Source organism: Marinobacter sp. CHS3-4 (assembly GCF_030053415.1).
Lineage (GTDB): Bacteria > Pseudomonadota > Gammaproteobacteria > Pseudomonadales > Oleiphilaceae > Marinobacter.
The window spans coordinates 170,330-631,702 of the sequence record NZ_JASGBJ010000001.1 but is presented as its reverse complement, the minus strand read 5'-3'; the positions used below and the strand labels follow the sequence as shown (position 1 = coordinate 631,702).

At 56.5% G+C, this 461,373-nt stretch carries 414 protein-coding genes and 1 tRNA gene (2 of these 415 only partly in view); 171 read left to right on the top strand and 244 right to left on the bottom strand.

Annotation, left to right across the window (positions count from 1 at the left end):
- Nucleotides 1-611: the 5' portion of an META domain-containing protein gene (locus QLQ17_RS02875; protein ID WP_283208028.1), read on the bottom strand. 349 nt of this gene lie to the left of the window's left edge; only the first 611 of its 960 coding nucleotides appear in the window; the start codon lies at nt 609-611; its stop codon lies beyond the left edge, outside the window.
- Between the two features lie 146 nt (nt 612-757).
- Between QLQ17_RS02875 and QLQ17_RS02870 the strand changes: the two genes are divergently transcribed.
- Nucleotides 758-1,495, top strand: a complete 738-nt coding sequence (locus QLQ17_RS02870; protein WP_283208027.1) for a glutathione S-transferase family protein — start codon at nt 758-760, stop codon at nt 1,493-1,495.
- On the opposite strand, the gene QLQ17_RS02865 is transcribed toward QLQ17_RS02870, so the two are convergent.
- On the bottom strand, nt 1,485-2,477 hold the full coding sequence (locus QLQ17_RS02865) for a helix-turn-helix domain-containing protein (RefSeq protein WP_283209039.1): 993 nt from the start codon (nt 2,475-2,477) through the stop codon (nt 1,485-1,487). The genes QLQ17_RS02870 and QLQ17_RS02865 overlap by 11 nt on opposite strands.
- A 138-nt stretch (nt 2,478-2,615) precedes the next feature.
- Between QLQ17_RS02865 and QLQ17_RS02860 the strand changes: the two genes are divergently transcribed.
- The 4 genes from QLQ17_RS02860 (at nt 2,616) to QLQ17_RS02845 (ending at nt 6,524) form a co-directional block, all read left to right on the top strand.
- Nucleotides 2,616-3,545: a sterol desaturase family protein gene (locus QLQ17_RS02860; RefSeq protein WP_283208026.1), complete on the top strand. Its 930-nt coding sequence runs from the start codon at nt 2,616-2,618 to the stop codon at nt 3,543-3,545.
- Nucleotides 3,546-3,598: 53 nt separating this feature from the next.
- Nucleotides 3,599-4,507, top strand: coding sequence for an alpha/beta fold hydrolase (locus QLQ17_RS02855; RefSeq protein WP_283208025.1), 909 nt, complete (start codon nt 3,599-3,601; stop codon nt 4,505-4,507).
- A 58-nt stretch (nt 4,508-4,565) separates the two neighbouring features.
- Complete coding sequence (locus QLQ17_RS02850; RefSeq protein WP_283208024.1) at nt 4,566-5,366, top strand: SDR family oxidoreductase; 801 nt, start codon at nt 4,566-4,568, stop codon at nt 5,364-5,366.
- A 198-nt stretch (nt 5,367-5,564) separates the two neighbouring features.
- The gene (locus QLQ17_RS02845) at nt 5,565-6,524 is read left to right on the top strand and encodes an alpha/beta fold hydrolase (protein WP_502867362.1); all 960 of its coding nucleotides are present in this window, start codon (nt 5,565-5,567) and stop codon (nt 6,522-6,524) included.
- 88 nt (nt 6,525-6,612) lie between these two features.
- Here the strand turns inward: QLQ17_RS02845 and crp are convergent, their stop codons facing one another.
- Nucleotides 6,613-7,254 (bottom strand): cAMP-activated global transcriptional regulator CRP, encoded by a 642-nt coding sequence (gene crp / locus QLQ17_RS02840; protein WP_283208022.1) that lies wholly within the window; start codon nt 7,252-7,254, stop codon nt 6,613-6,615.
- A 260-nt stretch (nt 7,255-7,514) separates the two neighbouring features.
- Between crp and QLQ17_RS02835 the strand changes: the two genes are divergently transcribed.
- From QLQ17_RS02835 to QLQ17_RS02825, 3 genes are all read left to right on the top strand, one after another.
- Nucleotides 7,515-7,937, top strand: coding sequence for an OsmC family protein (locus QLQ17_RS02835; protein ID WP_283208021.1), 423 nt, complete (start codon nt 7,515-7,517; stop codon nt 7,935-7,937).
- 146 nt (nt 7,938-8,083) lie between these two features.
- On the top strand, nt 8,084-8,875 hold the full coding sequence (gene speD, locus QLQ17_RS02830; RefSeq protein WP_283208020.1) for an adenosylmethionine decarboxylase: 792 nt from the start codon (nt 8,084-8,086) through the stop codon (nt 8,873-8,875).
- Nucleotides 8,876-9,016: 141 nt separating this feature from the next.
- Nucleotides 9,017-9,880: a pirin family protein gene (locus tag QLQ17_RS02825; RefSeq protein WP_283208019.1), complete on the top strand. Its 864-nt coding sequence runs from the start codon at nt 9,017-9,019 to the stop codon at nt 9,878-9,880.
- Here QLQ17_RS02825 and QLQ17_RS02820 read toward each other — a convergent pair.
- Nucleotides 9,841-11,175, bottom strand: a complete 1,335-nt coding sequence (locus QLQ17_RS02820; RefSeq protein ID WP_283208018.1) for an MFS transporter — start codon at nt 11,173-11,175, stop codon at nt 9,841-9,843. The two genes, QLQ17_RS02825 and QLQ17_RS02820, sit on opposite strands and share 40 nt — an antisense overlap.
- A 228-nt stretch (nt 11,176-11,403) precedes the next feature.
- Between QLQ17_RS02820 and QLQ17_RS02815 the strand changes: the two genes are divergently transcribed.
- Nucleotides 11,404-11,865, top strand: coding sequence for a universal stress protein (locus QLQ17_RS02815; RefSeq protein ID WP_283208017.1), 462 nt, complete (start codon nt 11,404-11,406; stop codon nt 11,863-11,865).
- 45 nt (nt 11,866-11,910) lie between these two features.
- Complete coding sequence (locus tag QLQ17_RS02810) at nt 11,911-13,413, top strand: MFS transporter (RefSeq protein ID WP_283208016.1); 1,503 nt, start codon at nt 11,911-11,913, stop codon at nt 13,411-13,413.
- A 92-nt stretch (nt 13,414-13,505) separates the two neighbouring features.
- On the opposite strand, the gene QLQ17_RS02805 is transcribed toward QLQ17_RS02810, so the two are convergent.
- On the bottom strand, nt 13,506-14,993 hold the full coding sequence (locus QLQ17_RS02805; RefSeq protein ID WP_283208015.1) for a M17 family metallopeptidase: 1,488 nt from the start codon (nt 14,991-14,993) through the stop codon (nt 13,506-13,508).
- A gap of 296 nt (nt 14,994-15,289) precedes the next feature.
- Between QLQ17_RS02805 and QLQ17_RS02800 the strand changes: the two genes are divergently transcribed.
- Entirely contained in the window at nt 15,290-16,597 is a 1,308-nt protein-coding gene (locus QLQ17_RS02800; protein WP_283208014.1) for an ATP-grasp domain-containing protein, read from the top strand.
- Between the two features lie 140 nt (nt 16,598-16,737).
- Here QLQ17_RS02800 and QLQ17_RS02795 read toward each other — a convergent pair whose 3' ends face one another.
- Together QLQ17_RS02795 and QLQ17_RS02790 are read right to left on the bottom strand one after the other, a co-directional pair.
- A complete protein-coding gene (locus tag QLQ17_RS02795) occupies nt 16,738-17,154 on the bottom strand; it encodes a globin family protein (protein ID WP_283208013.1) in 417 nt (138 codons plus the stop codon).
- A gap of 113 nt (nt 17,155-17,267) precedes the next feature.
- Nucleotides 17,268-18,860, bottom strand: a complete 1,593-nt coding sequence (locus tag QLQ17_RS02790; RefSeq protein ID WP_283208012.1) for an MFS transporter — start codon at nt 18,858-18,860, stop codon at nt 17,268-17,270.
- A gap of 340 nt (nt 18,861-19,200) precedes the next feature.
- On the opposite strand from QLQ17_RS02790, the gene hemN reads away from it, so the two are divergent.
- The 3 genes from hemN (at nt 19,201) to QLQ17_RS02775 (ending at nt 22,615) form a co-directional block, all read left to right on the top strand.
- Nucleotides 19,201-20,619: an oxygen-independent coproporphyrinogen III oxidase gene (hemN, locus tag QLQ17_RS02785; protein WP_283208011.1), complete on the top strand. Its 1,419-nt coding sequence runs from the start codon at nt 19,201-19,203 to the stop codon at nt 20,617-20,619.
- A 93-nt stretch (nt 20,620-20,712) separates the two neighbouring features.
- The gene (gene ubiU, locus QLQ17_RS02780; RefSeq protein ID WP_283208010.1) at nt 20,713-21,708 is read left to right on the top strand and encodes a ubiquinone anaerobic biosynthesis protein UbiU; all 996 of its coding nucleotides are present in this window, start codon (nt 20,713-20,715) and stop codon (nt 21,706-21,708) included.
- Between the two features lie 13 nt (nt 21,709-21,721).
- Nucleotides 21,722-22,615: a U32 family peptidase gene (locus tag QLQ17_RS02775; protein ID WP_283208009.1), complete on the top strand. Its 894-nt coding sequence runs from the start codon at nt 21,722-21,724 to the stop codon at nt 22,613-22,615.
- A 4-nt stretch (nt 22,616-22,619) separates the two neighbouring features.
- On the opposite strand, the gene ubiT is transcribed toward QLQ17_RS02775, so the two are convergent.
- The 3 genes from ubiT to QLQ17_RS02760 form a co-directional block, all read right to left on the bottom strand.
- Nucleotides 22,620-23,099, bottom strand: a complete 480-nt coding sequence (ubiT, locus tag QLQ17_RS02770; RefSeq protein ID WP_283208008.1) for a ubiquinone anaerobic biosynthesis accessory factor UbiT — start codon at nt 23,097-23,099, stop codon at nt 22,620-22,622.
- Nucleotides 23,100-23,167: 68 nt separating this feature from the next.
- Nucleotides 23,168-23,827, bottom strand: coding sequence for a two-component system response regulator NarL (gene narL / locus QLQ17_RS02765; RefSeq protein WP_349306786.1), 660 nt, complete (start codon nt 23,825-23,827; stop codon nt 23,168-23,170).
- An 8-nt stretch (nt 23,828-23,835) separates the two neighbouring features.
- Nucleotides 23,836-25,716, bottom strand: a complete 1,881-nt coding sequence (locus tag QLQ17_RS02760) for a histidine kinase (RefSeq protein WP_283208007.1) — start codon at nt 25,714-25,716, stop codon at nt 23,836-23,838.
- Nucleotides 25,717-25,896: 180 nt separating this feature from the next.
- Here QLQ17_RS02760 and QLQ17_RS02755 point away from each other — a divergent pair, with 180 nt between their 5' ends.
- The 11 genes from QLQ17_RS02755 (at nt 25,897) to QLQ17_RS02705 (ending at nt 38,547) form a co-directional block, all read left to right on the top strand.
- On the top strand, nt 25,897-27,171 hold the full coding sequence (locus QLQ17_RS02755) for an MFS transporter (protein WP_283208006.1): 1,275 nt from the start codon (nt 25,897-25,899) through the stop codon (nt 27,169-27,171).
- A 140-nt stretch (nt 27,172-27,311) separates the two neighbouring features.
- The gene (locus QLQ17_RS02750; RefSeq protein ID WP_283208005.1) at nt 27,312-31,055 is read left to right on the top strand and encodes a nitrate reductase subunit alpha; all 3,744 of its coding nucleotides are present in this window, start codon (nt 27,312-27,314) and stop codon (nt 31,053-31,055) included.
- Nucleotides 31,052-32,626, top strand: coding sequence for a nitrate reductase subunit beta (narH, locus tag QLQ17_RS02745; RefSeq protein WP_283208004.1), 1,575 nt, complete (start codon nt 31,052-31,054; stop codon nt 32,624-32,626). The genes QLQ17_RS02750 and narH overlap by 4 nt, the downstream gene beginning before the upstream one ends.
- Nucleotides 32,627-32,636: 10 nt before the next feature.
- Nucleotides 32,637-33,377: a nitrate reductase molybdenum cofactor assembly chaperone gene (gene narJ, locus QLQ17_RS02740; protein WP_283208003.1), complete on the top strand. Its 741-nt coding sequence runs from the start codon at nt 32,637-32,639 to the stop codon at nt 33,375-33,377.
- Between the two features lie 20 nt (nt 33,378-33,397).
- Complete coding sequence (gene narI, locus QLQ17_RS02735; protein ID WP_283208002.1) at nt 33,398-34,075, top strand: respiratory nitrate reductase subunit gamma; 678 nt, start codon at nt 33,398-33,400, stop codon at nt 34,073-34,075.
- Between the two features lie 11 nt (nt 34,076-34,086).
- Nucleotides 34,087-34,893 (top strand): peptidylprolyl isomerase, encoded by an 807-nt coding sequence (locus QLQ17_RS02730; protein WP_283208001.1) that lies wholly within the window; start codon nt 34,087-34,089, stop codon nt 34,891-34,893.
- 135 nt (nt 34,894-35,028) lie between these two features.
- Nucleotides 35,029-35,400 carry a SirB2 family protein gene (locus QLQ17_RS02725; RefSeq protein ID WP_283208000.1) on the top strand — a complete coding sequence of 124 codons (372 nt, stop codon included), beginning with the start codon at nt 35,029-35,031 and terminating at the stop codon, nt 35,398-35,400.
- A gap of 127 nt (nt 35,401-35,527) precedes the next feature.
- The gene (gene moaB, locus QLQ17_RS02720) at nt 35,528-36,091 is read left to right on the top strand and encodes a molybdenum cofactor biosynthesis protein B (protein WP_283207999.1); all 564 of its coding nucleotides are present in this window, start codon (nt 35,528-35,530) and stop codon (nt 36,089-36,091) included.
- Entirely contained in the window at nt 36,091-37,353 is a 1,263-nt protein-coding gene (locus QLQ17_RS02715; RefSeq protein WP_283207998.1) for a molybdopterin molybdotransferase MoeA, read from the top strand. Before moaB ends, QLQ17_RS02715 begins: the two co-directional genes overlap by 1 nt.
- On the top strand, nt 37,319-38,068 hold the full coding sequence (locus QLQ17_RS02710; protein WP_283207997.1) for a Crp/Fnr family transcriptional regulator: 750 nt from the start codon (nt 37,319-37,321) through the stop codon (nt 38,066-38,068). Before QLQ17_RS02715 ends, QLQ17_RS02710 begins: the two co-directional genes overlap by 35 nt.
- Before the next feature lie 77 nt (nt 38,069-38,145).
- A complete protein-coding gene (locus QLQ17_RS02705) occupies nt 38,146-38,547 on the top strand; it encodes a ribonucleotide reductase subunit alpha (protein WP_283207996.1) in 402 nt (133 codons plus the stop codon).
- A gap of 22 nt (nt 38,548-38,569) precedes the next feature.
- Here the strand turns inward: QLQ17_RS02705 and moaA are convergent, their stop codons facing one another.
- From moaA to QLQ17_RS02690, 3 genes are all read right to left on the bottom strand, one after another.
- Nucleotides 38,570-39,568, bottom strand: a complete 999-nt coding sequence (gene moaA / locus QLQ17_RS02700; protein WP_283207995.1) for a GTP 3',8-cyclase MoaA — start codon at nt 39,566-39,568, stop codon at nt 38,570-38,572.
- 103 nt (nt 39,569-39,671) lie between these two features.
- A complete protein-coding gene (locus tag QLQ17_RS02695) occupies nt 39,672-40,538 on the bottom strand; it encodes a phosphoribulokinase (protein WP_283207994.1) in 867 nt (288 codons plus the stop codon).
- Nucleotides 40,539-40,582: 44 nt separating this feature from the next.
- On the bottom strand, nt 40,583-44,377 hold the full coding sequence (locus QLQ17_RS02690; RefSeq protein ID WP_283207993.1) for a DUF1631 family protein: 3,795 nt from the start codon (nt 44,375-44,377) through the stop codon (nt 40,583-40,585).
- A gap of 166 nt (nt 44,378-44,543) precedes the next feature.
- Here QLQ17_RS02690 and QLQ17_RS02685 point away from each other — a divergent pair, with 166 nt between their 5' ends.
- Complete coding sequence (locus tag QLQ17_RS02685) at nt 44,544-45,629, top strand: aminopeptidase (protein ID WP_283207992.1); 1,086 nt, start codon at nt 44,544-44,546, stop codon at nt 45,627-45,629.
- On the opposite strand, the gene argA is transcribed toward QLQ17_RS02685, so the two are convergent.
- The 7 genes from argA to coaBC all read right to left on the bottom strand — a co-directional run bounded on the left by argA (nt 45,597) and on the right by coaBC (nt 54,783).
- The gene (gene argA, locus QLQ17_RS02680; RefSeq protein ID WP_283207991.1) at nt 45,597-46,910 is read right to left on the bottom strand and encodes an amino-acid N-acetyltransferase; all 1,314 of its coding nucleotides are present in this window, start codon (nt 46,908-46,910) and stop codon (nt 45,597-45,599) included. The two genes, QLQ17_RS02685 and argA, sit on opposite strands and share 33 nt — an antisense overlap.
- Nucleotides 46,911-46,926: 16 nt before the next feature.
- Nucleotides 46,927-48,087, bottom strand: a complete 1,161-nt coding sequence (gene argE / locus QLQ17_RS02675; RefSeq protein WP_283207990.1) for an acetylornithine deacetylase — start codon at nt 48,085-48,087, stop codon at nt 46,927-46,929.
- A 42-nt stretch (nt 48,088-48,129) separates the two neighbouring features.
- The gene (locus QLQ17_RS02670; protein WP_283207989.1) at nt 48,130-49,377 is read right to left on the bottom strand and encodes an LSm family protein; all 1,248 of its coding nucleotides are present in this window, start codon (nt 49,375-49,377) and stop codon (nt 48,130-48,132) included.
- Between the two features lie 46 nt (nt 49,378-49,423).
- Nucleotides 49,424-50,320, bottom strand: a complete 897-nt coding sequence (gene argB, locus QLQ17_RS02665; protein WP_283207988.1) for an acetylglutamate kinase — start codon at nt 50,318-50,320, stop codon at nt 49,424-49,426.
- A gap of 83 nt (nt 50,321-50,403) precedes the next feature.
- A complete protein-coding gene (locus tag QLQ17_RS02660) occupies nt 50,404-53,037 on the bottom strand; it encodes a phosphomannomutase/phosphoglucomutase (protein WP_283207987.1) in 2,634 nt (877 codons plus the stop codon).
- 85 nt (nt 53,038-53,122) lie between these two features.
- Complete coding sequence (gene dut / locus QLQ17_RS02655; protein ID WP_283207986.1) at nt 53,123-53,584, bottom strand: dUTP diphosphatase; 462 nt, start codon at nt 53,582-53,584, stop codon at nt 53,123-53,125.
- Nucleotides 53,581-54,783, bottom strand: a complete 1,203-nt coding sequence (gene coaBC / locus QLQ17_RS02650; protein WP_283207985.1) for a bifunctional phosphopantothenoylcysteine decarboxylase/phosphopantothenate--cysteine ligase CoaBC — start codon at nt 54,781-54,783, stop codon at nt 53,581-53,583. The genes dut and coaBC overlap by 4 nt, the downstream gene beginning before the upstream one ends.
- A 176-nt stretch (nt 54,784-54,959) precedes the next feature.
- Here coaBC and radC point away from each other — a divergent pair, with 176 nt between their 5' ends.
- From radC to rpmG, 3 genes are all read left to right on the top strand, one after another.
- A complete protein-coding gene (gene radC / locus QLQ17_RS02645; RefSeq protein ID WP_283207984.1) occupies nt 54,960-55,634 on the top strand; it encodes a RadC family protein in 675 nt (224 codons plus the stop codon).
- 225 nt (nt 55,635-55,859) lie between these two features.
- The gene (rpmB, locus tag QLQ17_RS02640) at nt 55,860-56,096 is read left to right on the top strand and encodes a 50S ribosomal protein L28 (RefSeq protein ID WP_150911352.1); all 237 of its coding nucleotides are present in this window, start codon (nt 55,860-55,862) and stop codon (nt 56,094-56,096) included.
- An 11-nt stretch (nt 56,097-56,107) separates the two neighbouring features.
- A complete protein-coding gene (gene rpmG, locus QLQ17_RS02635; RefSeq protein WP_091701227.1) occupies nt 56,108-56,263 on the top strand; it encodes a 50S ribosomal protein L33 in 156 nt (51 codons plus the stop codon).
- Nucleotides 56,264-56,335: 72 nt separating this feature from the next.
- Here the strand turns inward: rpmG and QLQ17_RS02630 are convergent, their stop codons facing one another.
- The 3 genes from QLQ17_RS02630 to QLQ17_RS02620 form a co-directional block, all read right to left on the bottom strand.
- Entirely contained in the window at nt 56,336-57,199 is an 864-nt protein-coding gene (locus QLQ17_RS02630) for an endonuclease/exonuclease/phosphatase family protein (RefSeq protein ID WP_283207983.1), read from the bottom strand.
- Nucleotides 57,200-57,236: 37 nt separating this feature from the next.
- The gene (locus QLQ17_RS02625) at nt 57,237-57,830 is read right to left on the bottom strand and encodes a thiol:disulfide interchange protein DsbA/DsbL (RefSeq protein ID WP_283209037.1); all 594 of its coding nucleotides are present in this window, start codon (nt 57,828-57,830) and stop codon (nt 57,237-57,239) included.
- Nucleotides 57,831-58,032: 202 nt separating this feature from the next.
- The gene (locus QLQ17_RS02620) at nt 58,033-58,641 is read right to left on the bottom strand and encodes a c-type cytochrome (protein WP_283207982.1); all 609 of its coding nucleotides are present in this window, start codon (nt 58,639-58,641) and stop codon (nt 58,033-58,035) included.
- Nucleotides 58,642-58,825: 184 nt separating this feature from the next.
- Between QLQ17_RS02620 and yihA the strand changes: the two genes are divergently transcribed.
- Nucleotides 58,826-59,446, top strand: coding sequence for a ribosome biogenesis GTP-binding protein YihA/YsxC (gene yihA / locus QLQ17_RS02615; RefSeq protein WP_283207981.1), 621 nt, complete (start codon nt 58,826-58,828; stop codon nt 59,444-59,446).
- 208 nt (nt 59,447-59,654) lie between these two features.
- Here yihA and QLQ17_RS02610 read toward each other — a convergent pair whose 3' ends face one another.
- Complete coding sequence (locus tag QLQ17_RS02610; protein WP_283207980.1) at nt 59,655-60,344, bottom strand: TetR/AcrR family transcriptional regulator; 690 nt, start codon at nt 60,342-60,344, stop codon at nt 59,655-59,657.
- Between the two features lie 248 nt (nt 60,345-60,592).
- Between QLQ17_RS02610 and QLQ17_RS02605 the strand changes: the two genes are divergently transcribed.
- The 4 genes from QLQ17_RS02605 to coaD all read left to right on the top strand — a co-directional run bounded on the left by QLQ17_RS02605 (nt 60,593) and on the right by coaD (nt 64,925).
- Nucleotides 60,593-62,038 (top strand): coniferyl aldehyde dehydrogenase, encoded by a 1,446-nt coding sequence (locus QLQ17_RS02605; RefSeq protein WP_283207979.1) that lies wholly within the window; start codon nt 60,593-60,595, stop codon nt 62,036-62,038.
- A gap of 68 nt (nt 62,039-62,106) precedes the next feature.
- The gene (locus QLQ17_RS02600) at nt 62,107-62,733 is read left to right on the top strand and encodes a hypothetical protein (protein WP_283207978.1); all 627 of its coding nucleotides are present in this window, start codon (nt 62,107-62,109) and stop codon (nt 62,731-62,733) included.
- Nucleotides 62,734-62,764: 31 nt separating this feature from the next.
- Nucleotides 62,765-64,357 carry a GMC family oxidoreductase gene (locus QLQ17_RS02595; protein ID WP_283207977.1) on the top strand — a complete coding sequence of 531 codons (1,593 nt, stop codon included), beginning with the start codon at nt 62,765-62,767 and terminating at the stop codon, nt 64,355-64,357.
- A 79-nt stretch (nt 64,358-64,436) separates the two neighbouring features.
- On the top strand, nt 64,437-64,925 hold the full coding sequence (gene coaD, locus QLQ17_RS02590) for a pantetheine-phosphate adenylyltransferase (RefSeq protein WP_283207976.1): 489 nt from the start codon (nt 64,437-64,439) through the stop codon (nt 64,923-64,925).
- A gap of 65 nt (nt 64,926-64,990) precedes the next feature.
- Here the strand turns inward: coaD and QLQ17_RS02585 are convergent, their stop codons facing one another.
- The 5 genes from QLQ17_RS02585 to QLQ17_RS02565 all read right to left on the bottom strand — a co-directional run bounded on the left by QLQ17_RS02585 (nt 64,991) and on the right by QLQ17_RS02565 (nt 70,974).
- Complete coding sequence (locus QLQ17_RS02585; protein WP_283207975.1) at nt 64,991-66,286, bottom strand: DUF945 family protein; 1,296 nt, start codon at nt 66,284-66,286, stop codon at nt 64,991-64,993.
- Nucleotides 66,287-66,325: 39 nt separating this feature from the next.
- The gene (ppk1, locus tag QLQ17_RS02580; RefSeq protein WP_283207974.1) at nt 66,326-68,470 is read right to left on the bottom strand and encodes a polyphosphate kinase 1; all 2,145 of its coding nucleotides are present in this window, start codon (nt 68,468-68,470) and stop codon (nt 66,326-66,328) included.
- Complete coding sequence (gene hemB / locus QLQ17_RS02575; RefSeq protein ID WP_283207973.1) at nt 68,467-69,486, bottom strand: porphobilinogen synthase; 1,020 nt, start codon at nt 69,484-69,486, stop codon at nt 68,467-68,469. Before hemB ends, ppk1 begins: the two co-directional genes overlap by 4 nt.
- Before the next feature lie 118 nt (nt 69,487-69,604).
- Entirely contained in the window at nt 69,605-70,621 is a 1,017-nt protein-coding gene (locus QLQ17_RS02570) for a lipase secretion chaperone (protein ID WP_283207972.1), read from the bottom strand.
- Between the two features lie 131 nt (nt 70,622-70,752).
- Nucleotides 70,753-70,974, bottom strand: coding sequence for a hypothetical protein (locus QLQ17_RS02565; protein WP_283207971.1), 222 nt, complete (start codon nt 70,972-70,974; stop codon nt 70,753-70,755).
- A 224-nt stretch (nt 70,975-71,198) separates the two neighbouring features.
- Here QLQ17_RS02565 and QLQ17_RS02560 point away from each other — a divergent pair, with 224 nt between their 5' ends.
- The 4 genes from QLQ17_RS02560 (at nt 71,199) to panP (ending at nt 75,747) form a co-directional block, all read left to right on the top strand.
- Nucleotides 71,199-71,831: a TetR/AcrR family transcriptional regulator gene (locus QLQ17_RS02560; RefSeq protein WP_283207970.1), complete on the top strand. Its 633-nt coding sequence runs from the start codon at nt 71,199-71,201 to the stop codon at nt 71,829-71,831.
- A 2-nt stretch (nt 71,832-71,833) separates the two neighbouring features.
- Complete coding sequence (locus QLQ17_RS02555) at nt 71,834-73,537, top strand: isovaleryl-CoA dehydrogenase (RefSeq protein WP_283207969.1); 1,704 nt, start codon at nt 71,834-71,836, stop codon at nt 73,535-73,537.
- Between the two features lie 33 nt (nt 73,538-73,570).
- Nucleotides 73,571-73,909 (top strand): DUF503 domain-containing protein, encoded by a 339-nt coding sequence (locus tag QLQ17_RS02550; RefSeq protein WP_283207968.1) that lies wholly within the window; start codon nt 73,571-73,573, stop codon nt 73,907-73,909.
- Nucleotides 73,910-74,070: 161 nt separating this feature from the next.
- Entirely contained in the window at nt 74,071-75,747 is a 1,677-nt protein-coding gene (gene panP, locus QLQ17_RS02545) for a pyridoxal-dependent aspartate 1-decarboxylase PanP (RefSeq protein ID WP_283207967.1), read from the top strand.
- Between the two features lie 27 nt (nt 75,748-75,774).
- Here panP and QLQ17_RS02540 read toward each other — a convergent pair whose 3' ends face one another.
- Together QLQ17_RS02540 and QLQ17_RS02535 are read right to left on the bottom strand one after the other, a co-directional pair.
- Entirely contained in the window at nt 75,775-76,041 is a 267-nt protein-coding gene (locus QLQ17_RS02540; RefSeq protein ID WP_283207966.1) for a hypothetical protein, read from the bottom strand.
- Nucleotides 76,042-76,145: 104 nt separating this feature from the next.
- The gene (locus QLQ17_RS02535; protein WP_283207965.1) at nt 76,146-77,705 is read right to left on the bottom strand and encodes an inorganic phosphate transporter; all 1,560 of its coding nucleotides are present in this window, start codon (nt 77,703-77,705) and stop codon (nt 76,146-76,148) included.
- A gap of 194 nt (nt 77,706-77,899) precedes the next feature.
- On the opposite strand from QLQ17_RS02535, the gene QLQ17_RS02530 reads away from it, so the two are divergent.
- The 3 genes from QLQ17_RS02530 to QLQ17_RS02520 all read left to right on the top strand — a co-directional run bounded on the left by QLQ17_RS02530 (nt 77,900) and on the right by QLQ17_RS02520 (nt 82,193).
- Nucleotides 77,900-79,009, top strand: coding sequence for a GGDEF domain-containing protein (locus QLQ17_RS02530; RefSeq protein ID WP_283207964.1), 1,110 nt, complete (start codon nt 77,900-77,902; stop codon nt 79,007-79,009).
- Nucleotides 79,010-79,071: 62 nt separating this feature from the next.
- A complete protein-coding gene (locus QLQ17_RS02525; RefSeq protein WP_283207963.1) occupies nt 79,072-79,521 on the top strand; it encodes a flavodoxin in 450 nt (149 codons plus the stop codon).
- 107 nt (nt 79,522-79,628) lie between these two features.
- Nucleotides 79,629-82,193 (top strand): EAL domain-containing protein, encoded by a 2,565-nt coding sequence (locus tag QLQ17_RS02520; RefSeq protein WP_349306785.1) that lies wholly within the window; start codon nt 79,629-79,631, stop codon nt 82,191-82,193.
- Here the strand turns inward: QLQ17_RS02520 and tesB are convergent.
- From tesB to QLQ17_RS02505, 3 genes are read right to left on the bottom strand one after another with little or no spacing between them, the layout of a single operon-like run.
- Nucleotides 82,185-83,048 (bottom strand): acyl-CoA thioesterase II, encoded by an 864-nt coding sequence (gene tesB / locus QLQ17_RS02515; protein WP_283207962.1) that lies wholly within the window; start codon nt 83,046-83,048, stop codon nt 82,185-82,187. The genes QLQ17_RS02520 and tesB overlap by 9 nt on opposite strands.
- Nucleotides 83,049-83,073: 25 nt before the next feature.
- A complete protein-coding gene (locus QLQ17_RS02510; protein WP_283207961.1) occupies nt 83,074-84,228 on the bottom strand; it encodes an NAD(P)/FAD-dependent oxidoreductase in 1,155 nt (384 codons plus the stop codon).
- A gap of 12 nt (nt 84,229-84,240) precedes the next feature.
- Nucleotides 84,241-84,408: a rubredoxin gene (locus QLQ17_RS02505; RefSeq protein ID WP_283207960.1), complete on the bottom strand. Its 168-nt coding sequence runs from the start codon at nt 84,406-84,408 to the stop codon at nt 84,241-84,243.
- Between the two features lie 212 nt (nt 84,409-84,620).
- On the opposite strand from QLQ17_RS02505, the gene QLQ17_RS02500 reads away from it, so the two are divergent.
- The 5 genes from QLQ17_RS02500 (at nt 84,621) to phoR (ending at nt 88,869) form a co-directional block, all read left to right on the top strand.
- A complete protein-coding gene (locus QLQ17_RS02500; protein ID WP_283207959.1) occupies nt 84,621-85,178 on the top strand; it encodes a hypoxanthine-guanine phosphoribosyltransferase in 558 nt (185 codons plus the stop codon).
- Nucleotides 85,159-85,719: a chorismate--pyruvate lyase family protein gene (locus QLQ17_RS02495; RefSeq protein WP_283207958.1), complete on the top strand. Its 561-nt coding sequence runs from the start codon at nt 85,159-85,161 to the stop codon at nt 85,717-85,719. The genes QLQ17_RS02500 and QLQ17_RS02495 overlap by 20 nt, the downstream gene beginning before the upstream one ends.
- Nucleotides 85,720-85,818: 99 nt before the next feature.
- On the top strand, nt 85,819-86,700 hold the full coding sequence (gene ubiA, locus QLQ17_RS02490) for a 4-hydroxybenzoate octaprenyltransferase (RefSeq protein WP_283207957.1): 882 nt from the start codon (nt 85,819-85,821) through the stop codon (nt 86,698-86,700).
- Between the two features lie 88 nt (nt 86,701-86,788).
- Nucleotides 86,789-87,481 (top strand): phosphate regulon transcriptional regulator PhoB, encoded by a 693-nt coding sequence (gene phoB, locus QLQ17_RS02485; protein ID WP_283207956.1) that lies wholly within the window; start codon nt 86,789-86,791, stop codon nt 87,479-87,481.
- 68 nt (nt 87,482-87,549) lie between these two features.
- Nucleotides 87,550-88,869 carry a phosphate regulon sensor histidine kinase PhoR gene (phoR, locus tag QLQ17_RS02480; protein ID WP_283207955.1) on the top strand — a complete coding sequence of 440 codons (1,320 nt, stop codon included), beginning with the start codon at nt 87,550-87,552 and terminating at the stop codon, nt 88,867-88,869.
- Nucleotides 88,870-88,883: 14 nt separating this feature from the next.
- Here phoR and QLQ17_RS02475 read toward each other — a convergent pair whose 3' ends face one another.
- Complete coding sequence (locus QLQ17_RS02475; protein WP_283207954.1) at nt 88,884-89,765, bottom strand: response regulator; 882 nt, start codon at nt 89,763-89,765, stop codon at nt 88,884-88,886.
- 272 nt (nt 89,766-90,037) lie between these two features.
- On the opposite strand from QLQ17_RS02475, the gene QLQ17_RS02470 reads away from it, so the two are divergent.
- The 3 genes from QLQ17_RS02470 to QLQ17_RS02460 are packed head-to-tail and all read left to right on the top strand — an operon-like array spanning nt 90,038 to nt 92,935.
- Nucleotides 90,038-91,207, top strand: a complete 1,170-nt coding sequence (locus QLQ17_RS02470; RefSeq protein ID WP_283209035.1) for a lytic murein transglycosylase — start codon at nt 90,038-90,040, stop codon at nt 91,205-91,207.
- Nucleotide 91,208: 1 nt separating this feature from the next.
- Nucleotides 91,209-92,240 (top strand): metal-dependent hydrolase, encoded by a 1,032-nt coding sequence (locus tag QLQ17_RS02465; protein WP_283207953.1) that lies wholly within the window; start codon nt 91,209-91,211, stop codon nt 92,238-92,240.
- 2 nt (nt 92,241-92,242) lie between these two features.
- The gene (locus QLQ17_RS02460) at nt 92,243-92,935 is read left to right on the top strand and encodes a pseudouridine synthase (protein ID WP_283209034.1); all 693 of its coding nucleotides are present in this window, start codon (nt 92,243-92,245) and stop codon (nt 92,933-92,935) included.
- Here QLQ17_RS02460 and QLQ17_RS02455 read toward each other — a convergent pair whose 3' ends face one another.
- From QLQ17_RS02455 to ald, 6 genes are all read right to left on the bottom strand, one after another.
- Nucleotides 92,936-93,415, bottom strand: coding sequence for an asparaginase domain-containing protein (locus QLQ17_RS02455; RefSeq protein WP_283207952.1), 480 nt, complete (start codon nt 93,413-93,415; stop codon nt 92,936-92,938).
- 25 nt (nt 93,416-93,440) lie between these two features.
- Nucleotides 93,441-94,352 carry a D-alanyl-D-alanine endopeptidase gene (gene pbpG / locus QLQ17_RS02450; RefSeq protein WP_283207951.1) on the bottom strand — a complete coding sequence of 304 codons (912 nt, stop codon included), beginning with the start codon at nt 94,350-94,352 and terminating at the stop codon, nt 93,441-93,443.
- A gap of 140 nt (nt 94,353-94,492) precedes the next feature.
- Entirely contained in the window at nt 94,493-96,169 is a 1,677-nt protein-coding gene (gene ilvD, locus QLQ17_RS02445; RefSeq protein WP_283207950.1) for a dihydroxy-acid dehydratase, read from the bottom strand.
- Nucleotides 96,170-96,268: 99 nt separating this feature from the next.
- On the bottom strand, nt 96,269-96,880 hold the full coding sequence (locus tag QLQ17_RS02440; RefSeq protein ID WP_283207949.1) for a Yip1 family protein: 612 nt from the start codon (nt 96,878-96,880) through the stop codon (nt 96,269-96,271).
- 118 nt (nt 96,881-96,998) lie between these two features.
- Nucleotides 96,999-97,565 carry a glutathione S-transferase family protein gene (locus tag QLQ17_RS02435; RefSeq protein WP_283207948.1) on the bottom strand — a complete coding sequence of 189 codons (567 nt, stop codon included), beginning with the start codon at nt 97,563-97,565 and terminating at the stop codon, nt 96,999-97,001.
- Nucleotides 97,566-97,585: 20 nt separating this feature from the next.
- A complete protein-coding gene (gene ald / locus QLQ17_RS02430) occupies nt 97,586-98,704 on the bottom strand; it encodes an alanine dehydrogenase (RefSeq protein WP_283207947.1) in 1,119 nt (372 codons plus the stop codon).
- A gap of 195 nt (nt 98,705-98,899) precedes the next feature.
- On the opposite strand from ald, the gene QLQ17_RS02425 reads away from it, so the two are divergent.
- Nucleotides 98,900-99,667: a dienelactone hydrolase family protein gene (locus tag QLQ17_RS02425; protein WP_502867360.1), complete on the top strand. Its 768-nt coding sequence runs from the start codon at nt 98,900-98,902 to the stop codon at nt 99,665-99,667.
- A gap of 62 nt (nt 99,668-99,729) precedes the next feature.
- Here the strand turns inward: QLQ17_RS02425 and QLQ17_RS02420 are convergent, their stop codons facing one another.
- From QLQ17_RS02420 to cysZ, 5 genes are all read right to left on the bottom strand, one after another.
- Nucleotides 99,730-99,936 (bottom strand): cold-shock protein, encoded by a 207-nt coding sequence (locus QLQ17_RS02420; protein WP_283207945.1) that lies wholly within the window; start codon nt 99,934-99,936, stop codon nt 99,730-99,732.
- A gap of 237 nt (nt 99,937-100,173) precedes the next feature.
- Nucleotides 100,174-100,554, bottom strand: coding sequence for a fluoride efflux transporter CrcB (crcB, locus tag QLQ17_RS02415; RefSeq protein ID WP_283207944.1), 381 nt, complete (start codon nt 100,552-100,554; stop codon nt 100,174-100,176).
- Nucleotides 100,555-100,716: 162 nt separating this feature from the next.
- Nucleotides 100,717-103,164 carry an acyl-CoA dehydrogenase gene (locus QLQ17_RS02410; RefSeq protein WP_283207943.1) on the bottom strand — a complete coding sequence of 816 codons (2,448 nt, stop codon included), beginning with the start codon at nt 103,162-103,164 and terminating at the stop codon, nt 100,717-100,719.
- A gap of 103 nt (nt 103,165-103,267) precedes the next feature.
- Nucleotides 103,268-106,132 carry an RNA polymerase-associated protein RapA gene (gene rapA / locus QLQ17_RS02405; RefSeq protein ID WP_283207942.1) on the bottom strand — a complete coding sequence of 955 codons (2,865 nt, stop codon included), beginning with the start codon at nt 106,130-106,132 and terminating at the stop codon, nt 103,268-103,270.
- Nucleotides 106,133-106,157: 25 nt separating this feature from the next.
- Entirely contained in the window at nt 106,158-106,898 is a 741-nt protein-coding gene (cysZ, locus tag QLQ17_RS02400; RefSeq protein WP_283207941.1) for a sulfate transporter CysZ, read from the bottom strand.
- A 50-nt stretch (nt 106,899-106,948) separates the two neighbouring features.
- On the opposite strand from cysZ, the gene QLQ17_RS02395 reads away from it, so the two are divergent.
- Nucleotides 106,949-107,371: a VanZ family protein gene (locus QLQ17_RS02395; protein WP_283207940.1), complete on the top strand. Its 423-nt coding sequence runs from the start codon at nt 106,949-106,951 to the stop codon at nt 107,369-107,371.
- A gap of 468 nt (nt 107,372-107,839) precedes the next feature.
- Here the strand turns inward: QLQ17_RS02395 and QLQ17_RS02390 are convergent, their stop codons facing one another.
- A complete protein-coding gene (locus tag QLQ17_RS02390) occupies nt 107,840-108,493 on the bottom strand; it encodes a class I SAM-dependent methyltransferase (RefSeq protein WP_283207939.1) in 654 nt (217 codons plus the stop codon).
- 131 nt (nt 108,494-108,624) lie between these two features.
- Between QLQ17_RS02390 and mnmH the strand changes: the two genes are divergently transcribed.
- The 5 genes from mnmH (at nt 108,625) to QLQ17_RS02365 (ending at nt 113,262) form a co-directional block, all read left to right on the top strand.
- Entirely contained in the window at nt 108,625-109,713 is a 1,089-nt protein-coding gene (mnmH, locus tag QLQ17_RS02385; RefSeq protein ID WP_283207938.1) for a tRNA 2-selenouridine(34) synthase MnmH, read from the top strand.
- A gap of 156 nt (nt 109,714-109,869) precedes the next feature.
- Complete coding sequence (locus tag QLQ17_RS02380; RefSeq protein ID WP_283207937.1) at nt 109,870-110,706, top strand: mechanosensitive ion channel family protein; 837 nt, start codon at nt 109,870-109,872, stop codon at nt 110,704-110,706.
- Between the two features lie 198 nt (nt 110,707-110,904).
- Complete coding sequence (locus QLQ17_RS02375; RefSeq protein ID WP_283207936.1) at nt 110,905-111,462, top strand: aminoacyl-tRNA deacylase; 558 nt, start codon at nt 110,905-110,907, stop codon at nt 111,460-111,462.
- Between the two features lie 117 nt (nt 111,463-111,579).
- The gene (locus QLQ17_RS02370) at nt 111,580-112,866 is read left to right on the top strand and encodes an FAD-dependent monooxygenase (protein WP_283207935.1); all 1,287 of its coding nucleotides are present in this window, start codon (nt 111,580-111,582) and stop codon (nt 112,864-112,866) included.
- Nucleotides 112,867-112,896: 30 nt separating this feature from the next.
- Entirely contained in the window at nt 112,897-113,262 is a 366-nt protein-coding gene (locus QLQ17_RS02365) for a histidine triad nucleotide-binding protein (RefSeq protein WP_283207934.1), read from the top strand.
- 22 nt (nt 113,263-113,284) lie between these two features.
- Here the strand turns inward: QLQ17_RS02365 and phoU are convergent, their stop codons facing one another.
- The 5 genes from phoU to QLQ17_RS02340 all read right to left on the bottom strand — a co-directional run bounded on the left by phoU (nt 113,285) and on the right by QLQ17_RS02340 (nt 118,822).
- Complete coding sequence (phoU, locus tag QLQ17_RS02360) at nt 113,285-114,007, bottom strand: phosphate signaling complex protein PhoU (RefSeq protein WP_283207933.1); 723 nt, start codon at nt 114,005-114,007, stop codon at nt 113,285-113,287.
- Between the two features lie 34 nt (nt 114,008-114,041).
- A complete protein-coding gene (pstB, locus tag QLQ17_RS02355) occupies nt 114,042-114,929 on the bottom strand; it encodes a phosphate ABC transporter ATP-binding protein PstB (RefSeq protein ID WP_283207932.1) in 888 nt (295 codons plus the stop codon).
- Nucleotides 114,930-114,959: 30 nt separating this feature from the next.
- Entirely contained in the window at nt 114,960-116,234 is a 1,275-nt protein-coding gene (pstA, locus tag QLQ17_RS02350) for a phosphate ABC transporter permease PstA (RefSeq protein ID WP_283207931.1), read from the bottom strand.
- Complete coding sequence (gene pstC, locus QLQ17_RS02345) at nt 116,227-117,615, bottom strand: phosphate ABC transporter permease subunit PstC (RefSeq protein ID WP_283207930.1); 1,389 nt, start codon at nt 117,613-117,615, stop codon at nt 116,227-116,229. The genes pstA and pstC overlap by 8 nt, the downstream gene beginning before the upstream one ends.
- A 154-nt stretch (nt 117,616-117,769) precedes the next feature.
- Nucleotides 117,770-118,822, bottom strand: coding sequence for a substrate-binding domain-containing protein (locus tag QLQ17_RS02340; RefSeq protein ID WP_283207929.1), 1,053 nt, complete (start codon nt 118,820-118,822; stop codon nt 117,770-117,772).
- A gap of 197 nt (nt 118,823-119,019) precedes the next feature.
- On the opposite strand from QLQ17_RS02340, the gene QLQ17_RS02335 reads away from it, so the two are divergent.
- Nucleotides 119,020-119,424 (top strand): acyl-CoA thioesterase, encoded by a 405-nt coding sequence (locus QLQ17_RS02335; protein ID WP_283207928.1) that lies wholly within the window; start codon nt 119,020-119,022, stop codon nt 119,422-119,424.
- On the opposite strand, the gene QLQ17_RS02330 is transcribed toward QLQ17_RS02335, so the two are convergent.
- Nucleotides 119,425-120,621 carry an MFS transporter gene (locus QLQ17_RS02330; protein ID WP_283207927.1) on the bottom strand — a complete coding sequence of 399 codons (1,197 nt, stop codon included), beginning with the start codon at nt 120,619-120,621 and terminating at the stop codon, nt 119,425-119,427.
- A gap of 111 nt (nt 120,622-120,732) precedes the next feature.
- On the opposite strand from QLQ17_RS02330, the gene modA reads away from it, so the two are divergent.
- The 3 genes from modA to modC are packed head-to-tail and all read left to right on the top strand — an operon-like array spanning nt 120,733 to nt 123,278.
- Nucleotides 120,733-121,497, top strand: a complete 765-nt coding sequence (gene modA / locus QLQ17_RS02325; protein WP_283207926.1) for a molybdate ABC transporter substrate-binding protein — start codon at nt 120,733-120,735, stop codon at nt 121,495-121,497.
- A 9-nt stretch (nt 121,498-121,506) separates the two neighbouring features.
- On the top strand, nt 121,507-122,193 hold the full coding sequence (gene modB / locus QLQ17_RS02320) for a molybdate ABC transporter permease subunit (protein ID WP_283207925.1): 687 nt from the start codon (nt 121,507-121,509) through the stop codon (nt 122,191-122,193).
- Nucleotides 122,190-123,278, top strand: a complete 1,089-nt coding sequence (gene modC, locus QLQ17_RS02315; RefSeq protein WP_283207924.1) for a molybdenum ABC transporter ATP-binding protein — start codon at nt 122,190-122,192, stop codon at nt 123,276-123,278. Before modB ends, modC begins: the two co-directional genes overlap by 4 nt.
- A 4-nt stretch (nt 123,279-123,282) precedes the next feature.
- Here modC and arsJ read toward each other — a convergent pair whose 3' ends face one another.
- The 3 genes from arsJ to uvrD all read right to left on the bottom strand — a co-directional run bounded on the left by arsJ (nt 123,283) and on the right by uvrD (nt 127,823).
- Nucleotides 123,283-124,476 carry an organoarsenical effux MFS transporter ArsJ gene (gene arsJ, locus QLQ17_RS02310; RefSeq protein ID WP_283207923.1) on the bottom strand — a complete coding sequence of 398 codons (1,194 nt, stop codon included), beginning with the start codon at nt 124,474-124,476 and terminating at the stop codon, nt 123,283-123,285.
- Between the two features lies 1 nt (nt 124,477).
- A complete protein-coding gene (locus QLQ17_RS02305; protein ID WP_283207922.1) occupies nt 124,478-125,482 on the bottom strand; it encodes an ArsJ-associated glyceraldehyde-3-phosphate dehydrogenase in 1,005 nt (334 codons plus the stop codon).
- A gap of 175 nt (nt 125,483-125,657) precedes the next feature.
- On the bottom strand, nt 125,658-127,823 hold the full coding sequence (uvrD, locus tag QLQ17_RS02300) for a DNA helicase II (protein ID WP_283207921.1): 2,166 nt from the start codon (nt 127,821-127,823) through the stop codon (nt 125,658-125,660).
- 272 nt (nt 127,824-128,095) lie between these two features.
- On the opposite strand from uvrD, the gene QLQ17_RS02295 reads away from it, so the two are divergent.
- Together QLQ17_RS02295 and QLQ17_RS02290 are read left to right on the top strand one after the other, a co-directional pair.
- A complete protein-coding gene (locus QLQ17_RS02295) occupies nt 128,096-129,289 on the top strand; it encodes a hypothetical protein (protein ID WP_283207920.1) in 1,194 nt (397 codons plus the stop codon).
- 14 nt (nt 129,290-129,303) lie between these two features.
- Nucleotides 129,304-129,750, top strand: coding sequence for a type 2 periplasmic-binding domain-containing protein (locus QLQ17_RS02290; RefSeq protein WP_283207919.1), 447 nt, complete (start codon nt 129,304-129,306; stop codon nt 129,748-129,750).
- On the opposite strand, the gene QLQ17_RS02285 is transcribed toward QLQ17_RS02290, so the two are convergent.
- A complete protein-coding gene (locus tag QLQ17_RS02285) occupies nt 129,747-131,201 on the bottom strand; it encodes an NAD-dependent succinate-semialdehyde dehydrogenase (protein WP_283207918.1) in 1,455 nt (484 codons plus the stop codon). The two genes, QLQ17_RS02290 and QLQ17_RS02285, sit on opposite strands and share 4 nt — an antisense overlap.
- Before the next feature lie 171 nt (nt 131,202-131,372).
- Here QLQ17_RS02285 and QLQ17_RS02280 point away from each other — a divergent pair, with 171 nt between their 5' ends.
- Nucleotides 131,373-132,386, top strand: coding sequence for a histone deacetylase family protein (locus tag QLQ17_RS02280; protein WP_283207917.1), 1,014 nt, complete (start codon nt 131,373-131,375; stop codon nt 132,384-132,386).
- A 16-nt stretch (nt 132,387-132,402) separates the two neighbouring features.
- Here QLQ17_RS02280 and thiI read toward each other — a convergent pair whose 3' ends face one another.
- The gene (thiI, locus tag QLQ17_RS02275; RefSeq protein WP_283207916.1) at nt 132,403-133,857 is read right to left on the bottom strand and encodes a tRNA uracil 4-sulfurtransferase ThiI; all 1,455 of its coding nucleotides are present in this window, start codon (nt 133,855-133,857) and stop codon (nt 132,403-132,405) included.
- A 145-nt stretch (nt 133,858-134,002) separates the two neighbouring features.
- Between thiI and ppnN the strand changes: the two genes are divergently transcribed.
- Nucleotides 134,003-135,388 carry a nucleotide 5'-monophosphate nucleosidase PpnN gene (gene ppnN / locus QLQ17_RS02270; protein WP_283207915.1) on the top strand — a complete coding sequence of 462 codons (1,386 nt, stop codon included), beginning with the start codon at nt 134,003-134,005 and terminating at the stop codon, nt 135,386-135,388.
- A 34-nt stretch (nt 135,389-135,422) separates the two neighbouring features.
- Here the strand turns inward: ppnN and QLQ17_RS02265 are convergent, their stop codons facing one another.
- Nucleotides 135,423-135,755 carry a c-type cytochrome gene (locus QLQ17_RS02265; RefSeq protein WP_283207914.1) on the bottom strand — a complete coding sequence of 111 codons (333 nt, stop codon included), beginning with the start codon at nt 135,753-135,755 and terminating at the stop codon, nt 135,423-135,425.
- Between the two features lie 195 nt (nt 135,756-135,950).
- Here QLQ17_RS02265 and QLQ17_RS02260 point away from each other — a divergent pair, with 195 nt between their 5' ends.
- On the top strand, nt 135,951-137,054 hold the full coding sequence (locus QLQ17_RS02260) for an enoyl-CoA hydratase/isomerase family protein (RefSeq protein WP_283207913.1): 1,104 nt from the start codon (nt 135,951-135,953) through the stop codon (nt 137,052-137,054).
- Between the two features lie 11 nt (nt 137,055-137,065).
- Here QLQ17_RS02260 and QLQ17_RS02255 read toward each other — a convergent pair whose 3' ends face one another.
- The 3 genes from QLQ17_RS02255 to QLQ17_RS02245 form a co-directional block, all read right to left on the bottom strand.
- Nucleotides 137,066-137,758, bottom strand: a complete 693-nt coding sequence (locus QLQ17_RS02255) for an ankyrin repeat domain-containing protein (protein ID WP_283207912.1) — start codon at nt 137,756-137,758, stop codon at nt 137,066-137,068.
- A gap of 72 nt (nt 137,759-137,830) precedes the next feature.
- Nucleotides 137,831-139,948, bottom strand: a complete 2,118-nt coding sequence (locus QLQ17_RS02250; RefSeq protein ID WP_283207911.1) for a tRNA(Met) cytidine acetyltransferase TmcA — start codon at nt 139,946-139,948, stop codon at nt 137,831-137,833.
- Between the two features lie 4 nt (nt 139,949-139,952).
- Nucleotides 139,953-140,333, bottom strand: coding sequence for a DUF2237 family protein (locus tag QLQ17_RS02245; RefSeq protein ID WP_283207910.1), 381 nt, complete (start codon nt 140,331-140,333; stop codon nt 139,953-139,955).
- Between the two features lie 235 nt (nt 140,334-140,568).
- Here QLQ17_RS02245 and QLQ17_RS02240 point away from each other — a divergent pair, with 235 nt between their 5' ends.
- Together QLQ17_RS02240 and QLQ17_RS02235 are read left to right on the top strand one after the other, a co-directional pair.
- Nucleotides 140,569-142,863: an ATP-dependent helicase gene (locus QLQ17_RS02240; protein WP_283207909.1), complete on the top strand. Its 2,295-nt coding sequence runs from the start codon at nt 140,569-140,571 to the stop codon at nt 142,861-142,863.
- A gap of 117 nt (nt 142,864-142,980) precedes the next feature.
- Nucleotides 142,981-144,198 (top strand): OmpA family protein, encoded by a 1,218-nt coding sequence (locus QLQ17_RS02235; RefSeq protein ID WP_283207908.1) that lies wholly within the window; start codon nt 142,981-142,983, stop codon nt 144,196-144,198.
- Nucleotides 144,199-144,620: 422 nt separating this feature from the next.
- On the opposite strand, the gene QLQ17_RS02230 is transcribed toward QLQ17_RS02235, so the two are convergent.
- The 10 genes from QLQ17_RS02230 to QLQ17_RS02185 all read right to left on the bottom strand — a co-directional run bounded on the left by QLQ17_RS02230 (nt 144,621) and on the right by QLQ17_RS02185 (nt 152,799).
- On the bottom strand, nt 144,621-146,639 hold the full coding sequence (locus QLQ17_RS02230) for a PA domain-containing protein (RefSeq protein WP_283207907.1): 2,019 nt from the start codon (nt 146,637-146,639) through the stop codon (nt 144,621-144,623).
- 404 nt (nt 146,640-147,043) lie between these two features.
- Entirely contained in the window at nt 147,044-147,628 is a 585-nt protein-coding gene (locus QLQ17_RS02225; protein ID WP_283207906.1) for a DUF3592 domain-containing protein, read from the bottom strand.
- A gap of 92 nt (nt 147,629-147,720) precedes the next feature.
- Nucleotides 147,721-147,984, bottom strand: a complete 264-nt coding sequence (locus tag QLQ17_RS02220; protein WP_283207905.1) for a Txe/YoeB family addiction module toxin — start codon at nt 147,982-147,984, stop codon at nt 147,721-147,723.
- Nucleotides 147,981-148,223: a type II toxin-antitoxin system Phd/YefM family antitoxin gene (locus tag QLQ17_RS02215; protein WP_283207904.1), complete on the bottom strand. Its 243-nt coding sequence runs from the start codon at nt 148,221-148,223 to the stop codon at nt 147,981-147,983. The genes QLQ17_RS02220 and QLQ17_RS02215 overlap by 4 nt, the downstream gene beginning before the upstream one ends.
- Before the next feature lie 99 nt (nt 148,224-148,322).
- Complete coding sequence (locus QLQ17_RS02210) at nt 148,323-148,769, bottom strand: TonB C-terminal domain-containing protein (protein ID WP_283207903.1); 447 nt, start codon at nt 148,767-148,769, stop codon at nt 148,323-148,325.
- A 91-nt stretch (nt 148,770-148,860) separates the two neighbouring features.
- On the bottom strand, nt 148,861-149,166 hold the full coding sequence (locus QLQ17_RS02205) for an NIPSNAP family protein (protein WP_283207902.1): 306 nt from the start codon (nt 149,164-149,166) through the stop codon (nt 148,861-148,863).
- Between the two features lie 311 nt (nt 149,167-149,477).
- On the bottom strand, nt 149,478-149,699 hold the full coding sequence (locus QLQ17_RS02200) for a hypothetical protein (RefSeq protein ID WP_283207901.1): 222 nt from the start codon (nt 149,697-149,699) through the stop codon (nt 149,478-149,480).
- Nucleotides 149,700-149,738: 39 nt separating this feature from the next.
- Entirely contained in the window at nt 149,739-150,683 is a 945-nt protein-coding gene (locus QLQ17_RS02195) for a methyltransferase (protein WP_283207900.1), read from the bottom strand.
- A gap of 3 nt (nt 150,684-150,686) precedes the next feature.
- Nucleotides 150,687-151,958, bottom strand: a complete 1,272-nt coding sequence (locus QLQ17_RS02190) for a D-amino acid dehydrogenase (RefSeq protein WP_283207899.1) — start codon at nt 151,956-151,958, stop codon at nt 150,687-150,689.
- Nucleotides 151,959-151,968: 10 nt separating this feature from the next.
- Nucleotides 151,969-152,799, bottom strand: a complete 831-nt coding sequence (locus QLQ17_RS02185) for a polyphosphate kinase 2 family protein (RefSeq protein ID WP_283207898.1) — start codon at nt 152,797-152,799, stop codon at nt 151,969-151,971.
- A gap of 116 nt (nt 152,800-152,915) precedes the next feature.
- On the opposite strand from QLQ17_RS02185, the gene QLQ17_RS02180 reads away from it, so the two are divergent.
- Both QLQ17_RS02180 and QLQ17_RS02175 read left to right on the top strand, forming a co-directional pair.
- Nucleotides 152,916-153,725 carry a TatD family hydrolase gene (locus tag QLQ17_RS02180; RefSeq protein ID WP_283207897.1) on the top strand — a complete coding sequence of 270 codons (810 nt, stop codon included), beginning with the start codon at nt 152,916-152,918 and terminating at the stop codon, nt 153,723-153,725.
- Entirely contained in the window at nt 153,722-154,930 is a 1,209-nt protein-coding gene (locus QLQ17_RS02175) for a cyclic di-GMP phosphodiesterase (protein ID WP_283207896.1), read from the top strand. Before QLQ17_RS02180 ends, QLQ17_RS02175 begins: the two co-directional genes overlap by 4 nt.
- Before the next feature lie 22 nt (nt 154,931-154,952).
- On the opposite strand, the gene QLQ17_RS02170 is transcribed toward QLQ17_RS02175, so the two are convergent.
- From QLQ17_RS02170 to QLQ17_RS02155, 4 genes are read right to left on the bottom strand one after another with little or no spacing between them, the layout of a single operon-like run.
- On the bottom strand, nt 154,953-155,864 hold the full coding sequence (locus tag QLQ17_RS02170; protein WP_283207895.1) for a LysO family transporter: 912 nt from the start codon (nt 155,862-155,864) through the stop codon (nt 154,953-154,955).
- An 18-nt stretch (nt 155,865-155,882) separates the two neighbouring features.
- Complete coding sequence (locus QLQ17_RS02165; RefSeq protein ID WP_283207894.1) at nt 155,883-156,203, bottom strand: DUF2288 family protein; 321 nt, start codon at nt 156,201-156,203, stop codon at nt 155,883-155,885.
- A gap of 52 nt (nt 156,204-156,255) precedes the next feature.
- Nucleotides 156,256-156,645 (bottom strand): response regulator, encoded by a 390-nt coding sequence (locus QLQ17_RS02160; RefSeq protein ID WP_283207893.1) that lies wholly within the window; start codon nt 156,643-156,645, stop codon nt 156,256-156,258.
- 20 nt (nt 156,646-156,665) lie between these two features.
- Nucleotides 156,666-158,297 carry a diguanylate cyclase gene (locus tag QLQ17_RS02155; protein WP_283207892.1) on the bottom strand — a complete coding sequence of 544 codons (1,632 nt, stop codon included), beginning with the start codon at nt 158,295-158,297 and terminating at the stop codon, nt 156,666-156,668.
- Between the two features lie 107 nt (nt 158,298-158,404).
- On the opposite strand from QLQ17_RS02155, the gene QLQ17_RS02150 reads away from it, so the two are divergent.
- Both QLQ17_RS02150 and QLQ17_RS02145 read left to right on the top strand, forming a co-directional pair.
- Complete coding sequence (locus QLQ17_RS02150; RefSeq protein ID WP_283207891.1) at nt 158,405-160,192, top strand: sensor histidine kinase; 1,788 nt, start codon at nt 158,405-158,407, stop codon at nt 160,190-160,192.
- Nucleotides 160,189-162,120 carry an ATP-binding protein gene (locus QLQ17_RS02145; protein WP_283207890.1) on the top strand — a complete coding sequence of 644 codons (1,932 nt, stop codon included), beginning with the start codon at nt 160,189-160,191 and terminating at the stop codon, nt 162,118-162,120. Before QLQ17_RS02150 ends, QLQ17_RS02145 begins: the two co-directional genes overlap by 4 nt.
- 36 nt (nt 162,121-162,156) lie before the next feature.
- Here QLQ17_RS02145 and acnA read toward each other — a convergent pair whose 3' ends face one another.
- From acnA to QLQ17_RS02130, 3 genes are all read right to left on the bottom strand, one after another.
- The gene (gene acnA / locus QLQ17_RS02140; RefSeq protein WP_283207889.1) at nt 162,157-164,916 is read right to left on the bottom strand and encodes an aconitate hydratase AcnA; all 2,760 of its coding nucleotides are present in this window, start codon (nt 164,914-164,916) and stop codon (nt 162,157-162,159) included.
- Nucleotides 164,917-165,168: 252 nt separating this feature from the next.
- Nucleotides 165,169-166,689: a methyl-accepting chemotaxis protein gene (locus QLQ17_RS02135; RefSeq protein WP_283207888.1), complete on the bottom strand. Its 1,521-nt coding sequence runs from the start codon at nt 166,687-166,689 to the stop codon at nt 165,169-165,171.
- 316 nt (nt 166,690-167,005) lie between these two features.
- Complete coding sequence (locus QLQ17_RS02130) at nt 167,006-168,757, bottom strand: ABC transporter ATP-binding protein (protein WP_283209033.1); 1,752 nt, start codon at nt 168,755-168,757, stop codon at nt 167,006-167,008.
- A gap of 243 nt (nt 168,758-169,000) precedes the next feature.
- Here QLQ17_RS02130 and QLQ17_RS02125 point away from each other — a divergent pair, with 243 nt between their 5' ends.
- Nucleotides 169,001-170,452 carry a hypothetical protein gene (locus tag QLQ17_RS02125; protein WP_283207887.1) on the top strand — a complete coding sequence of 484 codons (1,452 nt, stop codon included), beginning with the start codon at nt 169,001-169,003 and terminating at the stop codon, nt 170,450-170,452.
- A gap of 9 nt (nt 170,453-170,461) precedes the next feature.
- On the opposite strand, the gene QLQ17_RS02120 is transcribed toward QLQ17_RS02125, so the two are convergent.
- Entirely contained in the window at nt 170,462-171,913 is a 1,452-nt protein-coding gene (locus QLQ17_RS02120) for a rhomboid family intramembrane serine protease (protein ID WP_283207886.1), read from the bottom strand.
- Nucleotides 171,914-172,122: 209 nt separating this feature from the next.
- Here QLQ17_RS02120 and QLQ17_RS02115 point away from each other — a divergent pair, with 209 nt between their 5' ends.
- Complete coding sequence (locus QLQ17_RS02115) at nt 172,123-172,569, top strand: OmpA family protein (protein ID WP_283207885.1); 447 nt, start codon at nt 172,123-172,125, stop codon at nt 172,567-172,569.
- A 28-nt stretch (nt 172,570-172,597) separates the two neighbouring features.
- On the opposite strand, the gene QLQ17_RS02110 is transcribed toward QLQ17_RS02115, so the two are convergent.
- The 5 genes from QLQ17_RS02110 to QLQ17_RS02090 form a co-directional block, all read right to left on the bottom strand.
- A complete protein-coding gene (locus QLQ17_RS02110; RefSeq protein WP_283207884.1) occupies nt 172,598-172,999 on the bottom strand; it encodes an MAPEG family protein in 402 nt (133 codons plus the stop codon).
- Nucleotides 173,000-173,001: 2 nt separating this feature from the next.
- Nucleotides 173,002-173,244, bottom strand: coding sequence for a GlsB/YeaQ/YmgE family stress response membrane protein (locus QLQ17_RS02105; protein WP_283207883.1), 243 nt, complete (start codon nt 173,242-173,244; stop codon nt 173,002-173,004).
- Nucleotides 173,245-173,357: 113 nt separating this feature from the next.
- A complete protein-coding gene (locus QLQ17_RS02100) occupies nt 173,358-174,068 on the bottom strand; it encodes a lysophospholipid acyltransferase family protein (RefSeq protein WP_283207882.1) in 711 nt (236 codons plus the stop codon).
- Between the two features lie 47 nt (nt 174,069-174,115).
- The gene (locus QLQ17_RS02095; protein ID WP_283207881.1) at nt 174,116-174,697 is read right to left on the bottom strand and encodes a class GN sortase; all 582 of its coding nucleotides are present in this window, start codon (nt 174,695-174,697) and stop codon (nt 174,116-174,118) included.
- The gene (locus tag QLQ17_RS02090) at nt 174,694-176,853 is read right to left on the bottom strand and encodes a marine proteobacterial sortase target protein (RefSeq protein ID WP_283207880.1); all 2,160 of its coding nucleotides are present in this window, start codon (nt 176,851-176,853) and stop codon (nt 174,694-174,696) included. Before QLQ17_RS02090 ends, QLQ17_RS02095 begins: the two co-directional genes overlap by 4 nt.
- A 210-nt stretch (nt 176,854-177,063) precedes the next feature.
- On the opposite strand from QLQ17_RS02090, the gene pdsR reads away from it, so the two are divergent.
- From pdsR to QLQ17_RS02070, 4 genes are all read left to right on the top strand, one after another.
- The gene (gene pdsR / locus QLQ17_RS02085) at nt 177,064-177,765 is read left to right on the top strand and encodes a proteobacterial dedicated sortase system response regulator (protein ID WP_283207879.1); all 702 of its coding nucleotides are present in this window, start codon (nt 177,064-177,066) and stop codon (nt 177,763-177,765) included.
- Between the two features lie 3 nt (nt 177,766-177,768).
- Nucleotides 177,769-179,769 carry an ATP-binding protein gene (locus QLQ17_RS02080; RefSeq protein WP_283207878.1) on the top strand — a complete coding sequence of 667 codons (2,001 nt, stop codon included), beginning with the start codon at nt 177,769-177,771 and terminating at the stop codon, nt 179,767-179,769.
- 86 nt (nt 179,770-179,855) lie between these two features.
- On the top strand, nt 179,856-181,169 hold the full coding sequence (locus QLQ17_RS02075) for a DUF3422 family protein (RefSeq protein ID WP_283207877.1): 1,314 nt from the start codon (nt 179,856-179,858) through the stop codon (nt 181,167-181,169).
- A 117-nt stretch (nt 181,170-181,286) separates the two neighbouring features.
- On the top strand, nt 181,287-182,597 hold the full coding sequence (locus QLQ17_RS02070) for a DUF3422 family protein (protein ID WP_283207876.1): 1,311 nt from the start codon (nt 181,287-181,289) through the stop codon (nt 182,595-182,597).
- Nucleotides 182,598-182,621: 24 nt separating this feature from the next.
- On the opposite strand, the gene QLQ17_RS02065 is transcribed toward QLQ17_RS02070, so the two are convergent.
- Together QLQ17_RS02065 and QLQ17_RS02060 are read right to left on the bottom strand one after the other, a co-directional pair.
- The gene (locus QLQ17_RS02065) at nt 182,622-183,398 is read right to left on the bottom strand and encodes an ATP-binding protein (protein ID WP_283207875.1); all 777 of its coding nucleotides are present in this window, start codon (nt 183,396-183,398) and stop codon (nt 182,622-182,624) included.
- Between the two features lie 4 nt (nt 183,399-183,402).
- Complete coding sequence (locus QLQ17_RS02060) at nt 183,403-184,128, bottom strand: polyamine aminopropyltransferase (protein ID WP_283207874.1); 726 nt, start codon at nt 184,126-184,128, stop codon at nt 183,403-183,405.
- Nucleotides 184,129-184,344: 216 nt separating this feature from the next.
- On the opposite strand from QLQ17_RS02060, the gene QLQ17_RS02055 reads away from it, so the two are divergent.
- Nucleotides 184,345-187,167, top strand: coding sequence for a transporter substrate-binding domain-containing diguanylate cyclase (locus QLQ17_RS02055; protein ID WP_283207873.1), 2,823 nt, complete (start codon nt 184,345-184,347; stop codon nt 187,165-187,167).
- A gap of 10 nt (nt 187,168-187,177) precedes the next feature.
- On the opposite strand, the gene QLQ17_RS02050 is transcribed toward QLQ17_RS02055, so the two are convergent.
- The 22 genes from QLQ17_RS02050 to QLQ17_RS01945 form a co-directional block, all read right to left on the bottom strand.
- Nucleotides 187,178-187,618 carry a VOC family protein gene (locus QLQ17_RS02050; protein WP_283207872.1) on the bottom strand — a complete coding sequence of 147 codons (441 nt, stop codon included), beginning with the start codon at nt 187,616-187,618 and terminating at the stop codon, nt 187,178-187,180.
- Between the two features lie 89 nt (nt 187,619-187,707).
- Nucleotides 187,708-188,772: a hypothetical protein gene (locus QLQ17_RS02045; RefSeq protein WP_283207871.1), complete on the bottom strand. Its 1,065-nt coding sequence runs from the start codon at nt 188,770-188,772 to the stop codon at nt 187,708-187,710.
- A gap of 80 nt (nt 188,773-188,852) precedes the next feature.
- Nucleotides 188,853-189,905, bottom strand: a complete 1,053-nt coding sequence (locus QLQ17_RS02040; protein ID WP_283207870.1) for a hypothetical protein — start codon at nt 189,903-189,905, stop codon at nt 188,853-188,855.
- Between the two features lie 25 nt (nt 189,906-189,930).
- Nucleotides 189,931-190,938, bottom strand: coding sequence for a tetratricopeptide repeat protein (locus QLQ17_RS02035; RefSeq protein ID WP_283207869.1), 1,008 nt, complete (start codon nt 190,936-190,938; stop codon nt 189,931-189,933).
- A gap of 12 nt (nt 190,939-190,950) precedes the next feature.
- Nucleotides 190,951-194,268 (bottom strand): hypothetical protein, encoded by a 3,318-nt coding sequence (locus QLQ17_RS02030; protein ID WP_283207868.1) that lies wholly within the window; start codon nt 194,266-194,268, stop codon nt 190,951-190,953.
- Between the two features lie 3 nt (nt 194,269-194,271).
- Nucleotides 194,272-195,108: a DUF4123 domain-containing protein gene (locus tag QLQ17_RS02025; protein WP_283207867.1), complete on the bottom strand. Its 837-nt coding sequence runs from the start codon at nt 195,106-195,108 to the stop codon at nt 194,272-194,274.
- On the bottom strand, nt 195,095-197,221 hold the full coding sequence (locus QLQ17_RS02020) for a type VI secretion system Vgr family protein (protein ID WP_283207866.1): 2,127 nt from the start codon (nt 197,219-197,221) through the stop codon (nt 195,095-195,097). Before QLQ17_RS02020 ends, QLQ17_RS02025 begins: the two co-directional genes overlap by 14 nt.
- Nucleotides 197,222-197,302: 81 nt before the next feature.
- Entirely contained in the window at nt 197,303-200,899 is a 3,597-nt protein-coding gene (gene tssM, locus QLQ17_RS02015; RefSeq protein ID WP_283207865.1) for a type VI secretion system membrane subunit TssM, read from the bottom strand.
- 23 nt (nt 200,900-200,922) lie between these two features.
- On the bottom strand, nt 200,923-202,362 hold the full coding sequence (gene tssA, locus QLQ17_RS02010) for a type VI secretion system protein TssA (RefSeq protein WP_283207864.1): 1,440 nt from the start codon (nt 202,360-202,362) through the stop codon (nt 200,923-200,925).
- A 10-nt stretch (nt 202,363-202,372) separates the two neighbouring features.
- A complete protein-coding gene (vasI, locus tag QLQ17_RS02005; RefSeq protein ID WP_283207863.1) occupies nt 202,373-203,029 on the bottom strand; it encodes a type VI secretion system-associated protein VasI in 657 nt (218 codons plus the stop codon).
- Nucleotides 203,026-204,591, bottom strand: a complete 1,566-nt coding sequence (locus tag QLQ17_RS02000; protein ID WP_283209032.1) for a sigma-54 interaction domain-containing protein — start codon at nt 204,589-204,591, stop codon at nt 203,026-203,028. The genes vasI and QLQ17_RS02000 overlap by 4 nt, the downstream gene beginning before the upstream one ends.
- A 171-nt stretch (nt 204,592-204,762) precedes the next feature.
- A complete protein-coding gene (gene tssH / locus QLQ17_RS01995; RefSeq protein WP_283207862.1) occupies nt 204,763-207,384 on the bottom strand; it encodes a type VI secretion system ATPase TssH in 2,622 nt (873 codons plus the stop codon).
- Between the two features lie 10 nt (nt 207,385-207,394).
- Entirely contained in the window at nt 207,395-208,219 is an 825-nt protein-coding gene (gene icmH / locus QLQ17_RS01990; protein ID WP_283207861.1) for a type IVB secretion system protein IcmH/DotU, read from the bottom strand.
- Nucleotides 208,220-208,232: 13 nt separating this feature from the next.
- Nucleotides 208,233-209,567: a type VI secretion system baseplate subunit TssK gene (gene tssK, locus QLQ17_RS01985; RefSeq protein WP_283207860.1), complete on the bottom strand. Its 1,335-nt coding sequence runs from the start codon at nt 209,565-209,567 to the stop codon at nt 208,233-208,235.
- Complete coding sequence (gene tssJ / locus QLQ17_RS01980; RefSeq protein WP_283207859.1) at nt 209,567-210,100, bottom strand: type VI secretion system lipoprotein TssJ; 534 nt, start codon at nt 210,098-210,100, stop codon at nt 209,567-209,569. The genes tssK and tssJ overlap by 1 nt, the downstream gene beginning before the upstream one ends.
- Nucleotides 210,097-211,419: a type VI secretion system-associated FHA domain protein TagH gene (gene tagH / locus QLQ17_RS01975; RefSeq protein ID WP_283207858.1), complete on the bottom strand. Its 1,323-nt coding sequence runs from the start codon at nt 211,417-211,419 to the stop codon at nt 210,097-210,099. The genes tssJ and tagH overlap by 4 nt, the downstream gene beginning before the upstream one ends.
- A gap of 23 nt (nt 211,420-211,442) precedes the next feature.
- Nucleotides 211,443-212,459, bottom strand: a complete 1,017-nt coding sequence (gene tssG, locus QLQ17_RS01970) for a type VI secretion system baseplate subunit TssG (RefSeq protein ID WP_283207857.1) — start codon at nt 212,457-212,459, stop codon at nt 211,443-211,445.
- The gene (gene tssF, locus QLQ17_RS01965) at nt 212,423-214,195 is read right to left on the bottom strand and encodes a type VI secretion system baseplate subunit TssF (RefSeq protein ID WP_283207856.1); all 1,773 of its coding nucleotides are present in this window, start codon (nt 214,193-214,195) and stop codon (nt 212,423-212,425) included. The genes tssG and tssF overlap by 37 nt, the downstream gene beginning before the upstream one ends.
- Nucleotides 214,196-214,465: 270 nt before the next feature.
- Nucleotides 214,466-214,903 carry a type VI secretion system baseplate subunit TssE gene (tssE, locus tag QLQ17_RS01960; RefSeq protein ID WP_283207855.1) on the bottom strand — a complete coding sequence of 146 codons (438 nt, stop codon included), beginning with the start codon at nt 214,901-214,903 and terminating at the stop codon, nt 214,466-214,468.
- A 3-nt stretch (nt 214,904-214,906) separates the two neighbouring features.
- Entirely contained in the window at nt 214,907-216,388 is a 1,482-nt protein-coding gene (tssC, locus tag QLQ17_RS01955; RefSeq protein WP_283207854.1) for a type VI secretion system contractile sheath large subunit, read from the bottom strand.
- Between the two features lie 77 nt (nt 216,389-216,465).
- The gene (gene tssB, locus QLQ17_RS01950) at nt 216,466-216,966 is read right to left on the bottom strand and encodes a type VI secretion system contractile sheath small subunit (RefSeq protein WP_283207853.1); all 501 of its coding nucleotides are present in this window, start codon (nt 216,964-216,966) and stop codon (nt 216,466-216,468) included.
- Nucleotides 216,967-217,145: 179 nt separating this feature from the next.
- On the bottom strand, nt 217,146-217,637 hold the full coding sequence (locus QLQ17_RS01945; protein ID WP_283207852.1) for a DUF4442 domain-containing protein: 492 nt from the start codon (nt 217,635-217,637) through the stop codon (nt 217,146-217,148).
- A gap of 163 nt (nt 217,638-217,800) precedes the next feature.
- On the opposite strand from QLQ17_RS01945, the gene QLQ17_RS01940 reads away from it, so the two are divergent.
- Nucleotides 217,801-218,061, top strand: coding sequence for an acyl-CoA-binding protein (locus tag QLQ17_RS01940; protein ID WP_283207851.1), 261 nt, complete (start codon nt 217,801-217,803; stop codon nt 218,059-218,061).
- A 141-nt stretch (nt 218,062-218,202) separates the two neighbouring features.
- Nucleotides 218,203-218,514: a site-specific integrase gene (locus QLQ17_RS01935; protein WP_283207850.1), complete on the top strand. Its 312-nt coding sequence runs from the start codon at nt 218,203-218,205 to the stop codon at nt 218,512-218,514.
- 20 nt (nt 218,515-218,534) lie between these two features.
- On the opposite strand, the gene QLQ17_RS01930 is transcribed toward QLQ17_RS01935, so the two are convergent.
- Nucleotides 218,535-219,035: a hypothetical protein gene (locus tag QLQ17_RS01930; protein ID WP_283207849.1), complete on the bottom strand. Its 501-nt coding sequence runs from the start codon at nt 219,033-219,035 to the stop codon at nt 218,535-218,537.
- Between the two features lie 163 nt (nt 219,036-219,198).
- On the bottom strand, nt 219,199-219,693 hold the full coding sequence (gene greB, locus QLQ17_RS01925; protein ID WP_283207848.1) for a transcription elongation factor GreB: 495 nt from the start codon (nt 219,691-219,693) through the stop codon (nt 219,199-219,201).
- Nucleotides 219,694-219,947: 254 nt separating this feature from the next.
- Here greB and QLQ17_RS01920 point away from each other — a divergent pair, with 254 nt between their 5' ends.
- On the top strand, nt 219,948-220,235 hold the full coding sequence (locus QLQ17_RS01920; RefSeq protein ID WP_283207847.1) for a hypothetical protein: 288 nt from the start codon (nt 219,948-219,950) through the stop codon (nt 220,233-220,235).
- 13 nt (nt 220,236-220,248) lie between these two features.
- Here the strand turns inward: QLQ17_RS01920 and QLQ17_RS01915 are convergent, their stop codons facing one another.
- From QLQ17_RS01915 to ftsY, 8 genes are all read right to left on the bottom strand, one after another.
- Nucleotides 220,249-221,724, bottom strand: a complete 1,476-nt coding sequence (locus tag QLQ17_RS01915; RefSeq protein WP_283207846.1) for a sensor histidine kinase — start codon at nt 221,722-221,724, stop codon at nt 220,249-220,251.
- Nucleotides 221,711-222,391, bottom strand: a complete 681-nt coding sequence (locus QLQ17_RS01910; protein ID WP_283207845.1) for a winged helix-turn-helix domain-containing protein — start codon at nt 222,389-222,391, stop codon at nt 221,711-221,713. Before QLQ17_RS01910 ends, QLQ17_RS01915 begins: the two co-directional genes overlap by 14 nt.
- 103 nt (nt 222,392-222,494) lie before the next feature.
- Complete coding sequence (gene hyi, locus QLQ17_RS01905; RefSeq protein ID WP_283207844.1) at nt 222,495-223,274, bottom strand: hydroxypyruvate isomerase; 780 nt, start codon at nt 223,272-223,274, stop codon at nt 222,495-222,497.
- A 3-nt stretch (nt 223,275-223,277) separates the two neighbouring features.
- Nucleotides 223,278-224,192: an NAD(P)-dependent oxidoreductase gene (locus QLQ17_RS01900; RefSeq protein ID WP_283207843.1), complete on the bottom strand. Its 915-nt coding sequence runs from the start codon at nt 224,190-224,192 to the stop codon at nt 223,278-223,280.
- Nucleotides 224,193-224,428: 236 nt separating this feature from the next.
- Nucleotides 224,429-225,298 (bottom strand): RNA polymerase sigma factor RpoH, encoded by an 870-nt coding sequence (gene rpoH, locus QLQ17_RS01895; protein WP_283207842.1) that lies wholly within the window; start codon nt 225,296-225,298, stop codon nt 224,429-224,431.
- A 193-nt stretch (nt 225,299-225,491) separates the two neighbouring features.
- Nucleotides 225,492-226,496 carry a permease-like cell division protein FtsX gene (gene ftsX / locus QLQ17_RS01890; RefSeq protein WP_283207841.1) on the bottom strand — a complete coding sequence of 335 codons (1,005 nt, stop codon included), beginning with the start codon at nt 226,494-226,496 and terminating at the stop codon, nt 225,492-225,494.
- The gene (ftsE, locus tag QLQ17_RS01885; protein WP_283207840.1) at nt 226,489-227,181 is read right to left on the bottom strand and encodes a cell division ATP-binding protein FtsE; all 693 of its coding nucleotides are present in this window, start codon (nt 227,179-227,181) and stop codon (nt 226,489-226,491) included. Before ftsE ends, ftsX begins: the two co-directional genes overlap by 8 nt.
- 3 nt (nt 227,182-227,184) lie before the next feature.
- Nucleotides 227,185-228,396, bottom strand: coding sequence for a signal recognition particle-docking protein FtsY (ftsY, locus tag QLQ17_RS01880; RefSeq protein WP_283209031.1), 1,212 nt, complete (start codon nt 228,394-228,396; stop codon nt 227,185-227,187).
- Nucleotides 228,397-228,548: 152 nt separating this feature from the next.
- Here ftsY and rsmD point away from each other — a divergent pair, with 152 nt between their 5' ends.
- Nucleotides 228,549-229,148, top strand: a complete 600-nt coding sequence (rsmD, locus tag QLQ17_RS01875) for a 16S rRNA (guanine(966)-N(2))-methyltransferase RsmD (protein WP_283207839.1) — start codon at nt 228,549-228,551, stop codon at nt 229,146-229,148.
- A 161-nt stretch (nt 229,149-229,309) separates the two neighbouring features.
- Here rsmD and QLQ17_RS01870 read toward each other — a convergent pair whose 3' ends face one another.
- On the bottom strand, nt 229,310-230,488 hold the full coding sequence (locus tag QLQ17_RS01870) for a DesA family fatty acid desaturase (RefSeq protein WP_283207838.1): 1,179 nt from the start codon (nt 230,486-230,488) through the stop codon (nt 229,310-229,312).
- Between the two features lie 173 nt (nt 230,489-230,661).
- On the opposite strand from QLQ17_RS01870, the gene mutM reads away from it, so the two are divergent.
- The 6 genes from mutM to QLQ17_RS01840 all read left to right on the top strand — a co-directional run bounded on the left by mutM (nt 230,662) and on the right by QLQ17_RS01840 (nt 235,810).
- On the top strand, nt 230,662-231,507 hold the full coding sequence (gene mutM / locus QLQ17_RS01865) for a bifunctional DNA-formamidopyrimidine glycosylase/DNA-(apurinic or apyrimidinic site) lyase (protein WP_283207837.1): 846 nt from the start codon (nt 230,662-230,664) through the stop codon (nt 231,505-231,507).
- Nucleotides 231,508-231,680: 173 nt separating this feature from the next.
- On the top strand, nt 231,681-232,013 hold the full coding sequence (locus QLQ17_RS01860) for a hypothetical protein (RefSeq protein ID WP_283207836.1): 333 nt from the start codon (nt 231,681-231,683) through the stop codon (nt 232,011-232,013).
- A gap of 77 nt (nt 232,014-232,090) precedes the next feature.
- A complete protein-coding gene (gene yrfG, locus QLQ17_RS01855) occupies nt 232,091-232,765 on the top strand; it encodes a GMP/IMP nucleotidase (protein ID WP_283207835.1) in 675 nt (224 codons plus the stop codon).
- A 69-nt stretch (nt 232,766-232,834) separates the two neighbouring features.
- Nucleotides 232,835-233,242, top strand: a complete 408-nt coding sequence (gene hslR / locus QLQ17_RS01850; RefSeq protein WP_283207834.1) for a ribosome-associated heat shock protein Hsp15 — start codon at nt 232,835-232,837, stop codon at nt 233,240-233,242.
- A 58-nt stretch (nt 233,243-233,300) separates the two neighbouring features.
- Nucleotides 233,301-234,155 carry an Hsp33 family molecular chaperone HslO gene (hslO, locus tag QLQ17_RS01845; protein ID WP_283207833.1) on the top strand — a complete coding sequence of 285 codons (855 nt, stop codon included), beginning with the start codon at nt 233,301-233,303 and terminating at the stop codon, nt 234,153-234,155.
- A 122-nt stretch (nt 234,156-234,277) separates the two neighbouring features.
- Nucleotides 234,278-235,810: a phosphoenolpyruvate carboxykinase gene (locus QLQ17_RS01840; protein WP_283207832.1), complete on the top strand. Its 1,533-nt coding sequence runs from the start codon at nt 234,278-234,280 to the stop codon at nt 235,808-235,810.
- Between the two features lie 64 nt (nt 235,811-235,874).
- Here QLQ17_RS01840 and QLQ17_RS01835 read toward each other — a convergent pair whose 3' ends face one another.
- The 4 genes from QLQ17_RS01835 to QLQ17_RS01820 all read right to left on the bottom strand — a co-directional run bounded on the left by QLQ17_RS01835 (nt 235,875) and on the right by QLQ17_RS01820 (nt 239,867).
- Nucleotides 235,875-236,837 carry a PA2778 family cysteine peptidase gene (locus QLQ17_RS01835; RefSeq protein WP_283207831.1) on the bottom strand — a complete coding sequence of 321 codons (963 nt, stop codon included), beginning with the start codon at nt 236,835-236,837 and terminating at the stop codon, nt 235,875-235,877.
- Between the two features lie 7 nt (nt 236,838-236,844).
- The gene (locus tag QLQ17_RS01830; RefSeq protein ID WP_283207830.1) at nt 236,845-237,246 is read right to left on the bottom strand and encodes a PA2779 family protein; all 402 of its coding nucleotides are present in this window, start codon (nt 237,244-237,246) and stop codon (nt 236,845-236,847) included.
- An 87-nt stretch (nt 237,247-237,333) separates the two neighbouring features.
- On the bottom strand, nt 237,334-238,428 hold the full coding sequence (locus QLQ17_RS01825; protein WP_283207829.1) for a DUF2855 family protein: 1,095 nt from the start codon (nt 238,426-238,428) through the stop codon (nt 237,334-237,336).
- Between the two features lie 2 nt (nt 238,429-238,430).
- Nucleotides 238,431-239,867 carry an NAD(P)-binding protein gene (locus QLQ17_RS01820; protein WP_283207828.1) on the bottom strand — a complete coding sequence of 479 codons (1,437 nt, stop codon included), beginning with the start codon at nt 239,865-239,867 and terminating at the stop codon, nt 238,431-238,433.
- Between the two features lie 84 nt (nt 239,868-239,951).
- Between QLQ17_RS01820 and QLQ17_RS01815 the strand changes: the two genes are divergently transcribed.
- On the top strand, nt 239,952-240,536 hold the full coding sequence (locus QLQ17_RS01815) for a TetR/AcrR family transcriptional regulator (RefSeq protein WP_283207827.1): 585 nt from the start codon (nt 239,952-239,954) through the stop codon (nt 240,534-240,536).
- A gap of 120 nt (nt 240,537-240,656) precedes the next feature.
- Here QLQ17_RS01815 and QLQ17_RS01810 read toward each other — a convergent pair whose 3' ends face one another.
- Genes QLQ17_RS01810 through QLQ17_RS01800 form a run of 3 tightly spaced genes read right to left on the bottom strand, consistent with a single transcriptional unit; the run spans nt 240,657 to nt 244,010 of the window.
- Nucleotides 240,657-240,827, bottom strand: a complete 171-nt coding sequence (locus tag QLQ17_RS01810; protein WP_283207826.1) for a DUF2897 family protein — start codon at nt 240,825-240,827, stop codon at nt 240,657-240,659.
- Between the two features lie 11 nt (nt 240,828-240,838).
- Nucleotides 240,839-242,920 carry a TRAP transporter large permease subunit gene (locus QLQ17_RS01805; protein WP_283207825.1) on the bottom strand — a complete coding sequence of 694 codons (2,082 nt, stop codon included), beginning with the start codon at nt 242,918-242,920 and terminating at the stop codon, nt 240,839-240,841.
- 25 nt (nt 242,921-242,945) lie between these two features.
- The gene (locus QLQ17_RS01800) at nt 242,946-244,010 is read right to left on the bottom strand and encodes a hypothetical protein (RefSeq protein WP_283207824.1); all 1,065 of its coding nucleotides are present in this window, start codon (nt 244,008-244,010) and stop codon (nt 242,946-242,948) included.
- A gap of 231 nt (nt 244,011-244,241) precedes the next feature.
- On the opposite strand from QLQ17_RS01800, the gene QLQ17_RS01795 reads away from it, so the two are divergent.
- Nucleotides 244,242-244,514 carry an HU family DNA-binding protein gene (locus QLQ17_RS01795; protein ID WP_283207823.1) on the top strand — a complete coding sequence of 91 codons (273 nt, stop codon included), beginning with the start codon at nt 244,242-244,244 and terminating at the stop codon, nt 244,512-244,514.
- A gap of 48 nt (nt 244,515-244,562) precedes the next feature.
- Here QLQ17_RS01795 and QLQ17_RS01790 read toward each other — a convergent pair whose 3' ends face one another.
- From QLQ17_RS01790 to gshB, 8 genes are all read right to left on the bottom strand, one after another.
- Complete coding sequence (locus QLQ17_RS01790) at nt 244,563-245,582, bottom strand: putative solute-binding protein (RefSeq protein ID WP_502867346.1); 1,020 nt, start codon at nt 245,580-245,582, stop codon at nt 244,563-244,565.
- 211 nt (nt 245,583-245,793) lie between these two features.
- A complete protein-coding gene (locus QLQ17_RS01785; protein ID WP_283207822.1) occupies nt 245,794-247,089 on the bottom strand; it encodes a dihydroorotase in 1,296 nt (431 codons plus the stop codon).
- Nucleotides 247,086-248,099, bottom strand: a complete 1,014-nt coding sequence (locus tag QLQ17_RS01780; RefSeq protein WP_283207821.1) for an aspartate carbamoyltransferase catalytic subunit — start codon at nt 248,097-248,099, stop codon at nt 247,086-247,088. Before QLQ17_RS01780 ends, QLQ17_RS01785 begins: the two co-directional genes overlap by 4 nt.
- A gap of 32 nt (nt 248,100-248,131) precedes the next feature.
- A complete protein-coding gene (gene pyrR / locus QLQ17_RS01775; protein ID WP_283207820.1) occupies nt 248,132-248,641 on the bottom strand; it encodes a bifunctional pyr operon transcriptional regulator/uracil phosphoribosyltransferase PyrR in 510 nt (169 codons plus the stop codon).
- Complete coding sequence (gene ruvX, locus QLQ17_RS01770; RefSeq protein ID WP_283207819.1) at nt 248,625-249,083, bottom strand: Holliday junction resolvase RuvX; 459 nt, start codon at nt 249,081-249,083, stop codon at nt 248,625-248,627. Before ruvX ends, pyrR begins: the two co-directional genes overlap by 17 nt.
- On the bottom strand, nt 249,076-249,642 hold the full coding sequence (locus tag QLQ17_RS01765; protein WP_283207818.1) for a YqgE/AlgH family protein: 567 nt from the start codon (nt 249,640-249,642) through the stop codon (nt 249,076-249,078). Before QLQ17_RS01765 ends, ruvX begins: the two co-directional genes overlap by 8 nt.
- A complete protein-coding gene (locus QLQ17_RS01760) occupies nt 249,639-250,505 on the bottom strand; it encodes an energy transducer TonB (protein ID WP_283207817.1) in 867 nt (288 codons plus the stop codon). The genes QLQ17_RS01765 and QLQ17_RS01760 overlap by 4 nt, the downstream gene beginning before the upstream one ends.
- 9 nt (nt 250,506-250,514) lie before the next feature.
- Entirely contained in the window at nt 250,515-251,471 is a 957-nt protein-coding gene (gshB, locus tag QLQ17_RS01755; protein WP_283207816.1) for a glutathione synthase, read from the bottom strand.
- 244 nt (nt 251,472-251,715) lie between these two features.
- Here gshB and pilG point away from each other — a divergent pair, with 244 nt between their 5' ends.
- The 12 genes from pilG (at nt 251,716) to QLQ17_RS01695 (ending at nt 268,612) form a co-directional block, all read left to right on the top strand.
- Nucleotides 251,716-252,108: a twitching motility response regulator PilG gene (gene pilG / locus QLQ17_RS01750; protein ID WP_135804132.1), complete on the top strand. Its 393-nt coding sequence runs from the start codon at nt 251,716-251,718 to the stop codon at nt 252,106-252,108.
- A 32-nt stretch (nt 252,109-252,140) separates the two neighbouring features.
- Nucleotides 252,141-252,503 (top strand): twitching motility response regulator PilH, encoded by a 363-nt coding sequence (gene pilH, locus QLQ17_RS01745; protein ID WP_283207815.1) that lies wholly within the window; start codon nt 252,141-252,143, stop codon nt 252,501-252,503.
- Between the two features lie 19 nt (nt 252,504-252,522).
- The gene (locus tag QLQ17_RS01740) at nt 252,523-253,068 is read left to right on the top strand and encodes a chemotaxis protein CheW (protein WP_283207814.1); all 546 of its coding nucleotides are present in this window, start codon (nt 252,523-252,525) and stop codon (nt 253,066-253,068) included.
- Between the two features lie 91 nt (nt 253,069-253,159).
- Nucleotides 253,160-255,259: a methyl-accepting chemotaxis protein gene (locus QLQ17_RS01735; RefSeq protein ID WP_283207813.1), complete on the top strand. Its 2,100-nt coding sequence runs from the start codon at nt 253,160-253,162 to the stop codon at nt 255,257-255,259.
- A gap of 27 nt (nt 255,260-255,286) precedes the next feature.
- Nucleotides 255,287-256,186: a CheR family methyltransferase gene (locus tag QLQ17_RS01730; RefSeq protein WP_283207812.1), complete on the top strand. Its 900-nt coding sequence runs from the start codon at nt 255,287-255,289 to the stop codon at nt 256,184-256,186.
- Between the two features lie 11 nt (nt 256,187-256,197).
- Complete coding sequence (locus QLQ17_RS01725) at nt 256,198-263,847, top strand: Hpt domain-containing protein (RefSeq protein ID WP_283207811.1); 7,650 nt, start codon at nt 256,198-256,200, stop codon at nt 263,845-263,847.
- A complete protein-coding gene (locus tag QLQ17_RS01720) occupies nt 263,847-264,899 on the top strand; it encodes a chemotaxis protein CheB (RefSeq protein ID WP_283207810.1) in 1,053 nt (350 codons plus the stop codon). Before QLQ17_RS01725 ends, QLQ17_RS01720 begins: the two co-directional genes overlap by 1 nt.
- A gap of 10 nt (nt 264,900-264,909) precedes the next feature.
- Nucleotides 264,910-265,374, top strand: a complete 465-nt coding sequence (locus QLQ17_RS01715; protein WP_283207809.1) for a chemotaxis protein CheW — start codon at nt 264,910-264,912, stop codon at nt 265,372-265,374.
- Between the two features lie 81 nt (nt 265,375-265,455).
- Entirely contained in the window at nt 265,456-265,968 is a 513-nt protein-coding gene (locus QLQ17_RS01710) for a Fur family transcriptional regulator (protein ID WP_283207808.1), read from the top strand.
- Nucleotides 265,961-266,719 (top strand): zinc ABC transporter ATP-binding protein ZnuC, encoded by a 759-nt coding sequence (znuC, locus tag QLQ17_RS01705; protein ID WP_283207807.1) that lies wholly within the window; start codon nt 265,961-265,963, stop codon nt 266,717-266,719. The genes QLQ17_RS01710 and znuC overlap by 8 nt, the downstream gene beginning before the upstream one ends.
- Nucleotides 266,706-267,518 (top strand): zinc ABC transporter permease subunit ZnuB, encoded by an 813-nt coding sequence (gene znuB / locus QLQ17_RS01700; protein ID WP_283207806.1) that lies wholly within the window; start codon nt 266,706-266,708, stop codon nt 267,516-267,518. Before znuC ends, znuB begins: the two co-directional genes overlap by 14 nt.
- Before the next feature lie 104 nt (nt 267,519-267,622).
- Nucleotides 267,623-268,612, top strand: coding sequence for a PAS domain-containing protein (locus QLQ17_RS01695; RefSeq protein WP_283207805.1), 990 nt, complete (start codon nt 267,623-267,625; stop codon nt 268,610-268,612).
- A 13-nt stretch (nt 268,613-268,625) separates the two neighbouring features.
- Here QLQ17_RS01695 and QLQ17_RS01690 read toward each other — a convergent pair whose 3' ends face one another.
- A complete protein-coding gene (locus tag QLQ17_RS01690) occupies nt 268,626-269,708 on the bottom strand; it encodes a patatin-like phospholipase family protein (RefSeq protein WP_283207804.1) in 1,083 nt (360 codons plus the stop codon).
- 175 nt (nt 269,709-269,883) lie between these two features.
- On the opposite strand from QLQ17_RS01690, the gene QLQ17_RS01685 reads away from it, so the two are divergent.
- Nucleotides 269,884-270,945 carry a GGDEF domain-containing protein gene (locus QLQ17_RS01685; RefSeq protein ID WP_283207803.1) on the top strand — a complete coding sequence of 354 codons (1,062 nt, stop codon included), beginning with the start codon at nt 269,884-269,886 and terminating at the stop codon, nt 270,943-270,945.
- On the opposite strand, the gene QLQ17_RS01680 is transcribed toward QLQ17_RS01685, so the two are convergent.
- Nucleotides 270,939-271,856 carry an alpha/beta fold hydrolase gene (locus tag QLQ17_RS01680; RefSeq protein ID WP_283207802.1) on the bottom strand — a complete coding sequence of 306 codons (918 nt, stop codon included), beginning with the start codon at nt 271,854-271,856 and terminating at the stop codon, nt 270,939-270,941. The genes QLQ17_RS01685 and QLQ17_RS01680 overlap by 7 nt on opposite strands.
- 210 nt (nt 271,857-272,066) lie before the next feature.
- On the opposite strand from QLQ17_RS01680, the gene folE reads away from it, so the two are divergent.
- The 11 genes from folE (at nt 272,067) to QLQ17_RS01625 (ending at nt 285,107) form a co-directional block, all read left to right on the top strand.
- On the top strand, nt 272,067-272,633 hold the full coding sequence (folE, locus tag QLQ17_RS01675; protein ID WP_283207801.1) for a GTP cyclohydrolase I FolE: 567 nt from the start codon (nt 272,067-272,069) through the stop codon (nt 272,631-272,633).
- 19 nt (nt 272,634-272,652) lie between these two features.
- Nucleotides 272,653-273,027, top strand: coding sequence for a dihydroneopterin triphosphate 2'-epimerase (folX, locus tag QLQ17_RS01670; RefSeq protein ID WP_283207800.1), 375 nt, complete (start codon nt 272,653-272,655; stop codon nt 273,025-273,027).
- A gap of 102 nt (nt 273,028-273,129) precedes the next feature.
- Complete coding sequence (locus tag QLQ17_RS01665; RefSeq protein WP_283207799.1) at nt 273,130-274,437, top strand: HD-GYP domain-containing protein; 1,308 nt, start codon at nt 273,130-273,132, stop codon at nt 274,435-274,437.
- 44 nt (nt 274,438-274,481) lie between these two features.
- Nucleotides 274,482-276,743, top strand: a complete 2,262-nt coding sequence (locus QLQ17_RS01660; RefSeq protein ID WP_283207798.1) for a bifunctional diguanylate cyclase/phosphodiesterase — start codon at nt 274,482-274,484, stop codon at nt 276,741-276,743.
- Between the two features lie 61 nt (nt 276,744-276,804).
- Nucleotides 276,805-277,125, top strand: coding sequence for a hypothetical protein (locus QLQ17_RS01655; RefSeq protein WP_283207797.1), 321 nt, complete (start codon nt 276,805-276,807; stop codon nt 277,123-277,125).
- Nucleotides 277,126-277,352: 227 nt separating this feature from the next.
- Nucleotides 277,353-277,793: a MerR family transcriptional regulator gene (locus tag QLQ17_RS01650; RefSeq protein ID WP_283207796.1), complete on the top strand. Its 441-nt coding sequence runs from the start codon at nt 277,353-277,355 to the stop codon at nt 277,791-277,793.
- Entirely contained in the window at nt 277,790-280,366 is a 2,577-nt protein-coding gene (locus QLQ17_RS01645; protein ID WP_283207795.1) for a heavy metal translocating P-type ATPase, read from the top strand. The genes QLQ17_RS01650 and QLQ17_RS01645 overlap by 4 nt, the downstream gene beginning before the upstream one ends.
- Before the next feature lie 138 nt (nt 280,367-280,504).
- Nucleotides 280,505-280,954 carry a DUF411 domain-containing protein gene (locus QLQ17_RS01640; RefSeq protein WP_283207794.1) on the top strand — a complete coding sequence of 150 codons (450 nt, stop codon included), beginning with the start codon at nt 280,505-280,507 and terminating at the stop codon, nt 280,952-280,954.
- Between the two features lie 84 nt (nt 280,955-281,038).
- On the top strand, nt 281,039-282,757 hold the full coding sequence (locus QLQ17_RS01635; protein WP_283207793.1) for a diguanylate cyclase domain-containing protein: 1,719 nt from the start codon (nt 281,039-281,041) through the stop codon (nt 282,755-282,757).
- 110 nt (nt 282,758-282,867) lie between these two features.
- A complete protein-coding gene (locus QLQ17_RS01630; RefSeq protein WP_283207792.1) occupies nt 282,868-284,841 on the top strand; it encodes a ribonuclease R family protein in 1,974 nt (657 codons plus the stop codon).
- A 65-nt stretch (nt 284,842-284,906) separates the two neighbouring features.
- Nucleotides 284,907-285,107: a hypothetical protein gene (locus tag QLQ17_RS01625; RefSeq protein ID WP_283207791.1), complete on the top strand. Its 201-nt coding sequence runs from the start codon at nt 284,907-284,909 to the stop codon at nt 285,105-285,107.
- On the opposite strand, the gene yihG is transcribed toward QLQ17_RS01625, so the two are convergent.
- Nucleotides 285,104-286,000 (bottom strand): 1-acylglycerol-3-phosphate O-acyltransferase, YihG family, encoded by an 897-nt coding sequence (yihG, locus tag QLQ17_RS01620; protein WP_283207790.1) that lies wholly within the window; start codon nt 285,998-286,000, stop codon nt 285,104-285,106. The two genes, QLQ17_RS01625 and yihG, sit on opposite strands and share 4 nt — an antisense overlap.
- 202 nt (nt 286,001-286,202) lie before the next feature.
- Here yihG and QLQ17_RS01615 point away from each other — a divergent pair, with 202 nt between their 5' ends.
- On the top strand, nt 286,203-287,300 hold the full coding sequence (locus QLQ17_RS01615; protein ID WP_283207789.1) for an alpha/beta fold hydrolase: 1,098 nt from the start codon (nt 286,203-286,205) through the stop codon (nt 287,298-287,300).
- Here the strand turns inward: QLQ17_RS01615 and QLQ17_RS01610 are convergent.
- Nucleotides 287,297-287,968 carry a haloacid dehalogenase type II gene (locus QLQ17_RS01610; RefSeq protein ID WP_283207788.1) on the bottom strand — a complete coding sequence of 224 codons (672 nt, stop codon included), beginning with the start codon at nt 287,966-287,968 and terminating at the stop codon, nt 287,297-287,299. The two genes, QLQ17_RS01615 and QLQ17_RS01610, sit on opposite strands and share 4 nt — an antisense overlap.
- Before the next feature lie 99 nt (nt 287,969-288,067).
- On the opposite strand from QLQ17_RS01610, the gene QLQ17_RS01605 reads away from it, so the two are divergent.
- The 5 genes from QLQ17_RS01605 to QLQ17_RS01585 all read left to right on the top strand — a co-directional run bounded on the left by QLQ17_RS01605 (nt 288,068) and on the right by QLQ17_RS01585 (nt 293,598).
- The gene (locus tag QLQ17_RS01605; protein WP_283207787.1) at nt 288,068-289,297 is read left to right on the top strand and encodes an alpha/beta hydrolase; all 1,230 of its coding nucleotides are present in this window, start codon (nt 288,068-288,070) and stop codon (nt 289,295-289,297) included.
- Between the two features lie 21 nt (nt 289,298-289,318).
- A complete protein-coding gene (locus tag QLQ17_RS01600; protein WP_283207786.1) occupies nt 289,319-290,221 on the top strand; it encodes a LysR family transcriptional regulator in 903 nt (300 codons plus the stop codon).
- A 230-nt stretch (nt 290,222-290,451) separates the two neighbouring features.
- Nucleotides 290,452-291,669 carry a Bcr/CflA family multidrug efflux MFS transporter gene (locus tag QLQ17_RS01595; RefSeq protein ID WP_283207785.1) on the top strand — a complete coding sequence of 406 codons (1,218 nt, stop codon included), beginning with the start codon at nt 290,452-290,454 and terminating at the stop codon, nt 291,667-291,669.
- Nucleotides 291,670-291,766: 97 nt separating this feature from the next.
- Complete coding sequence (gene tpx, locus QLQ17_RS01590; protein ID WP_283207784.1) at nt 291,767-292,264, top strand: thiol peroxidase; 498 nt, start codon at nt 291,767-291,769, stop codon at nt 292,262-292,264.
- Nucleotides 292,265-292,323: 59 nt separating this feature from the next.
- Entirely contained in the window at nt 292,324-293,598 is a 1,275-nt protein-coding gene (locus tag QLQ17_RS01585; protein ID WP_283207783.1) for an MATE family efflux transporter, read from the top strand.
- On the opposite strand, the gene QLQ17_RS01580 is transcribed toward QLQ17_RS01585, so the two are convergent.
- Entirely contained in the window at nt 293,599-294,030 is a 432-nt protein-coding gene (locus QLQ17_RS01580) for a thioesterase family protein (RefSeq protein WP_283207782.1), read from the bottom strand.
- A gap of 132 nt (nt 294,031-294,162) precedes the next feature.
- Here QLQ17_RS01580 and QLQ17_RS01575 point away from each other — a divergent pair, with 132 nt between their 5' ends.
- Genes QLQ17_RS01575 through QLQ17_RS01565 form a run of 3 tightly spaced genes read left to right on the top strand, consistent with a single transcriptional unit; the run spans nt 294,163 to nt 297,969 of the window.
- Nucleotides 294,163-295,794, top strand: a complete 1,632-nt coding sequence (locus QLQ17_RS01575) for an MBL fold metallo-hydrolase (RefSeq protein ID WP_283207781.1) — start codon at nt 294,163-294,165, stop codon at nt 295,792-295,794.
- Between the two features lie 18 nt (nt 295,795-295,812).
- On the top strand, nt 295,813-297,036 hold the full coding sequence (locus QLQ17_RS01570) for a succinylglutamate desuccinylase/aspartoacylase family protein (RefSeq protein ID WP_283207780.1): 1,224 nt from the start codon (nt 295,813-295,815) through the stop codon (nt 297,034-297,036).
- A gap of 3 nt (nt 297,037-297,039) precedes the next feature.
- Nucleotides 297,040-297,969 (top strand): DMT family transporter, encoded by a 930-nt coding sequence (locus QLQ17_RS01565; protein WP_283207779.1) that lies wholly within the window; start codon nt 297,040-297,042, stop codon nt 297,967-297,969.
- On the opposite strand, the gene QLQ17_RS01560 is transcribed toward QLQ17_RS01565, so the two are convergent.
- Nucleotides 297,966-299,141, bottom strand: a complete 1,176-nt coding sequence (locus QLQ17_RS01560) for a MalY/PatB family protein (RefSeq protein WP_283207778.1) — start codon at nt 299,139-299,141, stop codon at nt 297,966-297,968. The genes QLQ17_RS01565 and QLQ17_RS01560 overlap by 4 nt on opposite strands.
- A gap of 184 nt (nt 299,142-299,325) precedes the next feature.
- On the opposite strand from QLQ17_RS01560, the gene QLQ17_RS01555 reads away from it, so the two are divergent.
- The gene (locus QLQ17_RS01555) at nt 299,326-300,213 is read left to right on the top strand and encodes an AEC family transporter (RefSeq protein ID WP_283207777.1); all 888 of its coding nucleotides are present in this window, start codon (nt 299,326-299,328) and stop codon (nt 300,211-300,213) included.
- On the opposite strand, the gene QLQ17_RS01550 is transcribed toward QLQ17_RS01555, so the two are convergent.
- Nucleotides 300,214-301,857 (bottom strand): methyl-accepting chemotaxis protein, encoded by a 1,644-nt coding sequence (locus QLQ17_RS01550; protein ID WP_283207776.1) that lies wholly within the window; start codon nt 301,855-301,857, stop codon nt 300,214-300,216.
- Between the two features lie 216 nt (nt 301,858-302,073).
- Between QLQ17_RS01550 and QLQ17_RS01545 the strand changes: the two genes are divergently transcribed.
- Together QLQ17_RS01545 and tsaA are read left to right on the top strand one after the other, a co-directional pair.
- On the top strand, nt 302,074-304,581 hold the full coding sequence (locus QLQ17_RS01545; RefSeq protein ID WP_283207775.1) for an acyl-CoA dehydrogenase: 2,508 nt from the start codon (nt 302,074-302,076) through the stop codon (nt 304,579-304,581).
- An 18-nt stretch (nt 304,582-304,599) separates the two neighbouring features.
- Nucleotides 304,600-305,079, top strand: coding sequence for a tRNA (N6-threonylcarbamoyladenosine(37)-N6)-methyltransferase TrmO (gene tsaA, locus QLQ17_RS01540; RefSeq protein ID WP_283207774.1), 480 nt, complete (start codon nt 304,600-304,602; stop codon nt 305,077-305,079).
- On the opposite strand, the gene QLQ17_RS01535 is transcribed toward tsaA, so the two are convergent.
- On the bottom strand, nt 305,076-305,879 hold the full coding sequence (locus tag QLQ17_RS01535; protein WP_283207773.1) for a helix-turn-helix domain-containing protein: 804 nt from the start codon (nt 305,877-305,879) through the stop codon (nt 305,076-305,078). The genes tsaA and QLQ17_RS01535 overlap by 4 nt on opposite strands.
- 215 nt (nt 305,880-306,094) lie before the next feature.
- Here QLQ17_RS01535 and QLQ17_RS01530 point away from each other — a divergent pair, with 215 nt between their 5' ends.
- Both QLQ17_RS01530 and QLQ17_RS01525 read left to right on the top strand, forming a co-directional pair.
- Entirely contained in the window at nt 306,095-307,057 is a 963-nt protein-coding gene (locus QLQ17_RS01530) for a lipase family alpha/beta hydrolase (protein WP_283207772.1), read from the top strand.
- The gene (locus QLQ17_RS01525; RefSeq protein ID WP_283207771.1) at nt 307,058-308,083 is read left to right on the top strand and encodes a lipase secretion chaperone; all 1,026 of its coding nucleotides are present in this window, start codon (nt 307,058-307,060) and stop codon (nt 308,081-308,083) included.
- 11 nt (nt 308,084-308,094) lie between these two features.
- Here the strand turns inward: QLQ17_RS01525 and QLQ17_RS01520 are convergent, their stop codons facing one another.
- The 3 genes from QLQ17_RS01520 to QLQ17_RS01510 all read right to left on the bottom strand — a co-directional run bounded on the left by QLQ17_RS01520 (nt 308,095) and on the right by QLQ17_RS01510 (nt 311,273).
- Nucleotides 308,095-308,400, bottom strand: coding sequence for a hypothetical protein (locus tag QLQ17_RS01520; protein ID WP_283209064.1), 306 nt, complete (start codon nt 308,398-308,400; stop codon nt 308,095-308,097).
- Nucleotides 308,401-308,512: 112 nt separating this feature from the next.
- Nucleotides 308,513-310,174, bottom strand: a complete 1,662-nt coding sequence (locus tag QLQ17_RS01515) for a carboxypeptidase regulatory-like domain-containing protein (RefSeq protein WP_283207770.1) — start codon at nt 310,172-310,174, stop codon at nt 308,513-308,515.
- 142 nt (nt 310,175-310,316) lie between these two features.
- Entirely contained in the window at nt 310,317-311,273 is a 957-nt protein-coding gene (locus QLQ17_RS01510) for a LysR substrate-binding domain-containing protein (protein WP_283207769.1), read from the bottom strand.
- A gap of 237 nt (nt 311,274-311,510) precedes the next feature.
- Between QLQ17_RS01510 and QLQ17_RS01505 the strand changes: the two genes are divergently transcribed.
- The gene (locus tag QLQ17_RS01505) at nt 311,511-312,410 is read left to right on the top strand and encodes a DMT family transporter (protein WP_283207768.1); all 900 of its coding nucleotides are present in this window, start codon (nt 311,511-311,513) and stop codon (nt 312,408-312,410) included.
- Here the strand turns inward: QLQ17_RS01505 and QLQ17_RS01500 are convergent.
- From QLQ17_RS01500 to QLQ17_RS01485, 4 genes are all read right to left on the bottom strand, one after another.
- Nucleotides 312,402-312,887, bottom strand: coding sequence for a hypothetical protein (locus QLQ17_RS01500; RefSeq protein WP_283207767.1), 486 nt, complete (start codon nt 312,885-312,887; stop codon nt 312,402-312,404). The two genes, QLQ17_RS01505 and QLQ17_RS01500, sit on opposite strands and share 9 nt — an antisense overlap.
- Nucleotides 312,888-313,082: 195 nt before the next feature.
- Complete coding sequence (locus QLQ17_RS01495; RefSeq protein WP_283207766.1) at nt 313,083-313,637, bottom strand: gamma-glutamylcyclotransferase; 555 nt, start codon at nt 313,635-313,637, stop codon at nt 313,083-313,085.
- Between the two features lie 6 nt (nt 313,638-313,643).
- Nucleotides 313,644-314,537 carry a 23S rRNA pseudouridine(2604) synthase RluF gene (gene rluF / locus QLQ17_RS01490; RefSeq protein ID WP_283207765.1) on the bottom strand — a complete coding sequence of 298 codons (894 nt, stop codon included), beginning with the start codon at nt 314,535-314,537 and terminating at the stop codon, nt 313,644-313,646.
- A gap of 100 nt (nt 314,538-314,637) precedes the next feature.
- Nucleotides 314,638-315,642, bottom strand: coding sequence for a GlxA family transcriptional regulator (locus QLQ17_RS01485; protein WP_283207764.1), 1,005 nt, complete (start codon nt 315,640-315,642; stop codon nt 314,638-314,640).
- A 109-nt stretch (nt 315,643-315,751) separates the two neighbouring features.
- On the opposite strand from QLQ17_RS01485, the gene QLQ17_RS01480 reads away from it, so the two are divergent.
- Nucleotides 315,752-316,657, top strand: coding sequence for an alpha/beta hydrolase (locus QLQ17_RS01480; protein WP_283207763.1), 906 nt, complete (start codon nt 315,752-315,754; stop codon nt 316,655-316,657).
- Nucleotides 316,658-316,685: 28 nt separating this feature from the next.
- Here the strand turns inward: QLQ17_RS01480 and QLQ17_RS01475 are convergent, their stop codons facing one another.
- Nucleotides 316,686-317,510 carry a hypothetical protein gene (locus tag QLQ17_RS01475; protein ID WP_283207762.1) on the bottom strand — a complete coding sequence of 275 codons (825 nt, stop codon included), beginning with the start codon at nt 317,508-317,510 and terminating at the stop codon, nt 316,686-316,688.
- Entirely contained in the window at nt 317,503-318,114 is a 612-nt protein-coding gene (locus QLQ17_RS01470; protein ID WP_283207761.1) for a TetR/AcrR family transcriptional regulator, read from the bottom strand. Before QLQ17_RS01470 ends, QLQ17_RS01475 begins: the two co-directional genes overlap by 8 nt.
- 202 nt (nt 318,115-318,316) lie before the next feature.
- On the opposite strand from QLQ17_RS01470, the gene QLQ17_RS01465 reads away from it, so the two are divergent.
- From QLQ17_RS01465 to QLQ17_RS01445, 5 genes are all read left to right on the top strand, one after another.
- The gene (locus tag QLQ17_RS01465; protein WP_283207760.1) at nt 318,317-320,413 is read left to right on the top strand and encodes a 3-hydroxyacyl-CoA dehydrogenase NAD-binding domain-containing protein; all 2,097 of its coding nucleotides are present in this window, start codon (nt 318,317-318,319) and stop codon (nt 320,411-320,413) included.
- A 61-nt stretch (nt 320,414-320,474) separates the two neighbouring features.
- A complete protein-coding gene (locus QLQ17_RS01460) occupies nt 320,475-321,656 on the top strand; it encodes an acetyl-CoA C-acyltransferase (protein WP_283207759.1) in 1,182 nt (393 codons plus the stop codon).
- 454 nt (nt 321,657-322,110) lie between these two features.
- Complete coding sequence (locus QLQ17_RS01455) at nt 322,111-323,298, top strand: acyl-CoA dehydrogenase family protein (protein ID WP_283207758.1); 1,188 nt, start codon at nt 322,111-322,113, stop codon at nt 323,296-323,298.
- A gap of 13 nt (nt 323,299-323,311) precedes the next feature.
- The gene (locus QLQ17_RS01450; protein ID WP_283207757.1) at nt 323,312-324,460 is read left to right on the top strand and encodes an acyl-CoA dehydrogenase family protein; all 1,149 of its coding nucleotides are present in this window, start codon (nt 323,312-323,314) and stop codon (nt 324,458-324,460) included.
- 30 nt (nt 324,461-324,490) lie between these two features.
- Nucleotides 324,491-325,264: an SDR family oxidoreductase gene (locus tag QLQ17_RS01445; protein ID WP_283207756.1), complete on the top strand. Its 774-nt coding sequence runs from the start codon at nt 324,491-324,493 to the stop codon at nt 325,262-325,264.
- Nucleotides 325,265-325,272: 8 nt separating this feature from the next.
- Here QLQ17_RS01445 and QLQ17_RS01440 read toward each other — a convergent pair whose 3' ends face one another.
- Together QLQ17_RS01440 and QLQ17_RS01435 are read right to left on the bottom strand one after the other, a co-directional pair.
- A complete protein-coding gene (locus QLQ17_RS01440; protein WP_283207755.1) occupies nt 325,273-326,016 on the bottom strand; it encodes a glucosaminidase domain-containing protein in 744 nt (247 codons plus the stop codon).
- Between the two features lie 117 nt (nt 326,017-326,133).
- The gene (locus QLQ17_RS01435) at nt 326,134-327,711 is read right to left on the bottom strand and encodes a flavin-containing monooxygenase (RefSeq protein WP_283207754.1); all 1,578 of its coding nucleotides are present in this window, start codon (nt 327,709-327,711) and stop codon (nt 326,134-326,136) included.
- A gap of 308 nt (nt 327,712-328,019) precedes the next feature.
- Here QLQ17_RS01435 and QLQ17_RS01430 point away from each other — a divergent pair, with 308 nt between their 5' ends.
- The 3 genes from QLQ17_RS01430 to pntB are packed head-to-tail and all read left to right on the top strand — an operon-like array spanning nt 328,020 to nt 331,694.
- On the top strand, nt 328,020-328,670 hold the full coding sequence (locus QLQ17_RS01430; RefSeq protein WP_283207753.1) for a TetR family transcriptional regulator: 651 nt from the start codon (nt 328,020-328,022) through the stop codon (nt 328,668-328,670).
- Between the two features lie 20 nt (nt 328,671-328,690).
- Complete coding sequence (locus tag QLQ17_RS01425; RefSeq protein WP_283207752.1) at nt 328,691-330,280, top strand: Re/Si-specific NAD(P)(+) transhydrogenase subunit alpha; 1,590 nt, start codon at nt 328,691-328,693, stop codon at nt 330,278-330,280.
- A 16-nt stretch (nt 330,281-330,296) separates the two neighbouring features.
- Nucleotides 330,297-331,694 carry a Re/Si-specific NAD(P)(+) transhydrogenase subunit beta gene (gene pntB, locus QLQ17_RS01420; RefSeq protein WP_283207751.1) on the top strand — a complete coding sequence of 466 codons (1,398 nt, stop codon included), beginning with the start codon at nt 330,297-330,299 and terminating at the stop codon, nt 331,692-331,694.
- 96 nt (nt 331,695-331,790) lie between these two features.
- Here the strand turns inward: pntB and QLQ17_RS01415 are convergent, their stop codons facing one another.
- From QLQ17_RS01415 to QLQ17_RS01395, 5 genes are all read right to left on the bottom strand, one after another.
- Nucleotides 331,791-332,552 (bottom strand): substrate-binding periplasmic protein, encoded by a 762-nt coding sequence (locus tag QLQ17_RS01415; protein ID WP_283207750.1) that lies wholly within the window; start codon nt 332,550-332,552, stop codon nt 331,791-331,793.
- Between the two features lie 127 nt (nt 332,553-332,679).
- Complete coding sequence (locus QLQ17_RS01410; RefSeq protein WP_283207749.1) at nt 332,680-333,825, bottom strand: patatin-like phospholipase family protein; 1,146 nt, start codon at nt 333,823-333,825, stop codon at nt 332,680-332,682.
- Between the two features lie 31 nt (nt 333,826-333,856).
- Complete coding sequence (locus QLQ17_RS01405; RefSeq protein WP_283207748.1) at nt 333,857-334,399, bottom strand: hypothetical protein; 543 nt, start codon at nt 334,397-334,399, stop codon at nt 333,857-333,859.
- Nucleotides 334,400-334,485: 86 nt separating this feature from the next.
- The gene (gene bamE, locus QLQ17_RS01400) at nt 334,486-334,797 is read right to left on the bottom strand and encodes an outer membrane protein assembly factor BamE domain-containing protein (protein WP_283207747.1); all 312 of its coding nucleotides are present in this window, start codon (nt 334,795-334,797) and stop codon (nt 334,486-334,488) included.
- Nucleotides 334,798-334,963: 166 nt separating this feature from the next.
- Nucleotides 334,964-336,076, bottom strand: a complete 1,113-nt coding sequence (locus tag QLQ17_RS01395; protein WP_283207746.1) for an NADH:flavin oxidoreductase — start codon at nt 336,074-336,076, stop codon at nt 334,964-334,966.
- Between the two features lie 89 nt (nt 336,077-336,165).
- Between QLQ17_RS01395 and QLQ17_RS01390 the strand changes: the two genes are divergently transcribed.
- On the top strand, nt 336,166-336,642 hold the full coding sequence (locus QLQ17_RS01390; RefSeq protein ID WP_283207745.1) for a winged helix-turn-helix transcriptional regulator: 477 nt from the start codon (nt 336,166-336,168) through the stop codon (nt 336,640-336,642).
- A 13-nt stretch (nt 336,643-336,655) separates the two neighbouring features.
- Here QLQ17_RS01390 and QLQ17_RS01385 read toward each other — a convergent pair whose 3' ends face one another.
- The gene (locus tag QLQ17_RS01385; protein WP_283207744.1) at nt 336,656-336,832 is read right to left on the bottom strand and encodes an RSP_7527 family protein; all 177 of its coding nucleotides are present in this window, start codon (nt 336,830-336,832) and stop codon (nt 336,656-336,658) included.
- 128 nt (nt 336,833-336,960) lie between these two features.
- On the opposite strand from QLQ17_RS01385, the gene gcvA reads away from it, so the two are divergent.
- Nucleotides 336,961-337,863 carry a transcriptional regulator GcvA gene (gcvA, locus tag QLQ17_RS01380; protein WP_283207743.1) on the top strand — a complete coding sequence of 301 codons (903 nt, stop codon included), beginning with the start codon at nt 336,961-336,963 and terminating at the stop codon, nt 337,861-337,863.
- A gap of 63 nt (nt 337,864-337,926) precedes the next feature.
- Here gcvA and QLQ17_RS01375 read toward each other — a convergent pair whose 3' ends face one another.
- Nucleotides 337,927-339,228, bottom strand: a complete 1,302-nt coding sequence (locus QLQ17_RS01375; RefSeq protein WP_283207742.1) for a DEAD/DEAH box helicase — start codon at nt 339,226-339,228, stop codon at nt 337,927-337,929.
- Nucleotides 339,229-339,461: 233 nt separating this feature from the next.
- A complete protein-coding gene (locus tag QLQ17_RS01370) occupies nt 339,462-339,839 on the bottom strand; it encodes a DUF302 domain-containing protein (RefSeq protein ID WP_283207741.1) in 378 nt (125 codons plus the stop codon).
- Between the two features lie 203 nt (nt 339,840-340,042).
- Between QLQ17_RS01370 and mltF the strand changes: the two genes are divergently transcribed.
- Nucleotides 340,043-341,446 (top strand): membrane-bound lytic murein transglycosylase MltF, encoded by a 1,404-nt coding sequence (gene mltF, locus QLQ17_RS01365; RefSeq protein WP_283207740.1) that lies wholly within the window; start codon nt 340,043-340,045, stop codon nt 341,444-341,446.
- Nucleotides 341,443-342,513 carry a transporter substrate-binding domain-containing protein gene (locus QLQ17_RS01360; protein WP_283207739.1) on the top strand — a complete coding sequence of 357 codons (1,071 nt, stop codon included), beginning with the start codon at nt 341,443-341,445 and terminating at the stop codon, nt 342,511-342,513. The genes mltF and QLQ17_RS01360 overlap by 4 nt, the downstream gene beginning before the upstream one ends.
- A 34-nt stretch (nt 342,514-342,547) precedes the next feature.
- Here QLQ17_RS01360 and QLQ17_RS01355 read toward each other — a convergent pair whose 3' ends face one another.
- The 11 genes from QLQ17_RS01355 to QLQ17_RS01305 all read right to left on the bottom strand — a co-directional run bounded on the left by QLQ17_RS01355 (nt 342,548) and on the right by QLQ17_RS01305 (nt 352,876).
- Complete coding sequence (locus QLQ17_RS01355; RefSeq protein WP_283207738.1) at nt 342,548-343,468, bottom strand: lysophospholipid acyltransferase family protein; 921 nt, start codon at nt 343,466-343,468, stop codon at nt 342,548-342,550.
- Between the two features lie 71 nt (nt 343,469-343,539).
- Nucleotides 343,540-344,469: a lysophospholipid acyltransferase family protein gene (locus QLQ17_RS01350; protein ID WP_283207737.1), complete on the bottom strand. Its 930-nt coding sequence runs from the start codon at nt 344,467-344,469 to the stop codon at nt 343,540-343,542.
- 30 nt (nt 344,470-344,499) lie between these two features.
- Nucleotides 344,500-345,996 (bottom strand): flavin-containing monooxygenase, encoded by a 1,497-nt coding sequence (locus QLQ17_RS01345; protein ID WP_283209029.1) that lies wholly within the window; start codon nt 345,994-345,996, stop codon nt 344,500-344,502.
- A gap of 175 nt (nt 345,997-346,171) precedes the next feature.
- Nucleotides 346,172-347,068: a substrate-binding periplasmic protein gene (locus tag QLQ17_RS01340; protein ID WP_283207736.1), complete on the bottom strand. Its 897-nt coding sequence runs from the start codon at nt 347,066-347,068 to the stop codon at nt 346,172-346,174.
- A complete protein-coding gene (locus QLQ17_RS01335) occupies nt 347,034-347,957 on the bottom strand; it encodes a M14 family metallopeptidase (RefSeq protein ID WP_283207735.1) in 924 nt (307 codons plus the stop codon). The genes QLQ17_RS01340 and QLQ17_RS01335 overlap by 35 nt, the downstream gene beginning before the upstream one ends.
- Before the next feature lie 88 nt (nt 347,958-348,045).
- Nucleotides 348,046-348,666, bottom strand: coding sequence for a LysE family translocator (locus QLQ17_RS01330; protein ID WP_283207734.1), 621 nt, complete (start codon nt 348,664-348,666; stop codon nt 348,046-348,048).
- 46 nt (nt 348,667-348,712) lie between these two features.
- Nucleotides 348,713-348,991, bottom strand: coding sequence for a hypothetical protein (locus tag QLQ17_RS01325; protein ID WP_283207733.1), 279 nt, complete (start codon nt 348,989-348,991; stop codon nt 348,713-348,715).
- 3 nt (nt 348,992-348,994) lie between these two features.
- Nucleotides 348,995-349,681: a hypothetical protein gene (locus tag QLQ17_RS01320; RefSeq protein WP_283207732.1), complete on the bottom strand. Its 687-nt coding sequence runs from the start codon at nt 349,679-349,681 to the stop codon at nt 348,995-348,997.
- 734 nt (nt 349,682-350,415) lie between these two features.
- Nucleotides 350,416-350,820 (bottom strand): hypothetical protein, encoded by a 405-nt coding sequence (locus QLQ17_RS01315; RefSeq protein WP_283207731.1) that lies wholly within the window; start codon nt 350,818-350,820, stop codon nt 350,416-350,418.
- A 429-nt stretch (nt 350,821-351,249) separates the two neighbouring features.
- The gene (locus QLQ17_RS01310; RefSeq protein WP_283207730.1) at nt 351,250-351,546 is read right to left on the bottom strand and encodes a hypothetical protein; all 297 of its coding nucleotides are present in this window, start codon (nt 351,544-351,546) and stop codon (nt 351,250-351,252) included.
- A 532-nt stretch (nt 351,547-352,078) separates the two neighbouring features.
- Complete coding sequence (locus QLQ17_RS01305; protein WP_283207729.1) at nt 352,079-352,876, bottom strand: hypothetical protein; 798 nt, start codon at nt 352,874-352,876, stop codon at nt 352,079-352,081.
- Between the two features lie 679 nt (nt 352,877-353,555).
- Here QLQ17_RS01305 and QLQ17_RS01300 point away from each other — a divergent pair.
- Together QLQ17_RS01300 and QLQ17_RS01295 are read left to right on the top strand one after the other, a co-directional pair.
- Nucleotides 353,556-353,807, top strand: coding sequence for a type II toxin-antitoxin system Phd/YefM family antitoxin (locus tag QLQ17_RS01300; protein WP_058092924.1), 252 nt, complete (start codon nt 353,556-353,558; stop codon nt 353,805-353,807).
- Nucleotides 353,804-354,058 carry a Txe/YoeB family addiction module toxin gene (locus tag QLQ17_RS01295; protein WP_008938367.1) on the top strand — a complete coding sequence of 85 codons (255 nt, stop codon included), beginning with the start codon at nt 353,804-353,806 and terminating at the stop codon, nt 354,056-354,058. The genes QLQ17_RS01300 and QLQ17_RS01295 overlap by 4 nt, the downstream gene beginning before the upstream one ends.
- 83 nt (nt 354,059-354,141) lie before the next feature.
- Here the strand turns inward: QLQ17_RS01295 and QLQ17_RS01290 are convergent, their stop codons facing one another.
- The 7 genes from QLQ17_RS01290 to QLQ17_RS01260 form a co-directional block, all read right to left on the bottom strand.
- Nucleotides 354,142-354,507 carry a hypothetical protein gene (locus QLQ17_RS01290; RefSeq protein ID WP_135803611.1) on the bottom strand — a complete coding sequence of 122 codons (366 nt, stop codon included), beginning with the start codon at nt 354,505-354,507 and terminating at the stop codon, nt 354,142-354,144.
- Nucleotides 354,508-354,618: 111 nt separating this feature from the next.
- Complete coding sequence (locus QLQ17_RS01285) at nt 354,619-354,912, bottom strand: hypothetical protein (RefSeq protein ID WP_283207728.1); 294 nt, start codon at nt 354,910-354,912, stop codon at nt 354,619-354,621.
- A 129-nt stretch (nt 354,913-355,041) separates the two neighbouring features.
- Entirely contained in the window at nt 355,042-355,395 is a 354-nt protein-coding gene (locus QLQ17_RS01280) for a hypothetical protein (protein ID WP_283207727.1), read from the bottom strand.
- Between the two features lie 572 nt (nt 355,396-355,967).
- Complete coding sequence (locus QLQ17_RS01275; RefSeq protein WP_283207726.1) at nt 355,968-356,441, bottom strand: hypothetical protein; 474 nt, start codon at nt 356,439-356,441, stop codon at nt 355,968-355,970.
- A gap of 113 nt (nt 356,442-356,554) precedes the next feature.
- Nucleotides 356,555-356,995: a hypothetical protein gene (locus tag QLQ17_RS01270; protein WP_283207725.1), complete on the bottom strand. Its 441-nt coding sequence runs from the start codon at nt 356,993-356,995 to the stop codon at nt 356,555-356,557.
- A gap of 611 nt (nt 356,996-357,606) precedes the next feature.
- Nucleotides 357,607-358,017 (bottom strand): LIC_13387 family protein, encoded by a 411-nt coding sequence (locus QLQ17_RS01265; RefSeq protein ID WP_283207724.1) that lies wholly within the window; start codon nt 358,015-358,017, stop codon nt 357,607-357,609.
- 125 nt (nt 358,018-358,142) lie between these two features.
- The gene (locus tag QLQ17_RS01260; RefSeq protein WP_283207723.1) at nt 358,143-358,538 is read right to left on the bottom strand and encodes a DUF2628 domain-containing protein; all 396 of its coding nucleotides are present in this window, start codon (nt 358,536-358,538) and stop codon (nt 358,143-358,145) included.
- Nucleotides 358,539-358,829: 291 nt separating this feature from the next.
- Between QLQ17_RS01260 and QLQ17_RS01255 the strand changes: the two genes are divergently transcribed.
- Nucleotides 358,830-359,321: a phage integrase N-terminal SAM-like domain-containing protein gene (locus QLQ17_RS01255; protein WP_283207722.1), complete on the top strand. Its 492-nt coding sequence runs from the start codon at nt 358,830-358,832 to the stop codon at nt 359,319-359,321.
- Between the two features lie 100 nt (nt 359,322-359,421).
- Here the strand turns inward: QLQ17_RS01255 and QLQ17_RS01250 are convergent, their stop codons facing one another.
- The 7 genes from QLQ17_RS01250 to urtA all read right to left on the bottom strand — a co-directional run bounded on the left by QLQ17_RS01250 (nt 359,422) and on the right by urtA (nt 366,047).
- A complete protein-coding gene (locus QLQ17_RS01250) occupies nt 359,422-359,781 on the bottom strand; it encodes a zinc ribbon domain-containing protein (RefSeq protein WP_283207721.1) in 360 nt (119 codons plus the stop codon).
- A 5-nt stretch (nt 359,782-359,786) separates the two neighbouring features.
- On the bottom strand, nt 359,787-361,019 hold the full coding sequence (fmdA, locus tag QLQ17_RS01245) for a formamidase (protein WP_283207720.1): 1,233 nt from the start codon (nt 361,017-361,019) through the stop codon (nt 359,787-359,789).
- 132 nt (nt 361,020-361,151) lie between these two features.
- Complete coding sequence (urtE, locus tag QLQ17_RS01240; protein WP_283207719.1) at nt 361,152-361,841, bottom strand: urea ABC transporter ATP-binding subunit UrtE; 690 nt, start codon at nt 361,839-361,841, stop codon at nt 361,152-361,154.
- Between the two features lie 24 nt (nt 361,842-361,865).
- On the bottom strand, nt 361,866-362,630 hold the full coding sequence (gene urtD, locus QLQ17_RS01235; protein WP_283207718.1) for an urea ABC transporter ATP-binding protein UrtD: 765 nt from the start codon (nt 362,628-362,630) through the stop codon (nt 361,866-361,868).
- 21 nt (nt 362,631-362,651) lie between these two features.
- Entirely contained in the window at nt 362,652-363,821 is a 1,170-nt protein-coding gene (gene urtC / locus QLQ17_RS01230; protein WP_283207717.1) for an urea ABC transporter permease subunit UrtC, read from the bottom strand.
- A gap of 10 nt (nt 363,822-363,831) precedes the next feature.
- On the bottom strand, nt 363,832-364,758 hold the full coding sequence (gene urtB / locus QLQ17_RS01225) for an urea ABC transporter permease subunit UrtB (protein WP_283207716.1): 927 nt from the start codon (nt 364,756-364,758) through the stop codon (nt 363,832-363,834).
- A 104-nt stretch (nt 364,759-364,862) separates the two neighbouring features.
- Complete coding sequence (urtA, locus tag QLQ17_RS01220) at nt 364,863-366,047, bottom strand: urea ABC transporter substrate-binding protein (protein WP_283209028.1); 1,185 nt, start codon at nt 366,045-366,047, stop codon at nt 364,863-364,865.
- 341 nt (nt 366,048-366,388) lie between these two features.
- Between urtA and QLQ17_RS01215 the strand changes: the two genes are divergently transcribed.
- Both QLQ17_RS01215 and QLQ17_RS01210 read left to right on the top strand, forming a co-directional pair.
- The gene (locus QLQ17_RS01215) at nt 366,389-369,769 is read left to right on the top strand and encodes a hybrid sensor histidine kinase/response regulator (RefSeq protein WP_283207715.1); all 3,381 of its coding nucleotides are present in this window, start codon (nt 366,389-366,391) and stop codon (nt 369,767-369,769) included.
- Entirely contained in the window at nt 369,756-370,670 is a 915-nt protein-coding gene (locus QLQ17_RS01210) for a response regulator transcription factor (protein ID WP_283207714.1), read from the top strand. The genes QLQ17_RS01215 and QLQ17_RS01210 overlap by 14 nt, the downstream gene beginning before the upstream one ends.
- Nucleotides 370,671-370,688: 18 nt before the next feature.
- Here the strand turns inward: QLQ17_RS01210 and QLQ17_RS01205 are convergent, their stop codons facing one another.
- The 3 genes from QLQ17_RS01205 to QLQ17_RS01195 are packed head-to-tail and all read right to left on the bottom strand — an operon-like array spanning nt 370,689 to nt 372,542.
- Nucleotides 370,689-371,135, bottom strand: coding sequence for a hypothetical protein (locus QLQ17_RS01205; protein WP_283207713.1), 447 nt, complete (start codon nt 371,133-371,135; stop codon nt 370,689-370,691).
- The gene (locus QLQ17_RS01200) at nt 371,128-371,460 is read right to left on the bottom strand and encodes an EthD family reductase (protein ID WP_283207712.1); all 333 of its coding nucleotides are present in this window, start codon (nt 371,458-371,460) and stop codon (nt 371,128-371,130) included. Before QLQ17_RS01200 ends, QLQ17_RS01205 begins: the two co-directional genes overlap by 8 nt.
- Nucleotides 371,457-372,542: an NAD(P)-dependent alcohol dehydrogenase gene (locus QLQ17_RS01195; RefSeq protein ID WP_283207711.1), complete on the bottom strand. Its 1,086-nt coding sequence runs from the start codon at nt 372,540-372,542 to the stop codon at nt 371,457-371,459. The genes QLQ17_RS01200 and QLQ17_RS01195 overlap by 4 nt, the downstream gene beginning before the upstream one ends.
- A 186-nt stretch (nt 372,543-372,728) precedes the next feature.
- Between QLQ17_RS01195 and QLQ17_RS01190 the strand changes: the two genes are divergently transcribed.
- Nucleotides 372,729-373,631 carry an AraC family transcriptional regulator gene (locus tag QLQ17_RS01190; RefSeq protein WP_283207710.1) on the top strand — a complete coding sequence of 301 codons (903 nt, stop codon included), beginning with the start codon at nt 372,729-372,731 and terminating at the stop codon, nt 373,629-373,631.
- A gap of 97 nt (nt 373,632-373,728) precedes the next feature.
- Here the strand turns inward: QLQ17_RS01190 and QLQ17_RS01185 are convergent, their stop codons facing one another.
- The gene (locus QLQ17_RS01185) at nt 373,729-374,283 is read right to left on the bottom strand and encodes an LOG family protein (protein WP_283207709.1); all 555 of its coding nucleotides are present in this window, start codon (nt 374,281-374,283) and stop codon (nt 373,729-373,731) included.
- A 241-nt stretch (nt 374,284-374,524) separates the two neighbouring features.
- Here QLQ17_RS01185 and QLQ17_RS01180 point away from each other — a divergent pair, with 241 nt between their 5' ends.
- Nucleotides 374,525-376,222: a sensor domain-containing diguanylate cyclase gene (locus QLQ17_RS01180; RefSeq protein WP_283207708.1), complete on the top strand. Its 1,698-nt coding sequence runs from the start codon at nt 374,525-374,527 to the stop codon at nt 376,220-376,222.
- A gap of 6 nt (nt 376,223-376,228) precedes the next feature.
- Here the strand turns inward: QLQ17_RS01180 and QLQ17_RS01175 are convergent, their stop codons facing one another.
- The 3 genes from QLQ17_RS01175 to betI form a co-directional block, all read right to left on the bottom strand.
- A complete protein-coding gene (locus QLQ17_RS01175; RefSeq protein WP_283207707.1) occupies nt 376,229-377,446 on the bottom strand; it encodes a BCCT family transporter in 1,218 nt (405 codons plus the stop codon).
- Nucleotides 377,447-377,722: 276 nt separating this feature from the next.
- Nucleotides 377,723-379,186 carry a betaine-aldehyde dehydrogenase gene (betB, locus tag QLQ17_RS01170; RefSeq protein WP_283207706.1) on the bottom strand — a complete coding sequence of 488 codons (1,464 nt, stop codon included), beginning with the start codon at nt 379,184-379,186 and terminating at the stop codon, nt 377,723-377,725.
- A gap of 23 nt (nt 379,187-379,209) precedes the next feature.
- On the bottom strand, nt 379,210-379,803 hold the full coding sequence (betI, locus tag QLQ17_RS01165; RefSeq protein WP_283207705.1) for a transcriptional regulator BetI: 594 nt from the start codon (nt 379,801-379,803) through the stop codon (nt 379,210-379,212).
- A 205-nt stretch (nt 379,804-380,008) separates the two neighbouring features.
- Here betI and QLQ17_RS01160 point away from each other — a divergent pair, with 205 nt between their 5' ends.
- Entirely contained in the window at nt 380,009-380,827 is an 819-nt protein-coding gene (locus QLQ17_RS01160; protein WP_283207704.1) for a hypothetical protein, read from the top strand.
- Between the two features lie 54 nt (nt 380,828-380,881).
- On the opposite strand, the gene ahpF is transcribed toward QLQ17_RS01160, so the two are convergent.
- The 6 genes from ahpF to QLQ17_RS01130 form a co-directional block, all read right to left on the bottom strand.
- Complete coding sequence (ahpF, locus tag QLQ17_RS01155) at nt 380,882-382,477, bottom strand: alkyl hydroperoxide reductase subunit F (protein WP_283207703.1); 1,596 nt, start codon at nt 382,475-382,477, stop codon at nt 380,882-380,884.
- A 216-nt stretch (nt 382,478-382,693) separates the two neighbouring features.
- Nucleotides 382,694-383,257 (bottom strand): alkyl hydroperoxide reductase subunit C, encoded by a 564-nt coding sequence (ahpC, locus tag QLQ17_RS01150; protein WP_283207702.1) that lies wholly within the window; start codon nt 383,255-383,257, stop codon nt 382,694-382,696.
- A 127-nt stretch (nt 383,258-383,384) separates the two neighbouring features.
- Nucleotides 383,385-384,626 carry an ABC transporter substrate-binding protein gene (locus QLQ17_RS01145; protein ID WP_283207701.1) on the bottom strand — a complete coding sequence of 414 codons (1,242 nt, stop codon included), beginning with the start codon at nt 384,624-384,626 and terminating at the stop codon, nt 383,385-383,387.
- A 39-nt stretch (nt 384,627-384,665) separates the two neighbouring features.
- A complete protein-coding gene (locus tag QLQ17_RS01140) occupies nt 384,666-385,619 on the bottom strand; it encodes a sodium-dependent bicarbonate transport family permease (protein WP_283207700.1) in 954 nt (317 codons plus the stop codon).
- A 55-nt stretch (nt 385,620-385,674) separates the two neighbouring features.
- Complete coding sequence (locus QLQ17_RS01135) at nt 385,675-386,040, bottom strand: DUF7352 domain-containing protein (RefSeq protein WP_283207699.1); 366 nt, start codon at nt 386,038-386,040, stop codon at nt 385,675-385,677.
- Nucleotides 386,041-386,119: 79 nt separating this feature from the next.
- Nucleotides 386,120-387,052 (bottom strand): LysR family transcriptional regulator, encoded by a 933-nt coding sequence (locus tag QLQ17_RS01130; RefSeq protein WP_283207698.1) that lies wholly within the window; start codon nt 387,050-387,052, stop codon nt 386,120-386,122.
- Between the two features lie 215 nt (nt 387,053-387,267).
- Here QLQ17_RS01130 and QLQ17_RS01125 point away from each other — a divergent pair, with 215 nt between their 5' ends.
- Entirely contained in the window at nt 387,268-388,014 is a 747-nt protein-coding gene (locus QLQ17_RS01125; protein ID WP_502867344.1) for a DUF3047 domain-containing protein, read from the top strand.
- Here QLQ17_RS01125 and QLQ17_RS01120 read toward each other — a convergent pair.
- From QLQ17_RS01120 to mnmG, 17 genes are all read right to left on the bottom strand, one after another.
- Complete coding sequence (locus QLQ17_RS01120) at nt 388,006-388,743, bottom strand: substrate-binding periplasmic protein (RefSeq protein ID WP_283207697.1); 738 nt, start codon at nt 388,741-388,743, stop codon at nt 388,006-388,008. The genes QLQ17_RS01125 and QLQ17_RS01120 overlap by 9 nt on opposite strands.
- 71 nt (nt 388,744-388,814) lie before the next feature.
- Nucleotides 388,815-390,320 carry a sodium/proton antiporter NhaB gene (gene nhaB / locus QLQ17_RS01115; RefSeq protein ID WP_283207696.1) on the bottom strand — a complete coding sequence of 502 codons (1,506 nt, stop codon included), beginning with the start codon at nt 390,318-390,320 and terminating at the stop codon, nt 388,815-388,817.
- A gap of 200 nt (nt 390,321-390,520) precedes the next feature.
- Complete coding sequence (gene glmS / locus QLQ17_RS01110; protein ID WP_283207695.1) at nt 390,521-392,359, bottom strand: glutamine--fructose-6-phosphate transaminase (isomerizing); 1,839 nt, start codon at nt 392,357-392,359, stop codon at nt 390,521-390,523.
- A gap of 43 nt (nt 392,360-392,402) precedes the next feature.
- Nucleotides 392,403-393,770 carry a bifunctional UDP-N-acetylglucosamine diphosphorylase/glucosamine-1-phosphate N-acetyltransferase GlmU gene (gene glmU, locus QLQ17_RS01105; protein WP_283207694.1) on the bottom strand — a complete coding sequence of 456 codons (1,368 nt, stop codon included), beginning with the start codon at nt 393,768-393,770 and terminating at the stop codon, nt 392,403-392,405.
- A 140-nt stretch (nt 393,771-393,910) separates the two neighbouring features.
- Nucleotides 393,911-394,333, bottom strand: coding sequence for a F0F1 ATP synthase subunit epsilon (locus tag QLQ17_RS01100; RefSeq protein ID WP_283207693.1), 423 nt, complete (start codon nt 394,331-394,333; stop codon nt 393,911-393,913).
- A 36-nt stretch (nt 394,334-394,369) separates the two neighbouring features.
- Nucleotides 394,370-395,767 (bottom strand): F0F1 ATP synthase subunit beta, encoded by a 1,398-nt coding sequence (gene atpD, locus QLQ17_RS01095; protein WP_283207692.1) that lies wholly within the window; start codon nt 395,765-395,767, stop codon nt 394,370-394,372.
- A 55-nt stretch (nt 395,768-395,822) separates the two neighbouring features.
- Nucleotides 395,823-396,683, bottom strand: a complete 861-nt coding sequence (atpG, locus tag QLQ17_RS01090; RefSeq protein ID WP_283207691.1) for a F0F1 ATP synthase subunit gamma — start codon at nt 396,681-396,683, stop codon at nt 395,823-395,825.
- Between the two features lie 70 nt (nt 396,684-396,753).
- Nucleotides 396,754-398,298, bottom strand: a complete 1,545-nt coding sequence (gene atpA, locus QLQ17_RS01085) for a F0F1 ATP synthase subunit alpha (protein ID WP_283207690.1) — start codon at nt 398,296-398,298, stop codon at nt 396,754-396,756.
- 28 nt (nt 398,299-398,326) lie between these two features.
- A complete protein-coding gene (locus QLQ17_RS01080; protein WP_283207689.1) occupies nt 398,327-398,863 on the bottom strand; it encodes a F0F1 ATP synthase subunit delta in 537 nt (178 codons plus the stop codon).
- Nucleotides 398,864-398,875: 12 nt separating this feature from the next.
- Nucleotides 398,876-399,346 (bottom strand): F0F1 ATP synthase subunit B, encoded by a 471-nt coding sequence (locus tag QLQ17_RS01075; RefSeq protein ID WP_283207688.1) that lies wholly within the window; start codon nt 399,344-399,346, stop codon nt 398,876-398,878.
- 97 nt (nt 399,347-399,443) lie between these two features.
- Nucleotides 399,444-399,671 carry a F0F1 ATP synthase subunit C gene (gene atpE, locus QLQ17_RS01070; RefSeq protein WP_027830230.1) on the bottom strand — a complete coding sequence of 76 codons (228 nt, stop codon included), beginning with the start codon at nt 399,669-399,671 and terminating at the stop codon, nt 399,444-399,446.
- A gap of 46 nt (nt 399,672-399,717) precedes the next feature.
- Nucleotides 399,718-400,572, bottom strand: coding sequence for a F0F1 ATP synthase subunit A (gene atpB / locus QLQ17_RS01065; RefSeq protein WP_283207687.1), 855 nt, complete (start codon nt 400,570-400,572; stop codon nt 399,718-399,720).
- Nucleotides 400,573-400,587: 15 nt separating this feature from the next.
- Nucleotides 400,588-400,950: an ATP synthase subunit I gene (locus tag QLQ17_RS01060; RefSeq protein ID WP_283207686.1), complete on the bottom strand. Its 363-nt coding sequence runs from the start codon at nt 400,948-400,950 to the stop codon at nt 400,588-400,590.
- A gap of 310 nt (nt 400,951-401,260) precedes the next feature.
- On the bottom strand, nt 401,261-402,130 hold the full coding sequence (locus QLQ17_RS01055) for a ParB/RepB/Spo0J family partition protein (RefSeq protein ID WP_283207685.1): 870 nt from the start codon (nt 402,128-402,130) through the stop codon (nt 401,261-401,263).
- A 53-nt stretch (nt 402,131-402,183) separates the two neighbouring features.
- A complete protein-coding gene (locus tag QLQ17_RS01050) occupies nt 402,184-402,978 on the bottom strand; it encodes a ParA family protein (RefSeq protein ID WP_283207684.1) in 795 nt (264 codons plus the stop codon).
- A gap of 16 nt (nt 402,979-402,994) precedes the next feature.
- A complete protein-coding gene (gene rsmG, locus QLQ17_RS01045) occupies nt 402,995-403,642 on the bottom strand; it encodes a 16S rRNA (guanine(527)-N(7))-methyltransferase RsmG (protein ID WP_283207683.1) in 648 nt (215 codons plus the stop codon).
- A 9-nt stretch (nt 403,643-403,651) separates the two neighbouring features.
- Entirely contained in the window at nt 403,652-405,538 is a 1,887-nt protein-coding gene (gene mnmG / locus QLQ17_RS01040; RefSeq protein ID WP_283207682.1) for a tRNA uridine-5-carboxymethylaminomethyl(34) synthesis enzyme MnmG, read from the bottom strand.
- 593 nt (nt 405,539-406,131) lie between these two features.
- Here mnmG and QLQ17_RS01035 point away from each other — a divergent pair.
- Nucleotides 406,132-407,406 carry an EAL domain-containing protein gene (locus tag QLQ17_RS01035; RefSeq protein WP_283207681.1) on the top strand — a complete coding sequence of 425 codons (1,275 nt, stop codon included), beginning with the start codon at nt 406,132-406,134 and terminating at the stop codon, nt 407,404-407,406.
- On the opposite strand, the gene QLQ17_RS01030 is transcribed toward QLQ17_RS01035, so the two are convergent.
- From QLQ17_RS01030 to QLQ17_RS01020, 3 genes are read right to left on the bottom strand one after another with little or no spacing between them, the layout of a single operon-like run.
- Complete coding sequence (locus QLQ17_RS01030; protein ID WP_283207680.1) at nt 407,379-410,507, bottom strand: efflux RND transporter permease subunit; 3,129 nt, start codon at nt 410,505-410,507, stop codon at nt 407,379-407,381. The two genes, QLQ17_RS01035 and QLQ17_RS01030, sit on opposite strands and share 28 nt — an antisense overlap.
- 3 nt (nt 410,508-410,510) lie before the next feature.
- The gene (locus QLQ17_RS01025; protein ID WP_283207679.1) at nt 410,511-411,605 is read right to left on the bottom strand and encodes an efflux RND transporter periplasmic adaptor subunit; all 1,095 of its coding nucleotides are present in this window, start codon (nt 411,603-411,605) and stop codon (nt 410,511-410,513) included.
- A 27-nt stretch (nt 411,606-411,632) separates the two neighbouring features.
- Complete coding sequence (locus tag QLQ17_RS01020; protein WP_502867359.1) at nt 411,633-412,175, bottom strand: DUF3833 domain-containing protein; 543 nt, start codon at nt 412,173-412,175, stop codon at nt 411,633-411,635.
- 241 nt (nt 412,176-412,416) lie between these two features.
- On the opposite strand from QLQ17_RS01020, the gene QLQ17_RS01015 reads away from it, so the two are divergent.
- Nucleotides 412,417-414,237: an acyl-CoA dehydrogenase C-terminal domain-containing protein gene (locus QLQ17_RS01015; protein WP_283207677.1), complete on the top strand. Its 1,821-nt coding sequence runs from the start codon at nt 412,417-412,419 to the stop codon at nt 414,235-414,237.
- Here the strand turns inward: QLQ17_RS01015 and QLQ17_RS01010 are convergent.
- The 7 genes from QLQ17_RS01010 to rpmH all read right to left on the bottom strand — a co-directional run bounded on the left by QLQ17_RS01010 (nt 414,227) and on the right by rpmH (nt 421,475).
- On the bottom strand, nt 414,227-416,620 hold the full coding sequence (locus QLQ17_RS01010) for a bifunctional diguanylate cyclase/phosphodiesterase (protein WP_283207676.1): 2,394 nt from the start codon (nt 416,618-416,620) through the stop codon (nt 414,227-414,229). The genes QLQ17_RS01015 and QLQ17_RS01010 overlap by 11 nt on opposite strands.
- A gap of 23 nt (nt 416,621-416,643) precedes the next feature.
- Nucleotides 416,644-417,456 carry a tetratricopeptide repeat protein gene (locus QLQ17_RS01005; RefSeq protein WP_283207675.1) on the bottom strand — a complete coding sequence of 271 codons (813 nt, stop codon included), beginning with the start codon at nt 417,454-417,456 and terminating at the stop codon, nt 416,644-416,646.
- Between the two features lie 2 nt (nt 417,457-417,458).
- Nucleotides 417,459-418,826: a tRNA uridine-5-carboxymethylaminomethyl(34) synthesis GTPase MnmE gene (gene mnmE / locus QLQ17_RS01000; RefSeq protein WP_283207674.1), complete on the bottom strand. Its 1,368-nt coding sequence runs from the start codon at nt 418,824-418,826 to the stop codon at nt 417,459-417,461.
- A gap of 75 nt (nt 418,827-418,901) precedes the next feature.
- Entirely contained in the window at nt 418,902-420,623 is a 1,722-nt protein-coding gene (gene yidC, locus QLQ17_RS00995) for a membrane protein insertase YidC (protein WP_283207673.1), read from the bottom strand.
- 4 nt (nt 420,624-420,627) lie between these two features.
- Nucleotides 420,628-420,918, bottom strand: a complete 291-nt coding sequence (yidD, locus tag QLQ17_RS00990; protein ID WP_283207672.1) for a membrane protein insertion efficiency factor YidD — start codon at nt 420,916-420,918, stop codon at nt 420,628-420,630.
- Nucleotides 420,918-421,325 carry a ribonuclease P protein component gene (gene rnpA, locus QLQ17_RS00985; protein ID WP_283207671.1) on the bottom strand — a complete coding sequence of 136 codons (408 nt, stop codon included), beginning with the start codon at nt 421,323-421,325 and terminating at the stop codon, nt 420,918-420,920. Before rnpA ends, yidD begins: the two co-directional genes overlap by 1 nt.
- Nucleotides 421,326-421,340: 15 nt before the next feature.
- A complete protein-coding gene (gene rpmH, locus QLQ17_RS00980; RefSeq protein ID WP_008172542.1) occupies nt 421,341-421,475 on the bottom strand; it encodes a 50S ribosomal protein L34 in 135 nt (44 codons plus the stop codon).
- A 685-nt stretch (nt 421,476-422,160) separates the two neighbouring features.
- Here rpmH and dnaA point away from each other — a divergent pair.
- The 5 genes from dnaA (at nt 422,161) to gyrB (ending at nt 429,850) form a co-directional block, all read left to right on the top strand.
- The gene (gene dnaA, locus QLQ17_RS00975) at nt 422,161-423,612 is read left to right on the top strand and encodes a chromosomal replication initiator protein DnaA (RefSeq protein WP_283207670.1); all 1,452 of its coding nucleotides are present in this window, start codon (nt 422,161-422,163) and stop codon (nt 423,610-423,612) included.
- A 53-nt stretch (nt 423,613-423,665) separates the two neighbouring features.
- Nucleotides 423,666-424,769, top strand: coding sequence for a DNA polymerase III subunit beta (gene dnaN, locus QLQ17_RS00970; RefSeq protein WP_283207669.1), 1,104 nt, complete (start codon nt 423,666-423,668; stop codon nt 424,767-424,769).
- Between the two features lie 108 nt (nt 424,770-424,877).
- On the top strand, nt 424,878-426,149 hold the full coding sequence (locus QLQ17_RS00965; RefSeq protein ID WP_283207668.1) for an ABC1 kinase family protein: 1,272 nt from the start codon (nt 424,878-424,880) through the stop codon (nt 426,147-426,149).
- 98 nt (nt 426,150-426,247) lie between these two features.
- The gene (recF, locus tag QLQ17_RS00960; protein ID WP_283207667.1) at nt 426,248-427,381 is read left to right on the top strand and encodes a DNA replication/repair protein RecF; all 1,134 of its coding nucleotides are present in this window, start codon (nt 426,248-426,250) and stop codon (nt 427,379-427,381) included.
- A gap of 54 nt (nt 427,382-427,435) precedes the next feature.
- A complete protein-coding gene (gene gyrB, locus QLQ17_RS00955) occupies nt 427,436-429,850 on the top strand; it encodes a DNA topoisomerase (ATP-hydrolyzing) subunit B (protein WP_283207666.1) in 2,415 nt (804 codons plus the stop codon).
- Nucleotides 429,851-429,955: 105 nt separating this feature from the next.
- On the opposite strand, the gene QLQ17_RS00950 is transcribed toward gyrB, so the two are convergent.
- From QLQ17_RS00950 to QLQ17_RS00940, 3 genes are all read right to left on the bottom strand, one after another.
- Entirely contained in the window at nt 429,956-430,714 is a 759-nt protein-coding gene (locus tag QLQ17_RS00950) for a VC0807 family protein (RefSeq protein ID WP_283207665.1), read from the bottom strand.
- 162 nt (nt 430,715-430,876) lie between these two features.
- A complete protein-coding gene (gabT, locus tag QLQ17_RS00945; protein ID WP_283207664.1) occupies nt 430,877-432,151 on the bottom strand; it encodes a 4-aminobutyrate--2-oxoglutarate transaminase in 1,275 nt (424 codons plus the stop codon).
- 91 nt (nt 432,152-432,242) lie between these two features.
- Nucleotides 432,243-434,006 carry an ABC transporter transmembrane domain-containing protein gene (locus tag QLQ17_RS00940; protein WP_502867358.1) on the bottom strand — a complete coding sequence of 588 codons (1,764 nt, stop codon included), beginning with the start codon at nt 434,004-434,006 and terminating at the stop codon, nt 432,243-432,245.
- A gap of 128 nt (nt 434,007-434,134) precedes the next feature.
- On the opposite strand from QLQ17_RS00940, the gene QLQ17_RS00935 reads away from it, so the two are divergent.
- A complete protein-coding gene (locus QLQ17_RS00935; RefSeq protein ID WP_283207662.1) occupies nt 434,135-435,964 on the top strand; it encodes an ABCB family ABC transporter ATP-binding protein/permease in 1,830 nt (609 codons plus the stop codon).
- A 4-nt stretch (nt 435,965-435,968) separates the two neighbouring features.
- Here the strand turns inward: QLQ17_RS00935 and QLQ17_RS00930 are convergent, their stop codons facing one another.
- The 3 genes from QLQ17_RS00930 to folM form a co-directional block, all read right to left on the bottom strand.
- Nucleotides 435,969-436,259, bottom strand: coding sequence for a DUF6482 family protein (locus QLQ17_RS00930; protein ID WP_283207661.1), 291 nt, complete (start codon nt 436,257-436,259; stop codon nt 435,969-435,971).
- A gap of 226 nt (nt 436,260-436,485) precedes the next feature.
- Nucleotides 436,486-438,045 carry a BCCT family transporter gene (locus tag QLQ17_RS00925; protein WP_283207660.1) on the bottom strand — a complete coding sequence of 520 codons (1,560 nt, stop codon included), beginning with the start codon at nt 438,043-438,045 and terminating at the stop codon, nt 436,486-436,488.
- A gap of 126 nt (nt 438,046-438,171) precedes the next feature.
- Nucleotides 438,172-438,879, bottom strand: coding sequence for a dihydromonapterin reductase (gene folM, locus QLQ17_RS00920; protein ID WP_283207659.1), 708 nt, complete (start codon nt 438,877-438,879; stop codon nt 438,172-438,174).
- Nucleotides 438,880-438,978: 99 nt separating this feature from the next.
- On the opposite strand from folM, the gene QLQ17_RS00915 reads away from it, so the two are divergent.
- Nucleotides 438,979-440,559 (top strand): FAD-binding oxidoreductase, encoded by a 1,581-nt coding sequence (locus QLQ17_RS00915; protein ID WP_283207658.1) that lies wholly within the window; start codon nt 438,979-438,981, stop codon nt 440,557-440,559.
- Nucleotides 440,560-440,577: 18 nt separating this feature from the next.
- Here the strand turns inward: QLQ17_RS00915 and QLQ17_RS00910 are convergent.
- The 7 genes from QLQ17_RS00910 to def all read right to left on the bottom strand — a co-directional run bounded on the left by QLQ17_RS00910 (nt 440,578) and on the right by def (nt 448,212).
- A tRNA-Pro gene (locus QLQ17_RS00910) sits at nt 440,578-440,654 on the bottom strand.
- Between the two features lie 91 nt (nt 440,655-440,745).
- The gene (gene glyS, locus QLQ17_RS00905) at nt 440,746-442,827 is read right to left on the bottom strand and encodes a glycine--tRNA ligase subunit beta (RefSeq protein ID WP_283207657.1); all 2,082 of its coding nucleotides are present in this window, start codon (nt 442,825-442,827) and stop codon (nt 440,746-440,748) included.
- 2 nt (nt 442,828-442,829) lie between these two features.
- A complete protein-coding gene (glyQ, locus tag QLQ17_RS00900; protein ID WP_283207656.1) occupies nt 442,830-443,855 on the bottom strand; it encodes a glycine--tRNA ligase subunit alpha in 1,026 nt (341 codons plus the stop codon).
- 137 nt (nt 443,856-443,992) lie between these two features.
- Nucleotides 443,993-445,366, bottom strand: a complete 1,374-nt coding sequence (trkA, locus tag QLQ17_RS00895) for a Trk system potassium transporter TrkA (protein WP_283207655.1) — start codon at nt 445,364-445,366, stop codon at nt 443,993-443,995.
- A 29-nt stretch (nt 445,367-445,395) separates the two neighbouring features.
- Nucleotides 445,396-446,691 carry a 16S rRNA (cytosine(967)-C(5))-methyltransferase RsmB gene (rsmB, locus tag QLQ17_RS00890; protein WP_283207654.1) on the bottom strand — a complete coding sequence of 432 codons (1,296 nt, stop codon included), beginning with the start codon at nt 446,689-446,691 and terminating at the stop codon, nt 445,396-445,398.
- Nucleotides 446,691-447,626: a methionyl-tRNA formyltransferase gene (gene fmt / locus QLQ17_RS00885; RefSeq protein WP_283207653.1), complete on the bottom strand. Its 936-nt coding sequence runs from the start codon at nt 447,624-447,626 to the stop codon at nt 446,691-446,693. The genes rsmB and fmt overlap by 1 nt, the downstream gene beginning before the upstream one ends.
- Before the next feature lie 82 nt (nt 447,627-447,708).
- Entirely contained in the window at nt 447,709-448,212 is a 504-nt protein-coding gene (gene def / locus QLQ17_RS00880; protein WP_283207652.1) for a peptide deformylase, read from the bottom strand.
- Nucleotides 448,213-448,593: 381 nt separating this feature from the next.
- Between def and QLQ17_RS00875 the strand changes: the two genes are divergently transcribed.
- The 8 genes from QLQ17_RS00875 to QLQ17_RS00840 all read left to right on the top strand — a co-directional run bounded on the left by QLQ17_RS00875 (nt 448,594) and on the right by QLQ17_RS00840 (nt 455,353).
- Nucleotides 448,594-449,610 (top strand): LysM peptidoglycan-binding domain-containing protein, encoded by a 1,017-nt coding sequence (locus QLQ17_RS00875; protein ID WP_283207651.1) that lies wholly within the window; start codon nt 448,594-448,596, stop codon nt 449,608-449,610.
- Between the two features lie 122 nt (nt 449,611-449,732).
- On the top strand, nt 449,733-450,896 hold the full coding sequence (gene dprA, locus QLQ17_RS00870) for a DNA-processing protein DprA (RefSeq protein WP_283207650.1): 1,164 nt from the start codon (nt 449,733-449,735) through the stop codon (nt 450,894-450,896).
- Between the two features lie 44 nt (nt 450,897-450,940).
- A complete protein-coding gene (tsaC, locus tag QLQ17_RS00865) occupies nt 450,941-451,516 on the top strand; it encodes an L-threonylcarbamoyladenylate synthase type 1 TsaC (RefSeq protein ID WP_283207649.1) in 576 nt (191 codons plus the stop codon).
- An 8-nt stretch (nt 451,517-451,524) separates the two neighbouring features.
- On the top strand, nt 451,525-452,451 hold the full coding sequence (gene hemF, locus QLQ17_RS00860; protein WP_283207648.1) for an oxygen-dependent coproporphyrinogen oxidase: 927 nt from the start codon (nt 451,525-451,527) through the stop codon (nt 452,449-452,451).
- Nucleotides 452,444-453,271: a shikimate dehydrogenase gene (aroE, locus tag QLQ17_RS00855; RefSeq protein WP_283207647.1), complete on the top strand. Its 828-nt coding sequence runs from the start codon at nt 452,444-452,446 to the stop codon at nt 453,269-453,271. Before hemF ends, aroE begins: the two co-directional genes overlap by 8 nt.
- An 81-nt stretch (nt 453,272-453,352) precedes the next feature.
- The gene (locus tag QLQ17_RS00850; RefSeq protein ID WP_283207646.1) at nt 453,353-454,126 is read left to right on the top strand and encodes a motility protein A; all 774 of its coding nucleotides are present in this window, start codon (nt 453,353-453,355) and stop codon (nt 454,124-454,126) included.
- Nucleotides 454,127-454,132: 6 nt separating this feature from the next.
- The gene (locus QLQ17_RS00845) at nt 454,133-454,969 is read left to right on the top strand and encodes a flagellar motor protein MotB (protein ID WP_283209026.1); all 837 of its coding nucleotides are present in this window, start codon (nt 454,133-454,135) and stop codon (nt 454,967-454,969) included.
- Between the two features lie 72 nt (nt 454,970-455,041).
- Nucleotides 455,042-455,353, top strand: a complete 312-nt coding sequence (locus QLQ17_RS00840) for a PA4642 family protein (protein WP_283207645.1) — start codon at nt 455,042-455,044, stop codon at nt 455,351-455,353.
- A gap of 51 nt (nt 455,354-455,404) precedes the next feature.
- Here QLQ17_RS00840 and QLQ17_RS00835 read toward each other — a convergent pair whose 3' ends face one another.
- Together QLQ17_RS00835 and QLQ17_RS00830 are read right to left on the bottom strand one after the other, a co-directional pair.
- Nucleotides 455,405-455,860 (bottom strand): Hsp20/alpha crystallin family protein, encoded by a 456-nt coding sequence (locus QLQ17_RS00835; RefSeq protein ID WP_283207644.1) that lies wholly within the window; start codon nt 455,858-455,860, stop codon nt 455,405-455,407.
- A 171-nt stretch (nt 455,861-456,031) separates the two neighbouring features.
- Nucleotides 456,032-456,568: a gamma carbonic anhydrase family protein gene (locus tag QLQ17_RS00830; protein ID WP_283207643.1), complete on the bottom strand. Its 537-nt coding sequence runs from the start codon at nt 456,566-456,568 to the stop codon at nt 456,032-456,034.
- Nucleotides 456,569-456,780: 212 nt separating this feature from the next.
- Here QLQ17_RS00830 and prlC point away from each other — a divergent pair, with 212 nt between their 5' ends.
- Both prlC and QLQ17_RS00820 read left to right on the top strand, forming a co-directional pair.
- The gene (gene prlC / locus QLQ17_RS00825; protein WP_283207642.1) at nt 456,781-458,826 is read left to right on the top strand and encodes an oligopeptidase A; all 2,046 of its coding nucleotides are present in this window, start codon (nt 456,781-456,783) and stop codon (nt 458,824-458,826) included.
- A 59-nt stretch (nt 458,827-458,885) separates the two neighbouring features.
- Entirely contained in the window at nt 458,886-459,137 is a 252-nt protein-coding gene (locus QLQ17_RS00820; RefSeq protein WP_283207641.1) for a YheV family putative zinc ribbon protein, read from the top strand.
- Between the two features lie 7 nt (nt 459,138-459,144).
- Here QLQ17_RS00820 and QLQ17_RS00815 read toward each other — a convergent pair whose 3' ends face one another.
- On the bottom strand, nt 459,145-459,375 hold the full coding sequence (locus tag QLQ17_RS00815) for a DUF1653 domain-containing protein (RefSeq protein ID WP_283207640.1): 231 nt from the start codon (nt 459,373-459,375) through the stop codon (nt 459,145-459,147).
- 166 nt (nt 459,376-459,541) lie between these two features.
- On the opposite strand from QLQ17_RS00815, the gene QLQ17_RS00810 reads away from it, so the two are divergent.
- Nucleotides 459,542-461,338 carry a sensor domain-containing diguanylate cyclase gene (locus QLQ17_RS00810; RefSeq protein ID WP_283207639.1) on the top strand — a complete coding sequence of 599 codons (1,797 nt, stop codon included), beginning with the start codon at nt 459,542-459,544 and terminating at the stop codon, nt 461,336-461,338.
- Between the two features lie 7 nt (nt 461,339-461,345).
- On the opposite strand, the gene QLQ17_RS00805 is transcribed toward QLQ17_RS00810, so the two are convergent.
- Nucleotides 461,346-461,373 carry the end of a DoxX family protein gene (locus QLQ17_RS00805; protein ID WP_283207638.1) on the bottom strand. It continues 359 nt past the right edge of the window, so 28 of the gene's 387 nt are visible here — the last part of the coding sequence; its start codon lies beyond the right edge, outside the window — the gene reads right to left on this strand; its stop codon occupies nt 461,346-461,348.

Genomic DNA, 461,373 nt, shown 5'->3' with positions numbered 1-461,373 from the left:
CCCCCACAGCCAGACATCGTCTTGCCATTGATTGAAACCCTCACCTGATACGGGTGAAGCATTCCGGACATGGAGTCACGGCACATCTGCGACGCTGTTATTACCTCGACAGACAGGCCTGGCGCCTTTGCACGATAGGTTCGTCCCGATGTCAGACGGGCTACCGTTTGATAGTCCATGGTTGCCGTCGGCTGGTTCGGACGCTCCAGGGTCAGTTGTCCCGATTCGAGGGTAACCTTCCAGAAAGGTTCATTTCCCGTGGCGGTGAAAGGTTTGGGGACGGCTCCGGAAGCCACACAAGTGGGATAGCTCATCCCCTCCAGAGTCAGGGTTGCCGTATCGCCTTTGCTCCAGAACCAGGTGTCATCATTTCTGATGGACTCGTACCGGGCTCCGGACGCACTGACGACACGTTCCAGCTCGGTCACCTGATCCAGGTGGGTCAACTGCAGCCAGTCGCCATCTTCGTTCAGTTCCAGCTTGATCTCGGCCTGGCCACATTGCATGGCAGGTTCGGGCTGGTGCTCGGGCATGTCCGGTGTGGACGCGCACCCGGCGAGCCCAAGACCTGCCAAAATCCCTGTAACGGCCAGTGTCTGCAGCCCTCTCATCGCTTGTCTCCCTTCGAACCTGATCCACGGCACGCCCGAGCTTACCGAACAGCCTTGAGTCTACTGAATGCAGCCAGGGATTCCATACCATTTCAACGCTGAAACCATTACGCTTGGGCCATTCTGGAGAAAAAGGACACTCACCAATGGCTCTGAAACTCTATCAGTTTGCGATTTCCCACTTTTGTGAAAAGGCCCGCTGGGCGCTGGATTTCAAGGGCCTCAATTACCAGTCGATCATGCTGCTACCCGGCCAGCATGTGGGCACCATGAAAAAACTCGGGGCAGACAAGTCGTCTGTGCCTGTGCTGGTGCACGATGGGCAAGGCATTCAGGGAAGCGCCCGCATTCTGGACTACCTGGATGAAACCTTTCCGGAGCGCCCACTGACGCCATCAGACCCCACCGCCCGGGAAAAGGCCATCGACTGGGAACGTCGCATGGATGAGGAGCTGGGGCCGGCCGTACGCTGCTATGCCTATCACTATTTTCTCCAGCGTCCGAAGCTGGTGACGCCGTTGCTGACGGCTGGCACACCTTTCTATAACCGCTTCCTGGTTCGCCTTGCCTTCAGCCGGGTGGATGAGATTATGCGCAAATGGATGAAAATCAACGACAAAACCGCAGACGCGGCGCGTCAGACCATGGAGCGCTATCTGACCGAACTGACGCAAGCCTACGAAGCGTCACCCTGGCTGGCGGGGGACAGCTTCAGCCGGGCCGACTTGACCGCGGCGGCCTTCTTTGCGCCGCTGTTCCAGCCACCCCAGTACCCGGTGCCCTGGCCAGACGCAAAACGAATCCCCGAGCCGGTTCGCAACTGGCTGGACGAGTGGAAGCCACAGCTTCAGAAAATCGAAGCCATCTACACTGCTAACCGATAAGTGACTGCCGACGGTCACGACCCGGTGACCGTCCGGTCCAACGCTTGTATGCGCGGTTGAAAGCGCTCTGCTCTGAATAACCCAGCAGCAGAGCAACATCGGCCAGTGTCAGTGACGGATCCTCAAGGTACTGATGGGCCAGCTGTTCACGACTACGATCCAGCCACTGCTGCCAACTCAAACCATGACGTGACAGCCGTCGCTGAAGCGTTCGGGGCGACATGTGCATGGCCCGAGCGACCTTTGCCAGTGTTGGTTCGCCATCGGACAGCATTCGCAGTACCACCCGTTGCATTCGACGGTCGGCTTCAGAGCTTTGGGGCAAGGCCTGAAGCATGGCCCGGGCCTGACGATCCAGCAGACGACGAAGCGTGGGGTCTCGTCTCGGCATGGGCAGATCAAGATATCGCAGTGGAAACCGGACCCTCACATGGCTGTCCTGCCAGGTAACGGGGCAGCCAAAGAACGCCTCATAGGCTTCGGCGCTGTCGGCATCCACTGAGTGCAGGAAGCTGATGGCCGATGGTGGGGGTGGTTCATCGATCTGCCGACGCAGAAAGGTCACCAGTGCCGCGATGGCTACCCCGTCGGCCTGTTGCCCCAGCTCGTTGTCTGACGGCGGCCAGCGAATTTCCGCGTCTTCCTCACCCACGTCGATCTGGGCCAGGCTGGTGCCGTAGAAAAGCGTTTCGTAACGCTGATACGCCAGCATCGCTTCGCCCAGGGTGTCGGTGGCCAGCACCAGATACCCCAATACGCCGACGTGACTGGGCGTCACACAGGCACCCACGGCCAGCTCCGGCGCCGGTTGTTCAGGACGCAACGCAAGACCCTGGGCCAGCAGTCTGCGCCACACTTCAACCGGCACGTTGTCCTGGTCGGACCAACGATCCAGTTCCAGACGCAGAGATTCCGCCTCCAGTTGTTGCTGATCCAGCCAGTCTGCCAACAGCCCGGTCCAGGCCCCCGTTACTCGAATCACACTTGCCAAGCCACCAGCCTCCGTTTGCCACCGCCAAATATGGCATAGATCGTCAATTTTGTGACGTGTATTGTCAATTTACAATCTTAACTTCGCGCGACACTGTCACTGTGTCAATAACCAAGAGATCGCTTCGTCATGACTTTGTACGACATGATGATCAATACGCTGGAACAGAGCGGCCTGCTGGCACTCTGGGAAGGCCTGTCACCCTGGCTGGCGCTGGATGAGCGTCAGTTGATTTTTGTTTTTGCGACCCCGGTATTCATCGCAGTCACAGTCTGGGAGTACCGACGCATCCGCCATGACCCCAGTCGCATGAATGTCTCAGAGGCCGTTCGCAACTTTGCACTGGGCGCTGGCTACCAGACCACGGAACTGCTGTTCGCAGGGCTGATCGCGTTTCCGGTCTATGCCCTTTGTTATCACTTCCGGTTGTTTGACCTGGAACTGACCTGGCTGACGGGCTTGCTCACTTTTATTGGCGTTGAATTCTGCTTCTATTGGCAGCATCGCGCCGGCCACCGGGTGCGCTGGTTCTGGTCTGCCCACGTGGTACACCATTCGTCAGAACGGATGAATTTCTCGACCGCCATGCGCCAGAACGCCACGAACATTTTCAATGGCATGTGGATTTTCTACCTGCCATTGGCACTGATTGGTTTTAACCCGGTGTGGATCGGCGTTGCCTATGCGCTGTCACTGGTTTATCAATTCTTTATTCACACAACGCTGGTGGACAAACTGCCCCGCCCCATCGAATGGATTTTCAACACCCCGAGCCACCATCGGGTTCATCACGGTCGCAACCCCGGCTATATTGATCGCAACTACGGCGGGGTGCTGATCATCTGGGACCGGTTGTTCGGTACCTTCGTGGCGGAAGACGAGCAGGCACCGCCCGAATACGGCATCACAACGCCAGTGCCGTCGAACAACCTGCTGGTGCTATGGACCCATGAATACCGGGACATGTTCCGGGATATGGCCAGGCCTGGCCCCTGGAAGGAACGTCTGCGGCACTTGTGGAAGCCGCCAGAGTGGCAACGCGAAGCCGGTTCCCGGTAGACTTCTTTTCCAGAATAATCAGTTAACAATAACCAGCGGACGGAAAAACCAACATGGACGCGCAGGAGCATTTCATCAGCAGCACCGATAGCCACCGCATACCGGTGCTCAGTTGGGTACCGGAAAAGCCGGAACAGGCATTGGTGATTGCCCACGGAATGGCAGAACATGCCGCTCGATATGAACCTCTGGCCCGCTGGCTGAACAAGAAGGGCGTGGCGGTTTATGCGCTTGAGCATCGGGGGCACGGGCCTTACTGTCCGGAGGGCGACCGGGGGCACTACGCCGACCGTCAGGGTTGGCAAAAAGTGATCAATGACCTGTCGAACGTTGTTCACTGGGTAAGATCCCAGCATCCGGATCTACCTTTGAGCCTCTTCGGTCACAGCATGGGTTCGTTCATTGCGCAGGCCTATGTTCAGCAGTACGGGGATCAGATCGACAATTTGCTGCTGTGCGCCACCAACCGGATAGACCGCTTGAAACTGGGGCCCTATCTGGGGCTGGTAAAACTGATTGGAATGACCCGCGGTAAGCGCCATCGCAGCCCGCTGATCGACGCCCTGTCATTCGGGGCCTTCAACAAGCTGTTTGCCCCCAACAGAACCAGCCACGACTGGCTCAGCCGCGATGATGCGCAAGTGGACCTCTATTTACAGGACCCGTTTTGCGGCTTTCACTGCTCTGTGGGCCTCTGGGCCGACTTTATAGGCGGCATGATGGCCCTCAATCCCAAACGGTGGCGGCGAAATCTACCGGTGCACTTAATGGCCGGCGACCAGGACCCGGTTGGGGAAATGGGTAAGGGATTCAGGCGCCACGTGGCCAATCTCAGGAAGGCGGGCGTACAGGTCGCTTCCGAGCGATTGTTCGAAGGCGCTCGCCATGAGCTGGTCAATGAAACCGTGGCGGATCAGGTTCGCGACCACCTGTTGCAGTGCCTGACGGTGAGGAAAACCTGACGAAAACCGCTCCGGGGCGCTATGATCACTGCCAGCCCACAAACTTCAGGAGCAACCCATGTACACCAATCGAGTGGTCTGGATCACCGGCGCTTCCTCCGGCATTGGCGAAGCGCTGGCATTACGCCTGTCCCGTGACAATGCCCGCCTGGTGCTGTCAGCCCGTCGCGAATCCGAGCTTGAAAGAGTCAAACAACGCTGCGTCAGAGAAGAAGGTGCCGCAGAATCCAATCTGATGGTGTTGCCCCTGGATGTCACCGAACTGGACGCCCTGCCCGGCAAGGTTTCTGCGGTGCTGGATCAGTTTGGCCAGATCGATATGCTGATCAACAATGCTGGGCTTTCCCAGCGCTCCCTGTGCAAGGATACCGAGCTATCGGTGTACCAGAAGCTGCTGGACGTGGATGTAATGGGCCAGATCGCCCTGACCAAAGCGGTGCTCCCCCACATGTTGGAACGCCGTTCAGGCCACCTTGCTGTCACGGCCAGTGTCGCGGGCAAAGTGGGCGTTCCGATGCGCACCGGTTATTGCGCGGCAAAACACGCCGTCATGGGATTCTTTGATGCCCTGCGGGCCGAGGTCGAAGACGAAGGCATTCAGGTGTCGACCATCACGCCGGGTTTCATTCGCACCGAGATTTCACACAACGCACTTTCGGCAGACGGCTCGGCTTTCGGAAAGGAAGATGACGACATTGCCGGGGGCATGGATGTGACGGAGTGCGCAGAAATCATCATTCAGGGTCTGGAGAACGGCAAGCGCGAAATACCGGTCGGTAAAGGCAAGGAAATGGCGGCACTGTGGGTTAAGCGGGTAGCTCCGGAGTTCATGTTCAAGCTGGTAAAGAAGCGGAACTGACCACAAGCACCGCGCCTGGCAGGCAACACAGTCAATGATCCGGTTTGCGATTACTGCAATATTTGCCGCCACACTCGTTAAACCGGAATGACCATCATGACCCCGACGAAGCCATGGACGCTGCTTCCGTTCGCCCGCCTGCTCCTGTTAATTACGGCACTGGCTGCGGTTTCAGGCTGCTCTGCCATCAGCGCCTCTATGGAGGCCACGCCAACCATGAGTCATTGGGGTGGGCTGATCAGCATGGAAGAGGACGACCTGAAGTCCCGCTACACCAACGAGCACTCCCGATTTATTCGCGTTAACGGCTACAACATCCACTATCAGGATCGCGGCCAGGGTGAACCCATCATCCTGATGCACGGCATTTTCTCTGCGCTGCAGACCTGGGATGACTGGGCCGAGGAGCTGTCGAAAACCCATCGCGTGATCGCTCTGGACATGCCCGGATTCGGCTTGACCGGCGCCCCGGAAGACCTGGAACGCTTCAACGAACAAGAGGTTGTGGCTGCGTTCGAAGGCTTTGTGGACGCGCTTGGGCTGGGCCGGGTGTCTCTGGCGGGCAATTCACTGGGCGGTTTTCTGGCCGCACACTACGCCGCCAAACACCCCGACCGGGTAAAACGCCTGGTATTGCTCGACCCGTTTGGCTACCCCCAGGACACGCCCTGGCTGCTGGATGTAGGCACCTCGGCGCCGGTGTCTTTCATGGGCAGCTATATACAGCCAGCCTGGGCGGTGACGCTTGGCGTCGCCTGGGTGTATGGGGACTCCGACAGAATCACGCCAAAGTCCTACAGCCGTTACGTCCACATGAATCAGCGAGCGGGCGCCAAACCCGTTTACATGAAAACCCTGGAATTGATCGAGGCCCGGGCGGATAGCACCGTGCCGCCGGACTTTCGCAGCATTAAAGCAGAGACGCTGCTGATGTGGGGCGAAGAAGACACCTGGGTACCGCCGGAGCTGGCCGAACGCTGGCGACAGGATGTTCCCGATGCTGGCCTGGTGATTTACCCCACCGTTGGACACATTCCTATGGAAGAGTTGCCCAAGGATACGGTGCGTGACGCAGCGCTGTTCCTGCAATCCGGGTTGGCGGGTGCCTGCGGCAGCACCCCGGCAGGCGACAGCCAACCGAAATGGTCCTGTCCCTGATCTACTGGGTTGCCTGAAGAAAGCTTGAAATGAAAAAGGCCGCTGATCCAAGCGGCCTTTGAAGGGAAACCGAGGCAGTTCTGCGGGCTCAACGAGTGCCGTAAACCACCATGGTTTTACCTTTGACTCTCACCAATCCCTGGTCTTCCAGGGTCTTCAGAACCCGCCCCACCATTTCCCGAGAGCAGCCCACGATACGGCCGATTTCCTGACGGGTAATCTTGATCTGCATGCCGTCCGGATGCGTCATGGCGTCCGGCTCCTTACACAGATCCAATAACGTGCGTGCCACCCGGCCTGTCACGTCCAGGAACGCCAGATCGCCTACCTTTCGAGTGGTCTGGCGCAAACGGGACGCCATCTGTTCGCCGATAAAATACAGAACCCGTGGATCCTGCTGGGCAATCTCACGAAATTTGGTGTAGCTGATTTCAGCCACTTCGCATTCGCTCTTGGCTTTGACCCAGGCGCTACGGGAATCCATGTTGTCGAACAGCCCCATTTCGCCAAAGAAATCCCCGGCGTTAAGGTAAGCCATGATCATCTCGCGCCCGTCGTCGTCTTCAATAATGACGGTCACCGAGCCTTTGACGATGTAAAACAGTGAGTCGCTCTTGTCACCTGCATAAATGATGGTGCTTTTACCAGGGTAGCGTCGCCGGTGACACTGCGACAGGAAGTAATCCAGGTGTTTGGTTTTCTGCTCAACCGGCTTGACGATAGTAGCCATAGTGCGAGACATGCCTCCTTAATACTGGCGGGAAATCAGATTTGTTGTTATTCACCCTGCTTTCCGTGCGGGTTTGTTTTTAATCAGCCGACCTTATAACAAGAAGGCCCGGCATCGGCAACTGAAAACAGTATAGCCCAGATACACAATCCTGCGCGCCGCAACGGTGCCTGGGAGCAGGTCTATATGCTAGCATCCCGATCCACTGAAATCGTTTACAGACACTCTTTCAACGCCCGAACGGGCTGGAGCAAGCACCCATGAAAGCAACCATTGACTGGACCGGAGACGCCGGCTTCAAAGCTGCCAGTGGCAGCGGTCATGAAGTCCAGATGGACGGCCCACCCGACCACGGCGGCAAGAATCAGGGGCCACGCCCAATGGAGCTGGTTTTGATGGGGCTGGGCGGATGCTCTTCCTTTGACGTCATGAGCATTTTGCAGAAAAGCCGCCAGGACGTCACCGACTGCCATACCGAACTGGAAGCCGAGCGAGCAGACAGCGTTCCGTCAGTGTTTACCAAAATTCACCTGCACTTTGTGGTGACCGGCAACAGTCTCAAAGAGAACCTGGTCAAGCGGGCTGTCAGCCTGTCGGCTGAAAAATATTGCTCAGCGTCTATCATGCTGGAGAAAGCCGGTGTGGAGATCACCCACAGCTATGAAATTCGGGACGCTTCCTGACACATGGTCGATTGGCCACAACCGCTTGGGAAATTACGGATAAAGCGAGGGCTTCCAACCCTACCCAACCGTGCAACCAGTGTGCATAATACGCGGCTTTATCCGCCGATATCCTGTCCGAACCCCTGCCTGGAGGGAGGCTGAGCATGGAAACCAAATTGCAGCTACATGGTTTCAACAACCTGACCAAATCGTTGAGCTTCAACATCTACGACATCTGCTACGCGCGGACGGAAGAGCAACGCAAGGCCTACATCGACTACATCGATGAAATGTACAATGCCGAGCGTCTGACCCAGATCCTGTCTGACGTCGTCAAGATCATCGGCGCCAACGTGTTGAACATCGCCCGTCAGGATTACGATCCCCATGGTGCTTCGGTGACCATGCTGATCGCAGAACACGAGATCAGCGACGGCGAGGCGGATAACGAAGAATCACCGGGTCCGCTGCCAGACACCATTTTGGCGCACCTCGACAAGAGCCACGTGACGGTTCACACCTATCCGGAAAGCCATCCCTACGAGGGTATCAGCACATTCCGCGCCGACATTGACGTTTCAACCTGCGGCCTGATTTCACCCCTGAAGGTGCTGAACTATCTGATCCACAGCTTTGATTCGGATGTGGTGACAGTTGACTACCGCGTACGCGGATTCACCCGTGATGTGGACGGTCGGAAGCATTACATCGATCACGACATCAACTCGATTCAGAACTACCTGACCGAGGACACCCAGAACGCCTACCAGATGATTGACGTCAACGTGTACCAGGAGAACCTGTTCCACACCAAGATGATGCTCAAAAATTTCAATCTGGATAACTACGTGTTCGGCGTCAACGCGGAAGACCTGGGGTCAGAAGAAGCCCAATCCATTGAAGACCGTCTGCGTCGCGAGATGCTCGAGATCTTTTATTCCCGCAACGTAGAGTAATCTCGAAAGCTGAAGGTTCTGTTCCGGACATACGCCGGCGGAACCTTCAGTTTTTTTGAATGCGCCCTCCAGAATTCTCCGGTTTATTATTCTCGTCTCCTGGCCTCTAATGGAGCTAGTAACAGGCTTAAGGAGGCTGCTATGACATACCGTTCCGTTAAACGCCGCGTACCCGCCATGGAAACATCGGACGGCGCCGGCGTTCGCATCAAGCGTTCGCTCGGTCAAAGCCCCCATGTGCGCATGGATCCCTATCTGATGCTGGATGAATTTGGCTCGGAAGACGCAGCAGACTACATTGCCGGTTTCCCGTCCCATCCTCATCGAGGGTTTGAGACAGTGACCTACATGATTGATGGCCACATGCTTCACGAAGACCACCTGGGCAACCGGGGCAATCTGAAAAACGGCGGTGTGCAGTGGATGACCGCCGGACGAGGGATTGTTCACTCGGAAATGCCTCAGCAGGAATCGGGGCGGATGCGGGGGTTTCAGCTATGGCTTAATCTGCCTGCGGCCGAAAAAATGAAACCAGCCGGCTATCGGGACATTCAGCCAGAAGACATTCCGGACCTGAGCGTCGGCGATGCCGCAGTCAAGCTGGTCGCCGGTGAGCTGTCCATCGATGGCCGTCAACACCTCGGCGCTGTCCACGGTGGATCAACCCTACCGGTGTATGCCGACATTCTGTTGCCTGCAGGTGGTGAAACCCAGATACCGGTCGGCAAAGAACTCTCCGCGTTGGTGTATCTGTACGAAGGAGACGCTTCGCTACAGTCAGAATCGGCGGCAGAATCCCTGGACCTGTCCACCGCCCACATTCTTGACGACGGCGACACCCTTCGGCTGCGAGCGGGCAAGAAAGATGCCCGGATACTGCTGATTGCCGGCAAACCCATCGGCGAGCCAGTGGCACAATACGGCCCGTTCGTAATGAACACGCGGGCGGAAATTGAGCAGACGCTTCAAGATTTCCGCGACGGCAGTTTTCTGTTAAGCGGATAAAACAGCTGCGGCGAGGCCAGCTCAGGCAGATCTGTCTGTTCCTGGTCAGCCGCCCATTCTTCGCGTTCTGCACTGCGGACAGCGTAGTGCATCCACATCAATGCCGCGGCAACAATACCGAACATCAGCATAAAGCAGCTTTGCCAGATGCCAGTAAGGTCATTCAGCACACCAAAAGCGAGCGGCAGCGCAAAACCACCCAGCCCACCGATCATGCCGACAACGCCACCAACGGCACCCACATGCTCCGGATAATAAACCGGCACATGCTTGTAAACGGCCGCTTTCCCCAACGACATGAAGAAGCCAAGTACAAATATCAGCGCGACAAACACCGGCAGGCTCATTGCGATGGAAAACCGAATGTCGCCGTCGATTCCTTGCACCACATAATCAGTTGGAGGGTAGCTCAGCAGGAAAGTACATATGACGGAGGCAATAAATGTCCAGTACATGACTCTACGCGCACCAAATCGGTCAGACATCCAGCCACCCAGAATGCGGAACAGAGAAGCGGGAATGGTGTACAAAGCAGCAATGATACCCGCAGTTTTAATGTCGAGTCCGTAAACACCCATGAGGAAATGAGGTAGCCATAGCGCAAGCGCAACGAAGGCCCCAAAAACAAAGAAATAATAAAGCGCAAAACGCCATACCCGGAGCTCTCGTAGTGGGGCCATCTGCTCCAGAAAAGACTGCTGATCTCCACCACGCCGGGCCGCTGTTAACGGATCATCTTTCGCAAACAGAACGAAAAACACACCCATCGACGCCAACACCATCGCGTAGATTCTGGCCGTGTCTTCCCAGCCAAACGCCACCAGCAAAAACGGTGCGCCAAAATTCGTGACCGCCGCGCCGACATTGCCCGCACCAAAGATGCCCAACGCAGTTCCCTGTTGCTTTGCGTCAAACCAGGCTGAGGTGTAGGCAACACCAACAATAAAAGACCCACCGGCCAGACCCACCCCAAGAGCACCGACCAACAGCATGGGGTAGGTCGTGGCCAGCGTGAGCAGGTAAACACAGGCAGACGTCGTCAGCATCAGCACACCAAAAACCCAGCGACCCCCGTAGCGGTCCGTCCAGATACCCAGAAACAATCGACTGATCGAGCCGGTTAGAATTGGCGTCGCCATCAACAAGCCGAGCTGAGTGTTTGAAAGGTCCAGGTCCTCCGCGATTTTGAGGCCAATGATCGAGAAAATCGTCCACACGGCAAAGCACAACGTGAAGGAAAACGTTGATAAGCCGAGTGCCCGGTATTGTTGGGATTTTGTTGTGCTGGAAGCCATGGTCTTGCCCCCCGTCGATGAAAAAGCGCCTGATGAGCGTGCTTATTAAACGGTATCAGAAACCGGCTTTTGCATTGCGGGGCATTGGAGGTACCTCTTGCAGGAGAGGCCAAAGCCGCGGCGATGCTCTGGCGGGGTAGGAAAGGCGATTTTTGATTTTCATCAATTATTGGCTGACGCCGAGTGTGGGCTAATGCTCCCAAAGATCCATTCTGGGAGAACTTCACAATGAAAATCATGATCGCTTACGACGGTTCCCGAAACGCGAAATTAGCGCTGGTGCGAACCATTACCATGTTCCGAAACCTCGAACCCACCCTCACCCTTGTCGCCGTTGCAGAGAATCCTCGGGATATCACCGCCAGCAACGAATCCCTTTTCAATGAGGAAGTCGAAGACCTCAAACGTCATCTCCTGGAGGCAAGCGAGGCGTGCAATCAAGAAAATATCGTTCACGAAACGCTGCTGCTTGAGGGGGATGCCAGGAAAATGCTGCTTTACGCAGCGGAAAACAAAGTCCATCCCGACATGCTGGTGATTGCCCGACACAGTCACGAGCCCGATGGCGGATTCATTGCGCGCTCGCTGACTCATTTCGTCGATGAGCTGGATTACATGACATTCGGCAGCGTCAGCTCCTTCCTGGCTCGTCGCATCCAGTGCCCGCTTCTTATTCTGCCGAGCCACTAAGGCCGGCGCTCTACCCTTCTGAATCCGACAGCCAAGGAGGCTGACATGAAAGTCGCAGACGTTTTCCACGTCAAAAATCCCGAGATCAGGGCCCTGCACCTGACCTGGATTGCATTCTTCATCACCTTTTACGTTTGGTTCAACATGGCGCCACTGGCCTCGAGCATGTTGAAAAGCGTCAACTGGCTAACCGCCGATGACCTTCGTCTTTTCGCCATCTGTAACGTGGCGCTAACCATTCCTGCCCGCATTATCGTGGGCATGGCTCTGGACCGCTTTGGACCTCGTCGGGTGTTCTCTGTGCTCATGGTGCTGATGTCTATACCGGCCCTGGTTTTCGCCTTCGGCAATACCATGACCCAACTGTTGGTCAGCCGACTGATTCTTAGCTCTATTGGGGCCAGCTTCGTGGTCGGCATTCACATGACGGCGATGTGGTTTAAGCCCAGAGACATCGGTTTCGCAGAGGGCTTCTATGCCGGCTGGGGCAATTTCGGTTCTGCCGCAGCCGCAATCACGCTGCCGACCATAGCGTTGAATATGTACGGTGGTGAGGATGGCTGGCGCTGGGCGATCGCCCAGAGTGCCTTTGTTATGGCGGCTTACGGCGTTTACTACTGGTTTGCGATTACTGATGGCCCTGTCGGCACGGTTCACCGGAAACCGCGCAAGGCAGTGGCTATGGAGGTCAGCAGCTGGGGTGACATGATCAAACTCATCCTGTGGACCATTCCTCTGGTCGGCGTGTTGGGCATTCTGGTCTGGCGTATCGAAAACATGGGTTACCTGAGCTTCACAGGTGCCATGATCTGCTACGCCGTGATTGTTGCCATCGTCGGCTATCAAATCATTCAGATTCTTAGAGTGAACGTGCCGATCCTGAAGAGGGGCGTGCCGGAAGATGACAAGTATCCGTTCAATAGCGTTGCAGCGCTCAATAGCACCTACTTTGCCAACTTTGGCGCCGAGCTGGCGGTGGTATCAATGCTGCCCATGTTTTTTGAGCAAACCTGGAGCTTGAGCGCAACAGCAGCCGGCTTGATTGCTGCTTCCTTTGCTTTCGTGAATCTGGTCGCGCGCCCCATGGGCGGGCTTGTGTCAGATCGTATGGGTAACCGTCGGTTCGTGATGCTCAGCTATATGTTCGGTATCTCGATAGGCTTTGGCCTGATGGGGCTGATGAATTCCACCTGGCCCCTCATCATTGCAGTGTGTATTACCGTGTTCACATCCTTCTTTGTACAAGGAGCGGAGGGTGCGACCTTCGGGATAATTCCTTCCATCAAGCGTCGTCTTACTGGTCAGATATCAGGAATGGCCGGTGCGTACGGTAACGTAGGCGCGGTGGTCTATCTGACGATTTTTACCTTTGTTACACCCACCCAGTTCTTCTACATCATCGCCTGCGGTGCATTTGTTAGCTGGTTGCTGTGCCTGATGTGGCTGAAAGAACCGGAGTCAGGCTTCGCCGACGAATATCAGGTTTCATCCGTGGACCTGCAAATCGAAGAAGAAAACCGCCGCCGTCAGGAAGCTATCGCCCGATAGCCTGGTCGCTGGACTAAAAAAGCCGCAGGGTAATGCCCTGCGGCTTTTGGAGGCTTATAAACAAAAGCGAACATTCGCCTCGCACTCGGCAACTACTCATTGGCCACCTTTTTGAGCCATTCCACGCCAAAACGCACGCCAAAACCCTGCAAGTCTGTCGATATCTGCGCCAGTCCGCCTGGATGAGTGCCGGAAGAAGCCATGTCAACGTGCACCCAGCCGATTTCTTTGTCCACAAAACGGCCAAGTAACCGTGCGGCGTATATATGATCACCGGGGCCTTTGGTTCTGCATTGCAGCGTGTCGGCCACTTTCGACTCTAAATCTTCATCGTAATCATCTTCGTAGGGAAACGGCCAAACTCTCTCACCACAACGTTCACCCGCCTGAATCAGAGACCCGACCCAGTCACGGCGATTGGTTATTGCTCCTGCCATTCGTTGCCCCAGAGCAGCGACGACCGCACCCGTCAGGGTTGCGTAATCAATAATCGCGCGTGGCTTTCCCCGGGATACGAGTGCCAGGGTATCCGATAGAACCATCCGGCCCTCAGCGTCGGTATTGATGAGCTCGATCGTGGTACCGTCCATGGCAGTAACAACATCGTTACACTTCACTGCGCGCGAACCGATATGGTTCTCCGCCAGTGCCAGCCAGCAATCCACCGGCTGATCAAAGTTCATACGGGTTAAGGCGAGGAAAGCACCCAGCGCCACGGCACTGCCCTGCATATCGCCATGCATGCCCAACATACTGCCGCCCACTTTCAGGTTGCTGCCACCGGTGTCGAAACAGATGCCTTTACCGACAAGTGCGAGCGGTTTGCCCTCAGCCCCCGGCGGGCGGTATTCCAGATGCAGTATGCCTGCATCCCTAACCGGGCTGGCCTCAACAACGGAAAGAAAGGCGCCGGCGCCCAGCTCTTCCAGTTTATCCCGGTCATAGAACTCTGATTTCCAGCCTTCCTGGCGGGCAAGCGATTCGGCGAAATCACGGTAGATGCCCGGATTCAGGTAATTGCCCGGCAAATGGGTTAACCAGCGAGCCAGGTTATTGCCTTCAGCCGTTGCCTCAGCGTATCCAAAATCAGCGTTACCAAGGCCCCCGAAATAGCTCATGGTTTTGAGGCTATTTGGCTCGGAGACTTTGCCCGTAATTCTAGGCAACTGGAAAAGCGCTGCATGGGCCGCAGCCAGGAGGGCTTCAGCCATCGCCCCTGCGGCCACCTCATCATCAAGCAGGCAAAGGACGTTTATTTCCTCCACCCGGTCAGCAATCAGAGGCCCAATGGTTTTACGCGCCAGGGTGAGTGCCTTGAATGTCTGAAGTTGATCCGCCACGAACACAACCGCCGCTCTTTCACCTCCGGGCATGGATAGAAACACCGGGTTGGCCGTTTTCGGATGGGCTGATAGACGCTCTCCCAGGGCGTCGGACCAGGGCGTATTATCGATCACTTTCCGATCCGCATCAGGCACAAGGAGGACCACGCCTGATCCGGGCTTGAAATCCCAGGCAGCGGGAATCGGTTGGTCTTTCTGGACCGACAATGGCGATAATCCGGGGAATTCTGGCTTCATTTTTGAAGCTCCTTTGGGGGCTGAAAATATAGCTAAAACGATAGTTGGTTTACCGGTGCAGACAGGTATATACACCAGCTTTCATTGATCCGTACTCAGAACGTTAGTTCATGTAGCCGCGAAGCCCAAGGGCTTTGAGTAGACGATAAATGAAAGACCTTAAGCACAATTCACCTTCGAATATAGTTTGCCAATGCAACAGTTGCGCATATATGGTGAGAAGACCGGGATCGTGATTAGCCAAGAGAAACGGCAACATTTCCGATGCCGTATCGCAAATAAAAAGGAGTTATAGCATGGCGACTACACCTGAATCAGAAATGTCACCGGAAGTCCTTGCATGGCGCGACCCGGAAATGCCCTCAGTCAAGGGCACCGAAAAGCCGAAAGATCCAAACAAGGGCTATATTGCCCTGCTCGGTTGGAGCGTCAACGCCATCAAGGCGGCACAGAACTTTGACCGTCGCTACATTGTCGTTGCGCCTGAGTGGGCCACGGATTTCTGTAAAGCTAACCACATCCCTTTCATAGCATGGGATTTTATCCGCCTTAATGACCGGTCTATGGAGATCGCCACAAGGCTGAAAGAAGAGGGCGTGGATGTTGCCGTCCCGCTGTTTGAAGAGACCGTTGAGTGGTCTGGTGCGATCAACTCGGTGCTGATGGACAGCCCGCGCATGTACGGGCAGTCGATCCTGTTCCGTGACAAGGCCCTGATGAAGCGCCGTGCCCAGCTTGGCGGCATTCGTGTCGGCATCTTCGAGGAAGCTCACGAGAAAGACGACATCATCCGTTTCATGAAGCGTGTTAACCAGACACTGCTCAAGCTGGATGGCGACCCGGATGACCCGATTCACGTCAAGGCTTTCGACAAGGCCGGCTGCCTTGGCCATCGGATGATCCGGACGTTAGAGGAAATTGATCATATTCCTGCCGAGGAATATCCGCTGCTGATGGAAAGCCACCTGAGTGGTTGGGAATTTGCGGTTGAAGCCTGGATTCACGATGGCAAGATCCAGTTCCTCAACATTTCTGAGTATGTGACGCTGGGCTACTCTGTGTTCGTGCCCGCTACAAAAGAACTTGAGAGCTGGCGCAACGCGATTACCAAGCAGATCGAACTGCTGATCAAAACCTTCGATATCAAGTTCGGCCTGATTCACCCCGAGTACTTTGTGACCGCTGACGGCGAGATGTACTTTGGTGAGATCGCCTATCGCCCACCGGGCTTCAAGGCTTTCGAACTGATTGAAAGAGCCTACGGATTCAGCGCTTACCAGGCTTCCATGCTGGTTTTCGATCCGAAGAGCACGAAAGAGGAAGTGGCTGCGTTCTTCCCCAAGGAAGTCGAGGGAGCACAAGGTTATGCGGGCTGCTTCGGTGTCTATCCCCGCCGTCGCGTGGTCAGCAAGCTGGAGATGCCGAAAGAGTGCATTGAGCACCCCTACTTCGATTTCCACGAACTGGTTGCACCGACTGAAGAGACCGTGCCGGATCGGAATGCCTTCGGTACCCACTGGGGGCTGGTGTTCTTCTTCGGTGACGATCCCATCAAGATGCGGGATTTGCTGAAGTCCATGGAAGACCTGGATTTCTACGTTTAACGACGCAGAGTCAGTTCATCAGATATGGGTGGCCGGGTGATTGCCCGGTCTCCTGACTGGTCCAGAGCTTCCGAAATTCTGCCCAACTTAAATCTGCGGCGTTCAAGCAAGAATTGTCCCGAGGCCACTATTGGCCACCGTCAGAAGTGGTCGTACCCGAACTTCATGTAGGTAATGCCAGGACTGAGAATGAGCCTCCAGGCCAGTTCAACATCGTCTTCGAACTCGGGGTCGAAGTCACTTACGGTATCGATCAGGCATTCCAGCCACAAGTCGTAGAGATGAGGTTTGATATTGAGTTGCTCCGCGCTGTGCAGGTATGCCGTTTTCCGGAGAACGTCATCAATGGCGCCGCTGGCATAAAACGAAACCAGACTAAAGAACGATTTCTTGAGCATTCGTTTTTGCACTGCCATGTCCGTGTTGCGGAAAAGCATTCTTACTTCCTGTGAAGAGAGCAAAAAACGCCTATAGAAAGCATCAAAGAATTCCAGGCCATTGACTCGTGCTGACTGGACTCGTTCATAGCTTGCATCAAAGATGTTATCGAAAGACATGAAGAGCTCCGGAAACAGACTTGATTATCTTTTCAGAGACTGACTTTTTTTGCCCATGAATAAAAGAGCCGGCTACATAGGAATGCAGCCGGCTCTTTCGCATATTATCTGATTCACGGGTTTTTGATGTAAGCGTTCTTGCGCAGGTAGAACCACCAGTTCACCACCAGGCACAGCGCATAGAACACCGCGAAGCCGTACATGGCCACCTCCGGTGTGCCAGCCTGAATTTCCTGCCCCATCACCCGGGGTGCGATGAATGCGCCATAAGCGGCGACGGCAGAGGTCCAGCCAAGCACCGGGCCTTTCTGTTGCTGATCAAAGATCACACCGATGCTGCGGAAGGTAGAGCCGTTGCCAATGCCACTGGCGGCGAACATGACAATGAACAGAATCAGGAACACCGCGAAGTAGCTGTTGGGGTCGGTTGAGTTGTAGGCCAGCATCATCACATAGCCGGTTGCCACGGAGGCGATGACCATAACGACCGAGATGATCTGGGTCACGATGGATCCACCCACCTTGTCGGAAATCCAGCCACCCACCGGGCGAATCAGAGCACCCACGAATGGTCCCATCCAGGCCCAAGTGAGTGCGCTGGGGGCGTCCGGATTGGTAACCCGGGTAATGGAGCCATCCGCCGCCGTTTCCATCATGTTGCCAAAGATAACGCTGATGGATAGTGGTAGAGCAGCCGAAAAGCCGATGAACGAACCGAAGGTCAGAATGTACAGCACCGTCATGGACCAGGTGTGCTTATTATTGAAAATGGCGAACTGTTTCTCGATGTTCGGTTTAATGTCGCCGGGAATCAGGCGCAGGAGCACCAGTGTCAGGATGATGGTGAGCGGCAGCGCCACCCACATGTTCAGTATTTCCAGTGCATAAACACCCACCAGTGAGGTGCCAAGGCCAACCACATACAGGCCGATAATCTTGCTGAAGGCTGACGCAGGGTTGCCCGGATTCGGGGTAATGGTGCGCAAGTTGTTCATGCCGAACCAGCCCGCAAAAGCGAGGGGGATCAGGAAAACAAGCCAGATAAAGCCCGCGTTCTGAATCCAGGTGTCGGTACCTGCCTCGATTTTTCCGATCAGCGTACCGCTGGGGTTTTCCAGTTCCATCGGTGCACCTGCAAGGGCGCCAAAGATACCGACGGTCATCACCAGCGGAATCACAACCTGCATGGTAGTCACACCGAAGTTACCCAGTCCGGCGTTCATGCCCAGACCGTAACCCTGTTTGCTCTTGGGGTAGAAGGCGCTGATGTTGCTCATGGAGCAGGCGAAATTACCGCCGCCAATGCCAGACAGTAACGCCAGCGCCTGAAAGACGATAAACGGCGTTCCTGGGTTCATCAGGGCGATACCCGTTCCCAGGGCAGGGATCATCAGCAGCGCTGTGGTCAGGAAGATGGTGTTGCGGCCACCGGCAATCTTGATCATGAACGATGCCGGAATTCGCAAGGTCGCGCCGGAAAGACCGGCGATGGCGCTGAGCGTGAAAAGCTGGTCAATAGTGAATGGAAAACCCAGGTTCTTCATCTGTGTGGTGATCATTCCCCACATCAGCCAGACCGCAAAGCCTATCAGCAGGCTGGGGATAGAAATCCAGAGATTGCGGGAGGCAACACGCTTGCCCTCTTTTTCCCAGAAATCCTCGTTCTCAATGTCCCATTTTTCGATGTCGGCATTGGTTTTGGCCATAGTGACTGCTCCTCAAGTTGCTGACCCGGCATCACCTGAATAGTGACGCCTCGGCTTTAGGAGCCATTCTGCAAACGTGGGGCGTCCAGCAAGCATGATATATATCAAGAACCGGATCGGTTGGTTCCCAGCCGGTTTTCGTGTCATTTCAAAAGCCAGAAAAATCCTTTTTAAATTCTTTTAAAACAATTAGTTATACGGGTTATACAACTGATGGAGTAGTCGATACAGCCTCCTGGCGCAGTGGAGGTAGCCAATCATATTCGGTCATTTCGGTGCCGGTTCCTGATAAAGTCAAAATGATCATTCAACCGCAGTTTTCGAGCCCAGAGTTTTCACCATGACTTCTATTTTGCAACCGGTTTCTACTACCACGTCACTGCCGCAGTTTCTCTGGGACGAGGCATTGATTCGCCGTTACGACCTTAGCGGCCCGAGGTACACCTCCTATCCCACGGCTGTCGAGTTCAACCAGAACTACCCGATTGAAGACATGGTCAAAGCTGCGGCCCGAAGCAAGGCCAGTGGCCGACCGCTGTCTCTGTACACGCATCTGCCCTTCTGCGCGCACCTTTGCTACTACTGCGCCTGCAACAAGGTGATCACCAAGAAACGTGACAAGGCCATGCCCTACGTGGAGCGGGTGCTGAAAGAGGCGGCTATCCAGTCAAAGCTCTTCGGAGCCGACCGGCCGGTGACCCAGCTGCACTGGGGCGGTGGTACCCCCACATTTCTGCCAAAAGATGTGATGGAGCACCTGATGGCGGGGTACGGGGAACTGTTCAACCTGCAAACTGGCGGTGAGCGGGATTACAGCGTGGAGATTGACCCGCGGGAAGTGGACCAGGATACCCTGCCAACCCTCTGGAAACTCGGGTTTAACCGGATCAGCCTGGGTGTGCAGGATGTGAACCCGGAGGTCCAGAAAGCGGTCAACCGCCTCCAGCCCCGGGACATGACCGAAGCCGTGCTCAACGAGGCGCGGCGCATTGGTTTTCGGTCCATCAACCTGGACCTGATCTACGGCCTGCCTTACCAGACACCGGAAAGTTTTGCCGAAACCCTGGAAGCGGTGATTGAAATGTCGCCGGACCGGCTCTCTGTGTTCAGCTACGCCCATCTTCCAGACCGTTTCTATCCGCAGACCCGGATTCAGGGCGATACCTTGCCCAGTCCGCAGCAGAAGCTGACCATACTGCACAACACCATCAACCGCCTGCTGGATGCCGGGTACGAGTACATTGGTATGGACCACTTCGCCAAGCCGGACGACAGCCTGGCCGTGGCGCAACGGGCGGGCCGGCTGCACCGGAATTTCCAGGGCTACACCACCCACTCCGAATGCGACCTGGTGTCTCTGGGCGTCTCTGCCATTGGCCAGACCGATGATGCCTACTTCCAGAACAATCACGATTTGCCGTCCTGGGAGGCGGCCATTGATGCAGGCCAACTGGCCATCACCAAGGGCGTAAACCTTACTCGGGACGACCGGATCCGTCGTTGGGTGATCGGCCAGCTGATCTGCCAGTTCCGGTTGGATCGCCAGCAGTTCGCCGATGTCTGGAACGAAGACCTGAACCGATACTTCGCCGATGAACTCAGCCGTTTGAAGCCAATGGTCCAGGATGAACTGATTGCCGATGACGGTAACGCTCTTCAGGTTCAGCCCGCAGGTCGCCTGCTGATCCGGGCCATTTGCCAGATCTTCGACCTGTATCGCAAAGAGGGCGCCAGCCAACGGTTCTCCCGGATCATCTGACCGCGGGTTGCGATATGCCCCACTGACAATGATCAAGGCATTGCCGTTTGTCGCCATTTACTATGGCGTCAAACGACTTCAGTGGAGCGTATGATGGAACTTGTCTGCCCGGCCGGCAGCCTCCCGGCTTTGAAAACCGCCATTGATAACGGCGCCAACGCCGTGTATTTCGGCTTCCGGGACAGCACCAATGCCCGCCAGTTTGCCGGCCTGAACTTCAACGACAAACGGGCCGCCGAAGGAATTGAATACGCCCACCTTCGCGGAGCCAGGGTTTTCTGCGCCATCAACACCTACCCGCAACCGGATGGTTGGGAGCATTGGAAGGGAGCGGTGGACCGAGCTGCCAATCTGAGCGTGGATGCCATTATCCTGGCCGATATGGGCCTACTGGATTACGCCGCCAATCGTTATCCGGATATCCCCCGGCATCTGTCAGTTCAGGGCTCTGCCACCAGCTATGAGGCGCTTTCTTTCTACAAGGACAACTTCGATATCCGGCGGGCCGTGCTGCCCCGGGTTCTCTCTCTGGACCAGGTGCGTGGTGTGGCCAAACACAGCCCGGTGGAACTTGAGGTCTTCGCATTCGGCAGTCTGTGCATTATGGCTGAGGGCCGCTGCTACCTGTCTTCCTACCTGACGGACGAATCCCCCAATACCCGCGGTGCCTGCTCACCGGCCAAGGCCGTGCGCTGGCAGGAAACGCCCCGGGGTCTGGAATCGCGGTTAAATGACGTGCTTATCGACCGCTACGGCCAGGGCGAATCCGCTGGATACCCAACCCTCTGCAAGGGCCGGTTCGAGGTAGAAGGCAGTGTCTATCACGCAATCGAAGAGCCGGTCAGCCTGAACACCCTGGACCTGCTGCCGGAGTTACAGGAATTGGGCATCAGCGCCGTCAAGATCGAGGGTCGTCAACGCAGTCCGGCCTACATCGCTGATGTGGCCCGCACCTGGCGCCAGGCCCTGGACAGCGTGGAGAGAACGCCTGGGATGTTCACCGTGGAGAATGACTGGCGCAGCACTTTGTCCGGGCTCTCCGAAGGCGGCCTGACAACCTTGGGCGCCTATCACCGCAAATGGAAATAAGGTTCTGTCGATTATGATGAAACTTTCTCTCGGGCCTATCCTTTGGTTCTGGTCCAAGCAGACGGTGTTTGATTTCTATGCCAAGGCCGCCGAGTGGCCAGTGGACACCATCTACCTTGGCGAGGCGGTGTGCTCTCGCCGCCGCGAACTGAAACCGGATGACTGGTTCGATCTGGCCCGTGACCTGAAAGCCTGCGGCAAGGAGGTGGTGCTTTCTACCCAGACTCTGATCGAGTCGGAAGCGGATCTGCGTCGCCTGCGCCGGATCTGTGATCAGAACGAGTTTCTGATAGAAGCGAACGACCAGAGCGCGGTGCAGGTGGCCATTCGTCATCACATTCCGTTTATTACCGGCCCTTCCATGAACATCTACAATGTTGCCACCCTCAAGGTTCTGGCGAAGCAGGGACTGAAAGGCTGGAATCTGCCGGTGGAGTTGGGCAAAGACACTCTGGAGCAACTAATCAATGGCCTGAAACAGGAAGGCCTGGAACTGCCCGCCGAGGTGTTTGCCTGGGGGTTCCTGCCACTGGCCTGGTCATCCCGCTGTTTTACCGCCCGACACTACAACCTGCCCAAGGACAACTGCGAGTTCCGTTGTCTGGAGCACCCAGACGGCATGGAACTGCGCTCCCGGGAGAGTCAGGAACTGTTTCGTCTGAATGGTATTTCCACGCTGTCGGGTTCCCGCTATGACCTGATGCGGGAACTTCCGGCGATGGATCGGATGGGCGTGGGTACGGTGCGCCTGAGCCCGGAGCATCAGGGCATGGAAGAAGTTGTACGCCGCTTCGACCAGGTACGCCGGGGAGGCGTGCCGGCCACCGACCCGCTGCAGCTGGTGGAAGCACCACCCTGCAACGGGTACTGGTACGGCAAGCCGGGGATGGATCTGGTCGCCGACTAGAAGTTCAAAGCAAGGCTTTAAAATTCCACTCCAGGCTGTCCAGCAGGTTTTTCAGTCCAAGCCCCAGCTCGGTGTCACCCTCGATAACCAGCCTGCGCTGGAAGAACAGCTGGTCCGGGTCCTGTCGGCGCTCCGCCAGGGTTTTGAAGGCCGCCAGCGAGCCCCGGATGGTTGTCTCGCCGGGACCATCGATCACCCGGAGCCGGCCGGCCCAGAAGCCAATCGTGATACCGGGTTGTCCGCCGTTCACCTCCAGACGAATACGGCGCCCCTCGAAATCATCGAATTCTCCGTCATCGATTGCCCGGGCAAACAGGCGGTTCAGGGGTGCTTCTGCAGCCAGCTGCTTCAGTGGCATTGGGATTCTGCGATCGAAAGCGCGCAGCACGGGCACGGGGGATGGCAGGCATTCCTGAAGGACCGAAAGCGTTTGGTCCATAAGGGGGTAGTTCAGTGAGCCGATGGAAGGTAAGGGAAAAGCCATGCTTTACTCCGGGCAGTCAGTGACCGGCACAGAATAAAGCAAAGCTCTCTACAACGATTTGATATAACTCAGCCTTTATGAAGGCCTTCCTCCACCGCCCAAACGGCAACTTCCACCCGTGAGCGCAGGCTCAGTTTTTTGAGCAGGTGTTTGACGTGAACTTTCACGGTGCCATCACTGATGTCCAGTTTGCGGCCAATCATCTTGTTGGACAGACCCTCTGCAATCAGGCGAAGGATATCCTTTTCCCGTGGAGTGAGGCTGTCGAAATCCGGGCGTGAAGATTGCTGAGGCTTCTGTGACCGCAGCGCCTGCGCGAGAAGGGTGGTCAGGCGGTCGCTGATCACCAGTTTGCCGACGGCTGCCTGATGCAACTGTTCGATCATGTCCTCCGGTTCCATATCCTTCAGCAAATAGCCGTCAGCGCCGGCGCGAAGTGCGGCAACAACATCGTCTTCGTGGTCTGAAACGGTGAACATTATGATCCGTGAACTGACGCTTTCCTCCCGCAGTTTTTTGAGGGCCTCGATGCCGTTCATTTCCGGCATATTCAGGTCCATCAGAATCAGGTCAGGTTCAAGCTCCTGGGCCAGGCGAATGCCGTCCGCGGCGTTGCTGGCTTCACCAACGACCTGCATATCGTCTTCCATATCAATCAGTTGCTTGATGCCCTGGCGTAGCAGCGGGTGATCATCGATCAACAGAATAGACGCAGGTGATTCAGACATGATTCCTCTCATTGTTTAGCGGGTTGTTTTAGAGACTGACCGGTTGCCGGCTCGGAGGTGATCATATGCCTGCTCTTCGGAATGAAGCTCAGGGCAACCTCGACGCCGCCGCTTTCACGATTCTGTATGCTGACTTTTCCGCCCAACGTACGGGCACGGTCCTGCATTATAATCATGCCGTAGTGTTGAGCGGGCTGATCGTTCTGGGGAAGCCCCTTGCCATTATCCAGTATTCGTACTCGGACACGCGGGGACTCGAACAGCACTTCCACCAGCACTTCCGTTGCTTCAGAGTGTTTGACGGCGTTGGCCAGCCCTTCACGGACAATCTGTAAGGTATGGATTTCCTCGTTAGGCGACAGGGTGTTTGGCGGCAAACGGTATTCCATTCTGACCGGACTGCCAAGCCGCTCTGAAAACTCGTCTGCTGTCTGCCCCAACGCCGTGGCAAGATCCGGCGTGTCCAGTTTCAGGCGGAATGTGGTCAGCAGTTCCCTTAGTTGACGGTAAGCGCTATTCAGGCCGGTACTTAATTCTTCGAGGATGTTCCGGTGGGTCTTTTCATGCTCTCCAGCTATCTCCAGGCGACGCAGGCGTGCTACCTGCATTTTCAGATAAGAGAGCGACTGGGCGAGAGAATCGTGCAGTTCCCGCGCAATCACCGCGCGTTCCTCGGCCAGGGTAAGTTGTTGTTCCTCGGTGATCTGGCGCTCAAGCAGGATTGCCGTGGCCAACTGGTCGCTGAGAGTCTCGAGCAGCCGACGGGAGGTTTCAGGCAGTTCCCCACAAGCCGGATACCAAACCTCAAGGGTTCCCAACAGTTGTGAGGGAGTACGAATTGGCAGTAGCAGCCGGCGACCGTCATTGTCTTCCGACGGCAGTTCGTCAAACACCTCGGGAGTCACCAGGCAGGCATTGCAGTGATGATCCTTGCAATAGAAGGGACGTTCTTTTGTCGACGTGGTGACGGCCTCGACAGGTTCGCTGGAATTCTTGTCGTGGAGGAATAGCCGGATCGGGCCAATACCCAGCAACTGTTCAAGCTCCTGCAGCATCGGTATTGCGCCGTCGCAAAGGTCATGGCTGGAAAACAAACTACGGCTGGCTGAATGAAGCAGTTCGAGTGCCGCGTGGCTGCGTTCCAGTTCTCGGGTCTTGCTTTGGGCCTCTTCTCTGAGTTCCTGGTAGCTCAGTGCAAGCTGGCTGGTCATCTGATCAAACGCGACACCCAGCTGCGAGAGCTCATCTGTTCCCTTGAGGTCTGCCTTGCGCGAGAAATCCTGTTCGCCGACTGCAACGGCGATTTTTAACAGTTTGCGAAGTGGTCGCAGTACCCGGTTCTTCAGGTCCAGAAACAGCCCGCAGATAATAATGATGGACAGCAAAAGACTGACGATCTGTATCAGGTGCAGAAGATCAATCCGGGCTTCCGTTCGGTTTTCCAGCATGCCGACCAGTTGATCTACCCCGGCGACGTACTTCTCGGTAAGTTCGACGAGGTCGTCGGTCGCCGGAGCGCCGGCCCGAGCGCTCAGTGCCGGGCGCAGGGCCTCTCGCCAGAGTGCGTCCATGGAGCTGTACTGCTGGGCGAGCGGGTGTTCCCCGTCCTCAGGAATCGACCGCATAAATTCCGGATGGGCCATCCGGGCTTCGTAGGCGTTAAGTCGATCCATGAACTGGCTGCGTTGATCATCGTTCGGGACGGACCCTGAACGCGCAAGAAGTTCATAGGCCCCCATCCGCAACGAACCGGCAATATTGATCGCCGTGGCATTGCCCTCAATGCTGCGGGATACCGCCAGAGTCGTTGCCATGCTCACAACCGCTGTCAGCACGATTGCGCCGACCACAATGGCAATACGTTTTACAAGAGGGCTTTCAGATGTCATCCGGTGCCTTTATGGAAACTGTAGGTGAGCCGGGGTTTCGGCCTGCAAAGGCTCTGTAGTTTACCTCTTTCAGGTTAATACACGACTCCGAATTACCCCTACAGGAGATCCCCCATCATAGTCTTTGACGGATTTCGGGGCAAAACAGGAAACTGAAAGCCTGCTTCCCGGGGTGATGCCATGCCGTCCATTTTCACGGATGACGATAACGAAACCGAGAGGCTGGCGTCGCTGGCACTGGTTTTGCCATTGGCGCTTGTCTCCTTTGTGATTGTGTCTGGTTGCTGGACCATATTTGCGGCGGCCGGCCCCCACCTGCGCAGTTCATTGGGCCTGAGTAGCCTTGAGCTGGGTTTTTTGCTCGCCATGCCCATGGCGTTTGGCGCGCTCCTGGCGGTCCCTGCCGGACTCATTGCCGATCGGCTGGGTGCGAGACGTGTCATGGTGGGTTGTCTGTTAGGGCTAGCCGTTTCGATGGTGGTTCTTTTGCTGGCGAAATCCTGGAGTGGGTATTTGCTGGCAGCGGCCGGCCTCGGTCTTGCCGGTGGATTCTACGGCGCGGGCCTTCAGTTTGTGACCTCTCATACGCCGCGCCGACATGCAGGGCTTGTCCTCGGCCTGTTTGGTGCCGGTGTCACCGGCGCGGGCTTTAACTACTATCTTGTCCCTCTGATTCTGCAGGCGTTTTCCTGGGATGCCGTGCCGACGGCCTATCTGATTGTTCTGCTGCTGGTTGCGGCATTGTTGGTTTTGCTGACGGATAACCCGACCGTTGCTGCCCCAACAACAAGCCCCGGCTTACCGCAGGTTTCCGGCACTCTGGGGCTTCGGAAAACCTGGCGACTGTGTTTTTACTTCGGCGTTGTCGCCGGCAGTTTCTTCTCTCTGGCACTCTGGTTGCCGGATTTTATCTCTTTGCATTTTGTATTGACGATGGAGACCGGGGCGCGTCTTGCCATGTGGTTCGTGATTCCGGGCGCACTCGCCCAGATTTCCGGCGGAGCGCTTTCTGACCGCTACGGCGACAGCCCGGTGATTCTTCGCTCGCTCGCAGTCAGTCTGTTTGCGTTGTTTGTTCTTTCCTACCCACCGATGACACTGGCAATTCAGGGAGTGACGTCGGTGATCGAGCTTGAGCTTGCCCTTCCTCTGGTGGCAGAGGGCTTCTTTATCGTTTTGCTAGGTATGGGGTTGGGCTCGGCAATGGGCGGTCTTCAGCGAATGGTGATAACGGCCAGGCCTGGATCTGTCGCTCTGTTTGCCGGAATGCTGTTATCAAGTGCCTGCCTGATTGCATTCCTCTTGCCCGTGCTATTTGGCGCCTTGATTGACTGGACAGGCGTTCGTACGGCGATGTTCATGATTCTGTTTCTGCTGTTGGCCGGAAGCGGGCTGATGTATGCCCGTGACCACCGCAATGAAGAACGTCAGGCCTTGTTGCTGAAGGGTGTATGAGGCCTCTACCCCCTGGGTGGTAGAGGTGGGTTATGAGGTAGTAACCACGCAGATTTCGCGGTTTTTCTCACACACAATGGTCTCAACTCGGAGCTGTACCAAAACAGCGATCCGGCATCCGGATAAGATGGGGAGAGACCATGAGTCATTTGATCGACAAGCTGAATTACTTCAGGAAGAAGCGCGAACCGTTCGCCAACGGGCACGGTGAAACCCACGATGTCTCCCGCGAATGGGAAGACAGCTACCGTCAGCGCTGGCAGCACGACAAAGTCGTGCGTTCCACCCACGGCGTAAACTGCACCGGCTCCTGCAGCTGGAAAATTTACGTCAAGAACGGCCTGGTTACCTGGGAAACCCAGCAAACCGACTATCCCCGTACCCGTCCGGATCTGCCCAACCATGAACCCCGTGGCTGCCCCCGTGGTGCCAGCTACTCCTGGTACATGTACAGCGCCAACCGCCTGAAATACCCGCTCATGCGCAAGCATCTGATGAAGCTTTGGCGCGCTGCGAAAGCCCAGCACAGCGATCCAGTCGAGGCCTGGGCCTCGATAGTTGAAGATCCCAAAAAGACCGCCGAGTACAAGCCGCGCCGTGGCATGGGTGGTTTTGTCCGTTCCAGCTGGGACGAGGTCAACGAGCTGATCGCCGCCTCCAACGTCTATACCGCCAGCAAGTACGGCCCGGACCGCATCATCGGCTTCTCTCCGATTCCCGCCATGTCGATGGTTTCCTACGCCGCCGGTAGCCGTTACCTGTCGCTGATCGGTGGTGTGTGCATGAGCTTCTACGACTGGTACTGCGACCTGCCGCCGGCCTCTCCCCAGACCTGGGGTGAGCAGACCGACGTGCCAGAATCCGCCGACTGGTACAACTCCGGCTACATCATTGCCTGGGGCTCCAACGTGCCCCAGACCAGGACTCCGGACGCTCACTTCTTCACCGAAGTGCGCTACAAGGGCACCAAGACCGTTGCCATCACTCCCGACTACGCCGAAGTTTCCAAACTGTCCGACGAGTGGATGAACCCCAAACAAGGCACAGATGCCGCGCTGGGCATGGCCATGGGGCACGTGATTCTGAAAGAGTTCCACGTCGACAACCCCAGCGAATACTTCACCGACTACGTGCGTCGCTACACCGACATGCCTTACCTGGTCATGCTGGAAGAAAAGGACGACGGCAGCTTCGTGCCAGGCCGCTTCCTGCGCGCCAGTGACCTGGTGGATGGTCTGGGGGAAGAGAACAATCCCGAGTGGAAAACCATCGCCATTGATGAAGCGTCCGGCGAGCTCACCGCGCCCAATGGCTCCATCGGCTACCGCTGGGGCGAGAAGGGCAAGTGGAACCTGAAGCAGACCGCCAAAGGCTCCGACGTGAACCTTCAGCTTTCAATGGTTGAAAAGCACGACGACGTTGTGGACGTTGCCTTCCCCTACTTCGGCGGCATTGAGCACGATCACTACCAGCATGTTGAAATCAAGGACGTCCTCAAGCACAAGCTGGGTACCCGCAAAGTAAAGCTGGCCGACGGCTCCGAAGGTCGCGTGGTCACCGTCTACGACCTGATGGTCGCCAACTACGGCATCAGCCGCGGACTGGGTGACGATGACGGCGCCACCTCCTATGACGAAGTGAAGCCTTACACCCCGGCCTGGCAGGAAAAGATCACCGGCGTTCCGGCCGAGAAAGTAATCCGCATTGCCCGTGAGTTCGCCGATAACGCCGATAAAACCAAGGGCCGCTCCATGGTCATCGTTGGTGCCGGTATGAACCACTGGTACCACATGGACATGAACTACCGCGGCCTGATCAACATGCTGATCCTGTGTGGCTGCATTGGCCAGAGCGGTGGTGGCTGGGCTCACTATGTTGGCCAGGAAAAACTGCGCCCGCAGACCGGCTGGCAGCCGCTGGCGTTCGGCCTGGACTGGCAGCGTCCACCGCGGCACATGAACTCCACCTCCTTCTTCTACGCCCACTCCGGTCAGTGGCGCTACGAGAAACTGGGTGTGGACGAAATCCTGTCGCCATTGGCGGACAAATCCAAATTCAGTGGCAGCCTGATCGATTACAACGTGCGTGCCGAGCGTATGGGCTGGCTGCCCTCCGCGCCGCAGCTGAACCGGAACCCGCTGACTATTGCGGCGGAAGCCGAGAAGGCGGGTATGGAAGTGGCCGATTATGTCGCTCAATCCCTGAAAGATGGCTCCCTGGCCTTTGCGAGCGAAGATCCGGAAGCGCCACAGAACTGCCCGCGCAACCTGTTCATCTGGCGCTCCAACTTGCTGGGCTCTTCCGGCAAGGGTCATGAATACATGCTCAAGTATCTGCTGGGCACCAAGAACGGCCTGCAGGGCAAGGATCTTGGCCATGAGGGTGGCGCCAAGCCGGAAGAGGTGAAATGGCATGACGAGGCGCCGGAAGGCAAGCTCGACCTGCTGGTAACCCTGGACTTCCGCATGTCTACCACCTGCCTGTATTCAGACATCGTTCTCCCGACGGCCACCTGGTATGAGAAGAACGACCTGAATACCTCTGACATGCATCCGTTTATTCACCCGTTGACCGCCGCCACCGATCCGGCCTGGGAAGCACGCAGCGACTGGGAGATCTACAAGGGAATCGCCAAGTCCTTCTCGAAAGCCGCCGAGGGCCACCTTGGTGTCGAGAAAGACGTGGTCACCCTACCACTGTTGCACGACGCCCCCGCCGAGTTGGGCCAGCCGTTTGACGTGAAGGATTGGAAGCGCGGCGAGTGCGACCTGATCCCAGGCAAGACCGCACCCAACTTCATGACGGTTGAGCGGGACTACCCGAACACCTACGCCCGTTTCACCTCGCTTGGCCCGCTGATGGACAAACTGGGGAACGGTGGCAAGGGCATCAGCTGGAACACCGAGAAGGAAGTGAACTTCCTCAAGGAGCTGAACTACACCCACATCGACGGTGCTAATGCCGGTCGCCCGAAGATCGAGTCCGCCATTGATGCGGCGGAAGTGATTCTGACACTGGCACCGGAAACCAATGGTCAGGTGGCGGTAAAAGCCTGGGCCGCGCTGTCCGAGATGACCGGTCTGGACCACACCCATCTGGCGACCAACAAGGAAGAGGAAAAGATTCGCTTCCGGGACATCGTGGCCCAGCCACGCAAGATCATTTCCAGCCCGACCTGGTCTGGCCTGGAAGACGAGCACGTGTCTTATAACGCCGGTTATACCAACGTTCATGAGCTGATTCCCTGGCGCACCCTGACTGGTCGTCAGCAGTTCTATCAAGACCACCAGTGGATGCGCGCCTTTGGCGAAAGCCTGCTGGTGTATCGTCCGCCGATCAACACCAAGGCGGTGAGCAGCATGCTGAACCAGCGCAGCAACGGTAACCCGGAAAAAGCGCTGAACTGGATCACGCCACACCAGAAGTGGGGCATCCACAGCACCTACAGCGACAACCTGCTGATGCTGACCCTGTCCCGCGGAGGCCCCATCGTCTGGATGAGCGAGGACGACGCCAAAGACATGGGCATCGAGGACAACGACTGGATCGAGCTGTTCAACGCCAACGGCGCCATTGCGGCCCGGGCGGTTGTAAGCCAGCGCGTGATGCCCGGCATGGTGATGATGTACCACGCTCAGGAGCGGATCGTGAACGTGCCCGGTTCGGAGATCACCGGCACCCGCGGCGGCATTCACAACTCGGTCACCCGGGTTTGCCCGAAGCCCACCCACATGATCGGCGGTTATGCCCAGTATTCCTACGGGTTCAACTACTACGGCACCGTCGGCTCCAACCGCGACGAATTCGTGGTGGTGCGCAAGATGCACAACGTCGACTGGCTCGATGGCGAAGGCAATGACACTGTTCAGGAGGCTGTAAAATGAAAATCCGTTCCCAAGTCGGCATGGTACTGAACCTGGACAAGTGCATTGGTTGCCACACCTGTTCAGTGACCTGCAAAAACGTGTGGACCAGCCGCGAAGGCATGGAATACGCCTGGTTTAACAACGTCGAAACCAAGCCCGGTATCGGCTACCCGAAAGAGTGGGAGAACCAGGACAAGTGGAAAGGCGGCTGGATGCGCGACAGCTCCGGCAAGATCCGCCCGAAAATCGGTGGCCGCTTCCGCGTCCTGGCGAATATCTTCGCCAACCCGACCCTGCCGGAAATCGACGACTACTACGAGCCGTTTGATTTCGACTACCAGCACCTGCACACCGCGGGCGACAGCAAACACCAGCCGGTCGCCCGGCCACGCTCGCTGATCTCCGGCCAGCGCATGCAGAAGATCGAATGGGGCCCGAACTGGGAAGAAATTCTCGGCACCGAGTTCGCCAAGCGCCGCAAAGACAAGAACTTCGACCAGGTGCAGGCGGACATCTACGGCCAGTTTGAGAACACCTTCATGATGTACCTGCCGCGCCTGTGCGAGCACTGCCTGAATCCGGCCTGTGTCGCCAGCTGCCCGAGCGGTGCCATCTATAAGCGTGAGGAAGACGGCATCGTCCTGATCGACCAGGACAAGTGTCGCGGCTGGCGCATGTGTGTCTCCGGCTGCCCGTACAAGAAAATCTACTTCAACTGGAAAACCGGCAAATCCGAGAAATGCATTTTCTGCTACCCACGGATCGAAGCCGGGATGCCCACCGTTTGCTCCGAGACCTGTGTCGGCCGTATTCGCTATCTCGGTGTTCTTCTGTATGACGCAGATCGCATCGAGGAAGTGGCCAGCGCCCCGGGTGAGCAGGAGCTTTACGAAAAGCAGTTGGAAATCTTCCTGGATCCGTTCGACCCGAAAGTGATCGAGCAGGCCAAGAAAGACGGCATCCCGATGAACGTTATCGAAGCCGCCCAGCAGAGCCCGGTGTACAAGATGGCAGTGGACTGGAAACTGGCCCTGCCGCTGCACCCGGAATACCGCACCTTGCCCATGGTCTGGTATGTGCCGCCCCTGAGCCCGATCCAGTCAGCGGCGGAAGCCGGCAAGGTCGAGTTCGACGGCGTACTGCCGAAGATCGAAAGCCTGCGGATTCCGGTGAAGTATCTGGCCAACCTGCTCACCGCAGGTGACGAGAAGCCGATTGTCCGTGCCCTCAAGCGCATCATGGCCATGCGCCTTTACAAGCGCGCCGAAACCGTGGAAGGCAAGGAAGACCTGCGCGCCCTGGAGGAAGCTGGCCTGACCAAGGCTCAGGCGGATGAAATGTATCGCTACCTGGCCATTGCCAACTATGAAGACCGCTTCGTGATTCCCACCAGCCACCGCGAGCTGGCGAAGGAAGCCTTCCCCGATGCGACCGCCTATGGCGAGCGCAACGGTTGCGGATTCAGCTTCGGCGACGGCTGCAACGGTGACAGCAAATTCAGCATGTTCGGTGGCCGCAAGCAGACCACCAGCATGGTCCAGAAGCTGTCGACCGTGAAGCAGGTTGACCCGAAACAACTGCAGGAATAAGGAGGCCGACATGCAACTTTTAAAAGTACTGGCTCGGATACTTGAGTACCCGACCGAAGAACTTCAGGCCTCCAAAGACGCCCTGATTGCCGCTGTCCTCGAGGACAGCCGGCTGCCCCGGGAGAATAAGGGTCAACTGCTGCGCTGCCTGGAAATAGTCTGCGATGGCGACCTTCTGGATATGCAGGAAAACTACGTCGGCATGTTCGACAAGGGCAGGTCCACGTCCCTGCTGCTGTTCGAACATGTGCACGGGGAATCCCGCGACCGTGGCCAGGCCATGGTGGACCTGATGGAGGAGTACCGCACCAATGGTCTGGAAATCGACGCCCGGGAACTGCCGGACTACCTGCCGCTGTTCCTGGAATACCTCTCCACCCGTCCATGGGAGGAGATCCGGAGCTGGCTGGAGGACATCCACCATATCCTGGGCTTGCTGGGTGAGCGGCTGTATCAGCGGGAGAGTTTCTATCACGTCGTGATGGATTCCCTGCTGAACCTGTCGGGCCGCAATGTGAACCGTCAGGAGCTGGCGCAGATCGTCGCCTCGGAAGAGCGCGACGACACACCGGAGGCTCTGGACAAGGTCTGGGAAGAGGAAATGGTGAAGTTTGTTGATGATCAGGGCAGTTCCTGCAGCAGTAGCAGCGTTGTTGGTCAGCGCCGCCGCGAACTGGAGCAGACCCAGACCATTCACCTGAGTGATCAACTTATGACGGACGCTACCCCTCGTTCGGCGAAGAACGCCTGAGGGCGCTGGAGGAAAACACAATGTCTTATCTCAACACACTTCTGTTTGGCGTTTACCCGTACATCGCCATTGCTGTGATGGTGATTGGAACCTGGGCTCGTTATGACCACGGCCAGTTCACCTGGAAAGCGCACTCAAGCCAGATGCTCCGCAAGAAAAACATGGTCATTGCCAGCGTGCTGTTCCACGTGGGTGTGCTGGTGATATTTTTCGGACATTTGGTGGGGCTGCTAACGCCTCACTGGGCTTACGAATGGTTGATGACACCGGGGCAGAAACAGGTCATGGCGATCGTGGTTGGCGGTATCGCCGGAATCATGGCGTTGATTGGCGGCATCATGCTGGCCTGGCGCCGGTTGAACGATCCGCGTGTGCGAGCCAGCAGCACCATTGCTGACAACCTTGTGATTCTCATTCTGGTTGCACAACTCGGTCTTGGACTGGCCACCATTTTGCCCACCCTGGGCCATTTGGACGGCAGCACAATGCTTAAATTCTCTGCCTGGGCCCAGGGCATTTTGACTCTCCAGGGTGGTGTCGCTGGTCACATCGCGGATGTTCACTGGATTTACAAAACCCACATCTTCCTGGGCCTGACCATTTTCCTACTCTTCCCGTTTACCCGGCTGGTTCACATGCTCAGCGTGCCGGTGGAATATTTCGGGCGCAAATACCAGGTTGTGCGTAAGCGCGCATAAGGAGAGCGATCATGCAACTCATCCCCGTCGGCGACGCCGAAAAGCCCAGAAACCAGTTTCCGCCGGTGACCGTAGGAGACACCCTCATCGGCGAAGACGACATCGCCCGGGAAATGCAGCACCACCCGGCCGAAGAAGTCGCCGAAGCCTGGCACGAAGCTGCCAGAAGCCTAGTCATCCGCGAACTGCTTTTGCAACAGGCCAGCCGCCTAAAACTCGACGCCATCGCCGACGAAGAGGAACGCATCGCCCGGGTTCTCGAACTCGAGCTTAACGTCCCGGACCCCACAGAGGACGACTGCGAACGCTTCTATAACGCCAACCCGGCGCGCTTCCGCAGTCCGACTCTCATGGCCGTCAGCCACATCCTGCTCGCCGCCGCTCCGGATGATGTCCAGGAACGCCTGCGCCAGGAGGAAGCCGGGCAACAATTGCTGTCATCCCTGATCGAAGGCCGTTCCCGGTTTGCCGAACTGGCCAAACAATACTCCGCCTGCGAATCGCGCCACCAGGGCGGGAGCCTCGGCCAGATCAGCAAAGGTCAGACTGTTGACGAATTCGAGCGCCCTGTTTTGTCTCTCGAGGAAGGTCTCAACCCGGAACTGATTGAAACCCGCTACGGCTGGCACATCGTTCGTATCGACCAGCGAATCGATGGTCAACAGCTTCCTTACGAACACGTCAAACCTCAGGTACAGCAATATCTGCGTGAGAGCGTGACCCGCCGGGCCTGCCGCCAATACTTGCAGATATTGGCGGCGGACACGGGAGTGAAAGGGGTCGATCTGGAGCTGCCGGATTCGCCGTTAATGCAGTGACCGACTCGCACTCAACTAAGGTCCGATCATTCGCCAGGCGCTTCAGTCCTTAGACCATGTGGATCAGGAGGGCCCTCACTAGCACTCACGACAAACTGGATGATGTCGACAGGTAACAGTCTCGAGGATTCGTCTATGAGCATCTACCTGCTCCTGAAAAGTATGCACATGACAGCCGCCTACTTGACGGTGGTTCTGTTTTCCCTGCGGCTGTTGCTGGATGCAGTGGGCAAACCCGACTGGCGCAAAACACCGCTGCGCTGGATTCCCCATGCCAATGACACAGTCTTGTTGGTCGCGGCTATAAGCCTGCTTTTCGTGACACCCTGGATGCCCTTTGTGCATGGTTGGTTAACCGCCAAGATTCTACTGCTGGTTGGCTACATTGTGGCCGGAGCATTCGCCATGAAGGAAACCCGAGGTCTTCAGGTAAGGCTGATTGCCACAGTTCTGGCGCTGGTCCAGATCATGGCGATTTTTCATCTGGCGATTTATAAACCTTTCTAGCCTGCCCCCGCCCCACGGTATACCCCATAACAACCACCAAACTACTCCCTCTGGGGGAGCGATCAAGGCTCCCCCCTCCGCGTAAAATCGACATCAGTAAAAACCTGTTTTCTGCGAGGATTTACCCATGTCTCACGCCTCGGCCGACGCGCCCTTTCAACCCCTGGATATAGCCGTACTGACCGTATCCGACACTCGATCACTAGACAACGATCAGTCGGGCGATACGCTTGAGCAGCGCCTTTGTAATGCTGGGCACCTGTTAAGCGAACGGGTTTTGGTGAAAGACGATGTTTACGCCATTCGTGAGGTGGTTTCCCGCTGGATTGCCAGCGATCAGGTTGCAGTGATCCTGGTGACTGGAGGCACAGGTTTTTCTAGCCGCGACAATACTCCCGAGGCGCTGATGCCGCTGTTCGACAAGACTGTTGAAGGCTATGGCGAGCTTTTTCGCCATCTCTCGCTGGCCAGCATCGGCACCTCAACCATTCAGTCCCGCGCGGTTGCTGGACTGGCAAACCGAACACTGATTTCCGCCATGCCCGGCGCGCCGAGAGCCTGCGCCCTTGCCTGGGACGAAATCATCGGTCCCCAACTGGACTTACGCCACCGGCCTTGCAATTTCGTTGACCTGCTTCAACAACACCCCCGCTCGACCTGCGGCTCGCGGTCTATTGCTGGAGCAGCCTGATGACTGAATGTCTATGCGATCTTGAGCAACATCGTCAGAACGATTCTCAGAAACCCAACCTGATAACCGTCGAAAAAGCGCAAGCGGAGATGGCCCGACTTGCCCGCTGCCAGGTAGGCATCGAGGAAGTCCCGCTGGAACTCGCCCAGGGACGAATCCTTGCCAGCGACGTGTTCGCGACCCTGTCCGTACCACCCTATGACAACAGCGCTATGGACGGCTATGGGCTGAACATTGATGACCTGCCGCAAAACCATCAGTTACAGGTAACTCAGCGCGTGCCTGCAGGTACGTCGCCATCGTCACTTCAAAGTGGCACGGCTATCCGCATCTTCACCGGGGCCCCCGTTCCTACCGGTGTCGACACGGTGGTTCCTCAGGAACAGGTGCGCCAGCTTGAAGGAACTCGTATCGAAATAACCGCCACACCGACCAGAGGCCAAAATATTCGACGTGCAGGGGAAGATGTACAGGCGGGCGCCAGATTGCTGGCCGCTGGAACCCGGCTGGAGGCAGCCGAGCTTGGCGTTCTGGCAAGTCAGGGCATCTCGGATATTCCAGTCTACCGGCGCCTGCGGGTTGCCGTTGTAACTACCGGGAACGAGCTGATCACCCCCGGGCAACCCCTAAAGGCGGGCCAGATCTATAACAGCAACAGCGTCACTATAGGCGCCGCTCTTCAACGCCTGGGCTGCGAGGTCACACGTTTTCCAACCCTCGCGGATAGTGGGCAAGCCACAAGAGATGCGCTCGCGAAGTCTGCCAGTGAACACGATCTGGTCATCACCACCGGCGGAGTATCTGTGGGCGACGAAGACTATGTCAGACCAGCGCTGGAATCACTTGGGTACCTGCATCTATGGGGCATAGCCATGAAACCCGGTAAACCTTTTGCCTTTGGTCAGATTGGCACTACACCGGTGGTCTGCTTGCCAGGTAACCCCACGGCTGCGCTGGTCACTTTCGAAGTCATGGCCATACCACTCCTGCGACGTCTGATGGGTACGAAGCCTACGAAGGCTCGCGCAACCTCGCTGCCTGCCGGTTTCAACCGACGCAAAACCACTGTCCGACAGGAGTACCTTCGCGTCTTTCTGGATCAAACCTCAGGGGTGCCCACAGCTATTCCCGCAGGCTCGCAGAGCTCCGGCGTGTTGTCAGTTGCCAGCAAAGCAGACGGGTATTTCATTATTCCCCCTCAGACCCCGGTTAATGAAGGAGAGCATTATGACTTTGTCTACCGCGACAACTTCTATCAATAACCCTGGCCTTCAGGACATTCCGCCGGTCATCTGCGATGTCCAGACAAGCCTGACAGAGCTACGCCGGCATCCGCTGTTCCAACACCTGACCGACAGCGACTTCAACAACCTGGCGACACGAATCCGGGTGATTGACATGGACCGGCATGAACTGCTGTATCGTCAGGACACCGATGCCAGTCATTTTTATTTCGTCGTTGACGGGCGGTTGCGACTTTACCGGCTGGATTACTCCGGCTATGAACGCACCCTGGACAGCATCGGTCCCGGTGATTGCCTGGCAGAGGTCATGATTTATGCCATGCCTGCACGTTACGCCTGCTACGCCGAATCGCTCAAACGCACCAGGGTGTTGAGTATTCCCATTCGGGCCTACCGCCTCTTGATTCAGTCCAATCCAACCTATACCGAAATTGCGCTGACCCATTATGCGTCCCGGGCGGTGTCACGATTCCATGATCTGGAAATAATGACCATTCAGAGCGCGCGGGATCGTCTGATCCGATATCTGCTGAATCTGCTGCCAGCGGATACTAAACCTGATGGTGAGATTGAATTGCCACTACCCAAATGCCTGATCGCGTCAAGGCTGGCAATGCAGCCCGAAACCTTCTCCAGAATACTGGCTGAATTGAAGGCCAACGGATTGATAAGGGTGAATCGAAGCAAGCTCTATGTCTCGGACCCCCAGCGACTGAAAGAGATCGGTCAGTAGAAGCAAAAAAGTCAGCCCGGCTCATCGCCCGCCAGCCGTAAATTTCAGCGGGCCGTTAACCGCAAGGATTGTTAAAAATGATCAGCAGTTACAGTGACCTTATTCAAGTGTCCAGAACCCAGCAGGAGCTCCAGCGCCTGCTTTTCGTATTCTGCCGAGCGGAATTGCCGGATCAGGCTTCCCCGGAAGAACGAGCCTCATTCGAGCGCGGCGAAGGCGGCGCCCTGACACCGGTGGTCTGTGTCGACAAGACCCCCGATGAAGCAGCTGAGTTTTCAGTGCTGGTAGAAGAATCCAAAGCGACCGGTCAATCCTGGGATATCGTTTTCGTCGCTACCATGTCCGGTCACGGAGGCTTTGAGCCATCGTCTGATCAGGCGCAACAACCGTTAAACATGATGGTGGAGTCCATTCGACTGGGACACATCAGCAATTTTTTGCCGCTAAACACCAAGGGCGAGGCAATTTCTCTTAAATGAGCCGGGCGTTCACGACCGGCGATTAACCGCCGGTCATATTCATGAATCGCAAAATCTGAACGTCACCATTGGTCGAAAAATAGTGGCGCTCTGGTTTTAACTCCATAGCCTCAATGATGGTCTTCCTGAGCCTATTTTCCGTATCAGGATTGCCCCGCAAGACACGACGCAGATCTACCGAATGTTCATTGCCCAAACAGAGCAACAGCCTACCGTCCGCAGTGACTCGCACGCGATTGCACGTAGCGCAGAAATTATGGGAGTGGGGTGAAATAAATCCGACGCGGATCGAACTGTCTGGCATTCGATAATACCGGGCAGGGCCACCCGAATCTTCCGTGGCTGGCAACAACACATGATGCCTGCGGACAACCTTCTTGACCTCATCACTGGTGAACAATGCAAGACCGCGATCGTGCTCAGAAATCTCGCCCAGCGGCATTTCTTCGATAAAGCTGATGTCCACTCGTTTCTGGCGGGCAAACTCGATCAGTGCGGGGATTTCCTCATCGTTGCGGCCTTTCATGACCACCGTATTGAGCTTTATACCCGGAAAGCCGGCATCGCGCGCAGCGTCAATTCCGTCCAATACCTTACTCAGATTTCCAGTACGGGTAATATCCGCAAATTTCCGGGCATCCAAAGAATCGAGGCTAATGTTCAGACGGTGCAGGCCAGCTTTGCGCAATGGTTCTGCCATGTCGACCAGTTGGCTGCCGTTGGTCGTCATGGCGAAATCCCGCAGCCCCAGAGTTCCTATTTCCTTAACCAGATCAAGGATATCCCTGCGCACCAGCGGTTCTCCCCCGGTCAGGCGGATCTTTTCTGTTCCTAGCGCAGTGAAATTCCGGGCGAGCCGGGCGATCTCTTCCAGGGTGAGAACTAGCTGTCGTGGTAGGAAGGTCATGTCTTCGTCCATGCAGTACACACAGCGAAAATCACAGCGGTCGGTAACAGATAACCGCACATAGTTGATGGTGCGGCCGAATCGATCCTTCAGCGGCCGAATAGCAGATACCATAGGAGTCCTGTTTCACAAAATCTGATAAGACCATTGTTGCAGCAGGGCCGACCACAACCGATACCTAACAAGGGGTAAACGGCGGGTGCATTGGTAAGTGTCGTCAGGCAAACGGCTTGTGAGCCATAATCTCCAGAACCATCGGACGCATGATCAGATCCATGGCCAGGGAAAGCTTGGTACCGGGTATGACCAGCGTGTCGTATCGGGACAAATGGCTACCCGCAATCATTTGCAACAGATACGGAAAGTCCACCTCGGAAGAATCCCAGAAACGAATAACGACCATGCTCTCGTCTTCCGTGGGTACGTCCCGAACCACAAAGGGATTGGAGGTATCCACCAGGGGAATGCGCTGGAAATTGACATGGGTGTGAGCAAACTGGGGCACGATGTCGTGAACGTAGTCGTCCATTCGGTTAATGATGGTCTCTACCACGGCATCCTTTGAATAGCCTCGCTTGTGCGTGTCCCGATGGATTTTCTGGATCCACTCGAGATTGACGATTGGAACCACACCCACCAGCAAGTCCACATACTGGGCAATGTTATAGGTGTCGCTGATCACGCCGCCATGAAGGCCTTCGTAAAACAGCAGGTCGGTGTCTGGCGCCAGTGGTCCCCAAGGCGTGAATGTACCGGGCTTGTAACCGGCCTCAATCAGCTCTCGATCTTCGTCGTGCACATACTGGCGATACTGGCCATTACCGGTATGGCCGTAGTCGTAAAACAGGGCTTCCAGCTTGTCGATGTGATTGGCGGCCAGTGCAAAGTGGTTGCGCTCGCCAAACTGGCCTTTGGCCGCAAGCCGTGCCATTTGCGCCCGGTTGTAGCGATGAAAACTGTCGCCACCAACCATGGCGGCGTTCAGATCCTCACTGGCAAACAATCGGCGGAAGATGCGGCCCGTGGTGGTTGTTCCCGCGCCCGAAGAGCCGGTAACCGCAATGATCGGATGGCGTTTTGACATGGTGCGAGGGCGTCCGGTTGCTCAATCGGGTTATCAAAAAGGAATCAGTCGAGGCTGCTGAGCAATCTGGGCTTCTCGATGACAAACCCCTGTGCGTAATCAGCTCCCAGATTCGTCAGCATATCGAGAACTGAGCGGGTTTCAACCTGAGACGCAATCACTTCACGTTTCATGTAGTGCGCCATATCAATCATGGACTTGACCATCGCACGGTCGGTTTCACTCTTGTCGAGCTCCCGGGTAAAGGCGCTGTCGAGCTTGATCAGATCTACTGGCAGGCTTCTCAGGAACTGGAAAGACGTTGGGCCGGTGCCAAAGTCCCCCAGACAGAACCGGCAGCCCAGTTCCTTCATTTCTTCGACAAACTCGGAAATGCTCTGCAGATCATTGATAGCAGAGGCTTCGGTGATCTCGAACCACAGTCTCTCAATGGGGGCGTCTTTCTGGCTGAGCTTGTCGTAGATGAACTCCATCAGTGACTGGTCATTCAACGAGTGACCGGACAGATTGATGCAGATACCGCCCATGTGGTCAGGATCTGGCGCCTTATCACGCAGCCAGTCCAGCACGTAACCCACCACCCAGCGGTCCACCGCCTGCATCCGATCATAACGCTCGGCCATCCGCACGAAATCCTTGCCGGTGATCAGGTTGCCGGTATCGTCATACATGCTGATCAGAATTTCGTATTGCGGCGACATCTTGGTGTCTGCGTGGAGCGGAATCATCTTCTGGCATCGCAACAGCATGCGCTCTTCGTTCAGGTCGCCCAGGCTGGCGACCTTGGCCGCGATCTGCTCCTGGCGGGCCTGGTCATGGGCATCCAGAGAGTATTCAATCACCTTGCCATGGCCTCGCTTCTTGGCGCTTTTCATGGCTTCTTCCGAGGCTTTCAGCCAGCGCTCGGCGTCCGCCAGCCCCGGGAACTCTGGCGCCAGGCCAGCGCTCGCCGACAGATGGTAGGTACCACTGTCGAACTTGAATTCGGTCTTCTCGATGGTCCCGACGATGTTCCTGGCCGACTCCATCGCATTTTCTGCTGGCAGGAGCACCGCAAATTCGTTTCCGGCCAGCCGTGCCAGAGGCATACCATCGCCCACCAGTTCGCGGAGAATGTCGGCAACCTGCTTCAGGGCATCGTCCCCGGCATGATAACCGGCAGTATCGTTCAACAACCGGAACTGCCTGAGATCCAGCCGCAACAAAGCACGCTCGTCTTCACGAATGGCTAGTTGCTGCTCCAGCATGCGCTCGAATTCCCGACGTCCCAGCAGGCCCGTGAGCTCATCGTGGGTGGACGCCCAGGACAGCTGGTCGTACACCTTCTTCACCATGCGGTCGATGCTTTCGTCCACCAGTGGCCGGTCATACTGGCTATCCGGAACGATCACGCCCTTGCGCATTTGTTTGGCCAGCGCTTCCAGTTCCAGCTCCACTACTCGCATGCCCTGATGGTTCACAAACACGAACCGGCTGAAGCCACGAGCCACCCACACCAAGCGGATGTACTGCGGTTCGTCCGGCTTGTCCTGATCCCGCATCCAGTCGCCGGTGCGCAGCTGTTGGGCACGATTGATCCAGCGCTGCAGGCTACGCTGTTCTCGCTCGGAGAGCGTCTTCTCGCTTTTCTCTTCCGGCTTTGAAACCGGCATCTCCACCATTTCTGGCGGCTCCTCGGGACTGCGCACCAGGAACTGTTTCAGCTCATCGCGAATCTGTGATGACGGCATGTGATTGCTGGAGATGGACGCCAGGCCATCCTGGATGACCCTCAGCAGCTCCGGAAGATTGATGTTGCTCTGCGGGTCGTCGGCAAAGGTCATTAATGAGTCGATCACCGACAGGTAATCCTGCCAAAGCGGACTGTCTTCGCCCTGTCGAATCCAGGTCAGCGAAAGCAGGTCTCTCCAACCACCGTCCAGCAGGCTCTTCACGGCACGGGGCACCTTCCGGCCACCCAACTTGGCTTCAAGAACCCGGGCGACCGCCGTTTTCGATTCCGCGACTTTCTGCGCACCTTCGGCTGCGGCGGTTACTCGCTCGACATTGCGCCGATACACCAGATTCTGGCGATCGATCAGAGTATCCAGTTCAGTGACGGCCGAATCGAACACCCCGGTGTCCTGTTCAAAATCGTTGTTTATGCGCTGAATCAGCTCATCGATGCGGCGTTGAACCACCGGGTTCAGCCGCCCTCCTTTGACGCCCAGCTGCGCGAGGCGATCCATGACACCTCGCACGGAACTGTCACGATCCTCAAAGAACTCCGGATCTCGCATAACCACTTTCAACACCGGCACTTCCAGCTGACGCATGCGTTCACGGGCGTACTCGCTGAGCTTGGGGCTTTCAGAGACGCTGTTGAAGAACCTATCGACCACGTCCAGCGTTGCCTGTTGTTCCTCACCGAGGGCGTGATCCCCGCTTGATTTCACCTGCTCGACCACCCGGTCCCGTAGGGTTGCATCTTCGTCGACAGGCGCCGCCTCAACCTGCAGCTGCTGCAGTTGCTTGTGCAGTTCTCCGGCTGACAGTTCACGAGCACCCGGTGAGAAAAGAACAGGTTCTGGATCGCCCCGGGCGACACGACTGGCACTGAGCGTTCCCAGCAGGCTGCGAACCGTGGCGAAAGCCGTTTGAGCAGCGGTGGAATAACCACGAAATTCCGAGGTTGACCGCATGCTCCTGGCGCCGAAACGTCGTCGACTGGCGGGTTCCGTGCCCCCCTGCTTCTCAGACTTTGGCTTTTCGACTGGCGTGCTCGCGCTGGTCTCCTGCTCCGCTTTTTCCTGCAGATCGGGTTTGGCCGGCTGTTGCGGTGTCTTTTTTTCCTGTTCAGGCTTGGGCGTCTGCTCACTGAGGTACTTGCTGAGATCAAGATCAGGCAATACGCCGTGACGCACCAGTATGTTATTCAACTCCTGGTACATGGGTTCAAGGTTTTTCAGCACGGTTTTGTCAAAGACGCGAAGGCATACTTTTTCGACATCTCTGGAGGACTTGAGCTGGCTCAGGCCGGCATGAAAGGATTCACAAATCAGCGCAGGTCCCAGCGGGTTGTGGTGACCGGTGGCATTGGAGACTCCCAGTTTGTCCAGTCTGAGCTTCAATTGCAGCAAGTCACCACGGTACTGGGTATCGGCTTTCGTCACCATGACCCGGAGTGTCAGCCAGTCTTCAAACTCACCTTTGTCGACAACCGACAGTTCAGAACCTGGCGCACCCTTCTGGGCAGGCTTCAACGGCGACTCAAGATTCTTGGCCATTTGGTGCCAGATAACCCGCTGTCTGGCCGCCAATTGCCCCGATGCGTCCATGAATTCGTTTGCCTGCTGGTCGTTACCCGCCTTCTGGGCGGATTCCTTGAGCGCCTTCACCATTTCTACCAGAGACGCATCCATCAACGGTTCGATGTATTGAATGACGGCCCTGGCGGTCTGATGCAATACGAACTGCACCCGGTCACTGGGTGCCTTCAGCGATACCCGCCCCTGATCGCGGCTTCCACCAACCTGGGACAGCATGGCATCGATGGCTTCCGGGTTCGAACGGGTAAAACTGACCCCCATAGCGCCATCAATCCGCCGCCGGACATCCACATGAAGCTCGTGCCGCTTGCGTCCATCGAGACTCCGGAAGCGCACTACCAAATCACTGGACTTGCCGTTTGAGAACAGCTGATCCAGACGTTTTGACGTGTCTCCTGAATAGCGGACGAACAGACCCTCGGCACAGAAATCTGAGATCTGGCACGGCAAGGCCTGGCCGTTACCCATATCCAGCTGCGCCGCGAGTTTTATAGGCTTTCGAGGGCTAGAACGACGTTCTTTCGGATCCATGAACTACCTGATATTGGTCAAACCTCTGACTCCGGAAAACTCTGGTTTCCAGTCAGCGGCCGGTCTCCCTGAGTACTGATATATCATAGGCGTTAAACTGACTGCGTCGGCGTGTACCATAGATCGGACGCAAGCGCCCAACCACCTCACAACACTGTGCAGCCAAATGTATAAACAGCTTAGCCAGATCTATACTTTAACGCTACTTATAGTGATCTGTTTCACATTTCTTAACGGCTGCTCTTCGGTTAGTTACTATCATCAGGCGGTAAGCGGCCACCTTTCGCTGATGATGTCGACGGAACCGGTGGAGGAGTGGCTTGCAGCCGGCGACACCCCGGATCACCTTAAGAAAAAACTCCAACTTGCACAGAAAGCACGCCAGTTTGCCCAGGATCGGCTGCATCTACCGGTAGGTGATGCGTTTTCCGAATACGTTGAGCTGGACCGCCCCTGGGTTCTGGTCAATCTGGTGGCGGTGCCCGAGTTTTCGCTGGACGCCCACCAGTGGTGTTATCCGTTTATTGGGTGTCAGGCCTACCGTGGCTACTACGACCTTGAAGACGCTCGCGCCGAGGCCCGGGAATTCAAGCAACTGAACTACGACACCTTTATCGGCGGCGTGACAGCCTACTCGACCCTGGGCTGGTTTGACGACCCCCTGCACACCGGTTTTACACGACTGTCCGATTCACGAATGGTGGCGCTGATGTTTCACGAACTGGCCCATCAGGTGATCTACATCAATGAGGACACGGCATTTAATGAGAGCTTCGCAACGGCCGTGGAACTTGAGGGACTGAGAGCCTGGCTTGAGCAACAGGGAGACACCAGCGGTTTTGATACGGCCCTGGAGCGACTGCGCCAAAGAGAACAGACGCTGGAACTGGTTGAGGATGCCACCGCCCGTTTAAGACAGCTTTACGACCAGCAGGCAACCCTGAGCGACTCCAGCCTGCGCGAGCAGAAGCGCAGAATTCTCGCCGGGCTGCGTCAGGCCTACCTGGCTCTGGCGGCGAACTGGAACCAACCAGGCCCCTTTGGCAGCGACCCCGGCGAACTCAACAACGCCAACCTGGCTCTTTTCCGCCAATACAACCAGTACGTGCCTGCGTTCCGCCAGCTGTTTCGAGAATCCGGTGAGCATTTCGATCGGTTCTATGAGGCAGTGCATCAATTGGGCGAGCTGGATGCAGAAGACCGGGCAGCTCGGCTGAACTCACTGACCCAGCGGTTTCACGAAAACCTTTGATCGACGCTCTACGTTGTATGAGGCCAGTTTGGGTCCCGGCAGTTCCGACACCGAGGACGTCTGAAAGCCCCGCTCTCGAAACCAATGTTCGGTCTGGGTCGTCAGTGCGAACAGACGCCTGATTCCCTGGCTCCGAGCCAGTTTTTCCACCATCGCCAGGATTTCATCGCCACGACCGGCCCGGCGATAGGCCTGATCCACGGCAAAGCAGGACAACTCACCCGCACCTTCCTCCGGGTAATGATGCAGAGCGGCACAACCAACAACGGTGCCGTCTCGTTCAGCCACGACGTAGCAACCGATTTCCGTTTCCAGCATCTCCCGGGAACGGCGCACCAGTATGCCCTTCTCCTCCAATGGCTGAATCAGGCTGAGAATGCCGCCAATATCCTCTACGCGGGCCTGCCGTATCTGTTCATAGTGATCGCCACTGACCAGAGTACCTGCCCCATCTCGGGTGAACAGCTCCTCTAACAAGGCGCCATCCTGAGCATGGCTGATGATGTGGGCGCGACGCACCCCTTTTACACAGGCATCACAAGCGGCGCTGAGTAAATCTCCATCATGACCTTTGACCTTCCCGGCGGCCATGAGCTGGGAAGCCTGGCGCGCTGTCAGCTCACGAATCAGTTCACCGCTGTCGTCTGGCAAACCCTGATTGTCGGTAAACATAATCAGTTTTTCAGCCTTCAGGGCGGCAGCGACCTGACTGCCGACATCCTCGTAGGAGAGATTGAACACGTCGCCTGTCGGCGAGTAGCCCAAAGGCGGCAACAGTACGATGTGACCCAGCTCCAGCAGTTTCTCAATGCCTGCGACATCGACACGGCGCACTTTACCGGTGTGGTGAAAATCAATGCCATCAAGAACACCAACAGGCTTGGCAGTGACGTAATTGCCACTACTGACGCGGATACGGGCATTGTGCATCGGCGAATTCACCAACCCCATGGAAAGCTGGCTTTCCAGGTGGGCACGCAGCGCGCCAATCGCTTCCAACGCCGGTAGCAACTGCTCCTGGGGCGTGACCCGCAACCCCTGATGAAAGACGGATTCCAGACCCATGGTATCCAGACGTGACTGAATCTGCGGCCTCGCGCCGAATGCCACCACCAGGCGCACACCCAGGCTGCTCAACAAGGCAATGTCGTGAATGATGTTGATCAGGTTGTTGTGAGCAATCGCATCACCACTCAGAGTGAGCACCACAGTTCGGCCGCGGTGCGCATTTATATAGGGTGATGAGTGGCGGAACCCGTGCAACCAGTCGTTGGATTTCAAACCTCTTTACTCCCGCCTAAAGGCAAAACTTCTGGATAAGACCCCGCAAGATTCTGATCGCCGGATCAAGTTGTGACAGTTCCAGAAACTCGTCAGGCTGATGGGCCTGATCAATCGACCCTGGCCCCATCACCAGAGTTTCCAGGCCCAGTTTCTGCAACCAGGGCGCTTCTGTGGCAAATGCCACCGCCTCCGCTTTATGGCCTGTCAGCTTTTCGCAAGCCTGCACCAGGGCGGCGTCTTCAGCAGTCTCGAACGGCGGCACACCATCAAACAAGGGCTCGAATTCCATCGTCAGACCGCGACTGTCGGCCACCGGTTTGAGTGTGTTCAGTATCGACTGTCGCAGCGCGTCCATATCCATACCCGGCAATGGCCGCAAATCGAAATGCAATTCGCAGCGGGCACAGATGCGGTTCGGGTTGTCGCCACCGTGGATGCAGCCCAGATTCATGGTAGGTACCTGAACCCGGAAATTGGAATTGCTGTATTGTTCCTGCCACCCGGCTCGCAAGGCCAGTAGATGGCCCAGTGCGTCATGCATGCCTTCCAGCGCATTGCGACCCAGACCAGGATCAGAAGAATGGCCAGACTGGCCTTCAAACACCAGCCGTTCCATCATGATGCCTTTGTGCATCCGCACCGGTTTCAATCCGGTGGGCTCACCGATCACCGCATAGCGGGCTTTGGGCTTGCCCGCCTCTGCCAGCGCACGCGCACCGTTCATTGAGCTTTCCTCGTCAGCAGTGGCCAGAATAATCAACGGCTGCTGGAGGTTCTGGTCGACAAACGTCTTGGCCGCCTCAATCGCCAACGGGAAGAAACCCTTCATATCGCAGGTGCCCAGTCCGTACCAGCGATCGTCGCGCTCGGTCAGTCGGAAAGGGTCACTCTGCCAGCGTTTGTCATCAAAGGGCACCGTGTCGGTGTGGCCAGACAGCACCAGGCCACCGGGGCCTCGCCCCAGTGTGGCAATCATATTAACCTTGCCTGGCATGCCCGGAACGTCAAGGATTTCAACCTCGAAACCCATGGGTTCCAGCCACTCCGCCAGGGTGCGAACCACCGGCTCGTTACTGTGATCCCATTCAGCCGCTGCACTGCTGATTGACGGCTGAGCAATCAGCCGCGACAGCATCTCCTGCACGCCCGGCAAGTGTTCAGTGGATCCTGACATCAGGGAGATCTCCGTGCCTTTTAGAAAGCCCTGCCGTCAGGGCTATGGGTTCTGGCCGCGACGCCAGATTTCAAATCTGGTGATCAGACGAATGGCGATAGGATAGGCAACTTCGCCACCATCCACCAAACGGACCACTTCCATTCGCTTGTCATTCACGCTGCCAAGGCGGCCTTCCACCACATTACCATTCTCCAGAGTGACTCTCACGGTCTGACCGATCAACGCAGAAGCATCATCGGTGGCTGCCAGTTGCCAGCCCGGTTCGGCGGGATCAGATTCGTCAACGACAGGCTCCATGGCTTCGGCTGGCACCTCCTCTGGCTCAGGCGCTATGGGCGTCAGGAACACGTCCGGCACGCCAGCACCGTTGTAGGTAATGAAGGGCTCCACCGTTCGATTCTCACCGGCTTCCGCGGCCAAAAGCGGCACACCCCATAGTGGCTGCCCCGGCGCAAGCTCAATGCTCAGCTCCCCCCCCTCTGCCAACCATTGGCGGTAGAGGGCGATCAGTTGGTCACTGGGCCGGTAACCTCTCGTGGCCAGCGCCTGGCGGAAGGATTTCATGACAACCCTCGTCCACTCCCCGGCTTCTAAGCCGGCTTCCCGCGCGCAATACGCCGAGATACGCCGCATCAGGCCACCATCCCGGATATTCAGGGTGACTGGCTGGGTGCTGGAACTAAACACGTCAGTCGGGTTCATGAGGTCAAAGCGGGCGCCCGGCCAGAGCACCTCGATACTACCTGTTTCCACCGTGGTCACCTCGGCGTAGAGCTCCGACGCATTCTGGCGAATCAGGGCCTCACCGGTCAGGCCGGTAATGCCCAGACGCAGAAGATCACCGCTGCCCAGTTGCTGACGGTGGTCGGGCCCACAAACAGGGGCAAACAGGGTGGGATCCTGCACCTCATTGGTTGCGGTTACCCAATCCCGAAGCAGAGCTTCATCCAGAGCCATGGATAGCTGCTCGCCATCCAGTGACCATTGCATTGGCAAGGCCGATGGATCCAACAGGACATTCACCAGGGCGATCGGCGATCCGGCATCAAAACTGAGTCGGCCGAATTTCAGAGGCTGGGACAGTCTGAAGTCCTCGTATCCCCCGTCCATCAGGGTCAGGGTGCCGGAGATGCCCGAACGGATGCTGCCGTGGTCAATCACGCCAACCTCGTCAACAGCCTCGTCGGCCGCTGCAAACTGCTGATCCGCCAGCCACCAGACACCACCTTTGAAGGTCAGGTAGCCAACCAGAGCCAGAATGATCAACAGGGTCAACAGGCGCTTCATGATTCAGTCCTCTTGCCGCCGATGAGGGTCAGGCGTGAATGGAGCATCAGTTTCTGGAAATCAGAGTACCAACGCCCTCGTCGGTGAAGATTTCCAACAGGGTGGCGTGTGCCACGCGCCCGTCAATGATGTGAGAGGTACGAACCCCGTTTTCGACAGCACTTAACGCACAGCGGATTTTCGGCAGCATGCCGCCGTGAATGGTGCCATCCTCGATCAGGTCGTTGACTTGCGCCGCAGTCAGGCCGGTCATGACCTTGCCTTCCTTGCTTTTGAGACCAGACACATTGGTCAGCAGAATCAGCTTCTCGGCCTTCATGGCCTCGGCTACTTTGCCTGCCACGAGATCCGCATTGATGTTGTAGGAAGCGCCGTCCGGCCCGACACCGATCGGCGCTATCACCGGAATCACATTGCTGCGGGTTAGCATTTCAATCACCTCTACATTCACGCTGGCCACTTCGCCCACGTGGCCAATGTCGATGATTTCCGGCCGCTCCAGCTCGGGTGAGCGGTTTACCACTTCCAGCTGTTTGGCGCGAATCAGGTTGGCATCTTTACCCGTCAGACCCACGGCTGTGCCGCCATGACGGTTAATCAATGACACAATCTGCTTGTTAACCTGACCACCGAGTACCATTTCCACAACGTCCATGGTCTCGCTGTCAGTCACCCGCATGCCATTCACGAAACGGGACTGAATGTTCAACCGCTCCAGCAGCTCGCCAATCTGGGGGCCACCGCCGTGGACGACAATTGGGTTAATCCCCACCAGCTTCATCAACACCACATCCCGGGCAAAGCTGCTTTTCAGCTCGTCGTTTTCCATGGCATTGCCGCCGTACTTGATGACTACGGTTTTGCCGGTAAAGCGCTGTATGTATGGCAAGCCCTTGCTGAGTACAGAAGCGACCTGCATTGCAGTTTCACGATCCAAAGCCATTCACATTGCCCTAACATGAAAGGGTGGAACAACCAGTTTCAAAACTGGCCGGCCACCCTGATTAAACGTTCCGAAAAACGGGTTCAGAAATCCGCGACCAGATCCGGTGCCGCACGGCTGAGCTGCTCTCTGAAGACCGTCTTGATCCGCTCCAGTGCTTCTTCGGTTTCGGCTTCAAAGCGCAACACCAGCACCGGGGTGGTGTTGGAAGCACGACACAGCCCCCAACCGTCGCTGAACTCAACGCGAATGCCGTCAATATCGCTCACGCTGGCATCGCCGAAATCGCCTTTCTGGGCCAGCTGTTCGACGATCTGGAACTTGTTCTCTTCAGTGACTTCCACGTTCAGTTCCGGCGTGCTGATGTCATCCGGGAACTCGTCAAACACTTCATCACTGTGACGATCTTCAATGCCCAGTATCTCCAGCAGACGCGCTGCGGAATAAAGCCCATCGTCAAAACCGAGCCAGCGCTCGCCGAAGAATATGTGGCCACTCATTTCGCCGGCCAGCAGGGCACCGGTTTCTTTCATTTTCGCCTTCATCAGCGAGTGTCCGGTTTTCCACATAATGGGCCGACCACCGGCTTCTGAGATAACCCCGGCCAGGCGACGGCTGCATTTCACATCGTACAGCACATCGGCGCCAGGGTTACGGGAGACCACGTCCCGGGCAAACAGCATCATCAGACGGTCGGGCCAGATGATCTTGCCGGTGTTGGTCACCACACCCAGGCGATCACCGTCACCATCGAAAGCCAGGCCAAGGTCCGCTTTTTCGGATTTAACAGTAGCAATCAGGTCCTGCAGATTTTCCGGTTTACCGGGGTCCGGGTGGTGATTGGGGAAGTTTCCGTCTACCTCGCAGTACAAAGGCACCACTTCGCAACCCAGTTCCTCGATCAGCACCGGAGCGAGCTCACCCGCAATGCCGTTACCTGCGTCCAGCACCACTTTCAATGGCGCCGCCACTGCAATATCACCGACAATCCTGTCCAGATAAGCCCGTCGAACATCTTCGGACGACTGGCTGCCCTGGCCACTAACAAAGTCGCCGGTCTGAATCCGCTGCAACAGTCTCTGAATGGCCTCGCCGGAGAGCGTCTCGCCCCCTAGCATGATCTTCAGGCCGTTGTAGTTGGACGGGTTATGGCTGCCCGTAACCATCACACCCGACCCGTTGCCCAGCTCGTGGGTGGCAAAATAAAGCACCGGTGTCGGCACCGCCCCGATGTTTATGACATCAAGGCCAGCAGCCATAATGCCACGACCCAGTGCATCCGCCAGCTCCGGGCTGGAGTGGCGGCCATCAAAGCCAATACAGATGCTTTTCACTCCCCGCTCAACGGCCTCGCTGCCGATGGAGCGGCCGATCACTTGCACAATGTCAGCGGTCAGCGTGTCTCCAACGATGCCGCGAATATCGTAAGCGCGGAAGATCGTCTCCGAGATATTGACATTGGGAAGCGCCACTTCCTCCACCCCGGGCGCGTCATCAGGCGCATCCGAGGCGCCAAAACCAAGAACATCGTCGTCACCATCCAGCATGTCGATATCGAGCATGTCTTTTTCTTCAAACAACGGTTCTTCGGCAGCACCGCCACTCTGTTTACCGGAAGCGGCCTTTCTCTTCGGTTTCGCGGTTTCAGCCACTTTGGCTATCCGCTTTTCGACCATCTGGGCAAGCCTGGCCAAGACTTCTGCCGTCGAAGCGACCATATCCCACTTGAACGCCGGCGGTTTAACCTTCTCGCCACCGAAGACTTTCTGGGCCCACTGATTCATAACAGCCACTTCCTGGCGCACCCGGCGCAGAGCACCATTGAGCATCACCCATACCAGTATTGCGGCAATCAACATGGGCCCGATGACCAGAATGGCCACCGCCACCATACCGATGAGTGGAGCAGGCGATGACGCTGCCTGATACCTCAGCGTCCAGTCCGGATTGATCAGATTGCGCTCAACGGCCTGGCCGCTGCCGCTGCCCGAGCTGGCAATGGCGCGATCTGAACCGCTGACGGACTGAATGATTGAGAATTGCCCGTCAAGCTCGGCGTTCAAACCTGTTAACAAAGGTTTGAGCTGAGCCACATCGAAAACCACCAATACGCTGCCAATCACAGCGTTGCCGGTATCACGGCGTACCGGAGTCGCCATTTGGAGGTACCACTGCCCATCACGCGGGAAGGCATCAGGATAGACCGGACGCCCGGTTTCTGCGCGCCTGGCCAGATCGAGCCCGGCAAAACCAAGAGTTGGCTGGCTGGATGTCCGGGGAATTTCGCCATAGGGAAACAGGTAAACAGCCTGAGCGTTCGGCAGGGCAGCTGCCAACGCCGCCGACGCCGTGGTCATGGACCCATTACCATCAAGCGCCTGACGCACGTAGCTCTGGCTGCCAACGCCAGCAACCACAGACTGCATCAACTCCAGTTGCTGGTTCACCCTTGCCGCAGCGGTATCGGCTGCCAGCGCCGTCTGCAATTCATAGCGTTTGTTTTCGGCGGGAACCACCAGAAGCAAATAAACCAGCGCCGCTGAGGCGACGCCAGCCAACAAAACCAGAACTGCCTGCTGAAACGCTACGGAATTCAGCTGCTTGTGCTTGGGATTGCCACCGGTTTTTTTACTCTTGACCTGATTTTTCGCCGGTTTGGACTCCTTTGCGGAGTCGGTGACTTCCTCGTCAGAATTCTTCTTTTTGCCAAGCTTCATAGTCCATCCTGCAGATACAAGCGTCCGGTTTTATTCACTATTCGAAGAAGTATAGACTCTCATGACCAATCCGTCGGAGGCAGACTCACCGGGTGCCGGTTGAGCCAAACCCGCCTTCGCCTCGCAGGCTCTGGTCAAACTCCGATACCACCTCGAAATTTGCCTGCACGACTGGGACCAATACCAGTTGAGCAATTCGCTCACCGACCTCAATGGTGAACTCGGTATCTCCGCGGTTCCAACACGACACCATCAGTTCACCCTGATAATCCGAATCAATCAAGCCGACGAGATTGCCAAGCACAATGCCATGCTTGTGACCCAACCCACTGCGCGGAAGAATCATGGCTGCCAGCGAAGGGTCCGCAATATGGACGGACAACCCGGTTTTGATCAGCTCGGTCTGTCCCGGCTTCAGGGTCAGAGGGCCGTCAAGGCAAGCCCGCAGATCCAGGCCCGCAGAACCTTCAGTGGCATATTCAGGAAACGGCACACTTTGCCCAATCCGGTCATCCAGAATGCGTACCTGAAAGGTCTGTCGAGTCATGAGGTTTCCTTGTGAGTCAGTTGATCGGCAATTTTCGTAATCAGCAGGCGAGCAATATCGGCTTTCGTGTCTGGCCCGAGGGTCTCACGGCCGCCCTCCCAGAACACGGTGACAGCGTTACGGTCGCTATTGAATCCGAGTCCCTGAACCGAGACGTCATTAGCCACGATCATGTTCAGCCCTTTGCGTGACATTTTATCGAGAGCGTATCGCTCTACATCCCGGGTTTCTGCCGCAAAGCCGACGGTGAAGGGCGCGTCAGGACGGGCGGCAATGGTGGCCAGCGTATCCGGATTACGCACCATGGCCACGTTCATGGCGTCATTGGTTTTCTTGATTTTATCGCTGGCGATGGAATCCGGCCGATAATCCGCCACGGCAGCCGTGGCGATAAACAGATCACAACCCTCATCTACGGCCTGCCCGGACGCCTTGAGCATATCTTCCGCCGTCGTCACAAAGCGGCGATCCACCCCCGCCGGGGCATCCAGCGCGACCGGCCCACTGATCAGCACCACACTGGCACCGGCATTTCGAGCCGCCTGAGCCAGGGCGTAACCCATTTTTCCGGAACTGTGATTGCTGATATAACGCACCGGATCAATGGGCTCACGGGTGGGGCCTGCGGTAATCACCACGCGCTTGCCACTCAGAGCGCCGACATTAGCACCTGCAATCAGTTCAAACAGGGCAGCGGGCTCCAGCATCCGGCCCGGTCCCACGTCGCCACAGGCCTGGGAGCCCTGATCGGGGCCCCAAAGCTGGACCTGGGGGTCGTTCGCCAGCAAATCGATATTCCGGCGGGTACGTTGGTTGCTCCACATGGCCTGATTCATGGCAGGGGCCAGAGCGATCGGTGCCTCGGTAGCGCAGCACAGGGTGGTCAGCAAGTCGTCCGCCATGCCATTGGCCAGACGGGCCAGAAAATCGGCCGATGCCGGCGCCACCACGATCTGATCCGCCCACTTGGCCAGTTCTATGTGGCCCATACCGGCCTCTGCGTCTGGATCCAGCAAAGACGTTCTGACCGGCTCACCACTCAACGCCTGAAAGGTCAGCGGTGCAACGAAGGCTTCCGCACCGCGGGTCATGACCACGCGCACCTCGCGCCCTGACTTCTTTAACAGACGAACGAGTTCCGCGCTTTTGTAGGCGGCGATACCGCCGGTGATTCCCAGCAGAATGCGATGTGCGGTCATTGTGACTCCGAGACGGTAACTGCCTGAGCGAGTTACGGTGTACGTCATAAAAATGAAAGGCTTATAAGATAGCACGTCAATTCGCTGCGGGCAGCCCGCAGCCATGGTAAAATCACGCCACGATAGCAAGTTCAACGGTGCGCAGGACGCGCACTGACTACGAAAGGAATCGAATTATGTCTGCCACTCTCTGGCCGGAGGACGAGCGCCCGCGTGAGCGGCTGCTAAGCCACGGGCCCGCCAGCCTGTCCGACGCCGAACTCCTGGCTATTTTCCTGCGCACTGGTACCGCGGGTATGCCGGTCATGGAACTGGCCAGGCATTTGACCGACAGTTTTGGTGGCCTGCGAGGGTTGATGACCGCCTCCCAACGCCAGTTTTGTGGGGTGAAGGGCCTGGGAAACGCCAAATACGCGCAGGTGCAGGCCGCCATGGAAATGGCCCGACGGGTAATGGACGAGCCGCTGCGCCAGGGCGACCCGCTCAAATCACCGGCAGACACCCGGCGATTCCTCAGCAGTCGCCTGGCGACGTTTCCTCATGAAGTCTTCTCAGGGCTGTTCCTGGACAACCGGCACCGGGTGATTCGCTATCAGGAACTGTTCCGCGGCACCATTGACGGCGCCGCAGTGTACCCCAGAGAAGTGGTTCGCCAGGCCCTGGAGCTGAACGCAGCTGCGGTGATCTTCGCCCATAATCACCCGTCGGGTGTGGCGGAACCCAGCCAGGCTGATGTGTCATTGACCCGGCGCCTGAAAGACGCACTTGAGCTGGTGGATATCAGGGTTCTTGACCATATGGTGGTCGGCCACGGTGAGGTAATATCCCTGGCTGAAAGAGGCCTGATGTGATTTTGCCAGCAAGCTCGGCAAGAATGCACCGAAACGCTGGCCAAAATCCCAACAATTTTTTGCGTTGGGCGGGCACTTCTGGTATAAAAGCGTCCCTTTCTGGCGGCGTCTGGCGAGTAGCGTGCACTATCTCTTATTAAAAGGTTAGGCGCAGGTAGCGACCAGAGACGCAATTGAACGAATTTAAAATGCATTTTCAGGACCAAGCTCAGGTCGGAGGCAAGTATGTCCAGAGTCTGTCAGGTCACCGGTAAGCGACCGGTAGCCGGTAACAACGTTTCTCACGCGATGAACCACTCACGTCGTCGTTTTCTGCCCAACCTGCAGAATCATCGCTTCTGGGTTGAGTCAGAGAAGCGCTTTGTAAAGCTGCGCGTATCCACCAAGGGTATGCGTGTTATCGATAAGAAAGGCATTGACGCTGTGCTGGCCGATCTTCGTGCCCGCGGCGAGAAATTTTAAGGAGCCGCATCATGCGCGAGAAAATCAAGCTGGTATCATCAGCAGGCACTGGTCACTTCTACACGACCAAAAAGAACAAGCGGAACACTCCGGAAAAGATCGCTATGAAAAAGTACGATCCGGTTGTCCGTAAGCACGTTGAGTACAAGGAAGCCAAGATCAAATAAGATCTCAGGCGCTCCGACAGATACCCCGGCCTTATCCCCGGGGTATTTTTTTGTCTTTATGGAAGGTTTTGATTAAAAGGTCTGCAGATAACCACTGGGCAGCTTGATGTCCATGGCGACCGGTAAATGGTCTGAAACCGGGAAGCTCACCACTTCCGATCGGCGGATTTCCAGGCTGGGGCTGACCAGTATGTGGTCAAGCGCCCGCTCAGGCCTCCAGCTCGGAAAACTGTGTGCCGTATCAGGCAACGGGATCAGGTTGGCATGCTTCAGCGGCGTATTGGTCAGCAACTGATCCGCATGATTATTCAGATCACCCATCAGCACCACGTGCTCGTAATCGGAAATCAACTCCTGAATAAACCCGAGCTGTCGTTGCTGCGCAGCCTTACTCAGGGACAGATGCATCATTACCAGCACCAGCGGGTCTTCTGCTGCCCCATATCGAGCCACAATGGCGCCACGCCCCGGGATCAGCCCCGGCAACTTGTGCTCTTCTACGCTGATGGCCTTGTAACGGCTAAGCAGCCCGTTGCTGTGCTGGGCAAGCTGACCGAGATTTCGATTCAGTTGCTGGTACCAGTAGGGAATACCAGCCGCTTCCGCCAGGTACTGCACCTGATTGATGTACCCACTGCGAAGGCTGCCACCATCACACTCCTGCAGGGCCACCACATCGTAATTGCGCAGCAGAGCGGCAATCCGGTCCAGGTTCTCAATGCGCTTGCGGTTGGGCAGCAGATGCTGCCAGCTGCGCGTGAGATAATGACGATAAGAGGCGGTGTTAATACCCACCTGAATATTGAAGGTCAGAAGACGAATGTGCCGGTGCGGCTCGAACTCCGGCACATGCTCGTCTCCGGAACAGGTTCCCCTGGCCGTTACCTCTGAAGGACGGAGAAGGCTTTCCAGCTGCTTCCTGATGCGTTCGTACATAAATGGCAGCTCTGGTCAGTCAGACGTATAGACCGCCCTATTCGGACGGCTCAGCGCTTTCCTTTTCGATCAGGTAATCCACCACTTCCAGAACCGCTTCCTGGCTACCCGCCATGCTGGCCGTAACGCGGTATTTGCCATTAACCAGAACGGTCGGAGTGCCCGTTACACGAGCACCACGGACTTTGGCTTGAGCCTGCTGCATCCGGGCATTCACACCGAAACTGTTGTAATTCTTCAGGAAGGCTTCACCATCCACACCGTACTCGGACACGAAATCAGCCAGTGCCTCCCCGGAATTAAGCTGGCGACGCTCTCCGGCAAGCGCGTCGAAAAGCGCATCGTGCACCTTATCCAGCTCGCCCATGGCTTCCAGGGCATAGAAGGCTTTTGCGTGCGGCTCCCAGGATGCTCCCAGAGCCGCCGGAATCTTCACATAATTCACGTAATCAGGGATATCCTCGGCCCAGCTTTCAATCAGTGGCTTGAAGGAATAGCAGTGGGGGCAGCCGTACCAGAACACCTCGGCCACTTCGACACCGGACTCTGTGGCGGTTCTGACCGGGGTATCCAGAGCAACGTAATGGCGCCCTTCTTCAAAGGACTGGGCGTGGGCCTGTGCCACAAACATCAAAGCAAACAGCGACAGGGCGATGTTACGGAACATGCAGATTCTCCGGTTTTTATAAGAGTGTTTAAGAGGATTATGACCCAGTGCCGGCGAAAAGTTCCACCGTCAGACAATTAAAGGTCTGTAAAGCAGAGATGTCGCGCCTGCCAAAAACAAAAAACCCCGCCAAAGCGGGGTTTCCTGACATTACCAAACTGACGAATCAGTCCAGCCCTGACACATAGCTGGCAACCGCCTCGATTTCCTGATCAGTCAGCTTGGCAGCCACATCCATCATGATGGACGAGTTCTGGCCAGAGTCGCGCTCACCATCCCGGTAGGCTTTCAACTGTGCCGCGACATAGTCCGCATTCTGGCCGCTCAGACGCGGATAACCGGCGGCCTCAATGCCTTTGCCCGAAGGCGAGTGACACCCTGAACAGGCCGGCACACCGCTGGCCATATTACCACCGCGATACAGTGCCTGGCCCTGATCCACCAGATCCGGATCGGCCTGGCCAATTGGCATCGACTGACTATCAAAGTAAGCCGCCAGGTCTTGCAGGTCCTGGTCAGAATGGTTATCCAAAAGACCGGTCATGGAAGCAATCTCGCGATCACCGCTTTTGATCAGACTCAACTGCTGGTGTAGGTATTTTTCACCCAGCCCCGACAGTTTCGGGTAGTTCGCTGCAATCGGCTTGGCACCGCCAGCCCCATGACAGCCCGCACATACCTGCGCATTCGCTTCGCCTGCTTCAGGATCTCCAGCCCCGTGCGCCATTGCCGTAAGGCCAACACCGAGAACCACTCCTGCGATCAGTTTCTTCATGCTCGCTCCGCTTCTCTCATCTAAACGTGTTCTTCATTATGCAGCCGGCAGGCGCTATCCATTGTCGAACGCATACGCCACAAACCGGGGCTGGTGGCGGCTACCCAAGGCGTTCCGCCGGAAATTGGTGTAGCATTATACATTAATCCCTGATAACTGAAATCCAATAGGAAATCCGATCTCCGTGACGTCTGACGCGACCGCAAAAAGCCTTTCATTCAACAGCGCCCGATTCCTCATCAGCGCCTCCCGATTGGAGGAATGCCCAACGGATCATGGTGCAGAGGTTGCCTTCGCCGGCCGCTCCAATGCCGGTAAATCCAGCGCCATCAACACCATCACCACCAACGGCAAGCTGGCGCGCACCAGTAAAACGCCCGGTCGTACGCGACTGATCAACTTTTTTTCACTGAACCGGGAGAACACTCGTCTGGTCGATCTGCCCGGTTACGGCTATGCCAAGGTCTCCCGTGACATGAAAGACGACTGGCAAAAGCACCTTGGCCACTACCTGAACGATCGGCAATGCCTTCGCGGTCTGGTGCTGGTCATGGACATCCGTCATCCACTAACCGATTTTGATCAAATGATGGTGGAATGGTGCGACCATAACAACCTGCCGCTGATGATTCTTTGCACAAAAGCCGACAAGCTGAAGTTTGGACAGGCGAAAACCGCGATGATGGGCATTGCCCGGAAGCTGGAAAAGGTCCAGTGTCTGGAACACCTGATTATGTTCTCAGCAACGTCCAAACGGGGCGTGGATGAAGCCAGGGAAGCATTGACTCAATGGCTGGAAGCATAAAAAAACCGGCCTGCGAAGGTAACAGGCCGGAAAACGTCAGGGTTTGCGACGTACTAAAACCTGAGTGCTCTCAACGAGCGCTATCAGGAAGGCACCTGCAACGTCCGAATTACTGGCACCTGTACAGTTGACCACATCGCCATCAGGAAGTTCCTTCGCCGGCTCCTTCTAATTTGTAAGTAGCTTCCGCAATAGGCCAGGTCTCACTCTAGCGCCCGTCGTTAGCGGCCAGGGCAACGCGCCCGTTCGCATCCGGAATGTCAGGACGGTACTTTTCACGTAACGCCATCACCCGTTCCCGATAATCCGGAGTCAGATAGGGAATTTCCATTGTCAGTACCTGATAAATGCCCTGCTTGAGATGGGTCAGAGTCAGCTCCCCCTCCCCTTCACAGCCATGAGCGGTTTTCAGATAGGCCATCCAATTGGTAATCACCAGCCAGACGTTCAGTGACATGGCGGACCGTAGATCCTCTGGCTGAGGATGGATGATGTCCGCCTCCGCCAGTTTTTCAAAAATCCGTCTGATCGCTGCAAGGCAACGCTCGGTGAATTGACGATAGTCTTCCCGAAGCCGTTGGTCACTGTCGAGGAGGTATTCCAGATCCCGATGGAAGAAGCGGTAACTCCACAGGCCATCGAACACCGATTCCAGGTAAAAGGTCAGATCATCCAGAGTCATCGGGCGGTTTTCGGGAATATCCAGATAGAAATCCACGAGCTTTTCATACTCCAGAAAGATCTCGTAGATGATGTCGGACTTGTTGCGGAAGTGGTAATACAGGTTGCCCGGCGAAATCGCCAGATGTGCCGCGATGTGATTGGTGGTCACGTTCCGCTCACCACGCTCATTAAAAAGCTCCAGGCTTGAGAGCAGAATCTTGTCTCTGGTTTTCATAGGCTCAACGTTGGGTGTTGTATTGACTGCGAAGAACAGCGCTGTGAATTCGTATGGCCTGATTCGCCAACCGGTCGGCTTGACTCACTAGAGTATATACTCTAATAATAGCCCAGAGTGCAAACTGAGCAATTTTTCACCACTTCTGCTCGGCATTTAACGTTAATAGAAAGCCTCACTGAAAGGCTCGATCAACACAGGATGGAGGGCTCCAACCGCAGCCATCCATCGCAAGGAGAGAACTCGCTATGGGTGCCACCGTTGTACAGCTGACCGAAAGCAAAAAACAGATTCAGCACAATCATCGTACCTTCGACGATCAAAAGAAGGCCTTTCGCAACAACCCCATGCCATCCCTGACGGAACGGCAGGAAAACCTGAAGCGCCTGAAGCGAGTACTGCTGGCCAATCAGGATCGTCTGCTGGACGCCATGGATCGTGACTTCAGCTGCCGATCCAAAGATGAGTCGTTGATTGCCGAGGTAATGCCGTCGATTCAGGGTATCAATTACACCCTGAAAAACCTCGGTGGCTGGATGAAGCCGTCCAAACGTCACGTGTCCTTGCTGTTCCAACCTGCCAGCAATCAGGTTCACTATCAGCCGAAGGGCGTGGTGGGCGTCATCGTGCCCTGGAACTACCCGCTTTACCTGGCGGTGGGGCCACTGGTCGCCGCGCTGTCTGCGGGTAACCGCACGATGATCAAAATGTCCGAATATACGCCTCACACCTCGGCGCTTTTCAGGGAATTGATTGAGTCCACGTTCCCGGAGGATCTGGTCAGCGTGATCAACGGCGAAGCTGACGTGGCGGCCGACTTTTCATCACTGCCTTTCGACCACCTGCTGTTCACCGGCTCCACGACTGTGGGCAAGCTGGTGATGAAAGCCGCTGCGGAAAACCTGACACCGGTTACCCTGGAGCTTGGCGGAAAATCTCCGGCGATCGTGGCGGCGGATGTGCCGATGGAAGACGCCGCTCAGCGTATCGGCTTTGGCAAGGCACTTAACGCTGGCCAGACCTGCGTAGCACCGGACTACGTGCTCTGCCCTGCCGATCGCATTCAGGCCTTCGTGGATGAATTCCGCAAACAGATGTCCACCATGTATCCCACACTGCGGGACAACGACGACTACACAGCGATCATCAACGAGCGCCAATACAATCGCCTACAAGGTTACCTGGATGACGCCAGGCAAAAGGGCGCTGATCTGATCGAGGTCAATCCTGCGCAGGAAAACATGAAAGATGGCACCCGGAAAATGCCGATTACTCTGGTACTGAACACCACACCGGACATGAAGCTGATGCAGGATGAGATCTTCGGGCCCATTCTTCCGGTGGTCAGTTACGGCAATCTGGACGAAGCCATTCACTACATCAATGACCGTCCGCGGCCACTGGCGCTTTACTACTTTGGTTACGACAAGGCCCATCAGGATTACGTCACCAACAACACCCATTCCGGTGGCATGTGCATCAATGACGCACTCATGCACGTTGCTCAGGACGACCTTCCCTTTGGCGGCGTGGGCGATTCCGGCATGGGCCACTATCACGGCAAGGAAGGCTTCCTGACCTTCTCCCATCAGCGCGCCATTTTCAGCAAGCAGCGCTTCAACAGTGGCAAATTTGTGTACGCACCGCACGGAACGGCCGCTCATAAAATGATATACAAGCTCTTCATTCGCTGATCTTTCTGACAGCCGGCCTTCGGGCCGGCTTCAAAAGGAAGCATAAAAACGACAAGAGCGGGATAAGCATGCCTGAATCTTCTTCCAAGCCGGACACCATGGACCGTCGCAGTTTCCTGCGCACCGGTATGGGCGGTGCCTTGTTTCTGGGCACGGTCAGCGTCACAGCAGGGCTGTCCGGCTGCGCCACATCGCCCGCAGGTGATGGCTACACAGCGCTATCTGATGCCAGAGCCAGCAACTACCAGTTTCGATTTCTAACCAAAGACGACATCGTGCTCTTTGAGGCCCTGTTGCCAGCCATCGTAGGCCCCTCTCTGACAGAGGACCCCGAACGGCGACGCATCAAGATTAGAGAGACCATCGAGCGTGTCGATGCAGGCATTCACCAGTTTGGCCCGGCCAACCAGAAGGAACTCAGGGGCCTGTTCGACCTGCTGAACTTCGGCCTGACACGGGTCACCGTTGCACGGGTCTGGTCAAGCTGGGAAAACGCCAGCACAGCGGATGCCGATGCGTTCCTCAAGCGCTGGCAAACCAGCAGCATCGGGCTATTCAACAACGGGTATATTGCGTTGACCAAGGTCAGCAACGTGGCCTTTTACGGTCATGAAGATCACTGGGCGGCCTCTGGCTATCCGGGACCACCCCAGTGGGCCGTTGATGCATTGCCGCAGTTCAAGGCCAGCGCCTGAGCCGTCACTTCCTGCTAACTGGAGCCTTTTAATGTCAATAACGGATCGAATCGCCCGTGGCCTGGAATCCGGCTGGAAAGTCATCGATGGCGCCACACTGACCGCCAGCCAGACCCACGAAGCGGATGTGGTCGTCATCGGGACGGGTGCTGGTGGCGGGACCACCGCAGAGATACTGGCGAAATCCGGGCTGTCTGTGATTCTGGTGGAGGAAGGCCGGCTGTATCATCAGAAAGACTTTAAAATGAATGAGCTGGATGCCTACGCATCTCTTTATCAAGAGGGCATGAGCCGGGTCACCAGGGATGGCGCCATTGCCATCCTGCAGGGTCGTTGCGTTGGCGGGTCAACAACGGTGAACTGGACGTCCAGTTTTCGCACACCGGAGCCCACGCTGAATCACTGGGCCAGCCAGTTCGGCCTCGACGGCCTGACCCCCGACGCCATGAAACCCTGGTTCAACGGCCGGGAAGAACGTCACACGATTTCACCCTGGCAGGTAGATCCAAACCCCAATAACGACGTCCTGCGTCAGGGATGCGAGAAGCTGGGCTGGTCATGGCAAATCATTCCCCGCAACGTCAAAGGTTGCTGGAACCTGGGCTACTGCGGCGTCGGCTGCCCCACCAATGCCAAACAGGGCGCCCTGACGACCACCATTCCCGGCGCACTGGACAACAACGCGACCCTGTTCCACGGTTTGCGGGCTGACAGATTGATCATGAACCAGGATCGGATCGATCGTCTCAAAGCCTCTGCCATGTCAGCGGACGGCGTCACGCCATCAGGCGTGGAGGTAGAACTGAAGGCGAAGCACTTTGTCGTGGCCGCCAGCGCCATCGGGTCGCCAGGCCTGTTACTGCGGTCCGACATTCCTGACCCGTACGAACGCATTGGAAAGCGCACCTTCCTGCATCCCGTTAACGCGACGGTCGCCGAAATGCCGGAAGCCGTCGATCCCTACTACGGCGCCCCCCAGTCCATCTACTCGGACGAGTTCAATTTCAGTCGTGGCGTCGACGGCCCGGCCGGTTACAAACTGGAAGTTCCCCCGCTCCACCCTGCCATGTCAGCTGGCGTCGTTCCCGGTCATGGCGAGCAACTGAAAGCGGATCTGACCAAACTACCCAGGCTCAATTCCGTTCTGGCGCTGTTGCGGGACGGTTTTCACCCTGAAAGCCCGGGCGGTACGGTGAGCCTGCGTGACGATGGCAGCCCGGTACTGGATTATCCGGTGACGAACTATCTCTGGCAGGGTCTGAGAGATGCCTTCTACAAAATGGCGGAAATCCAGTTTGCGGCGGGCGCCAAAAAGGTTCGCCTGATGCATCTGGATTCACCCTGGTTTGCGACCTGGGGGGAAGCTCGCAAAGCCATTGATGAAATGCCTATGGAAATTCATCGTACCCGTCTCTTCACTGCCCATCAGATGGGTGGCTGCGGCATGGGCAGCAACCCTCGCGAATCGGTGGTCAACGGCTTTGGTGAGCATCATCAGGTGGCCAACCTCAGCATTCACGATGCGTCCATTTTCCCGACCAGCATTGGCGCCAACCCGCAGCTGTCTGTGTACGCCCTGTCGGCCCGCAACAGTTCCCGCTTGGCCAGCAAGCTCCTGAGTTGAGCGACACCAGCGCTGCCCGTCGTTTTGGTTGGCGGGCAAGGCTGGTATGCTTTCATCATCAGACAACAAGGAGCATTCAATGGCACGAGTCATCTACCCCGGCACGTTTGACCCCATCACCAACGGCCATACGGATCTTATCGAACGCGCGGGCCGGCTATTTGACGAAGTAGTGGTTGCCATTGCCTACAACCCGAAAAAATCGCCATTACTGGATCTGGACGAGCGCTGCGAGCTGGTCTCAGCAGCGACAGCTCATTTGCCAAACGTGACGGTCACCGGGTTCAGCAATCTGCTTGCGGATTTTGTTCGCGACCAGGGCGGCACCGTGATTCTCCGAGGTTTGAGGGCGGTCTCCGATTTCGAATACGAATTCCAGCTTGCGGACATGAATCGGCGGCTGGCTCCGGAAGTAGAAAGCGTGTTCCTGACCCCGGCAAACCACCTGTCTTACATTTCCTCGACGCTGATCCGCGAGATTGCCTCGCTGGGCGGGGATGTGTCCGAGTTTGTTGACCCGGCGGTAGAAAAAGCTCTGAAAGACAAATTTACGCACACATCAGGCTGATGCGAAGCCCGACTCGGCGGCAATACGGGCACCCTGCCGAGGGGTGCCGTGGGCCAACTGGCTAATCAGAAAATGGGCGGCAGCGGAATCACGTTACCGTTGATGGTCAGGGCCATGTCCTCGAGCGTACCCACCATGTGCAGACGGTCACCCTCCTGAACGACCATGCCCTGCTGGATCAGTGGAGCCACCTGCATTGCCAACCCCGGATTATTGTCAACCAGTGCCGCCGGCATGCTCAGGTCCAGGTTGCCGGTTAGCCCTTGCATGACCAACAGGGTCTGTTGTTTTTCCTCATCAGACAGCTCCGGGTGACTCAACTGAATCTCTCCGGTGACCGGGCCCTCCGGGGTGCTCAGGTCAATCTTCGGGAAACCAAAAGTGAAGCCTTCAGACGCCAGGGAACTGAACGCCTCGCTGATCTTCTGAACCATCGCCATCTGTTGCTGCATTTGCGCCTGTGGACCTGCATCTGCAGGCATGTTCAACGCAGCGTGCTGCATATCGTTCATCGCCGCTGACAGCGCCTCCATGCTCGCAACATCCAGACCATCCAGGCGCATCTGGATTTCGTGGGGGCCGAAGACCTCGCCATTGGCCTGAACTTCATCCAGTTTGAAGCTGGCGTCAGCGTTCAGGCGTGCCCCGTTTTCTGTCGCATCACTGGTGCTGATGATCGACAGCCCACTGAATGCAACCTTAGGCTGCTGCGGCGCGCTTATCTGAAGGCTTGCCAGGGACATGTCCACATCACCGAGCCAGAGTTCGCCGGTGAGATGCTCGACAGATTGCTCCATCTTCAGGTCCGAAACGCTGAAATCAGCGTCCGGACCGGTCACCGTCATCCCCGGCCATTCCAGAATGATATCCGCCGTGGTACCTGCAGAACCGATGTCGGCGCGACCATAGGCGCGGGAGAATACCATCGTTTCGCCGGTTTGCTCGTCAGTCACATTTACTTCGGGGATGGTTAGCTCAACAATGCCTGCCCCCCAGATGCGGGTCTCTAAAGTCAGCCTTGGCCTCTCATCGGGAAAGTACTTTTTGACCTCAGCGCTCAGATCCTCGGGAGTGGAGAAGTCCATAAGGCTGCCGGTGATGCCATGACTGACTCTGGCCTGGTAATCAAAGCTTTGCTGTTCACCGGTTTCGGGCATCACCACCGTGACCGAGCCACGGATGCTGGCGTTCATATAGCCCCGATCGTAATCACGGGTTTCTACGCGAAAGGCGGTCTGAGAATCGTTAATGCCCGCTGCCACTGATTGCCACTGATGCTCGGTGTAATAACCTACACCCCAAGGCGCAGCCGCACCCAATGCCAGCACAACGACGCCAGCTACCATCCATTGTGTTTTCAAATCCTGTTCTCCCTGCAGCGCGTGGCTGTCGTTTATCAGTTATGTTTGTGTTCCGGTCAGGCGCTCAAGCAGGACTAACTGGGAGGCCAGCCGCTCTTCGCCCTCGGCGGGCTGATTTTGAACGTAACTGCCGTCAGACTGCAAGATCCACGACTGACAGTTGTCGGCCAGGTAGGTATCCAGATCTTCACGCAGCCTCGCCACCAGTGACGGGTCTTCCACCGGAAAAGCGGTTTCCACGCGATTGAGCAGATTGCGCTCCATACCGTCGGCGCTGGAACAATAGACATCCGGGCGGCCATTGTTGCCAAAGTAATAAACGCGGGTGTGTTCCAGAAAACGCCCGATAATGGACCGGACGCGAATGTTGTCCGAGAGACCCGGCACCTCGGGGCGCAGGCAGCAGACCCCGCGAACGATGAGGTCAACCTTCACGCCCGCCTGGGAGGCCCGGTACAGGGCTTTGATCAATTCGCGCTCGGTCAGCGCATTGAATTTGATAATAATCCGGCCTTTTTCGCCCAGCTGCGCCTCGCGATCCACCAGAGCCAGAAGCCGACTGTGCAGGGTGAACGGAGAATGAAACAGTTTTTTGATTTTGAGCGCCTTGCCCATACCAGTGAGCTGCTGGAATAACTTGTTCACGTCATCGCTGATGGATTCGTCGCAAGTCATGAAGCTGTAGTCGGTATACAACCTGGCATTGCCCGCGTGATAGTTGCCGGTACCCAGGTGGACGTAGCGACGCAGACGCCCTTCTTCCCGGCGCACGATCAGGATCATCTTGGCGTGGGTTTTATAACCCACAACCCCATATACGACAATAACGCCCGCCTCCTGGAGTCGACTGGCCAGTTCCAGATTTTCGGCCTCGCTGAAGCGCGCACGCAGCTCAATGACGGCGGTGACTTCCTTGCCCCGACGCGCAGCGTCCATCAATGCCTCAACGATTTCCGAATCGGCACCGGTGCGGTACAACGTCTGACGGATCGCCAGCACCTGGGGATCTTTGGCTGCCTGGCGTAGCAAATCCACCACAGGACTGAAGTTTTCGAAGGGATGCAGCAATAACAGTGGTCGCTTGCGAATCGCATCAAACATCGAGTCTTTACTGCGAATCAATCGCGGAATGGATGGCGAGAAGCCCGAATAGGTCAGATCCGGTCGATTCACCAGGCCGCTGACCGCCATCAGACGCGTCAGGTTAACCGGGCCATGAACCTGATACAGGTCCCGCTCGGTCAGGCCGAATTCGCGCAGCAGGAAGTGAACCAGCTCTTCCGGACAGTTGTCCGCCACCTCCAGCCGCACACCATCACCGAAGCGACGGCTTAACAGTTCACCACGCAGTGCAGACGCCAGATCTTCCAGATCGTCTTCCAGTTCCAGGTCAGCGTTACGGGTCAGACGAAATTGATAGCAGCCTTTCACTTCCATGCCCGGGAAGAGCTCTTCGGCGTGGGCGTGGATCATGGACGAGAGGAACACCAGGTTTTCGCCGCCATCACAGACGTCATCAGGCAGGCGGACCAGGCGCGGTAACGAACGCGGAGCCGGCACGATAGCCATACCGGTTTCCCGGCCAAAGGCGTCCTTTCCGTCCAGTTCAACGATGAAATTCAGACTCTTGTTCACAAGCCGCGGAAACGGGTGAGACGGGTCCAGCCCGATGGGGCTAACCACCGGGAGAATCTCATCTTCAAAATATTGCCGCACCCAATCTGCCTGCTCTGCCGTCCACTCCCGGCGACGAACAAAGTGGATGTTCTCCCGCTCCATTTCCGGGATCAGCACGTTGTTCAGAATTTCATACTGCTCCCGGATGTACTCATGGGCCACTTTGCTGATCTCGCCCAGCACTTCTTCCGGCATCATGCCGTCAGAACCCAGAGACTCCCGACCGTATTTGATCTGCTGACGCAGACCTGCCACACGAATCTCGAAAAACTCATCCATATTGCTGCTGAAGATGCAGCAGAACATCAGGCGGTTGAGCAACGGATGTGTCGTATCCAGCGCCTGTTTGAGGACCCGATAGTTAAACTGAAGCTGGCTAAGCTCCCGATTGAAATAGTTTTCCGGGGACGACAGTCTGATATCGCCCGCTGGGTCCGGCACTTCCACCGGTGCCGGTACGCTGTGCAGCTCTGCCGTTTTGTCTTGGTTCGCAGATTCCGTGGTCATTGCGCTTCTTTTCCCCGTAAAAGTTTTGCTGCCCGCACTGCAAAATACGTCAGTATGGCGTCGGCGCCAGCGCGACGCATCGCGGTCAAGCTTTCCATCATTACCGCATCGCCATCCAGCCAACCGTTTTCAGCCGCGGCCATGTGCATGGCGTACTCGCCGCTGACCTGATACACAAATGTGGGCACCTGAAGCTCCTGCTTCACCCGGCGAACAATATCCAGATACGGCATACCGGGTTTGATCATGACCATATCGGCCCCCTCGGCGATGTCCATGGCCACCTCGTGAATGGCCTCATCGCTGTTGGCCGGATCCATCTGATATGTGCGTTTGTCACCCTTGCCCAGATTGCCGGCGGAGCCTACCGCATCGCGAAACGGGCCGTAGTAACTCGAGGCGTATTTGGCGGAATAGGCCAGTATCCGGGTATTTACATAACCCGAATTTTCCAGCGCCTCGCGAATGGCTCTGACCCGACCGTCCATCATATCGGACGGCGCGACCACATCGGCCCCAGCTGCCGCATGCGAGGTTGCCTGTCTGACCAACGCTTCGATGGTGGTATCATTCAGCACGTACCCCTGATCATCAATGATGCCGTCCTGGCCGTGGGTCGTGAACGGATCCAGAGCCACGTCGGTAATCACACCCAAGTCTGGAAACGCCTTCTTGAGCGCCCGCACAGCGCGTTGAGCAAGCCCCTCAGGATCCCAGGCGCCGGAACCGGACAGGTCTTTCCGCTCTGCCGGCACCACCGGAAACAACGCGATGGCAGGGATACCCAGCGCCACCAGTTCGCCGGCCTTTGCCAACAGCAGGTCAATGCTCATGCGCTCGACGCCGGGCATGGATGGCACAGCTTCGCGCTGCTCCTCGCCTTCCAGCACGAACACCGGGAAGATCAGATTGTCCACGCTCAACCGGCTTTCACGCACCATGCGACGGGAAAAATCATCCGCCCGATTTCGACGAAGGCGGGTACCAGGATACAGGCGGTTGACCGGTGAACTCACAAAACTTCTCCTCTGCCGGGATGGAACACTCGTCCACCATCATACACGCCAAAAGGAGCTGGGGCAGGCCCAGCAAGCGGATTGGAACCCAGCCTGACAGGGGATTGTGACGGTTCCGTTACTGCAGGGAATCCAGAGCCTGGGCACGATGTCTTTCCGGCCCTTCAAAGTACTGCGCTCTCAAACGTTCGACGGCGGCCTCTTTCTCAGGGCCGGCCAACCCCTCAAGTTCTGCCTTGTCCTGCTGATAAGCCCGCCAACGGCGTTCCCAGTCCTGCTGTTCCGCTTCAACCTGAGCCAGACGCTCCGCAGCCTCAGCCCCGAAAGCGTCTTCGCGCCACGCCTGCAACGCTTGGGGGTCGTCCGCCAGCTGCTGCCGAACCTGTTGATACTCAGAAAATTTTCGCGTCTGTTGGCGGGATTCACGGATCGGTGCCGGCAGCGATTCCTCCGCTTTCAGCAATTGCACCTGTCGCTCCTGATCAGTCAGGGAGTCATCGGCGCGAATTCGCATCTGCGCCACCTGAAACTGATCAACGGCCTCCTCGAGAGCAAAGAAAGCCTCTGCGGTTTCAGCGTCCAGCCACTGTCGGCGCAAGGCCCTAATATCCGCCAACTGACGCGCCATGGCATCCGGATCCATGGTGGCAGCATCAGACATCGAGCCCTCTATTTCTCCCAACGCCAGCTTGTAGTCGAGGTAGGCGCCCAATATTTTCCCGGCCTCAGAGCGCGCGGGCTCTGGCAGGTTGGCCAACGCGTTCTGGATTCTGGCCACCAGCTGCTCCAGCGTTTCCTCTCCCAGCGCAGCGAGGTAGTACTCGAACAGCTCGCGAAGCTCTGGAGTCGGGATCAGCGCTCCATTGGCATCGATTCTGGCCCAGCCGGACGGAACATTGGTGCCTTCCAATGACGCTGGCAGAGTATCCGGAAGCTGGGCAGGATCGGAGGTAATCAATTCAGAAGGCTGCTGCGCGGCTACCTCCCCTGAAGCCACAGGGCTGACATCAGTCTCTGGCGCGCCAACAGACGGGCGAGCGCTGCCCTGATCCGAAGAATGGAGGGTAATGGTAAACGCCAGGGCAACGGCCAGCCCGATGAGTGCCACCGTTGCCAGGGTCAGAGTGCGGTTCATGGGTACTTGCAGCCTTGAAGGATCAGACAACCGAAACCACAGGATAGGCCAGTCTTTCAGGCTACGCTGCGATCAACCTCAAAAGATGAGGTATCTTCCAAACCTGACCGCAAACCCCATGAGCCACAGACTCAGAACGTCCGGTTATTAAACCCGACTTCCACCTTTTTCGGCGCGTCATTTCTGAAAGTAGTGTCCACTTCTTCAATCTGGCCGCCCTGATTCAGGAAGGCTTCAATGTCCCGCTGCAATTGCGCGCGAATGCGCGCCCGGCCGGCAACGGAATGGTTATCGTCACTGTCTGCTGTCCAGGTTCCGGATTGCTCCAGATTGCTTTCGTCGAATTCACTCATGGAATTTCTCCTGCAACGAAAACGCGCCCGCCACTGTGGCAAGCGTCTTGGCGTCTTTATAATGCGGTTTTGATGACTGCGCTATTTCCCTGAAAAGCCTTTTTTGTAATTTTTTGTAACTAATTCCATATAGTTGTTTTAAAAGGATAAACTGGAAAGGCTACGGAACACTTGATCGTTGACTGAAGAAATGAATCGTGGTTCACTACTTATAAGGATGCCGGATGGCTTACCGCGAAACAGAAAAAATGCGCAACCGTAAGGCCCACGCCAGAAAGCGCATCGTGGAATGCACCCAGCAACGGGTCGCGGAAGGCGGCTTTCGCAATGCACGAGTCACTGCCGTTGCCGAGTGCGCTGGCGTCGCAACGGGCACCATCTATCGGCATTTTGACTCCAAAGAAGAGCTGTTTGCTGAAATCTTCCGCATCGCCACACAGCGGGAAGTAGACAAAGTAACCGAAGCACTGGGCACTGAAGGCAATGCGGTTGTCCGACTGGAACGGGCACTGCGCCAGTTCGCCGAACGGGCACTGCGGGCACCGACAATGGCATGGTCGCTGATTGCCGAGCCGGTTGACCCGAAAGTGGAGGAAGAGCGCCTTAAATTCCGCCGAGCCTATGCCGAACTGTTCGAACAGGCGATTGAGCAAGGCATGGCAGAGGGAAGTTTGCCCACACAACAAGCGGCACAGAGTGGCACCTGCCTGGTAGGCGCCATTGCCGAAAGCCTGGTAGGCCCATTGTCACCATCCATGGTGGAAGCGGCCAACCCGGGAGAAAATAACGACAGTCATCCGCTGGTCGACTCCATCATTGATTTTTGCATGCAGGGGCTGACTGGCAACCGGAGGTAAACATGAACGCCCGCCAGCCAGTGCCAGATTCTGCCAACCCTCGCCACGACGGCGTGTCTGACTATGCCAACACGCACGAGGTGTTCAACCAGCCCCCCGCACTGGAAAACTATAACCCGTTTACCCAGGACACGGCGCTGCAGGAAGCAGTCGCCCGAGAGGGCGCCGCATCGGCCGTCACCGACCTGAAACGATTTGGTGAATGGACGGGAATGGCGAGCACCATCGAGCTTGGCTTTCAGGCCAACGCCAACAAGCCGATGTTTGATACCCACGACCGGTTCGGACACCGGATTGACCAGGTGAATTTCCACCCGGCCTATCACCAGTTGATGAAGGCCGCGATGGCCGAAGGCCTGCACAGCAGCCCCTGGTCCAATCCCGGCCAGGGTGCCCATGCGATCAGAGCCGCCAAATATTATCTCCACTCTCAGGTGGAGGCTGCCCATTGCTGCCCGATCACCATGACATTCGCAGCCGTTCCCTCGATCCGGAAACAACCAGAGCTGGCCGCCCTCTGGGAGCAGAAAATCCTGGCCAACGAGTACGATCCGGATAACCGCCCTGACGGCGAAAAGCAATCCGTGACCATTGGCATGGCCATGACTGAAAAACAGGGTGGCAGCGACGTTCGCGCCAATTCCACCCGCGCCTACCCGGTGGGACAGACCGGCCCCGGACAGGCCTACGAGTTGGTAGGGCACAAGTGGTTTGTTTCCGCCCCCATGTGCGACGCCTTCCTGGTACTGGCCCAAACCGACAATGGGCTGTCGTGCTTCCTGATGCCTCGCTGGCGCCCGGACGGCACCAAGAACCCCTGGCAGGTCCAGCGCCTGAAAAACAAAATGGGGAACGTGGCCAATGCGTCCAGCGAAGCGGAATTGCGGGGCGCCCTCGCCTGGATGGTCGGCGAGGAAGGCCGGGGCGTGCCAACGATTATTGAAATGGTCGCCATGACCCGATTCGATTGCATGATCGGCAGCTCTGCCGGCATGCGCCAGGCCGTTGCCCAGGCCACCCACCACTGCAGACATCGCAGCGCCTTTGGTCAGCGTCTGAACCAGCAACCGTTGATGCAGAACGTACTGGCCGATCTGGCCCTGGAAAGTGAGGCCGCGCTGACCTTCACCATGCGAGTTGCCCGCGCCCTGGACAATCAACACCTGGAACAGGAGCGTTTGCTGGCTCGACTGGCAACCCCGGTTGGCAAGTACTGGATCTGCAAACGCACACCGAACCATGCCTACGAAGCCATGGAGTGCATCGGCGGCAGCGGCGTGATGGAAGACTGCATCATGCCTCGTCTGTTACGCGAGTCCCCGGTGAACGCTATATGGGAAGGCAGCGGTAATGTTCAGTGCCTGGACACCCTGCGTGCTTTGCAAAAAGAGCCTCAGGCACTGGAGGCGTTTTTCAGCGAAGCCGAAGTGGCCAAAGGTTCAGACGTTCGTTTTGACCGTTTCATGACGCAACTTCAGAACGATTTTACCGACGTCAGTGACTTCCAGTACCGGGCACGTAACCTGGTCGACCGGCTGGCACTGCTGATGCAGGCGTCGCTGTTGCTGCGCCATTCTGACCCGGCCGTCGCTGATGCATTCTGTGCTTCCCGCCTGGAACACAGTGGCGGCCTGAATTTCGGTAACCTGCCGTCAGGCCTGGACGTTGCCCGCATTATCGACAGAGCGACACCTGTAGTAGACTGAGAGCTATCGTCAGCTTTAATGCAGTAAACGCTCATGTCCGATGCTCTGAAAAAGCTTCTGAACGCAGAAGCGCCTCACCCGGTGATTACCCCACACGTCGGGGTTCTCACCCTGCATTTTCAGCTTTATGGTTGTGAAGACCTGAAAGCCAAGCGCAAGGTGTTTACAGCGTTGAAGGCCGTTTGGGGCAGAGAACCAGACCTGGCCGTGGCGGAGACCTCCGATCAGGAGGCACTCGACTGCGCCACCTGGACCATCGCCGCCCTCGGCGGATCGTCAAGACAGATTACGGAACGCCTTGATCAGGTCGAGAAAGCCATTGAAGACCGGGTAGATGCCGCCATTCTGGACGTGCATCGGGAAATTCTTTGAGCAATGACCCAATTCAGCTGGCTGTAGCGTATGGCTGCATGGCCCCGTATACTACGTGCCCTCAGGGAGGCAGCGCCCATGCCCTTCGGGCACACAACCGTTTATTGCCACAAGGCACCCGGGAAGGGCCTGTGGTGGACCACTGAAAGCGTGTGGCACCTATGACTGGAAAGAAAAAGTCGGCCCAGGCCTCCGTCGAAGCCATGCACCGTGTATTTACGGTGCCCGAGGCTCCGGAATCCACACTGAGCCGGATTGATCAGAACATATCCAGCAACCTGGCCGGGTTCCTGCAGGAACATATCGTCGCGGTTGAACGTGACCTGTCGGAAGTTGAAAAAGACTTTTCTGACTACGCCATACCCGAAAAGCCCATATTCGTGTCCGAGCAAGCCCAGTTCCTTCTGGAAAAGCTGGTCGCCAACTCGGTTCACACTGCCTCTCCAAGCTTCATCGGACATATGACGTCGGCGCTGCCCTATTTCATGTTGCCGCTGTCCAAAATCATGATTGCCCTGAACCAGAATCTGGTGAAAACCGAAACTTCCAAGGCATTCACGCCGATGGAGCGCCAGGTACTGGGCATGATTCACCGGCTGGTGTACAACGAGGATGGCGACTTTTACCGCAAATGGATGCACGACCCCGGCCATGCGCTGGGCGCCATGTGCTCGGGCGGCACCATTGCCAACCTGACTGCACTCTGGGTAGCGAGAAACAACGCCTTTCCGCCCGAGGGCAACTTCCGCGGCATTCATCAGGAAGGGCTTTTCCGGGCCTTGAGATACTACGGCTGCGAGGGCGCGGCGATACTGGTCTCCCGGCGTGGACACTATTCACTGCGCAAGGCGGCCGACGTGCTGGGGCTGGGCCGGGAATTCCTGGTGCCCGTGGACACCGACGACACCAACCGGATCGACACCGATGCCCTGCGCGAAAAGTGCCTGGAACTGCAAGCCCAAAAGATTCGGGTGATGGCCATCTGCGGGATTGCCGGCACGACGGAAACCGGCAATGTGGATCCGCTGGATGCCATGGCCGACATTGCGAGGGAATTTGGCGCCCATTTTCATGTTGACGCAGCCTGGGGTGGCCCCACCCTGTTTTCACGTACCCATAAACATCTGTTGCGAGGCATCGAGCAAGCAGACTCGGTCACGTTTGATGCCCACAAGCAACTCTACGTGCCGATGGGCGCAGGCCTGGTGGTCTTTCGCGACCCGGCGCTTGCCAGCGCTGTCGAACACCATGCCCAATACGTTATTCGTAAAGGTTCGCGGGATCTGGGCAGCACCACGCTGGAAGGCTCCCGGCCTGGCATGTCGATGCTGATTCAGTCAGGCCTTAAAATACTGGCTCGGGAAGGTTACGAAATTCTGATCGATCAGGGCATCGAGAAAGCACGAACATTTGCCACCATGATTGGCGATGAGCCGGATTTCGAGCTGGTCACCTGCCCGGAACTGAACATTCTGACCTATCGCTATTGCCCGAAGTCGGTACAGGATGCGCTGGCTATTGCCACAACAGAGCAGTCAGAGAAGTTGAACACCTCTCTGAACCGCGTCACCAAGTTCATCCAGAAAACCCAGCGTGAGCGGGGCAAGGCGTTTGTGTCCCGGACGCGTCTGGAGCCAGCCAGACACCATCACTTCCCCTGTATCGTTTTCAGGGTGGTGCTGGCCAACCCACTCACGACCCGGGAAATACTGGCGGACATCCTGATTGAACAGCGGGCACTGGCAGGGGAAGAAGCCATTCAGGATGAACTGGCCATTCTTCATCAGATGGCAAACGCCATTCTTGATAACGACCAGTTGGACGAGAAACGCGCCTGACCCGGCGCGCTCCATAACAGCATAGCCTCAGTAAAGCGCTTCTTCGTCGTCCAGCACTTCGTCCAGGATGTCCAGGAACATGCGGTCGGCATCGCTCCATGACTCGGGAATGCGAATGGTCGTGTTGGCGCTGATCTCCCGGGCGATGGCTTCACTCGCGTTGGGCTGGTCACGATATTTGCGCGCGATCTCAACCGATTTCACCGCGATGGTGGGATCACTGAGAACCTTCTTGATAAACACTCTGAGCTCGTCAATCACCTTTGCCTGACGGCTTTCTGCAGCTGAACTCATTCGTTTTTCCCCGGCGATACAAACATTTCAGGGCGACTACGCCCCAGTGGCTGTTTCTCTAGTATGGGCTATCGAGCCTGATCTTCGCCAGACTCGGATATCCACTAGATCAGCAGGCCACGAATAGTGAAGAAAAGCGTGGCGGCCATCAATGCAGAGGCAGGCACCGTAATAATCCAGGCAGCGACGATGCGCGTCAGGTGCGAACGTTTGACCATTTCCTCACGGTAAATTTTCTTCAGGCGCTTGCGCTCTTTCTTGGACAAGGGCACCTGTTTTTTCTTCTTGGCTCTCTGCAGCAAACGCTCCATTTCCTCAACAGAGGCATTGCGGAAATCATCCAGGAATGGCCTAAGGCGCTCGCGCTCCGCGTCGTCGTGGCTGTCCATGATGCCGTGTAGCTGAGTCGCATAATTGCTCTTGAGGTATTCACGCAGGAATCCGACACCAAACACGCCGCCAACAGCAATGTGAGTCGAGCTGACGGGCAACCCGAGTTGGGAGGCAATGATGACCGTCAGTGCTGCTGACAAGGCCACGCAGAACGCTCTGGTCTTATCCAGCTCGGTAATTTCACTGCCCACTGTCTTGATCAGCCTTGGCCCGAACAGCATCAGGCCAACCGCCAGGCCCAGCGCACCCACCAGCATGACCCAGAGTGGAATCGCTGCCGACGTGACCACCGCACCGGCCGACAACGCGTCGTTGATAGCCGCCAGCGGACCAATGGCGTTCGCCACATCGTTGGCACCGTGGGCAAAACTCAACAAGGCCGCCGCGAAAATCATGGGCCAGGTGAACAGCTCATTCACCCCGGCCGAGCTATTCTCCATGGTTGCAGCCCGCCGACTGACCAACGCACGCATGGCTACAAAGATCACGGCTGCCAGGCCCAGGCCGACCAGAGTGGCTTCCATAAAGTCGACTTTGATGACTTTCTTGACACCTTTCACCATCAGATAAGTGCCGAACGCCCACGCCATGATTGCTACCAGCCAGGGCACAAAGGTTCGTGCCGAGGCCACCAGATTATCGCGGTAAAGCACCGTTCGCTTCAGTGCATAAAGAAACAGAGCGGCCAACACGCCACCCATCACTGGTGATATCACCCAGCTCGCAACAATTTTGCCCATCACTGCCCAGTCAGCAATGGCCCAGCCTCCGGCCGCAATCCCCGCACCGAGGACACCGCCAACGATCGAATGCGTCGTTGACACTGGCGCGCCCATCCAGGTCGCCAGGTTTAACCAGAGTGCCCCAGCCAGAAGCGCCGCAGTCATTAGCCACACAAAGGTCTGGGCATCGTCCAGCCTATCCGCCGCAATGATGCCGCCCTTGATGGTCGACACAACGTCACCGCCGGCAATCAACGCGCCACCGGCCTCAAAAATCGCAGCAATCACTACAGCGCTGCCCAGCGTCAATGCGCCGGATCCCACCGCCGGCCCGACGTTATTGGCAACATCATTGGCGCCGATATTGATGGCCATGTAGCCACCAATGACCGCCGCTGCCATCAGCAGCATACTATTGGGAAGCCCTTCCGAGATCTGGCCAACCACGATAAACACCCCCAGCAGAAAAAGGAGGCTGAAGCCAACGCGATAGCGTTCGGTGGAGGGGCTGGTCAAGAGGGTATCGAGAAAACCGGAATTGCTGGCCATGGCACATCAGTCTCGCAGCTGAGGGATTGAGTTTTTCCAACTAGGACGCGGACGAACTATAAATTTTCTGACATAAAATTGAAACTAAACGGTAATACCGCATAGCTTTGATCAAAGTCGCTGCAAAAACTGGCCGAGTGCGCTAACTTGTGCCCTCAATTACCCGAGTGACCAAAAGACGAATAAAAATCTCCATGGCCAGCTCCCAACAACCCAGCCATCAGTTTGCGATAGAGAGCGAAGAGGCGCGCGTATCACGCCTGCTGAACGCCCTGTCAGTCATGGCCGTGCTCTTCCTGTTGGGGATTGGCGGCAAGGCCTGGTTTTCTGAGCATCACGTCCATGCCTGGGTGCTCTGGGCTTTCGGCGGATTGGTCGTCGCCAATATGCTGATCTTCGCCCACACCGGCAGCCGCGCGCAACAGAAAGGCGGGCTGATATCCATTGTCGGGTTGTTGTTCGGCTACCTGATCGTTACGGGCGGAGAAAGCAACACCGGCCCGCTCTGGTTTTATGTGTTCCCGCCTTTGCTGTTCTATCTCACTGACCTCAAGACCGGCACCGCCGTCCTCCTTTTCTGTGCCTTTGTGGCCATTGTGGTGTTCCAGTTTCCAGATCTGCCCATCGTTACCGCTGAATACAGCAGTGACTTCAAGATCCGTTTCTTTGCCGCGCTCGCCTTCGAGTCTATCTTCTGTTTTGTGCTGGAAGCCTCAAGACTCAATGCCCGCAAGGAACTGATGGACCTTGCGCAGGCTCACAAGCAGGCGGCACAGACGGACGAATTAACCGGTCTGTCAAACCGTCGCGATATGCAACACCGGCTGAACGAGGAGTTTTCCCGTCACCAACGTTCCGGGCACCACTTTTCTATCGTGTTGATCGACCTCGACCTGTTCAAGCACATCAATGACGAATACGGTCACGACGCCGGAGACCAGGTTCTCAAGGACTTCGCAACGCTGATGAACGCTGTTATTCGCAAAGCCGATGTGGCTTCACGATGGGGTGGTGAAGAGTTCCTGATCCTGTTGCCAGACACGGCGTTGTTGCAGGCACTGACATTGGCCGAACGACTGCGACAAAAGGTCGCAAAACACGAATTCAGCTTTGCCGGGGATTCTATGCCGGTGACCATCAGTGCCGGCGTCTGCTCCATCGCCAAAACCGGCTCAGTCAATGAACTGCTCAAACACGCGGATCTGCATCTATACAGCGCCAAAGAAAATGGCCGAAACCGAATCGCGCCACGGGTACGTACCCACGAAGCCGAAGCGGATCCGGACACTCACCAGCCCTCTTGAGCGCCCTGGCCCTGGCCGCTATGATCCGGGGCTTTCAACCCAACCGTTGTTCAAGGTGCATTATGTCTTCGATCCGAGTACTTGTGGGCAGTGTCTTCGGTGGCGCTCTTCTTACAGCAAGAGAACTGAAAAAGGTGCTTGAGCCTGAAGGCCACGGTGTGGTGGTCTGTGAGCAACCAACATTGTCTGACATCACCGACAATGATGATCCGATACTTATCTGCACATCCACCACGGGCCAGGGGGAAGTGCCGCCCAACCTGCTGCCGTTCTATCTGGAACTGCGGGACACCCTGCCACAACAACCAGGGCGCCCCTTCGGTGTGATTGTGCTGGGCGACAGCTCGTACGGTGATACCTACTGCGGGGCTGGCGATCTGATGGAAGAAGCGTTTCTGGAAACCAGTGCCCGTAAAGTTGGCGAGACTCTGAAAATAGACGCGCTGGAAACCACGGAACCGGAAAAGGTGGCCGTCACCTGGGTAGAGAACTGGCTCACAAAAGTGTCCTGACCCACGGAACCAAAATACAGAAACAGTCGTCTTGTCAACTAGACCTTGAGGGACCAGACGCTTCGCGCCATACTGATCCAAAACCCAACAACAAGAAACGGAAACCCGTGCGCCATATTGTTCAGTATTTCGCCCTGATGGGCGCATTGATCATCATGGCTTTCAACATCCAGGCGAACCCCTTGGAACAGGGTTTCGCAGTCCCGGAGGTGGAGTACATCCGGGTGGCGCCTTCAGAGCAGATGGACCTGGGAGAAGCATTGGCTTCTGATCAATGGCAGTCTCTGGAGGAAGAAAGTCCTAATTTCGGCTACATCACAGACACCGTGTGGCTGCGTTTTCCCGTACCCAATCTTCCCGGACAACGTGAACTACTTGAGGTTCGCTATTCCCAGCTCGATGAAGTGGTGTTCCATCTGCTGGAAGATGGTCGACTGAAAGAGCGCGTGGTCACTGGCGACCGGTATCCCTTTGATCAACGCCCAATTGCTCACCGGCATTTCCTGTTTCCATTTGAAGCCACAGACGGCAAGCAGCACGAAATAGTATTGCGGATCACAACCCAAGGGGCCATGCAGATTCCCATGCGGCTCTGGGTTCCGGGCGCTTTCTTCGAGCAGGTCTCCGTCGAGGATCAACTGCACTCGGTTTATTACGGCATTTTGCTGTCCGTGATCTTTTTCAACCTGTTCGTGTTCCTCGCGTTACGAGAGCGCATGTACTTGCTATATGTGCTGTCTACGTCGGCCTACCTGCTGCTGATCGGCACGCTGAACGGCACGGCGTTCCAACTTCTATGGCCCCAGTTTCCGGCATTGCAGAATCAGGCCATGATGATTACGGTTCCCACTGCCGTCATCTTCACCCTGCTTTTCTCGCGGGAATTTCTCAATCTCAGAAAAACCGGCCCTCTCATCGATCGGTTTATCAAAGGGGCCATCGCGCTGAATGTGGCGGCCTTCGTCATCTCTTTTGTGACAAGCTACAGCATCGCCAGCCAGGTTACCGTTGCCCTGGCCATTCCAAGCTGCCTGCTGCTGACGGTGATCGGGCCGGTGCAATGGATACGCGGCAACCCCCAAGCCAGCTATTACACCATCGCATGGGGCATGCTGACGCTGGGCAGTGCGGTTGCCGCAGCCAACAAGTATGGCTTGCTTCCCAACAATTTCGTTACCGCCTACGGCATCGAGATTGGCTCGGCCATGGAAGCCATCCTGCTGACCATCGCCCTTGCGGCCCGCCTGTATCAGGAACGCGAGGACAAGGTGCAGGCCCGCGAAGCCGAAATATCCGCCATGGCGGCGCGGCGACATGCGGAAGTACGCCTGATTGATCAAGCACTTCACCATCCGCTGACCGGCCTGCCCAATCGCACCAGCCTGGAAATGGCCATTAACGAACTGATCAGCAGGAATAGCTCTACCCGCTATTCGATTGCCGTTATCCATCTGACCAACCTGCAAGCCATCACCAAAACCCTGGGCCATCGGAACGCCGACAGGCTGATTGAGCTGGCAGCCAAGCGCTTCAACGCCACGGTACGTGATTTGCCGGGTAGTTGCGTGCTGGAGTCTTCTGGCAGTGGAACCTTCTACGTTGCCTCTCTGGAGACCGACACCTTCGGATTCGTGGTCGAAACAGACGAGGTGGTACAGACGCCCAGAGCCATGATGGACGCGCTGGAAGAAATCCGAGAGCCACTGGATTATCTGGGCATGCAGTTGCCTCTGGATCCACGCACTGGCACCGCCATCTATCCGGATCACGCCTCGGACGTGACAACGCTGATCCGTCGCGCCTACATCGCACAGGGATCGGAAGACGCCAGAGACCGCGGCCTGGCCTTTTATCAGCCATCCAGGGATTCCTACAGTGCAGACCGCCTGACGCTGGTTTCCGAACTCCGTGCCGCCTTGCAGAAAGACGAACTCGAGCTCTTCCTGCAGCCAAAACTGTCACTGGTAACCCACACAATTGTTGGACTGGAAGCATTGATTCGCTGGCCCAACCGAAAAACGCCGATCAAACCAGACGAGATCATCGCCATTGCCGAACAGACAGGCATGATCAAACCCCTGACTCGATGGGTACTGGAGAACGCGCTCAAATTGCGTGCGCGCCTGAAAGAGCGTGGGTTTGATCTGGATATGTCGGTGAATATCTCACCCAACAATCTTCGGGAGCCGGATTTCCCTATTTACGTTCAGCGACTGATGAGCAGTTACCACTCGTTGCGCGGCGCCATCACTCTGGAAGTGACTGAAACTTCGATGATGCTGGACCCTGCCAACTCGCTGCGGGCACTGAACTCCCTGCACAGCACCGGCATTCCCCTGTCCATCGATGATTTCGGCTCCGGCTATTCTTCGCTGTCTTACATCAAGCAGCTGCCCGCCCGGGAGATAAAAATAGACCGCTCACTGATCACCGATCTGCTCTCACAGACCGACGATCGGGTGATCGTGCGGACCACCATCGATATGTGCCATAGCCTTGGATATGTGGTCGTTGCCGAAGGCGTAGAAGACCGGCAAACCCAGGATCTGCTGCAGGAAATGGGCTGCGACATGATTCAGGGTTTCGTGCTGACACCGCCACTGCCGTTTGACCAGTTAATTCAATGGGTGGACACCTTCATTGGGCAAGAGGCGTCGCGGCAGTTAGGATGATGCGCGTTTGCGGATCAGGGCTTCCTGGGTGGTAGACGCCACCAACCGACCTTGTTGGTCATAGAAGCTTCCACGATTGAGCCCCCGGCCACCAGACGCACTGGGGCTGTCTTTATCATACAGCAGCCATTGATCCATACGGAACGGCCGATGAAACCAGATTGAATGGTCGAGACTGGCTACCTGCATTCCCTTGCTGAGAAAGGTCACACCGTGCGGATTCAGCGAAGTTCCCAGAAACGCAAAGTCTGACGAATACGCCAGCAAACAGCAGTGGAGCATGGGATCGTCTGGCAGCTCTCCCTGGGCCTTAAACCAACTTTGACGGTGCGGTGGCCTGGCTTCAGGTGCCAGGGGATTGACCGGATCGATCGGACGAATCTCGATCGGACGATCCCTGGTAAGCGTTGCCCGCCGATGCTCTGACACATGGGGCGCCAGCATCTCGCCGTATTGCTGCTCGTTCTTCAAGCCCTCTGGGCCTGGCGCATCCGGCATATCAAACTGGTGCTCAAAACCGTCCTCGGCGACCTGGAATGACATGGAGCCAGTCAGAATCTCTTTGCCATCCTGCCGGGCAATCACCCGGCGCACAGAAAAGGTACCCCCGTCGCGAACCCGCTGAACTTCATAGTCAATTGGCAGCTGATGATTGCCAGGCCTGAGAAAATACGCATGCATGGAGTGAGGCATTCGACCTTCAATGGTTCTACTGGCAGCCATCAATGACTGGCCCAACACCTGACCTCCAAACACATTGGGAAACCCCAGATCTTCACTATCGCCCTGGAAATGATCGTCACCAATCGGGGACAGGTCGAGCAGCTCAACCAGTCTGCGGGTTACTTCGAGCATGGATTCTCCTGTTCAGCTCAACGGCCTATTCGTGAATCGGCGGCACTTCTTTGGAAAGTGCCTGTTTCTCGACTGCGTAGTCACCTGTCACCGCAAACCCGAGAATTTCACCGTCGGTTGCCTTGAACAGCGCGCGAACATTCTGCCCATCTGCCTCAATTGCCCACTCACCTTTAGCGCTTCCAGGTGGCGGGCATACGGCCGTCGGGCAACAGGGAGTTTTAACCATAACCGGCATGGTGCCGTAGGCTACTTCGGTTCTCTCGCCAGCCAGTGTTTTGGCCAGTGCGCGGGCACAGGCCATAAGAGGCATGACATAGGGTAGCACCATGCCATCAACTTCGGCGCAATCGCCGAGGCAGTATACATCGGGCGCCGAGGATTCCAGGGCACGGTTTACCACAATGCCACGCTCCGTTTTCAGGCCGGCTTCTGCCGCCAGTTCTTTACGCGGTCGCAGACCCACGGCCGAGAGCACCAGATCCGCCTCAAGTTCATCGCCATTTTTCAGCGTCAAACGAACCCCATTGCCCTTCGAGGCGATGTGTTCCACAACGGTACCGAGATGAAAGCGAACACCCAGATCCGTCAACCCCTTTTGAACCGCCTTTGCAGCGGCTTCTGGCAGCAGGCCTGGCATGACCATCTCATCCGGGGCAATCACGTCAACGTCGTAACCGCCATTTCGAAGGTCGTTGGCAAATTCACACCCGATCAGGCCAGCGCCCATAATGGCGACCTTCTGCCCGCCAGACAGCGCTTTGCAGAAAGCCCGGTAATCCATCAGATCATTGATCGAGAACACATGCTCCTGGCCATCTCCCGCAATCGAAAGACGAACCACATCCGCACCCCACGCCAACACCAGCTTGCTGTACGCCAATCGCTCGTCACCCAGAACCAGCTCGTGCGCATCGACATCCACGCCGGTGACCGTCGTGTAGGTTTTCACCGTTAAACCCAGTTGATCTTCCATTTTGTCGACGTCTGCCTGAACCAGCTCGTCGGGATCCTTACCTTTGGTAAAGCCTGTAGAAAGCATCGGCTTGGAATAGCTGGCGCCGTCATCTGCGGTCACCATGACAATCGGGGTTTCCTTATCCTGCTTGCGGAACTCGCGGGCCAGTGTATACCCCGACAAACCCGTTCCCACTATGACGATGGGCGCTTGTGTGTTCATGGCCTGACCTCTTTAGTCAATTTCAATCATCTCAAAATCTTCCTTGCCCACGCCGCAGTCCGGGCACTCCCAGTCTTCGGGTACGTCTTCCCACCGAGTACCCGGCTCAATACCGTCTTCCGGCCAACCCTCTGCCTCGTCGTAAATAAAACCGCATACTACGCACTGCCACTTCTTCATAGTTCCTCCAAAGGTGATGCTGGTTCAGCCATTGCCGACCCAAAATTGTCGGACAATATAGCAATTATTTAGCGCCATCGAAACCGGCGCCCTTGATGATGGGACATCATACTCATCGGCAGGTCATAGACCAATTGCTCGAACGTCGCGCCCCTCCCGTCACCGTCGTTACTCCGGTATACTTGGCCGTTTGAAGACAGGACCCGACAGTAATGAACGACACCGTCGACGAACTGAAGCAGGTGATGGCGGAAGCCGACTGCCTGGTAGACGAAGCCCAAGTTTATGCGGCCATTCATAGAATGGCTGACGAAATCACCGAACAGCTACAGGACACCAACCCCCTGCTACTGTGCGTGATGAATGGCGGACTGATCCTCACAGGTCAATTGCTGCCACTGTTGAAGTTTCCGATTCAGGCCGAGTACCTTCACGCCACCCGCTACCGTCAGGAAACGACCGGCGGCATCCTTGAGTGGAAGCTTCGTCCTGACATAGACATGACAGGCCGCAAAATCATCATCGTCGACGATATCCTCGACGAAGGTACGACACTCTGTGCCATTGCGGATTACTGTAAAGCTCATGGTGCCGATGACGTTGTGACGGCCGTTCTGGTAGACAAGCAGCACGATCGAAAAGCCAGGCCCGACCTGAAAGCCGACTTCACCGGTCTGTTTGTGGAAGATCGTTTCCTGTTCGGATTCGGAATGGACTACAAAGGATACTGGCGAAACGCCCCAGGGATTTATGCCGTTAAAGGGCTCTGACACCCGCGCCATACGCATCCCCCAGACCGACTGGTACCAGTCATTCGCCGCTGCCGGGCTGCGGGAACCATCTATACATGGTGAGCTTGGGCACTGGCTACGGCTGGACGGGTCGCTGACCAGAGCGCTTCAACTTCGATGCCGCCAGAGGGACAGCTTTCGCGTGGAAGTTCAGTCCGAAGGCTTTGTCTGCCCGACGCGGGAAGAAGCTCAGACGTTAGAGCTGGCGCCACGGCAGCGCGCCTGGATCAGGGAGGTCTGCCTCTGGGGAGACAACACGCCCTGGGTACTGGCCCGCACGATTATTCCGATCGCCACCTTAACGGGCCGTGGCAGACGCCTGCGACACCTGGGCAAACAACCTCTTGGAGCCTACCTGTTCAGCAACAGTGACTGGCATCGCGGGCTGTTCGAAACGGGCCTTTGCCACCGGGATTCGCCAGCACAGCCGCCGGCAGCGCGTCGTTCACAATTTTTCAGCGGTGATAAAACCCTGCTGGTGGGCGAATACTTCCTGCCCGGCCTGGTGGCGGAACCGTAAACCGGTTGGCGCACACTCCCTTTCATGCGCCGCTGACGGCTGGCTATAATCCCTGCTGATTGAAGGTACTTGTCCACTCCCTGCCGACGGATCCTAGCTATGCCAAATACTGCGGTGCCGCCACAGCTCAAGACACGCCTGATGGATTATGCAGTGCTGCTGCGATTGAATCGCCCGATCGGCACCCTGTTGCTGCTGTGGCCGACCTACTGGGCACTGTGGCTGGCCGCCGACGGAATGCCGACAATCAGCAACCTGGTGGTGTTTACGCTGGGGGTCTTTTTGATGCGAGCAGCCGGATGTGCCATCAACGATTTTGCCGACCGCAAGGTCGATCGGCACGTCAAGCGCACCAAAGATCGACCGCTGACCACTGGGCGCATACATCCATGGGAAGCCGTCGCGCTGTTCGCGTGGCTTTGTCTTGTCGCCTTCCTGATGGTGGTATTTTTCACCAATTCGCTGACGCTGTACCTGTCTTTTGGCGGTGTGGTGCTGGCATTTATCTATCCATTCATGAAGCGATATACCCATCTGCCCCAATTGTTCCTGGGTGCGGCGTTTTCCTGGGCCATCCCCATGGCCTGGGCGGCAGAAGCCGGAGAGGTGTCGCGTCTGGCCTGGCTTCTGTTCACGGCCAACGTCTTGTGGACCGTTGCCTACGATACGCTGTATGCCATGGTGGACCGGGATGACGATCTAAAAATCGGCGTGAAATCCACGGCCATTCTGTTCGGTGATGGCGACCGCGCGATCATTGCCGTGCTGCAATCGCTGGTGGTGCTGATTCTGTTACTGATCGGACGGCAGGCCGAATTGGGCTATTTTTTCTACGTTGGCGTCATTGCCATGGCCTGTCTGTTCATTTTCCAACAGCACCTGGCCCGATTCAGGGAACGCGATGGCTGCTTTAAAGCCTTCCTCAATAATAACTGGGCGGGCTTTGCCGTTTTCCTGGGGCTGGTAATTGACCTGACCTAACGGCCAAGGCCTTTCATGTCATATACTTGTAACACTGGACCGGTGTAATGGCAGACAACTTGGTATGGTCTGACACAGGTAAAAGCTCATGACTGGAAAAACTGTCCTCATTGTCGACGACGAGGCCTCGATCAGGGAAATGATTGCTGTCGCTCTGGAAATGGCAGACTACGATTACCTGGAAGCGGCGGACGCAAAAGAAGCCCACTCGCTGATCGTGGACAAGCACCCCGATCTCGTCCTGCTGGACTGGATGCTGCCCGGAACCAGCGGTGTGGAGCTGGCCCGTCGTCTCAAAAAAGAAGAGGCCACGGCGGAAATTCCTATCATCATGCTCACCGCCAAGGTGGAGGAAGACAACAAGATTCAGGGTCTGGAAGTGGGTGCTGATGATTACATCACCAAACCCTTCTCGCCCAGAGAGCTGGTGGCTCGGCTTAAAGCGGTTTTGCGTCGCGCCACGCCGCCGGGAGTTGAGTCTCCGGTGGAAGTGGAAGGCCTGACCCTGGACCCTGTAGGTCATCGGGTAACAACCGAGTCCGGTGCGCTGAATATTGGTCCGACGGAGTATCGCCTGCTGCAGTTCTTTATGACCCATCAGGAGCGGGTCTATACTCGGTCACAGTTATTGGATCAGGTCTGGGGTGGCAATGTGTACGTCGAAGAACGCACCGTTGATGTTCACATCCGCCGTTTGCGAAAAGCCCTCGGTGCGCAATATGATCATTTGATCCAGACCGTACGCGGAACAGGTTACCGGTTCTCAACCCGCGCAGCCTGACCGCCCACGGGAAAACCAACAGTCGCGCAGTAGCAGAGACTGCCAGAACCGGTCCGGGAACCCTGTGAATGCAGCATAACTGGTCGAAGTACCTGCGGTGGATCATTACCTTTCTTGTGGGCTGCACCCTGATCGGCCTGTTTTTCGGCTATCCGGTCTATGGCCTCACGGTCGGGTTACTGATCTACCTGGTATGGACACTCGCACAGGCCAAACGCGCCTACCTCTGGCTCAACAATCCCAGCGCGAATGACGAAGCCCCCCAAAGCGTTGGCCTGTGGGGTGACCTTTTTGACGCCCTGCACCGCCTGCATCAGAATCACCTGAAAGTCAGGGACCGGCTGATGGCTCGCATCAATCGGGTGCAGGAATCCACCAATGCGATGCACGACGGAGTCATCATGACCGACTCCAGCGGGGCCATGGAATGGTGGAATGGCTCTGCGGAACGCCTGCTTGGGTTCCGACAGAGTACAGACCAGGGGCAGTTCATCCAGAACCTGATTCGAAGCCCGATGTTCAAAGCCTACTTTGATGCGCGTGATTACCGCGAACCACTGGAAATCAATTCTCCCGCCAAACCCCATATTCGCCTGCAGATGCAGTTCAGCCTGTTTGGCGAGAACGATCGCCTGATCGTTGCCAAAGACGTTACCCGTCTGTATCAGCTTGAGCAAATGCGTCGCGACTTCGTCGGCAACGTGTCCCACGAGATGCGAACACCGTTGACAGTAATCAGTGGATATCTTGAAACCCTGGTAGACCATGCCAGTGAACTACCGCCGAAATGGCGACGCGCCATCAACACCATGTCGCAGCAATCGTCGCGCATGGAAGCGTTGATCACCGACCTGATCCTGTTATCCAAAATTGAAACCGGCGAGCAGACCCTTAACGACTCAATCACCGATGTGAACAACATGCTGCGGCAGATTTGCCACGATGCCGAAGCGCTCAGCGGCGATCAGAGGCATGATTTCCAGGTCAGCATCGGCGAGCGACACTGGCTCAAAGGGGATGAAGGCCAACTGCGCAGCGCTTTTTCCAATCTGATCTTCAACGCCGTCAAATACACCCCGGCCGGTGGCACGATTTCCGTGAACTGGCACACCGACCGCGACGGCGGCCACCTCTCGGTCCGGGATACGGGCATTGGCATTGACCCGGTTCATATTCCAAGACTCACGGAACGATTCTACCGGGCTGATCCAAGTCGGCATCAGGAAACCGGTGGTACCGGGCTGGGACTCGCCATCGTCAAGCATGTGTTGATCAACCACGACAGCAAGCTGGACATCAAAAGCCACATTGGTGAAGGCAGCGAGTTTATCTGCCACTTTCCCCGCGAGCGCCTGGCCGAGAAACCCGCACAGCAGCAAGTGGGTTAAAAATCGAAACGCGTCTAACGACCACCGCGGAAGCGGGCGATAAATCGGGACAAATCTTCAAGCTTGGCCGGGTCTTCATCGACAAACCGGATGGTCACACTAACAAAGTCAGTGTCCTGTCGTTTATCGACCGCCTGCAACTGGTGAACGTAGCCATTCAGACGGGCAATCTTATCGTCCCCTACGTCAATATCGACCACCGCTTGATCCAGAATGCCCGGGAAAGACTGATCTCGTTTCGCAATGACCCGAACCTCGTTCAGGTTGATATCCCGGACCACGGACTTGAGCGCACTATCCGCGAATCGCACGGAGGCCACGCTCGCAGGCGCTTTCTGAGGTGCAGGTTCGCTTCTGACGGCCTGTTGTGCCAGTAAAGGAGAGGCGGGCTCGGCAGACGAAGAGGGGCGCGGCTCTGGCGGTTTTTCGCGGCCCTGGGTCAGCAGATCGGCGGACTCACGGAAGGCCTCAGCAGGCCCGGCCATGGATTTCCCACCCATGGACATGGCCTCTTTCAGCTGGCGCCCCATGACCTTGATGATTTTATTGCTTAATCCTTCCGAGCTGAAAGGCTTGCCAAGGTATTCGGATACCCCGCCTTTGACCGCCTCCACCACGTGATCTTTGTCGCCACGACTGGTAATCATGATGAAGGGGACTTTGGCGTATTGGGGCTGATCCCGCATCCATTGGAGCAGTTCGATGCCGGACATCTCTGGCATTTCCCAGTCACAGAGGATCAAATCGAATCTGGTTCGTGACATCAGCGACTGGGCGCGACGACCGTTTTGCGCATCGGTTGTTTCGATGACCGGAAAGCGCTGGCGAATGGTGCGCTTGACCAGATCCCTTACGAAGCTGGCGTCATCTACCACCAGCGCCTTGAGCATTGCCATAATGACGCCTTTTCTGATCTCTTCGTTCAACCAACTATAGAACATGCTCCGTGGGACGGCATGCCCCGGCCACAAAAAGACATCACAACCCTCCCGATTGTTACGGGGTTAAAGAATTGTCACGCAAAGCGGTCATTTACGGTGTTTCAGAGGTGCCAAAACAGGCTAACATGAACCTGAAACCACCCTAACGACCGAGGTTCAGCGTGCTCGCTCAAGCACTCCCGAAACGCCCAGCGAAATGGCTCAGTCAAACCGTGCTCCTGACCACCCTGATTGCGGCCGGTACCGCCGCAAATGCAGCCCAGTCAGAGGGTCGCGACAACTTCCAGGAATGCCTGCAACGACTGGAGCAAGCCGCCGTTGACACCGGCGTCTCCAAACAGACTGCCAGCGACGTGGTGGCCAAGGTCACCTACAGCGACCGGGTGATCGAGCTGGATCGGCGGCAACCGGAATTCACCACCACTTTCGCAGATTATCTGAACCGCCGGGTCAACGATGACCGTGTCCAGAAAGGCCGTGAACTGTTGCAGACTCACCGCTCATTACTGAACCGGGTCACCCGAGAAACCGGTGTTCCGGCGCCCTATCTGGTGGCCTTCTGGGGGCTTGAAACCAACTTTGGTTCCTATTTTGGAAAGATGTCGGTACCGGATTCGCTGGCGACCCTGGCTTGCGACCCTCGCCGCAGCGAGTTTTTCACCAAACAATGGGTGGCCGCCTTGCAGATCATCGACGAAGGGGCCATACCGGCAGAGAAAATGGAAGGGTCCTGGGCAGGCGCCATGGGTCACGTTCAGTTCATGCCCACCGTCTTCCTCAAACACGCGGTGGATGCTGACGGCGATGGCCGCAGGGATCTCTGGAACAGCTTGCCAGACGCCATGATGTCTGCCGGACGCTTTCTCGAGTCCATGGGCTGGAATGGAGAGTATCGATGGGGCCGCGAGGTAATACTGCCCGACAACTTCGACTACCGCCTGTCCGACGGCCGTCGACTACCACTGTCGCAGTGGCGCGAACTGGGTATCACTGATGCATTCGGCAAGCCGCTGGCGCAGGCTGACATCAACGCAGCACTCATTGTACCGGCCGGCCACCGGGGACCGGCTTTTCTGGTTTATCAGAACTTCGGGGTCATCATGGGCTGGAACCGCTCCGAGTTCTACGCCATTGCGGTTGGTCATCTGGCAGACCGCATAGCAGGCGCTGGTGGTTTGCAGGTTCCCCCGCCCGAGGACGTTCCGGCCCTGTCTCGCCAGCAGATACTCACCCTTCAACAGATGCTGGAAAAGAAAGGCTTCGACCCCGGCCCCATCGACGGCATTCTGGGGTCCGGAACCCGTAGCGCCATCCGCGAGTTTCAGAAAGCGAACAATCTGATTGCCGATGGTTTCCCCGGCAGTCAGGTATTAAGCGCAGCGGGGATCGACAGCTGACATGGATTCGATTACCCAAGCCGCGCTGGGCGCTTCTATCGCCGGTGCGGTCGCCGGCAAAACGCTGGGGCGCTCATCACTGATTGTTGGCGCGGTCCTGGGCACTCTGCCGGACATGGACGTGGTGTTGGATTACGGCACCGCCATTGCGAATTTCTCCCAGCACCGGGGCTTCAGCCACTCCCTGCTGATCCTGTTTCCCCTCTCCGTGGCACTCGCCTGGATCCTTTACCGTTGGCGTCCGGTTGTTGGATTAGGGCGATGGTTTGCTCTCACAGCCCTTGTGTTATTGACCCACCCGATACTGGATTCCTTTACCACCTACGGTACGCAAATTTTCTGGCCGTTTGGCGGTCCGGTTGCTATCAGCAGTATTTTCATCATTGACCCGCTATACACGGTGCCGCTGCTGATTGGCATCGGGGCATTTCTGATTCGCGGTCCGAGCACCCGAGGTCTGAGTGTGGCGCTGGCGGTGTCGACGATCTATCTGGGCTGGACACTTGCGGCCCAGCAACTGATCAGTGATCGGGTGGAGCCTTTGCTCGCAAAACTGAATATGGATAGTGTCCCACGGCTTGTTCAACCTATGCCTTTCAACACCTTGCTCTGGCGTGTAACGGCTCAGAACAGCGATCAGCGCGTGGAGATCATCACCGGTTTTCTGGACGGCGACGCGCCGGTGCTGCCCCAGTTTTTCCCGCGCCATCCTGAACTGGCGGCGGCTGCGAGAACGCACCCGGAAACCGCAAGACTGGAATGGTTCACCAACGGCTTTGTGGCCTATAACCTGAGCGGAAATACGCTGACAGCCACCGACTTGCGTTTGGGGCTTCCTGGTGCCCACCCCTTCGTATTTACCCTTGGAAACTATTCGGGCCAGACACTGCAACCGTCACCAAGCGGTCGGCTCAAGCGGCCTGAGCTTCGTGGAGAAGTCGCCAGCATGTTATGGCAACGCACCACCGGCCAGGCACTTCCACTTTGCCTGGCCGACCTGACCATCCCCAAAAACGGCGATCTGTGTTATTGACCATGCGGCTGGATTTCTTCATCGCCAATGCGACGGAACTCTCCCGGAAAGAATCAAAGCGGGCGATTGGTCAGGGTCGTGTTCAGCTTGAAGGTGAATGCTGCCGACAACCAGCCACGAAAGTTCGCAGCACCGCCAACGTGTCCCTCGATGGGCAAGCATTGTCACTGGCCGGCGAGCGCTACCTGATGTTGAACAAACCACCGGGGGTTATCAGCGCCACTGCCGACAGCCAGCAACCGACGGTTCTGGACCTTTTGCCACCCGAGGAAAGACATGGCCTGCACATTGTTGGCCGGCTGGACAAAGACACCACAGGCCTTCTACTTCTGACCACCGATGGCCAGTGGTCTCACCGAATCACAGCACCCCGCTCAAACTGCGGAAAAACCTACCGCGCAACTTTGGCGGAACCTCTGTCAGACAGAGACATTCAAGAACTGGAAGCGGGTGTTATGCTGAAAGACGAGCCAGAGCCCACGCTTCCGGCCACCGTCAGAACAGTGGGAGAAATGACGATCGAGCTTACCCTCAGTGAGGGCCGCTATCATCAGGTGAAGCGGATGCTGGCGGCGGTCGGAAATCGGGTGATATCTTTGCACCGGATACGGATTGGCGATATCGCACTGGATGGGTCGTTATCCCCGGGCGAATACCGGGAACTGACAGCGGACGAGGTTGCCAGCGTTCAGTAGTCAGGCTTTCTCAAAGCGCTTGGCGTCGAGGTTTTTGCGCACGGCGCCTGCCTCGAACACCTCACCGTTCATCGCGACATACACGCCCTCTGGCAGCAGACTCACCGCCGACCAGGCGAAACCCAGATTAAACACCGCATCGGTACGGCGCATTCTTGCGGGCTGCATGGCGCCAAAAAGCACGATCGTTTTGCCGGTGATGCCTTTCAAAGCCTCTGCCGTGTGGGTCATGGTGTCCGTGCCGTGGGTGATCAGTATGCGGGTCGCGCTGGTGTGTTGAACGGCGTTCACGATGGCCAGACGGTCGTCCTCATTGATCTCGAGGCTGTCCTTGCGCATCAGCTCCCGCAAACTGTAGCCACCATGGATGTTGGCCTCCGTAAGCAGTTCCGGTAGCAGAGAGTCACCAATTACAAACTCGCTTTTGGCGTCAAAATATACCTTGTCGATGGTTCCGCCAGTGGTAAGAACGGTGATCATGGGCATGGATTCCGGTGATAGAAGATCAATGAGCCGACGCCGAAGATTCGGTGGTTGAATACGCCTGGTTTTTCTGTCGGGCATAGTCCCTGGCAGCCGCCGCAACGCTACCGCTGCTGCCGGTACTGAGCCAACGCCGTATGCGCCCTGCGTCCCCCATGGGTGAACGCGTGCCGAGGGAGTCCAGCAGTACGGTGACCAGCTGTTTGCCCTCGAACTCCAACAACATCACCAGACACCGTCCTGCTTCGGACAGATAGCCGGTCTTGCTGATGTCCACGCCCCAGCTTTTGCGATGGACAAGCGCATTGGTATTGCCAAAAGGCAGCCGATATCGAGGCTGACGGAAACGGGCCGTGAAGTATCGGGTGGTGGAGTATTCACTGATTTCCGGGTACTGATTGGCCGCCACCACAAGTTTAACCAGGTCAGACGCCGTGGATGTGTTTTCAACAGACAACCCGGTTGGGTCCACAAAGGTGGTATTTTTCATACCCAGTTCGCGAGCCCTGGTATTCATCGCAGCCACGAAAGCGTCGTAACCCCCAGGATAGTGTCGTGCCAGGGTGTAAGCCGCAAAATTCTCCGACGACATTAACGCAATACGCAGCATATCGCCGCGTTTAAGCTCTGAACCTATGCGAATTCGGGTGTAGGCGTTTGCTGGTGCGGGTATATGGCGCTCCTGGAATTCCAGGTACTCGTTCAGTGACTGGCCGGACTCCATAACCACCAGCGCCGTCATCAGTTTGGTTACCGAAGCAATCGGGACCGGTCGCTCCGCATTTTTGCCATACACCAGCTCTTCGCTGTTGGCGTAGGCGACAGCTGCATTCACCGATGCCAGCTGAAGGCCATCCGTTGACGTCTCGTGGGCCTGCACGGCCGTGAACGGAAGCGAGAGACAAGCCAAAAAAAACAGAACAAACCGGAGCATCTGCAAACCCTGAAATTTCGATCCAAACAAGGGCCTGGGGCCCTGATTTCAAGCACTACTTTCACTGACAGTATAGCAGCACCAGGCACCCCACGCCCGTGCAGAGGGGTACCCTTCAGGTTACCGCTTTTTCAGCATTCTCAGGGCTTGTCTGTCACCGCACCCTCGGAAGCCGAACTTACTGTCCGGGCATACTTGGCCAGCACGCCTCTTGGGAATCTTGGCGGCGGCGCAACCCAGGCCTGACGCCGACGTTCCAGCTCCTGCTCGGAGACGTCCAGCTCAATCCGGTTGGCCACGGCATCGATGGTGATGGTATCGCCATTCTCCACCAGGGCCAGCGGCCCGCCATCTGCCGCTTCCGGGGTAATGTGCCCGACCACAAATCCGTGACTGCCACCGGAGAACCGGCCGTCCGTAATCAACGCCACATCATTGCCAAGGCCTTTACCCATGATTGCCGAGGTCGGCGTTAGCATTTCTCTCATGCCGGGGCCGCCTTTGGGCCCTTCATACCGAATCACCAGCACATCCCCAGCGACCACAGTGCCATCCATGATGCGCTCCTGGGCCTCTTCTTCCGAGTGGAATACACGCGCGCGCCCGGTGAAGTGGGTGCCCTCTTTACCGGTGATTTTAGCCACTGCGCCGGTAGGCGCGAGATTGCCGTACAGGATTCGCAGGTGGCTGTCGGCTTTGATCGGGTTATCAAAGGCATGAATGATGTCCTGGCCTTCCGGATAAGGATCCACATTGGCCAGGTTCTCTGCAAGCGTCTTGCCGGTAACCGTCAAGCAGTCGCCATGCAACAGGCCACGATCCAGCAGCATCTTCATGAGAGGCTGAATACCACCGATGGCCACCAACTCGGACATCATGTAGTGGCCGCTCGGGCGCAAATCCGCCAGAACCGGTACCCTTTTACCTATCGTGACAAAATCGTCCAGCGTCAACTCCACGCCAATGGTGCTGGCCATTGCAATCAGATGCAGCACCGCGTTGGTGGAGCCACCCAGCGCAATCACCACGGTGATGGCATTTTCAAACGCCTCACGGGTCATGACGTCCGACGGCTTGATGTCTTTATCGAGCAGATTCAGTACCGCCGCACCCGCTGCACGGCAGTCTGCAGCCTTGCTGTCAGATACCGCGTTCTGGGCCGAGCTGCCAGGCAGGCTCATGCCCATGGCCTCAATGGCGGAAGCCATGGTGTTGGCCGTATACATACCGCCGCAAGAGCCCGGTCCGGGAATGGCCGTCTCTTCGATCTGCTTGACCTCGATCAGATCCAGGTCGCCGCGAGCGTGGGCGCCAACCGCCTCAAACACCGAAATGATATCGGTGTGATTCTCGCCCGGCATAATGGTACCGCCATAAACGAACACCGATGGTCGGTTCAGCCGAGCCAGGCCCATCATGCAGCCAGGCATGTTCTTGTCGCAGCCGCCGATGGCTACCAGGCCATCAAAGCCCTCACAACCGGCCACTGTTTCAATGGAATCCGCAATCACTTCCCGGGAGACAAGGGAATACTTCATACCCTCGGTACCGTTGGCAATGCCGTCTGACACCGTGATGGTATTGAAGGTCAGGCTTTTGCCACCCGCGTCATCTGCACCGGCAGCCGATTCTTTGGCCAACTCGTCAATGTGCATATTACACGGAGTCAGGTTGCTCCAGGTGGAGGCAATACCGATCTGCGGCTTGCGGAAATCTTCATCTGTAAAGCCTACGGCCCTGAGCATGGCGCGGCTTGCGGACTTTCCCAGTCCATCCACGACAGGCGCAGAATGACGGCGGCGTTTGTCGTCTGTCATGACGATGTCTCCTGTTCAATACCTAATGAAAAGCGGGCGGCCTTTTCAGACCGCCCGCTCTGTTATATCAGAGAGCCCATGGGAATTGGCAGGACAAACCTACCCGTTGACGTATACGGGCCCAAATCCGTAGTTCCAGAGGATCACCGAGCCAACACGCGTTGACACCAGAATTACCAGCGCCACGGTCAGCAAGGCGCCTGAGTACATCAGCGCCTGATCCCTGGGAATGCCCATGACGATAGGCAAGCCATCAAACATCAGCCAGGCACCGTAGCAGGCGGCAATCAGGAACACGATGACGTTGAACCATGGGTTCGGGTACAGCAGCGCGAAACCGGCGAGAAACAGCGGAGTGCAGGAATAGGAAGCCAGGGCGATGCCATTGGAAGGCACCTGCTCTTCCCGTGCTCCGTAAGTTCTTGCCATCCAGTTAACCGCATACCCAAGTGCAAATACACCAACCAGCATGGCCAGATAAGTCAGCACGCTGAGCTGCATGGCACTGATTTCGGTAAATTTGATCAAACGGTCGTTACCAACGGTCCAGCCAAAATGCGCGGTCGAGATATAGGCACATATCGGACCGATCGCCGCAAGAACAAGCACGTAGGCCACATAAAGCCGACGCGGGGGCGCATGTTCCTTCCGAATCTGATCCCATTCGTTATCGGGATGAGTAAAAAGTCCAAAGGCGTGATTCAGGAGCATCGCGGGATCCTCTCTTAAGCTGATGTTGTATTGTTTTGTTATACATCAACTATAACGAAAATGAACCCGGTAAACACCGGGTTCAATAAAAGATAAATAAAATCCCGGCGCTTGAGGCCTATCGGGGATCCGTGGCTTCGACATGAGGCTGCGATTGCATTCGATCGCGGAAGGAAATCAGGCTTTCCACCCCGGCAAAATCCACCAGATCCCGGAAATCGACCCAGTCGACCAGGCAGTAGAGGCACATGGCGGGGTAGTTCCAGGCTTCAAACTCACCCGCGTCCACCATGGCCGCCAGTGTCCTGAACGTGGTCATGATGCGTTCTTTCTGAAGTTCATAGAACATGGCTCCAGACTCGGTATCGATGCCGGATCGCTTGGACAGCAACAGAATGACCGCTGAATCATTGGCGGCGTCGATTATTGTCAGCTGGTTTTCCTGATGCCAGGACAGGGCCGGAAGATTTTGCTGCTCGCTCAGGTAACGGGCGATCACCCGCGAATCGAAGATTTCCTGATCACCGTCTACCAACATCGGAATTTTCAGCGCCGGATTGCTGCGCCTCAGCTGGTCACGGTTTTCACCGTAGATATCCAGATTGACGAATTCATAGTCATTGTCGCCCAGCAATAGTCGAATGCGCCTCACGTATGGCGAGGTGGACGAGCCCAATAGCTTCATAAACGCTCCGTTTCCGTTGATCAGGTTCCAATCAGGGTATGGGGATCTGAATATTCATGTCCGGTGGCTTGCGCCACTTCTTTGTATGTCACTTTGCCACCCATAACATTCAGACCCGCAAGCAGGTGCGGGTCGTCTTTCAGGGCTTGCACTGCTCCTTTGTCAGCCAGGGCGAGAATGAACGGTAAAGTGACGTTGTTCAATGCCATTGTTGAGGTTCGGGCCACCGCGCCCGGCATATTGGCAACACAATAATGGACGACGCCATCCACCACGTAGGTTGGTGCATCGTGGGTGGTTGCTTTCGAGGTTTCTGCACACCCACCCTGGTCGATGGCCACATCGACAATCACGCTGCCTTCCGGCATGCGACGAATCATTTCGCGGCTGATCAGCTTGGGCGCCGATGCGCCTGGAATCAGCACGCCACCGATCACCAGGTCAGACTCACATACAGCCTCTTCCAACGTTGCGGAAGTCGAAAACAGGGTACTGACGCGATTGCCATACAGATGATCAAGGTGCCTGAGCACATCCATATTGCGATCCAGTACCGTGACCTGTGCGCCCAGTCCAATTGCCATGGCCAGAGCATTCTGACCCACTACGCCACCGCCAACGATGGTAACTTTGGCAGGGCTTACTCCGGGCACTCCGCCCAAAAGCACGCCCCGACCGCCCAGATACTTCTCCAGACAATGGGCGCCCGCCTGAATGGACATGCGCCCCGCCACTTCTGACATGGGCGCCAGCAACGGCAATCGACTATGCTGATCCGTCACTGTTTCATAGGCAATGCAGGTTGCGCCAGACGCGACCAGATCATCCGTCTGGGCCTGATCCGGCGCCAGATGCAGGTAGGTAAACAGCGTATGCCCCGGCTTGAGCAGGCTCCGTTCGCTGGCCTGCGGTTCTTTCACCTTGACGATCATTTCCGCAGCTTCGAACACCGACTCGCCATCACTGACAATCGTCGCACCGGCCGCGGTATAGTGATCATCAGCGAAACCAATGGCACTGCCCGCACTGGTTTCAACAAAGACCTGATGGCCATGATTACAAAGCTCCTGTACCGCAGCGGGCGTCATTCCCACACGGTATTCGTGGTTCTTGATTTCTTTCGGTACACCGATCTTCATCTGCTGCCCCCTGGGTCTCGATCGGGAATGCCATGTCCCGGTTGCTAAAGTGTAGTAAAAAGGTCCGAGACCAACATTGGCAATTAGGAGCATCGGCCAGAGCAGAACCTTCGTAGAACAACAGGCAAGAAAATTAACAACACGGAGCAGACTACAATGGGTAAACAGAAACTGAGCACAGTTGCCGCCACCTCGATGGCGGCCCTTCTTTTGTCCGGAGCGGCAGTGGCAGAACTGCGGACAGAAACAGTCACCTACAAGGTAGGCGAGGACAGCTTCACCGGTTATCTGGCCTACGATGATGAAGCAGACGGCAAGCAGCCCGGCGTGCTGGTGGTACACGAGTGGTGGGGCCACAATGAATTCGCCAGGGAACAGGCTGAGAAACTGGCAGCTGCAGGCTATACCGCCTTTGCACTGGACATGTATGGATCAGGCAAAAAAGCCGATCATCCCGAAGACGCCAAGAAGTTCATGAACGAAGCCACCAAAGATATGGACCAGGTCAAAGCCCGGTTTCTGGCCGCCAAGGAACTGCTGCAACAGCATGACAGCGTCGACAGCAGCAAAATTGCAGCTCAGGGTTACTGCTTCGGCGGCGCGGTTGTTTTGAACATGGCACGAATGGGTGTGGATCTGGATGCTGTGGTCAGCTATCACGGTGCACTTGGCAGCCCCATCACTGCAGAACCGGGCAAGGTACAGCCCAGAATCCATGTATACACCGGCGGCGCTGACCAGATGGTGCCATCAGATCAAGTGTCGGGCCTGGCGAAGGAAATGCAGGATGCTGGAGCCGACTTTACGCTGGTCAGCTTCCCCGAAGTACTCCACTCATTTACCAATCCTGGCGCAGATCAGATAGCAGACGAATTCGGTCTGCCCATCGCCTATGATGAAGAGGCGGCTACGCGCTCCTGGGAAGGCACTATGCGCCTTTACAGCGATGTTTTTGCGGATTGATCCGGAATTAACGGGCACAAAAAAAGGCAGCCTTGGCTGCCTTTTTCAAACGCTGCGATCGATTAGATAGCAGTAACGTTTTCCGCCTGAGGACCTTTCTGGCCCTGAGTGACGGTGAACTCGACCTGCTGGCCTTCAGCCAGAGTCTTGAAACCGCTGCCAGTGATGGCGCTGTAGTGAACAAATACGTCCGGGCCGCCTTCACGAGTGATAAAGCCGAAGCCTTTTGCTTCGTTGAAGAACTTAACAGTACCGGTAGTAGTAGACATACTTAAACTTCCTGAAATCAATCATTTAATCTGCTGCCAGACTTCACCACGAAGCCAGGTCAGCGTTTACGGAAAAACAGAACTCGCGGAATCAAAAACAGGACGGTCACTACTTACTACGGAGGTACGCCTTATTCATGAAGTGCTTTACTAATCTTTCCTACGAAAATCACTCTACTCCTAGTTACTCTGATTGCCAAGGGTATTTTTTATTTATCGAATAGGTAGTGATACCCATCAGCCACGCAGTAGCCCGAAGGAATAAATACCCAATGCAGTCATTATCAGCGAACCGATGACGTGGGCGGAGATACCGGCGGCCGCCATGCCCCATTTTCCTTCCTGAATCGCGGTGAGCATTTCCAGCGAAAATGTTGAGAAGGTCGTCAGTGCACCACACAGGCCGGTGATGGCGAACAGGCGCCATTCAGGCGCCAAAGAGGTGCCCTGGGCGAAATAACCGATCAGCAGGCCGATGAGCCATCCGCCAGAAAGGTTGGCGGCCAGGGTGCCGTAGGGGACGGCGTGATAGCTGCTGTTGAGCCACAGGCCGAGTGCCCATCTGAGATTGGCGCCAATCACGGCGCCGGCGCTGACTGCTACGATCGATAACCACATCCTGTTCGGGACCTCTTGAGTTGGAGCTTTCCGCGGTTCGGGGTCCTTTGAGTATGCCGTCAATGGGAATACAAGTTAAGGCGGCAAGAAGAATCCGTTTCCTGCATCTCACAAAAAAGGGCGCCATTTGGCGCCCTTTTCTCATCCACAAACCCAACCAAATCAGGACGGGTTGTGGTTGATCAGCGTGTCCTTGTTGGCTGCAAACGCATCGAACGGGAAGTCGTCGACGGTCAGCATTTCAAGAACGGTTTCTTCGTAGCGCCGCATGAAGTCTGCTTCTTCCTTGGAGAAGATGTCCGCTTTCAATGCCTCTTCAAAGCGCTCTTCCGGATGCAGAGCCGTCATCGGCAGCTGGCCTTTGGCGTAGGCCTTGGTCACCTTGCGGTACAGGGCCTCTGCCTTGTCGTAGTCTTTCAACAGGCCATTGTACTGGGCCACCGGGTTCTCCACCGTGCCCTCTTCGTTTGTGCTCCAAACGCTCTCAAGCAGTTTGGTGCGAACCGGGCTGTCTGTAGAGATCGCACGGGCCAGGCTTCTGGCCATGTCGTCGTGCGGCTTGTCCCATCGACGACCCAGCGGCATGGTCACGCCACGCAGCACCAGGGCAACTGCTCGATTCGGGAGGTTCTGAAGGAATTCATCCAACGCATTTTCGGCGCGATGCAGCAGCAGCGACAGGCTGTACTCCATCAGATCACGCTCGCCTTCCACCGGCTGGTTTTCATGCCAGTTCTTCAGCACCATCGAAGCCAGATAGAGATTGGCCAGGATGTCGCCCAGGCGAGCAGAGATCAGTTCGCGCATTTTTAGCTCAGAGCCCAGCGTCGTCATGGCCGCATCGGAGCATAGGCCAAAGGCGGCACTGAAGCGGGCAACGGCCTGTGCGTACTTGCGTGCGGCACTGTCAAACGGCACGTCGGATTTGCCAACACCGAAGGCCAGAGTCAGTGCACGAGCAGCGTTGCCGAAGATCAGGCCGGCATGGCCAAAGAAGGCTTCGTCGAACGCTTTGACATCGTCATTATCTTTGGCCGCCAGCTCTTTAAGAACGTAAGGATGGCAGCGAATGGCGCCCTGCCCGAAGATCATAAGGCTGCGGGTCATGATGTTGGCACCCTCAACGGTGATCGACACCGCTGCACCACTGTAGCTAATGCCCAGATAGTTGCGGGGGCCGAGAGTGACGGTTTTGCCACCATGAACGTCCATGGCGTCCGTGAGTACACTGCGCTGCATCTCGGTGAGATGGTATTTCAGGATGGCCGACGGTACGGCGGGTTTCTCGCCCTTATCGATCATGTTGGCCGTCTGATTAACCGCAGACTGCGCAATGTAGGTGCTTGCGGCGATGCGAGCCAATGGCTCCTGCACGCCTTCCATATCAGCCACCGGTGTATTGAACTGGCGACGGATTCGGGTAAAGCCACCTGCGGTGCCTGCGGCGTAAGCAGCGGTACCGGCTGCACCGGATGGTAACGTGATACAGCGACCCACAGACAGACACTCAACCAGCATGCGCCAGCCCTGGCCAGCCATTTCCTGACCACCGATGATGTAATCCAACGGGATGAAGACATCCTTGCCTTTGATCGGTCCGTTCATGAACGGGCTGCCGATCGGGCAATGACGACGGCCAATCTCCATGCCCTTGGTATCGCGAGGAATCAGGGCGCAGGTAATGCCATAGTCCTTGGTGTCGCCCAACAGGCCGTCCGGGTCAAACATCCGGAACGCCAAGCCTACCACGGTGGCGATCGGCGCCAGAGTAATCCAGCGCTTTTCAAAATTCAGTTTGATGCCAAGGGTTTCTTTGCCGTTGAACTTCTGCTTGCACACGATACCGGTGTCTGGAAGCGACGTGGCGTCAGAGCCAGCGCGGGGGCCGGTCAGGCCGAAGCAGGGAATGTCGCGGCCATCCGCAAGGCGCGGCAGATAGTGGTTCTTCTGCTCTTCGGTACCGTACTTCACCAACAGCTCGCCGGGGCCGAGGGAGTTGGGAACGCCGACGGAGACCATCAAACTTTCGTTGCAGGAGAGGCGTTGAAGCACAGCACTCTGTGCCTTGGCCGAGAAGTGAAGGCCACCATACTCCTCCGGAATGATCATGCCGAAGAAGCCTTCCTTCTTCAGAAATTCCCAAAGCTCTGGCGGAAGATCAGCTCGCTCGACGCCCACGTCCCAGGCGTTACACATAGAGGCCGCTTTCACGCACTGATTATCAATAAACGCCTGTTCCTTCTCGGTCAGGCCGGTGTTGCGGTTGATCAGCAGGTTGTGCCAATCGGGACGACCGGTGAAGATTTCGCCATCCCAGCCAACGGTGCCGGCTTCCAGCGCCACTTTCTCAGTGTCAGACACCTTGGGCGCCACTTTCTTGAACATCGCGAAGATTCGCGGCGTCAGCCAGCTTTGACGAAAGCCAGGCAATCCCGCTGCTGCGGTAGCCGCCGCGCCGGCAAGCAAAACCAGCGCCAGCACACCAGAGGCGAAAAACAGCGACAACACACCAGTCACTGCCAAAAGGCCAATTACGGGTTTGGCGCCAGCCTCTTTTCGCAACAACGCGAGCAGACCAACTACCGCCACCACAAGTAAGATTATCGTCATTGTGAGCACTCTCTGTTTTTAACAAACTTGAATGAACAAATCTGGGAACGTCTACGACTAAAGTACACCAACGGATGATCCTTTAATAGCAACCGGTTCACTTTCAGGCAGTTACAATCACCCTAATGCCTTCCAGAGACAGACTTGCCTCGTTTATCGCCGTTTCCGCTGCGGCAAGCTGCTGCCGGAAGAATTCGATTTCTTCCTCCCGAACCGCCGGATTGACCGCCTTCAGCGACTCCAGCCTCTGAATTTCTGGCTTCAGAAACTGGTGCAGCGCCGCCAACGCTTTGTCCTTGAGCGGCTCCAAATGCGGCGCGGACAGCTGTTCCGCGTGATCCACCATGGTTTCCACCTGGGGCCTGATCTGTGGAACGATCGACTGGGCCGTTCGGCGGCGAATGTTGGAGCACATGTCGTTGAGCCGGTCATGGGGCAAGGTGGCTGACAGATCACGACCGTTCACGTCCACCAACAGCCGCAATGGCGAAACCGGTAGGAACCGTGAAAGCTGCAGGGACTCCGGCGCCGGACAGTGTACGGTATAAAGCGCTTCAAGCAGCAAGGTACCCGCTGGCAAGGCTTTGACCGACATGCTGGCTAACGCCGCTTTGCCCAGACCGGAACTGGTCACCGATTCCATGATGCCGCTAACCAGTGGGTGCTCCCAACTCATGAAGGCCATGTCTTCCCGCTGAAGCGCCTGCTGGCGATCCCAGGTGACGGTCAGGCCTTCTTCGGGCAGGTCCGACACATGGCCGGCGCGATACTGCTCACCCGGGCGCAGAATATCTGCATGTTCCGAGTGATCCTCAACATCCACCCCAAGGATATCGCAGGCTTCCAGCATGTAGTGGCGGACCTGGTCTTCGCTTTCCTCGTCCTCAATGGCCTCAATCAGTGACTCGGCCACCTCAGGACGGCAGGAATTCAGTTCAATCAGGGCGTCACGGCCTTTCTGAAGCAGCTCCTTCAAGAGTTCAGACTCCGCTTTCGAACCGTCAATGAGCGCCACTACTTCGCTGGCATCACCATCGATGGCCTTTTGCCAATGGTCCTGCACATGTTCCTGCACTGCTACGCCAACGGCACAGCTTTCGGCAAAGGCGTTCAGACCATCCTGGAACCATCGAAACTGAACTTCCTGGGCGGTATTTTCCAGATACGGAATGTGGATATCGATCACATCGGTCTGCCCGATCCGGTCCAGGCGACCGATACGCTGTTCCAGCAGGTCAGGGTTAGCCGGTAGGTCAAACAGCACCAGATGATGGGCAAACTGGAAATTGCGACCTTCACTGCCAATTTCCGAGCAGATCAGGGCATGGGCGCCCTGCTCCGAATCCGCAAAATAGGCCGCCGCGCGATCCCGCTCGATCAGGCTGAGATGTTCGTGAAAGGCTGCACTGCGGATGCCAGCGCGCAGCTGAAGGTAATGTTCCAGTGCGACGGCAGTTGTGGCCTGAGCACAGATCACCACCACTTTTTGGGGCTTGATACGGGTCAGCGTTTCTTCCAGCCAGGCCACCCGCGGGTCGTCCGCCAGCCAGCTTTCCTCGTCTGCCGACAATTCTGGCGTCAGTGCCTCCGTACCGTAGCGCGCGGTCTCCTGGTAAAGCTCCGGACAGGGCAGCGGCACCGGGTTCGGTCGACGCTCCGGGAAACCCTCAATGGCAGCACGGGTATTTCTGAACAACACCCGGCCCGTGCCGTGACGGTCCAGCAGCGCGTCGATCACTGACTGAATTGGCTCGTCACCCGCCATAAGTCGGTCAAAATCATCGCCCAACCACTGGCGCAAAGACGCCCTGGCTGATTCGTCAATCTTCTCACCCTGTTCACGCAGCTGATTCACTGCATTGTTGACGGCTTCGTACTGCGCCTCTTCCTGACAGAACGCTTCCAGGTCGTGAAAACGAGCAGGATCCAGCAGACGCAGCCGGGCAAAATGACTGGCAACGCCGACCTGTTCCGGTGTGGCGGTCAACAGCAACAAGCCGCCACTGGCCTCCGACAGTCGCTCGACCAACTGATATTCCGGACTGGCTGATTCCGGGCTCCAGGCCAGATGATGGGCTTCATCTACCACCATCAAATCCCAACCCGCCTCGAAGGCATCCTGCTGCGCCTGTTCGTTGCTCATCAGGAAATCCAGGCTACAAAGCGCCAGCTGCTCGGATTCGAACGGGTTGTCTGTCACCGGTTCAGCGTCGGACTCGGGCTCTTCCTCTTCGAATTCTGCAAACTCAGACTCCGCGTCATACCGGCCCTGATCAATAATGGAAAACTTCAGATTGAACCGCCGCAGCATCTCAACCAGCCACTGATGCACCAGCGAATCCGGGACCACAATCAGTGCCCGACGGGCACGCTGTGTGTGGAGCTGATAATGCAGAATCAGGCCTGCTTCGATGGTTTTACCCAGGCCCACTTCGTCCGCCAGCAACACCCGTGGCGAATAGCGAGTGGCGACTTCGTGGGCAATGTACAGCTGATGGGGAAGGTGCTGTGTGCGAGCACCGATCAGCCCCTGCGCACTGGAAGCCCACAGGCGGTCCTGATGCTGCGCGGTGGCCATTCGCAGGCGGAAAGCGCCGTTGCGGTCAAACTGGCCGGCGAACAGCCGTTGGTGCGGGGCGGAAAAATCCACGGCACTGCTTAATTTGACCTCGGAAATTCGGGCCAGGTCATCGCGGCCGTCGTCGGCGTAATACATGTAAACGCCGCCCAGGTCTTCCACCGCACGAACGATAAACCGGTCGCCTTCATACGTCCGGATCTCTTCGCCTACCTGGTAGATAATCCGCGACAGGGGCGCGTTATCAATCGCGTAAGTTCGCTCTTCATCAGCCGCCGGAAACCCGAGAGTCACCCGGCGGCCAGACAGATCTGTGACAATACCCAGACCCAACGAAGTGTCACTGTGGCTGACCCAACGCTGGCCGATCACGAAATCCGATGTATCCAAGAAGCCTCCGTAGACTGCGGTAAAATTATGTGCGGTTCTCTCGAACCCAGAAAGCGGCCGCCCCACAGACGGCTGCAGGCACGACAATCAGGTTAAGTACGGGCACCATCGCTGCCAGGGCCACTGGCAGCCCAAAGCCCAAGGCAGATAGGCGCGAAGCCGCAAGCGTCCTGCGCAATTCAGGAAAACTCACCCGATGATTGTCTGCGGGATAATCAACGTACTGAAGTGCCATCATCCAGCTATTGAACAGAAACCAGAGTACGGCAGCGGCCAGGTTGACCACCGGAATCAAACCAATAATGGACAGCCCGATGGCTCGCGGCAGGTAATAGAGAATTTTCTGGACTTCACGCCACAGGGCTCGCGGGATATCACGAATGATCTGGCCCCAACTATCGTCGGTGTTAATCTCCTGGCCAGTGAGATGCTTCTCGGTCAATTCCGCCAGGTAGCCATAGAAGGGAGAACCGATCAGGTTGGCGACAATCACGAAGCCGTAGGCCAGCATCAACAGAATCACCACGCCGTAGATCAGCCAGAACAACCAGTCCAGAGCCTGGAGCCACGCCCAATCCGGCAACCAGCTCATGGCGGCGGCGATCATTGCGGCAAAGAGTTCGGCCAGAAAATAGAACAATAGGCCGAATAACAAAATGTTAATGATCAGAGGAATAATAACGAACAGTCGCAGGCCAGGCTGCCGAATCAGCCGAAATCCCTCCCCGAGATAACCCAGGCCTTGGAAAAAATTGCCTTTCAACATACCTCGCAGCACCTCAGCTTCAATGACAGTGACGGGGCGCAGAGCATATCATGTTGCAAACTTCACCACAGCCCGATAGATCAATGCGCTTTCTGAAACACAGCCTGCAAACCTTATTGGGTTGCAAACCACTCTGGCAGGGGATTCTTTGCCTGTCGACGCTAGTGATCATCTATCTGGCAACCACCAGCGAGCCTCATCCGATTCCGTCATCCGCCAGTGACAAGGTCAATCACTTCATCGCTTTCCTGCAATTGACGATTGTCACACGGCTGGCCTGGCCAGAACTCTCCCGTTACTGGGTAGCTCTGGGCGTGATGAGTTTTGGGCTGGGCATCGAAATCACCCAGTCACAATTGCCCTACCGCGATTTTTCACTGCTGGACCTGGCTGCGGATGCAGTGGGCACTGGCATCGGCCTCCTGCCCTTTGCGCCATTATTTGACGCCGGAAAGCGAGCCCGCCAAACGTAAAGTATTTCGGAGGTCCGATCCTGAACTGTCAGATTTGAGATATACGCCATTTTTCGTGTGCGATATCTCTTACATTGACGTGAGATCATGCGGCGATATCTCGTACGCACGATGGCAAGATGAGCAAAAACACTTCCCAACTAATTGTTTTTAAACACTCCATTAAACTTTGGTCGTAGTCCGCCCCGAAAAACCCGATCTGGTTCACACGAATGACACGAAACGATTGGTATAGTTTCAACATCAAGGATGACAGGGAAAGGACGACGCACTGGATGCACCCCGGCACTGGACGCAGGGAGAGGCAAGGATACAGGGACGCCTCGCTTAAGGGATAACTAATTGGACGGTCGGCTCGGACGCCGACACCAGGGACGGGTTAGCAGGACTCATGGAAGGCAAGACCTGTTCCGAAAAGGGTAACCGAGAGGTTGCCCTTTTTTTATTGCCCGGATTTTTCGAACCGTCTTACCCAGCCAGATAAATTCTTACGCGATTGAACTCTTCAAACTCATGCAGATCCGGCCAGGTGCGCGCCTCTCGCGTCAACCGATGCTGATAGGCCCCATCACCCAGAGTTTTCAGCCGCGAGTCGGCCAGCAACACTCGAGGAACCGCTTGACGAAACTCTGCCAGCAATGACCGGTTCTCCGGGTCATACAACACGTCGGCAGCGGTCAACAGATCAATATCGCCCGGAGGTTGTTGCCAATCGTCACACAGAGTGATCGAAACATCGTTCAATGAGGCATTGGCGTTTGCTGCATCCAATGCGGCAGGGTCAATGTCGCAGGCAATGGCCTCGCGCGCGCCGGCTCTGGCTGCTGCAATGGCGACAACACCGGACCCGGAGCCAAAATCCAGAACGGTTTTCCCCCTGACCAGTTCTGGATGCTCGAGAATGTAGGCCGCAAGTACCTGGCCACTGGCCCAGCAAAACGACCAGTACGCCGGCTCGGCGACCACCGCCTGAGCTTCCTCATGACTGATCGGGCCTTCCAGTGCGGCAGGATCAAACAGGTACAGCGATACCTCGGGGCAACCTGCCGGTTGGGTAACCGCGACTGATCCTTTACTGAGAGTTTTGGCCAGATGCGCATTCAGAATGCTCTGCGACGCCATTTCAAATTCCAGATGCCATGCATAGAGGCGACAGTGTACCCCCCACGAGCCCTACCCGGCATCCTTTCAGGCAAGGTCGAGGCTCATCCGTTATACTGCGCGACACACTCTCCCGCTAACCATCTGCCAACATGCCTTCAAGACCCGACACAGACGACTACCTTTCTCTGTTTCTGAACGACACGCCGTTGCTGGACGTGCGGGCACCAGTCGAATTCCAGAAGGGCAGCTTTCCCACGGCAGTGAATGCGCCGCTGATGAACGATGAAGAGCGTCACCAGGTCGGAATTTGTTATAAAGAGCAGGGACAGAATGCCGCCATAGAACTTGGTCATGAGCTGGTTTCAGGCTCGGCAAAAAGCGCCCGAATTGACGCCTGGAAGCAGTTTGCCCAGAACCACCCTGAAGGTTATTTGTTTTGCTTTCGCGGCGGGCTCAGATCCAGGCTGACCCAGCAATGGATTCGAGATAACGGCCTGGACTACCCGCTGGTCAAAGGTGGCTATAAAGCGCTGAGACGGTTTCTGATCGACCAGCTTGAGGAACTGATTGCCACAGCAGATTTCCGGATAGTCAGTGGCCGTACCGGCACCGGCAAGACTCGGGTGCTGAACCAGTTGCCTAACCCGGTGGACCTGGAAGGGCTGGCGAACCACCGTGGCTCCAGCTTCGGGCGCAATGTCACGCCACAACCCACCCAGATCGATTTCGAGAACCGGCTGGCCGTAGCCATGCTCAAGGCCCATCATCGGGTCGGCGGCCCCATCTATCTGGAAGACGAAAGCCGGCTGGTCGGCCGCTGCGCCCTGCCCCACAGCCTGCGCGAACGCATGGCCGCGGCACCGCTGTTGGTACTGGAACAGCCGATTGAAGAACGCATCCGGATCATTCGTGAAGACTATGTTGTCAATATGTCCGCCGACTATGCCGCACGCGATGGGAAGGTTGCTGGCTGGGAGCAGTTCGAAGAGTACCTTTTGAGCGCTCTGGACCGGATTCGTAAGCGTCTGGGCGGCGAGCGTCACCAAACCCTTCGAAAACTGATGCAGGAAGCCCTTCAACGGCAGGCAAGCACAGGCGATGTGACCGGCCACGACGGCTGGATTCGCTCCTTGCTCGAGAACTACTACGACCCGATGTACGACTATCAGCTGGAACAGAAAGCCGGTCGCATCCTGGTTCGTGGCGGCCCTGAAACCATTATTGACTGGGCTTCGTAGAAACCAGCGTCATTGTCTTGCCAATTTCCTGGTCATCGGGATGTACCTCTGTCGCGATGGTCTGCTATAAACCTTTGCAGACGATCCTCGCCAATCCAATGGCCTTTTGTACGGGCATGACTGCCGAAGACGTCGTAAGAAAAAAGGAGCCCACAAATGGAAGATCTCATGAACGATGTAAACGTGTCTGAATACTACGATCAGGCGATCAGCCTGATTATGGCCTACGCGCCAAAAGTCGTCCTTGCCGTTGTCACGCTCGTTGTCGGTCTGTGGCTGATCAATCGGGTCATTGGCGTAATGGACAAAAAACTGGGAGCCAAAGATCCCACCCTGAACAAGTTCCTCTGCGGCCTGATCGGCGCCATTCTCAAGATCATGCTGCTGATCTCCGTGGCCTCCATGATTGGTATCGAGACCACCTCCTTTATCGCTGTTATTGGTGCGGCCGGCCTGGCAGTTGGCCTGGCACTTCAGGGCAGTCTGTCCAATTTTGCCGGTGGCGTGCTGATCCTGATCTTCAAGCCCTTCAAAGTGGGCGACACCATCGAAGCCCAGGGCTTTCTCGGCGCAGTTGCGGAGATCCAGATTCTGTACACCGTGGTGAATACCTTCGATAACCGCCGGATCGTGATCCCCAACGGCAGCCTGTCCAACGCGACGCTGGTCAACGTGAGCATCTACGACAAGCGCCGCTGCGACATGACCTTTGGCATCCACTATGACGACGACATCGACAAGGCCAAAGCCATCCTCAAGCGCTTGTTCGACGAAGACGAACGCTCGCTGAAAGATCCGGAGCCACGGATCTGCGTGGGCAGCCTGGGCGACAATTCCGTCAACCTGATGTTCCGTGCCTGGGTCGCCACCGACGATCTCTGGCCCTACTACTGGGACATGCACGAAAAGGTCAAGAAAGCGTTCGATGAAGAGGGCATCACCATTCCTTTCCCTCAGCGCGATGTGCATGTCTACAACAGCAAAGTCGATTAACGAGCTGTACAAGTGCGAGTGACAGGAATCTCATTTACACAATCTGTTACTCGCATTCCTGAACGCCTCAACTAAGCTGACCAATGATGGCGACGGCAAATGCTCAAGCGTCGTTGCCAGGTCATTGAAGCCAGCCGTTGTGGCTCTTTAGAGCGCAGGCTTCGGTACCGCTGTCATTGCTGGTAGGAGGTTGTCACTATGCCGGTACAGCAGTTGAAGGAGCACCTCGACGAAGCAGGCATCGAATACATGTGCCTGTCTCACCCCCCGGCCTTTACGGCTCAGGAACTGGCCCACCACGTGAAAATAGCCGGTGACCGGGTTGTTAAAACCGTCATCATCGAACTGGATGGCAAGATGGCCATGCTGGTCATGCCCGCCACCTGGCGTATTCGCTGGGACCGTCTGACCCGGATTCTGGACACCGATTTCGTGGATCTGGCTGATGAACAGGAATTTCAGGACCGTTTCCCTGACTGTGAAGTCGGTGCCATGCCCCCCTTCGGCAGTTTATTTGATATGCCGGTCTACTGCGCTGAAGCCCTGACCCGGCAACCCGAACTGGCCTTTGCCGCAGGTAGCCACACGGAATCCATTCACATGAAAACCAGTGACTTTCTGGACCTGGTTCATCCGATGGTTCTGGAGCAGGGATTTGTGAAACCGGGCGCCCAAAAACCGGCCTGGCTGGCCCGAAAGCGAGCGGCGGGAGACGCACTGCAGGATTCTGCAAGCGCCTCCATGGCAGGCTACTGAGCGCCAGCATGCTTTCGGCGTTATCGCCGGATTGACAGGAGCTGCAACGAGTGGGCACCTGATGCTTGTCTGTCGAGGTTCTTTGCGTACACTGAACCTCTCAGACAGGATTGCTCTATGAACCAGACCTACGAAGTGGTGATTGTCGGGGCGGGAATGGTCGGCGCGGCACTTGCCACCGGCCTTGGCCGCAACGGCTTTACCGTCGCCCTGATTGACCAGGCGGCACCTCCCGAATTCCAGCGTTCAACCGTGCCAGACATTCGCGTCTCGGCGATCAGTGCAGGCAGCGAACGTTACCTTGGCGAATTGGGCGTCTGGCCCGCCATTCAAACCATGCGCTCTACTGTCTACACCCGGCTGGCGGTCTGGGACGAGACCCAACACCCGTTAAGCAGCATCCTGCCCCGGAAGCTGGCCGACGTGACCTTTGACGCCCGCCAGCTGTCTGCCACTCATCTCGGTCACATCGTCGAGAACAGCGTGACCCAGCGGGCACTCTGGGACAGCGCCAGCGCTCAGGAGAGTGTCACTACCTGTGCGGGGCGCAGGGTCTCGGCATTGGAGAACACCGCCAGTGGCGCCAGCGTGACGCTGGATAACGGCGAGACCCTGAACTGCGAGCTGGTCGTCGGTGCCGATGGCGCGCAGTCTGCTCTCCGTTCGATGGCCGGTATTGGTGTGCAACGGAATCAATACGACCAGCAGGCAATGGTGATGTCGGTTCGTTATCACGGACCGGTGGAAGACATTACCTGGCAGGGGTTCTATCCAACCGGACCGCGAGCCTTTTTACCCTTGCACAGCGCCGGCGGCGGCGAATCCTGGGCATCGCTGGTGTGGTACGACAGCCCCGACGAACTGGCCCGGCTGAAAGCCCTGGATGATGCGGCGCTCATCGATGAAATCCAGCGCCGATTTCCAGAAGATTTACCGCCCATCACCCACATTGAAGCAAAAGCCAGCTTCCCGATTGCCCGCCAACACGCGAAAAGCTACGTCCAACAGCGGGTGGTTCTGGTGGGCGACGCTGCCCACACCATCAATCCGCTGGCTGGCCAGGGCGTCAACCTTGGATTCCAGGACGCACGCTGCCTACAGGGCCTGCTCAGAGAAGCCAGAAGAGCGGGCCACAACCTGGCTGATGCCCGAACGCTTGCCACCTATGAAGATCAGCGTCGCCCGGCAAACCGGCGCATGATGCTGGCGATGGATTTGTTCTATCATCTGTTCAGTAACCGAACACCGCCGCTGCATCTGATTCGGAACCTGGGGCTTGGCGCCGCCAAGGCACTGCCCTTTGCCCGCAATCAGGTCGCCCGTTACGCTATGGGCATCGATGAAGATCTGCCGCCTTTGGCCCGCGAAATTGTTCACCGGCTGCCTGGGCTCAACTACCTGTAATCACTCGCTTTCTGAAAGAAGAGGACTACCATGTCAGGGACTATTTTTACCAAGATCATCAACCGGGAAATCCCTTCCGACATCGTCTATGAGGACGACGTCAGCCTGGCTTTCAAGGACATCAATCCCCAAGCGCCGGTTCACTTGCTGATCATTCCGAAGAAAGAGATCGCAACCATCAATGACATCGAGGAAGGGGATAGCGAACTCGTGGGACATCTCTATTGGGTCGCAGGCAAGCTGGCGAGAGACATGGGATTCGCTGATGACGGCTATCGGGTGGTCATGAACTGCGGCGAGAATGCAGGGCAGACGGTGTTTCACATCCACCTGCACCTGCTCGCCGGAAAACCGCTGGGCTGGCCGCCCTATACAGACCGCATGAAGAAGGCCTGAATAACGCCGGAACGGCCCCGTATCAGGGGCCGACAATCCGCTCGGCTTCTTCCACCGGGGTGTGGCGAACATCCTCGCCTTCCACCATGAAGATGACGTTCTCTGCCAGGTTGCAGGCGTGGTCACCCACACGTTCCAGCGCTCGCAGGATCCACATCACCGACATGCAGCGTGAGATGTTGCGCGTGTCTTCCATCATAAACGTCAACAGGGTGCGGGTCGCTGCCTGATACTCCTCGTCCACACGCTTGTCTTCTTTCATGATGCGCAGGGCCTGGGCCGAATCCAGCCGGGCAAACGCATCCAGCGCGTCACGCAGCATGCTGAGCACGTGATTGGCAATGTGGCGGACTTCCACGTAGCCCCGTGGAGCCTGCCCTTCTTCCGACAGCTTGATCGCAAACTTGGCAATCTTCTTGGCTTCGTCGCCCACGCGCTCGAGATCGGCCACCATCTTGATCACCGAGATCACCAGCCGCAGATCCCGGGCCGTCGGTTGGCGACGGGCGATAATCAGAGTGGCTTCTTCGTCCAGATCCACTTCCATCCTGTCGACTTTCTTATCCGTCGCACGGACTTCATCGGCCAGATGCCCGTCGTTATCCACAAGGGCTGTGATGGCGCGATCCACCTGTGATTCCACCAGACCGCCCATCTCGAGGAATTCGCTTTTCAGCGCCATCAACTCATCATTGAATTTGTGCGATATATGATCGCCGTAAACATCGTCCTTTCTATCAGGCATATCATGTGTCTCCAGTGTGCGGCTATCGCCGGCCTTAGCCAAAACGGCCAGTGATGTAAGATTCAGTCAGATCATGCTCAGGCGACGTGAAGACCTTATTGGTCTCATTCACTTCCACCAGATGCCCCAGATGGAAATAGGCCGTGCGGTTGGACACCCGGGCGGCCTGCTGCATGGAGTGTGTAACAATGACGATGGTGTAGCTTTCAGACATCTCGGAAATCAGCTCTTCCACCCGTGCAGTCGCAATCGGATCCAGTGCCGAACAAGGCTCGTCCATCAGGATCACTTCCGGGCTGACGGCAATGGCCCGGGCAATACACAGGCGCTGCTGCTGACCACCAGACATACCGGTGGCGGTCGCGTCCAGACGATCCTTCACTTCGTTCCAAAGACCGGCCTTGCGAAGGCTGTTTTCGACGATGTCATCCAGTTCTGACTTTCGGTTGGCCAGGCCATGAATTCGCGGGCCATAGGCGACGTTGTCATAGATAGACTTCGGAAATGGATTGGGTTTCTGGAAAACCATGCCCACACGGGCACGCAGCTCCACCACATCCCGTTTCGAGTCATAAATATTCTGGTCATCGAGTGCCAGAGATCCCTTCACTTTGCAGATGTCGATGCTGTCGTTCATACGATTCAGGCACCGAAGAAACGTCGACTTACCGCAACCGGACGGACCGATGAAGGCGATTACTTCGTTGCGACCGATATCAAGACTGATGTTCTTGATGGCGCGATCCTGGCCATAAAACACTTCCACATTACGCAGCTTGAATTTCGGATCATCAGAGAACGGACGACCAACGGTGGTGCCTTCTTCGATTATGGTTTCCGCTGGCGCTTCCACCTGCTCCTGCGCCCTGTTCTCGTCTGCCATCTCACCCTCCCGGGTCATTGCTGGGTTCATCGTGCTCATTTAACTCTCCTTACTACCGGCGCTCAAGGCTTACCACCTGAGCTCAAGACGCTTGCGCAGCCAGACCGCCAGGGCATTCATACTGATGAGGAACGCCAGCAGCACCATAATGGCGGCAGACGCCCGCTCAATAAAGGCCAGCTCAGGACTACCCGCCCACAGGAATACCTGGACCGGCAGCACCGTTGCGGAATCCAGGAAGCCCTCGGGCACGTCCACAATAAAGGCCACCATGCCGATCAGAAGCAGTGGCGCGGTTTCGCCTAACGCCTGAGCCATACCAATGATGGAGCCGGTCAACATGCCGGGCATGGCCAACGGCAGGACGTGATGCAACACCACCTGCATCTTCGACGCCCCAATGCCTTCGGCTGCTTCGCGGATCGACGGTGGTACGCTCTTGATCGCGGCCCGGCTGGAAATAATGATGGTGGGCAGCGTCATAAGTGTCAGCACAAGACCACCCACCACCGGAACCGAACGCGGCATGCCAAACAGGTTGATGAATACGGCCAGGCCCAATAGACCGAAAATGATCGACGGCACGGCCGCCAGGTTGTTGATGTTCACTTCAATAAAATCAGTGAACTTGTTTTGTGGCGCAAATTCTTCCAGGTAAATGGCTGCGGCCACCCCGATTGGAAATGACAGAACCAGCGTCACGAACATCGTCAGCAGGGAACCCACAATGGCGCCCAGAATGCCGGCTCGGGACGGATCACGGGAATCGCCGCTGCTGAAGAACACATCGTTGAACGAGGTATCCACCACACCGGACTCCAACAGGCCATCCACCCACCGCTGCTGCTCATCGCTCAACTTGATGGAGTAGGCGGCATCGCCGGCATGCTTGACGTACACATCGACATCCGTATGGGCCAGCACGGTGATTGTGTGTGTTTCGCCCAGCCAGTCCGGGTTCGCCTTGAGTAGGTTTTTAAGCTCGTTTGAGGCGTAGGGGTTCAGCAGGCCACGCACCTTGTCCCGGTCATCCTCATCGGCGCCCGGAATCTGTTTGATCATCGCCTGCACCAGCGGCTCGACGAAATCAGCCATTTTCAGTTGTTGCTCGTCGGTGGCATCGTCCAGAAACATCATCTCGCCGTCCATCTCCACGTCCATGGTGATGGTGGTTTTGGTGAAGCCGGTATAACCCTTGCCAATGATGTCCGCAAACAGAACGATCAACGCCGACAAAGCAATGCCGATGGCCAGAATGCCGTAGGCGCGGAAACGACGCTCTTTACGGTAACGAACTTTCAGTGACCGGCGGACAAGCTCCGCCTGTGTTTTTTGATCAGTCATACTGTTCCCGATATTTGCGGACAATTTTCAAGGCAACTACGTTCAGCAGCAGCGTCGATAGGAAAAGCATGGCGCCCAGCGCAAAGGCGGCCAGCGTCTTGGCACTGTCAAACTCCTGGTCGCCGGTCAGCAGCGTCACGATCTGCACGGTCACCGTGGTGACGGTTTCCAGTGGATTGGCGGTCAGGTTTGCCGCCAGGCCTGCGGCCATCACCACGATCATGGTTTCGCCGATTGCCCGTGAAACCGCCAGCAATATGCCACCCATAATGCCGGGCAACGCGGCGGGGAAGATCACCTTCTTCATGGTTTCCGACTGGGTTGCGCCCAGAGCTAACGACCCATCACGCAGGGTCTGGGGCACCGCGTTAATGACATCGTCCGACAGCGAAGACACGAACGGAATGATCATGATGCCCATCACGCCACCAGCAGCCAGAGCGCTCTGTGAAGATGCCTCAATGCCGATTGAGGCGGCGAGATCACTGATAAATGGCGCAACCGTCAGCGCGGCGAAAAAGCCGTACACCACGGTTGGAATACCGGCCAACATCTCCAACAGCGGCTTGACCACACCACGAACCTTCTTGTTCGCATATTCTGAAAGATAGATGGCTGACAGCAGGCCTACCGGCACCGCCACAAACATGGCGATCGCGGAAATCAACAACGTACCGGTGAACAACGGAATCATGCCGAAGGCACCTTGAGAGGCGACCTGATCTGCCCTCATTGCCGTCTGCGGACTCCACTGGGAACCGAATATGAATTCCGTTATTGGAATCTTGTCGAAGAAGCGAACCGTTTCGAACGCGACCGAAAAGATAATGCCAAGAGTCGTCAGAATGGCCAGCGCCGCACAGGCAAAAAAGACCCATTTCAGGATCGATTCAACCTGCACACGGGCATTTACCTTTGGACGAATTCGTACCCAACCCAGAAAACCGGCGAGCACCGCGACTGATACCACCAGTGCAGACATATAAAACCGGCTCTGTTCTCTCAACGCCTGTAAGCGCTCGGAAGCATCAACGATGGGTGCTTCCACAAAACTTGGCGGCAGTGCGCCACTGGCAACGTTGCTGATCTTGCTCAGCAACAGGCTTGCTTCACCTTCGTTACCGGGGATCATTTCCTGAGGCAAAGAACCGATTACCAGGGTCTGGATAACCTTGCCCTGGAAAGCGACCCACAAGCCCAGCACGAACAATGCAGGTAAACCACACCAGAGTGCAGCCCTGGCACCATAGTAAAAGGGAAGCGACTTCAGGTGTCGTATGCCACCAAGCGGCATAGCCAGCGACCGGGAACGGGCGTAACCCACTCCGTAGGCCACCAGTACGCACACGATCGTCAGGAGGAGCAGATTGGCCGGTTGCATGAAAATTCCTGTTGGCTCAAAAGTTGGGGGACAAAGTGTAATTATTTCGTCACATTCCTGCATTCTTGCAGGCTACAAACGCAATAAAGGGTGTGGGCCTGTTCTTGGCCCGCACCCTGTTACCAACACCCTGTCAGTAAACGCTTTACCTGATTTACATCAGTTCTTCTTTCGTCAGGTTAGGCATGTTGGCTGCCTTCATCTGAAGCTCGCGCAGAGCAGCGCGGGGAGGAACAATCAGGCCAACATCTTTCAGGTAACCGTTCGGACCCATCGCCTGCGGGCTTACGAAGGTTTCGGTGTACTCGGCGATGCCTGGAATCACACCCACATGGGCCTTCTTCACATAAAAGAACAGTGAACGGGCAACCGGATACTCGTCTGCTGCGATGGCGTCCGCAGTCGGCACCATGCCGTTCAGCGTGGCCGTTTGCAGACGATCAGAGTTCTCTTCAAAGAAGCTGTAACCGAACACGCCATACATGCCGTCGTCGTCGATCAATTTCTGTACGATCAGGTTGTCGTTTTCACCCGCTTCGATGAAGACGCCATCTTCGCGAATGCTCTGGCACACACTTTCCATGTCGCCTTCGCTCATGTCAGCAACTGCCGGCAAGTCCTCGCAACCAGCCTGCAAAGCCAGTTCGTTAAAAGAGTCGCGGGTACCAGAGGTAGGGGGCGGACCCATCACGCGAATGGCGACGTTCGGCAGACTGGCGTCCACATCGCTCCAGGTCTTGTTGGGGTTCTTGACCAGCTTGGAAGGATCGTCCTTGGACGGTACTTTTTTGCCCAGGGCCAGGAACAGCTGCTCAAGTGTGATGTCCAGATTCTCGGCGTCCTTGGAGCTGGCGACGACAATACCGTCAGAACCGATACGGAATTCAGTGATGTCCTTGACGCCGTTACCCACGCAAAGGTCGAACTCGGACGCCTTCATGCGGCGCGAGGCGTTGGTGATGTCCGGGTGCTGGGTACCCAGGCCCTGGCAAAACAGCTTCATACCCCCGCCGGAACCGGTAGATTCAAGCTTCGGCGTGTTGAAATCTGTGTTGGTACCGAAACGCTCGGCGACCACAGTTGCAAACGGATAGACCGTGGAAGAACCAACAATGCTGATGGTGTCGCGGGCGAAGGCCGGGCTGGATACAGCGGCGAGGCTGCCAGCAACGGCGATGGAAGTAAGCGCTGTCTTCAAGTTAGTCACGTTGAATCTCCGTTTTACATCGGGTTTAGTTCATCGACTTTGTTTTAGCGATGAGTGAACCTTAAAGGCGCTCTGTGACAACTTTATTACAACGGCTGAAATATTAGCCGATCTGGCCATTTTTTGCTTGCAGCGCGTCGGAGGACCGCTACCATGCGGGTCATTACAATTAGAATCAGACCAATAAGGTAATACTCATGAGCGACCTCAACGACGACAAACCTGCGCCGCGCGGGGAATTATTGACACAGGTCGTCCCACTTCCCTCGGACACGAACCCCAACGGCGATGTATTCGCGGGCTGGCTGGTTCGCCATATGGATATCGCAGCGGCAACGCTCGCCGGGCGGATTTCATTGGGCAGAAACGCCACCGTTGCCATGGATCGAATGGAATTTCTTTCGCCTCTGAGGGTCGGTTCCCAGGTCGGCTGCTACGGCGAACTGATTGAAGTCGGCCGCAGCTCCATGAAGATCAACATTGAAGTCTGGACTCTGGATCGCACCGCCAAGTCACCCCGTAAAGTGACAGAAGGACTGTTCGTTTACGTCGCCATTGACGAACACGGACGGATTCGCGAAGTGCCGGATCAGCAGAGCTGATCACCCCGCATTTTGTCTGTCAGGTCCGGCAATACGGGCTCTGGTGAAGGACCAAAGGCCATAAACAGGTCCGGGGAAGAGGACAAGTGCCACCCAAACACCCCAGGATTGCCACAGTCCGCTCGTCAACCAGATCGCTGGCAGCGTCAGGCTAAATCCGACCGCGTTCATCACCGCCAGCGAGGAGCCCACTGACTCCTTCGGAGCAGAGGCCGCAGCAAGGGCGGAAAACTGTGGCGAATCTGCAATCACGGCGATTCCCCACACCAGCATTAAAATGATCAACAGCTCGGGCGGCAGACCGTTCATTAGCGGGTAAAAGAGACAAAGGCTGCCCGATACCATCAACGCGCGGCGGGCAACCCATTCACTGCCAAGTACCCGACTGAGCGCGCCGCCGCCCACGCAACCGGCGGCGCCGATACCGATCACCGCAAAAGCCAGCCAGGGAATCAGCTCATTGCCCGCCCCCAATCGCTGTAGTTCGCGGCCGATGAACAGGGGCACCAGTGTCCAGAAGGCATAAAGCTCCCACATGTGGCCAAAATACCCGCCGGCCGCAGCACGGAATCCTGGCACCTTGAGGGCTGCAAGACCCTGACGCAGAGGAATCCCCCCTTTACTGGCCGGCAAGTGCGGGCCCTCCCCCAGCAAAAAAACCAGCGCGGCTCCAACGATTGCCAGCATGGAGGCACCCAGCAGCGGCCACTCCCAGGGTAGCCCGAACGTGGCGCCCCGCATCAGATGCGGCAGAGCGGTTCCGAGGGTGAGCATGCCCACCAGCCAGGCCAGGGCGGCGCCAGAATGCTTTGGTGTCCAGGCGATGACCAGTTTCATCCCCAGTGGATAGATACCCGCCAGGCAGAGCCCGGTGGCGAATCGCAGGACGAAATCCAGCGGTGCCTGGCCGGCCACCAGCACAAACCCGGCATTTATCAGGGCCCCGAGCAGACTGGCCACCGCAAAAATGCGGCTGGCTCCGAACCGGTCTGCAAGCCCGGTGACCGCCAGGGTAAGTGTGCCAAGTATAAATCCGGCCTGAACCGCCAGAGTCAGGCGCCCCAGGTCCGCTTCATTAAGGCCCAGCTGCCCGGAAAGGCTCAGCCAGACGCCGTTCACACTGAACCAGAGAGACGTCCCGAACAGCTGGGCCAATACGATGACCGCCAGGGGGTAACGCTTTAGAGACAGATTCATTATGATGGTCGCGTCCTGAGTGTCCTCCGCAAGCCTAGACCGGCATCCGGGCTAACGCCCATGCTACTTTGGTCCGCCAGAGGAAACCATTCACAGCTGACGGAACCGATTATGTTCTTCACAGCCATGAACCGTCTTGTTATGGCCATCGCTCTGTCAGTCCTGTCGGCATTCACATGGGCGGATCAGCCGTTGCGCATTGCGGCGGCTTCAGATCTGCGTTACGCCCTGGATGACATCGTTGCGGCCTACCGGATCGCCCATCCGGGGGCCGCGATCAATGTGATTTACGGCTCCTCGGGCAAAATGACCACCCAGATAATCAACGGCGCCCCTTACGACGTATTCTTTTCCGCGGACATCAGCTTTCCGGAACAACTGGCCAGAGAAGGCCTTACCGTCACCAAACCTACGGTGTATGCCATTGGCCGCATCGTGTTGTGGAGCAACACCCTGAACGCCCTCGATCTGACCCTGGCCGACCTGGCATCGGACCAGATTGAACGCGTAGCCATCGCCCAGCCTGCCCATGCGCCTTATGGCATGAGGGCCCATGAGGCTCTCCAATCTGCCGATGTGTGGGAAACGGTTCAGCCGAAACTGGTGTTTGGCGAGAACATTGCGCAAACTGCCCAGATGACTCGATCCGGAGCTGCGGATGTGGGCATCATTGCGCTGTCCCTGGCGCTGTTTCCGGAAATGGCCAAACACAACCACAAGCTGATTGATAGAAGCTTGCATCAACCCCTGACACAGGGCTTTGTCGTGACCCGCAATGCTGCTGACAATCCCGAAGCCAAGGCCTTTGCAGACTTCATGGGGACGAAACAGGCACGAAACATCATGACCCGGTACGGATTCGTATTGCCCGAATAAGGAAGCTTCATGGGCGCACTTGGACCCGCAGAATGGCAGGCCATCGACGTTACCGTCAGGCTTTGCCTTTACACGACCCTGATTCTGATGCTGTTGGCCACGCCCATTGCCTGGTGGCTGGCTCACAGCCGCTCACGGTTCAAGGTTGTCGTTCAGTCTGTGGTTGCGCTACCGCTCGTGCTGCCGCCCACCGTGCTGGGGTTTTATCTTCTGATCGCCCTGGGGCCCCGCGGCCTGATTGGCGGCTCTCTTGAACAGCTCGGCCTGAACCATCTGGCGTTTTCCTTTGAAGGCATTCTGATTGCCTCGGTGATCTACTCCCTGCCTTTTGCGGTGCAGCCTCTGACAGAAGCTTTCCGGAACATAGGGCGACGTCCCGTTGAAGTCGCCAGCAGCCTTGGCGCGGGCGCCCTCGACCGGTTCCGAACCGTCATCTTCCCTCTCAGCCGAGGCGGCTACATCGTCGCGGCAACCCTGACCTTTGCCCACACACTCGGTGAATTCGGCGTGATTCTGATGCTGGGCGGCAGCATTCCGGGGGAAACCCGCGTGCTCTCAGTACTGATCTATGATCATGCCGAGGCCATGAACTATGAGGCCGCCCACAGCCTGTCGCTGATGATTCTGGTTTTTGCCTTCTTCACCCTGTTTGCGGTGTACAGCATGAATCGGCGCTTCGGAGTTTCCAGGGTATGAGCGAACAGGATCTAACGCTTCGCATTCGGGCAAACCTGCGCTTGGGCAGCGATTTCGAATTGGCCGTGGATCACGAATTGCCGGTGTCCGGCGTGACCGCACTGTTTGGCCGTTCAGGTTGCGGCAAGACCTCGCTGTTGAGGCTGATCGCCGGTCTGGAACGGGTCCGGGACGCGGAAATCCGTTTTGGCGATCAGGTCTGGCAACAGGATGGGAATTTCCAGCCACTTCACAAACGCCGGATCGGGCTGGTGTTCCAGGAGCACAGCCTGCTTCCGCACCTGTCGGTTCGCCAGAATCTGCTTTATGGCTATCAACGCACGCCGACTGGCCTGAAACGTCTACATCCACCTGAAGTGACAGCGATGCTGGGCATTGACGATCTGATGGACCGTCGAATCGACCAGCTATCCGGCGGGCAGCGTCAAAGAGTGTCCCTGGGCCGGGCGCTGCTCATCAGCCCGCAGCTGTTGCTACTGGACGAACCCATGGCCGCACTGGACAAGGAGACCAAACGGGATCTGATGCCATTTCTGGAGCGGATGGCCGTGGAATCAAAAGTTCCCATCATTATGGTCAGCCACTCGCCGACTGAGGTCGGGCGCCTGGCGGATCAGGTGATCTTCATGGAAGACGGGCGGATCAACCGCATCGACAGCCTGCGGGATTCACTCGCCAAACCCGACTCGCCGCTGTTCAATTTTGCCGGTGCCGCCTTCATTCTGGAGGGCGAACTGGGGCAAACCAATATCGATGGCTTTCGGCCATTCGGCCCACCGGAAGCCCGGCTCTGGGTGCCACTATTTGACGCCAGCGACCATTCGACATCGACCCGCCTGCGCATTCAGGCCAAGGACGTCAGCCTGTCGTTGGTTGAACAGCAGCACATCAGCATCCAGAACCAGTTACCGGTCACCATTGAGCGAATCGATTCATCCGGCGGCTATAGCGCCGTAGTGGCCTGCCGCACCGGCGACGGTCAACTGATTCTGGCCGAAGTGACCTCACGGGCTGTCCGCCAGCTTCAACTTGAACCGGGCAAAGCGGCGTATGCGCTGATCAAGTCCATGGCTCTGCTGCCCTGACGGATCAGACTGTCACAGTCGAACGCTCCGGCAGTCGAAGAGATAAAATCGCTGCCAGGGCCACCAGCGCCGCTGAAACCCAGAGACAGGCTTCCAGCCCGTAGGATTGATACATCCACCCGGAGAGCACGGTTCCCAGAAGCCGGCCTGCTGCGTTGGACATGTAATAGAATCCAACATCCAGCGACACGCCATCGCCCCGGGCATAGCTGACAATCAGGTAACTATGCAGGGAGGAGTTGATGGCAAACAGAACGCCAAACAAAAGCAGACCGCCAATCACGACCACTTTGGGCGGCCAACCGACCATCAACCCGATCGCGATTGCGGCAGGCATGAGTGCCAGAGATGAGGCCCAGAGCACCGCCGAAGATCTGCCCTGCTGGTGGCCGGTAATGCGGGGAGCAACAGTCTGAATAAAGCCATAACCAATGATCCAGGAGGCCATAAAACCGCCCACCTGCCAGAAATCCCAGTCAAACACCGTGTGCAGATACACCGGCAGGGCTACCACAAACCAGACATCCCGGGCGCCAAACAGACACATCCGGGCGGCCGAAAGCACGTTGATGGCGCGGCTTTTGGACAGGATTTCCCGGAACTTCGGCTTGGCCTTGCTCTTACCCAGGTCCTGACCCAGCAGAGACAGACTTGCCAGCCACACCAGCCCGAGTATCACCGCCATGCTGACCACCGCGCCTTTGAATCCAACGGCCATCAGCAAGACGCCGCCCAGGAAGAAGCCGACGCCCTTTAAGGTGTTCTTGGAGCCCGTGAGAATCGCCACCCACTTGTACAGCGTGCCTTGCTGCTCATCGGGCACAAGAAGTTTGATGCCGCTTTTGGCGGACATCTTGTTCAGATCCTTGGCAATGCCCGACAGCGCCTGGGCCGCCATCACCCAGGGCACCGTCAGCATCGCGGCCGGCACTGCCAGCATACCGAGGGCCGCAATCTGCAGAAACAGCCCGATGTTCATGGTGCGGTTCAGGCCCATGCGAGCGCCCAGATAGCCGCCCACCAGGTTGGTCACCACGCCAAAAAACTCGTAGAAAATGAACAGCAGCGCAATGTCCAGCGGCGAATAACCCAGCTGGTGAAAATGCAGCACCACCAGCATTCGCAAGGCGCCGTCCGTCAGAGTGAACGCCCAGTAGTTGCCGGTAATCACCAAGTACTGTCGAATCGCCGGCGTCATCTCAGGCCAGACCCACCTTGCGCGCCAGTTCCGCCGTACGGTTGGCGTAACCCCACTCGTTGTCGTACCAGGCGTAAAGCTTCACCTGGGTGCCGTTGACCACCATGGTGGATAGGGCGTCTATGATGGAGGATCGCGGATCGGTCTTATAATCGATGGACACCAGCGGTCGCTCTTCGTAGCCCAGAATGCCGTCCAGCTCCCCGTCGGCCGCTGCTTTCAGGAGTTGATTCACCGAATCGCGATCCGTTGGCTGCTCGACCTCAAACACGCAGTCGGTGAGTGACGCATTGGTTAACGGCACCCGCACTGCGTGGCCATCAAGCCGGCCCTTCAGTTCCGGGAAAATTTCAATGATCGCCGTCGCCGACCCGGTGGTGGTGGGAATCAACGAACTGCCACAGGCCCGGGACCGACGCAGGTCTTTATGGGGTGCGTCAATGATGGTCTGGGTGTTGGTCAGGCTGTGAATGGTGGTGATGGAGCCGTGTTTGATACCCAGCTTCTCGTGAATCACTTTCACTACCGGCGCCAGGCAGTTGGTGGTGCAGGACGCCGCCGTTACGATGCGGTCGCTGGCCGGGTCGAAGGTGTCCTCGTTGACCCCAACCACGATGTTCTTGGCACCCGCTTCCTTGACCGGTGCGGTCACCACCACCCGCTTCACACCCTGGTCGAGATAGGCCTGAAGCACACTGACGGTTTTGTTCACACCACTGGCCTCAATCACCAGATCGCAGCCAGACCAGTCGGTATCTTCAATGGCCTTGTTGTGAGTCACGCGAATGCGCTGCCCCTCAATCACCATGTTTTCACCGTCTTGCTTGGCCTCGTGAGCCCAACGCCCGTGAATGCTGTCGAAATTCAGCAGGTGCGCAAGGGTCTCCACGTCGCCGCCGGGATCATTGATGGCCACAAACTCCATCTCCGGCCAACCCCAAGCGGCCCGCAGTGCGAGCCGACCGATGCGGCCAAAACCGTTGATTCCTACTTTGATGCTGCTCATGGCTGGCTCCTTTTAGCTCAAAACGCGAAATTCTATGACATCAATGTGACAGCCCAGTGACAGGTCCGCTCGGCACCGGGGTGGGTAAGCTTTTCCGCAGGGACAAAGGTGTCTGAGCGAAGCGAGTTCTTTTTCCTGCGGAAAAGCTTACCCACCTCGGTGCCAGCCACCAACCTTAGCAGGCTTCAAGAGGTGCATAGGCAAGCACGAGCCATTTAGCACCCTCATCAAAATTCACCTGCACCCGCGTGTGATGCCCCGTGCCTTCCGAGTTCATCACGATGCCCTCGCCAAACTTGGGATGGCGAACACGCTGCCCCAGGCTAAAGCCGGTGCTTTCGTCTGGCTCCTGGCTGAACAGACTCTCATTCGGCCGCGACACCATCGCCGGCCTGCTGATGGAATTGCGCAGGCGAACTTCCTGCAGGCAGTCTGCCGGAATTTCGCGCACGAAACGGGACAGCGCGTGGAACTTTTCCTGTCCGTAAAGGCGCCGTGACTCCGCGTAGGTCAGAACCAACCGCTTCATCGCCCGGGTGATACCCACGTAGGCCAGCCGACGCTCTTCTTCCATGCGTCCCGGCTCTTCCAACGACATGCTGTGGGGGAACAGGCCCTCTTCCACACCGGCCAGAAACACCAGCGGAAATTCCAGCCCCTTGGCAGAATGCAGTGTCATCAACTGAACGCTGTCCTCGTGAGACTCCGCCTGAGCTTCGCCTGCATCCAGCGCAGCCTGGGCAATGAACTCGGAGAGCGGATCCACGCCTTCTTCCACCTCGTATTCGGACAGTGCGCTGACCAGTTCCTCCAGGTTCTCTACCCGTGCCTGGGCCTTCTCGCCCTTCTCGTTGGCGTGGTAATCCTTGAGTCCACTGAGTTCCAGGGCCTGTTTCATCAGACCCTGCAAAGAGGCGTCGGGTGCCATGTCGGTCAGCTGCAGGATAATGTCCATGAACTGCTGCAAACCGGTCTTTGCCCGGCCTTTCACCTGCCCCGCCTCCAGCAACCGCTCGGCGGACTCCCAGAGGGAAATGCTCTGCTCAGTGGCGTAGGCGCGAATGTCCGCCAGGCTCTTGGCGCCTATACCGCGCGCGGGGATATTCACCACTCGCTCAAAGGCTGCGTCGTCCCGGCGATAATGCACCAGTCGCAGATAGGCGATGGCGTTGCGGATTTCCTGGCGGTCATAGAACCGCAGGCCGCCGTAGACCCGGTAGGGAATGCCCTGACGCATCAACGCCTCTTCCAGCACTCGCGACTGGGCGTTGGAACGATAGAGAATGGCGGATTCGCTGCGCAGGTTGCCTTCGCTGACCCAGCTGCTGATGGTGTCGGCAATATAGTTGGCTTCGTCCTGCTCGTTGAATGCTGCGTACAGGCTGATGGGTTCGCCGTCCTTGCCGTCGGTCCACAGTTCTTTACCGAGTCGGCCCTGGTTGTTGGCAATCACCGCGTTGGCAGCCTTCAGGATCATCTGGGTGGAACGATAATTCTGCTCCAGCCGCACCAGTCGGGCGTTCGGGAAGTCCCGCTGGTACTGCTGGATATTTTCGATCTTGGCACCGCGCCAGCCGTAGATGGACTGATCATCGTCCCCCACGACCGTCAGCGGCACCCGATTGCTGGCGAGTATCTGCAGCCACGCGTATTGAATGGTGTTGGTGTCCTGGAACTCGTCCACCAGAATCTGCTGGAACCGGCTCTGGTAGTGATGCAGCAGTTCTGGCTTGTGCAACCAGAGTTCGTGGGAGCGCAGCAGCAGCTCACCAAAATCCACCAGACCACTGAGGTTGCACAGCTTTTCGTACTGGCGATACACGGTCAGCATGGTGCTGGTGAAGTGGTCGCCGGGGTTTTCCTGGATGTGTTCCGCCCGCAGCCCCTCGTCTTTCTGGGAATTGATGAACCATTGGGCCTGTTTGGGCGGCCAGCGGCTTTCATCAATTTTCAGCTCTCTCATTACCCGTTTGATCAGGCGCAGCTGGTCGTCGCTGTCCAGAACCTGGAAGTTTTCTGGCAGTCCCGCGTCTTTGTGGTGGGCCCGCAGCAAGCGATGGGCGATGCCGTGAAAAGTTCCGAACCAGAGGCCCCTGGCCGGAATTTCCATCATCTGCTCGATGCGGAACCGCATCTCTTTGGCAGCTTTGTTGGTGAAAGTAACCGCCAGTATCCCAGTGGCCGGCACCCTGTCCACCTGCATCAGCCAGGCAATGCGATGCACCAGCACACGGGTTTTGCCACTGCCCGCGCCAGCCAGAACCAGAAGGTGATCGTTCTGGGCCGTCACTGCCTCGCGCTGAGCGTCATTGAGAGGATCGATAATGGGGGAAACATCCATGGGCAAAACCGCTGTGGCCGGGTGAATTTTGGAACCGATAGCCGCCGGATTATAACAGGGCAAAGACCGACTGCACGGCCCCAACCTGAAACTTACTGCTTGGCAACCCGTTGCCAGAAACCCCATTCGAGCCAACTTTTGCCTTCCAGCCTTGGGAAATTCCCGGCAGGATCTGTATACTCCGGCCCAGCACGATTACACGGGCTCAGATAGCCCCCACAAACGCCAGGATGGCGCGCAAATTTGCGATCAAACATCAAAGGAGCTGATGTATGAAGTACTCCCTGTTCCGTGTCAGGAACCTTTCCCTGTTTTCTATCCCTGCTATTTTGACAGCGACTTTACTGAGCGGCTTTCCGGCGTCTGCCTTCAGCCAGGAAAATCAGCAGCGGCTGGATCAACTGGAAGCACGCCTGAACAGCTTGCAGAAACAGGTAACCGAATCCAGCCTGGAAAAAGCCAAGTTCAATGGCTTTTTCAGTACCGGTTATGTGCGCGCCACCAATGACGCGGGATACGATGACTCTTCCGAAGAGTCTGATCTTCAGACCCTGAGCCTGTTTGGCCTGCAAGGCACCTTTGCCCTGGGCCGCAATACCGATGCGGTCTTGCAGCTAGTGTCACGAGGCAGTGAAGACTGGGACACAGAACTGGAATGGGGTTACGTTCGTCACCAGTTCCATACCGGTACAGAGGTGCGAGCGGGCAAGATGCGCTTGCCGCTGTTCATGGAATCCGAAACACTGGAAATTGGCTTTGGTCAGCCATGGGCGCGACCACCCGAAGCGGTTTACGACCCGATCCCCGTTCGCAGCTACCTGGGTGCGGATGTGTCACATACCTTCAACCTGGATAGCTCGTCCATCGGAACCCGCCTGTTTGCAGGACACCTTGACGACGAAGCAGATTCTCTGGGGCAGACCGTCGACGTTGAGCTTCGAAATCTGATTGGCCTGACCACCAACTGGACCAACTACCTGTGGACCTTCCGGGGCGTCTACGCCAGGACAGAAGCCTTTGTTGGGGATCCAGCCGGCCCGGTGAACCTTGGACAGGACGAGAAAGCCGAATTTATGGGCCTGGGAATGTCCTACGACGACGGTGCCTGGTTGTTGATGTCGGAGTTGACGCGAGTGAAAGTGGATGGCGTATTCCAGAACACCGACTCCGCCTACATCACGTTTGGCCGTCGCATTGTGGAAGTCATGCCATACGTCACCGCCTCCTGGATCGAAAGTAAAGACAACTTCAAACGCGAAGGCACGGCTCTGTCTGTGCTGGACGTTCGCCGTCAGGCGTACAGTCTTGGATTCCGCTGGGATCTGGTTCCATCCGTCGCCATGAAGTTCGACTGGACCCATGCCCGTGGCTTCAGCAATACCACTGGCGGCCTGATCGGCAACCAGTTGGGCGGCAATTTCGAAAGCACCGACGTTTACACCGTTCGGCTGGACGCAGCGTTTTGATTAGGAGAGGCACCATGAGAAAGACAAGGATGGCTTTATTGTTGCTGATCGGCGCCCTGAGCTTCGGTTCAATAGCCCATGCAGAACTGGTGATCATTGTTCATCCCGGTGGTCCGGACACGATTACCAAGCAGCAGGTGCGAAATATCTATCTGAATCGCAGTTCTCAGATGCCGGATGGCCAGCAGGCCGTGCCCTTTGAACTGCCTGCGGGAAACAGCATTCGGGACAAATTCAATGAAATGATCACCGAACGTTCCGATGCGTGGATGCAATCGTTCTGGTCGCGTCAGGTGCTCACAGGAAAGGGGCAGCCGCCCACCGAAATGTCGTCAGCCAGCGGCATGAAAAGTGTGGTGTCATCCACCTTGGGCGCCATCGGCTACCTGGATTCTACCCTGGTGGATGACAGTGTGAAGGTCGCCCACTATCCGGAAGGCGACCTGATCGGCGGGCATTAAAACCCGCGCGGAACCGTCTGGGCCTCGACGAATTCGAACAGGCCTTCGAGACCACCTTCGCGACCGATGCCGGACGCTTTCATGCCGCCAAACGGCGCTTCCGGTGTCGGGCCGGTGCCGGTGTTCCAGCCGACGTGGCCGAAACGCAGACCGGCCGCCACTCGCTGAGCGCGTTCGGCATCGGCAGTGAACACGTAAGAGGCCAGGCCGAATTCGGTGTCGTTGCCGGCTTCGATCACTTCCTCTTCACCGCGGAAGGTGGCCATAGGCACCAGCGGCCCGAAGGTCTCTTCCCTGGAACAGGCCATGTCCCGGGTCACGCCAGAAATCACTGTTGGTGGGAAGAACAGATGCCCTTCCCCGAGATCCTGCGGCTGTTTGCCGGCAACCAGCGAGCCACCTTTTTCCAGCGCGTCCTGCACGTGGCGCTTCACCTTGTCGAAACCGGCCTTGTTGATCAGCGGACCAAGGGACACGTCTTCAGTCAGGCCATTGCCAACGGTCATCTTGTTGACCCGTTCCGCCAGCTTCTCACCAAAGGCGTCTACCACTTTCTCGTGGACGAAAATCCGGTTGGCGCAGACACAGGTCTGACCGCCACCGCGGAATTTGTTGGCAATCAGGTTGTCCGCTGCGGCGTCCAGATCGGCGTCGTCGAACACGATGAACGGCGCATTGCCGCCCAACTCCAGCGCCAGCTTCTTGACCTGATCGGCCGTATCCAGAATCAGTTTACGGCCCACTTCGGTGGAACCGGTAAAGCTCAGCATGGGAACGTCCGGGCTTTCGCACAGGGCTTTGCCAATGACACTGGCCTTGCCCATCACCAGATTCACCATGCCATCCGGCAGATCCACGTATTTATCCATCAGGGCAAACAGCGCAATCATCGTCAGCGGAGTTTCGCTGGCCGGTTTGATCACTGAAGGGCACCCGGCAGCCAGGGCCGCAGACAGCTTTTTGGCGATCATGCCAATCGGGAAATTCCATGGCGTAATCAGCCCGGCCACACCGATCGGCCGGTAATGAACGGTCCAGGTGCAGTCTTTGGGTTTCTCGGCAATGGTGTGAGCATCCAGGGCCTGAATATGGGTCGAGCAGTAATCGAAAAAGCCGGCAGCGTAGTCGACTTCACCCTGCGCCTCTTTTAACGGCTTGCCGTGTTCCATGCACAGAATGCGACCCACTTCTTCCTTGTTGTCCTTGAGTGCATCCCGGATATCCTCCAGCCACTTGCGACGGGTTTCGATAGAATAAGGCTGGGTCAGGCGAAGGGCAGATTTACCTGCCGCGATGGCGCTCTGTACCTCTTCCTCAGACATGGACGCCACCTGGGCAATCGACTCACCGGTGGCAGGATTGAACACATCAAAGGTGTTACCCGCAGGGGAATCGGACCATCGACCGCCAATGTAGCCGGTCAACTTTGGAAGCAATGGTGACTCGATCATCTAGGCTTCTCTCCAACTATATCCAGAATGAATTAATTTGCGTTTGCGTCAGTGTGAGATGTCTCTCATAGTGGATGCAGAAACCGCCACTGTAAAGTCAGGAAGAGCTGTTTTGACCCGCGCGCATGCGCCTCTATACTCGATTTATCAATGCACTCAGGAGGCCTGAAGATGAAGGCATTTTTTCACCCCTCTCAAGACCAGCACCTTCCGAAGACCTACTTCACCCGAGGCCAGATGCGCCAGCCTCAGGAGGTGCCTGATCGAACTGGCCAGATGCTGGAAGGCCTTAAAGAGATGGGCATCGATATACTGACACCCGCTGATCAGGGCTCAGGCCCCATCTCGAAAGTCCACGACCTGGGCTATCTTCGTTTTCTTGAATCCGCGCATCGTCGCTGGACGGCAATGGGCGACTGGGGTGACGAAGTGATTTCCAACGTTTGGGTTCGCTCGCCCAACGCGATGAAAGGCATCCTGGCAGAGGCCGGGCGTTACCAGGCGGACGGCAGTTGCCCGATTGGTGAGAAAACCTGGGAGGCGGCCTACTGGTCTGCACAGAGTGCCCTGGGAGCAGCGGACGCCCTGATTTCCGGTGACCGCACCTCTTATGCCGTCTGTCGGCCGCCCGGACATCACGCCCGCAAAGATGCCGCCGGTGGTTTCTGCTATCTGAACAATGCCGCCATTGCGGCAGAAAAACTGAAATCCCGCTTCGGCAAGGTCGCGATTCTGGACACCGACATGCACCACGGCCAGGGCATTCAGGAAATTTTCTACGATCGCAGCGACGTGCTCTACGTGTCGATTCACGGCGACCCCACCAACTTCTATCCGGTGGTCGCAGGCTATGAAGAAGAGCGCGGGGAAGGTGAAGGCTATGGCTACAACATCAACCTGCCCATGCCTCACGGTTCATCCGAGGACGATTTCTTTGCGAGGCTGGACGAGGCACTGGCTTCTATTCGGCTCTACCAGCCTGACGTGCTGATCCTGGCCCTGGGCTTCGACATCTATCACAACGACCCACAGGCCAAGGTATCTGTCAGCTCAGAAGGTTTCTGCCGACTGGGCACTCATGTTCGATCCACCGGCCTGCCTACCCTTGTGGTACAGGAAGGCGGTTACGACCTGGAAGCACTCAGCACCAACGTGAAGGAGTTTTTCAAGGGCCTGGAAGGCTGAGCACGAAAAACTTCCCTCAAGCAACAGGGGCATAGACCTTGATATTGTCGTGCCCCTCGGCTTTCAGATTACACGCCTGCATCTGACTCATGGTGCCGCGGTCGCAATACAGCAGGTATTGCTGGTCTTCAGGCAGGCTTTGAATCCGTTCGTTCAGTTCATAAAACGGAATGCTCATCACCGGATTGCTCGTCAGGTTCAGCGGTGCCGCCTCGCCCTCGGCCGGATGGCGCACATCGATAATCACATCCTCGACGTCCGGCGTTCTGACCAGCTCAACATCTTCCGGCGTACGTATCGTTTCCAGCAAGCGGTCCACCGGCGTGTCCTCCCGGTTTTCAATGGCCTGAGCGAGCACGGCGGGGTCCATTTCCGCTTCATCCGCTTCCACCCGATGAAGTTTCGCTCGGGTGGCGGGTTTTCGTGAAATCACACCGCAGTATTCCGGCATGGTTCTGGCGAAAGGTTCCGTGCCGATATCACGCGCGATTTCGATGATTGCTTCCTTGTCCATGGACACCAGAGGACGCAGCACCACCTGATCACAGGCTCGGTCGACCACATTCAGGTTTGAAAGTGTCTGGCTGGACACCTGGGCCACCGCATCGCCGGTGACCAGCGCCGAGGCGTTATTGGTACCGGCAATGTCGGCCGCCGCCTTCAACATCTGGCGCTTGAGCACTACACCCCAATGACGGTGGTTTACCGAGCGCATGATCTCGCCGACAACCCCCTCAAAAGGCACCGAGATGAATTTGGCACTGTGAGACGCGCCATAGCGTTCCCAGATGTAGTGCACCACCTGACGCACACCTATCTCGTGGGCCGCGCCACCCAGATTAAAGAACAGGAAGTGGGAACGGATGCCCCGTCGCATCATCAGATAGGCCGCCACAGACGAATCGTATCCGCCAGACATCAGCGACATTACCGTTTCCACAGACCCCAGGGGATAACCACCCACGCCCCGGTGCTTGCGGTGTGCAATGTGGTAGTAGTCATTCTGCACTTCAATGCGGACTTCGACGTCGGGATTCTTCAGGTCAACGCCTGAAGGCTCGCACTGACCCATCAACGCGGAACCCACCATCCGCTCAAGTTCGGCAGAACGGAAAGGCTGATTGCCGTTACGGCGGACGCGCACTGCAAAGGTTTGGCCTGTCAGACGGCCCCCGAACACCTCGACGGCCTGATCAGCGACACTTTCCAGAGAAACCCACGGAAATTCGCTAATCTCCTGAATGGTGGAAATGCCCGGCGTTCGGCCAAGCACCTCAAGGCAATCCGCCAGCAAATTTTCGTCGTCCGGCATGTCTACCGTGACCCGATCCCATGAGCCTTGCACTTGCACGGCCCCATCAACCTGGGAAAGCAGCTTGCGAATGTTCTGTCGCAAAAGCCGCATTTGTTGACGGCGTACAGGTTTGCCTTTGATGGCAATTTCGGGCGCAGGGCGTATCAGCAGTTTCATAACGTCTGGTTCGGGAGCATTGGCGAAAATTTGGTTAATTAAGTAGTGTACCGTTTTCGATTTGTGCCTCAAAATCGGGCATTGCCGAAACAACGATCTGATCTGTTCAACTCAACGATCCGCATTAGCAGGAGCCTTTGCATCCATGAGCCCTTCCAAAATTAACGCGCTGGTATCGCCCGAAGGCAGCCTTGAAATCCTGTCTACGTTCGAAGTGAACCGGCTCAAAGACAAAAGCGAAGGTGGTCTCTACCGACTTTTTCGTCAGTGTGCCCTGGCCGTGCTCAATACAGGGGTAGAAACCGACGACTGCAAATCCCTGATGGAGGCCCACGCCGACTTTGATGTGCGCCTGGTTCCCCAGCCACGCGGACTGAAACTGGAACTAGTGAATGCCCCGGCCCACGCGTTTGTGGATGGCGACATGCTGCGGGCCATGCGGGAGCATCTGTTCTCGGTGCTGCGGGATATTATCTATTCCTATTCCATTCCCCAGTCGGCACCCGGATTTCGCAGGGATGAACCAGAGGGAATCACGAATCTGATTTTCCATATCCTGCGCAATGCCAGAGTCCTTCAGGCGGGCCGCCGGCCGGACCTGGTGGTGTGCTGGGGCGGGCACTCGATCAATGAACGGGAATATCAGTACAGCAAAGAGGTTGGCCACCAACTCGGGCTGCGGGGCCTGAGCATCTGTACCGGTTGCGGTCCCGGTGCCATGAAGGGGCCGATGAAGGGCGCCACCATCGGGCACGCCAAACAGCGTGTGAAGAATGGCCGCTACATCGGTGTGACCGAACCGGGCATCATCGGCGCTGAAGCGCCCAACCCAATCGTCAATGAACTGGTCATTATGCCAGACATCGAAAAGCGCCTGGAGGCCTTCGTGCGAACCGGTCACGGGGTCATTGTATTCCCAGGGGGCGTCGGCACCGCAGAGGAAATTCTTTACCTACTGGGCATTCTGCTGCACCCGGAAAACGCCGACCTGCCCTTCCCGGTGGTGTTTACCGGCCAAAAAGAAAACGCCGAATACTTTGACATGATCGACCAGTTCATCCGCAATGCCCTGGGCGACGATGCAGCCAGCAAATACGAAATCATCATCGACGATTCGGTGAAAGTGGCCCAGACCATGAAGCGCGGGATGCACGAAGTGGAAACCTTCCGCCGGGCCATGCAGGACGCCTATTATTTTAACTGGATGTTGAAGATCGACCCGGTCTTCCAGATGCCCTTTGAACCGACGCATGAAAGCATGCGGGATCTGGAGCTGCATCGGGATCAGCCAGCTCATCTGGTTGCGGCCAACCTTCGCAAAGCGTTCAGTGGCATCGTGGCGGGTAACGTGAAAGAAACCGGTATTAGTCAGGTACAGCAACATGGCCCCTTCGAAATCGCCGGCGACCCGACGCTTCTGGAGCCATTGGAAGAGATGCTGAAAGAGTTTGTTACCCAGAACCGGATGAAACTACCCGGTTCCGGAGAGTATGAGCCCAGCTACCGAATTGTTGGCCGCAGACACGCTTGACTGTCGGCCAGCACCGCCGGGCACACTGGAAACATCATTTTCCGCCGGCAGGCAGGCTGGCATAGAACGCAGCGAGGTTGGCGATGTCTTCTTCGCTCAGGCCGGTTGCCTGGCTCTGCATGATGGTTGCATTGCCGCCGCTGCGTTGCTTGTTCTTGTAAGCCTTGAGGGCAGAAACCAGATATTGTTCATTCTGGCCAGCCAGGTTGGGATACCCCGGAATCTGGGCAATACCGTTCTTACCATGACAGGCCGCACAGACGGCAGCTCTTGCCTCTCCTGCTTCGACGTCAGCAGCAACAGACAGCGCGGGCACCGTCGAACCCAGAACAAACAATGCTGCGATGGTGTAGCGTTTAAAACTCATTGGTTTTACCCTCTCATCATTTTACTGGCGCCAGGCTGCGCTCTTTTGCGTATGGTTAACTCTCCGCCGGAATTTATAACACAGCGGCCGGGCGAGTGACATCTGGATAAAAGCGTCACAGACCCTAAGTCAGTACGTCGGGTTTTAAAATTCATACCATCGGAACAGTACCTTTAACTCCACGGAGATCCCATCATGCCCATCGAGGTGAAAGAGCTCCCCTGTCGGGAAGGCAAAATCGGCCAGATCACCCTGAACTCGCCAGCCACCCTGAATTCGCTGTCTGGTGAGATGATCGACGAAATGCAGAACACACTGGAAGGCTGGGCCGAATCGCGGGAGATCTGCCTGGTCATCCTGAAAGGCGCCGGAGACAAGGCATTCTGTGCCGGTGGCGATATCCGCGAACTTTACGATTCATTGTCTGAGGAAGGGCGAGCCGATGAAGCCGGCGATTTCTTTGTACGCGAGTACCGCCTGGACTACACGGTGCATCAGTTTCCCAAGCCGGTGATCACCATTGCCCACGGCGCCGTGATGGGCGGCGGACTCGGATTACTGACGGCCAGCCGCTACCGCCTGGTTCTGCCAGATATCACCATGGCGATGCCGGAAATCACCATCGGCCTGTTTCCGGATGTGGGCGCAAGCTGGTTTCTCAATCGCCTGCCGGGCAGGCTAGGCCTGTTCATGGGACTGACAGGGGCACGCCTGAATGTGTCTGACGTGATGCGGGTCGGGCTTGCAGACATGGCGCTGCTGCCAGAGCAAGCCGACGACCTGGTCGCCCGCTTGCAGGAAGAGAGCTGGTCCGGTGAGACCGCCGTTGACGACAACCGTCTGTTCCGATTGGTGAAACAACTGGAACACCCCGATTACCGCGCCTTGCCGGAAAGCCAGTTGGCGAAACACGAACAGGCCATCGCCCGGCTGAGTGGCGGTGATCACCTGCCCGACATCGTCGACCAATTGCTGCAAGCGGATATCGATACCGACTGGTGGAAAGCGTCGATGGACAACCTGAGGGGCGGCTGCCCCGTGACAGCCTGGCTGGTATGGCACCAGTTGAAGAAAGGGCAACAGATGTCGCTAAAGGACATCTTCCGGATGGAACTCACCATGGCCACCCGATGCACCCAACGCCCCGACCTGAGAGAAGGCATTCGCGCTCGGCTCATCGATCGTGACCAGTCACCACAGTGGTCATTTGCTTCAGTCGCTGACGTACCGGAAGAAGTCATTGAATCCCACTTCGAGCCAGAGCTGGACGATTCAAATGACCCGATGGGCCTGAATTAGAACAACCTGTACTAGATATTGGCGCCGGCCTGAATCAGCAACATTTCCAGGTCACGGTTATTGTTGGCACGTGCCACATCCAGTGCCGTCAGACCGTCATCGTTGCTGTAATTCACATCGGCACCAGCGGCGAGCAGCATCTCCGCAGTCAACAGATCGCCACCCTCCACAATCTGCATCAGCAGCGAGCGGCCGTCCTGGCTGACGTTGACGTTGGCGCCGGCCGCAAGCAGAACCTTCACAACCGTCAGATGGCCATTTCGGGCCGCCTGCATGACCGGAGTACTGCCCGCCTCATTCCGGGCATTTACGTCGGCGCCCGCTGATAGCAGTAACCGAACCAGCCGCCGCTGACCATCAGCCGCCGCAATCATCAACGGGGTCTGCCCATCCTCGCCGGCAAGGTCCGGTGCAGCGCCCTCACTGAGCAGGAACCAGGCGATTCGATCCTCTCCTGCCCTGACGGCGGCTTCCAGCGGGGTGCCTTTTTCGGTCAGCGTATTCAATGAAACGCCTGCGGCGGCTTGAGCTTCCACTGCCTCCAGATCACCCGTGCTGACCGCTTGCATCATGGGCGTATTGGCGGCCGCGGCTTCTTTTTGAGTCAGGTTTGAAGGCTTGTTGCTGGCGCACCCCGCGAGTAGCAGGCTGGTCAGTAAAGTCAGCAGGATAGCGTGGTGGACGGTGCCGGTTCCCTGGGCCATGGTGTCTGTCTCTGTTAAGGCTTGAATAGGGGTCATTCTGTTCACAGACCAATCAGATTTAAATCGAGCCGTTCACAAGTCCGGCCGGTTCTGCAAAAGATTCTGGACGATCAATCGACACTGGCGCTCGCCTTCCTCACGTCCAAGACAAACCTCCGCGTGCCGAAGCTGCTGCCAATCCCATCCCTGAAGCACCGCTTTAACCCAAAGGGCGGATAGCGCTCGGTCGGGGCCATCCAGCAGATATTGAACAGCGCCCGGAGACATCGTCAGGTTTTTCAGCACTGGCAGAGTCAGGTCAAAACCACGGAATCCGAAGGCAAAGCTGTTCAAATCCCGCAGATCGTCTTCGTTCAGCATCTGATCACAGTTCAGGCTCGCCGTCAGCTTCAATAGTAGCGCAGGATCGAGATCCGGCCACAGGCGGGGAATCAACACCAGCCAGTGTTCGCCGAAACGATGTCGCAGATTCCGCGTCAGTTGAATGCCGGATTCTGAAACGCCGCTCAACATCTGGAGCGGCACCTCGCCACTGGATGCTTCTCGGGTTAAGCCCAGCCTGACTGGTTCCAGGCCCGCCCGCTGCCAGAAACTGACCAGCTCAGCAGTGCCGCCGAAACTGGTTCCCACCGCATCCAGCTGGTTTGCCCCGGCGTAGTCCAGCGCTTTCTGAACCAGCGCGCTGCCGATGCCCTGCTGACGCACATCGCTGGTAACCGCCACCCGCACGACCCGCAATAAGCGCTGAGTGGCGGCCATGGCGAAGCCACTGTGAGACGCCAGGGACTGGGGCAACAGATGACCGCGAATCCGGCGGCGCCCCAGCATGACCTCATTGGCCAGGACCTCGTCCAGGCCGCCCTCCCGTGTTGCCCAGAGCACGCCAACAATGACGCCGTGAACCTTCGCCAACCAGGTTACTGCTTCGGGGTCGTCCATCCATTGCCGCAGATCTCCTGGCGTTGTGCGGTAGTGAGCGTCCACCAACAAGCCAAAGGCCTTGCCGAGTTCAGCATCGTCGGCAGCGGCCGGGTCCCAGCGTTCAATGGTCAGATTCGATTGATTGAAGTCCGGTGCGGAGGGCAACTCTGCGGCTTCCGCATTCAACAGAAACAGTCGGCTGATGAGGGGTTCGAGAGGATCGGTGTCGCTCCAACGAATGGGCTGGTTCAGGCTGGCCCGCTTCCAGTGGGGCGTTTCCGCGTCCAGCACCTGTCGAAACCGCACCGAAAAGCCACGTCCGGCGCCTTCATAGCCGTGAATGGTGGTCGCAAATACGACCCTCGGCCAACCCAACAAAATCTTCTTCAGCAGATAAGGAGGTATGGATGCCGCCTCATCCACCAGAACCACCTCGGCTTCCGGGCGCTGCTCCAGCAACTCCGGCACGGGCAGAAATTGCACCCCGCCTGCGGCAACAGCCGGATCTGCGTGGCGCATCAGTGTGTCTACCGCGCCGGCTTCGCTGGCGGTAACCAACACCTGGCGGCGACCCTCGGCGATCATGCGGGCAGCTGCCATGCCGAGCGCAGCGGACTTACCTCGTCCGCGATCCGCGGTGATCACCAACGGCCTGCGGCGGCGTCCAAGACCGGTCTTCACAATATCTTCAACCAGTCGCGCCTGCGCTTCTGTGGTGCCGACCTGAAACGGGATATCAGGGACAGGCACGGACGGCAGATCAATTCTTTCTTTCTGGCCTGGATTCAATCGGATCACCGATTCATCTTCAGCCACCACCTCTGAAATGCGTCCCAGAAAACGGTGTGTCCGCCCACCGTCCAGCCCGACCCGCCGATAATCCGGATCATCAAACTTGCTCCAGTCTGACACCGGCGGCATCAACCAGAACATCAGACTGCCAGCGGTCAGAGTACCTGCCAGGGCCGCCAGCCCGTCCGGAGGATTGCCCTGCCAGCCATCCCAGATCAGGCAATCCAGCTCCTGTCCCAGAAAGCGACGGGCGTGTTTGGCCGGTATCGTCTCGATGTTGGCCAGGGAGGGAGCAGCTTCGGTGCCCACCCAAACGCCAGCGGAAATAGACAGGCCCGGCAACACCCTTGTCAGCCAGGCCACCGCGCTGTCACGATCGCCTTCCAGCACGATCAGCCGACGATGGCCGGCGTTCCGTAAATGATCCTGGAATTGCCGCCAATTAGCGGCATCCGTCAGGCCAACGGTATGGGTCACGGTGTCAGCTCAGATCCATGGAATGACGCTTAAGATCTTCCAGAGTGGAATACTTCAAGGCAGAGCGATGCGTGGCTTTCAGCTTTACCCGTGGCGCACATCCGGCTTCAAAGGCTTCCTGCCAGCGTGAGGCACACAGGCACCAGGAATCACCTTCTTTAAGGCCGTCGAATCCAAATTCCGGCCGCGGCGTGCTGAGATCATTTCCTTTGGCTTTCGAGTACTCCAGAAAATCATCGGTGACTACGGCACACACCACATGCGCCCCAAGGTCATCCGGCCCGGTGTTGCAGCAACCGTCCCGATAGAAACCAGTGAGCGGGTCTTTGCCGCACGTTTCCAGGGTTTCACCCAATACGTTCACAGGCTCAACAGTGGTAGCCATAACATCTATCTCCTTAGTCAGAATGAGGGTTTGGAGAAGGCTTTCCAAAACTGTGCGGAGCCATGGATGGCGGAGCCCAAGCGTCACACGGACGTGCTTGAGCGTGTTTTGGAAAGCCTTCTCCGAACCCTCCTGAAGCTGATTCTCGGGCTGAACCCGGTTTTTGGCAAACCCGGGAGCCAGCAATTACACGCGACTGCTATCTGCGTGACCAGTTGCTCCGTACAATAACGCCATGCCGAGCCAAACCCTAACATCTACACCTGCCGATCCCGCCATCGACCTGCCGGATTTTCTGACCGACGAGCAGCGGGACATCATCACGGCAGGATTCGAACACGCTGTTATCACCGCCGTGGCGGGTAGCGGCAAAACCTCTACCCTGGCCTGGCGCATTCGCTACCTGCTGGAACAAGGGCATGACCCGGACCGGCTACTGGTGCTGATGTTCAACCGGAGCGCACGCGTGGATTTCGGGCGCAAACTTCAGGAAGTCAGCCGTAACACCGGCCTGCGCTTGCCAGAAGTTCGCACCTATCACGCCATGGGGCTGCGTTTGTACCGGCGGTTCATCAAAGAGGGCTACCTGCCGCAGTTCTCTGAAAAAATTCTGACCGATCAGGAAATCAACTACCAGGCCTGGCAGCTAACCCGTCGGCTTGCGCCGGAGGATCTGGAAGACGAGATCAAGCGCAACAAGAAAGACTTTGTCGAGACCGCTGTGAATTTTATCGACCTGGTAAAAACCACGCTGTCTCCCGCCGAGATTGTGTTTGAAGAACTGGGCTATGCCGACAAGCACCGATACCTGATTGACCTGTTCCACGGCTTCGAACAATGGCGTAAGGCCAATAGCCGGATCAGCTATGCGGACATGCTTTACGAGCCGGTGATGGCCATACACCAGAACCCACCGCTGCAACGGCTGGTGGGCAACAAGATGGATATGGTTCTGGTTGACGAATACCAGGACACCAACGAAATCCAGCACCTGCTGTTGCGTTATGTGGCGGGCGAGCGGGCCCGAGTATCGGTAGTTGGGGATCCGGACCAGACCATCTACGAGTTTCGCGGTGCCAAACCGGATTTCATTCTGCGGCGGTTCAGCGAGGAATTCGACAGCCCGCTGGAACAAACACTCAGCTACACCTTCCGTTACGGCCATCAGGTGTCGCTGCTGGCCAATCACCTGATTTCCCATAATAAAGGGCGAAAGGATGTTCAGTGCCATTCCCATGCCACCACGCCCAACACTGCGATCGCACTTCACGAACAAAGCGACAACAGCGAGGCTGTCGTCCAGCTATTGAACAAAATCGACTCGGCGCGCCAGGACAACACCGCCATTCTGTTCAGGGTGTGGAGCCAGAGCGTTCCCATTGAACTGAAGCTGCTGGCACAGCAAATCCCCTATCGGATTGATGCCGGGAAAGGCGCACTGTTCAGCCGTGAAGTTCAGGCCATTACCAGTTTGCTGATGGTGGTTACCGGACGCCTGCAAAACCTTCCGGATGACGACCGGCTGGAGGTTGCCCGCCAGTTGATGCGGTTCCCCCACGTCGGGCTGAAGGAACCGGAACTGGAGCAGCTTGCCCGATTCCTCGCAGGCTTCCGTGATAGCTGGCACGAACGTCTGTTAGCGCTGGATTTCGATGCTCTGGCCCCGATGGCAGCCCGCAAGCTACGCAAACTCGGTGACACCCTGGCCCAGTTGGCAGGTCATACGGCTAATGTGTCAGAGATTATCCGGCTTTACGCGGAGGACACGGAGCTTAACGAAGGCATCCGCAGCCTGGCACTGACCCACGAATCCGCCGAGGAACGAATTGAAACCGTACAGGGTTTTCGTGCTTATCTGTCCTCGTTGAACGTAGACGCGTCGGCGGCCCTGGATCATCTGCAGACATTGAAACAGCAGGCCGGGGAAAAACGAAGCGCGGACAAGCGCAACGGTGTCCTGCTATCCACCATCCATCGGACCAAAGGTCTGGAGTGGGATACGGTGATCTTGCCGGGACTTCAGGAGAAATACATTCCCTACAGCCCCAGGGCAGAAGACAACCTTCAGGCGCTGATCGAAAGCGAGCGGCGCCTGCTGTACGTTGCCATGACCCGAACTCGGGAAAATCTTCACCTGATTACACCTGCACCCAGCCAGCGCCCCCATCTGGATGGTGATCAGGGACCTAGCCGATTTATTGCAGAGCTGAGCTTCGAGGTGTCATCGAAACTGGGTGCCTGGCTGGACCAGCGCAGCCCGGATGCCACCGAACAGCACTTCGACGCAACGCTGACCCACACGGCAGAGCGCTACGCGGCACGAGAATCGGTGGTTATTACCGGGACTGAAAAGCAAGAAAACCAGCAAACAAAGCCAGTGTGGTCCATGTCCCGATTAAAACACGCCGTTCTGGGCGCCGGCGACGTCGTGAGTGAGAGCGGGGATTCTTTCGAAGTGAGGTTTGATTCCGGGGACACACTGAACTTCAGCAAAAAAAGCGCGCACTTGTACTTTCAATCGGAACATTAAGCGTGTTTATTTTGAGTTTTGCCCACCTATATCGTAAATTCCACTCATCCGGCGTGGCTCATAACCGTACCACCCATTACTACAACCAAATTTTCCTTCAAGATAAGGAGGTCACGCATGAACGTCATGCGCTCGCTGACACTGACAGCCCTGGCTGCCACCCTGGCCGCTCCGGCGGTGGGTGATGAGTTACGGCAAACCGTTTACATCAACCCTTTTATCGCCTATCAGCTGTTTGATGACCAGCGCGACCTGAAAGAAGACGGCATCACCGGTGCCGGCGTTGAATATCGCTTTACGCCTCACTGGGCATTGGAAGGTGTATACGCCTCCGACAGCATTGGCCAGAAATACGTTGGCGGCTCCAGCGAATATGAAGACTTCCATCTGGATGCGATCTACTACTTCGCGCCGCAGGAGGAAACCTGGAATCCGTATATCGCCCTGGGCGCTGGCACGACCGATTTTGGTAAGGGCCAGCGCGATCTTGGAACATTGGGTTCTGCCCACGACGAAACCCGGATCAACGCCGGCGGTGGTTTCCGTTACAACATGAGCGAAGGCATTTCCATTCGTGGCGACCTGCGCCAGTTCCATGGCCCGGAAGACAGCACTTTTGACACCCAGGTATCGCTGGGCCTCAGCTTCGCGTTCAACCGTACCGTTGCGGACAGAACACCAACGTCTGAACCAAGCCAGCCTTCAGATTCTGACAAGGATGGCGTGCCGGACAATCGTGATCAGTGCCCTGGAACACCGTTCGGAACGAACGTTAATAACGCAGGTTGTGAACCTGACAGCGACAACGACGGTGTTGCCGACAGCCGCGACCAGTGCACCTCTACGCCGGCGGGTGCCAGTGTGAACAGCCGCGGCTGTGAGCTGGATGAAGACAATGACGGCGTGGTGAACAGCAAGGATCAATGCCCCGGCACCGGGGCGGGTGAGACCGTTGACGCCACTGGCTGTACCGGTGAAACCGAGACCGTCAGAACGATTGAGCTGAACGTAACTTTCCCGACCAACAGCTCGGTGATCGGCAACCGCTTCGACAGCGAGATTCAGCGCGTGGCGGATTTCATGCGCGAGAACCCGGAAACTTCCGTGGAAATCGCCGGTCACAGCGACAGCCGCGGTGATGACGACTACAACCGGTTCCTGTCGCAGCGCCGCGCTGACGCCGTGGCGGCCCGTCTGACAGGGCCTCTGGGCATCAGCGCTGACCGCGTCAGCTCTGTTGGCTACGGTGAAGCGGAACCTGTTGCCAGCAACGACACGGCGGCGGGCCGCGCTGAAAACCGCCGGGTGGAAGCGCGCTTCCAGATGGCAAGGTAAATTGCCAACCCTTGAAGCTGTGTAAAACAAGAGGCGCCAGACGGCGCCTCTTTTCATTCCAGCCAACAAAAACGCTGACAGAGGGGGAGGCTTAAGGATGAAAACAATCTTGGCCAGAACCTGCCAGCACCGACGGAAACGGAATCAGCCGCCTCCAATGCGAACGAATTGAAGGAAGCGAGCGCGCCCTTTACGAACTGACCTACGATTATTTTCAGGATGGCTTTGTGGAAGAAGTGGTCTATCGCAAACCTTGAGCGGCAATCGTGGATCTCAATGCTGGATATCTTGGATCGCGAAGCGGCCGCTAAAGGGGCAAGGGAAACCTCTATGGTTCTCCTTGATGGCCTGCTGGATTCGGTCCAAGGCAACAAAAGGGGGCTTACGCCCCCTTTTATTTTTCACTGGTTGCTTTTGCGTGATTAGGGTGTGGGCGCGTCGCAGTACAACGTGCTTGTTGCGTTTTCACATTCCCACTTGAATATCCACAGTCCAGTGCTGCGGTCAGAGCCCAGAATGAACTGCTCACCGTTCACTTCGGTTACCGTTACACCCCAGAAGTTGGAGCCCGCCAATTCGCCAAGGTCCTCACCGGCAATAAAGCGTCCCACCTCATGCATGTTCCACGACACTACGCCTTCTCCCAGCGCGTTGGTATGGAAGTGGCCAGGACGCCACTCGACGGCTCTCATGCCCAGTGAGTACCAGGATATGAATACCCGGTTTGGTTGCTGAGGATCGATTTCCAGATTGTGCATGGTCAGATCGCCAGCGCCCGTAGCCAGTGCTGGATCAGCAAGCTCAGCCGGCGCGTAGTAGCCGATTTCGCCCAGATAGCCCACGGTGACCGGATCCTGCGCGCCGTCGCCCATACCTACCGGGACGGTGACGTTTTCCTGCCTGTTGTTCAGCACATGCAGATAGCCCCAACCATCGAAGGCCGCGCCGATGGTGCTCGCAATGCCAGGTGTCCCGATGGCCGGTAAAGCCGGATTGGTGCCATCGTCAGCCCCACATTGGGCAGGGTCATAGCCGTCAATTCCAAGAATGCCGAAGCCCGAGGAGCGAGGCACGAACACCATCGGAATGCCCGCTTCTACCAGCATCGAAACAGACGCCTCACAGCGGTCTGGTGCTACCCCGTTAAACACAATACCGGCGGAGTACCCGGCGGCCTCGACGGTCTGAGCCTTGGTCGTAAAGGCGCAAACGCCGCGCTCGATAACAGCAATGCTTGCCCCGGTAGCCGCAGCGCTTGGAATCGGGTCACCACAGGCAAGACCAACATAAACTGTATCACCGGTGACGCTCTCGATCGCCGCGCCTGGACCCACTTGAGGTACATCGCTGCCCTGGGAGGCCGGATATTCGTTACTGCCAACAATGACGGCTGTGAAGAATGCGTCGAAGTCCTCATCGCCGCCGAAAATTTTGTCGAATTCAACGCCGCCGAAAACAGCCGCGTGCGCATTACCCTCGGATGGGCTGATGCCCAGAACCGGGTCGACGTCCGGATAGGTCGAGTCTCCGAGGAAAATCGGATTGGCAGGATCATTCACGTCCAGAATGATAAATCCCGCGTCCCAATATGACAGCACCGCATGCCAGTCCTCGCCGGGACCGGGGTCCATATCGTTGACCCAGATGTCGTGCAGCAGGGGTGCAGCGAAGACCCCCGTAAATAGCTGCCCATCGGCCGCCACTTCAGGATTGGTCTGGAGCCAGGTTCCGATGCCGGTGGTAGCGATTTTTTTCGGGGCCTGTGGCTTGGTGATGTCAGCAATGATGACGTCGTCAACGTTGATATCGTCGACGATCATCAGGAAGGTTTCGCCGGTCGCGGTTGTCCAGGCAAAGGTATTGTGGACGGGGGTGTCCAGAAAGTTCTGTTTCAGTGCATGGGGCATGGTTGGATCGGTCACGTCCCAGAGCGAAATGCCGCCCTGTCCCTGCTGCTTGCCGCCGTTGCCGCCACCCACGGCCAGACCATTGCCCACCAGCGGACCGCAGGGTTCAAGGGAATGAATGAGCACGGTTTTAGCACCAACCTGATGGACTTTGACGTCATTGATCCGGGTGTTGGGTGGCGATTTGATCATGCCAATGGTGGTTGGATTCGCCGGGTCTCTGATGTCGGAAATATAAACGCCAGACCGGTCACAGGTAGGCTCTTCAAAAGTTCCGACATAGGCATATCCACCATAGGCCCAGACATCGGTGTACTTGCTATCTGCCAGACCACCCAGCGCATCATGACCAACCACCGAGAAACCGTAATTCACGTTGCTCGGTATGTGACCGTCAGGGTTGGGGGTATCGTGCAAGAGGTGTTTGTTGTCAGCTTTACTGCCGTCTGAGGAACTGTCGTCGTGAGCCCAGACCAGGGCGCTTGCGAGCGTCAGGCACAGGGAACCGACTAGCAGAGTCGATCTTATTTTCATTGGAACTCTCCTTGTATACAGGTTGTAGCGCGCCGTGTTCCTTTCAAAATGTCAGGTCATGGTTCTGTCCGGCGCGTTCAGAGATCGCCACATACTCCAGAACGATCTCACTGAGTGTTGACCGTTTCCTTCGATAAGCAAGCTTTATTGGATAAAATTTATCCAGCTTGTCGAACTTGCATTAACCACCGTTTGAAAGCGCAAGAAACGTCGTGACGCCGCAGCATTTTGAGATAAACGTAGGTCAGCCGGGTGTTGCGGTAGATCTGATCGCGGAGGCTGCTGTTGGCATCAGACCCATGAAAAGATATATCTATGGAGGCCTTGATAGCGGGGAGCTGGAGTCGGATGAAAGCCTACCAGGGACGGATCGCAGCGTTGCACCGGTCAGTTTCACCCACTGGTTAAGTTGTCACGACTATCGCTGCCCAAACCAAAAAGACCAAAAGCCCGGAGACGATAAGCGCGAATAAATGTGATTTTCTCTTCTTACTTGGGCGACTGATCAAAACCGATTGGTGAGGATCTTGAGGATTGATATAGACCGGCACCTCTGACCCACACACCCAGTCTTGCCATATTTTCTTGGCATCAGGCGTTTTATCACCAAACGCGTTGATCTCCGGAACCCAAACATCCTTGATAGAGTCAGCCACCACGGTGTTCATATAGTTCTGCCCATGGTGGCTATATTCATACTTTACTTCCGGGTAAAGATACCTTCTTTTTGGCCCATACTGAGATTCCATGATCCCCTTTTGACTCTCCTCTACCGAGCGCAAAACGGCCTTCGATTGAATCCAGTTTTTCTTTTCAGAGTAATGTTTTACTTTTAGCCCTCCGGCAAGAATCAAGGTGCCAGATATGATCAAGAGGAGATGATGGGCGAGATCCGGTAGTGCAATGGCAAACAGTCCAGCTACAGTAACAACCGCAACGAGACCGATAGAGACAACAAGAAAATCAGAATTGGATTCAATCAATTTCATCTGGTTTTCTGCATCTTAACGCGGAGCTTTGCAGCTATTTTGGAACCGCGAAGCGGCGGAAAAATTGTCCGGCAACAGCGGCTGGTTATGCATTATTCGTAGTGGCTCCAGAGTCTGAGGACTTTTACCACTTGCTCGTCCTCCAGTACTTGGTAGACCAAGCGATGCTGAATATTAATGCGGCGCGAATAGGCCCCCACAAGATCACCAATTAGCTTCTCAAACGGAGGCGGCTTGCGGTAAGGATCTTCCGCTATTAGCGCTAACAGTTCCTGGGCTTTTTGTTTGAGGCCGCTGGAGGCCAGCTTTTTTGCATCTTTCTGGGCCTGCTTGGTGTAAACCAACTTCCATGTCACCAGTCCAGTTCCTCATCGCATGCACCCACGGGGGTATCCATCCCTTCCCGAATAGACTCCCGCATACCGGGTACGGAGAGCAGGTAAAGTGTTTCCTGAATAGCAGACCAGTCTTCTTCGGATACCAGAACAGCTTTGTTCCTCTTACCCATGATGACGATTGGTTGGTGGGACTCGGCGGTCTCGTCAATCAACCGATAAAGGTTGCTGCGCGCCTCAGTAGCTGTGATTCCGGTCATGACGCACCTCTTGCGTGTTTAACTTTTAATCAAGTGTACGCCTATAGGTACGTACGTCAAGACGAACGTATTGCATAACGCCAATGTTAAACAGAGTTGCTACTCGCTATTGCCGCTATACGACGGTAATAACTTGAGGAATTCTTCGTCGCTAAGACCTTCATCCGGCACGGAAGGTCCATCAGCCTCAAACTGGATGATGAATTCACGAAAAGATTCTCGATAGTCTTCGCTCTCGAGTCCGCCTAGAGCGACAAACGGGCCTGTTGCTTCAACCGCATCTATCGCTGTTTCGTCGAACAACACACTCCCGCTACTCTCCATGATTTTAATGCCTTCAATTCTACCAGTCATTTGGGTGCTCAAAATGACCTTAACTTTTACTATGCCAGCAACCGAGAAAACCTCCGAAAGCTTCCAATTGTCAGTGACAGTACTATGAATTCTCTTTCTACAGTCCCCAACAGTCGCGCACAGCTCTGAGGGACTATCAGCAAATGCCGGTAGAACTGAGATCAGGAGGATTAGGAGCGCTATGGTTCTCATAAGTGTTTAACGCCTGCATAAGCGGCGGCCTGAAAAGGCCGTCCGGTGGAGGCCCTAGGGCCGGAACAAGCTTAATGCACTTGTTATACGATTACTCGAAAAGTGGCCGAAAAAAACTGCGCTCGTAGTTGAGAATACAGCGAGTTTCTTCCGCATATTTGAAGGCCGCAATACAGTCAGGATCATTGAAGGAGTCTTTCCTGTACTGCTCGTACTCTGCAAAGCTTGGGAAAGTGAACAAGGCCAGCGCAACATCGTTAGCGCCTTCCGAGGGCAGGAAATAACCGTGGTGTTGCCCACCAAACTTATTGACCAAAGGTATCCACAACTTCGAGTAATGCTCAAATTCCTTGAGCTTGTATGGATCAATCACGTACCGCAAATAACAGGTAACCACTTCACTCTCCTTGTATTAATCGTATAACAGCTTATTAGTTTGAGTTCGTATTAAACCGCAACGACACCATCCCGTCCAAACCTGATTCACAACCCGAATAACCACGATTTTTCAGACCCTTACCGCTCTATCTCGGGCGATTTTCGGGTTCCCAGTTCTGTGAAATGTGTGCATGCGTGTTATTTGTGCGCGTTTATGCAAATGAGATACAGCAGGCCAGGAATGTCCGCTTTTGTTTAAAACCCGATCTTGCAGATTACAAACTCAACGCACTGCCTCCCAATAACCCAGCGATCCTGTGTTTGTTACCACTAACCGACATACACCGCGTCAATCAGCAGATTTCTCGGTGTCAGGGCCCGCTCACAAAACGTACCCAGTCGCACTCGAAAGCCCTGCTCTTCCAGAAACACGGCATAATCCAGCACCAGCCATAGCTCCAAAGGTCGTCGAAACAGATGACGAACCAACTCATGGCGCCGAACCTGCTCCAATCGCTGTGCGCCAAACGCTAGCCAGGTATCAAAATCCACCCGCTCCGGTAATGTCAGATGTTTCTTGCCCGCGGCCCATTAACAGAACTGGCGAAAGTCTCCCCGACCGACCCAGCCGGGATGAGAAGGCACTGGCAAATATTCGTCCACCCCCCGCAGTGATCGTTGCAAACCATCGAAGCCCAGCCGCCACTGACTGAATGTATTCACCTGGTCGCGAACCCTTGCCGGTGCAGTCACGGTTTCTTCCACTGCCAGTTTCAAATCCGCTTTGGTCAACGCTAGGCCTTTCAACTGGTGGCGTGCAAATTCAGACAGCGGCCGGTAGTCGTTACTGGCAGAAAGGTGAAAACAACAGGGCGCAATACTCACTCGAGGTAATCGCTGGTTGGCTGCTCTGCTGAGCAACCGGCGATGCAGATCGCCACAGGCATGCAGCGCAACGGCATGGGCATCACCCGGCAGATGGAGGTCGTTCGCCATCACGTCCTGACAGCGCAAGGTGACCGAATCACCGAACTTCTGTGCCAGTCTGTTGCCGTCGTTGACCAGGGCGGGGTTCCATTCCAATCCCTGCACGGGATGGTCGCTGAAAGGCAACAAGGTGCGCGCCAGATGTCCTTTGCCGCAACACCAGTCAACAACCGTTGAGTTCAGGGGGCGGACGGCGCTGGCAAAAGCGCCGGACTGCAGGCGCTTGCGGCCTGGCATATCGTGGGCGCGGGTTTCAGGCAAGGTGCAGCCATCTTCATCACCCGAAAAGACCGGCACATCCGTCAGCTCTGGCAAGGTTGCCAGTGAAGGCATCAGAGCGGCCAATTCCCGGGACAGAGCCACGGGATCGGATTCAAACCGCTGGCAGTCTTCATCGCTCATGCGCGCAATGCGATCCGCCATATCCGGCCATTGTCGAGTCCATTCGGGGACAGGGTCAGTGAACGGGGTCGGCTGCCATAGGGGCCTGTGATCCAACAGCCAGTCGTTCAGTTGCCACCATCGACCGGCGTACCAGGAATCAGACAACGCTTACTCCTGAAACCGGGTCGGCCTGAACGGGTCCAGACAGATGTCCATTTGCTCGTCTTCCATCACCTGGGCGATCAGATGGGCGCTGCCAAGCGACATGGTCCAGCCGAAGGTCCCGTGAGCCGTGTTCAGATAAAGGTTCTGCCGGGGCCCCCGCCCGATCACGGCCGGGCCGTCTGGCGTCATGGGGCGGAATCCCGTCCAGGTTTCAGCCGCATCAAGGTCTGCGCAATCCGGAAAACGGGACTGCACCGATTTTCGGATGGTGGCCAATCGCGACTCGGGAATCTCCCGGTTAAAGCCCGACAGCTCAACAAAGCCTGACGCCCGCAACCGGTTGCCCAGCCGGGTAGACACCACTTTGAGCTGGTCGTCCATAACAGTCGAGACCGGTGCCCGGTTCGGGTCAATCAACGGCGCGGTCAGGCAGTAGCCTTTGACCGGGTAAATCGGCAGCTTCATTCCAAAGGGCCGCACCAGTTCGCCGGACCAACAGCCCGCGCTGATGACAAACGCATCCGCCTCGAGGGTGTCTGACTTGCCATCACGGTCTCGCACAGAAACCGCGTGAATTCGCTGGGCGTCACCAATCAAGTGATGGGCTTCTGAATGACACCGGAATTCCACCCCACGTTCCTTGCAGACGGCCGCCAGCGACTGACTGAACATATGGCAGTCGCCTGTACCGTCCGTGTCGTAGCTCAGAGCGCCGAACAAAGGGCTAGCGCCTGACAGGGCGGGTTCAGATTCCCTGGCCTCGACGGAATCAAGCAGCCGCGAGGGGATGCCCAATTCGTTCAACAGCGACTGGGTTTTGCGATAACCCTCCATGGCTTCTGGCGTGCTGGCAAGGTGCAACAGCCCTCGATGGCCGCCATCAAAATTCAGGGAGCAATCGGCTTCCAGGGCCTCGAACCGGGTTCGGCTATGCATGCCAAGACGCACCATGGCCCGCTTGTTCAGGCCAAACAGGCCGGGCGACCAGGCGTAACGTAATGTCGATATCAGGAATCTCAGAGTGGTCAGCGACGGCGGCATTTTCATCTTCAGAGGGCCGTCGGGGCTGAGCAACCAGGGAATGGCCTTTGCAATCATGGCCGGATCGGCCCAGGGATAGACCACCGCATAGGAACGCTGTGCGGCATTGCCCATACTGGTCTCGCGCCCGGGTTCGCCGTGGCGTTCCACAACGGTGACCTGATGACCGCGACGGTTCAGCTCATAGGCGGTCGTGACACCGACGACTCCCCCACCAATTACGACTACGCGCATGAACGACTCCTTAGCCGACGCCATTTTCTGCCAGTAACTGGCGGTATTTCTCCAGTATTTCTGGCTGTTCCTCGGGGTAATCCGGGGCCAATTGCTTGAGCGTGTCTGCCACCAATCCGGCAACCACCGCGCGCGCCTGGGGTTTGCTATCGCCGGGCACGATCAACCAGGGTGCATGATTTTCGTGAGTAGCCGCAACGGCTTCCTCGGCATAGGCCTCGTAGTGTTTGCGCTGCTTCCAGCCTTCGATGTCAGCTGCATCGAACTTCCACCGTTTACGGGGTTTGTCCAGGCGCTTCAGCAGTCGCCGACGGTGCTCCTCTTCCGAAAGGTTTAACCAGACTTTGATGAGCACGGTCCCCTCGCTGACCAGATGGCGTTCAAATTCCCGGATTGAACGATACCGACTGTTCCAGTCATAGCTTGCGGGGTCGTGCAAAGGCCAAACGCGCTCGGCAATGACCGCCTCATGGTGACTTCGATTGAAAGCCACCATCTCGCCAAACCCCGGCAGTACAGGGGTCACTCGCCAAAGGAAGTCGTGCCGTGCCTCCGCTCCCTGGGGTCGCCCGAATGACCAGGCATGGAAGCCAGCCGGGTCCGTATACGTCGCCAACGTCCGAATCAGGCTGTCTTTGCCACTGGTGTCAGGCCCCTGAACCAGAATCAGTAGTGCCTTTTTACGATTGGCCCAGAGCCTGCGCTGAAACTCGCCAATATCCTCCAGACTGGCCTCCAGCTCCGGCAGCTCTGCCTTGCTATCCAATTGTCTCGGGTAGTTGTTGAACTTCGGCTTTTGCGGATCGAATACCCAGCGTCTGGCGAAGTCAGTCCATTCCATTCAGACCCCCTATCATGGCCATGCAGGCCAACCATTGAACAAGCTGATACACTCTAAGCTTAAATTCTCAAGATAGCAGCCAACTGACTGGTTGCGATGGAGTGCAGTCGCCGACCATGAGCAAGAAGCGTCGTGAAATCCCGATCTTCGATCATCCGATTATCGAAACTCACTGTCATCTTGATTATCTCAAGGAGCGTCCGCTTGAGGACACCCTGGCAGAAATGCAACGAGTCAACATCGAACGGGTGATCACCATTGCAGTCTCTCCGGATAACCTCGGGAAGGTGCGGGAACTGAGCCAGAAAGCACCCTGGGTCTATGGCACGCAGGGCGTGCACCCTCACGATGCAGAATCCTATTCTGATGAGGCCGAAGAGGAAATCCGCGCCCATGCCACGGATGACAAGATTGTTGCCGTTGGCGAGATCGGCCTGGACTATTTCTACGACAACGCAGACAGAGACGTGCAGCGAGACGTTTTCCGCCGTCAGCTGCAGATTGCCAGTGACAGCGACCGCCCAGTGGTGATTCACAGCCGTGATGCCGACGACGACACCATTCAGATATTGAAAGAATTCGAAGGCCCGCTGAAACGCCGGGGAGTGATTCACAGCTTCACTTCCGGACCAGGACTGGCCGAGTATGCGCTGAGTGAAGGCTGGTGCCTTGGCTTTAACGGCATCACCACCTTTAACAAAGCTGAAAACGTTCGGGATATCGTGCGAATGACACCGATCGGCCAGATTTTGTTGGAAACCGACTCGCCCTTCCTGGCGCCGGTTCCCTATCGTGGCAAGGAAAACGCGCCTTTCTATATCCCGTTTGTGGCGGAAAAAATAGCGGAAGTGAAAGAGCTGCCGTTGGACCAGGTTTTGACTTCAACCTACAACAACAGCCTGAGGACGTTCTTCCCGAACGCATGATCAAACGCATTCCCCTATCGGCACTGAAGGTCGGCATGTACATCACCGACCTGAACAACGACTGGATACCTCACAATACCCGTCGCAAGCGGGGTATTATCAAAAAAGAGGAAACCATCGAGAAAATCCGCCAGATGGGGGTTCACTACGTTTACATCGACACCGCCAAGGGTCTGGACACCCAGGATTCAGAGCCAGCCCACGAAGTAGACCGCCGCAACGAGGAAAAGCTGGAAAAGGCCGGGGAGCTGACTCCTGGTACCACGAAGTTGGTGCCCGTCGCTGAAGAGTTCGCCCGGGCCCAACAGATTCATAGCCAGGCTCAGGGGCTGGTCGGCAACCTGCTTAACGACGTAAAGCTGGGCACCGCCATTGATGTCACCCCGATTCACGAACTCGCCGACGAATTGCAAAGTTCGGTGCTCCGCAACGCCAATGCCCTGAGCTGTCTGGGTCGCATTCGCGAGAAGGATAACTACCTGCTGGAACACTCGGTTAACCTGAGTGTTCTGATGTCGTTATTTGGCCGCTATCGCAAACTGTCTTCCGATGCATTACACCAGACCATTGTGGGTGCACTGCTTCACGATATTGGCAAGGTACTGACGCCCGATGAGATTCTTCACAAGCCGGGCCGGCTGACACGGGAAGAATTTGAGGTCATGAAAGCCCACGCCCGACACTCTCGGGACATACTGGCCGCTACCGAGGGCATTGGCGAGCTTTCCATTACCACCGCTGCCCAGCATCACGAGCGCCTGGACGGTTCCGGCTATCCGGAAGGTTTGAAAGGCGAGGAAATTTCAGTATACGGTCGCATGGTCGCCATAACCGATGTATACGACGCCATCACCTCAGACCGCGTTTACCACAGAGGCATGATGCCCACCCAGGCATTGAAAAAACTGCTGGAGTGGAGCGGCGACCATCTGGATCCGAAGCTGGTGCGTGAGTTCATTCGCTGCGTCGGGCTCTACCCCATCGGATCCCTGGTGCTACTGGAAAGTGGCAGGCTGGGCGCGGTGATTGAAACCAATGATGAGGATCAGCGACTGCCGGTGGTCCGCATCATGTACGACACCAAATTCCGGACTTATATTACGGTCAACACGCTTGACCTCTCCAGGCCAGACAATCAGGATCGAATCATTCGCTCTGTCGATCCTGAGCTGTATAAAATCGACGTAAGAAAATTCCTGACCTAACGAATCCCTGCCCTTCAGGCTGCTACGCAGACAGCGACAGAAACACAGCCATCAGGATGGGTGACAGGAAAGACAGCACAAACCCCGACGCAATGGCCACTGGCACACATTCAAGGCCGCCACTGCTTCGAATCACCGGCAGGGTGAAATCCATGGCGGTAGCCCCGCCATAACCGATGGCCACGCCCGGTCGCCGACCAATCAGCAGCGGGATAATGGCCAATGCGATGATTTCGCGGATGACATCGTTCAGAAAGGCAACACCGCCCCAGGCTGGCCCCAGCGCATCGCCAATCACGATACCGGACAAGGAATACCACCCGAACCCGGAGGCCAGCGCCAGGGACTGACTCCAACCCGTATCCAGCACCGGCACCAACGCCAGCCCACCAACCAGAGAGCTGGCAGCCAACACCAGCGCAATGCTGACTCCGTGACGATTGAGGAACAGGCGACGCAGTGAGAGGCCGGCATTGCGCAGTTGCAGACCAATCAGCAATAACAGAAGCATCAGAAGGGCGGTGGCCAGATCCTCCGTCATGGGAAGTTTTGGCAGTAGCCAATAACCAGCCACAACGCCAGCAACCACCGCCAACAGGGGCTTCAATCCCGCAAGGAATAATCGCCGGTAGCCATGGGAAACCGATTCAGAGGGCTCTTCGATAACCATGGGCTGGTAACGATGTAACAACCACAGACCAAGCAGATTGAACACCAACAGACCAATAACCAACGCAGACACCTGAAAGGCCATACCCGCCAACTGCTGGGAAAGACCGTCCATCTGGCCCAGCCCCAGGCCCAGCAGGCCTAGAATCAGGTAAATCAAGGCTTCCACGGAATGATGGATCAGCGTCATCAGCTGGCGGTTTTCCAGCCTGATGGCAAATCCAAGAAACAGGGGAGCCAGTATCAGCAGGGCACCGGTCAGCATCGGAGGTGGCGCGCCAGGTCAGTGCAGGACATGCTTGTTCCGATCCTGAACCAGCACCCACGGAGCAATCACCACGGCCCAGAGTTGGGCGTCTTCTTCATACCAATGACGGGCCTGGTCCGGGGTCACCTGCCCCACCTGATCCTGGGCCATCCAGTGCTCGAACGTTGCTTTGTTGTCTGCCGCCAGCTCAGCGGCCACAGCCAGAAGATCCAGGTTCGGTGAAACCCTCACCACGTGGCCACGGGCGAAGTAGGTTTGCAGGTCGCGCCACTTGATTTGCGACGTTTCGAGATTGAGCTTGGCGAGCAATTCGTCCCGGGAATCGTCAGAAGGCATGGGGAAAACCTCTGGTACTGGAATTTAAAAGGGCGCTAGCTTAACCGATGGATCAACAACTCTGCCAGATTTCCCTGACCCTGTCTGACAGTGTCATAGGGTCAAACGGTTTGGGGATCACAGCCACCGCCCCTTCCGCAAGATAGCTGGCCACCTCGTCGGACTGAACTTTGGCGGTCATGAACACTGCAGGCGTCTGTTCATGATTCGGCAACTGGCGAATGGCCTGCAAGGTTTCCGGGCCATCCATGCCGGGCATCATCACGTCCAGTATCACGAGCTGGGGTGCAAATTCATCTATAGCATCAATGGCATCCCGGCCACTGGCGCAGGTTTTCAAGGTGAAACCACCGACCGTTTCCAGTGCCACTTCCGCCACGGCACGGATATCTTCCTCATCTTCGACCAGCAGTATGCGCTGCAACGTGTCAGGCTGTGCCATTGCGTTCTTTTCCTTCTTCTTCAGGATGCCGTCGTTACACCGTTTCTACCGGCCCGTTTACGCCCATAAAGAGCCTGATCAGCGGCTTCAATAGCCTCTTCAGAACTGGCGTAGGCTGACAATGTCGTCAGCCCCACACTGAGTGTGACGTGGAATTCTCCGGAATTGCCCTCGAACGTAATCTTGGCAAAATCTTCACAGACCGATTCAAGCACAGTCACCGCCCGTTTCAGAGAGCATTCAGGCAAGGCCACGATGAATTCTTCCCCACCGTAACGGCCAATAATGTCGGTTTTCCGCAGCCGATGACGCAACAGGTTCGCCAGGCCCTTAATCACAAGGTCACCCGCCCGATGGCCCTGATTGTCATTGACCTGTTTGAAATGATCCAGATCCAGCATGGCGACCGCTGACTGATGTTTCAGTCGCTGGCAGCGGGCGTGTTCCTTCAAAATCTCGGTTTTCACAAGAGAATGCTTTAACAGCCCCGTCAGGCTATCCCGGGATACCAGCTTGTCGAGTTGCTTGGCGCGATAGCAGCGAATCTTTGCGGTTCGCAATAGAAACGAATCTGACACAGGCTTGGTGAGAAAATCATCGCCGCCCTTTGCCAGCGCCTCCAGCTGGATTTCGCGATCCTGCTCTGCAGACAGATAGACAATGGGGAGGCTCAGCCATTCTGGCTCGAAACGAAGCATGCGAGCCAACGCGGGGCCAGCGATCTCTCCCATTTGCACGTCCATCAATACGATATCCGGGCGGAACGCGGATAGCACCGACAACAGTCGGGCAGGGTCGCCAGTCACGGTTTCCACTTCCAGCCCGCCATTGGTCAGCACAAGCCGGTAATGCTCTCTCAATTCGGGATCGTCATCGACAATCAAGACCCGACCGCTCTCCGCATCGGCATGATCGGTCAACAGGCGTTCCAGGTGATCGGCCAGTAAAGGCAGATTCAGAGGGTCGCAAAAGAAGGCTTCAGCACCTTCACGGGCCAGGGCATATCTTCGCGGGTATGAGTCGGCGGCTCCCAAGCAAATAATCGGCAGCCCCGGAAACAGTTCTGCGCATTCGCCACCACTGGCCAGAAATACATCATCTCGAATGATCAGTGCAGACGGCACGTTCTCAGGCCGCTGTTGCCATTCCTTTACACTGGGCAACCAGGAAAATCGGTATCCATAGAGGGAAAGACCAGACGTCAGTTGAGTGGCTCTGCCAGGATCTGGATCAACGACCAGTATCAGCTGTTCAACCCTGGCCGTTGGGAAATTGCTCTTTGTTTGTGGTTCGGCCGTATCGGCCAGACGCAACAACCCCCTCAGCCCTGACAAACGCTGGCTAAGCTCCGGACTAATGTCCGAGGGCAACACCGGGGACGTCTGCGAATCCCCATCAAGAAAAGGCTTTAGCTGTACTTCGAGGCGTCTTGCTTCCTCGCCCAGGGCAGAGAACCCAAAGGTTCCTGCGGATCCGGCGAGCCGATGCAGAATGCGATAAGCCTGCTCCAACTGCTCATAGCAGGCTTCTGCGTCAGTGATGGATTGCGCAATTGCGTCCAGTGCGTCACATTCAACAACAGCCTTGTCCAGAAACTTTTGCTTCAACGCCTCCAGCTTCGAGCTTACTTCATTGCTAACCGGTTTGGGCATGATGACGTCTTAACTACTGTACTGAATGAAACAAACTTTCGTTTTACTTTCGGCTATCCTGCCATGAAAGCAAGTTTTTTATGTAACCACCAGTAGGATTGGCTCTTTTGACTCGGCTTTCTCTTGGGATCGGCTCCCGCCTTGCGGTCATCATTGTCTGTTTCAGCCTGACAGCCATTATTGCGGTCGCGGTGACGGCCTATCGTGCTCTCAACGAAGATTTTGAAAGCATTCTCACCGAACGGCAGGCCTATGAGGCTAGAAGAGTCTCTGAACAGGTGAGTGGAAGTCTACAACTGCGAATTGCGCTGCTGGAGGCGCTTGGCACGTCGCTGACAGACGGAGAAAAACTGTTACCGATTCAAGAAATAGAAACTTTCCTCGGACGCCAAGACAAGCTTCAAGCGCTCTTTTCCAACGGCCTTCTGGTGTTGGACGAAAATGCCACCGCTATCGCCGAGGACACCTTTGTTCCCAACCGGATAGGTACGAACTACGCGGATAGATCCCATTTCGCAAGGGCCATCGAATCCCGTCAGTCGGCGATCAGTCGCCCTATTATCGGTCGAACCACGGGGGTGCCCCTGCTGTCCTTCGTATCGCCCATCGAAAGTGCCGAGGGCGATCTGCTTGGTTTTCTGGCAGGCAGCATCAACCTGAATAAAACAAACCTGATTCCTCCGGACGCGCTCAGGCTCAGCAAGAGACAGCAGGCTGAGTTACTGGTGGTTGATACCGATAACTTTCTCTACGTGGAAACGAAAGAGGATGAGGAGGGCATCAAATCCCTGCCTGCCCCTGGGAAAAATCCGCTGATAGACGCTGCGCTGTCCGGGCTCACGCTTGGTGAGGTAAAAACTGAAAATGGCGACATCATGATCTACGCCACCAGCCATCTGGAGCGCCTGGGCTGGCTTTTTATCCGCGCAGTCCCGAAGGCGTATGCGAACGCACCGGCGACCGAATCCTTCAACAAGTTTCTCTGGGCCAGTATTCTGATTGTATTGATTGTTCTACCCATCGGTTACCTGGTCACACGATCTGCCATGGCGCCGCTGAACAACATGACCCGTCGAATCGGCAGAATGTCTGCTGCCGGCGGTTCGTCAACCCGGGTTGAAGAAACCGGACCGCCAGAGGTCAGGAACCTTGCCCGGGCCTTTAACCGACTCCAGGACGAGCGGGATGCCATTGCCAAACTGCAGGAGGATTTTATTTCCAACGTCAGCCACGAGCTGCGTACACCGCTCACTTCGATTAACGGGGCATTGCGACTGATCGAGTCTGGCACCCTTGGCGAGCTCCCTGAGAAAGCGGCCGATATGAGCAAGCTGGCACTTCGTAATGGCGAGCGTTTGCAACGGCTGATTTCTGACCTTCTGGACTTCAACAAACTCAACTCGGGCGAGGTCCGACTGGCGCTGGAATTCCAGAGACTGGCTCCGATCGTCTCTCAGGCCATCAACGGCAATCACGCAATGGCCCAGGAGCATAATGTAAAGCTGGAGAGTGACTGCGAACCCGGGCTGGTTGTCCATACCGACGCTCATCGGCTGCGACAGATCCTCGACAATTTCATCAGCAACGCCATCAAGTATTCCCCGACGGGTGGGCGGGTTCGGCTTGTAGCCTCCAGAACCGACGAGGGCAAGATCAGACTGACCGTCAGTGATCAGGGTGAAGGCGTACCCGAATCATTCAAACACCAGCTCTTTCGACGTTTTGCTCAGGCAGAAACTGGCACCAAAAGGGCTTCGAAAGGTACCGGGCTGGGGCTGGCCATCTGCAGAGAATTGGCGACACTGCTGGGCGGAGAGATTGGCGTCTATAACGATCACGGAGCGCATTTCTGGATTGACCTTGCTCCTGACACCACTTCGCAGGAAGGTCAATGAGCGTAAAATCCGATCCTCCGGTCTTCTTCCTTCTAATTTGGCTCTCCCGGTTGGGCGTCAGTGGCCTGGTGATTGCTGCCGCGATAAGCCTGGACGCCGCCATTACAGAACAGCACCGAAATGGTCTGAAACAAGCCTGGCAAACTCAGGTAGACGAGATAGCTCTGAACCTGCAGGCCGAGATTTTGCAGAACGTTCAGACTGTCTGGGGGCTGGCCGCTAACGTGGCCATTGAGCCCGACATAGACGACGACCGATTTAATCAGCTGGCCCCGGTACTGTTCCGGCTGGCTCCTGAATTGAAAAACATCGGCCTGGCTCCTGACCTGACTATTCGACACGTGTATCCACTGAGGGGCAACGAGGCAGCCATCGGGCTCGACCTGACTCGTCAGAGTCTTCCGCCCGAGGACGTTAAGGCGCTGAAAGAAAGCCGTCGAGCTATTTTCAACGGTCCCATCGATCTGGTGCAAGGCGGCAAGGGGCTGGCTAGCCGAATTCCGATTTTTACGAAAGAAACCGATGAATTCTGGGGCGTGGTATCGGTGATTCTGGACCTGAATAAACTCTACGACACGGTGAACCTTGCCGAATACCGGCGAGACCTGCGATTCGTGCTTGCATCGTCCAGCGACGTATCCGATACGAAAGCCATTTTTTTCGGCCCTCGCAGCACTGAGTGGTCAGACCCCGTATCCAGCACTCTGAGAATGCCCGGAACCACCTGGACGATTTTTGCAGAACCATCCAACGGCTGGCCCACCGCACCCGAAAACCCTCTGGTTTTCAGAGGATCGTTGATACTGGTTGCCGGGCTGATCATCAGCGCATTATTCTGGCTAACCCACCTGATGTTACGCGATCGTGAAATGCAATTGCGCTTCTGGGGCCTGTTTGAACTTGCGCCCCTCGGCGTTGGCCTTTTTAACGCCAGAAACGGTCGGGTTATCCGTGCCAACCCTCAGTTCCGCAAGCGGTTTGGACACAAGGCCGACACTCTCGATTTCTTTGAACAGGGCTTCCAGAGAGACGGTACTATGTTGGAAAAGCCGCTCGCGCTCCAGAAGAGACTTCGTGCGTCCCAACGAATCAGCGATATAGAAGTGTATTACCCGACTGACGAAACCACCGTCGCCCCGGTAAATTTGCGGGGCCTGAAACTGCTGGAGACAAGCAGGGACCCTGTTATCTGGTTGATCGCCGAGGACATATCAGAACAGAAAAAAGTGGAAACGATGAAGAACGAGTTCATCTCTACCATCAGTCACGAACTGCGGACACCGCTAACGTCCATCAGCGGATCACTTGGGCTGCTGACAAGCCAGGCGACGGGGCAACTACCGGACAGCATGGCCCGAATGATCGGTATTGCGCACCGCAATAGCCTGCAACTGACCCACATCATCAATGACCTTCTGGATATCGACAAACTGGTCGCGGGCAAAATGAAGTTCCGGATGGAGAACCTCATTCTTTCTGATCTGGTCAAAGAATCTGTGGAGAATATCGGACACTACGCCCGCGAACGCCAGGTTCGGCTAGAGCTCTCATTCCTGCACGACGTCAGGGTCATCACCGACCGCCAGCGCCTGACTCAGGCCCTGAACAATCTGTTATCCAACGCCATTAAGTTCTCACCGAGCAACGGCGCGGTTACGGTGTTCTCACAGTTGCGTAACGGCAGAGTCCGGCTGTGTGTTCGTGATGAAGGCGAGGGTATACCGGAAGCATTCCGACCGCAGATTTTTGAAAAGTTTTCGCAGGCGGATGGATCCAGCCGACGCCAGAAAGGTGGCACCGGTTTGGGCCTGGCCATTACCCGCGAACTGATGACGCAGATGAACGGGTCTGTGGACTTCGAGTCAAAACCGGCTGAGGGAGCCATTTTCTGGCTGGAGATGTCCGTGCTGGACGAAAAAACCCGGTGAGCAAGCCCACCGGGTTTCTTCATGCGGCGGTCAGCCTCAGGCTGATTTGAGCATCTCCCGCACTACATAGTGCAAGATACCACCGTGCTTGAAGTACACCGCCTCATTGGCGGTATCAATCCGTGATTTCAGGTCGCAGCTTTCAGTCGAGCCGTCCTTGTACTTCACCGTCATGGTCAGGGTCTGGCCAGGCTTGATCTCTCCGGAAAGCCCTTCGATGCTGATTGTTTCCTCACCCGTCAGTTTCAGGCTCTTGCGGTCCGTGCCCTCAGGGAACTGCAGAGGCATAACACCCATACCGATGAGGTTAGACCGGTGAATCCGCTCATAGGATTCCGCGACCACAGCGCGCACACCGAGAAGGCGCGTGCCCTTGGCCGCCCAGTCGCGGCTGGAACCGGTGCCATATTCCTTACCGGCAATGACCACCAGCGGCGTATCCTTCTTCTGATACTCCATGGCCGCATCGTAGATGGCCATCTGTTCGCCGGTAGGCACGAACTTGGTAAAGCCACCTTCGACGCCGTCAAGCATCTCATTCCTGATGCGCACGTTGGCGAAGGTGCCACGCATCATTACCTCATGGTTACCCCGACGGGAACCGTAAGAGTTGAAATCCTTGGGCTCGACACCGTTCGCCTGCAGATACTTTCCGGCGGGCGAATCCGGCTTGAAGGAACCGGCCGGTGAGATGTGGTCGGTGGTGACAGAATCCCCGAGCATCGCCAGTATGTTGGCGTCCTTGATGTCTTCGATCGCGTCCGGCTCTTCTTTCAATCCCTGGAAGAACGGCGGATGCTGGATGTAAGTGGACTTGTCAGACCACTCGTATACCTTGCTTTCCGGCACCTTGATGGCCTGCCAGGTAGCGTCGCCATCGAAAACCTCGGCGTATTCCTTATGGAACATGTCGGTTTTGACTTTCTCGACGGCCTCGGCAATTTCCTGCTGGCTGGGCCAGAGATCTTTCAGGTAGACCGGGTTGCCGTCTTTATCCTCGCCAAGCGGGTCCTTGGACAGATCCAGCCGTACATTTCCGGCCAGCGCATAGGCCACTACCAGGGGTGGTGACGCCAGCCAGTTGGTTTTCACATTGGGATGCACCCGGCCCTCGAAGTTGCGGTTGCCAGACAGCACAGACGCCACCGTCAGGTTACCGTCGTTGATGGCCTTCTCCACGGCGTCCGGCAACGGACCGGAGTTACCGATGCAGGTGGTGCAGCCGTAGCCCACCAGGTTAAAGCCAAGCTTGTTCAGGTCGTCCTGGAACCCGCCCACCCGGAGGTAGTCGGTCACAACCTTGGAACCTGGCGCCAGGGAGGTTTTGACCCAGGGCTTGGTATTCAGACCCTTCTCAACCGCTTTCTGCGCAATCAGGCCGGCGGCCATCATCACGCTGGGGTTCGAGGTGTTGGTACAGGAAGTAATGGCCGCAATCACTACGGCGCCTGGATCCAGCCGGGTCGTTTCGCCGTTCATGGTCAGCGGCTGACTGGCGGCGTGCTCATAGCTCTTGTCGATACCCACGGCGGTTTGACCGCCTTCAGACTCCAGTTTGTGGTCGTTGGGCTCTGCCGGACCTTCGCTGGTTTCCATAATCAGTTCGAAGGCCGACTTCATGTTCTTCAGGGCCACACGGTCCTGAGGACGTTTCGGGCCAGCCAGGCTGGCCTCTACTTCGCCCATGTCCAGCTCGAGCTTGTCGGTATAGACCGGCTCATGGCCGGGTTCGCGCCACAGACCCTGAGCTTTGGCATAGGCTTCGACCAGTTCAAGTTGCTCTTCGTCACGACCGGTTAACTTCATGTACTTGATGGTTTGTTCGTCCACCGGGAAGAAGCCACACGTGGCACCGTATTCTGGCGCCATATTGGCAATCGTGGCCCGGTCAGCCACCGGCATATCCTTCAGTCCGTCGCCATAGAATTCGACGAACTTGCCCACCACGCCTCTCTTGCGCAGCATTTCGGTAACCGTCAGCACCAGATCGGTGGCGGTAATACCTTCACGTAATTTGCCGGTGATTTTGAAACCAACCACTTCCGGAATCAGCATAGACACTGGCTGGCCCAGCATCGCAGCTTCCGCCTCGATACCGCCAACACCCCAGCCCAGAATGCCCAGGCCGTTGATCATCGTGGTGTGAGAATCTGTGCCAACCAGCGTGTCGGGATAGGCCACGGTTTTGCCGTCGATCTCTTTCTGCCATACAGTTTTGCCCAGGTATTCAAGGTTCACCTGGTGGCAGATGCCGGTACCTGGCGGCACCACACGGAAGTTATCGAAAGCCTGCTGGCCCCAGCGCAGGAACTCGTAGCGTTCCTCATTGCGCTCCATTTCAATGGCCACGTTGTCCTTGAACGACGACGCATCACCAAACTTGTCCACCATCACCGAGTGATCGATGACCAGGTCGACGGGCGACAGCGGGTTGATCATCGCCGGATCTTTGCCAGCCTCTTTGACCGCGGCACGCATGGCCGCCAGATCCACCACGCCGGGAACCCCGGTAAAATCCTGCATCAGCACCCGGGCTGGGCGGAACTGGATTTCGGTGTCAGACCGACGGTCTTTCATCCACTGCACCATGGCATCAATGTGGGAGCGATCCACGGTGGAATCGTCTTCGTTGCGCAGCAGATTTTCCATCAGCACTTTCAGAGAAAACGGAAGACGATTCAGGTCTCCCAGGGTCTCGGACGCTTTGGGAAGACTGTAGTAATTAAACGTTTTGCCGCCAGCATCAAGGCTGGAAAGGGTGTTCAGACTGTCTTTACTGAGACTTTGTTTCGACATGTGGTGCCTCCTTTTCCGTCGTTATGCGAAGATTCCGGAAGGCTCTGCGAAGCCCTTTCATCAATCGCCCAACCGTCAATGTCCGACGACCCCAGACTGATGGAAAGACTCCCTAGTATGAACTTATCCTAAACTATTGCAGCAATTAGAAAGAGTTCAACCGAAGGCTGATGAATGTTCGGCATCACTGCTGTGAATACCAGACAGAGGTCGTAGAGCCGGAAAACTCACCCGTTTCAGGTTTCGAGCAGATTAGATGCGATAAAGTTTTACCAGATCGTCCAGTTTTTCGGTCACCGACTCAAGTCCGTTTGCCATCGTCCTGACACGCTCGGCCTCAGACACGACATCGTTGTTGCGAGTGGCCACGGAGTGAATGTTCTCGTTGATCTGTAGCGACGTGGTTGCCTGCTCTTCAGAAGCCGACGCAATTTGATGGTTCATATCGGAAACCTCGTTGATGGCAACCTCAACCTCTCGTATGGCCTCCTCGGTTTCACGCATTGCGCGTGTGGACTCCAAAGATCGCGTGCGCCCCATCTCCATCGAAGCTTTGGTCGCTTCAGAAATCTCGCTCAATTCATCAACCGTCGCACGAATCTGATCAGTAAATTCCTGCGTTCGCTGGGAAAGCGCCCTGACCTCGTCTGCTACGACCGAAAATCCGCGACCATGTTCACCGGCTCTTGCCGCCTCGATGGCAGCATTCAGAGCCAGCAGGTTGGTTTGCTCCGAAATCGCATTTATTGAGCCGACGACGGAAGAAATGGATTCGATTTTTTCGCCCAGCTCGTCCACTCTTTTCGCGCTGCTTTCCAAAGCCTCACTGGTCGCCTCGGTCAGGTTCGACGCGTTACTCATTGCCTCGCCACCCCGTGTGGCGGCCTCAGAAGCCTTGGTCGCAGCCTCGGAAGCCAGTTGGGCGTTGCTGGCAACTTCCTGGATACTGGCAGACATTTCGTTAGTCGCCGTCGCCGCCTGGTCCGTCTGTAGCTGCTGTTCGTTGGCTATTTCCCTGGTGGTGTCACTCACAGCGGTCATTCCGTCCGCGTTCGAACGCAGCTGCGTCGACAATTCTCTGAGCTTTGCAATCAACTCCACAATCCGGTCGAGCATGTTGTTGAACGAGGTCGCCGTTGCGCTCTTATCGGCGTTTTCAAGACGAACCGTCAGGTCGTTATTACCGTCGAACCCGCGGACAATCTCGATAATCTCGATTGACTGTTTCTGCTCTGCACCCATTTGAAGTGAAAAGAACACAAGGATCGCCGCTTCAAACACAACAAACGCAGCATGGAGAAACGCAATCGACCAGCTGCAGTCGTAGTTGAACACCATCAACGACATATCGTCGAGTGAGGCTCCACCCAGCTGAAGCCCCGTCAGTGCCAGATGGTGAACCGCAATCACACCGGCGGCGACCACCACGGGAAGCCAGTCACGATAGATAATGACCAGAGCGAGCGCGGCAAAGATATGAAAGTGCATTTCAATCCGCCCCAGCTGGGCCTGGATCATGATCGCAGAGAACAGCATCAGGCAGATCGCATACAGGCAGGACAATACCCGGGTGCCGCGAAGGGTAAAATAGCCTGCTGCGGCCAGGCCACCGACCAGCAGCGAGGAGACCAGAGCAAACGTCGTGGTCCCGTAATTCATCGGCACCAATAGGCCAACCACAGGTATGTGGGCCAGCAGAATGAACAACACCTGGCGATCGGTGCGCTCGCGTAAATTTTTTTCGTAAGACTGGGTGTTCACCGCTGTCGTCATGTGGATTTCTCGTTATTTATATCTTGAAGTAAGCGTCGAATATCCGGTTCGAGCGCTTCATCCGTGACGGAATGACAGGCAGGGATACTGCTATCAAAAGCGCGGAGGTTAAAAGCATCGCGGCCGCAGTGTTTTTCTTCACTTATATTTTCTCTGTAGAGATAAGAGCGCGCCTGCCGGCACTCTACGACTCAATTATAGTTGCATAATGCAGATAAATGGCAGAAGTTGTCCGGCGATGTCAGGAAATACGGTCGCGAAATGCGTCAGATCAATAAATATTGTTATCTAAAGTAACCTTGAAGTTCGGCAAGCCCTACATCTGACGATCACCGTACAGCTGGGCGTATAGCCCCTGCTGAGCGATCAATTCATCATGATGCCCTTCTTCGGTAATAAAACCATCCTCGAAAACGTACACGCGGTCTGCCTGTTTAACGGCGCTCAACCGATGAGCGATGATCAACGTCGTTCGCTGCCTAAGGAAGGCTTCCAGGTCCTTGTGCAGCTGGTATTCGGTTTCCGCATCCAGAGCGGACGTGGCCTCATCCAGAATCACCACCGACGGATCGGACAACACCATTCGGGCAATGGCCAGGCGCTGCCGTTGACCACCCGACAGCCTGACACCCTGACGACCAATCATGGTATCCAGGCCATCCGGCATATCGGCCACCGTATGATCCAGCTGGGCGATTGCCAGCGCCTGCCAGAGCTCATTGTCGCTCTTGGTGCGGCCCAGCGTCAGATTTTGCCGCACGGTATCGTTGAACAGGGCCGGGTGCTGGAGCACCGTCGCCACGTTTTCCCTCAGGCACGGTAAACCGATTTTCTGAACCGGCACGCCATTGAACAGGATCTCCCCCTCCTGCGCTGTGTAGAGACCAAGAATGACCTGAACCAACGTAGATTTTCCGCCGCCACTGGCCCCGACCACAGCAACCTTTTCTCCGGCGGCGACGTGTAGATCAATGCCCCGTAGTACCGGTTCGTCGCCATAGCTGAAGTGAATGTTTTTCAGCGTCATATCCACCGTGTGACGATCGCGGAACGGGTTTTCCAATGCGGGATACCGGGGCTCCTCTTTCAGCGCCAATAACCGGTTAATTCGACCCAGGGCTGCGTTAGCGGCAAACCACGCGTACTGCATGTTCAGCATTTCCTGAACCGGCGTGAGCATGAACCAGAGATAGCCAAAGATGGCGAACATCATGCCAATGCTCAGGTCACTCAACAGCACTGTCACCATGGCAGCGGCGCGGAAGGTATCCACGCCGAACTGGAACAGGGCAAAGCTGGCGCGACTGGCCGCATCGCTGCGCCACTCGAACTGGATGGCGTGATCACGCACCGTGCGGGCTCGGGACACCAGATGCTGCAGGTAATGGCCTTCACGGTTGGCGGCGCGCAGCTGGTGTATGGCGTCCAGGGTTTCCGTGAGATCCCCCTGAAAATCCTCGTAGGCGCTGTTTTCCTGACGTTTGAGTTCCTTGACTCGTTTGCTGATCAGCATGGTGAGAAAAATCACCAGCGGATTGAACAGCAGAATCAGCAAGCCCAGTTGCCAATGAACCCACACCAGCACAAAGGCCGTGCCGGTCACTGTCAGGCTGGCCACCAGAAAGCGGCTGATGGTGGTGCCCAAAAACTGGTCGATGGTGTCCAGGTCGGTGATGAAATGGCTGGTGATACCGCCGGAACCACGGGTCTCGTACTCAGACATGGCGACCCGACGCAACCGCCCTAACAAGCGCGACCGGATCCGGAACACCACGTCTTTGGAAATCTTCGAAAACTCCCGGGACTGGGCCACATTGAAACTGAGCGCCAGCAATCGCAGCAGGAACGCCGTCACCACCATCAGGCTGATGTAGACCACCGGTGTGTGCCAGGCCTCGGGCAAAAAGGTCTGCATGAAAGGCAGAACCGGGCCCTGCTCATCCAGCAGGACTTCATCCACCAGTACCGGTAATAGCAGAGGGATCGGAACACTAACGGCCGTGGCCAATATCGCTAACAGGTTCGCCCGGACCAGGCGCGGCTTATGCTTAAGCGCCAGAGACAGAATACCTCGCCAGGTATAGGGCCGCTCCGGCGTGGTGTCTTCACCGTCCTGAAAATGGCTGTCCTCTCGGCTTCGCTCTTGCAGCCGTTCCCCTACCTGTTCCAAACAGCCTCCTGAAAAATGCGCGCGGTCAGTGTCATACGTCTCCCGTCGTGTGCCAGATTTACCAGACTGGCAACTGGTGACCCAGGCCACCATCTGCCATCATTACACCTATACTCTCTGATTGTCCGAGCCAGAACCACTGTGAAACACGACTGCCACTACCATCCGGGCGACCCGGCCAAATGGCATTGCGGCGAATGCCAGGTCCACTTCTGCTCGCGTTGCATGCCTGACGCAGATCATCGCAAACAGCACGCCCTATGCCCTATCTGCAACCGGTCAATGCGCTATCTGGGTGCCGCTACTGAGGTGGTCCCGTTCTGGAACCGGATCGGAGCATTCTTTCGCTACCCCTTCAGTACCGATCCACTGGCAGTTATCGCGATCTGCACACTGGTGCCCTTGCTGCTCAGCAACAACCTGATCGGTCTTATCGTGACCCTTGTGCTGGTGCTGGCTCTGCTGAAATACACCTATGCCGTGGTCAGACACACGGCCGAGGGCCACATGAAGCCGCCCCCCCTGTCGGTGGCCTTCACCGGAAGCGGTTTCGACATTGTGATACTGCAGTTGCTGGTGTTCATCCTGATGGGGGCGCTGGTCACCACCGCCGGCATGGTGGGCGGGCCAATCCTGATGATGGTGGCTGTGGCACTGGTTCTACTTGCACTGCCAGCCAGCGTCATGGTGCTGGCGATGGAGCACTCGGTCATCGCAGCAGTCAACCCGATGAATCTGGCGGTGCTGATTTCACGAATCGGCAGCTCTTACTTCCTGCTTTATCTGTACCTCATCCTGATTTCCATGGCATCGGGCGCCGCCCAGGAATTCGCCTATAACCACTTTGCACCTCAACTGGCCAATATTGTGGCGGGGTTCCTCAACAGTACCTTTACCCTGATTCTGTTCCACATGCTGGGGTATCTGCTGTTCCAGTATCAGGAAGAATTGGGCTTTGCCAGCGACCATCAGGACGAGGAAAGTCTGTCGGAAATGCAGGGCCGCGACCGCAGCCACCGGCTTGAGGCAGATATCGATATGAACCTGAAAGACGGCAACTACGATCGGGTTCAGTCGATGCTTAAAGAAAGCCTGAAGCGTGACCCGGACAATGCGCACCGTTTGGCGCAGATGTACGCCCTGCTGGTGGCCCGTGACGACCGGCAGGAAATCTACCGCTATCATCCACGGCTGCTCACCATGTTGGCGGACAAGAACGACGGCGACAGCATGGCAAGTTTGCTGGAAAAGATTGAGAGTGTTGAACCTGGCTTTCGCCTGAATGACCCGGAACTGGCGCTGCAGTGCGCAAAAACCCTGTATCACCGGGGCCAGTTCAAGCCAGCGCTAAAGCTGCTGCAGGATTTCCACAAGCGTTTTCCCGACAGCGAATGCTTGCCACCGGCCTATCTTACCGTGGCGCAAGCCCTGGCCAACGGGCTGGGACAATGGGAAAAAGCGACGGCGTTTCTGACGTTTATCAAAAAACGCTGCGTGAACCACCCATTGCACGAGCAGATTGATGTGTACCTGCAACAGGCGCAAAACCGCGAGCCACTGAAGGGCCCCAAAGCGTCATTTAACGTAGAGTAACCCGCGCCATCAAACGCCGTTAGACAGCAACTGGCGGTAATGGCGTGCCTTGGGGGACATCTGGCGTTTATCAAACTCTTCAACCAGCAACCGACAGGCCTCACTGGCCAGGCTCTGGTCCCCGGCACTGCGCAGGCGCTCAAACGCCCGCTCGGCGGACTTCAGGTCGTCGTTTTTCAGCGACGTAAAGAGCACACGGTTGTGATCTTCCGCGTCCAGAGGCCCATGGCTCTCGCCAAGCCGCATGTATTCTCCCCAGATTTCAATGGTGCGTTCGGGCTGTCGGCGCGCCAGGGTTTCGTGCATCAGTTCTTTCGCATACTCACGGTAAGCCGGCTGATCCGGCCGCAACTTGGCCAATTGATACAAGTGCTCCAGCAGCACCAGGCGATCAGGATAATGAGCGCGTAATGCCTGGAACTGGCGGGTTGCCAGATCAAATTCCATGCGTCCGAGACTGGCCATCGCCTGGGCGTAACCGGTGGTGAACCTTTCGTCCTGTTCCTCTTCTTCCGGTTCAAAAAACTCTTCTTTCACCTGAAGCCAGCTTTTACCCAGCAACCAGACCAGACCGGCACCCGCGATCAGGCCGCCAGCGTGAGCCATGTAGGCAATACCCGTGGCCCCGGCGAACCAGTAATCATAGATTTCCTTGCCCAGCCACACCGGTAACATGGCCAGCGCGGGTGCACGGACGTAATTGAAATACACCCCCACAAAGTAGAAAAACCGGATTTTCTGCAATCCGAAGATGGCCACATACATGCCCATCAAGCCCGAAATAGAGCCGGAAGCACCGACCAATGGCACCGGGCTGCTGGCCGAAAACGCCGAGAACACCAGGCCGGCGAACGCACCACAGAGCAAGTAGGCCATCAGGAACTTGCCCGGCCCTAGCGCCTTTTCCACGGTGAAACCCAGCAGGAACAGAAACACCAGGTTACCGATGATGTGGCCCCAGCCACCGTGCAGAAACTGGTGAGTAATCAGCGTATACAGCGACATCTCTGCAGGCACCAGTCCCAGTTGCCGGGCACTCATCCGGTTCACGTATTGCGTCTGGATCTCGCTGCGCTGTTCCATCCAGGTCCGGCGCTGTTCGGGTGCCCAAATGACCGACCGGTTCGCCAGCAAATAATTGTAGAACTCTGCATCGAACACCAGAGAAGCCGCAATCCAGAAGTCCTCGCCCTGCTCCCTTAACTGGGTAAAATTCTGCAACTGCTCGACACGACTCTGCTCCCCATCGAGGCGGATCTTGCGCTGCAGATAATCCTCATACGCCGGCGCTTCCAGGGCCTGGAGATCGGACTCCAGATACGCCTCGATGGCTTCGTTGGCCAGGCGATTGTCATCGCCCTGATAAAAAACGAACACCAGCAGACAAGTCAGCATCAACCCCAGGGTCATCCAGGGTGGGCGTTTCCAGTTCACGGATTTTTCGACGGGGAGAATCAGCATAGATCAGCAAGTGTCATTCAGGGGGTTGTCATAATTCATCATAGTTCGCCTTAACGATCCTGCTTTTTACCACAGCGTGGCCTTATTTTCGCGGTGTAATGAACCTGAAGCGAAAGGGTAAGACCATTCGCCTATTGCGGTTGTTCCGGCCAACACGAATAGTTGCCGGAACAATAAAAAGAACAGATAACATCGTCGAGGAATTCATCATGACTGTACTTGTACTGGACAACCCGACATTGCTTGCCAGTGTCTCTCTAGCCGCAGGGATGCCCCTGCAAGTGGCAACGACGGATCAGACTCCGAAGCGCCCGCATCGGCTGCGTTTTCACTTCGGTTTCAACCAGCACCGTCTCAACGAGGAAGACCAGGCATTGCTGCGCCAGCATGCTCTATGGCTAAAACACAACCCTGGGGCCAGTGTGCACATTCATGGCCACTCGGATGTCTTCGGGGTGGGTGAATACAATCAGTTTCTGTCGCGATTGCGGGCAAGCACCGCGGCCAAACTGATGATTCGACAGGGGGCGAGAGACTCTCAGATATCCATGACAGGATGGGGCAGTGATAAACCGCTGGCCAGGCCCGAAGATCACGCGGCCAACCGGCGCCTCGAGCTGGAATACACCATTGTGGATATGGCCCGGGCCCTGTAACCAGGGCCGGTACCCAATGCCGGCGCGGCTACCCGTAAACCTGAACCACGTTCCAGATAAGCAGCAGGGCCACCACCAGAATGGCCAGCCAGGTCAGAACGGTGCCCGCCAGACGCGCCACATGCGGACCTCCCTTGCCATTGATCATGCCGAAGGCGTGCAATAACCGGCCTACCACCAGCCCCATGCCACTCCAGTACACCCATGTGCTGGGCACGCCGTTAAGTTCGGCAATGGCCAGCATAATCAACGCCATAGGCGCGTATTCGATCAGATTGGCCTGTGCCCTTACGGCGGCCTGGAAGCCTCTATCCTCAGTAACGCCCAGCCCCTTTTTGAACTTGAGACGGTAGCGCACCACCAGGGACGACAGGACCAGAAGAAGCAAACCTAGTACGGCCGCAAATACTGCGGTAACGGGTACGATCATCGTCAGGCCTTCTTGATGGCGCTAACGATCGCCAGCAGCAGCACGGCACCGACGGTCGCCGTCACCAGCTCCCCGACAGCCCCCTGTGCGGCCAGGCCAAGCAGACGAAACACGAAGCCCCCGAGAAAGGACCCGACAATACCAATGCCAATATTGGCCATGATGCCAAACCCGCGCCCCTTCATGATCAGGCCCGCGAGCCAGCCTGCAATACCACCGATGATCAGAAACAGAATCAGATTCATAACCCACCTTTCGATTCAATGAGGCCGAGTGACTTGCCAACTAGCCTATCGGGAGACTGCCCGTTTTCCAGATTTGCTTCAAGCACTTCCGCTGACCGCCGTCACACTACGGATCAGCTACTGGTTGGCAGCGTTTCTATGGTCTTCTGCATGGCCTCATGGCAATCACGCATGAGGTTGGGGATATCGTCCGATGTCAGACCGTCCGTTTCCACCGGCGGCAGGACGCGGATGCTGACCGACTCACGTCGCCCGCTCCAGCCCGATGTCTTGTCGTGATAGGGGCTGACACAGATCATGGTAATCGGCGCACCGGCCGCAACAGCAGAATGAAACGCCCCTTTCTTGAAGCTCTGAAGGCCACGACCACGGCTGCGAGTGCCTTCAGGGAACACCCACAGGCTTTTGCGCTCTTCCCGAATGGCATTGGCCGTCGCCCGCATCACCGCAACGGCTTTGGTGGATCGTCCCCGATTGATTATCACGTTGCCACCTAGCCAGAACACCTGCCCAAAAAACGGCACCCACACCAGAGAGGACTTGCCAACAGTCACCGTGCGGCGGGGGAGTAAGTCACCCAGAATGAACAGGTCGTCGTTGTGTTGATGATTGGCAATGACCACGGTGGGGCGGTCGGTGGGTATGTTGTCTTTGCCGCTTACGGTGCACTGAATGCCCAGAAGGGCTCTTCCCACCCTGGCGATCACCCAGGCCAGATATCGGTTGTTATCCGGGTTAAAAGGCCGCGCCAGATAGAAAAGCAGAGCGAACAGGCAAATCACCGGTACGCTCAACCAGGCGAGCACTTTTCTCAGCAATCCCATTTAAAACACTCTGTGGCTGTTATATGGCGCACAAGTGTACGCCAATTTCAGCTTTCGACAACTGACGGATATCCACTAGACGTTGCTACGGCTTCTACCACATAGCGTAGCGGTCCTCGGCTTTCCAGGCCATCAAACGGGTAGCAGGTCACCAACAAAAGCGCGTCTTCCGGTAGCGCATCGGTGTTGATCAATTGATGACGACTGTCCACCACCCGTGTAGCGCTGACCCGAAAGCTTCGCCACTGACCATCACGATCCTGAAGTCGCAGTCTACTGCCTCTCTTAAGGTGTTCGAGGCTTTTGAAATGAGTGTCCCGATGACCGGCAATCACCGTTGGCCCGGCCCGTCCACCATCGCCAAACACCTGTCCCGGCCCGAAGGCCAGGCTTTCGCCGTGAGCACCGTCCAGAACGATCATGGATTGCTGAGGCTCAGCAAAATTCAGCCGGGCAACCGGCCAGGTGTCTGCCCAGGGCCAGGGCCGAACCTGTTGTTGTCGCGCCTGGCTTTCCGCCCAGGCCAGCTCCAGTAATTCCTGAGCAATCAATGCCTTGAACGGGATCCACAAGCCGAACGCCAGGGCAGCAAAAGAAGACACGGTAAAAAGACACAGCAAGGATTTCATACAAAGACCCTCCGCCTGAGCAAACCAATGGCGCCACTGATCATCAGCCCGAGCAGACCCAACGCCTGCATTAGCGGGGCCCAAGTGGCCGTCTGGGGGTATCGCAACATGCCCGCGCTCGAGCCGGCGGGCAGTAACGTCGGAACACTGTCGGAGGTAAGCGCCGATTCCGCAGGCCGGGCAGGTGTTTTGTCCACCGCCAGGAAACTGGTGTAGGGAGTGATCAACTGGTGTTCCAGGCCCAGGGCGGTTACCTGCGCCTGCACCGTGGTTTCTGATTCTTCGCCCTTGCTTTGCCCCAGCGTTCGGGCCGCTAACAGTCCATCAATCTGCTCCCTGGCCCAGACGCGATGCAGCCCCGATCCAAGGGCTGCGTTTTCCAGATTCAGGGTTTCGGTCCACTGACTGCCGTCTGGCAATCGGCCAGACATCGTCAGGCGACCGTTAGGCTGATGACCACGTACGACCTGAACCATCGGCTCGCCCAGGAACAGGTCACCGATTCTTCTGGGCTGGGCATTCTGATTGGCGCCGCTTTGCGGCCAGTCTACCTGAATGTCGGTCAGCACCGGCGATTCCATCTTGCCAAACAGCTCATCGAGCGGGCGTTTCACATCCGATGTGCTGCTGATGGCGGTGTAGGTGCCACGGCCGTATCGGGCGGCCTCACGCATGAAATGCATGTTTGGGGCAGAACCGATGCCCACCGTGAACAGCCGGGTATCACCCAATTGCTGGCGAATCTGGCGAAACAGTGCGGCCTCATTGCCCACAGATCCGTCGGTAATGAAAACCACCTGTCGCAGTCGCTGGTTGCCGGCCACCGTCTCGACGCGGTGATCTTGAAGGGCCGCGTCCAATGCCGGTGCCATCTCCGTGCCGCCGTCAGCGGTCAGATTGCGAACATAGCGATGTGCTCGTGCCAGGTTGTTGCCGTTGGCCGGTACCGACCCCATGAACAGGGACGCCGTCTGGCTGTTAAATTGAATCACGTTGAAGGTGTCATCCGGGCCAAGGGTGCCCAGACCACGCATCAGCGATTGTCGGGCCTGACGTATGGACTCTCCGGCCATCGACCCGGACGTGTCGATCACGAACACCAGTTCTCTGGCGATTCGCTGTTCCGATTCCAGGCCGGGAATCATCATCGCCATCAGGTAGTCCTCGCCCTGCCACTGCTCCTGAAACACGGCCGCCGATGGCGCCATGCCTCTTGCAGGCGCCCAACGCACCACCATATCCCGATCCATTGGGATGGTCGTTTGCTCCGGCGTGACTTCCACCGAATGACCGTTCCAGGTTGAGTTCAGCTTGTGGCTGGGGCTACTGACACGGCTTACCGGCAGGCCGGCGTTGATATTCATGACTACGGTGGCGTTATGGCTGTCAGGCTGAAGATCGGAACGCCGCACAGTAAAAGGGCTGATTTTGTCTGCGTCTGGCACCTCTCCGGTCGGAGTCGCCCAACCACCCTGCCACTGCCTGGGGCCAGCAAACGGGTTCTGATTCAGCGGCTTGCCCGGCATATACCGAGGCGTCATGGTGGTGGGCAGGCGCAGCTCGAACAGGCCAGACTGATACCGAACGGCCTGCTGGTAATCCAACTCCACCACAATGGCCTCGCCCGGCGGTATGTTCGCCAGATGCGTGGTGAACAGGTTCGGCCGCTGCTGCTCTACCCTGGCGGCCTTCCGCCCCTCGCTCTTGGCTTTGGCGTATTCCTTTTTGGCCACCGCTTTTTCGCGGATTTCGCCCACAATCCTGCGTTCGCCCGCCGTCATGGTGAGGCCATAGACACTCGCTCCTTCTGACAGCGGGAACACGAAAACCGCCTCCCGCCAGTTCTGACTAGGGTTGCGGAAGGTCTGCTTCAGATGGACATCGGCAATCAGGCCGGTCACGTCCACCTGATAATCGGTATTAATCAAAGTCGCCGATTCGGTAGCTCGCCCCTGGTTGTCCACAAATCGCAGCTGACCCACACCCTGTTCGCGCTCATTTGCTTCGGCAAATATGGGCTGAACGAACAGCAACAGCAGCATTGCCAGCCAGAGAGAAACACCTTCCATGATTCGACGAACACGACGGCGATCAAGCAGGGTTGTTCGCTTGCTCTGGCGATGCGCGGGCATCGATAGTGAGTAGGTTCGCAGCATAATTCGGTTCCTTTTCCAGCCTGATGAAACGGCTCCGTATCGGGAGCGATTGCAGGCTATTTCAGCAACCGGAAAAGACGATCCGGTGCCAGAAAAAGACAAACTGCCCGGTAAAAAATGATGAATTGTGGCGAAGGCGCTCTGCGCTCTTGTTCTGACACCGCACCGTGGTTAAATGGGCCCTGTGTTTACAGGAAGCCGATTCGAGTTATGAAGCGTCATATTGTGCTGATTGAAGACGAGCCCGCCATCCGCGAGAACTATCGCGATGCGTTTGAGCGTCGCGGTTACCGCGTGTCGACCTACGGCGACCGGGCCAGCGCCTTTCAGGCGATGCGGACAGCGTTACCGGACCTGGCGATTATCGATGTGGGCCTGGGCGATGAACCTGAGGGCGGCTTTACCCTTTGCCAGGACTTGCGGGGGCTGTCTGCCACGCTGCCCATCATTTTCCTGACCGCGCGGGACAGCGACATTGATTCGGTGCATGGTTTGCGCCTTGGTGCTGACGATTACGTCACCAAAGACATGAGCATGGACCATCTGCTCGCTCGGGTAACGGCCCTGCTTCGACGGGCCGATGCCTGGTCGGAAGCACTGAAACAACCAGATGAAGTGCTGAACCGTGGCAGGCTGTCCCTGAACGTGGACCGCATGACCGCCCACTGGGATGGCCAGGCTATCGAGCTGACCGTCACGGAATTCTGGATGCTGCATTCACTGGTTCAGCATCCGGGCCATGTACGCAGCCGTGACCAGTTGATGGAAGCAGCCAGCACGGTACTGGACGACAACACCGTGACCTCCCACATCAAACGTATTCGCCGGAAATTTCTGGGCGTCGATAGCGGGTTCGACGGCATTCACACCGCCTACGGCATGGGCTATCGCTGGAATGCCCATGAGGCGTAAGTCGTGACCCTCAAACGGCAATTGTTCATCGCCAGCCTGTTGATGCTGCTGATCCCCTGGGCCGGCCTTCAGTTTGTGCTGGAACTCGATAGCGCACTGCGCCAACAAGCCAGCACACAGCTACAAAACCAGGCGACCCGGCTGGCTGCACTGATTCATCTGCCCTCGTCCAACGGTGTTGAAGCCACAGAGACTCAGCCTGTGGTTTACGCACCCACCGTCCAACGCACGTTGAATCCGGACGGTTTTGGTTCCGACTGGCCAGATTACGACGAGGAACTTGGTCGGCAGCCCTGGCAGGAAAGCCATCAGCTTGCCGACGGATCGCGGCTGAGCTGGCGGGTAGCGGTTCACGGCGAGGACCTTTATCTGCTGATTCGAATCAAACAACGCAACCGTTACTTCTACGACCCATCGCAACCGGACCGGGCGTTCGACGAACTTCGCCTGTTTCTGGAGCAGCCACGGGGCATGATCGAACGACGCATCCGCAGTCTGGGGCGGGGCCAGGTGACCAGCCGGATCCCAGGCCATGAGTCAGAACTGGATTATCGGTTTCGCGGTTACTGGGAATTTACCGGGGATAACGGTCACCAACTGGAGCTGCGCATGCCGCGACCCGAACAGGGTGGCAATTTCGGATTCCAACTGGTTGGCCCAGCCGCCGAATCAGACAGTGCAACCCGGGTACTTTTCAAACAGCCCAGCGCACGCATTCTGAGCCGGCAGGCAGCGCTGGAACAACGGCTGAGCCAACTGATTGCGCCGGGCCAGAACGCATGGATTCTGGAGCCGCAGGGGTGGGTGATTGGCCGGCAGGCACAACCCGCAACCCAGTCCGCACCGGATTTCGAAAGCCTGACGCCGTTCCAGATTCTCGAGCGCATCAGCCTGAATGGTCTACGTGCCCTGGTGAGGGCCTATCAGCCGGATCCCCAGCCGATCGATCACCATTCGCGACAGTTCAACGACGCGACCATGCCGGACGAAGGTCTGGTACGACACAATGACGGCGACCTTTATCTGCTCACCACCCAATCACTACCCGGTGGCCACACCTTGGTGCTTGAAGAGTCTCTTGATCAGATGCTGACACTGTCTGGCAGCACGCTGGGGTCGGTTATCGCCCGCAGTATGATCTTGCTGGTGGGGCTCATGCTGGTGCTGTTGGGTTACGCCAGTTGGTTATCCTGGCGTATTACCCGTTTGCAAAGGGCGGTCAGCGGCAGCATTGATGAGGATGGCCGCTTGCTGCATACCCTGCCGCCCGCCAAAGCCAAAGACGAACTGGGGGATCTCTCCCGTCAGTTCACGCACCTCACCGAACGACTCCATGGCTATACCCACTACCTGGAAAGCTTCTCCCGGCGCTTGTCCCACGAACTGAAAACACCCATTGCCGTAGTACGTTCCTCTCTGGAGAACCTGGCACATAGCAGCAGCGATGAAGACCGGGAAAATTACCTGGCCCGGGCAAGAAGCGCAACGGATCGCCTCAGCCAGATACTCCATGGTATGAGCGAAGCAGCCCGGCTGGAACAGAGCCTGGACCACGCCGAAAAGGAACGGTTTGATCTGGCGGATGTCTGTGCCCAGACCGCACAGGCGTATCAGGCGCTGGCCCCGGACTTTGAAATCACTTACAAAGGCCCGTCCCAGGATGTTCCCTGCCACGGCTCGCCGGAATTACTGGTGCAGTTGCTGGACAAATTGGTCGACAACGCCCGGGACTTCACCCCCGAAAAAGGCCGCATCGACATCCAACTGGAGTCGGGACCCCGTCACCTGCTACTGAGCGTGTTCAACGAAGGCTCTGAACTACCCGAGGAACTGGCCCGGGATATATTCAGCCCCTTTGTTTCGGTAAGAAGTTCCAGTCAGGAAGGCCACCTTGGCCAGGGCCTGCTGATTGCGCGACTGATTGCCGAACACCACGGCGGCAGAATTCAGGCTGCGAACGAGGCAGGCGGCGTTCGTTTCACGGTATCCCTACCTGAGTCTTAAGCCACAGGTCGTGTGTTCAAGAAGTAACCAAGCGTTTAGGGTGTGGGTCCACTCACTCAAACGGCTCAATCGCCCAGGAAAATCTCGTGAAACCGCCCGTGAATACCCTTGAGGTTCATCCACTCCGGGAAATTCTCTACAACGAACTGCATGCCCGTCCGTTCCAGGTGCTGCCTTGCCCTTCGCAAGTTACCCACATTGCACTACTGACCACCCCCGAACAGCGAGCACAACAATTCAGGCACTGGCAGGATCTGCACGCACACATGGGGCATGTCATTCCCCATGATGAAGAAAGCTGCTTTGAATCCACGTTCGGCGATATTCGCGTGCGACGTGAACTCCATATGGAGTTCACGTCCTATACGTTCATCAACCTGGGCAAATCGGAAGACGAAGAACCGTTCACCACCACCGGACTGGCCAAGCTCCCCGACGGCTGGCTGGACAAACTGACAGGGACGACCGTTGCGGCCTTTCATATGGATCTTCGGCCACCGGAGGAAGAGCCCGACCTGGCAACCGTTCGTCATTATTTCGAAGGCGAGCGGCTGATTGGCAGTCGCGCGGCCGAAGGGAAGGCTCGCGTTTGGAGCTCATTCAAGCTTCATGGCGACGGCTTCGGGCGTTTTCTTGTCATCAACAACGGGCTTTCTGATAGCCAACTGGGCCGCCTGACCCAGAGGCTGATGGAACTGGAGACTTATCGCCTGATGTCTTTGCTGGCGCTACCGGTAGCGCGTGACATGACCCCGGCACTGAATGACATGGACCAGGGCCTGGCCAACATTACCCAGTCTCTCACTGGTAACGGCGAAGTCGATGAGCCTGACGTACTGAAAAATCTGACAGATATGGCGGCGCAGATTGAGGCATTCCGCGCACAATCCACGTTCCGGTTTGCGGCCACCAGGGCGTATCACAAGCTTGTGCTCGCAAGGCTGGCCGTGCTGCGCGAAGACGAGCTGTCCCCACACCTGACCATCGGGGAGTTCATGACCCGTCGTTTGACGCCTGCGGTTGAAACCTGTGAATCGGTCAGTGAGCGCCTGGACGACCTCTCCAAGAGAGTCAGCCGGGCATCAGACATGATGAGGATGCGGGTGGAACTGGCGATTCAGAGCCAGAATCAGCAACTGCTGACCTCGATGAACGACCGGTCAAAAGTACAGTTGATGATGCAACACACGGTAGAGGGATTCTCGGTAGTGGTGATCGCCTACTACCTGATCGCGCTGATGAGAATGGCGATGGACGTGGCACAGGAAGCCGGTTTTGATTTCAACAAACCGCTGCTGGTGGGGCTGTCGATTCCTGTCACTCTTGGGCTGGTGTATGTGACGGTGCGATCGATGCGACGCAGATTCCTGAAGCTTGCAGCGGGGAAGTCAGACGCTTGATCTGGCATACGGCAGGCCACTGCAACCCCTGCTTTCTTGCAGCAGTGCGCAGAGCAGCTACTGTTATAGTCACAAGCTGTGAATCGCCCAGCAAGGCCGCCGGTCGAGGACAGGATAGTGGATCCGACGTTTCAGAAACTCGATTTCCATCCCCTTCGGGAGTCGCTCTATAACGAGCTCCATACCCAGCCGTTTCAGGTTCTGCCCTGCCCGTCCCAGGTGTCTCATCTTGCGGTAATGACCACGCCAGAGCAGCGCAAAGCGCAATTTCGGCACTGGCAGGAACTGCACGAGGAACTGGGCCAGCCTGCGCCCTCGGAAGAAAAGAGCTGCCTCGAATCGACCTTTGGTGACTTCAAGATCCGCCGTGAACTGCACATGGAGTTCACGGCGTATACCTTCATTCACTTTGGTCCAACGGGAAACCATCGTCCCTTTCGACATACCGGCCTGACCAGTTTGCCCGACGGATGGCTGGAGCGCCTGACCGGCACGGTGGTCGCGGCTTTCCACCTGGACCTGCAGAAAGCAGAAGAAAATGAAGAGCCAGACCTGGCCGTCATCCGGGATTATTTTGACGGATACCGGCTGATTGGCAGCAGACCGGCGGAAGGCAAGGCCCGGGTATGGAGCTCTTTCAAACTGCACGATGATGGCTTCGGCAGGTTTATGGTTCTCAACATGGGCTTGCCGAACAACCAGCTGGGACGACTGACCCAGCGGCTGATGGAGGCTGAAACCTATCGGCTGCTGTCCCTGCTGGCATTACCAGTGGCGCGAAACATGACGTCTGATCTTAACCACATGGATCAGACACTGGCGGAGATCACAGAATCCCTGACCAACGACACAGGTGTGGATGAACCCCATGTTCTGGCTGAATTGACCGATATGGCAGCGCGAATTGAAGATTTTCGGGCCCATTCCACTTTTCGGTTTTCGGCCACCCGCGCCTATCACAAACTGGTCCTGGCGCGGCTGGAGGCACTGCGCGAAGACGAGCTGTCCGGCCACCTGACCATCCGGGAGTTCATGAACCGGCGCCTGACGCCAGCTGCCGAAACCTGCGAATCCGTCAACAACCGTCTCGACGATCTGTCTCTCCGGATCGGCAGGGCTTCCGACATGATGCGCGCCCGAGTGGAGCTTGAATTGCAGCGCCAGAACCAGGAACTACTTGCCGCGATGAACCAGCGGTCCAAGGTTCAACTGATGATGCAGCACACCGTGGAAGGCTTTTCCGTGGTGGTGATTTCCTATTACCTGATCGCTCTGCTCCGGATGGCCATGGATGTGGCGGAAGAATCCGGCGTCAGCTTTAACAAGCCGCTTCTTCTGGGCATCGCCATTCCAACCATACTCGTACTGGTGTATTTCACCGTACGCGCTATCCGCCGTCACTTTCTGAAAATGGCAGAGAGGGAGTAGGCGTTAAGGTACGAGCTGATTAGCTCAGTCAAACGTGCCCGCAAACTGGCGATAGAACTGCTGAGCCGTACGCCCGTTTCGTACCCCCTTGGCAGTGGCAAAACGAATGGCTTCCTGATGCAGGGCGGCACGGTCCTTGACCTCCGGAAACAGGGAATCCACGGTCTCCAGATAGGTATCCTGGGGAAACGGATAGAAAGACAACTGAAGCCCGAACCGATCCGCAAGCGACACCTGTTCTTCGATGGCCTCGGCCGGATGAAGCTCTCCGTCGCGAACCTCGCTTTTCACGTTGTCAGACATGAATTCCGGCATCAGATGTCTGCGGTTGGAGGTGGCGTAGACTCTGACATTCTCCGGCGGCAATTCCAGCGAACCTTCCAGAACGCTTTTCAACGCCTTGTATCCAGACTCGCCCACATCAAAAGACAGATCGTCGCAGAAAATGACAAAACGGTACGGCAGCTCCCACAGGTCATCGACGATCTCCGGCAGATTGACCAGGTCGTCCTTATCCACCTCAATCATACGCAAGCCCTGATCCCGATAGCGGTTCAGAAGCGCTTTGATCAGAGATGACTTACCGGTACCACGTGACCCCCACAACAACGCATTATTGGAGGGCTCCCCGGATAGAAACCGCTCGGTATTGCGGCCCAATGCGTCACGCTGACGATCAATGCCCTTAAGGCTTTCCCACTGCACCGGATCCAGTCGGCGGATACCTCGCAGGCCCGAGCGATGCCGACGCCAGACCGCAGCCGGGGTTGTCGTCCAGTCAATCGTTTGCGTAACGCTCATCAGATCAACTCTCCGGGGTTCTGGCCAGATAAACGGTGTTGGTGGATTCGCGATTCTGAAACGGGTTGTAGAAAGACACAACCCTGGCATCGACATCGGTAAACAGCTCCCGAAGCGTCTGCATAAATGGCTCATCAGGGGGATCGTTGGACCACATGGCAAAGACACCGCCAGCCCGAAGGAAACGCGCCATCTTTCCCAGACTTTCGACCGTATAGAAACTGGCGTTGGACTCGTTCAGCAACGCTCGTGGCGAGTGATCGATATCCAGCAGGATGGCATCAAACAGCCGTCCAGGGGATTCCGGATCAAATCCAGCGTCGGACACCGCGAAGTCAAAAAAGCTACCTAACACATAGCGGCACCGCGGATCGTCATTCAACACTTTGCCCAACGGCACTTTTTCCTGCTGATGCCATTGGATAACAGTGTCCAGAGCATCCACCACCAGCAGTTCATTAACCCGATCATGTCGCAAGGCGGCCTCTGCGGTATAGCCCAGACCCAGGCCGCCTACCACGACGTCCAGAGAATCACCATGGGCCATCGTAAGGCCCAGATCCGCCAGGGCCACTTCCGCATCCACAAACATGCTGGACATCAGGAATTCATCGCCCAGCTTCACTTCGAATATATCCCGCTCCCCCAGCGCCGGTATGCGTCGACGCCTGAGGGTGATTTCGCCCAGCGCAGAAGGCTGGCTGTCGATTTCTTCAAACATTAATCCCATGGTGATTTCCCCAATCGACTGTTGGCGCAGTCTACCATCGCGACCCGATGAAAAACCCGAATCCACTTCAAAATCACTGATCAGCGTCTACACTGAGAGCGTCACCAGAAGGATTTTTGCCCGTTGATGCGCGCCCGCTCGATTCCCGTCTCCCTGCCATTTTCCAGATTTCAGCCGATATGCTGGCTTCTGGCGACGATTGTCGTGGTCGCGACGATGTCTGCGCGCGCTGACATTCCGAGCAGTATTTCGGTTGGCATCGTTGACAACAACATGCCCTACTCGAGCTTTAAAGACGGCAATGCTTCCGGCTTTTCCGTCGACGTATTACGCAAGATCGGGGAGAACGCCGATCTGGAACTTCAATTCCAGGCCGGGAACTGGTCCGAAATCTACAGCGCCTTTCTGAACGGCGATATCGACGTTATCGACAGCATCTCCTATCGCCAAAGCCGGGCCGAGAAGATCCTGTTTACCGAGCCTTACCACATCCGGCAAACGTACCTGATGCATCACCCTGATAACCCCCTCGGCGACATCAACTCTCTGGACGATCTTGAGGGGAAGCGCATTGGCGTTTTCAGTGAAATTTTCTATAAGGATGCCCTCACCCAGCCCGACATCACACTGAAAACCTACGAGTCCACAGGTGGGCTGATTCGAGCCCTGGCTTTTGGATGGGTAGACGGAATTGTCGGGCCAAAACTTACTCTGCAGTACTACGCGCACCAGGCCGGTTTTCCATTCCTCAAGATTGCGGGGCAGGCGCCACTGGGCGAGCTGGCCATCGAGGACTTCAGGCTTGGCGTACACAAAGGCAGGGTTAAGCTAAGGGATCGATTGCAGCAGGCTCTGGAGGCCATTCCAGAAGAGCACATTGCCAAATTGCTGCAACGCTGGCGAGATTATGGGGGTGCAAGCGTCAATGGGAGCAATGGCTTTCAGCTGAGTGAACCTCTGAGCCGATACGTCAGCCGCCTTGGCCCAGTCAGAGTCGGATTCATGCAGGACTACTCCCCGTTCAGTTTCCGGGACGCAGGAACACTGCAAGGCCTGAGCGTCGATTTAATGAACCGGATAGCCGACCTGACCGGACTTCGGATCATTCCGGTTTCAGGGCAATGGTCAGAGCTTTATCCCGCCCTTGTGGACGGAAACATTGATGTGATGGCGAACATGTCGAGAACCGAAGAACGCGACAAGTTTGCCCGTTTCTCCAAGGCCTACCATGTGATCCCGAATGTGGCGTTCACGCTGGACAACACACTGAGTTTTGACCGATGGGAAGACCTTCGAGGGTATCGCGTTGCCATCGGCGCCGGCATCTATTACGAAAAAGCGATACGGGATGCGCTAGGGGACCAGGTACTCTCTTTTACCTCTCAGCGAGCCATGTTTGAAGCGCTGGCCGATGGTACCGTTGACGTAACACTAGCAGCACTGCCAAACGGTAATCACTGGATTCGCATGCTCAACATTCCCAGTGTATCCATTGCCGGCGAGATCTCCGTGGATGGCACCCAGGGGGAAGATCTGCGGTTTGGTGTGCGCGACGACCTTGCGCCGGTTGCGCAAATCATCGATCAGGGTCTGAATGCCATCTCACCCACGGAAATGAACACCATCAAGAATCGCTGGCTCGGCGCGTCCAAGACCGAACCACAGGCCTCTGGAACGGTTACGTTCGAACCGCAGGAGCAGAGATGGCTCGCTAAACACAACCACGCCCTGACACTGTGCCTGGACCCGGATTGGATGCCTTTGGAAGGCATTAACGCAACGGGCGAGCACGTGGGTATTTCCGCAGACATCGTCCAGCTTTTCCGGGAAAAATCCGACATTGCATTCAAACCGCTGGAAACCGAAAGCTGGTCTGAATCAATGATCGCCGCGAAGAACCGAGAGTGCGACCTGTTCCCCATGGCGATGCCAACACCGGAACGGGAGAAGTTTCTGAACTTCACCGACCCTTACCTCCAGCTTCCCAGTGTCATGGTGGGCCGTATCGACACCCCCTTCATCACCTCGCCCGACGAACTTGGCAATCAACCCATTGGCATTGTGCGTGACTACGCCTTCGTGGAACTCCTGAGGAGCAGAAACCCGAGCATCAATCTGGTGGAAGTTGAAAATGAAAGCCATGGTCTACGAAAAGTTCAGGAACGGGAACTGGCTGCCTACATCACGACCCTGGATACGGCGAACAAAACTATGGAAGAACTCGGACTGGCAGACCTGAAAGTGATTGGCCGGGTCTCTGCTGACTGGTCTATGGGCGTGGCCACCCGAAATGACGAGCCCATCCTGTTGGAGATCATGCAGAAACTGGTCGACAGCCTCACGGATGAAGAACTTAAAACCATCCGACAAAAATGGTCCCGGGTCGAGCTGAAGCAAAGCGTGGACTACACCCTGATGATTCAGATCGCCTTGGCGGCCATCGTCCTGCTGACACTGCTGTTCTACTGGAACCGCAAGCTTGGCAGACTGAATGCCGAACTGGCTGATGCCAATGCCACTCTCGCTCGACTCAGCGTGACGGACGACCTGACCCAACTGGGCAACCGCAGCTACTTCGACAGGGAATTTACCACCAGCTTCCGATGGTGCAAGCGCCACCGGGCGGGGTTTGCCGTAGCCATGATCGACGCTGACCACTTCAAAGTCATTAATGACAACTTCGGCCATCAGGCCGGCGACGAGTGTCTGAGGATGCTGGCAGACCGAATGCGTGCTCATTTCCGGCGCGACACAGACCGCCTGAGTCGCTTCGGCGGAGAAGAGTTCGCCGTATTTTCTAGTTACGACGACAAGGCAGAGCTCATACAGCGATTTGAGCAGCTACGCCAGGACATCGCTGAGCAAACCGTTCCATGGGATGATCAGAACATTCAGTTCACCATCAGCATTGGCGTGGCAACCGGAATCCCGAGGAACGGCTATAGCCAGGCCGAATTCCTCAGACTGGCAGACCAGGCGCTTTATTCAGCCAAGCAGAGTGGGCGGAACCGGGTCGAAGCTCGGGTAGTGGGTGAGTAATTCCTATGGCTCACCAGGTACCAGTATTTTCCATACTTGCCCAGGGCTCCCTGGCTGGCAAAGGATCACCCTTCTGAAGCAGTTCGATGGAAATACCATCCGGTGACCGGATAAAGGCCATGCGGCCATCCCGCGGCGGGCGGTTTATAGTGACACCGCTGTTCTGAAGATGACTGCACAGGCCGTAGATATCATCCACGCGATACGCCAGATGCCCGAAATTGCGGCCTCCGGTATATTCCTCAGGGTCCCAATTATACGTCAGCTCGATCATTGGCGCCCGCTCTTCTCTGGCCCGAGCTTCGTCTTCCGGGGCCGCCAGAAACACCAGCGTGAATCGGCCTTTTTCGCTGTCTTTGCGGCTGATTTCCACCATACCCAGCAGATCGCAGAAAAAGTGCAGAGTTTCATCCAGGTCGCTGACGCGGATCATGGTGTGGAGGTATTGCATGGTGCTCGCTCCGTTGGGCTTAACTAAAGCTTTATGCTACCAAATATTTAAGGCGGCATTGTCCTGCAACGTCACTTGAGTACTGTTCGTCAAACCGGATAAGCGTCTTGCGGACGCAACTCCCGATACTCTTGAGTAGAGACCTTTCCCAATTGCGGTGTCAGCCGGCAGACACGCCTGTTCCATGGGTATTCCAGCTGACGCTTCAGCCATTCAGCGCCTTCGCCCTGTTTCCAGGCTTCCAGGTCCAGATCACGCCAGAAGCGCGGATTCCGTCCCGTTCTCTGGTCGTGTTCAGCGGTTACGGGGTCCAAATGGCGGAAGGGCTCCAGCCTCGGCATATCCGGCAACGGCTGGGACACGTCCATATACCGCTGAAGCATGTCCCACAGGGCCAGAACTTCCTCCTTCGAGGGCTCGATCCGGCTCAGGGAGGTTTGGGTAAACTGCTTGGCCGTATAGCGGTGAACAAAGATCAGGCGATAGAAGATGCCGCCCTGCTGGACGACTCGCTCCACATAGGCATCAAACTCCTCGAAGGGCGCGGTCAGTTTCTTGCCGCCCGGGAGAGCAAAGCTCACTTCACCCGTTTCACGACTAAAGGCGCTTTCTCCCGAATCCAAACTGCGGTCCAGGAGTTTGCCTAGCATTTTGTCGAACGGTCTTAACAACAGAGCGAAACCGCCCATTACCCAGGGCATGGTTTTAATGACTAGGTATAGCGATAAAACTATCCAACCAAGAACCACGAAAAGGCCCCAAATAGACTTTAACAAATGAGGTAACTCAACCATTGCAGCGTAATGCAAAATTAACATCCCGCCCCCAACCACTAGCGCGGAGCCCCATGCATATGGGATTAGAACTAGTAAAGCTGACAAACCAATAAATGCCTTACCACTGAGAAAACGAATCTGCCGTTGGTCCCACCACCCACTAAATTCTAAGCCATCTGGATCAGTCTGGTCTTGATGCTGAACAACGCCTACGTCTTCACATAAACGGTAGTAAGGTTCGATACCGGCGTAGTCGCCTACGGGTTGAAGGTCCTCACCGAGTCGGTCGCGTTTCTCTGGTGACTTCGGCAATGCCGGAATCTGATCCGCCCGAAAACCGGTTTTCTCTTTGCGATGGGCATGGCCATTCTCGCTCATACGGCAACTCCTTTTACCGTCCAATCGGGCGCGGGCTCATTGCCCAACGCCGGCCTGCCCGTCGGGCAGTAGGCTTTTATTCAAACCGGATAAGCATCCTGTGGCCGCAACTCCCGATAGCCTTGAGTGGAGACTTTTCCCAACTGCGGTGTCAGCCGACAGACACGCCTGTTCCACGGGTATTCCACCTGGCGCTTCAGCCATTCAGCGCCTTCGCCCTGTTTCCAGGCTTCCAGGTCCAGGTCACGCCAGAAGCGCGGATTCCGTCCCGTTTTCTGGTCGTGTTCAGCCGTTACGGGATCCAAATGACGGAACGGCTCCAGCCTCGGCATATCCGGCAACGGATGAGACACGTCCATATACCTCTGAAGCATGTCCCACAGGGCCAGAACTTCCTCCTTCGAGGGCTCGATCCGACTCAGGGAGGTATGGGTAAACTGCTTGGCCGTATAGCGGTGAACAAAGATCAGACGATAGAAAATACCGCCCTGTTGAACCACACGCTCCACATAAGCATCAAACTCCTCGAAGGGCGCGGTCAGTTTCTTGCCGGCCGGGAGAGCAAAGCTCACTTCACCCGTTTCACGACTAAAGGCGCTTTCTCCCGACTCCAAACTGCGGTCCAGGAGTTTGCCTAGCAGCTTGTCGAATGGTCTCAATATCAGAGCGAAACCGCCCATGACCCAGGGCATGGTCTTTATGAGGATGTAGAGTGAAACCGGCATCCAAGCAAAAACGGCGGATAACATGACCAAGAAAAAAATAAAATCGGGCGAATCTACAACCAGTTGATAGACATAGTAGTAGAACAACACCGCTCCACCCGCCAAAACTACACTGCCCCAAACATAAGGCATCAGCAGCAGCAATGCTGAAAGACCTATAAATACCTTGCCGCTCAGAAAGCGAATCTGATGCTGGTCCCACCACCATTCCCCAGATTCAAAGCCATCTGGATCGGTCTGGTCTTGATGCTGAACGGCACCTAAGTCTTCACATAGGCGATAGTAGGGTTCGATACCGGCGTAGTCGCCTACGGGTTGAAGGTCCTCACCCAGTCGGTCACGTTTCTTTGGAGACTCCGGCAATGCTGGAATCTGATCCTCTCGAAATCCTGTTTTCAGAAGTGGCATCGGTAATCCCAATTGCTGAAGCCGATTACAACCCGAACTTCGGCTCGTAATACAGGATCGGGGTGTCCACCAATAACTTCTTTGAGCGTTCCTTGGCTGCTTCCAGCATTTCGGGGGTCATGTAGTCGCGGTAATCGTCAATAAAGCCCAGCGCCATTTCTTTTCCCGTCTGGCGATGCAGGGCCATCAGAAGAGCAGCTCCCTCAACCGGGCGAGGCTTCTCAAACTCATAGGAAAGGCTTGGCATCAGAACTTCGGCAATATCCGGCCCCATCATGATCAGTGCTCCCGCGTTAAGCACAGCATGGTAGTAGTCAGTCTTCGCCATTTTCTCGACCCAATATTGCGCCTCTTCAAAATCGCCCTGGTCTTTTAGCATGATCGCGAGCTTTTCCATCGCCTTGGGAAACCCATTCTCCGCCGATGCCCGCAGCCATCTGATTATGTCTTCCCGGCGGCCTGCGTCGGTCCAATAGAAGCCCATCTCTCTTTCGTCAAGAAGCCCAACTGCCAACCAGTACTGAGCAAACGCGTTGCCGTTTTCCGCCGCCCTTTTTGTCCAATCAAAGGCTTCACTGTTGTCTTCACTCCAGTACACGGAGAAAAGCTCCATCATTGCTTCGGTATCGCCTGCCTTAGCCCGTGCCAAGGCGACTTCTTCGGCCTTTTCCAACCAGCGCTCCTGTTCGTCAGGGTCGCACTCTCGCGTCGTGCCACAGAACACATCTTTTCGGGTCAGCCTTAGCATGGCGTAAACCTCTCCGCCTTCGGCGGCCTGTCGGTAGAAGTCAATCGCCGTTTGGGTCATCACGGACCGTTGGCGGATAATCTCACCGGCGTAGTAGGCCGCCTCTACGTGTCCCAAAGAGGCGGCTTCCTTGAGCTTGGGCAGGGCACGTGGCGTGTAATGCTGTTGGTAGTTAATGTACCCTTCCTCGAACAAACGCTCCGCTCGCTCAGAGTCGGTTTCTGCGCTCACTGGCATAGCCAGAAGGCAAGCCAATAACCACACGAAATACCTGGCTAAATTCATGTTCTTCATCCGTTACACCTGATCCAATAAATGGCGGCTGAGTTTTCTTCTGATCGACTCATAGGCTTTATGTATTCGGGCATCTTCTGGCGTAATCACACTTCTCGCCATAAACTCATCCAAGCGTTTCAGATTCGCCTTCGCGGCCTGCTTGCAGTCTGACGTTGAGGGCGCGGACAGCGACACCCACTCTTCGAAATCATCCCAGCCAAGGCCGTCGTCTTTTTCTTTGACGCCCTGCGTATTCATGCGCGTCAGGGCTTCTTCAAACTGCCGTTGAATGCGGTTGGGGCTCGCGCCGCGATAGGATTCCGGGGCGACATAGTCTTCGGAGGTCCACCCTGGCCCACATTCCCAGTCTCTGGCGGTCATCCATTTCAGGCATTGAAGGATTGAACGCTGTTGGAGCTTGAGAACCTGAACTCTCGACTTCGGCTCCCTTCCTTTCTCACCCTCAATCGCAACCGGTTCCGCCACCAATGTATGCAGCATCGGACCAATGGCCTCCGGTTGCAGCCCCTGGAACCAATCTTGGTATTCGTCGTAAGTGACCAGGGGCTCGTCATCAGTTGCCTCCGCATCGCCGTTATAGATATCAACGGCTCTGACGATTCTCAATGATATTTCACCAGCCCGTTCACCGCGGTCCCAATTCCGGCCCATTTCCTCCAGCTTGTCATAAGCCAGGCCGGTCAGGAAGGCGAAGCTCAGGGCTGTGGACAGGTGAATCTGTATGAGCAGGCTCATGTAGTCAAAGGCGTCTGTGTCGATCCAGACCAGGTGACGGTAGCCGTTTCTGTGCAACTCCTGTTGCAGCAGGCGCATGAAAATGGGAACGGCGTTCAGGGCCAGTTCGCACTGGATGCCCCCGCCAATGCCGATGGCCGCGATCGCTTTGCCCTTGAGGCGCACCACCAGTCGGCCCTTGTGCAGCCCAAGCATAAAGTCGTAGGACGCGGCGGGACCGATACCGCCCTCGGCTTCGGCGCTTACCCGCCCCAGATTGAACCATTCCGGGAGGTTTCCATTCAGCTGTCGTGCGTTTTCATCGTCTCGGAAATCTTTAGGCAAGGACCAGTACAGCTCCCCGTTGACCATCGCGCCCATGGTCGCCGCTGCGGAGGCCTCAAACTGGGCCCCCACCGCTTCTCGTGTTTTAAAATCCACGCCGCTGATTTGCAGTTGGCCTTTGTCGGTGGCTCTGACTTCCAGTTCGCGGCTGAGCAGAAGGTTGGCACCGACCGTGCCCCAGCATTGGGCGTCCAATTGGCAATAAAACTTGCCGAGTTTGAGCGCCTGATCGCCTTCGGTGGTGTCGTACTGAATGACGATGTCTCTGGCATCCTCGGGTTTGGGAAGCTGGATAGAAAACAGGTCGGTGCGGCCTTCCCAGAAGGTGGCTTTGAGTTGCAGGTCCACCTTGCCCAGCGTGCCACTGATGGCGTCTGTGTCTTCGTCGGTTTTTTTCTGGGGGTCGGAGTTGTCGTGCAGCGTTTTTTGGCGCTGGACCTGCGTTTTACGCTCGACTTTATTGATGTCTTTAAGGCGCTCTTCAGCGCTGTGTTGGGGCCTCTCGTCCGGGCCGGTGACGTTGCTTTCAACCCGCAACACATCCACGCTGATGCCGTCGGTCTCGCCGTTGCCAACACCGCTGAGCACCAGGCGCATAAACTGGCCGGAGTAGGTCTCGTTGAACCGGGGTAGGGATTGTGCCACCTTCGCGTTGAACAGCAGATTTTTCAGGTAGTCGCCCCAGGCGGCTCGGTCGGCCTCGCTCTGAAGGTCTGCCACAGCATCCGGTTCGATGGATTCAAAAAAGTGTTCCGGTTGAAACACGCCATTTTCGTCAAACCAGTCATTCTGGAGCGGGTATGGCTTGGCACCCAGGCCGATCAAGAGTTTTTCCAGAGCTTTGTCGTTGCCCGGTACCTGGGCGGCTTTGATGGCCATGGCCACATCAAAGGGGCTGTCGGGTTCTTCTGGGGTTCCGAAGTAGTCTTTCGCGCCGGCAATATGAAGCAGCGAGAAGTGCTGAACGGTCTCAGCCCCGGGGCGGCAAAACTCCCGCAGCGGCATACCCGGGCGCACCAGGGCTCTGACCGACGGGTAGTCATACTCGGCCGGGTTCCAGACAAACATTTTAGGAGGCACCAGTGCTCCTGCCGCGTCTTTGGCCGACGTGTGCACGGCCTTTTGCCTGGTCTCGCAGGTGTTAATGTCGCGCTGGAACTGCTCCAGTTCACCGCTGGGAATGGGGCCTTTGCCGCCGATGGAGTCCCACCAGATTTCAAAGCGCTGTTGTTGCTGCTCTTTCAGCGACTGCTTTTCGTATTCGAGTTTCTTGAAATCCGACAGCGCCAGCACCCCCTTTTGAAGGCTGTCTTTGCTGGCACCTAACGAGTATTCGGGGGTGGCGAATCCGGCGTGCGCCAAGCCCTCTACGCTAAGAAGGTAGTTCCGCATTCTGCCAGTGAGCTGGGCAGCCGCGTCCAGATAGGGCTCCAGTTTGGACCAGTTCACTTTGGGTTGAGAAAACTCGTAATCAAGCAGCTCTTCGTTCAGGCGAAGCTGACTGACAAACGCTTCCAGATTTTGCTGGCTGTCGAACTCGTCGTCTTCAAAGTCTTCGCGTGCCTCTACGTATTCTTCCATTAATGCCATGATGTCTTTCTTTGCTGGCAAAAAAAGCTCGCCGTTCTCTACCAAATAACCGGCAGTTTCCGCAGCACTAAAGCCTTCGTCTTCAAGGTCTTCTAGACGAGACTTTTTGCTTTGAATAGCTTCGAAGCACTCATTTCTATTACGCCCAAAAGTCCCTACCGCCTCTTCCAACTGAGTCAGGGCTTCCCGTTCTTTGCTAGCTCTTTTCTCATCGTCTGGGATGGTCTGGATCTGCCCTACTTTCTCTAAGTGCTCTTCCTTATATTTATCAAATTCCCGTCTCAGGTCCTCTAGCCTGGCTCTTGCTTCAGCAATGTCTTTGCTCAGCTTCTGCCATTCCTTTTGCTGTTCGGGAGGCAAAAAACTATAGGGACTAGCGGGCAGGAACATGTCTTTCAGACCGGCGGCCTCCAGAGCCTTAAAGCGCTCCTGTGCCGTTGCTTTGGATACGGCAGCTTTGAGTCGGTCAGCGCTGGTTTCAATTTTTTCCAGTAGCTGCTCCGGTAACAGCCAGAAACTTCGCTGACCGAAGACATAAATCGCCGTGGCGTATCGGGCATCCTGGCAAGGTTGGGCAGTGGATCCGCCAGAGGTTAGATCGTCTTCCTGGACGACTGGCGGGGGAAGATCGTTTTCATCGGTTTTAGTCACAGCCTGATCCGTCAGCATGGTCTACAGTCCTTGTTCGCATTCCAATTGGCTGAGTATCTGCGCAGCCGTTCGATTTGAATTTTCGGCGAGTTGCTTCCAATCCGGCGAATCCAGCAGCGGGCCCTTGAGACGTATCGCCATCCGTAACCAGCGATCCTGATCGGCTTGCAGATTGATGCCGGCCTGCTGTGCCTTCAATACCTCATTCAGCGCAAACTGTTCGGCGTCTTCCGCCGGGATATGGACGCGATAGTTGTCGGCAAGCACCGTCGCAAACTGCCGCACCCGAGCGTCATCCATCTCTTTCACCTGCGCTCCAGTGATCGCAAACGGTGCGGATTGCTCTGGAGCTGGCTCGGCCTGTACTTCGAGGCTTTGCCACCATTTGCCGTATCGATACCAGTGCCATTGCCGCGCTGGGCCGATCAGTCTTGCTTTTTGCCCCGGCTCAAGCACCTTCAAGAGGGGGCCTGTAGAGCGGGGATCATAGTACCGAAGCAGTGTGGGTTTGCCATCGACCGATACAGTCGTCAACGAGCGCAGATGGACGGCAAGATCTGCCAAGATTACGGAGGGTGCGGTTATCAGCATCCCAAGGGGCTCGCGCTGGTAACGCTGAATCAACGATTCACAGAAGTCCGTTTGATCGCGCAGGTCAATTAGAATCGGGCCCGATTTCCACAAGTCAGCCAACTCAGTGCCCTGGTACAGCGATTCCCAGGTGATCTCACCACGGTCAAAGTGCTGATAAAGCCAGCTGAGCAACTGATTTTCATCTTTCTGGGCCAGATCCAGCAAAGCGAAATCGGCCTCTTCCGGTTCCGACGAAGTGTTAAAGCCTGGCTCACGCATGGTCATGGATCGCGCACCGGCCCTGCTCATCCAATTCACATTCAGCCACCAGGGTATGGCCAGCTTTCGCCGCACTCACGAGTGCTGTTCCACCCAACGCAGCCAGGCCCGTTTCACTCTCACCATTTTGGCGCTGCCCGGTTTCGGCCAGAGACTCCGGGGCCGATTCCGGCTGGCCCTTCTCAGACAGCTGCATCGGCTGGGCCGGAGATTGGGGTGAAACACCACTACCAGAGCCCGGAGCCCCACCAGAGTTAATCTTCACTCCAGGTCCCGACAAGGTCACTCCACTGGGATCCAGCTTCAACAAACTGCCACCGGCAGAGATAGTCAGCTCGGCACCCGCATCCAGCACCACTTTGGTACCGGCTTTGTGATGCACTTCAGTGCCCGCTTCACTTAACGTTCCACTGCCGGATTTCTGGTGGAAGGTGCCGCCGATGCTTTGGCTGCAATCACCGCCAACGGACTCTCGCTTTTCGCCGTCCACCGTGCTGTGCTGGTTGGCTTTGATGTGGCTGAAGTCGTTGTTTTCGACAGTGCGGTGGCTGTCATTCCTGATGACTTCGGTGCGGTTGTTTTCCGTCAGCAGGTCCAGGTCTTTCTGGGCGTGAACGTAGATCTGTTCTTTGTCCGCTTCGTCTTCGAACCGCAGTTCGTTACTGCCCTCGCCCTTGTGGGTCTGGGTTTTTAAGGTGGTTCTTGTTTTGTTTTCGGGCAACGCATAGGGCGGCGTGTTGGTGGCGTGGTAGGTTCGCCCGGTGATGATCGGCTGATCCGGGTCGCCGTCCAGGAAAGACACGATGACTTCGTGACCGATTCTGGGTAACGCCATGAAGCCATATTGGCCGCCTGCCCAGCCCTGACTGACTCTGAGCCAGGCGCTTGAGTGTTCGTCGTTCTTTGCGTAGCGGTCCCAGGGGAATCGGACTTTTACTCTTCCATGCTCATCGCAATGAATCTCTTCGCCTGCGGGGCCGGTGACCAGCGCGATCTGGGGGCCGTCCATGAGGGGACGGTGGATGGTGTCTGGGTTCGGCCGCCAGGTGCGGTCCGCCGGAATGGCCTCGAAGTCGTTGTGGTAGGTCGTGGGTTCGCTACCCCCCTCTTCTTCCAGCGCCTGGGGCTGTTCGCCTTTGTGGGTGATGCTGGTTAACAGCCATTCCCGGTTCAGGGCGTCGTTGTCGTGTTCAGTGAGTTCTGCTTTGGCGCCCACGGTGAAGTCTGCGCGGTTGCTTTTGCCGGTGGCGGTGCTGGCGTCGTTTCTCAGGGCGTCCAGTCGTGATTCGGTAAAGGGTTGGCCGCTGGCGTCGGCTTTGAATCGGCCCGGGTAGTCGTAGTGCTGATAGTCAGCCCGCTGGGCGTCCAGCTTGTCGGCTTGGTGTTCATGCATCAGGGCGTAGGCGGGGTTTTTGAAGGTGTAGTCCTTCATGGCCACGGAGGCGGCTCTGACGCGCTCCTGATAGCGGAACCGGAAGATGGCCGGTTGTTGGGTACTGCCACCGGCTTTGGTGTTGTATTCAGCCTCAGGAAGCCTGGGCGCATCACCGTGGTGATCGGCGATGATCAGTTGGGGTTGGTCTTCACCATCCACGGATCCGTGGTGGTATCGGTAGTGCCAGCCTTCTTCGGCGGCCAGTCGTTCCAGAAAGGCCAGATCGCTTTCCCGGTGCTGGACGCAGTATTCCCGTTCGATGGGAGTGCGTTTCAGATCAAAGCCGGTGTCGATCAAGCCCCGTTCTTCCAGCAGGGTGCGCACGATGGTGTCGGTCGTTTGCGTCTGAAAGATGCGGCTGTTGTGCATCAGGCCCAGCCGCCATAAGGGCGGCTGGAAGAGGACTTCGTAGCGGGTACGGCGGTGGCCGGTGTCGCCCCGGGCGAATTCGTTGACCACGCCGGTGAAGCGGCGCAGGGGTTCGCCCTGTTGCCAGACGATCAGATCCACCGGCTGTTCCAGCACGTCGGAGGCGGCTACGTCGGAAAAGGTACTGGCCAGATCCAGCCGGCCCATGCACAGGCCAGACAGGCGTTCGGTCAGTTCGAAACCAACCACACTGAAAAAGTCACGGGGGAGTCCGCCAATACGGGCGGAGAACTGCAGTCCACGGGACTGGGGCATGTCTTCGGTCCTTGAAGATCGGGGTGGCAAAACCACCGGGCTTCACAACCTCCTGTTGCCAGCCCGGCGCTGCTCGGTAGTTTAATACAGACTGCGCGGTATCTGGTACCCCGCCAATAGCTCCTGTGTGAACGGGTTGGTATTACTGCCCGCGTGCAAACGATAGCGCATCTCACCATCGTCCAGTGCAAACCGCACGTCCACGGAGCTGCTACTCACACCAGTGATATCTGCCTCGTCCAGCAGCCGGAACAGGGCCCAGGGGCCGTTCTCTGACATACTCCGGGGCGAACGGTTTACCTCTGTTGGCACCAGAGTGATTCGGCTTTCCACGGAGTCCCGCAAGGTATTGGGCCAGACCAGCGGAATGCTCTGCCGCGGTCCATGGCTGAATTCCACCAGTTGGCCGTCCACATTCATCACGCTGCGGCGCTTGTTCGACGACAGGTGTGTGGGTTCCAGGGCAAATTCCACGTCCAGCGAACCACTGCGGGTAAAGAACGCACGACGGATTTCCTCGGCTTTTTCGAGAGCGCGAATGACGTCCTTGCGGACCAGGCTGGCACGCTGGGAACCTGCAATGTGTTCCGGGTGATCTTCCAGGAACAGTTTGAGGTTGTCGGCGTAGAAGCGGTCCAGCACTCCGTCAGGCGCAAAGAACCGCTCGAAGTCCTGCAACGCTGCGTCACGTCCGGCACCTGCATTGAACGGATAGTGTCTCGCCAGACTCTGCTGGAAGGGTTGATACACTTCTTGATACCACTGCCGCTCCAGTTGCGCGACTGCCTGATCCAGAACCACTCGCCAGCTTTCGGATGCGAGTTTTTCCAGCATTCGGTCCAATGGCGCTGGCTGATTCGCAGCCACACGCTGCAGTGTGAAAATCGGATCGGCGCCCTGAAGCCCCATACGGGCGCGGGCTGCAGACAAGGCAGCCTTGCCTCGATCCGGTGCCTCCTGAATGTTGCGCAGGTAAATATGCAGGCTTTCTACCACCTCCATCACCTGATCGAGATCGCTAGGCTCGTCCCCTTGCTGCTTCAGTAGCTCATTGAGATCGGTGAACTGGCGTTCGATGTTTTGAACCATCTGGAAATGGGTGGACTGCTCAAGCACTTCCCGTGCAGCATCCGTGGCTTCCGAACCACCCGGGATCAGTTGGGTGTTCGCCGTCACGTTCGCCAGCAGCTGGTTCAGCGGTTCGTGGCCACTGGTCAGGCTCTCCAGTACGCGGACACCGTGGTTCAGGTCGCTAAAACTCTGAACGTCCAGACGGCTGAGGGCCTCACGCCAGCGGTGGGCGTACTTCTCTGCGTATATGAGTTGCAACTCGGTTCGCAGGCGGGCCTCGTCGGCTTCGCTGAAGTCCACGTCGTTGCGGCGGCCCAGTACCCAGGCATCGATCAGGGCCAACTCGGTAACGGAATCGGATTTACGAAGGAACCAGGAATCCATGCCCTCGCGAGTTAGCAGGGAGGGAATCTGGGTCGGATCCTGCTCGGCCAGTTGCTCCTCGCTCAATGGCTCGCCGTATTCGTCCATGCGGACAAAGACCGTACTGAACGCAGGACCGGACTCACGAGCCAGGTCCATGGGCGCGCGAAAATTCTGCGCCGCTTCAATTTCCAGATCCCGGTAAACCCGTTCCGGCGTGGCTATCCGGCCCAATTCGTGCTGCGCCCACTCTACGCTGCTGCGGAAAGGCGCAAGGGCGAGATCAGCGGTCTGATCACCTTCTTTGACTCGCGCGTTCAAATCGGTGTGCTCCAGAGCATAATCCAGATGACTCACCAGCCGCTGCTGAAGGTCCCGCTGAGCAGGAAACGCCTGCTGCCAGTAATCCCGCATATAGCGGCGGACAATATCAGAGCGGCGGCCGCTGGCATCGTAAAGCATGCGCAGGACGCGAAGATGATCCAGGCGCTCAGAGCTCAAATCCGGTGCGTCGCTCATCTCTTCCATCACACCCATCATCAGAGCCGGCATGAACTGATAGGCCAGAATATCCAGATAGGACTTTTCCACTTCCGGACCCACTTTATGGCCCTGGTAAAGTCCCATATCGGCCACGACTGCAGGCTCACTGCGATAGTCGCCGAAGGCCAGCGTGGCCTCACGAAGCTGATCCAGCGGCTCCAGCAGGCTTCGACCGGTCGTATCGGGATCGTAGCCCGCGGGGCGCCAGTTGTTGATAAAGCTTTCAACGCCGTTCTCTACCGCCATCGCGGCATTGGCGTTCTGAATGAAGTAGTGTTGCCAACCCGCCGTCATTCCCACGCCGGATGCAATCGCAACCACGGCAGCCACCGCCAGGCCACGCCGGCGGCGGGCCGTGACTTTCCGGTTGTCTCCCGCCAGCCCGGCCTCGCGATAGATAACGCTTGGAAACAGGGTTTCGGTGAACAGGCTTGCCGATTGGCCGCTGCGCTGGGCCGGCTGGATGGGTTCTGCCAGGCCATAGTTGTCTGCCGCCGCGGACACAAACGCATCTTCCGGAACGCCTTCCTGCAGTACAGACGTGAAATAGGCACCGCGCACCAGTGCCGGTGTGGAAAACGCATCGGCCGACAACAGATCGGCCAGGAATTTTTCCAGCGCCGGTTTCAGGCCTGCCATCTGGCGAGTGAAGGAATAGGCCGCCGCCCGTTCTTCCGCATCCCTGGTGTTCGCCAGCACGTCTGGCAGGCGGTCGTTCAGGCGCTCAACCATGGCGGAAAAGCTCTGCTCGAATTCGTTAAGCCAATCGTCAGGATCGCGCTGGCTTTCCAGGGAGAAGGTGCAGCCCAGAGGCTGGGCTTTCTCGTCTTTATTCAGGGTCTTGGCGAAGGGCGCAAAACCGTACATCAAATCCAGCTTGGTGAAGGTGATGTACACGGGCAGCCGGGACCCCAGCTGTTCCATCAGTTCCCGCAGACGGGTACGCAGAAGGATTGCCTGAGCCTGGCGCTGCGATGCACTGCCCTTGCAAAATCTGGCCAGATCGACGGTGAGCACAACGCCGTTCAGTGGGCGTTGCGGTCGGTTACGCTCCAACCAGCTGACGAAATGATTCCACAGTCGTTGCTGAAGTTCGCTACCGGCACGCCCCTGGTCCGCGTTCTGGCTCAGCAGTTCGCCGTCCGGGTCGATCAGTACGCCGTTGTCGCCGACCCACCACTCAAAGCCATAGGGATTGCGCTCGGTGTGCGCGTTACGTGTCACATTGGTCAGCGTGTAGGTCTGGCCGGAACGTTGAATCAGGCTGCTTTTGCCCGCGTCTTCCAGGCCCATCACCAGATACCAGGGCAGTTTGTAGACGCCCTTGCGCCCCGGCAGGTTGCGTTTAAGCTCCGCCAGACGTTTGTCCAACATCCGCTGCTGGCGACGTTCCAGGGGCAAAATCGGGTCTTCCTCTTCCCGCTTTTCCTCCGCCTTGGACACGTTGACCTTTTTCAGTTTGCGAGCCAGCACCACGCCCCAGATCATGGCCATCAGAAGCACCACGCCCAGAGTGACCAGTGCCCGCATCTGCCAGGCCGCCAGCGGGTACTCGCCGTCAATCTCCAGGCGCGGCCCCAGCCACCAAGTGGCGACCAGCAAGGCGACAACACCCAGAGCCAGTGTGATGGGCATAGCGCTGCGCAGATAGGGCAGAATCCTTCGTCCGATGAGTAGGGCTTGTCTCCACATGGTGTCCATTCCTGTTTCGTCAATCGTGTCTGTTATGCAAGCCGGTCGAGGCGGGCCAGCAGGCCCGGTTCCCAGTCACCGAGAGTCATGTCGCGGGTCTGATCCCGCAGGTCCTGAACCTGCTGTTTGGCCAGGCTTTTCATACCACTGTCTTTCATCAGCTGGCTGCTCATCAGGCGCCAGTAGAACCGATCCCTGGGTTCCCGAGCGCCTTCAAGACCTTCTTCCAGCAACTGCATGGCCGGCGCCAAACCGTTCTGATCCAGCGTCCCTTTTGCGTCTTCGTAGGCACTTTCCCAGGGGCTGGCACTGCCGCCCCCGCTGCCTTTGGCCGGGCCGCTGAACAGCCAGTCGGCTGCGGCTTTTGGCAGAAACGGAGTACCGTCGTTAAACGTGGTCTCCGCCAATTCCGGTAACCGGTCAACAAAGCGTTTGACGGCCTGACGAATGCCCTCGGCGCACTCGTGATAACCCAACGCAGTCGCCACCTGGGCGCTTAACCAATGGCCTTCCAGCCAAAAAGGGCTGACCGACAGACTTTGCTCAATGCGTTGCCAAAGCGCCTGATCCGGTGAACTACCCAGCGCTTCACGGTAGTCGGACACCCGATCCGCACTCACCGCTGCCAGATCCGTTTTTACGCCATCTTTCGTGGGTGGAACCGACGTAATCGTCTGCCAAAGCGCGTAACGCCGGAGCTGGTAACCAAGCGGCTCCGAGGGACTCAGCTCGGTCAGAAGATCCGCCACTTTCAAGAGGCTCTGACGCATGGATCGCTCATTGGACGAATCCAGCGTCAGATTGCCCAGTGAGGCCGAACTGGACCCACTGGTCTGTGACGGGCTGTCCTCTCGACTTGCACCGGCTGAACTCGTCGACTCCGACGGCGTGGCTTTCGACGGGGCCGGCGCCTCAGCGGGTGACGGCAGTTTCTCTACCGCACGGCGCAAGTCAAACAAGCCATCGTCTGGCAATTCGTGCTCGCTGGCCTGTTCCTCCAGCTTCGAAAGCAGGGTCAAACAATAATCCCGGCCATCCCCGACACCCGGATCGAAAGTGATGGTCGAGACTTCTTTCTGTGCCCGTTGAAGCATCTGTGTGAACAGCATTTTGCGGGCACGTTTGCCCTTGTCGCCCGGATACGGCCAGGCCTCTTTCCACCAGCTGTCCAGCACTCGATGCAGCAACAACAGGGACAGCGCGAACCTCTCTCCGTCACCGCCCCGTTGCAGGGTGAGCATCAGGAAACCGAGGACTTTCAGATCTTTGCTGGTGTCGGTCAGCAGGCGCAGGGATTCGCTTTCTACCTTGCCCCACTCGACGCCGGTATGGGCCAGCGAGCCGACTTTCATGATTTCGTTGTCCAGGAATTCCATCGTGTCGTTTTCAGCCAGGTTTTCACCGGCTGGCGAACCGCCCGGTAAGGGCGCCAGAACCTGTTCAACGTACGGGTGCTGTTCTACTGCTTGCATGACGAATTCCTTACCAACCGCAGGCTTCGCGCAGCGGCTTGAGGGTGTGACCAAAGTCCTTCAGATCGAACACCAGCCCGTCGACCCGGCTATTGGACGAGGCAAGGGTAACGCTCTGTTCGCCAGACATATCCAGAATAGTGCGAATCGCGGGCAGCCCGCGGCCGCCGCTGACCACGTAACCCTCATCCCGCACCCGCCACATTTGCTGGCCCTGGCCAAAATCCATGGTGAGCCGTTCGTCGTCGATCTCATCCGGCAGCATCAGAGACAGCTCAGTGATGTTGTTGTGGCACTGAATCGTCAACAACGGCCTCGGCGGTGTCGAGCCAAGTGCGCTGAGTGTCATCAGATGGCCTGAAATATGGCCGGTGTTCCGATACATGGGGCCGTCACCCGGCTGGCGACGCTGCTCCTGGGCAAATGCCTGGCGCCAGCGCTCTGGCTGTTGGCCGCTCATCGCTTCGGTCATGGCAATGATAATCGGCGTGCCAAACACGTCATCAAAGCAGGCCAGCCGTTGCAGGCGCTGAACTTCGGAAGTGCATTTTTCGGCGGCTTCCAGCTGTTTGCTGATTTCACCCAGAGCCACACCCGGAATCATCACAGAACAAAAGACGGCCGCTGCCACAGCCATGAAAAACTGGTTCTTTGTTATCACTCTCATACTTCTGTTACCTGATACTTCAGACATTTGTGGGCCAGCGTTCGCTTGGGCAGGCCGAGGCTTTCTGCCGCCTGCGCACGATTGCCGCCGTACTGGCGCAAACGCTCGCGGATGATGGCCGCCTCATAGGCCTGGGAGGCCGCTCGCAGATCAAAAATCTCATCGGCGGGGGGAATGCCCGCCAGACTGCCGTTGGATTCCTCAGCTCCAAAACAGCTTTCCTGGCTCGGAAACAGATCATCCAGGCGCAGGACTTCCGGCTGAATATCATCTCCCACCGGAGTTTGCAGGCAGGCAAATTCAATAATGTTGCGCAGTTCCCGGGCGTTTCCGGGAAAATGGTAGCCGGACAACAATTTCAATGAATGGCTGCTGATGCCCATGGGGCCCGAACCTTCACGTGCGGTGTATTCGCGAATGAAATGGCGACACAGGGGCTCCAGGTCGTCCGGGCGATCCCTGAGCGGAAGTACCCGCAGGGGAAACTGACTGAGACGGAAAAACAGGTCTCGTCTGAAACGGCCATCTTCAATGCATTGGCTCAGCGGCTGGTGGGTCGCCGCGACCAGGCGAAAATCGGAATGCTGTTCCTGTTGAGCACCCAACGGACGGAAGTGCCGGCTTTCCAGCACCCGCAGCAATTTGGACTGCAGGGCCATGGGCATGTCGCCAATTTCGTCGAGAAACAAAGTGCCGCCGTTGGCCTGCGCCAATAGCCCCTCCTTGGCACGGTCGGCACCGGAAAAAGCGCCTTTGGTGTGACCAAAGAGTTCGCTTTCCAGCAATGAATCGGGGATGGCTGCACAGTTAACCACCACCATGGGACCCTCCGCGCGATCCGAGAACTGGTGAATGCCTTTGGCCACCAGGTCTTTACCGCAGCCAGTTTCGCCCTGCACCAGCACCGCGAGCTGACTGCCAGCGGCGCGGACAATCTGGGACCGAAGATCGGTCATGGCCATGGAGCTGCCCACCAGAGTGTCTGCCAGCTGCTGGCAACGCTGACGCATGGATTCCGCGTCGTGCAGATTGTCCAGCGAGCGCTTCAGCAGCCGGCGCTGCCAGACATGATCACTGCTTCTGAGCTGGCTGACCCACTGATGAGCCAAGAGAGTGAGCAGGCCGCGATAGAGAGGCTGGCCGGTGATGCCGCTCCAGTCCGGTTCTTCATTACACAGCACCAGGATGCCCAGGGTACGGCCGTCTTCGCCCGTGATCGGCTCGAGCCAGAAGGAACGCGGGCGACCGCTGGCGTCTACCATTGCCTGAAAACCGGCGTGGTCCAAACGGTAGCTGGCCGCACGGGACAGTTCCCTGGCCTTGCCTTGCTGAATCAGGTGGGCAAAGGGGTGGCTGAAGTCCCCGCAGTCGAACTCGCCCTGCTCGCCCAGTGCGGCACACTGCAGGTTTCTACCACTGAGGTCGAGCTCCAGCGACCAGCAGCGGGTCAAGCCAAAGGTGTTCTGCAGTTGCCGTGAGGCGACTTTTAGCAGGTCTGGCAGGCTTTCCTGCCGGAGCAGTTCAACCGCCAGGTCTATGCCGGTGTGCAACTCCGTTTGCATCCGTCCCATTCTTTTTGTTCCCTTTTGCTTGTTCCCTAGGACCGCGGTCCATGCGGCTTCCTTTCCGGAAAAACGCTATGAATACGTCCGTGTACGCTCGGGCTCCGCCATCCATGGCTCCGCACGTTTTCCAGAAAGGAAGCCGCACGGCCCGCTCCTTTTGAGTTGGCTTTAGGCAACGGTTCCCGTGAACTGAGTGTCTTCCACACCCAGCGTGACCTTGGTCACTGGCTCCTTCGCCGCCAGCTTTTGCAACAACGCCAGCGACACCGGTGGCAACAGTTCACCCTCAATGATCGACTCCAGCATCCGAGCACCGTTTTCACTGCGGGTGGCCCGGCTGCGGATGGCTTCGACCAGTCCATCGGCCAGTTCCACTTCGGTCTGGTAGCGCTCACCAATCTGTGTAGCCAGACGGCCGAGTTTGTCGGCGACGATTCGGTTGAGCGTGTCTTCGCCGAGCGGCAGGTAAGGCACGACTTCCATGCGTGCCAATAGCGCCGGTTTGAAGAAGTCCGCGAGTTCCGGATACAGCGCTTCTTCGATCTTTTCCGGCTCATCGGCGTGCTTGACGATGGTCTGGTAGCCGAGGTTCGAGGTCAGGAAAAACACCACATTCTTGCAGTCGATCAGGCGGCCCTCGCCGTCGGCCAACTCGCCTTTGTCGAAGGCCTGGTAGAACAGGTTGAGCACTTCCGGGTGAGCTTTTTCCACTTCGTCCAGCAGCACCACCGAGTAGGGTTTCTGGCGGATGGCTTCGGTGAGAATGCCTCCTTCGCCAAAGCCCACGTATCCGGGCGGCGAACCGATCAGGCGCGAAACGGTGTGCTTTTCCTGATACTCGGACATGTTAATGGTGGTCAGGAACTGGCGGCCGCCGTAGAGAAGTTCAGCCAGCTGGACCACGGTTTCGGTTTTGCCCACACCGCTTGGGCCTGCCAGCAGGAAGGCGCCCATGGGACGGCCCGGACGACGCAGATCCGCGCGGGCGGTGAGCAGGTGCTGATGCAAAGCTTTGATCGCCGCGTCCTGGCCCTTGATGTGGGCTTGCAGGTACACCGGCAGATGCGTGACTTTTTCCAGTTCGTCAGCAGTCATGCGATTGACCGGGATGCCGGTCCAATCGGCAATGACTTCGGCAATCTGGCGGGCATCGACCCGGGCGTGAACCAGGGGTTCGTCCGCCTGCATCTCAGCCAGTTCCTGTTCGATGGCGCCCGCTTCGCTTTTCAGATCCGGGGTTTCTTCATTGGTTTCCGGCGTTTGGTCTTCGGCGACTTCGTCTCCTGCCAGCAGTTGCTGACGAATGTCCACCAACCGTGACACCAATTGGCGCTGATCCTCCCAGCGTTGTTCCAGGCTGCTGGCTTCGGTACGCAGATGTTCCAGCTTTTCCACCAGTTCCGCTTCGCGAGTCAGGTCGACGCTCTGGCCGAGGGTCTGTTCGCGGTTCAGCAGCTCCTGTTCCATCGCCAACTGATGCAATTCGCTACGGACATGGCTCAGGCGGCGTGGCGGTGTGCTCAGGTTCAGGCTGACGCGGGCGCAAGCGGTATCCAGCACATCGATGGCTTTGTCCGGTAGCTGACGACCGGCGAGGTAGCGGGCCGACATGTCGGCGGCGGCCTTCAGGGCGCTGTCGGCAATCAGCACCTGATGGGACTGCTCATACACCGTGCGAAGGCCGCGCAGGATGTGAATCGCCTGCTGTGGGCTGGGTTCGTCCAGCGCCACTGGTTGAAAACGGCGGCTGAGCGCCGGATCTTTCTCGAAGTATTTCTTGTATTCCCGCCACGTAGTCGCGGCGATGGTGCGTAACTCGCCTCGTGCGAGTGCCGGCTTGAGCAGATTGGCAGCGTCTGAGCCACCTTCGCTGTTTCCGGCACCGATCAGCGTATGGGCTTCGTCGATGAACAGGATGATCGGAGTGGGAGAATCTTTCACCGCTTCGATCACGCCCTTCAGGCGCTTTTCAAATTCACCTTTCACCGACGCACCGGCCTGAAGCGCGCCCATGTCCAGAGTCCATAGTTCCACACTCGCCAGGCGCTCCGGCACATCGCCATTCACGATTCGCAGGGCCAGGCCCTCCACCACGGCGCTTTTACCCACACCCGCATCACCGACGACAATCGGGTTGTTCTTGCGGCGACGGCAGAGGATATCGATCATCTGGTCGATTTCCTCGTCCCGGCACATCACCGGATCCAGGGCTTTATCACGGGCACGCTGAGTAAAATCCGTGGCGTAACGCTTCAGTGGATCCATATCCACGTGTGCCTGAGCAGCAGCGGACGGGCCATCTTCGGCCTTCGACTGTTCAACAGAACCTTTGGTCATGCGGTCAAACTGGCGGCGGAGCTGCTCACGATTGATGTCTTTCAGTTTCTGGCTGACCTGAGGCATCAGATAGCGATCGGCGTTCATCAGAAGCGCCAGCATGACCGCACCGGAACGAAGCTGCGTGTGACCCAGCTCGGTAGACGCAATCAGCCAGGCGTCCTGAAGCAACTCGATCAACAGCGGCGAAAATGACGGGTATTGTTCAGCCGTTTGCGGCTCGCCGTTCAGGCTTTCCCCAACCACCGGTTGCAGAGTCAGCGGGTCAAGGTCGTTGGTTTCCAGTATCTGGCGCACGTCCGAAAACGGCGTATCCAGCAACTTGAACAGCAGATGGGCCGGGGTAATTTCCGCACCCTGACGGCTGATGCACAGTGCCGCAGAGGATTCCATTCCCTGACGGCAAATCTCGTTAAGGCGCCCGATCAGCGCCGGCAGTTCTACCCGAATCACAGTGATCTCCTTATTTCGGGAGTTGTTCCAGTACGCTGAGCACATCCGTGATGCGTTCGTTCAGCGCCGTATTGTAGAGTGAGTACACACCGGCCATGGCCAGCACAAACAGTCCCCCGATGCTCCATAACGGAAGGCCGGTTCTCAGTCGATTGCGAGCCGGAGTCACATTGTCCAACGCGCTGGTGAGCGGCGGCCTTTCCTGGTCGCCGCGTAAGGCCTGAAGCTGCTCGTGCAGGCCGCGAATGATCTGTTCGTATTCGTCCCGGCCATTGGCCAGCACCTTGTAGCGCCCTTCAAACCCCAGGCACAGGCACAGATGGATGAACTCCAGCATGTCGCGATAGCGTTCCGGCTCCTGCTCCATGCGGGAGGTGATCGCAAAAACCTTCTCGCCACCCCAGGTCTCGTTGTGGAACCGGGACAGCAGGGAATGCTGGGACCAGACGCTGTGAGCGCCCCAATCTGTCCCTAATACCGCTTCATCAATGAACGCACAGAGCACGTAGCGATAGGCCACCACGGTTGAACGTTCATAGCCTTGCTCTACCAGCTCCCGATCAATGGCCGACACCTCGTCCACCACTTGCTGGTACAGGCGCGCGACGCCCTGAAAATCCGCCAGCCGACGCACGCGAATCACCAGGCCAAGTAGCGGTGTCGCCGCATCGATCAGACGATTGTCTTCCAGGCCTCTTAGCTGAAACTGGTCGTCCCCAAGGCCCGAATCATCCATACCGCCCTGCGCCTGAGTGTCGGAAAACAGCAGATCATGAAATGCGTTGTCGCCTTCCTTGACGTTGTTGGGTGAATCCATCACCGGTGCATCGGCCATGATTTAACTCCTGTTAGCTTCTGATTGCCCAGAACTGCATTTCCATGCCCGGGAAGCTGCCTGCCACGTGGAAGGCAAAGCCGCTGGCGTTGTCGAGCATCTGCCAAGCCTGGCTTTGCTCATCCAGGCGGAAGTACACAAACCCGGCATGGTAGGGCAACTGACGCGGCGCCACCGGCAAGGGCGACAATGGCACGCCTGGCAGTTGCAGGCTTATGAGGTCGCGGATCTTCTCCACCGACGCCACCTTGCACTGCTGGGTGAACTGCTTGCGCAGGTCGTCCAGCGGCATGTCGGCTTTCACCGCCAGAATGAATTCGGCGTTGCCGATCAACTGGGCGTCCTGAATCGGCGCGACTGTCAGGCCGTACTGTCGTTCCTGCAGCTGGATCGCCAGCGCACGCGGCTCAAGCACCGTACTCAGGGATTGACGCAGCACCTGCATCAGCGGCGCAAAGCTGTCTTCCGGCAGATCGTGATCGTAGGCGGTGAATTCCTGCGGCAGCCGGTTCTCATCGGTAAAGGTCACCAGTTCACCGCACAGTTCCAGCAATGCCTCGTAGAGCCGTTCCGGATGCAGTTGACGCAAACGGGCAATGTGCATGAAACGCGGATGGGCTCGGTTGAGCATTTGCAACAACATAAAATCGGCGACGTCCGCTACGCCGCCCTGCCCGGGAGCACCTACACGTTCGGCAATGTTCTTGGCCCGTTCACGCATTAAGCCGGCCATTTCGCCAACAAATCGCTGCAAACGTGGCGCGGCGCGGACGCTCAGCATAGTGGGCATGAAGTTAGGGTCCATTACCAGACTGCCGTCCGGGCGTTTCTCCAGAATGCGGCCGATGGCCAGCGCCGCATAGGCGCTGCGGTCTTCACGTTCCAGCATCAGGCGCGGGGATACCCGAGCTACATCGATGGCATGAGAATCACCGTCAATCGAGTGCAGATCCCGCACTTCTGAGCTCTGGGCGCGAAACCGGCCTGCAATCGCCGCTTCCGGCCATTCGACTTCGGCCAGGCTATCACTGCCCAGCGGCAGCGCCAGATACACCACCTGATTGGCCACCGAAGCATCGGTGATTTCCATCGGTTCCGGCATGACATCGTCTTCCGGCAAACAGAAACGGGTACCGTCCGGAAACAGACCACTGGCCCTCACCAGGCCCACCCGGCCAAAGCTCAGGTATTCGGCGTTCAGTTGCAGGTCGCTGAAGCCGTATAGAAAATCGGAAACCGCCAGGGCCCGTTCGTTAATCTGGTGTTCCAGATACCGTTGTTGTTGCTGAAAGTGCTGCGGCTTGATGAACAGGCCGTCACTCCAGACCACTCGATTCGTTACAGACATCAGGATTCATCCGATCTTCTGAGTTGAACTTCTCGGCCACGCAGGTTCACCAGCAGGTGATAGCGGCCGCCCACCGGATCCACTTCCACCACCTTTTTCCACTGAGACAGGTTGGGGTAGGCATAGAACGCAATCACGCCGATGAAACGGGTATCCTCGTCGATGTCGAACGGTTCAATGAACTTGAACTGGCCGGGCACCAGGGTGTAATCGCTGTGATCGATGTAGTTGCGGCCCAGTGACGGCTCCAGCTCACCCAGCAACTGGTCAAAATCGGCCGCCATCAGGCGCGAGCTGTCTCGCATTTCGATGATCTGAAAGGCGATCGGCGTTGGCGCCAGGGATTCGTTGGGGTTCACATCCGGCTCGGCCACCATGGTCAGGTCCACCCGGCTGGGCAGATCTTCCGGGTAACCCACGGGAATGTCCGGGTCCCACATCACCTTGGCGGTTTTGGTCACCGCGTTGTAGGGCGTGCTGCAGCCCATCACTAAAAAGATTGCAACCAGCAAACTCCATTTGCCGTACTTCATGACAGATCTTCCCTCTGTAGTTGGCGCAATTGTTGGTCGTAAGCCTGTTCAAATACTTCCTGGAACAGGCGCTCAAATCCCTGCTGACGACTGGAGCTCAGTTCGTCGTAGTAATGCTGGTACATTTCCCAGGCCCAACTGCCCTCAGGCTCATCGGTTTTGAGGCCGCGACGGTAACCATGGAAACGTCGCAGCAAAGCCTGCGGCGAGAACGCGTGCAGTATCGCGTCCAATCCTTCCCGGATTGCTTTCTGGGTCGCCAGCTGATGGTGATGAAGGCTTCTCAGGCTTTCACTCACTGCGGCTGGTGCAGAAAGATGCACCGGGCTGCGCTGACTGGCGAACAGGGTCTGTACCGTGTTGTCGTAGTCATCGCCCAGGCGCAATGGGTTGTCTTCGATCGGCTGAAGCCGGGTGCGAAGTGCCTGGTGGCGGCTGTCCTCGCCCTCATGAAGCGCCAAAAGACCTTCCACGGTGGCTTTCAGAGTCTGGCCCGCTTCTTCCAGAAACAGTCGCATGTCGTCGCTGTTTTCGAAGGCCAGGCTGGCATCCATGCCCCGCATCAGCGGCGCACCGCTGATATGCTCACGGCTGTGGTCGGCTGGCGCGCCGGCTCCAATTTTGGTCTCGGTGTCAGACATCCTGTCCTTTCCTCCTTGGCGGACCGGCAATCCCATTGCCACGTCCCGGTTTTCTCGGGTTTCATCAGCGACCGCGCCGCGGGCAGAGAACCATTCCGGCCGGCTCTCCAGCAAACCCTCCGTATCTTCACAAGCCATCGGTTGGCTGACCGTCGGCTCGGACCACGCCTGCATAGGGTCATCGCTGACGGCTTCGCCCGGAGCCTCTTTCAATTCATGCAGCGGTTCGTCTCCGGCGGTGTAGACCTGTCTTTCCGCAGCGCGGACCAGGTTACCTTCAGCCACATTGACCAGCGACAGGTCCTCCGCCTGTTCGTCCAGGGCATCGGCAGGTTGCCGGGCATCCAGCACTTCGGCCGTCAACTGGTAACGTCCAATGGTAATGGCGTCGCCGCTCTTGAGCCGGGCCCGGCGACCGCGACCGACCGGCTGGGTACCGCTATTGATGTAGGTGCGACCGCTACGGTCAATGAGGCAGAAACCGCCGTCTACAAACCGCACCTCGGCATGACCCGGAGCTGCACCGGTTCGATGGGAAGACAATCGCCAGGTATCACTCTCGCCACTGCCAATCGACCCACCACTCACACCGAACGCATGCTCACGGGACGCGCCGACAGCAACCTTGGTGGGATTGCTGATGGTCAGCTTCAGATGTCGCTTCGTTTGATGTTCCATATCACTGTCCTTGTGTGTTGCCACTAGCGACGAATCTGCAGTCGTACCACCGGCAGTTCACTCGCTTTTTCCGGTGTCACAAAGGAATTCCAACCGAGCCGGACGTCCTTTCCCAACGCCATGGGCCGCACATCCTTTTCGCGCATCTGCAGCTCCAGGTCGTAGGCCAGCTGTTCCCGGGTGACAAACTCCACCAGCTTCACCAGACGTTGATGTTCGGCACCGTCTGGCAAAAATTCCGCAAACCGATGACGATCCAGATTCCTGATTCGCAGAATAAACTTGCCGCTGCGGTCGCGGATGCCTGCACCTATCAGCGTATCGTTACCCAGGGTGGCGTTATTTCGGCCCAGGCAGGTCTGCTGATCGGCCGGAATATCCACCTGACGCAACACCCACTGTTCGATCTCTACACTGTCCAGATCAAAACAATGACCAATGATGCCGCTGACCACCTCCGGTGACCGGCTACGCCCGGCCATCAGGCCCGCGTATGCCAGCATCTTCGACCAGTTCACCGGCGTTGCTTTGCGAAGCTGCGGATCACCCAGACCAACCAGGGCAAAGATATGGTCTGAAAAGCCGTCCGACGCCTCCGGCTGGAAGCGCACGTAGTAGCGATATTTACGCCACGCCCGATGAAACAGGGTCACCAGCCGATGATTGAAAAAGTCCAGAAAATGTCGGCGCACACCCAGGTTCTGCCCAGCTTCCCAGGCCAGATCTTCCAGGTAGTAACCGGGAAGCGGCGACTGGGAACCGTGCAGGCCCAGAAAACTCACTTCCAGCTGATAAGGCGCATGCTCATGCTCCGGCGATGCGGCGGACACCACATCACTGCCCGGAAAACCCAGGCCTGCGGAGGCCGAGAACCGGATACGCTCCTGCTGGGGCTGCTCGTCCTGAGACCGCTCCAGATCGTCGCCGTGGTGCCGATGAATCAGATCCACCAGCTGGAAAAAGTTGTAGCGCCGCGCGTTGCCCAGAACGGGCTGCAATTCGGCTACATCAGCGGCTGTTGCCCTTGCTGTAACGTCCATGTGTACCATTCCTGGTTGTCTTCATTCACCACTTCCAGGTGGTGAAACGCATTGATACTGGCATAGAGCGCAAAGAACTGGCTGAGCACCGTGCCAAACAGATAAAGATCGCCTTCCGACGCGAAGGATTGCTGATCGAGCCGCATCACCGAGCGAATCCCTCGCACCGGTAGGCCTTTGATCATTCGATCAACAGGGTTGGTTTCAATACCCAGAATGCCCGCCAGCCGCTTCTGTGAAATGCGCTCTGCCTGGCGGTCCACCAGAGCACGGAAGTCATACACCCGCAACACCGTACGCAGCGCATCCACGTCCAGCAGCGACAGGTAGTTCAGCGACAGATTGGAAATCAGCGTCCACAGCAGGCTGCCGTCCAGCGTCGGCCGCAGGGTGTGGGTTGGCCGCGTAATATTGCTGAACGACGCGAACGCCGGCGTGCTTTCCGTGGCCATGGAAATTTCCCCCACGGCCAGTTGGTGGGGCAATTGACGATTGGTGCAGGTCAGTGTGAGCGACACCGCTTCCTGTCGGTTCATGCACTCAGACTCATCACCGCGCACAAAGGAAATGTAGTGATCAAACCCGTCGCCCCGAACGCTGTCCCTGGCCTTTACCCGGTAATAAAGCGCCTTGCGGCCACGATCCCGCTCGACCTCATGCTGGAAACTCTCGAACGCGGTATAAATTCGCGGCTCACCCAGCCCGGACCGGCCTTCCAGCCAGCCTTCTACCTGTTCGATGTTGAACACCTCGTAGTGCTCTGGCGAACGGCTGGACGGCGCGATGCGATACTCCGTCTGACGTCCGTTGAGATCCACAGGGTCCGCCTCGTGGGTGAACAGGTTGATGGCCGGCGTACAGTACAGCTGAAAGTTCTCGGCTCGGATCTTCACATCCGGCGGCAGAATACGGCTGAAATGGAACCGCAGGCTGATTTCGTCCGCCTGAACCGCTGGCAGCCTGGGCGCCAGACCCTGAAGGTCTACAAACCGGAAAGCCTCCGGGAAGCTCAGGTATTCCTGCAGAATCCGGTAGCCCGGATACGCGTTCTTTGGATACGGCAGCAAGGCTTCGTCGTTGGCAAAACCCACCGGCTGCAGCAGGCTGGATGGAATTGAATAGGTGGAATCGCCCACCTTCAGCTCCACTTTCTGCAGATAATGGTTCAGCCACAAATACAGAGTCTCGCCCACGTGGTTGTCACCGCCGAGATAGAACCGCAGCGATTCCAGACCAATGGACGACAGCGGCTGATCGGTGTGCAACGCCAGGTCCACGGTCACGGAAGACACTTCCCGGGAGTGCTCGGCGTGGGCATCGGCCACCGTCAGCGGAAACACATCGACCGCCCGACACGTGCGGAACCGGCACTGCGTCTGTCGACTGGCATCGCCGACGGGCCGGCTTTTGATTTCCGTGTGGCGCTCGACCCGCTGGCGCTCACTGATGGCGTGAAGCTGGGGATCAAAGCGCATGATGGTGCAGCTGGGCACCGGCCGCAGATAATTCGGCCAGAGCATGTTCAGCAGCGAATGGGTCAGCTCGGGGAATTCGTCCTCGACCTTTTCACGGAGTTTGCCGGTGAGAAAGGCAAAGCCTTCTAGCAGCCTTTCCACGTCCGGATCGGTACTTTGCTCAGACAGGAAGCGGGTCAGCTGAGGATGCGCATCGGCAAACTCCCGGCCCTGCAATCTGAGAAAGCTCAACTCGTCCCTGTAAAACCGATTCAACTTCATAGAACTACTACACCAAGTTCGATCGAGGGGGACGGGGATGCCTTTTCTGGCGGGAAAAAGGTGTCTGAGCAAAGCGAGTTCTTTTTCCCAGAAGAAAAGGCATCACCGTTCCCCTCTGGCACCGAGCTCAGGTCAGATGTGGCTCCCAAAAGACGCTCCTTCGGCCCATCCATGGGGCGCTTGGGCTCCGCCATCCTTGGCTCCGCACACTTTTGGGAGCCACATCTGCCCTGACCTCTCATCCCTGTCCGATAGCTACTGCTGGCGAATTCACATCACCCGGTAGTAGCGCTTGTCATCCAATAACAAATCGATGGTCGTTTTATCGTCCGCCGACCCAACCCGCAGGTAGACCGTCACCTGGAACCGCAGCTGCAATGGATCTGGCCCCTGGGGCATCGCCATTACATCCACCCGGCTCACGCGGGGTTCGAACTTTTCAATGCATTGCCGAATGGCGCCGCGAATACGAATGCTCAGGTCGTGGGTACCCAGCGTGGCGTCGTTGAAATCCACCAGACCCAGGTCCGGCACGCTCTGGCTGTTGCCCGGATGGGCGTTCAGCAATCGCACCAGATGGCGCTTGATGGAATCCACCACATGGGTGACGTCACCCATGCTCTGCCCCGCCGGCTCGGCAGCCTGCTCGAGTCGTTCAAACAGGCTGCCGCCCGAGGCCTGAACACCATTGTCGGCGTTCCCGAACACGGATTAATCCTTGTCCAGTCGGCCAACCAGTGACAGCTCGAAGTTCGCACCCATGTACTTGAAGTGCGGACGAACCGCCAGTGAAACGGAGTACCAGCCCGGATCGCCTTCCACGTCGGAAACCGTAACCTGGGCAGCCCGGAGCGGGCGGCGGCTGCGTACGTCGGCTGGTGGGTTTTCCTGATCAGCCACGTACTGGCGAATCCAGGTGTTGAGCTCACGCTCCAGGTCCTGGCGTTCTTTCCAGGAACCGATCTGCTCACGCTGCAGCACTTTGATGTAGTGCGCCAGGCGGTTCACGATCATCATGTAAGGCAGCTGCGTACCCAACTTGTAGTTGGTTTCCGCTTCCTTGCCTTCCTTGGTGTTCGGGAACTGCTTGGGCTTCTGCACCGAGTTCGCGGAGAAGAAGGCCGCGTTATCGCTGCCCTTGCGCATAGTCAGAGAGATAAACCCTTCGTCCGCCATTTCGTATTCGCGACGGTCCGTGATCAGCACTTCGGTCGGAATCTTGGCTTCCAGCTGGCCGAAGGATTCAAAGGTGTGGACCGGCAGGTCTTCCACCGCACCACCGCTCTGCGGGCCGATGATGTTCGGGCACCAGCGGTACTTGGCGAAGCTTTCGGTCAGTCGCGTGGCCAGCAAATACGCAGTGTTGCCCCACAGGTAGTGCTCGTGATCGCCGGAGACGTCTTCCTTGTAGTTGAAGCTGCGCACCGGATTTTCGGTGGGGTCGTAAGGCACTCGCAGCAGGAACCTTGGAGACGTCAGGCCCAGGTAGCGGGCGTCTTCGGACTCACGCAGTGAGCGCCATTTGGCGTATTTCGGCCCTTCGAAAACCGCGCTCAGCTCCTTGATGGCAGGCAGCTCCTGATAGCTGTCGACGCCGAAGAAAGTTGGTGCGACGGAAGACAGGAACGGCGCGTGGGCCATCGCCCCGACAGAGGACACGTACTGCAGCAGCTTCATGTCCGGCGTGGACGGGGTGAAGGCGTAATTGCCCACCACAGCGCCAACCGGCTCGCCGCCAAACTGGCCGTATTCGGTGGAGTAAATGTGCTTGTAGAAACCAGTCTGGGTGACGTCCGGCGCAAACTCGAAGTCTTCCAGCAGTTCGGTTTTGGTGGCGTGCAGGATGTCCACCTTGATGTTCTCGCGGAAATCCGTGCGGTCAACCATCAGCTTCAGGCCACGCCAGGAAGATTCCAGTTCCTGCAGCTTGGGCGCGTGCAGAATCTCATCCATCTGGGCGCTGATCTTGCGATCCAGCTCAACCACCATCTGGTCTACCAGCGCCTTGTTGACCGGCTGGCCTTTCTCGTCGCTTTTCAGCAGGTTGGAGATAAACGTTGCCACACCCCGACGAGCCACGTCGTAGCCTTCATCGGCCGGCGCCATACGGCTGTTGGCCATGACCTGGTCGAGCAACGACCCTTCGGCAACAGATTCGGAAGCAGCGCTTTGCTGCTCAGCAGTATCAGACATACCACATCCCTTCAGTACGTTTTAATCACAAAGTGAGAATCTGCCTTCAATGGCAGAGTTTGGACAAAGAACCCGGATTATTCGCCGCTTTCGTCCGTGGCCAGTTCCAGCTCTTTCAGGAGCTTGTCGCGGGCGTCGTCGCTGTCCAGCAGCTCCTGAAGTTTGGAGCGGAAGGAGGGCACATTGCCCAGCGGTCCTTTCAAAGCGACCAGCGCTTCACGAAGCTCAATCAGCTTCTTCAGCTCTGGCACCTGGCGGGAGATGCTGTCCGGGGAAAAGTCATCCAGAGTCTGGAATTCGAGATTGACCGGCAGGTCGTCGGCGTCATCTTCCAGCTTGTTGGTGACCGTCGTTGAGAGGCTCAGACCGGCTTCTGACATCACAGAACGGAAGTTGTTCTTGTCGACAGAAATGGCCTTGCGTTCTTCGATGGGAGTTTCTTCAGGCTGTCCCTTGAAATCACCAACCACGAACATCTTCAGAGGCAGTTCAGTTTCTGCCTGCTGATCACCGGTGGCGGGGACATACTTGATATTGATGCGCTCTTTCGGCGCGACGGAACCGTCTTTTGAAGACATGCGGGGCTTCCTTTGCTCTGTTCGTCCATGTGCAAGCGCTGCGGCTTGCGGTGTTACATCCCTTTGAACGCACCCTCCTGGCACGTTACGCCGCAAACTCTACACAGGAATCTGACATCACTCAAGCAAAGAATGGCCAGCCCCGGGCAAAAAAAGACCCGAGGCGAAATTTTGCTAACCTATCGACGTTTTGGCGTCCAGGCCCAGATCATTTCGATCTCGATGGGCTCTTTGTCTTCGCTGTCACGGATGGTGACAGGCACTGAGACATCGCCTTTCTCTTCGGTCAACATTCTCTGGCGCTGGGCATTGGTCAGATGGGCTTCCACGGTCATATCGCCCTTGGCGCGGCGGGTATACTCGGCGTGAACCGTCTTGATCACGGGAATTTTGTCATCCGGCACGTTCAGGCCTACCAGAAAACCGGTGGCCGATTCTGCCAGCAGCAGCGAACCAACCGCATGAACCCCCTTGATGTGATTTTGCACCCGGCGTTTGTTGGCCAGGGATATCACACAGCGTTCCTGATTCAATTGCTCAATCCGAATGCCGACTGTTCCGGTGAATGGGACGGCTTTGCCAAAGAACAATGACAGTGCCTTGGGCCTGGCGAATTCCGGGAGCCGATTGATCTTGGATACAATTCCGGCCAGCTGGTTGGTGGCAGGCATAAGTGTTCTCCTGATTCAGATACTGGATGCGCAAGATACCCCATCCGACCCGGCAATTGAACGGCGAAAACGGAACCCCGAGACAATGACGACCGTCCTGAGTCTGGCTATACTCTCTGGCCACCGTGTTTTACGGATTCATTGTCTATAAAAGGAACCTGACATGAGCGACCTGAAAACCCAGTTTGACGAAGCGGTCAATTACATCCAGAACGCCGAAGGCGACTTTCAGCCGTCCAATGAGATGAAGCTGGAATTCTATGCCCTGTACAAGCAGGCCACTGCGGGTGACGTTAGCGGCAAGCGTCCGGGCATGATGGACTTCGTGAACCGCGCCAAATACGACGCCTGGGCGGATCTGGAAGGCACTTCCTCTGAAGAAGCGATGCAGAAATACATCGACAAGCTGAACGCCCTCAAGTAACCAGAGCAATCGAAACTGGCGCAGCCTGAATCCAGTCTTTCAGGCTGCGCAAATAATCTGAATTTCATTTTGCGGCGGTAAAACGTTTGTCATAAGATGCGCGCACCATAACAACAATAAATCAGATGGAAGACGTAACTCATGGAGATTTCCCAGGCGTTGGAGCATTCCCAGCCAGGGCTTGTTGATCGTGTCACCACCGCCACGAAACAACACCAGCTTAATCAACGATCAGAACAGACCTACCTTCACTGGATTTCACGTTTTGTGCTCTTTCACGACCTGAAAGATCCGGCACTACTGGAATCACAGGATCAACAGGTATTTCTCGATTACCTGACATCACAGATGCAGGTTTCCAGGGCAAGGCTGAATCAGGCCAGGCAGGCGCTGGCCTTTCTCTATGCCGAAGTGCTCGATTCCCAGAAAGCAGGTGGTTTTGTTGCTGCCTGATCCCAGACCCACTCGCGCAATCAGCGCGTCGTAGTATTCGCGTTGAAAGTTTCGTAGGTGCGATTGGACTGAACCTGCGGGATAATCTGATAGGTATTGCCGCGAGTCTGGCCGGGAATGATTTTTGGGTTACTGAAATTGAATTCCACCGGGATTTCCGTGCGGCCTAGGTCCGTGCGCCTGTCTCTTGGCTGCAAGGCAAGAGGATCCAGATAAAAGTCCTCCTCCGTTCTTGGTCGCACTGGCACACCCGCCGCTGGTGCTTCAAGGCCGCCCTCAATGACCGTGTTGGCCAGAGACTCTTCTTCCAGAGACCGGAATGGAATGGTATCGATGGTCGTCCGTTCTTCGTAAGTGAACGCACCACCTTCGACTGCATTTTCACTGGTCTGTGCAACCACGAATGGCGACAACGCCACCACCGCCGCTGCCAAACCGATTGATATTCTGACTGTTTCGAATCCGCCCATGACACTTGCCTTATTTTTTCCCTGTCGTGCCTGTACTTCCATGTCTGACATGTACATGACTACCTATCAGGCTGACAATTTTTGATCAGTTTAGCGTCAATTTCCGCCGAAAACCTGTTCTATAGCCAGAATTGTGACACTCCTCACTAGTCACTCGGTGTGAGGAAGGGAACAAAAGGGGGCGTTAAATGGCGAAAAAGCGATCAGAAATCAATCACACGGCCCCTACGGGCGGTGTGTCATAACGGATATCAATAATGACGGTCTGCCTGAACCCTTCAGGCGTCCGAACACTCACTTCATCGTCAATCCGTTTACCGAGTAAGGCTCGGGCCATGGGCGAGTCAATGCTGAGATATCCACGAGAAAGATCGAATTCGTCTGGCCCCACTAACCGATATGTATGTACCGCGCCATCTTCGTTTTCAATTGTCACCCAGGCACCAAAGAACACCTTGTCACGATCGTCGGGCAACCGATCAACCACCGTCAGTTCGTCCAGACGCTTGGTGAGAAAACGAACCCTACGGTCAATTTCCCGCAATTGCTTCTTGCCGTAGATATACTCGGCATTTTCGGAACGATCTCCCAATGCCGCAGCCTCTCGCACAGCCTGGGTGACTTCCGGGCGCTTTTCTTTCCAAAGGAAGCGCAGCTCTTCGCGCAGAGCCTGTTCGCCTTCAGCAGTAATGTAGCGTGTTCTGGCCATAGTTCGTCTTTCTTTGGGACATAAAAAAACCCCGTTGATACGGGGTAAAGCTAGCGCTGTGCTGGAGGAAGACACAAGGGGGAAAGCGCTCCCTTGCCGCCTTGATTACCATTATGCACAGGCCACCTTACCCAGGTATGGCGCCGAGGTTACCGTTTCGTCAGAGCCTAATTAGGTTGCGCACCCTAGAGTTCCGCAGTAAATTGCCGCCAAATAACGCAACACTACCGTGTCACTTTGAAATGGGGATACTGATGAACACTCAACAATTGCTCAATACCGCTTTGAACGGCCTCGACCGCATCGGCTTTCAGCTTGACCAGTATGGCATCACCGGCAAGATCAACCGTCACAACCTGGCGGCGTTCGTCATGCTGGAACAGAAGCATCTGGAAGGTGAGTGGGACAGCCTACAAGCCAAGTTCAACCGTCGTCGTTCACAGATCGAAGGCGTACTGACTGCCATCGAAACCCGCACCGACCCACTGGTCAAGCCAATCGTCAGTCGCATCAACCAGTTCCGCGGCGTTTCCAGCAACTGATCCGGCTCGCGAATCAGAGGCTCTTGAGTTCACCCGGAGAGGTCTGCTCTCCGGGCTCTCCGGCCGGCAAGGTCTGAGTATCTTTCAGGCGCTTCCGGCCCGGCGCGTATGCTGGCATGCTGATGGTCACTTTCAGCCCCGGGTACTCTGCGTTTTCGTGATGATCACTGAGACGAATCGTGCCCTGATGAATTTCCGCCACGGCACTCACAAGACTCAGACCCAGACCATTCCCCGGCATTGATCGACTTTTACCGACCCGGTAGAAACGCTGGAACACCTGATCTTTTTCATCGTCCGGTATGCCGATACCACTGTCGCCCACCTCGAACACGGCATCGTTACCCTCTTTCCGGACTTCCACCCGAATCTGGCCATGCTCTGGCGTGTATTTGATGGCGTTATCGATCAGATTGCTGACCATCTGGAACAGCAGGTCCCGATCACCCTCAATGGATACCTCACTGTCCACAGAATGCTCAAAATTCTGCTCTTTATCTTCGGCAACGGCTTCATACAATTCACACGCATCAGCGACCAACTCGCCCAGCGATACCGGTTTCATATCCGCGCTGTTGCCGCGGGTTTCCAGGCGCGCAATTCGGAGCAAGGCATTGAAAGTGGACAGTAGCTGGTCTGCTTCGGCGACGGCTTTGGCGGCCTGATCCCTGGCTTCGTCGTTGTCCACCGACATCAGAGTGCTTTCAAGCTGATTGCGCAGGCGAGTCAGCGGCGTTCGCAGGTCGTGGGCAATACTGTCAGACACGTGCCGGATGCCCTCCATCAGATACACAATGCGATCCAGCATTTGGTTGAGGTTTTCCGCCAACTGATCAAAGTCGTCGTCGGTACCCCGAGTAGGTATGCGCAGCGACAGGTGTCCGTTCATGATTCGACGTGACGTGTTATTGATTACCTCGATACGTCGGGTGGTACTTCGGCTCATTAAGAACCCGCCCAGCAAGGCCAGCGCAAGAGTAATACCCATGCCCCAGTTGATGGCGCCTTCAATCAGCCGTTTAAGGTTGGTCAACTCGTCCACGTCCCGGCCAACCAGCAATCGCAAGCCGCCCTGAACCTCGAAAATGCGGGCGCGCGCCAGCCGTTCCGGTCCGCTCCAGCCTACCGAATCATTGAGGGTAAAGTTGATCCAGCCGCTTTCTGACCGGGAACCTTCTGGCCAGGTTTCAATGTTCCCGGCCAGTTTCAGAAAGTCGTCAGTGGTCAGCAGATAGATAGATTTTGCGTTTGGATCACGGGCGACTCGCTCACGAATGATCGAGATAAGCCCGTTGATGCCACTGCCCCGGTACTGCTCTGCCAGGCCGGCAATTTCGGCTTCGATGGTTTCATCAGTCTGGGCGGTCATGAAGCCGGCCGTGCGCCAGTAGATGAACGCCAGTAGCAAGAATACCGAGGTGGCAAACACCACCATGTAGAGCAGGGCAAGCTGGAACGAAGACGTTCTTAGCTGACTAAGCAGTTTCACGCAGCATGTATCCTGCACCCCGGATGGTCTGCAGCAGGGGTGTATCGAATTCCTTGTCGATCTTTGCCCGCAGACGACTGATGTGAACATCAATGACATTGGTTTGCGGGTCGAAATGATAATCCCAGACTTTCTCCAACAGCATGGTGCGGGTAACCACCTGACCGGCATTGCGCATGAGATATTCCAGCAGCCGGAACTCACGGGGCTGAACGTCGATGTTCTGGCCAGCCCGTTTGACCGTTCGGGCCAGCAGATCCATTTCCAGATCCGCCACATGCAGAACGGTTTCCGTTTCTGCCGACTGACGATTACGGCGAACCAGTGATTCGATCCGAGCCAGCAGCTCGGTGAATGAAAATGGCTTCGTAAGGTAATCATCGCCACCGCCACGCAGGCCTTCGACGCGGTCGTCCACATCGCCCAGCGCACTCAGGATCAACACCGGCACCTGATTTCCGGTCGCCCGTACGGTCTTGATGATCGCCAAGCCGTCCATGCCAGGCAGCATGCGATCCACGATCATGATGTCGTAGTCTTCACTGGCGGCCATCATCATGCCGTCTTTGCCGTCCGCCGCGTGATCCACGACGAAATCGGATTCTTTCAACCCTTTGAGGAGATAGTTCGCCACATCTTGATCGTCTTCTATGACCAGCGCTTTCACCGGAATTCCTCCTGATAGCGGATTACATTAACGGCTAGGGTACGAGCATGCCCGTGCTCCGGCCAGTTACGATCTTGTAAGAGGGTGTCGCCAAAGACGACGGTCAAACCCCGGCTCGAAACCAGCCCAGACTGTCGGCCGTGGTGCCGGAAGGACGATACTCGGCTCCCACCCAACCTTTGTACCCTATGCGATCGAGGGCCTCAAACACACGCGGGAAATGAATCTCGCCGGTGCCCGGCTCATGGCGTCCCGGGTTATCTGCAAACTGAATGTGCCCTATCCACGGCAACAGACATTCCAGAGTCCGGATCAGGTCCCCTTCCATGATTTGCATGTGATAGATGTCGTACTGAAGCTTTACGTTGTCGGCATCCACTTCTTCGATAACTTGCATCACCCTCGATGAGGTATCCAGGAAAAAGCGCGGCATATCCACCCTGGAATTAATTGCCTCCAGGCACAGAGTGATTCCCTCTGCCGACAGCTTCTCTGCAGCGTATGCCACATTCGATACCAGCGTCTTCCAGGCCTCCGACTCATCCAGCTCAGGCGGACGCAAACCCGCCAGACAGTTCAGCTGCCGGCAATCCAGAGCCTTCGCGTAGCGAATGGCCTGATCCACACCTGCACGGAATTCTTCCCTCCGTTCTGGCAGACAGGCGATGCCCCGTTCACCCGCATCCCAGTTGCCCGGCGGCAGATTGAACAGCACCTGGGACAGACCATTTTCATCCAACCCTTGCTTCAGTTCGTGCGGAGACCAGGAGTAAGGAAACAGATACTCCACCCCCTTGAAACCTGCCTCGGCCGCCAGCCTGAAACGTTCTGGAAAGTCCACTTCGGTAAACAGCATCGACAGATTGGCAGCAAACACCGGCATAGCTCAGCCCCCTTTCTTTTTGGTAATGGAAGAGCCCATTCGAACACCGTTCTGATGCTCCAGCTCCAGCAGCAAACCACTGTGATCCACCTCGCTATGGCCATTGGCAATCAGACTGAGGTACCCGTTATGAACCTGCTGCGCGAGCGGCAACGTCAACCCCTCGGCCCGGGCCTCGTCCAGAATCATACGGAGGTCCTTCAATTGAATTCGCGCAGGCGCACCTGGCGCAAAATCCCGGTCAATCATTCGCTGGCCGTGCAGCTCCAGAATCCGGCTGCCGGCAAAACCGCCCATCAAGGCCTCCCGAACCGCCGCTGGATCAGCTCCACCCTCGGCGGCCAGCAACATGGCTTCAGACACGGCACCAATGGTAATCCCCACAATCGCCTGGTTCGCCAGCTTGGCCAGCTGCCCGCTACCAACCGGACCGATGTGCGTGCATTTTCCCAGCGCTTCAAAAACAGGCCGAACCCGATCAACGTTTTCCTCAGAACCACCGGCCATAATGCTCAACGCCGCGCCTACAGCACCGACGGTGCCACCGGACACCGGCGCATCCACATACCCAGCGCTCTGCTTTAGGGCCAACTCCGCATGACGCCGCGCCAGCGATGGCTGCACCGAACTCATGTCGACATAGACAGCCCCGGCTTTCAAAGCCCCGATGCCGCCCTGCTCCACCATCACATGGTCCACCACATCGCCGTTTTCCAACATGGTAATGACAACGTCAGCATCCCGAACGGCATCTTCCGGCGTTTCTGCGATGATCGCCTCGTGCTGGAAAGGCTCACACTTACTTGCCGTGCGATTCCAAATTGCCGTTGAATAGCCAGCGTCTAACAGATTGCGGACCATGGGTGCGCCCATTAATCCCACGCCCAGAAAAGCAATGTGAGTCTTGTTGTTCTTCATAATTGTTTAGATCCCAACTCCTGAGTCCGATGAGGCCAGTGGATGGTTACTTTCAAAACTGTGCGGAGCCATGGATGGCGGAGCACAAGCGCACAGGGACGTATTCACAGCGTGTTTTGAAAGTAACCATCCACTGGCCTCCACCACCAATGTTTAAACAAAGAGTATACAAACAAAAACGCCACCAGCCCTTGAGGGGTGGTGGCGTTTAAATAAGTCTTAAATCTAGATCGCAATCAAGCCGCTTCAGAATCCGCGGTCATGTGCGCCCGAATCTTCTTCATGGCGTTCTTTTCAAGCTGACGAATCCGCTCAGCCGACACACCATAACGATCCGCCAGATCGTGCAGCGTTGACTTGCTGTCGGACAACCAGCGTTCACGTAGGATGTCCTGACTTCGCTCATCCAGCTCAGCTAAAGCTGCCATCAGGCGACCATTGGAATCGTCAGTCCAGTCTGCGTTCTCCAGCTGTGTCGCCGGGTTGCTGCGTTTGTCTTCCAAGAAATACGCCGGCGCCTGATAGGCGTTGTCGTCGTCATCGTCCTGCGGTCCATCAAAAGCCGTATCCTGAGAAGCAAGGCGACCTTCCATCTCACGAACAACCTTGGGCTCCACACCCAGGTCGCTCGCCACTGCGTTCAACTCATCATGGCTCAGCCACGCCAGCTTCTTCTTCTGACTGCGCAAATTGAAGAACAGCTTACGCTGGGCTTTGGTTGTGGCCACTTTCACGATACGCCAGTTGCGCAGAATAAACTCGTGAATTTCGGCCTTGATCCAATGAACAGCAAAAGAGACCAACCGCACACCGTATTCCGGGTTGAATCGCTTTACTGCCTTCATCAGCCCAACGTTACCTTCCTGGATCAGATCCGCCTGATTCAGGCCATAACCGGCGTAACTGCGGGCGATGTGAATAACGAAGCGGAGGTGAGACAGCACCAACTCCCGCGCAGCATCCACATCACCTTCGTAATGCAGCCGCTCAGAAAGCTTTCGCTCTTCCTCAACGGACAAAACCGGAATCTGGCTTGCCGCCTGAATATACGATTCAAGATTGGCGCCCGGGACCAGTCTGTCGAGAACCTGTAGGTTCGTACCCATGCTTTCCCCTCCGAACATGACGGTCAATAAATATATCAATACTTACTTAGACCGCCAAGATCCATTTTAGTTCCCCAAACTCGAAACAAACCTTTTGAAAACAACGGCCTGTGTTTCTTGGAGATGTAATTTTACTCTTCACCATAGGCTTAAGAGTCTGATTCGTGCAATACGGTATTGCCGCAATCCGAGATCACCCGCCCGCTATCTCTCCGGGCTCTATGTCATCGAGATGCCGCTTAACAGCGACCCAAGCGCCCAACCACCCTAGCAGCATTGCAACGATTATCAACGCCAGGACACCGTCAAACGTCAGACCGCTGAGCGAAAAGTCACTTCGGTAAAGCCCGGCCAAGCGTTCGACCGGCCCACTGAGCCACCATAAGGACATCTGAAGCAGTATCCAGGCGACAACCCCGCCGCCAAGACCAAAAAAGGCCCCGGTGTAAAGAAAAGGACGACGTACAAAGCCATCCGTCCCGCCAACCAGTTTAGCCACCAGAATTTCATCGCGCCGGTTTTCGATCGACAGCCGCACTGTATTGCCGATCACCAGCACCACGGCGGCTGATAACAAAATTGCCAGCGCCCAAACTGCCCGCTCCAGCAGCTCCGTCATCGCATTCAGGCGCTGGAGCCAGCCAAGATCCACCTGTACCTGCTCTACCCCGTCCAGACCTTCAACTACGGCCAGCAGGGTCTGAATGCCATCGGCCGTTCGCGAACCGTCGCCGGGCGTCACCAGAAGCGTGTGGGGTAGCGGGTTGTCGTTCAGATAATCCAGCGCGTCTTCAAGACCTGAGGAGGCCCGAAAATCGGCCAGGGCTGCGTCTCTGTCAATAAGCTCCACCTCTGCCACGCGGCTATCTTCGCTTACCTTCTGTTTCAGCGCTTCCGCCTGACCGAGAGACACATCCTGTTCCAGATAAGCCGTCACCCGTGCCGAACTTTCCCACCCGGCACTGACCCCCTGAAGACTGGTGAGCAGCAACATTAAAGCCACCGGCAAGGCCAGCGCCACACCCATGACCGTCCAGGTCATGATGCTGGCGACCGGTGACTGCCAAAGTCGACGGGCACTGTCAGCGGCCACTTTGCGGTGATGCCCGAAATAACTGGTCGCCTGCTCTGCCAGGGGAGATCGGGACGATTTCGCGCCGCGGGATACGTCCTTCGCACGGGCTCGGGAATCAGACATGCCGCGACTCCCCACCAATACCGGGACTGCCGCCTGCCACCAGCCTGCCCTGATCCAGAGTGAGCGTCCTGCGTCCGAGGGTGTTGATCAGAGCCACATCGTGGGTGGCAATCAACACGGTCACACCTACCTGGCTAAACTCTGCAAACAGCGACATGATGTCCGCCGATAACTGGGGATCCAGATTACCCGTGGGCTCGTCCGCTAACAGGACAGGCGGTTTGTTCACTACTGCTCGGGCAATGCCAACCCGCTGCTGCTCGCCGCCAGACAACTGCATCGGGTTCATCTTCTCTTTGCTCAGCAGCCCTACTTTATCCAGCGCCGCCCTAACGCGGCGCCCGATGTCTCGCGCGGGCACGCCCATCACTTCCAGAGGCATGGCAACGTTGTGAAAAACCGTGCGGTCAAACAGCAACTGGTGGTTCTGGAACACCACACCGATGTGCCGTCGGATATAGGGAATCTGGCGGCGCGGCAATCGGTTCAATACCTGGCCGCCGACTTCAACCTCACCGGCGCTGGGCCGCTCCATCACCATAATCAGTTTGAGCAGCGTACTTTTACCAGCGCCCGAGTGACCGGTCAGAAAGGCAAGCTCACCCCGATCCAGGCCAAAATTAACCTGGGCCAGCGCTGTGTGGTCGCTGTCGTAGCGCTTGGTAACTTGCCGGAATTCAATCATTGATCAGATGTCATCAAACAGCGCATCCACGAAGGTGCGGGCGTCGAAACTGCGAAGGTCATCAACCTGCTCCCCCACGCCGATATAACGGATTGGCAACTGCAGCTGCCTTGCAATGGCGAACACAATACCACCCTTGGCGGTGCCGTCGAGTTTCGTGAGTGTAATGCCGCTAACACCGACCGCCTGCTGAAACACCTGTGCCTGGCTGAGCGCGTTCTGCCCGGTGCCAGCATCCAGCGTCAGCATCACTTCATGGGGAGCAGAATCATCCAGCTTCTTGATAACCCGAACGACCTTTTCCAGCTCGTTCATCAGGTTGTCCTTGTTCTGCAGGCGGCCCGCAGTATCGGCAATCACCACATCTATACCCCGTGATTGGGCAGATTGCACCGCATCGTAAATAACCGATGCGCTGTCTGCGCCCGTATGCTGTGCAATCACCGGTACATTGTTGCGGTCGCCCCAGACCTGCAGCTGTTCTACAGCCGCAGCCCGAAAGGTATCCCCGGCCGCCAGCATCACCGACTTACCGTCACGCTGGAAATGCTTGGTGAGCTTGCCGATGGTGGTGGTCTTGCCCACCCCGTTGACGCCGACCATCAGGATGACGAAGGGCTTTTTGCTGCTATCGATCTCCAGAGGCTTGGTGACACCCTCAAGCAGTCCGTGCAACTCCTCCCGCAGTGCCGTGCGCAAGGCATCGCCGTCCTTGAGCTGATTGCGCTCAAGCTTATCGGTCAGGGACTCCACAATCTCCGTGGTCGCCGTAACACCGACATCGGCCATCAGCAGCGTGGTTTCTATTTCTTCCAACAGATCGGCGTCGATCTTCTTGCCCAGAGAAAACAGATCGGAAAAGCCGCCGGTCAAATTCGCCCGGGTTTTGCCTAGCCCGTTCCGAATGCGCTCAAAAACGCTGAGTTGCGAGGCTTCCGGTTCTGGCTCAGCCTCCGGCTGGGGTGCCGGAGCGACGGGTTCAGAAGGGGTTTCCGCGGGCTCGGCCTCTGCAGATTCAGGCGCTGAAGGCTCTTGTTCAGGCGCTGAAAGCTCTGGCTTCGGGGTCGTTTTAGGGGCAGCACCCGGTTGCGGCTCTGGTTTCTTTTGCGGCACGGACTTGGGACGGGGCGACGGCGGCCGATTGCCAACCACATCGAACAGGAAAACAAGAACAAGAAAGGCCAGAAGCCCGATGGAAATCCACTCTGCCGTCATAGTCATACCATTGATCGTAGAATTCGCAGGAAAAGAAAGGCGGTATTCTATCAGACTGTCCAGGTGAAGTGACTCACCCGACTAACCCTCGTACCATAAGCTCATCAAAAGAACAGGCAATGCCACTAACGCTTGAAAAGACGCCGTGAATCATGCCCCGACAACGCAAGAAACCCACTTCCGCCCCGGATGCCGGCAAAGGCGAGCTACGTATCATCGGAGGTGACTGGCGCAGCCGAAAACTGACCTTCCCAAGCGTCGGCGGCGTAAGGCCAACACCGGCCCGCACCCGCGAAACCCTGTTCAACTGGCTGTCCTTTCACCTGCCCGGCAGCCACTGCCTCGACCTCTTCGCCGGCTCAGGGGCACTAGGCCTGGAAGCCCTGTCCAGAGGCGCAGGCAGCGCCATCTTCGTCGACCACACCAAAGCCCTTGCCCAGGCCCTGCGCAGCAACCTTCGCTTGCTGAAATCGGAGAACGCAGACGTCACCTGTCAGACCGTCGACGCTTTCCTCGAGCAGCTGCCTGGCAAACCCGTCGACATCCTGTTCATGGACCCACCGTTCCGACAGGGATGGCTGGAACGACTCTTTCCTTTGATCGAAGACAACGGATGGGTCAAACCAGGAGGGTGGATTTACGTCGAACACGAAAGCGAGCTGACAACACCGGCCGTACCAAACACCTGGCACCTAAATCGTCAGAAAACGGCCGGACAGGTGACCTACTGCCTATTCCAAAAGGAAGGTTAAAAAAAGGAAGTAGACCGTAAAGGCGTTATTACCGCAGAACGATCGGCCAGTGGGCGGGTACAGTTTTTCCGAAGGGATAAAGGTGTCTGAGCGAAGCGAGTTCTTTTCCCGTAGCGAAAAAGTGTACCCGCCCGCTGGCCAGACACCCCAAGTAAAATCCGTTAAGAGGAAGGCCGCAACGAATAAGCCCGCAGGTGATCCGCAAACTCCTCAAGATAGCGAATACCACTGGCCTCTGCCTCACGGCACCACTCCATAAGAGCATGCAGCTTCTCTTGAGGCTTCAGCCCGCGACGCCGCCAGAGCTCCTGAAGCTCATGGCTTTTCTCGTAAATCTGGCGCAACACCATGTTGCTCTCAAGCGCCGACTCCAAATGAGCCTGCTCACTCGGCTTGATCAGCGTGATCTCACGAGACAGCAACCGCTTGATCTTGCGATATCGCGGGCGAATTTCATCGTCCATGAGCGACTTCTGCTGACGCAGAACTGGCTCCATGACACGCTTGCGGTACTGGCGCATGATATCGAAACGGTTGTTGGCAATGGCCTGCACCGTTTCCACATCCACTTCCTGCTTTCCCGGTACGTAATGGGCAATCGGGCGATAGCCCTTGGGCTTGGCCAGACCAAACAGCTGGAACAGACGGATGTAACCCCAGCCAATATCAATCTCGTACCAGCGACGGGACAGCTTTGACGAATTCGGATAAGTGTGGTGATTGTTGTGCAACTCCTCACCACCAATCAAGAGGCCGAGCGGCGAGATATTCCGGGCGTTGTCTGAACACTCGAAATTGCGGTAACCCATAAAGTGACCAATACCGTTGACCACACCCGCAGCCCAGACCGGAATCCACATCATCTGCACAGCCCAGATCCAGATGCCGTTAACGCCGAACAACAGCAGGTCCAAAACCGCCATTAGCTGAATACCCAGCATCTTGTAGCGAGAGTATAGATTGCGCTCAATCCAGTCCTCCGGCGTGCGCTGGCCGAAACGCTGCAACGTTTCCTCGGTACCCGCCTCGTCGTATAGTTCAGCGCCCTGGAAAAGCACCTTGCGGATACCCAGAACCACCGGGCTATGGGGGTCATCCTCGGTTTCGCACTTTGCGTGGTGCTTGCGATGAATCGCGGTCCACTGCTTGGTGTTGGTAGCGGTCGTCAGCCACAGCCAGAAGCGGAAAAAATGAGCCAGAACCGGATTCAGGTCCAGGGAGTTATGCGCAGAATGGCGATGAAGATAAAGCGTCACACTGATGATGGTGATGTGAGTCAGACCCAGCGCAACCAGCACCAGCTGCATCACCGACAGGTCCAGAAGACCGTTGTACCACATGAAAATTTCCTCGTTCGAAATCATCGGGTTGTGGCAAGGGAGATCCCCAACCCGGACTTCCTACTTTAGCGTACACTTGTTCACTACAACAACTGCATTTGGATGCAGTTTTGTTACTCATTACACTGCCGCTTACATTAGCCTGCGTTTTTTGGCAGCCGAGGAGCCCGCCCTTGCCCGAGTTACCGGAAGTAGAAACCACCCGTCGAGGCATCGCCCCACACTGCGAAAATCAGGTCATTGCCAGTGTTGTGGTCAGGGACAGCCGATTGCGCTGGCCCGTACCAGACAACCTGGCGGATCTCATTGAAGGCACCACCATTACTGAAGTGGACCGACGGGCAAAATACCTGCTGATCCGGCTACACGCGGCATCAGACTCGCCGACACCAAAGATGCAGGACGGCACGCTGATCGTCCACCTTGGCATGTCCGGCAGCCTGAGGGTCGTAACCGATGCCAGCGAACCTCTGCGTCATGATCATATTGATCTTCAGTTACATAATGGGGTCACCCTGCGATTTAACGACCCCCGACGTTTTGGCTGCTGGCTCTGGACAGACTCGCCAGACTCGCATCAGCTACTGACAAGCCTGGGGCCGGAGCCCCTGGCTCCGGAGTTCAATGGCGCGTTCTTGCACCGACGGTCCCGCGGAAAAAAAACGCCGATCAAGTCCTTCATCATGGACAACCATGTGGTGGTGGGCGTGGGCAATATCTACGCAAACGAAGCCCTGTTTAAAGCCGGAATCCATCCAAAACGGGCCGCCGGCCGCATCAGCCTGGACCGCTACCACCGCCTCGCAGAGGCCATCTGCGAAACGCTGTCAGCTGCCATCTTAATGGGTGGCACCACGCTCAGAGACTTTATAAACAGCGATGGCAAGCCGGGCTATTTTGCCCAATCCCTACTGGTCTATGGTCGGGGGAACGAGCCCTGTCGAGAATGCGGCCACACTCTAAAAGAGATTCGCATGAATCAACGGGCAACTGTTTACTGCGGGCGATGCCAGCGCTAGACAAATAAAGCAACAGAAAAATCGTTTGAAAATACGCAAATATGATTCATAGTTAACAGAGTGTTTATCGTCATGAGCTAAACTCGATTCGAACTAAGTCAAGATCGCCTCGTGCTAGCCAGACAGCTAGAAAGCAGCGACCTGTTTACGACCTGTTTAGGAGTAACAAGAAAATGAGCGGTAAGATTTCCCACATCGTGATGACGGCCCTGGCGGTTTGCATGCTGGCTTTTTCCTCTGTCGGGCATGCCCAGGCTATCGAGGAGGAGCCCACCGCACTGGCCATGACCGGCGACGCACTGTTAGCCCGCCCGGCTTTGCTGGCAACTACGGTCGTCGGCAGTGTCGTTTACGTGGTGTCACTGCCTTTCTCCCTATTGGGTGGAAACGCCGCAGAAGCTGGCGAAACTCTGGTGCTGGGGCCGGCAAAAGCCACTTTCGTGCGCTGTCTTGGCTGTACACGTATGGGCCGCAAGCCAGGCACCGTCGAGCAATCCAGCAACTGATCCGTAAAATCCCCAGTTGCCATTCAACCGGTTCTTCGGCAGCCTGAAGTTTTCGCGACTTCAGGCTGTTTGCATTTATGGTGGACTGGCAATCTCTTGACACAGTGTTCCTCGACATGGACGGAACCCTGCTCGATCTTCACTTCGACAACCATTTCTGGCTGGAACACCTGCCCAAGCGTTACGCCGAGTTCAATCGCCTCAGCCACCAGGAGGCGTACGATCGAGTTGTCCCTATGATCATGGCCGAACGAGGATCACTGAACTGGTACTGCACGGATTATTGGAGCGAACGCCTGGCGGTTGATGTAACAGGCCTCAAAGCGGAGGTGGGCGACCGGATCGGCTATCGCCCCCACGTCATCGAATTCCTGTCAGCCATTCGCTCGCAAGGCCTGCGCTCAGTCATCGTGACCAATTGTCATCCAGACCCGCTCGATCTGAAACTGGAACGCACCGGCCTGGCAGACAGGGTTGATGCCGTGGTGTCGAGTCACGAATTTGGCAAACCCAAGGAAGACCGGGGCTTCTGGAAAGACCTGGCAGTGCGGGAACCCTACCATCCGGCCGCGACGCTGATGGTAGACGACAGTTTTCCGGTTCTGGAGAGCGCCCGCGACGCAGGGATTGCCCAATGCCTCGCTATACTGGCGCCAGACAGCCAGCGACCACCGAACGAACGTCACCCGGACATTCCGTCTATTCATCACTTCGATGAGGTGACTGCCGCGCTGCTCGCCCGTGCTTCGTGAATCCTCGCCCCTGCCATCCACTGCGTCAGGCAGCTATAATGACACCATACGTCCATCAGGCGAGGAGACATGACGGCAACAACCTCTGATGACAATCGCGTAAGGCTGGACAAATGGCTGTGGGCCGCCCGGTTCTATAAGACACGGAACCTGGCAAAACAGGCTATCGAAGGCGGCAAGGTTCATTACAACAGTCAGCGCACCAAACCTGGCAAACTGGTCGAGCCCGGCGCCAAGGTCACTTTGCGCCTTGGTTGGCAGGAACGCATCGTCATCGTGGATGACATCAGCGATCGTCGAAAGGGCGCTCCGGAAGCCCAGAAGCTATATCACGAAACGGAAGATAGCGTGAAACGGCGGGAAGACCTTGCCTGGCAAAGAAAGACCATGCAGGCAGCTCAACTTCCACCTGCCAGACGACCCTCGAAAAAGGACCGTCGAGACATTCAACGGTTCCGCGAACAGAACGGGCTGTAGCAGCAGGGCTCGACGTCAGACCAACCTATCCAGAACCCCAATTTCAGGAGACATTACCATGGCATCCGGGGACCAGTTTCAGCGATTTCTGTTTGAAGACAGCCAGGTACGTGGTGCCTGGGTCAGGCTGAACAAAAGCTACGATGACATTGGCAGTCAGGCGCCCTACCCAGACTCGGTTCGCCGGATGCTGGGCGAATCGCTGGTGGCCAGCGTGCTGATGAGCAGTACCCTGAAATTCGAGGGCTCGCTGTCACTCCAGGCCCAGGGCGACGGGCCGGTGAGCACCCTGATGGCCGAATGTACCCATGATCGGTACATCCGCGGCATTGCTCGTTTCGACGAACACGCCGTGACAGAGGAGTCACTGCAAGCCCTGCTCGGCGAGGGCCGAATGGCCATCACCATCACGCCGGACAAAGGCAACCGCTATCAGGGCGTCGTGCCGCGGGAAGAGCCCGATCTAGCCGGCTGCCTGCAAGATTACTTTGAGCGTTCTGAACAGATCCCGACCAGTTTCTTCCTGTTTGCAGATGAAAATGGCAGCGCCGGCCTGATGTTGCAGCGACTTCCAGGCAACACTGAGCAAGACGACGACCTTTGGAACCGTCTCAACCACCTGGCCAGCACGGTCGAAGCCGAGGAAATGCTCACTCTGGACAGTGAAACCGTTTTACATCGCCTGTTCCATGAAGAAACCGTCCGTCTGTTCGACCCCGAAGAAGTGGCGTTCCGCTGCAGCTGTTCCCGTGAACGCACCCTCAACGCGCTTGAGGCCATCGGTAAAGACGAATGCTACGACATCCTGGATGAACAGGGCAGCATCGAAATGGACTGCCAGTTCTGTCATCAACACTATCGCTTCGATAGAAACGACATTGATCACCTTTTCACCGGGCATACGTTACACTAACAGCTCCACAACGCCTGGAAGCCAGTGATAGCAAGGCTTTCAGAGCAGTCGTTTTTTACTGGCGGCTCTGGCATAATAGCGCGCCTGACTGATCACGAGCACACCCCGAGGGCGAGGTCGAAGTGAGTAATACCTATCAAGATCTGAGTGCAGCACCACTGATTGAGCTGGCACTGGAAAGAGGCGAAGGCAGGCTTGCCGCTAACGGTTCATTAGTCGTTGAGACCGGCGAGCGCACAGGTCGCTCCCCGATGGACCGCTTTATCGTCAAGGAGCCCAGCACGTCTGACGACATCCATTGGGGCCCAATTAACCGCCCGTTCGACGCCGACAAGTTTGACGCTCTGTGGGACCGTGTTGAAGCTTACATTGCTGAAAAAGAAAGCTTTGTATCTCAAGTACACGTTGGCTCTGACCCGGAACACTACCTGCCGGTCAAAATGACCACCGAGACCGCGTGGCAGAACCTGTTCGGCCGCAACCTGTTTATCGTGCCCGAAAGCTACAACCCGGCCGATAAGCAAGAGTGGCAGATTCTCAACGCGGCGAACTTCGAGTGCGAACCCGAACGCGATGGCACCAACAGCGATGGCTGCGTGATCATCAACTTTGCCAAGCGCAAAGTGCTCCTCGCAGGAATGCACTACGCAGGCGAGATGAAAAAAGCCATGTTCTCGGTACAGAACTTCCTGTTGCCAGAGAAAGACGTGCTGCCTATGCACTGCTCCGCCAACGTGGGTGAAGACGGCGAAACCTGCCTTTTCTTTGGCCTGTCTGGTACCGGTAAAACCACTCTGTCGGCTGACCCTGATCGTTTTCTGATTGGTGACGACGAACACGGCTGGGGTCCGGGCACGGTATTCAACATTGAAGGCGGCTGCTACGCGAAGTGCATCGACCTGAGCCAGAAGAATGAGCCCATCATCTGGGACGCCATTCGTTTCGGCGCCATCGTGGAAAACGTCAAGGTTGACGAGCAGACCCGCGAGCCCGACTACACCGACGTGTCACTGACCGAAAACTCACGCTGCGCCTACCCTCTGGAGCACGTTGAGAAGCGCGTCATTGAGAACCGCGCCGGTGAGCCGTCACACATCGTTTTCCTGACTTGCGACATGACCGGTGTACTGCCACCCGTGTCGATTCTCAGCAAAGAAGCGGCGGCCTATCACTTCCTGAGCGGCTATACCGCGCTGGTTGGCTCAACCGAAATGGGCTCATCCTCCAAGCTGAAAGCGACCTTCTCAACCTGTTTCGGGGCGCCGTTCTTCCCTCGCCCGGCTGGTGTCTACGCTGAACTTCTGATGAAGCGCATGGACGAGTTCGGCAGCAAGGTCTTCCTGGTTAACACTGGCTGGACCGGTGGTCCCTATGGCGTTGGCGAGCGTTTCAGCATCCCGACGACCCGCGCAGTCATCGCAGCCATCCAGAATGGCGACCTGGACGATGCCGAAACCGAGCATCTGCCCACGCTCAACCTGGACGTCCCCAAATCCGTTCCGGGTGTCGACAGCAACCTTCTGAACCCGCGCAACACCTGGGCCAGCGAAGCTGACTACGACGCCAAAGCGGCTGAGCTGATCGGTCAGTTTGTCGATAACTTCCAGAAGTTCGACGTATCTGACGCCATCGTTGCGGCTGGCCCCAAAGCCTGACCCTCAAACGATGAAAAAGCGCCCTGCCATCACCGGCACGGCGCTTTTTTTGTATATGGACGCATCAATCGCCGAGAGGGCATTGCAGAACCGGGCAAGAGACCTCGGCTTCACCATCAGCAGACGGTAGATCTGAAGGGTAAAACTCCTTGTTGAGCCGGTTGGCACAGGCGAGCGCCTGCTCGGACGCGTCCGGACACCCTAGCTGTGCCAACGAATGCGCCAGATTGTTCCATGCCGGTGCCAACGCCGGGAATCGCTCAACGGTTTCCAGATAGAGCCCATTAGCTTTCGTCCATTGCTGCTGACCGTAGGCCACGTTTCCCATGCCTAACCATGCCGCAGGTTGGTCTGCCCAGCGACTGGCCGCTGAATCATAGGCTGAATACGCCTCTTCGCTTTGCCCGGTCACTTCGAGGTCATAGGCGGCTTCGAGATAGGGCAGTGGCTTTGCTGTGGCCGGTATTTGATCGGGCGGAAGCATCACCGCTGACCATTGATCAGCGCGGCGCCACGTCCGGTAAAACACGCTCATGGATTGGCGGTTGGCACGCCGAGTATCGGTATGCAGCAATAACTCCTCGGTTTCAGAGTCGTACCCAATCACTACCGCAAAATGCCACTGGGGAAACCAGTCGAAACCCAAATTCTGCATAACCAACACAGGGTGCCCGGCATCAATTTCTGCCAACAGATCAGGCAGTTCCGGCTCCAAGGGATATACCAGCATCCCATAGCGTCTGGCTGCAGCGACCAATTCCACTTTCAGGGAACCTTCACGGCCGGGCAGATACACCTGGGGCACCAGATCCTCCGGGCGCACATCAACATTCTGGCTGGACAGCATGGTGGCGAGGGCAGCGGGGCCACACTGATAGCGCTCTTGCGGATAGAAAGGAACGTCCAGTTGAACACTGGACTGAAGAAAAGATTTACCCGAAGCCGCCGGCCAGGGCGGAACGCTGGCGCAGCCAGCGAACCACAACACCGTCAATAACGCGGAAAGCGCCCTGGCGCTGGACTTCATAATCCGTCTAGTTGATGCAGTTGATAAAGCTGAAGATGTTGGTCGCACACAGCATGTCAGTGATAATGAAAACGAGGAGGAACAACACAACAACGCCTACCACGTCCTGGCCCACCGGAGCATCGGCCAGCTGATCGTTAAAATCCGCCAATTCCGACGGCGTTAGGCTCTGGATGCGCGATTCCACTTCTGACTTCTCAACGCCCATCGTGCTCAGCGTCTGCTGCACATCTTTCCTCTCCAGCATGTTCATCAGTGACTGCCGGTCGACCTCGGCTCGCTGCTCGGTCAGTACATCTCCCGTGCCCACCACAGCCGAAACGGCCGGCGCTGACCATGTGGTTGCAAGAGCCACAGCCATAACCACAAAGAACGAAATCTGGCGCAAATACGATCGCATTGCTGACATGAGACGCTTCTCCCCGAAAACGGCTTTTTCTTTGTAAATGAGCTTACACCCTACCATGCAACACGATCGGCCAAGGTTACGGTTCCATCACAACCGAACAATCAACCCCTCGTCCGCCGGAATCCGGCCCTGGCACACATCCGGATATACCTTAGCCAGGCCTTCCAGACCGTCTATGTCTCGCAGCCGCAACCATTGGCGACTTTTGCGGGCCGTATCACTCAGGAACGGGGCCGTTCGTGTGGCAAAGCCCTCGGGCCCCCAGTCTTTCATACGTTTACCGATATGGCTCGGGGCAAAAAAGAACTCGGCCCGGTCTTTTGGAATGCCGGCCGCTGGTTTGAACTCGTCCCAATGAGTGAGACCGACATTGATGCAATAGCGCAAGTTGTTGCCCAGAGATGACTGCAACTGTGCCAGCAGATCGCCGCTTCCTGACATATCCACGATAACTGTCGGCAACTCGGCGTTCAGTTCCGTAAGCGCGTCATAACTCAGGCATTGATCATAGATACCCAGCGAGCACACCAACTCGAGATTTCGGGAAGAGGTCAATCCAACGGCCCTGGGCGCAGAGTCGTCGGCCTCAAGCGCATACCCCAGCCCGATACTGGTTTTGCTGGATGCACTGACGATCAACACCTGTTCCGCGCCGTACCAGCCGTTATCCTGTAATTGATCCCACAGGCAAAACGACGTCAGATGCAGTGGCCACAGCAGCATTCGCTCGTCGTCCATCGACTGGTTATAGCCTGGTTCGAAATCCACCCGGGTGTAGCTGTTATAGAGAGCGGGCAGTTTTGCCCGATGCTCTGCACCATCAAACAGCCGCTGCCCGGAGACCCGCTGCGGCAAGATTTTCAGGAAGGCCGCCGGTGGAAAATAGCCGAACAAGCGCTCCCCTTCCTGCACATCGGAATGGGCTGACTCAACAACCTGTGCAAACCCCCATACCGGGATGACACCCCAGCCATCCACGTCCTCACCCTGCGGTGGGAAAAACTGCCAGTAGCCGAGCTGATCACCAGCCGCGGCATAGGTGATATTGTTGGCCGTGAAGGAAAAAGCCTCAATGCGGACAACGATCTCACCATCGCCAGCGGACGGCTGTTGGTCTGCTCGTTCGTTGTGGACGAGTCTGCTTTCCGAGAACTGATGCTTTTTTACCTGAAATTGCGGCATTGTCATGCTCCTTCCGCTTCATGGGCTGGTTCTGCGTTACGGGCTTTTATCTGGGCCGCGTAGGCCTGAAGTTTGGCCATGGCGGGCATTGCGTTGTCTCGCATGCGCTTGAGGATAGCCTGTTTGGGCTGATCCTCAGGATCCACGTCGCGAATCATCCGGCTCATGCCATCCAGGCGATTGTTCACCAGCCACGCGCGGATGTCCTTATGCTGGGACCATTGGTACTGGTTCATCATCAACCCGATCATCATACGGATCCAGTCGGTGTCGTGGTTTGGCAAGGGGACGACGCCACACAGTCGATTTTTGTCCGACTCCTTCTCGTATGCCGCTTCAATGTGGGCAACAAACGCAGCGCTGAAAACCGGCTGATAGGACCGCACCGTTTGCGGGGTGATCAGATCGCCGGTGAAAATAGGCTTGGTATCCAGATTGGTAATGGCGCTGGCCGAGCAGTCAATGTGCAGGTGATCCGGGCTGGTTGCCAGATTACCTTGTTCCAGTAGGATACGATCCGGTTCCAGCGCCGTCACGCGGCCTTTACGAACCACCTGCCGTATCCGACGAAGCTCTTCAAGCTCCCGCGGGCTGACCGTCGCCCCGTGAAACATGCTCGGTCGCACCGTAGGGTCTATTCTCAGGAGAACACCAGCCGCCTCCAGCCGTTCGAAAAGATCATTGATCGACTCCGACCGGGCAATGGCTTCAAACTGATTGGCCATGGCGCCAATGGTGTATTCAAAGAATTCTTCCGTCGGCTGCGTGTTGCGACGATCCAGCAGCCAAGCGTCGCGGGAAACGATCCACTGAATGCTGTCGGGATCTACCCCATTTTCCAGAAGCCACAAGCAGGCATCGATTCCGGTTTTTCCGCCGCCGATGACCACATAACCCGCTGGTGGGCTGGACACCTTTGGCAAATCATTCAATGGCATAAAACGAACGCCGGGCGCTACGCTAAAACTCGGCGTGTGGTTGGCCGGAACGGTCGTTTTGAGGTAAGTGGCGTCTACTGTCTTACCGGCGCTGACCTGATAATTTGAGCCTGTGAGGCAGGACTGGAAACGCCCCTCGCCCCGGTACTCGCACATTGGGAAGTACTTAACGCGACCACTGGGCAAAAACCGGTGCCGCATGACATCGTCAAAATAGGCGCTGATTTCCGCACCTGTAGCCAGATCGTTCAAGCCCTTGTTCAACCCGACCTGATCCTTCCGGCCTTTACTCAACTCGCACGAACTGACGCCATAAAACGCCGACGGCTGGTGCAGAGTCACAAACGGATACGCCAGATTCCAATGCCCTCCGGGCTTTTCGTGCCTGTCCACCATCACGATGGTGGCATCGGTCTCCTCCAGCAAAACGTCGGCGAAAGCCATTCCAACCGCGCCAGTGCCTACGATCAGATAATCGGCTTCCAGATGATAGTCACTCATGGTGATCGCTCCCGGCAAAATATAACACTGTTATGTCAGGGCCAGAATATAACATTGTTATGGCAAGTCAAGTACAATCATGGGATGAAAGACACCAAAGCAAAGATTCTCGGGGCCGCATCACAACTTTTCCTCATGGGCGGCACCGGCGCGCTCAGCGTAAGGGCCATTGCCAAACAGGCGGGCGTATCCACCATCGGGATCTACAGCCATTTTCAGGGCAAGCAAGGCATTCTGGACGCGCTTTATATTGAAGGTTTCCACTCGGTCTCCCGGGCACTGAAGGTAGACACCCTGGCCAACTCCCCCAGGGAGGCCGTTTTAACGGCCGCAAGAAACTACCTGAACAATGCGGAACAGCTGGAGGCCCATTACAGCCTCATATTTGGCAAGCTGGACGGCAACTACGAGCCTTCTGCGGACGCCAAGCAGGCTGGCATCGAGGCCTTTGAACAGCTCACTGAGCTGGTTGGCGGACTGCTACCGGCCACTGCCAGTAAAAGCCAGAAACAGGACGCAGCCATTCGGGTCTGGTCGCTGATTCACGGATTCGTCAGTCTGCGGCATCACGCCGTCGCCCAGCTGGTGGATATGTCAGACTGGAAGGAGAGAACCATGAAAACGGCAGAGATGCTGGTGGATGACCTCATTGAGGCCGAGCTGACCTAGAGGAAACAACGCAAATGAGACGACAACCTGGTCTTCTGCACATGAAGTGATGCCCCAACTAAGAAAAAGGCCTGCAGCTGCAGGCCTTTTTCATTCAGCGGGAACATCTCTGACTGTGTTTCACCAATCGTCTTTTTTCCTCTCTTTTTCCTCGAGCTCCGCCTGACGTTGACGGACTTTTTTCCGCTTCTCATCGCTCATGCGAAAATTGGCAGAATCCCGAAGCATCAATAGACTCCCCACCACTGAGGCTATCGCAAGCAACAGGAAAATCCAGCCGATCATGGGCATCGGTTTACACCTCAGGTATAGAAAATAAGCGGTACGAACGCTACCAGTATCAGCGATATACCCATCGCAATCAAAGGCATGATGATACGCTCGTGGCGCTGATAGAAGGTACCGCCTTCGTTCTGGGCTGCCAGCACCTCACTTTCACCCACGACCTGTCGCGTCAGCAGGTGATTCAGAGCCACTGGCGGGCTCAGGTAACCCAGCTCAAACGCTACCAGGGTGACCATCCAGAAATGGATTGGGTGGATTCCGCTGCCGTAGGCAATGCCCGCCACCGTCGCAGTCACCAGAATGACGGCGCCGAAGGCATCCATGATCATGCCAAGGATGACCAGAATCACCACCATCAGCAGCATCGCAGACCAGGCACTGTCGAACGCCTGGGGGAAGGCCTCCATGATGTGAGAGCGTTCAATCACGCCACCGATGCTTACCGACAACCCGAGCAGCAACAACAGCGCACCAATTTCAGCCGTGGTGTCGTTGGTAGCCGATCGGAGACTGCGCTCCAGCCCCTGATGATTGACCTGTACACGATTGCCCGCGTCATCAATGACTTCGCTTTTCTTCTTGCGCAGACTGAAGTGCTCATACACCAGAATGGCCAGCATGATCACCGGCAACAGGCGGGGCGCCGAAAATTCGTCCATGGACACATCCAGCGCCCACCGATAGAACAACACCACGACGGCAATCACCAGAACGTAAGGAATCAGTTTCTTCAGAGCACTCAACATCGGGGCCATGGCGTCCGAGGCCGGCGCCAGATTGAAATCGTTCTGGCGGTTCACCGTCAGCGCAACCGCAGCAAACATAGTCGCGGTCAGTACAAACACCCAGATCCCCCAACCAAACAGCTCGTCGGTGGTCACTTCACGGTTCAGATAGGCGATGACCACCACCAGCAGGCAGGGACGGAGAACCACACCCAACGAACCAGACATGGCCGTGGCAGCCAAGGCCAGGTGCCTGCGGGCACCGGCGGCCCGAAGTTCGCTGTAGATCACAGCACCGGCTGCAATAACAAAGATACCAGAGGCGCCGGTGTAAGCCGTTGGAACCGCCGCCACCAGTACGGCCACGACAGCCAACAGTTCAGGCGGCATTCGCCAGGGCCGGAACACGTTAAACACCAGGGTTGCCAGGCGCGTCTGCTTCAGCATCATGCCGACCCACACATAAAGGCCGACGTTCAGGAACATGTCCGACAATTCCATCATTTTGCCGAGGTAGATACCAATGCCTGAAGCATGGCCAATCAACGCGAAATAGGTACCGGAAATCAGGCACATGACGGTGTACAGCGGCACAGCCAGGAAGGCCTTGTTGAAATCTCCGCCCTCCTGCAGGTCATCGGGAACCCGGAAAAGTCGGTAAAGACTGGCAATGGTCAGCGCCGCAAACCCTGTGATCCAGAAGTTGTGCAGCGCCAGCTCGGTGGAAGACACCGACGCGTCAGACCCGAAGCTCAACTGACGGAAGATAACACTGGAACCCAGCAGCATGACGTTCGCCACGGTCTGCAGAGTGTGGGATACCATGTAGTCCAGCCGGGTTTCCATCGCACGCATGGCAATGTGGTGGCGGGTCAAAGTGGCCGTGACGGCACAGAGCATTACTAGCAGCACGAGGATGAATCGCTGGGACTCGAGTCCGAAGGCAATCAAATCTGCCACGAACAGCTCGACAGCACGATAGACCTTGACGCCGGTGGTCATTTTGCCCTGCAAGCTTTCGTAAGAAGCGTGGCTCTGACGGCAGTTTTCTACCGAACGCTCGACGGCCAGGCGCACCTCCGCCGGATCAATTTCCGCCTCGCCCAACAGAGCCGCCATCGGGTCGTCTGAATTCTTTTCTTCGGCCAGTTTTTCCTGAACCGCCCTATCAATGTCCTGATTCGGGTCGCATTCGGGCTGAACCGGATCCATCCTTAGCTTGTAGTAGCCACTCCACAACTGCTCACCACCACGGAGCATCTGGTTGTGAATGTCACTGCTTGTGGAAAACAGCACCACCGCCAGCAACAACAGACAGGCCGGGAGAGAAGAAAGCCACTCCAGGCCACTGCGACTAAAACCACGTTGGGACATAACAACTCACTCAGAAACGTTTGATTTAAAGCAGGCCATCCAGATCCATGGTTTCAACAGCTTCCTTCTCGTCGTCCCAGAAGGTACCCAGCTGTCCCATGGGCGTGCGATGCCCTGTATTCTCCATCCACATGCGATCGGAAATGGCCACGATCATCTGTGTCGCCATGGCATCGACAAACTGCCACTGCTCATTGGGCGGGGTTTCCTCGGTGGCCTCGGCATGGCTTCGGATTACGTCGCGCAAGCGCTCTTCGTCGCTTTTGTTCTGAGCGGCGATGGCGTGAAACACGTGACTGATTCGCACGCCTGCAGCCTCACCCTGCTCGTCAGCAATATCCAGGCGGACAAAAGGATCTTCGCCCTCAGGCAAAGCACCCGGAATCATTGCCCAAACGGTGGCCCGCAGAGCCATGGGCGCGCCCCACCATTTCTCGTTGTCCAGGCACTGGGTTGCGCGGGCCACGGTGGAACCGATGTTTTTGGGAACCCCGATGGAGGACGTTGACTGGATTTCTGCGTTAAGAGCCTGGAGCCCGGACAGCAGGCCCGCAAGGTAGATAAATTCGCCCAGATCATCATCAAAGCCGGGACACTCACCCGCGACCGGCTTGCCATAGAATTCGTTGTGATGCTGCCAGGCCTGGAAATAGCGCTCAGCCGCCAGACTTAACGCGCGCTTTTGCTGAATAATGGCGTCTTCCGCCTTCTCGGCCTCCAGTGCCCGCATGGCTGCCAGACTATTCAACTCGTACTCCCGAGCCCGCTCTTCCGCGCAACCGCCAGCTGACAGATACAGCATCACCGCTAGCTGGTCCGGCTGTGATGTCACCCGCCCGAACGACATCAGCAGCGGTGCTGTCGCTTCGCTCATGGCACAGCCCATGGTCAGGTCCTGGCTTTCAAGCAGGTAGGGCACCGTATGATCCCGCGAAAAACCCTGCATCACATCGCCGGTGGTCTTGTACATCATATTGTTGATGGCACCGCAGCCCGACAGCAGCGTGCCAACCAAAGTCGCCGCCAGAAGCTTGCGGATGCCGCTCACAGAAGGTCGATTCTGACTTTCGTTGTGCTGTTCAATCGTCATAGTGTTGTACCTTTCACTTTTCCCTGCCGACGCCCTGTTACTGTTTGTAACTGAAGCGGCATTATGGCCGACAAGCGTTTGTTTTTATGAGACCCGCGCCGCAAACACAGACACCAGATTAAATTCCGTTAACGCGGCCAGTTTGCGCATCACAGTGCGAACCGCTATAGATTTGATCGGTGATCGCACACCGTGCGATCGCAATCGAAGAATCCCTCAAAGGAGTTACCTATGCGCAAACCTGAACTTGCAGCGGCCATTGCCGAACAGACCGGGCTCACCCGTGACAAAGCCAGCGAAGTCGTTACCGCCTTCACGGATCAGATCTCAGCTGCCGCCTCCCGGGGTGAAGACACCACGTTGATTGGTTTCGGTACGTTCAGCATCCGTCACCGCGAGGCCAGAGACGGTCGCAACCCCCAAACGGGCGCGAGCATTCGCATTCCGGCAAGTAAAACCGTTGGTTTCAAGGCAGGTAAAGCGCTGAAGGACGCCATCCGTTGACGATCGCGGGGGCCTTAAACGGGCCCCCATCGACTCAATCTTCCCGGATCAGGACGCGCATTCAGAGCGGGATCCATCCACCCGGCAGCGAATCGCCTTCATCAACTGGATCGCGCGTTCATCAAAAATGCCGTCTTCCATCAACGACAGACGCACCTGCTGCAACATCTTGTCGTACTCTGCCAACTTGTCCTGTGGCAGACGCATCCAGACGTCTGAAGGAATCTCGGATTCTGCGGTCGCGATAATGTCGTAGGCTTCGTCCAGTTTGCTCATCGCCTGTTCGCGAATAAACTGACTGGTTTCATCCGGGAAACGATCGCGGTGAATCACGATCTGGAAGTTCATGTAGCCAAGAGCGTACTTGACCACGGCACCATCTGGGTTAACCCCTTTGTAGAGTTCCAGCGGCTGATAGGCAACGGCTGGCGCGTAGGCCAGATCCACACTGCCGTTATTGAACTTGCCCGCAAAGTTGGCAGAGTTGGCACCGACCACGGACGCGCCCACATGGCGAACCATGCGAACGGAGGCGGCGTCATAATCCAGCGTGGCAATGCGCTTGCCCTGAAGCTTTTCCACTGAATTGATGCTGCGGTCGCGAGTGTGCAGGTAAATCGCGCCACCTGGCAGAACACCGGCAACTTCATAAGCTCCGTCGATCATGAATGAACGGGCTTTGGGCTGGCTCAGTGTATTGTAGAGCAACCGCATTTCTTCCTCGCCCGGAACAGCGCCGATGGCTTCCAGGCTGCCGGTAAACTTGTTGAATTCACGAGCACGAGTACCGGTCAGAAGAACACCGTCGCACTGACCGGCTTTGAAATCTTCGGCCGCGACTTTTTCATCGGTGTAGGCACGCAGCTCAAACTTGATACCGTTCTTCAAAGCAACCGGCTTGAACGTCTTGGCGATGGCAAACAAGGGACCATTCGCGCCAACGGGGTCAAACACGCAGAAACTGCGCTCCAGTATCTCGGATTGAGCACTTGCAACGGGAGAAAGGACCAAGCCGGCGCACAACGCGACCGCCGAAAGGGCCTTTCTTGGAAGGTTAAATGATTTCAAGGGACGACTCCTGCATTATTATTGTGGCATCGACACATCCGTGTGTGCGTCGATTACCCGGTGATTTCGCAGCCGACAATAGGCTGAGTAATGCAAGAATACGTTGGCACAGGTGCCACTATTCAAGGGCGTCGCGGCAAAAAATGAGAAAGTGTGACGGGCTCGACAAAGCACGGACAACTTCTGACACACTTTGGGTAGGGACAGAGGGTCAGCTTTGCTCGGAGGTCCAGGCTGTTTCCCCATTGCACAAAGTGAGCCGGACAACACCAGGAAGGGATTGATGGGGGAAAGGATGATGGCGGCCCGCTGATAACAAGGTGTCGTCTGACGGCGACCAGCTTCCGTCTGGGTCAAACACGCATAAATCAGCCGGGACACCCTGCTTGATGACCGCATTCCGCTGGATAACCGACGCGGGTCCCACCGTCAGCGAGTGCACTAACCGCGGCAGCGTCAATTCCCCACGGTCCACAAGCTTCAACCCCATGGAAAGTGTTGTTTCAACCGTGGATAAGCCCGGCTCCGTCGCTGCCAGAGGCGCCTGCTTGGCGGCCGAATCATGGGGTTGGTGTTGGCTGGTGACGGCATCAATTGTACCGTCCTGAACGCCAGCCACCAGTGCCTGACGGTCATGCTCACTCCGCAAAGGCGGTCGCACGTGGAACCGGCTGTCGAAACCTGACAGCGCGTTTTCAGTGAACAGCAGCTGATGCATGGCTACATCGGCAGTGACTGAAATTCCGCGACCGCGAGCCTCCCGCAGCATATCGACGCTACGGCCGCAGGAGAGCTGGCTCAGATGCAATCGCGCACCGGTTTCCTCGGCCAGCAGCAACATTTCCATCACAGCCGCCGTTTCAGCCACTTCCGGCACTCCCAGCAGCCCCAGGCGAGCAGCGACTGATCCGTCGTGGGCATAACCGTCAGCGGCCAGTGCTTGATTTTCCGGGGCAAACATCACGGTCAGCCCGAATGTCTGTGCGTAGGCCATGCAGCGCCGCAACACCCTGGCATTGCGAACGGGTCGACTGCCATTGCCCATAGCAACACAGCCAGCGCCGGCAAGCCCGGACATATCGCTCAGCAATTCGCCTTCCAGGCCACGGGTGATCGCACCAATTGGAAGAATGCGTACTTTCGACTTTTTGGCCGCAACATCCAGAATCAGGTTGGTTACCGCCCCGGAATCGTTGACCGGAGACGTTTCCGGCGACGCACAGAGTGTGGTGAATCCACCCCGGGCTGCCGCCCGACTTTCTGACGCTATGTTGCCTTTTTGGCCATTACCCGGCTCTCGCAGGTTGCAGCACAGATCCACAAACCCGGGGCTGATCAGACATCCGCTGACGTCGATTTGCTGATCCGTTGTATGGCCGACATCGGGTTGACCCAGCGACTCTATCCGACCATCTCGGATAACCACCGTTACCGCTTCACCCGAGGTGGCAAGCCGCCCCCCAATCAGGGCCAGGCTGGATGACGACTGCTGATTCTTGCCGCTCACTGGCTTTTCCTTTCTGCTAACTGTCGATTTCGATCAGCCATTTGACCGCCCATGGCCATGGACATGACGGCCATGCGAATGGCAATACCATTGGTGACCTGATCCAGAATCACGGACTGTGGACCATCGGCGACCGCGGATTCGATTTCAACGCCGCGATTGATCGGCCCGGGATGCATCACGATGCACTCTGGGTCAGCCAGTGCCAACTTCTCACGGTTCAGGCCATAGAGACGGTAAAATTCACGCTCACTGGGCAGCAGAGCCCCTTCCATCCGTTCCTTCTGCAGTCTCAGCATGATCACTACGTCGAGATCTTTCATACCGCGGGTCATGTCGTATTCCACTTTACAGCCCAGGCTCTCCACATCACTTGGCAGGAGCGTGGCCGGGGCAATCACGCGTACTTCCGACACCCCGAGTTCCTGCAACGCCCGAATCTGGGAACGCGCTACCCGCGAATGAAGTACATCGCCCACAATCGCCACTTTCAGACCCTCAAAACGGCCTTTGTGCTGGCGGATGGTGAGCATATCAAGCATGGCCTGGGTGGGATGGGCGTGGCGACCGTCGCCGGCGTTAATGATGGCCACACCCGGAGTCACGCTCTCGGCAATAAAATGAGGAGCGCCGCTCTGGGAATGCCGCACAATAAACATGTCGCTGGCCATGGCTTCCAGATTCAACAGTGTGTCGGAGAGGGATTCGCCTTTGGAGGTGGCCGAGGTATTAATATCCAGATTCAACACATCCGCTGATAGCCGCTTGGCCGCCAATTCAAAGGTACTGCGGGTGCGGGTACTGGATTCAAAAAACAGGTTCACGACCGTACGGCCTCTGAGCAAAGGCACTTTCTTGATGCTGCGCTCACCAACTTCAATAAACGAATCGGCGGTATCAAGAATATCGGTCAGTAACGCCCGGTCGAGTCCATCCAGCGTCAGAAAATGGCGCAGCTGACCCTCTTCAGTCAGTTGCAGCGATTTGGTCACAGGGCCCTGTGCTGTCATGGAGTTCCCGCCTGGTGATTTTGATAACAGTTCTATTCCCCGGTTTCCCGGAGTTCAATGCGCAATGGCTCTGGCCCTCGCAGTTTCACTCGCTGGCTCGACGGCAGCGAAAGGACCTGCCCGGCGATATCTGGCTGTATCGGCAGCTCTCTTGCCCCAAGGTCGACCAGAGTCGCAAGAATGATACTGCCCGGCCGTCCATAATCGAATATCTCGTTCATTGCTGCGCGAATGGTGCGCCCGCTCATCAGGACATCGTCGATCAGCACAATGTCTCGGCCCTCGGTATCGAATGGAAGGCTGGAAGGTTTCACGCGCGGATTCAGGCCAATGCGGCTGAAATCGTCCCGGTAAAAGGAAATATCCAGCTCCCCTAGTGGCGTCGACAAACCCAGGCGCTGGCTTAAGCGTTCTGCCAGCCAGACTCCGCCTGTGCGGATACCGATTACGGCGGGGTCTGAGATGCCTCGCTGCTCAAGAATGTCCCGCAGGCCCTGTTCCATCCGATCCAGGAGCTGCTCTACCTCAGGCATTTGTGTCATTGGGTCTCTCGTTTGCAGACTGCTGGTTGAACCAGGTTTCCAGAATGAGCACCGCGGCCCGGTCATCCACACCGTGTTGACCATAGTCGCGACTGCCACCTTCTGCCATCACTTCGCCCTTGGCTTCAAAGCTGGTCAGGCGCTCGTCTACCAATTCCACGTTGACATGAAACCTGCCGTGCAGGCGCTTGGCAAACTTTCTGGCCCGGGCGCACATGTCGTTTTCGGTATCGTCCATGTTCAGCGGCAAGCCGACCAGGGCGAGATCCGGCCGCCACTCTTTCAGTAGGCCTTCGATCTGTGCCCAATCCGGAATGCCGTCTTTTGCCGGCAGCATGGCCACCGGACGGCCAGACCCCAGCAATTCCTGGCCGCTGGCAACGCCAATTCGGCGAGTACCGAAATCAAACGCCAGCACTCGCCGCTTGCCCGTTTCAGGCATGACCGATGGACTCGCTCAGCTGGTTGATATCAACGCCAATGGCCGTGAGCACCGCTTTGTAGCGCTCCTCTGGCGGTGTATGAAACAGAATCTCGGGATTGGCAGGGCAGTTCAGCCAGGCATTACTGGCCAGTTCTTCCTCCAGTTGCCCCTCACTCCAGCCGGAGTAACCAAGGCACACAAGGTAATGCTGGGGGCCCTCGTCGGCACCAATATCTGACAGCACGTCACGAGAAGTGGTCAGCCAGACTTTCCCAGTCACTTCGGCGGTGTTCTGCCAGCTTCGGTCCGGCGTATGGAGCACAAACCCCCGCTCCTGCTGGACTGGCCCACCGCTATACACCGGCACATCCAGTTCGCCGCCATCCATGTCCAACTGCTCCAGAATCTCACCCAGATGGATATCCAGCGGCTGGTTGACCATCAGGCCAAGCGCACCGTCGTCTGAATGCTCGCAGATGTAGATGACCGCACCGTGAAAACGGGGATCCTGCAGATAGGGAGACGCCACCAGGAAATGGTTGCGCAGGCTATGGGGGGATTCTTTTGAAGCCGTCATCCTGAACTCAGCCCCTGCCTGCCAAAAACCCAGGTGCGGATAATTTCAAGTTCATCAGCAGTCTCCTTTAGAGAATCCGGAAACGGAGGAAAAGGCGCCGCCATACGAACAATTCGCTTCACTGCGTCGTCCAGAACAGGGCTGCCCGAGGACTCCAGTATAGCCAGTTCTTTCACTGTGCCATCTTTTCGCAGTGAGACAAGGATTCGCGCATTGCCGTAGAGATTTTTTTGCCGGGCTTCCGATGGGTAATTGATGTTACCAACCCGGACAACCCGATCCACCCAGTTGCTCACGTAGAGAGCATTGGTGGATTTCAACGTTGATGCCGCCGTTACGCGCATCACCCGGGGCTTGCGGGCATACGCCCGCTGCTGACGATCGAATCTGGCTTCAAGACTCGCGATTTCCAGGCTGCGTTCCATCAGACTTTTTTTCTCACGAACCGGCAGCGGCTCGTCTACGTCCGGCTCAGCTTTCTCCGGCTGCGGTGAGCTACGCTCGGTCTCAGCTTGCGTCTGCACAACCGCCTTCTCTTCCCTGGCGACCGGTTCGGTTCTGGACGCGGGCTCCGGCTGAACCGGCTCGATGTTCTTCTGGTTGACCTCTGATGGGTTCGGAGACGTCATCTCGACCGGCTCTTCTTTTGTACCGCTGCCCTTCTGATTGGTCTGAGCCAGAAAGTCCGCCTTGTCCGGCTCGGTCTCATCGTCAAACTGAGAGAGTGTGATCTCCATGGTTTGTGCGGAAGACCGGGGGTCTTCGGGGGCGAACGTGATTCCCAGGGCAATAATGGCGTGCAGCACCAACGCCAAAAAAAGCGTGAACGAAAACCGATCGAAGTCGCTGACCTGTGCCGCCATTCTGGACTGTTACCCTCTGCTGGAAAGACGCCGCTCCACAGCATCCAACAGCGTACTCGAAATGTCGATGCCGAAGGCGGCATCAAGCTCACGGATGCAAGTGGGACTGGTCACGTTGATCTCGGTCAGATAATCGCCGATCACGTCGATGCCCACAAAAATCAAACCTTTCTCTTTCAGAACCGGCGCCACCCGATGGCAGATTTCCCGGTCTCTATCCGTGAGTTCTCGCCCTTCACCGCGCCCGCCGGCCGCCAGATTACCGCGATTCTCGCCATCCGATGGAATCCGTGCAAGGGCATAGGGAACAGGCTCGCCGTCGATCAACAGGATCCGTTTATCGCCCTGCTTTATTTCCGGCACGTACTTTTGGGCCATGGCCTGATGGGCACCCATATTGGTAAGCGTTTCGATGATGACTCCCAGGTTGGCATCGTCGTGCTTGACCCGGAAAATCGAACTGCCGCCCATGCCGTCCACCGGCTTCATAATGACGTCGCGGTGCTTCTGGTAAAACGCTTTGAGTCGTTCGGCAGACCGGGTCACGATCAACGGAGGCGTCAGGTCGTCGAACTGGGTAGCAAAGAGCTTTTCATTGCAATCCCGGAGCGTCGAGGCAGGATTGACCACCAGAGCGCCCTGCTGTTCGGCAGCTTCAAGTATGTAGGTGGCCATCAGAAACTCTCGGTCTACCGGCGGATCCTTGCGCATCAGAATCACATCCAGGTCACCCAATGCCCGGTCCTGACTGTTGCCGTATTCGAACCAGTCGTCCGGATCCATCCGTACCGTGAGTTCACGAGTCCGCGCCCGTGCTTGCGCGCCATCAAGGTACAGATCAGGAAGCTCCATGTACTCAATGGCCCAACCCCGTTTCTGAGCCGCCACCAACATGGCCAGCGAGCTGTCCTTCTTGAAGGAAATGTCCTCGATGGGATCCATTACAATACCGAGCCGGACTGTCATATTGCCTCGTTGTTAATAAAGGTGAAAAACCGGAACCGCTCTGCAAAGCGACCTGAAGAATAAGTGCTATGCTGTGTTCAAAGAAGGTATTGTACCCGCGCAAGTACATTTGGTCACAAAGTTCTACTTTTTATCCGGGCAGCAATACTCTATAAATTAGCGGGGCTTATAGAAGAACGTTCAGGATTGTGTTAAAAAGCCCGGTTGAAAAATAACGATACGCAGAGCGCAAGGCTGTTGGACAATGGATGACAACTTCGAAAATCTGAAGATTATGGTGATCGACGACAGCAAGACCATTCGTCGTACCGCAGAAACCCTATTAAAAAAAGTGGGTTGCGAAGTCATTACCGCAACTGACGGCTTTGACGCCCTGGCCAAGATTGCCGATTCCCAGCCGAACATCATCTTTGTTGACATCATGATGCCCCGGCTGGACGGTTATCAAACCTGCGCACTGATCAAGAACAACTCCTCCTTCAAGAAGACACCGGTTATCATGCTGTCCAGTAAAGACGGCCTGTTCGACAAGGCCAAGGGACGCATCGTCGGGTCTGACCAGTACCTGACCAAACCGTTCAGCAAGGACGAGCTTCTGAATACGATTCGCCAGTACGTTCCGGCCGCGGAACAGTAACCCAGCTCCAGCATTGAACTATTGAGGACATCATGGCCCGCATTCTGATTGTTGACGATTCGCCGACCGAGGTTAAGAAAATCTCGACCATTCTCGAAAAGCACAAGCATGAAGTGCTCACGGCCGACAACGGTGCCGACGGCGTTGCCAAAGCCCGCGCTGAAACGCCGGACCTGGTGCTGATGGACGTTGTCATGCCCGGCCTGAATGGTTTCCAGGCGACACGTCAGCTGACCCGCGCACCGGAGACCGCGTCGATCCCTGTGGTGATCGTAACCACCAAAGATCAGGAAACTGACCGTGTGTGGGGCACCCGCCAAGGCGCAAAAGGCTATCTGGTAAAGCCGGTTAACGAAGACGATCTGATCAAAACCATCAACAGCCTGATCGGCTGATTCCAACCGTGGAGTGAGCATGTCCGCCCAGGCCGCCCCTTTTGCTGTTCTGACGGATATCGCCCGGCGCAGTCGTTCCCTGGCCGCCGGTCTGCCGGAGCAGCAACAAGCCGTTGAATTATGGAACGGCATCGGATTCGTCCTCGCCGGCGAGCGCTATGTGGCGCCCATGGGAGAAGTTATCGAAATCCTTCACGTCCCCCGTTACACCCACATTCCGGGGGTTCGTCCTTTTATGCTGGGGGCCGCTAACGTTCGCGGCCGCCTCCTGCCGCTGATTGATCTGGCCAGTTTCTTTGATGTACCGCGCTCCTCGCGCAGCCAACGCGATCGCCGCGTACTGGTTGTCGAGCAGGGCGATGTATTCAGTGGACTGGTGGTCGACAGCGTGTCCGGGATGCAGTATTTCGCCGTGGATAACCATGTGGCCTCGCCGCAGGGAGTTCCGGAGAGCGTTCAGCCGTTTGTAAATGGCGGCTACGAACGTAACGAAGAAGTCTGGAAAGTGTTTTCTGCCGCCGACCTGCTTGGCGACGAGCGCTTTCTGGATGTAGCGCAATGGTAAGGGTGGTTTCACTAGCAGGCCCGATAAAGGACCTGTCGAGCCCCCGCAGCGAAAGACTTACCACTATTAAGAAAAGGCCGGGAGCCAGACAATGAAGAATAGAGCCGGAAAACTCAGTGTGGGTCAGGGAGGCAACAAACTTGTTGCCGGCTTGATCGCCGCACTGATTGCATTGACCGTCCTGCTCGTTGCCGTACTGTTCATCATCAATCAGAACAGTCAGCACGATCAGCAATACATCTCCCACTCTGCAGAATTGCGGGTGCTGTCGCAGGAAATTGCCAAGAACGCGACGGAGGCCGCAGGCGGCACCGCAGAAGCGTTTGACGCTTTGCGCCGTTCGCGGGACGAGTTCGACCGGCTCTGGGGCTACATCACCGACGGCAACCCGGAAACTGGACTGCCTCCCAGCGAGGTAGCTCAAAACAGTGGCGTTCAGGAAACCTGGAACACGGTGCGTGACAACGCAGACAGCATTCTGTCCACCCAGGACGCGGTACTGGGCCTGCACGAAGTCGCCCGGACCCTGAACGAAACCATTCCCCAGTTGCAGGTGGAATACGACGACATCGTTCAAATCCTGCTTGAGAATGACGCGCCAGCAGAACAGATCGCATTGGCCCAACGCCAGTCGCTGCTCGCTGAGCGGATCGTGCGGTCGGTCAACAACGTACTGTCCGGCGACGAAGACGCGGTGGTTGCTGCCGACCGGTTCGGTCGAGACGCCAGCCTGTTTGGTCGCGTATTGAACGGACAGGTCAACGGCAACCCGTCCATGGGCATCACCCAGGTAACTGACGAAGACGCCATCTACGGCTTGGAAGCCGTTGGCGAGCTGTTTGAATTCGTCTCCCAGAACGTAGACGCCATCCTTGAAGCTTCTCCCGACCTCTTCAAGGTACGTACTGCGGCCAGCGACATTTTCCAGAACTCCCAGGTATTGCTGGACGAGCTGTCTGAACTATCCGAGCGCTTCACCGGCCAGGCCGGATCCGGTTTCTTCAGCCCGACCCTCGCCTTCATCATTCTGGCTGCCATGGTCGGCATCGTTGTGATGATCGGTGTTGTACTCTACCGCGACGCCCAGGCCCGCCTGGCGACGACTCAGGAGCAGAACGAACAGAACCAAAACGCGATCTTGCGACTGCTGGACGAACTCGCTGACCTGGCGGATGGTGACTTGACCACAGAGGCCACAGTAACCGAGGACTTCACCGGTGCCATCGCTGACTCGATCAACTACGCGATCGACCAGATGCGCGGCCTGGTACAGGCGATTCGTGGAACCGCTGTGCGGGTAGCGTCGGCGGCCCAGGAAACTCAGGCTACGGCCATGCACCTTGCCGACGCTTCCGAGCACCAGGCTCAGGAAATTGCCGGCGCCTCGGCGGCGGTGAACGAGATGGCGGTGTCCATCGACCAGGTATCTTCCAACGCCGCCGAATCTTCCGCGGTTGCTGAGCGGTCGGTTGCGATCGCGAAGAAAGGTTCCGAGGTGGTAAATAACACCATCAAGGGCATGGACAATATCCGCGAGCAGATCCAGGAAACGTCCAAACGGATCAAGCGTCTGGGTGAGTCTTCCCAGGAAATCGGTGACATCGTATCGCTGATCAACGACATCGCCGACCAAACCAACATCCTGTCCCTGAACGCCGCGATCCAGGCCTCTATGGCCGGTGACGCGGGCCGCGGCTTCGCGGTAGTTGCGGACGAAGTTCAGCGACTGGCGGAACGCTCTTCCGCGGCGACCAAACAGATTGAGGCACTGGTTAAGACGATCCAGTCGGACACCAACGAAGCCGTTATCTCCATGGAACACACCACCGCCGAGGTGGTTCGTGGTGCACGTCTGGCACAGGACGCGGGTATCGCGCTCGAAGAGATCGAGAACGTATCCATGTCTCTGGCAGAATTGATCCAGAACATTTCCAACGCTGCACGACAGCAGTCGTCTTCTGCGGCCCACATTTCCAACACGATGAACGTCATCCAGGAAATCACCTCGCAGACCTCGTCTGGTACCAACGCCACCGCGAAATCTATCGGTAATCTCGCAGAAATGGCGTCCGAACTTCGGTCCTCTGTTGCCGGCTTTACCTTACCGGAAGAGGATGCGGTTGATCAGGACGAAGACACCGAAGACGAGGACGAGGACGAGGACGACGACGTTCCCGTGGTTAGCGAGTAACGATCAATCCGAGGCCGCTGACAGTTTATGGCTGAAAACCGCAACGACCTGTCAACTGCCGAGGGCATCTGGTCACTGCGCCGACTCCCAGATATGGACGAGGCGCAGTTCAACCAATGGCAGACATTGCTGGAACACAGAACCGGCATGACCTTGAGCGAAGGCCGGAAATCGTTTCTCGAGACCAATCTCGCGATTCGCATGCGGGAAATCGGTTGTAACAGTTATCAGGCCTACTACGAAAAAATCGTATCCGGGCCGGACGCAATCGTAGAGTGGGCCACGCTGGTAGATCGGCTCACCGTGCAGGAGACGCGCTTTTTTCGTGATCCGGACGCGTTTCGGCTGGTATCAGACTATGTGCTGACCCGGCCGCGGGAGGCTCTGAAAAAACGGCCTCTGGAAGTCTGGAGTGTGGGGGCCTCTACGGGCGAAGAGCCATACACCCTCGCCATGGTTCTGAACGAGTGCATGGAGACCTTGTCGCTGAAACCGTTATACGGGGTGACCGGCTCGGACATCAGCAAACCGGCAATCGACAAGGCCAAAACCGGCCGGTTCAGCGCACGTAAGCTGATCGGCATGGACGAAGCCATGAAAAACCGGTACTTCCACCCAGCAGAGCGGAATACCGTGGAAATTGTCGAAAGCATTCGGGACCGGGTGTGTTTTACACGCCTGAATGTGCTGGACCTGAAAAAAGCACCGATGCACGGGATGAACATCATCTTCTGCCAGAATCTGCTGATTTACTTCCGGCGCTGGCGCCGGCGCGAAATAGTAAAACGGCTTGCAGAAAGACTGGCGCCCGGGGGGTTATTGGTCCTGGGCCAGGGAGAGCTGACCGACTGGCAGCCGCCTGGCTTACAGCGAGTACCCTCGGAACATGTGCTGGCGTGGATCAAGCGCCAGCCTGACGAAGAATAACCGGAGTGGTTATGGGCAATCACCATGACAGCATCGCCCTGGACTGGGTTCGGGGTGAGATACAAGACACGCTTACCCAGAGCCAGCAGGCATTGGAAGCGTTTGTCGACAACAGAGACGACACGGCGCGTTTGCGCTTTTGCCTGAACTATCTCCACCAGGTTCACGGTACCCTGCAGATGGTCGAGCTTTACGGCGCGGCCCTGCTGACCGAGGAAATGGAGAAGCTCACGCAGGCCATCCTCAACGAAACCGTTACCAACGTTGATGATGCCGTCGAAGTACTGATGCAGGCCATCCTGCAATTGCCCCAGTACCTCGAGCACCTGGCCAGCAGCCAGGACGATTTCCCGCTCGTACTATTGCCCCTGCTGAACGACCTTCGGGCAGCCCACGGCGAGGCTCTGCTTTCTGACACTTCGCTGTTTAAGCCAGATTTGTCGCTGGCCCATAAGACGGCACCAGCCAATGTCTCGCAACGGCTTCAGGATCCAAAGGTTCTTGGGCATATCCGCAAGTTACGCCAGATGTTCCAGTTTGCTCTGGCTGGCGTGATTCGCGAGGCGGATCTGGACGCGCACTTTGAGTACATGCAGAAGGTCATCGAACGTCTGATCAGGCTTTGCAAAAACACACCCAGGGGTGAACTCTGGAAAGCCGCAGGCGGTTTCGTTGAAACCCTCCAGGGACACGTTAATCCCGTAAACACGGCGGTAAAGGCGCTACTGCGTGAACTGGACGCCGAAATCCGCAAGCTTACTGACGAACATATTGATATTCTTCAGCAGCCTGCTCCGGAAGCACTACTCAAGCATCTGCTGTATTACGTCGCCCGTGCCAGGGACCTGGATACCGATCGGGTCAAGGAACTGCGGCAGAGCTATCGCCTGAATCAGGCCCTGCCATCAGAAGACGATGTAGACGCCGCCAAGGACCGCGTATCCGGCCCCGGGCGAGATGCGATCCAATCCGTCACAAGCGCTCTGAACGAAGAACTGGCCAAACTCAAAGACCAGCTGGATCTGTTTGTACGCTCCGACATGCGCCAGAACGACGAGTTGGACGAGCTGTTACCAGGCCTGCAGCAGGTTGCCAATACTCTGGCCGTGCTGGGCCTGGGCATACCGCGCAAGGTGGTCACCGAGCAGATTGAACTGGTGGAAAAACTGTCAGGGCAAACCGACGCTGTTGACGACGGTACTCTGATGGATATCGCCGGTGCCATGCTGTATGTCGAAGCCAGCCTTGCCGGCCTTGATGGCGAACGCCAACAGGACACCGACGAGGGTGGCGACGAGGCGAAAACCGTTAATCTGGGCTCCCGAGAACTGGGAGAAGCCAGCAGTGCACTTCTGCGGGAATCCCGAAATACCCTTGAGCAGGTGAAGTCGGCCATTGTTAATTTCATCGCCTCCCAGTGGGAAACCGGTGAGATCGAACATGTCCCCGGCCTTTTACACAGCATTCGCGGTGGCCTAGCACTGATTCCGCTGGACCGCGTGGCCGATATGCTGGCCTCTGCCGAGCGCTACGTTACCGATGTGCTGCTTGGCGGCAAACAGATACCAGACTGGAAACAGCTTGACACGCTGGCTGACGCAGTCACCAGTATCGAGTATTACCTTGAGCGCCTCTCAGACGGCATCGGCGAAAACGACAATGTTCTGAGCCTGGCCGAAGCCAGTTTCCGTGAACTCGGTTTCCCGGTAGGTGAAGAACCCACCTGGGAACATCCCTCCGAGATCGAAGACCTGCCGACCATCGGTGCCGAGGCACCGGTTGAATCCAAGGACGCGACAGCCAAAGGCTCCGACGAAGAGCTTCTGGATGATGAAATTCTCGGCATCTTCGTGGAAGAGGCCGAAGAGGTCATGGAGACCATCAACGAATACTACCCAAGGCTGCGTCAGAGTTCAGACGATCATGAGGCGCTGACTGAAGTTCGTCGCGCATTCCACACCCTGAAAGGCAGCGGCCGATTGGTAGGCGCCTCCAGCATTGGCGAGCTGGCCTGGTCCATCGAGAACCTGCTGAACCGGGTCATTGACCAGACACTTCGCCCCACAGACGACATGTTCAACCTGATTGATCAGGTGAACGCCCGCATTCCATCACTGATTCAGGAATTCCGAGATGGCCAGTCTGCCGGTGATGTTCAGGACCTGATCGAACAGGCCGAAGCCCTGTCGACCACCCGCAAGACCGACAGCGAGGGCGCGTCGACGCAGCAGGCTGCCGCTGAAGCCGAGCAACCATCAGAAGAAACGGCACCAGAGACAGACGAGACCACTCAACCGTCGGATGCGCCGAAACCAGCCAGCGCTTCCGAAGATGACGACAACCTGATCGACGACGAAATCCTCGAAATCTTTATTGAGGAAGCGGGCGAGGTGCTGGACACCATCCGCGAATACCTGCCGGCTTTGCTGCGCCATCACGAGGATCGCACTGCGCTTTCAGAGGTGCGTCGCGCCTTCCATACCCTGAAAGGCAGTGGCCGGATGGTCGGCGCCAACGACGTTGGTGAGCTGGCCTGGTCCGTCGAGAACATGCTGAACCGGGTGATCGACGGCAGCATCTTCATGAACGACGACATCGCGAGCCTGTTGAACGATGTGACCGGGCAGCTGCCAGGTCTGGTTGAAGATTTCGAGAACCAACGTCCACCATCAGTTAGCACGGCATCACTGGAGGCCCGTGCAAACGCACTGGCCAACGGGGAAATCCCGGATACCAGCTCAATGCCAGAGTCAGAGCCTGCACAGACTGACGATGAACCGGTTGCTGATCACGTTGACGTGGAACCCGAGCTGGAAGCCGAAGACGATCATCAGGTCGACCCTGTCCTCCTTGAGATTTTCGAAAGCGAGACCCAGACCCACCTTCAAACGCTGAAAGATTATCTGGAAGCAGCGGGGGACAAATCCAGCGTCGCCTACACCGACGATCTGTCGCGCGCGCTCCACACGTTGAAAGGCAGTGCCCATACCGCCGGCATTGCGCCGATTGCAGCCGTAATCACGCCACTGGAACGCTTTATCAAGGAAGCCCGCGCTCAGAATAAACGCGCTGACCGGGACGTGATTGGCCTGATTAATGACGCCTGCGGCTTCCTGACACAGGGCCTCAGCCAGATCAAAGAAAACCCTCAGGCAGAATTACCGGGTACTGAAGCCTATCTGGCCAAGCTCGAAGAAGTGTCAGCCGCCACACTCAGATCTGGAGACACTCACACCCCGGAGACCGTCACCCACACTAACCCGCAGCTGGTTCAGCTCTTCCTCAATGAAGGACTGGATATTCTGCTGGACGCTGACCGAATTCTGGACGAGTGGGCGAACAACCCGGAACAGACCAAACCCCGAGACACGCTTCGCGATGAGCTGAGCCAGCTTACTGACGGCGCAAACGAAGCCCAACTGGTCGACGTTGCTGAGCTGTCGGAAGCGATTCGACAGGCCTATGAACGCACTGCTTCTACCAACCTCAAGCCTGACGAGGACTACTTCTTTACGGTGCGCGCCGCTCATGAACACCTGATCAATATGATGGATCAGGTGGCCGCGGGTCTTGCGACCGAAGCCAGTGAAGATCTGATTGATGATCTGGAAGCCCTGGCGACCGGAGAACCGGCCGAGCCGGAATCAGAGGCTCCCAACGCGTTTGACGAAGAGTTCACTGAAGATCTGGAAGAAATTGACCGCAGCCTCGACGATGAGATTGATGAGACCGAGGACAAAGCTGAATCCGAGGAAGAGACGCCTCCGTTGGCTGAAACCGACGAGGACATGGACGACGAATTGGCGGCCATCTTCCTGGAGGAAGCGCGAGACCTGATCGACAGCACGGCAGATTCACTTCAGAGCTGGAGTGAAAATACCGACAACACCGATCTTCTTCGCCTGTTACAGCGAGACCTGCACACGCTAAAAGGTGGCGCGCGACTGGCGGACATCAGTTCCGTTGGTGACCTGTCCCACGAGCTGGAAAATCTGTTTGAAGGCCTGACTGAAAATCGCCTATCGGTGACTGATTCGCTTTCCGAGCTGCTGTTCCGCTGCCACGACCGCTTGGCCGGCATGGTGGATGCCCTTGAACAACAGGAGTCTCCGCGCCCCGCACCGGATCTGATCAGCGAAATTCACGCTTATATGGACAGCGCAACCGGAACACGCCCTGTCACTGACGTGAATAAACAGAAAGATGACGTCGAAACCGAGGAGCCGCCACTTCCAACGCCGGACCTCGAGGAATCGGATTCAGAGTCTGACGAGACGGAGACACCTGAGGAACAGGAAGAAGAGCCTGCCGACGAAGAGCTGGCGGCGACCGATCTTTCCCACCTGGATCCGGAGCTGGTGGGCATATTCCTGGAAGAAGCCTACGATCTGATTAATTCCACCGGCAGCGCGCTTCATACCTGGACTGAAGATCCGTCCAATCGCGACGTGGCGGCCGAACTTCAGCGCGATGTGCATACCCTCAAGGGCGGTGCCCGCATGGCCGGCGTTGACGCCATTGGTGATTTGACGCACGTGCTTGAAGACCTTTTCGAGAAGGTTGCAGAAGGCCAGCTGGACGCCAGCGATGAGATGAACGACCTGCTGTTCGCCTGCCATGACAGGCTGGCCCAGATGGTTGAAGAAGTGGCAACAGAAAAGCCCTGCCCACCGGCCACGGAGCTGGTTCGCAAGGTGAAAGCCATTCTAGCCGGCCAACCGCTGGATTCGGTTGAAGGACCGGAGCAGCAGGAAGAGCCAGAAGAGGCGGCACCGGAACAACCTGAGGCCCAGGAAGCAGACGAGCCCCAGGAAGCGGAAGAAGAGCCCAAGCCTCAACCAGAAGAACCTTCCCTGGCCGATGCTCTGCCGGATGCTTCTGACGATGACCTGGTGGGCATCTTCCTCGACGAAGGCATGGAAATTCACGAGGCCATTGGCGAATGCCTGGCCCAGTGGCGCGACGAGCCGGATGAGCTGCATGGCGTAACTCAGCTGCAGCAGGAACTGCATACGCTCAAAGGTGGCGCACGTCTGTCGGACGTTGACCCAATCGCCGAGCTGGCGGAAGCCTGGTCGGATGCACTGGACCCACTCATTGCCGGTGTTAGCAACCAGGCCGATCTGCTTGAATTGAGCGACAAGGCGCAGAGCGCCCTGCGAGCGATGCTGGCAAACCTTGAGGAAGGCAATAAGCCCAAGGGCGATGCGGAGCTTATCAGCGCGTTTGAAAAAACCCACAAGGCCATCGAGTCTGAATCCGGGGAGGACACCAGTGCCGTTGACGCCGACGAAGGCGAATCCGTGGACCCGGAAGTCCTTGAGATCTTCCTTGAAGAAGCCGCTGAAATTCTGGACCAATTGGAACAGCTTCTGAGTGACTGGCACAAAGAGCCAGCGAACCATCATTTCAATCAGGAAGCTCAGCGCGCTCTACACACCTTGAAAGGCGGGGCCCGTCTCTCTCAGTTATCAACACTGGGCGACAAAGCCCACCAGTTGGAAACCCGGCTGATTGATCTTGGCGGCAACAAGCCAGGCGAAGACGACTGGAAAGCCATCACCGATGAGCACGATGGCATCATCGCTCTGGTCAACGAGATCAAGGACCGTTTCCAGAGCACCGGCACGCTTCCGCCGCAGGCGACGACCGCTGAACCGGAGCAGAAGCCGGAGGCTCCCAAACCTGACGCGGAAGCCAAAAAACCGACCGAGGAGAAATCGCCGGCCAAACAGGCAGAGAAGCGTGAAGCGCCGACGCCTAAACCGGCACCCAAAAAAGCACCGGCCAAAGAAGCGGGCAACCAAGGCGCGGCTCAGCGCGCACCTCAGGAAACCATTCGGGTATCGGCGCCACTGCTGGACGAGTTGGTTAACCTGGCGGGTGAAACCAGTATTACCCGCGGCCGTCTCGAACAGCAGACCAGTGATTTCAGCCACAACCTGGATGAAATGGCTGCGACCATCGAGCGTCTGCGAGAGCAGCTTCGCCGGATGGAAATCGAGACCGAGACCCAGATTCTGTTCCGTGCAGAAAAGGAACACGGCCCGGATTACGGCGACGACTTCGACCCACTCGAAATGGACCGCTATTCCGCGATCCAGCAGCTGTCACGCGCATTGACAGAGTCATCCTCTGACCTTGCCGACCTGCGTGAAACCCTGTCGGATCGGGTTCGGGACACGGAAACACTGCTGGTTCAGCAATCACGGATCAACACGGAACTGCAGGAAGGTCTGATGAAGACCCGCATGATTCCGTTTGCATCCATGGTGCCAAGACTGCGTCGAATCGTTCGCCAGATCAGCGGCGAACTGAGCAAGAAAGTGGAATTTGACGTTCGCAACGCCGAAGGCGAAATGGACCGCAACATCCTGGAGCGCATGATTGCGCCCCTGGAACACATGCTGCGGAACGCCCTTGACCACGGCATCGAAAAGCCTGCCGATCGTAAGAAAGCCGGCAAGCCGGAGACCGGTGAAGTTACCCTGTCCCTGACCCGGGAAGGTGGCGACGTCGTGCTGCGAATGATTGATGATGGCGCCGGCATTCCGGCCAGCGTTATCCGCGATAAGGCGATCCGGCAGGGTATGCTGGACGAGAAAGAGGAACTGAGCGAGCGGGAAATCCTGCAGTTTATCCTCCAGCCCGGCTTCTCGACGGCCCAGCAAGTGACCCAGATTTCAGGGCGCGGCGTGGGCATGGACGTGGTGGCCAGCGAAATCAAGCAATTGGGCGGTAGCCTGGATATTGATTCCACCCTCGGGAAAGGCACTGTCTTTACGGCACGCCTGCCGTTCACGGTATCGGTCAACCGTGCGCTGATGGTGTCCACCGGCGAAGACTTCTACGCCATTCCGCTGAATACCATTGAGGGCATCGTTCGGGTCAGCACTTACGAGCTGGAAGAGTATTACAAGCCCGATGCACCGCTGTACGAATACGCCGGGCAGGAATATCGTCTGCAGTACCTGGGCAGCCTGCTCAACAGTGACCATCATCCAAAGCTTCAGGGGCAGGCCCTCCCGCTTCCGGTGATCCTGGTTCGTGGTGCCGAACAGCCTATGGCGTTGCAGGTGGACAGCCTGATGGGTAGCCGCGAAATCGTGGTTAAGTCCCTTGGCCCGCAATTCGGCACCGTTCGCGGCGTGTCCGGTGCCACCATTCTGGGTGACGGCAACGTGGTAGTGATTCTCGACCTGCCAGCGATGATCCGCTCAGACATTCTGTCGGAGCGTCAGCGACTGGCGAGCCTGGAAGACGCCAAAGAAGCCAGCCGGCGCGCAGAACAGGCCACCACAGTGATGGTCGTGGACGACTCGGTGACGGTGCGGAAGGTTACCTCGCGCTTGCTGGAACGAAACGGCATGGAGGTCATCACTGCCAAAGACGGCCTGGATGCGGTCGCCCAGCTTCAGGACCACCGGCCCGATATCATTCTGCTGGATATCGAGATGCCGCGGATGGACGGCTTTGAGGTCGCCAGTTTCGTGCGCCACGACGAAAGCCTGAAAGACACGCCCATCTGCATGATTACCTCCCGTACCGGTGAAAAGCACCGCGAACGGGCCCTGGCCATTGGTGTCAACGAATACCTCGGCAAGCCTTTCCAGGAAACCGAGCTACTGGACACCATTCTTCGGCTGACCGGTAATCAGTGATGGCCGGCGCGTCAGAACGACCGCAGGTCGGCATAGTTTCTGACATCGTTCTGCAGCGTCATCGCTTGCAGGAAGCGGCGTCCAGGTTCGGCCTGGACGTTTGCTTTTCCGGGGACCCGGCCAGGCTTTTGGACTACCCTACGTTTCCGGACGCTAGCCTCTGGCTGATCACACTGGAAGACGAGGCTGATCACCCGACACTGTTCGATCACCTGCTCGAGAACACCGAAGCCCCGGTACTTTTTGGCCTGGACCCTGCGCCAAAGCCCGGATTTACCGATTATTTCCGCTGGGAAAGACGGTTGCTCGACAAGCTCGAACAGTCTCTGGGACACCTGGAGCAACTGGATTCGGCCGACACCATCGAAGAGTTGGGCCAGGAACCGCAGAGAACTTCCGAAACACCGGCCTTGCCTCACTGGATAACGCCTGCGGCCCCGGATTCAGTCGCTGAAGACATCTGGATTCTGGGTGCGTCTCTGGGCGGCCCATCGGCGGTAAAGACTTTTCTGGACAACCTGCCGCCCGGATTGCCAGTGGGGTTTGTCTATGCCCAGCACATCGACAATAACTTTACCGATGTACTGACGCGGGTGCTCGGAAGACACGCCCAATACAAGCTCAAAAAGGCCGAGGCCGGCTACCGCATACGCAATGGTGACGTGGTTATGATGCCGGTCGAACACGAGTGGACCGTCAGTGAAGAAGGCACATTGGCAGAACGGGATTCCCCCTGGCCAGGCCCTTACGGCCCATCCATCGACCAGGTTCTGCTCAATGTTGGGGACCATTATGGCGCACGCTGCAATGCCATTTTCTTTTCCGGCATGGGCAACGATGGTGCCATTGCCGCACCCCTTCTAAAGGCCTATGGTAGCCGGATATGGGTGCAGGAAAGCACCAGTTGCGGCAATAGCTCAATGCCGGATTCGGTAGCTGCTACCGGATGTGCCACCTACTGTGGCACGCCCGAGCAGCTGGCCCGGGAACTGGTCAAAACGATCGAAGGATCCTGCTTGCTGAAAGGCCGGCAAAAACGGGATTCTGCCTGAGGAATACAGCATGAAAGACACTATAGATACCCTCTCCTGCGTCATGATTCCAATGAATGGACGCCAGTTACTGCTACCAAACGTATCCATTGCCGAAGTCGTGGACTATGCCTCAACAGAGACACCACCAGGCGCACCCGACTGGCTGGCAGGCACATTGGACTGGCGTGGCCTCAATCTGCCGGTGATTTCCTACGATGCAGCCAATGGCGGTGAAGTGACCAAGCCCGGCGGAAACCGTGGGCGAATTGTGGTCCTGAACACCATTGGGGACCACCATGAAACGGTACCCTTCATGGCGTTAGTAACTCAGGGTATTCCCAGTCAGACCCGACTGACCGAAGATCAGATCAAACGCATGGAGGGCGACACTGGCTCGGCGGACCTGATGCAGGTTGACGTTGAGGGTGAGACCGCGTTTATCCCTGATCTCGGTTTCCTGGAGTCTCTCGCGAGCCAGGCTTCCAAAAACTGACACTCGCCAACCTATGGCGCAGTGCGTGGGCACCGCCGAAAGAGAATGTTATAATGTTTCAAATTCTCGAGGATGGTTCCCATGTCGGCCAACGCCCTGCCTTATCGCCATCACAATCATGACGCCTGTATTGCGGACGCCCTGGCGGATGCGAAAGCCATCTGCCAACGCCAGAATGCCCGGCTGACGGCTGTTCGGGAACGGGTCCTGGAGTTGATCTGGCAATCCCATCGCCCACTCGGTGCCTACGATATTCTGGGTATGCTGGCAGCGGATGGCCACAACGCTGCTCCCCCCACGGTGTACCGCGCTCTGGACTTCCTTCAACAGCATGGTCTGGTACATCGCATCGCGTCGCTCAATGCGTTTATAGGTTGTACTCACGCCGGCACCCGGCATCAGGGCATGTTTCTTATCTGCCATAGTTGCGGGAACGTGCTCGAACTGTCAGCACCCGAAGTATCAGACGCCATTGATGTGGCTTCCGCAGACGTCGGTTTCCAGCCCGATCATGTCACGGTTGAGGTCTCCGGGCTTTGTCCCGAATGCCCGGCACCAAACGGCGCCCTACAGAATGGCCCATCCCATGAGTAAGCCGCTCATTGTGCTGGATCAGGTCACCGTGGCGTTCGATGAGCGCGTGGTGGTAGATCGTGTTGACCTGTCGATCGAAAGGGGCGACATCATTACCGTCATCGGGCCGAACGGCGCCGGTAAAACCACACTGATCAAAGCTATTCTGGACATTCAGAAGCCCACCCATGGTTCGATCCAGCGTGAGAACGGGCTATCTGTTGGCTATGTTCCTCAACATCTGACTCTTGAGCCCACCCTTCCCCTGAGCGTTCGCCGATTTATGCTGCTCAGCGGCGAACCTCTGGAGGCCTGTCAGAATGCGCTTTCAAGAACCGGGGTTGATCATCTCATGAATGCGTCGGTGCACCACCTGTCCGGTGGCGAAAAACAGCGCCTGTTGCTTGCCCGTGCCCTTGCGCGACACCCGGATCTGTTGGTACTGGACGAGCCCGCACAGGGCGTGGACATCAATGGCCAGGCGGCACTTTACGATCTTATTCGCGAACTGCGTGACCAACTTCATTGCGGCGTGCTGATGGTGTCCCACGACCTGCACCTGGTGATGGCCGCCACCGATAAAGTCATCTGCCTTAACCAGCACGTGTGCTGCAGCGGTTATCCGGAAGATATTTCACACGATCCGGCTTTCATTGAAACCTTCGGCCGGCCCGTGGCCGAAAGCCTTGCGGTATACCACCATCACCACAACCACAGCCACGACCTGCACGGCGATGTGGTGGACGGAAGCTGCGACCATGCCCATCATTGACGCCTTGTTAAACGATTTTTTCTGGCGCGCATTGATTGGCGGGCTAGGAGTCGCACTTGTCGCCGGTCCACTGGGCTGCTTCGTGGTCTGGCGCCGCATGGCCTATTTCGGCGACACTCTTGCGCATTCCGCACTGCTGGGCATCGCCTTGAGCTTTCTGATCAGCGTGCCGCTGAATGTGGGAGTGATTGTTACCTGCATTGCCCTGTCTGTTGTTCTGGTTGTGTTTCAGCGCAGTCGTGCACTGGCTACTGACACTTTGCTGGGCATTCTCGCCCACAGTGCGCTGGCCATCGGCCTGGTGGCGCTGAGTTTCATGCCCGATATCCGGTTCGACCTGACCGGTTTGCTGTTCGGCGACCTTCTGGCCATGAGCCGTACAGACCTGATCTGGATTTACGGCGGTGCCGTCGTCATATTAACGTTGCTTGCCGCGTTCTGGCGCGGTTTGTTGATGAGCACCATCCACGAAGAGTTGGCGAGGGTTGAAGGCGTTCCTGTAGAACGGCTGCGGCTGATTCTTATGCTTATGTTCTCCATTGTGATCGCCGTCGCCATGAAAATCGTCGGCGTTCTGCTCATCACCGCACTGTTGATTATCCCGGCAGCGACCGCCCGAAGGCTCGCGGGCAATCCGGAGCAGATGATGGGACTGGCCATCGGATTCGGCTGCCTGGCGGTAACCGGAGGACTGACCATGTCCTGGTTCCTGGATACACCTGCCGGCCCCTCTGTCGTGGTGACCGCTTTCTGCATGTTTCTGCTGGTTTATGGTGGTGCACAACGAACCGCCGCATGAAAACATGCTGAAGTGGCGATTGATGCGGACATTTCTATTGTTCTGCGGTGTGGTCTAAAGTGACATAGACGGGAACGTTCCTACTCACATTTCGGGAGGCTGTCATGGAAGGCGACACCCATACCCCCGGCTCGCCCCATAACGAGCCGAAGGCGCTTATCGCCACCATTCTGCCACCCCTGCTGATATTGCTCTCGGGGCTGGTGTTGACGATGGTCATGGCAAACAGAGTTGAACAACAGGCTTTTGATCAAACCAATGCTCTGTTCCAGGCGCAGCACACTGCCATGATCAATGCGCTGACAGGTGGCTACCGCGATCTTAAGCCCGATTCCCAGACTTTCTCTTCCCGTTTCAACAGCCAGATTCCTGACGGAGTCTCTGTTCGAATTGACAGTTTAAAGACCCATTCCAAAGCGCCAGCTTTTGAGTCCAGTACCGGGCACCAACCAAAACCAGGCAGCTCTCTGCGATCGGAAGTCGGTCTCGCAGGGCAAACCTGGCTGATATCCTCAATGCCCGACAGGATCTGGTACCAGGAGCGCGCCATCGCACTGACAAAACCGGTATGGGTCTTCGGTCTGACCCTGACGGCTCTTGGCGTGCTGGTCTGTGGCGCCGTCGCACTCCGCTGGCGGCGTCAGGCAATCAACATCCGGAAAATCGAACAGAAGCACAAATCCCAGAGCCGGGAACTGAGAAACACCCAGACTGAAAAGCGCATCTTGCGTCAGGCTTTGGAGGACAGTGAGCAGAGAAGCCGGGACCTGGTATCTTTGTCAGGTGGTATTGTTTGCGAACTGGATGAAAACGGCCTGGCAGGGTTTGTCTCGGCCCGGATGTCAGACATGCTGGGCTTTGCGCCCGCTGATCTCTCCGGTGAACAGGTGGCCGCGCTGATCGCAGAACCTGATCAACAGGCCTTCGCTGACGCACTGTCATCCGCTCGCCAGGACCGCCAAATGCAGCGTCTGGATCTGACACTGATCACTGCCAACAGTCAGCCCATGCCGGCAACATTAAGGGTACTGGCGTTGCACGACACACTGCACGGATTCAGCGGGTATCGGCTGAGTATCCAGGCCCGGACGTAAACACCGCATCTCATCATAATGGCCGAATGCGGTCGCGAAGCCGGCCTGAATCCACCAGCTCCAAAAACTCCTCACCCAGCTGTTCACTGGCCGCAATGGCGTTACGCCAGGCCTTTTCACGACCGACGTCATCACCGGCATAGCGTTCAAAATCTTTCCGGTCGGGTAATTTGCGGTCCGGCAAACTGGCCAGGTATTCGGGCGACGGTGATACCAGCAAGACATCCTGAAGCCGGGTTGCATCTCCGCGGCGCCAGGGCAATGATTTATCAAACCAGCCGGGTACGATCTTGTCCGTGAAATGGGGATAGAGAATGACGCCTGGCTGGTCATAGGGAAGATCCAGGTGGTAGTCCAGCAATCCGCCATCCCGATACAGACCTTCCGGTGCACCGGGAATATTCCGAACACCCGCCATCACCATCGGGATCGACGCTGACGCCAACAGAGCCGGAAGCAGATTGTCGCGATTCAATGCAACGACGTGGCTGGGGAAATCAACGAGTCTGGATACCGGCGTCTTCGCACGTGCATCATGAATGATTCCACGCTCCATGAAGCGCCCGAGATGCCGCCGGCTGACCATGTTGGCGCTGATGGCCTTCATCAACCCCAGGCTCAAACGGCCTCGGGTATCATGTTCCAGAAGTCCCCGGCTGCGCACCACGACAATGCTCAGCCGATACCAGGGATGCGTGAGAATATGATCTTCACAGCCCGACAGTAGCTCTTCCAGGAACAACGTACTTTTTCGGGTGACCTCTGCCATGCTGACGCCCTTGGCAAACCTCTGGGCCGTGTAGAGATCGGCCAGCCGAGCCAACTGGGCACCGGGATCATCCGTAGAGGCCACGGCAGCAAAGCGCCAGCTGCCAATCGAAGAACCGATCAATGCCCGTTCCTGAGGCACTCGGGGCAGAAAGTCGCCGAAGACGGCTTTATCGAGACCCGAAATACCCAGAGCTTTGGGACCACCGGCAGCGCCAGGCACGATATGAACGTCCGCAGCGGACAACGGTTGGCGTTTCAGCCGCTCGAACGCACGACGTCCGGCACGTATTGTGAGGGCGGGCGCCCGGGTATGAACAGCGGTCATAACGGCTCCTTCTTCAGACGGTGGCCAGTTTAACCAACTGGCCAAACGGGGGCCACCGCGACATCCGTCATCGCCGTTTTCAAAGATTAACGAGACGCTTTGAAAGACCGTGCTAGACTCCTGTAAACGCCCGCGCAGGGATGCGTGTAGATCGAAAAACAAGTGGGAACGCGACGTGAATCCTCTTGCTGTGCCACAAAAGCCGGATACCAACCCGACACTGACGGTTCTCGGTTTTAAACATCAAATAGTCTATCACCTGCACTTCTGGGCATTTGTGGCGGTTGCGCCTCTGATCATGGTGCAGTGGCAGCAGGATCACGTGCTATTGGCCACCCTGTTGATGCTCTTCTGCCTCAATGCTCTGGCGGTGATCGCGTTGTTGAAATTCAGCGGCCATTATTTCCTCAAAGGCCGCTTGTTCCCGATTCTTGCGGTTGTCTGTGCCGTCTATTCTACTGCCATCAACGGCCATGCGGGCCTTTACTGGGCCTATCCGGCTGCAGCAGCCCTGTTCTTCCTGTTACCCATGAAAGAGGCGACCGGGTTTAACGTGATCTTTCTGCTCGCCATGTCCGTTGTCTCTTTTTTAAAGTTTCCCGAAGCCGACTTCTGGCGTATCACCTTCTCGCTGGGCCTTACCTGCGTTTTCGTCATGATTTTCGCCTGGCTGGTAGGGCGGCTCCAGGGCGAATTGACCCGTCTGGCGACTACAGACCCTCTGACAGGATGCCTCAACCGGTCCCAATTGGCGGATGTACTGAACGTGCAAATCCAGATGAGAGAACGCTACGAACGTGTCTGCAGCATCATTCTGATGGATCTGGACTATTTCAAACTGATCAACGATCGTTGGGGGCATCTGGCAGGTGACAGTGTTCTTCAGGAGCTTCCACGCAGAATCCTCAAGCGCCTTCGCGAGAGCGATCAGCTGTTCCGGGTGGGCGGTGAAGAATTTATGCTGGTTCTGCCGGAAACCCGACAAAAGGACGCCGATCAGTTGGCTCGGGAGCTATTGACCAGCATCAGTGCAACGCCATTTGGCGACGGCATCAAGGTGACGGCCAGTGCCAGTGTTGCTGAAATCGTGAAAGGTGAAACCTGGTCGGTCTGGCTGAACCGCGCAGACCAGGCTCTTTACCGGGCAAAAGAGCTTGGGAGAAACCAGGTAGTCAGCGCCGCACGCCCGTCTGACGAGGATACCGAAACCTCCGCTGATCCGGGCTTCGCTCACTGATTACTCTTGCAGAACTCCCGCCATGCCCGATAAACCTCGCCAGGGTTCTCGTAATGAGGATAATGCCCGACGTTGCGTAGACTGATCACATCGGGATCCGGAATCAGCTCGCGATAACGACGCGCCATCGAAGCTCCTGACACCGGATCTGCCAATCCGGTGATCAGCCTCATGGGCTGGTTTGCATTCTGCAGGGCTCCCACCCAACGGTTTCTGTGGCAGCGCCGCTCTTCCATGAAATGAATGAGCAGGTGCAATATCCCGCGACCATTATTATAGGTCAGCAGATACCAGAATTCGTCCAGCTCTTCTTTCGTCGGTGGGCGCGCCGGTGAAAACAGACGGGTGAAACTACGCTCAAACGATCGACGAGTCAGGCCAAGACTTACCAAACCTCCCAACGGACTGCGCAGCAGCTTCTGTATCAATAAGGGATGATGCACTTCGGGAAACAGCGCGCCATTCAGGAAACAGACCTGGCTAATACGAAACGGCAACAAGCCTTCCTGCTCACGCGCCAGCAATTCTTGCGCGACGCTGCTGCCATAATCGTGGGCAAACAGGCTGACTGATTTCAGCCCCAAACCGGCAATCCAACCTTCGAACAGGTCCGCCTGGTCTTCAATGCTGTAATCATAGAGGGTTGGCTTGTCTGAAAAACCGAATCCCAACATGTCCAATGTCAGAACCTGATGATGCTGGGCCAACATCGGCCACAGCCGATTCCAGTCCCAGCTGGCGGTAGGAAATCCGTGAAGCAGAACCAGAGGGTCACCCTGCCCTGCCATGCGGCTGAAAATAGCGTGGCCACCGTACGAAAACCACTTACCGCCCTGCTGCCACTGCTCTAGAGTTCCATTCCGGGATGTGCTGGAAAGATTCCCCACCGCATCCGACATTACCTGTTCCATTTGGACGTCCTGAAACCAACTTGAACCTAAACTCTAAAGGAAAGCGGCACTGGCTGCCAGAATGGGCCGCTGAAATTGCCTGCGACGTGCAAGTGGTCCCATACCAATGTCGTTTCGTATGACAATCGGTGGAGCAATCGCAGGATTTCCCTTAAGCTTCTTTCACTCAACTTTCGACAAACGAACCAGGCAAATGACACCGGACCCTTTATGACCAACAAGCTTGACGACCTTGCCAGCCACTACCATCAGATCATTTCCGGCATCGGCGAGGATCCTCAGAGGGAAGGCCTTCAGGATACCCCCATGCGAGCTGCCAAGGCTCTTCAGTTTCTCACTCAGGGTTATCAACAAAGCCTGGAATCGCTGGTAAACGATGCGGTGTTCGATTCAACCATGGATGAAATGGTGGTTGTGAAGGATATCGAGCTCTACAGCATGTGCGAACACCATTTGCTGCCCTTTATCGGCAAATGCCATATCGCATATCTTCCTCAGGGAAAGGTGCTTGGACTGTCAAAATTCGCGCGGATAGTCGATATGTATGCCCGACGGTTCCAGATTCAGGAAAACCTGACCCGCCAGATTGCCGAAGCCATCGAATCAGTCACCGGGGCCAAAGGTGTGGCCGTAGTGATCGAAGCCAAGCACATGTGCATGATGATGCGGGGTGTCGAAAAGCAGAATTCCAGCATGAAAACATCGATGATGCTGGGTCAGTTCCGCAAATCCCAGGCAACCCGCAGCGAATTCCTTACCCTGATTCGCGACCGCTAAAGCCCCAGGAGCAAGCGCAATGACCCATGCCCTCGAGAACCACGAAGCGACGGTACGAATCAAAGATCTGTTGCTGCGGGCCTACATCGGAATCAAGGACGAAGAGATCAACAATCAACAGGATGTGTTGATCAACGTCACCCTTACCTACGATGCCTCTGAGGCCATCATCAGGAACGAGATCAACTCGGCCCTGAACTACCGCACCATCACAAAGCAGATCATTGCCCACGTCGACGGCAACCGTTTTGCCTTGCTTGAGCGTCTCACTCACGAAGTGCTAACCATCGTGATGGAGCACCAGGCGGTCACCTGGGCTCAGGTTGAGATAGATAAGCCACACGCCCTTCGCTATTCCGAGTCGGTTTCAATCAGCCTACAGGCGAGCCGATAAGCGAAAGACTTCACATCAGCCCCCCCCTAACAGTTCACAAGGTGTCTCGCCCCGCACTCTTCTGGCATACTCAGTCGATCTGACATCAAGACTGGTGGGGCCATGGGGTTCAGAAGTAAAACCAGCCGCAAGACACGAGCCAAAACAGCGACGCCTACAGCGCAGTCCGGCAAAGGGAGCAGCAGCCTCCAGCGGGTTCGGCTTCCTGTCGACCTGCTACGGGCCGGTATGCGCGTGGTAAAACTGGACCGCCCATGGACTGAAGTTCCGGTTCTGTTTCAGGGCTTTACCATTGATACTGACGAACAGGCCGGCCTCCTTAGACATTACTGCGAGTGGGTCGTCGTCGAAAACGAGATCGACGTTCTTGAAGACGCGCTCGACCAGGCCGCCAACCTGAAAACCCGCACCCTTCAACCGCTACCCGAAACCCGAAGCCTGAATCAGGAATTGCCACGAGCGAGCGTGGCCTGGCGTAGCGCGCATCGCCTGGTCAGCAACCTCACTCGCTCCATCGAAATGGGTCACGATCTCAAACTTGACGAGGCTCGGCCCGTCATCACCCAATGCGTAGATAGCATCAAGGCAAATGCCAGTGCCATGTTCTGGATGAGTCGGGTTAAATCCCGGGATGCCTACACCGCAGAACACTGCGTGCGGGTGGCCATTTTCGCCGTTGCTTTTGCCCGTTTCCTCGGCATGCCGGACGAAGATCTTCACATCGTCGGCCTATGCGGGCTATTGCATGATCTTGGCAAACTTCAGGTGCCCGACAGCATTCTGAACAAACCCGGCCCTCTCAGTGCTGAAGAAATGGCGATCATGAAAGACCATACGCAGTACGGCTACAAAATGCTGAGAGCCGATACCTCACTGGATTCCATTGTCAGTGACGTCAGCCGACACCATCACGAACGCATTGATGGGCGGGGTTATCCCGACCAGTTGGAGGAGTGGCAAATTAGCCGGTTTGCACGCCTGGTGTCGATTATCGACGCCTATGATGCCATGACCAGCGACCGCTGCTATCGGGATGGAATGCCCGCCTCAGATGCCATCCGGGTGCTCTATCAGAACCGTGGTGCACAGTTCGACGTCGATATGGTGGAAGCGTTCATCCGCATGGTTGGCATCTATCCGCCGGGTACCCTGGTAGAACTCAGCACCGGTGAAGTGGCCCTGGTTGTGGCCGTGCATCCGGGCAAAAAGCTTAAACCAAGAGTGGAAGTGCTATTGGATGCCGATAAACAGGCCATTGAACCCCGGCTGATCGATCTTGGCGACTTACCAACGGGAACCGTCATTGATATTGCCCATCCGCTGCCAGATGGGTCGTTCGGCCTTTCCCTGAATTCGCGGATTCAACAACTGGTGAAACAGAATACGCATTCAGCCTCGAATTCTCTCTGACATGGCCGTTAAACCGATTGCGATTGAATCAACCGGAGCCCTTTGTGCATAAACCAGCTTCAACACTCACCTTGATAGCCCGAGGATTGCTGCACCCAGCTTTCCCTGCGCTGATTTTCCTGGTGTTTCTGGGTCTCGCCACGGGGCTTCAATACGGTATCAAGAAACAGGATCGTAGCAATCTTCAGGAGAATCTGGACAGCCAGGCAAGGCTGGTGGCGCAACGTCTGGAGCAAAACTTCCTGATTCATGTGGAAGCCATCGAGCGCATGGCGCAACGCATGGCGGAAGACCCCTCTACCAGCCAGGAACACTGGTCGGCAGATGCTCGCAACTACCTCGAAGATTTCGGCGTCTATCAGGCCATCGAGTGGATCGACGCCAACTACGCGATCCAATGGCTCGAACCCATGACAGGCAACGAAGGTGTCATCGGTTTTAACGTCGCCTTTTCACCAGAACGCGCCGCAGCACTGAAACGCTCACAACAGACGGGCAACCTCGACATATCCGGTGTGATCGACCTGAAACAGGGTGGGAAGGGCCTGGTAATTTATGCCCCGGTTTCAAGTGGTTCGGAAAACAACGGATTTATCGCCGGGGTTTTCAAGATGGATGTGCTGGCCGGTGAACTGCTGACGCCAGACGCCACCGAACACCTGCAAATCAACATTCTGAGCGATAACGACACGGCCTATCAGCTTAACCCCGGCCTGCATGCCAAAGAATCGTTCACCAGCTACGCCGACGTCGACCTGCCAACGCTCGACTGGTCGCTGTCCGTGAGTCCGTCGAGCAGTTGGGTCAACGATCAACTGAGCGATTGGCCACAAGTCACGTTTATGGTCATGCTGTTTATGGGCATCCTGACAAGCCTTACCACGCTGTTGGTTCAGTTGATCCTCAAGCGCAATCAGGCCTTGCTGAAGACACGTCGGGAACTGGACGAAGAAATCAGTCAGCGCCAATCCGTGCAGCAGGATCTTCAACGACTGGAAACAACGGACACGCTGACCGGTCTGGCCAATCGCCGTTTCTTCATGGAAGACCTGGCCCACATCCTGAGCATTGCTGATCGTCAATTGCGCCAGGTTGCGCTGATCATGATTGATCTGGACCGTTTCCAGATGCTGAACGATTCCCTTGGCCACCAGTTTGGTGACGAACTGCTGATCAAAGTATCGGAACGCTTGAATGATCTCAGTGACGAACGGGTGATCATCGGCTATTCCGGCGGTGATGAGTTCATGGTGTGTCAGCAGCATGTCGATAGCGTCGACGACGTCATCTTTCTGCTCGGTCAGATAAAACAGTGCTTCCAACAGGAATTCGACGTTCAGGGCCAACGCCACGGGATTACGGCGACGATGGGGGTAGCCGTCTATCCTCAGAGCGGACTGGATGCAGACACTTTGCTTCGGAATGCGGATATCGCGCTCTACCGGGCCAAAGAACAGGGCCGCAACACCTACCAGTTTTACACAGAGGGCATGCAGGATCGGGAAGTGATCCGCCTGGAACTGGACAAGGACATCAGCCAGGCGCTGGCAAACGATGAGTTTGTGCTTTACTTCCAGCCCCAACTGGACCTGAGGGATTCGTCCATCAAAAGCGTAGAAGCGCTAATTCGTTGGCAGCATCCTCGACGGGGCATGGTGCCGCCAGTAGATTTCATTCCTTTGGCAGAGGAGAGCGGCCGCATCACGGACATTGGTCGCTGGGTCGTTCTGGCGGCCTGCAAGCAGCTGGCAAGCTGGCGTAACACCCCGAATGAGAACATCCGAATTGCGGTGAATCTGTCCGGACGGGAACTGGACGAGGAAGATATCGTGGACCACATCCAGGAGGCTCTGGAAAGCCACGGAGTGCCGCCCGAGCTTCTGGAAGTCGAGCTTACGGAAGAAATCTTCATCCAGAATATTGAGCACAACATGAACCAGCTGACCCGTCTGCATCAGCTCGGTGTCAATCTGGCGATTGATGACTTCGGGGTGGGTTACTCTTCCCTAGGCTATCTGCGCGATTTCCCCGTAGATTTACTGAAGATAGACCGCTCGTTTATTACCGATGTCATTGATCGTCACGACGACGCAGTGATTACCCGCGCGGTCATCAATCTGGCTCACAACCTGGGCATTGAGGTTGTGGCCGAGGGCGTAGAAACGGCGGAGCAACTGCGTTTCCTGAAGAGCCATCGCTGCGATTTGATTCAGGGCTATTTCATCAGCAGGCCACTGCCGGCGGCAGAACTAGAGAAAGCACTGGCCAGTGGCAAACTGGAATACGAGGTGCCAGTGGGCAGCTGATTGAAAAGGCGACACCGAATCACCACTATTCTGGTAAACATGAATCGGAGTTGAACCAAGCATGTCTGGCCAGTATTTGAACTCAGAACAGAATGAGCGCATTCGTCGCTGGGAGCGGGTAAACCGGTCCTATTTCATTTTTGCGTTCTTTACCCTGATTGTAATTCTGATATTCAGCAGCCAGTTGGGGCTATCCAGCGGTGAAAGCTGGGGACCACTGGGTTTGCTGATCGCAGCAATCGTGACGCCGATCATCATTCTGCAACTGCGGCTTGCGTGTCCCGCCTGTGGGCACAAGATTGGCTGGCAGGCCAAGTTGATGGCCCCTGATCAGTGCAAGGCCTGCGGTACCTTCCTTCGAGCGAAAAACGCCTCTTCGTAAAAAAACCTTTGACCTGTGAGTTGCTCACAGGTTTTAGGCTATCCTTGTAGTCATAGATTGGATGGCATTCAGGCTTGGGTGCCATTCGTGGCTGAGAGGCCTGTGCTTCAGAAACACGCTCCTTCGGCACATCCATGTGACGCTTGAGCTACGCCATCCATGGCTCCGCACAGTTTCTGAAACACAGGCCTCCCACCCACTCTATCCAGCTTGAGGTGGGCCTAAAAATGAAAGTCAAAGAGATCGCGCAAGGCGCCGGGGTCAATCCGGATACGGTTCGGTTCTACACCCGTGAGGGGCTTCTGAAACCGACGCGGAATCCGGACAACAACTACCAGCAGTACGATACCGAAGACCTGCGCCGGCTCAGGTTTGCCCGCAAGGCCCGGCAGCTGGGATTTTCACTGCCTGAAATCCGGCAGATTCTTGATCAGGCAGATGATCACCACTCGCCCTGCCCAATGGTGCGAGATGTATTTCAGCAGCGCCTTGCGGAAGTAGAGCGGGAGATTTCGGAATTGCAGCAACTGCGCAACCGTATGACGGCTGCTCTTTCTGCCTGGCAGGAGATGCCGGACGGCACGCCCGATGGCCACACAATTTGTCGTTTGATTGAACACTGGGATGAATCCACCCCAGAGTCTATTAAGAGGAGTCAGACTCCATGAATGAGAAAACTGCATTGCACCCGGCTCTGTCGATATCCGGCGCCACGTGTCAGGGATGTGCCAACAAAATCCGTAAAGCGCTGGCACCGATGACCGACGGGGCCGAACAGGTGGAGGTGAATCTTCAGGAACAGACGGTTTCTCTACCGGATGGCGTCAATACCGACGAAGCCGCGCGCCTGGTGACCGAGGCGGGTTATCCAGCAACGCCTCTGGCGGCGGGCGACCATTGCCACGTGCAAACAGGGAACGAATCGCATGATCATGATGGGCATGGATCGGAGTCAGGGACGTCACACGACGACCATTCCCATCATCATTCCGCCAGCAGCAGTGACCAGATTCACCTGTCGGTTACTGGCGCCACTTGCGCGTCCTGCGTCAACACTATTGAAAAGGCGTTGACGTCAGTAAGCGGTATCACCGGCGCCCACATGAATCTTGCGGACAATACGGCTACCGCTACGGGCAGCGCCGATCCGCAAGCGCTGATCAAAGCCATCGAAAGCTCCGGTTACGGTGCCAGCCTGATTGAAGACCCGGACGCGGCGGACGACCGCAAACAGGAAGAGGACCGCAAACAGTACAAGAGTCTGTTGCTGAAAATGGCCGTCAGTCTGGGACTGGGTATCGGCCTGATGATCTGGGGTATGGGCTTCGGCACCATGATGGTGACCGAGGCCAACCAGGTGACCTGGATCAATCTGGGCATCCTGACCCTCGGCGTGATGATTGCCACCGGTGGGCATTTCTATACCGGCGCCTGGAAAGCGTTTAAACACCACAACGCCAACATGGACACGTTGATTGCCCTGGGTACGGGCACCGCCTGGTTGTACTCCATTGTGGTGGCGTCCTTCCCCGGCGCGCTGCCGGAAATGGCCCGACACGTCTATTTTGAAGCCTCCGCAATGATCATTGGCCTGATCAATCTGGGCCAGGCGTTGGAGCTTCGCGCCAAAGGCAAAACCTCGGAAGCAGTGCGGCGGTTGCTGGACCTGCGGTCCAAGACTGCCCGTGTGATTCGCGACGGCGAGGAACAGGATCTGCCGGTAGAGCAGGTGCGCGTGGGCGACCAGATCCGGGTACGCCCGGGCGAAAAGCTTCCGGTGGACGGTGAGATCGTCGAGGGCAGCACGCGCATTGATGAAAGTATGCTCACCGGCGAGCCCATGCCCGTCAGCAAAGGTGAGGGTGATGAAGTCTCTGCCGGCACCCTGAACACCCATGGATCGATCATCTATAAAGCGACTCGCGTGGGAAGTGAAACCGCGCTGGCGCAGATTATCCGGCTGGTTAAGAAAGCCCAGGGCTCCAAGCCTGCCATCGGGCGGCTGGCCGACAAGATTTCTTCGGTCTTCGTACCAACCGTCATGCTGATCGCGGTTGTAGCGGCATTGGTCTGGTACAACGTTGGGCCGGAACCGGCGGTCGTACATATGATGGTCGCTGCTACTACCGTGCTGATTATCGCCTGTCCCTGCGCGCTGGGACTGGCCACCCCCATGTCGGTCATGGTCGGGGTTGGCAAAGCGGCGGAGTACGGCGCCCTGATCCGTCAGGGGGATGCTCTGCAAACGGCGGGGAAACTGGATCTTGTCATTCTCGACAAGACCGGCACCATCACCGAAGGCCACCCGACCGTCACCCGGCTCTATGCGGCGGATTCGGACGAGCAACGGCTGTTATCCCTGGCTGCTGGCCTGGAACAACATTCAGAACATCCTCTGGCTGAAGCCATTATGGCCAAAGCCAGCGAGGAGAATGCCACCCCGGATTCGGTCACAGGCTTTGAAGCCCTTAACGGAAAAGGCGTGCAGGGTAAACTGAACGGCACCAAGGTACGCCTGGGCAATCGGCGCTGGCTGGAGGGTGAAGGTGTGGATCTATCCAGCTTGAATGACAGTGCCAGCTCCATTACGACTGAGGCCGGTACGCCGCTGTTCCTGGCCCTAGGCGCCGAAGCCGTGGGTGTCATTGGCGTTGCCGACGCGGTGAAGGCGGATTCGGAAGCGGCCATTCGCCGCCTCCACGATGCCGGAATTCGGGTGATGATGGTGACCGGCGATGTGGATGCCACGGCCAAAGCCATTGCCCAGAAAACCGGCATTGATGACTACCGGGCCGAAGTACTGCCGGAAGACAAAGCCACGATCGTGAGCGAAATGCGCGGTAAAGGCTACACCGTAGCGATGGTGGGCGACGGCATTAATGACGCACCGGCGCTGGCCGCGGCAGACGTTGGTTTCGCCATCGGCACGGGCACCGATGTCGCGATTGAAAGCGCGGGCATCACCCTGATGCGCGGCTCGCTGAACGGTGTAGCAGACGCCATTGAGATATCACGGGCAACCGTTCGTAATATCCACCAGAACCTGTTTGGCGCGTTTATCTATAACTCGCTGGGCATTCCGGTGGCCGCCGGGCTACTGTATCCGGTCTGGGGTATTCTGATGAGCCCGATACTGGCCGGTGCCGCCATGTCTCTGTCGTCGGTCACCGTCGTAACCAATGCGAACCGGCTGAGACTGTTCAAAACCAGCCAATCCAAAGGCAAGGAGGGGAACCAATGAGTACGTTTCTGGTCAACGCAGCAGGACTCGCTCTGATGGGAGCCATCGTCTGGTGGTTCTGGTTGTCATCCTCTGCCGACATCGAATCCCATGATGATCACAGTCATCACCACTGAGCATCACTACCGAGGTAGCACCATGAAAAAACAAGTATTGGCTCTTGGTCTGATCAGCGCCCTCGCCATCACCGGCGAGTCCGCAGCGGAAGACGGCATGAAAGATATCCATGTCTACAAGTCCCCAACCTGTGGCTGCTGTACTGACTGGGTCGACCACCTGAAGGCGAACGGTTTCCAGGTGGAGGTCACAGAAACCAACGACCTGAACCCGATTAAACAGGACGCTGGGTTGACCCCTGCGCTGGCCAGCTGCCATACCGGTTTTATTGGCGACTATGTGATCGAAGGCCATGTGCCTGCCAGTGACATCGAACGGCTGATCGCCGAATCACCGGACGCACGCGGCCTTTCTGTACCCGGGATGCCGATTGGCTCGCCGGGCATGGAAATAGGCGACCGAAAGGACCCCTATCAGGTGCTGCTGTTTAACCAGAGTGGTCAGACCCGGGTGTTCTCGGCGCATCAATAACGCTGATTTAAAAGGTCCTACACAGTCCAGCGTCCCTGCTCTATGATTAACGTCGTTACGGACAGATCGTGAGAGGGACGTTTCTTGAGCCTGAAAACCCGACTGCTGGGCCTGATGGCCGGGCTGATGATCATCGCATCCATCGCGTCATGGCTGGCCTACAGGCAGCTGTCGGAGAACATCATCGAACGCTGGGGGCAGCAGGTTGCCGAGATTCAGGTGCGGTACGACAGCGCTCGACTGCTGCAATCCCTGGAGCGGGAAATCGGCCTGGCCAAACAGATGGCCGACTCCTCCACGCTGATCAAATGGGCCAGCAACCCGGAAGATGAAGCGCTGAAGACGGCAGCCATCCGGGAGATGGAAAGCTTTCGCAGCAACTTTCGCGATAACAGCTACTTCGTCGCCCTTCGTGATTCCCGCCGCTATTACTACAACAACGCCGCCGACGAATTCGCCGGTAAGCAATACAGGTACACCCTTGACCCGGACAAACCGGACGACGCCTGGTTCTTCCAACTCATTGAAGAAGGAAGGGATTTTCACCTGAACGTGAACCCAGATACCGAGCTGGGAGTCACCAAGCTCTGGATTGACGTCCTGATGCGGGACGAAAACGACCGCATTGTGGGGATGGTCGGTACCGGACTGGATCTGGACGCGTTTCTTCAGGACATCGTGGATATTGGCCAGGAGGGCATCACCACTTTGTTCGTGGATTACAACGGCGCCATCCAGCTATACCGCGACCGCAACTACATCGATTTCGCCAGCATCATCAAGCCGGAAGGCCAGAAAAGCACCGTCGACCTGCTGTTTGACGAGGCGGAAGACAAGCAGAAAGTGCTGGGAATGTTGCAAATTCTCAAAAACCGCGGCGGGGCCGCCGGTGCTGTGGAAAGCAGCTTCGTGACCGTCGATGGTCGCAAGCATCTGGCCGGAGTCGCTTTTCTGCCCGCCATCGGCTGGTTCGAAATTACCCTGCTGGATCTGCAGGCCCTGATTCCCCGCAGTTTCCTCTGGCCACTGGTCGCGGTGTTTCTGGTCAGCCTGGCGGTCACTCTGGTGGTGTTTCACCTGATTATCCGGACGCGAATTCTCAAACCGATCATCAGCCTGGAGCACGCCGTCGAAAAGATGCGTGGCGGCGATTTTGCGCTGCCGGATCTGAACAAACCGGACAACGAAATTGGCCGCCTGGCCGGACATTTTGAAACCATGGCCGACAGCGTGGGCCACTCCACCCGACAGTTGGAAAGAAAGGTCGAGCAACGCACCGAAGAACTCAACCGACTGGCTCGGGTGGATGCGCTCACCGGCCTGATGAATCGTCGCGGGCTTGATGAAGCGTTGGCCGCGGAAATCGAACGGGCCCAGCGACAATCATCCGGTTTTGGCCTGATCTGGATGGACATCGATCATTTCAAAGCCATCAACGATGAATTGGGCCACCAGGCCGGCGACGATATTCTGTGTCGAGTGGCTCTCTGGCTGAGAGCCGGCCTTAGGCCCTACGACCAGCCCGGTCGCTGGGGTGGTGATGAGTTCGTGGTCGTGTTGTCACCTTGCGACCCCGACACCCTCAGCCAGATCGCCAATCGCATTCGAGCCACCATTGAGCGGGACAGCGAGCGCACCGGCGCACCGGTCACTGTCAGCATTGGCGGCTATTTTTGCCAGCCTGGAGACGATATGGACACCATTCTCCACCAGGCAGATCAGGCGCTCTATGACGTCAAGCAGCGCGGCAGAAACGGTGTGTTAATCACTGACGGATCCAGCCGGGCCGTAAGCCCGGCTTAATCGATCTGACTGCGACCGGCTAAGTAGAGGAATGGCGCGATCAGTCTGACGTGTGAAGCCATAACCGTTATACTCCCGGCCAACATTCATTTTTCCATCCGGGTTTATTCATGCTCAATGCCGACGCCCTCAGTCAACTGCGCCAGCTAAAAACCGATATCGAAGAAAACAAGGTGGTGCTCCCCGGAACCGTCAAGGCCACCAACGGACGTTTCGGATTTGTGGCGCTGGATGATGGTCGGGATGTCTTTCTTCCGCCAGAAGAGATGCAGAAAGTACTGCCCGGCGACCGCGTCAACATCACCGAGCACGAAGGAGACAAAGGCAAAACCCAGGGCATGGTAGACGAGTTACTGGAAACCCGTCTGGATACCTTTGTAGGACGCTACATTATTCGCGGCAAAGGCCATTTTGTGGCGCCAGAAACCCCGGGCATTAATCGCTGGATCTTTATTCCTCCCAAAGAACGCCAGAACGCCGAACCTGACGACTTTATCTATTGCCAGATTCACCGGCACCCCATTAAAGACGGGAAAGGCCAGGCCAGAATTCTGAGGGTGATCGGCAAAGCCGGTGACGTTGGCATTGAACGGGCACTGACACTGGCCACCTTTGACCTGCCAGACACCTGGCCGGACAGTGTCCAGGCCGAAGTCGAGTCGCTCACCGAAGACGCCATTCAGGCGCAGCGAGCGGAACGCGAAGACCGAACAGCCCAGCCTTATGTCACCATCGACGGCCCGGGCACCCAAGACATGGACGACGCATTGCTGGCCGAGCCCAACGCCACCGGCTGGAAGCTGTCCATTGCGATTGCCGACCCTACAGCTTTGATTGAGCCCGGCTCCGCAACCGAACAGGAGGCGTTTCGCCGTGCCACTGCGATTTACTTCCCCGGCGAGCCCTTACCCATGCTGCCGGACGGCGTAAGTACCCGGCTTTGTTCATTGATGCCGCAGACCGATCGGCTGGCACTGGTGTGTGATCTGCAAGTGAACAACGATGGCAGCCTGGGCGATTACAGCTTCCATCGCGCGGTGATTCACTCCCACGGCAAACTGAGCTACGAACTGGTTTCGAACCTGATCGAAGGTCGGGTTGATGAGGACATAAAGGCCCTTCCGGAATCCGTATCCAACAGCCTGGACCAACTGCACCAGGTTGCTACGGCGCTGCGCAAATGGCGCAGCGAGAACGCCTTGTTGAGCGGTGACCGACCGGAATTCCGTCTGCGACTGGACGAAAATCGACGCATCCGGCAGATCGAACCCGCCGTTCAGAACGAAGCTCATCGACTGGTGGAAGACTGCATGGTGGCCGCTAACCGATGTGCGGCGGATTTCCTGAGCAAGCAAGCCAACGGCCTGTTTATTCAACACCCGGGCTTGAGAGACGACCGCCTGGACAATATTCGCACCCTGCTCACAGACTATGCTTCCGGTCTTGCCGATCTGGACATAGCAAGTGCGGAAGGGTTTCAGGCATTGATGAAACAGGCTAATGAGCTGGAAGCTGAAGTGCCGATTAAAGCCATTGTATCCCGACAACTGGCAAGAGCTGAGCTGGCCTTTGCGCCGGCCCCTCACCAGGGCATGGGCCTGAACGCCTACACCACCTTCACCTCGCCGCTGCGGAAGTTCACGGATTTCTACGTGCACCGTCTGATCGCCTCAACGTTGTGGAACGCACCGGCACCCGATCTGAAAGATGAACAACTGGAAGCCCTGCAGCAGGCCCAACTGAGGGCTCGTCAGGCAGCCAACAGCCTGGAAAACTGGCTGAAATCCGACTTCGCCAAAACGCTTGGAGAAGGCCAACTATCCGGCACCATCAGCCGCACGACGCCGTCAGGCTTTTTCGTCAGGCTCGACAGCAACGGCCTGGAAGGCTTTGTCAGCTGCAAAACGCTGGAAGGCAAATACAGCTTTGATCCGGTGACCTTGCGGTTGATCCACAACAAGAATGGTCGAACATTCCAGCTTGAAGAACCCGTCACCGTCACCTTCAGCGGTGTGGATGAAGAACGTAAGCAGATTCTGTTCTCACTGGTTGAAAACGCCAGCACGGAAAACGAAAACGCTTGATAATCCCGACGCACGCCACCAACGTAGGTTAATACAACACCGACACACGATACGGAGGTGGTTCCATGCCCATCAGCCCAGACGAATTTCTGCGGAAATATGGCTTCGATGAGGACGAGGAAGAGCGGGATCACAGCTTGCGCCACAATGCCATGGAGCACGCCAAGCACCTGAAGCGCCCCCACGCCGGCACGCCCCACGATTGGGAAGAGTGGGAACGCTACAAGAAAGAGCACCCCGACGAGGTGGAGGACGACAAAACCTAGGTTTCATTCAGCATCCGGGTCAGGCGCTCATCTTTGGCCTCCCAAATCTCGGCCAACCAGGCTTTGACGTTCTTGCGGTGTTCCGCATCGCTGGCGTAATCCCGGCCTTTCAGATAATCGGGAATGCTGACCGTGTCTATGTGCATTTTAACTTCACTGACCCGGCCGCACAGGAAGCCCCAGAAGCCTTGCGCGCCACCGGGATAGGCAATGGTGACGTCCACCAGGGTCTCAATGGAGTCGCCCATGGCGTCCAGCACAAACGCCACGCCACCGGCTTTGGGCGTTAACAGGTTCGTGTACTTCGATTTTTGTTTGGCATGCTTTGCGGGTGTGAAGCGCGTACCCTCCACAAAATTCATCACACTCACCGGCGTATAACGAAATTTCTCGCAGGCCTTGCGAGTCGCTTTCAGGTCTTCGCCCCGCTTTTCCGGGTGCTTGATCAGGTATTCCCGTGAATAACGCTTCATAAACGGAAAATCCAGCCCCCACCATGCCAGGCCAATGACCGGCACCCAGATCAGTTGCTGCTTCAGGAAGAACTTCAGAAAGGGTGCCCGCCGATTAAACACCCGCTGCATGGCAAAAATATCGACCCAGCTCTGATGATTGCTCAGTACCAGATACCAGCTTTCCCGCTTCAGTTTCTCGTCACCTTCAACCTGCCATTGGGTGCCGTGGGTCAGCTTCATCCAGCCGGTGTTGCAGGCTACCCAGGATTCTGAAATCCAGATAATCAGGCGGGTACACAGCACCCGAAAACCGGTGTGCGGGATGATCAGCTTGAAAACGGCTGGAATGTAGAGCAGCAAACACCAGAAGATGGTATTCAGCCCTAACAGAATGGAATTGAGTACGCCGATAACTGGGGCAGGCAGAAAACTGAGCATGGGCATCCTGTTTTTTTGATTTTGTTCAGGTTGTTTTTGGCAAGGCCGAATCATAGCAACCGAAGGGCTCGATGGGCAGTGGCCGAATATGACCACTTTGCCAATGGCATTGGACGATTGTGCCATAGGTAAAGCCTGCGGGGTGCTCTACTATCGTCGCTCTTACATTTTCACAGCTTCAAAACCTACTGACGCCCTAGCTATGTCCAATCGGTTCAAAAACGCCTTCGATCGAGTTTTCCGCGCCGCCAGCATGGTACAGGCAGGCAAGACTCCCTATAAAATCCTGCACACCGATGGCCTGGTGAGCCTGCGCTACTACCCGCCACTGGCCGAATTCACCATCGAACTGGACGACCTGACCATCCCGGTGGAGCAGACCCGGCACCGCACGCCTGTGGTTATCGTGCCCCCCCTGGCAGTGAACATGTTGATTTACGACCTGTTCCCTCAGCGCAGCCTGGTACGGTTTCTACGGGCAAAGGGATTCGAGGTCTACCTGATCGACTGGGGCATTCCCACGCGCAAGCACAGCCATTACAACCTGCACACCTACGTGGCCGAATTGTTGCCCGCTTACCTGAACCGGGTAAGAGAGCACAGTGGCGAACAGGAACTGTCGCTTCACGGCTGGAGTCTGGGCGGCATGTTTACCCTGTTCTATTCCGCCCTGAGCCAGGATCAGCACATCCGTAACGCCATTGTGGTGGGCTCACCCGTAGACAGCCACGCCTCTGGCGTCATGGGTTTGATGTATCAGGGGGTTTCAAACGTCGCAGATTTCGTTCAGAAGCGCACCGGCTTCAAGCTTCACGACCTGAAACCGGTTTGGTTCCACAGCCCTGGCTGGGCCAACACCATTGGCTTCAAACTGACCAACCCGATTGGCAGCTTCAAAGGCTACTGGGAACTGTTGGTTAAACTCGGCGACCGGGATTTCGTCGCCGATCACGCCACCACCTCGGCCTTTCTCGATCGGATGGTGGCCTACCCAGGAGGCATTGTTCAGGATGCCGTCGTGCGCCTTTGGATCACCAATCAACCGTCCAAGGGCAAGATCCAGATCGGCGACGACGTGGCACGGCTGGAAAACGTGAACGCCAGCCTGTTTGCCATCGCCGGTGAGACTGACACTCTGGCCATGCCAGACGCGGTGGGAAAAATTCAGGATCATATCCGCTCGGAGGACGTCACCTTCCGCGTGGTGCCCGGCGGTCATATGGGCATACTGGCGGGCAGCAAGGCGCCCAAAGCCAGCTGGCTCGAGCTGGCCGACTGGCTGGCAGAGCGCTCCGATTAAAGGCTGGAAAGCACTTCGGGCAATTCAGACAGGCTATTGATCGTCGCTGAAGGCTCAATGCCCCAGTCTTCAAATACCTTATGCGGGTCACGCTGAACCCAGATCGCCATCAGCCCGGCAGATCGAGCGCCAATCACATCCCAGGCGTTGCTGGACACCAGACACAGCGGCTGATCCAGCGCGCCAGTGGCCCGACGGGCGTAGGCGTAGACGGCTGGGTCCGGTTTGAAGCTTTTAACGTCATCCACGGAGATCAGCCCATCGAACAGCGGCAGAAGATCATTTTGCCCCAGGACCTTTTTCAGGGCGGCTGACGTGCCGTTGGAAAACGCGTACATCAGATAATTGCCTTCCAGCGCCCGCAATGAGGGTAGAGCATCGTCAAACGCGGGCAATTGAAGGTAGGCATTCATCAGCTCGTCTTCACGCTTTTTGGTCAGCGAAAGACCATGGCTGGTCATGGCATAGCGCAGCGCCTGCCGGGTACACACGCCAAAATCTTCATAGGCGCGCATCAGGCCCTTACGAAACGCAAACTCCAACTGCTTTTCCCGCCATTGGGCGCTGACCGACTGGGCGGCATCGCGGGCATCGCTGGCCAGCAGTTCGGCCATTCCCATGGGGTCGACCAGTGTGCCATACACATCAAAGGCCAGAATGGGCTGCATTGTCTGTCTCCTTGCTATCATCCAGTCAGTTATTGCTCATCGTACACTGACGCAGCACGACGCCCGACTGTTCATTCATTCCATTGTTTAAAGCGACCCATGCATAAAGCCCTGTTCACTCTCTGTCTTATTTCGTTGGCCTGCCTGCTCGCAGCCTGCGCGTCGAACGAGCCAAGGGCCGATCAGACACTTTACGAGCCGGCTGACTCACAATTAACGCCGGTCGACGCAAGCGATTTCGACGCCTACCTGGCTGACACGCGACGCCATCTCGAGGCCAATCTGGTGGCCCTGCCCGGCTTCACCCGCGAACAGCAAATCGAATGGAACATGCCGTTCAAACACACGCTGCCGGATACCTGCACCGGCCAACCATCGCGTGGCATTCTAATGATACACGGGTTGAGCGACTCACCATTTGTTTTCCGGGATTTTGCCAGAGTCCTGGCAAAAGACTGTGTCGAAGTCCGCACTGTGTTGCTTCAGGGGCACGGCACCCGGCCGGGCGACATGATTGAAGCCAAGGCGGCGGTGTGGCGCAAACAGGTCAGAACCCACTTCTACGCTCTGGCAGACGATGTAGAGGTGGCCCTGATTGGCGGTTTCTCGCTGGGCGGCGCTCTTGCCACGGAGCTAGCGCTGTCTGAAGAGCAGCCCAGGCCCGCCGGGCTGGTAACCCTGGCGCCGGCCTGGGAACTGAGCGGACTGGACAACTATTTATGGTTGGCCAGCACCGCCAATCTGTTTCTGGACTTCGTGGAGGAGGAGCCGGAACTTAACCCGGTGAAATACGAATCCCTGACCATCAACGCCGCCGTGCAACTTACAGACGTGCTAGAAGGTGTGGACCAGCGCTTTTCCGCAGAAGACCCTTCCGATTTACCCTTGTTTCTGGTGGCAACAGAAGCCGATTCCGTTATCGACCTGTCCTACCTGATGGACAGTTTTTTGAGACGCTTTGATCACCCAGACAACCGCATGATCGTATTCCGTGACCAGCGGCGTGAGTGGCCATATAAAGCCAACCCGGCCATTGTGTTGTTGGATGGCTATCGGCCCGATCTCAACATTCTGGAGTTCTCTCACCAGTCGCTTCCGGCGTCACCCGACAACGAACTGTATGGCATCGGCCGTCCTCTTCAACGCTGTCTCGAACCCAACCAGATGAGCCTGGCGGAGTGTCGAAATCTGGCGCCAGACAAACTCTGGTTCAGCGCCTACAGCGATGGCGGCCAGCCGGTTCCCACCAGTCGCCTGACCTACAATCCGGACTTCCACCGCGTCGCCCGGGCGCTGTCTGAATTTATCCGCACACGGGACATTCCCTGACAGACCGTTATACTGGGATTCATGAACCCCATTGATACATTCAATCTGGACATTCGCGCGCTGGCGACCTTCATGGCGGTGCTGGATGAAGGCAGTGTCTCCCGGGCTGCCGTGCGCCTTGGCGTCAGCCAGTCTGCGGTCAGTCACACGCTGGATCGGGTGCGCGCGGCGCTGGGCGATGCCCTCTTCGTGAAATCCGGCCGCGGCATTGTGCCCACTCGCTACGCAGTGCAGGCCGGGCCTCACATCCGCCAGATTCTGGACGAGTTACAGGCGCTGCCGTCAGGCCCGCCGTTCAGCCCGGACACCGCCGAGTTCAGTTTCACGGTCGCCGCCAACGATTACCAACGGGACCTGTTGCTCCCAGGCCTGGCCAACATTCTCAGAGATCAGGCACCGGGCATTCGGCTGCAAGTCATTCCCTCCGGCATCCCAACCGCCGATATGCTGCGCAAAGACGTCTGTGATCTTATCCTGTCACCACACGCCCCGGAGACCACAGACATTATGCAACGTGGCCTGATGGACGATCACATGGCGGTGTTCTATGACCCTGCCTGTCGATCGGCACCGGACACACTGGCGGACTATCTGAAAGCAGACCACATCGGCATCCTGTTTGGCGCCGGTGAAAAAACAGCCCTAGAGGATTCCCTCGCCGCCCGCGGCCTGAGCCGCCGCACCGTGGTCACCGTCTCCAACTTTTCCGGCCTTCCGGCCTTTCTGAAAGGCAGCGAACGTCTGGCGTCGGCTCCTGTGCGCATGAGTGAGCACTTACTGAAGGACTTCGCCCACGCCCCGCTTCCCTTCGACTACAAACCCTTCACCATGCTCATGCTGTGGCACAAGCGAAACCAGACGGACCCCGCCCACCGCTGGCTTCGTAACCAGCTAAACAGCGTTGCCTCCTCTCTCAGCCCCTAATTCATCTGTTTTGCTCATACATAGTATGAACCAGCAGACCGTTATTCATTCGGGATCGAAGCGTAGACTGTTTTTCCTCACAGTCTGAATCGGAGCGAGGGGGAGTGGCCTTTCAAAACTGTGCGGAGCCATGGATGGCGGAGCCCAAGCGTCACATGGATGTGCCGAAGGAGCGTGTTTTGAAAGGCCACTCCGCCTCGCTCCAGACTCGCAATTATCAGGAATAAAGAATGCTCGCACTAACCAGCATTTACACAACGATTTTATTGGCCGCCGCCGTGGCTCTGGGCCCGCTGGCCATTGACCTTTACCTGCCAGCACTGCCGATGATGGGGCAGGATCTCTCGGCGTCCACTTCACAGGTTCAGTTAACCCTGAGCGTCTACATGGCCGGTTTCGCGATGGCCCAATTGCTGTGTGGGCCGTTGGCCGATCGTTTCGGTCGCAAGCCCATTATGATCGGGGGCTTCCTGCTGTTCGCGCTGGCGAGTATTGGTTGCGCGATGGCAACGAACATCGAAACGCTGATTCTTTTCCGTTTTCTGCAGGCCTTGGGTGGGTCCGCCGGGCCCGTTCTGGGCCGCGCCGCGGTTCGTGATATTTATACCCCTCGCGAGGCAGCCCGCATCATGGCGATTCTGGCCAGCATTATGGCGCTGGCGCCAGCCATTGCGCCGACTCTGGGTGGTTTCATGGCGGTCAGCCTTGGCTGGGAATCGCTATTTATTGCACTGGGTTGCTACTCGCTCCTGATGGCTGCAGTGGTTGCCATTGGTATTCCTGAAACCATGAATCCGGCGCACCGGCAGTCCATGAAGCTGCGAAGCCTGCTCAGAAACTATCGTACGGTCATCACCAATGTGCCGTTTCTGGGGTACACGCTGACCAATTCCCTGACGTTTGCCGGGCTCTTTGCATTCCTGTCGGGTTCGTCATTCGTACTGATTGATTTTCTGGGGGTTAAGCCAGAACACTTCGGACTGTACTTCGCTTGCGGTGTTGCGGGTTACATCGCCGGTAACCTGGCTGCAATCCGGCTGGGACACACTCTGTCCTCAGATGAGATTCTGGTTCGTGGGCTGGTCGTAACCATGATCAGCGGTCTTGTCATGGCGGGGCTGGCGCTGGCCGGTGTGTTCAATGTCTGGGCGGTAATGGTGCCGCAAATTGTTGCCATGGTGGGTGTGGGTATGGTGCTGCCACAAACCATGGCGGGCGCTCTGGCAAATTTCCCGACCATGGCGGGCTCGGCCTCTGCGCTGTTCGGGTGTGCCCAGATGGTCATTGCTGCAATCGTCGGAGGTCTGGTGGGCTATCTGCACAGCGGTTCGTCCGTGGTTATGGCGGTGGCAATTGCGCTGTGCTCGACCGCGGCATTCATCGGTTACGGACTGCTGATTGGCCGCCAGCCCACTGAAGAACCAGTGCCAGCTGCCGAGCCCGCGTAAGGCTGAGCTCCGTTATGATCGTGAAAATACATCCAAAATGAACTACACAGAGTAGGTTGTTAAACATAAAACCCACTTCCTCAGTCAGGATTTCATCATGAGCGATGTAAAACTGGGCGGCGACCCGATCGAAGTCAGCGGAACTTTTCCCCAACCCGGCAGCCAGGCACCGACCTTCACACTGACCAACCAGGGACTGGAAGACGTGACCCTGGACGACTGGGACGGCAAACGCAAAGTGCTGAATATTGTGCCCAGCCTAGACACTCCAACCTGCGCCACCTCCACGCGTAAATTCAACAAAGAGGCCAGCGGGCTGGACAACACCGTGGTGCTGGTCATTGCTGCGGATCTGCCCTTCGCGATGGGACGTTTCTGCGGGGCCGAAGGCCTGCAGGATGTGGTCACCCTGTCATCCTTCCGCAACTACAGCTTCCAGCAGGATTATGGTGTGGCCATCCAAAGCGGCCCACTGGCAGGACTTTGCGCGCGGGCCGTGGTGGTTCTCGATGAGAACAACAAGGTGCTGCACAGCGAACTGGTTGACGACATCAAGAACGAGCCGGACTACGACGCCGCACTGAACGCACTGTAACCACAATCTCGGTGCCTCAGGAAGACTCAAACCCGGGCCTTGCCCGGCAGCTATTCTCGATGACATGGCCGATGTTGTTCGGCGTACTGTCGCTGATGACCTTTCAGTTGGTAGACAGTGCGTTTATCGGCCAGCTGGGCCGCGATCCCCTCGCGGCCCTCGGCTTCACCCTGCCGATGCAGCAATTGATCATCGGCCTACAGGTGGGCCTGGGCATTGCCACGACCGCCATCATTTCCCGCACGCTCGGCGAAGGGGACTCCCTTCGCGCTGAACGGCTGGGTGGCCTGGTGGTTGTGGTCGGTGCATCCCTGGTGTTTCTGCTGTGTATCGGCCTCTGGCTGCTCCAGGGGACGATCATGACTCTGTTGGGCGCTGAGCAGAACCTGCTGCCCCTTATCCGCACCTATTGGATCCCGTGGCTGTTGTCAGCCTGGACAGGCGCCCTGCTGTACTTTGGCTACAGCGTGTGCCGATCCCACGGCGATACCAAGCTGCCCGGCTACCTGATGATGGCAACCAGCCTGCTGAACATCGCACTGGATCCGCTCTACATTTTTGTTTTCGATTGGGGGCTGCCGGGCGCGGCGATGGCGACGGTTACCTCGTTTGGCATCGGCTGCGCCATTGTCTACCCCAAGCTTTTGAAATCCATGTGGCTTCGTTTTGATCTGGGTCAACTGGCGTTGCTCCGGGCCCTGAAACAGCTGGGCAGTATCATGGCGCCGGCGATGGTCAGCCAGTTGATGCCGCCAGCCTCCGCCATGCTGGCGACTGCGATTGTGGCCGGTTTCGGCTCAGCGGCCGTTGCAGCCTGGGGGCTGGGCACCCGTCTGGAGTTTTTCTCCATCGTGGTGGTTCTGGCCCTGACCATGTCCATGCCACCCATGATTGGCCGTATGCTGGGCGCTGGCGAGATTGAACGGATCCGCTCACTGATCCGCATCGCGGTAAGGTTTGTGGTGGTGTGGCATCTTGTTATTGGCATGCTATGGGCCGCCAGCTCCGGCCTGGCGTCAGCGTTGTTCACCAGCGACCAGGCGGTCACCGACGTGCTCGGCAGCTATTTGACCCGTGTACCCCTTAGCTACAGCGGGCTGGGGGTATGCATTCTGATGGTATCGGTGTGCAACGCTCTTGGGCTGGCCATTCGAGCACTGATCGTCTCTACCCTGCGGTTGTTCGCCTGCTTTCTGCCATTTCTCTGGCTGGGCGCACAAATCGGCGGCATTGATGGCTTGATGACCGGGGCTCTGATCGGCAACCTTCTGGCTGGCGCCATGGCCTATGCGTTCTACCGCAAAGGCGTCCGGCACCTGGCCGCCAGCGCCTGATCAGTCAGCGCTGAATCGATTGCGGAAGCTCTCCGGCATGGGCACCACCGACTTGCGCTGGTAGTTGAAGAACACAAAGCCATACTTGGCCAGGGCCACCGGCTGCCCGCTTTCCGCTTTGGTCACACGGAACACGAAATCGCCGCCGTATTTATTGAAGTCCATCAGCCCTACTTCAAATCGAAGCATTTCGGGGAAGAAGGATTCGGACTGATACATGGTGGCCAGATCCGTCACGATGATGCCAATGCCATCGTTGCCGGCCTCCTGGATGCCATAGTTCACCAGGAACTGGGCCCGCGCTTCTGACAGCATGGATATGAGGGCGTCGTTGCCCAGATGATTTGCGCCGTTGATGTCAGTAATTCGAACGGGCATTCGGGTTTCAAAGTAGAAAACGTCGTCTGGAAAGGCGAGTTTGATTCGGGCCACGTTAGGAATGTCCTGTCTTTCGGGTGAGTAGCTAGGCGGGCCATGATACTTGGTTTTTTTGTCTATCCTGAATAGGTTAGATCGTTGATTGGCTCATTGATTGGCCAATTTATTCATCGCACCGGGAGTTTTATGGACATACGGCCTGCCGCAACACTGGTTCTGACAAGAGACACCGACGAAGGACTGCAAGTATTGCTGTTGCAGAGAACATGGGACGCGGTGTTCCTGCCAGGTTTTTACGTATTCCCTGGCGGTGCTGTGGACGACACCGAGTCTCATGCCAGGCATTACGCCAATGGCCCGGAAGACGCCGCCATCAGCCAGATCATGAGCCTGGACGAGGGTGGCGCCGATTACATGTTGGCCGCGGTTCGAGAATGCTTTGAGGAAGCCGGTATTTTGTTGGCCCAGACCGACGATGGTCAGATGGTCACTGCCGACCACCCCGCTCACCAGTACCGGGATGATCTGTTTCAGGGCAAAGTCTCCTTTGCCGATCTGTGCCACCGCCATGGGCTTACAGTGCCGCTGGACCGACTCGCTTACCTGAGCCACTGGACCACGCCGCCAGGGCCGCCGCGCCGTTTTGATACCCGATTTTTCGTGACCGCTGCACCCGATGGCCAGACGGCTCGTCATGACGGTACCGAAACCATTGATCACCTGTGGATCAGCCCTGCGCAAGCACTGGACGAACACAGTGCCGGCACCCGGCTGCTTGGCTTGCCCACACTCCAGACCCTGCGCCTGCTGAATGACTTTGATACCACGGAATCGGTGATGCGGTACGCCCACGCCAACCCGCCAGACCCGGCTCCAAGCAAGCGCTGGCCGGCCCAAAAGAAGGGTCGCACCGTGGAACTGGAGCCCGGCGCACCGGCCTACGACGAAGCCCGAAAATTGGACCCGGAAGGGGAAGGATCCACCCGTGCCGAGATCATTGCCGGCGAGGCGATCGAAGTGGCTGCTGGGGTGCTGCGTGTAACCGCCCCCAACCCCGGCATGATGACCGGGCCGGGTACCAACACTTATGTGCTGGGACGCGAGCGATTTACCATCCTTGATCCGGGACCAGACCACGCCGGCCACATTGAGCGGCTGTTAGAGCTGACGGGCGGTTTGATTGATCAGGTCATTGTGACCCACACCCACATGGACCACTCGCCGGCTGTTGCAACGCTTAAGGCCAGAACGGGATGCCGAGTCTTTGGTCTGCCAGCCCCCGAAGGCCCCGGGCAAGACCAGAGCTTTTATCCGGACGACCAGCCAGAAGACGGCGACCTGATTGTGACCGAAGCCGGCATACTCAAGGCGATTCATACACCCGGGCATGCCTCAAACCACGTATGCTACCTGCTGGTGGACCAGCAGCTGCTGTTTTCCGGGGATCACATCATGCAAGGTTCCACCGTGGTGATTAATCCGCCGGATGGGGACATGAAAGCCTACATCGAGTCGCTGTACGACCTGCTGACCGAGACCATAACCTATATCGCGCCCGCCCATGGTTTTCTGATGGGCCACCCAGGGGAAGTGATCGACTACCTGATCACCCACAGGCTGGCGCGGGAACACAAGATAGAGCGAGCACTGAAATCGCTTGGCCATGCGGACCTGAAAACCCTGACCGCCAGCGCCTACGACGATGTGCCGCCAGCCCTGCATGGGGTCGCTTCGCGTTCCGCCCTGGCCCACCTGCAAAAACTTCAGGCGGAGCACAAAGCAGCAGTGAGCCAGGATCAATGGCGGTTGCTGGATTAGGCAAAATCGTGAGGAATTATGCTGTTTGCACGGACCCACACACACAATTTGCCCCCGATACTTCTGCTCGTGGCGGTCTTCTGGCTGCCGGGTCTCGTCCTGGCTGAAAGCTCAGAAAGTTCTAATCAAGAGGTGGCCCCCGATATCGACCTGAAAGAAGTTACAGAGCCGCCAGAGACGCAAGCCAGATCGGCGCCCGAGCCGGTTGACGAAACGGATGCCCAACAGGTGGCGTCAGAGCAACAGCCGGAAAAGAAACCAGAACAGGCACCCGCCAGGCAGGCCAAGCCATTAACACTGCTGGGCAAGGAGGTACTTCCCGGTACCGCTACCCGTCTGGCCTGGTCACCCGGCATTCAGATCGCCGGTCTCTCACAGCCTACGCCGGTTCTGGTGGTCAACGGCGTCAATCCCGGCCCGACGCTGTGCCTGACGGGCGCCATTCATGGGGATGAACTGAACGGCATCGAGATTATCCGGCGCACCATGTATGACCTGGACCCGGAAAAGCTGTCCGGCAGTGTGGTCGGCATTCCCATCGTGAATCTGCCTGGCTTCCAGCAGGGCACCCGTTACCTGCCGGACCGGCGAGATCTCAACCGGCATTTTCCGGGGAGCACCAACGGCAGTCTGGCTGATCGCATCGCCCACTCGTTGTTCAAAAACATCATCCGGAACTGCACGATGCTGGTGGACATCCATACCGGATCGCTCAAGCGGACTAACCTGCCGCAGCTTCGTGCCGACATGAACAATCCGGACGTGGCCAGTCTCACAGAAGGGTTTGATGGGATGGCAGTGGTCCACAGCTCGGGCTCAATCGGCATGCTGCGAACGGCGGCGGTTGCGGCAGGCGTTACCACTGTCACTATGGAGGCCGGTGAGTCCCACCGTATTCAGGAACATCAGATCGAGGCCGGGGTTAACAGCCTGACCAGTTTAATGGAGCGCCAGGGCATGATTTCCCGCATGTTCGTATGGGGCGACCCAGAGCCCATCTATTACGACTCGGAATGGATTCGTGCCAGCCATGGCGGCATTCTGTTCAGTGATATCGAACTGGGGGACGAAGTCACCAAAGGCCAGATTCTGGGCTATGTTTCAGACCCCATCACCAATGCCCAGCACCCGATTAGGGCTGAAAGCGATGGCCGAATCATTGGCATGGCGGTGGATCAGGTGGTGATGGCGGGTTTTGCCGCTTACCACGTGGGCACAGAAGCCGAGGTGCCGGGGGAGTAATGTTTGGCGCAACCTGATCGCTCATCCACCCCGTCGGCCTCGCCATTATGGCTGGCCTACCTTGGCCTGATACTCACTCCGTTGTTCTGGGCGGGCAATGCGGTGGTGGCCAAAGGTACCGTGGGCGAGATACCGCCCATGTCCATGTCGTTCTGGCGCTGGATCATTGCGTTGTGCATCCTTCTGCCCTTTGGCCTGCCCGGCGTGATTCGTCATCGCGACACCATTCGTCAGCACTGGCGCTCCATTCTGGCCCTGGCGACCTTCAGCGTGGGCGCGTTCAATTCGCTGCTGTATCTGGCGGCGCTGACCACGTCCGCCACCAACATCGCGCTGATTAACGCCACCATCCCGATCATGGTAGCCCTACTGGCATGGTTGATTCTGGGCGATCGAACACGGCCCATCCAGGCGCTGGGCATTGCCCTGGCCATCGCCGGCATCGTAACGGTGGTTGCCAAAGGCAAACTGTCCACATTGACCGGCTTGCAGGCCCATCCTGGTGATCTGATTATGGTTCTGGCGGTGTCCAGCTGGGGTCTGTTTTCGGTGCTGTTGCGACGCCAGTCAGTGCCCTTGCCCGCGCTGACCTTCCTGACGGCCCAGATTGCATTCGGCGCCGTGGTGATTCTGCCTTTCTATCTTGTCGACCTGATGTTCATATCCGGTGGCTTCGAGGTGTCGAAATCAACGGTGCCGCCCATGCTTTATGTGGCCATTTTCCCCGGCATCATGGCGTACGCCTGCTGGAATCATGGGGTACATCGAATCGGCCCTTCAAAGGCGGCCATTTTCATGTATCTGACTCCGATGTACGCCGCGGTGTTAGCGGGTCTGTTCCTGGGTGAGCGGTTAAGTGGCTTCCATCTCGTGGGTGGCACCCTGATTCTGGTGGGGCTACTGCTGGCGACTCAGGCCAGGCAAAAGCGCTAGAAAGTTTCGTAGGCGCCGGCGATCGCATCAAGCGCGCGCTCCAGGGTAACTCTCGGGCATGCCAGATTAAGACGCATGAAACCGCTGCCCTGGCGTCCAAACGTCTGCCCCGGATTAAGCCCCACACCGGCCTGATCCACGAAGAAGGCTCTCAACGCCTTATCGTCCAACCCAAGTTCCCGACAATCCAGCCAGAGCAAATAACACCCCTCGGGTTCCCGCACTTTGATGGGAGGCACCCGGCGCCTGAGGCTATCAATGACAAAGTCCCGATTACCTTGCAGGTAAACCAGCAACTCACCCAGCCAGGGACCGCCATGGCGATAGCCCGCCTCGAAACCGGTCATACTGAAAGGGTTGCATTGCAACATGTGCATGGAATCAAAAACTTGCCTCATGGCCGCCCGCAGGTCGGGATTCTGCACAACCAGGGCAGATAACCCAAGACCGGGCAGATTGAACGTTTTACTGGGCGCGACCGTGGTTACCAGGGCATCATCATCCCGGGCCAACAGGCCCAGCATGGTGTGCGCTGGCTTGTCCGGGAACACCAGATCACAGTGAATCTCGTCAGAAACCACCACCAGGTTGTGGCGCCGGGCAATGTCCAGGACCGCTTCAAGCTCATCACGCCGCCAGACCCGCCCAACCGGGTTGTGAGGGGAGCAAAGCTGAAGAATTCGCACGTCCTCGGCCGCAGCGCATGCCTCCAGATGGGCCAGATCCATCCGGTAATCCCCGTGTTCCTCGATCAACGGATTTTCCACCACACGGCGCCCGGTTTTCTGGATGGCGCTAAAGAAAGGCGGATAAACCGGGGGCTGAATAATGATCCCCTCACCGGCCTCAGCGAACGCCATCGCGGCAGCATGAAGGGATGGAACCACGCCCGGCACCAGCTGAATCCAGTCCCTTTCGATGGTCCAACCATGTCGATCCCGATACCAGTCGATCATGGCGTCATAGAGGCTGTCGGGATAGAGCGTGTAGCCGTATGCCGGATGTTTTGCCCGTTCCGTCAGCGCAGTAACCACCGGTTCCGGCGCCGCGAAATCCATATCCGCGACCCATAGGGGAATGACATCCTCGCGGCCAAATACGGCCTCGCGGGCGTCGTACTTCACCGCTCCGGTATTGGCTCGTGAAAATGGCTGGTCAAAAAGGTGGTTCAAAGCAGATCTCCGCTGGCTCAATGAGGTCCTATTATTCTGTGTGCCTGCACCGGCGACTGCAACACAGTGCTCCGACCCATTCGCCATTGGTCGCATTCGCCCGGCTTTCACTTGCTCACGGCCCCTGATACTTGCGAACCTAACGGTTTGTTTGCGCCTTTAGCGCCTGCAAGGAGAGCGTTCGATGATTGCCCAGATTCTGTCCACGATGTTGCCGGTGTTTCTGATTGCCGGTTGTGGCGCCCTCTATGGCCGCTACCGCACGCCGGATATCAAGGGCTTGAACGTACTGAACATGGAGCTGTTCGTGCCGATGCTAGTGTTTGCCGTGCTGGCCGACAAACAGGCGCCACTGCAGGAATACGCGCAACTGGCACTGGGCGCCACAGTCGTTGTGCTGGGTTCGGGCGTTGTCCTCTACCCCCCGGCCAAGGCCCTGAACCTGAATCTGAAAACCTTCCTTCCGCCGATGATGTTCAACAACAGCGGCAATATGGGGATACCGCTGCTGGTCCTGGCCTTTGGCGATGCAGCGCTGCCTGCGGCCGTTGTGTTGTTCATCGTGGAAATGCTGCTGCACTTCTCGTTCGGGCTGCACATGCTGGACCCACACACCTCCATTCTGAAACGACTGCGCCTGCCCATCGTGTTTGCCAGCCTTGCGGGTCTGGCAGTGAATTTCAGCGGGGTGGCACTGCCAGACTGGTTGCTGGAAACCCTGAATATGCTGGGTGGCGTGTGCATACCGCTGATGCTGTTTGCTCTGGGCGTCCGGATGCTGGATGTGGATTTCAGCGACTGGAAGCTGGGCCTTCTGGGTGCGATCGCCTGCCCTGCCTCCGGGCTGATCCTGGCCTGGCCCATGATTGCGGTTCTGGACCTGCCGGGGCTCCAGATTGCAGCGTTGTGGGTATTCGCCGCCCTGCCACCGGCCGTACTGAACTACATGGTGGCGGAACAGTACCAGCAAGAGCCACACAAGGTGGCTTCTCTGGTACTGATCAGTAATCTGGGCAGTCTGGTGGTGATGCCGATTGTGCTTGGCCTGGTGTTTGCCGCCGGTTACGTGTGATCAGTCCTTCAAACGGAAGACGCTGACCCGCGATCGCAATTGCCCTGCCAGAACCGCCAGATCGCGGCTAGCGCCAGCCACCTGGTCTGAACCGGCCGACGTTTCAACGGTGGCGTCGTGAATGCGGCTGATGTTTCGATTCACTTCCTCGGCCACCGAACTCTGCTCTTCCGCCGCGCTGGCAATCTGCGCGTTCATGTCGTTGATGGAACCGACTTCCTCGCGAATCCGTGACAGGGCGGCTTCTGCCTCTTTGGTTTGGTCAACAGTGATGCGGGCCAATTCCCGGCTGCTTTCCATAACATCAGCTGCCTCGCCGGCGCCGGTCTGCAGGGTGCCAACCATGTCCTGGATTTCCCGCGTGGAATCCTGGGTTCTGGAGGCCAGCGATCGCACCTCGTCCGCGACCACCGCAAAACCTCGACCGTGAGTGCCGGCGCGGGCAGCCTCGATAGCCGCATTAAGCGCCAAAAGGTTGGTCTGCTCGGCGATGGCGTTGATGACCTCGATGATTTTCTCAATGTTGGCGCTGTCGCTGGACACCCGCTGGACGGTTTGCGCTGCCTCTTCCAATTTGTCGGCCAGCTGGGCGATCGAGTTGTTGGTCTGATGAACCACCCGGTTACCGCCTTCAACTTCGACATCCGCTTTCTGAGTTGCATTGGCCGCATTAGCCGCAAAGCCGGCGACTTCGTTCACGGTGGCCGCCATTTCATTGACTGCAGTGGCCATCTGTTCGGCCTCGCTGGCCTGGACACGGATCTGCTGGCTGTTGCTTTCCGAGGTACTCTCAAGCTCGGAAGAAGATTTAGACAACTCTTCTGCCGCAGAGCGCACTTCCTGGATGATCTGTGCAAGGCGATTGATGGTGTCCTGAACAGCGCCCATCACGCTGTCGGGATAGTCGGTCTGGATCTCCTGATCCAGCTCACCATCAGCCAGGCGGCGAATGGCACTTGCAACTTCTTCGGGCTCACCGCCCAGGATTCTCTTGATGCTGCGAATGATGATCCAGGCCACCAGAACACTGAGAAGAACCGCACCGCCAGTCACAGACAGTATCAAGGTATTAAAACCGCTGGCCGTATCCCTGACCGCATCAACGTCCCCGGCGATCACATCTTCCTGATAATCAATGAACGCGTTGACCCGGTTCAGCCACTCGCTGTATGCGCCCGACACATCCTGCAGCAGAAAGTCCCTTGAGCCTTCAATATCTCCGTTCTGGCGCATCGCCAGCAATTCATCCGTCAGAGCCAGCGACCGGCGCTGAATATCCTTGATCGCACCCAACAGCTGTTTTTCACGATCGGTAGCGCCATTCTCACGAAACATTCGATCCATGGGACCTGCGGAATCCCGATAGAAGTCTTTCAGGCGCTCGATATCGTCGAGATGTGTTTCCAAAGCCTGATCGTTTTCAACCAGTACGGCGTCGCGAATCGCAATGGCACGGTCGTGTACGCTACCCCGGAAATTGATCGCATACCGCTGTTTCACTGCCGCTCCATCCCCCACCTCTGTCAGGGTCCGATCGATAAAGCCAACCCGGTTGTTACCGATCAGCGTGATGACAATCATCAAGGACAGAATCAACCCAAAGCCAAGAGCAAGGCGTTTCGCGATAGTTAGCTGGCCAAACATTTGGCTCTCCTGTTTATTGTTAGCGTGCGGGGTTATTCATGAAAAGTTGAAATTCAGATCATTCTTTACGTCATTTTCCTCCGCTATTTGACAATCCTTTTCATCACGCCGATCAATAATTGCTTCCGCCGAGCCTGATGCTTGCAACTGCGTGGTATTTGACCGATGGTAAAAACCACGCTTTACGTCAAAGCAATCAGGATATGGAGATCTCCCATGAGCCTTCTTTTACTCCTCATCAGTGCCTTGGTACTCATTTATCTGGGCATCGGCGGCACGACGGCCGCCGGTGTTCTTGTCCTCGCAACCGTTATCGGGCTGTTTCAGGATGGATGGCACATCGCCAGTATCTTATTCGGCGGTGGCTTGCTGGCACTGTCCCTGATACTGGTACTTCCCGGAAACCTGCGTCGGGAAAAGCTCAGTAAACCTCTGTTAGGCTGGGTTCGTGGCCGACTGCCGCAGCTGTCGGATACCGAGGCGGAAGCCTTGCGTTCAGGCACCGTAGACTGGGACGGGGAACTGTTTTCCGGTCAGCCAGACTGGTCAACCCTGCTGGACTACAAGCCCTCTCAACTGAGCAGCGAAGAGCAGGCCTTCCTTGATGGCCCGGTCGAAAAGCTCTGCTCAATGCTGGATGACTGGAAGATCACCCACGAAGAGTACGACCTGCCACCCAAAGTCTGGAAGTTCATTAAGGACAACGGGTTCTTTGGGCTGATGATTCCCAAGGAGCAGGGCGGCAAGGGCTTCTCCCATACCGCCCATTCGGAAATCGTCATGAAGATTTCCACCCGCAGTGTCTCCACCGCCGTGACCGTGATGGTGCCCAACTCACTCGGTCCGGGCGAGCTGCTAATGGAATACGGCACCGACGCCCAGAAGCGGCATTACCTGCCCCGTTTGGCCGGCGGTGAAGAAATTCCGTGCTTCGCGCTGACGTCTCCGGTGGCCGGCTCCGACGCTGGCGCCATTCCGGACAAAGGCATTGTCTGCAAGGGCATGTGGAATGGCGAGGAGGTGCTGGGTCTGAAAGTGACCTGGAACAAGCGCTACATCACCCTGGCGCCGGTAGCCACGCTGATCGGCCTGGCCATCAAGGTGTACGACCCGGACAAAATGCTGGGCGATGACGATGTGATCGGCGTCACCTGCGTGATGGTGCCGAAAGACCTCGAGGGTGTGAATTCCGGTCCCCGGCACCTGCCCATGAACACCGTGTTCATGAACGGCCCGACCTGGGGCAATGACGTGTTTATCCCCATGGATCAGGTCATCGGTGGTCAGGACATGCTGGGTAAAGGTTGGAAAATGCTGCTGGAATGCCTGTCCATCGGCCGCTCCGTGTCGCTCCCGGCACTGGGTACCGGCGCCGGCAAGGTGGCCAGTCTGGCTACCGGTTCCTACGCGCTCACCCGCGAACAGTTCGGCCGTACCATCAGCCAGTTTGAAGGGGTGCAGGAAGCTCTGGAACCCATCGCCGGCTATACCTACATGATGGACGCTGCGCGGCTGCTGACAGCTGGCATGCTGGACCGGGGCGTACGCCCATCGGTGCCCTCCGCACTGCTGAAATACCGCAACACCGATCTGATGCGGGAAGTGATCAACCACGCCATGGATGTCGTCGCTGGCCGCGGCGTGATCACCGGACCCCGCAACTTCCTGGCACGGGCCTATCAGGCGGTGCCCATTGGCATTACCGTGGAAGGCGCCAACATCCTCACGCGCAGCCTGATGGTGTTTGGTCAGGGCGCGATCCGCTGCCACCCCTATATTGTTGAAGAAATTGAAGCAGCGGGTATGGAAGACCAGAGCGCGGCCGTGGACAAGTTCGACGGTGTGTTCTATCGCCATATTGCCCACACGACCCGCAACGCCCTGCGCTCCACCGTACTGGCGTTAACCGGTGGCTTCCTCGAGCCGGTCCCACGGCAAGGCAACATTCAGTCCGCCTATCGTCAACTGGCTAGGTTCTCCTCGGCATTCGCCCTGATGACCGACGTCACGCTGTTGTCGGTCGGTGGCGGCCTCAAAGCCCGCCAACGCCTGTCTGGCCGGATGGCGGACTGCCTGGTCCATCTGTATTACGCCAGTGCGGTGATCAAGCAATGGCATGAAGAGGGATATCCGGATGATCAGCGCCCGATCGTGGAATGGTGCCTGCAGACCAGTCTGCGGGACCTGAAGCTGTCCATGCGTGAGCTGATCATCAACTTCCCGGTGCCGGCTCTGCGCTGGCCCTTGCGTATTCTGGTGTTCCCGCTCGGCGCCACCGGCCTGAATGGCCCCGACGACAAGCTGGGCACCGAGGTTGCGAACAGCATCGTCAAAGACACCCCGTTGCGCCAGCGCATCAGCCGCGGCAGCTACTTCAACACCGACCCGGACGATCCGCTGGGCCGGGTACTGAATGCGTACCGTCTGGCCAACGAGACCAAGGAGATGCGCGATCGACTGCACGACGCGATGCGCAATCGGGATGAGGACCAGCTGGGCGGCATCGACTTGCTGATGGGCCACCAGCGCAAGGAATTGGTGGACTGGGCCTGTGAACAGGGCGTGGTGAAAAAGGAAGAGTGCGACAAGCTGCTGGAAGCACTGGAAGCGCTGTATGACGTGATCCGTGTGGACGCGTTTGACGCAGACGGTATCAAGTCCCTGAGTCGCTCTGCCAAAGGCAAACGCAAAGTGGTGGAACGCCCACCCCGCGAAGAAACTTAGCCGGGAGCCGGGCCCACGATGGGTGACCCCGAAACATTGCGCCCCAATGAACGGGCGGTGGACCTTTCACCGCCTGCCGACGCAACCCTGCGTTTCATTGGCACCATTCGCACCCCCTGGCGCGATCGCAAGGATTGCCCGCGCCAGGGCCAGATGGCGGGGCCGGAATGCCAGTTGGTGCTGGACCCGGTCTGGCACGACGCGCTGGCAGGGCTCGAAGACTACGACACCCTTGAGGTGTTGTACTGGCTAGACCAGAGCCGACGGGATCTGGTTCAGCAAAGTCCCAAAAGCGACGGCCGTACCTTCGGCACCTTTGCCCTGCGCTCGCCGGTGCGGCCAAACCCGATTGGCACGTCGATGGTACAACTGGTTCGCGTCGAAAACGGCACAGTCATCGTCCGCGGGCTGGATTGTCTGGACGGTACGCCTCTGCTGGACATCAAACCGGACCGCTGTGCTTTCAGCCCAAAAGCACCCCCAAAGGCAAGCCGCTAGCCGGCCACCTGCTGGGGCGGCACCTCCTTGCCAACAAACAGACGTCCCGAGAGCATCGCGAGAATGTCCGACGGCTTCATGCCGAGGGTTACCCTGAACGTGTGGGAAAAATGCGCCGAGTCGGTAAACCCGGCAGCGATGGCCGCATCGGTCAGGCTTTCGCCCCGATTGACGCCGGTGAATGTAACAAATAAGCGGTGCCATTGGCGGTATCGACGAACAGGGACACCCACCTGCTCCCGGAACAACTCTACCAGTCGTGACACCGACAGATTCACCGATTCTGCCAGAGCGTCGATGGAGACATTGTCGCCAATCTGGCGGTGAATCAGCTCGATCACCTGCTCAACACGCGGATCAGCGCCAGAATAAGGCAAGCATTCCGGGTTCAGGCATAACTCTAACCGCTCATAGGCCTGCTCTGGCGATGCCGGTTTCTGATGAAGTTCGCACAATAGGTCGAAAAGTTCCTGCTGGTTTGGCAAGTCACCATGCACGCCGTCGATCAGAGGCTTCATTCGCTTCGATAACAGTCGGTAATCCTGCCCCAGCGCGTCCAGGTAACAGGCAGCCACCAGCCCACCAGAGGTCTCGATCCTGAGTTTTTTCCCGGGAGCGAGCATCAGTGACCGCGCACTCATCCTCTCAGGCTGGCCCGGCACCTGCACCTGAAGCGGCGCGCGAATGCCCACCAACAGCGACGCCGCCGCCTGACTGAAATCAATCGGCCCGGCCACGTGCCCAACGAAAAGAGTCCGTCGGGGCCACAGATAAAGAAGATTGGAGAGTCCGTCTTCCATGTAGATCGCTTGTTATTGTTGAGTCAGTCCGCCGATTCTAGGCAATTAACGCCCTTACTACCCTGAACAATTGTCCGTTTCGTGATCAGTTCACGGCTTTTTGACGGATCTCCGATTTCTCGTCAGTTCTTACAAGCCGCCCGACAGAATCCCGGCGTACATTGGCAACGCTTGATTAAAAAGATTCCGATAACAAAGACAAAAGGAAAATCCTCATGAAACTGTGGCTCAAAGGCGCACTGTTTGCGCTCGCCTGTTCCCTTGCACTCCCTGCCCAGGCTGGCTGGTTTGACTGGCTCTGGTCCTCCAATAAATCCGCAACAAAACACCCGATTGTGCTGGTTCCGGGCATCTTTGCTTTCGATACCATTGCCGGTGTTGATTACTGGTACAAGATTCCTGGCACGCTGGAAGATGAAGGCGCCCAGGTTTTCGTTCCCAAAATCAACGCGTTCGACAGTTCGGCCCAACGTGGCGAGCGGCTGATCGAACAGCTTGAGGCCATCCGCGCGTCCTCTGGCGGCAGCATTCGCAAGTTCAACCTGATCGGTCACAGCCAGGGCGGTGTGACGTCGCGCTATGTGATGAACGTTCGTCCGGATCTGGTGGCCTCCGTCACCACGCTGCACACGCCGCACAAAGGATCGCCACTGGCTGACATCGTCACCGGCCTGGCCCCGGAGGGCAGCCTGACCGGAGTGGGCTTCGAAGCGCTTGGCAATGCCGTGGGAAATCTGGTCAACCTGCTGTCGAACAACAAGGCCGACGATTCCGACATTAACGCCATGCTGGCCGAATTCAATGCAGCCGGGTCCGCTGAGTTCAACAACATGTTCCCCGCCGGTGTACCCACAACTTCTTGTGGTGAAGGTCCTTCACACGTGAATATCGGCGGCCACAGTATCCGCCTGTACTCCTGGAGCGGCACAGCAACCATCACCACCGGCGTGGATCTGTCCGATGCGCTGTTCGGCACCACAAGTCTCGCTATTTCAGGCGCTGACGATGGCGTAACCCCGCGCTGTTCCAGCCATTTCGGCGAGGTCATCCGGGATAACTACTTCATGAACCACATCGACGTGAACAATCAGGTTCTTGGTTTGGTCTCACTGTTTGAAACCTCGCCCAAAACCCTGATCCGCAATCACGCACGGCGTCTGAAAAGCGTCGGCCTGTAAATGATCAGGCAATGGCTACTGCCGGCAGCGGGCTCGTGCCTTGCTGCCGGCGTTCTCGTTTTCTTCTGGCCATCAGTCGACCATGGCAGCCCATCGGAGGGCTCGGCCGTCACGCCGGTAGAGGTGAGTGCCGCCAACGGGCCACGGCCGTCGGTCACTTTGCCGAACGCCAACACTGAGGCTGCTCTTCCCCCACTTCCTCCGGAACTGCGAGGGCTGGAGCCTGACGCGCAACTTCGCACGGATGAAAATGGCAACCTGATACCAAGCGAGGATCTGAAGGTATTGCTGGACTTCTACCTGGCCAACATTGATCAGGAACCCCTGGCCACGGTGCTTGCCCGTATTCGTTCAGCACTTGCCCAACGCCTGCAGGAGCCTGCCCTCAGCCAGTCGCTGTCATTACTGGAACGATACGTCGGCTACCGCATGGCACTGGATTCACTGGAGAAAGCACTACCGGATGGAATGGCCGAATCAGGCTTTGATCAGGGCGCCCTTCGACAGCGCCTGAGCCGACTCGAGCAACTTCAGCACGACTATTTTGCACGAGAGGAAATCGATGCCTTTTTTGAAGACGACCTCAGCATTGACCGTTTCACCCTGGCGAGAATAGACATCCAGCAGAATCCGTCTTTGACAGCTGAAGAGCGACAACAACAGCTGAAGAATCTTGAACAGACCCTTCCGCAGCCGGTGAGGGAGGCCAGGAAACGGGCCGTGATACACGGCGATGTGTATCAACAGGCCGAAGCCATGAAGGCCAGCAATGCCAGTGACGCCGAACTCTATCAGTTCAGGGCGAGTCAACTTGGCGAAGAAGCGGCACTGGAACTGGCTGAACTGGATCGCAAGCAGCAAGCCTGGCGACAGCGACTTGCCCATTACCAGCAGGAAAAATCACGCGTGATCGAAGCCGGTTTGAGCGAATCCGACCAGGCTAACGCCATATCCGAACTGCAGAATCGTTTGTTCAACGATAGGGAGCAGTTGCGGGTTCGCGCGCTGGATGCGGATTCACTCTGATAGAGCGTCCGTTATTGCTCCAGAATATCGATAATTTCACGGGTATCCTTGATGACCGTATAGATCTGGTCTTCGATCCGCACTTCCTGGCGTCCATCGCCCAGATCCCGAACCTCGCCGTAGTCATAAAGGTCCTGATTCAGCCGGCCACCTGAGCGGATATCCATTTTCTTCTGCCAACCCGGAGGCAGAGGCTTACCCTGCTGAACTTTTTTCTGCAAGCCCGGTGGAAGTTCCGAATTGTGGTTGCCAGCAACCGCCAATGAAGACACACCCACAAAGCTTGCAATGAGCACGGCCATCAATAGTCTGATCATCAATTAACGTCCTCTCGTTTGGGACAGTCGGTCCCGTTTGATATAGCGGCAAAATAATTGCCTTATGGTGAGAGCACGATCAGACGATAGATTTCGTTCCGGAAGGCTACACCTACCGTGAATAATATTTACGGTCGATCTGCCCCTGATGAGGCGTCTTGCTGGTCGTGCTGTCACCGAACACAGCTGGACTCACCTGAGCCTGGATCTGGTTGTCCGACGACGTCCGCCACTCCTGCACAGTCTGAAGTGAAACGTCGCCATTACCGTCGACAACGAAATTAGCCACCGCCCACCATTCGCTGACCTGGCCTTGCGCCTGCGACGGAGAGAAGATCCGGGTCACACCATCAATGGACACTTCAACCCGTGCGGGAGAGTCAAGGATGGAACCCGAACCCGAGTAAAGGTGGACGAGGTAACGGTAGGTTCCGGCATAGGGGAATTGCGGTACGGTAATGACCTCGGGGCCAAAGCTGCTTGTGTCATCAACATCCAGATCGATGACGGTGCCACCAACGATTTCAGAACTATTTGAATAGTAGACATGAAATTCGGTGCTTTGGTTTTCGTCTGAGGGCCCGAACAGATGGCTATCGAGGTCGCTCGGGTTCTCTCCCCAACTCAAGGTGATCGCAACGGCCGCTTCTGAAAGCACGATATCGTCTTGCAGCTCAAGGTCAGTATCACCGATGGTAACGGAACGCGTATTTGAGCGGGTAGCCCGGGAGGCGACGATGAGAAAGTCAGAGTCCGGACGCACTTCTAGCGTAAAGCGTCCATCCGCTCCCGTGGTGCTGCTTGAACTGCCGATGTAGCTCTGGCCCTCAGCCGTCACATTTGCATCAGCCACGGGTTCACCGGACGCATCAACCACCCGACCTGTGACATTGACGGACTCATACAATACATCGGCGTTCCAGGTCGTAAAATGCGACACCTGCCCCTGGTAGAAGGTCTCACCGGACTCCATGCGCAATGTTGCAGAGCCTTCCTCGCGCCAGATTCCCGTGTCCTGATCAAAGAAAAACAGAGGTATCGATGCGGGCGAGTTCGCCGCCGAGCGGCCTTGCGCCAGTGGAATACGAATGGTCGCTGTGTCGCCCTGACGCAGCTGCAGAGTTTCTCCATTCGCACCCTCGAACGTCGCGGTGATAGCACCCCAGGATTCCATCAGGCCTTCTCCACCTTCGGCGGAAACTGCTTGGTAGCCTCCCGGCATGACGTCTGGGTCAGAGGTCGGATCAATAACGGTCACTTCAGCGTTAACATTGCCTGAATAGGTTGCGCCGTTATCGAGCACAAATGTGTTGGCCGCGAGATCTACGATGCCCAATCCATTTACGGACAGAGTATTTGCAACGGATGGATCAATGATCTGCTCAAGGTCCGATGGCAGAAGCGACAACTCGATGCGGCCGCTGGCGCTACCGTCAATGGTAGAGGCCACTCGGGACATATCCCCGAAGCCTTGCGCAGAGGCATTGACCGAGACACGGGACAACCCGCTGTTAGCGGCTAACTGAAACTCACCTTCCGCGTTCGTCTGGCCCTCTGCGAGCTGACCACCGTCGGCAGACGAAATGGTGACGGAAGCGCTGTTGATCGGCTCGCCGGTAAAATAATTTCGGACCAGCCCGTTGAGCTCTGTCGTCGTTGGATTTGCAGTTTCGTTGGTGCTGCTCTGGCTGCTACCACCTGAACTCAAGCAAGCGGTTAAGAAAAAGCTACTGATCAGTAGCAACGTTATTCTGAAAATATTCAGGTAATTCATGGGTCCCTCCACTATGAGTCATGCGCACATATCCAATTGCACGCCATCCAGTTCTAATGCAGCCGGGAGATTATCACAGATTTCATCAACCGTTCTTCGTTGCGCTTCTCAAAGTCGATATCGGCTCCAGGCAATGGTTTCGTCACGACGCATCCTCCCTGCGAAGTCCGGACTCAATTGCCTGACTCACAAGCCAGCGCCGAAGTAGCTGAATGCCACGTTCCCGCCGGCGACTGGTTTTCCAGGCAAAATAGAAGCTGTCGCCGGTCATGACTGAATGGGTCGGAAGGCGAACGAATTCTTCCGAATCTTTGCGTGTACTGAGCATGTAATCGTTGGTCAGCGTGATGCCTTGATGAAATCGCGCCGCCTCCAGCGACAGCAGCATGTGACTTGAGTGCAGCAACCGGCTAGACGCCGGCAAGTTCAGGCCCGCCTCGCGATACCAGGCCTTCCAGTCACCCCCCTGACGATTGTAGATGCTGTGAGTCGACAACAATGGAAACTCCGCCACCTGGGCCGGCGTTAATGATAGCGACGCCGGGTCCCCGGTTACGTCGTCCAGAGCCAACTCGCGACGAATTTTCTGCCAGTAGTCCTGACTGCACACCGGGAACAGGCGCTCCTCGTAGAGCAGCTCGTAGCTGAACGCCGGGGACGTCGGCTTGACGGTGATGAAACAATCCGCAACCCGGTCTGACAGCACCGGGTTCTCGCTGCTCATCTCCAGAGACAATTCCAATTGCGGGTGCAATCGCTTGAGATCCGGTAGCCGTGGCACCAGCCATCTTACGGCGAAGGAACTGAACACTGACAGCCGCAGCATTGCTTCCTCATGCCCCAGCAGCTCCTCGCTCGCCCGCTCAATCTGCAACAACGCGGTACTGACGCCATCCAGATACTGCCGCCCCTCATCCGTCAGCGTCAGCGTTCGCCCACTGCGCCAAAAGAGCTTTTCGCCCAGGTAGGTTTCCAGCTGTTTGATCTGATGACTGACCGCGCTCTGGCTTACCGCCAGCTCCGCCGCCGCCAGAGAAAAGCTGTTCAGCCGCGCAACGGCTTCGAATACGGGCAGCGATTTAAGGGGTGGCAGTTTCATTATCTAATTTTCTAATAGTAAACGTGAATAGATCATTTTATCGGATACTAACACGTCCGTAGACTCACCTTCACAAGTTCAGGGAGCCCTGTGTAGCCCCACTTCCAAAACTGTGCGGAGCCATGGATGGCGGAGCCCAAGCGTCACATGGATGTGCCGCCAGGAGCGTGTTTTGGAAGTGGGGCTACACAGGGCGAATACTCCCAAGTGGGAGGAAAAGAAGTTCAAGGTGAGACCATGTCAGGAAAAACCGTCAACAGCGCTATTTTGCTACTCATCATCGGCAACGCGATGGCCATTCTGTCGGATGTGTTTATCAAACTGCTTGAACCTGGCGCACCGGTGTTTCAGTTTGCTTTCCTGCGTTGCCTGCTGACGCTATTCATGCTGATTCCCCTGGCCGGCAAACTCAACTGGAATCACCTGTTTGAAGGCTTCAAAGTGCACGCCATCCGTGCCCACATACATCTGGCGGGCATGTTGTGCATGGTCGTGGCACTGAGCAATCTGCCACTGGCCACCGCCAACGCCGTATTTTATGCCGCGCCTATCCTGGTGATGGTGCTTGCTGCGGTCGTCTTTGGCGAGCGACTGACACCTCTCAGCGTCACAGCGGTGTTCAGCGGCTTCCTCGGCATTGTGCTGATTCTGCGCCCCGTGGCCTTCGACTGGGCAGCCATTGCCGCACTGGGCTCGGCCTTTACGCTGGCCATCAATGCCGTAATGGTGCGCAAGCTGCCCAAACAGCAGTCCACGATTCACAAACTGTTTCTTAACTATTTACTGATAATGCCGGCGGCGGGCGCACTGGCCTGGTGGGAAGGCGCAAGCTGGGACAGCTCAATGCTGGTCAGTGCGTCTGGTTCTGCCCTGTTTATTCTGGGCTATAACATGACCGTGCTGCTGGCCTATCAGCAAGTGGATGCCAACCAGGTCACCAGCGCCGAATACACCGGCCTGGTCTGGGCGGTCGCGATTGGCTGGATCTGGTTCGGTGAAACACCAGACCTATGGTTCCTGGCAGGCAGTGCGCTGATTATTCTGCCGCTGCTGGCAATCGGGCTGAAAAACCGGCGCCGCCATGAGGCGCCAGCTCGCAGCTATCAACCGCTCGAGGCGAAAACCTCCTTATCTTGAAAGGTCGATCGAGAAATAGCCGCCGGGGCTCTGATTCGATCCGCTGTTGTAACTGAAGTGATAGCGCATCTGATTGCGGTCGTGGTGACGGTGATAGTGACCTGAATGGTGTCTGTCACCGTGCCAGTGACGCTTGTAGCCGTGGTGGCGGTGATGCTTCTTGTGCTTCCAGGCATGCCGCTTTTTCCAGCCATGGCCATGACCACGATGGTGATAACCGTGCTTTCCTTTCCAACCGCGACCTTCCCAACCGTGACCCTTGCCGCGGTGATGTTCTCGGTCACCGCGGTAACGATGGCCATCACGATCCTCATAACGGGATGTCAGAAACTTTTTGTGTTTTGGATGCTTGTCCCGTTCAACCTTGTGACTATCGTTGCGATGATCTCGATCACCGCGGTCATAGCGTTCTGCAATGGCTGTGGTCGAGCCCATGAGTAAAGCAAGTATGAAACTTCCGATCAGAATATTCTTCATCACGCTTCTCCCGATCTTTTCAGATCCTCTGAAATCGCATGGGCTTGCCATTTGCCGATGCGCTGTACCCCAAGAATACGGAAGCAGGCGGGAATGTCAGGGCTTTGGCGGCAGCTTTGCACTTCCTTTACACAGCGCCGACGAACCTTGACACAAGGGAGTCAGAATTGACGTTCAACCAATAGTGGCGTGGGTTTATGAGAGGTGTTTTTCGATGTCGAACACGTGCGAATCGTGGTCGCCCAGAGCGCGAAGCGCGTCTGCAAGATTCAGCAAATAGTCACGATTTGGGCCGCTTGGGCCAATGGATCGGGCGATCTGCCTGGCAATGTCTTCAGAAGGCGCCGGTCCCAGAAACGCTTCGTTGTCTTCAGTGGCGATATACACCAGGCCATCCTCGACCGACCCATCGTCAAAGGTCATGGGTGTGGTAAAGCGGAGATATCCGTTCTTTTCCCGCACATCCAGGTGCTCGAACACGTGGGGCGATACCCGGAACGCCATGCCTTTGCAGCGTGCACCGGGCTTCTCGATCAGGGTGACCACCCGACCAGGAGCCTCTGGCGTGCCACGATGGTCATGGGAGCCCTGCCAGAAACGACGCTCCCAACCGTTGATCGTGGCGGGGCGTTTCTCAAGGAAGGGAAAATCAACTTTGTAGATCAAAGAGCCATAGCCAAACAGCCAGACCGACGAAATACCTTCGAAGTTCTGACGATTGCGATTGGTCTCAACCGTGTTAATCGACATGACGACTCATCCTGGCTTTCGGCTCTGCTTTTTAACGCTCGGCTTGCGGGCCTTCTTTGGCTTGCCTCCGGGCGCTCCCTTGTTTTTACTTCCCGGGCGCGGTCCCCGGGCTTTGTCATGGCGTGGCTTGTTCGCTTTTGGTTTGGGTACTTCACGGCGGGTGCCCGGCGCTGCTTCCGACGACGAATCACTGATCATGCCCATCAGGGCCTCCATCTCGGCGGGCTTGAGATCTCGCCATTGCCCTGGCTTCAGTCCCTTCAGCTGAACGTTCATGATGCGAACACGCTCGAGCTTGACCACCTCGTAGTCGAAGAAATCGCACATCCGGCGTATCTGCCGATTCAGTCCCTGCACCAGGGTAATCCGGAAAACATTCTTGGACACTTTCTCGACTTTACAGGGCTTGGTCACCGTCCCGAGGATCGGCACCCCACTGCCCATTCCTTTCAGGAACTGGTCTGTGACCGGCTTGTTTACCGTGACCAGATATTCCTTCTCGTGATTGTTACCCGCACGGAGGATCTTGTTGACCAGGTCGCCATTACTGGTGAGGAAAATCAGCCCTTGTGAGTCTTTATCCAGCCTTCCAATGGGGAAAATGCGCTCCGGATGACCGACATGATTCACAATGTTGCGACGCTCGGCAGGGTCCGTGGTGCTGACCACGCCGACGGGTTTATTCAGTGCGATGAACACCAGGTCTTTTTCGGTTTTGGGCTCGACCTTCTGACCGTTCACCAACACCCTGTCGCCCGGCGCAACCTGATCACCCACCACGGCCTGTTTACCGTTGATGACCACCTGGCCATTCTCGATGTACCGGTCTGCCTCACGACGCGAGCACATACCGCTTTCGCTGATGTACTTGTTGAGGCGGGTGGTGGGTTTACCGGGCATGGGTGTCCTGTTCAGCTTGAGCAAAGGGTTATCAGGCTGAGATCATCCCACTGCACACCACGGCAGAGCAACCGCTGGCACCAACAGGACAGGAAAGCTATTACGCAACGGCGGGCGATACATAGCTGAATCGCTTGCGATACTGCTCCATGGTACAACCAGCCGTGCGCTTGAACAGTCGCCGGAAGGAACTGGCGTCTTCATAACCCACGCTCCAGATGATGCGGGCGGTCTGCTCACGGCTAGACTCCAGCAGGTGTTTGGCGGCCTCAATGCGCAGATGCTGCAGATAGCCTATGGGCGTTTCACCGGTCGCTTCCTTGAATCGCCGTTTGAAGGTGCGGGTCCCCAGATTGGCGACGGCGGCCACCTCATCGATGGTGACCGGGTCTGCATAATGCTGTTCCAGCCAGCCCTGCGCCTTGCGAATCGGCTCATCCTGATGAGCCTTCTTACTGTAAAACGCCATGTAGGGTGTCTGCTCTTTCCGGCGACCGTCCATCACCAGCATTTTGCTGCAGGCCAGCGCCACCGAGGGTGAGGCAAACCGTTCCACCAGGTACAGGCACAAATCCACGAAGGCAGTCGCACCACCAGCGCAGATAATCTGGCCGTTATCCACCACCAGCTGGTCTTCCTCTAAACGGATATCCGGATACCGGCTGCGGAACATGGGCGCCGCCCGCCAGTGGGTCGTCGCGACCACGTCATCCAGTAAGCCGGCTTCGGCCAGCACAAAGCTTCCGGTGCAGACACTGGTAATGACCGCCCCACGGGCCTTTGCATCCAGCAACCAACCGTGCAGCGGTTTCGCAGGCGCCAGGGACCAATCCAGGTGTTCCGCACCGATCGCCGCTTCCACAGACGAACCAACGACGATCAGGTCGGCGTCAAAGTCGTTCCTGTTAATGGTCGGCGTTACCAGGGCACCGCTATAACCCCGTACCGGCTGGTCATCAACCGTGACCACCTGGCAGTCGAACAGCGGCTCTTCGGCGCCGGAAGGCGCAGCGCCGCAGTAATTGGCCACCGTGAAAAAATCGAGAATCCCGTGGACGCCGGAGGCATGACACCGGGGCAAAGCAACTATTGCGACCTTGAACATAATATGGCCCTATCCGCATTTTATATGTCAAATATGACACTACTTCTTGCCAACCACAAGTCCTAATCTGAAATCGTCAACCACCGAACAGGAAGAAGGACTTTTCATCATGACCACACAAGTTCACATTCAATCAGACAGCATCCGGAAGCCAACAGGTCCTCGCACTCCGGATAGCATTGGGCTTTCGGCCACACGCATGGCACTGGGGTTTCTTGGCCGCATGTCCCCGGAAAAGGCGGGCCGCCTGGTTAATCACATGGCGTTCCGACCCTCGCGGCTGCCAATGCCCTCACGCTACGAATACCTGCTGGACTCGGTCGACGGCTACACCCAGCTGCAGCACGGGGCCTATACCATTCCCGTGTACTCCTGGGGTAATGGCCCTGTCATTCTGGGGGTGCATGGCTGGTCAGGGGCAGGCATCCAGTTTGGAGCCTGGATCAATCCGCTAGTGGAGGCCGGTTACCGGGTCGTGCTGTTCGACGCACCTGCCCATGGTCGTGCACAGGGTGAACGGACGGACCTTTTCGACATGGCAGAAGTCGTTGCCAAAGTAGCCGCCAGCGTGGGACAGATCTACGGCATACTGTCGCACTCCATGGGCAGCCTTGCCGTTGCCCGCGCAATTGCCGACGGATTGCAGGCACAGTACCTGCTGATGCTGGCGCCGCCATTAAGCGTGCATTCCGTTATGGATAATCTGGGGCGTCAACTGGCGCTCAGCTCAGACGTACTCGCTGTGCATCTGAGATTGATGGAAGAACAATTCGGCACCTCTGTCTGGGAAAGACTGGACATGGAAAACCTCGTCGGCTCGCTGACTCAACGGGGATTGGTCGTACTCGATCAGGATGACAAATCCATTGAGCCAGCGCAGAGCGAACGGGTGCACTCAGGCTGGGCGCGCGGCGAGGTTCTGCGCACACGCGGGCTCGGTCATCACAAGATACTGAGAAGCCCATTGGTGCTGGATACTGTGTTGCAGGAACTGGGGCGACCGGACCTGCACTGAACTGCTCAAGTTCGCGCGGACCACGGCTTCATCGGTCCGCGCGGACGTACACCCAGTTAGTTCCCACGTTATCGCAGACCAGAACGTCGCGATTGATAAAATCACACAGCGACAGGTTATCGGGCAGGTCATCGTGGTAGCGGGTCTTCACGCCCAGTTGCTGACGATCCTGTTTCAGCAATTCATAGGTTTCCGCCATACGATCCGAGAAATCCACACCGCCGCCTTCCAGTGTGTGAAAGGCGTTGTGAAACGCGGTGAAGCTCATCGTGTTTGCCCCCAGACCGATGCGCAACATTTTGGGAATGTATTGATCGTAGGCGCGGGAAAGATAGGGGATGACCGCCCCTTCATCCTCAAGGCTACCCTCGAAAGGCTCCAGCCTGAGCTGATTGTCCGGCTCCAGCACCCCCTCTTCCAATGCTGATTTTCGCTGATTCTCTGCCAACCGGTAATCGCCCTGAGAGCAGCGGATCCGCTTGCCATTCAACCGGCAGCCTGCCAGCTCGGTCTTTGGTTCTGGTTCGCTCTGCGTCTGCTGTTCTTGCCTCGGCTCCGATCTCTCTGCTGCCTGTGGTGTCAGCGCAGATTGCTCGTTTTGCGATCGTGTGGGTTTTGGAACTTTCAGTCCCAGTCGTTGAGCCGGACGCTTGAGCAACAGCGCCTGCACCTGTGGGTCATTGCGGTTGAAGTCCGGCTGGGACGGTAAGCCTGCTCCGCCGCCTTCACTGATCACCTCGCAGTAAAGACGCTCAAGGTCAGTATCGGCTGCCGACAGGCACCGCTCGTTGGCACTCGCCTCCATCGACAACAGAGCGGCGACCAGCCAACAAAGCCCGCGCCTGCTATGCATCACTGAAATCGTCCCGCTGCGCAAGTGCTACCCGAGCCATCAGATCCTCAAGCCGCTCGATGGTTTCGGCGTCCCCTTTCTTGCCAGTCAGCACCACCTGGGACCCGATGGTGGCCACATACATAAGCAGGGACAGATCACGGATACGCTGGGGATCACGGCTCAGGCGTTCGTAGAGTTCACAGTTCTGATCGATCCGCGCCTCGTCCACCTCGTTTACCAGGTCCGCTGCGTAATCGTTGCGGCGCGCAAAATCGCGGACGGCCAGTTCCACCTGCAGACGGCGGATGTTGCGGGAGGCGTCGGTCAGCAGCAGTTCCAGAATCTGCCGAAGCTCGGTTTCCAGATCACCGCCCTTGGGTTTCCAGTACTGGAGCTCATGCAGCCGTCGATCCCGCCAGCGGTTAAGAAAGCTGACCACCAGATCCTCGTGGTCCTTGAAATGCCAATAAAAGCTGCCGCGGGTGACACCCAGTTTCTTCGACAGGGTCAGTACCCTCAAATTGCCGAAACCACCGGCAGCAACCTCTCCGGCAGCGGCGTCCAGCCAGTCATCACGGGTCAGCTGGCTCTTGTCTCGGGCGGCGTGTGAAGGTTTGGTCATGGAACAACAACTTCCTGAAACGGTCGAATCGGGAGCGGCAAACATCCGCGCTATGGTAACAGACCGCCGGTTTCAAAACCGTTGACGGTGCACAAAACATACATTAGTGTATGGATCAACAATACACCAGTGTATGGACTTTTCAAACATTGATCCGTACACCGATTCCCAACCTTTGATGCCACAACCAGGGAGCTTTCTCATGAGTTCTGCCCATTACGACTTGCACGGCCACACCGCCGTCATCCGACTCGACAATCCGCCTGTGAACGGGCTCGGCCTTGAACTTCGACGGGGCATTGTCGACGGCATTCAAAAAGCCGAGGCTGACGATGCTGTGAAAGCCGTGGTCCTGATCGGCTCCGATCGTGCCTTTTCCGGCGGCGCCGACATCAGCGAATTCGGCACCGACAAAGCCATGGCAGAACCGATTCTGACCACCGTCATCAACTATGTGGAAACCAGCCGCAAGCCGGTGATTGCGGCCATTAGCGGCGCCTGCATGGGTGGCGGTCTGGAACTGGCCCTGGGTTGTCATTACCGCATTGCCAAGCCGGACGCGCAGATCGCCCTGCCGGAAGTGAAGCTGGGGCTGCTGCCCGGCGCAGGCGGCACCCAGCGCCTGCCGCGGGTGATTGGTGCCGAACACGCCGTGAACATGATCGTCTCCGGCAGCGTGGTTCCGGCCAAACAGTTCAAGGGCAGCGCCCTGTTCGATGAAATCATTGACGGCGAACTCCAGGACGCGGCCATTGCCTATGCCTGCAAAGTGGTCAGCGAAGGCCTGCCGCTGAAGAAAGTGCGGGATCTGAAAGCCAAGCACCCGAATCCGGAAGGCTTCTTCATGTTCACCAGCAACACCGTTGGTGCCATGGCGAAGAACTACCCGGCGCCGCTGAAATGCGTCGAGGCAGTGAAAGCGGCCGTCACCATGCCCTTCGACAAGGGCATGGAAGTCGAGCGCGAGGCGTTCGTGAACCTGATGCAGACCCCGGAATCCCGCGCCCTGCGTCACGCGTTCTTCTCCGAGCGTTTGACCAGCAAGATCGCCGATGTCCCCTCTGACACGCCTACCCGTGATATCAAATCCGTTGGCGTCATCGGCGGCGGAACCATGGGCACCGGCATCAGCATCAACTTCCTGAACGCCGGCATCCCCGTCACTCTGGTTGAAATGAAGCAGGAAGGCCTGGACCGCGGCATCGAGGCCATTCGCAAGGTCTACGAAGGCCGGGTCAAGAAAGGCCGCATGAGCGAAGACGACGCCAAGGCCAAGATGGACCTGCTGACGCCGTCGCTCAGCTATGACGACCTGAGCAACGTCGACCTGGTTATCGAGGCCGTGTTCGAAGAGATGGGCGTGAAACAGTCCGTGTTCGAGAAGCTGGATGAAGTGTGCAAATCCGGCGCAATCCTCGCGTCCAACACCTCCACCTTGGACCTGGACAAGATCGCCAGCTTTACCAAGCGCCCGGAAGACGTCATTGGCCTGCACTTCTTCAGCCCGGCCAACATCATGAAGCTGCTGGAAGTAGTGCGCGGTGAGAAAACCGCTAAAGATGTGCTGGCCACCGCCATGAAACTGGCCAAGACCATCAAGAAAACCGCAGTGGTCTCCGGCGTCTGCGATGGTTTCATCGGCAACCGTATGATCAATCAGTACCAGCGTGAAGCGCTGCTGATGCTGGAAGAAGGCGCCAGCGTCCAGCAAATCGACAAGGCCATCGAAAAGTTCGGCTTTGCGATGGGCCCGCTGCGCATGGCCGACCTGGCCGGCGGCGACATCGGCTGGGCGATCCGCAAGCGTCAGTACGAAGAAAACCCGGACATGGTGAAAATGGTTCTGGCCGACCGCCTCTGTGAAATGGGCCGCTACGGTCAGAAGACCGGCGCCGGTTTCTACCGCTACGAGCCGGGCAACCGCAACGCCCTGCACGATCCGGAAGTGGATAAGGTGGTCGACGAAGTCCGCGCCGAGCTGGGCATCACCCCGCGCAAGATCAGCAATCAGGAAATCGTTGAACGTTGCGTGTACGCACTGGTGAACGAAGGCGCCCAGATCCTGGACGAAGGCATCGCCCAGCGCGCTTCGGACATCGACATGGTCTACCTGACCGGTTACGGCTTCCCCGTGTTCCGCGGTGGCCCCATGCACTACGCCGAAGAGGTCGGGCTGCCGAACGTGGTTCGCGCCATGCAGGCCTTTACCGAAGACCGTCACACCCAGCCTGGTTTCTGGAAGCCCGCGGCCCTGTTGGCCAAGCGCGCTGAAGAAGGCAAAGGTTTCGACGCCAAATAACCGGTTCACGAATTGATCCGGGGCGGCTTATTGAATGCCGCTCCGCACTAGGAGAATTGTTATGTCCAATGATGTTGTCATCGTATCCACAGCCCGCACGCCCCTGGCCAAATCCTGGCGCGGCGGCCTGAACATGACCCACGGCGCCACACTGGCAGGCCACGCGATCCAGCACGCGGTTGAGCGCTCCAAAGTCGACCCCAACGAAATCGAAGACGTTCTGATGGGCTGCGCCCTGCCGGAAGGCTCTACCGGTAACGACGTTGCTCGCATGGGTGCGATTCGCGCGGGGCTGCCAGTCACGGTCGGCGGCGCTACCATCAACCGTTTCTGCTCGTCCGGTTTGCAGGCCATCGCCATGGCCGCCCAGCACATCGCGGTTGATAAAGTGCCCGTGATGGTCGCTGGTGGCGTGGAATCCATCTCCACTGTGCAGGCCAACGTGAACCAGAACTACTTCATGGAACCCTGGCTGGCGAAGAACAAGCCGGAGCTGTACTGGTCGATGCTGGACACTGCTGAAACGGTGGCCAAGCGTTATGACATCAAGAAAGAAGACATGGACGAATACGGCGTCCGCAGTCAGAACCTGGCCACCCAGGCCCGGGAAGACGGCAAGTTCGACGACGAAATCGTACCCATCACCACCACCATGGGCGTGGCTGACAAGGCCACCGGCCAGCTCAGCAGCCAGGAAGTGACCGTCAGCCAGGACGAAGGCATTCGCCCGGACACCAACCTGGAAGGCGTGAGCAAAATCCGCTCCGCAATGGAAGGTGGCGTGGTCACCGCCGGCAACGCCAGCCAATTCTCCGACGGCGCGTCAGCCTGTGTACTGATGGACAGCAAAGTCGCCGAACAGCGCAACGCTACCCCGCTGGGCATCTTCCGCGGCTTCGCAGTGGCCGGTTGTGAGCCCGACGAAATGGGCATTGGCCCTGTCTTCGCAGTACCCAAGTTGTTGAAGCGTGCCGGCCTGACCGTAGACGACATCGGCCTGTGGGAACTCAACGAAGCCTTCGCCGTTCAGGTCCTCTACTGCCAGCGCAAACTCGGCATCCCGATGGACCGTTTGAACGTCAACGGCGGCGCCATCGCAGTGGGTCACCCCTACGGCACCACCGGCTCACGCCTGGTCGGCCACGCGCTGATCGAGGGTAAGCGTCGCGGTGTGAAGTATGTGGTCGTCACCATGTGCGTTGGCACTGGCATGGGTGCGGCTGGCTTGTTTGAGGTTGCCTAAGACTCCGGGTGACTGAAGCCTCGGTGGCCTATGGCTCCGGTGGAAGTGGCCGTTGGGAGGGGGTATCCAAAACACGCTCCTTACGGCACGTCCATGTGACGCTCGGGCTCCGCCATCCATGGCTCCGCACGGTTTTGGACACCCCCTCCCAACGGCCACCCATAGCTCGGTGCAATGAGGAACAGGTGCCTATGATTAACACTGGATCAGATCGGCCAAGTGGAGTCCCTAAAAGCAGGCAAGAACAAACTCGAAGCGTTGGTCGGTAACGGCCTTTCAAAAATGTGCGGAGCCAGGGATGGCGGAGCCCAAGCGCACACGGACGTGTTCACAGCGTTTTTTGAAAGGCCGTTACCGACCGACGCCACCACCAAAGTTTTAGGCCAGGCAGTAAAACTCGCAGGCCGCTCAACATTAGAACCATTTACCTCAGCCATCAGACAAGAGGTGCAACATGGACCTGAATTACACCCCCGAACAAGAGGCCTTTCGCGCCGAAGTTCGACAGTTCCTGGAAGACAACCTTCCGGACGACATTCGCGAACGCGTACAGAAGCGCCTGCGCCACGACAAGGAAATGACCCAGCGCTGGCAGAAGATCCTGTACGAGAAAGGCTGGGGTGCCTCCACCTGGCCGGAAGAGTTTGGCGGCCCGGGTTGGAGCCCGATTGAACAGATCATCTTCGAAGAAGAGTGCGCCCTCGCCGGCGCCCCGCGTCAGCTCGATTTCGGCCTGCGCATGGTCGCTCCGGTGATCATGACCTTCGGCAACGAGGAGCAGAAAAAGCGCTTTCTGCCGGGCATCCTGAGCGGTGAAGACTGGTGGTGTCAGGGATATTCCGAACCCGGCGCTGGTTCTGATCTGGCCTCACTGCGCACCTCCGCCAAACGCGAGGGCGACCACTACATCGTCAACGGCCAGAAAACCTGGACCACGCTCGGCCAGCACGCCGACTGGATCTTCTGCCTGGTGCGCACCAGCAACGAAGGCAAGCCCCAGCAGGGCATTTCCTTCCTGCTGATCGACATGAACGATCCCGGCATCGATGTGAAACCCATCATCATGCTGGACGGCGAGCACGAGATTAACGAGGTCTACTTCGACAACGTGAAAGTGCCCGCCGAAAACCTCATCGGCGAAGAGAATCAGGGCTGGACCTACGCCAAGTTCCTGCTGGGCCATGAGCGCACCGGCCTCGCCAACGTGGGCCAGTGGAAAGCGCTGATGAAACGGCTCAAGACAGTGGCTCACGAAGAGCAGGATGGCCAGCGGCCGCTGATCGAGAACACCCGCTTCCGGGATCGTCTGGCACAGCTGGACATCGAACTGCGCGCGCTTGAACTGACGGTTCTGCGGGTACTCACCGACAAGCGTGGCCCCGGCCCGCAGGCATCAATCCTGAAGATCCGCGGTACCGAAATCGGCCAGAAGCTGTTCGAGCTGTTGATGGAAGCCACGGGTCAGGACGCCATCGCCCACATTCCAGACGCACTGGAACTGGACTACAACGGCCCCCGCGCTGGATCGATCGATGCAACACCGGCGGCCGGTGACTACTTCAACATGCGCAAGCTGTCGATCTTTGGCGGGTCCAACGAGATCCAGCGCAACATCATCGCTCAACTCGTGCTTGGTCTTTAAAGGAGGCGGTCTTATGAATTTCGATCTTACCGACGAACAGCAAATGCTGAACGACTCGTTACGCCGCTTTGTGTCCAACGAGTACAGCTTTGAAAAGCGCAGCACCTTCATTGATGCCGGCAAAGGCTCCGACCCGCAGACCTGGTCTGCCCTGGCCGACATGGGCCTGCTGGCGTTCACCTTTCCCGAAGCCTTCGGCGGGCTGGACGGCAATGCAGTAGACACCATGGTGGTCATGGAAAACTTTGGCCGCGGCCTGGTGGTCGAGCCCTACCTTGCCACGGTCGTCCTGGCCGGCGGACTCATTCGCGACGTGGGTAACGACGCCCAGAAAGACGAATGCCTCTCCGCCATTGCCAGCGGCGAACGAAAGATGGCCCTTGCCCACTACGAGCCAGGCGCCCGTTACAATCTGAGCCTGGTACAGACCACCGCCCGCAAGGACGGCGATCATTTCATGGTCAGCGGCCAGAAGACTGCGGTCATCCATGGCGGTCAGGCGGATCAACTGGTGGTCTCAGCGCGGACCAGCGGCAACGCCACTGACGAATCCGGGCTGTCACTGTTCATCATCGACGCCAACGCCAAGGGCGTGAAGATTGATGACTACGCGGCCCACGACGGTTACCGCATCGCCGACATCAGTTTCTCCAACGTTGCCGTCAGTGCCGACAACCTGTTGGGCGAGCTGGATCAGGCCTTCCCACACATTGAAAAGGCCATGGATCTGGGCATCGCGGCCGTGTGTGCGGAAGCGGTCGGCGCCATGGAAGCCATGAACGAAACCACCCTGGAATACATCAAAACCCGGAAACAGTTCGGTGTGCCCATCGGCAAGTTCCAGGTGCTGCAACATCGCATGGCCGACATGTTCATCCAGGCCGAGCAGTCCAAATCCATGGCAATTCTGGCGGCCAACACCGCCGATTCCGACGACCGGGCCGAGCGCCGTAATGCGCTCTCCATGGCCAAGACGCTGGTTGGCCAGGGCGTCCGCTACGTGGCACAGGAAGGCGTGCAGTTACACGGTGGCATGGGCGTGACCGACGAAATGTTCGCGGCGCACCTGTTCAAGCGTTTAACCACCATCAACCTGCTGTTTGGCGATGCGGATCATCACCTGGCTCAGGTGAGCGATCAGTTGCTGGCTAAAAGTGCCTGATTCAACGGACGGACAAACAAGGACTTTTCTATGAGCGTGAAAAACCTGCTGGACCTCACTGGCAAAGTGGCTTTCATCACCGGCGGCTCCCGGGGTCTGGGCCTGCAAATGGCCGAGGCGCTGGGTGAACTGGGTGCGAAAATTGCCATCAGTGCCCGCAAGCAGCATGAGCTGGATGCGGCGAAGGAACATCTGGAAAGCCAGGGCGTAACGGTGGTGACCATTGCGGCGGATCTGGGCGACCTCGAGGGCATTCCGAAGGTGGTCGATCAGGTGGTGGATCAACTGGGCGACATCGACATCCTGGTGAACAATGCCGGGGCAACCTGGGGTGCACCGGCGGAGGACTACCCGCCCGAAGGCTGGATGAAGGTGATGAACCTGAATGTGAACGCAAGCTTCTTCCTGACCCAGACCGTGGGCAAGCGCTGCATGATCCCGCGCAAGACCGGCAAGGTGATCAACATTGCATCGATTGCAGGCCTGTCCGGCAACCCGGAAGGCATGAAGACCATCGCCTACAACACCAGTAAAGGCGCCATGGTGAATTTCACCCGCGCGTTGGCTTCCGAATGGGGTGCTTACAACATCAACGTGAATGCTCTGTGTCCGGGCTTTTTCCCGTCCAAGATGTCTCAGGGACTACTGGATGCCCAGGGCGAGAAAATGCTGGAGCGCATTCCGCTGAACCGGTTCGGCGGCGAGGAAGATCTGAAAGGCGCTGCGGTACTGCTGGCCTCGGAAGCCGGCCGCCACATCACCGGCCAGGCTCTGACGGTGGATGGCGGCACGCTGGTGAGTTAAGAAGCGAGTTACAGGTCGTGCTTGGCCAGTTCGTTGTGGCGCATCATGGCCCGTAGCTCTTCTATGTATTCGGCTCCGCGCTCGGAGTATTTGCCGAGTCCGGCGGCGAGGGCATAGCCCGTAACCGGCTGGCCATTAAGGCGCAGGGTCGAACGGACTTGGCGCAACGGCTCGTAGGCGTTGTGGGTATTCAGATTTTCCATGTAGCGCTGAACCGACTGTCGCGGCGAATCAAAATCGGCCACCTCGTGGGTTTTGCCGGCATCCCGGCTATTTGGCACCAGCCCACAGCCTTTCTCGAAACACCACTGGCCAAAGTAGTTGTTGCCCTTGGTGGCGAACCTGGATGTGCCCCAGGCGCTTTCATTGGCTGCCTGAGACAGCGCCAGTGAGGGCGGAACAATATCGACCCGGCGCAGCAGATCCGCCCAGGCGGCCTGATCTTCTACATCAAAGTCGTCCATACCGTAGTCTGCGGCAATATCCTGGATAGTGCCTTCATCCCACCAGCCGATGGAATCCGGATCTTCGTGCCAGGCAAGCAATTCTTCACGAATTTCGGCAATTTTGGCGTTTTCTTCCTGGATAATTGGCAAAAAGTAGCCGAAAAAGGCGTCTTTTCGCTCGGAGCCCGCTTCGTAGTCCTTGAAGTCGGGAACGCTCGATCCCCCGAATACGAAACCCAGCACAACCAGTACAAGCACGCCGCCTGCGATCAAACCATATTTTTTGTTTCTTTCACTGTCGGCCATGACAACCTCGGATAATCCTGTTTGGCGAATGGGCAGTGACCGTTTGTGGCCACGTCAACGACGTTCATACGTGCAACCAACCTTAGCAGTTCAACTCTGCCCAGCGCCAAAGACTCCTCACATGGCTGGTGCCGCCGCACTTATTGAAACGGCACTCGGTTCACACAAGTACTGTCTGGCATCAAACCGCCTGGTCTGCTGCCGGAACTGCCAGGTAAAGCCGGGCCAGAGCGTGGTGTTTTTGCCGTTCTCGTTGACGTACCAGCTTTTGCATCCGCTTTGCCACACGGAATCCCCGAGCTTGGCATGAATGGACGCGTTGTAACGGCTTTGCGCATCGGGCTTTACTTCAACGCTCTGCCAACCGTGGCGATCCATCTTTTTCAGGGCATCCATCACGTACTGAATCTGGCTTTCGATCATGTACACCATGGAGCTGTGACCCAGCCCGGTGTTGGGGCCCATCAGCATGAAGAAATTGGGAAAGCCCGTGACGGTGACGCCCTTGTACGCTTCCGCTCCGTCCGCCCAGGCCTCCAACAGGTCCTGGCCCCCACGGCCTTTCACCATGCCTTTCGGGATGGGATCCTGAGCTTTGAAGCCTGTGCCGAAGATGATGCAGTCCACTGGCCGCTCTTCGCCGTTACGCTCAACAATGGCGTTGGCCCTTACCTCGCGGATTCCATCGGTCAACACGTCCACGTTGTCCTGTGCCAGCGCCGGATAGTAGTTGTTTGAAATCAACACACGCTTACAGCCGAAGTGAAAGTCCGGCGTCACTTTTTTGCGCAGGGTTTTGTCCTTGATCTGGTTGCGGATGTGCCGGCGAGCCTGCAGCTCGCCAATCTTGAGAATACGTGGGTCACCCACGAATCCAAGCACGCGCGCCTCCAGAGACCAGTAAATACTCTGGCGAAAGGCATTCAGAGACTGTGGAAAGCGCTTGAACAGAGCCCGCTCCAGAGGGCGAATCGGGCGATCCGGCTTGGGCACAATCCAGGGCGCCGTGCGCTGATACAGATCGAGATGGGCGGCGTCTTTGGCCACTTCTGGCACGAACTGGATGGCCGAGGCACCGGTGCCGATGACCGCCACCCGCTTACCGCGGAAATCGTAGTCGTGGTCCCAGTGCTGAGAGTGAAACTGCTTGCCCTGGAAGTTCTCCAGACCCTCGATGGACGGATACGCCGGTGTACTCAAACCACCCATGCCAGAAACGACGATGTCCGCTTTGATGGTGCTCATCGTGGGTAGCGCGTCATCCGACCGATCCAACGCATCGCCGGCCACCATGTTCCGTTGCGTCATGTAATCCCATAACGCCGGCGCATCGCAGGTTTCGACGGTCCAGCGATGACGTCTCTCATCGAATCTGGCACCGGCAACGTGGGTGTTCAACTGGATGTGGTCCATCAGGCCGTACTTCTCGGCGCAGTGCTTCAGGTAAGCCTTGATCTCTTCCTGGCGTGCGTACATGCGGGTCCAGTTCGGGTTCTGCTCGAAAGAGAACGAGTACAGCGCCGACTGCACATCGCAGGCGCAACCGGGGTAATGGTTCTCATGCCAGGTGCCGCCGATATCGTCACTTTGTTCCAGAATGACGAAGTCGTTGTACCCGGCCTCTTTCAGTTTGATGCCCAGGCCCAGGCCTGAGAACCCGGTGCCGACGATGGCAACGCGAACCGACGATTTCATAGATCCACCTCATTGCGTGCTGGCCTAGTGGCCTGTTGTTGTTGGTCGCCTGATTTCAGGCGGTATACACTTGTATACACAATGAGTTTGCGGGGCGTATATGACTCTGCCCTCAGTTGGCCCCGGCCAACCGATGGCTGTCCCATTTCCACTGAGATTGGGTGCATGGCATCGGAGTGATGGAGAGTCATGCTTTCGGAAAACGCTATGAACACGTCCGTGTGCGCTTGGGCTCCGCCATCCATGGCTCCGCACGTTTCCGAAAGCATGACTCTCCACCACTCCTAAACTTGGCAGGAATCCTAAACATGAAAGCCATCACTGGCGGAAAACTGAAACTGATTCAGGCAGCACTCCGGCTGATTACAGAAAGCCGAAGTCTGACGTCACTTGGTTTAAGAGAACTGGCCCGCGAGGCCGGGTTGAATCCGAACACCTTTTACCGGCACTTCAGAACCCTCGATGAATTTGGGCTGCAGGTGCTCGGCTACGTCGCCGAAGACATGAAAGCCGAAGTGCGCAAACTTCGTCAGATGGCGGCATCTTCCGAACAGGCAAGCCATGACACGGTTTCTTTCGTATACGAATACTTCGCGGCCAATCCAGCCGCGATAACCGTCGCTGTTCGGGAACTGCACGGTCCCTCCCCATTGCTGCGCAATGCACTGGAACATCAGCTTGCTGCCAGCGCCAGGGAAATGGCAGAAGACATCATCGAAAGGAATCTGGTGACATTGGTGGCACCCGTCACAATCCATGAAATCTCCCAGATGACCATTCGGTATATTCTTTTCCGAGCGATGGACTACATTGATAAACCTGACCAGCGCGTTACCATTCGCGAGGAAACTGAGCGGTTTATCAACCGACAATTCCGCGGCGCCATGCTGGATGCGCTGTCGGGAACCGATGTACAGGCTTTGCTAGCCAACTATAAAAACTCACCCAATGACGGGTAGTTCCGGAGGATTCAGAGACCATGAAAATAGGCATTCCAAAGGAAATATTTGAGGACGAAAGGCGCGTTGCCGCTACGCCCACGTCGGTCAAGAAGCTGATCGATCTTGGATACGAGGTGTTGATCGAAAGCGGTGCCGGTGACTCCGCCGATTACGCCGACGACACCTACAAAACCGCCGGCGCATCCATCATCGAGGATACCAAAACCCTATGGAGCGACGCGGATCTGATCCTGAAGGTCCGTGCGCCGATGAAAAACACCAAACTCCGGAAGCACGAAGCTGACCTGATGAAAGAAGGCAGCTACCTGATCAGTTACATCTGGCCAGCTCAGAACCCGGAATTGCTAGAGCATCTGGCAAAGAACAAGATTACCTCCCTGGCGATCGACAGTTTGCCGCGCATCAGCCGTGCCCAGAAGATGGACGCATTGAGCGCCATGGCCAACATAGCCGGCTACCGTGCGGTGATTGAAGCCGCCAACCATTTTGGTCGCTTCTTTACCGGCCAGGTGACCGCCGCTGGCAAGGTTCAGCCTGCAAAGGTGATGGTCATCGGAGCCGGCGTGGCCGGCCTCGCGGCTGTCGGTGCGGCTAACAGCATGGGCGCCATCGTGCGGGCCTTCGACACCCGACTTGAAGTGAAGGAACAGGTCGAAAGCATGGGAGCCGAGTTCCTGGAGCTAGACTTCGACGACGAGGACGGCAGTGGCTCCGGCGGTTACGCCAAACAAATGAGCGACGAGTTCATCAAAGCCGAAATGGCCTTGTTCGCGGAGCAGGCGAAGGAGGTGGACATCATCATCACCACCGCCCTGATTCCCGGCAAACCGGCACCCAAGCTGATTACCGAAGAGATGGTCAAATCCATGAAACCGGGCAGCGTGATAGTGGATCTGGCCTCCGAGCGTGGCGGTAACTGCGAAGTCACCGAGCCGGGCAAAGTGGCCACTAAGCACGGCGTCACTCTGATTGGTTACACGGATCTGCCCAGCCGCATGTCGAAAGTGGCCAGCGACCTGTATGCCACCAACCTGACCCACCTGATGACCGACCTGACGCCGGAGAAAGACGGCAAGCCAGTGGTCAACATGGACGACGAAGTGATTCGCGGCCTCACCGTGGTGAAGGAGAACGACGTCACCTGGCCACCACCCCAGCCAGAAAAGCCCGCCCAGCCACTACACAAACCGGGAACGGAAGAACCGTCTCCAGCGGAAACCCAGGCGGCAAAAGAGGCCGCCGAGAAAGCGGCGAAGAAGAAAAGCCTGATCGGCAAGCTCGCCCTGCTGGCCGTGACGGTGTTTGCGCTGTATGGCGTGGGTGCACACGCGCCCGAGAGCTTCCTCAGCCACTTCACAGTGTTTGTGCTGTCCTGCTTTATTGGCTGGCAGGTGATCTGGAACGTGACACCGTCACTGCACACGCCTTTGATGAGCGTAACCAACGCCATCAGCGGCATCATCGTGATTGGTGCGATGCTCCACCTGGCACAAGCGGAAAATTTCGCCGTTGGCATCATGGCGTTCATCGCCGTGCTGATCGCCAGCATCAACATCGGGGGCGGCTTCTACGTCACCCACCGCATGCTCAAAATGTTCCGCAAATAAGTAGGAGACGCCCAACATGAGTACAGGAATGGTGAGCGTGGCCTACGTGGTCGCGAGTGTTTTGTTTATCTTGAGCCTGGGTGGCTTGAGCCACCAGGAATCTGCCCGCCGCGGTAACCTTTATGGCGTGGCCGGTATCATCATCGCCGTGGGTGCGACCCTGGCGAGTTTCGGCGCGGATGGCGGCATCATCGCCATTGTGATCGCCATTGCGATTGGTGCCGGTGTCGGCATCCCCATTGCCAACAAGGTGGAAATGACCCAGATGCCACAGTTAGTGGCCCTGCTGCACAGCTTTGTGGGTCTGGCCGCGGTGCTGGTCGGTTTCTCCGGTTACATCGAACCCCTGGTCGCAACCAGCGGCACCGAGCACACCATCAAACTGGTGGAAGTCTACCTGGGCATCTTCATTGGTGCGGTTACCTTCACTGGCTCGCTGGTGGCCTGCGGTAAGCTGGACGGCCGCATCGACAGCAAGGCGCTGACACTGCCGGGCCGCCACTGGATGAATCTGGCCGCCATTATTGCCTGTGTGGTGCTTGGCGCCTGGTTCCTGGGTACCGACAGCATGGGTCTGGGCATTTTCTACCTGGTGATCATGACCGTCATCGCGTCGGTTCTGGGCATCCACCTGATCATGGCCATTGGCGGCGCCGACATGCCGGTCGTGGTGTCGATGCTTAACAGCTACTCCGGCTGGGCCGCAGCGTCCATCGGTTTCATGCTGGGCAACGACCTGCTGATCGTCACCGGCGCCCTGGTGGGCAGTAGCGGTGCCATCCTCAGTTACATCATGTGTAACGCCATGAACCGCTCGTTTATCAGCGTCATCCTCGGTGGTTTCGGTCAAACCAGTAGCAGTTCCGCCGCTGGCGGAGAGGAACAGTCTGTCTATGAAACCAACGTTGACGAGGTGTGCGAAGAACTGCGCAATGCACGTTCGGTGATCATTGTGCCGGGTTACGGCATGGCAGTCGCCCAGGCCCAGAATGGCGTCAGCGACATGACCAAGTACTTGCGCGACAAGGGCGTGAACGTGCGCTTCGGGATTCACCCGGTCGCCGGCCGTCTGCCCGGGCACATGAACGTGCTGCTGGCCGAAGCCCACGTCCCCTATGACATCGTGCTGGAAATGGATGAAATCAACGAAGATTTCCCGGACACCGACGTGGTGCTGGTCATCGGCGCCAACGACACGGTGAATCCGGCGGCTGCCGAAGATCCGAGCAGCCCGATCGCAGGCATGCCCGTGCTGGAAGTGTGGAAAGCAGGACAAGTGGTTGTGCTGAAGCGTGGCATGGCTTCTGGTTATGCGGGCGTGGAAAACCCGCTGTTCTTCAAGGACAACACCCGCATGCTGTTTGGCGATGCCAAAGAGAGCGTCGACAAGCTGGTGTCTGGTTTGCGCGGCTAAGGCTGGCTGACCAGTACACGTTGAAAAAGGGGGCCTTCATGGCCCCTTTTTTTGTTCACCGTAGATCGTCGCGAAAGAGTAGAGAAAGCTGGCCATTCATAAAGGGCCATTGTTGTCGGTGAAGTCAATATAAAAGCGGCCCGCATGACGCCGGTAGGTGCCGTCAGCTTTGAGTTTCCGGAGAACCTTTGAGAGCGCCTCGAGAAACTCGCGATTATGGGGCGTATCGTAGCAGGTCAACCGATCGTACCCATTGAACAACGGGTAGTTAGGCGCGTAATTGAGCCCGTCGAGATGAGGGGCGATATCGGGGATGGCCGCGATCAATGCATCAATACGTCCCTGGCGCAGCAAGGCTATGTTCTGCTCGTCGCTATTGACCATGATGAGTTCGATGTCCGGACCAATCGCTGGCCGGTAATACTGATCGTGCCCCAGGACGCCGGCCACCCGCATGCCGATGAGTTCCTCCGGGCTTGTCAGAGCAGACTCTGATTCTGGCGTAAACATGAAGTAACGGAAGGCGCCAAAAGGGAAACTGGCTATGATGCTGTCCGGACCCAGTCTCCTTTTCACGACATCCGTGAAAGAGAAAATGCAGTCCGCTTGCTGCTGTTCAAAAACCAGCAGCGCTCTTTTATAGGGGAAAACCGCTTGATTCACACTGTAATCCAGCTGCTTCAGCGCATCGGTCATAATGCGTTGGTAGACCCCAGACTGGTCTTGCTCCAATAAACTCGTGATACGAGGAACTGCTATCTTTATGGTGGTGTTTTCCCTCGCGCTAGCGGGCAACGCCGAAAACAAGAGGGCAAGGAGTAAAACACCACAGCTGGCATGAAGGTTGATTACAGACATCACAGGATTCCCGAAAAGCCGGGGAAGGCAACATTTTTTTGGAATGCTGAGTATAAATAGAGACTGGCCACGATGTCTCTAGGTCATAGAGCGCCCATCGTGGCTTGAAGGAAAAGAAAATGGCGCGCTACTCGCGCTCTGCACCCGGCACACCAGCAAAAAACCGTCCGATCTGACGGGCATGGTGCTGCCCATCCCGATAGCCCAGGCTGATCAAATCTTTACAAAATCTCGGGTCAAATAGCAGGAAACTGGCAAGACTGGCGCTGGCATCGCCGTCGATTTCAGACGCACCAGCCAACCGACGCAATATGAGGGGCAGTCCGTCGAGGTATTTCATGGCTATTTCATCGATAGGCTCTGACGGCGAGATTTCCAGAATATCGACGGGATTCAGATCCAGGCCGGACGCCTTTAACCTTTCCGGCGGAATCAATGCCAGCAGTTGGTTGATCATTCGGGAGCGATCAATGTCGTAGTCCAGCGTATCCAGAAAAATACCGTTGAACACGTGGCCGAGCACCTGGGACATGGTCGGCATTCCTGGTTGCGCCGGCCTTTTGACCGGGCTCATCTCGTTGGCGCTCACACCAACCACCAGAACCTTTCGAGCGCCCAGACGCAATGCCGGGCTGATATGCGCCATCTGTCGGGTAGCGCCGTCACCAAAAAATTCACGGTTAATTCGAACTGGCGGGAACAGGGTAGGAATGGCAGACGACGCCATGATGTGGTCGAGGGTAAGTTCGGTCCGGGTGCCAGCACGCTGCCCTACAGACCATCCCCCAAGGCCTTCGGCGGCCTCAAAAAAACAGATGTTCTGACCGGTACTGTACCCGCAGGCATTCAAGCCTACGGCATCAATGCTGCCCTCGCGAATGTGGTCACGAACATTGTCCAGATTTATTTCCCGCTTCAGCAACTCCTGCAGCGGAGTATTGTCCAGCAACGATGTCGGCCCGCTTTCTATGGGGCGGCTGACAAACTTACGGGCCACCGACGTCAGACTTCGCACGAGGCTATACGAGCCAGACCGGAAAATCTGGTCCATGGTCAACTCAGACCAGATACTGTCCAGGTGATCGATGTTATGGCGAAAAAGCCCCCGGCTTCCGGCGATGGCCATGGCGTTGATGGCGCCGGCAGAGGTCCCGATGATGACGTTAAATGGATGCTGCCAGTCCGGATACATGTCGGAGATGGCGCGCAGGACGCCTACCTGATAGGCCGCCCTGGCGCCGCCGCCCGTGAGTATCACACCGGTTTTCGTCATGTCCCCCGTCCCGGCTGGGGCCCACTGATCATCAAGCAGGCTTGATCTTATGGTTCCGCCGCGAGGCGAAGGGATTATTCACGCTGGAATCTTTGCCCTGCAGTTTTGCTTCGGGGTGATTCTTGGTCATCAATTCCTTCACCTTGGCCACATGATCCTTCGGCGTGTCGACCATAATCAGGTACTTACCTGCTTCTATGTCCTGATGGAACGGCTGGAGGCGATAGTTCTCATTCTGGATACCGCCAAAACCGCCCACCCAGGCACCGGCCGCAACAATGAACGCGAACAGCGCGATCCAGGCCGCTGCTGGCATAGCCAGAACTTCCAGGAAGGAAAGTGGCAGTAGAATGGCCAGGGCCAGAACGAAGCCAATCAGGGCTCCCCGCTCCACAAATCTGGGAAGATCCGTTCGGTCTAGCACTGAGGCCGTGTGCAATTGGTGGGTATAAAGCCCGGCTTCATCCTTGCTGACGATGTGAAACCGCCAGTCCGTCACGCCGTGCTGGTGAAGATCGTCAGAAATGTCTTTGGCACTGTCGATAGAAGATACCAGATAGAACAGACGTATCATGATGTGTCTCCTTTTTCATTAAGAAATGGAGCGCTCTTACAATAACAATCTAGTTCAAAATACCGGTGTTTTCCTCCCGGCGACGCCTATTCTGTGGTGTTAAAAACGTACGATGCTACCGACCCATCTGGATTAAACCGCACAACGAGGTCGGTGGTTTCCGCCTCGCCGAAAGCCGACCAGCGATACTTGCCATAGGTCCAGGTACGCTTGCCATCCTCAATACCAGTACGCCAGGGTTCTCCAAACATCTCCTGGATGTCGTTGCGGGTCGTCTCTCCAATCTTGATCTGATCCACATTGTGGGTGGCGAAGTCCTTGCCGACGGTTGCGCAGCCGGCGCCCATCACCAATAGAAGTGTCACCAGAAGTACCCGAATTGATTGAAATTTCGTCATACCATGCTCCTCAGAACCATCAGCGTATAAGTGGCAGCATAACGTAAATACCGGTCACCATAAGGTTTGCTGAGATTACGGAAGCATTAATTTGGTGGGACAAAAAAACCCGGCCGTGGCCGGGGTCGAAGGATCGCACTTCAAGGAAGGGGATTTACAACAGCAATCAATACAGTTTGGTCAGTGATTTCTTGGCAAAAGCCTCGACGTCGTCGATACGGCCCTCTTTCACCTTGATCAGCCATTCCGGATCCTGGAGAAGCGCGCGGCCAACCGCAATCAGCTCGAACTCGTGGTTCGACATGCGCTCTAACAGCTCGTCAATGCCAGACTGCTCCACGGCTTCTTTCTTGCTGGCGAACGTGCCGCTGATGAAATCTTCTGTCAGCCCTACGCTGCCCACGGACATGGTCGGCTTACCAGACAGTTTCTGGGTCCATCCGGCAAGGTTCAGATTCGAGCCTTCAAATTCCGGCTCCCAGAACCGGCGGGTGGAGGCGTGGAAAATATCAACGCCAGCTTCGACAAGAGGCTTCAGAAACTGCTCGAGTTCTTCTGGCGTAGTAACCAGCTTTGCCTCGTAATCCTGCTGTTTCCACTGGGAAAAGCGCAGCATAATTGGAAAATCTGGTCCAACTCGTCCTCGCACAGCTTCGACAATTTCGACCACAAACCGCAGGCGATTCTCCATGCTGCCGCCGTATTCGTCGTCCCGCTGGTTGGTCCCTTCCCACAGGAACTGATCCAGCAAATAACCGTGGGCACCGTGGATTTCAACGCCATCGAAACCAAGCGCCTGAGCATCCTGAGCACCATCAGCAAAGGCCTCAATTACATCGTCGATGTCTTCCTTGCTCATCGCCTTGCCGTTAGGCTTGCCCGGCGCAAACAGGCCGGACGGACTGTATCCCGGTACGCTTGCGTTAGGCTCGGTGCCCTCTTTACGCACGGCACCCACGTGCCACAGCTGAGGAAAGATGGCGCCGCCCGCTTCATGAACGGCATCAACCACTTCTTTCCAACCTGCAAGCGCTTCGTCACCGTGGAAAAACGGCACGTTCGGATAACCACTGGCAGCGTCGTGATTGACGGTGGTGCCTTCAGAAATCAGCAGCCCCACGCCCCCTTCAGCGCGGCGGCGATAATAATCCACGACCTTCTGATTCGGCACATTCCCCGGCGAGAAATTACGGGTCATCGGGGCCATGGCAACGCGATTGCGCAACCTCAGGTTATGGATTTCAAACGGCTCAAAGATAGGGCCAAGGTTCATGCTCATAATAGATCGCAACCTTATTAATTTAGTCTCTTTACGCAACTTTATTGAATCTGGTTTTAAAACGCAACCCTATTCGCTACACTCCCTGCATGGCTAGAAAACGATTTGACGACTCAAACTGCTCCGTCGCCCGTGCACTCAATGAGGTGGGCGACTGGTGGTCATTGCTGGTGGTTCTGCACGCGATGTACGGCACCCGCCGCTTCGTGGACTTTCAGAAAGAACTGGGTATTGCCCGCAACATTCTGTGCGACAGATTGGCGAGGCTGGTAGACAACGAGGTTCTGAAGAAAGTGGAGGTTGGTGAACACGGTTCCCGCTGCGAGTACCGGTTGACCGAGAAAGGCCGCGACCTCTTTCCGATTGTGGTTGCACTTCGGCAATGGGGTGATAAGTGGAATCCGGCGCCGGAACAGACACCACTGGATCTTCGCGACCGGGAATCCGGAGAGCCTATCCAGCCAATCACCGTACAAAGCGCTGATGGCCGGCCGCTGTCCGTGCGCGACGTTCTGGTGAAGGAATTGGTGCCGAAAGTCGATTCAGCAAAGAAAAAAGCGGTGTAAACACCGCTTCCTCTCAGTGGCTAGGCGAAAGCTTCCCAACCGATCCGCCCTGAAACAGCGATTTCACTTTGGCCACCAGGGCAGCCATTTGTTCCGCGATGTATTCGGAACGCTGTTCGTGCGCCAATCTCATGTAGTACGCAACATCTACTCTGCCAGCGGCGTCTAGTTTAACGTTTTGCTTATTCATAATCGTGTCTCCTCGTTTCGGAACTTAGAACTCTGTATGGGTGTAATGGTAAGGAAGCCACCGCCGTTGAAAAAGCGATCATTTCTAACGATACTGCTGAATATATTTCATGCTTAGTAGAAACCGAGATGCGACACCTGCCCCCCCTGAAAGCCTTGCGAGTTTTTGAGTCATCCGCCAGAAATAGAAGCTTTGTGGCTGCATCAGAGGAACTCTTTGTCACCGCTTCAGCGGTGAGTCACCAGGTTAAGACGCTTGAGAATTTTTTAGGTGTTTCCCTATTCAACCGCAGCGGTCGGAAGGTTGAGCTGACACCGGCGGGAGAGCGATACCTGGCTTCGGTAAAACACGCCTTTGACGAAATCGAAATGGCAACACAGCGCCTAACGGCGACCCACGAGCCCAACGTCGTCAAGATCAGCGTGGCCCCCAACTTCCTCACCCGTTGGCTGATGCCACGCATGACCCGTTTTCGCGATCTCTATCCCGATATCGAGCTGCAGATCAATGCCTCAATGGGCTTGCTGGATTTCAATCAGACCAACACCGATATGGCGGTCTATTACGGCAACGGCGAATGGGATGACATTGAAGTACACTTCCTGCGCGAGGTGCTGTTGGTGCCGGTGTGCAGCCCACAACTCATGAACAGCGGGCCACCGTTGGAAAAACCCGAGGATCTGGAACACCACACGCTGATCTACGTGAGTAAGCGCCAGTGGGAATGGGAGAACTGGCTGCACAAAGCGGGCGTCGACTTTATCCAGCCCAAGGGTAGCCTTCAACTGTCCAGTGGGCAGTTAGCCACTGCGGCCGCGCAAGAAAGTCTAGGGGTAGCCCTGGCCGATCTCACACTCACTTCGCGGGAGATCAACTCCGGCCAATTGGTGGTTCCGTTCGATATCCGACTGGATACCCACAAGGCCTTCTACCTCGTCTTTCAGAAGCATCGTCCTTTGAATGCGGGCATGAAGGCTTTTAAGGAATGGCTGATGAGCGAGATGAAGATTTCAGATCCAGAGGCAGCTTAAACCAAGCCACCTCTGGCAAAAAACTCTGAAGCGATGTAAACACCGCTTTGTGCTGCCAATCAATCAGGCTGAACGGCGCGCCTGGCTCGGTCCGCCACTCGCGTTACGACCACGCCCGCCACTGCGGCCTGCTGGACGGCCATTCTCACCACCAGGGCTTCGGCCACCACCACCGCCATTTCGGTTCCGTGCGCGGCTGGAATCGGCTTTTGCCTTGGGCTTAAGCGGCAGATTGTTCTTTGGCTCAAAGCCTTCAATCTCTTTCCGCGGCAGCTGCTTTTTAATCAGCTTCTCGATGCCCGCCAGCATCTTCCCTTCATCGGCACTGACCAGCGACAACGCATGGCCGCTCTCACCGGCCCGACCAGTACGACCGATGCGGTGCACGTAATCTTCCGGTACGTTTGGCAACTCGAAATTCACTACCTGGGGTAGCTGTTTAATATCGAGGCCACGAGCGGCAATGTCGGTGGCGACAAGCACACGGATATCGCCCTGCTTGAATTCGGATAACGCACGGGTGCGTGCGCCCTGAGACTTGTTGCCATGAATGGCGGCGGCGGTAATGCCGTCCCGCTCCAGCTTCTGGGTCAGGCGGTTGGCGCCGTGCTTGGTGCGAGTGAATACCAACACCTGTTCCCAGCCATTGTCCCGCACCAGCTTGCTTAGCAGCGCGGTTTTCTGACTCTGATCCACCGGGTAAACGGACTGTTTGATAGCTTCCGCAGAGGTATTCCGCGCCGCGACTTCGACCTGAACCGGATCGTTCAAAAGGCCGGTGGCCAGCTTGCGGATCTCCGGAGAGAAGGTAGCGGAAAACATCAGGTTCTGACGTTTCGCCGGCAACATCGCCAGGATCTTTTTGATGTCACGGATAAAACCCATGTCCAGCATGCGATCGGCTTCGTCCAGCACCAGCACTTCCACTTCATCAAAACGCACCGCGTTCTGCTGATACAAATCCATCAAGCGGCCCGGTGTGGCAACCAGCACGTCCAGCCCTTTGCGCAGCTTCATCATCTGCGGATTGATTTTCACCCCGCCGAATACCACGGCGGATTTGGTGGGCAGATATCGGCTGTATAGGGCAACGCTGTCGTGCACCTGGGCCGCCAGCTCACGGGTTGGGGTCAGAATCAGCGCCCGCGGGCCCTTGCCAGCGCGTGGTGACGCAGAAAGTCGCTGCAACAATGGCAGCGTGAAACCGGCGGTTTTACCCGTGCCGGTCTGGGCTGCGGCCATCACGTCCTTACCGGAAAGCACGGCAGGAATGGCCTGAGCCTGGATGGGGGATGGGGTTTCGTAACCCTGATCGGTGGTGGCACGCACCAGCTGCTCGGAAAGGCCGAGTGAAGAAAAACTCATATTGAATAAACTCTTGATAATTCAGCTCCATCGCCCTGTAACGGCGGAGAGCAGAGACCATGATTGTCATGGCAAAAAAGACGACTACAGTCACGCAGCTTTAAGCGGTGACGTCCTCTGACAGGTCGTATGGAGGTTCGCACGGCGGGCCTATGGCCCTGAATTGCGGAAATCCCTAGAGGCAGGATGATGAGCACACTAACAGAATGCCCGGGCAATAGCTATGAATTACGTTAGCGGGTAGCCGCGTTCGCAAACTTACCCAGAGCACCAGACACTTTTTTCAGTACCTTGTCACAGCCCTCAATACCGTGACGTTGATCCAGGTACGTCGGATCATTGAAGCCCAGCCAGACCTGTCCGGCTTCGTCTTCCCAAATCAACGCCTTTTGCGGCAGATCAATGGCAACGCGCTGCGAACATTGCATCAAGGCTGTGCCGACTTTCGGATTTCCGAATATCACCAATTCTGTGGGCCGCAATTCCAGACCCACGCTGGCGGCATTGTCCGTGTGGCTGATGCGATTCATCACGGTCATGCCTTTCTCCTCAAGCGCAACCACCAGGCGATCTGCCGTGTCAGCAACGCTGTGGTTACTCTCGAAAGTCATTACGCCCTCTGATGCCAAACTGCACAGCGGCAGAAGCAAAGTAAACACGAATGCACACATTCTTGTAGAGGCTTTCATACAAACTCCCTTTGGAATCTCACCTGCCAGCATAGGCCAGTTTCGAGCGGTCTGTAGGCCAACATGATACATTGAAGGAAAGGTTACGTAGTTTTACCTACAAATTCCCGGCCCAGAGGTCTCCCATGACTCGAGTCACCCATCGGAGCCTGACCCATAAGCTCCTGAATTCCGCATCGGTCACTGTTTCGGTGCTGGCCTTGATGATGGCCGGGTGCAGTCAGCCATCTTCAGAAACCACCGCAGCTACACCAGGCTTGAAAAGTCCGGAAGAAACCGGCGTGCTTCAGGTGGCCACCCGAAACGGCTCAACGACCTACTATCTGGATCGACACGAGAACCCGATTGGCCCCGAATTCAGCCTTGTAGAGAAATTTGCCGAAAGCAAAGGCTGGACGGTGGAGTGGACCATGCACGAATCCACGGCTGAGGTACTTGAGGCCCTGGAGTCTGGCAACACCCATTTAGCCGCTGCGGGTCTGACCCATTTGCCGTCTCGAACCGAGAAATTTGCTCGTGGCCCCGCTCACACCGAAATCACCCAGCAACTGGTCTGTCACCGGGAGCAACGCCCCATGCCGAGGCTGCCCGAAGAGATTCCCGGCGTGGAAATCCGCGTGACCGCCAAATCCAGTTATGTGGAGACCCTGAACGCGCTGTCTGGTGAACACGAGGGCATCCAGTTTTCCGAAGACGATGAACTGACCACCGAAATGCTGTTGTCCGAGGTGGCCGAACAGGATCTGGATTGCACAGTGGCCGATTCCAACATTGTTCAGGTCATGCGTCGCCATTTCCCGCACCTTGAGGTTGCCATGAACCTGACCAGCGGACAGAACCTCGGCTGGTACTCGCCCACTGCCTTCAAAGACATCGCGGACACCTCGCACGAGTGGATGAACAGCCGCGAAGGTGACCTTGCCATCGGTGAGATGGAAACCCGTTATTACAGCTACATTGGTGAGTTTGACTTTGTAGACCTGCGGGCGCTGAACCGTCGGATTGACGATCGGTTGCCAGAATACAAAGAGAAATTTCTTGCGGCTGAAGAGAAAACCGGCATGCCAGCCGACCTTCTGGCGGCTTTGTCCTACCAGGAATCCCATTGGGACCCAACAGCGATCTCGCCCACCGGCGTTCGCGGCATCATGATGCTGACCCTCAACACCGCAAGGTCTCTGGGCGTTACTAACAGGCTGGATCCGGAAGCCGCGATTGATGGGGGTGCGCGATATCTGGCTGATCGCCACCGCCGCCTGCCAGAAACGATTCCGGAGCCGGATCGCACGTTCCTGGCCCTGGCCAGCTACAACATTGGCCGCGGACACTTGCTGGACGCACGCCAACTCGCACGGGAGCTAGGCAAAAACCCGGATTCCTGGGAAGACATGGCCAAAGTACTGCCCTTGAAAGCGGACAAGCGCTATTACCCCAGCACCCGCTACGGCTATGCTCGCGGTTACGAGCCGGTCCATTACGTACAACGCATTCGCAACTATCGTGACGTGATTCAGGGGGCGTTTGAATGAACCGGATTCTGCGCCTGCTGGCATGCCTGCTTCTCTTCCTGCCAGCCCTTGCGGCCGGGCAAGCAGAGGAAGAGCCGATACGCGTGGGTATTACCGAGGTGCCGCCTTTTGTCATGAAATCGGACAACGGCGAATGGGAAGGCATCAGTATCGACTTGTGGCGCCAGGTAGCCGATAAACTGGATCGGAAGTACGAATGGGTGCCCCTTTCCTTCAACGACCTGCTAAAACAGGTCGAAAGCGGACAAATTGATGTGGCGGTTGGTGCCTTGACCATGACCGCCGCGCGGGAGTCCGTCTTTGATTTCACCCATCCGTTCTATCAGACCGGCCTATCCATCGCCATTCCTCCGGCACCGGAGCAGGGCCTGATGGCCAGCCTGCTAGGGCTATTGAGTTGGGATTTCTTTAAAGTCGTGATGTCTCTGGGCGCCCTGCTGCTGGGTGTAGGATTCGTACTCTGGCTGGTCGAGCGCAAACGCAACCCGGAGCAGTTTGGTGGTTCGGCCGCTGAAGGCATTGGTTCCAGTTTCTGGTGGGCCGCGGTGACCATGACCACGGTTGGCTACGGTGACAAGGCGCCGGTATCGCTGGCAGGGCGCTTTGTCGCGCTGGTCTGGATGTTCGCCGGTTTGATCATGGTAGCCAGCTTCACGGCGGCTATCACATCGTCACTGACGGTGAACAATCTGCGCTCTCAGATCCAGGGCCCGGAAGACCTGATCCAGGCAAAAGTGGCGACCATTGCCAACACCGCCAGCGAGGAGTATCTGCAGGATCAACGCATTCGACACGAGGAATATCCCAACCTGACCGAAGCGATGATGTCTGTCGTGAGGGGCGAGACCGACGCCGTGGTGTACGACCGCGCCTTGCTGCAATATCGCAACCTGCAACTGGGCAGCGACCGTCTCACCCTGCTGCCCGCCGTATTCCAGAAGCAACTCTATGCGCTGGCGTTGCCGGCCGACAGCAACCTGCGGGCACCTGTCTCAGAGGCGATTCTGACCGTCACCGAGGCAGACAACTGGCAGGGCAACGTGCGTAAATACCTGGGACAGGATTGATCTGAGCCTGCTGGCGAGAGCCAGATCACGCCCCTCAGTAGACCGGCTCGTAACCTTCGGGCCGGGTCTTAAACCGCTTATGCAGCCACAGATACTGGTCCGGGTACTCCCGGACCGTATTTTCAATGTATTGATTCCAGGCCGCCGTGTCGGCTTCAGCGTCCTCACCGAATCGTTCCTGGATCGGCGAAAACCGGACCTGGTAGCGCCCATCCGGCAGCCTCAAATGACTGACAAATATCACCGACGCCCGTGACACCTTGGCGATGTAACTGGGGGACGTCACGCAGGGCGCGTCCATGTTGAAAAACGGCGAAAAAATCTCGGTTTTATCACCCAGATCCTGGTCGCAGGCAAACCAGACCTCACCGCCTTTTTTCAGAAAGGACACCATCGGCCGTAATTCCCGTTTGGTGAACGGCTGAATGCCGAAATGGCGACGACGACCACGCTCAATCATCCAATCGATCACCGGGTTGCCATTCGGACGGTACATATAGCCCGGCTTGGACAGATGGCAGGCGATCAGCGGCAACGCAAAATCGAAAATACTGTAATGGCCGCCGATCAACAGCACACCGTTGCCGCGTGCCTGTGCTTCACGAAGGTGTTCGAGACCCTCGATGTGAGCATTTTCGCAGTACACCGACACATCTCGCCACCAGGCATGCAGGCTCTCCAGAAACCCGCGAGTACACGCGACAAAATTATCCTGGATAAGTTGGTTCTTTGACGCCTCGCTGAGCTCCGGCATGCAAACGATCAGGTTCTTGTCTGCGACTTTACGGCGGGAGCGCATTTTGCGCTCCAATAATCGCCCCAGCCAGGCACCAAACTTCTGTTTGGTGCTCATAGGCAACAGAGACAGTAGATAAAGCACGAAAACCGCCAGCCAGGAGGGCCAATGCACGGGGTGCCAGAGCGGCCGGTTTCTATTGCGTTTTTTGCGGGACATGATGAATCTTGCGATGAAACGTGAACGTCGAAGCCTGACACATATTCAAAAAAAATGTTGATGACTGGCGCTCAATAGATGGGGGCAGACCCTTCGGGACGGGTTTTGAAGCGCTTGTGCAACCAGAAGTACTGCTCTGGCCTGTCTCGAACTGTCTTTTCGATGTATTGGTTCCATGCCCGAGCGTCGGCCTCGGCGTCTTTGCCGAAACCCTCTTGAATCGGGGAATAATCCACCCGGTAGCGATTGTTCTTTGTTCGGTAGAAGCTTACAAAGATGACCGAAACAGCGGCCTCTCTCGCAATGTGGGTCGGTCTGTCGATGCACGGTGCCTCGACACCCAGAAACGGAATGAAAAACTTTGTCTTATCGTTGAAGTCCTGGTCACAAGCATAGGCGACCTGACCGCCATTCTTCAGAAACGCCACCATCTCTTTGCCCTGAAACTTGTCAAAGCCGGTCATATTGTCGTGGCTGTGGCGGCGGCCTCGTTCAATCATCCGATCTACCACCGGATGGTCATTGGAACGATACATATAGCCGGGTCGCTCTGCGGGGGCGAGAAACAGATGAAAACCCAGCTCAATTAGACTGTAATGGGCCGTGATCAAAAGTACACCTTTACCTTTCGCCTGTGCCTGTTGCAGGTGCTCCAAGCCGACATAGTCTGTTCTTGAAGTAACGTCGAACAGCGGGTGCGACCACAGATGAACGCTGGCCATCAGCCCCCGACTGACTTCAACAAACGTCTGCCGAGCCACCTCATCAGTATGCTCGGCAGACCAGTCTGGAAAACACGCTTTCAGGTTCTGACGGGCAACTTTCGCTCGGGATTTCGCCACCCGGTAAAGCCTGTTGCCCAGCCACTCACCAAACGCTTGCTTGCTCTGAAAGGGCAACAACGAAAATAGGTAAACGATGCCCATGCAGAACCAGGCCAGCCAGTAGCGCGGGTGCCATAGGCTCGGCGACGGGTGTCTGCTCTCTCGTGGTTTATTCAATACAGTCTCTCAAGGGGCTGAGCCAGGTAACTAAGCCATTCGGGCGTTCAGTTGATCCGTCACAGACCAGGCCGTCGACGAGAACTGGAGATACCCATCCTCGATTGGTCCATACCGCAACGTCTTGATGTCCTCTTTGTAATTCTGCGTCACTCGCCATGGGTCTTCCAACCCTTGCCGTGGCAGCCGGTCGTCGGCGCGGCGGATGTATCCAGAATCGAGCCCGCCCATCACCGTATCGTCAGCACGCTGATCACTGGTTTCTCTCGGAACGCACACCGAAAGACCCTTTGCATCCATGTGGTTGAGCAGTCGGCAAAGGTATTCGGCTGCAATGTCGACCTTCAGCGTCCAGGATAGATTGGTGTAGCCAAAGATCATACCTGCGTTTGGCACGCCTTCTACCATCACATTCTTATAAATCACCTTGTCACGCAGAACCACAGGCTTACCGTCAATGATCATGTCTACACCGCCAAGCATCTGGATGTCCAAACCGGTGGCAGGAATCACGATGTCGGCGTCCAGCTGCTCACCGGACTTCAGTCGGATCCCATTGGCGTTGAAACTCTCAATGTGATCGGTCGCCATGGACACGCTACCTTCGCGCAGGCATCGGAACAGGTCGCCGTCTTTCACCACGCACAAACGCTGATCCCAGGGATTATAGCTGGGCTTGAAATGGCGCATGTCCACTTTGCCGTCGAGCTGTTTGCGCACGGTATTGAGCATCCACTTGCGCATCATCTGAGGGCGCTTGCGCGACAGATTAAAGAGCAGTCGGGCGATGGTGATGTTGCGAGCCCGAGTCAGCCGATAGGCAAGCTTTGCCGGAAGCACTCTCTGCAGGAAGCTGGCGATTCTGTCGTTGGACGGTAACGGCATCAGATAGGTGGGCGACCGCTGCAGCATGGTCACGTGGCTGGCTTTCTCTGCCAGCGTCGGCACCAGCGTGATGGCGGTGGCACCGCTGCCAATCACCACAATCCGCTTGTCCGCGTAGTCCAGATTTTCTGGCCAATGCTGGGGATGCACCATCCGGCCCTGGTACTGATCTTCATTGGGGAAGTCAGGCTTGTAGCCGGCATCGTAGTTGTAATAGCCGGTGCAGCCGATCAGGAAACCGGCGGTGAACTGCTCGGTCTCACCCGTGGCGTCGTTCACGGCGGTCAAAGTCCAGCAGCAGGCCTCGCTCGACCACTCGGCTCGTTGGACGGCCATGCCGAAGCGGATGTGAGGCATGACATCGTATTCGTCTGCGGTCTCGGTCACGTAGCGCTTGATGGAGGGGCCATCGGCCAGCACCTGGCTGCCCGTCCAGGGGCGGAAATTGTAGCCGAACGTATACATGTCCGAGTCCGACCGTATGCCGGGATAGCGAAACAGATCCCAGGTGCCGCCCAGATCCTCACGGCGCTCCAGAATGGTGAACGATTTGCCCGGGCATTCCCGGCGCAAATGGCAGGCCATGCCAATGCCGGACACACCCGCGCCTATGATCAATACGTCTACGTGTTTTTGCTTCATTGCCATGGTCCACACCGGTCTTTTTATTATTCACGTAAACCCAGACTAGCCCGGAGCAAGGAAGCGGGAAATTGGCCCAATCACACCTATCCGCCGACGTTTCAGCCAGTTTCGATTTCCCGCTAATAAGAATGCTTGATGGCCTGATCTAACCACATCCGTGCCAGATGGTCGATCAACGATACTGGCGGATCAATTCCAGCAACTGGGATTGAAAATCGGGGTTGGCCATGACGCTTTCAACAAGCTCGATGATTTCATCGGCATGGGGGTTTTGACGAGACACCCCAAGGTGGAATGGAATCGGGGATTCGGAGATAAAACCGACTTCCTGCATTCTGAGCGCATCTAGATACCCCAGTTGCTGCGCCATATAACGGGCATGTTCCGGAGGCATAACGATGAAATCCCCAGCACCACGCCGAAACAGAAGATGCATCTTCGCGACTATATCCTGCCCGTCAATCCGTTGAAGATACCCGGGTATGTTTTCTTCTTCCCAGGAGGAGCCACGCTCAACAATCACCGTCAACTCAGCCAAATCATCAAAGCCTGTCGCCGACGAGATCACTTTCGCCGCAGCGCTGTCTTTGTCATACACCAGATTGCCATAGTTCTGCAGGTAAAGCGGATCGGCGGTGAACAGCGCGTACTTCTTGCGATCGTCCGATGGATAGGTGAGCAAACCATCACTTCGCCCATTCTCAACGTTGTACTGGGCCCGCGCCCAGGGAAAAGCCACGTGTTCCGCCTCGTATTCTGGAATGAAGCTGAACACCAGCTCAACGATATCTGGCAAAAGCCCAGCCGCCTCCTCATTCACCGCGACACTATAAGGCGGCGAAGTGTCACTGTAAGCAAACTCCAGATCTGTGTGCGCCAGGGCTTTGGCGGGGAAAAACAGCAACAACACCCAAACGATCAAATGGCGACACACAAGTCGATCAGCCTCCGACGAAGATTGAAATTGGCCCAATAGATTACCTTCATACACCCGGACACCGTCGTCGTAAAGGGCAATGTGAATCTGGCTTTCCTCACCGGTGTGCCAGCGCGTAGTCGATCGCTGCACGCACCGCTGTTACCTGAGCAGCATTGCATTGCTCTGTGGTTACACAGGCGCTATCCGGATAGACCTCGGTGGTGGTTCGGTATGGGGCACTGGTCATGCTCGCACACAGGCCCAATTGCTTGAGCGGATATTGAATAACACCCCGGGCCGCCACGGGTGAACCGAAAATCTCGCCCTTGTCATCCGCCGGCGCGATATGGGTGACCTTCTCCACCGCCCCAATCACCGCCTGCTGGAATTCAGGTTGGGGATGCTCACTGTCATCAACAACATAGAAACCGTCTGGAATGCCGCCTGGCTCGAAGGGTTTGCCATCGCGGGCCGCCAGCGCGGGGCGAAACTCGGTTTCGTCGGTATCGGTGGTTTCATGCAGGTCGATGTGCAGCAGAACCCGATCCTGAATGGGGGCCACCCGTCGCATCAACGCGATTGCCTCTTCAGCCTGGCCGTCAACACGGAACGAACGGTTTGGATCAACGGCGTTCGCGTTCCAGCGATGGATACGCTCATAGGCCCAGGGACTGACGCAAGGTGCCACCAGAAGGTTTACCTGGCCCGCGTATTTCTCCCCATGCTGCTCCAGAAACTGGAGCGCACCATGAACGCCGCTGGTCTCATAGCCATGCACCCCGCCGGTGATCAATACAACCGGCAGATCGTCGCGCCAATCGCGGCTGTGGATTGCCATCAGCGGATAGGTGTCGTCGCCGTAGTCGAGACGGCCATACTCGTCCACGTCGAAGCGCGAACGCAGGCGCTCAACCACACTCAACACATCGGTCTTATAGCTGCGTTGCCAGGTTTGCCGTGACAACCACTCAGCGCGCTCGGCGTCACTCCAGGGAATACCGGGCGTACCAATGGGATAGAATCGGGAAGGCGAATTCACAGCGCATGCTCTCCAGTGATGGTGGGTTCGGGCGGGAATTCTAGCATTCGAATCTTAATAAGCTCAGCATCCGGTTCGTTTGCAAGGGTCAGGTTTTGAAGATCAGATAACTGCCCGTTCCGATCATGACACCACCGATGGTTTTCTGATAAACGCCGGTAAATCTGTGATCACGTGCGATGCTGGCCACTTTGGCGCCCAACAGTGCATAGGCAACTTTAACGCCGCCCACAGCTATGATGGTGATTGCCACAATCAGTAAAATGTCCCGAATATCGATGGCTGCCAGATCAATAAACACCGGGAAAAGACTCGCATAGAAGAGAATCGCTTTGATATCGCCCAGGGTCAGAGCGAAACCCGCCATCAAGCTGGTGACCAGACTTTTTGGCTGGTTCGAACTGAACGGTGCTTGAAGGGGAGCAGAGTTCGCAGTCATCAGCTTTACCCCGAGCCAGATCAAATAAAGCCCGCCGATCATTTTCACGACAACGAAAAAGCTACCCAGCACCTCGGCCACTGCTGACAAGCCTGCTATCGCAAGGGCGATAAAGAGTAGGTCGCCCAGCACGATACCAATACCGACCGCGATCCCATTAGCTGGACCCAAAGTCGCTGAACGAGCGACCACCAAGGCAACGCTGGAACTCGGCAAAGCGGCGAGCAAAGCCATAATTCCGAACAGTATGATTGAATCTATGAAGGTCATGTCAGTGCACGTCTGTTTTTATACCTGATGCCGTTGTCGAGCGTGATCATTTTACTTTTTGGACAGCCGCCCCAGTTTCATCAACCCTCTGGATTCGTCCATTCCCAAGATATTCGAAGAATCGTCCTTCATCATCTCGGAAAACCTCTCCAGTATTGATGACCGTCTGCCTTGACGATATGACCTTCAGTTCCCCAGTGTTCTGGTTGAGCAAATAGAGAACACCTGCCGAGGTTTCAAAAAGCGAAAAGTTGGGAGTGGCTGACAACGTCGTGTTGTCGCACCCCGCCAGAACCAGAGCTGTCAAAAGTATCAATAATCTCATCCGCTACATGCTCCAGGCGATTTTGTTGCGCAGATCCTCGACAGACCTCTTAACTGGCCCAGCAACGGCAATGTAGAGAAACGAAGACTCTTGGTCATGTTCAACGCATTTCACCGCCGCCCTGTTGGTTCCCGAGTTGCCATACACATAAGTACCGTTTCGAACCACCGACGAGAAATTAAGTGCATGAAGAGACGCCACTCCTCTCTGTGCACAGATCTCTGCAGAAACATTCAATACTTTATGATGCGACCAGAGGTGCGGTGGAGCACTGGACTGTGCTGAGTGCGCACGCGATGCAGCAACTTTTTGCTCGCTTCCGAAGTCTGGCAAGGTAAAATTCGAAATCCAAAGATGAAATCCAAAATTCATGGCAATACCAGCAACAATAAGCGCATAGAACAAGAACAGGCGATCTCGATAACGGTCGAGAAGCGAGAAGAACACAAGGCCGACAACCGCGTCGATGAGAAAGTTGAACGGCAACAACAGCAGACCGTATTCAGCCCAACCGAAGAATAGCCCACCCAGAAAACCAAGGATAAGAAAGCTTCCGGCGTAAATGAACGCGGTGGTTATAGGCCGACCATGGTCAAGTAGGTGCTTAATGCAGAAAAATAGTATCGCGAATTTGAGAATCAGGCCCAAAGCAGCATCTCCAAATATCCCTTTCAGAATCAGGCAGATCATCCGCCTTCATAAACGGCCATGATCTTGCAATTGAGGCGAAGCCGCAATGAAAAGGGCCTCTGGCGGCCGTCAGCCACGTACTAAAACGACTTGTTAAAGTCTTTGCTTTGGACCATGCGCAGACAGAAGGTAGTTTGGCGCATAGCCGGTGAACAGGATACTGTCGGAAATATGCCCAGTGACGGTCACTACCGCCGAACCCATTAAAATAGATAATGAGAATGGCCTTACTTTGGCTACCTGATCTCTACTCACTGCTTCATGCAACATAGACTTTTAACGCCAATATTAAGCGGCCGCCTTGGAGCGCAGCGGAAAGGCGGTCCGGTGGAGGCCCGTCAGGGCCGGAACGTACTTGAATAACTGGTTATGAGTTCCTGATATCTCTGACCCTTTTAATTATTTCTTGGACCACCAAAAAGACGAACATCAGTATAAATCCGCCCCAAGCTAGGACGCTGTACCAAAACTCCGTCGGATCCTCGGACAATTCATGACTGCCCCGATTACGCCTCCCGAAGGCGCTGATATCACCATCCAAATACCCACTGACTGCGAGAATGAGCAAAACAGCCAACAAAATCACTGAAACAACGCACAAGCCAATAAGCTGAAATATTTTTCGTTCTTTCTCTTTGCTCATATTGAGCTCTCATAACGCCGAAGCACAGCGGCGCCACGACAGTGGCGTCCGGTGGCCGAAGTCCACGTACTGCTGCGACTGGTTATATGGTTCATTGGTATCCGGAATGCTCTTCAATGTTTTCATGAGCCTTTTTCAAGATTCGATAGCATCTATTTTGAGAAGGCTCGAACGGCTTCAATTCGCAGATATTTTCGACATCCTCCACGCTATGTTTTAGGAGGAGAACCAGCATACTTCTAACTTGCTCAAGAGGTCTGTCCTTAGCCTCGGTTGCTTCGATCAAATGGTTAAACATAGAGAGGTTTGTGATGGCATCATCTCCTACAAACTCATTCATTTGGCGTAGCTGTGTAGCCATGTGGGTTTGATAGACTTCAAGTAATTCACTAATTTCTTTTTTAGTAAATTCGACGTCCTCTTTTGAATGCCCATAGCTAGATGACACCACGAAAAACTGGATTGCCATCACTAAAAACGCAGATGTTGACTTCATAGGTACTCGCGAATCTCTTTCCATATAACGCCAAGCACAGCGGCGACACGCCAGTGGCGTCCGGCGGCAATCGGCCGTGTACTGATGCGCCTTGTTATAGTCGCCCAGAGAACTTCCTGTACAGTTCTTTGGCATAGATTAGATTGCAAGCCATCGTGAACAGGACAACAGCAACAGTTGCGAATTCTGCCTGGTGCAGCTGGAAGATTCCCCGCCATGCAACCTCACCATCGCTTACGTCATAGATCATTCGTACGCATATCAAATTGACCATCAGTATTAAGAGATGCGAACCCAAAGTGATTCTGTAATCGCCCATTCTGAGATCTCGAAGTGCTATAACGCCAATGTTCAGCGGCCGGTTTGTAGGCGCTACCGCGCTGTAAAACCGGTCCGGTGGAGGCCCTTCAGGGCCGGAACGCACTGCAACTACTGGTTATGCGCGAACGGTGTGCCTAGTAGCGAAAGTGCGAAGAACCCAACAAAAATCCAAATCGCGCAAAGCCGAACTTTGTCGAGCTTAACCATGACATTGAGCTTTGATCCGCTCACAAATTCCTGGGCCCATTCGTGACGGTAGCCTCCCCACACTGCCAACCCAATCGCAACGCCCTTCTCTTTAGCTTTTTTCCAATCAACATAAGCGATAGACAGCAATTGAATTGCTATGTGACAAATCACGAAAACCACTATCGCAAAAACTGGCAGGAAGCTAGTTATTTGCATCCTTCATCCCCAGGGTATAACGCTCGGCTCTGCGGCTGGTAAAAGTGGAGGCGAAGCCGGAGCTTTTACCAGTCCGATAGTAGCCGCTTGTTATGTGGCTCAGCGGTCATGTTTACTCCGAACAAGACTGGGAAAGATTTTTCCAAGCCCTTTCTTACCTGCAACACCGTAAACCACGAAAATAAGCCCCAAGAACAGAATCGAGACACCCGAAACAACCGAGGCCGTTGAAGTAGACAGCATCAGGATGCTGCCAATAACGAATAATACTCCGACTACTGTTCCCAACACTCTAATGATCATCCACTTTGCTCTTTACTCGATCCCTGGGATAGCCGTATAACGCTTTTGTTTAGCGGCGCCCTGACAAGGGCGTCCGGTGGACGGCCGCCAGGCCGGGAACAGACTTAAGCGACTTGTTATAACTATTTGCGGAGTGACGCATGCGCTCCGACCCATGATCTCCATGAAACGGAGTAGAGCAGGTCACACCCCCAGTATTTAATTCAACTGCTACCTAGCTGAGGGTTTCTCAGCTTTGCTGCAGCGCCTCACAGTCCGTTGGAACCTCCAGGCCTAGGTTCGAACTGAACCGAGCCAACACATCATCCCGCCAAGCAAATGCATCGGCGATAACACCCTTTTCGTAGGCTTCAACACGGCTTCTGTCTTCAAATGCGTCCTCTGTTACAGACATAACACCGGCGCCACCCACAGAATCGTCGCCAAGCAGGCCTATACCAACAATCTGATCCTTAGCTTCAATAAATGCCCAGCCTGTGCTTCGATAATTCCGGCTTGAAGGCTCGTCCCGACCGTCTATTTTCCAGCGGACAAAATCGGTGGGTTCACGATAGGTTAGGGAGTCGTATTCCGTCAGACCACTTGGCACACTGACAGTAATCAACGGCTTGGCCCTTCTTTCTGCTGCGCTCAGCCGCGCGCTGCCCGGCCTACTTTGCCCTTTCTCATTACGGATACTGACCGTTTTGCCGTCATTTCGGACAAAAATACGGCACCTGCCATCAGAGTGCTGGATAACCTTGACACCATCAATATTTGCCCCTAGCTCCGGCTCACTTGTCACCGAGGACACGTCGGCACCGAGGAGAATGTCGATATAGCGGCATTTGCCCCACTGCCGCGTGATGCGTCCCCTGCATCGATCATAAAACGCGCCCTCAATGATCTTCCCTTTAGGGCTGTAGTAAATCCAATCCGCCTCTTTTGGAGACTGTATCAGCAAGGCAATCAACGCCCCGGCCACGGCGAGAAAAGTTAAAGACCGCCCAACGGTTTTGAGATTAGTTTTCGGCGTATGTGTGTCCATTCAATCGAATCCTTATATTGATCTCGCCTTGCTCTAGGTTGACTCTGTATTTATCCGATCAAAACTTCAGCCTCTCGGTCCAACATAGGCCGTTATTATTTAAGAAAGTGGAGCACGCTCCAATGACACAATCACAGCGCAAATGAAGCTCCCGGCTCCCATTTAACGCCAGCCATAAGCGGCGCCCTGACAAGGGCGTCCGGTGGAGGGCCGTAGGCCCGGAACGTACTACAACTACTGGTTATACATGAGGTTACCACCCTCACCAGCTCCAAACTTTGGCTATACCGCGCCAGACACCCCCGAGAATAGATGGAAAGAGTTGCGGGAGCAGCAAGGCCAACACAGCAAAAACGATGATACAGGTGACGAGGTAACTACTACTGAGAAAGCCATCCCAATAGACGGCCAGCTCTAAGTTGACCCAGAGCCAAACGAACGCTGCGGTTGGGATAGAGAAAAACAGCGATGCGAATAGACTGATCAACCTTGATTCAATCGGCCCACCTTGGCCGCGATTCCTTGCCATGATCGATTACTTCCTTGTGTATAACGCCCGGCCCACGCGCCGGTTTGGAGCCGCGAAGCGGCGGAAAATAGGTCGCTGTGCAGCAGATTGTTAAATCCTTTGGCGTACGCTATCCTGACCATGTTCAACATCCTGTACAGGAGCAACCTCATGGATGCCATTAGCTACACAGCCGCTAGAACCAATCTAGCAAAAACCATGGAGCAGGTCTGTGAAGACCACTCCCCTGTGATCATCACCCGGAGCAAGTCGCAGTCAGTGGTAATGATCTCCCTCGAGGACTACGAGGCACTGCAAGAAACTGCATACCTTCTGCGCTCACCAAAAAACGCACGGCGTTTGCTGGAATCCGTTGCCGAGCTGGAGCAAGGCGGTGGTCAAGAAAAGGAACTTCTTGAATGAAACTCATCTTCTCCGAGAACGCCTGGGAAGACTATCTGTACTGGCAGAAAACCGACAAAAAGATTCTTAACCGAATCAACAAGCTGATCAAAGAGACCAAGCGAGAACCGTTCGAAGGTGTTGGCAAACCAGAGCCCCTCAAACACAGCCTCGCCGGGTACTGGTCCCGCCGGATCAACGAAGAACACCGAATAGTTTACAAAGTCACGGATGACGCTTTGCTAATCGCCCAGCTCCGTTATCACTACTGATTTAACGCTGAGGTAACCGGCGCCGGAGCGCCAGCGGAGGGAACCAAAAGCGGTACGCTTTTGGCGTCCGGTTGACCGACTGGTTATGGCTGCTCATTACGCCTCACGATTCCGATGACTAACTTGCCACAACCGAGAGCCAACAAAAGCATCAATAGAATCTGGACTACGCTAATGGCTATAAAATACCACTGGTATTTGTCTTGGGCTTCTTGTTTGGCTGACGAGAACTTTTTCAGGAAGTCATCATTTTTCATGAGATTCGAAAGCTGCTCTTTCGACATGAACTCCCAGGTTTCAAGATCCCAAGGCTCTGGACCAAGCACGCTCACGCGAATCTCTTTCTCCATCATTTCCTGAAGTGCGCTTCGGCCTGTTTCCAATACAGATTCAACCAAGTTCACGAGCAAGAAAAAGACGAAAATTGTTAAACAAACTTTGAGCTTCACTCGACTTCCTTGTGGCCATAACGCCAGCCATAAGCGGCGCCCTGACAAGGGCGCCCGGTGTAGGGCCAATGGCCCGGAACAACCTTAATGGCATTGTTATACATCTCGACCTCAATGAACCTCTTCGACATGAAATTCAAACCCGCCGATAAACCGATTGAGGATATTGTAGAAAAAGCAGCCAATCACGACAGATATATAGCCGAAAATCAGGTAGAGCAATGGGAAAATAAAGAAGACGAAAGTTGGAAATCCAACGGTGTTTCCGTCTGGCCCCATCGGCGGACCAGCGAGGTTCATCATTAAAATCATGGGTAAGAAAATTGGCAATGTAGCAACTGCCATGAGCACCCCAAAAACCTTTCCATTTTGGTGCGGTAAGAGACGTTTAATCTGTTTTTTCATAGTCAGACTCCATTCTGTGAGTATTCATTTTCCTGGTGTATAACGCTGAAATAAGCGGCGGCCCGACAGGGGCGTCCGGTGGAGGCCGAAGGCCGGAATGTACTTGATTGACTTGTTAACAGGCTGGGCCTAGCCGAGTGCTCGAAGGCTAGCACCGCACCAAAAGCAATTTGACCGCGTTTTCTTTACTTTGCGACCACAATCCGGGCAATCGCTCCCCAGAACAGGATCAAACTTGCCGTCTGATCTTCCATCGCGAAGGTCAATTTGAGTCATTTTCTCTTTGAGCTGAGCTTCGGAAAAACCGGTTGTTCGCTCCAATTCTTCAAACAGCGCGTGGCAAAGAAGCGAGAGACGATCGACCTTTTCCTCTAGCTCGTTGATCGAACGGAGAGCAACCTTTGCATCAATATGCGCCTCGCTGCCCCGTTTTCGATTTTCGATAATTTCTGTCTGCTGAAAAGCATCCCAAAACCAATTCACTACGATCTCCTTAACTGTTAACGCCGGTGCTAAGCGGCCGCTGAAAGCGGTCCGGTGGAGGCCCTCAGGGCCGCAATGAACTTGAATGATTGGTTATGTGGACGACCCACGAAATTTGTCCAAGATTTGCTCCAGTTCATTCTTTGTAGCCGAAACCATTTTTGATAACTCCCTTTCCATCCTATGTGGGTAGCCAATGAGGTTATTGAGAGAGTTGTTGATAGCGAGAAGATAATCATCCTCGCTGGTTCCGTATTGATGGAGTTCCAATATGCCAGGTAAGCGGGACGCGACATCGCGAACTACCTCGCGTTCCAAACCAAATAGCGAGTGAAACTCGCATTCCTCAAAAAAAGGACCGTCCGCAGCGGCATACAAACACTGCCTTACAATATTGAGCTCTTGCTCGGATAGATCAGATAGTGGCATGGCCTCTTTTCACATAACGCAGCAAATAAGCCGACCATTGTAGCGGGGTGAGGGGGTGAGGACTGTGGCATTCGCCACAGCCGCAGCGCCGCGAAAATTGGTCGGATTAATTTTCTTTATTATGCGCGTATATTCCGTGCGCTCTAGTCATTTGCCCCATAAAACCTTAACACTCGATCCACTAGATATAAAAACATTGCCCCCATAATCCCAATACCCAATGGAACACCAGACGTCCCTCCTGGGCTAATAAAAAATATCAGAACTACTACGCCTAACATGCATAAGGCAACAATGATGTGGCCAAGCCATATAAACATTGAACCAAAATAATACAGGGCAGAAGGGACTGGTTCTCCGGCATTTCCACTGGGGCCATGTATATGTTTGCCAGAAAAATTACTTTCAACTATTTCTGTTTGTAAATGATTTTTCTTGCGTTTTCTAAAAGGGGCATAAATTAGAAAACTCCCGATAACTATTACAAGCATGTTAGCTACTATCGAAGCATTTGGGCCTCGGTGAGGCGAAAGAAAAAGACCATATAGTGATGCACCGACCATTACGGCTCCTAGCACCACAACAATTGCATCAGTCACTGATCTAACGATATTCACAACATCCTCCAAGGCCCATAACGCTGATGTTAAGCGGCCGCCTTGTTGGAGCAACGCGTAGACAAGGCGGTCCGGTGGAGGCCCGTAGGGCCGGAACGTACTTGAACTACTGGTTAAAGGCTGCTTGCACCAAAGTATCGCCGGACTGTTTTCTTATGAAACAGATACCAGTAAATCAGGCCAAGAAAAGCTATTAATGTTAAGACCCAATCTAACCTAAACAACAAGGTTGGCTCTGACGCTAAACGCATAGCAAAAATGCTAGTCAAAACAGCAAAGTATATTACGCGAGCGTATTTCACTCTTTTTAAAAGACAAATAGCTCCTGTGCCTATGCTGAGAGCCACTAAGAAAAACTCGATGCCTGCGCCGGAGGACCACCAATCTGCGTATGTCACCTCCTTACCGTCGACGCTAAATCCCCCTATGGGAAAAAGCGTAACCAATGCGCCTACAAGAAAGATGGACCCATGAAGCGCCAGAAGCTTCATGAAAAACGGCATTGCTTTGAAATTACTCCACATATTACTAAACATACCTTTAACGCCTGCCATAAGCGGCGCCCTGACAGGGGCGTCCGGTGGAGGGCCAAGGGCCCGGAACAGACTTAATGGCCTGGTTATGTGTCACATTCGTCTGAAGCTGATTCTACAGAATCAGGAAGGCCAATCTTCGAGGGCACGTGCCACGTGATCAACGGATGTCCCTCGATTGACAATTGATGATAGCTCCTCAGAGACAAGCGTTTAGTGCCCACTTTCTTGATTCTTGACCAAGGGATATACATGTTAGGCATTGCCCAAGATGTAACGTAAATTCCCGCGTCATCTGTCGCAATGTGGCAAAAACCATCCCAAAAAGAACGCCACGGCGTATTAATGGTATGAACAAACCCACACCCAGCCCACTTTGCCTTTAAGTCCGAGCGTTTCTCTGTCTTAAATTCCTCGACGATTTCTGACGCGTCTTTATGCAACCTCCATAGATTTCTAAAGGCAAGGTAGATGGCTAAAACCGCGATAATTGGAATTAGTATGTACATCATCATTCAATGCCAGATTGACACATAACGCCTGGCTCTGCGGTTGGTTACAGTCGGCGACTTTGACGCTGCGAAGCAACGCGAAAAAGGTGCTAACTGTAACCAATCCGTAGCAGCCACTTGTTATGTGTTTTTTAATACCGCTGCACCAATAAAACAAATTGTTGATATTAATATACCTATTAATGGCACTTTGAACCAATAAGCTTTTGCCAAAATAAGATAAAAAACACCAATTACCGCAGGAAAATAGGAAAACCAAATAGATTGCTGAATTAACTCATAGTGTGACCAGCTCAAGGGTATGTAAAAACCCGCCAACATTATACAGCCAATACTATGGCTAACATTAAAACCAACCCAAGCTTTCCATATGGATGTTTCTTTTGTTAAAACTATTGATGCTTCCTTCATTGCTAAAGTAACAGAGGAATCATACGCTTCAAACTTGTTAGTAAACAGAGTTAAAAATAAATGGACTGCACCAAGGATACCCAATATGGCGGCTCCTAATATTAGTAATGTTTGCCCCATAGTTAGACTCCTATTTTGTGCACATAACGCCAACAGCACGCGCGGCTGCGAAATCGAGGCGAAGCCGCAATGTAGTAGCCGTCGCCGTGCCTGTATTTGTTAAGACTAGTTTCGAGGTGGTCTGCTCACGCTTTGACCGCATCAGAATCAGAAAGTGATTTCTTGTACTCGAAAATCGCCCTTTCAGCGTCAATTTCAGATAACTCTGCAACCAGTCGATACCCTGCACGACAGAGCCTAGTTTCATGCCAACGATTTCCATGGGTCCCAAAGACACGAAAAATCACCGCTGCGATAACTATATAGGCGAGTTGCGTAGTATCAGGAGCAATTCCTTGTCTTGACAAAACAGGCGCCATAAACCAGCCGAATATAGCGACAAGAAACACTGCAACTGCGGGCCACCAAAGTTTTTTCGATAATGCCCAAAAACCGCCAAGAAATGCAGCGGGCCACGACCAACCTCGCTTAACCGCGTCGAGTTTTCCTTCAGGGTGAGAATAGATGTAATAGGTATTCATTTTAAGATCACTCCTTTGATCATTGAGGGGGCAAGGATTCTACTTGAACTTGGCAAGGAAAAATAACGACGGGTTCGAACCTTAACAGCAACTAGACCGAATTCTACGTTAATGCAGAAATCTGACTTCTTCATTAATACGTCAAAAGGCAGAACGCACCTTCGGTCAAATTCATTGAATAACAACACCCTACCTCACCAGCTGACTACCCGCCATGTATTCGGTTGACTTCTGTGAAATACCGCCACAATAATACTGTACATTTATTCAGTATTTTCGGGAGCATATTCCATGGATGGAAAAGAGCCGCGTCTGAGAGACCAATTTCGAGCAGTGATTCGCGTCAATCACTACAGCATCCGAACCGAAAAGTCTTACTGGTACTGGATTCGCTTTTTCATCCGCTTCCATCAAATGAAGCATCCCAGAGAGATGGGGCCTGTTCAGGTTCGCGAATTTCTCACTTGGTTGGCGGTTGAACGGAACGTTGCAGCGGCAACCCAGTCATTAGCACTGAATGCGCTGGTGTTTCTTTACGAGCATGTTTTGGGTCAACCGCTAGGTGACATTGACGGTGTTGTACGTTCAAAGAAGCCTCGGAAATTACCCGTTGTTCTTACCCACGAAGAAGCGATGGCAGTCATTCAGAAAATGCCTGAACCAGACGCTTTGATAGCGTCTCTGATGTATGGTGCCGGGCTCCGAGTTTCCAAACCGGGCAATGACATTCGCACAGTTCAGGATTTGCAGGGCTTTGCCGGTGTGCAGAGCCCTTTGGGCTAGACCTGGCGCAGACTGGAGAAGCATAAAAAAGCCCCCGGAGAAGAGGGGGCAAAACACGTGACAGTGTCATAACTGAGTTACTGCGAATGTCTACGCTGTTTCAGTGGCTGATCATCCATGGCCGCATGGACGGGAACATTTTCTTGCCGTCGGCGGTGTAGAACAGCATGGATTTACCATGGCCGTGTTTGACGGAGCCGCAACCGCAAGCGCGGTTGTGGTCCTTGTCGTTCGCCCGCTGATCCGCCGTGGAGAACACCGGTTCGTGCCGGGATTTCTCGTTACGGTCCTCGGCGGCGCGTTTGGCCGGGTCCATGGCCGCAATCTCTGGTGGCAACACAATCACTCTGGGCGACAGCGCCTTACAGGTGGGGCAAGCCACCGGCTTGGCGCTGTCTTCCATGGTCGCCAGCGTATTGAACAGGCCGTGTTCGCGGCATTTGTAGTCATACACGGGCATCGCGTTTACTCCTTATCTTTGGACAGGGGCACGTCCATGCCGCCGCCGGCCATTTTCTTGGGTCCGTCTGCGGATGGGTTGATGTCGAAGTCGAAGATGTCGGTTGGCAGCCACAGTGTGGCGCAGGCGTTCGGGATATCCACCACGCCGCTGATGTGACCTTCCACCGGTGCGCAGCCGAGGATGGCGTAGGCCTGAGCCCGGCTGTAACCAAACTTGGTCATGTATTCGATGGCATTGAGACACGCCTGGCGATAGGCCACGTGTACGTCCAGATAGTGCTGGCCGCCTTCCTCGTCCACCGAGATGCCTTCAAAGATCACGTAGTCGTCATAACGTGGCTTGATTGGGCTGGGCTTGAACACCGGGTTCTTGATGCCGTACTTCCTGATGCCGTCTTTCACCAGATTCACACGCAGGTGAATCCATCCGGCCATTTCGATAGCGCCACAGAAGGTGATTTCGCCGTCGCCCTGGCTGAAGTGAAGGTCGCCAACCGACAGGCCAGCGCCATCCACGTAGACCGGGAAGTACACTTTGGAGCCGCGGGACAGGTCCTTGATGTCGCAGTTACCACCGTGCTCGCGGGGCGGTACGGTACGGGCCGCTTCGGCACCGGCCGCTTTGGCCGCGTCGCCGCTCATTTTACCCATGTGGGCGGTATCGCCATTGGGCAGCGTGGCCAGTTCCGGTACTCGCTCAGGATCAGTCGCCACCAGGCCAGCTTCGCGCTTGTTCCAGGTGTCCAGCAGGTCTTTAGACGGCAGGCAGCCAATCAGACCCGGGTGAATCAAACCGGCAAATTCCACGTTAGGAATATGGCGGGATTTGGTGAACATGCCGTTGAAGTCCCAGATGCTCTTCTGGGCTTCGGGGAAGTGTTCGGTCAGGAAGCCACCACCGTTCTTCTTGGAGAAGAAGCCGTTGAAGCCCCACTGGCTTTCTTCGAAAGCGCCGATGTCGAGGATGTCCACTTCCAGCAGGTCACCCGGCTCGGCGCCTTCCACGCCAATCGGGCCAGACAGGAAGTGCACCTGGCTCAGGTCCACGTCCCGCACGTCGTCAGCGTTGTCGTCGTTCTTGATCTGTCCGCCAGTCCAGTCGTAGCACTCGACAATGAAATCATCGCCGGGCTTTACGGTGGCCACCATGGGGATGTCCGGGTGCCAACGGTTGTGGATGCTGTCGTTCTCGTAAGCCGACTTGTTCAGATCAATCTTGATGATGGTCTCAGCCATGGCGGCCTCTCCTTGTCGTTTCGATGTTGGGTTTGTCTGTCAGTTCAGTATCCGTTGCGGCCCTTGGGCCATGAATACGGCATTCGCCCCGCCCACCTGCGTCAAATGACGTAGGTAAGGCAGTGCGTGCCCTCACACAGCCAGGTAAGACGCCACCTTGGCTTCGTCCACGTCTTCGCGACGTTCTTCGTGCACAATTTCGCCTTTCTCGATCACCAGAATCCGGTCGGCAATGTCCAGGGCAAAGCTCAGCACCTGTTCCGACACCACAATCGACAGACCGCGCTGGTCGCGGATCTCCTTCAAGGTTGCAGCGATCTCTTTGATGATGGAGGGCTGTATGCCCTCGGTGGGTTCGTCCAGCAACAGCAGTTTGGGGTCGCTCGCCAGCGCCCGGGCAATGGCCAGCTGCTGTTGCTGGCCGCCAGACAGGTTGCCGCCACGGCGATTGCGCATCTCCAGCAGTACCGGGAACATGTCGTACAGATCCCGCGGTACTTCGGAACGTTTGGTGGTGGTCAGGCCGGTTTCTATGTTTTCTTTGACCGTCATGGTCGGGAAGATCATCCGGCCCTGCGGAACGAAGCCAAAGCCACTTTCCACCCGCTGGTAGCTTTTGAGCTCCGCCAGCTCTTTGCCTTCCAGGGTGACCTTGCCGCCAGCACTGGGAATCACCCCCATCAGGGATTTCATCAGGGTGGTTTTGCCCATCCCGTTACGCCCCACAATGGCGACAATTTCGTTAGGCTGGACGTTAAAACTCAGGCCTCGCAGGATTTCGCTCTGGCCATACTTCACGTGATAATCGGACACATTCAACATGGTGACTTCCTCGTCTTTTGCCCGTCAGTGGCCCAGGTAGACTTCAATAACTTTCGGGTCCTGTTTGACCTTCTCGGCGCTGCCCTCAGCCAGGATCTTGCCCTGGTGCATCACCGTGACGTGGTCCGCAATCTCCGCCACAAACTGCATGTCGTGCTCGATCACGATCACCGATCGGTCGTTGGTGATTCGCCGTAGCAGTTCGGCGGTCTGCTTGCGCTCGGTCACCGACATGCCGGCGACCGGTTCGTCCAGCATCAGCAGGTCCGGGTCCTGGATCAGCAACATGCCGATTTCCAGCCACTGTTTCTGGCCGTGGGACAACAGATCGGCCTGGGACTCCAGTTCGTCTTTCAGGTTGATCATTTCCGCCACCTCGCGGACCTTGCTGATCACCTTGGCGTCGCGTTTGAAGAACAGGGCACCGAAAACGTTGCGGCCTCGCGGATAGCAAAGCTCCAGGTTCTCGAACACGGTCAGGTCCTCGTAAATGGAGGGGTTCTGGAACTTGCGCCCTACTCCCGCTTTCACGATCTCGTGTTCCTTCAGAGTGGTGAGTTCCTTGTTGCGGAACTTCACCGACCCGGAGGTGGCCTTGGTGCGGCCGCAGATCAGATCCAGCACCGTGGTTTTGCCGGCCCCGTTGGGGCCGATGATCACGCGGATTTCTTTTTCGTCGACGTAGAAGCTCAGGTCATCGACCGCTTTGAAACCGTCGAACGAAACCGTCAGGCCCTCAACGGCGAGCACAAAATCCGTGTTGGTTGCAGTTGCTGTCGCTGCGTTCATTGCTCACTCCTTGCTCAATCGTTAAGAGGCGTTGACCGGTTCATGGGATGACGAAGAGCCCGAGTAACTGGAATCGCCCGAATACCGTTTGAACAACGGCGCCTTATCCAGGAACTTGTCCACCGTGGGCGCGCAGTACTTCTGGTACACGCCTGCCAGGCCATCCGGGAACGCCACCACCACGCCGATGAACAGCAGGCCCATGGCGAACAGCCACAATTCAGGGAAGCTCTCGCCAAAGTAGGTCTTGGCCACGTTCACAAGAATGGCGCCGTACACCGCACCCAGAATGGACATGCGTCCGCCCACCGCGCAGAAAATCACCATTTCGATCGAGGGCACGATGCCCACGAAGCTGGGGGACATGAACTTTTCCTGCAGGGTGAACATGGCACCACCAACGGCGGCAAAAGCCGCGCCTACGCAGAACACAAAGATCTTGAAGTTGGCGACGTCATAACCACTGAACCTCACTCGGTCTTCCTGACCGCGCATGGCCACCAGAATGCGGCCGAGCTTGCTCTTGGTGATGAACTGGGCAACAAACAGGCACACAAACAGCAGTGCCACACCGATGAAATAGAACACGTAGCTGGCGTAGTCGGAGCGGATGTTCCAGCCCAGCAGTGTCCGCAGGTCGGTAATACCGTTAACCCCTCCGGTGTAGCCCTGCTGACCGATGATCAGAATGGTCAGAATCGAGGAAATCGCCTGGGTGATGATGGCGAAATACACGCCGCCAACTCTTCGCTTGAACATGGCAAAGCCGATGAAATAGGCGAAGATGGTTGGCACGATCAGGATCGCCAGCAGGCTGAAAGTGAAGCTATTGAACGGTTCCCAGAACCAGGGCAGTTCGGTAATTCGGTTCCAGTCCATGAAATCCGGAATGCCCGGCGTGCTCTGGATCGCCGTATTTTCAGGCGACGAGGCTTCCAGTTTCAGGAACATGGCCAGCGCGTAGCCGCCCAGGCCGTAGAAGACGCCCTGGCCGAGGCTCAGGATGCCGCCGTAGCCCCAGCACAGCACCAGGCCAACGGCCACGAACGCAAAACTCAGGTACTTGCCAAACTGGGTCAGACGGATGATGTCCATCGACAGTGGCATGATCACCAGCAGCAGTACTGCAAGGACAAAGAAGCCCAGCACATCCTGCCGTGTCATCATGTTTTTCAGACTGAAGTTGCTCATGACAGGCCTCCTACTTGCGCACTTTGAGGGTGAAGAGTCCCTGCGGACGGAACATCAGAATGATCACCACCGTCATCAGGGTCAGAACCTTGGCCATCGAGCCGCCGAGGAAAAATTCCATGGTCGACTGGGCCTGGGAAATGCTGAAGGCCGATGCCACGGTACCCAGCAGGCTGGCTGCACCGCCAAAGACCACCACCAGGAAGGTGTCCACAATGTATTGCTGCCCGGCAGACGGGCCGGTAGAGCCGATCATGGTGAAGGCACTGCCCGCGATACCGGCAATGCCGCAACCCAGGGCAAAGGTCATGCGGTCAACCTTCGCGGTATTGATGCCCACTGCGCCCGCCATCGGGCGGTTCTGCACCACGGCCCGGACACGTCGGCCCCAGCTGGATTTGAACATCAACAGATACACGCAGAAGGTCACGCCAATAGCGATCAGCATCACGATCAGGCCGTTAATAGGCAGCTCGACGATGTCGGTGACCGGGAAGGATCCGGCCATCCAGTCGGGAATGCGCACGCCCACTTCACGGGCGCCAAAGATGGAACGATAGCTCTGCTGCATCAGCAGGCTCAGGCCCCAGGTCGCCAGCAGGGTGTCCAGCGGGCGATGGTAAAGACGGCGGATCATGGCCCATTCCACGAATGCCCCGAGGGCCGCCGAGGCAAGGAAGGCAACCACAATCGCCACGAAGAAGTAAGCATCGAACAAGCCGGGCAGGTACTCTGCAAACAGGTTCGACGTCAGGTAAGTCATGTAGGCACCGAGGATCATGAACTCCCCGTGCGCCATGTTAATCACACCCATCTGACCGAAAATAATCGCCAGACCAAGTGCCATCAGAAGGAAAACTGCGAAGAGAATTAGGCCGGCGAACCCTTGCATCGCAAAGATCGAGCCCAACTCCGTGGCGGTATAGTCAGAAAACATGGTGGTACCTCCGGCCTATCAGGCGCTTGACTCTGTCCAGTCTCGCCCCCCGGTCAGACCGGGGGGCGAAGGCTCAGATTGCTGAGAAAGTGCTAAACGAGCGCTTACTGGTAACCTTCTGGGAACGGATCCGGCTCCATCAGTTCTTCAGTCTCGAAGACCACGTCGTACTGGCCATTGGCCATGGCACGGCCAACGCGGGTCTTGGACCACAGGTGATGGTTTTCGTGGATGCGAACGTAGCCTTCTGGCGCAGTGGTCAGCTCAATGCCCGGTGACGCTTCACGCACCTTGTCGACATCGAAAGAGCCGGCTTTCTCAACGGCAGCCTTCCACAGCCATGGGCCGAGGTAAGCAGCCTGGGTGACGTCACCGATCACGGAATCTTCGCCCCAGCGCTCTTTAAAGGCTTTCACGAAGGCTTCGTTGTTCGGGTTGTCCAGGCTCTGGAAGTACTTCATCGCGGCGTAGGCGCCTTCGATGTTACGGCCACCGATACCCAGGATTTCGTCCTCGGTCACGGAGATGGTCAGCAGGGTGGTGTCGCCGTCGGTCATGTCGATACCGGCTGCTTCCAGCTGCTTGTAGAACGCCACGTTGGAACCACCCACGATGATGGCGTAGATCACGTCCGGCTTCTTGAGGCGGATGCGGTTGATGGCAGAGTTGAACTGGGTATGGCCCAGCGGGAAGTAATCTTCACCCACCACCTTCAGGCCCAGCACGTCTTCAATGTGCTTGCGGGCGATTTTGTTGGACGTCCGTGGCCAGATGTAGTCGGACCCAAGCAGGTAGAAGGTTTCTGCACCCTTCTCTTCTTTCACCCAGTTCAGGCCTGCAAGGATCTGTTGGGTGGCTTCCTGGCCGGTGTAAATGACGTTCGGTGACTGCTCCAGTCCCTCGTAGAAGGTCGGGTAATAGAGCATGCCGTTGTACTGCTCAAAGATCGGCAGTACGGCTTTACGGGATGCCGAAGTCCAGCAACCGAAGACCGCAGCCACGTTGTCCTGGCGCAGCAGCTTGCGTGAACGGTCGGCGAAGGTGGGCCAGTCACTGGCTCCGTCTTCCTGGATGTATTCGATCTTGCGTCCGAGTACGCCGCCCATCTCGTTGATCTGTTCAATGGCCAGGATTTCGGCCTGAACCGAACCTTCCTCACTGATCGCCATGGTGCCGGTGACCGAGTGCAGGATGCCCACGTTGACGGTGTCATCAGTGACCGCCAGGCCGGTGGTGTTTACTTCCTCTGTTGGGGGCGCAGCAGCATTGGCGGTCGCCGCCAGTACCATTGAAGCCGCCAGCAGCTTGAGCTTTCCGAGCCCCCACCGTCCGGTGGCGCCTCCTGTCGTTTGCTTGTGCATTGTCATGGTAAGTCCTCGCTGGAATGAATCTGCAAGGCGTCTCGCTGCCCGAACTCGGGGGAGCGCCCTCGATAACCATTCTCTGCGGAGGTCCCGATTCCGCCCATTCGGCAAACACACCAGCGACCTACGTCATTTGACGCATACCCCGCCAACACCCGTCGCGATACAACACAGGTGCGCCCGATCTTCTATTTCCTTCCCGTTTATGTGCGATGGCACAGGAATTGATGCGGAAATCGGGTCTAGTATCCGAAAAAGGTCTCACCATGAGTGCCCGGCAAAGCATTTTCCGCGTGCGGCGGAATTACAATCAGTGGGTCGCCAACCAGACCCTGGAAGACTACGCCCTGCGCTTTACCGCCAAGAGCGCACGGCGGTGGTCTGCCGGCCGGGTGACCAATACGGCGCTGGGCGCGATTTCCTTCCTCGCGCTGGAAGCCATTGGCGGCGCCATTACCATCCATTACGGCTTTGACAATGCCGTCGCCGCCATTCTTGCCGTCGCTCTGATTATCTTTCTGACCGCCATCCCCATCAGCTACTACGCGGCCCGCTATGGCGTTGATATTGATCTGTTAACCCGGGGCGCCGGTTTTGGTTACATTGGCTCCACCATCACCTCGCTGATCTATGCGTCTTTCACCTTCATCTTCTTCGCCATCGAGGCCGCCATCATGGCCATGGCGCTGGAGCTGTTGTTCGGCATCCCACTGGTGATTGGCTACCTGGTGTGTTCGGTGATGATTATTCCACTGGTCACTCATGGCATCACCGCCATCAGTAAGTTCCAGCTCTGGACTCAGCCCGCCTGGATTCTGCTTCAGCTGCTGCCATTCGTGTTCATTCTCTGGCAGGACGCCAGCTCGGTAACGGACTGGACGCAATTTCAGGGTTTTGCACCCGATCAGGGCGAAGGCGTGGATCTGCTGCTTTTTGGGGCAGCGGCGGCGGTGGTGTTTTCTCTGATGGCGCAGATCGGGGAACAGGCGGACTTCCTGCGCTTTATTCCAGAGCCTAAAAAGGGTCAGAAGCTGCGTTGGTGGACGGCCGTGATGTCCGGGGGACCAGGCTGGATTGTGATAGGCGCCATCAAAATTCTGGCCGGGTCATTTCTGGCCGTGCTGGCCCTGAACCAGGGCGTGTCTCCGGAAGATGCGTCGGATCCCACACGCATGTACATGGTGGCCTTTGGCTACATGACGTCATCACCGGAAGCGGCGCTCGCCATTGCGGGGATTTTCGTGATCCTGTGTCAGGTCAAGATCAACGTCACCAACGCCTACGCCGGTTCCATCGCCTGGTCGAACTTCTTCTCCCGGCTGACACACAGCCATCCCGGCCGCGTGGTGTGGCTGGTATTCAACGTCGCCATCGCGCTTTTGGTGATGGAACTGGGGGTTTACCGGGCGCTGGAAGAAACTCTGGGATTCTATGGCATTGTGGCGGTGGCCTGGGTGGGCGCGCTGGTGGCGGACCTGGTGATCAACAAGCCGCTGGGATTCAGCCCCAGGCACATCGAGTTCAAGCGTGCGCACCTGTACGACATTAATCCCGTGGGCGTGGGCGCGATGGTTCTGGCGTCAATCATTGGCATGGTGAGTCATGGCGGGGCACTCGGGGACGTGCCCGAAGCGCTGTCCCACTTCATCACGCTGGGGGCTGCGCTGCTAATTGCGCCGATCATTGCCTGGAAAACCAAAGGCCGCTACTACACCGCGCGGCCCTTCACGCCCATCGCCACCGATCATCAATTGGTGGCCTGCTGCATCTGTGAACATGCCTTCGAACCGGAAGATGTCACCGACTGCCCGGCGTATGCCGGAAACATCTGTTCGCTGTGTTGCTCACTGGACGCCCGGTGTGGCGATTTCTGCAAACCCGGGGCAGGCTATCGGGAACAGATGCGGGCCTTTTTCGACCTGTTCATTCCACAAAGCGCTTTTCATTATCTGCACTCACGCATCGGGCATTTTCTGGTGCTGTTGTTCTTGATCAATGGTTTTTCAGGTCTGTTGCTCTGGCTGATTCACGAACAGACTCTGGTCAGCTCTCCCGCCGAGGCCGCGGTGCTATCAATCACGCTCTGGAAGGTGTTTTTTGTTCTGATCATCGTTACCGGGATCGTATGCTGGCTGTTCGTGCTGGCCCACGAGAGTCGAATGGTGGCAGAGGAAGAGTCCCAACGACAGACCCGCCTGTTAACCGAGGAAATCGTCGCCCACGAGCGCACGGATCAGGCACTGCAAAAAGCCAAAGAACACGCAGAGGCGGCCAATGGTGCGAAAAGTCGCTATTTAACCGGCATCAGTCACGAACTTCGCTCGCCCTTGAATGCCATTCTGGGTTACGCCCAGTTGATGGAAAACGATGCCTCGATACCTGAGAACCGCAAAGACGCCCTGGGCGTGATCCGCCGCAGCGGTGAATATCTGGCGGACCTGATCGAAGGCCTGCTGGACATCTCCAAGATCGAGGCAGGCCGCCTGGACCTGCACCGGGACGCGGTAAGGATCGACTTATTGATGGAACAGCTGGTGCACATGTTCCGGCTGCAAGCCGAGGAAAAAGGCCTGAATTTCGAGTATCACCGAATCGGCAAGCTGCCGGAACTGGTGACCACCGATGAGAAGCGCCTGCGGCAGATTCTGATCAACCTGCTGTCCAACGCCATCAAATACACCGACTCTGGCCGCGTGGCACTAACACTCAAGTACCGCAGCCAGGTCGCCGAATTTACCATCGAGGACACCGGCGAGGGCATTGCCGAAGAAAACCTCGAACGCATCTTCCGGCCTTTTGAACGCATTCGCTCACCAGGCCAGAGCCAGATGGGAACAGGCCTGGGCCTGACCATCACTCACCTGCTGACAGAAATCATGGGCGGCGACCTGTCGGTTGTCAGCGAGGCCGGAAAAGGCAGCACCTTCAAGGTCAGCCTGATGCTGTCCAGCTTACACACGCCACGCCCGGAATCGATGACATCGCCGGCACGACGAATCTACGGCTACGAAGGGCCACGTCGCAAAATCATGGTGGTGGACGACGAAACCTCCCATCGTCAGATCATCCGCGCCATGCTGGCCCCACTGGGATTTGAAGTGATCGACATCGGCAATTCCCTGGCCGTTACCAGCGCCGTAGAGCAGGAATTGCCGGACCTGGTGCTGCTGGACATCACCATGCCCGGCTACAATGGCTGGGAAATCCTGGCTCAGCTTAGGGCCAAGCATCCCCAGCTGCCCGTGGTGATGGTATCCGCCGACGCCAGCGAAGGGCGCAACCAGCCAGACACACCACAACTTCACAACGGTTACGTGATTAAACCGGTGCGCCTGAACCTGCTGCTGGATCACATTGCCCGCCTGATCGCTCTGGAGTGGCGGTTCGAGAAAAGCCCCGAACCCATGGCGAACCCGGTCGCTCCCGCCAGCGGTGGCCTGGTGTTGCCCGCGCAACAGCATTGTGCGGCACTGGTCGGACTGGCCACCATCGGCCATCGCAAAGGCCTGTTGGAGGCCGTCCATGGCATGGAGCACCAGGGCCAGGCCGACCCGGGCTTTGTGGAGGAAATCATTCGCCTAACCAACGATTTTCAATTCGACAAGATTATCGATGCACTGAAGGTGACCGACTATGAACGCACCTGACTCTCTCAAACCCCAGAAAACCGTGGTCATGGTCGTGGACGACGCCATCGACTCGATCCGCATGATCAGTGATGCTCTGGAGGAAGCGGGCATGACCGTGCTGGTCGCGCTGGAGGGAAACCAGGCCCTGACCATCAGCCAGAACATTACCCCGGACATTGTGCTGATGGACGCCATCATGCCCAATATGGACGGCTTCGAGACTTGTCGGCAGCTGAAGCAGAACCCTCAGTTCCTGGATACACCGATTATCTTCATGACCGGCCTGAGCGACACGGAACACGTGGTGATGGGTCTGAACAGCGGTGGTGTCGACTACGTGACCAAACCGATCAACACCACCGAAGTACTGGCCCGAATGCAGGTCCACCTGACGAATGCACGTATGGCCCGCAGCGCGCGTCAGGCGTTGGATACCGCCGGCCAGAATCTGTTTGCCGTGGACCGCGATGGCGACATTCTCTGGGCAACGCCCCAGGTCCATCAGCGCTTAACCGCGGACTCTGCGGATCACCAGCAAAAGCTTGGCTTCGCCCTTAAGGAATGGCTCAGCCACGATCCCCAAAACGGCCACAGCCTGGCTCTGGATTTTCTGCCACAACCCCATTCGGTGGAATTCCTGACGCTGGTCGATAATCGCGAATACCTGCTTCGCCTGCACGAGGTTCAGCAACCCAGCGCGGCCACCGGCGCCCTGCGCGACAGGTTCAGCCTGACTGGCCGGGAATCCGATGTGTTGCTGTGGATTGCCAACGGCAAGACCAATCGCGAGATTGGCCAGATTCTGGATATGAGTCCACGCACCGTGAACAAACATCTGGAGCAGGTATTCCGCAAACTCGGTGTCGAAAACCGCACCTCAGCGGCAGCCGCAGCCATCAAATGCCTGGCGCGGGGATGATTGCCAGAGTATTGATAGCTAGGACGATCCAAGGGCGATCAGGGCCACCCCTCCATTAACAGCTGCCATGATCAGGTCCACCACAAAGATGAAAAGCATCGGCCCGCGCAAGACAGGCCAGACCGGTGTTTCTCCTCTGCGCTCCTGGCGTGCTGGCGGAACATTACCTGCGAACTGGCTGCCATGGGCAACGCAGAAGGCGATACAGCACACAAAGATCTGTATGGGCTGGGAGAAGTGATCCAGGAACAGGATCAACAAGACTGAAAACACGGAGAAACCAAGGTTCATCCCGCCAAGAAAGCGCCCTGATGCAATCACCGTTTCCCGCAGTGGCGAGTCCCGCTCTTCCCTCCGTATCAACATGTTGGACGTCAGCGGCCCTTTGAGCCAGAACACCCGGAAGGCTGCTCCGAACCAGAGCGCGTTGGCAACAAGTACGGTCGTGAAAATCAACTCAAGCATGACTGCTCTCCCGGGTATAGAACACTTCACTGACCTGAAGCAGAGGCCGGGCGTTCGTATAGTTGGGAATGTCTGATTGAATCTGCTTCATGTGCGGAGCAAAGGCTTTCTGGAACGACTCCACCGATTCGAAGTAAAGATGACCAGCTGCCACGAAAGCCGGCTTTTCACCGGTGTGGGCACCGCAGATGCCCACCTCAATGACATCGTCCAGAAGGAAGTCCCCTAATTTGCTACGCAAAAGTGGAAGATGCTGCTGCTGGTAATACTGAACGTCAAATTCGGTATCGTCGTCGTTAGGATAATAAACGCTCACTTTGATCATGGGTTACTCCTCTGTTGAGCCGTTTCAACAACGACATCCCTCAGGGAGGCCATGTCTATGACAAAACGGTATTTGACGTCGCCCTGCTTCATGCGTTCATAGGCCGCATTGATATTGCGAATATCCAACATCTCGATGTCGCAGCTGACATTGTTCTCAGCACAGAAGTCCAACACCTCCTGGGTTTCCGGCATGCCGCCAATCAGTGAACCGGCCAATACACGGCGCTTCATGACCAGTTGTCCGGCGTGGATGGTCGGCTCGATGGGCTCCACCAGGCCGACCAGGATGTGGGTACCGTCGTATTTGAGGCAACTCAGGTACGGATTGAGGTCATGTTTGACCGGAACCGTGTCGAGCAGGAAGTCGAACTGATCAGCCGCCGCCTTCATTTGCTTGCGGTCCGTGGAGACGATTACATGATCCGCGCCCTGCCTGTGAGCTTCCGCCACCTTATTTTCCGAGCGGGTGAAAAGGGTGACCTCGGCGCCAAACGCTTTGGCGAACTTGATACCCATGTGGCCCAATCCACCCATACCAATGACCCCCACCTTGTGGCCCTGGCCGATTCCAAAATGGCGTAATGGAGAATAGGTCGTAATCCCTGCACAGAGCAGAGGTGCGGCGGCAGCCGGGTCCAGCTTCTGGGGAATGCGCACCACGAAACGCTCACTGACCACAATACGCTCCGAATAGCCGCCGAAGGTGATCGAACCATCGTGGCGGTCAACACCGTTATATGTGGCGGTATTACCTTCGATACAGTATTGCTCCAGGCCCGATTCGCAGGCGCTACAACTGCGGCAGGAATCGACCATGCAACCAACACCTACAAGGTCACCTTCACGATACGCCCTCACCTGGTCGCCGACCGAGGTAACCCGTCCGATGATCTCGTGTCCCGGGACTAACGGGTATTGCGTGAAACCCCAGTCATTCTGGGCGAAATGGATGTCGGTGTGGCACACGCCGCAATAGTCGATCTCGATCGCGACATCGTCCGGTCGCAGGTCGCGACGGTTGAAGCGGGCAGGTTTCAGGGGTGCATCCGCGGCGGGGGCGGCAAACGCTTTGGTGCTCATATTCAGTGCCTTCCAGGGTGATTGTTGGCTTGATGAAAGGCTTCATTCTGGCGGAGCTCCGGGGGCGAAGACCATAACCAATCCTGCAGCGTTTTTGCCTATTTCTCCGGAAACGAGAGCGGAAAGTCGCCGTGAAGGCACTAAAATCTGCATAATGCGCTGAAACCCTGTTCGAGTCAGATACCCATGCCGCACGATTCCTCGCCGCAACTTCTAGAGCTGGTTGAGCCGCTGGCCAACCGGGATGGCTTCATCCGGACCTCACTGGCAGAGGTCTATCTGGTGGCTTCGCGCCGTCCGGTGCCACGCACACCGCTCATTTACGAGCCGAGCCTGATCGTGATCGCTCAGGGTCAAAAGGTAGGCTATCTCGGTGACCGGACGATTCACTACAACCCGGGCCAGTATCTGGTTCAGTCGTTGCCCCTGCCATTCGAATGCGAAACCCAGGCCACTCCGGACGCGCCCTTACTGGGTATTGCCGTTCGCTTCGATCCATCCACCCTCAGCGAACTGGTGCATGAGACAACAGAAGAATTCACCAACCATGAAGAGACGGCGCCCCTGCCGATGGCATCCGTGGCGATGACCGAGGGGATGCATGAAGCAATGGTGAGGCTGATGCGTGCCATAGTGGACCCCATGGATGCCCGTGTCATGGGTCGAGGACGGGTCCGGGAAGTGATCTATGAAGCTCTGAAAGGCGGACAGGGGCCCGCTCTTCGGGCATTGGTCCAGAACCGGGGGCAATACTCGCGAATCGTGCGGGTGCTTCAGCAAATGCACGCAGAGTATTCACGGGAATACACGGTTGAAGAATTGGCCGCGTTGGCGAATATGAGCACCTCGGCTTTTCATCAGCACTTCAAGGAAATCACCCGTACATCGCCGGTGCAGTATCTCAAACGTTTCCGCCTCATCAAGGCCCGTCAGTTGATGACCCGCAATCAGCTCAACGTTAACCAGGCGGCTTCGGCCGTCGGGTACCTAAGCGTGCCGCAATTCAGTCGCGACTATAAGCGCTACTTCACTGTAAGTCCGGGCCAGCATCGCCGGGGACTTCAAAGTAGGCAACCAGAGAGTCGATAAAGATCCGGGTTTTCTGAGGCATGGGGACCTGCACTCAGGCCGCGCTCGCTTCGGCCAATGGCAAACGCGCTGGCAATATCAGGTTCGATAAGGTAAATCACCGGGACAGTTTTCTGACAGGTTTTTGTAACGCTGCAATCAGTGCATCTGCGTTTTCTTCAACAATCACCATGTCAGCGTGTTCAGGCTTCAGGAAACCTGACTGCGTCATGGTTTTGAGAAACGCCAACAGCTGATCGTAATAGCCGTTGACGTTCAGGAAGGCGCAGGGTTTGTCGTGATAACCCAACTGGGCCCAGGTCCAGGCTTCGAAGATTTCGTCCATGGTGCCTGGACCACCCGGCAGCGCAACAAACGCGTCGGCCTGCTCGGCCATCAGCGCTTTGCGTTCGTGCATGGAACTGACAACGTCCAGCCGGGTCAAACCGGTATGGGCCAGCTCCCGATCACGCAGGGATTCGGGAATAACACCAAACGCCTTGCCACCGCCGGCAAGCACGGCGTCCGCAATGCATCCCATCAGGCCTACCTTGCCGCCACCAAAAACCAGCGAATGGCCCTGGCTAGCCATGGTGTGACCAAAAAGCTCGGCGGCTTCGTAGAATCCGGGATCATTACCCGCTCTGGAACCACAGAAAACAGCGATGTTCATGAAAGCGTCCTACTGACTAGCTAGGTTCTACTGAGTAGAAGGCGCAGCCAACTCCACGGAATGGAATCGTCGCGCGAGAAAAACCGTCACAAGACAACTATACTGGCAGAGACGGGCCAGGGATTGCCACCGGTACCCTCTAGTACAACGGATTTGATCATTCACCCGAACCCGGACACCGACTATCGAAACCTTCAACACCCTTAAAGTTCGTCTCGTCCTGTTTTTCGGACTATTGGTGGTGGTCGCCACTACCGCAGGAACCTGGTTTGCCAGCGACCTTGCGGTTGACGCGCTCCGTAAATCTACCGGTCAGAATCTGGAAGAAGTGGCGGTACAGTTAAGGGACAAGATTCAACTGGATCTGCACGAGCGCTACAGCGACCTGATGGTGGCAGCCGCACTTGCCAGTGAGCAGATGGAAAACGAGCAGGACTCGGACGTCACGGGCATGCTGAATGCCCTGGAAAAGAATTTCTTGGCCTACGCGTGGCTTGGCCTGGTGTCGCCAGATGGCACAGTGCTAGCCAGCTCCGGCGACATGCTCAAGGGTATGAATGTGGGTCATCGGCCCTGGTTCCAGGAGGCGTCCACCAAACCCTACCTGGGCGATGCCCATGAAGCGTTGTTGTTGGCCGAAAAGCTGGAAAACGAGTCTGAGAGGCCGCTGCGCTTTGTCGACGTGGCCGTGCCCCTGACCTCCAGCGATGGCGGGTTCTTGGGCGTATTAGGTGCCCACCTGTATCTCGACTGGGTGGCCGGCATTGGCGAGTCGCTACTTGCACCCATGCAGGAACGTCTGCAATCAGAACTGATCGTGGCAGATAAAGAAGGCAAGGTGCTCATCGGCCCGGAAGGCAGCCTGGGCTCGACACTGAACCAGTCGTTGATTGAGGCCGCACAATCAGACAAACCCGGCTATATGACCACCCGGACCGGCCTGAAAACCCAGGCCAATGGCGAAGACTATCTGGTTGGCTACAGCCGTATGCAGGACCATGATGAATACGCCAGTTTCAACTGGCTGGTACTGGTCAGTAAACCCGCTGAAGAAGCATTTCTGCCCGCCCGTGAACTGCGCAATACACTGGTCATCTCAGGCGCTCTGGTTGCTATAGTCTTGATCCTGTTCGCATCAACCATGGCGCGCAGAACAACCCGACCCCTGCTGCAAATGGCTCACGAAGCAGATAACCTTGATCCGGACAACCCTTCAACATTGATCCAGCTCAGGGACGACTACCAGGAGGTGAAAGTCCTGTCGTCGGTGTTAAGGGATCTGATCCAGCGACTGGCCGAGAAAACACGGCAGATGAATGAGCTGAATACCAACCTGGAGCATCGGGTAGCCGAGCGAACCACTGAACTGGAAGAGGCCAATCGGCGCCTGGAAGAAACCGTTCGCACGGATTCTCTGACCGGTCTGAACAATCGCCGCTTCTTTTTCGAGTTAGGTCATTCAGCCGTTAAAAAGTCGGTGCGATCCGGCAAACCCCTGTCAGTTATCATGTTTGACGCTGACCTGTTCAAGAAAGTGAACGACACCTATGGCCACGCTGTTGGGGATAAGGCACTGATTCAACTCAGTGAAGTGGCTCAGAACACGGTCAGGGAGATCGACCTTCTTGCACGGATTGGCGGAGAGGAGTTTGCGATTTTGCTGGAAGACTCCGATGAAGACGCAGCAGCAGAGGTGGCCGAAAGGCTCCGCAAGACCGTCAATGATTCGCCAGTAGCACTGGAGAGAGGTGAAGTGATGCTGAGCATCAGTGCCGGTGTCGCCAGCTTTGTGCCCGACCGGGATAACAAGCTTGACGATCTGCTTGTCTATGCCGACAAGGCCCTTTACGCCGCGAAATCCAGTGGGCGCAATCGGGTGTGTCGCCACTCAGAGACCTCGTCGAAAGACCGATCCTCTGAGGGCGACCTGATGGGCTAGCCAGATCTAGCCTGCCTGCTCGATTCGGTGGAAGTCGAGGATATTCTCTTCAGGCGACGCCTTGATGGCTGCAAACTCTGACCAGCGCATGGCGACGATGTAGAGCGCACAACCGAAGTACAGCGCAATCACCAGTGCACCAACCCACTGTATCTGCAGGAATTCCAGCTGGAACAGCAGAGTCAGCCCCACCATGGCAACGAAGTTGAAGATCACGTAGTTCATCCGCCCCAGCCGCTGAGCGGTCAGGTTGAGATTGTCCGTGTACAGACGAATCAGTGAATCCAGTGAGTTCACCACCATCAACACACCCACCGTGATCATCGCGATGTTGGTCAGTGCAGCCACCTCAAGACCTTCAGAGTGGTACTGGTAGAGCACGGTAAACCAGACGCCGATGGCAATGGACGGAATTGCCAGCATGGCGAGTAACAATTGCCAGGTACGAATACCGCTCACAAAGCGTGAGGTGAACTGGCCGATCATGATGCTCCAGGCAAACCACCAGTAAAGATAGAACTCGTGGTAGTCGTTAATGGGCAGGACAAACTGGTGAATGTTGCCGAAGTACTCGGTCAGCAAACCAGCGGTCCCGAAGAAATCCCCCGGCGAGCCTTTACCCATAACAAACGCGCGAACCCACATCGCCGCGATCAGCGCAATGAACAGGCCGCTGGAGGCCAGGCTCAGAATTCGCACGTATTTGAGCTTGGAGCTGGAATACACCGCCAGGCCAATGGAAGCCAATACGATCAGGTAGAACTCCGGCACCACGCTCTCGCCGTCACCCAGTTGAGGCAGATACCAGGGCAAGTTGGCCAGCAGCAGATAGGCGGTAAACGCACAGGTGCCAATGATCACCACGTTGTTGATGACCTTCACCACCGGGATTTCAAAAAACTTCACCCGTGGTTCGATGATGGCGAAGTAGAAGCAGGTCAGGAAATAGAATCCCCAGATCAGAAAGGCCCAGAAACCGAACTCGATGGCCAGCGGGTTGGCGAAGCCGTATTCCGGGCTTTCAGTCAGGTTTGCGTAGCTGCCGAATTCGGTCAGCGGAAACATAATCAGGCCAACGTCCAGGCCGGACGTAAACAGAATGGCGACAAACGTCAGGGTGTGGACCGGCGTCACGCCGATCACCTTCATGTTGCCCCATTTCAACAGGATCGCCGCGATGGCGGCGAAGGTGAAAATCATGCCTGCGGATAACCAGAGTGTCATTTGAAGACCCTCCGTTTGGCAAAGTGCGATGCTGCGTTCAGCATTAGCTGTTCCTCCTCATGCTTGAATCGGACACAAACTCAACACTTAGCTATCGCGCGCTACCTGTCTGGCTATCGAACCGTCTGGCGGCGATAGGTAAGTGCTGCTGGCTTGCTTGATAACCGCCGGGTATTAACCGGCGGTGTCGGATGGATTCGGTGGCTGAGTAATAATGCCGCCGATTAAACGAACGGAGTCGTTGAAGCCTTCCCCGCCGTCTTCCACGTGAGCTTTTTAGAAAGGCGCGTCGAGATCCTTCATCCCGACATACACCGACTTGATCTGGGTGTAGTGAGTCAGGGTCTCGCGACCGTTTTCGCGGCCAATGCCTGACAGCTTGTAGCCGCCCACTGGCATTTCCGAAGGAGATTCGCCGTAGCTATTGATCCAGCAGATGCCGGCTTCCAGCTGATGAATTACCCGGTGAGCGCGACGAATGTCATTGCTGAACACGCCGGCGGCCAGGCCCACATCGGTGTCATTTGCACGGCGAATCACATCGTCCTCGTCGATGAAGGTCAGCACCGACATCACCGGGCCAAAGATCTCTTCTTTGACGATGGTCATATCGTCGGTGCAATCGGTGAAGATCGTTGGCTCCACAAAGTAGCCACCCGGTGCCGACGCCGGGCTTGCCGCCTTGCCACCATGAGTGAGAGTCGCACCCTCGGCAACGCCCTTCTGGATGTAGCTCAGCACCAGATCCTGATGTTTCTGGGAGATCAGCGCACCGTAGTTGGTGTCCGGGTCAGACGGGTCACCCATGCGGATATTCTTCAGTGTGCGTTCCATCAACCGCTCCATGAATTCGTCATAGATCAGTTCATGAACAAACACACGCGTGCCATTGGTGCAGATCTCACCCTGGGTGTAAAAGTTGCCAACCATGGCGGCGGACACCGCGTTATCAATATCGGCGTCGTCGAAGATAATCAACGGCGATTTGCCGCCCAGCTCCATGGTGACGTCCTTCAGACTGGTGGCGGCGCCAGCCATCACCTTCTTGCCTGTCGCGACTTCACCGGTAAACGATACCTTGGCGATGTCCGGATGATGGGTCAGCCAGGCGCCAACCTCTCCAGCCCCGTGAATGACGTTGAACACACCCGCTGGCACGCCAGCTTCGATATAAATTTCCGCCAGCTTCATGGCGCCCATGGGTGTTTCTTCCGATGGCTTGAAAATCATGCTATTGCCGGTGGCCAGCGCCGGGGCCGACTTCCAGCACGCAATCTGGATGGGGTAATTCCAGGCACCGATGCCGGCGCAGATACCCAGTGGCTCGCGGCGGGTATAGAAGAAGTCTTCGCCCAGATCCTGCTGGATGCCTTCGATGGTTGGCGCCACGCTGGCGAAATACTCCACTGCGTCGGCACCGGTGACCACATCTACCGCTTCGGCTTCCTGCATGGGCTTGCCGGTATCAACCACTTCCAGGGCGGCCAGCTCGTCGTTGCGCTCGCGCAGCAGGTCAGCGGCCTTGCGCAGAATCCGGCTGCGCTCCATGCCTGTCATGGCGGACCAGACTTCAAACCCAGCTTGCGCGCTTTCGATCACCGCCTGCTGAATCTTTTCATCGGCCACTTCCACTTCGTAGGCCGGCTCACCGGTTCCCGGATTCACCACCAAAAAGGTTTCGCCAGACGCATTTGCCATGGGCTGGCCATTTATAAAATTCCGATAGCGGGTTAGTGCCATTGTTCAGCTCCAGATTGCTTGGATCAGTGCGATCCTGAATTCAGTGTTGACAGTGCAAACCGCTTGCACAGGGTTTGCGCCTCCGCAAAACCCTCTGCCGGGTCTTTACTCAACGCGCTTCGCAGCCAGAAGCCGTCGATCATTGACGCGGTCTGACGGGCGGCAGCCGTTGCCGCCTCCGGCGGTAAACGGGCCGCAAAGGCATACCGGAGATTGCTGTACAGCCGGGCGTTGTTAATCTGCTGCAATCTCTGAAGTCCGGGCTCATGCATGGATCTCGCCCAGAAACTCAGCCAGGTCTTGGCTGCCATTTCTGTTTGCTGAAAGTCGGAGAAGTTGGCCTCGACAATGCACTTCAGGCGTTGCTCCGGCGAGCCATCGGTGCGAGCGATCCGCTCTTTCAGTTCTTTGCCGAGCTGCTCCAGCAGGTAGCGCAAGGCAGCTTCAATCAATCCCTGCTTGCCGCCGAAATAGTGGCCGATAATGCCGGAAGACAAGCCTGCACGACGGCTGATGCTGACGATGGTGGTGTTCTGCATGCCAAGCTCGGCAATCGATTCCATCGTGGCGGTAATTAACTGCTGTCGGCGGGTGTCGCGCATTCCGACTTTTGGCATATCATCTCGGTCCATTTTTTAATTGAACGTTCAATTAATAAAAAGTGTACAGAAAGTGACCGGGAACCGCAAACATCAGGCTAACTGTCTGAAATACCATAGTTTCGTAAGGATTCGACAGCATTCTGATGGTCAAAGAGACAACGGATTGGTTAATATGTCGCCTCGGAATCCACAAAAGCAAAGGAATGCTCTGAGTCAATCAGTGCGTTACATTTTCATGAAGCACTTGTTTGCACTGGTTCTGGTGGCGGCGATGCCCTTCGCCAAGGCCGAGATCCCACCGAATGACGTGAAACGTCTGGTCGAGGCCAGCCGACTGGACCTGCGGGTACTGTCCTTCCGATTGACGGTGTCCGAGACCAATAATCGAATCGCCCGGGGCATGCCCACACAGAAGCTGGCCGATATTTTCCGCGGCTTTGCCGGGAAAATCGACGTCAAAACCATCTATCAAAAAGCCGTTTCGGAACTCGCTTCAGAGTTGGAACCGCAACAGCTGAAACCCTTGATGCAGTGCTTCTCCAGTGACTTCATGCATCAATACCATGTCGCCCAATACCAACGCCTGACGCGCGAGGGCGCTCAAGCCTTCCGCGACCAACTGGTGCCACTGGATCTCGGTATCACAGAGCCCGATCCCGCTCGTATGGCGCAATTAGACGCACTACAGGTCGAAAAACGTAATCCTGAAATCTGGAAGGACGTGACTCGGCAAATGTTCTGGCTGATCAATCTGGACGTCAGCGCCAAATACCCAAAGCTGGGCCGCGACAAAGAGAGTATGGACGCGTTTTTCAGCAATCCGGACTTCGAGCAGATGTCTGACGAATCTCACAGCTATGGAAAGCTCGTCACCTACGTGATGATGAAATCGCTGGACGACGACCAGTTGGAAGATTTGCTCTCGTGTTTCGCCACGCCCGAGATGGCCGCCTACGATGACATCACGACGGTTGCGCTCAGAGACTACCTTGTAGAAGCCGAAGCATCCTGGGTGGCAACAAAAGAGAATGCGCTTTAAAAAGGAGAAATCCACCGCTGCCCAGAGGTTGGACAGCGGCGCCAGCGGCAGAGATCAGGCCGCCTGATCTCCGCTGTTTTCCTCGTCTGCCGGGTTGCGGATAAGGAAGTCAAAGGCACTCAGGGCGGCCTTCGACCCGTCGCCCATGGAAATCACTATCTGCTTGTAAGGCACCGTGGTGGCATCGCCAGCGGCAAACACACCCGGAATGGAGGTTTCGCCGCGATCATCCACAATGATCTCCCCGTGCTGGCTAAGCTCGATGCTGCCTTTCAACCATTCGGTGTTCGGGATCAGTCCGATCTGTATGAACACACCTTCCAGAGAGACGTCGTGCTCTTCGCCGCTCTTACGGTCCTTATACTTGAGCCCGCTGACCTTGCCACCTTCACCAAAGATTTCGGTAGTCTGGGCAGACGTCAGAATCTCTACATTTTTCAGGCTGCGCAGCTTTTTCTGCAGGACGTCGTCGGCCTTCATGTCGTCAGCGAACTCAAGCAGCGTGACGTGCCCGACAATACCCGCCAGGTCGATCGCCGCTTCCACGCCAGAGTTGCCACCACCGATGACGGCAACGCGCTTGCCCTTGAATAGCGGGCCGTCACAATGCGGGCAGTACGCCACGCCCTTGTTGCGATATTCTTCCTCGCCGGGGACACCCAGCTGGCGCCAGCGAGCGCCCGTGGACAGTACCAGGGTGCGAGATTTCAGTGACGCACCATTGGCCAGCTGTACCTCGTGCAACCCACCCCGGCTGGCGGCCGGAACCAGCTTCTCGGCCTGCTGCAGGTTCATGATGTCCACGTCGTATTCCTTAACGTGCTGCTCCATGGCGGCCACCAGCTTTGGGCCCTCGGTGTAAGGCACAGAGATCAGATTCTCGATGCCCATGGTGTCTGCCACCTGGCCACCAAACCGTTCCGCAACAATACCGGTAGAAATGCCTTTACGAGCCGCATAGATCGCCGCAGAGGAACCAGCAGGTCCACCGCCCACAATCAGTACTTCAAAGGGGTCTTTGTGCTTCAGTTTTTCCGCTTCGCGGGCTTCAGCGCCAGTATCTACTTTCGCAACAATCTCGCCCAGGGTCATGCGGCCTTGACCGAAAGGCTCGCCGTTCAGGAACACACTGGGAACCGCCATCACTTCCCGCTGCTCCACTTCGTCCTGGAACAACGCACCATCAATGGAAGTGTGCTTGATGCGTGGGTTCAGCACCGCCATCAGGTTAAGGGCCTGAACCACGTCCGGGCAGTTCTGGCACGACAGAGAGAAATAGGTTTCGAATTCGAAGTCGCCGTCCAGATCCTTGACCTGCTCAATCAGCTCCTGACTCTCCTTCGACGGGTGGCCGCCGACCTGCAGGAGCGCCAACACCAGCGAGGTAAACTCGTGGCCCATGGGAATGCCGGCAAACCGCACGCTCACGTTCTGGTCATCAACCCGACTGATAGCAAACGACGGGCGCTTCACGTCTGCAGAATCTTCAGTGCGCAGGCTGATCTTTTCTGACATCGGCTCGATTTCTTCCAGCAGCGCCTTGAGCTCTTTCGATTTATCGCTGTCGTCATAGGCTGCAACCAATTCGATGGGCTGCTGCAATTTACCCATGTAGGCTTTGAGCTGTTCCTTGATGTTGGAATCCAACATTGTTTTGCCTCTCCTCTAAACGATTTAAATCAATACTAATCAGAATGCTACGAACAATACGGGCGCCACTATCAAAGCTCAAATTAATTGCTTCGAAATTACCTATAGTCGTCTACTATTGCTTCATGATTGGCTGACTTAATACACAAAAGGCCCGCAATGCGGGCCTTTGGACTCGTCAGGCTGTCGTTACAACAGCCTTTGACCGGTCAGTGCTTAGATCTTGCCAACCAGGTCCAGTGATGGAGTCAGAGTCTCCTCACCTTCTTTCCACTTGGCTGGGCAAACTTCGCCCGGGTTCTTGCGAACGTACTGAGCGGCTTTCACCTTGCGCATCAGGTCGTCCGCGTCACGGCCGATGCCTTCAGCAGTGATTTCCATTGCCTGAATCACACCATCCGGATCGATCAGGAAGGTGGCACGGTCTGCCAGGCCCTGACCTTCACGCATGACACCAAAGTTGTTGGTGATTGTGCCGGTCTGGTCACCAACCATGTAGTAGTTGATCTTGGCGATCGTATCAGAGCTGCTGTGCCAGGCCTTGTGGGTGAAATGCGTGTCGGTGGAGACAGAAAACACTTCAACGCCCAATTTCTGAAGCTCTTCGTACTTGTCTGCGACATCGCCCAGTTCGGTCGGGCAAACAAACGTGAAGTCTGCCGGATAGAAGAAAAAGACGGCCCACTTGCCTTTGACGTCTGCTTCGCTGATGTCAACGAACTCACCCTGTTTGAAAGCGGTGGCATTGAACGGCTTAATTTCGCTGTTGATGATTCCCATCTGACTGCGTCTCCTTTGAATGAATGGCTGATTGGAAAATTGGAGTTCGCAAGATATTGATTTAGCGATGGGAAAACAAATGAATTATTTTTAGGTTATTGATAGGGCAGACCTATGAAATGCAGCACTATTCGATACCATCCCGGATGGTAGTCAGGGTCGCCAGTGTGGCATTGACGGTCAGCTCGCCATTGAGAAAATGCACAAAAGTCTCCATCGCCGGCGTGGAGACCGACCGAACCATTTGTCGGTCAAAAAACTGGGAATAGCCACTTGCCCGCCGGAGTATGGCATGGCCCTCTGCGACCAGGCGCCGATCTGGCACAGACGCCATACGATTCGGCGCAATCGTCCCCAACTCGCGATTAATCCAGCCCTGAATATCTGGCCGGGCGACAAAACGCAGGAAGGCTTCTGCTTCGGTCACGTTACGCGCCCGGCTTGGGATAAACAGCAAATCGGTCGGAGCTTCTTCTGCAATGGGCTGATCCGGATTCACTGTGGGAAACGGAAACAGGCCGATATCATCCAGCACCTGTGGCGGAAACTGCGGCACAACGAAGCCTCCCATCAGCATCATCCCTGCTTGTTCCTGATAGAGATAGGGCAAGGCACCGCGCCAGCTGATACTACTGTGGCCGCGGAGAAAAAAATCGCGGTCGATCAGGTCTCGCCAGGTGGTCAGTACCTGCCGCACCCGCTCATCTTCAAAGCTTTCACGTCCAGCCAGCAGGTTCTGATGAAACTCTAAGCCATTGATTCTCAGGTTCAGATAGTCGAACCAGGCCGCAGCAGGCCAACGGGCCTCAGAGCCCAGAGCAATCGGGGTAATCCCTGCCTGTTTCAGGGCTTCACCAACCGCCAGCATATCCTCCCAGGTTCGCGGCGGTGTAAGCCCCAGACGCTTGAACAGGGATTTTCGGTAATAGATGCCCCAGTGATAGTAGGAAATCGGCAAGCCCATCGGCTGGCTTTCGTGGGTAACCACCTTCCTTATGGAGTCAGGGAACGCCTGGCCCCACTGTTGAGACTCCCAGAGTTCCGTGACCGGCCGCACCAGGCCCTTACGATAGAAGTCTGCCATCAGGTGACCGGCAAAATAGAACATGACATCCGGCGCACCGCCCGGCTGGCGCAGCCAATCTTCGATTCGAGCCTTGTAATCTTCCTGCTCATATTCCTGATGGTTTATTTCAATGTCCGGATGCTCGCGCTGGAAACGGTCGATCAATTCCTGATACACCAATCGCTGCTCGCCGCCTGACACCATCAACGAGAGGTTAAGATTACCGGAAGGTTGGGTTTGCTGGTTGGCGACTACCGTTGTGGCAAAAAAGGCCAGAACAATCAGGCTCAAACATCGGAACATGAACTGTCTCAAATTATTTAGAGTTTTTGTTCCACTAGCTTAGCTCAGGTTATTCAGGTTTTCAGCCAACCAGCTGTACAGTCCGATCCCCACCAACACGTTAAACGGAAAGGTCACACCCAGCGATGCCAGCATCGTCAGCCCGACATCCGCCTCCGGCACCGAATGGCGAATGGCAACGGGGGCCGCAATATAGGAGGCACTCGCGGTCAGGGTACCCAATATCACCACAGTGCCGGGAGCCAATCCAAGCCAGAGCCCGGTCAGCAACCCTGGCACTGCCAGGATCGGCGGCATCAGCAATGCGAACGCAATCACCCGCCACTGCTGCCAGCGCAATTTCTGCAGGGTATCGGCTGCCACCAGCCCCATTTCGAGCAGAAACAGCGCCAATACCAGGGAAAATGCACCGGTCAGCGGAGCGGTCACGCCTTCGCCCTGATCGGGACCATAGAGAATACCGATTACCAGACCACCCACCAGCAACACCACGCTTCGGTTGGTCAGTGTCTCCTGCCACAGGGCGGGGCCGGACCGTTGTTCAACACCCGATCGATTACCCAGGCGCCGGTACAGCCACAGGCCGGTCAGAATGGCGGGCAGCTCAAGAAGCACCAGGTAAAGCGTGACCTGGCCACCGGTGGCCAACCCCCGCGCTTCGACCCAGGCCAATGCAACCGCAAAGGTACCAGCGCTGACCGAGCCATAGTGGGCTGCAAAACTGGCCGCATCCGCCAGCTTCAGCCGCACCACATAGCGCAGCACCGGAAACAACGCCAGCGGAATCAGAATACCCAATGACGTGACCGCCAGAATTTCGACAACCAGCCCCCAATGCAGGTTGCCATGCAGAGCCATACCGCCTTTCAGGCCGATGGTTAGCATCAGCATCAGACTGAGGATGTCGTAAGCGGCTTTCGGAATGGCCAGGTCAGACTTCAGGCTGCCCGCCACCACTCCCAGCAAAAAGAACATCACAATGATGTCGGGCATTTTTTTACTCCAAAAAAAAGGGCCCTTTCAGGGCCCAATGGTAAACCAAAAAAGATCAGGCAGCGCCCACCCTTTGAAACGGTGGTGCAGAGATCAGGTCAGAGCGGCGAGATTCGAAAGACCCCAGGTCTTTCTTCTCCGACTGATGACTCACCTGGTAGACGTGGTAGGCCTCGGGGCCAAATGGATCCAGGGCGGTGTCCACATAGTCATAGTCCGATGGTACCGGCTCCCCGGAAAACGCCACCAGAAACTGACGCTCAACCTCCGGAAGATCCACTTTCAGGGACTGCTCAACCCAGAGAAATACGGCTTTTTCAGACACCAGATATTCGCAACGCACCACGCGATAACCGGACTTCAGTTTAAGGGTGTTCAGGGCTTTACCGCTTTCCAGTCTGAACTTGTGAATGGTTTTCATGATCCGTTCTCCTGTTGACGAGCACAGGCTCAGTATCAGGGATCGGAAGCAATGAAAGAATCGAGTTTTTTATGAATATTTATTCGGTTTTTTCGAGCTTTCCACCCAGTTCGGGTCGTTCCTTGATCAGCTCAGCGATCGCCGCATTATGGCCCCGTCCTGACCGCGTCACTGCGTACAAGGTGTCTTGAACCTCAGAAATACGGGCGATGTGCTCAACCTGATATTGCCTGCATACCTCTTCACTGATGGCCGTCGGAGCGGCAAAGTAACCCATCCCCTGACGACCGAAGACTTTGATCAGCGCACTGTCGTCCACCTCGGCCACCACTTTCACGCGGATATTCTGACTGACAAACCAGTTCATCAATGAGGTGACGTAAGGTGCACGCAAAGACGTAGCCAGAAAGGGCTGACCGTCGAGGCTGCGGGGGAAATCCGATTTCAGTATCTTCGCCAGCTTCGGGGTGGCAAACAACGACATGGACGAAGACGCCAGGCGGTAACTGCGGAATCGATCCGCTTCCGCCGAACCCGGCTGTCGGTCAGTCAATACCACATCGATTTCACGCTGCGCCAGGCGCTTGAGCAGCAGATACGGATCGCCGGTGAAACAGCTCAAGCGGACTTCCCGTTTGAGATTCAACACGGGCTCGGTAAGATGATAGGCAATCAACTTGTGAATGGACGCCGCGATGCCGATGGCAAGGCTGAGTGGGCGGTTTTCCGGCGGCTGACGGATGACATCAGACAGGGCCTGGGCCGTCTGAAACATCTCATCGGCGTAACTCAGTACGGTTTTGCCAAAGTCCGTCAACTGCAGGGAGCGATTTGCCCGACGAAACAGCGCGCCACCCACAGAGGCTTCAAACGTCGCAAGCTGACCGCTGAGGGTTTGGGGCGTCAACTCCAGATACTCGGCAGCACGGGCGATAGAGCCTTCGCGCGCGATGACCCAGAAATAATGAAGATGTCGAAGATTCAGGTCCTGCACGCCCGCGGAAAGGCTCATTCACTCACTCCATTGTTGCTCAAGTAATACTTGCTCCAGATCCGGACCCACCGGTAACTGCGCATTATATCCAAACCTTCGTTTTCCTTGGCCAGCGATTACCTATACGGCGTGGCCTTCGTCCGGAAAACAGCTGCGCAACAGATTTATTCCAAAAAATATTTCAAACCGACTGCTAAGGTAAACACATGGTCGCGGAATTACAGGAGCCCAACGTGACTGGTAACCACCAACATCGACGGTTTCAACGTGGAATTCCGCGCTTGGCGGTCATCCTGTTGCTGTTCCTGCACCCAACCCCGGCGCTCACCTCGGACGAGCTCTTCCTGGCCCCGTTTTCGACGCTGCAGTCGCTGGCGCCGGATTGGGAAGTACTCAAGTTCCCCAATATTGACCGCATGACCCGATACCAGCTGGTTCAGGATAGCGGCCAACAGGTGGTGAAAGCGTGGACCGATAACAGCGCCTCCGGCCTGATCGCCAGAGTACAGATTGAACCCGGTGACTCACTGGTGTTGCGCTGGCGATGGAAGGTGTCTTCGGTGTACCAAGAAGGCAATGCCCGTTCCAAGGACGGTGACGACTACCCGGCGCGCATCTACGTCGCATTCGAATTCGAGCCGAACAACGCCAGCTTTTTCGAACGCGCCAAGCGCAAGGCAGCGGCACTGGTCTTTGGCGAGGAGTTACCGGGTAACGCGTTGAATTATATCTGGGCGAACCAGCTAGCTAAGGGAACGGTTATGGCAAACGCCTACACGGATACCACTCAGATGATTGCGGTTGAATCCGGCCAATCCCGAGTGGGTCAGTGGGTCACCGAAGAGCGAGACATTGTTGCGGATTATCGGCAGGCGTTTGGAAGCGAACCTCCTCGGATCGTCGGCGTCGCCATCATGTCGGACTCTGACAATACAGGGGAAGCGGCCACAGCTTGGTACGGAGATGTCGAGCTAAAATAAGGGCTCCAGAACTCCGTCCTCGGCCAGACTGTGGTAGGCGGCATCGAGTTTCTCTGACAGCTCCCTGGCATCAGGGTATTTCTTTGAGACCACCAATGCTCCGCGAGCACTGAATATGGGCGTGCCCTTTACATCCATGTCCGGAAACTTGTGGAGCTCGGCCTCAACTGGCGCATCGTAGTCCAGCAGATATTGGCCCCGATCCAACTCCAGCATCCTCAAAGCCGTTTCATGATCCGGCGCCCGAGACAGGTCCTTGTCCGCCAGGTTTAGGCTTTCCAGCACACCGAGGTAAGAAAATCCCTTAATGAGTATCAGACGTTTACCTTCCAGAAACTCGAGGTCATCCGGCGCCGGATCGGTGCTTTCATGGTAGGCATACAATACCACCCGCATGGGTGTGCTCTGGCTCTCGACCACATGATTCGCCAGCATCGGTAAGCCTGCCACTCCCGGCCAGAGATCGATCTGGCCCGTTTTCAGATACAGGTAGACCCTGGCAATGGGCAGGTGAACCCAATCCAGGCGATAGCCAGCCTGCTCTGCAACTTTTTCGGTCATCTCGACCCAGGGCCCGGATGCCTCACCCTGTTCATCGGCATACTTGAAGGGCGGGAATTCGACAAAACCCGTCCTTAAAACCGGGCGATCCGCGTCCGCCGGCTCTGCAGCGAGAACGCCCGAGCAAAAATAACCAAGCGCGATGGATAAAAGTGCCAGCCTGATCATGGCAGAAAACCGTACTGAGATATCTCTTTAAATCGTATCAGAGAGCCCGGGAAATGCACGATCAGAAGAGCTTAGGCGAGGTTGACCACGCAGAACAGACCTACGGAGCCCATCACTACTGTGTAAGGCAACGCCATAACCACCATGCGCCCATAAGACAGCCGAACCAGAGGCGCAATCGCAGAGGTCAACAGGAACAGAAAGGCAGCCTGACCGTTCGGTGTAGCCACGCTGGGCAGGTTAGTGCCCGTGTTGATCGCCACCGCCAGCTCCTGGAAATGGTCGTAGCTGATGTTGCCGGCATCCAGCGCCTGCTTGATCTCACTGATATACACCGTTGCTACAAAGACGTTATCGCTGATCATCGACAGCAAGCCATTGGCGATGAAAAACATGCCCGGTTGCTGCTCCTGAGGCAGGCTAAGCACGAAATCTATGATGGGCTTGAAAAGATGCTGTTCGTGAATCACCGCGACAATGGCGAAAAACACCACCAGCAGGGACGTAAATGGCAGAGATTCCTGGAAGGCTTTGCCTATCTGATGCTCGTCCGTCACTCCGGTAAACGAAGTGATCAGGATGATCACCAACAGGCCAATCAGACCAACTTCGGCAAGATGCAGGGCCAGTCCCAGCACCAGGATGAAAGCTGCAATTGCCTGAACCCACAGTGCCGCCTGGTCTGCCTTGGTGCGACGGGCTTTTTCGTTGTCAGCGAATTCCACCAGAACCTGCCGAACCGGTTTGGGCAGGCGCGCACCGTAGCCAAACCAACGCAGCTTTTCCAGCATCCAGCAGGTCAACAGGCCTGCGCCGAGAACCGGCAGGCTGACGGGCGCCATGTGCAGGAAGAACCCGGCAAAATCCCATCCAACCGTTTTGGCAATCAGCAGATTCTGTGGTTCGCCCACCATCGTCGCGACGCCACCTAATGCCGTACCAATGGCGCCGTGCATAAGCAGACTTCGCAAAAACGCACGGAAGCTGTCCAGGTCCTCACGGTGTAGTTCAACCACCTGCTCGTCACTGGTCGCGTTATGGTCCTTGTGGTGGTACCCCTTGCCAGAGGCCACTTTGTGGTAGACCGAATAGAAGCCAACCGCGACGCTGATGATCACGGCAGTAACGGTCAGGGCATCAAGAAACGCTGACAGCACCGCTGCGGCGATACAGAACAAAAGAGACAACGCCGATTTAGACTTCACCCCGACCAGAATCTGGGTAAAGGTCACCAGCAGCAGTTCCTTCATGAAATAGATGCCCGCCACCATGAACATCAGCAGCAGGATCACCGGGAAGTTGACCAGAACCTCATGGTAAACGGCTTCCGCAGTCGTCATACCCACCAGCAGGGCCTCGATCGCCAACAGACCGCCGGGCAATAGCGGATAACATTTGAGGGCCATCGCCAGGGTGAAAATAAACTCGCCCACCAGCACCCAACCCGCAACACCTGGCCCAAGTGTCCAGACAATCAATGGGTTGGCAATCAGGAATAGAACAATGACCTGTTTATACCAAGCGGGGGCATTACCGAGAAAGTTGGCAGCAAAGCTACCAGTAACAGTGGAGGGCATGACTGTTTCGCTTTAAATAATCGTTTACGGAGGAGACTGCGGCCAACGGCGCGACAATGTTACCAGAGGAGAGCGTCAAATTTTGCGGATTATTCCCTCAGGAAGTATCCATTGCGGAAATTACCGACTCAAAACTTACCGGCTCCCCGTCAATGCATGGACAATTGTCCATGACAGCTAACGGGGAGCGGTAATGTTGGCTATTCGACCGTCACGCTTTTTGCCAGGTTCCGTGGTTGATCGACGTCGGTGCCTTTCAGCACGGCCACATGGTAGGACAGCAGCTGCAAGGGAACGGTGTACACAATCGGTGCCGTGATCGGGTGGACGGACTCCAGTTCCAGAACATTGAGCCCTTCCTCGCTGCGAACGGCTGCCGCCCTGTCGGCAAACACGAACAGTTCGCCACCGCGAGCGCGGACTTCTTCCAGGTTGGATTTCAGCTTTTCCAGCAAATCATTGTTGGGCGCCACGGTCACAACCGGCATTTCGCTGTCTACCAGCGCCAGAGGTCCGTGCTTGAGTTCGCCAGCGGGATAGGCTTCGGCATGAATGTAGGAGATCTCCTTCAGTTTCAATGCGCCTTCCAGAGCCACCGGGAACATGGCGCCGCGACCCAGGAACAGGCTGTGGTTCTTGTCCATGAAGGACTGGGACATTTCGGCAATGCGGTCGTCAAGCGCCAGCATGTGATCAACCTGGCCGGGCAGTAGGTGAATGGCTTCAACGATGTCAGTTTCAGTTTTTTCATCGAGGCCGTTCTTGCGTGCCAGCGCGAGGGTGAAAATCAGCAGGGCGGTTAATTGGGTAGTAAACGCCTTGGTGGACGCCACGCCGATTTCCGGGCCTGCCTGGGTCATGATCACCAGGTCGGATTCACGGACCAGTGAGCTGCCGGGCACGTTACAGATGGCCATCGCCGCGCGGAAGCCCGCCTTTTTGGCCTGTCGCAGTGCTGCCAGTGTGTCTGCGGTCTCGCCGGATTGGGAAATACACAGGAACAGGGTATCCGGCTGGATCACGTGCTTGCGATAGCGGAATTCGGAAGCCACCTCCACGGAACAGGGCACACCGGCCAGATCTTCAATCCAGTAGCGGGCGACCATGCCAGCGTGATAGCTGGTGCCGCAGGCAATGATCTGCACATGACGTACATCTTGCAGTAAATCGCCCGCCTGGGTGCCCAGTGCCTGTTCAAGTACCCGGGTTTTGGTCACCCGGCCTTCTGTGGTTGCCTTGATGACCTTTGGCTGCTCATAGATTTCCTTGAGCATAAAGTGGCGGTACTCGCCCTTGTCAGCGGCGTCGGTGCTGTGCTCGAAGCGGGTGATCGGACGGTCGACAAGATTGCCATCGCGGTCGCGAATCTCTGTTTTATCCTTGCTGATGTCCGCAATGTCGCCTTCATCCAGGAACATGAAACGGTCGGTCACTGGCAGCAACGCCAGCTGATCAGAGGCAATGAAGTTCTCGCCTATGCCGACACCGATGACCAGTGGGCTGCCTTCGCGACACACCACCAGGTGGTCGGGCTCATCGGCATGCACTACCGCAAGTGCATAGGCGCCTCGCAGGTGCTTGATGGCCGCCTTAACAGCGTCGTAAAGGGTACTGATATCTGCCTGTCGGTATTGTTGTTCAATCAGGTGGGCGACGACTTCGGTATCCGTTTGGGACGTGAACTCAAAACCATCTGCCTTCAGCGCCTCACGAAGCTCTTGATAGTTTTCAATAATACCGTTGTGAACAATGGCAAGCCGGTCACCAGACATATGCGGGTGAGCGTTGATCTGCGAGGGCTCTCCATGGGTCGCCCAACGAGTGTGAGCAATACCAGTGTGACCGGGCACCGGCGTGGACGCTATCGCATCACCCAGTGCAGCCACCTTGCCCAATTCCCTGGCGCGGTTTACGGTTTGTTTTTCGTCAATCACCGCCATACCAGCAGAATCGTAGCCGCGGTACTCGAGCCTTCTCAGGCCCTCCAGCAAAATGCCCTGAACGTCCCTTTCCGATACTGCACCTACGATTCCACACATAACACACACCTGTAATGGTTTGTCCGGCCTTTGAGCCGCCTGATCATTCTTTCCGGGTTGGCCTTGCCCAGTTGGCAATGTTGCGCTGGCGACCCCGCGCCACGGCCAGTTCGTCTTCGGACACGTCGCGGGTGATGGTTGAGCCAGCGCCGATGGTCACGTTTGCTTCCAGCGACACGGGGGCGACCAGTGACGTGTTGGAGCCGACAAAAACCCCATCGCCGATTCGCGTCTGATGCTTGTTCACCCCATCATAATTGCAGGTGATGGTTCCTGCACCCACATTCACCTTTTTGCCCAGAACCGCATCGCCCACATAGCTCAAGTGATTGATTTTGCTGCCCTCGCCAACCAGAGCTTTCTTGGTTTCCACGAAATTGCCTACCTTGGTGCTGTCCGATAGTTGGGTACCGGGTCGCAAACGGGCAAATGGGCCGACTTGGGCTTTCTTCCCCACCGTCGCGCCCTCAATGACCGAATTGGCTTCAATACGAGTTCCTGCTCCGATATGGCAGTCTTTCAAAACACAGTTCGGGCCGATACTGACCTCGGAATCCACGGTAACAGTGCCCTCGAACACAACATTGATGTCGATCAACACATCCTGTCCGATGGAGAGATCACCACGAACGTCAATGCGTGCCGGATCTGCAAGCGTGGCGCCCTCGGTCATCAACCGAATGGCCTGCTGGCCTTGATACCAACGCTCCAGTTCTGCAAGCTGAACGCGGTTGTTAACCCCCTGCACTTCGAATTCGTTCGCTGGTTGGGCAACGTCGACACTCACGCCTTCGTTGGCCGCCATTGCGATTACGTCGGTCAGATAGTATTCACCCTGAGCATTGGCGTTGGAAAGCTGGGGTAACCAGGATTTCAGGTGTCTCGCGGAGACGGCAAGAATACCGGTGTTCACTTCATTGATCGCTTTCTGTGCTTCCGACGCGTCTTTCTGCTCAACTATCGCGGTCACTTTGTCCTGTTCGTTTCTCAGAATCCGGCCATAGCCATTTGGGTCATCCAGCGTCACGGTCAACAAGCCGATCGACGCGTCACTGACTTTTGACACCAGGTCCTCAAGGGTTTCCCGCCGAGTCAGGGGAACATCACCGTACAGAATCAGCACACGCGCTTCGTCTGGCAGGTTGGGTAAGGCCTGTGCCACGGCGTGACCGGTACCGAGCTGTTCCTCCTGCATGGCCCACTGCAAATCGTCCGCCTGGGTGATTGCACGAACCTGATCGGCACCGTGACCAATCACGCCGTGTATCCGTTCGGCGCCCAACTTCCGTGCCGTATCAATCACATGGTGCAGCATGGGTTTGCCGGCGATCCGATGTAATACTTTGGGCAGGGAGGACTTCATGCGGGAACCCTGACCGGCGGCCAGAATTACAACGTGCAGCGGGTTCATAGCGTCTCGCTCCGACGGAATCATTCAAGTATCAATAAAAAAGCCGCGTCCCTCACAACAATGCGAGGACCATTGTCCTACGCATCATCCGTTCAGGATGCGGCTTCTTCGTTCAGGCGGCGAACCGGTGGCTAACGGGGTTAACCAACCTTGTTGCGCAGTTTCTGAATCGTACGCAGCTGAGCAGCGGCTTCTGCAAGCTCTGCGGCAGCACGCGAGTATTCAAATTCGCCTGTTTTATTTGCCAGTGCCTTTTCGGCTTCTTTCTGGGCTTCCAGCGCCGCTGCTTCGTCCACATCCTTGGCACGGATCGCGGTGTCAGCCATCAGGGTAATCAGGTTGGGCTGCACTTCCAGGTAACCCCCGGAAACGTACAGCACTTCCTCTTTCCCGTCCTGCTTGACGATTCTGACAGCGCCCGGCTTCAAAGCAGTCAGCAGGGGCGCGTGCCCATACTGGATACCCATCTCACCCTCGGTACCGGTTGCGGTCAGTGTCTCAACCAGCCCGGAGTAGATTTTTTCTTCGGCACTTACGACGTCACAGTGTACGGTCATAGCCATTTCTAATGCCTCTTGGGTCTGAAAGTGAAGGAAGAATTACTTCTTGCCTTCCTTCTCTTTCATAGCCTTCGCTTTCTCGATCGCTTCTTCGATGCCGCCGCACATGTAGAACGCCTGCTCTGGCATATCGTCGTAGTCGCCGTTCAGAATGCCTTCGAAGCTGGCGATGGTCTCTTTCAGAGACACGTATTTACCAGGCGAACCGGTAAACACTTCCGCTACGTGGAACGGCTGAGACAGGAAACGCTCGATTTTACGGGCGCGGGATACGGTCAGCTTATCTTCTTCCGACAGCTCGTCCATACCCAGAATCGCGATGATGTCTTTCAGCTCTTTATAACGCTGAAGTACGTTCTGAACACCGCGGGCCACGTTGTAATGCTGTTCGCCGATGACCAGCGGGTCCAGCTGACGAGAGGTAGAGTCGAGCGGGTCGATCGCCGGGTAAATACCCTTAGAAGCGATGTCACGGCTCAGTACTACCGTCGCGTCAAGGTGCGAGAAGGTGGTCGCTGGTGACGGGTCAGTCAAGTCATCCGCCGGTACGTAGACCGCCTGGATAGAGGTGATGGAGCCATCTTTGGTCGACGTAATACGCTCCTGAAGCTCACCCATCTCCTGGGCCAGCGTTGGCTGATAACCTACCGCTGACGGCATACGACCCAGCAGTGCCGATACCTCGGTACCCGCCAGGGTGTAACGGTAAATGTTGTCTACGAACAACAGAACGTCACGACCTTCGTCACGGAATTTTTCCGCCATGGTCAGACCGGTCAGGGCAACACGCAGACGGTTTCCGGGGGGCTCGTTCATCTGCCCGTAAACCATCGCTACCTTGTCCAGAACGTTGGATTCCTTCATCTCGTAGTAGAAGTCGTTACCCTCACGAGTACGCTCACCTACACCGGCGAAAACCGAAAGACCAGAGTGCTCTTTCGCGATATTGTTGATCAGCTCCATCATGTTGACGGTCTTACCAACACCTGCACCACCGAAGAGACCAACCTTACCACCCTTGGCGAACGGGCAAATCAGGTCGATAACCTTGATGCCGGTTTCCAGCAGGTCGGCAGACGCAGACTGATCTGCATAGCCCGGTGCCTTGCGGTGAATGGCCCAGCGCTCGTCCTCGCCGATGTCGCCCTGCTCGTCGATCGGACGACCCAGAACGTCCATGATGCGACCAAGAGTCTTGGTGCCCACGGGTACTGAAATCGGCTTGCCGGTATTGTCGGCTTTCAGGCCACGCTTGAGGCCTTCGGTGCTGCCCATCGCGATGGTACGTACAATTCCGTCGCCCAGCTGCTGCTGAACTTCCAGAGTTGTCTCACCACCTTCAAGCAGCAGTGCGTCGTAAACGCCCGGAACGGAGTCACGTGGAAATTCCACGTCGATAACCGCGCCTATGATCTGAACGATGTGTCCGCTACTCATGCTCGGTTCCTCGTTATCTTGATAGTCAATAAAACCAGTAGGATTGTGGGCGGGATCAGACCGAAGCCGCGCCGCTCACAATCTCCGAAATTTCTTGCGTAATGGCTGCCTGACGGGCCTTGTTGTAAGCCAACTGAAGCTCATCGATGATGCTGCCCGCGTTATCTGTCGCGCTCTTCATGGCAATCATCCGCGCAGCCTGCTCGCAGGCCAGATTCTCTACCACTCCCTGATATACCTGGGATTCGATATAACGTGGCAGCAACCCATCCAGGATGGGACGTGAATCAGGCTCGTAGATGTAATCCCACTGGTGACCGACTTCCTCGTCCAAGCCTTCCGGCAACGGCAGAAGCTGCTCAGCTTTTGGCTGCTGGGTCATGGTGTTTACAAACTCGTTGTAAATCACGTAAAGGCGGTCAATCTTGCCTTCTTCGAACGAGTCGAGCATGACCTTCACATTACCAATGAGCTTCTCTGCACTGGGGTTGTCACCCAGGTGAGTCAGGGCCGCGACCACGTTTCCGCCGTAACTGCGGAAAAAGGACGCGCCTTTTTGCCCGATGGCGCAGAGATCGGTCTCTACACCTTTTTCTTTCCACTGCTTCATTTCACGCACAAGCAGCTTGAACGCGTTACCGTTCAGGCCACCGCAGAGTCCCCGATCCGAGGAAATCACGATGTAGCCCACACGCTTCACGTCGCGCTCGCGCATGAACGGATGCACGTAATCTTTATTGGACTTCGCAATGTGTCCGATTACCTGCCGCATCTTCTCCGCATAAGGGCGAGTCGCCTTCATGCGTTCCTGAGCCTTGCGCATTTTACTCGCAGCCACCATTTCCATGGCGCTGGTGATCTTCTGCGTGCTCTTGATGCTTCCGATCTGGTTGCGTATTTCTTTTCCGACGGCCATAAGTCACTGCCTTTTCAAGTTAGACACTCATATGGACCAGTGGGCCTACCTCGGCAGGCCCCCCTGGGCGTTACCAGCTTTGAGTGGTCTTGAATTTCTCCAGAGCAGCTTTCAGGCCGGCGGCGACGTCGTCGTCATACTTGCCTTGGTCGCCGATCTTGTCGAGCAGGTCTTTCTGTTCGGCACGCATCCAATCCAGGAGTTGCGCCTCAAACTGAACTACCTTGTTAACCTCGACATCGTCCAGGAAGCCTTCGTTCGCTGCGAACAGTACGGTACCCATTTCCGCAACGGTCATTGGGCTGTACTGGTTCTGCTTCATCAGCTCGGTTACGCGCTGACCGTGCTCCAGCTGCTTCCGTGTGGCCTCGTCCAGATCCGATGCGAACTGGGCGAATGCCGCCAGCTCACGATACTGTGCCAGGGCCAGACGGATGTTACCGCCGAGCTTCTTCATGATCTTGGTCTGAGCAGAGCCACCAACCCGCGATACCGAGATACCGGCGTTCATTGCCGGACGGATACCGGAGTTGAACAGGTTGGTTTCCAGGAAGATCTGACCATCGGTAATGGAAATTACGTTGGTCGGAACGAATGCGGAAACGTCACCGGCCTGAGTCTCGATGATCGGCAGTGCGGTCAGAGAGCCGGTCTTGCCTTTCACTTCACCGTTGGTGAGCTTTTCCACTTCGTCGGCATTGATCCGGGAAGCACGCTCCAGCAGACGGGAGTGCAGGTAGAAAACGTCACCTGGATAGGCTTCACGACCCGGCGGACGACGCAGCAGCAGGGAGATCTGGCGATAAGCCACAGCCTGCTTGGACAGATCGTCGTAGATGATCAGAGCATCTTCACCGCGGTCACGGAAAAATTCGCCCATCGAGGTACCGGAATACGGCGCCAGGAACTGCATGGCAGCAGGATCTGCTGCACCGGCGGCAACCACGATGGTGTGGTCCATGGCGCCGTGCTCTTCCAGCTTGCGCACAACCGCGGCGATGGACGACTGCTTCTGACCAACGGCAACGTAGATACACTTGATGCCGGTGTGCTTCTGGTTAATGATCGCGTCGATGGCGACAGCGGTCTTACCAATCTGACGGTCACCGATGATCAGCTCACGCTGGCCACGGCCGATTGGCACCATGGTGTCGATCGCTTTCAGGCCGGTCTGCACCGGCTCGTCAACGGACTGACGTGCGATAACGCCAGGCGCAACCTTCTCAACCGGAGAGGTCTGGCTTTCGCCCAGCTCGCCCTTGCCGTCGATCGGATTACCCAGACCATCAACAACACGGCCCAGCAGCTCGTTGCCCACCGGTACCTCAAGGATACGGCCAGTACAACGAACCTTCTGGCCTTCGGCCAGATCTTCGTAATCACCCAGCACAACCGCACCAACAGAGTCACGCTCCAGGTTCAGGGCCATGCCAAAGGTGCCGTTGGCAAATTCAATCATCTCGCCGTACATAACGTCGGCAAGACCGTGGATCAGCACGATGCCGTCGGAAACCGACAGGATCGTACCTTCGTTTTTTGCTTCGGAAGAGATATCGAGTTTTTCGATCCTCTTCTTGATGATGTCACTGATCTCGGATGGATTCAGTTGCTGCATGCCTTTGTCCTCAAACCTTGTGCTGAAATCAGGAGCCCATGGCTTTGGCCATTCTGGCCAACTTGCCACGAACTGAAGCGTCGATAACCAGGTCGCCTGTACGTACCATCACCCCGCCGATCAAAGACTGATCAACCGAGGTTTCAAGCTCTACCTTGCGCTCCAGCTTCTTGGACAGAGCGTCGATCAGTTTCTGCTGCTGTTCGGTGGTCAGTTCAAACGCAGTGCTGACCTCCAGATTCACGGTGCGTTGAAGTTCGGCACGGTGAAAGCTGAACAGATCCGAAACAGCGGGCAAAAGCGCCAGACGCTTGTTTTCAGCGAGAATCAACAGGAAGTTTCTGAGTGCTTCCGGCAGTGGCTCTTCGAAACAATCGGCGAAGAGTTCTGCCTTGCGCTGCTCAGACAGGCCCGGAATAGCCAGGATTTTTTTCACCTCTGGGTCGGCCGCAACCTTTGCAGCGAAAGCCAGCGCCTGATCCCATAGATCAACGGCATTCTGGTCCTGCGCAGCATCAAAAACGGCTTTCGCGTAGGGTCGGGCTAACGTAATCAGTTCTGCCATGATGACCCTCGCTTAGAGTTCTGCGGCCAGCTTGTCCAGCATCTCGCTGTGAGCTTTGGCGTCGACAGAGCGTTCCAGGATCTTCTCGGCACCGGCAACGGCAAGTGTCGCCACTTCTGCCCTCAGTGCGTCACGAGCCTGAACGCGCTCCTGCTGAATTTCCGCCTTGGCCTGCTCAATGATTTTCTCGCCTTCTTTGCGAGCATCGTCTTTGGAGGCTTCTACAATCTGGGCGGCACGCTTGTTCGCCTGGTCAATCAGACCCGCAGCTTCTTCTTTCGCCTTCTGCAGTTCCTTGGAGGCTTTTTCCTGCGCAAGCTCAAGATCGAGTGATGCCCGATCGGCGGCAGAAAGGCCGTCGGCAATTTTCTTCTGGCGCGCTGCCATGGCCTCGGTAATCGGCGGCCATACATACTTGACGCAGAACCAGACGAAAATAAAGAAGGCAATCGATTGCCCTATTAACGTAAGGTTTATGTTCACGGCGATATACCTCTTGCTGGTCGTTGCATTCCGGTGTCCGTAACACCGAGCGCAGCCTCACTCCGGAGAGCGAGAGCCGCACCCGCTTAGCGGTCGATTAACCGGCAACAACGAAGATCAGGTACATCGCGATACCAACGCCGATCATGGGAACCGCGTCAAGCAGACCCGCCATGATGAAGGCTTTGGTCTGAAGCTGGTTGCCAAGCTCTGGCTGGCGAGCAGTAGATTCGAGCAGTTTGCCGCCCAGCAGACCGAAACCAATGCCAGCGCCCAGGGCGCCCAGTCCGATGATCAGTGCTGCTGCAATAAATACCATTTCCATTGAAGACTCCTCGGTTTTCTCAGATAGTTAAGGGTTTGTTTTCTAATCAGTGATCTTCGTGCGCGGCGCTGAGGTAGACCACAGCGAGCGTTGTAAAGATAAAGGCCTGCAGCGTTACTACCAGAATGTGGAAGATGGCCCAGGGTACGTTCAGGGTCCACTGAACCCACAAGGGTAACAGCGCAATCAGGATGAACACGACCTCACCAGCATACATGTTGCCGAAAAGTCGCAGAGCCAGGCTGACCGGTTTGATGATCAGAGCCAACAGTTCCAGTACCAGGTTGAAAGGTACCAGTGACCAGTGGTTGAACGGTGTAAAGGACAGCTCCTTGGCGAATCCACCCGGGCCTTTAACCTTGAAGCTGTAGAACAGAATCAGCAGGAAAACGCCGATGGAGATACCAAAGGTTCCGTTGGGATCTGTGGTTGGAACGATCTTGAAATATTCCAGACCCATCGCGTGCGCAATGGAGGGAATGTAATCCACCGGGATCAGCTTCAGAGAGTTCATCAGGAAGATCCAGACGAACATGGTCAGCGCCAGCGGTGCAATGATGGGATTCTTGCCGTGGAAGACGTCGCGAACAATGCCTTGGACAAACTCGACCGTCATCTCAACCACATTCTGCAGCCCGGTCGGGGTATCGGTAGTGGCCCGTTTCGCCGCAAATCTAAACAGGGCAAGAAATACCACGCCGATAAAGATCGACCAGCCCATGGTATCTACATGGACGGCCATGAAGCCCATGTCCATGGCTTCCTGGCTGGTTCTCGCCATCGTCCAGGTCGCTTCCTCTACGACAGTGCCATCGGCACGCTCGTAGCCAGCCGGCAGTTTGCCGTAGGTGAGGTTTTGTAGGTGGTGCTTTATATACTCTACTGGGGTATCAGCTGCCATACTGCTCTCGTCCAGTCATCGCTGTGGTTGTGGCCGGATAAACCATCGCAGAAGCGGGCTTAGCGCAACCATCACAGCAAAAGTGAATAACAGAGCTGATACGTGTATCGGCTCTATTAAGATGAAAACGGCCGCGAAAAAGACGGCTGTCAGAGCGAGCTTGATTGACTCGGCCCTGAACATGTTGCCCACCACCAGGCGCGCTTGTCGGGCGCCTTCAAACCGGAACATCCGGTGAGCAAAATACGCGTTTGGTATGACATAAATAAGACCGCCTATAAATGCGGAATAACCAGCCAAACGATTTTCAAAACTCCATCCAAAGCTGAGCAGTGCAATCAGACTCAGCTCGATTGCCAGCCATTGATAAAACGGCAATCGGGTTATTCGCTTTTTGGCTCTGGGCATGGAACCAGCCTGACAATGGTTCTGGATAAACAACCTCTGCTTCCTGCCAGCAACCCGTCGGAGTTAATGCAAGCGCGCGAAATTATATGTGTTAACCGGTAGCGGTTCAACAGAGCCGACGGTAAAAATTGGTGGAAAAATAATCAGGTTAGCGTGCTATTTAGTCAAAACTGACACAAGTTGTGTCATGCATACTCGCACGTAACGATATGTGGTGTCTTTAACACCCTATCGGTTCTTTGGCACTAATTTCAAAAACCGCCAGCCAGGATAACCTTGATTACTTGATATGGCCCAAGATACCGTCCAATTCGTCCAGTGACGTGTATTCGATCACCAGTTTGCCTTTACCCCGCTGACCATGGGCAATCGACACACGGGCACCGAGCCGCTCGGCAAGGTCATCCTGGAGGGCACGAATATTGGGGTCGATCTGGCCTTTGGCCGGTTTGGCCGGTTTCTGCTGCTGCACCTGACGCACCAGCGCCTCCGTCTGCCGAACCGACAGGGATTTGGCCACAACCTGACGGGCCACCTGCATCTGCTGCTCGGGCGGAAGCGTCAGCATGGCGCGACCGTGGCCCATTTCCAGATCTCCGTGCTCCAGCATTACCCGTACGTCTTCGGACAAGCTGATCAGTCGCAACAGGTTCGTGATGGTGGTGCGTGACTTGCCAACCGCTTCCGCCACCTGGGACTGGGTCAAGCCAAATTCTTCCTGTAAGCGCTGGAGGGCGAAAGCTTCTTCGATAGGATTGAGGTTTTCACGCTGAATGTTTTCAATCAGCGCCATGGCGATCGCGGCGTCGTCTGGTACGTCCCTGATAATGGCAGGGATGCGATCCAGCTCGGCCATTTGCGTGGCGCGCCAGCGACGCTCGCCGGCAATCAGCTCAAACCGGCCCTCGGCAATCGGGCGGACGACCACCGGCTGCATAACGCCTTGCTGACGAATGGAATCTGCCAGTTCCTGCAGAGCTGCCGGGTCCATGTCACGACGAGGTTGGAAGCGGCCTCGCTGAATCAGATCAACCGGTACTTCACGCAGTTCACCGTCGTGATCGCGCACTTCCTGATCCAGGTTTACTTTGGAACCCTGTAGCAAAGCGCCTAATCCACGCTCACCCAGTCCTCGTTTCTTCGCCGCCATGGTGTCTGTCATTCGTCCTGATAAAAAGCTGTGCTGATAAAAGTGGGGGTAGTTTACACGGCCACCGGCTCAGATGTCTTTTTCGCACCGTGGCGCCGCACCATTTCACCGGCCAGGGCTAAATAGGCCACTGCGCCCTTGGAACTCCGGTCGTATTTCAGTGCCGGCATACCATAGCTGGGGGCTTCCGCCAGTCGAACATTTCGCGGAATCACTGCCCGGTACACCTTGTCGCCAAAATACTCATTGAGCTGGCCAGACACATCCAGAGTCAGGCTATTGCGAGGGTCGTACATGGTGCGAAGGATTCCCTCGATCTTCAGTTCCGGGTTCACCGTTTCCTGGATTTGCTCCACCGTGTTCATCAAGGCGGCCAGACCCTCCAGCGCATAATATTCACACTGCATCGGAATCAATACCGTATCAGCGGCGGAGAGGGCGTTGACCGTCAGCAAGTTCAACGATGGAGGGCAATCGATCAGAATGTAATCGTAGTTTTCCCGAACCGTGTTCAGGGCCAGACGCAGCCGATGCTCGCGGCCAATCTCGTTCATCAGCTCAACTTCGGCTGCCGTGAGGTCACCATTGGCGGGCAACAGGTCAAACCCGGATGCCTCGGCGTGAAAAATCACTTCTGCCGCGGACGAACGCTTGGTCAACATGTCGTATCCCGACAGTTGCAGTGCGTTTTTATCCACACCGCTTCCCATGGTGGCGTTACCCTGAGGGTCCATATCCACCAGAAGAACACGACGCTTGGTTGCTGCAAGAGACGCCGCCAGATTGACGCAGGTCGTGGTTTTACCCACGCCGCCTTTTTGATTGGTCACCGCCATTACGCGCGCCATGACTCGCCTCCTGTGATTAGTTCTGAACGTCCGAACGGCGCCGGATGACCAGCAAATGCCGATCTCCGTCGGAGCCGGGTACCACCAATGCCTGATGGGAAACGACCTGCCAGGAATCCGGCATCGCCGCCACTTCATCATCCGGAAACTGACCTTTCATGGCAAGGAACTCGCCGTCGATTGCCAGCAAATCGCCGCACCAGGTGACCAGATTCTCCAGCGCTGTAAACGCCCGGCTGGTGATCTGGGCGTAGGGCTGATCTGGCTGACAATCCTCGGCACGACCATGAATAACATCGACATTTTTGAGGCCGAGCTCAAGCACACACTGGGTCAGAAAACGGGTTTTCTTGCTGTTGCTGTCCAACAGCGTAAATTGAGTGTCTGGGCGCGCAATGGCCAGTGGAATCCCGGGCAATCCGCCCCCGGCACCAACATCCAGCACCGACTCCGCTGTTACGAATGGCAAAACGCTCAGGCTGTCCAACAACTGGCGAGACACCATCTGCCCGGTATCTCTCACAGCAGTCAGGTTGTATGCCCGGTTCCATTTGTTTAACAGGGCAAGGAATGCCAGGAGCGTCTGCTGAGCCTGCTCATTCAGGGTCAGACCCATGTCTGCCAGGCCATCACTGAGCTGTCGCTGCCAGAGTGATTCACTCATTCAAACGGCTCAGGCGGATTGCTTGCGCAATAGATCACGCTTCTTCAGGTGAACCAGTACCTGTGAAATGGCCGCCGGGGTCACACCCTGTATCCGCGAAGCCTGAGCCACGGTTTCCGGACGAACCTCTTTCAGTTTCTGTTTGATCTCATTGGACAGGCCGCCAATGGCGTCGAAATCCATGTCGTCCGGCAGACGCGTGTTCTCGTTGCGACGCAGACGCTCGATTTCGTCCGCTTGACGAGAGATATAGCCCTCGTACTTGATCTCGATCTCTACCTGATCGGCGACGTTCGCATCTTTTTCTGCCCCATCGACCATCTGGGCAATATGCCGATAATTGATTTCCGGACGACGGAGAAGCTCGGCCAGTGACTGGTCACGGTTTAGCGGCTGGCGCAGGAACTCGTTGGCCTTCTCACCGCCGTCAGTGCCCGGATGCAAGCGAGTGGATTCCAAGCGTGAACGCTCGGCCGCAATGGCCTCTCGCTTGTGGTTAAACGCCTGCCAGCGATGCTCGTTCACGAGCCCCAGTTTGTGACCGGTTTCAGTCAGCCGCAGATCGGCATTGTCTTCCCGCAGGATCAGGCGATATTCCGCACGGCTGGTGAACATACGATAGGGCTCTGAGGTACCCATGGTGATGAGGTCGTCCACCAACACGCCCAGGTAAGCTTCATCCCGGCGTGGATACCACTCATCTTTGTCCTGGGCTTTCAACGCGGCGTTGATACCGGCGAGCAAGCCCTGGGCGCCTGCCTCTTCATAACCGGTCGTGCCGTTGATCTGGCCCGCAAAATACAGCCCCTGGATGAACTTGGTTTCCAGGGTATGACGCAGGTCCTGCGGGTTCAGGAAATCGTATTCGATAGCATAACCCGGGCGCGTGATGTGGGCGTTCTCAAACCCTGGAATGCTGCGCACAGCCGCCAGCTGGATATCGAAAGGCAGGCTGGTAGAAATGCCGTTCGGGTAAAGCTCGTTGGTGGTCAGTCCCTCAGGCTCCACGAAGATCTGATGGGAATCCTTGTCCGCGAAGCGGTTTACCTTGTCCTCAATGGATGGGCAATACCGTGGCCCGATGCCCTCGATATCACCGGCAAACATCGGCGAACGATCAAACCCACTGCGGATGATGTCGTGGGTCTGTTCAGTGGTGCGCGTCACGTAACAGCACACCTGCTCGGGGTGCTCGTCACGGGAACCCAGGAACGACATGACCGGCGCGGGCTGGTCTCCCCATTGCTCCTGCATCACGGAAAAGTCGACGCTGCGGGCATCCAGGCGCGGCGGCGTGCCGGTTTTCAGACGACCCACGTTGAAGGGCAATTCCCGTAACCGTTGAGCAAGCGCATTTGCCGGCGCATCGCCAGCACGGCCACCGGCATGCTTTTCCATACCAATGTGAATAACACCGCCCAGGAAGGTGCCGGTCGTTAACACCACGGTTGGCGCCCGGAACCGAATACCAGACTGGGTCACCACACCAGTGACCCGCTCGCCTTCCACGATCAGGTCATCAGCCGCTTGCTGGAACAGCGTAAGATTGGGCTGGTTTTCCAGGATCTCGCGAATCGCGGCCTTGTACAGCACCCGGTCTGCTTGAGCACGGGTAGCCCGCACTGCAGGCCCCTTGCGGCTGTTCAGTACCCGGAACTGGATGCCGGCTTTATCCGTGGCGTGGGCCATGGCGCCGCCCAGCGCGTCAATTTCTTTCACCAGATGGCTTTTGCCAATACCGCCGATGGCGGGGTTGCAGGACATCTGGCCGAGGGTTTCGATGTTGTGGGTCAGCAGCAGTGTCTGGGAGCCCATACGGGCCGCCGCCAGCGCCGCCTCGGTGCCGGCATGGCCGCCACCAATGACAATGACATCAAAACGGGTTGGATAATCCACAACATCACCTCGGAAAAACGGGGTTATACAAATTGAAAGACACTGCAAAAACAGGGCGGGGAGTATAACGCCTCACCCAATGAATTGCAGTCAGAATGTGCAAATTTTAACCAGAGCACCTGACTGAAGAAACCAGAATGGGCAAGGAAAGGGCATCACCCGAATCAGGACGGATCAGGAAAAACCGAAATCTACTAATTTTCAGCACCTTGGAGACTTTAATTCACATGAGTTTTTAAGAAAGTTATCCACATAGTATTGGCTAAAAAATCGCCCTTAAATTTATTATAGATACTTGTTTTTAAATTATTTTTTCAAATTCACTCAGGTGTTATCCGAAGGTTGTTCAACATTTTATCCACAAGATGCGCTGAATTCTGGACCAACAGGCACCTAACCCGATCAGATACCAGGCCTTATGCACCGAATCGATGCAATATCGTCTGCTTCTGGCCGATGAAATCAGTTTTGACGCCGATAAACGATTTGGAACGGTGGTTTTTTGACTTTCTGGTACGAAGTTCGCTTGAGAAGACTCACTGATTTCATTTACAGGGGCCCTGGCACCGAGCCGGAGCCAAACAGGAACCCTCATGAATCGCGTCATTTCACTGTCACGTTACCGTCAGAGTACGCCCGAACCTGCTACCACAGAAGAACTGTTGGAAGGCCTGAATGTCCGCTCGGCCTACCAACCTATTTTCAGCCCGACGCACCAGAAACTGGTGGGTTTTGAGGCGCTGGTCAGGGTGGATGACGGGGCCGAGTCACTGTCACCTGTGGAACTGTTCGAACGAGCCGATACAACTGAACAGACCGTTCAACTCGACAGCTTTCTGGTCCATCGGCATGTGGAAAACTTCAGCGGCCGTCATCTTCCTGTCTGGCTGTTCCTGAACATTAATCCGGAAACCTGTACTCACCCCACGTCATCTCTGGATCGGCTGGTGAGCCAGTGCACCGAGTGTGGCATCTCTCCGGAAAAAATCGTTCTGGAACTGGTAGAGACCACCAGTAGCAACACCAACGCATTGCTGGAGTTCATTGACCAGGCCAAGGCGCGGGGGTTTCGCATCGCCATTGACGATTTCGGCACCGGAGATTCGAATTTTGAACGCCTGTGGCGCATGGACCCGACCATCGTAAAGATTGACCGAAGCCTGTTGGTCAACGCAGAACAACATCACCGAGCGCGACTGCTGCTTGAAAGCCTGGTTCGGATGATCCGGGAAAGCGGCAGCCTGGTTCTTTTGGAAGGCATTGAAAACGAGGCCCAGGCAAGAATCGCGCTGGATACCGAAGCAGACCTGCTGCAGGGGTTTCTGTTTGGCAGGCCGGGTATTGTGGAGAACACGTTGATGGCCTCCCAGGAGGCCGGCCTGTCGGGAATGATGGAACAATCCCGACGTCGATTTCAGCAAGAAAGTTCTGACCAGAGCAGTTTCCTGAGATTGCTGCGATTTGAGATTCTGGAGGCTTGCCATCGGCTGGCACGGGAGGAGCCGTTTGCAGAGGCCTGCAAATCGGTTTTCGAAATGGGAGGTGTAAAACGTTGCTTTATGCTGAACTCGAACGGCGTCCAGCAGGGCAATCTGGCGTTTTCCGGCAAAGACCGCTGGCCCCAGCATTTCAACCCGCTCTACCGCTCGGCGGGGGCCTGCTGGTCACACCGGGAATATTTCCTGAATGCTCTGGAGCGCCCGCAGGACATCAACTGTTCGCGTCCCTACGTCGGTCTTCCTGACGCCACGCGAACCATCACACTGTCTACCTGCATGATGTCCGGAAACACTCGCCAGGTATTCTGCGTAGACATTCATCCGGACGAACTGTTTGACGGTCAGTTGTGCTTCCCGGCTACCCTGTAGCCATCGGCGGTATCGCTAGCCTGTCGGTCCAACTCCAGCGCCACGGCATTGGTGGACTTCGCAAATCTGGCCAGCAGATTGTAGAGCACCGGAACAATAAACAGGGTGAGGGTGGTGGCAAACACCAGCCCCCCCAGAATCACAATCCCGATGGACGCCCGGCTCTCGGCACCGGCGCCGGTGGCCAACACCAATGGCACGGCGCCAAATACCGTGGAAATGGTGGTCATTAACACGGGCCGGAACCGCAGGATGGCGCCTTCAAGAATCGCATCCCTGACTTCATAGCCCTTATCCCGCAGCTGATTGGCAAACTCCACGATCAAGATGCCGTTTTTTGCCATCAACCCCAACAGCATGATGATGCCGATCTGGCTGTAGATATTCAGGCTAATGCCGGAAAACAGCAGTGCAAACAAGGCCCCGGTGACCGCCAATGGCACCGACAGCATGATGATCATGGGGTGAATCCAGCTCTCAAACTGAGCCGCCAGCACCAGGAAAACAATGACAAACGCCAGCGCAAAGGTGACATAAATGGCGTTCGACGACTCCTGGAATTCCCGACTCAGGCCTTTGTAGCTGACTCTCGCTTCAGGCGGTAAGTGGTCCACCGCCAGATTATTCAGATAGTCCAGCGCCGACGCCAGGTCATACCCATCCGCTAGGGAACCGCTGATCACCACCGCCGGAAGTCGGTCGATGCGACGCAGGTCGGGATTCGCGCCCACTTCCTCAACATCCACCAGTGCCTCAAGGGGTATCAGTTCGCCACCCTGGCGGGGCCGCAAAAAGATCTGGCCCAGATCACCCGGTGTTGCACGGTCGGCATCGGAGGCCTGAAGAATTACATCGTATTCCCGGCCACGATCCAGATAGGTCGTTACCTGTCGCGAGGCCAGCATGGTCTGCAGGGTCAGGCCGACGTCCTGTACCGTAATGTCCAGGTCGGCGGCTCGGTCCCGGTCTATAGACACGTTCAGTTCCGGGCGAGTCAGCTCGAAGTCGGTGTCCAGGCTCAGCAGATTCGGATTGTCCTTGGCCCGCTCAACGATCTCTTCACTCCAGGCCTGAACCGATTCGTAGTCCGGCCCACCGATGACAAACTCCACAGGCTGGCTGAAACCACGTTGGCCCAGCCCCGGCGGATTGACCGCCACCAGGCGCACACCCGGCACATCGGCCAGCTTGCGTCGAATCTCATTGGTGATGGTTTGCTGCTTGACGTCCCGTTCACTCCAGGGCGTCAGGCCCATGATGATGAACGCGTTGTCGGCCTCATTACGGAACCCGACAATGGCGAGAATACGGTTGGCCACTCCCTGTTCCAGATAGGGCAGTAGCTGCTGTTCGGCCTTTTTCACATGGTGGTCCGTGTATTCCACGGTGGAACCCCGCGGTGCGCCACCGGGCATAATGATAATGCCCCGGTCTTCGGTCGGTGCCAGTTCCTGCGGCAACTTGGGGAAAACCACAACCGCCAGTAGCAGCCCCACCATACCCAGACCCAACAACAGACCGGGCTGGCGAAGTGAAAACTTCAGCATGCGTTCGTAACCACGGGTCAGGCCGTTGAGCACGCGTTCACTGAAGGCCCAAAGGCGGTGGCCTTCTTCGGTCTCCGGGCTGTGTTTCAGCCATTTGGAGCAGAGCATCGGCGCCAGGGTCAGGGCGACCAGGCTGGATACCACCACCGCAGCGGCCAGGGTAAACCCGAATTCTGCAAACAGACGCCCCACATTGCCCCCCATGAATGAAATGGGCACAAACACCGCAATCAGCGTCAGAGTCGTGGCAATAACGGCGAAAGCGACCTGTCGGGCGCCGCGATAAGCAGCCAGCAACGGTGGCTCGCCGTTATCAATACGACGCTGAATGTTTTCCAGCATCACGATGGCGTCATCGACCACCAGGCCAATGGCCAGTATCACCGCCAACAGCGTCAACACGTTGATGGAAAAGCCCAGCGCGCCCAGGCCAATGAAGGCGCCGATGACCGCTACCGGTATGGTCACGGCGGGTATCAACGTGGCACGCCAGGATCTTAGGAACATGAAAATCACCAGAATCACCAGCGAAACCGCAATCGCCAGGGTGATCGCCACTTCCTTGATGGACGCCCGTATAAAAATAGACTCGTCGTAGCTTTGAGCGATGTTCACTTCCGGGGGCAGGGTTTCGCGAATCTTGTCCAGTTCAACCTGTACCAGGTCTGACACCGCGACCGTGTTGGATTTCGATTGTCGAATAATCCCGAGTCCAACCGCCGTCTGGCCATTGAATCGCAAGCGACTGGTGTCGGATTCCACGCCCATCTGAACATTGGCCACGTCGCCGAGCCGCAAAAGATCATTGCCGTCCCGCCGAACCACCAGATTGCGGAACTCGTCCACGCCCGATAACCGCCCCTTGGCCCTGACCGTGAAATCCCGGGTAGAGGATTCCACAGACCCGGCCGGCAACTCCACGTTATTGGCGCGAAGCGCCTGTTCCACCTCTGCCACCGTAATATCGCGAGCCGCCAGTCGTTCCCGGTCCAGCCAGATCCGAATGGCGTATCGGCGTTCACCACCGATACGGACATCCGCGACACCGTCGAGCACTGACAGGCGATCCACCAACACCCGTTCGGCGAAATCGCTCAGTTCAGCGCTGTCCCAGACGTCGCTGCGCAAAGACAACCACATCATTGGACGGGCATCCGAATCGGCTTTACGAACAACGGGCGGATCGGCTTCTTCCGGCAGGTCATTGGCCACCCGGGCCACGGCATCACGAACATCGTTGGCCGCAATATCCACATCCCGGGAGGTATTGAATTCGATGGACGTGCGGCTCTCGCCCTGCTCAGTACTGGATTCGATGGAACGGATGCCTTCGATACCGCTGATGGCGCTTTCGATCACCTGGGTGATCTGGGTATCCACTACTTCGGCGGCCGCCCCTACATAATCGGTGGAAATGGACACCACCGGGGGATCAATATCGGGATATTCCCGCACAGGCAGGCCTTTCAGCGCCGCCAGACCAAACACCAGTATCAGCAGGCTGATGACCGTGGCAAACACCGGTCGCTTGATGGAGATGTCAGAGAGCACCATGGATCAGGACTCCCGGGTGTCGACAAACCGGTTATCCGGGATGGCCGCCGTGTCCTCCACCACCTGGATTCGATCGCCGCTGCTAAGGCGGTCCTGCCCGGTGACCACCACGCGGTCTTCCAGAGTCAGACCAGAAGCAACTTCCACGATACCGGGCGACCGTGAACCCAGTTGAACAGACACCCGCTTGGCGACACCGTCCAGAGCCACAAATACATAGGTTTCATCGCCACGAATCATAACCGCCTGTTCCGGAATGATCAGGGCTTCCCGTTGCCGCAAGGTGAGTTCCGCCGCCATATACTGGCCCGGGCGAAGCTTGCCATCGGCATTGTCGATCATTGCCCTGACCGGAAGTGTGCGGCTGAGTTCGTTGATTCTGGTACCCAGCTCCACCAACTCACCCTCAAACCGGTCTTCGGGAAATGCGGGCGTGTGGCCCTGCACCCTCTGACCAAGACGAATCTGGCCGAGAAACTTTTCCGGGATAGCAAAACTCAGCTCCATCTGGCTAGTCGCGTCCAGAGTGGCCACTTCGGTTCCTGACCCCAGATAGGCACCCATACTGATGTCGTTCAGACCCACCACGCCTGCGAACGGTGCTTCGATGCGGTGATTGTCCACACGCGTCTGGGCGGAGGCCAGCTGTGCTTCGGCAACGTTGACCCCGGTGCTGAGTGCGTCCACCTGGGACTGGGAAATGCTGTTGTTCGAACGCAGGCGACGGGCACGCTCCAGCTGGCGACGAGCGTCAGCCAGGGTCGCCTGCGCGACCTGCAGGTCCGCCCGGGCCTGGCGATCGTCCAACCGCAAAAGAAGCGCGCCTTCGGCAACCTTGCTTCCGGCATTCAGATTCATCGCCACAACCCGGCCGCTGACTTCGGTCGTCAGTGCGACCTGATCCCGGGCTTTCAGGTTACCCACTGCGCTGACCGAATCGGTGACCCGATCAAGGGCTGGACTGACCACGTTGACCTTGCTGGCAGGACGCTGTCGCTGGTTGTCAGCCGCAGTCTCGGGCGCCAGAGAATTCCAGGCGAATACTCCGCCGCCGGCCAGTACCAGCAGACCCAGCGCAATCATCCATTGTTTTGCCATTGGTCAGTTCCAGGTTAAAAACCGTGATTATTGCTTCTGTATCACCAGTACAATTTCGCCAACCTTGAAACCCCATTTGGTCATTTCAGTTTCGTTAATCAGCGTGTCCGGCGTGATCAGATACATCCAGTCGTCCATACTCACGTCGATGGTGCTGTCATCGTCACCATAAGCCACGCGGAGGACGTAATTCATATTGATGGCGTTGCCCTGCCAGCGCATGGTGCCAGGCTCCACCACATCGCCTGCATCGGCATGAAGGGATCCGTCCTGGTTCGGCGTCAACGTCCATTTCCGGGTTTGAACTTCACCATCGTTAAAGCGGAACTCTTCGTCCAGAGTGCCCACACCTTGGTCATTCCAACTGGCGTCAATGTCAGCGTCAAACGTCCGAATGACCTCACCGGACCTGTTCTTGACCACGCCGCGCGCCGAGAGTTCACCGGTAAAGAATTGCTGGGGGGTCAGGGTGGGCTCAAGGTCGCTGTAGGCGTCCAGGGTGGGGCCCGCGCAACCGGCCAACAGCACCAACATTAACAATAACGACAGGTTACGGCCCAGGCCAGTCATCGACAGGGCTCCAAAGCTTCTTTGCATGACTTTTACACTCCTGAGTGGGTTGCGTTAAGCGAATGACATAGATACGCCCGGCCATTGTCAGCCGATCAAAACCACCATTTTGGAGCAGGTGTCATTTCGGCCAATTGTCTTTTTTGACAGAGGGGTCAGCGGTTTTCGTCAATGGCAGGCACAGTGGATTGCCGTACAACTGCCATCCATACGTCAATCGGATGTGAGGATGGGAGTCACCATGCCAGTCTATAAAGCGCCTTTGCGCGATGTGAAATTTCTGTTGAATGAGGTGTTTGATTATCCAGGGCACTATGCATCACTGCCCAGTGGTGAGAACGCGACACCGGATATCGTGGACGCCATTCTGAGCGAATGTGCCAAATTCTCGGAACAAGTGCTCAGCCCGCTGTACCAGAGTGGTGACGAAGAGGGCTGCACCCTGACCGACGGTGAAGTGAAAACACCTGCGGGCTATAAAGATGCCTACGACCAGTACGTGATGGGCGGCTGGCAGGGATTGTCTGCGCCGGAGCACTACGGCGGCCAGGGGCTTCCCGCCTCTATGGGCCTGCTGAAACAGGAAATGATGGGCACAGCGAACTGGCCTTTTTCCATGTATCCGGGGCTATCCATGGGTGCCATGAATACCATCTACCTCCATGGCAGTGAAGATCAGAAAGAAACCTATCTGCATCCGATGACCGAAGGCCGCTGGGCCGGCACCATGTGCCTGACCGAGCCGCAGTGCGGCACCGATCTGGGCCAGGTCAAAACCAAGGCAGAGCCCCAGGCGGACGGCAGCTATCAAATCACCGGTACAAAGATCTTCATTTCCTCAGGCGATCACGACCTGACTGAAAACATCATCCACATCGTACTGGCCCGGCTGCCAGATGCCCCGAAAGGCACTCGCGGCATCAGCCTGTTCATTGTGCCCAAATTTCTCCCCGCCGAAGACGGCCAGGTGGGTGAGCGCAACGGTGTGGTTTGCGGCAGTCTTGAGAAGAAAATGGGCATCAAGGCGTCCGCTACCTGCGTGATGAACTTCGACGGCGCCAAAGGCTTTTTGATCGGCCCGGAAAATCAGGGCCTGGAATGCATGTTCACTTTCATGAATACCGCCCGGATCGGCACCGCGATACAGGGCGTGGGCCCGGCCGAACTATCCTATCAATGGGCATTGGATTACGCGCGGGAACGGCGTTCCATGCGGGCGGTTTCCGGCAAGAAGGAACCGGATCAGGTAGCTGACAGCCTGATCCATCACGCCGACGTGCGCCGGATGCTGCTGACCCAGAAAGCCATTGCTGAAGGTGGTCGCGCCATGCTCTATGACGCGGCGCGGCTGGCAGATCACATGGTAGAGGCCCACACCGCCGGCGATCCGGAAAAGGCAGACCAATACGATGACAAACTTGGCTTTTTGACCCCGATCCTCAAAGGGTTTTTGACCGAGCTGGGTAACGAGGCTGCCAATCTGGGCGTGCAAGTGTTTGGCGGCCATGGCTACATTTGCGAGCATGGGATGGAACAGATCGTGCGGGACACTCGCATTGCCACCCTGTATGAAGGAACCACCGGCATCCAGGCTCTGGACCTTCTGGGCCGAAAGGTGCTGTTGATGACCCAGGGTGGGGCGGTTCGCGACTATACCCTGAGGATTGCCAATTTTGCCCGCAAGTTGCTGACCGATAAAAAAATGCGGCCTTACGGTCTGGAGCTGCTAAAACTCACCGGCCAGTGGAACTGGCTGACCGTTCGACTGATGCTGATCGCCCGCAAAGACCGGGACATGGTCAGCGCGGCAGCCAATGATTTTCTGATGTACAGCGGCTATGTCTCCATGGCGTACATGTGGGCTCGAATGGCGGCAGTCGCGAACCAGAAGCTGAAACACGGTGGCGAGGAATCGGAGTCTTTCTACAAGAGCAAGCTGGCGACCGCCGAGTTCTATTACGAGCGCCTGTTACCAAGAGCCCAGGCACATGCGACTTCCATGCTCAGCCCAAGCAGGACCCTGATGAGTCTCGACAGCGACGACATGGCCTTTACCGGCTAGCCGTCGTGTAATCCGGGCTGGGCCGGGCCATGCTGAAATATTCGCCCTGAGAGAAATCGATGCCCAGCTCAAGGACTTTTGCCTGCACCTGCTCGTTGTGGACAAATTCGGCTACCGTCTGCATGTTCAGACTGCGGGCGAATTCCACGATAGCACTGGTGACCAGGTAGGCAGTCTGATCCTCGTGCAGATGCTGGATCAGACTGCCATCAATCTTGATGAAGTCAACATTCAGGCTGAGCAGATGGGCGAAATTCGAGTAGCCGGTACCAAAGTCATCGATGGCAATACGACATCCGAAGGGCTTCACACGTTCGATAAAGACTCGTATGTCCTCGTAATTTGCAATGCCGTCGGATTCCAGAATCTCAAATATCACGCGGTTGCCGACACCCGTTGATTGCAGGGCCGCCAGAATTCGGCGAACCGTCTCGGGTTCTGTAAGATCACCGGAAGACAGATTGATCGAAAATTCTTCATCACGCTCCGCAAAGCAGGCAAAGCATTTCTCGATCATCAATCCGGCAATGTACTGGTTCAGGCGTAATTTGTTGGCGATATCCACGAATCGGCCTGCGCTGATCACGCTGCCATCCGCTTCGACCATCCTCACCAGACACTCGTATTTGGTGATATCTCCGCGACGATTGTCATGAATAGGCTGGAACCAGGGCACCAGTCGGTCTTGTTCCACCGCTTCTTTCAGATGGTTTGCCCAGTAGAGGTTGTTTTCGTAATTCTCTTCGATACCGATGGCTGAGTCATACAACAGATAGTGTCGGCCGTGTTCACGCGCCTGAACCACCGCTATTTTGGCCTGGCTGACCAGTTGATCGGCGGCCTCTCTCGACGGCCGGTGCTCACGTTGCGCCAATCCAATACTGACATCCACGGTCAGGCGTTGACGCTGCCAATCAATCCGTTCGTTAGTAATATCGTGTCGTACCTTTTCAGCGAGGCTCTGCAACGCCTCCGCAGGCATTACCAGGGTCAGTATTGCGAATTCATCGCCGGACAACCGGTATACCTGATACGCACTCAAGCCTTGCAGTTTGCCAAACTGAACCAACCTTTCTGCAATCGCCAGCAATACTTCATCACCGCACTCATTGCCAAACAGACCGTTGATCTGGCTGAAACGGTCCAGATTGATGATCAGCAGGGCGGCGCCTTTCCGGCGTTGCAATTCCCTCAACAGACGGGCCCGGTTAGGCAAACCGGTCAGTCTGTCGGTGTAGGACGCCTGCAATTCCCGAATCAGCTGGATGATGCGATACAACAGAAAAAGACTCAGCAGTAGAACCAGCGCCACCGTGCCCGCCAGTATCCGCTGGTTAGTCCTTTCCATCGGGCGCAACACGGCATTGATTTCCTGCAAAGGTACCCCGGCACCGTAGACCATGCCTCCGTGAGTGATGGCAAAGTAAAGCTCATACGCATCGTTGTTCACGGTGAGGCGACGGGTTGCCAGGGTGTCTGTCTGATCTGATGAGGCATCAGCGGACGTTTGAGAAGGTTCAATCTGGTTGCGTAATTCCAGTTCCAGAATGGCATCGATCAATGCCTGCTCCTGGCGGGTATCCTCACCCTGACTGAGACTGGACAGATTGCGATTGTTGCGGTCGTTGAGGAACGCGAAGCTGTGGTCGGTGACGGTAATACGGCTGACCAGATCCACAATCTGATTGGCGCCCCAGGCCGTGGTCGCAAAGCCCAGCAGGTTGCCCTGCCGATCAAACATCGGGCTGGCCAGGGTGAGCACGGCACGTTCGGTATTCATATCGAAATACACCGGTGACCAATAAACACTGCCTTCACCCACCGCTTTTTCGATGTTCTGGTTATCCAGGATCTGGCTGTACCAGGGTGCGTTACTGAACCGGCCGAACCGGGCTTCCGTTTCCAGCCGTGTCACCGGGCTCGACTCGGTGTTGCGAACAAAATACGGCATGTAACTGGTACCCGGTCCGGTCAGCAAACCCGGCTTGAACCAGAGACCGGCCCCGGCGGCGCCGTCAAAATCCTCAAACTGTTCGCGAATCGCCTCTTCCAGTCGGCTTTTCAATCGAGCTTGTTCAGCGTCCGACCGATCCCCGCTCATCAAGTCATTAAAGCTTTCACCGACGTTAGCCAGCGTGGTGGTATAACCGGCCAGAGACGACTGGCGGGCGTTAATTCGTGACAGCCCGGCAGCCACCACCTCCTGGATTTGCTGGCGCCGAAGTTCAGACATGGCTTCCTGTGAATAACGCAGGTTCAGGCTGGATAGCAGAAACAGACCGAAGATGAACACCAGCAGCAACAGCCCAAGCATCCACATGATGGACTGGCGGGAAGATGGATTCTTGAGGTTGGCCCATCGCCTGGACAGAATCCTCGGCATGAATGATTTCCCTGAATGGTTGGTCAGGTGCCCTCGTCAGCGATCGAATCGCGATACTGGTCCAGAGCTTCCTGTGCGGGTTCGTGCCCCAGTTCTATGGCTTCGCTGTACCAATGTACGGCCTGATCCCGGTTTCGGTTGACGCCCTGTCCTTTGGCGTAGATTTCTCCCAGTAGAAAAGCAGCCTGCCCAGACCGGTCGGCGGCCTTTTCTGCCCATTGGCGAGCAACGCCGTATTCCTCGAACGCATGGGTCACTAAGGCCATGTTAGCCTGGGCGCGATTGTCCCCCTCTTGCGCGGGAACGCGGCAGGCCTCACGGGCGGCGCTGAAATTTCGAATGGTGGTCAGCAGGTAGCAATCACTCAGAGCCTGGTCAGTGGGCTTTCGAGCTTTGGGGTCGGTGGTCACATCGGTGGTGTCTTGTGTGTCAGTGGTGTCTTCCGATGCCTGCTGTTGATCAACCCGTGATTCAAACGCCGCGACCTGCTCCGGGCAAGAGTAGGCGTAGCCGGCATTGAACCGAGCCAGTACCCGGGGTGTTGCCGGCTCCTCGGAGAATTGGCGGGCCACTTCCTTGCACCGTCTGTCCCGTTCCTCACGGACCTGATCCAGCAGCTCGGCCCTGGCGGCGTCACCGCTGTGTTCGATCAGATAATCAGTCAGCGGGTCAATGTACGGCTGATCGAAAAGCGCAGCTCGCTCCTGATCGAAGGATTTCGCTGGTTGGGTGTTGGACTCGGGCTTCGGCTCCTGCTCGGGAGCAGGTTGGTAAATGACGCTTGAACAACCGTGGAGAAGAAAGACACTGAAGACAAAGAGCAGTGAACGGTACATCGCTATTTTCCAATACAGAAGCTGCTGAAAATTTTCCCCAACAGATCATCCGGAGTCATCGCTCCAGTGATCTCGCCCAGTGCATCCTGTGCGGCGCGCAGATCCTCAGCCAGCAACTCTCCTGCGCCATAGCCTTGTAGCTGGTCTTCACCCTGCCTCATGGCAGCCTTTGCTCGTTCCAGGGCATCCAGGTGCCTGCGACGGGCCAGAAAACCGCCTTCGGTGGTGCTGGCAAACCCCATACAGGCTTTCAGATGATCTCTGAGGTCTTCAAGACCTTCTGCCGACCGCGCCGCGATCCTGATCACCGGGGCATGGTCACCCTTCTGCTCGAAACCCACGGTTTCGCCGGTCAGGTCCACCTTGTTGCGAATCACCGTCAGTGGCGCCTCGGGCGGCAACTGATCGATGAAATCGGGCCATAAATCATGGGGTTCTGTGCCATCGGTGGTGGTGGCATCCACCATTAGCAGAATTCGATCCGCTTCGCGAATCTCGTCCCAGGCCCGGGCAATGCCGATTTGTTCCACTTCGTCCGGGCTGTCCCGCAATCCTGCGGTATCAATAATATGCAGGGGCATACCGTCTATATGGATATGTTCTCGCAATACATCGCGGGTGGTACCTTCCACGGCCGTTACGATGGCTGCTTCTCGCCCGGCCAGGGCATTAAGCAGGCTGGATTTTCCGGCGTTGGGTCGGCCCGCGATCACCACCTTCATGCCTTCACGAAGAATCGAACCCTGCTGGGCTTCCGCCAGAATGTCGTCCAGATCCAGCAACAGCTGTTTCAGATCATTGGCCACTTTGCCGTCGGCCAGGAAATCAATCTCTTCCTCAGGGAAGTCGATAGCCGCCTCGACGTAAATGCGCAAATGAGTCACTGCCTCTACCAGGGCGTCAATTCGCCGGGAAAAAGCGCCCTGAAGTGACCGAACGGCACAGCGCGCTGCCTGTTCCGAGCTGCTTTCAATCAAGTCGGCGATAGCTTCGGCCTGAGCAAGATCGAGTTTATCGTTCAGGAATGCCCGTTCGGAGAACTCACCTGGTCTTGCCAATCGCGCACCCAGATCACAGGCCAGCCGCAACAGCATGTCCATGATCACGGTACCGCCATGCCCTTGCAACTCCAGTACATCCTCGCCTGTAAATGAATGCGGGTTGGGGAAATACAGAGCAATACCTTCGTCGATCAATTCACCGTCGGGATCGTAGAAAGGTCCATAGTGAGCGTATCGGGGCCGGGGAATGAAGCCCAGTATGGTTTCGGCAATGGCACTGGCCTGAGGGCCGGAGACGCGCACAATACCCACGCCGGATTGGCCGGGGGCGGTGGCGATAGCCGCGATCGTGTCGTTGGCACTGAACATAAACGTCGGGTCCTGAAACGACAGAGGCTCCCAATAGGAGCCTCTGAATACAACGAAGGTTCTGGCTGAGACTAATCAGCTCTTCTTCGCAGCAACTTCTGCTTCGATCTTGCGAGTAATGTACCACTGCTGGGCAATAGACAGAATGTTGTTGGTCAGCCAGTAGAGTACCAGACCAGCCGGGAACCAGAGGAAAAATACCGTAAAGATCACAGGCATCATCTTCATGATCTTGGCCTGCATGGGATCCGGTGGTGTTGGGTTCAGGCTCATTTGCAGCATCATGCTGGCGCCCATCAACAGCGGCAGAATGAAGTACGGGTCCATCACCGACAGGTCATTGATCCACAGCATGAACGGCGCATGACGCAACTGCACACTTTCAAACAGAACCCAATACAGCGAGATAAAGACCGGCATCTGTACCAGGATGGGCAAGCAGCCACCCAGAGGATTGATCTTCTCTTTCTTGTACAGCGCCATCATTTCCTGGGACATGCGCTGGCGATCATCCCCGTAAAGCTCTTTGAGTCGCGTCAGTTGGGGCGCAACGGCTCGCATTTTTGCCATGGAACGATAGCTGGTGGCCGAGAGCTTGAAGAAGACCGCTTTCACCAGAACCGTCAGCAAAATGATCGCCACGCCCCAGTTTCCTACCAGGCCGTAGAACCAGTCCAGCACGATAAACAGTGGCAGAGCGATAAAGAACAACCAGCCGAAGTCCACGGTTCGATCCAGGTTCGGGGCAATGTTTTCCAGTCGTTCAATGATCTTGGGACCAACGTAGGCGCGGGCCGTAACTTCACCGGTTTCTCCCGGTGCCACTTTGGTCGCCGGATACACGAACCCCATGACGTAGAGGTTGCCGCGTTGGGTGCTCTGGAACTGAGCCGCCTGTCCTTGTTCCGGCACCCAGGCTGACAGGAAGTAGTGTTGCAAAAACGCCAACCAGCCGTTGGTCACGGAACGGTTGACTGGATTTTCCCTCAAGTCTTCGAAATCGTATTTCTCGTAAGGGTCTTCTGAAGAGCTAATGACCATGCCGAGATAGGCCCGGATGCCCAGACTGGTCTGTGCGGTTGGGTCAGGTGCCTGATCGCGGACAATCTTACCGGTCATATTGGCCTGCCAGTGTTCTCCTGACTGGTTGTTGATCAGGTAGCGGACGTCAATTTCATAGCTATCGCGAGCAAACTCATATTGCTTGGTGATTTCGACGCCTTGATCCGTGGTCAACTGCAGGTTCACGGTCAGTGAGTCTTCACCTTCACTCAGAACGTACTCGCTGGCTTCTGCGGAATAGACTGGAGCACTGCCATTCTTGCGACTATCAACGCCGTCTTTTCCGATTAACCCGCTTTCCATGATGTAGGTGCGCTTGCTGGTATTGGTTAGCAGCCGCAAGGATTGTTCACTGTCCAGAGAACGATCGTACTGGAGTAGGGAAGCGCCAATGAGATTGCCGCCAACCCGGTCGATGGTCAGCTCATAGACATCCGTAGTGACGGTAATCAGCTGATCGCTAGCCTCTGCATCTGCAGTGGTGCTGGCTTGAAGTTCACTGCCATCTTCCGGCGTTGAAAATTCTTCACCCGCCGTTCCACCATTTGTTGTGGATGCCTGAGAGTCCGATGTCGGAAGCGTCAGATTATCGGCGTCGCCAGAAGGAGATATGGCCTGGGTCTGTTCCGCAACCTGGTTGGTTTGTGGTTGGTTATAGTCTTCGTTCCAGGCCAGTATCATCAGATAACTGACAATCGCGAGGCCGGCATAAATCACAATGCGTTGAATATCCATACACTTAACGTTTTGTCTGGTTGGGAATATGGGTTTGGCTAGCCGGCTCGCAGCAAGCAGAGGGCGACTCGGCACGAACATCGGTGCCCGGTACCGGATCATAACCGCCTTCGGTCCAGGGATGACACCTCAGAAGCCGTTTAATCGCGAGAAAAAGTCCTTTTATTCCACCATGGTAGGAGATGGCTTCAACGGCGTACTGGGAGCAGGTTGGATGATATCGGCAGTGGCTGGCCATCATTGGGCTGATGGCGTACTGGTAGAAGCGAATGGGCAGGAGCAACAATTTGCGCATTAACCCCGTCCTTTCGTGGATGCCGGTTGCTCGTTGGTCACCGTGCTGGTGGAATGTCGGTGTTTTCGTCTAAGTCTGGACCAGAGCTCGTCCAGAAGTTCATTCAACACCGCATTGTCGATATCTGCCAGGCCTCGTCTTCCCAGAACAACGATGTCTAACGCGGGAAAGTCAGTCTGATGTCTGAAGGTTTCCCGAACCCGTCGTTTTACGCGATTCCTTTGAACCGCCAGCTTCAGGTTTTTCTTCGAGAAAACCAGTCCAATTCTGGCGTGTCCCTGATCGTTCGACGTGGCCAGAATCAGGAAATTCCGGTGTGGAACCCTGATCTGGACGTTGTCGAAGACTTTGGCGTAATCCCGAGGGGTCAACAGACGCGACGATTTGGGAAAGCTCAAAGCCTCCATCAGGCAAGCTGTGCGTTACGCAGACAGACGGGCACGGCCTTTGGCACGACGACGCGAGATAACTTTGCGGCCGTTCGCTGTTGCCATGCGAGCACGAAAACCGTGTACGCGCTTACGCTTCAGTACGCTTGGTTGAAACGTTCTTTTCATGATGTCGATCTCACAGTACGAGTTTAAAAATTCATCCGTTGGCTGGAAAATGAACAGCCAAAACAGGAGCGGCATTCTATGCAATGCGGCGTCGGAATTCAATGGTTAAACGCCGTTGTCTGCAATGGTCGTCGGTTGTCGTCAGAATCGGTGAGGCGTAATAGATTCATTAGGGGTTTTTTAATTCTTTAAGGATTTATTATTACTGTTATTAGGGAAGGCTATTTCTGTGGGTAAGCAAAATAAGCCGATAAAAATGAGTTAGTTAGGACAATCACAAGGTTGTTCAGAAACCTGCATGAGCCTTGTGGATGAGTGTCGCAGGGATTGGGGATAAATCGGTGATGGTGAAAAAGAGGGATTTATCCACCAAAGTTTTCTGAGTTCTTCACAGGGTTTATTGCGGTGCACACACAGGGGGCTGTGTATAACTTTATTTAAGAAAGTTTCTGTACACAACCCTGTAGGTAAGTCTGTAAGATATTGAATATAAATCATAAAGAATTCCACAGGCTGTTTATTATTTGCTTTATCCCCTTTCACTTACCGGGTCCGCGGGTTAGAATTTCGGGTCTCGATTTTCAACGATTAACGGTTTAAGCGGCAGAAGCCAAGACGAGCTTTTGCATGGAGATCTTTTGCGTGCATCGACGTTTCATTGTTAGGCATTGGAGGCAAAACTGTCGTGCCGAATAAGCTCTGGCATCAGTGTCTGGAAGTGCTCCGGGATGAGTTTCCTGCTCAGCAGTTCAACACCTGGTTAAGACCCCTGCAATCCGATCACCGGGAAGGCCAGCTTATGCTGTTTGCGCCTAACCGGTTTGTGATGGACTGGGTCAATGAAAAATACCTGCGGCGGATAGAAGAGGTACTGAAGGACCTCGAAGGTGGCCAGGCACCCAGAGTTGGTATGAAGGTGGGTTCTGCGCCCAGCGGCGCGGATCTGGTGGTGCGTTCCGATGCCAAAACCAACGGTCATGCCCCTGAGCATGAAACCGTCAGTACGAAAGTGACGGAAGAGGAAAAGGGTGTTGCAGAGACCGTAGCGATACCCACTGCCAAAACGCCGGGAAACAGTCATCGGCCCTCGGTGCAGGTGGAAGGCGATATCAAACACCAGAGTTTTCTGAACGAAGGCTTTACGTTCGACACCTTCGTAGAGGGTAAATCCAACCAGCTGGCCCGGGCGGCTTCCATGCAGGTGGCGGAGAATCCGGGCGGCGCCTACAACCCGTTGTTCCTGTATGGTGGCGTTGGTCTGGGTAAGACTCACCTGATGCATGCCATCGGCAACGAGATCGTTCGTCGCAATCCACGCGCGAAAGTGGCCTATCTTCGCTCCGAGCGGTTTGTGGCAGATATGGTCAAGGCGTTGCAGCTTAACGCCATCAATGAATTCAAGCGTTACTATCGGTCGGTGGATGCGTTGTTGATCGACGATATTCAGTTTTTTGCCCGCAAGGAACGATCCCAGGAAGAGTTTTTCCACACCTTCAATGCCTTGCTCGAAGGTGGCCAACAGGTCATCGTGACCTGTGATCGGTTTCCAAAGGAAATCGTGGACATGGAAGAGCGTCTGAAATCGCGCTTTGGCTGGGGCCTGACCGTGATGGTAGAGCCACCGGAGCTGGAAACCCGCGTCGCGATCCTGATGAAAAAGGCCGACCAGGTGAACGTAAAACTGAGCAGCGAGGCGGCCTTTTTCATTGCCCAGAAAATCCGGTCCAATGTGAGAGAGCTTGAAGGGGCGCTTCGTTTGGTGATAGCGAATGCTCACTTCACGGGCAGTGAGATTACGCCTCCCTTTATCCGGGAGAGTCTGAAAGACTTGCTGGCACTGCATGAAAAACAAGTCAGTATCGACAATATCCAGCGAACGGTCGCTGAGTATTACAAGATCAAAGTGGCGGATCTGCTGTCCAAGCGCCGTACCCGAACTGTTACCCGGCCTCGCCAGGTCGCCATGTCTTTGGCCAAGGAACTAACCAATCACAGTCTGCCGGAAATCGGCGATGCGTTTGGCGGGCGGGATCACACCACCGTACTGCACGCCTGCAAGAAAATTATTGAATTACAGGAAACAGACCCGGGCATCCGGGAAGATTATCAGAACTTTATGCGGCTGCTGACGACCTGAGTTTGGTCGCGGTAGAGACTCATTCACCGTCCAGAAAAAGAATGCTGAGTGCCATGAAACTGACGATCAGTCGAGAATCCCTACTGACTCCCCTGCAGTCGATTGCAGGTGTGGTCGAACGCAAACAAACCATGCCGGTGCTTTCCAACGTCTTGTTGGTAGCGGAGGACAATACGCTCACGTTGACCGGGACCAATATGGAAGTGGAACTGGTGGCCCGCGTGACGCCAGTGCATGTAGATCAGCCGGGCCGTATTACGGTGCCTGCCCGCAAACTTGCGGACATTTCCCGAGCTCTTGGCGATGAAGCGCCGCTGGAATTAACGCTGGAAGGTGATCGTCTGCACCTGCGGTGTGGTGCCAGCCATTTCACTCTGTCGACCTTGCCGGCAGAGCACTTTCCCAATGTGGAAGATGAAGAAGAGAGCTTTCGCCTGGAGCTCCCTCAGAAAGAACTCAGCCGCATGCTGGATGCGACCGCATTTGCGATGGCTCAGCAGGACGTTCGTTATTACTTGAACGGTTTGTTGCTGGAGGTGGATAAAGATCATGTGCGTACGGTCGCCACTGATGGTCATCGACTGGCTATGGCTCATGAAGATCTGGACACCGGCTGCCCGGAACTTCGCCAGGTGATCGTTCCCCGAAAAGGCGTACTGGAGCTTGCCCGGTTGCTGGATGATGTGGACACGCCTGTTACTCTGGTGATCGGTGACAATCACCTGAGAGCAACTGTCGGTTCCTATACCTTCACGTCCAAGCTGATTGAGGGCAAGTTTCCGGACTACAACCGGGTGATCCCCAGAGGCGGCGATAAAGTGGTGCTGGCAGACCGGGCAACGCTAAAAAATACCCTTCAGAGAGCAGGTATTCTCTCTCACGAAAATATTCGAGGGGTTCGACTGAATCTTGCGCCGAATGAACTGGGCGTATTCGCTAACAACCCGGATCAGGAACAGGCCGAAGACGCGCTGCCAGTAGAGTATCAGGGCGAATCCCTTCAGATCGGTTTCAATGTAGGCTATCTGGTGGATGTGATGAATGCGCTGGACGATGACCAGGTGAAAATTACCCTGGCCAATCCGAACAGCAGTGCGTTGATCGAATCGGAAAAAGACAGCCGCTGTCTTTATGTGGTGATGCCCATGCGCCTGTAGGCGCTTTGTCGGGTTGTTTTACCCTGAGCAGTGGGGCTATTCAGTTTGCACAACGAGAGTTTGAAACGGATGAAACTGTCGTCTATCGGAAGAGTAAGGAAATCTATTATGGGAACGGTGACCAACAGTCTTAAAGGTGCCCTGAGAATCGGACAGACCGTATCGGTTCTGGGAAGGACCGGTGTCAATTGGGTTCGTGGCGACCGCCCGCCCGCTCCTCGTTTGTTACGCCAGACGTTCGAGTCTCTGGGCGCAACTTACATCAAGCTGGGCCAATTCATTGCCAGCTCCCCTACTTTCTTCCCGAAATCCTACGTTGAGGAATTCCAGTATTGTCTGGATAGGACCCCCAGCCTGCCCTACAGCGTTATCCGAAAGATCATTCGGCAGGAACTGGGCAGACCGATCGAAGAAGTGTTCTCTGAAATCGATCCGGTCGCGCTGGCTTCAGCGTCCATTGCCCAGGTTCACCCGGCCAAGCTGGTCACCGGCGAAGAGGTGGTGATCAAAGTTCAGAAACCCGGTGTGGAAAACATACTGCTGACTGATCTGAACTTCCTGTATCTGTCGGCGAAGATTTTGGAAACGCTGGCACCGAAACTGTCCTGGACGTCAATGTCTGGAATCGTTGAAGAGATTCAGCGCACCATGATGGAGGAGTGTGACTTCATCAAGGAAGCCAACAATCTGAAGGTTTTCCGCGAGTTTCTCAACAACACCCATAATGAAGATGCGACGGTGCCGAGAGTGTATGAGGTGGCAAGCACGCGACGCATTTTGACAATGGAGCGATTCCACGGCGTACCACTGACGGATCTGGAAAGTATTCGAGGCTACGCTCGGGATCCGGAGCGAACCTTGATTACCGCCATGAACACCTGGTTCTCAAGCCTGACTCAATGTGAGTTTTTCCACGCGGACGTTCACGCGGGTAACCTGATGGTGTTGAAAGACGGTCGGGTGGGATTTATTGATTTTGGGATTGTTGGTCGCATTCGACCGGATACCTGGACGGCCGTAAGCGATTTTATTTCGTCGGTGATGGTGGGTAATTTTGATGGTATGGCGGATGCGATGGTGCGCATCGGCATTACTCACCAGAAAGTCATTGTGAGTGATCTTGCGAACGATCTTCGAAATCTCTACCAGCAGATGGATCGCATGGTCCCGGATGACGTGCCCTATTACGCCGATCAAGCCGATGACGATGTTAATAATATCCTGATGGATATGGTCAAGATCGGCGAGGGACACGGGCTGCATTTCCCCCGCGAATTTGCGCTGCTACTTAAGCAGTTCCTGTATTTCGATCGCTATGTTCATATCCTGGCACCGGAAATGGATGTGTTTATGGATGAGCGCTTGAATATGTTGCACTGATCGCGTTCAGAACCGCGGTTTTGTACACTGGGGCAGCGACGCCGAATGGCTCGCTGCCTTTTTTTATTCCAGCCAAGATGGCTTGAGATTTCGGATCTATGGCGCTCGTCAAACTACAAACGGAACACTTCCGGAATCTTCAGGGTGCGCCAGTCCGCTTTTCCCCTTCTATTAATCTGCTCTACGGTGAGAACGGCAGTGGCAAGACCAGTGTGCTGGAAGCGATTGGCTATCTGGGTCTTGGCCGGTCCTTTCGCGCGAACCGGCACCAGGCTGTCGTGAGTCATGGGCAAAGTAAATTGACGGTATTCGGTGGTCTGGACCAGGGACTGGAAGAAACCAGACATTCACTTGATCAGGATGAGTCCGTTGTCAGACATCGGTTGGGTATTGCGCGGGATGTTAGTGCCAAAGAGACGACGCTCAGGTTAGACGGTGAGCCGGTCAGAAATCTCTCGGTATTGGCGATGCATCTACCGGTTTCGGTTATTGATCCTGGGGTCTTTGACATTGTGGCTGGTGGTCCTGGAAAACGTCGTCAGTTCCTCGATTGGCTAGTGTTCCACGTGGAACCTTCTTTCGGTTCCTTGTGGCAGCAGTGTCAGAGAGTGACATCACAGCGGAATCAAATCCTCAGAAATGGTAGAATAGACGAAGCATTAATGAAGGTATGGGACGCGCAGTATGTAGATCTGGCAGACGCGATGAACGGGGCCAGGCAGCGTACCTTTAGTGTGTTCTGCGAAGCGTTTTTTCGCTTGGTCGGTGAAGTGACAGCCCCCTGGGTTGAGGGGCTCAAGTTGGATTTCTTTCCTGGTTGGGATAGAAACCAACCGTTGCGTGATGTGTTGAAAGCGCACCGAGAGCAGGAGCTGAAAATGGGCCATACGCTTTATGGTCCAAATCGAGCAGATATCAGGCTCAGATATCAGGGAAGACCCGTCGCAGAGACCTTTTCCCGAGGGCAGCAGAAAACCTTGGTGATTTTAATGAAGATCGCCCAGGGGATGGTTTTATCTGGAATGCGAAAACAAGTGAGTTTTCTGCTTGATGATATTAATGCGGAATTGGACGTTGGCCACCGGGCGATGTTGGCACAAAAGCTGGAACAGCTGAAATGCCAGGTTTTTGTCACGTCTATAGAGCCACCTAAACCTGACGAGCTATGGCAAGTACCCTTGCCCGATTATCGAGTGTTCCACGTGGAACATGGCAAAGTGACGGAAGAATAAAACCCGGATGAGCGATCGCGCCCTACCGGGGTTATCACCCTCAGGAGTCTCTGAATGAGCGAATCGAACTATAATTCCTCCAGCATCAAAGTATTGAAGGGTCTGGATGCAGTCCGTAAACGGCCGGGCATGTACATCGGCGATACCGACGATGGCACCGGTCTCCACCACATGGTGTTTGAGGTAGTCGATAACTCCATCGACGAAGCGCTTGCTGGCCACTGTTCAGAGATCGGCATTGTGATCCACCCGGATGAATCCATTACGGTCCGGGACAATGGCCGCGGAATTCCCGTGGACATCCACGAAGAAGAAGGCGTTTCCGCGGCGGAAGTCATTATGACGGTGCTGCACGCGGGCGGTAAGTTCGATGACAACAGCTACAAGGTGTCTGGTGGCTTGCACGGCGTGGGCGTTTCGGTAGTGAATGCCCTGTCGGCCAGCCTGACCCTGACCATCCGCAGAGACGGAAAAGTTTACGAACAGAGTTACGCCGAGGGCGTTCCAAAAGGCCCACTGAGCGTGGTCGGGGATACTGATGCCAGCGGCACCAAGGTGCACTTCAGACCGTCACCCGAAACCTTTACCAATATCGAATTTCACTGGGATCTGCTGGCAAAACGTCTACGTGAGCTTGCCTTCTTGAACAGCGGCGTGCGTATCCGTCTTCAGGACGAGCGAAGCGGCAAGGAAGAAGTGTTCGAATACGAGGGTGGTCTAAGAGCATTCGTCGAACACCTCAATGCCAACAAGACGCCGATCAATCGTGTCTTTCATTTCATCAAGGAACGGGAAGACGGCGTTGTAGTAGAAGTGGCGATGCAATGGAACGACGCGTTCCAGGAAAACATTTACTGCTTTACCAACAACATTCCCCAGCGTGATGGCGGAACCCATCTGGCCGGTTTCCGTGCTGCTCTGACGCGTTCGCTGAATAACTACATTGAGCAGGAAGGTCTGGGTAAGAAGGCCAAGGTTACTACCTCTGGCGACGACGCCCGTGAAGGTTTGACCGCGATTATCAGCGTTAAAGTTCCTGACCCGAAATTTTCATCTCAAACCAAGGACAAGCTGGTGTCTTCGGAAGTGAAAACAGCGGTCGAGCAGGAGCTGTATCAATCCTTTGCTGATTTCCTCCAGGAGCAGCCGAACGAAGCCAAGCTCATCGTAAACAAGATGATAGAAGCAGCCCGAGCCCGTGAAGCGGCCCGTAAAGCCCGTGACATGACGCGTCGTAAAGGAGCTCTGGATATCGCCGGGCTGCCTGGCAAGCTCGCCGATTGTCAGGAAAAAGATCCCGCCCTCTCTGAACTGTTCATTGTGGAGGGTGATTCCGCCGGCGGCAGTGCCAAGCAGGGTCGTGACCGTAAGACCCAGGCCATCCTGCCGCTGAAAGGTAAAATCCTGAACGTTGAGAAGGCACGATTCGACAAGATGCTTTCTTCCGCTGAAGTTGGAACTCTGATTACGGCGCTGGGTACCGGTATTGGTCGGGAAGAATTCAATCCTGAAAAACTTCGGTATCACTCGCTGATTATCATGACGGATGCCGACGTGGACGGCTCCCATATCCGTACCCTGTTGTTGACCTTCCTGTTCCGTCAGATGCGCGAGATTATCGAGCGAGGCCATGTGTTTATCGCAATGCCGCCGCTATACAAAGTAAAGCGGGGAAAACAGGAGCAGTATCTCAAGGATGAAAAGGCGAAAGAGGCTTACCTCACGCAGACCGCACTGGAAGGCGCCCAACTGTACGTAAACGCAGATGCGCCAGCGATCAAGGATTCGGCTCTGGAAACCATGGTCAAGGACTACCAGGCTGTCATGAACATGATTGACCGTCTGTCTCGCGCCTATCCCGCCAAGGTTCTGGAACAGATGCTGGATAACGTGACTTTGAGCCTGGAGGACCTCAAGAGCGAAGAATCAGTCGCTCGCTGGGTAGGTCGCCTGGGCGACGGTCTGCAACTCGATACCCGCACGGGTACCAAGTATTCATTCTCGGTGACCAAGGATAGCGAACGGCATCTGTTCCTTCCGAAAGTCACGATTTACGTTCATGGTATTCCTTACGAGCACGTGTTCAGCCACGAGTTCTTTGACTCTTCCTCTTATGCGGCTATCGCCCGCATGGGCGAAACGCTGGATGGTCTGATTGAAGAAGGTGCCTACATTCAGCGTGGTGAACGCAAACAACCGGTTCTGTCTTTTGAAGGCGCACTCGATTGGTTGATGAAGGAAGCCCAGCGAGGTTTGAACATTCAGCGCTATAAGGGCCTGGGTGAGATGAACCCGGAACAGCTCTGGGAAACCACAATGGATCCGGAAACCCGCCGTATGATGAAGGTTACGATCGAGGATGCCATTGCGGCGGATCAGATCTTCACTACATTGATGGGTGATGACGTGGAGCCACGCCGGTTATTTATCCAGAGCAATGCCCTGGAAGTAACCAATCTGGACGTATAAACGAAGCGTCATTAGAACAAAGGAGCGCCCTGCCATCCCGTCGCGGATGCCAGGGCGTTTTTGGTTATGCTCAGAAATTTTTCAAGATCAGCACTCGCCTCGTATTCAGGAACGAGGGGATGAGTCCGACGATTTCTCTTCCTGCTGGGCGGCGAGATGCGGGGCCATCACTTCCTCCAGCGTATAGCCGGTCAATCGGCGTATGGAACGCCAGAGGTAATAAAAGATCGCGATCATCATGATCATGGAGGGAATGGCGATCATGGGATAGCTGACCAACGTCATACGGCCAAGCTCTTCGTTAAACGCTTGCGTCCCCGATGGACTGGTGACAATCCATTTAGCCAGAACGTAGTTCATGATGGAGGAAAACAGAAAAGTCAGGCTGAAAAAGTAGCTCGCTTTCTGCAGTCGACTGTTGAACTCGGCTTCACTGTTGTTTTTCTCGAGCACACCCTGGATCTTGTCGACGTTGAGTACGGTCGGGTTATACAGCAGGGTCTTAACAAGCGGGTATCGGGTGCGAGTCGAAATCAGCACGGCAATGCCAATCACGGCTGGTACCGCGGCTTCTTTGACCGCAAGCCAGTCTGCGTCCAGTTCCAGCAAACCAATGCCCCCGGTTAAACCCACGCTGATCAGCCCCAGCACCGCTATAAAATTGTATTTTCGATAGCGGACCAGTTCGAATAGACCCCATCCCAGCGGAAAAGCGAGGCCAACAACCAGCGCCATAACACTGCCAAGGTATTCGTCGCCAGAGAGCTTCATCAGGATAACGGAAGGAATGATGATGCTCACAAGCAGGTCAATCCAGGGCCTGGGTTTATGGGTTGGTATTTGGTTACTGGAATCGGTGGTCATAATTCGGCCTGAACATTAGGTGAAGGGGGCAGTATACGCCGATTTTAAAAATCCCTGAAAGGACAGGTTCCAAGCTTCAGACATAAAAAAACCGATCGGGTTTCCCCGATCGGTTTTTGATTGCCAGAGGCGTTCTGACAAGAGTCCGGGTCGACGACGGTGTTAACCCAACTCTTTCAACGCGTTTTCAACAATCGTCAGACCCTCTTCCAGAACCTCGTCCTCAATGGTGACGGGCATCAGGAAGCGGATGGTGTTGCCGTACATACCACAGCTGAGCAGGATCAGACCGTGCTCTTTGCAGTACTTGGTCACGGCTCCCGCGAAGTCAGCACGTGGCTCCTTGCTGGTCTTGTCGGTGACCAACTCGATCGCGGCCATTGGGCCAAGGTTCCGCACGTTATCAACGTGAGGGAACTGCTCTTGCCACTGCTGGAAACGCTGATTCAATTTCTCGCCCAGACGCTGGCTTTTCCCAAGAATGTCTTCAGTTTCAAAGACTTCCATTACTGCAAGCGCTGCGGCACAGGCGGTCGGGCTGCCCGTGTAGGTGCCACCCAGCGAATTCGGCCCGGACGAATCCATGATCTTGTCGGTACCGACAATCGCAGAAATCGGCATGCCGTCGGCCATACTCTTCGCCATGGTCATCATGTCTGGCTCAACGCCGCTGTGCTCGATGGCGAACATCTTACCGGTACGACCGAAGCCGCTCTGCACTTCGTCACAGATCATGATGATGCCGTGCTCGTCGCAGATCTCGCGGATCTTCTTCAGGAAACTGGCCGGTGCGGCATAGAAACCACCCTCACCCAGGACTGGCTCGATAATGATGGCGGCAGTGTCTTTGGCGGGGGAATCCGCTTTCATGGCCATTTTCAGACCGCGAATGGCTTCGTCCTCATCAACACCGTGGTAAGGCACTGGGTAAGGAGCGCGGTAGACAGTGCCGGGCATCGGCCCGAAATCTGTTTGATAGGGAGCGGCTTTACCGTTCATCGCCATGGTGTAGAAAGTACGGCCATGGTAGCCGCCGTCGAAACAGATGACGTTGGTGCGACCGGTCGCTGCGCGGGCAATCTTCACCGCATTTTCCAGTGCTTCGGCGCCACTGTTCGCCAGCATCACTTTCGCGTGGCCACGAACCGGTACTACGCCACTCAGTTTTTCGGCAACTCGAACGTAACCTTCATAGGGCATGACGGTCTGGCAGGTATGCATCACCTTGTCAAGCTGAGCCTTGACGGCTTCGACCACTTTCGGGTGGCGATGCCCAAGGTTCAATACGCCGATACCGCCCGCAAAGTCGATCATGCGCTTGCCATCGGCATCCCAGAGTTCGGCATTGGTTGCATGGTCTGCGAACTGCTCGTTAGGGCTGGCCGCGCCGGCCGCAACATAGCGTTCTTTGAGTGCCTGCAATTCTTTGTTCGTCACTTTGCCTCTCCTCAAATCAATTTAGACCCACCATCATACAGAAAATGCGCCTTCATTTCAGGGTGAAGGCGCTCCTAGGCTTATACGTTAGTCACCCTGTCTGGCTTTCGCGGAACTGAAGTCGCGACAGTTTGCGATACAGAGGGTTGCGTTGAACCAGCTCGTCGTGGGTGCCGATGTCCTGAAGTTTGCCCTGATCCAGCACGATGATCCTGTCTGCATGCTGCACTGTTGCCAGACGATGGGCAATCACCAGAGTTGTGCGATTCGACATCAGGTCTGGCATGGCTTGCTGGATCAGGTATTCACTCTCGGCATCCAATGCACTGGTCGCTTCATCTAATAGCAGTATAGGTGCGTTCGCCAGCAGTGCACGGGCAATGGCCAACCTTTGTCGTTGCCCCCCTGACAGGCCGATACCACCATCTCCCAGGCGGGTGTCATAACCGCTTGGAAGTCCCAGAATAAATTCGTGAGCGTGGGCGATTCGGGCCGCTTCGGTCATTTCCTGGTGGGTGGCCTCGGGCCGGGCATAACGAATGTTGTCCGCAATGGTGCCGTGAAAAAGCGCTGGTGATTGGGGCACTAGGGCAAAGCATTGCCTGAGTTCGCGAAGCGATAGCTCTCTTATGTCCACACCGTCCAGCAAAATTCGGCCCCGGACCGGATCATAGAAGCGCAGCATCAGATCGAACAGGGTGGATTTACCGGCGCCAGAAGGCCCGACCAGCGCAATGGTTTCTCCCGCGTTAATGGATACAGATAATTGACTGATCACCAGCCGTTCGGGCCTGGAGGGATAGCAGAAATCCAGCTGCTGAAAGTTCAGCCTGCCTTTTACCGGGCGTTCAAGCGACCTGCTTGATGCCGCATCGGCGGGTAGTTCGCTCTCGGTCTGCAGTAGCTCAAAGATCCTTGCCGCAGCGCCAGCAGCCCGCTGTAGCTCACCAATCACCTCACTGATGGCACCCGCTGCCAGTCCCACCAGCAAGCTGTAAAACACAAACGCGGCCAATTCACCGGGGCTGGTCCGCCCTGAGATCACATCCAGGCCGCCGATCCACAAGACGATGCCTACCGCCCCCATCACCAGAGTGATGGCAATGGTGGTTAGCCAGGCCCGCTGGCGAATGCGGGTGCGGGCAACGTCGAACGCATCCTCGGCGACCTTGCTGAAAAACGCTCGATCGTGGGGTTGGTGATTGAAGGCCTGAACGGTTTTGATCTGGGTCAGATTCTCCCCGACATAGCTACCCACTTCCGCGACACGATCCTGGCTCAATCGCGAGAGGCTTCGTACACGGCGGCCGTATATCAGGATGGGTACGATCACCAGGGGAAAGCCAAGCAATATGATGCTTGCGAGTTTGGCGTTTGTGACAAACAACAGAATCAGGCCGCCAACCAGCATCAGGCTGTTGCGAAGCGCAATCGAAACCGTGGAGCCGATCACCGATTGCAACACCGTGGTGTCGGCCGTGAACCGGGACTGAATCTCCAGACTCCGGTTCTGTTCATAGAACCCGGGGTGCAGATCAATCAGATGATTGAACACTTGCTTGCGAATATCCGCCACCACCCGCTCGCCAATCCAGCTTACCAGATAGAAACGCGCGAATGAGCCGAAGGCCAGTGCCACCACAAGCACGAAAAATACGCCAATGGATTGGGACAGCATGGCCGGTGACTGGGTGGCCAGGCCCTGATCGACCAGTAACCGAAGCCCCTGGCCCAGCCCTAGGGTCACACCGGCGGTGAACACGAGGGCCGTCATGGCACCCGCTACCGCTTTTTTATATGGGCTGATAAAGGTTCGTGCCAACTCGAGTGCGCGACGATGCGTGGGTTTGATGATGCAACTCCTGATCGGTTGGAAATGGGCCGAGGTGAACGAGTGAGCGTATGGCTGTAACATAGCGCTCGCTTTTATCATACGCCCATCCGGCGCAAGTCGACTTTACCGAAACCGCTAAGGATACCCTTTTGCGCGCCTACGCTGACAACGACTACCCTGCCAATCACAAACCCAACTGGCGAATCATTGCCGGGCTGTGGCCTTATCTGGCCGAATTTCGTGGTCGGGTGTTTCTGGCGGCTGGCTGCCTGATCTTTGCCAAACTGGCCACTGTCGCCACGCCGGTGGCACTGAAATACATCGTGGATTATCTGGATCAGGGACGCGAGGGCGAGCTGCTGCTGTGGATTCCATTATTGCTGGTGGCGGCCTATGGCTTGCTACGGTTCAGTAGCACGTTGTTCAGCGAACTGCGGGATGCGGTGTTCGCCCGGGTCGCAGAACGTGCCATGCGGCGTGTGTCTTTGCGCGTGTTCCGGCATCTTCACAATCGCGAGCTGGCGTTCCATCTTGATCGGAAAACCGGTGGCCTGACGCGAGATATTGAGCGCGGCACTACCGGTATCAGTTTTCTGCTGCGATTCACCCTGTTCAACATTGTGCCGACGCTGCTTGAGATCTTTTTAGTGGCGGGCATTCTGTTTTTCGCGTTTAACGTGGGTTACGTGCTGGCTATCCTGGTGGCGGTGATCGTGTACGTGGTGTTTTCCATCAAGGTGACGGAATGGCGGACCAAGTTTGTGCGCGAAGCCAATGCCCGGGACAACCAGTCCAATTCCCGTGCCGTCGACAGCCTGCTGAACTACGAAACCGTCAAATACTTCAACAACGAGCAGTTTGAAGCGGAGGTGTACGATCGGGACCTCGAGGACTGGGAGCAGGCTCGACTGAAAAACCGTCTGTCCCTGGCGGCACTGAATTCCGGTCAGGCGCTGATCATCGGTCTGGCGATGATTGCCATCATGGCGATGGCGGTGCAGGAAGTGGCCAGTGGCGAGATTACTCTGGGCGATTTCACCATGATCAACGCCTACCTGCTTCAATTGTTCATTCCCCTTAATGCTCTGGGTTTCGTCTACCGGGAGATTCGCCAGTCGCTGGTGAATGTCGAGCGACTGTTTGCGTTATTGGGGGACGAACCGACCATCGTGGACCGCGATACTGCCACCGAGCTGAAGGTTGCGCAGGGAGAAGTACGTTTTGAGGACGTGCATTTCGCCTATCGACGGGACCGGTCGATCATTCAGGGGGTCAGCTTCACCATCCCGGCGGGCCATAAAGTCGCGGTCGTGGGCGCCAGCGGCGCCGGCAAATCCACGTTGGCCCGATTGCTGTTTCGTTTCTATGACGTCGATCAGGGCGCTATCACCATTGATGGCCAGGATATCCGTGAGGTGACTCAACAAAGTCTGCGGTCGGCCATCGGTGTGGTTCCGCAGGACACGGTGCTGTTTAACGACACGCTGTATCGCAACCTGGCCTACGGTCGGCCGTCTGCGACGGAGGAAGAGGTGCATCAGGCGGCACGAATGGCGCATCTGGAGCAGTTCATTCTCGGACTACCTGAAGGTTACGAAACACAGGTCGGTGAGCGTGGTTTGAAGCTCTCCGGCGGTGAGAAGCAGCGCGTGGCGATTGCCCGGGTAATTTTGAAAAACCCGCCACTGCTCATTCTGGATGAGGCGACCTCGTCACTGGATTCGCTGTCTGAGCAGGCCATTCTTGGGGCGTTGAAAGAGGTCAGTTCACACCGTACGACTCTGGTTATTGCGCATCGCTTGTCAACGACCAGGGATGCGGACACCCTCCTGGTGATGGATGGCGGTCGCATTGTTGAAAGCGGTCGTCATGAACAGCTTCTGGCACGGGGCGGCTATTACGCGCGGCTTTGGGAACAGCAAAACCAGAGTGAAGACGGAAGCGACACTGAGGATGAGCAGGACATTACGGAACGCTAGGCCGCTATAGCGGCACCCGCATGGTTTCGTCAGCAGAGTCGGGCATACCAATCATCTCGTCGGTGCCGGTCGGGGGAATCACTTCGATGCGGCCGACGGTGTAATCTTTGAAGTGATCCCTCACCGAACAGGCGCCCGTGAACATCATCGGCTTGTCGTCAGCGCCGGTGAGTACGTAGGCCTGGCCGTCCAACTCAAACCGTGCCATGTAATAGCGGCCTTCCATGGACACGATGTCCAGATGAGAGATCAGCTCGTTCTTGTGGATTTTTAGCTCACTGTTCTGCATGTGCATGGGAAGCCCCTAATCGTTCGGTCAATGTGTGTCTTAAAAGCATGTACGCGAACGGGCTAAAAAAAGGTCAATCGATGATGAGGTATGGATTGAATTGAACGGGTGAGACAAGCGGTCGATCAAGAGCTGGGCGACCCTTGCGACCTGTTGGCCAGGCGCTTGCTGCTTCCCAGCCCGCGATGTCGGGCCTTGATGGCGTTAATCTGGCCCGACGGCGGTGCCTAGATCAGGCCAGGCCCTGTTCCCGGGCCATCGCCATCGCGGCCTTTGGCCCCGTCCAAAGGGACGGCAGAATAATGAACGACACCGGGATTGCGGTGAGCACAATGAATTGTTGCAGCACACCGATTTGACCGGAGCCCATATACAGCAGAATCGCAGCCATCAAGGCCATGGCGCCGCCCCAGAACACGCGAATCCAGGGGTTGGGCTCGTCGTGGCCGGCCCCGACCATGGCAATGGAGTAACTCATCGAGTCGCCGGTTGTGGCGACAAAAATGGTGGTCAGCAACAGGATGGCAGCCGCCATCCAGGTGCCGCCAGGCAGGGCCTGGGCCACCGTCAGCGTTGCCACGTCGAAACGGAAGTTGTTCAGGGCTTCGGTCAGGTCGAAGGTGCCCGCCAACTGATGATAAATGCCGGAACCGCCGAGTAGCGTGAACCAGAGAGTGGTGGCCACCGGCGCCAGCACCGCCACCGCAACGATCATCTCTCTCACGGTTCGGCCCCGGGAAATGCGAGCCACAAACACCGCCATTAGCGGCGTGTACCCGATAAACCAGGCAAAAAAGAACACTGTCCACCATTTCATCCACCAGTCTGGCGCGGTGTCTGCGGTCATTGTCGCCATGGCCAGGAAAGACGTGACGTACTCGCCCATCGACTGGGTGTAGGTATTGGTCAGGAACAGTGTGGGGCCGAACACGAAAATCACCGCGGCAATACCGAGTGCAAGCATCACGTTAAATCGGCTGAGCAGTTGAATCCCTTTATGCAGGCCGGTCATGGCCGACGTCATGTACACGCCCGCGAGCACAATCAGCACAGTGAGCTGGGTGGTGTACCCATCGGTCACGCCAAATAGCTCGTGCAGGCCGAAACTCATCTGGGTAGCCAGAAATCCGATCGGGCCGACGGTGCCAGCCACTACGGCAATGACGCAGAGCGAATCGATTACGCCACCAAGTGTGCCCTTAATCACTCGTTCGCCGAACACTGGAAACAACAGGGTGCGTGGTTGTAGCGGCTTGCCCTGGTCGTAATGCGCACGGGTCAGTACCAGCGCCGTCAGCGAACCAAGCACGGCCCAGGCAAGGAACCCCCAATGGGTAAACGACTGGGCCATCGCTGGCGCAACGGCCGCGGCTGTGCCAGCTTCGGTGTCGAACGCCGGTGGCGTCACCACGAAGTGATAGACTGGCTCGCCGGCGGCAAAGAAGACGCCGCCCCCGGCCAGCAGGGTACACATGATCATCGACAACCAACGAAACCGGCTGATTTCCGGTCGGTCAAGGCCGCCGATACGAGCGTTGCCGGCCTTACTGGCGGCAGTGCCGAGGGCGATGAAGAAGGTCAACAGCAACAGCAACTGAAAGAAGGAGCCCAGCGTCTTTGCGGTCCAGGCAAAGCCGTTGCCAATGAAAGTGGCCACCGCCTCACTGTTGAGGATGGAGGCGCCGACGAACACCAGAATAAAGCCGATGGTCAGGATCAGAACGACCGGGTCGCTGTCGGAGAACGCGCCGGATCGAGCGCGCGGGGCCTGGGTATCACTCTGGGCTGTCATGGTCGTTCCTTTTGCGTCGGACTGAATGTGTGCCTTGAACGGAATGTGCGAACCGTTGCGTTGAGAGAAAAGCCGCGCAGGGTACAGAAACGGGCGTGTCTTTGCCTACCCACAGACGCAAAAAAATCACGCCAGATGGCGCCCACCGTCCAGCGAGAGCGTGCGACCAGTCATGTAGGGGTTGTCCAGCAGGAACTGCAGGGAGTCCACGGCGACCTGTATGCCGGGTTCTATGCCCATCAGGGATTTCTTAAGGGTCTTCTCCCGGTAGGCATCACTGTCGCCCGGATTAAACATAATCAGTGACGGTGCCACACTGTTCACCTTTACCCGCGGCGCGAGCAGTCTTGAGAACGACAACGTCAGGTTGGCCAATGCCGCTTTACTCGCCGAATAGGCAATGTGTTTAGCACTGCCCTTTTCCACCACGTAGTCGGTCATATGAACGATGTCCCGGTTTCCCTCACCGCTTTCCAGCAGATCCCGACAGACAAGATTGATTCGATAGGGCGTCATGGCGTGGATCTGCATCATGGCATTCATCACCTCTGAGGAATCTGTCTCCTCGCTTTCAGGCATCCAGTCAGAGGCGTTATGGATGATGGCTCGCAGTGAATCGGTTTTTGCTCTCAGTCGGGTAATGAAGTCGTCTATGCCGTCGATCGTGGAAAAATCAGCATGGAGGCATTGGGCGCCCGCCTTCTGAAGCGCATCCACGCCCGGACGATAGCTGCGATAGGTCACGATGACGGGCTGGTTGTTGGCAAGACAATGTTGGGCAAAGGCCAGACCGATACGCTGGCCAGCCCCGGTGATCAAAATCGGTGCAGGCATGAAAGTCTCCTATATGAGCCACAGAGATACGTTCGGTAATCGCTGCCGGGTCAGGCGTTCTTAGCTAGACTGGAGTGACAACAAGAATGAGGAGCAACCATGGCAACGCGCAGCTTTTGGGGTTGGGGCTATGAAGAGGCCGCTTTTGACGATCAGCAGATTGGCCAGCTGCGCCAACTGGTGGGCATGCAGTTCGGCAAGGCCGAACTGACGTGTCAGGCACCGCCCTTGCTATCAGACCTGACCATCCCGGAGCCGCGACTTACGCCACCGGATTCACTGGCCTCGATTATCTCCACAGAGCGGCGGGATCGGGCCAACCATACCTACGGTAAATCTTTTCGTGACATTGTTCGGGGCCTGAATGGCGACTATCGATGTGCGCCGGATATGATCGCCCGCCCATCCACCGAACAGGAACTGATCGACGTGCTGGACTATGCCAGTCGGCAGGGGGCTGCAGTCATACCCTACGGAGGGGGTTCCAGTGTGGTCGGCGGTACCGAGCCTCGTTATGAAGGTAACTGGAGCGGCACCGTAACGGTCGATATGGAGCGCTTCAATCGCCTACTTGAAGTGGATCATCAGTCCCGCGCCGCTCATATTGAGGGCGGTATCTACGGACCTGCACTGGAGGACGGTTTGCGGGCCCATGGCCTGACGCTCCGGCATTTTCCCCAGTCATTTGAGTTCTCAACCCTGGGAGGCTGGATTGCAACTCGTTCGGGCGGGCATTTTGCCTCGCTTTATACGCATATTGATGACCTCTTGGAATCTATGCGGGTTCTAACGCCGAGGGGCGCTGTAGAATCCCGGCGGTTGCCGGGTTCCGGCGCCGGCCCATCGCCGGACCGGATGTTTTTAGGCTCTGAGGGTGCGCTTGGTTTTGTCACTTCTGCCTGGGTGCGTTTGCAGCATCGGCCCGTGCACCGGCTCACCCGAGCGGTTCACTTTGACGACTTTCTGGAAGGTGCCGAAGCGGTCAGGCGAATTTCACAGTCAGGTCTTTTCCCCACCAACTGCCGACTGATCGATGCCCGCGAGGCAATGATGAACGGTGTTGGTACTGGAAGTAAGCACTTACTTATCTTGGGATTTGAATCTGCCGACCACCCGTTAGAGCCATGGATGAACCGGGCGCTGGACATCGCGATGGAAGCCGGTGGTGAAGTCCAGACCAGCAAGGAGAAAAACCCCAACGAGCACGGGCAGGCAGGCGATTGGCGAAACCAGTTCATTCGCGCGCCTTATATGCGCGATGCGCTGATTCGGCTGGGGCTGGTGGCCGAAACCTTTGAAACCGCCATCACCTGGGATAAGTTCGAGGACTTCCATGCCGGGGTTATGGACAGGGTAAGAAAAGTCACCAGAGAGGTCTGTGGTGGCGCCTTTGTTACCTGCCGCTTTACCCACATCTACCCGGACGGTCCGGCGCCCTACTACACCGTGATTGCACCGGGTCGAAGGGGCGACCAGGTCAAACAGTGGGATGAGATCAAACAGGCATGTATGGAAACACTCATTGATCTGGGCGGAACCATCACCCACCACCACGCCGTGGGCCGAGACCACAGGCCGGGCTACGATCGGCAAAGGCCAGAGCTGTTTGCAGAGGTATTAAGGGCAACCAAGAAGACGCTGGATCCGGAGGGAATGATGAATCCTAGCGTGTTGATCTAGGGCGTTGATCCTGAGAAATGGTCGGCGTGGCAGGATTCGAACCTGCGACCCCTTCGTCCCGAACGAAGTGCGCTACCAAGCTGCGCCACACGCCGATCAACGAGCTGCATTATACGGACTGAAGGGGCTTTTTCCAGCCCCCTCGAATCCTCAGGATAGCATCTACGGCTGAACCAACGTTTTGGCTCAAGCCGTCGTCGGCAACACCGAAATATCCGCAACCCGCAGGAACAGGTTGCGCAGCTGGTTCAGCATTGCCAGGCGGTTGTTTCGGGTGGCGTCGTCTTCCGCCATCACCATCACTTCATCAAAGAAGTTGTCCACCGGTTCCCGAAGCTGTGCCAGGGAGTTCAATGCCGCCGCGTAGTCGCCTTTCTCAAACAGCGGAAGCACCGTGTCTGCCTGCTGGCGAATCTGCTCGGCCAACGCTTTTTCTGCCGCGTCCTGCAGCAGGTTATTGTCGATGGTCTCGCCGATGCTGTCTCCGCCCTGTTTGGTCAGGATATTGGACACCCGCTTGTTGGCACCTGCCAGAGCCTGGGCTTCCGGCAGCTGACGGAAGTTTTCGACGGCTTTGACACGACGGTCAAAGTCCAACGGCTGGGTCGGACGACGGGCGTGAACGGCCAGATACACCTCGGCGTTGATGCCCTGCTCTTCATAATGGGCACGGAAACGCTCCAGCATATAGTCCACCACGGTAGACGCAGTGTTCTGCTCCGTCAGCACGGTAAAGTTCTCTGCCGCCCATTCGCAGCAGGTCTGCAGATCCAGCGGCAGTTCCCGTTCGATGATGATGCGCAAAACCCCGAGTGATGCCCGGCGCAGACCGAAGGGGTCGCGGGTGCCCGACGGCGGCTGGTTGATGCCAAACAGACCAACCAGGGAATCCAGACGATCCGCGATGGCGATGGCACAGCCAGTGAGAGTGGTCGGCAGATCGTCACCGGCGAAGCGCGGCATGTACTGCTCGTTCAGGGCAAGGGCAACGTCTTCGTGTTCGCCGTCGTTGGCGGCGTAGTACTGTCCCATGATGCCCTGAAGGTCCGTGAATTCCAGCACCATTTCGGTGACCAGGTCTGTTTTGGCCAGCATGGCTGCTCGCTCGGCCAACGACGGGTCGCTGCCAATAGCGCCGGCGATTTTCTCGGCCAGTTTGGCCACTCGCACGGACTTATCATAAATGCTGCCCAGCTTTTCCTGGAAGACGATGGGCTTGAGCTGTTCAATCCGGTCTTCCAGCCTGGTTTTGCGGTCGGTGTCATAAAAGAAGGCTGCGTCCGACAGGCGCGGACGAATCACCTTCTCGTTACCGGCGATCACCTGGCTGGGGTCTTTGCTTTCCAGATTGGCCACGGTGATAAACAGCGGGAGCATCTTGCCGTCACCGGACACCACGTGGAAGTATTTCTGGTGTTCTTTCATGGAGGAAATCAACGCTTCGGCGGGGACCTCCAGGAAGCGTTCCTCGAACCGGCCCATCAGTGGCACGGGCCACTCGTTCAGAGCAGTGACTTCGTCCAGCAGTTCTTCATCAATCACTGCCTGGCCCCCGGCTTCTTTCTTCGCCATGGCGGTGACACCGGAACGGATGATTTCCCGGCGTTCGGCGAAGTCAGCGATCACGTAGCCTTCCTGCTTCAGTACCACCTCGTAATCGCCCGGCGTAGGGACAATCAGGGATTTCGGGCAGTGGAAACGATGGCCGCGAGTTTTGTTGCCCGGCGTCAGATTCATGATCGGGGTATCGATCACCTTGTTGCCAAACAACAGGATGGCCCAATGAACCGGGCGAACGAATTCGGTCCGGTGGGCGCCCCAACGCATGCGCTTGGGAATCGGCAGATTGGCCAGGGACTGCTCCACCAGTTCGGGCAGCAGTTCGACGGTGGGGCGACCTTTTTCGATGGTGCGATACACCACCCAGGCACCTTTGTCGGTTTCCAGAGTGTCCAGCTGGTCTGGGGTTACGCCCAGTGATGTGGCAAAACCGGTCAGTGCACGAGTCGGGTTGCCGGCATCGTCGAAGGCCGCTTTGACGGCCGGGCCGCGTTTCTCGACCGACTTGTCTGGTTGGGCATCGCCCAATGCACGTACGCGAACCGCCAGGCGACGGGGGGCGGCAAACGACTCGACTTTTTCAAAGGCGATACCGGCGTCTTCCAGACCTTTTACAATACCCTGGGTAAACGCATCAGACAGCGGCTTGAGGGCCTTCGGTGGCAGCTCTTCGGTGCCCAGTTCGACCAGAAAATCCTGTGTTGCCATGGTTATGCGTTTCCTTTTTCCTGCTGGGACTTCTTCGCTTTCTTGCTTTTCTTGCCGTTGGCTTTCTCGTCGGCCGCTTCGCTGGCGGCGATGACTTCATTACGAAGTGCGTCCGGTGCCAGTGGGAAGCCGAGTTTGAGCCGGCTGTCGAAGTAAGCCTGAGCGACAGAACGTGCCAGGGTGCGTACGCGAAGAATGAATCGCTGTCGCTCGGTCACCGAGATGGCGTGCCGGGCATCCAGCAGGTTGAATGTGTGAGAGGCTTTCAGCACCTGTTCATAGGCTGGCAAGGCGAGGCCGGCTTCAATCAGGCGGGCGCTTTCCCGCTCATGTACATCGAAGCTCTGGAACAGGAAGTCCACGTCGGCATGCTCAAAGTTGTAGGTGGATTGCTCCACTTCGTTCTGGTGGAACACATCGCCGTAGGTGACGACCCCATCAGGGCCTTCTGTCCAAACCAGATCGTAAACGCTGTCCACGCCCTGCAGGTACATGGCAATGCGTTCAAGGCCGTAGGTCAGCTCGCCGGTGACCGGGTAGCACTCAAGGCCGCCTACCTGCTGAAAGTAGGTGAACTGGGTGACTTCCATGCCGTTCAACCAGATTTCCCAACCCAGGCCCCAGGCGCCAAGCGTCGGGGATTCCCAGTTGTCTTCCACAAAGCGGATATCATGCACCAGCGGGTCCAGGCCCAGAGCCTTCAGCGAATCCAGATAGAGCTCCTGAATGTTGTCCGGAGACGGTTTCAGGACGACCTGAAACTGGTAGTAATGCTGCAGACGGTTGGGGTTTTCGCCATAGCGGCCATCGGTTGGACGGCGACTGGGCTGAACGTAGGCGGCGTTCCAGGTTTCCGGGCCAATCGAACGTAAAAACGTGGCCGGGTGAAAGGTACCCGCGCCTACTTCCATGTCCAGTGGTTGAAGAACCACGCAGCCGTGCTGCGCCCAGAAATTCTGCAATGCCAGAATCAGCCCCTGGAAGGTGTTGATATCCGGCGTGTTATTGGAATGTGCCTTGTCTGTCACGACGATTGCCTGCTGGTCAGTCTGTGTGTGGCGCCCGATTTTACGAAATAGGCGCGCTGAAAAAATGCGCATTATACGCCTGCAAGCCGCGTATTTCTAAGTCAGCGTCACAGGAAGATGCTTCAATCAATGGTTTGTCAGAAGAACGTCAGCCCAACCTGGAAGAGTTTTTCCACATCCCGGATCCGGGTTTTGTCTACCAGGAACAGAATGACATGGTCATCGGGCTGAATACGCAGGTGATCGTGGGCGATCAGAACCTCGCTGTGACGGACGATGGCGCCAATGGTGGTTCCCTCGGGCAGATTGATCTCGTCCAGTCGTTTACCAACCACTTTCGACGACCGGTGATCGCCGTGGGCAATGGCTTCGATGGCCTCGGCCGCGCCCCTTCGGAGTGAGTGAACGTTTACTACATCACCGCGGCGAACGTGGGTTAGCAGGCTGCCAATCGTGGTCTGCTGTGGTGATATGGCCACGTCTATGTCGCCGCCTTGAATAAGATCCACGTAATCGGGATTGTTGATCAGTGTGAGTACCTTGCGGGCGCCCAGCCGTTTGGCCAGCAGTGATGCCATGATGTTGGCTTCGTCGTCGTTAGTGACGGCGCAGAACACATCGGTGTTCTCAATGTTCTCTTCCAGCAATATGTCTTTGTTGGCTGCGTCCCCTTCCAGAACCACCGTTTTTCGCAGACCTTCTGACAGCATTACACAGCGTTCGTGGTCCCGTTCCAGCAATTTCACCTGATAGCGGGATTCGAGGGTGCTGGCCAAGCGTTGGCCGATATTGCCACCACCGCAGATAAAGATGCGCTTGTAGGGTTTTTCCAGCGGCTGAAGTTCGCTCATGACCGAGCGGATATGGTCGGTGCCCGCGATGAAGAATACTTCATCCCCATCCTCGATCACGGTATCACCGTAGGGCGAAATCGGCCTGTCCTTGCGGAAGATGGCGGCTACCCGGGTATCAATCCGAGGCATGTGGGTGCGAAGGTAAGACAACTCGTGCCCGACCAAGGGGCCACCCTTGATGGCGCGAATGGCCACCAGTCGGACCAGGCCTTTGGAAAACTCCAGAACCTGCAGGGCCCCGGGGTATTCGATCAGACGGGTAATGTGCTTGGTGACGAGATGCTCTGGACTGATCAGAACGTCCACTGGAAAACCGTTTTCGCCAAACAGCTCCTTACGGGCCAGATAGGCGTTGGCGCGAACCCGGCTGATTTTGGTCGGCGTTTTGAACATCACGCTGGCGATCTGGCAGGCCACCATGTTCACTTCGTCGCTGCTGGTAACGGCAATCAGCATGTCGGCGTCCTGTGCGCCGGCTTGTCTGAGAATCGTGGGGTAGGAGCCACGACCCTGAACGGTGCGAATATCCAGCCGGTCCTGCAACTCTCGCAGGCGAGTGCCGTTGCTGTCGATCACGGTAATGTCGTTGGCTTCGTTGGCAAGGTTCTCTGCCAGTGTGCCACCGACCTGGCCGGCGCCCAGAATCAGGATTTTCATAATTCAGATGTCCTTTTCGTAGCTCCGGTTCATTGTTCCGGTTTCTCGAGTACCGCGTAGAAAAAACCGTCGTGACCGTTTGGGGCTGGCAACATCTGTCGCCCTGCTTCGGTTTCTCGTCCCCAGGGAACGTCCAGGTCGAGTAGTATCGCCTCGGTCGTCTGTTTGAGGAATCGTCGAATTATACGCTGATTCTCCTGGGGGAACACGGAACAGGTAGCATAGACCAACCGGCCGCCTGGTTTCAGTGTTGGCCAGAGTGCCTCCAGCAGGCCAAGCTGTATACTCGCCAGCGGAAGGATGTCGGATTCCCTGCGCAGCAATTTAATATCCGGATGACGCCGGATGACGCCGGTGGCGCTGCAAGGTACGTCGAGAAGAATTCGATCGAATTCATTGCCGTTCCACCATTGATTGGTCTGTGCGGCGTCAGCCTGTTGAACGGTGGCATGAAGATCCAGCCGTTCAAGGTTTTCTTCAATGCGCGGGAGCCGTTCGGCGGATTCGTCGATGGCAACCACCTCCTGCAAACCTTCACAGGCTTCAAGTATGGCGCAGGTTTTTCCTCCGGGCGCGGCACAGGCATCAAGAACCCGTTGGCCTGGAGCCAGGTCAAGCAGGGTGGTGCACAGCTGAGCGGCTTCGTCCTGAACGCTGACAGCGCCATCCTCGAAATAAGGCAGTCGATCAACCGGTACAGGGCGGGCGAGCTGTATGCCATGGGGTGCAAAGTGGGTTGCAGAAGCTTCGATGCCGGCTTCGGTTAGCAGGCCCAGATAGGTGTCGCGGCTAAAACGCCGGGCATTGACCCTCAGGGTCATGGGCGCCTGTGTGTTGTTGGCTTCCAGAATGGCGGCCCAGTCATCCGGCCAGTTATGTCGGAGTTTCTCGACCATCCACGGTGGATGTGCGTAGCGTTCATAGTCGCTTCGGGCCGTTGGCCCTCCTTCCCTTTCGGCGGCTCTCAGAACGGCATTGACCAGACCGGTTAGATGGGGTTTATCCAGTCTGCGACAGGCTTCGACCGTTTCGTTCAGTACCGCATAGGTGGCCTGTTCACTGTGACGCAGCTGGAAAAGCGCCACCAGCATCAGATGATGGATGAGTCTATCGGCCGGTTTCAGTGGCTTTTTCAGGCGGCTGTTCAATTCATCGTCAAGCTGGAAAAACCAGCGACAGGTGCCGAAACACAGCGCCTGAAGCGCGGGACGCTCGTTTTCCGGCAAGCGCTTGAGAGCCGGCGGCAGGCATTGCGTCAGCGATTGGCCCTGTTCTACCGCCTGCATAACCTGGGCGGCGACAGCCCGCATGGGCAGCCCAGGCATCAATCGAGCTCCTGACCTGGCATCAGGATCTCTTTGCCGCCATTGATCAAATCGTTGACCGACTGGGCCTTCGAGCCCGGCAACTGCAACCGGGTGATTCGCAGTACATCGAGCCCACAGGCGACATCAATGCCATCGCGACTGCGTGCCATCACGGTTCCCGGGTGTTTCTCGCTGGTGATATCAATCACTTCGGCAGCGTGAATCCGAATGCGCAGATCATCGGCATCCGTGAAGGTGCCAGGCCAGGGATTGAAGGCGCGAATACGGCGATCGAGAGCGGTGGCGTCTTCGGTCCAGTCCAGATGGCCTTCCTCTTTGCTGAGTTTGCTAGCGTAACAGGCTTTTTGATCATCCTGCGGTTCGGCCGAAAGGCTCCCGTTCTCCAGGCCGCGAAGGGCTTCCACGATGGCCTGCCCTCCGAGGTCCGCCAGCCGGTCATGCAAGCTGCCCCCGGTGTCTGTTTCGTCGATGGGGGTAGATACTTTGAGCAGCATATCGCCGGTATCCAATCCCGCGTCCATCTGCATGATGGTGATGCCCGTTTCCCGGTCACCGGCAGCAATGGCTCTTTGAATTGGCGCCGCTCCCCGCCAGCGCGGCAGCAGCGATGCGTGAATGTTCAGGCAGCCCAGGCGCGGGATGTCCAGCACCGCCTGGGGCAGAATCAGGCCGTAAGCGGCCACGATCATCACATCGGCGTTCAGGGCTTTCAGCTCGGCCTGGGCCTCTGCTGTTTTCAGGGATTCGGGCTGGAAAACCGGAATGCCAGCCTCCATTGCGACCTTTTTGACCGGGCTGGGGATCATCTTGCGGCCACGGCCAGACGGTCGGTCGGGTTGGGAGTAAACGCCCACCACGTCGTGATCGGTCTGCAGAAGGGCGGTCAGCGCGGACGCTGCGAAATCGGGTGTGCCGGCAAAAACGAGTCGCACGGGGCTGGAGTCTCTGGTTCGATGGATACGAAAAGACCGGGCGTCGGCCCGGTCTGGTATTTACGCCGCCTGTCGAATTCGATCAGGCACTTTTCTTGTGAAGCTTTTCCAGCTTTTTCCGGATCCGTGTTCGTTTCAGGGAACTCAGGTAATCCACGAACAGTTTTCCGTTGAGATGATCCATCTCGTGCTGGATGCAGACGGCCAGCAGGCCCCGCGCTTCGATCTCAAACCGCTCGCCATTGCGGTCAATCGCACGAATCATGCAGTGTTCGATGCGGGACACATCCTCGTAAAAGCCCGGCACCGACAGACAGCCTTCCTGCATGTCTTCCAGATCGCCGTCCAGCACTTCAACCTCCGGATTAATGAACACCCGGGGCTCGCTTTTGTCTTCTGACAGATCCATCACGATAATCTGTTTGTGTACGTTTACCTGGGTGGCGGCAAGGCCAATACCCGGTGCGTCGTACATGGTCTCAAACATGTCGTCGATCAGCTTGCGGGTTTCGTCGGTCACTTCCTCGACCGGCTTGGCAATGGTCCGCAAACGGGGATCCGGATATTCGAGAATCTCTAGTATCATGGCGCCTGTTCTTTCAATTTGAAGATCTGAATGTCTGTCGTTAAGCGTTTTGATTTGTAACGATGTGAAACTGCTCTCTTAATTGCGACAGTGTACTGCGCAATTTATGTCCCGATGACTATTATGATCGGGACGCGAGAACAAATTTCAACGGACCTAACGCTCTATTAACGTTATTATCCCTCAACTGGCTCATTGAGTACAAACTGATCAGTTGATAGTTAAAAACTTTCGATTGGAAGATAGAAATCACTAGAAGAACAAAAGATAACATCACAATTTGCGTGAGTTCTTCTATAGTAATGGTATAAACGCCATAGTAACGGCTGAATACCAAGAACAGAATCTGCGGATTCAAAGCACGCGATCAAGGATTTAACAATGAGGAAACTGCTGTACGCTCTGGCAGCTGGCATGCTGCTGATCACCTCCTGGGCCCACGCCGCCCCGGAACTGAGGTCCGACCATCCCGAGCGTTACACGGTCGTGAAGGGTGACACCCTCTGGGATATTTCTGCCCGGTTTCTGAACAATCCGTGGTATTGGCCGGAGATATGGCACGTGAACCCGCAGGTTGAGAACCCGCACCTCATTTATCCCGGTGATCGCCTGGCACTGGTTTATATAGATGGCAAGCCCCGCGTCACCAAGGTGGCCAGTAAGGGCATTGAGAAGCTGTCGCCCAAGGTACGTTCAGAACCGATCGACACACCCATTCCGGCTATCCCGCTGGACGCCATTAACAGTTTCCTTTCCAACACCCGCATCGTGGACGTGGAAGAGCTGAACGGCGCGCCCTACGTGCTGGAAGGTGAGGATGGTCGAATCGTGACTGGCGCCGGCGACAAGGTGTACGCCCGGGGCGAGAAACCTGCCGACTCCGTTGGCGTGTTCCGTCGCAGCCGTGAATTCCATGATCCGGAAACCGGAGAATTCCTTGGCCTTGAGGCACGCAGCATCGGCCGCGGTGCAATCACTGCCGAGAATGGCGACGTGCTGACCATGCTTCTGAAAGAATCAAATCAGGAAGTGCGCATTGGTGATCGCCTGTTGGTGGGTGAAGAGCGGCGCATAACGACCAGTTTCGTGCCCAGCGCCCCGGACTCCGAGATCGAAGGCCAGATGATCTCTGTGGAAGGCGGCGTTACCCAGATTGGCCAGTTCGATGTGGTCGCCATCAACCGTGGCGAACGTGAAGGCATGAAGCCGGGCAATGTGCTGGCGGTGTTGAAGAGCGGTCGCCTGGTTCGTGACCCGGTCACCCGGGAAACCATTGAACTGCCTTCTGAGCGCGCAGGCCTCATGATGATTTTCCAGACCTACGAGAAGATGAGCTACGGTCTGGTGCTCCAGGCCACTCGCCCACTGTCGGTAGGCGACAAGGTCACCAACCCCTGATTCGGGTCTGTTGATTCTTCAAAAAGAGCCGCGATTGCGGCTCTTTTTTTGTGTCATAATTCTATTTTTATCCTGCCAGGAAGGCGGGATCAGTCATCATCTCTGAACCAAGGACGGACAGCATGCCTCCGCTTTCCCACTCACGCATGGCTGCAAGTGATGAGCAGCTACTGCACTCAAAGACCGGTTTCTGGTTGCTGTTATCCTGTCTGCCCAAATTTGGCGCCACTCGACGCCAGGCAGTGATTGAACACCTGGGTGGGCTTGTTGCCCTGGCCGATTGCAACGTCTCAATGTTGAAGGCATTGGGCCTGCACGCTGAAACCTTACGGGCCATTGAAGCCTGGAGACACCTCCGTCAGGGCGACCCACGGGTGTCCAGGGTGATGGCGATTATCCGGGATTGCCAAGCACAGGGCATCGACATCACTACCCTGGAGGACGAGATTTATCCCTCCTGCCTCCGGCAAATACACGATGCACCTCTGGTGCTTTATTCGAAGGGCGATCGCGCTCTGCTGAGCCAGCCGCAAATTGGCATTGTGGGCAGTCGGAATGCCAGTCGTGCGGGGTTGGAGCACGCCAGGGCTTTTGGTGGAGCACTGGGTCATCAGGGTTTACTGGTGACCAGTGGGCTGGCACTGGGCGTGGATGGAGCCGCCCATTCAGGCGCCCTGGACGCCGGTTTCGCGACCATTGCTGTGATTGGTAATGGCATCGATCGCCCTTACCCCCACCGCCATCGTTCCCTCGCGGACCGCGTGATTACCCACGGGCTTCTGGTGTCAGAATACCCGCCGGGTACGCAGGCTCGCCCTGCCCATTTTCCCCAGCGGAATCGCATTATCAGCGGCCTCAGCCGCGGAATTCTGGTGGTGGAAGCCGGGCTGAAAAGTGGCTCGCTGATCACGGCCAGGTTGGCGCTGGAGCAGGGCCGTGAGGTGTTTGCGATTCCAGGCTCAATACACAACCCGATGGCGCGGGGGTGCCATGCTCTTATTCGTCAGGGGGCCGCGCTGGTGGAGACGGTTGAAGACATCTGCAATGAGCTGGAGTGTGGTTGGTCAGCCTGGTCGCCCGAGCCATCTCCACAGAGCTCTGAATCAAAGACACTGGATGCGCGCGAAATCGCGGTGCTGGACGCTTTAGGGTATGATCCACAGTCGACCGACGACCTGTGCTCAGTCACCGGTTTGCCGGCAGATCAGTTGATGCAGTCGCTATTACTGCTGGAGCTTGAGGGGCTGATAGATTCCGCGCCGGGCGGGTTCCAGCGAATTGCCTGATGAACCGTTTTCAATGCTTGAAGAGAGCTGTTATCTGACCCGTTATGAAATCCTCTTTGCAGCCCTTGTCTGATTGGCAGCTAGCCCAAGCTGCGCAAACCATTCGTTCTGGCGGTGTGATTGCCTACCCCACGGAAGCCGTGTGGGGCCTTGGGTGTGACCCCTGGGATAAAGACGCCGTCCACCGAATTCTGGAGCTCAAACAGCGGCCCATGGAAAAGGGGCTGATTGTGGTGGCAGGTTCTGTGGCGCAAATTGATTTTCTGCTGCGCCCGTTGCCGGAAGCGCAGCGCCAGATCGCACTAAGCTATTGGCCTGGCCCTGTCACCTGTCTGATTCCGGATCTTGAGCAACAGATTCCACAGACGGTGCGCGGTCGTCACTCTTCCATCGCCGTCAGAGTCAGTGATCATCCGTTAATCAAGGCACTTTGTGGTGCAATCGACGGGCCCCTGGTATCCACGTCGGCCAACCCGGCGGGCCGTCAGCCCGCCCGCTATTCCTGGCAGGTACGCCGGTATTTTCAGAATCGTCTGGACAGGCTGGTACCCGGAAATTTGGGTGGGCATCGCAAACCCAGCAGAATCATTGATATCGTCAGCGGAAAACAGTTGCGTTAGGAGCCGTTATGACCCAGAGACCCGATGTTGAGGCCGTGAAACAGTATCTGCTTGGCCTTCAGGAGCAAATTTGCGAGCGACTGGCCGCCGTTGACGGCGACGCAGAATTTCGGACCGATTCCTGGGACCGACCGGAAGGCGGTGGTGGCATCAGCCGTGTCATCAATGACGGTGCGGTGTTTGAAAAAGGTGGCGTCAACTTTTCTCACGTGATGGGGGAGACCATGCCCGCTTCTGCGACAGCGCATCGTCCTCATCTGGCCGGGGCCACCTGGCAGGCGATGGGTGTGTCCCTGGTGATCCATCCCAGCAACCCGTTTGTGCCCACGTCCCATGCCAACGTGCGGTTTTTCATTGCCACGCCTGATGACGGCGAGCCCGTGTACTGGTTTGGCGGCGGCTATGACCTCACACCCTATTACGGGTTTGAAGAAGACTGCGTAGCCTGGCATCAGGTTGCCAAAGACGCCTGCGACCCATTTGGCGAAGAAGTCTATACTCGGTTCAAAGACTGGTGCGACGATTACTTTTACCTGAAGCACCGGGACGAACCACGGGGCGTCGGCGGGCTGTTTTTCGATGACCACAACACCGGTGATTTCGAGCAGGATTTTGCACTGATGCAGTCGGTCGGCGATAGCTACATTGAAGCTTACGAGCCAATCGTGCGAGCTCGCAAAGATACCCCCTATACCGATCAACACCGTCAGTTTCAGTTGTTTCGTCGTGGGCGCTACGTTGAGTTCAACCTTGTATACGACCGCGGCACATTGTTCGGCCTGCAGTCCGGAGGACGTACCGAATCCATCCTGATGTCCCTGCCACCGCTGGTGCGCTGGGAATACGATTACACACCCGCGCCGGGTAGCGAAGAAGCACGGCTGACCGATTATTTTCTGACTGGCCGGGATTGGCTGGAGTTGAAGAATGGATAAAGGACTCTATGCGGTGGTGGGTAATCCCATCAGCCATAGTAAATCACCGAGGATACACAGCCTGTTTGCCCAGCAGACCGGTGAAAACCTGGAATATACGGCCATCCAGGCGCCGGAAACTGAATTTGGCGGTGTGGTATCAGGATTCTTCAGCCGCGGAGGGCAGGGATTGAACGTCACCGTGCCGTTCAAGGAGGAGGCCTGGAGACTGGCGGACACTCACACTGATCGGGCGTTGCGGGCGGGCGCAGCCAACACACTGTATGTAGACGACAAAGGTGCTTTGATCGCCGACAACACCGATGGCCATGGCCTGGTGACTGACTTGATGCAGAATCACGGTGTCGAGCTCGCGGGCGCGAAGGTGCTGGTTCTGGGCGCCGGCGGCGCGGTTCGTGGTGTTCTGGGCCCATTATTAAGTCAGAAACCCATGTCACTGACGATCGCCAATCGCACGGTTGCCAAAGCGCAAGGGCTGGTGGATCTTTTCCGCGATGAGTTCGCCGACACCGACCTGCGCGCCTGCGGATTCGAAGAGCCCAGCGAGCCATTCGATGTCATTATCAACGGCACCAGTGCCAGTCTGCAGGGCGATCTGCCGCCACTGTCACCGACGGTGATCGCAGCGGGTACGGTGGTCTACGACATGATGTATTCCCTTGAAACCACCCCTTTCAATCAATGGGCGCTTGATCAGGGCGCCACGCGGGTATTCGATGGGCTGGGCATGCTGGTGGAACAGGCTGCAGAGTCTTTCCGCGTATGGCGTGGCATCACGCCGGAAACGGATCCGGTTATTGAGGTATTGCGAACCGATTGAGCCTGGCAGGTCTAACGCGTCCTGATAGGCTATGCTCAGCAGGTATAAACGTACCCGGTGTATCAGCGAGTAATTGATCTGATGGATATCCTGACCCTTGTTGGCCTGCTGGCAGGCATATTGATTGTCATTCTGGCCATGCTGGCCAATGCGTCTGTGCTGACCTTTCTGAATTTACCCGGGTTGGCGATCGTGCTTGGTGGAACTGCGGCAGTTACCCTGATTAAATTCCGTCTGCCTTCGGTGATGAGTGCGTTTCGTCTGGCCATGGCGGCTGCCTTTACCGATCGCATGGAAAAACCCTCAGAACTGATTCACGAAGTCAGTAATCTTGCGGCCGTTGTTCGCAAAGAGGGCATACTTGGCCTTGAGAACCATCAGACCAACAACGAATTCCTGAGGAAAGCCATCAACCTGTGTGTTGATGGTCACCCGCCAGAGCTGGTTGAAGAAATTCTGAGTCACGAACTGCAGCAGACTGCAGAGCGCTACGACGTCGCAGAGAGAGTGTTCCGTGGCATCGGTGAATCTGCCCCGGCCATTGGTATGCTGGGTACCCTGGTGGGTCTGGTGCAGATGCTTAACACCCTCGACGACCCCTCTTCCATTGGCCCGGCCATGGCCATCGCCCTGCTGACGACGCTTTATGGTGCGTTTATAGCCCAGCTGATCGCTCTACCCCTCGCTGACAAATTGCAGCTCAAGGCGGAAGACGAAGCTCGCAATCAGGTGCTGATTACGACCTCGATCAAAAACATCATGCGGGGAGAGAACCCGCGTGTGATGACAGAAATGCTGTCGTCCTTTGTAACGCCCGAGCACCGTGCGGACCTTGCTCCGGAGCGGAGGGCCTGATCCGTGATGGTCAGGCAGCCTGCAAGGCATAAGAAACATGGCCGGGGTTCCCCTGCCTGGATTGTTACCTTTGCCGATCTGGCCACCCTGCTGCTCACCTTTTTCATTCTGCTTTTGTCCTTCGCCGAGATGGACGTGGAAAAGTACCGCGCCATGGCCAATTCCATGACTGTGGCGCTGGGTGGCACACCGGTTTTGTCTGATTTGCCCGGTGGTCAGCCTGTGTCTGTCATCGCCACTGAACCGGCTCCGGTCGCCCCAACCGAAGCTGAGAGCAACATCGAAGACCAACCAGAGCTGATCGACGAACGCGCCGACGGCGAGGCGCCTACTAAAATATCCGGAGGAATTATCGACCTTGCATCGTCGCTGATTCAGGAGTTGGAGCAGGAAGTGGCGTCGGGCGACCTGAGCGTCAACTATGACGAGGAGCAGGTAATCATCCGGTTTGCGGAGGACGCGGCCTTCCGCTCCGGTGAAGCTCAGATCAAACCTGAAATGCTGCCGATTATCGAGCGTGTCGTAGAGGTACTGTCTTATTGTAGCGGCGACGTAATGGTTGCTGGCTACACCGACGATCGCCCTATTTCCAGCGGCCGCTATCGCTCAAACTGGGATTTGTCTGCGGCGCGCGCCGTGTCTGTCGTCCATGAGCTGGTTCTGAACCGGGAAGTGCCGGCAGAGCGCGTGGTCGCCGCCGGACGGGCTGAAACCAACCCGCTGGTACCCAATGATACGGCGGAAAACCGGGCTCGCAACCGCCGGGTGGAAATTGCCATCCGAAATCCAGAATGCGATGAAAACATGCCTGTCGGCGAGATGCCGGTGGAAATCCTGCCCTGACGTCTGGCCTTCAGATCTTTATACTGTCCCCCTTTTATTTGCCCAGCCTTTCGAAAAGATGAGAGATCGATCATGAGTGGACCGGATAAAGCGAAAGTAATTGGCGAAGAGTGGAGCGATGAGCGGGTCAAAAGCTTTCTCGCGATTGAGCCTTACGATGCCGCCATTAATAGCGACTTTAATGCTTTGCAAAAAGCCTATCACGCCATGCGGGCGGAAGATTTCGAGCGCTTCATCGGCTTTTTTGTGGAGGCCGGCCGTGATCTGAACGCGGTGAACGAACACGGTGAGACCATGCTGGATATTATCTCGCAACATCGTCGCAGCGCGGCCTACGCTGATATCCTGAAAGCGGCCGGTGCGAAAAAAGCCGTCGAGCACTGACTTTGAAGCCAGGCCCGACGGCTATTGATGGTACTTGGTACAGCCCAACCGTTATTGAACGTTGACCTCAATGGCCTTGGGTTCTTTCGGTTCGGCCTTGTTCAGGGTGAGTGACAGCAGGCCGTCTTTGAAGTTGGCCTGAATGCTGTTCTCATCCACGTTTTCCGGCAGGGTGAAGCGGCGGATAAAGCTGCCGTACACACGTTCCACGCGGTGGTGCTTGCTGTCGCCGGTTTCTTCCTCCTGCCGACGCTCACCCTGGATGCTCAGAACGCCGTCCTGAACGGTGACCTTCACATCCTCTTTGGACATGCCCGGTAGCTCAGCGTCAATGCTGAACGCGTTGGGGCTTTCCTTGATGTCAACGGCCGGTGCCCAGTCGGTGCGGCTGAACAGGTCTTTGCTTTCACGTTCGCCGGTGCGGCTAGGCACGCCGAAATAGCGGTTGTAACGGTTGATCAGGTCTTCGAACTCGTTAACCGGATTCCAACGGGTTAGATTGCTCATATGAAACTCCTCCTACGAATCTGAGATCGTTTGTCTGATTCAGCTTCGCTCGCGGAACAGCTCCAAACCGGTGGCGCCAGCCGGATGGTTTCCGTGAACATCTGCTAATTCCTGATGTAAGAGCAGCCACGTTTTTTTTCAATACCCCACGGTGCGATTTTTTATTGGCAGTCAGCCTTCAGCCAGATACTGGTCTTTCAGCTTCACGTAATTGGCGGCGGTGTATTTGAAAAAGGTTCGCTCGTTGTCGGTGAGCGGGCGAGCTTTCTTGCAAGGTGACCCCACATAGAGATGTCCGGACTCCAGCGTTTTCCCCGGTGGCACCAGGCAACCCGCCGCCACGATGACCTCGTCCTCGACCACCGCGCCGTCCATGATGATGCAACCCATACCCACCAACACGCGGTTACCAACGGTGCAACCGTGCAGCAGGGCTTTATGGCCAATGGTCACGTCATCGCCAATGTGCAGCGGCCAGCCGCCGGGGTTATAGTCGCTGGCGTGGGTGATGTGGAGTACGCTACCGTCCTGAACACTGCAGCGGTTGCCAATGCGGATTTCATGCATGTCGCCGCGCACCACGGTCATCGGCCAGATGGACACATCGTCACCGGTTTGCACGTCGCCAATGACGACGGCGCTGGGGTCGATCCAGGCACGATCACCGAATTGTGGCGCAAAACCCTTGTGAGAACGTACATTAGACATTACATAGTACCTCGTAGGCTTCTTATTGCTTCGGAGTCCGGAGCATCCGGGAGAGGCCTTTCCGAAACACGCTCCTTGCGGCACATTCATGTGACGCTTGGGCTCCGCCATACCTGGCTCCGCACAGTTTCGGAAAGGCCTCTCCCGGATACTCCCCCGATTATGGAGTCCACTGAAACTACCTTAGATCCAAATTCCTGAGAAGGGGACTTATGAATAACCCATTGCTGACAAATGATCTGTTACCTCGATTTGACCATATTCGCACCGAGCACATGGAAGAGGCGATTGATCAGATTCTCAGTGAGAACCGGATGAAGATCAGCCAGATCGCCCAGCAGGAAGACCCGACCTGGGAGACCTTGGCCCAGCCGATGCAGGCGCTGGACAACAAGCTGGAAAATGCCTGGTCTGTGATCTCGCATCTGAACGGTGTGATGAACAGCGACGACCTTCGGGCTGTTTACAAGCGCTGCCTTGAAAAACTGACCGAGTACAGCACCGAGCTTAGCCAGAACGCCGAGCTGTGTGAGGCGTATAAAAAATTGAAAGCCCGGGATGACTTCAAGGATCTGACCGAAGCTCAGCGCAAGTCGGTTGACAACACCCTCCGGGATTTCCATCTGGGTGGTGTGGATCTTCCGAAAGAACAGAAAGAGCAGTACGCCAACCTGTCGATGGAACTGTCTGAGTTGTCCAACCGTTTTAGCGACAATGTTCTGGATGCGACCCAGCACTGGTACAAACATATTACCGATGTCTCCGAGCTGTCGGGTTTGCCAGATTCTGCACTGGAAGGCGCCCGCGAAGCGGCGAAACAGAAGGAACTGGATGGTTATGTCGTCACCCTGGATTTCCCCAGCTTCTATCCGGTGCTGACCTATGGCGACAACCGCGAGCTTCGCCGCGAAGTCTATGAAGCCTTTGTGACAAGGGCATCCGACCTCGGGCCGGACGGCGGTACCTGGGACAATACGCCGGTCATGGCAGAGATTCTCAAGCGCCGCCACGCCATGGCTCAATTGCTTGGCTTCAACAACTTCGCTGAGCGCTCCCTGGCCAAGAAAATGGCACGCAGCGTGGATGAAGTGCTTGAGTTCCTGAACCAGCTGGCCGAAAAATCCAAACCGATTGCCGAGCGGGAATTTGCGGAACTCAAAGCTTTCGCCAGCGACACTCACGGCCTCGAAGAGATGCAGGCCTGGGATATTGGTTATTACAGCGAGAAGCTCCGTCAGGAGCGTTACGACATTTCCCCCGAAACTCTGCGGCCTTACTTCCCGGCAGACAAGGTGGTTTCGGGTCTGTTCCGTGTGGCGGAAAAGCTGTTTGACGTGCAGATTGAAGCCAAGCCAGAGGTAGAGACCTGGCACGAGGATGTTACTGCGTACTGCATCAGCCGGGGCGGCGAGCCGCTGGCCTGGTTCTATCTGGATCCCTATGCACGGCAAGGCAAGCGCGGTGGTGCGTGGATGGCAGATTGCCGTATCCGCTGGCGCAACCTGCGCGGTACCGTTCAGCTACCGGTCGCATTCCTGACCTGTAATTTCACGCCGTCCGTGGATGGCAAACCGTCGCTACTGACACATGATGAAGTGACGACCCTGTTCCACGAATTTGGCCACGGCCTGCACCATATGTTGACCCAAGTGGACGTGATGGACGTGTCTGGCATCAACGGTGTGGCGTGGGACGCCGTGGAGCTGCCGTCTCAGTTCCTGGAGAACTGGTGCTGGAATCCGGAGTCGTTGGCATTGATCGCTTCTCACCACGAGACCGGCGAACCTCTGCCAAAGGATTTGCTCGACAAGCTACTGGCAGCGAAGAATTTCCAGTCTGGTATGGCGATGGTTCGCCAGCTTGAATTCTCGCTTTTCGATTTCCGTTTACACGCTGAGTTCACATCTGAAGCACCCACCAATCCGCTGGACATGCACCGGCAGGTGCGCAGTGAGATTGCGGTGGTGGAAGCGCCAGCGTTTAATCGCTTCCCTAATAGCTTCTCGCATATTTTTGCGGGGGGTTACGCCGCGGGTTATTACAGCTACAAATGGGCCGAGGTGCTGGCAGCCGATGCGTTCTCGCTGTTTGAAGAAAATGGGATTTTCGATCAGGAAACCGGAAAGGCCTTCCTGCATAACATCCTGGAGAAAGGCGGTTCTCAGGAGCCCATGGAGCTGTTCAAGGCATTTCGTGGGCGGGAGCCGCAAGTGGACGCCTTGCTGAGGCAGACCGGTATTACTGACGACGCTGCCTGAACCACTGACGCATGGCGGGCGTATGCCCGCCATGCCATTTGACTCCGGAGAGAAATAACATGCCCAGTCCAAAACGCTTTATCGCCGGCGCGGTTTGTCCCCGTTGCGCGGAAATGGACAAGATCATGATGTTTACTACGGACGAGGAAGATCAGATCCGGGAGTGTGTGGCCTGTGGCTTTACGGATGCCATTTCGGATACGCCCAAGCCCGAAAATGCCGAGCTCCAGACCCGCGTAAACAGCAAGGGTAATCAGGACGATCATACCGTCCAGCAAGTCGTGTTCTTCAAGTCAGGCCAGAACGACTGATACTCCGCTATTCTTCCCGAACGAATGCAAATCTCGGAACCTGTTCTCCCGCAACCTCAACGGTTTCCCGGAACATGGTCAGTGGCCTGACCCATAGGCTCCGGTCGCCGTAGAGGCAGCGATAGATTACCATCCGTTCTTCCGTTTCGCTGTGTCGGGCAATATCAATCACCTGATAGTCACGCCCCTTGTAATGGCGATAGCGGCCTGGACGGATTTCGGTTTTCTTGTCAGTCATCGTAAACTCTGCGCCTGTAGGGTTTGGCGACATAATATAAAGCAGACTTTTTGTCTAGCAACTAGACTTACCGCAACGATATGCGCACACCTCTTTTGGGTCAAAAGTGGCTCGCTGCCGGGCCCTTAAGTCTAGCTGAAGTTCCGGATTCGGGTAACGCTCTGCTATGAAAGCATACGGAAGCAGCCTGTTGTGTTGGACACTGCTGAGTGTATTGGCTCTGGCAAATGTCGCAGAGGCGGCAAGCTATCCTGTGGACTGGTTGCGATCCAGTGCCGGCAACCTGACGCTGGACGGAGTCCGACAGCTACCGGCAGACCGCTGGAGTCAGGTTCCGCCCGGGGAAACCTTGAACGTCGGTTTTGATGACGCCGACATCTGGGTGCGCCTTACCCTTCCTGCAAACCAATCCGGACGTTACCTGGAAATTGGCTACCCTTTGCTGGACTACGTCCAAGTGCACTGGTTCAAAGGGAGTCAGCGGCTATCAAGCTTTGAGACAGGCGACCGTCTGGCCTTCGACTCACGCCCTGTGCCTCATCGCCACTTTCTATTTCCGGTTCCATCCTCTGCCGAGCCGATCACTGCTTTTATAAAGGTTCAGTCTGAAGGCTCTGTTCAGGTGCCCATCCAGATCAGTGATGCTGCGGACCTTATTACCTCTGAACAGGTGGACTACGGTTGGCAGGCTCTGTTCCTGGGAATCATGATCGCGATGGCGGTTTACAATGCCTTTGTACTGACGCTGGTCCGAAACCCGGCCTACTTCTGGTATGTACTGACGGTGGTGGCCTCGGCGCTCGTGGTTCTGAATTTTAATGGTCTGTTGTTCCAGTGGTTCTGGCCAGAGTCACCGACCGTCAATCGATTCTTCACGGCACCCATGGTTTCAGTCAACATTTTGGTTGCGGCAATGTTTGCGATCAGTTTCATGTCTCTTCGCAAATACAGCCCCTGGTGTTACCGCGTCATGCAGGGCGTCGTTGGGATCTCGGTACTTGGATTTTTTTATGGCCTGTTCGGTGATTACCAGACCTCGACTGTCTTTGTCAGCGTGCTGGCGGTGTTGGTTACGCCGCTTTCCTTCGTGATTGGCCTGGTGGCATGGCGCAATGGCCAGGTGTTGGCGAAATACTACGTCATCGCCTGGTTTCCTTTTTTGCTGGGACATCTGGTGAATGCCATCAGCAAAATTGGCGTCATTCCCCGCAGTGATCTGACTGATACGGCGCCTCAGATTGGTGTCACATTGGAGGTGATGCTGATGTCTTTTGCGCTGGCGTCCCGTATTAGCCTGGAGCGCAAGCGCCGCCAGGCTGCCCAGGAGCGAACACTGGAAGTGCAGCGTCAGGCCAATCAGACCCTCGAGGCCCGGGTGCAGGCCAGGACCGAAGAGCTGGAGCAGGTAAATGAACGGCTGAAGGCCTTGACCATTACCGATGGTCTGACTCAGGTCGCCAATCGTCGTCGCTTTGACGATTTTCTCGCCAATGAGTTCAAACGAGCCTGCAGGCACCAATACCCGCTGAGTCTCATCCTGTTGGATATTGACCATTTCAAAAGACTCAACGACAACCATGGTCACCTGGTGGGTGACGATTGTCTGGTGCGTGTGGCGTCTGCCTGTAGCGAACTTATCCACCGATCCAGTGATTTGTTGGCTCGCTATGGTGGCGAAGAGTTTGTCGTGCTGTTACCGGACACGCCCGAGACAGGCGCTGTCCACGTGGCTGAAGGGTTGCGAAAGGCAGTGGCGGCCACACCAATGCCACAGGCAAATGGACAGACGCCATTGCGTTTGACCATCAGTGTCGGCGTGGCCAGCATCACGCCGACGCGTGACCATGACGTGGCAGATCTGATCAGGTGCGCAGACGAAGCGCTGTATGCGGCCAAAGGCGCTGGCCGCAATCTGGTGATGATGTTCAGAGCCTCAGGGTCCGAAGAAGTCGAATCCCTTTGACAGCCCATCAGTTTTTCAGCTTGTAGCGACCCGGG

What these genes read in the sequence shown, in the direction of transcription:
- QLQ17_RS02000 (WP_283209032.1), bottom strand. Translation starts at nt 204,591, where the DNA reads ATGCAAACGGAGTTGCACACCGGCATAGACCTGGCGGTTGAACTGCTC.
- rpmG (WP_091701227.1), top strand. Translation starts at nt 56,108, where the DNA reads ATGCGCGAGAAAATCAAGCTGGTATCATCAGCAGGCACTGGTCACTTC.
- QLQ17_RS01470 (WP_283207761.1), bottom strand. Translation starts at nt 318,114, where the DNA reads ATGACCAAACCTTCACACGCCGCCCGAGACAAGAGCCAGCTGACCCGT.
- QLQ17_RS02530 (WP_283207964.1), top strand. Translation starts at nt 77,900, where the DNA reads ATGGCCAGCTCCCAACAACCCAGCCATCAGTTTGCGATAGAGAGCGAA.
- rpmH (WP_008172542.1), bottom strand. Translation starts at nt 421,475, where the DNA reads ATGAAAAGAACGTTTCAACCAAGCGTACTGAAGCGTAAGCGCGTACAC.
- pilG (WP_135804132.1), top strand. Translation starts at nt 251,716, where the DNA reads ATGGATGACAACTTCGAAAATCTGAAGATTATGGTGATCGACGACAGC.
- def (WP_283207652.1), bottom strand. Translation starts at nt 448,212, where the DNA reads ATGATACTAGAGATTCTCGAATATCCGGATCCCCGTTTGCGGACCATT.
- QLQ17_RS02725 (WP_283208000.1), top strand. Translation starts at nt 35,029, where the DNA reads ATGAGCATCTACCTGCTCCTGAAAAGTATGCACATGACAGCCGCCTAC.
- QLQ17_RS02670 (WP_283207989.1), bottom strand. Translation starts at nt 49,377, where the DNA reads ATGAAGCGCCTGTTGACCCTGTTGATCATTCTGGCTCTGGTTGGCTAC.
- QLQ17_RS01345 (WP_283209029.1), bottom strand. Translation starts at nt 345,996, where the DNA reads ATGAAGCAAAAACACGTAGACGTATTGATCATAGGCGCGGGTGTGTCC.
- QLQ17_RS01680 (WP_283207802.1), bottom strand. Translation starts at nt 271,856, where the DNA reads ATGGAACAGGTAATGTCGGATGCGGTGGGGAATCTTTCCAGCACATCC.
- glyS (WP_283207657.1), bottom strand. Translation starts at nt 442,827, where the DNA reads ATGGCAACACAGGATTTTCTGGTCGAACTGGGCACCGAAGAGCTGCCA.
- QLQ17_RS01870 (WP_283207838.1), bottom strand. Translation starts at nt 230,488, where the DNA reads ATGTGGTACAACGGTCTTCTGGACCTGTCGGTGATGCAGCTGGTGCTG.
- QLQ17_RS02145 (WP_283207890.1), top strand. Translation starts at nt 160,189, where the DNA reads ATGAGCGTAAAATCCGATCCTCCGGTCTTCTTCCTTCTAATTTGGCTC.
- QLQ17_RS02600 (WP_283207978.1), top strand. Translation starts at nt 62,107, where the DNA reads ATGCCTGAATCTTCTTCCAAGCCGGACACCATGGACCGTCGCAGTTTC.
- QLQ17_RS02555 (WP_283207969.1), top strand. Translation starts at nt 71,834, where the DNA reads ATGAACGCCCGCCAGCCAGTGCCAGATTCTGCCAACCCTCGCCACGAC.
- narL (WP_349306786.1), bottom strand. Translation starts at nt 23,827, where the DNA reads ATGTCTGAATCACCTGCGTCTATTCTGTTGATCGATGATCACCCGCTG.
- QLQ17_RS02025 (WP_283207867.1), bottom strand. Translation starts at nt 195,108, where the DNA reads ATGACCATGCGTGAGCCAGGCTTTAACACTTCGTCGGAACCGGAAGAG.
- QLQ17_RS00850 (WP_283207646.1), top strand. Translation starts at nt 453,353, where the DNA reads ATGGATATCCTGACCCTTGTTGGCCTGCTGGCAGGCATATTGATTGTC.
- hemN (WP_283208011.1), top strand. Translation starts at nt 19,201, where the DNA reads ATGACTTCTATTTTGCAACCGGTTTCTACTACCACGTCACTGCCGCAG.
- QLQ17_RS02175 (WP_283207896.1), top strand. Translation starts at nt 153,722, where the DNA reads ATGATCAAACGCATTCCCCTATCGGCACTGAAGGTCGGCATGTACATC.
- folM (WP_283207659.1), bottom strand. Translation starts at nt 438,879, where the DNA reads ATGCCTGCACCGATTTTGATCACCGGGGCTGGCCAGCGTATCGGTCTG.
- radC (WP_283207984.1), top strand. Translation starts at nt 54,960, where the DNA reads ATGTCTGCCACTCTCTGGCCGGAGGACGAGCGCCCGCGTGAGCGGCTG.
- QLQ17_RS02845 (WP_502867362.1), top strand. Translation starts at nt 5,565, where the DNA reads ATGGAGGCCACGCCAACCATGAGTCATTGGGGTGGGCTGATCAGCATG.
- QLQ17_RS01405 (WP_283207748.1), bottom strand. Translation starts at nt 334,399, where the DNA reads ATGATACGTCTGTTCTATCTGGTATCTTCTATCGACAGTGCCAAAGAC.
- QLQ17_RS01525 (WP_283207771.1), top strand. Translation starts at nt 307,058, where the DNA reads ATGATCAGGCAATGGCTACTGCCGGCAGCGGGCTCGTGCCTTGCTGCC.
- QLQ17_RS01550 (WP_283207776.1), bottom strand. Translation starts at nt 301,857, where the DNA reads ATGTTTGGCCAGCTAACTATCGCGAAACGCCTTGCTCTTGGCTTTGGG.
- QLQ17_RS02335 (WP_283207928.1), top strand. Translation starts at nt 119,020, where the DNA reads ATGAGCGACCTCAACGACGACAAACCTGCGCCGCGCGGGGAATTATTG.
- QLQ17_RS02550 (WP_283207968.1), top strand. Translation starts at nt 73,571, where the DNA reads ATGTCCGATGCTCTGAAAAAGCTTCTGAACGCAGAAGCGCCTCACCCG.
- atpE (WP_027830230.1), bottom strand. Translation starts at nt 399,671, where the DNA reads ATGGAAATGGTATTTATTGCAGCAGCACTGATCATCGGACTGGGCGCC.
- modC (WP_283207924.1), top strand. Translation starts at nt 122,190, where the DNA reads ATGAGCGAACAGGATCTAACGCTTCGCATTCGGGCAAACCTGCGCTTG.
- QLQ17_RS01615 (WP_283207789.1), top strand. Translation starts at nt 286,203, where the DNA reads ATGTCCAATCGGTTCAAAAACGCCTTCGATCGAGTTTTCCGCGCCGCC.
- QLQ17_RS02055 (WP_283207873.1), top strand. Translation starts at nt 184,345, where the DNA reads ATGTCTGCGCGCGCTGACATTCCGAGCAGTATTTCGGTTGGCATCGTT.
- QLQ17_RS02525 (WP_283207963.1), top strand. Translation starts at nt 79,072, where the DNA reads ATGTCTTCGATCCGAGTACTTGTGGGCAGTGTCTTCGGTGGCGCTCTT.
- QLQ17_RS02715 (WP_283207998.1), top strand. Translation starts at nt 36,091, where the DNA reads ATGACTGAATGTCTATGCGATCTTGAGCAACATCGTCAGAACGATTCT.
- QLQ17_RS02750 (WP_283208005.1), top strand. Translation starts at nt 27,312, where the DNA reads ATGAGTCATTTGATCGACAAGCTGAATTACTTCAGGAAGAAGCGCGAA.
- QLQ17_RS01545 (WP_283207775.1), top strand. Translation starts at nt 302,074, where the DNA reads ATGAGCCTTCTTTTACTCCTCATCAGTGCCTTGGTACTCATTTATCTG.
- QLQ17_RS02755 (WP_283208006.1), top strand. Translation starts at nt 25,897, where the DNA reads ATGCCGTCCATTTTCACGGATGACGATAACGAAACCGAGAGGCTGGCG.
- QLQ17_RS01035 (WP_283207681.1), top strand. Translation starts at nt 406,132, where the DNA reads ATGAATCGCGTCATTTCACTGTCACGTTACCGTCAGAGTACGCCCGAA.
- atpA (WP_283207690.1), bottom strand. Translation starts at nt 398,298, where the DNA reads ATGCAGCAACTGAATCCATCCGAGATCAGTGACATCATCAAGAAGAGG.
- QLQ17_RS01945 (WP_283207852.1), bottom strand. Translation starts at nt 217,637, where the DNA reads ATGCCTGCCACCAACCAGCTGGCCGGAATTGTATCCAAGATCAATCGG.
- phoR (WP_283207955.1), top strand. Translation starts at nt 87,550, where the DNA reads ATGCAGCATAACTGGTCGAAGTACCTGCGGTGGATCATTACCTTTCTT.
- QLQ17_RS02210 (WP_283207903.1), bottom strand. Translation starts at nt 148,769, where the DNA reads ATGAGAACCATAGCGCTCCTAATCCTCCTGATCTCAGTTCTACCGGCA.
- acnA (WP_283207889.1), bottom strand. Translation starts at nt 164,916, where the DNA reads ATGTCGAAACAAAGTCTCAGTAAAGACAGTCTGAACACCCTTTCCAGC.
- QLQ17_RS01610 (WP_283207788.1), bottom strand. Translation starts at nt 287,968, where the DNA reads ATGCAGCCCATTCTGGCCTTTGATGTGTATGGCACACTGGTCGACCCC.
- QLQ17_RS02215 (WP_283207904.1), bottom strand. Translation starts at nt 148,223, where the DNA reads ATGACCGGAATCACAGCTACTGAGGCGCGCAGCAACCTTTATCGGTTG.
- tssA (WP_283207864.1), bottom strand. Translation starts at nt 202,362, where the DNA reads ATGCAAGCAGTAGAACAGCACCCGTACGTTGAACAGGTTCTGGCGCCC.
- ahpF (WP_283207703.1), bottom strand. Translation starts at nt 382,477, where the DNA reads ATGTTGGATTCCAACATCAAGGAACAGCTCAAAGCCTACATGGGTAAA.
- QLQ17_RS01390 (WP_283207745.1), top strand. Translation starts at nt 336,166, where the DNA reads ATGGCTAGAAAACGATTTGACGACTCAAACTGCTCCGTCGCCCGTGCA.
- QLQ17_RS01435 (WP_283207754.1), bottom strand. Translation starts at nt 327,711, where the DNA reads ATGAAATCGTCGGTTCGCGTTGCCATCGTCGGCACCGGGTTCTCAGGC.
- QLQ17_RS01575 (WP_283207781.1), top strand. Translation starts at nt 294,163, where the DNA reads ATGGACATACGGCCTGCCGCAACACTGGTTCTGACAAGAGACACCGAC.
- QLQ17_RS01445 (WP_283207756.1), top strand. Translation starts at nt 324,491, where the DNA reads ATGAGCGTGAAAAACCTGCTGGACCTCACTGGCAAAGTGGCTTTCATC.
- QLQ17_RS02135 (WP_283207888.1), bottom strand. Translation starts at nt 166,689, where the DNA reads ATGACGACAGCGGTGAACACCCAGTCTTACGAAAAAAATTTACGCGAG.
- gshB (WP_283207816.1), bottom strand. Translation starts at nt 251,471, where the DNA reads ATGACAGTCCGGCTCGGTATTGTAATGGATCCCATCGAGGACATTTCC.
- QLQ17_RS01425 (WP_283207752.1), top strand. Translation starts at nt 328,691, where the DNA reads ATGAAAATAGGCATTCCAAAGGAAATATTTGAGGACGAAAGGCGCGTT.
- QLQ17_RS02610 (WP_283207980.1), bottom strand. Translation starts at nt 60,344, where the DNA reads ATGAAAACCAGAGACAAGATTCTGCTCTCAAGCCTGGAGCTTTTTAAT.
- gcvA (WP_283207743.1), top strand. Translation starts at nt 336,961, where the DNA reads ATGCGACACCTGCCCCCCCTGAAAGCCTTGCGAGTTTTTGAGTCATCC.
- ubiU (WP_283208010.1), top strand. Translation starts at nt 20,713, where the DNA reads ATGGAACTTGTCTGCCCGGCCGGCAGCCTCCCGGCTTTGAAAACCGCC.
- urtD (WP_283207718.1), bottom strand. Translation starts at nt 362,630, where the DNA reads ATGAACGCAGCGACAGCAACTGCAACCAACACGGATTTTGTGCTCGCC.
- QLQ17_RS01430 (WP_283207753.1), top strand. Translation starts at nt 328,020, where the DNA reads ATGAAAGCCATCACTGGCGGAAAACTGAAACTGATTCAGGCAGCACTC.
- QLQ17_RS01190 (WP_283207710.1), top strand. Translation starts at nt 372,729, where the DNA reads ATGCCGCACGATTCCTCGCCGCAACTTCTAGAGCTGGTTGAGCCGCTG.
- folE (WP_283207801.1), top strand. Translation starts at nt 272,067, where the DNA reads ATGACCAACAAGCTTGACGACCTTGCCAGCCACTACCATCAGATCATT.
- pdsR (WP_283207879.1), top strand. Translation starts at nt 177,064, where the DNA reads ATGAAGCGTCATATTGTGCTGATTGAAGACGAGCCCGCCATCCGCGAG.
- tssM (WP_283207865.1), bottom strand. Translation starts at nt 200,899, where the DNA reads ATGGACACCATGTGGAGACAAGCCCTACTCATCGGACGAAGGATTCTG.
- QLQ17_RS01410 (WP_283207749.1), bottom strand. Translation starts at nt 333,825, where the DNA reads ATGACGAAAACCGGTGTGATACTCACGGGCGGCGGCGCCAGGGCGGCC.
- QLQ17_RS01690 (WP_283207804.1), bottom strand. Translation starts at nt 269,708, where the DNA reads ATGACCGCTGTTCATACCCGGGCGCCCGCCCTCACAATACGTGCCGGA.
- QLQ17_RS01100 (WP_283207693.1), bottom strand. Translation starts at nt 394,333, where the DNA reads ATGGCTATGACCGTACACTGTGACGTCGTAAGTGCCGAAGAAAAAATC.
- urtA (WP_283209028.1), bottom strand. Translation starts at nt 366,047, where the DNA reads ATGGTACTGGCGGCGACCGCCAATGCTGCTGCGCCCCCAACAGAGGAA.
- QLQ17_RS00950 (WP_283207665.1), bottom strand. Translation starts at nt 430,714, where the DNA reads ATGACCACCGATTCCAGTAACCAAATACCAACCCATAAACCCAGGCCC.
- QLQ17_RS02095 (WP_283207881.1), bottom strand. Translation starts at nt 174,697, where the DNA reads ATGAAATCCTTGCTGTGTCTTTTTACCGTGTCTTCTTTTGCTGCCCTG.
- QLQ17_RS01735 (WP_283207813.1), top strand. Translation starts at nt 253,160, where the DNA reads ATGAAGAATAGAGCCGGAAAACTCAGTGTGGGTCAGGGAGGCAACAAA.
- QLQ17_RS01920 (WP_283207847.1), top strand. Translation starts at nt 219,948, where the DNA reads ATGAACACTCAACAATTGCTCAATACCGCTTTGAACGGCCTCGACCGC.
- QLQ17_RS01570 (WP_283207780.1), top strand. Translation starts at nt 295,813, where the DNA reads ATGCTGTTTGCACGGACCCACACACACAATTTGCCCCCGATACTTCTG.
- prlC (WP_283207642.1), top strand. Translation starts at nt 456,781, where the DNA reads ATGAATAACCCATTGCTGACAAATGATCTGTTACCTCGATTTGACCAT.
- urtC (WP_283207717.1), bottom strand. Translation starts at nt 363,821, where the DNA reads ATGAGCAACTTCAGTCTGAAAAACATGATGACACGGCAGGATGTGCTG.
- QLQ17_RS01480 (WP_283207763.1), top strand. Translation starts at nt 315,752, where the DNA reads ATGACCACACAAGTTCACATTCAATCAGACAGCATCCGGAAGCCAACA.
- QLQ17_RS02625 (WP_283209037.1), bottom strand. Translation starts at nt 57,830, where the DNA reads ATGTTTGTGGCACAGGCCCACGCCCAGTCCTTTGAAGAAGGGCGCCAT.
- QLQ17_RS02495 (WP_283207958.1), top strand. Translation starts at nt 85,159, where the DNA reads ATGCCGTTAAAGGGCTCTGACACCCGCGCCATACGCATCCCCCAGACC.
- rpoH (WP_283207842.1), bottom strand. Translation starts at nt 225,298, where the DNA reads ATGGGTACGAACCTACAGGTTCTCGACAGACTGGTCCCGGGCGCCAAT.
- QLQ17_RS01740 (WP_283207814.1), top strand. Translation starts at nt 252,523, where the DNA reads ATGTCCGCCCAGGCCGCCCCTTTTGCTGTTCTGACGGATATCGCCCGG.
- QLQ17_RS02020 (WP_283207866.1), bottom strand. Translation starts at nt 197,221, where the DNA reads ATGCCCCAGTCCCGTGGACTGCAGTTCTCCGCCCGTATTGGCGGACTC.
- QLQ17_RS01050 (WP_283207684.1), bottom strand. Translation starts at nt 402,978, where the DNA reads ATGGCGCGCGTAATGGCGGTGACCAATCAAAAAGGCGGCGTGGGTAAA.
- QLQ17_RS01530 (WP_283207772.1), top strand. Translation starts at nt 306,095, where the DNA reads ATGAAACTGTGGCTCAAAGGCGCACTGTTTGCGCTCGCCTGTTCCCTT.
- vasI (WP_283207863.1), bottom strand. Translation starts at nt 203,029, where the DNA reads ATGAGAGTGATAACAAAGAACCAGTTTTTCATGGCTGTGGCAGCGGCC.
- QLQ17_RS01555 (WP_283207777.1), top strand. Translation starts at nt 299,326, where the DNA reads ATGATTGCCCAGATTCTGTCCACGATGTTGCCGGTGTTTCTGATTGCC.
- QLQ17_RS02390 (WP_283207939.1), bottom strand. Translation starts at nt 108,493, where the DNA reads ATGGCGTCGCAGAGCATTCTGAATGCGCATCTGGCCAAAACTCTCAGT.
- ilvD (WP_283207950.1), bottom strand. Translation starts at nt 96,169, where the DNA reads ATGACAGACGACAAACGCCGCCGTCATTCTGCGCCTGTCGTGGATGGA.
- QLQ17_RS02425 (WP_502867360.1), top strand. Translation starts at nt 98,900, where the DNA reads ATGGCGGCCCTTCTTTTGTCCGGAGCGGCAGTGGCAGAACTGCGGACA.
- hemF (WP_283207648.1), top strand. Translation starts at nt 451,525, where the DNA reads ATGACCCAGAGACCCGATGTTGAGGCCGTGAAACAGTATCTGCTTGGC.
- QLQ17_RS02045 (WP_283207871.1), bottom strand. Translation starts at nt 188,772, where the DNA reads ATGAGCGAGAATGGCCATGCCCATCGCAAAGAGAAAACCGGTTTTCGG.
- QLQ17_RS02290 (WP_283207919.1), top strand. Translation starts at nt 129,304, where the DNA reads ATGAGAAAGACAAGGATGGCTTTATTGTTGCTGATCGGCGCCCTGAGC.
- QLQ17_RS02790 (WP_283208012.1), bottom strand. Translation starts at nt 18,860, where the DNA reads ATGGCCAAAACCAATGCCGACATCGAAAAATGGGACATTGAGAACGAG.
- QLQ17_RS02570 (WP_283207972.1), bottom strand. Translation starts at nt 70,621, where the DNA reads ATGAACCGCACTCTGACCCTGGCAACGGTGGCACTCATCGGGCTGGCC.
- QLQ17_RS02475 (WP_283207954.1), bottom strand. Translation starts at nt 89,765, where the DNA reads ATGGCAATGCTCAAGGCGCTGGTGGTAGATGACGCCAGCTTCGTAAGG.
- QLQ17_RS01450 (WP_283207757.1), top strand. Translation starts at nt 323,312, where the DNA reads ATGAATTTCGATCTTACCGACGAACAGCAAATGCTGAACGACTCGTTA.
- greB (WP_283207848.1), bottom strand. Translation starts at nt 219,693, where the DNA reads ATGGCCAGAACACGCTACATTACTGCTGAAGGCGAACAGGCTCTGCGC.
- QLQ17_RS02860 (WP_283208026.1), top strand. Translation starts at nt 2,616, where the DNA reads ATGACTTTGTACGACATGATGATCAATACGCTGGAACAGAGCGGCCTG.
- QLQ17_RS02705 (WP_283207996.1), top strand. Translation starts at nt 38,146, where the DNA reads ATGATCAGCAGTTACAGTGACCTTATTCAAGTGTCCAGAACCCAGCAG.
- yidD (WP_283207672.1), bottom strand. Translation starts at nt 420,918, where the DNA reads ATGCGCAAATTGTTGCTCCTGCCCATTCGCTTCTACCAGTACGCCATC.
- QLQ17_RS00965 (WP_283207668.1), top strand. Translation starts at nt 424,878, where the DNA reads ATGGGAACGGTGACCAACAGTCTTAAAGGTGCCCTGAGAATCGGACAG.
- QLQ17_RS01520 (WP_283209064.1), bottom strand. Translation starts at nt 308,400, where the DNA reads ATGATCAGACTATTGATGGCCGTGCTCATTGCAAGCTTTGTGGGTGTG.
- QLQ17_RS01815 (WP_283207827.1), top strand. Translation starts at nt 239,952, where the DNA reads ATGAAAGACACCAAAGCAAAGATTCTCGGGGCCGCATCACAACTTTTC.
- QLQ17_RS01600 (WP_283207786.1), top strand. Translation starts at nt 289,319, where the DNA reads ATGAACCCCATTGATACATTCAATCTGGACATTCGCGCGCTGGCGACC.
- narH (WP_283208004.1), top strand. Translation starts at nt 31,052, where the DNA reads ATGAAAATCCGTTCCCAAGTCGGCATGGTACTGAACCTGGACAAGTGC.
- QLQ17_RS02050 (WP_283207872.1), bottom strand. Translation starts at nt 187,618, where the DNA reads ATGCAATACCTCCACACCATGATCCGCGTCAGCGACCTGGATGAAACT.
- QLQ17_RS01440 (WP_283207755.1), bottom strand. Translation starts at nt 326,016, where the DNA reads ATGGCCGACAGTGAAAGAAACAAAAAATATGGTTTGATCGCAGGCGGC.
- QLQ17_RS01510 (WP_283207769.1), bottom strand. Translation starts at nt 311,273, where the DNA reads ATGAAACTGCCACCCCTTAAATCGCTGCCCGTATTCGAAGCCGTTGCG.
- QLQ17_RS00830 (WP_283207643.1), bottom strand. Translation starts at nt 456,568, where the DNA reads ATGTCTAATGTACGTTCTCACAAGGGTTTTGCGCCACAATTCGGTGAT.
- modB (WP_283207925.1), top strand. Translation starts at nt 121,507, where the DNA reads ATGGGCGCACTTGGACCCGCAGAATGGCAGGCCATCGACGTTACCGTC.
- ubiA (WP_283207957.1), top strand. Translation starts at nt 85,819, where the DNA reads ATGCCAAATACTGCGGTGCCGCCACAGCTCAAGACACGCCTGATGGAT.
- QLQ17_RS01080 (WP_283207689.1), bottom strand. Translation starts at nt 398,863, where the DNA reads ATGGCAGAACTGATTACGTTAGCCCGACCCTACGCGAAAGCCGTTTTT.
- QLQ17_RS01645 (WP_283207795.1), top strand. Translation starts at nt 277,790, where the DNA reads ATGAATGAGAAAACTGCATTGCACCCGGCTCTGTCGATATCCGGCGCC.
- QLQ17_RS01625 (WP_283207791.1), top strand. Translation starts at nt 284,907, where the DNA reads ATGCCCATCAGCCCAGACGAATTTCTGCGGAAATATGGCTTCGATGAG.
- QLQ17_RS01310 (WP_283207730.1), bottom strand. Translation starts at nt 351,546, where the DNA reads ATGCAAATAACTAGCTTCCTGCCAGTTTTTGCGATAGTGGTTTTCGTG.
- QLQ17_RS02295 (WP_283207920.1), top strand. Translation starts at nt 128,096, where the DNA reads ATGAAGTACTCCCTGTTCCGTGTCAGGAACCTTTCCCTGTTTTCTATC.
- QLQ17_RS00835 (WP_283207644.1), bottom strand. Translation starts at nt 455,860, where the DNA reads ATGAGCAATCTAACCCGTTGGAATCCGGTTAACGAGTTCGAAGACCTG.
- QLQ17_RS01370 (WP_283207741.1), bottom strand. Translation starts at nt 339,839, where the DNA reads ATGACTTTCGAGAGTAACCACAGCGTTGCTGACACGGCAGATCGCCTG.
- QLQ17_RS02030 (WP_283207868.1), bottom strand. Translation starts at nt 194,268, where the DNA reads ATGCTGACGGATCAGGCTGTGACTAAAACCGATGAAAACGATCTTCCC.
- QLQ17_RS02235 (WP_283207908.1), top strand. Translation starts at nt 142,981, where the DNA reads ATGAACGTCATGCGCTCGCTGACACTGACAGCCCTGGCTGCCACCCTG.
- ftsE (WP_283207840.1), bottom strand. Translation starts at nt 227,181, where the DNA reads ATGATTGAATTCCGGCAAGTTACCAAGCGCTACGACAGCGACCACACA.
- QLQ17_RS01475 (WP_283207762.1), bottom strand. Translation starts at nt 317,510, where the DNA reads ATGCATAGCAGGCGCGGGCTTTGTTGGCTGGTCGCCGCTCTGTTGTCG.
- QLQ17_RS01015 (WP_283207677.1), top strand. Translation starts at nt 412,417, where the DNA reads ATGCCAGTCTATAAAGCGCCTTTGCGCGATGTGAAATTTCTGTTGAAT.
- QLQ17_RS02065 (WP_283207875.1), bottom strand. Translation starts at nt 183,398, where the DNA reads ATGAGCGTTACGCAAACGATTGACTGGACGACAACCCCGGCTGCGGTC.
- QLQ17_RS01300 (WP_058092924.1), top strand. Translation starts at nt 353,556, where the DNA reads ATGGATGCCATTAGCTACACAGCCGCTAGAACCAATCTAGCAAAAACC.
- QLQ17_RS01215 (WP_283207715.1), top strand. Translation starts at nt 366,389, where the DNA reads ATGAGTGCCCGGCAAAGCATTTTCCGCGTGCGGCGGAATTACAATCAG.
- QLQ17_RS02435 (WP_283207948.1), bottom strand. Translation starts at nt 97,565, where the DNA reads ATGAAGCTATTGGGCTCGTCCACCTCGCCATACGTGAGGCGCATTCGA.
- QLQ17_RS02170 (WP_283207895.1), bottom strand. Translation starts at nt 155,864, where the DNA reads ATGCTGACCGGTGCCCTGCTGATACTGGCTCCCCTGTTTCTTGGATTT.
- QLQ17_RS02105 (WP_283207883.1), bottom strand. Translation starts at nt 173,244, where the DNA reads ATGAATCTGATTCTGTTTCTGATCATCGGTGGTATTGCAGGCTGGCTC.
- QLQ17_RS02850 (WP_283208024.1), top strand. Translation starts at nt 4,566, where the DNA reads ATGTACACCAATCGAGTGGTCTGGATCACCGGCGCTTCCTCCGGCATT.
- QLQ17_RS02285 (WP_283207918.1), bottom strand. Translation starts at nt 131,201, where the DNA reads ATGATCGAGTCACCATTGCTTCCAAAGTTGACCGGCTACATTGGCGGT.
- crcB (WP_283207944.1), bottom strand. Translation starts at nt 100,554, where the DNA reads ATGTGGTTATCGATCGTAGCAGTCAGCGCCGGCGCCGTGATTGGCGCC.
- QLQ17_RS01010 (WP_283207676.1), bottom strand. Translation starts at nt 416,620, where the DNA reads ATGCCGAGGATTCTGTCCAGGCGATGGGCCAACCTCAAGAATCCATCT.
- QLQ17_RS01695 (WP_283207805.1), top strand. Translation starts at nt 267,623, where the DNA reads ATGGAAGGCGACACCCATACCCCCGGCTCGCCCCATAACGAGCCGAAG.
- mnmE (WP_283207674.1), bottom strand. Translation starts at nt 418,826, where the DNA reads ATGTTCAGTGCCAACGACACGATCGCGGCTATCGCCACCGCCCCCGGC.
- QLQ17_RS01455 (WP_283207758.1), top strand. Translation starts at nt 322,111, where the DNA reads ATGGACCTGAATTACACCCCCGAACAAGAGGCCTTTCGCGCCGAAGTT.
- ppk1 (WP_283207974.1), bottom strand. Translation starts at nt 68,470, where the DNA reads ATGACCACGGAATCTGCGAACCAAGACAAAACGGCAGAGCTGCACAGC.
- crp (WP_283208022.1), bottom strand. Translation starts at nt 7,254, where the DNA reads ATGGCTACTATCGTCAAGCCGGTTGAGCAGAAAACCAAACACCTGGAT.
- QLQ17_RS00925 (WP_283207660.1), bottom strand. Translation starts at nt 438,045, where the DNA reads ATGACAGCCCAGAGTGATACCCAGGCCCCGCGCGCTCGATCCGGCGCG.
- QLQ17_RS01250 (WP_283207721.1), bottom strand. Translation starts at nt 359,781, where the DNA reads ATGCCCGTGTATGACTACAAATGCCGCGAACACGGCCTGTTCAATACG.
- QLQ17_RS01730 (WP_283207812.1), top strand. Translation starts at nt 255,287, where the DNA reads ATGGCTGAAAACCGCAACGACCTGTCAACTGCCGAGGGCATCTGGTCA.
- QLQ17_RS02595 (WP_283207977.1), top strand. Translation starts at nt 62,765, where the DNA reads ATGTCAATAACGGATCGAATCGCCCGTGGCCTGGAATCCGGCTGGAAA.
- QLQ17_RS02240 (WP_283207909.1), top strand. Translation starts at nt 140,569, where the DNA reads ATGCCGAGCCAAACCCTAACATCTACACCTGCCGATCCCGCCATCGAC.
- QLQ17_RS02440 (WP_283207949.1), bottom strand. Translation starts at nt 96,880, where the DNA reads ATGCTCCTGAATCACGCCTTTGGACTTTTTACTCATCCCGATAACGAA.
- pilH (WP_283207815.1), top strand. Translation starts at nt 252,141, where the DNA reads ATGGCCCGCATTCTGATTGTTGACGATTCGCCGACCGAGGTTAAGAAA.
- uvrD (WP_283207921.1), bottom strand. Translation starts at nt 127,823, where the DNA reads ATGGATGTTTCCCCCATTATCGATCCTCTCAATGACGCTCAGCGCGAG.
- QLQ17_RS01205 (WP_283207713.1), bottom strand. Translation starts at nt 371,135, where the DNA reads ATGCTTGAGTTGATTTTCACGACCGTACTTGTTGCCAACGCGCTCTGG.
- QLQ17_RS01725 (WP_283207811.1), top strand. Translation starts at nt 256,198, where the DNA reads ATGGGCAATCACCATGACAGCATCGCCCTGGACTGGGTTCGGGGTGAG.
- QLQ17_RS01270 (WP_283207725.1), bottom strand. Translation starts at nt 356,995, where the DNA reads ATGGCAGGCGTTAAAGGTATGTTTAGTAATATGTGGAGTAATTTCAAA.
- QLQ17_RS01295 (WP_008938367.1), top strand. Translation starts at nt 353,804, where the DNA reads ATGAAACTCATCTTCTCCGAGAACGCCTGGGAAGACTATCTGTACTGG.
- atpG (WP_283207691.1), bottom strand. Translation starts at nt 396,683, where the DNA reads ATGGCCGTCGGAAAAGAAATACGCAACCAGATCGGAAGCATCAAGAGC.
- argE (WP_283207990.1), bottom strand. Translation starts at nt 48,087, where the DNA reads ATGTCAGGATCCACTGAACACTTGCCGGGCGTGCAGGAGATGCTGTCG.
- coaBC (WP_283207985.1), bottom strand. Translation starts at nt 54,783, where the DNA reads ATGACCGCACATCGCATTCTGCTGGGAATCACCGGCGGTATCGCCGCC.
- folX (WP_283207800.1), top strand. Translation starts at nt 272,653, where the DNA reads ATGACCCATGCCCTCGAGAACCACGAAGCGACGGTACGAATCAAAGAT.
- QLQ17_RS02375 (WP_283207936.1), top strand. Translation starts at nt 110,905, where the DNA reads ATGCCGGTACAGCAGTTGAAGGAGCACCTCGACGAAGCAGGCATCGAA.
- QLQ17_RS01355 (WP_283207738.1), bottom strand. Translation starts at nt 343,468, where the DNA reads ATGTCCCGCAAAAAACGCAATAGAAACCGGCCGCTCTGGCACCCCGTG.
- QLQ17_RS02060 (WP_283207874.1), bottom strand. Translation starts at nt 184,128, where the DNA reads ATGGGATTAATGTTTGAAGAAATCGACAGCCAGCCTTCTGCGCTGGGC.
- QLQ17_RS01130 (WP_283207698.1), bottom strand. Translation starts at nt 387,052, where the DNA reads ATGAGCCTTTCCGCGGGCGTGCAGGACCTGAATCTTCGACATCTTCAT.
- QLQ17_RS02380 (WP_283207937.1), top strand. Translation starts at nt 109,870, where the DNA reads ATGGAAGATCTCATGAACGATGTAAACGTGTCTGAATACTACGATCAG.
- QLQ17_RS02685 (WP_283207992.1), top strand. Translation starts at nt 44,544, where the DNA reads ATGTATAAACAGCTTAGCCAGATCTATACTTTAACGCTACTTATAGTG.
- QLQ17_RS02410 (WP_283207943.1), bottom strand. Translation starts at nt 103,164, where the DNA reads ATGACGATAATCTTACTTGTGGTGGCGGTAGTTGGTCTGCTCGCGTTG.
- rsmB (WP_283207654.1), bottom strand. Translation starts at nt 446,691, where the DNA reads ATGCCTGGGCTGCCCATGCGGGCTGTCGCCGCCCAGGTTATGCAGGCG.
- QLQ17_RS00845 (WP_283209026.1), top strand. Translation starts at nt 454,133, where the DNA reads ATGGTCAGGCAGCCTGCAAGGCATAAGAAACATGGCCGGGGTTCCCCT.
- betI (WP_283207705.1), bottom strand. Translation starts at nt 379,803, where the DNA reads ATGCCAAAAGTCGGAATGCGCGACACCCGCCGACAGCAGTTAATTACC.
- QLQ17_RS01460 (WP_283207759.1), top strand. Translation starts at nt 320,475, where the DNA reads ATGTCCAATGATGTTGTCATCGTATCCACAGCCCGCACGCCCCTGGCC.
- QLQ17_RS01830 (WP_283207830.1), bottom strand. Translation starts at nt 237,246, where the DNA reads ATGTCAGCAATGCGATCGTATTTGCGCCAGATTTCGTTCTTTGTGGTT.
- QLQ17_RS02835 (WP_283208021.1), top strand. Translation starts at nt 7,515, where the DNA reads ATGAAAGCAACCATTGACTGGACCGGAGACGCCGGCTTCAAAGCTGCC.
- QLQ17_RS01375 (WP_283207742.1), bottom strand. Translation starts at nt 339,228, where the DNA reads ATGAGTTTTTCTTCACTCGGCCTTTCCGAGCAGCTGGTGCGTGCCACC.
- mnmH (WP_283207938.1), top strand. Translation starts at nt 108,625, where the DNA reads ATGCCTTCAAGACCCGACACAGACGACTACCTTTCTCTGTTTCTGAAC.
- QLQ17_RS01200 (WP_283207712.1), bottom strand. Translation starts at nt 371,460, where the DNA reads ATGATCAAAGTGAGCGTTTATTATCCTAACGACGACGATACCGAATTT.
- QLQ17_RS01330 (WP_283207734.1), bottom strand. Translation starts at nt 348,666, where the DNA reads ATGACCTTCATAGATTCAATCATACTGTTCGGAATTATGGCTTTGCTC.
- QLQ17_RS01315 (WP_283207731.1), bottom strand. Translation starts at nt 350,820, where the DNA reads ATGAAGTCAACATCTGCGTTTTTAGTGATGGCAATCCAGTTTTTCGTG.
- rsmG (WP_283207683.1), bottom strand. Translation starts at nt 403,642, where the DNA reads ATGAGTGAATCACTCTGGCAGCGACAGCTCAGTGATGGCCTGGCAGAC.
- hslO (WP_283207833.1), top strand. Translation starts at nt 233,301, where the DNA reads ATGGCATCCGGGGACCAGTTTCAGCGATTTCTGTTTGAAGACAGCCAG.
- QLQ17_RS01415 (WP_283207750.1), bottom strand. Translation starts at nt 332,552, where the DNA reads ATGTCTGTAATCAACCTTCATGCCAGCTGTGGTGTTTTACTCCTTGCC.
- QLQ17_RS02260 (WP_283207913.1), top strand. Translation starts at nt 135,951, where the DNA reads ATGCCCATCGAGGTGAAAGAGCTCCCCTGTCGGGAAGGCAAAATCGGC.
- fmdA (WP_283207720.1), bottom strand. Translation starts at nt 361,019, where the DNA reads ATGGCTGAGACCATCATCAAGATTGATCTGAACAAGTCGGCTTACGAG.
- QLQ17_RS01320 (WP_283207732.1), bottom strand. Translation starts at nt 349,681, where the DNA reads ATGATCTGCCTGATTCTGAAAGGGATATTTGGAGATGCTGCTTTGGGC.
- QLQ17_RS02805 (WP_283208015.1), bottom strand. Translation starts at nt 14,993, where the DNA reads ATGAAGCCAGAATTCCCCGGATTATCGCCATTGTCGGTCCAGAAAGAC.
- znuB (WP_283207806.1), top strand. Translation starts at nt 266,706, where the DNA reads ATGCCCATCATTGACGCCTTGTTAAACGATTTTTTCTGGCGCGCATTG.
- QLQ17_RS02090 (WP_283207880.1), bottom strand. Translation starts at nt 176,853, where the DNA reads ATGCTGCGAACCTACTCACTATCGATGCCCGCGCATCGCCAGAGCAAG.
- QLQ17_RS02795 (WP_283208013.1), bottom strand. Translation starts at nt 17,154, where the DNA reads ATGTCTTTCGATAACATCTTTGATGCAAGCTATGAACGAGTCCAGTCA.
- pstB (WP_283207932.1), bottom strand. Translation starts at nt 114,929, where the DNA reads ATGAGCACGATGAACCCAGCAATGACCCGGGAGGGTGAGATGGCAGAC.
- QLQ17_RS01820 (WP_283207828.1), bottom strand. Translation starts at nt 239,867, where the DNA reads ATGAGTGACTATCATCTGGAAGCCGATTATCTGATCGTAGGCACTGGC.
- yidC (WP_283207673.1), bottom strand. Translation starts at nt 420,623, where the DNA reads ATGGATATTCAACGCATTGTGATTTATGCCGGCCTCGCGATTGTCAGT.
- QLQ17_RS02180 (WP_283207897.1), top strand. Translation starts at nt 152,916, where the DNA reads ATGAGCAAGAAGCGTCGTGAAATCCCGATCTTCGATCATCCGATTATC.
- argB (WP_283207988.1), bottom strand. Translation starts at nt 50,320, where the DNA reads ATGGCTTTGGATCGTGAAACTGCAATGCAGGTCGCTTCTGTACTCAGC.
- QLQ17_RS02120 (WP_283207886.1), bottom strand. Translation starts at nt 171,913, where the DNA reads ATGCTGATTCTCCCCGTCGAAAAATCCGTGAACTGGAAACGCCCACCC.
- tsaA (WP_283207774.1), top strand. Translation starts at nt 304,600, where the DNA reads ATGGGTGACCCCGAAACATTGCGCCCCAATGAACGGGCGGTGGACCTT.
- QLQ17_RS01810 (WP_283207826.1), bottom strand. Translation starts at nt 240,827, where the DNA reads ATGCCCATGATCGGCTGGATTTTCCTGTTGCTTGCGATAGCCTCAGTG.
- yrfG (WP_283207835.1), top strand. Translation starts at nt 232,091, where the DNA reads ATGGTGGACTGGCAATCTCTTGACACAGTGTTCCTCGACATGGACGGA.
- hslR (WP_283207834.1), top strand. Translation starts at nt 232,835, where the DNA reads ATGACGGCAACAACCTCTGATGACAATCGCGTAAGGCTGGACAAATGG.
- QLQ17_RS01210 (WP_283207714.1), top strand. Translation starts at nt 369,756, where the DNA reads ATGAACGCACCTGACTCTCTCAAACCCCAGAAAACCGTGGTCATGGTC.
- nhaB (WP_283207696.1), bottom strand. Translation starts at nt 390,320, where the DNA reads ATGCCCTCCACTGTTACTGGTAGCTTTGCTGCCAACTTTCTCGGTAAT.
- ald (WP_283207947.1), bottom strand. Translation starts at nt 98,704, where the DNA reads ATGAAGATCGGTGTACCGAAAGAAATCAAGAACCACGAATACCGTGTG.
- QLQ17_RS02870 (WP_283208027.1), top strand. Translation starts at nt 758, where the DNA reads ATGGCTCTGAAACTCTATCAGTTTGCGATTTCCCACTTTTGTGAAAAG.
- QLQ17_RS01135 (WP_283207699.1), bottom strand. Translation starts at nt 386,040, where the DNA reads ATGAAAACCATTCACAAGTTCAGACTGGAAAGCGGTAAAGCCCTGAAC.
- speD (WP_283208020.1), top strand. Translation starts at nt 8,084, where the DNA reads ATGGAAACCAAATTGCAGCTACATGGTTTCAACAACCTGACCAAATCG.
- QLQ17_RS01020 (WP_502867359.1), bottom strand. Translation starts at nt 412,175, where the DNA reads ATGACTGGCCTGGGCCGTAACCTGTCGTTATTGTTAATGTTGGTGCTG.
- QLQ17_RS01650 (WP_283207796.1), top strand. Translation starts at nt 277,353, where the DNA reads ATGAAAGTCAAAGAGATCGCGCAAGGCGCCGGGGTCAATCCGGATACG.
- narJ (WP_283208003.1), top strand. Translation starts at nt 32,637, where the DNA reads ATGCAACTTTTAAAAGTACTGGCTCGGATACTTGAGTACCCGACCGAA.
- QLQ17_RS01595 (WP_283207785.1), top strand. Translation starts at nt 290,452, where the DNA reads ATGCTCGCACTAACCAGCATTTACACAACGATTTTATTGGCCGCCGCC.
- QLQ17_RS02370 (WP_283207935.1), top strand. Translation starts at nt 111,580, where the DNA reads ATGAACCAGACCTACGAAGTGGTGATTGTCGGGGCGGGAATGGTCGGC.
- phoU (WP_283207933.1), bottom strand. Translation starts at nt 114,007, where the DNA reads ATGCCTGATAGAAAGGACGATGTTTACGGCGATCATATATCGCACAAA.
- QLQ17_RS02540 (WP_283207966.1), bottom strand. Translation starts at nt 76,041, where the DNA reads ATGAGTTCAGCTGCAGAAAGCCGTCAGGCAAAGGTGATTGACGAGCTC.
- QLQ17_RS02855 (WP_283208025.1), top strand. Translation starts at nt 3,599, where the DNA reads ATGGACGCGCAGGAGCATTTCATCAGCAGCACCGATAGCCACCGCATA.
- tssJ (WP_283207859.1), bottom strand. Translation starts at nt 210,100, where the DNA reads ATGAAGTACGGCAAATGGAGTTTGCTGGTTGCAATCTTTTTAGTGATG.
- QLQ17_RS01120 (WP_283207697.1), bottom strand. Translation starts at nt 388,743, where the DNA reads ATGATCAGGCTGGCACTTTTATCCATCGCGCTTGGTTATTTTTGCTCG.
- QLQ17_RS01030 (WP_283207680.1), bottom strand. Translation starts at nt 410,507, where the DNA reads ATGGTGCTCTCTGACATCTCCATCAAGCGACCGGTGTTTGCCACGGTC.
- QLQ17_RS02455 (WP_283207952.1), bottom strand. Translation starts at nt 93,415, where the DNA reads ATGATCACCGTTCTTACCACTGGCGGAACCATCGACAAGGTATATTTT.
- QLQ17_RS01760 (WP_283207817.1), bottom strand. Translation starts at nt 250,505, where the DNA reads ATGGCGGCACAGGTCAGCGACTTCGATCGGTTTTCGTTCACGCTTTTT.
- ruvX (WP_283207819.1), bottom strand. Translation starts at nt 249,083, where the DNA reads ATGCCTGAAACGGGCAAGCGGCGAGTGCTGGCGTTTGATTTCGGTACT.
- QLQ17_RS01325 (WP_283207733.1), bottom strand. Translation starts at nt 348,991, where the DNA reads ATGAGATTATTGATACTTTTGACAGCTCTGGTTCTGGCGGGGTGCGAC.
- QLQ17_RS01710 (WP_283207808.1), top strand. Translation starts at nt 265,456, where the DNA reads ATGTCGGCCAACGCCCTGCCTTATCGCCATCACAATCATGACGCCTGT.
- QLQ17_RS01665 (WP_283207799.1), top strand. Translation starts at nt 273,130, where the DNA reads ATGGGGTTCAGAAGTAAAACCAGCCGCAAGACACGAGCCAAAACAGCG.
- QLQ17_RS01640 (WP_283207794.1), top strand. Translation starts at nt 280,505, where the DNA reads ATGAAAAAACAAGTATTGGCTCTTGGTCTGATCAGCGCCCTCGCCATC.
- ftsX (WP_283207841.1), bottom strand. Translation starts at nt 226,496, where the DNA reads ATGTCTGATTCCCGAGCCCGTGCGAAGGACGTATCCCGCGGCGCGAAA.
- QLQ17_RS02775 (WP_283208009.1), top strand. Translation starts at nt 21,722, where the DNA reads ATGATGAAACTTTCTCTCGGGCCTATCCTTTGGTTCTGGTCCAAGCAG.
- thiI (WP_283207916.1), bottom strand. Translation starts at nt 133,857, where the DNA reads ATGAAACTGCTGATACGCCCTGCGCCCGAAATTGCCATCAAAGGCAAA.
- tpx (WP_283207784.1), top strand. Translation starts at nt 291,767, where the DNA reads ATGAGCGATGTAAAACTGGGCGGCGACCCGATCGAAGTCAGCGGAACT.
- gyrB (WP_283207666.1), top strand. Translation starts at nt 427,436, where the DNA reads ATGAGCGAATCGAACTATAATTCCTCCAGCATCAAAGTATTGAAGGGT.
- QLQ17_RS01930 (WP_283207849.1), bottom strand. Translation starts at nt 219,035, where the DNA reads ATGTCAGACATGGAAGTACAGGCACGACAGGGAAAAAATAAGGCAAGT.
- QLQ17_RS01175 (WP_283207707.1), bottom strand. Translation starts at nt 377,446, where the DNA reads ATGACACTCTGGTTATCCGCAGGCATGATTTTCACCTTCGCCGCCATC.
- QLQ17_RS01900 (WP_283207843.1), bottom strand. Translation starts at nt 224,192, where the DNA reads ATGAAGAACAACAAGACTCACATTGCTTTTCTGGGCGTGGGATTAATG.
- coaD (WP_283207976.1), top strand. Translation starts at nt 64,437, where the DNA reads ATGGCACGAGTCATCTACCCCGGCACGTTTGACCCCATCACCAACGGC.
- mltF (WP_283207740.1), top strand. Translation starts at nt 340,043, where the DNA reads ATGACTCGAGTCACCCATCGGAGCCTGACCCATAAGCTCCTGAATTCC.
- QLQ17_RS01835 (WP_283207831.1), bottom strand. Translation starts at nt 236,837, where the DNA reads ATGAAGTCCAGCGCCAGGGCGCTTTCCGCGTTATTGACGGTGTTGTGG.
- QLQ17_RS01395 (WP_283207746.1), bottom strand. Translation starts at nt 336,076, where the DNA reads ATGAGCATGAACCTTGGCCCTATCTTTGAGCCGTTTGAAATCCATAAC.
- glmU (WP_283207694.1), bottom strand. Translation starts at nt 393,770, where the DNA reads ATGAACCCGCTGCACGTTGTAATTCTGGCCGCCGGTCAGGGTTCCCGC.
- QLQ17_RS01485 (WP_283207764.1), bottom strand. Translation starts at nt 315,642, where the DNA reads ATGTTCAAGGTCGCAATAGTTGCTTTGCCCCGGTGTCATGCCTCCGGC.
- QLQ17_RS02160 (WP_283207893.1), bottom strand. Translation starts at nt 156,645, where the DNA reads ATGGCACAGCCTGACACGTTGCAGCGCATACTGCTGGTCGAAGATGAG.
- QLQ17_RS01265 (WP_283207724.1), bottom strand. Translation starts at nt 358,017, where the DNA reads ATGGGGCAAACATTACTAATATTAGGAGCCGCCATATTGGGTATCCTT.
- QLQ17_RS01360 (WP_283207739.1), top strand. Translation starts at nt 341,443, where the DNA reads ATGAACCGGATTCTGCGCCTGCTGGCATGCCTGCTTCTCTTCCTGCCA.
- tesB (WP_283207962.1), bottom strand. Translation starts at nt 83,048, where the DNA reads ATGCTCGAAGTAACCCGCAGACTGGTTGAGCTGCTCGACCTGTCCCCG.
- QLQ17_RS02420 (WP_283207945.1), bottom strand. Translation starts at nt 99,936, where the DNA reads ATGTCTACTACTACCGGTACTGTTAAGTTCTTCAACGAAGCAAAAGGC.
- QLQ17_RS02305 (WP_283207922.1), bottom strand. Translation starts at nt 125,482, where the DNA reads ATGAGCAGCATCAAAGTAGGAATCAACGGTTTTGGCCGCATCGGTCGG.
- panP (WP_283207967.1), top strand. Translation starts at nt 74,071, where the DNA reads ATGACTGGAAAGAAAAAGTCGGCCCAGGCCTCCGTCGAAGCCATGCAC.
- bamE (WP_283207747.1), bottom strand. Translation starts at nt 334,797, where the DNA reads ATGACGAAATTTCAATCAATTCGGGTACTTCTGGTGACACTTCTATTG.
- ubiT (WP_283208008.1), bottom strand. Translation starts at nt 23,099, where the DNA reads ATGGCTTTTCCCTTACCTTCCATCGGCTCACTGAACTACCCCCTTATG.
- urtB (WP_283207716.1), bottom strand. Translation starts at nt 364,758, where the DNA reads ATGTTTTCTGACTATACCGCCACGGAGTTGGGCTCGATCTTTGCGATG.
- QLQ17_RS01605 (WP_283207787.1), top strand. Translation starts at nt 288,068, where the DNA reads ATGCATAAAGCCCTGTTCACTCTCTGTCTTATTTCGTTGGCCTGCCTG.
- QLQ17_RS01935 (WP_283207850.1), top strand. Translation starts at nt 218,203, where the DNA reads ATGGAGATTTCCCAGGCGTTGGAGCATTCCCAGCCAGGGCTTGTTGAT.
- QLQ17_RS00840 (WP_283207645.1), top strand. Translation starts at nt 455,042, where the DNA reads ATGAGTGGACCGGATAAAGCGAAAGTAATTGGCGAAGAGTGGAGCGAT.
- QLQ17_RS00815 (WP_283207640.1), bottom strand. Translation starts at nt 459,375, where the DNA reads ATGACTGACAAGAAAACCGAAATCCGTCCAGGCCGCTATCGCCATTAC.
- QLQ17_RS02035 (WP_283207869.1), bottom strand. Translation starts at nt 190,938, where the DNA reads ATGAATTTAGCCAGGTATTTCGTGTGGTTATTGGCTTGCCTTCTGGCT.
- QLQ17_RS02505 (WP_283207960.1), bottom strand. Translation starts at nt 84,408, where the DNA reads ATGAAGAAGTGGCAGTGCGTAGTATGCGGTTTTATTTACGACGAGGCA.
- ppnN (WP_283207915.1), top strand. Translation starts at nt 134,003, where the DNA reads ATGAGCCCTTCCAAAATTAACGCGCTGGTATCGCCCGAAGGCAGCCTT.
- QLQ17_RS02365 (WP_283207934.1), top strand. Translation starts at nt 112,897, where the DNA reads ATGTCAGGGACTATTTTTACCAAGATCATCAACCGGGAAATCCCTTCC.
- QLQ17_RS02190 (WP_283207899.1), bottom strand. Translation starts at nt 151,958, where the DNA reads ATGCGCGTAGTCGTAATTGGTGGGGGAGTCGTCGGTGTCACGACCGCC.
- tagH (WP_283207858.1), bottom strand. Translation starts at nt 211,419, where the DNA reads ATGGAACATCAAACGAAGCGACATCTGAAGCTGACCATCAGCAATCCC.
- atpD (WP_283207692.1), bottom strand. Translation starts at nt 395,767, where the DNA reads ATGAGTAGCGGACACATCGTTCAGATCATAGGCGCGGTTATCGACGTG.
- QLQ17_RS02800 (WP_283208014.1), top strand. Translation starts at nt 15,290, where the DNA reads ATGGCGACTACACCTGAATCAGAAATGTCACCGGAAGTCCTTGCATGG.
- QLQ17_RS00810 (WP_283207639.1), top strand. Translation starts at nt 459,542, where the DNA reads ATGAAAGCATACGGAAGCAGCCTGTTGTGTTGGACACTGCTGAGTGTA.
- QLQ17_RS02460 (WP_283209034.1), top strand. Translation starts at nt 92,243, where the DNA reads ATGCGGCTGGATTTCTTCATCGCCAATGCGACGGAACTCTCCCGGAAA.
- ftsY (WP_283209031.1), bottom strand. Translation starts at nt 228,396, where the DNA reads ATGACGGCAGAGTGGATTTCCATCGGGCTTCTGGCCTTTCTTGTTCTT.
- QLQ17_RS02760 (WP_283208007.1), bottom strand. Translation starts at nt 25,716, where the DNA reads ATGACATCTGAAAGCCCTCTTGTAAAACGTATTGCCATTGTGGTCGGC.
- QLQ17_RS02620 (WP_283207982.1), bottom strand. Translation starts at nt 58,641, where the DNA reads ATGAAGAAACTGATCGCAGGAGTGGTTCTCGGTGTTGGCCTTACGGCA.
- QLQ17_RS00915 (WP_283207658.1), top strand. Translation starts at nt 438,979, where the DNA reads ATGGCAACGCGCAGCTTTTGGGGTTGGGGCTATGAAGAGGCCGCTTTT.
- QLQ17_RS01630 (WP_283207792.1), top strand. Translation starts at nt 282,868, where the DNA reads ATGCTCAATGCCGACGCCCTCAGTCAACTGCGCCAGCTAAAAACCGAT.
- QLQ17_RS02265 (WP_283207914.1), bottom strand. Translation starts at nt 135,755, where the DNA reads ATGAGTTTTAAACGCTACACCATCGCAGCATTGTTTGTTCTGGGTTCG.
- QLQ17_RS02510 (WP_283207961.1), bottom strand. Translation starts at nt 84,228, where the DNA reads ATGAACACACAAGCGCCCATCGTCATAGTGGGAACGGGTTTGTCGGGG.
- QLQ17_RS02810 (WP_283208016.1), top strand. Translation starts at nt 11,911, where the DNA reads ATGAAAGTCGCAGACGTTTTCCACGTCAAAAATCCCGAGATCAGGGCC.
- aroE (WP_283207647.1), top strand. Translation starts at nt 452,444, where the DNA reads ATGGATAAAGGACTCTATGCGGTGGTGGGTAATCCCATCAGCCATAGT.
- QLQ17_RS02230 (WP_283207907.1), bottom strand. Translation starts at nt 146,639, where the DNA reads ATGAAAATAAGATCGACTCTGCTAGTCGGTTCCCTGTGCCTGACGCTC.
- yihG (WP_283207790.1), bottom strand. Translation starts at nt 286,000, where the DNA reads ATGCTCAGTTTTCTGCCTGCCCCAGTTATCGGCGTACTCAATTCCATT.
- pstA (WP_283207931.1), bottom strand. Translation starts at nt 116,234, where the DNA reads ATGACTGATCAAAAAACACAGGCGGAGCTTGTCCGCCGGTCACTGAAA.
- QLQ17_RS02690 (WP_283207993.1), bottom strand. Translation starts at nt 44,377, where the DNA reads ATGGATCCGAAAGAACGTCGTTCTAGCCCTCGAAAGCCTATAAAACTC.
- QLQ17_RS01005 (WP_283207675.1), bottom strand. Translation starts at nt 417,456, where the DNA reads ATGTACCGTTCACTGCTCTTTGTCTTCAGTGTCTTTCTTCTCCACGGT.
- rsmD (WP_283207839.1), top strand. Translation starts at nt 228,549, where the DNA reads ATGCCCCGACAACGCAAGAAACCCACTTCCGCCCCGGATGCCGGCAAA.
- QLQ17_RS01385 (WP_283207744.1), bottom strand. Translation starts at nt 336,832, where the DNA reads ATGAATAAGCAAAACGTTAAACTAGACGCCGCTGGCAGAGTAGATGTT.
- QLQ17_RS02695 (WP_283207994.1), bottom strand. Translation starts at nt 40,538, where the DNA reads ATGTCAAAACGCCATCCGATCATTGCGGTTACCGGCTCTTCGGGCGCG.
- QLQ17_RS02660 (WP_283207987.1), bottom strand. Translation starts at nt 53,037, where the DNA reads ATGAAGCTTGGCAAAAAGAAGAATTCTGACGAGGAAGTCACCGACTCC.
- QLQ17_RS01515 (WP_283207770.1), bottom strand. Translation starts at nt 310,174, where the DNA reads ATGAATTACCTGAATATTTTCAGAATAACGTTGCTACTGATCAGTAGC.
- QLQ17_RS01585 (WP_283207783.1), top strand. Translation starts at nt 292,324, where the DNA reads ATGACATGGCCGATGTTGTTCGGCGTACTGTCGCTGATGACCTTTCAG.
- modA (WP_283207926.1), top strand. Translation starts at nt 120,733, where the DNA reads ATGTTCTTCACAGCCATGAACCGTCTTGTTATGGCCATCGCTCTGTCA.
- QLQ17_RS01505 (WP_283207768.1), top strand. Translation starts at nt 311,511, where the DNA reads ATGTCAGGAAAAACCGTCAACAGCGCTATTTTGCTACTCATCATCGGC.
- QLQ17_RS01825 (WP_283207829.1), bottom strand. Translation starts at nt 238,428, where the DNA reads ATGCCGCAATTTCAGGTAAAAAAGCATCAGTTCTCGGAAAGCAGACTC.
- rnpA (WP_283207671.1), bottom strand. Translation starts at nt 421,325, where the DNA reads ATGGAGGCTTTGAGCTTTCCCAAATCGTCGCGTCTGTTGACCCCTCGG.
- tssB (WP_283207853.1), bottom strand. Translation starts at nt 216,966, where the DNA reads ATGTCTTCAAAAGACGGTTCCGTCGCGCCGAAAGAGCGCATCAATATC.
- rluF (WP_283207765.1), bottom strand. Translation starts at nt 314,537, where the DNA reads ATGCCCGGTAAACCCACCACCCGCCTCAACAAGTACATCAGCGAAAGC.
- tssF (WP_283207856.1), bottom strand. Translation starts at nt 214,195, where the DNA reads ATGAAGTTGAATCGGTTTTACAGGGACGAGTTGAGCTTTCTCAGATTG.
- recF (WP_283207667.1), top strand. Translation starts at nt 426,248, where the DNA reads ATGGCGCTCGTCAAACTACAAACGGAACACTTCCGGAATCTTCAGGGT.
- QLQ17_RS01285 (WP_283207728.1), bottom strand. Translation starts at nt 354,912, where the DNA reads ATGAAAAAACAGATTAAACGTCTCTTACCGCACCAAAATGGAAAGGTT.
- QLQ17_RS01720 (WP_283207810.1), top strand. Translation starts at nt 263,847, where the DNA reads ATGGCCGGCGCGTCAGAACGACCGCAGGTCGGCATAGTTTCTGACATC.
- cysZ (WP_283207941.1), bottom strand. Translation starts at nt 106,898, where the DNA reads ATGTTGAAAGGCAATTTTTTCCAAGGCCTGGGTTATCTCGGGGAGGGA.
- QLQ17_RS01860 (WP_283207836.1), top strand. Translation starts at nt 231,681, where the DNA reads ATGAGCGGTAAGATTTCCCACATCGTGATGACGGCCCTGGCGGTTTGC.
- QLQ17_RS02155 (WP_283207892.1), bottom strand. Translation starts at nt 158,297, where the DNA reads ATGCCCAAACCGGTTAGCAATGAAGTAAGCTCGAAGCTGGAGGCGTTG.
- znuC (WP_283207807.1), top strand. Translation starts at nt 265,961, where the DNA reads ATGAGTAAGCCGCTCATTGTGCTGGATCAGGTCACCGTGGCGTTCGAT.
- phoB (WP_283207956.1), top strand. Translation starts at nt 86,789, where the DNA reads ATGACTGGAAAAACTGTCCTCATTGTCGACGACGAGGCCTCGATCAGG.
- QLQ17_RS00875 (WP_283207651.1), top strand. Translation starts at nt 448,594, where the DNA reads ATGAGGAAACTGCTGTACGCTCTGGCAGCTGGCATGCTGCTGATCACC.
- QLQ17_RS01055 (WP_283207685.1), bottom strand. Translation starts at nt 402,130, where the DNA reads ATGGCGGCGAAGAAACGAGGACTGGGTGAGCGTGGATTAGGCGCTTTG.
- QLQ17_RS00930 (WP_283207661.1), bottom strand. Translation starts at nt 436,259, where the DNA reads ATGCACATGCAGAACAGTGAGCTAAAAATCCACAAGAACGAGCTGATC.
- narI (WP_283208002.1), top strand. Translation starts at nt 33,398, where the DNA reads ATGTCTTATCTCAACACACTTCTGTTTGGCGTTTACCCGTACATCGCC.
- QLQ17_RS02825 (WP_283208019.1), top strand. Translation starts at nt 9,017, where the DNA reads ATGACATACCGTTCCGTTAAACGCCGCGTACCCGCCATGGAAACATCG.
- dprA (WP_283207650.1), top strand. Translation starts at nt 449,733, where the DNA reads ATGCCTCCGCTTTCCCACTCACGCATGGCTGCAAGTGATGAGCAGCTA.
- QLQ17_RS02535 (WP_283207965.1), bottom strand. Translation starts at nt 77,705, where the DNA reads ATGGCCAGCAATTCCGGTTTTCTCGATACCCTCTTGACCAGCCCCTCC.
- pbpG (WP_283207951.1), bottom strand. Translation starts at nt 94,352, where the DNA reads ATGCTCCGGTTTGTTCTGTTTTTTTTGGCTTGTCTCTCGCTTCCGTTC.
- QLQ17_RS02815 (WP_283208017.1), top strand. Translation starts at nt 11,404, where the DNA reads ATGAAAATCATGATCGCTTACGACGGTTCCCGAAACGCGAAATTAGCG.
- QLQ17_RS00820 (WP_283207641.1), top strand. Translation starts at nt 458,886, where the DNA reads ATGCCCAGTCCAAAACGCTTTATCGCCGGCGCGGTTTGTCCCCGTTGC.
- ahpC (WP_283207702.1), bottom strand. Translation starts at nt 383,257, where the DNA reads ATGGGAATCATCAACAGCGAAATTAAGCCGTTCAATGCCACCGCTTTC.
- dut (WP_283207986.1), bottom strand. Translation starts at nt 53,584, where the DNA reads ATGACTCGACAGACCTTTCAGGTACGCATTCTGGATGACCGGATTGGG.
- QLQ17_RS01495 (WP_283207766.1), bottom strand. Translation starts at nt 313,637, where the DNA reads ATGTCGATTAACACGGTTGAGACCAATCGCAATCGTCAGAACTTCGAA.
- QLQ17_RS02465 (WP_283207953.1), top strand. Translation starts at nt 91,209, where the DNA reads ATGGATTCGATTACCCAAGCCGCGCTGGGCGCTTCTATCGCCGGTGCG.
- QLQ17_RS02560 (WP_283207970.1), top strand. Translation starts at nt 71,199, where the DNA reads ATGGCTTACCGCGAAACAGAAAAAATGCGCAACCGTAAGGCCCACGCC.
- tssC (WP_283207854.1), bottom strand. Translation starts at nt 216,388, where the DNA reads ATGTCTGATACTGCTGAGCAGCAAAGCGCTGCTTCCGAATCTGTTGCC.
- QLQ17_RS02330 (WP_283207927.1), bottom strand. Translation starts at nt 120,621, where the DNA reads ATGAATCTGTCTCTAAAGCGTTACCCCCTGGCGGTCATCGTATTGGCC.
- QLQ17_RS02630 (WP_283207983.1), bottom strand. Translation starts at nt 57,199, where the DNA reads ATGTACGAACGCATCAGGAAGCAGCTGGAAAGCCTTCTCCGTCCTTCA.
- QLQ17_RS02395 (WP_283207940.1), top strand. Translation starts at nt 106,949, where the DNA reads ATGTTGCAAACTTCACCACAGCCCGATAGATCAATGCGCTTTCTGAAA.
- QLQ17_RS02710 (WP_283207997.1), top strand. Translation starts at nt 37,319, where the DNA reads ATGACTTTGTCTACCGCGACAACTTCTATCAATAACCCTGGCCTTCAG.
- QLQ17_RS01940 (WP_283207851.1), top strand. Translation starts at nt 217,801, where the DNA reads ATGAGCGACCTGAAAACCCAGTTTGACGAAGCGGTCAATTACATCCAG.
- rpmB (WP_150911352.1), top strand. Translation starts at nt 55,860, where the DNA reads ATGTCCAGAGTCTGTCAGGTCACCGGTAAGCGACCGGTAGCCGGTAAC.
- QLQ17_RS01805 (WP_283207825.1), bottom strand. Translation starts at nt 242,920, where the DNA reads ATGTCCCAACGTGGTTTTAGTCGCAGTGGCCTGGAGTGGCTTTCTTCT.
- arsJ (WP_283207923.1), bottom strand. Translation starts at nt 124,476, where the DNA reads ATGACGCCGGCGATTCGACAGTACTTGGTGATTACCGGCAACTACTGG.
- QLQ17_RS02225 (WP_283207906.1), bottom strand. Translation starts at nt 147,628, where the DNA reads ATGAAATTGATTGAATCCAATTCTGATTTTCTTGTTGTCTCTATCGGT.
- QLQ17_RS02165 (WP_283207894.1), bottom strand. Translation starts at nt 156,203, where the DNA reads ATGCCTTCTGACGATTCCCGGGACGAATTGCTCGCCAAGCTCAATCTC.
- QLQ17_RS01500 (WP_283207767.1), bottom strand. Translation starts at nt 312,887, where the DNA reads ATGAAGAATATTCTGATCGGAAGTTTCATACTTGCTTTACTCATGGGC.
- moaB (WP_283207999.1), top strand. Translation starts at nt 35,528, where the DNA reads ATGTCTCACGCCTCGGCCGACGCGCCCTTTCAACCCCTGGATATAGCC.
- QLQ17_RS02110 (WP_283207884.1), bottom strand. Translation starts at nt 172,999, where the DNA reads ATGATCGTACCCGTTACCGCAGTATTTGCGGCCGTACTAGGTTTGCTT.
- QLQ17_RS01145 (WP_283207701.1), bottom strand. Translation starts at nt 384,626, where the DNA reads ATGTTCCGATGTTTGAGCCTGATTGTTCTGGCCTTTTTTGCCACAACG.
- QLQ17_RS01800 (WP_283207824.1), bottom strand. Translation starts at nt 244,010, where the DNA reads ATGACGATTGAACAGCACAACGAAAGTCAGAATCGACCTTCTGTGAGC.
- tssG (WP_283207857.1), bottom strand. Translation starts at nt 212,459, where the DNA reads ATGGACGTTACAGCAAGGGCAACAGCCGCTGATGTAGCCGAATTGCAG.
- QLQ17_RS02185 (WP_283207898.1), bottom strand. Translation starts at nt 152,799, where the DNA reads ATGGAATGGACTGACTTCGCCAGACGCTGGGTATTCGATCCGCAAAAG.
- QLQ17_RS01140 (WP_283207700.1), bottom strand. Translation starts at nt 385,619, where the DNA reads ATGCCCGACATCATTGTGATGTTCTTTTTGCTGGGAGTGGTGGCGGGC.
- QLQ17_RS01795 (WP_283207823.1), top strand. Translation starts at nt 244,242, where the DNA reads ATGCGCAAACCTGAACTTGCAGCGGCCATTGCCGAACAGACCGGGCTC.
- QLQ17_RS01305 (WP_283207729.1), bottom strand. Translation starts at nt 352,876, where the DNA reads ATGGACACACATACGCCGAAAACTAATCTCAAAACCGTTGGGCGGTCT.
- QLQ17_RS02115 (WP_283207885.1), top strand. Translation starts at nt 172,123, where the DNA reads ATGACTGTACTTGTACTGGACAACCCGACATTGCTTGCCAGTGTCTCT.
- pyrR (WP_283207820.1), bottom strand. Translation starts at nt 248,641, where the DNA reads ATGACACAAATGCCTGAGGTAGAGCAGCTCCTGGATCGGATGGAACAG.
- tssK (WP_283207860.1), bottom strand. Translation starts at nt 209,567, where the DNA reads ATGTCTGTAACGAATCGAGTGGTCTGGAGTGACGGCCTGTTCATCAAG.
- QLQ17_RS02255 (WP_283207912.1), bottom strand. Translation starts at nt 137,758, where the DNA reads ATGGCCCAGGGAACCGGCACCGTCCACCACGCTATCCTGCTGACTTTA.
- QLQ17_RS01025 (WP_283207679.1), bottom strand. Translation starts at nt 411,605, where the DNA reads ATGGCAAAACAATGGATGATTGCGCTGGGTCTGCTGGTACTGGCCGGC.
- QLQ17_RS02820 (WP_283208018.1), bottom strand. Translation starts at nt 11,175, where the DNA reads ATGGCTTCCAGCACAACAAAATCCCAACAATACCGGGCACTCGGCTTA.
- QLQ17_RS02040 (WP_283207870.1), bottom strand. Translation starts at nt 189,905, where the DNA reads ATGCCACTTCTGAAAACAGGATTTCGAGAGGATCAGATTCCAGCATTG.
- QLQ17_RS01715 (WP_283207809.1), top strand. Translation starts at nt 264,910, where the DNA reads ATGAAAGACACTATAGATACCCTCTCCTGCGTCATGATTCCAATGAAT.
- QLQ17_RS01535 (WP_283207773.1), bottom strand. Translation starts at nt 305,879, where the DNA reads ATGGAAGACGGACTCTCCAATCTTCTTTATCTGTGGCCCCGACGGACT.
- QLQ17_RS01765 (WP_283207818.1), bottom strand. Translation starts at nt 249,642, where the DNA reads ATGACGGCTTCAAAAGAATCCCCCCATAGCCTGCGCAACCATTTCCTG.
- glmS (WP_283207695.1), bottom strand. Translation starts at nt 392,359, where the DNA reads ATGTGTGGAATCGTAGGTGCAGTATCGGAAAGGGACGTTCAGGGCATT.
- QLQ17_RS01780 (WP_283207821.1), bottom strand. Translation starts at nt 248,099, where the DNA reads ATGACAGCACAGGGCCCTGTGACCAAATCGCTGCAACTGACTGAAGAG.
- QLQ17_RS02565 (WP_283207971.1), bottom strand. Translation starts at nt 70,974, where the DNA reads ATGAGTGAATTCGACGAAAGCAATCTGGAGCAATCCGGAACCTGGACA.
- betB (WP_283207706.1), bottom strand. Translation starts at nt 379,186, where the DNA reads ATGGCACTAACCCGCTATCGGAATTTTATAAATGGCCAGCCCATGGCA.
- QLQ17_RS01655 (WP_283207797.1), top strand. Translation starts at nt 276,805, where the DNA reads ATGTCTGGCCAGTATTTGAACTCAGAACAGAATGAGCGCATTCGTCGC.
- moaA (WP_283207995.1), bottom strand. Translation starts at nt 39,568, where the DNA reads ATGGTATCTGCTATTCGGCCGCTGAAGGATCGATTCGGCCGCACCATC.
- icmH (WP_283207861.1), bottom strand. Translation starts at nt 208,219, where the DNA reads ATGGCCGATGCACCGGTGATGGATTCACCCAACAACGTCAAGGAAGGC.
- QLQ17_RS01185 (WP_283207709.1), bottom strand. Translation starts at nt 374,283, where the DNA reads ATGAACATCGCTGTTTTCTGTGGTTCCAGAGCGGGTAATGATCCCGGA.
- QLQ17_RS02605 (WP_283207979.1), top strand. Translation starts at nt 60,593, where the DNA reads ATGGGTGCCACCGTTGTACAGCTGACCGAAAGCAAAAAACAGATTCAG.
- QLQ17_RS01255 (WP_283207722.1), top strand. Translation starts at nt 358,830, where the DNA reads ATGGATGGAAAAGAGCCGCGTCTGAGAGACCAATTTCGAGCAGTGATT.
- QLQ17_RS02730 (WP_283208001.1), top strand. Translation starts at nt 34,087, where the DNA reads ATGCAACTCATCCCCGTCGGCGACGCCGAAAAGCCCAGAAACCAGTTT.
- QLQ17_RS01260 (WP_283207723.1), bottom strand. Translation starts at nt 358,538, where the DNA reads ATGAATACCTATTACATCTATTCTCACCCTGAAGGAAAACTCGACGCG.
- QLQ17_RS02100 (WP_283207882.1), bottom strand. Translation starts at nt 174,068, where the DNA reads ATGGGATTGCTGAGAAAAGTGCTCGCCTGGTTGAGCGTACCGGTGATT.
- dnaN (WP_283207669.1), top strand. Translation starts at nt 423,666, where the DNA reads ATGAAACTGACGATCAGTCGAGAATCCCTACTGACTCCCCTGCAGTCG.
- trkA (WP_283207655.1), bottom strand. Translation starts at nt 445,366, where the DNA reads ATGAAAATCCTGATTCTGGGCGCCGGCCAGGTCGGTGGCACACTGGCA.
- QLQ17_RS02245 (WP_283207910.1), bottom strand. Translation starts at nt 140,333, where the DNA reads ATGGCTACCACTGTTGAGCCTGTGAACGTATTGGGTGAAACCCTGGAA.
- QLQ17_RS02500 (WP_283207959.1), top strand. Translation starts at nt 84,621, where the DNA reads ATGAACGACACCGTCGACGAACTGAAGCAGGTGATGGCGGAAGCCGAC.
- urtE (WP_283207719.1), bottom strand. Translation starts at nt 361,841, where the DNA reads ATGTTGAATGTGTCCGATTATCACGTGAAGTATGGCCAGAGCGAAATC.
- pstC (WP_283207930.1), bottom strand. Translation starts at nt 117,615, where the DNA reads ATGCAACCGGCCAATCTGCTCCTCCTGACGATCGTGTGCGTACTGGTG.
- pntB (WP_283207751.1), top strand. Translation starts at nt 330,297, where the DNA reads ATGAGTACAGGAATGGTGAGCGTGGCCTACGTGGTCGCGAGTGTTTTG.
- QLQ17_RS02280 (WP_283207917.1), top strand. Translation starts at nt 131,373, where the DNA reads ATGAAGGCATTTTTTCACCCCTCTCAAGACCAGCACCTTCCGAAGACC.
- QLQ17_RS01195 (WP_283207711.1), bottom strand. Translation starts at nt 372,542, where the DNA reads ATGAGCACCAAAGCGTTTGCCGCCCCCGCCGCGGATGCACCCCTGAAA.
- QLQ17_RS01465 (WP_283207760.1), top strand. Translation starts at nt 318,317, where the DNA reads ATGAGTTCTGCCCATTACGACTTGCACGGCCACACCGCCGTCATCCGA.
- tsaC (WP_283207649.1), top strand. Translation starts at nt 450,941, where the DNA reads ATGAAATCCTCTTTGCAGCCCTTGTCTGATTGGCAGCTAGCCCAAGCT.
- hyi (WP_283207844.1), bottom strand. Translation starts at nt 223,274, where the DNA reads ATGCCGGTGTTTGCTGCCAATCTGTCGATGCTGTTTACCGAAGTGGAC.
- atpB (WP_283207687.1), bottom strand. Translation starts at nt 400,572, where the DNA reads ATGGCAGCTGATACCCCAGTAGAGTATATAAAGCACCACCTACAAAAC.